This window comes from Acidobacteriota bacterium, from assembly GCA_016700075.1.
Lineage (GTDB): Bacteria > Acidobacteriota > Blastocatellia > Pyrinomonadales > Pyrinomonadaceae > OLB17.
In genome coordinates this window covers 1093263-1554635 of record CP065000.1, presented here as the reverse complement: position 1 = coordinate 1554635, position 461373 = coordinate 1093263, and the positions used below count along the sequence as shown (strand labels likewise).

The 461373-nt window shown below is 53.7% G+C and carries 394 protein-coding genes, 6 tRNA genes, 2 other RNA genes, 5 pseudogenes and 2 riboswitches (2 of these 409 running past the window's edge); of the genes and pseudogenes, 198 read left to right on the top strand and 209 right to left on the bottom strand.

Going from position 1 to position 461373, the window contains the following annotated elements; genetic code table 11:
* From IPM50_06965 to IPM50_06915, 11 genes are all read right to left on the bottom strand, one after another.
* Window positions 1-237 carry the 5' portion of an AtpZ/AtpI family protein gene (locus tag IPM50_06965; protein ID QQS34301.1) on the bottom strand. It extends 228 nt beyond the left edge of the window, so 237 of the gene's 465 nt are visible here — the first part of the coding sequence; its start codon is at window positions 235-237; the stop codon falls past the left edge of the window.
* Window positions 234-1445: a glycosyltransferase gene (locus IPM50_06960; protein ID QQS34300.1), complete on the bottom strand. Its 1212-nt coding sequence runs from the start codon at window positions 1443-1445 to the stop codon at window positions 234-236. Before IPM50_06960 ends, IPM50_06965 begins: the two co-directional genes overlap by 4 nt.
* A 2-nt stretch (window positions 1446-1447) precedes the next feature.
* The gene (locus IPM50_06955; GenBank protein ID QQS34299.1) at window positions 1448-2761 is read right to left on the bottom strand and encodes a 3-deoxy-D-manno-octulosonic acid transferase; all 1314 of its coding nucleotides are present in this window, start codon (window positions 2759-2761) and stop codon (window positions 1448-1450) included.
* 111 nt (window positions 2762-2872) lie between these two features.
* Window positions 2873-3436, bottom strand: a complete 564-nt coding sequence (gene efp, locus IPM50_06950; GenBank protein ID QQS34298.1) for an elongation factor P — start codon at window positions 3434-3436, stop codon at window positions 2873-2875.
* 89 nt (window positions 3437-3525) lie between these two features.
* Window positions 3526-4038 (bottom strand): hypothetical protein, encoded by a 513-nt coding sequence (locus IPM50_06945; protein ID QQS34297.1) that lies wholly within the window; start codon window positions 4036-4038, stop codon window positions 3526-3528.
* A complete protein-coding gene (locus IPM50_06940; protein QQS34296.1) occupies window positions 4039-5976 on the bottom strand; it encodes a PEP/pyruvate-binding domain-containing protein in 1938 nt (645 codons plus the stop codon).
* A 56-nt stretch (window positions 5977-6032) separates the two neighbouring features.
* Window positions 6033-7304: a glycosyltransferase family 1 protein gene (locus tag IPM50_06935; protein ID QQS34295.1), complete on the bottom strand. Its 1272-nt coding sequence runs from the start codon at window positions 7302-7304 to the stop codon at window positions 6033-6035.
* 1 nt (window position 7305) lies between these two features.
* Window positions 7306-7509 carry a hypothetical protein gene (locus tag IPM50_06930; GenBank protein QQS34294.1) on the bottom strand — a complete coding sequence of 68 codons (204 nt, stop codon included), beginning with the start codon at window positions 7507-7509 and terminating at the stop codon, window positions 7306-7308.
* On the bottom strand, window positions 7510-8424 hold the full coding sequence (locus IPM50_06925) for a DUF4349 domain-containing protein (protein QQS34293.1): 915 nt from the start codon (window positions 8422-8424) through the stop codon (window positions 7510-7512).
* A 44-nt stretch (window positions 8425-8468) separates the two neighbouring features.
* Entirely contained in the window at window positions 8469-9095 is a 627-nt protein-coding gene (locus IPM50_06920; GenBank protein QQS34292.1) for a DUF4126 domain-containing protein, read from the bottom strand.
* A 107-nt stretch (window positions 9096-9202) separates the two neighbouring features.
* Entirely contained in the window at window positions 9203-10570 is a 1368-nt protein-coding gene (locus IPM50_06915; GenBank protein ID QQS34291.1) for a sigma-54-dependent Fis family transcriptional regulator, read from the bottom strand.
* Here IPM50_06915 and IPM50_06910 point away from each other — a divergent pair.
* The gene (locus IPM50_06910) at window positions 10554-11732 is read left to right on the top strand and encodes a bacteriocin fulvocin C-related protein (protein ID QQS34290.1); all 1179 of its coding nucleotides are present in this window, start codon (window positions 10554-10556) and stop codon (window positions 11730-11732) included. The genes IPM50_06915 and IPM50_06910 overlap by 17 nt on opposite strands.
* Window positions 11733-11747: 15 nt before the next feature.
* Window positions 11748-12620 carry a TlpA family protein disulfide reductase gene (locus tag IPM50_06905; protein QQS34289.1) on the top strand — a complete coding sequence of 291 codons (873 nt, stop codon included), beginning with the start codon at window positions 11748-11750 and terminating at the stop codon, window positions 12618-12620.
* A 183-nt stretch (window positions 12621-12803) separates the two neighbouring features.
* Here IPM50_06905 and IPM50_06900 read toward each other — a convergent pair whose 3' ends face one another.
* A complete protein-coding gene (locus tag IPM50_06900; protein QQS34288.1) occupies window positions 12804-13205 on the bottom strand; it encodes a GxxExxY protein in 402 nt (133 codons plus the stop codon).
* Window positions 13206-13211: 6 nt separating this feature from the next.
* Window positions 13212-14747: a HAMP domain-containing protein gene (locus IPM50_06895; protein QQS34287.1), complete on the bottom strand. Its 1536-nt coding sequence runs from the start codon at window positions 14745-14747 to the stop codon at window positions 13212-13214.
* A 167-nt stretch (window positions 14748-14914) separates the two neighbouring features.
* Here IPM50_06895 and IPM50_06890 point away from each other — a divergent pair, with 167 nt between their 5' ends.
* The 5 genes from IPM50_06890 to IPM50_06870 all read left to right on the top strand — a co-directional run bounded on the left by IPM50_06890 (window position 14915) and on the right by IPM50_06870 (window position 20562).
* Window positions 14915-16573 (top strand): hypothetical protein, encoded by a 1659-nt coding sequence (locus tag IPM50_06890; protein QQS34286.1) that lies wholly within the window; start codon window positions 14915-14917, stop codon window positions 16571-16573.
* Between the two features lie 273 nt (window positions 16574-16846).
* On the top strand, window positions 16847-17932 hold the full coding sequence (locus IPM50_06885; GenBank protein QQS34285.1) for a hypothetical protein: 1086 nt from the start codon (window positions 16847-16849) through the stop codon (window positions 17930-17932).
* Between the two features lie 148 nt (window positions 17933-18080).
* On the top strand, window positions 18081-18800 hold the full coding sequence (gene rnc, locus IPM50_06880) for a ribonuclease III (protein ID QQS34284.1): 720 nt from the start codon (window positions 18081-18083) through the stop codon (window positions 18798-18800).
* A gap of 6 nt (window positions 18801-18806) precedes the next feature.
* Window positions 18807-19643 carry a signal peptidase I gene (gene lepB, locus IPM50_06875; GenBank protein QQS34283.1) on the top strand — a complete coding sequence of 279 codons (837 nt, stop codon included), beginning with the start codon at window positions 18807-18809 and terminating at the stop codon, window positions 19641-19643.
* Between the two features lie 7 nt (window positions 19644-19650).
* A complete protein-coding gene (locus IPM50_06870) occupies window positions 19651-20562 on the top strand; it encodes a pseudouridine-5'-phosphate glycosidase (protein ID QQS34478.1) in 912 nt (303 codons plus the stop codon).
* An 8-nt stretch (window positions 20563-20570) separates the two neighbouring features.
* Here the strand turns inward: IPM50_06870 and IPM50_06865 are convergent, their stop codons facing one another.
* A complete protein-coding gene (locus tag IPM50_06865) occupies window positions 20571-21347 on the bottom strand; it encodes an SH3 domain-containing protein (GenBank protein QQS34282.1) in 777 nt (258 codons plus the stop codon).
* Window positions 21344-21841 (bottom strand): crossover junction endodeoxyribonuclease RuvC, encoded by a 498-nt coding sequence (gene ruvC, locus IPM50_06860; GenBank protein QQS34281.1) that lies wholly within the window; start codon window positions 21839-21841, stop codon window positions 21344-21346. The genes IPM50_06865 and ruvC overlap by 4 nt, the downstream gene beginning before the upstream one ends.
* A 143-nt stretch (window positions 21842-21984) precedes the next feature.
* Between ruvC and IPM50_06855 the strand changes: the two genes are divergently transcribed.
* From IPM50_06855 to rph, 11 genes are all read left to right on the top strand, one after another.
* Window positions 21985-22902, top strand: coding sequence for a hypothetical protein (locus IPM50_06855; GenBank protein ID QQS34280.1), 918 nt, complete (start codon window positions 21985-21987; stop codon window positions 22900-22902).
* A gap of 9 nt (window positions 22903-22911) precedes the next feature.
* Complete coding sequence (gene fahA, locus IPM50_06850) at window positions 22912-24231, top strand: fumarylacetoacetase (protein ID QQS34279.1); 1320 nt, start codon at window positions 22912-22914, stop codon at window positions 24229-24231.
* A gap of 133 nt (window positions 24232-24364) precedes the next feature.
* Window positions 24365-25213, top strand: coding sequence for a formate dehydrogenase accessory sulfurtransferase FdhD (gene fdhD / locus IPM50_06845; GenBank protein ID QQS34477.1), 849 nt, complete (start codon window positions 24365-24367; stop codon window positions 25211-25213).
* Window positions 25214-25222: 9 nt separating this feature from the next.
* On the top strand, window positions 25223-27505 hold the full coding sequence (locus IPM50_06840) for an FdhF/YdeP family oxidoreductase (GenBank protein QQS34278.1): 2283 nt from the start codon (window positions 25223-25225) through the stop codon (window positions 27503-27505).
* Between the two features lie 6 nt (window positions 27506-27511).
* Entirely contained in the window at window positions 27512-28270 is a 759-nt protein-coding gene (locus IPM50_06835) for a glycosyltransferase family 25 protein (GenBank protein ID QQS34277.1), read from the top strand.
* 44 nt (window positions 28271-28314) lie between these two features.
* Window positions 28315-29718, top strand: a complete 1404-nt coding sequence (locus IPM50_06830) for an amidophosphoribosyltransferase (GenBank protein QQS34276.1) — start codon at window positions 28315-28317, stop codon at window positions 29716-29718.
* A gap of 146 nt (window positions 29719-29864) precedes the next feature.
* Window positions 29865-30485: a methyltransferase domain-containing protein gene (locus IPM50_06825; protein QQS34476.1), complete on the top strand. Its 621-nt coding sequence runs from the start codon at window positions 29865-29867 to the stop codon at window positions 30483-30485.
* A 105-nt stretch (window positions 30486-30590) separates the two neighbouring features.
* Window positions 30591-30964, top strand: a transfer-messenger RNA (tmRNA) gene (gene ssrA, locus IPM50_06820).
* Window positions 30965-31026: 62 nt separating this feature from the next.
* Window positions 31027-32211 (top strand): hypothetical protein, encoded by a 1185-nt coding sequence (locus tag IPM50_06815; GenBank protein QQS34275.1) that lies wholly within the window; start codon window positions 31027-31029, stop codon window positions 32209-32211.
* A gap of 75 nt (window positions 32212-32286) precedes the next feature.
* Entirely contained in the window at window positions 32287-33183 is an 897-nt protein-coding gene (locus tag IPM50_06810; GenBank protein ID QQS34274.1) for a glutamate racemase, read from the top strand.
* Between the two features lie 64 nt (window positions 33184-33247).
* A complete protein-coding gene (rph, locus tag IPM50_06805) occupies window positions 33248-33970 on the top strand; it encodes a ribonuclease PH (protein ID QQS34273.1) in 723 nt (240 codons plus the stop codon).
* Window positions 33971-33973: 3 nt separating this feature from the next.
* Here the strand turns inward: rph and IPM50_06800 are convergent, their stop codons facing one another.
* Window positions 33974-35491: a D-aminoacylase gene (locus IPM50_06800; GenBank protein QQS34272.1), complete on the bottom strand. Its 1518-nt coding sequence runs from the start codon at window positions 35489-35491 to the stop codon at window positions 33974-33976.
* 74 nt (window positions 35492-35565) lie between these two features.
* On the opposite strand from IPM50_06800, the gene fabG reads away from it, so the two are divergent.
* The 3 genes from fabG to trmB are packed head-to-tail and all read left to right on the top strand — an operon-like array spanning window position 35566 to window position 37743.
* A complete protein-coding gene (gene fabG, locus IPM50_06795) occupies window positions 35566-36321 on the top strand; it encodes a 3-oxoacyl-[acyl-carrier-protein] reductase (GenBank protein ID QQS34271.1) in 756 nt (251 codons plus the stop codon).
* An 18-nt stretch (window positions 36322-36339) separates the two neighbouring features.
* Window positions 36340-37110 carry a rhomboid family intramembrane serine protease gene (locus tag IPM50_06790; GenBank protein ID QQS34270.1) on the top strand — a complete coding sequence of 257 codons (771 nt, stop codon included), beginning with the start codon at window positions 36340-36342 and terminating at the stop codon, window positions 37108-37110.
* Window positions 37111-37119: 9 nt separating this feature from the next.
* Window positions 37120-37743 (top strand): tRNA (guanosine(46)-N7)-methyltransferase TrmB, encoded by a 624-nt coding sequence (gene trmB / locus IPM50_06785; GenBank protein QQS34269.1) that lies wholly within the window; start codon window positions 37120-37122, stop codon window positions 37741-37743.
* Between the two features lie 58 nt (window positions 37744-37801).
* On the opposite strand, the gene IPM50_06780 is transcribed toward trmB, so the two are convergent.
* The 13 genes from IPM50_06780 to IPM50_06720 form a co-directional block, all read right to left on the bottom strand.
* Window positions 37802-38935 (bottom strand): hypothetical protein, encoded by a 1134-nt coding sequence (locus IPM50_06780; protein QQS34268.1) that lies wholly within the window; start codon window positions 38933-38935, stop codon window positions 37802-37804.
* Window positions 38936-38985: 50 nt separating this feature from the next.
* The gene (gene def, locus IPM50_06775) at window positions 38986-39477 is read right to left on the bottom strand and encodes a peptide deformylase (GenBank protein QQS34267.1); all 492 of its coding nucleotides are present in this window, start codon (window positions 39475-39477) and stop codon (window positions 38986-38988) included.
* A 264-nt stretch (window positions 39478-39741) separates the two neighbouring features.
* Window positions 39742-41241, bottom strand: coding sequence for a hypothetical protein (locus IPM50_06770; GenBank protein ID QQS34266.1), 1500 nt, complete (start codon window positions 41239-41241; stop codon window positions 39742-39744).
* 4 nt (window positions 41242-41245) lie between these two features.
* Window positions 41246-42613: an FAD-dependent oxidoreductase gene (locus tag IPM50_06765; protein QQS34265.1), complete on the bottom strand. Its 1368-nt coding sequence runs from the start codon at window positions 42611-42613 to the stop codon at window positions 41246-41248.
* Window positions 42610-44085: a hypothetical protein gene (locus tag IPM50_06760; GenBank protein ID QQS34264.1), complete on the bottom strand. Its 1476-nt coding sequence runs from the start codon at window positions 44083-44085 to the stop codon at window positions 42610-42612. Before IPM50_06760 ends, IPM50_06765 begins: the two co-directional genes overlap by 4 nt.
* A gap of 66 nt (window positions 44086-44151) precedes the next feature.
* Complete coding sequence (locus IPM50_06755) at window positions 44152-45147, bottom strand: polysaccharide deacetylase family protein (GenBank protein QQS34263.1); 996 nt, start codon at window positions 45145-45147, stop codon at window positions 44152-44154.
* Between the two features lie 14 nt (window positions 45148-45161).
* On the bottom strand, window positions 45162-46592 hold the full coding sequence (locus IPM50_06750) for an NAD(P)/FAD-dependent oxidoreductase (protein ID QQS34262.1): 1431 nt from the start codon (window positions 46590-46592) through the stop codon (window positions 45162-45164).
* A 57-nt stretch (window positions 46593-46649) separates the two neighbouring features.
* Window positions 46650-47303 (bottom strand): N-acetyltransferase, encoded by a 654-nt coding sequence (locus IPM50_06745; GenBank protein QQS34261.1) that lies wholly within the window; start codon window positions 47301-47303, stop codon window positions 46650-46652.
* 87 nt (window positions 47304-47390) lie between these two features.
* Window positions 47391-48389 (bottom strand): Gfo/Idh/MocA family oxidoreductase, encoded by a 999-nt coding sequence (locus IPM50_06740; GenBank protein ID QQS34260.1) that lies wholly within the window; start codon window positions 48387-48389, stop codon window positions 47391-47393.
* A gap of 74 nt (window positions 48390-48463) precedes the next feature.
* Window positions 48464-49696 carry a DegT/DnrJ/EryC1/StrS family aminotransferase gene (locus IPM50_06735; GenBank protein ID QQS34259.1) on the bottom strand — a complete coding sequence of 411 codons (1233 nt, stop codon included), beginning with the start codon at window positions 49694-49696 and terminating at the stop codon, window positions 48464-48466.
* A gap of 8 nt (window positions 49697-49704) precedes the next feature.
* A complete protein-coding gene (locus IPM50_06730; protein ID QQS34258.1) occupies window positions 49705-51411 on the bottom strand; it encodes a glycosyltransferase in 1707 nt (568 codons plus the stop codon).
* A 19-nt stretch (window positions 51412-51430) separates the two neighbouring features.
* Window positions 51431-52609, bottom strand: coding sequence for a UDP-N-acetylglucosamine 2-epimerase (non-hydrolyzing) (wecB, locus tag IPM50_06725; protein ID QQS34257.1), 1179 nt, complete (start codon window positions 52607-52609; stop codon window positions 51431-51433).
* 146 nt (window positions 52610-52755) lie between these two features.
* Window positions 52756-53055 (bottom strand): ferredoxin family protein, encoded by a 300-nt coding sequence (locus IPM50_06720; protein QQS34256.1) that lies wholly within the window; start codon window positions 53053-53055, stop codon window positions 52756-52758.
* 148 nt (window positions 53056-53203) lie between these two features.
* Here IPM50_06720 and glpX point away from each other — a divergent pair, with 148 nt between their 5' ends.
* From glpX to rsmI, 7 genes are all read left to right on the top strand, one after another.
* Window positions 53204-54250 carry a class II fructose-bisphosphatase gene (glpX, locus tag IPM50_06715; GenBank protein QQS34255.1) on the top strand — a complete coding sequence of 349 codons (1047 nt, stop codon included), beginning with the start codon at window positions 53204-53206 and terminating at the stop codon, window positions 54248-54250.
* A 44-nt stretch (window positions 54251-54294) separates the two neighbouring features.
* The gene (ppsA, locus tag IPM50_06710) at window positions 54295-56718 is read left to right on the top strand and encodes a phosphoenolpyruvate synthase (protein ID QQS34254.1); all 2424 of its coding nucleotides are present in this window, start codon (window positions 54295-54297) and stop codon (window positions 56716-56718) included.
* A gap of 2 nt (window positions 56719-56720) precedes the next feature.
* Window positions 56721-57242 carry a DUF2085 domain-containing protein gene (locus IPM50_06705; GenBank protein ID QQS34253.1) on the top strand — a complete coding sequence of 174 codons (522 nt, stop codon included), beginning with the start codon at window positions 56721-56723 and terminating at the stop codon, window positions 57240-57242.
* A gap of 33 nt (window positions 57243-57275) precedes the next feature.
* Entirely contained in the window at window positions 57276-57557 is a 282-nt protein-coding gene (locus IPM50_06700; protein QQS34252.1) for a hypothetical protein, read from the top strand.
* 21 nt (window positions 57558-57578) lie between these two features.
* The gene (locus IPM50_06695) at window positions 57579-58994 is read left to right on the top strand and encodes a S8 family serine peptidase (GenBank protein ID QQS34251.1); all 1416 of its coding nucleotides are present in this window, start codon (window positions 57579-57581) and stop codon (window positions 58992-58994) included.
* A 221-nt stretch (window positions 58995-59215) separates the two neighbouring features.
* Window positions 59216-59788 (top strand): hypothetical protein, encoded by a 573-nt coding sequence (locus IPM50_06690; protein QQS34250.1) that lies wholly within the window; start codon window positions 59216-59218, stop codon window positions 59786-59788.
* An 88-nt stretch (window positions 59789-59876) separates the two neighbouring features.
* Window positions 59877-60698, top strand: a complete 822-nt coding sequence (gene rsmI / locus IPM50_06685) for a 16S rRNA (cytidine(1402)-2'-O)-methyltransferase (GenBank protein QQS34475.1) — start codon at window positions 59877-59879, stop codon at window positions 60696-60698.
* Window positions 60699-60760: 62 nt separating this feature from the next.
* Here rsmI and IPM50_06680 read toward each other — a convergent pair whose 3' ends face one another.
* The 6 genes from IPM50_06680 to IPM50_06655 form a co-directional block, all read right to left on the bottom strand.
* Window positions 60761-62410, bottom strand: a complete 1650-nt coding sequence (locus IPM50_06680) for a M20/M25/M40 family metallo-hydrolase (GenBank protein QQS34249.1) — start codon at window positions 62408-62410, stop codon at window positions 60761-60763.
* 99 nt (window positions 62411-62509) lie between these two features.
* Window positions 62510-63319: a UDP-2,3-diacylglucosamine diphosphatase LpxI gene (gene lpxI / locus IPM50_06675; protein ID QQS34248.1), complete on the bottom strand. Its 810-nt coding sequence runs from the start codon at window positions 63317-63319 to the stop codon at window positions 62510-62512.
* Between the two features lie 57 nt (window positions 63320-63376).
* On the bottom strand, window positions 63377-63832 hold the full coding sequence (locus IPM50_06670; protein QQS34247.1) for a bacterioferritin: 456 nt from the start codon (window positions 63830-63832) through the stop codon (window positions 63377-63379).
* The gene (lipA, locus tag IPM50_06665) at window positions 63829-64761 is read right to left on the bottom strand and encodes a lipoyl synthase (GenBank protein QQS34246.1); all 933 of its coding nucleotides are present in this window, start codon (window positions 64759-64761) and stop codon (window positions 63829-63831) included. Before lipA ends, IPM50_06670 begins: the two co-directional genes overlap by 4 nt.
* Before the next feature lie 85 nt (window positions 64762-64846).
* Window positions 64847-65452: a superoxide dismutase gene (locus IPM50_06660; protein QQS34245.1), complete on the bottom strand. Its 606-nt coding sequence runs from the start codon at window positions 65450-65452 to the stop codon at window positions 64847-64849.
* A 17-nt stretch (window positions 65453-65469) separates the two neighbouring features.
* Entirely contained in the window at window positions 65470-65802 is a 333-nt protein-coding gene (locus tag IPM50_06655; GenBank protein ID QQS34244.1) for a (2Fe-2S)-binding protein, read from the bottom strand.
* 150 nt (window positions 65803-65952) lie between these two features.
* Between IPM50_06655 and IPM50_06650 the strand changes: the two genes are divergently transcribed.
* From IPM50_06650 to IPM50_06635, 4 genes are read left to right on the top strand one after another with little or no spacing between them, the layout of a single operon-like run.
* Entirely contained in the window at window positions 65953-66981 is a 1029-nt protein-coding gene (locus IPM50_06650; protein QQS34243.1) for an SGNH/GDSL hydrolase family protein, read from the top strand.
* Window positions 66978-68804 carry a carbamoyltransferase gene (locus IPM50_06645; GenBank protein ID QQS34242.1) on the top strand — a complete coding sequence of 609 codons (1827 nt, stop codon included), beginning with the start codon at window positions 66978-66980 and terminating at the stop codon, window positions 68802-68804. Before IPM50_06650 ends, IPM50_06645 begins: the two co-directional genes overlap by 4 nt.
* A gap of 2 nt (window positions 68805-68806) precedes the next feature.
* Window positions 68807-68974, top strand: coding sequence for a hypothetical protein (locus IPM50_06640; GenBank protein QQS34241.1), 168 nt, complete (start codon window positions 68807-68809; stop codon window positions 68972-68974).
* A 6-nt stretch (window positions 68975-68980) separates the two neighbouring features.
* The gene (locus IPM50_06635) at window positions 68981-69412 is read left to right on the top strand and encodes a hypothetical protein (protein ID QQS34240.1); all 432 of its coding nucleotides are present in this window, start codon (window positions 68981-68983) and stop codon (window positions 69410-69412) included.
* Here IPM50_06635 and IPM50_06630 read toward each other — a convergent pair.
* Window positions 69409-69795: an acyl-CoA thioesterase gene (locus tag IPM50_06630; GenBank protein ID QQS34239.1), complete on the bottom strand. Its 387-nt coding sequence runs from the start codon at window positions 69793-69795 to the stop codon at window positions 69409-69411. The genes IPM50_06635 and IPM50_06630 overlap by 4 nt on opposite strands.
* A 60-nt stretch (window positions 69796-69855) precedes the next feature.
* Complete coding sequence (locus IPM50_06625; protein ID QQS34238.1) at window positions 69856-70494, bottom strand: alpha/beta fold hydrolase; 639 nt, start codon at window positions 70492-70494, stop codon at window positions 69856-69858.
* A 128-nt stretch (window positions 70495-70622) separates the two neighbouring features.
* Between IPM50_06625 and IPM50_06620 the strand changes: the two genes are divergently transcribed.
* Genes IPM50_06620 through IPM50_06610 form a run of 3 tightly spaced genes read left to right on the top strand, consistent with a single transcriptional unit; the run spans window position 70623 to window position 74091 of the window.
* Window positions 70623-72434: a hypothetical protein gene (locus tag IPM50_06620; GenBank protein QQS34237.1), complete on the top strand. Its 1812-nt coding sequence runs from the start codon at window positions 70623-70625 to the stop codon at window positions 72432-72434.
* Window positions 72418-72870, top strand: a complete 453-nt coding sequence (locus IPM50_06615; protein QQS34236.1) for a hypothetical protein — start codon at window positions 72418-72420, stop codon at window positions 72868-72870. Before IPM50_06620 ends, IPM50_06615 begins: the two co-directional genes overlap by 17 nt.
* A 15-nt stretch (window positions 72871-72885) precedes the next feature.
* The gene (locus IPM50_06610; GenBank protein ID QQS34235.1) at window positions 72886-74091 is read left to right on the top strand and encodes an AI-2E family transporter; all 1206 of its coding nucleotides are present in this window, start codon (window positions 72886-72888) and stop codon (window positions 74089-74091) included.
* A gap of 121 nt (window positions 74092-74212) precedes the next feature.
* On the opposite strand, the gene lpxK is transcribed toward IPM50_06610, so the two are convergent.
* From lpxK to IPM50_06595, 3 genes are read right to left on the bottom strand one after another with little or no spacing between them, the layout of a single operon-like run.
* Window positions 74213-75208, bottom strand: coding sequence for a tetraacyldisaccharide 4'-kinase (gene lpxK, locus IPM50_06605; protein QQS34234.1), 996 nt, complete (start codon window positions 75206-75208; stop codon window positions 74213-74215).
* 52 nt (window positions 75209-75260) lie between these two features.
* Window positions 75261-76343: an anthranilate phosphoribosyltransferase gene (trpD, locus tag IPM50_06600; protein ID QQS34233.1), complete on the bottom strand. Its 1083-nt coding sequence runs from the start codon at window positions 76341-76343 to the stop codon at window positions 75261-75263.
* A 52-nt stretch (window positions 76344-76395) separates the two neighbouring features.
* On the bottom strand, window positions 76396-76962 hold the full coding sequence (locus tag IPM50_06595) for an aminodeoxychorismate/anthranilate synthase component II (protein QQS34232.1): 567 nt from the start codon (window positions 76960-76962) through the stop codon (window positions 76396-76398).
* A 119-nt stretch (window positions 76963-77081) separates the two neighbouring features.
* On the opposite strand from IPM50_06595, the gene IPM50_06590 reads away from it, so the two are divergent.
* The gene (locus tag IPM50_06590; protein ID QQS34231.1) at window positions 77082-78857 is read left to right on the top strand and encodes a hypothetical protein; all 1776 of its coding nucleotides are present in this window, start codon (window positions 77082-77084) and stop codon (window positions 78855-78857) included.
* Here IPM50_06590 and IPM50_06585 read toward each other — a convergent pair.
* Window positions 78850-79632 carry an SDR family oxidoreductase gene (locus tag IPM50_06585; protein ID QQS34230.1) on the bottom strand — a complete coding sequence of 261 codons (783 nt, stop codon included), beginning with the start codon at window positions 79630-79632 and terminating at the stop codon, window positions 78850-78852. The two genes, IPM50_06590 and IPM50_06585, sit on opposite strands and share 8 nt — an antisense overlap.
* Before the next feature lie 174 nt (window positions 79633-79806).
* Between IPM50_06585 and IPM50_06580 the strand changes: the two genes are divergently transcribed.
* Window positions 79807-80796, top strand: a complete 990-nt coding sequence (locus IPM50_06580; GenBank protein ID QQS34229.1) for a hypothetical protein — start codon at window positions 79807-79809, stop codon at window positions 80794-80796.
* Window positions 80797-80802: 6 nt separating this feature from the next.
* Here IPM50_06580 and IPM50_06575 read toward each other — a convergent pair whose 3' ends face one another.
* Entirely contained in the window at window positions 80803-81531 is a 729-nt protein-coding gene (locus IPM50_06575) for a hypothetical protein (protein ID QQS34228.1), read from the bottom strand.
* Window positions 81532-81640: 109 nt separating this feature from the next.
* Between IPM50_06575 and hrcA the strand changes: the two genes are divergently transcribed.
* The 5 genes from hrcA (at window position 81641) to IPM50_06550 (ending at window position 88363) form a co-directional block, all read left to right on the top strand.
* Window positions 81641-82774 carry a heat-inducible transcription repressor HrcA gene (gene hrcA, locus IPM50_06570; protein QQS34227.1) on the top strand — a complete coding sequence of 378 codons (1134 nt, stop codon included), beginning with the start codon at window positions 81641-81643 and terminating at the stop codon, window positions 82772-82774.
* A 36-nt stretch (window positions 82775-82810) separates the two neighbouring features.
* A complete protein-coding gene (locus tag IPM50_06565) occupies window positions 82811-83746 on the top strand; it encodes a nucleotide exchange factor GrpE (protein ID QQS34226.1) in 936 nt (311 codons plus the stop codon).
* 21 nt (window positions 83747-83767) lie between these two features.
* The gene (gene dnaK, locus IPM50_06560; protein ID QQS34225.1) at window positions 83768-85573 is read left to right on the top strand and encodes a molecular chaperone DnaK; all 1806 of its coding nucleotides are present in this window, start codon (window positions 83768-83770) and stop codon (window positions 85571-85573) included.
* Window positions 85574-85680: 107 nt separating this feature from the next.
* Window positions 85681-86781 carry a molecular chaperone DnaJ gene (gene dnaJ / locus IPM50_06555; protein ID QQS34224.1) on the top strand — a complete coding sequence of 367 codons (1101 nt, stop codon included), beginning with the start codon at window positions 85681-85683 and terminating at the stop codon, window positions 86779-86781.
* A 61-nt stretch (window positions 86782-86842) separates the two neighbouring features.
* Window positions 86843-88363, top strand: coding sequence for a hypothetical protein (locus tag IPM50_06550; protein QQS34223.1), 1521 nt, complete (start codon window positions 86843-86845; stop codon window positions 88361-88363).
* Window positions 88364-88365: 2 nt separating this feature from the next.
* Here IPM50_06550 and IPM50_06545 read toward each other — a convergent pair whose 3' ends face one another.
* Together IPM50_06545 and IPM50_06540 are read right to left on the bottom strand one after the other, a co-directional pair.
* Complete coding sequence (locus IPM50_06545; protein QQS34222.1) at window positions 88366-88818, bottom strand: GatB/YqeY domain-containing protein; 453 nt, start codon at window positions 88816-88818, stop codon at window positions 88366-88368.
* A gap of 13 nt (window positions 88819-88831) precedes the next feature.
* Window positions 88832-89575, bottom strand: a complete 744-nt coding sequence (locus IPM50_06540) for a TonB family protein (GenBank protein QQS34221.1) — start codon at window positions 89573-89575, stop codon at window positions 88832-88834.
* 37 nt (window positions 89576-89612) lie between these two features.
* Here IPM50_06540 and IPM50_06535 point away from each other — a divergent pair, with 37 nt between their 5' ends.
* Window positions 89613-91427, top strand: a complete 1815-nt coding sequence (locus IPM50_06535; GenBank protein QQS34220.1) for a hypothetical protein — start codon at window positions 89613-89615, stop codon at window positions 91425-91427.
* A 58-nt stretch (window positions 91428-91485) separates the two neighbouring features.
* Here IPM50_06535 and IPM50_06530 read toward each other — a convergent pair whose 3' ends face one another.
* The 4 genes from IPM50_06530 to rdgB form a co-directional block, all read right to left on the bottom strand.
* Complete coding sequence (locus IPM50_06530; protein ID QQS34219.1) at window positions 91486-91734, bottom strand: hypothetical protein; 249 nt, start codon at window positions 91732-91734, stop codon at window positions 91486-91488.
* 291 nt (window positions 91735-92025) lie between these two features.
* A complete protein-coding gene (locus IPM50_06525) occupies window positions 92026-92307 on the bottom strand; it encodes an HU family DNA-binding protein (protein QQS34218.1) in 282 nt (93 codons plus the stop codon).
* A 109-nt stretch (window positions 92308-92416) separates the two neighbouring features.
* Window positions 92417-92493 (bottom strand) — tRNA-Pro (locus IPM50_06520).
* A gap of 64 nt (window positions 92494-92557) precedes the next feature.
* Window positions 92558-93157, bottom strand: coding sequence for an RdgB/HAM1 family non-canonical purine NTP pyrophosphatase (gene rdgB, locus IPM50_06515; GenBank protein ID QQS34217.1), 600 nt, complete (start codon window positions 93155-93157; stop codon window positions 92558-92560).
* 121 nt (window positions 93158-93278) lie between these two features.
* Between rdgB and IPM50_06510 the strand changes: the two genes are divergently transcribed.
* Window positions 93279-94568 (top strand): hypothetical protein, encoded by a 1290-nt coding sequence (locus IPM50_06510; protein QQS34216.1) that lies wholly within the window; start codon window positions 93279-93281, stop codon window positions 94566-94568.
* Here the strand turns inward: IPM50_06510 and IPM50_06505 are convergent.
* Together IPM50_06505 and IPM50_06500 are read right to left on the bottom strand one after the other, a co-directional pair.
* Window positions 94560-97085 (bottom strand): ABC transporter permease, encoded by a 2526-nt coding sequence (locus IPM50_06505; protein ID QQS34215.1) that lies wholly within the window; start codon window positions 97083-97085, stop codon window positions 94560-94562. The genes IPM50_06510 and IPM50_06505 overlap by 9 nt on opposite strands.
* Window positions 97082-97774 (bottom strand): ABC transporter ATP-binding protein, encoded by a 693-nt coding sequence (locus IPM50_06500; protein QQS34214.1) that lies wholly within the window; start codon window positions 97772-97774, stop codon window positions 97082-97084. The genes IPM50_06505 and IPM50_06500 overlap by 4 nt, the downstream gene beginning before the upstream one ends.
* 88 nt (window positions 97775-97862) lie before the next feature.
* Between IPM50_06500 and IPM50_06495 the strand changes: the two genes are divergently transcribed.
* The 5 genes from IPM50_06495 to IPM50_06475 all read left to right on the top strand — a co-directional run bounded on the left by IPM50_06495 (window position 97863) and on the right by IPM50_06475 (window position 103515).
* Window positions 97863-98555 carry an arylesterase gene (locus IPM50_06495; GenBank protein ID QQS34213.1) on the top strand — a complete coding sequence of 231 codons (693 nt, stop codon included), beginning with the start codon at window positions 97863-97865 and terminating at the stop codon, window positions 98553-98555.
* Window positions 98556-98590: 35 nt separating this feature from the next.
* Complete coding sequence (locus IPM50_06490) at window positions 98591-99154, top strand: hypothetical protein (GenBank protein QQS34212.1); 564 nt, start codon at window positions 98591-98593, stop codon at window positions 99152-99154.
* A 32-nt stretch (window positions 99155-99186) separates the two neighbouring features.
* Entirely contained in the window at window positions 99187-100353 is a 1167-nt protein-coding gene (locus IPM50_06485; GenBank protein QQS34211.1) for a threonine synthase, read from the top strand.
* Window positions 100354-100397: 44 nt separating this feature from the next.
* Entirely contained in the window at window positions 100398-102347 is a 1950-nt protein-coding gene (locus IPM50_06480) for a radical SAM protein (GenBank protein QQS34210.1), read from the top strand.
* 64 nt (window positions 102348-102411) lie between these two features.
* Window positions 102412-103515 carry an ABC transporter permease gene (locus tag IPM50_06475; protein QQS34209.1) on the top strand — a complete coding sequence of 368 codons (1104 nt, stop codon included), beginning with the start codon at window positions 102412-102414 and terminating at the stop codon, window positions 103513-103515.
* On the opposite strand, the gene IPM50_06470 is transcribed toward IPM50_06475, so the two are convergent.
* Entirely contained in the window at window positions 103502-105199 is a 1698-nt protein-coding gene (locus IPM50_06470; protein QQS34208.1) for a glycosyltransferase family 39 protein, read from the bottom strand. The two genes, IPM50_06475 and IPM50_06470, sit on opposite strands and share 14 nt — an antisense overlap.
* Before the next feature lie 177 nt (window positions 105200-105376).
* Here IPM50_06470 and IPM50_06465 point away from each other — a divergent pair, with 177 nt between their 5' ends.
* The 3 genes from IPM50_06465 to IPM50_06455 are packed head-to-tail and all read left to right on the top strand — an operon-like array spanning window position 105377 to window position 110074.
* Entirely contained in the window at window positions 105377-105529 is a 153-nt protein-coding gene (locus IPM50_06465; protein QQS34207.1) for a hypothetical protein, read from the top strand.
* 19 nt (window positions 105530-105548) lie between these two features.
* Window positions 105549-107558, top strand: coding sequence for a hypothetical protein (locus IPM50_06460; protein QQS34206.1), 2010 nt, complete (start codon window positions 105549-105551; stop codon window positions 107556-107558).
* Window positions 107559-107578: 20 nt separating this feature from the next.
* Window positions 107579-110074 (top strand): alkaline phosphatase family protein, encoded by a 2496-nt coding sequence (locus tag IPM50_06455; protein QQS34205.1) that lies wholly within the window; start codon window positions 107579-107581, stop codon window positions 110072-110074.
* Here the strand turns inward: IPM50_06455 and IPM50_06450 are convergent.
* Together IPM50_06450 and IPM50_06445 are read right to left on the bottom strand one after the other, a co-directional pair.
* Window positions 110057-111175, bottom strand: a complete 1119-nt coding sequence (locus IPM50_06450) for a flippase-like domain-containing protein (GenBank protein QQS34204.1) — start codon at window positions 111173-111175, stop codon at window positions 110057-110059. The two genes, IPM50_06455 and IPM50_06450, sit on opposite strands and share 18 nt — an antisense overlap.
* 69 nt (window positions 111176-111244) lie before the next feature.
* The gene (locus IPM50_06445; protein QQS34203.1) at window positions 111245-112927 is read right to left on the bottom strand and encodes a bifunctional transaldolase/phosoglucose isomerase; all 1683 of its coding nucleotides are present in this window, start codon (window positions 112925-112927) and stop codon (window positions 111245-111247) included.
* Window positions 112928-113109: 182 nt separating this feature from the next.
* Here IPM50_06445 and IPM50_06440 point away from each other — a divergent pair, with 182 nt between their 5' ends.
* Complete coding sequence (locus tag IPM50_06440; GenBank protein QQS34202.1) at window positions 113110-113982, top strand: tetratricopeptide repeat protein; 873 nt, start codon at window positions 113110-113112, stop codon at window positions 113980-113982.
* Here IPM50_06440 and IPM50_06435 read toward each other — a convergent pair.
* Complete coding sequence (locus IPM50_06435) at window positions 113965-115494, bottom strand: AMP-binding protein (GenBank protein ID QQS34201.1); 1530 nt, start codon at window positions 115492-115494, stop codon at window positions 113965-113967. The genes IPM50_06440 and IPM50_06435 overlap by 18 nt on opposite strands.
* A 66-nt stretch (window positions 115495-115560) precedes the next feature.
* Here IPM50_06435 and IPM50_06430 point away from each other — a divergent pair, with 66 nt between their 5' ends.
* The gene (locus IPM50_06430) at window positions 115561-116085 is read left to right on the top strand and encodes a hypothetical protein (GenBank protein QQS34200.1); all 525 of its coding nucleotides are present in this window, start codon (window positions 115561-115563) and stop codon (window positions 116083-116085) included.
* A 6-nt stretch (window positions 116086-116091) separates the two neighbouring features.
* Window positions 116092-117570 carry an aldehyde dehydrogenase family protein gene (locus tag IPM50_06425; protein QQS34199.1) on the top strand — a complete coding sequence of 493 codons (1479 nt, stop codon included), beginning with the start codon at window positions 116092-116094 and terminating at the stop codon, window positions 117568-117570.
* Between the two features lie 12 nt (window positions 117571-117582).
* Here IPM50_06425 and IPM50_06420 read toward each other — a convergent pair whose 3' ends face one another.
* Window positions 117583-119967: a hypothetical protein gene (locus tag IPM50_06420; protein ID QQS34198.1), complete on the bottom strand. Its 2385-nt coding sequence runs from the start codon at window positions 119965-119967 to the stop codon at window positions 117583-117585.
* Between the two features lie 152 nt (window positions 119968-120119).
* Here IPM50_06420 and IPM50_06415 point away from each other — a divergent pair, with 152 nt between their 5' ends.
* From IPM50_06415 to IPM50_06400, 4 genes are all read left to right on the top strand, one after another.
* Entirely contained in the window at window positions 120120-121424 is a 1305-nt protein-coding gene (locus tag IPM50_06415; GenBank protein QQS34197.1) for an aspartate aminotransferase family protein, read from the top strand.
* Window positions 121425-121463: 39 nt separating this feature from the next.
* Window positions 121464-121949: a molybdopterin-binding protein gene (locus IPM50_06410; GenBank protein ID QQS34196.1), complete on the top strand. Its 486-nt coding sequence runs from the start codon at window positions 121464-121466 to the stop codon at window positions 121947-121949.
* Between the two features lie 109 nt (window positions 121950-122058).
* Window positions 122059-122265: a hypothetical protein gene (locus tag IPM50_06405; protein ID QQS34195.1), complete on the top strand. Its 207-nt coding sequence runs from the start codon at window positions 122059-122061 to the stop codon at window positions 122263-122265.
* Between the two features lie 118 nt (window positions 122266-122383).
* Window positions 122384-122605 (top strand): hypothetical protein, encoded by a 222-nt coding sequence (locus IPM50_06400; GenBank protein QQS34194.1) that lies wholly within the window; start codon window positions 122384-122386, stop codon window positions 122603-122605.
* A 421-nt stretch (window positions 122606-123026) separates the two neighbouring features.
* On the opposite strand, the gene IPM50_06395 is transcribed toward IPM50_06400, so the two are convergent.
* The 3 genes from IPM50_06395 to IPM50_06385 all read right to left on the bottom strand — a co-directional run bounded on the left by IPM50_06395 (window position 123027) and on the right by IPM50_06385 (window position 125069).
* Window positions 123027-123785 carry a hypothetical protein gene (locus IPM50_06395; GenBank protein QQS34193.1) on the bottom strand — a complete coding sequence of 253 codons (759 nt, stop codon included), beginning with the start codon at window positions 123783-123785 and terminating at the stop codon, window positions 123027-123029.
* A 23-nt stretch (window positions 123786-123808) separates the two neighbouring features.
* Window positions 123809-124558, bottom strand: coding sequence for a hypothetical protein (locus IPM50_06390; GenBank protein ID QQS34192.1), 750 nt, complete (start codon window positions 124556-124558; stop codon window positions 123809-123811).
* Between the two features lie 106 nt (window positions 124559-124664).
* Window positions 124665-125069, bottom strand: a complete 405-nt coding sequence (locus IPM50_06385) for a PepSY domain-containing protein (GenBank protein QQS34191.1) — start codon at window positions 125067-125069, stop codon at window positions 124665-124667.
* Window positions 125070-125259: 190 nt separating this feature from the next.
* Here IPM50_06385 and IPM50_06380 point away from each other — a divergent pair.
* Window positions 125260-126374, top strand: a pseudogene (locus IPM50_06380) (IS3 family transposase).
* Here the strand turns inward: IPM50_06380 and IPM50_06375 are convergent.
* Genes IPM50_06375 through IPM50_06360 form a run of 4 tightly spaced genes read right to left on the bottom strand, consistent with a single transcriptional unit; the run spans window position 126358 to window position 129904 of the window.
* Complete coding sequence (locus tag IPM50_06375) at window positions 126358-127236, bottom strand: transporter (GenBank protein ID QQS34190.1); 879 nt, start codon at window positions 127234-127236, stop codon at window positions 126358-126360. The pseudogene IPM50_06380 and the gene IPM50_06375 sit on opposite strands and share 17 nt — an antisense overlap.
* Before the next feature lie 42 nt (window positions 127237-127278).
* Window positions 127279-127836: a DUF1003 domain-containing protein gene (locus tag IPM50_06370; GenBank protein QQS34189.1), complete on the bottom strand. Its 558-nt coding sequence runs from the start codon at window positions 127834-127836 to the stop codon at window positions 127279-127281.
* 30 nt (window positions 127837-127866) lie between these two features.
* The gene (locus IPM50_06365; GenBank protein ID QQS34188.1) at window positions 127867-129240 is read right to left on the bottom strand and encodes a HAMP domain-containing protein; all 1374 of its coding nucleotides are present in this window, start codon (window positions 129238-129240) and stop codon (window positions 127867-127869) included.
* Complete coding sequence (locus IPM50_06360) at window positions 129233-129904, bottom strand: response regulator transcription factor (protein QQS34187.1); 672 nt, start codon at window positions 129902-129904, stop codon at window positions 129233-129235. Before IPM50_06360 ends, IPM50_06365 begins: the two co-directional genes overlap by 8 nt.
* 135 nt (window positions 129905-130039) lie before the next feature.
* On the opposite strand from IPM50_06360, the gene IPM50_06355 reads away from it, so the two are divergent.
* A complete protein-coding gene (locus IPM50_06355; GenBank protein ID QQS34186.1) occupies window positions 130040-130246 on the top strand; it encodes a hypothetical protein in 207 nt (68 codons plus the stop codon).
* 364 nt (window positions 130247-130610) lie between these two features.
* On the opposite strand, the gene IPM50_06350 is transcribed toward IPM50_06355, so the two are convergent.
* The 6 genes from IPM50_06350 to IPM50_06325 all read right to left on the bottom strand — a co-directional run bounded on the left by IPM50_06350 (window position 130611) and on the right by IPM50_06325 (window position 134382).
* The gene (locus tag IPM50_06350) at window positions 130611-131291 is read right to left on the bottom strand and encodes a cation transporter (GenBank protein QQS34185.1); all 681 of its coding nucleotides are present in this window, start codon (window positions 131289-131291) and stop codon (window positions 130611-130613) included.
* A 20-nt stretch (window positions 131292-131311) separates the two neighbouring features.
* Complete coding sequence (locus tag IPM50_06345; GenBank protein ID QQS34184.1) at window positions 131312-131722, bottom strand: heavy metal-responsive transcriptional regulator; 411 nt, start codon at window positions 131720-131722, stop codon at window positions 131312-131314.
* A 162-nt stretch (window positions 131723-131884) separates the two neighbouring features.
* Window positions 131885-132454, bottom strand: a complete 570-nt coding sequence (locus tag IPM50_06340) for a TlpA family protein disulfide reductase (GenBank protein ID QQS34183.1) — start codon at window positions 132452-132454, stop codon at window positions 131885-131887.
* Window positions 132455-132473: 19 nt separating this feature from the next.
* Window positions 132474-132953 (bottom strand): hypothetical protein, encoded by a 480-nt coding sequence (locus IPM50_06335; GenBank protein ID QQS34182.1) that lies wholly within the window; start codon window positions 132951-132953, stop codon window positions 132474-132476.
* 150 nt (window positions 132954-133103) lie between these two features.
* Entirely contained in the window at window positions 133104-133835 is a 732-nt protein-coding gene (locus IPM50_06330; GenBank protein ID QQS34181.1) for a sulfite exporter TauE/SafE family protein, read from the bottom strand.
* A 112-nt stretch (window positions 133836-133947) separates the two neighbouring features.
* Window positions 133948-134382 (bottom strand): thioredoxin family protein, encoded by a 435-nt coding sequence (locus IPM50_06325; GenBank protein QQS34180.1) that lies wholly within the window; start codon window positions 134380-134382, stop codon window positions 133948-133950.
* 200 nt (window positions 134383-134582) lie between these two features.
* Between IPM50_06325 and IPM50_06320 the strand changes: the two genes are divergently transcribed.
* From IPM50_06320 to IPM50_06285, 8 genes and pseudogenes are all read left to right on the top strand, one after another.
* Window positions 134583-135152, top strand: a complete 570-nt coding sequence (locus IPM50_06320; protein QQS34179.1) for a sigma-70 family RNA polymerase sigma factor — start codon at window positions 134583-134585, stop codon at window positions 135150-135152.
* Window positions 135115-135996, top strand: coding sequence for a zf-HC2 domain-containing protein (locus IPM50_06315; protein QQS34178.1), 882 nt, complete (start codon window positions 135115-135117; stop codon window positions 135994-135996). The genes IPM50_06320 and IPM50_06315 overlap by 38 nt, the downstream gene beginning before the upstream one ends.
* Before the next feature lie 160 nt (window positions 135997-136156).
* Window positions 136157-137536 (top strand): dihydropyrimidinase, encoded by a 1380-nt coding sequence (hydA, locus tag IPM50_06310; GenBank protein QQS34177.1) that lies wholly within the window; start codon window positions 136157-136159, stop codon window positions 137534-137536.
* 7 nt (window positions 137537-137543) lie between these two features.
* A complete protein-coding gene (locus tag IPM50_06305; GenBank protein ID QQS34176.1) occupies window positions 137544-140189 on the top strand; it encodes a serine/threonine-protein kinase in 2646 nt (881 codons plus the stop codon).
* Window positions 140186-140824 (top strand): annotated as a pseudogene (locus IPM50_06300) (serine/threonine protein kinase). The gene IPM50_06305 and the pseudogene IPM50_06300 overlap by 4 nt, the downstream one beginning before the upstream one ends.
* Window positions 140825-140859: 35 nt before the next feature.
* Window positions 140860-141913, top strand: a pseudogene (gene hydA / locus IPM50_06295) (dihydropyrimidinase).
* The gene (locus tag IPM50_06290) at window positions 141910-143325 is read left to right on the top strand and encodes a beta-lactamase family protein (GenBank protein QQS34175.1); all 1416 of its coding nucleotides are present in this window, start codon (window positions 141910-141912) and stop codon (window positions 143323-143325) included. The pseudogene hydA (IPM50_06295) and the gene IPM50_06290 overlap by 4 nt, the downstream one beginning before the upstream one ends.
* A gap of 61 nt (window positions 143326-143386) precedes the next feature.
* Window positions 143387-143812 (top strand): hypothetical protein, encoded by a 426-nt coding sequence (locus tag IPM50_06285; GenBank protein QQS34174.1) that lies wholly within the window; start codon window positions 143387-143389, stop codon window positions 143810-143812.
* Window positions 143813-143846: 34 nt separating this feature from the next.
* On the opposite strand, the gene IPM50_06280 is transcribed toward IPM50_06285, so the two are convergent.
* The 3 genes from IPM50_06280 to IPM50_06270 form a co-directional block, all read right to left on the bottom strand.
* Window positions 143847-144218: a hypothetical protein gene (locus tag IPM50_06280; GenBank protein ID QQS34173.1), complete on the bottom strand. Its 372-nt coding sequence runs from the start codon at window positions 144216-144218 to the stop codon at window positions 143847-143849.
* Window positions 144219-144341: 123 nt separating this feature from the next.
* Entirely contained in the window at window positions 144342-145031 is a 690-nt protein-coding gene (locus IPM50_06275; protein ID QQS34172.1) for a hypothetical protein, read from the bottom strand.
* A gap of 28 nt (window positions 145032-145059) precedes the next feature.
* Window positions 145060-145428, bottom strand: coding sequence for an argininosuccinate lyase (locus IPM50_06270; GenBank protein QQS34171.1), 369 nt, complete (start codon window positions 145426-145428; stop codon window positions 145060-145062).
* Between the two features lie 160 nt (window positions 145429-145588).
* Between IPM50_06270 and IPM50_06265 the strand changes: the two genes are divergently transcribed.
* The gene (locus IPM50_06265) at window positions 145589-146158 is read left to right on the top strand and encodes a sigma-70 family RNA polymerase sigma factor (GenBank protein QQS34170.1); all 570 of its coding nucleotides are present in this window, start codon (window positions 145589-145591) and stop codon (window positions 146156-146158) included.
* Window positions 146159-146163: 5 nt separating this feature from the next.
* Window positions 146164-148836: a protein kinase gene (locus tag IPM50_06260; protein QQS34169.1), complete on the top strand. Its 2673-nt coding sequence runs from the start codon at window positions 146164-146166 to the stop codon at window positions 148834-148836.
* 17 nt (window positions 148837-148853) lie between these two features.
* Here IPM50_06260 and IPM50_06255 read toward each other — a convergent pair whose 3' ends face one another.
* The gene (locus IPM50_06255) at window positions 148854-149411 is read right to left on the bottom strand and encodes a thioredoxin family protein (protein QQS34168.1); all 558 of its coding nucleotides are present in this window, start codon (window positions 149409-149411) and stop codon (window positions 148854-148856) included.
* 169 nt (window positions 149412-149580) lie between these two features.
* On the opposite strand from IPM50_06255, the gene IPM50_06250 reads away from it, so the two are divergent.
* The 7 genes and pseudogenes from IPM50_06250 to IPM50_06220 all read left to right on the top strand — a co-directional run bounded on the left by IPM50_06250 (window position 149581) and on the right by IPM50_06220 (window position 158800).
* Window positions 149581-151404, top strand: coding sequence for a tetratricopeptide repeat protein (locus IPM50_06250; protein QQS34167.1), 1824 nt, complete (start codon window positions 149581-149583; stop codon window positions 151402-151404).
* 42 nt (window positions 151405-151446) lie between these two features.
* Entirely contained in the window at window positions 151447-152922 is a 1476-nt protein-coding gene (locus tag IPM50_06245) for an NCS1 family nucleobase:cation symporter-1 (GenBank protein ID QQS34166.1), read from the top strand.
* 3 nt (window positions 152923-152925) lie between these two features.
* Complete coding sequence (locus IPM50_06240; protein QQS34165.1) at window positions 152926-153795, top strand: acyltransferase; 870 nt, start codon at window positions 152926-152928, stop codon at window positions 153793-153795.
* Window positions 153796-153879: 84 nt separating this feature from the next.
* On the top strand, window positions 153880-155199 hold the full coding sequence (locus IPM50_06235; protein QQS34164.1) for an NAD(P)-dependent oxidoreductase: 1320 nt from the start codon (window positions 153880-153882) through the stop codon (window positions 155197-155199).
* 98 nt (window positions 155200-155297) lie between these two features.
* A pseudogene (locus tag IPM50_06230) lies at window positions 155298-156266 on the top strand (AbgT family transporter).
* A 792-nt stretch (window positions 156267-157058) separates the two neighbouring features.
* Complete coding sequence (gene preA, locus IPM50_06225; protein QQS34163.1) at window positions 157059-158306, top strand: NAD-dependent dihydropyrimidine dehydrogenase subunit PreA; 1248 nt, start codon at window positions 157059-157061, stop codon at window positions 158304-158306.
* The gene (locus IPM50_06220; GenBank protein ID QQS34162.1) at window positions 158303-158800 is read left to right on the top strand and encodes a hypothetical protein; all 498 of its coding nucleotides are present in this window, start codon (window positions 158303-158305) and stop codon (window positions 158798-158800) included. Before preA ends, IPM50_06220 begins: the two co-directional genes overlap by 4 nt.
* A gap of 1 nt (window position 158801) precedes the next feature.
* Here IPM50_06220 and IPM50_06215 read toward each other — a convergent pair whose 3' ends face one another.
* Complete coding sequence (locus IPM50_06215; protein QQS34161.1) at window positions 158802-159863, bottom strand: phosphotransferase family protein; 1062 nt, start codon at window positions 159861-159863, stop codon at window positions 158802-158804.
* 55 nt (window positions 159864-159918) lie between these two features.
* Between IPM50_06215 and IPM50_06210 the strand changes: the two genes are divergently transcribed.
* From IPM50_06210 to pilQ, 6 genes are all read left to right on the top strand, one after another.
* Window positions 159919-161112: an acyl-CoA dehydrogenase family protein gene (locus IPM50_06210; GenBank protein QQS34160.1), complete on the top strand. Its 1194-nt coding sequence runs from the start codon at window positions 159919-159921 to the stop codon at window positions 161110-161112.
* 360 nt (window positions 161113-161472) lie between these two features.
* Window positions 161473-162522, top strand: a complete 1050-nt coding sequence (pilM, locus tag IPM50_06205; GenBank protein QQS34159.1) for a type IV pilus assembly protein PilM — start codon at window positions 161473-161475, stop codon at window positions 162520-162522.
* Window positions 162523-162526: 4 nt separating this feature from the next.
* Window positions 162527-163246 (top strand): PilN domain-containing protein, encoded by a 720-nt coding sequence (locus IPM50_06200; protein QQS34158.1) that lies wholly within the window; start codon window positions 162527-162529, stop codon window positions 163244-163246.
* Window positions 163247-163278: 32 nt separating this feature from the next.
* Window positions 163279-163977 carry a type 4a pilus biogenesis protein PilO gene (gene pilO, locus IPM50_06195; GenBank protein QQS34157.1) on the top strand — a complete coding sequence of 233 codons (699 nt, stop codon included), beginning with the start codon at window positions 163279-163281 and terminating at the stop codon, window positions 163975-163977.
* Window positions 163978-164023: 46 nt separating this feature from the next.
* Entirely contained in the window at window positions 164024-164764 is a 741-nt protein-coding gene (locus tag IPM50_06190; protein ID QQS34156.1) for a hypothetical protein, read from the top strand.
* Between the two features lie 101 nt (window positions 164765-164865).
* Window positions 164866-166467: a type IV pilus secretin PilQ gene (gene pilQ, locus IPM50_06185; protein ID QQS34155.1), complete on the top strand. Its 1602-nt coding sequence runs from the start codon at window positions 164866-164868 to the stop codon at window positions 166465-166467.
* A gap of 54 nt (window positions 166468-166521) precedes the next feature.
* On the opposite strand, the gene IPM50_06180 is transcribed toward pilQ, so the two are convergent.
* The gene (locus IPM50_06180) at window positions 166522-167364 is read right to left on the bottom strand and encodes a carboxypeptidase regulatory-like domain-containing protein (protein QQS34154.1); all 843 of its coding nucleotides are present in this window, start codon (window positions 167362-167364) and stop codon (window positions 166522-166524) included.
* A gap of 77 nt (window positions 167365-167441) precedes the next feature.
* The gene (locus IPM50_06175) at window positions 167442-171413 is read right to left on the bottom strand and encodes a M36 family metallopeptidase (protein ID QQS34153.1); all 3972 of its coding nucleotides are present in this window, start codon (window positions 171411-171413) and stop codon (window positions 167442-167444) included.
* 250 nt (window positions 171414-171663) lie between these two features.
* Here IPM50_06175 and IPM50_06170 point away from each other — a divergent pair, with 250 nt between their 5' ends.
* Together IPM50_06170 and queD are read left to right on the top strand one after the other, a co-directional pair.
* On the top strand, window positions 171664-173679 hold the full coding sequence (locus IPM50_06170) for an ATP-dependent DNA helicase (protein QQS34152.1): 2016 nt from the start codon (window positions 171664-171666) through the stop codon (window positions 173677-173679).
* Window positions 173680-173682: 3 nt separating this feature from the next.
* Entirely contained in the window at window positions 173683-174066 is a 384-nt protein-coding gene (queD, locus tag IPM50_06165) for a 6-carboxytetrahydropterin synthase QueD (protein QQS34151.1), read from the top strand.
* Window positions 174067-174082: 16 nt separating this feature from the next.
* Here queD and IPM50_06160 read toward each other — a convergent pair.
* The 6 genes from IPM50_06160 to IPM50_06135 form a co-directional block, all read right to left on the bottom strand.
* Window positions 174083-174159: transfer RNA gene (locus IPM50_06160), tRNA-Pro, on the bottom strand.
* A 70-nt stretch (window positions 174160-174229) separates the two neighbouring features.
* Window positions 174230-174823 (bottom strand): DedA family protein, encoded by a 594-nt coding sequence (locus tag IPM50_06155; protein QQS34474.1) that lies wholly within the window; start codon window positions 174821-174823, stop codon window positions 174230-174232.
* A 10-nt stretch (window positions 174824-174833) separates the two neighbouring features.
* Window positions 174834-175463, bottom strand: coding sequence for a protein-L-isoaspartate(D-aspartate) O-methyltransferase (locus IPM50_06150; protein QQS34473.1), 630 nt, complete (start codon window positions 175461-175463; stop codon window positions 174834-174836).
* Between the two features lie 60 nt (window positions 175464-175523).
* On the bottom strand, window positions 175524-176282 hold the full coding sequence (gene surE / locus IPM50_06145; GenBank protein ID QQS34472.1) for a 5'/3'-nucleotidase SurE: 759 nt from the start codon (window positions 176280-176282) through the stop codon (window positions 175524-175526).
* 81 nt (window positions 176283-176363) lie between these two features.
* Complete coding sequence (locus IPM50_06140) at window positions 176364-176603, bottom strand: 30S ribosomal protein S21 (GenBank protein QQS34150.1); 240 nt, start codon at window positions 176601-176603, stop codon at window positions 176364-176366.
* A gap of 263 nt (window positions 176604-176866) precedes the next feature.
* Window positions 176867-177028 carry a hypothetical protein gene (locus tag IPM50_06135; GenBank protein QQS34149.1) on the bottom strand — a complete coding sequence of 54 codons (162 nt, stop codon included), beginning with the start codon at window positions 177026-177028 and terminating at the stop codon, window positions 176867-176869.
* A gap of 902 nt (window positions 177029-177930) precedes the next feature.
* Between IPM50_06135 and IPM50_06130 the strand changes: the two genes are divergently transcribed.
* From IPM50_06130 to IPM50_06120, 3 genes are all read left to right on the top strand, one after another.
* On the top strand, window positions 177931-179961 hold the full coding sequence (locus tag IPM50_06130) for a radical SAM protein (GenBank protein ID QQS34148.1): 2031 nt from the start codon (window positions 177931-177933) through the stop codon (window positions 179959-179961).
* A gap of 123 nt (window positions 179962-180084) precedes the next feature.
* Window positions 180085-180339 (top strand): toxin HicA, encoded by a 255-nt coding sequence (locus IPM50_06125; GenBank protein ID QQS34147.1) that lies wholly within the window; start codon window positions 180085-180087, stop codon window positions 180337-180339.
* Window positions 180340-180349: 10 nt separating this feature from the next.
* Window positions 180350-180733 (top strand): type II toxin-antitoxin system HicB family antitoxin, encoded by a 384-nt coding sequence (locus IPM50_06120; protein ID QQS34146.1) that lies wholly within the window; start codon window positions 180350-180352, stop codon window positions 180731-180733.
* Window positions 180734-181218: 485 nt separating this feature from the next.
* Here IPM50_06120 and IPM50_06115 read toward each other — a convergent pair whose 3' ends face one another.
* From IPM50_06115 to ruvA, 7 genes are all read right to left on the bottom strand, one after another.
* Window positions 181219-182847 carry a hypothetical protein gene (locus tag IPM50_06115; GenBank protein QQS34145.1) on the bottom strand — a complete coding sequence of 543 codons (1629 nt, stop codon included), beginning with the start codon at window positions 182845-182847 and terminating at the stop codon, window positions 181219-181221.
* Between the two features lie 139 nt (window positions 182848-182986).
* The gene (locus IPM50_06110) at window positions 182987-183841 is read right to left on the bottom strand and encodes a hypothetical protein (protein QQS34144.1); all 855 of its coding nucleotides are present in this window, start codon (window positions 183839-183841) and stop codon (window positions 182987-182989) included.
* Entirely contained in the window at window positions 183825-184832 is a 1008-nt protein-coding gene (locus IPM50_06105; protein ID QQS34143.1) for a hypothetical protein, read from the bottom strand. Before IPM50_06105 ends, IPM50_06110 begins: the two co-directional genes overlap by 17 nt.
* A 700-nt stretch (window positions 184833-185532) precedes the next feature.
* Entirely contained in the window at window positions 185533-186744 is a 1212-nt protein-coding gene (locus IPM50_06100; protein ID QQS34142.1) for an AAA family ATPase, read from the bottom strand.
* Window positions 186745-186853: 109 nt separating this feature from the next.
* A complete protein-coding gene (locus IPM50_06095) occupies window positions 186854-187135 on the bottom strand; it encodes a hypothetical protein (GenBank protein ID QQS34141.1) in 282 nt (93 codons plus the stop codon).
* A 46-nt stretch (window positions 187136-187181) separates the two neighbouring features.
* Entirely contained in the window at window positions 187182-188195 is a 1014-nt protein-coding gene (ruvB, locus tag IPM50_06090; GenBank protein ID QQS34471.1) for a Holliday junction branch migration DNA helicase RuvB, read from the bottom strand.
* A 24-nt stretch (window positions 188196-188219) separates the two neighbouring features.
* Window positions 188220-188819 (bottom strand): Holliday junction branch migration protein RuvA, encoded by a 600-nt coding sequence (gene ruvA / locus IPM50_06085; protein QQS34140.1) that lies wholly within the window; start codon window positions 188817-188819, stop codon window positions 188220-188222.
* Window positions 188820-189019: 200 nt separating this feature from the next.
* On the opposite strand from ruvA, the gene IPM50_06080 reads away from it, so the two are divergent.
* The 7 genes from IPM50_06080 to IPM50_06050 all read left to right on the top strand — a co-directional run bounded on the left by IPM50_06080 (window position 189020) and on the right by IPM50_06050 (window position 191866).
* Window positions 189020-189289: a hypothetical protein gene (locus IPM50_06080; GenBank protein ID QQS34139.1), complete on the top strand. Its 270-nt coding sequence runs from the start codon at window positions 189020-189022 to the stop codon at window positions 189287-189289.
* A gap of 81 nt (window positions 189290-189370) precedes the next feature.
* Complete coding sequence (locus tag IPM50_06075) at window positions 189371-190171, top strand: class II aldolase/adducin family protein (protein QQS34138.1); 801 nt, start codon at window positions 189371-189373, stop codon at window positions 190169-190171.
* 49 nt (window positions 190172-190220) lie between these two features.
* The gene (eutM, locus tag IPM50_06070) at window positions 190221-190499 is read left to right on the top strand and encodes an ethanolamine utilization microcompartment protein EutM (protein QQS34137.1); all 279 of its coding nucleotides are present in this window, start codon (window positions 190221-190223) and stop codon (window positions 190497-190499) included.
* Between the two features lie 78 nt (window positions 190500-190577).
* Window positions 190578-190847: a EutN/CcmL family microcompartment protein gene (locus tag IPM50_06065; GenBank protein QQS34136.1), complete on the top strand. Its 270-nt coding sequence runs from the start codon at window positions 190578-190580 to the stop codon at window positions 190845-190847.
* Between the two features lie 92 nt (window positions 190848-190939).
* The gene (locus IPM50_06060) at window positions 190940-191227 is read left to right on the top strand and encodes a EutN/CcmL family microcompartment protein (protein QQS34135.1); all 288 of its coding nucleotides are present in this window, start codon (window positions 190940-190942) and stop codon (window positions 191225-191227) included.
* Between the two features lie 90 nt (window positions 191228-191317).
* Entirely contained in the window at window positions 191318-191590 is a 273-nt protein-coding gene (locus tag IPM50_06055) for a EutN/CcmL family microcompartment protein (GenBank protein ID QQS34134.1), read from the top strand.
* Between the two features lie 6 nt (window positions 191591-191596).
* Complete coding sequence (locus tag IPM50_06050; GenBank protein ID QQS34133.1) at window positions 191597-191866, top strand: hypothetical protein; 270 nt, start codon at window positions 191597-191599, stop codon at window positions 191864-191866.
* Here the strand turns inward: IPM50_06050 and IPM50_06045 are convergent.
* The 10 genes from IPM50_06045 to IPM50_06000 all read right to left on the bottom strand — a co-directional run bounded on the left by IPM50_06045 (window position 191863) and on the right by IPM50_06000 (window position 198848).
* Window positions 191863-192480: a LemA family protein gene (locus IPM50_06045; protein ID QQS34132.1), complete on the bottom strand. Its 618-nt coding sequence runs from the start codon at window positions 192478-192480 to the stop codon at window positions 191863-191865. The two genes, IPM50_06050 and IPM50_06045, sit on opposite strands and share 4 nt — an antisense overlap.
* Window positions 192481-192496: 16 nt before the next feature.
* Window positions 192497-193210 (bottom strand): hypothetical protein, encoded by a 714-nt coding sequence (locus IPM50_06040; GenBank protein QQS34131.1) that lies wholly within the window; start codon window positions 193208-193210, stop codon window positions 192497-192499.
* 86 nt (window positions 193211-193296) lie between these two features.
* Complete coding sequence (locus IPM50_06035; GenBank protein QQS34130.1) at window positions 193297-194169, bottom strand: TPM domain-containing protein; 873 nt, start codon at window positions 194167-194169, stop codon at window positions 193297-193299.
* Window positions 194170-194231: 62 nt separating this feature from the next.
* Window positions 194232-196019: a DNA polymerase III subunit gamma/tau gene (gene dnaX, locus IPM50_06030; protein QQS34129.1), complete on the bottom strand. Its 1788-nt coding sequence runs from the start codon at window positions 196017-196019 to the stop codon at window positions 194232-194234.
* A gap of 78 nt (window positions 196020-196097) precedes the next feature.
* Window positions 196098-196196, bottom strand: an RNA gene (gene ffs, locus IPM50_06025) — signal recognition particle sRNA small type.
* Between the two features lie 97 nt (window positions 196197-196293).
* Window positions 196294-196384: transfer RNA gene (locus tag IPM50_06020), tRNA-Ser, on the bottom strand.
* Between the two features lie 26 nt (window positions 196385-196410).
* Window positions 196411-197229, bottom strand: a complete 819-nt coding sequence (aqpZ, locus tag IPM50_06015; protein ID QQS34128.1) for an aquaporin Z — start codon at window positions 197227-197229, stop codon at window positions 196411-196413.
* Between the two features lie 156 nt (window positions 197230-197385).
* Window positions 197386-197475, bottom strand: a tRNA-Ser gene (locus IPM50_06010).
* Window positions 197476-197536: 61 nt separating this feature from the next.
* A complete protein-coding gene (gene tadA / locus IPM50_06005) occupies window positions 197537-197998 on the bottom strand; it encodes a tRNA adenosine(34) deaminase TadA (GenBank protein QQS34127.1) in 462 nt (153 codons plus the stop codon).
* A complete protein-coding gene (locus IPM50_06000) occupies window positions 197979-198848 on the bottom strand; it encodes a methyltransferase domain-containing protein (GenBank protein ID QQS34126.1) in 870 nt (289 codons plus the stop codon). Before IPM50_06000 ends, tadA begins: the two co-directional genes overlap by 20 nt.
* 109 nt (window positions 198849-198957) lie before the next feature.
* Between IPM50_06000 and IPM50_05995 the strand changes: the two genes are divergently transcribed.
* The 12 genes from IPM50_05995 (at window position 198958) to uvrA (ending at window position 211675) form a co-directional block, all read left to right on the top strand.
* Window positions 198958-199911: a DUF2270 domain-containing protein gene (locus IPM50_05995; GenBank protein QQS34125.1), complete on the top strand. Its 954-nt coding sequence runs from the start codon at window positions 198958-198960 to the stop codon at window positions 199909-199911.
* 57 nt (window positions 199912-199968) lie between these two features.
* Window positions 199969-200262, top strand: a complete 294-nt coding sequence (locus tag IPM50_05990; GenBank protein ID QQS34124.1) for a zf-TFIIB domain-containing protein — start codon at window positions 199969-199971, stop codon at window positions 200260-200262.
* A complete protein-coding gene (locus tag IPM50_05985; protein QQS34123.1) occupies window positions 200263-201165 on the top strand; it encodes a hypothetical protein in 903 nt (300 codons plus the stop codon).
* A 2-nt stretch (window positions 201166-201167) separates the two neighbouring features.
* A complete protein-coding gene (locus IPM50_05980; protein ID QQS34122.1) occupies window positions 201168-201641 on the top strand; it encodes a hypothetical protein in 474 nt (157 codons plus the stop codon).
* 75 nt (window positions 201642-201716) lie between these two features.
* On the top strand, window positions 201717-202988 hold the full coding sequence (locus IPM50_05975) for a M24 family metallopeptidase (protein QQS34470.1): 1272 nt from the start codon (window positions 201717-201719) through the stop codon (window positions 202986-202988).
* Window positions 202989-203136: 148 nt separating this feature from the next.
* The gene (locus IPM50_05970; GenBank protein ID QQS34121.1) at window positions 203137-203901 is read left to right on the top strand and encodes an inositol monophosphatase; all 765 of its coding nucleotides are present in this window, start codon (window positions 203137-203139) and stop codon (window positions 203899-203901) included.
* A gap of 41 nt (window positions 203902-203942) precedes the next feature.
* The gene (locus tag IPM50_05965) at window positions 203943-204806 is read left to right on the top strand and encodes an acetyl-CoA carboxylase carboxyltransferase subunit beta (protein ID QQS34120.1); all 864 of its coding nucleotides are present in this window, start codon (window positions 203943-203945) and stop codon (window positions 204804-204806) included.
* A gap of 9 nt (window positions 204807-204815) precedes the next feature.
* Window positions 204816-206105 (top strand): bifunctional folylpolyglutamate synthase/dihydrofolate synthase, encoded by a 1290-nt coding sequence (locus IPM50_05960; GenBank protein ID QQS34119.1) that lies wholly within the window; start codon window positions 204816-204818, stop codon window positions 206103-206105.
* 23 nt (window positions 206106-206128) lie between these two features.
* Window positions 206129-206872 (top strand): 2,3-diphosphoglycerate-dependent phosphoglycerate mutase, encoded by a 744-nt coding sequence (gpmA, locus tag IPM50_05955; GenBank protein QQS34118.1) that lies wholly within the window; start codon window positions 206129-206131, stop codon window positions 206870-206872.
* Between the two features lie 125 nt (window positions 206873-206997).
* Window positions 206998-207702, top strand: coding sequence for a DUF4197 domain-containing protein (locus IPM50_05950; GenBank protein QQS34117.1), 705 nt, complete (start codon window positions 206998-207000; stop codon window positions 207700-207702).
* 82 nt (window positions 207703-207784) lie between these two features.
* Window positions 207785-208717, top strand: coding sequence for a putative sulfate exporter family transporter (locus tag IPM50_05945; protein ID QQS34116.1), 933 nt, complete (start codon window positions 207785-207787; stop codon window positions 208715-208717).
* Window positions 208718-208768: 51 nt separating this feature from the next.
* Complete coding sequence (gene uvrA / locus IPM50_05940; protein ID QQS34115.1) at window positions 208769-211675, top strand: excinuclease ABC subunit UvrA; 2907 nt, start codon at window positions 208769-208771, stop codon at window positions 211673-211675.
* Window positions 211676-211679: 4 nt separating this feature from the next.
* Here uvrA and IPM50_05935 read toward each other — a convergent pair whose 3' ends face one another.
* Window positions 211680-212426: a pyridoxine 5'-phosphate synthase gene (locus IPM50_05935; protein ID QQS34469.1), complete on the bottom strand. Its 747-nt coding sequence runs from the start codon at window positions 212424-212426 to the stop codon at window positions 211680-211682.
* A 68-nt stretch (window positions 212427-212494) separates the two neighbouring features.
* A complete protein-coding gene (locus tag IPM50_05930; protein ID QQS34114.1) occupies window positions 212495-213235 on the bottom strand; it encodes a glycosyltransferase family 2 protein in 741 nt (246 codons plus the stop codon).
* 159 nt (window positions 213236-213394) lie between these two features.
* Here IPM50_05930 and IPM50_05925 point away from each other — a divergent pair, with 159 nt between their 5' ends.
* The 8 genes from IPM50_05925 to IPM50_05890 all read left to right on the top strand — a co-directional run bounded on the left by IPM50_05925 (window position 213395) and on the right by IPM50_05890 (window position 219949).
* Window positions 213395-215023 carry a S41 family peptidase gene (locus IPM50_05925; protein QQS34113.1) on the top strand — a complete coding sequence of 543 codons (1629 nt, stop codon included), beginning with the start codon at window positions 213395-213397 and terminating at the stop codon, window positions 215021-215023.
* A gap of 76 nt (window positions 215024-215099) precedes the next feature.
* The gene (locus IPM50_05920; protein ID QQS34112.1) at window positions 215100-216224 is read left to right on the top strand and encodes a 6-phosphofructokinase; all 1125 of its coding nucleotides are present in this window, start codon (window positions 215100-215102) and stop codon (window positions 216222-216224) included.
* 17 nt (window positions 216225-216241) lie between these two features.
* Window positions 216242-216715, top strand: a complete 474-nt coding sequence (locus IPM50_05915; protein ID QQS34111.1) for a transcription elongation factor GreA — start codon at window positions 216242-216244, stop codon at window positions 216713-216715.
* A gap of 66 nt (window positions 216716-216781) precedes the next feature.
* On the top strand, window positions 216782-217423 hold the full coding sequence (locus IPM50_05910) for a CDP-alcohol phosphatidyltransferase family protein (GenBank protein QQS34110.1): 642 nt from the start codon (window positions 216782-216784) through the stop codon (window positions 217421-217423).
* Window positions 217423-217851 (top strand): hypothetical protein, encoded by a 429-nt coding sequence (locus tag IPM50_05905; GenBank protein ID QQS34109.1) that lies wholly within the window; start codon window positions 217423-217425, stop codon window positions 217849-217851. Before IPM50_05910 ends, IPM50_05905 begins: the two co-directional genes overlap by 1 nt.
* Window positions 217852-217853: 2 nt before the next feature.
* Window positions 217854-218141: a hypothetical protein gene (locus IPM50_05900; protein ID QQS34108.1), complete on the top strand. Its 288-nt coding sequence runs from the start codon at window positions 217854-217856 to the stop codon at window positions 218139-218141.
* An 82-nt stretch (window positions 218142-218223) separates the two neighbouring features.
* Window positions 218224-219726, top strand: a complete 1503-nt coding sequence (gene accC / locus IPM50_05895) for an acetyl-CoA carboxylase biotin carboxylase subunit (protein ID QQS34107.1) — start codon at window positions 218224-218226, stop codon at window positions 219724-219726.
* 13 nt (window positions 219727-219739) lie between these two features.
* The gene (locus IPM50_05890; protein QQS34106.1) at window positions 219740-219949 is read left to right on the top strand and encodes a hypothetical protein; all 210 of its coding nucleotides are present in this window, start codon (window positions 219740-219742) and stop codon (window positions 219947-219949) included.
* Window positions 219950-220012: 63 nt separating this feature from the next.
* On the opposite strand, the gene IPM50_05885 is transcribed toward IPM50_05890, so the two are convergent.
* From IPM50_05885 to IPM50_05855, 7 genes are all read right to left on the bottom strand, one after another.
* Complete coding sequence (locus tag IPM50_05885; protein ID QQS34105.1) at window positions 220013-220708, bottom strand: C40 family peptidase; 696 nt, start codon at window positions 220706-220708, stop codon at window positions 220013-220015.
* Window positions 220709-221075: 367 nt separating this feature from the next.
* Window positions 221076-221432: an iron-sulfur cluster assembly accessory protein gene (locus IPM50_05880; GenBank protein QQS34104.1), complete on the bottom strand. Its 357-nt coding sequence runs from the start codon at window positions 221430-221432 to the stop codon at window positions 221076-221078.
* Between the two features lie 102 nt (window positions 221433-221534).
* Window positions 221535-222044 (bottom strand): carboxypeptidase regulatory-like domain-containing protein, encoded by a 510-nt coding sequence (locus IPM50_05875; GenBank protein QQS34103.1) that lies wholly within the window; start codon window positions 222042-222044, stop codon window positions 221535-221537.
* A 10-nt stretch (window positions 222045-222054) separates the two neighbouring features.
* Complete coding sequence (locus tag IPM50_05870) at window positions 222055-225054, bottom strand: tail fiber domain-containing protein (protein QQS34102.1); 3000 nt, start codon at window positions 225052-225054, stop codon at window positions 222055-222057.
* 138 nt (window positions 225055-225192) lie between these two features.
* Entirely contained in the window at window positions 225193-227424 is a 2232-nt protein-coding gene (locus IPM50_05865; GenBank protein ID QQS34101.1) for a hypothetical protein, read from the bottom strand.
* Window positions 227425-227469: 45 nt separating this feature from the next.
* The gene (locus IPM50_05860; GenBank protein QQS34100.1) at window positions 227470-228762 is read right to left on the bottom strand and encodes a hypothetical protein; all 1293 of its coding nucleotides are present in this window, start codon (window positions 228760-228762) and stop codon (window positions 227470-227472) included.
* A gap of 143 nt (window positions 228763-228905) precedes the next feature.
* On the bottom strand, window positions 228906-229988 hold the full coding sequence (locus IPM50_05855; GenBank protein ID QQS34099.1) for an Mrp/NBP35 family ATP-binding protein: 1083 nt from the start codon (window positions 229986-229988) through the stop codon (window positions 228906-228908).
* 64 nt (window positions 229989-230052) lie between these two features.
* Between IPM50_05855 and IPM50_05850 the strand changes: the two genes are divergently transcribed.
* From IPM50_05850 to IPM50_05840, 3 genes are read left to right on the top strand one after another with little or no spacing between them, the layout of a single operon-like run.
* Window positions 230053-230916, top strand: a complete 864-nt coding sequence (locus IPM50_05850) for a hypothetical protein (protein ID QQS34098.1) — start codon at window positions 230053-230055, stop codon at window positions 230914-230916.
* Window positions 230917-230928: 12 nt separating this feature from the next.
* Window positions 230929-231183, top strand: coding sequence for a hypothetical protein (locus IPM50_05845; protein QQS34097.1), 255 nt, complete (start codon window positions 230929-230931; stop codon window positions 231181-231183).
* Between the two features lie 37 nt (window positions 231184-231220).
* The gene (locus tag IPM50_05840; protein QQS34096.1) at window positions 231221-232276 is read left to right on the top strand and encodes an NAD(P)-binding domain-containing protein; all 1056 of its coding nucleotides are present in this window, start codon (window positions 231221-231223) and stop codon (window positions 232274-232276) included.
* Here IPM50_05840 and IPM50_05835 read toward each other — a convergent pair.
* The 9 genes from IPM50_05835 to IPM50_05795 all read right to left on the bottom strand — a co-directional run bounded on the left by IPM50_05835 (window position 232234) and on the right by IPM50_05795 (window position 244630).
* Entirely contained in the window at window positions 232234-232917 is a 684-nt protein-coding gene (locus IPM50_05835) for a hemolysin III family protein (protein QQS34095.1), read from the bottom strand. The two genes, IPM50_05840 and IPM50_05835, sit on opposite strands and share 43 nt — an antisense overlap.
* Window positions 232918-232920: 3 nt before the next feature.
* Complete coding sequence (locus IPM50_05830; protein ID QQS34094.1) at window positions 232921-234375, bottom strand: NAD-dependent malic enzyme; 1455 nt, start codon at window positions 234373-234375, stop codon at window positions 232921-232923.
* A 190-nt stretch (window positions 234376-234565) separates the two neighbouring features.
* On the bottom strand, window positions 234566-237913 hold the full coding sequence (locus IPM50_05825) for an error-prone DNA polymerase (protein ID QQS34093.1): 3348 nt from the start codon (window positions 237911-237913) through the stop codon (window positions 234566-234568).
* 119 nt (window positions 237914-238032) lie between these two features.
* Window positions 238033-239322, bottom strand: coding sequence for a hypothetical protein (locus tag IPM50_05820; GenBank protein ID QQS34092.1), 1290 nt, complete (start codon window positions 239320-239322; stop codon window positions 238033-238035).
* On the bottom strand, window positions 239297-239947 hold the full coding sequence (locus IPM50_05815) for a hypothetical protein (protein QQS34091.1): 651 nt from the start codon (window positions 239945-239947) through the stop codon (window positions 239297-239299). The genes IPM50_05820 and IPM50_05815 overlap by 26 nt, the downstream gene beginning before the upstream one ends.
* Window positions 239948-240068: 121 nt before the next feature.
* Window positions 240069-241166: an ABC transporter permease gene (locus IPM50_05810; GenBank protein QQS34090.1), complete on the bottom strand. Its 1098-nt coding sequence runs from the start codon at window positions 241164-241166 to the stop codon at window positions 240069-240071.
* An 11-nt stretch (window positions 241167-241177) separates the two neighbouring features.
* Complete coding sequence (locus IPM50_05805; protein ID QQS34089.1) at window positions 241178-242041, bottom strand: hypothetical protein; 864 nt, start codon at window positions 242039-242041, stop codon at window positions 241178-241180.
* 128 nt (window positions 242042-242169) lie between these two features.
* A complete protein-coding gene (locus tag IPM50_05800) occupies window positions 242170-243402 on the bottom strand; it encodes a glycosyltransferase (protein QQS34088.1) in 1233 nt (410 codons plus the stop codon).
* A 7-nt stretch (window positions 243403-243409) separates the two neighbouring features.
* Window positions 243410-244630, bottom strand: a complete 1221-nt coding sequence (locus IPM50_05795) for a hypothetical protein (GenBank protein ID QQS34087.1) — start codon at window positions 244628-244630, stop codon at window positions 243410-243412.
* Window positions 244631-244897: 267 nt separating this feature from the next.
* On the opposite strand from IPM50_05795, the gene IPM50_05790 reads away from it, so the two are divergent.
* The 5 genes from IPM50_05790 (at window position 244898) to IPM50_05770 (ending at window position 252793) form a co-directional block, all read left to right on the top strand.
* A complete protein-coding gene (locus tag IPM50_05790; protein QQS34086.1) occupies window positions 244898-246763 on the top strand; it encodes a DUF4097 family beta strand repeat protein in 1866 nt (621 codons plus the stop codon).
* Between the two features lie 114 nt (window positions 246764-246877).
* A complete protein-coding gene (locus tag IPM50_05785) occupies window positions 246878-249424 on the top strand; it encodes a carbohydrate binding family 9 domain-containing protein (protein QQS34085.1) in 2547 nt (848 codons plus the stop codon).
* Between the two features lie 202 nt (window positions 249425-249626).
* Entirely contained in the window at window positions 249627-250694 is a 1068-nt protein-coding gene (locus IPM50_05780; protein ID QQS34084.1) for a hypothetical protein, read from the top strand.
* 111 nt (window positions 250695-250805) lie between these two features.
* Window positions 250806-251573 carry an SAM-dependent chlorinase/fluorinase gene (locus IPM50_05775; GenBank protein QQS34083.1) on the top strand — a complete coding sequence of 256 codons (768 nt, stop codon included), beginning with the start codon at window positions 250806-250808 and terminating at the stop codon, window positions 251571-251573.
* A gap of 83 nt (window positions 251574-251656) precedes the next feature.
* The gene (locus IPM50_05770; GenBank protein QQS34082.1) at window positions 251657-252793 is read left to right on the top strand and encodes a citrate synthase; all 1137 of its coding nucleotides are present in this window, start codon (window positions 251657-251659) and stop codon (window positions 252791-252793) included.
* Window positions 252794-252942: 149 nt separating this feature from the next.
* Here IPM50_05770 and IPM50_05765 read toward each other — a convergent pair whose 3' ends face one another.
* The 4 genes from IPM50_05765 to IPM50_05750 all read right to left on the bottom strand — a co-directional run bounded on the left by IPM50_05765 (window position 252943) and on the right by IPM50_05750 (window position 266526).
* Window positions 252943-254889, bottom strand: a complete 1947-nt coding sequence (locus IPM50_05765) for a carboxypeptidase regulatory-like domain-containing protein (GenBank protein ID QQS34081.1) — start codon at window positions 254887-254889, stop codon at window positions 252943-252945.
* 291 nt (window positions 254890-255180) lie between these two features.
* A complete protein-coding gene (locus tag IPM50_05760; GenBank protein ID QQS34080.1) occupies window positions 255181-259836 on the bottom strand; it encodes a carboxypeptidase regulatory-like domain-containing protein in 4656 nt (1551 codons plus the stop codon).
* A 376-nt stretch (window positions 259837-260212) separates the two neighbouring features.
* Window positions 260213-266242, bottom strand: coding sequence for a hypothetical protein (locus IPM50_05755; GenBank protein QQS34079.1), 6030 nt, complete (start codon window positions 266240-266242; stop codon window positions 260213-260215).
* Window positions 266243-266301: 59 nt separating this feature from the next.
* Window positions 266302-266526 (bottom strand): hypothetical protein, encoded by a 225-nt coding sequence (locus IPM50_05750; GenBank protein ID QQS34078.1) that lies wholly within the window; start codon window positions 266524-266526, stop codon window positions 266302-266304.
* 92 nt (window positions 266527-266618) lie between these two features.
* Here IPM50_05750 and IPM50_05745 point away from each other — a divergent pair, with 92 nt between their 5' ends.
* Window positions 266619-268577, top strand: coding sequence for a winged helix-turn-helix domain-containing protein (locus IPM50_05745; GenBank protein QQS34077.1), 1959 nt, complete (start codon window positions 266619-266621; stop codon window positions 268575-268577).
* A 172-nt stretch (window positions 268578-268749) separates the two neighbouring features.
* Here IPM50_05745 and IPM50_05740 read toward each other — a convergent pair whose 3' ends face one another.
* Complete coding sequence (locus IPM50_05740; GenBank protein ID QQS34076.1) at window positions 268750-275064, bottom strand: M36 family metallopeptidase; 6315 nt, start codon at window positions 275062-275064, stop codon at window positions 268750-268752.
* 208 nt (window positions 275065-275272) lie between these two features.
* Between IPM50_05740 and IPM50_05735 the strand changes: the two genes are divergently transcribed.
* Entirely contained in the window at window positions 275273-276088 is an 816-nt protein-coding gene (locus tag IPM50_05735; protein ID QQS34075.1) for a hypothetical protein, read from the top strand.
* Between the two features lie 2 nt (window positions 276089-276090).
* Here IPM50_05735 and IPM50_05730 read toward each other — a convergent pair whose 3' ends face one another.
* Entirely contained in the window at window positions 276091-276894 is an 804-nt protein-coding gene (locus tag IPM50_05730) for a 1-acyl-sn-glycerol-3-phosphate acyltransferase (protein ID QQS34074.1), read from the bottom strand.
* Between IPM50_05730 and IPM50_05725 the strand changes: the two genes are divergently transcribed.
* Both IPM50_05725 and IPM50_05720 read left to right on the top strand, forming a co-directional pair.
* Window positions 276883-279258, top strand: coding sequence for a hypothetical protein (locus tag IPM50_05725; GenBank protein QQS34073.1), 2376 nt, complete (start codon window positions 276883-276885; stop codon window positions 279256-279258). The genes IPM50_05730 and IPM50_05725 overlap by 12 nt on opposite strands.
* Complete coding sequence (locus IPM50_05720) at window positions 279255-281603, top strand: SpoIID/LytB domain-containing protein (protein ID QQS34072.1); 2349 nt, start codon at window positions 279255-279257, stop codon at window positions 281601-281603. The genes IPM50_05725 and IPM50_05720 overlap by 4 nt, the downstream gene beginning before the upstream one ends.
* A gap of 113 nt (window positions 281604-281716) precedes the next feature.
* Here the strand turns inward: IPM50_05720 and IPM50_05715 are convergent, their stop codons facing one another.
* Window positions 281717-283297, bottom strand: a complete 1581-nt coding sequence (locus IPM50_05715) for a hypothetical protein (GenBank protein QQS34071.1) — start codon at window positions 283295-283297, stop codon at window positions 281717-281719.
* Between the two features lie 304 nt (window positions 283298-283601).
* Between IPM50_05715 and IPM50_05710 the strand changes: the two genes are divergently transcribed.
* The 6 genes from IPM50_05710 to IPM50_05685 all read left to right on the top strand — a co-directional run bounded on the left by IPM50_05710 (window position 283602) and on the right by IPM50_05685 (window position 287851).
* Entirely contained in the window at window positions 283602-284444 is an 843-nt protein-coding gene (locus IPM50_05710) for a type II restriction endonuclease (GenBank protein ID QQS34070.1), read from the top strand.
* Between the two features lie 38 nt (window positions 284445-284482).
* Window positions 284483-285430 (top strand): tRNA (adenosine(37)-N6)-dimethylallyltransferase MiaA, encoded by a 948-nt coding sequence (gene miaA, locus IPM50_05705; protein ID QQS34069.1) that lies wholly within the window; start codon window positions 284483-284485, stop codon window positions 285428-285430.
* Between the two features lie 79 nt (window positions 285431-285509).
* The gene (hfq, locus tag IPM50_05700) at window positions 285510-285731 is read left to right on the top strand and encodes an RNA chaperone Hfq (protein QQS34468.1); all 222 of its coding nucleotides are present in this window, start codon (window positions 285510-285512) and stop codon (window positions 285729-285731) included.
* 6 nt (window positions 285732-285737) lie between these two features.
* On the top strand, window positions 285738-286364 hold the full coding sequence (tmk, locus tag IPM50_05695; protein ID QQS34068.1) for a dTMP kinase: 627 nt from the start codon (window positions 285738-285740) through the stop codon (window positions 286362-286364).
* The gene (locus IPM50_05690; GenBank protein ID QQS34067.1) at window positions 286364-287404 is read left to right on the top strand and encodes a DNA polymerase III subunit delta'; all 1041 of its coding nucleotides are present in this window, start codon (window positions 286364-286366) and stop codon (window positions 287402-287404) included. Before tmk ends, IPM50_05690 begins: the two co-directional genes overlap by 1 nt.
* A gap of 6 nt (window positions 287405-287410) precedes the next feature.
* Window positions 287411-287851 carry a DUF2752 domain-containing protein gene (locus tag IPM50_05685; GenBank protein ID QQS34066.1) on the top strand — a complete coding sequence of 147 codons (441 nt, stop codon included), beginning with the start codon at window positions 287411-287413 and terminating at the stop codon, window positions 287849-287851.
* A gap of 88 nt (window positions 287852-287939) precedes the next feature.
* Here IPM50_05685 and ispG read toward each other — a convergent pair whose 3' ends face one another.
* The 20 genes and pseudogenes from ispG to IPM50_05585 form a co-directional block, all read right to left on the bottom strand.
* Complete coding sequence (gene ispG, locus IPM50_05680) at window positions 287940-289049, bottom strand: flavodoxin-dependent (E)-4-hydroxy-3-methylbut-2-enyl-diphosphate synthase (protein ID QQS34065.1); 1110 nt, start codon at window positions 289047-289049, stop codon at window positions 287940-287942.
* Window positions 289050-289103: 54 nt separating this feature from the next.
* On the bottom strand, window positions 289104-290468 hold the full coding sequence (gene rseP, locus IPM50_05675) for an RIP metalloprotease RseP (GenBank protein ID QQS34064.1): 1365 nt from the start codon (window positions 290466-290468) through the stop codon (window positions 289104-289106).
* An 88-nt stretch (window positions 290469-290556) separates the two neighbouring features.
* Window positions 290557-291738 carry a 1-deoxy-D-xylulose-5-phosphate reductoisomerase gene (locus tag IPM50_05670; GenBank protein ID QQS34063.1) on the bottom strand — a complete coding sequence of 394 codons (1182 nt, stop codon included), beginning with the start codon at window positions 291736-291738 and terminating at the stop codon, window positions 290557-290559.
* Between the two features lie 68 nt (window positions 291739-291806).
* Window positions 291807-292397 carry a DUF1572 family protein gene (locus IPM50_05665; protein QQS34062.1) on the bottom strand — a complete coding sequence of 197 codons (591 nt, stop codon included), beginning with the start codon at window positions 292395-292397 and terminating at the stop codon, window positions 291807-291809.
* The gene (sulP, locus tag IPM50_05660) at window positions 292394-294079 is read right to left on the bottom strand and encodes a sulfate permease (protein ID QQS34061.1); all 1686 of its coding nucleotides are present in this window, start codon (window positions 294077-294079) and stop codon (window positions 292394-292396) included. The genes IPM50_05665 and sulP overlap by 4 nt, the downstream gene beginning before the upstream one ends.
* A 4-nt stretch (window positions 294080-294083) precedes the next feature.
* On the bottom strand, window positions 294084-295439 hold the full coding sequence (gene hisS, locus IPM50_05655; protein ID QQS34060.1) for a histidine--tRNA ligase: 1356 nt from the start codon (window positions 295437-295439) through the stop codon (window positions 294084-294086).
* A gap of 91 nt (window positions 295440-295530) precedes the next feature.
* Window positions 295531-296040, bottom strand: a complete 510-nt coding sequence (locus tag IPM50_05650; protein QQS34467.1) for a gamma carbonic anhydrase family protein — start codon at window positions 296038-296040, stop codon at window positions 295531-295533.
* The gene (gene murJ, locus IPM50_05645) at window positions 296037-297776 is read right to left on the bottom strand and encodes a murein biosynthesis integral membrane protein MurJ (protein QQS34059.1); all 1740 of its coding nucleotides are present in this window, start codon (window positions 297774-297776) and stop codon (window positions 296037-296039) included. Before murJ ends, IPM50_05650 begins: the two co-directional genes overlap by 4 nt.
* A gap of 50 nt (window positions 297777-297826) precedes the next feature.
* Window positions 297827-299215, bottom strand: a complete 1389-nt coding sequence (locus tag IPM50_05640; protein ID QQS34058.1) for a D-alanyl-D-alanine carboxypeptidase — start codon at window positions 299213-299215, stop codon at window positions 297827-297829.
* Between the two features lie 206 nt (window positions 299216-299421).
* A complete protein-coding gene (locus IPM50_05635; protein QQS34057.1) occupies window positions 299422-301578 on the bottom strand; it encodes an ATP-binding protein in 2157 nt (718 codons plus the stop codon).
* The gene (locus tag IPM50_05630; GenBank protein ID QQS34056.1) at window positions 301571-303685 is read right to left on the bottom strand and encodes a sensor domain-containing diguanylate cyclase; all 2115 of its coding nucleotides are present in this window, start codon (window positions 303683-303685) and stop codon (window positions 301571-301573) included. Before IPM50_05630 ends, IPM50_05635 begins: the two co-directional genes overlap by 8 nt.
* Before the next feature lie 121 nt (window positions 303686-303806).
* Window positions 303807-304817: an ATP-binding cassette domain-containing protein gene (locus IPM50_05625; GenBank protein QQS34055.1), complete on the bottom strand. Its 1011-nt coding sequence runs from the start codon at window positions 304815-304817 to the stop codon at window positions 303807-303809.
* Between the two features lie 44 nt (window positions 304818-304861).
* A complete protein-coding gene (locus IPM50_05620; GenBank protein ID QQS34054.1) occupies window positions 304862-305857 on the bottom strand; it encodes an ABC transporter ATP-binding protein in 996 nt (331 codons plus the stop codon).
* 8 nt (window positions 305858-305865) lie between these two features.
* Window positions 305866-306832 (bottom strand): annotated as a pseudogene (locus IPM50_05615) (ABC transporter permease).
* Between the two features lie 6 nt (window positions 306833-306838).
* Window positions 306839-307756 carry an ABC transporter permease gene (locus IPM50_05610; protein QQS34053.1) on the bottom strand — a complete coding sequence of 306 codons (918 nt, stop codon included), beginning with the start codon at window positions 307754-307756 and terminating at the stop codon, window positions 306839-306841.
* Between the two features lie 2 nt (window positions 307757-307758).
* Window positions 307759-309786, bottom strand: a complete 2028-nt coding sequence (locus IPM50_05605) for a peptide ABC transporter substrate-binding protein (protein ID QQS34052.1) — start codon at window positions 309784-309786, stop codon at window positions 307759-307761.
* A gap of 11 nt (window positions 309787-309797) precedes the next feature.
* Window positions 309798-311585 carry a peptide ABC transporter substrate-binding protein gene (locus IPM50_05600; protein ID QQS34051.1) on the bottom strand — a complete coding sequence of 596 codons (1788 nt, stop codon included), beginning with the start codon at window positions 311583-311585 and terminating at the stop codon, window positions 309798-309800.
* The gene (locus tag IPM50_05595) at window positions 311569-312204 is read right to left on the bottom strand and encodes a dephospho-CoA kinase (GenBank protein ID QQS34050.1); all 636 of its coding nucleotides are present in this window, start codon (window positions 312202-312204) and stop codon (window positions 311569-311571) included. The genes IPM50_05600 and IPM50_05595 overlap by 17 nt, the downstream gene beginning before the upstream one ends.
* Before the next feature lie 6 nt (window positions 312205-312210).
* On the bottom strand, window positions 312211-312510 hold the full coding sequence (locus IPM50_05590) for a nucleoside triphosphate pyrophosphohydrolase family protein (protein QQS34049.1): 300 nt from the start codon (window positions 312508-312510) through the stop codon (window positions 312211-312213).
* Window positions 312511-312514: 4 nt separating this feature from the next.
* A complete protein-coding gene (locus tag IPM50_05585; protein QQS34048.1) occupies window positions 312515-313432 on the bottom strand; it encodes a bifunctional 5,10-methylenetetrahydrofolate dehydrogenase/5,10-methenyltetrahydrofolate cyclohydrolase in 918 nt (305 codons plus the stop codon).
* A gap of 76 nt (window positions 313433-313508) precedes the next feature.
* Here IPM50_05585 and IPM50_05580 point away from each other — a divergent pair, with 76 nt between their 5' ends.
* From IPM50_05580 to IPM50_05570, 3 genes are read left to right on the top strand one after another with little or no spacing between them, the layout of a single operon-like run.
* Window positions 313509-314708 carry a dienelactone hydrolase family protein gene (locus IPM50_05580; protein QQS34047.1) on the top strand — a complete coding sequence of 400 codons (1200 nt, stop codon included), beginning with the start codon at window positions 313509-313511 and terminating at the stop codon, window positions 314706-314708.
* Between the two features lie 26 nt (window positions 314709-314734).
* Window positions 314735-317059: a transglycosylase SLT domain-containing protein gene (locus IPM50_05575; GenBank protein ID QQS34046.1), complete on the top strand. Its 2325-nt coding sequence runs from the start codon at window positions 314735-314737 to the stop codon at window positions 317057-317059.
* Window positions 317056-317952 carry an SCO family protein gene (locus tag IPM50_05570; GenBank protein ID QQS34045.1) on the top strand — a complete coding sequence of 299 codons (897 nt, stop codon included), beginning with the start codon at window positions 317056-317058 and terminating at the stop codon, window positions 317950-317952. The genes IPM50_05575 and IPM50_05570 overlap by 4 nt, the downstream gene beginning before the upstream one ends.
* Here the strand turns inward: IPM50_05570 and IPM50_05565 are convergent.
* From IPM50_05565 to IPM50_05525, 9 genes are all read right to left on the bottom strand, one after another.
* Entirely contained in the window at window positions 317921-319240 is a 1320-nt protein-coding gene (locus IPM50_05565; protein QQS34044.1) for an amidohydrolase family protein, read from the bottom strand. The two genes, IPM50_05570 and IPM50_05565, sit on opposite strands and share 32 nt — an antisense overlap.
* Before the next feature lies 1 nt (window position 319241).
* Window positions 319242-319814 carry a lytic transglycosylase domain-containing protein gene (locus IPM50_05560; protein ID QQS34043.1) on the bottom strand — a complete coding sequence of 191 codons (573 nt, stop codon included), beginning with the start codon at window positions 319812-319814 and terminating at the stop codon, window positions 319242-319244.
* Window positions 319811-320005: a hypothetical protein gene (locus IPM50_05555; GenBank protein QQS34042.1), complete on the bottom strand. Its 195-nt coding sequence runs from the start codon at window positions 320003-320005 to the stop codon at window positions 319811-319813. Before IPM50_05555 ends, IPM50_05560 begins: the two co-directional genes overlap by 4 nt.
* A 59-nt stretch (window positions 320006-320064) precedes the next feature.
* Complete coding sequence (locus IPM50_05550) at window positions 320065-322554, bottom strand: EAL domain-containing protein (GenBank protein QQS34041.1); 2490 nt, start codon at window positions 322552-322554, stop codon at window positions 320065-320067.
* A 177-nt stretch (window positions 322555-322731) separates the two neighbouring features.
* On the bottom strand, window positions 322732-323640 hold the full coding sequence (locus tag IPM50_05545) for a GNAT family N-acetyltransferase (protein ID QQS34040.1): 909 nt from the start codon (window positions 323638-323640) through the stop codon (window positions 322732-322734).
* Between the two features lie 41 nt (window positions 323641-323681).
* Window positions 323682-326192 carry a S8 family serine peptidase gene (locus IPM50_05540; GenBank protein ID QQS34039.1) on the bottom strand — a complete coding sequence of 837 codons (2511 nt, stop codon included), beginning with the start codon at window positions 326190-326192 and terminating at the stop codon, window positions 323682-323684.
* A 233-nt stretch (window positions 326193-326425) separates the two neighbouring features.
* Complete coding sequence (gene mdh / locus IPM50_05535) at window positions 326426-327358, bottom strand: malate dehydrogenase (GenBank protein QQS34038.1); 933 nt, start codon at window positions 327356-327358, stop codon at window positions 326426-326428.
* Window positions 327359-327610: 252 nt separating this feature from the next.
* Window positions 327611-328195, bottom strand: coding sequence for a hypothetical protein (locus IPM50_05530; protein ID QQS34037.1), 585 nt, complete (start codon window positions 328193-328195; stop codon window positions 327611-327613).
* Window positions 328196-328270: 75 nt separating this feature from the next.
* Window positions 328271-328357: transfer RNA gene (locus tag IPM50_05525), tRNA-Leu, on the bottom strand.
* A 165-nt stretch (window positions 328358-328522) separates the two neighbouring features.
* Between IPM50_05525 and IPM50_05520 the strand changes: the two genes are divergently transcribed.
* On the top strand, window positions 328523-329002 hold the full coding sequence (locus IPM50_05520) for a hypothetical protein (GenBank protein ID QQS34036.1): 480 nt from the start codon (window positions 328523-328525) through the stop codon (window positions 329000-329002).
* A 1-nt stretch (window position 329003) separates the two neighbouring features.
* On the opposite strand, the gene IPM50_05515 is transcribed toward IPM50_05520, so the two are convergent.
* Complete coding sequence (locus IPM50_05515; GenBank protein ID QQS34035.1) at window positions 329004-329951, bottom strand: serine/threonine-protein phosphatase; 948 nt, start codon at window positions 329949-329951, stop codon at window positions 329004-329006.
* A gap of 62 nt (window positions 329952-330013) precedes the next feature.
* A complete protein-coding gene (locus IPM50_05510) occupies window positions 330014-331147 on the bottom strand; it encodes a cystathionine gamma-synthase (GenBank protein ID QQS34034.1) in 1134 nt (377 codons plus the stop codon).
* Between the two features lie 168 nt (window positions 331148-331315).
* On the opposite strand from IPM50_05510, the gene IPM50_05505 reads away from it, so the two are divergent.
* Together IPM50_05505 and IPM50_05500 are read left to right on the top strand one after the other, a co-directional pair.
* Entirely contained in the window at window positions 331316-331648 is a 333-nt protein-coding gene (locus IPM50_05505) for a PilZ domain-containing protein (GenBank protein ID QQS34033.1), read from the top strand.
* Between the two features lie 17 nt (window positions 331649-331665).
* The gene (locus IPM50_05500; GenBank protein ID QQS34032.1) at window positions 331666-332769 is read left to right on the top strand and encodes a carboxylate-amine ligase; all 1104 of its coding nucleotides are present in this window, start codon (window positions 331666-331668) and stop codon (window positions 332767-332769) included.
* On the opposite strand, the gene IPM50_05495 is transcribed toward IPM50_05500, so the two are convergent.
* From IPM50_05495 to ndhC, 20 genes are all read right to left on the bottom strand, one after another.
* Entirely contained in the window at window positions 332770-333696 is a 927-nt protein-coding gene (locus tag IPM50_05495; protein ID QQS34031.1) for a hypothetical protein, read from the bottom strand.
* A gap of 212 nt (window positions 333697-333908) precedes the next feature.
* Window positions 333909-334379 carry a hypothetical protein gene (locus IPM50_05490; GenBank protein QQS34030.1) on the bottom strand — a complete coding sequence of 157 codons (471 nt, stop codon included), beginning with the start codon at window positions 334377-334379 and terminating at the stop codon, window positions 333909-333911.
* Entirely contained in the window at window positions 334376-335920 is a 1545-nt protein-coding gene (locus IPM50_05485) for an NADH-quinone oxidoreductase subunit N (protein ID QQS34029.1), read from the bottom strand. Before IPM50_05485 ends, IPM50_05490 begins: the two co-directional genes overlap by 4 nt.
* Window positions 335920-337542 (bottom strand): NADH-quinone oxidoreductase subunit M, encoded by a 1623-nt coding sequence (locus IPM50_05480; GenBank protein ID QQS34028.1) that lies wholly within the window; start codon window positions 337540-337542, stop codon window positions 335920-335922. The genes IPM50_05485 and IPM50_05480 overlap by 1 nt, the downstream gene beginning before the upstream one ends.
* Before the next feature lie 18 nt (window positions 337543-337560).
* Window positions 337561-338178 carry a hypothetical protein gene (locus IPM50_05475; protein ID QQS34027.1) on the bottom strand — a complete coding sequence of 206 codons (618 nt, stop codon included), beginning with the start codon at window positions 338176-338178 and terminating at the stop codon, window positions 337561-337563.
* A 1-nt stretch (window position 338179) separates the two neighbouring features.
* Window positions 338180-340339 (bottom strand): NADH-quinone oxidoreductase subunit L, encoded by a 2160-nt coding sequence (gene nuoL / locus IPM50_05470; GenBank protein ID QQS34026.1) that lies wholly within the window; start codon window positions 340337-340339, stop codon window positions 338180-338182.
* 9 nt (window positions 340340-340348) lie between these two features.
* Window positions 340349-340654, bottom strand: coding sequence for an NADH-quinone oxidoreductase subunit NuoK (gene nuoK / locus IPM50_05465; GenBank protein QQS34025.1), 306 nt, complete (start codon window positions 340652-340654; stop codon window positions 340349-340351).
* Between the two features lie 28 nt (window positions 340655-340682).
* Window positions 340683-341222: an NADH-quinone oxidoreductase subunit J gene (locus IPM50_05460; protein QQS34024.1), complete on the bottom strand. Its 540-nt coding sequence runs from the start codon at window positions 341220-341222 to the stop codon at window positions 340683-340685.
* A 69-nt stretch (window positions 341223-341291) separates the two neighbouring features.
* Entirely contained in the window at window positions 341292-342380 is a 1089-nt protein-coding gene (gene nuoH / locus IPM50_05455) for an NADH-quinone oxidoreductase subunit NuoH (GenBank protein ID QQS34023.1), read from the bottom strand.
* A 5-nt stretch (window positions 342381-342385) separates the two neighbouring features.
* Window positions 342386-344647, bottom strand: coding sequence for a molybdopterin-dependent oxidoreductase (locus tag IPM50_05450; protein ID QQS34022.1), 2262 nt, complete (start codon window positions 344645-344647; stop codon window positions 342386-342388).
* 23 nt (window positions 344648-344670) lie between these two features.
* On the bottom strand, window positions 344671-345153 hold the full coding sequence (locus IPM50_05445) for a DUF1579 domain-containing protein (GenBank protein QQS34021.1): 483 nt from the start codon (window positions 345151-345153) through the stop codon (window positions 344671-344673).
* 9 nt (window positions 345154-345162) lie between these two features.
* The gene (locus IPM50_05440; GenBank protein ID QQS34020.1) at window positions 345163-345315 is read right to left on the bottom strand and encodes a 30S ribosomal protein THX; all 153 of its coding nucleotides are present in this window, start codon (window positions 345313-345315) and stop codon (window positions 345163-345165) included.
* Between the two features lie 23 nt (window positions 345316-345338).
* A complete protein-coding gene (locus tag IPM50_05435; GenBank protein QQS34019.1) occupies window positions 345339-346736 on the bottom strand; it encodes a hypothetical protein in 1398 nt (465 codons plus the stop codon).
* Window positions 346733-347992, bottom strand: coding sequence for an NADH-quinone oxidoreductase subunit NuoF (gene nuoF / locus IPM50_05430; GenBank protein QQS34466.1), 1260 nt, complete (start codon window positions 347990-347992; stop codon window positions 346733-346735). The genes IPM50_05435 and nuoF overlap by 4 nt, the downstream gene beginning before the upstream one ends.
* A 53-nt stretch (window positions 347993-348045) precedes the next feature.
* Window positions 348046-348438, bottom strand: coding sequence for a nuclear transport factor 2 family protein (locus IPM50_05425; protein ID QQS34018.1), 393 nt, complete (start codon window positions 348436-348438; stop codon window positions 348046-348048).
* A gap of 2 nt (window positions 348439-348440) precedes the next feature.
* Window positions 348441-348971: an NADH-quinone oxidoreductase subunit NuoE gene (nuoE, locus tag IPM50_05420; GenBank protein QQS34017.1), complete on the bottom strand. Its 531-nt coding sequence runs from the start codon at window positions 348969-348971 to the stop codon at window positions 348441-348443.
* Between the two features lie 4 nt (window positions 348972-348975).
* Window positions 348976-350196, bottom strand: coding sequence for an NADH dehydrogenase (quinone) subunit D (nuoD, locus tag IPM50_05415; protein QQS34016.1), 1221 nt, complete (start codon window positions 350194-350196; stop codon window positions 348976-348978).
* A gap of 17 nt (window positions 350197-350213) precedes the next feature.
* Complete coding sequence (locus tag IPM50_05410) at window positions 350214-350693, bottom strand: NADH-quinone oxidoreductase subunit C (GenBank protein ID QQS34015.1); 480 nt, start codon at window positions 350691-350693, stop codon at window positions 350214-350216.
* A 6-nt stretch (window positions 350694-350699) separates the two neighbouring features.
* On the bottom strand, window positions 350700-351347 hold the full coding sequence (locus IPM50_05405) for an NADH-quinone oxidoreductase subunit B (protein ID QQS34014.1): 648 nt from the start codon (window positions 351345-351347) through the stop codon (window positions 350700-350702).
* Window positions 351348-351368: 21 nt separating this feature from the next.
* On the bottom strand, window positions 351369-351866 hold the full coding sequence (ndhC, locus tag IPM50_05400; GenBank protein ID QQS34013.1) for an NADH-quinone oxidoreductase subunit A: 498 nt from the start codon (window positions 351864-351866) through the stop codon (window positions 351369-351371).
* Between the two features lie 246 nt (window positions 351867-352112).
* Between ndhC and IPM50_05395 the strand changes: the two genes are divergently transcribed.
* The 5 genes from IPM50_05395 to IPM50_05375 all read left to right on the top strand — a co-directional run bounded on the left by IPM50_05395 (window position 352113) and on the right by IPM50_05375 (window position 354876).
* The gene (locus IPM50_05395; protein ID QQS34012.1) at window positions 352113-352970 is read left to right on the top strand and encodes a hypothetical protein; all 858 of its coding nucleotides are present in this window, start codon (window positions 352113-352115) and stop codon (window positions 352968-352970) included.
* 35 nt (window positions 352971-353005) lie between these two features.
* Complete coding sequence (thiS, locus tag IPM50_05390) at window positions 353006-353209, top strand: sulfur carrier protein ThiS (GenBank protein QQS34011.1); 204 nt, start codon at window positions 353006-353008, stop codon at window positions 353207-353209.
* A gap of 165 nt (window positions 353210-353374) precedes the next feature.
* Window positions 353375-354145 carry a thiazole synthase gene (locus tag IPM50_05385; GenBank protein ID QQS34010.1) on the top strand — a complete coding sequence of 257 codons (771 nt, stop codon included), beginning with the start codon at window positions 353375-353377 and terminating at the stop codon, window positions 354143-354145.
* Window positions 354146-354198: 53 nt separating this feature from the next.
* Window positions 354199-354438, top strand: a complete 240-nt coding sequence (locus tag IPM50_05380; GenBank protein ID QQS34009.1) for a MoaD/ThiS family protein — start codon at window positions 354199-354201, stop codon at window positions 354436-354438.
* Window positions 354439-354441: 3 nt separating this feature from the next.
* On the top strand, window positions 354442-354876 hold the full coding sequence (locus IPM50_05375; protein ID QQS34008.1) for a molybdenum cofactor biosynthesis protein MoaE: 435 nt from the start codon (window positions 354442-354444) through the stop codon (window positions 354874-354876).
* Here the strand turns inward: IPM50_05375 and IPM50_05370 are convergent.
* Complete coding sequence (locus IPM50_05370; GenBank protein ID QQS34007.1) at window positions 354834-355415, bottom strand: bifunctional (p)ppGpp synthetase/guanosine-3',5'-bis(diphosphate) 3'-pyrophosphohydrolase; 582 nt, start codon at window positions 355413-355415, stop codon at window positions 354834-354836. The two genes, IPM50_05375 and IPM50_05370, sit on opposite strands and share 43 nt — an antisense overlap.
* A 43-nt stretch (window positions 355416-355458) precedes the next feature.
* Window positions 355459-357285, bottom strand: a complete 1827-nt coding sequence (locus tag IPM50_05365; GenBank protein QQS34006.1) for a hypothetical protein — start codon at window positions 357283-357285, stop codon at window positions 355459-355461.
* Window positions 357286-357421: 136 nt separating this feature from the next.
* On the opposite strand from IPM50_05365, the gene IPM50_05360 reads away from it, so the two are divergent.
* Entirely contained in the window at window positions 357422-358387 is a 966-nt protein-coding gene (locus IPM50_05360; protein ID QQS34005.1) for an alpha/beta fold hydrolase, read from the top strand.
* On the opposite strand, the gene IPM50_05355 is transcribed toward IPM50_05360, so the two are convergent.
* Window positions 358384-359082, bottom strand: a complete 699-nt coding sequence (locus tag IPM50_05355; protein QQS34004.1) for an LON peptidase substrate-binding domain-containing protein — start codon at window positions 359080-359082, stop codon at window positions 358384-358386. The genes IPM50_05360 and IPM50_05355 overlap by 4 nt on opposite strands.
* Before the next feature lie 157 nt (window positions 359083-359239).
* On the opposite strand from IPM50_05355, the gene IPM50_05350 reads away from it, so the two are divergent.
* Together IPM50_05350 and IPM50_05345 are read left to right on the top strand one after the other, a co-directional pair.
* Complete coding sequence (locus IPM50_05350; protein ID QQS34003.1) at window positions 359240-360046, top strand: SDR family oxidoreductase; 807 nt, start codon at window positions 359240-359242, stop codon at window positions 360044-360046.
* Between the two features lie 117 nt (window positions 360047-360163).
* A complete protein-coding gene (locus tag IPM50_05345; GenBank protein QQS34002.1) occupies window positions 360164-361726 on the top strand; it encodes a B12-binding domain-containing radical SAM protein in 1563 nt (520 codons plus the stop codon).
* Between the two features lie 18 nt (window positions 361727-361744).
* Here the strand turns inward: IPM50_05345 and IPM50_05340 are convergent, their stop codons facing one another.
* A complete protein-coding gene (locus IPM50_05340; GenBank protein ID QQS34001.1) occupies window positions 361745-362497 on the bottom strand; it encodes a hypothetical protein in 753 nt (250 codons plus the stop codon).
* 485 nt (window positions 362498-362982) lie between these two features.
* Here IPM50_05340 and IPM50_05335 point away from each other — a divergent pair, with 485 nt between their 5' ends.
* From IPM50_05335 to IPM50_05315, 5 genes are all read left to right on the top strand, one after another.
* Complete coding sequence (locus IPM50_05335; protein QQS34000.1) at window positions 362983-364209, top strand: tyrosine-type recombinase/integrase; 1227 nt, start codon at window positions 362983-362985, stop codon at window positions 364207-364209.
* 36 nt (window positions 364210-364245) lie between these two features.
* Window positions 364246-364923: a hypothetical protein gene (locus IPM50_05330; protein ID QQS33999.1), complete on the top strand. Its 678-nt coding sequence runs from the start codon at window positions 364246-364248 to the stop codon at window positions 364921-364923.
* 124 nt (window positions 364924-365047) lie between these two features.
* Window positions 365048-365266: a hypothetical protein gene (locus IPM50_05325; GenBank protein QQS33998.1), complete on the top strand. Its 219-nt coding sequence runs from the start codon at window positions 365048-365050 to the stop codon at window positions 365264-365266.
* Window positions 365267-365512: 246 nt separating this feature from the next.
* Window positions 365513-367297 carry an AAA family ATPase gene (locus tag IPM50_05320; protein QQS33997.1) on the top strand — a complete coding sequence of 595 codons (1785 nt, stop codon included), beginning with the start codon at window positions 365513-365515 and terminating at the stop codon, window positions 367295-367297.
* A gap of 163 nt (window positions 367298-367460) precedes the next feature.
* Window positions 367461-368563 (top strand): IS3 family transposase gene (locus IPM50_05315; protein ID QQS33996.1). Its coding sequence is split into 2 segments (ribosomal slippage): window positions 367461-367722 and window positions 367722-368563, totalling 1104 coding nucleotides; the frame shifts between segments, so codons are not numbered across the junction.
* A 477-nt stretch (window positions 368564-369040) separates the two neighbouring features.
* Here IPM50_05315 and IPM50_05310 read toward each other — a convergent pair.
* The 9 genes from IPM50_05310 to IPM50_05270 form a co-directional block, all read right to left on the bottom strand.
* Window positions 369041-371257 (bottom strand): S8 family serine peptidase, encoded by a 2217-nt coding sequence (locus IPM50_05310; protein ID QQS33995.1) that lies wholly within the window; start codon window positions 371255-371257, stop codon window positions 369041-369043.
* A 60-nt stretch (window positions 371258-371317) separates the two neighbouring features.
* A complete protein-coding gene (locus tag IPM50_05305; GenBank protein QQS33994.1) occupies window positions 371318-375157 on the bottom strand; it encodes a tetratricopeptide repeat protein in 3840 nt (1279 codons plus the stop codon).
* A 393-nt stretch (window positions 375158-375550) separates the two neighbouring features.
* Complete coding sequence (locus tag IPM50_05300) at window positions 375551-378766, bottom strand: type I restriction endonuclease subunit R (protein ID QQS33993.1); 3216 nt, start codon at window positions 378764-378766, stop codon at window positions 375551-375553.
* On the bottom strand, window positions 378763-379701 hold the full coding sequence (locus IPM50_05295; GenBank protein QQS33992.1) for a patatin-like phospholipase family protein: 939 nt from the start codon (window positions 379699-379701) through the stop codon (window positions 378763-378765). The genes IPM50_05300 and IPM50_05295 overlap by 4 nt, the downstream gene beginning before the upstream one ends.
* 3 nt (window positions 379702-379704) lie before the next feature.
* On the bottom strand, window positions 379705-379965 hold the full coding sequence (locus IPM50_05290; protein QQS33991.1) for a hypothetical protein: 261 nt from the start codon (window positions 379963-379965) through the stop codon (window positions 379705-379707).
* 139 nt (window positions 379966-380104) lie between these two features.
* On the bottom strand, window positions 380105-381283 hold the full coding sequence (locus tag IPM50_05285) for a nucleotidyltransferase (protein QQS33990.1): 1179 nt from the start codon (window positions 381281-381283) through the stop codon (window positions 380105-380107).
* 21 nt (window positions 381284-381304) lie between these two features.
* Window positions 381305-382483, bottom strand: a complete 1179-nt coding sequence (locus IPM50_05280; protein ID QQS33989.1) for a restriction endonuclease subunit S — start codon at window positions 382481-382483, stop codon at window positions 381305-381307.
* Window positions 382476-384170, bottom strand: a complete 1695-nt coding sequence (locus tag IPM50_05275; GenBank protein QQS33988.1) for an SAM-dependent DNA methyltransferase — start codon at window positions 384168-384170, stop codon at window positions 382476-382478. Before IPM50_05275 ends, IPM50_05280 begins: the two co-directional genes overlap by 8 nt.
* A 241-nt stretch (window positions 384171-384411) precedes the next feature.
* Window positions 384412-384487 (bottom strand) — tRNA-Thr (locus tag IPM50_05270).
* A 304-nt stretch (window positions 384488-384791) separates the two neighbouring features.
* Between IPM50_05270 and IPM50_05265 the strand changes: the two genes are divergently transcribed.
* Complete coding sequence (locus IPM50_05265) at window positions 384792-385766, top strand: hypothetical protein (GenBank protein ID QQS33987.1); 975 nt, start codon at window positions 384792-384794, stop codon at window positions 385764-385766.
* Between the two features lie 45 nt (window positions 385767-385811).
* On the opposite strand, the gene pgsA is transcribed toward IPM50_05265, so the two are convergent.
* The 3 genes from pgsA to IPM50_05250 form a co-directional block, all read right to left on the bottom strand.
* The gene (pgsA, locus tag IPM50_05260) at window positions 385812-386540 is read right to left on the bottom strand and encodes a CDP-diacylglycerol--glycerol-3-phosphate 3-phosphatidyltransferase (protein ID QQS33986.1); all 729 of its coding nucleotides are present in this window, start codon (window positions 386538-386540) and stop codon (window positions 385812-385814) included.
* 70 nt (window positions 386541-386610) lie between these two features.
* Entirely contained in the window at window positions 386611-388107 is a 1497-nt protein-coding gene (locus IPM50_05255; protein ID QQS33985.1) for a DUF1501 domain-containing protein, read from the bottom strand.
* A 5-nt stretch (window positions 388108-388112) separates the two neighbouring features.
* Window positions 388113-390344, bottom strand: a complete 2232-nt coding sequence (locus IPM50_05250; GenBank protein ID QQS33984.1) for a DUF1800 domain-containing protein — start codon at window positions 390342-390344, stop codon at window positions 388113-388115.
* Between the two features lie 216 nt (window positions 390345-390560).
* Between IPM50_05250 and IPM50_05245 the strand changes: the two genes are divergently transcribed.
* Both IPM50_05245 and IPM50_05240 read left to right on the top strand, forming a co-directional pair.
* On the top strand, window positions 390561-391460 hold the full coding sequence (locus IPM50_05245) for a Fe-S cluster assembly protein HesB (GenBank protein QQS33983.1): 900 nt from the start codon (window positions 390561-390563) through the stop codon (window positions 391458-391460).
* Between the two features lie 77 nt (window positions 391461-391537).
* Window positions 391538-393184, top strand: coding sequence for a serine/threonine protein kinase (locus IPM50_05240; GenBank protein ID QQS33982.1), 1647 nt, complete (start codon window positions 391538-391540; stop codon window positions 393182-393184).
* Here the strand turns inward: IPM50_05240 and IPM50_05235 are convergent, their stop codons facing one another.
* Window positions 393185-393838 carry a 1-acyl-sn-glycerol-3-phosphate acyltransferase gene (locus IPM50_05235; protein QQS33981.1) on the bottom strand — a complete coding sequence of 218 codons (654 nt, stop codon included), beginning with the start codon at window positions 393836-393838 and terminating at the stop codon, window positions 393185-393187.
* A 66-nt stretch (window positions 393839-393904) separates the two neighbouring features.
* Window positions 393905-394711 carry a PilZ domain-containing protein gene (locus IPM50_05230; protein QQS33980.1) on the bottom strand — a complete coding sequence of 269 codons (807 nt, stop codon included), beginning with the start codon at window positions 394709-394711 and terminating at the stop codon, window positions 393905-393907.
* Window positions 394712-394897: 186 nt separating this feature from the next.
* On the opposite strand from IPM50_05230, the gene gyrA reads away from it, so the two are divergent.
* From gyrA to IPM50_05100, 26 genes are all read left to right on the top strand, one after another.
* The gene (gene gyrA / locus IPM50_05225) at window positions 394898-397441 is read left to right on the top strand and encodes a DNA gyrase subunit A (GenBank protein QQS33979.1); all 2544 of its coding nucleotides are present in this window, start codon (window positions 394898-394900) and stop codon (window positions 397439-397441) included.
* 155 nt (window positions 397442-397596) lie between these two features.
* Window positions 397597-398241 carry an RNA polymerase sigma factor gene (locus IPM50_05220; protein QQS34465.1) on the top strand — a complete coding sequence of 215 codons (645 nt, stop codon included), beginning with the start codon at window positions 397597-397599 and terminating at the stop codon, window positions 398239-398241.
* Window positions 398242-398426: 185 nt separating this feature from the next.
* Entirely contained in the window at window positions 398427-399176 is a 750-nt protein-coding gene (locus tag IPM50_05215; GenBank protein ID QQS33978.1) for a zf-HC2 domain-containing protein, read from the top strand.
* Window positions 399177-399240: 64 nt separating this feature from the next.
* The gene (locus IPM50_05210) at window positions 399241-399954 is read left to right on the top strand and encodes a DUF4097 family beta strand repeat protein (protein ID QQS33977.1); all 714 of its coding nucleotides are present in this window, start codon (window positions 399241-399243) and stop codon (window positions 399952-399954) included.
* Between the two features lie 34 nt (window positions 399955-399988).
* Window positions 399989-400843, top strand: a complete 855-nt coding sequence (locus tag IPM50_05205) for a hypothetical protein (GenBank protein QQS33976.1) — start codon at window positions 399989-399991, stop codon at window positions 400841-400843.
* A 66-nt stretch (window positions 400844-400909) separates the two neighbouring features.
* Window positions 400910-401503 (top strand): dCTP deaminase, encoded by a 594-nt coding sequence (locus IPM50_05200; protein ID QQS33975.1) that lies wholly within the window; start codon window positions 400910-400912, stop codon window positions 401501-401503.
* Window positions 401504-401526: 23 nt separating this feature from the next.
* Window positions 401527-402990, top strand: a complete 1464-nt coding sequence (locus IPM50_05195) for an aldehyde dehydrogenase (GenBank protein QQS33974.1) — start codon at window positions 401527-401529, stop codon at window positions 402988-402990.
* Window positions 402991-403036: 46 nt separating this feature from the next.
* Window positions 403037-404311 (top strand): peptidase T, encoded by a 1275-nt coding sequence (gene pepT / locus IPM50_05190; GenBank protein QQS34464.1) that lies wholly within the window; start codon window positions 403037-403039, stop codon window positions 404309-404311.
* Window positions 404312-404315: 4 nt separating this feature from the next.
* Window positions 404316-404888, top strand: a complete 573-nt coding sequence (locus IPM50_05185) for a hypothetical protein (GenBank protein QQS33973.1) — start codon at window positions 404316-404318, stop codon at window positions 404886-404888.
* Window positions 404885-405313: a RidA family protein gene (locus tag IPM50_05180; GenBank protein QQS33972.1), complete on the top strand. Its 429-nt coding sequence runs from the start codon at window positions 404885-404887 to the stop codon at window positions 405311-405313. Before IPM50_05185 ends, IPM50_05180 begins: the two co-directional genes overlap by 4 nt.
* 18 nt (window positions 405314-405331) lie before the next feature.
* Window positions 405332-406384: an NAD(P)-dependent alcohol dehydrogenase gene (locus IPM50_05175; GenBank protein ID QQS33971.1), complete on the top strand. Its 1053-nt coding sequence runs from the start codon at window positions 405332-405334 to the stop codon at window positions 406382-406384.
* The gene (locus IPM50_05170) at window positions 406377-406904 is read left to right on the top strand and encodes a DUF1697 domain-containing protein (GenBank protein ID QQS33970.1); all 528 of its coding nucleotides are present in this window, start codon (window positions 406377-406379) and stop codon (window positions 406902-406904) included. Before IPM50_05175 ends, IPM50_05170 begins: the two co-directional genes overlap by 8 nt.
* Before the next feature lie 7 nt (window positions 406905-406911).
* The gene (locus IPM50_05165; protein QQS33969.1) at window positions 406912-407433 is read left to right on the top strand and encodes a 3-hydroxyanthranilate 3,4-dioxygenase; all 522 of its coding nucleotides are present in this window, start codon (window positions 406912-406914) and stop codon (window positions 407431-407433) included.
* A gap of 75 nt (window positions 407434-407508) precedes the next feature.
* Window positions 407509-408480, top strand: a complete 972-nt coding sequence (locus tag IPM50_05160) for a YncE family protein (GenBank protein ID QQS33968.1) — start codon at window positions 407509-407511, stop codon at window positions 408478-408480.
* Window positions 408481-408539: 59 nt separating this feature from the next.
* Complete coding sequence (locus IPM50_05155) at window positions 408540-409553, top strand: amidohydrolase (GenBank protein ID QQS33967.1); 1014 nt, start codon at window positions 408540-408542, stop codon at window positions 409551-409553.
* The gene (gene kynU / locus IPM50_05150) at window positions 409554-410828 is read left to right on the top strand and encodes a kynureninase (GenBank protein ID QQS33966.1); all 1275 of its coding nucleotides are present in this window, start codon (window positions 409554-409556) and stop codon (window positions 410826-410828) included.
* Window positions 410829-410912: 84 nt separating this feature from the next.
* Window positions 410913-413588, top strand: coding sequence for a formate dehydrogenase subunit alpha (fdhF, locus tag IPM50_05145; protein QQS33965.1), 2676 nt, complete (start codon window positions 410913-410915; stop codon window positions 413586-413588).
* A gap of 7 nt (window positions 413589-413595) precedes the next feature.
* Window positions 413596-414999, top strand: a complete 1404-nt coding sequence (locus IPM50_05140; protein QQS33964.1) for an FAD-dependent monooxygenase — start codon at window positions 413596-413598, stop codon at window positions 414997-414999.
* Window positions 415000-415011: 12 nt separating this feature from the next.
* Window positions 415012-415776: a cyclase family protein gene (locus IPM50_05135; GenBank protein QQS33963.1), complete on the top strand. Its 765-nt coding sequence runs from the start codon at window positions 415012-415014 to the stop codon at window positions 415774-415776.
* Between the two features lie 46 nt (window positions 415777-415822).
* A riboswitch (cobalamin riboswitch) is annotated at window positions 415823-415953 on the top strand.
* A 147-nt stretch (window positions 415954-416100) separates the two neighbouring features.
* Window positions 416101-417054 (top strand): cobalamin-binding protein, encoded by a 954-nt coding sequence (locus IPM50_05130; GenBank protein QQS33962.1) that lies wholly within the window; start codon window positions 416101-416103, stop codon window positions 417052-417054.
* A 1-nt stretch (window position 417055) separates the two neighbouring features.
* A complete protein-coding gene (locus IPM50_05125; protein QQS33961.1) occupies window positions 417056-418006 on the top strand; it encodes an iron ABC transporter permease in 951 nt (316 codons plus the stop codon).
* 7 nt (window positions 418007-418013) lie between these two features.
* Window positions 418014-418787 carry an ABC transporter ATP-binding protein gene (locus tag IPM50_05120; protein QQS33960.1) on the top strand — a complete coding sequence of 258 codons (774 nt, stop codon included), beginning with the start codon at window positions 418014-418016 and terminating at the stop codon, window positions 418785-418787.
* Window positions 418772-418880, top strand: a riboswitch (cobalamin riboswitch). It overlaps the preceding gene by 16 nt.
* Before the next feature lie 30 nt (window positions 418881-418910).
* Window positions 418911-421037: a TonB-dependent receptor gene (locus IPM50_05115; GenBank protein ID QQS33959.1), complete on the top strand. Its 2127-nt coding sequence runs from the start codon at window positions 418911-418913 to the stop codon at window positions 421035-421037.
* Window positions 421038-421169: 132 nt separating this feature from the next.
* Window positions 421170-421661, top strand: coding sequence for a hypothetical protein (locus IPM50_05110; GenBank protein ID QQS33958.1), 492 nt, complete (start codon window positions 421170-421172; stop codon window positions 421659-421661).
* A 5-nt stretch (window positions 421662-421666) separates the two neighbouring features.
* Window positions 421667-423136, top strand: a complete 1470-nt coding sequence (gatB, locus tag IPM50_05105) for an Asp-tRNA(Asn)/Glu-tRNA(Gln) amidotransferase subunit GatB (protein QQS33957.1) — start codon at window positions 421667-421669, stop codon at window positions 423134-423136.
* On the top strand, window positions 423133-423849 hold the full coding sequence (locus tag IPM50_05100; GenBank protein ID QQS33956.1) for an SDR family oxidoreductase: 717 nt from the start codon (window positions 423133-423135) through the stop codon (window positions 423847-423849). The genes gatB and IPM50_05100 overlap by 4 nt, the downstream gene beginning before the upstream one ends.
* Here IPM50_05100 and IPM50_05095 read toward each other — a convergent pair.
* The gene (locus tag IPM50_05095; GenBank protein QQS33955.1) at window positions 423846-425873 is read right to left on the bottom strand and encodes a response regulator; all 2028 of its coding nucleotides are present in this window, start codon (window positions 425871-425873) and stop codon (window positions 423846-423848) included. The genes IPM50_05100 and IPM50_05095 overlap by 4 nt on opposite strands.
* A gap of 35 nt (window positions 425874-425908) precedes the next feature.
* Complete coding sequence (locus tag IPM50_05090) at window positions 425909-426514, bottom strand: response regulator (GenBank protein ID QQS34463.1); 606 nt, start codon at window positions 426512-426514, stop codon at window positions 425909-425911.
* Window positions 426515-428095: 1581 nt separating this feature from the next.
* On the opposite strand from IPM50_05090, the gene IPM50_05085 reads away from it, so the two are divergent.
* Complete coding sequence (locus IPM50_05085) at window positions 428096-429040, top strand: FAD-dependent oxidoreductase (GenBank protein QQS33954.1); 945 nt, start codon at window positions 428096-428098, stop codon at window positions 429038-429040.
* A gap of 501 nt (window positions 429041-429541) precedes the next feature.
* The gene (locus tag IPM50_05080) at window positions 429542-433366 is read left to right on the top strand and encodes a TonB-dependent receptor (protein QQS33953.1); all 3825 of its coding nucleotides are present in this window, start codon (window positions 429542-429544) and stop codon (window positions 433364-433366) included.
* A 77-nt stretch (window positions 433367-433443) separates the two neighbouring features.
* Here IPM50_05080 and IPM50_05075 read toward each other — a convergent pair whose 3' ends face one another.
* The 7 genes from IPM50_05075 to IPM50_05045 form a co-directional block, all read right to left on the bottom strand.
* Window positions 433444-434445 carry a tetratricopeptide repeat protein gene (locus tag IPM50_05075; GenBank protein QQS33952.1) on the bottom strand — a complete coding sequence of 334 codons (1002 nt, stop codon included), beginning with the start codon at window positions 434443-434445 and terminating at the stop codon, window positions 433444-433446.
* 72 nt (window positions 434446-434517) lie between these two features.
* Window positions 434518-435177 carry a histidine phosphatase family protein gene (locus IPM50_05070; GenBank protein QQS33951.1) on the bottom strand — a complete coding sequence of 220 codons (660 nt, stop codon included), beginning with the start codon at window positions 435175-435177 and terminating at the stop codon, window positions 434518-434520.
* Between the two features lie 3 nt (window positions 435178-435180).
* The gene (gene prfA, locus IPM50_05065; protein ID QQS33950.1) at window positions 435181-436257 is read right to left on the bottom strand and encodes a peptide chain release factor 1; all 1077 of its coding nucleotides are present in this window, start codon (window positions 436255-436257) and stop codon (window positions 435181-435183) included.
* A gap of 87 nt (window positions 436258-436344) precedes the next feature.
* A complete protein-coding gene (locus IPM50_05060; GenBank protein ID QQS33949.1) occupies window positions 436345-437493 on the bottom strand; it encodes a DUF1385 domain-containing protein in 1149 nt (382 codons plus the stop codon).
* A gap of 190 nt (window positions 437494-437683) precedes the next feature.
* Window positions 437684-437905 (bottom strand): 50S ribosomal protein L31, encoded by a 222-nt coding sequence (gene rpmE / locus IPM50_05055; GenBank protein ID QQS33948.1) that lies wholly within the window; start codon window positions 437903-437905, stop codon window positions 437684-437686.
* A gap of 100 nt (window positions 437906-438005) precedes the next feature.
* The gene (locus tag IPM50_05050) at window positions 438006-438461 is read right to left on the bottom strand and encodes a DUF1801 domain-containing protein (GenBank protein QQS33947.1); all 456 of its coding nucleotides are present in this window, start codon (window positions 438459-438461) and stop codon (window positions 438006-438008) included.
* A gap of 42 nt (window positions 438462-438503) precedes the next feature.
* A complete protein-coding gene (locus IPM50_05045) occupies window positions 438504-439688 on the bottom strand; it encodes an SAM-dependent methyltransferase (GenBank protein QQS33946.1) in 1185 nt (394 codons plus the stop codon).
* A 100-nt stretch (window positions 439689-439788) separates the two neighbouring features.
* On the opposite strand from IPM50_05045, the gene IPM50_05040 reads away from it, so the two are divergent.
* From IPM50_05040 to IPM50_05005, 8 genes are all read left to right on the top strand, one after another.
* A complete protein-coding gene (locus IPM50_05040; protein QQS34462.1) occupies window positions 439789-440202 on the top strand; it encodes a VOC family protein in 414 nt (137 codons plus the stop codon).
* On the top strand, window positions 440199-441374 hold the full coding sequence (locus tag IPM50_05035; GenBank protein QQS33945.1) for an FAD-binding oxidoreductase: 1176 nt from the start codon (window positions 440199-440201) through the stop codon (window positions 441372-441374). Before IPM50_05040 ends, IPM50_05035 begins: the two co-directional genes overlap by 4 nt.
* A gap of 13 nt (window positions 441375-441387) precedes the next feature.
* Complete coding sequence (locus IPM50_05030) at window positions 441388-442329, top strand: histone deacetylase (protein ID QQS33944.1); 942 nt, start codon at window positions 441388-441390, stop codon at window positions 442327-442329.
* Window positions 442330-442390: 61 nt separating this feature from the next.
* The gene (locus tag IPM50_05025; protein QQS33943.1) at window positions 442391-442672 is read left to right on the top strand and encodes a zinc-ribbon domain containing protein; all 282 of its coding nucleotides are present in this window, start codon (window positions 442391-442393) and stop codon (window positions 442670-442672) included.
* A gap of 4 nt (window positions 442673-442676) precedes the next feature.
* On the top strand, window positions 442677-443471 hold the full coding sequence (locus tag IPM50_05020; GenBank protein QQS33942.1) for an enoyl-CoA hydratase/isomerase family protein: 795 nt from the start codon (window positions 442677-442679) through the stop codon (window positions 443469-443471).
* 160 nt (window positions 443472-443631) lie between these two features.
* Complete coding sequence (locus IPM50_05015) at window positions 443632-446028, top strand: TonB-dependent receptor plug domain-containing protein (protein ID QQS33941.1); 2397 nt, start codon at window positions 443632-443634, stop codon at window positions 446026-446028.
* Between the two features lie 115 nt (window positions 446029-446143).
* A complete protein-coding gene (locus tag IPM50_05010; protein QQS33940.1) occupies window positions 446144-447475 on the top strand; it encodes an MFS transporter in 1332 nt (443 codons plus the stop codon).
* Window positions 447476-447570: 95 nt separating this feature from the next.
* The gene (locus IPM50_05005) at window positions 447571-447930 is read left to right on the top strand and encodes a hypothetical protein (GenBank protein QQS33939.1); all 360 of its coding nucleotides are present in this window, start codon (window positions 447571-447573) and stop codon (window positions 447928-447930) included.
* A gap of 538 nt (window positions 447931-448468) precedes the next feature.
* Here the strand turns inward: IPM50_05005 and IPM50_05000 are convergent.
* From IPM50_05000 to IPM50_04990, 3 genes are read right to left on the bottom strand one after another with little or no spacing between them, the layout of a single operon-like run.
* The gene (locus tag IPM50_05000) at window positions 448469-449401 is read right to left on the bottom strand and encodes a hypothetical protein (GenBank protein ID QQS33938.1); all 933 of its coding nucleotides are present in this window, start codon (window positions 449399-449401) and stop codon (window positions 448469-448471) included.
* Window positions 449385-450029, bottom strand: a complete 645-nt coding sequence (locus IPM50_04995; protein QQS33937.1) for an HD domain-containing protein — start codon at window positions 450027-450029, stop codon at window positions 449385-449387. The genes IPM50_05000 and IPM50_04995 overlap by 17 nt, the downstream gene beginning before the upstream one ends.
* A 56-nt stretch (window positions 450030-450085) precedes the next feature.
* The gene (locus IPM50_04990; GenBank protein QQS33936.1) at window positions 450086-451633 is read right to left on the bottom strand and encodes a DnaJ domain-containing protein; all 1548 of its coding nucleotides are present in this window, start codon (window positions 451631-451633) and stop codon (window positions 450086-450088) included.
* Between the two features lie 129 nt (window positions 451634-451762).
* Here IPM50_04990 and IPM50_04985 point away from each other — a divergent pair, with 129 nt between their 5' ends.
* Genes IPM50_04985 through ligA form a run of 3 tightly spaced genes read left to right on the top strand, consistent with a single transcriptional unit; the run spans window position 451763 to window position 455526 of the window.
* Window positions 451763-452515: a GNAT family N-acetyltransferase gene (locus IPM50_04985; GenBank protein QQS33935.1), complete on the top strand. Its 753-nt coding sequence runs from the start codon at window positions 451763-451765 to the stop codon at window positions 452513-452515.
* A 2-nt stretch (window positions 452516-452517) separates the two neighbouring features.
* Window positions 452518-453531 (top strand): aromatic ring-hydroxylating dioxygenase subunit alpha, encoded by a 1014-nt coding sequence (locus IPM50_04980; GenBank protein QQS33934.1) that lies wholly within the window; start codon window positions 452518-452520, stop codon window positions 453529-453531.
* A gap of 3 nt (window positions 453532-453534) precedes the next feature.
* Window positions 453535-455526: an NAD-dependent DNA ligase LigA gene (ligA, locus tag IPM50_04975; protein ID QQS33933.1), complete on the top strand. Its 1992-nt coding sequence runs from the start codon at window positions 453535-453537 to the stop codon at window positions 455524-455526.
* 15 nt (window positions 455527-455541) lie between these two features.
* Here the strand turns inward: ligA and IPM50_04970 are convergent, their stop codons facing one another.
* Window positions 455542-456480 carry a bifunctional methionine sulfoxide reductase B/A protein gene (locus tag IPM50_04970; GenBank protein ID QQS34461.1) on the bottom strand — a complete coding sequence of 313 codons (939 nt, stop codon included), beginning with the start codon at window positions 456478-456480 and terminating at the stop codon, window positions 455542-455544.
* 322 nt (window positions 456481-456802) lie between these two features.
* Window positions 456803-457315 (bottom strand): hypothetical protein, encoded by a 513-nt coding sequence (locus tag IPM50_04965; GenBank protein QQS33932.1) that lies wholly within the window; start codon window positions 457313-457315, stop codon window positions 456803-456805.
* A gap of 73 nt (window positions 457316-457388) precedes the next feature.
* On the opposite strand from IPM50_04965, the gene IPM50_04960 reads away from it, so the two are divergent.
* Entirely contained in the window at window positions 457389-458684 is a 1296-nt protein-coding gene (locus tag IPM50_04960) for a serine hydroxymethyltransferase (protein ID QQS34460.1), read from the top strand.
* Window positions 458677-459033, top strand: coding sequence for a hypothetical protein (locus tag IPM50_04955; GenBank protein ID QQS33931.1), 357 nt, complete (start codon window positions 458677-458679; stop codon window positions 459031-459033). Before IPM50_04960 ends, IPM50_04955 begins: the two co-directional genes overlap by 8 nt.
* A 6-nt stretch (window positions 459034-459039) precedes the next feature.
* Here IPM50_04955 and IPM50_04950 read toward each other — a convergent pair whose 3' ends face one another.
* From IPM50_04950 to IPM50_04940, 3 genes are read right to left on the bottom strand one after another with little or no spacing between them, the layout of a single operon-like run.
* On the bottom strand, window positions 459040-459663 hold the full coding sequence (locus tag IPM50_04950; protein ID QQS33930.1) for a hypothetical protein: 624 nt from the start codon (window positions 459661-459663) through the stop codon (window positions 459040-459042).
* Between the two features lie 38 nt (window positions 459664-459701).
* Window positions 459702-460040, bottom strand: coding sequence for a hypothetical protein (locus IPM50_04945; protein ID QQS33929.1), 339 nt, complete (start codon window positions 460038-460040; stop codon window positions 459702-459704).
* A complete protein-coding gene (locus tag IPM50_04940) occupies window positions 460037-460603 on the bottom strand; it encodes a hypothetical protein (GenBank protein QQS33928.1) in 567 nt (188 codons plus the stop codon). Before IPM50_04940 ends, IPM50_04945 begins: the two co-directional genes overlap by 4 nt.
* Before the next feature lie 102 nt (window positions 460604-460705).
* On the opposite strand from IPM50_04940, the gene IPM50_04935 reads away from it, so the two are divergent.
* Window positions 460706-461373, top strand: the 5' portion of a protein-coding gene (locus IPM50_04935; protein QQS33927.1) for an alcohol dehydrogenase catalytic domain-containing protein. 298 nt of this gene lie beyond the right edge of the window; 668 of the gene's 966 nt are visible here — the first part of the coding sequence; it begins with the start codon at window positions 460706-460708; the stop codon falls past the right edge of the window.

The following is a 461373-nucleotide window of genomic DNA, read 5'->3' as shown; positions in this document are numbered from 1 at the left end:
AAATGCAATTCCGGCCGACCATGCGAGTCCGCCTTTTCGGATGGTTTCTGCGACAGGCTCAGGTTCAAAGGGCTCAGGCGTGAAGGCCTCGCGGGGCACGTATACGGTCTCGACCTCGTCGTACGGCAGGGGTTCATTGGCTACGGGCTCCGCAAAAGGGGTTTCGTCCGGCCAGGCGTGTTCCGCCCATGGATCCCTCTCTTTTGCATCGTCGTCGTTTAAATGAATTGTGTTCATTGACCGTCTTTAGTGGAAATAATGACAGTTTCATTCGGCGATTTCAATTCATACACATTTCCACGCCATCGCAAACGGCGCGAAAACAAGGCCGAGATCGAATTGAAAAAGAAGATGGAGGGCGTCAACGCCCAAAGTGTGCAGTGAGGAAGATATTGGCGCCTGATAGCTGTTGCGAGCTCAGGGATCGCCGCTTCGACCGCTTGTAGACGAACGATCGATTTACCAACACTGAAAAATGACACCAGCACGAGAGAAGCAAGGCTTATGATGACAGCCGTTTGGTTTTGCCTATTGAGGATGAGGACGAGCATCGACGCTGCGATCACCGTCGTGAACAAGGCCGAACCGATAAAGGACATCACCCAGAATGTAGTCCCATAGACCCGTGTGATCTTCATTTGGCGGGTCGTAAATTCGATCATCTCGCTGAAAGAACAATCCTCGAACGATGGTGTTAGGGCCCCCGGCGCATATGCGATCTCCAGATTTTCACTTTTCATTGCTCTTGTGACAGCGAAATCATCTGAAAGTGTACCCGACCAACGTTCACGCATACCGATCCTTTCGAATACGTCTCTTCTAATTGCCATTGCGCCGCCCCAACAGAAATTCGAGTCTCTGTTTGGTCCCAATGCTGAGGCGATAGAGGCGTTCCATGCAGATCGGAGTTCCGATACGAAGTTTCGCCGTTTGCTGATGAACCACCGATAACCGGTAGATGCCCCCACATTATCTTCGGAAAGCGGTGCGACGAGGTATCGTAGCCAATGGCGTGCGGGGCGAACGTCCGAATCAACGAACGAAAAAACCTCGGAGTTTGGGTCCGCGTGCAGTACCGCTTCGCGGAGGTTCTCGACCTTTTGGCTTGCGGCTTCGGCTTTAGGTGCGATGATCAGCTTAGCGGAGAGCGAACCGCCGTCATTGCCTATCAATTCTTCTATGATCGCAACGCTCGGGTCGGCTGCGTCGTCCGTGACGAACACTATCTCGTATTGAGGATAGTCGAGCTCAAAAAGCGCAGCCAGATTTTTATGTAATCCCGGCTCCGCACCGCGGCATGGAGCGAAAACTGTAGCGAACGGAGTAAAGCTCGATCCTTTTGACAGTTCATCGAGTACGAATTGTCGGTATTTCAGGCCGCCTTCGAACGATCGGTAGCTGAGATAAATGAGTACAACCGCAAAAAAATAGTAGATGTAGATCATCGCTACTTCTGGGGGCCAAAAAGCGGAAGCAAGTACTCAAGCGTTTGTTCTGCAGCCCCGCGATTGACCGCCATTGCAGAGGCGGCGTTGTCGCCGAGAAATTTGCGGCGGAACGGGTCTTTTAGCAGCGTAGTGAACTCTGCTGCGAGTGCGTCGGGATATCGGGATTCAACTTTTTCTTGAGCCAACTGCACCAATGCCTCGCGTGCGGTGAATTCCTCAACTGCCGCTCTGAAATTATCAGTATGCGGACCGGTAACGATCGCCTTTCCCGCGGCTGCCGGTTCGAAAATGCTTTGCCCGCCGTGTTTGATCAGGCTGCCGCCCACAAAAACGATCTCAGCGAGCGGATACGCGGCACGAAGTTCGCCGATACTGTCAAGAATGATTACCTCTGCGGCCGCGTCCCGTGAGGAAGGGGTTTCGGTCCTTCGAACCCATGCAAAGCCGGAACTCCTGACGAGTTCTGCAACCTGATCGAATCTCTCCGGATGTCGCGGTGCGATCATTAGCCGAGGCAAATTGACCGTAGATGATTTCCAGACCGTCTTGAACGCCTCAAGTATCTGCTCTTCTTCGGGCGAGTGAGTGCTGGCGGCAATTATCAGAGGTGCATCGGGCGAAACCGCAAAACGTTCTCGGAACTCGTCCGTAAGTTTCGTCTCGCCGCTGTCGAGGCTGTGATCAAACTTCAGATTGCCCGTGACGCGAACTTTGCTGGCACGCAGCCCCAGCGACATGATCCGTGTCGCATCAGCTTTGTCCTGCATTGCGGCTAGGTCCAGATAGCCGAGTACACGCCGTATGAATCGCGAGATATAACCGTAACGCCTGAAAGACCGCTCAGACAACCGGCCATTTATTATGGCGATCCGAGCTTTGCTCTTGCTGGTTTCCCGTATGAAATTGAACCAGATCTCGGATTCTGTCAGCAGAACGGCTCTCGGTGAGATGCGGTCAAGCGCTCGGCGAACGGTCGATCGCCAATCGAACGGAAAATAAAAGACAAGATCAGCGATCTCGGCGAACACATCCCTAGCGTGCTGTTGGCCTGTCTTTGTCGTGGTGGATACGACAAGCCTCAAATCCGGCCGTCGTTCCTTTATGAGTAGTGCCAGCGGCCGGGCAGCGTTGACCTCGCCGACAGACACGCAGTGAAGCCAAACAGTTTTGCGGCTGTGGTCCAGCCGCGGTACGAAGCCCATTCGCTGCCAGAAACCGGACACATATTTCCCGCCGACGAAAGCGTCGAAGATGAACCGCGGCGACAGCAGTATGAAGGCGGCGGTGTAAAGGAAACTATAGAGGGGAAACATCGTCCAGTTCTAGATGATAGGTCGATTTCGGGGCGAGAAAAAGCCCGTGACTGACGTTATTGTAACACTAACGGCCGGCCGCGGGCTTTTAAAAGATCTGCTTGATATTCGCTACTTTACGCGTTCCATGTATCGAGCTTCAGTTGGGTTAACGCGAATCTTCTCACCCTCGACGATGAACGGCGGTACCTGAAGCGTGACACCGTTCTCAAGTTTCGCAGGCTTATTTGAATTCGACGCCGTTGCACCTTTCATGACCGGTTCCGTTTCGACCACGGTCAGTTCCATCGACCCGGGCAATGCCACGCCGATCGGTGTTCCGTTATAGAATTCGACCTCGATCTTGATGCCCGGCATTAACCACTGAGCGGCATCACCGAGTTCATCTTCGGTCATCGCCACCTGCTCAAAGGTCTCAGAATTCATAAAATGGTGATGGCTGCCATCGGAATAAAGGTATTCCATCTCGTGCTGCTCAAGGATCACTCTTTCGAGCGTGTCGTTGGAACGAAATCGAAACTCGAATGAATTTCCCGTCAGCAGGTTGCGGAGTCTGGCCTGAACCATAGCACGCAAGTTGCCCGGCGTGTGGTGATGAAACTCCATAACCTTTACGGGTGCCCCTTCGTGGAGGATCACCATTCCTTTGCGGATATCGTTTGCTGAAATTGCCATGATTATATCGTGCCGCACGGACAAGGGCGGCGCCCGCATCCGTGAGAAACTGCTAGTTTAGAAATTAAGACGAAACTTTGTAAAGCGGCTCAGCTTTCCTTCTTGAAAGGAAGCGGCGGCGGTTCCTCACCCTCGGCGGGATACTTCTTGTTCATCGAATCATAGATCATCGTTATCTGCGAGATCCACTGCTTCGCCTCTCCGTTCTCGGGATCGTGTTTCAGGACCCTGCGATAATCGCCTAATGCCGAAGCATATTGTCTGGCATCCGTCAGGGCTGTTGCCCTCTTAAGATACGCAGATGCCAATGCCTTTTTGGCAGACGCATCGTTCGGCTTGGATGCAAGAGCTTTTTCCGCGTCCTTAATTGCCGTGTCGAGCGCCGCGGTGTCGATCGGGTCGCCGCCCGATGTCCAGCCGGACTTGCTGCCGCCGTTCTCCGTCTTCGGCTGCTGATTCTCAGATGAATGAGCGACCGCTGTCTGGGGCTTGTTATTCACCGCTGACGTGCTGTTCGACGCGGGATCGACGGGAACCGGTTTGCCCGCATTGTTACATCCAATGACGGCACCCGCCGCCAAGATCAAAAGGTACTTTTTCATTTATTTACTCTCAATATATGGCCTTGATTGAACTATAAAGATCCTTCCGTTCATTATACCCCACTCAATGTCCTGTTCCTTCTTTCCGCCGAACACGCGTTTGATGTTCGCGGCGATCCGGCCGAGATTTCTGACCTGAGCGTCGGTCAGAACACGCCGGTTTGAACCGGCACAATCATCCGCCGTCTGAGTGAGGTCACCATCCGGGGAAAATTTTAGTGCATTTTCCTGCTGAGACAGCGTCATGACGGTTATCACGCTATTGCGCGGATTGAATAGGATCTGTTCAGGAATTCCCGAATTGTCAACTACACGCGAGTTATGTCCGCAAACCGAACTGATGTACACCATATTTCGGTTCTTGTCATCAAACGGATCGCGCGTGATCATGACGCCGCCTCTGTCCATATCTACGCCCAGCTGTATCAGAACGGACATATAGACATCTGTCTGGCTGACATAGTTGCGGACACGTGCCTCATACGCCTCGAACTTCCACAGCGATGCCCAGACGCGTTTGACCGCCTCGATCAGTTTGCTTTCATCAATGACGTTCGGGACGCTCGAATAAAGTCCGGCACCGCTGAAATTCGGCAGATCTTCAGAATTCGAAGAGCTTCGGACAAAAACGGATCTGCCGCCCAGCTGCGTTTTCCAACGGTCAACGATCTGGGCCTTTAGGTCGTCATCGAACTTTCCGTTCTGGATCGTTGCGCGAAACTCGTCCAATTTTTGTCTTCTGTATCGCGGGTTATGAACGAAATCGTCATCGTCCATATGTGCCTCGATGATCTTATCGAAGCCGTTCTCCTCCATGAATTTGTCGTACCAGTAGAAAGGTACGCTGAAGCCGTCCGGGATCGTGAAACCGGTGAGCTTTGCGTTTAGCATCTCGCCTTGATTGGCCGCTTTCGCCCCGTAGCGCACACTGTCGCCTTTTCTCATTTCTCGCAGTCCTGCGAGCTTAGTTGTCTTGAGATCAACGGGAGGTATTTGCTCGTCAGGGGACTTGAATCTATCTCTGAGGTCATCAACTGACGCAGGCTCCAATTTATAGTCGGTAAGGTTCGCCTCAAGCCTGAAAACAAAAGTATTGTATTGCCGGAACAATCGGTCCGCGTCCTTTATGTAGACATTCGGGATGTTCCAGCCTTTAGCGAGGATGTTTATATGGGACAAAGGGGAAGACGGTTTTGCGATGATGATGCCGCGAACTGGAGGCAGGGTGATCGGGAGTTCCCGCAGCACGATGATCTCATTCTCACCGATCTCAACAGTGTCATCCAATTCGTCGATTATGTGAATGCGGCCGACAGCTGTGCCGGTGTTCAAAGCCAGATAGGCAATATTCCGGTTTATCTCGTCTTGAGTTACACGGTCAATTCCAAGCGTTTCGGCATGGGCGCCTTGTTTGGTCGAATTCGGTTTATAGTAGATCTTTTCGTAAAAGGCCTTGTTCAGCACCGTGTTCGCCGTTTTGATAATGGCCTCGTTTGCCATATCGCCTTCCCAGAGTTCCCATGTATATTTCTCGACCGTCAATTGCCACGCAATGGTGCCGACGATAAAGCGGCGGTCAGTGTCAATATAGATCGGTTTAAAAACGTCAGCCCCGCGCGGAACAAGATACGTCGCCAACAAAAAATCTTTGTGAAATCTGAATTTTTGCGAATTAACGAAATAGACCTTGTCGTTCGAGCGCCGGTCGATCACGAACATAACGTGAGGCATCGCATAGGATGTACCCTTGTTATAGACCCGTGCAACAGCATCAAACTCCTCACGCGACCCGATCCTAGGGATCGAATTCTTGTTCGAGTCCGGCCGTTTATTCATTGCCCCCGCCGGTTCACGGCGAGGCGTAGGCTTTCGGGCCATTTGCGAAAACGCTTCGGCGGTCAGCAGAAAGACCGTCGACAGCGCAAAAAATGCCGTCATTAGCCTATTTTTTTCACTTATCATCATTAGATTATCTGTTTTGCTGGGAGCAAAATTCAAGCGTACGCCCGACCGATAAATACTCTTTCTATCTCATTGCACGCCGCGTTAGTCCCGTCCTCAGAATAAACGATGTCTTTCAGACGCTGGGCGTTCGCTGAGTACCGAGAGTTCTTTAAAATCACGTTAAGCAGGTCCGCGGCAGCCCCGGAATCGTATTTGTCCCGCCGGATCACTTCGGCAACGCCCGCTCGTCTGCAGCGGGCGGCGTTGTCGGGCTGGTCGTGCGAATAGGGCATTATCAGCTGCGGCACACCTGCTCGCAGAGCCTGGCCTGTCGTTCCGACGCCGCCCTGATGCACCACGCACGCCGCACGCGGGAAAATCTGCGAATACGGTGCGTAGTCGAACCCGACGATGTCATCGGTCAGGCCTTGCGGCAGTTCGTTGTAGATACCGTAGAGCAAAACCGCACGGCGGCCGAGGAGCTTGGCGGCCTTTACACTTTCGTCGAAGAAATTTCGGGGATCCATCACAGCCGCGGAGCCCAACGTGAAAACGATCGGTGGCTCTCCTGCATCAAGAAAATCCCGCAATGCCTGCGGCATCTTGCCCTCGTCGTCTTGGCCGTCATAAAAGCAAAATCCCGTCTGAAACGATTGTCGGGGCCAATCGGGCTGCGGCTGAGCAAGTGCCCGCGAGAACATCACAAGGTGCAGCTGATCTCCGAATTTACCAAGGAACATCGGATCGTGCGACGGATCAAGTCCGAGTTCCTTTCGAAATTCTTTGTACGGTTCCATCCATCCCGCGGCGATCTGCCTCATCACTTTGTAGAAAAGGTCGTGAAAAACGACCGGCATCGGCCGAAGAAATTCCATGAATTCCGCATCCGGGAACACGCCCGGATCGTGAGCCGAGAACATCGTCATCGGCGAAAGGCACGTCGTCACCCATTTTATGCCGGTCGTTTCTTGGAGCGATCGTGCAGCGTAAATGAGTTCGCCCGTGATCATCATGTCTGCTCCGTCGCAGGCAGCGGCGAGGTCATCATATGTCGCCCGCATATTTGGAAAGATCATCTCACGCATGATCTTTTCCGAACCGCGTCGGCCGTCCATCGCTGTTTTAATGAATTCGCGATCCTCCGGATCGACAGTGGGCCTTAATGTATGATGCTCAAAGCCGAGCAGAGCCAGCTTTTCGGCGTAGCCTTCGAATGTGGAAAAGGCGACCTCGTGGCCGCGGCGGCGGAGTTCAATACCGAGAGCGATCTTCGGATGCAGGTCGCCGAGGCTGCCGAGCGTTGCTAATACGATCCGGGCCATATCAGCTTTCTGATTCGTCGGCGGCGAGCCGCTCGGATTCGCGGATCTTGTTCCTCGCGACTACCTGAGTGCGAATGGAAAGGAAAAAACTTACCGACCCAAGCACGGCGGCAATGAAACTTGCCTCGCGGTTGTCCGCCCAGAAAAAATAGCCCGCCAAAACGGCGAGCCCAAAAGCAAAGACCTGAAATATTCGTTCCAGCACTTACGTGATGATACCCGATTTCTGCTCAGCGGCGTCTTTTTCAGTTTTTCTTTTAGCTGCACGCCGAGAAAAAAATCGGATCGTGAGATATCCGGGCAGACCGAAAATGACTGCGAAGGGAATTAGAGCGACTATCAGAGTGATGACCGCGAAAACGAATCCCTGAGCGATCTCGAATCCTGTAAAAAAGGCATCGCGAAGCCTGTAGCTAAAACCTGTACTGCTTGAACTGATTGCCGAGGGCGACTGTATGCGCAGCTTGATGGTCGAAAGGGTTGTTTGATTTTCGAGAAACCGTTTTCGGCCTTCAAGACGCTCGATCTCGCTGCGGATCTCTGCGAGTTCTTTTTGTACTTCCAGAGCATCGGATACGTCTGTCGAGCGTTTCATTATCTCCATGAACTGGGTCTCGCCGGCACGCTTTGCGGTCAGCCGAGCTTCGAGATCAATGAACTCTTCGGTCACATCCTGGCCCTTGACCGTTTCTACAACGACGCGATCGGCCGCACCGCGGATCTGTTCCAACGCCGTGCCGAACTTGTCCGCGGGAACTCGAATCGTCATTGAAACGATGTCGCGTTTTGACGACCGCATGTCGCTGCTGCGCTGCTGAGTTTCGACAACGTAGCCGCCGAGGCTTTCGGCGATCTGCGTGATACTGCGCTGAGAATTTTCTGGATCTGCCGTTTCTAGGTCGAGATCGGCGTTTTGTATTATCTTTCGACCGAGTGTCGGCGCAGCTGAGCCGGTAGGAATAGTTTCGGGTTTTCCTTCTTGTCTTTCCGGAGCGGAAGCCGGAGCCGAACCGACGGCTTTGTTTTCCGTCATTTCGCTGCGGTCAGAGCCGCGTTCCATCGAACCGCATGCAGCCGAGCCAAGGGAGAGCAGAATAACTAAAGTAAGAATGTTTCGCATCGTATTTCCTCCGTTTCGATACCACGCAGATAGAACGAACGCGATCAGCCCGCCTTGCGGGCAATATCTTTAAATCCTTCGCCGCGGAAAAAGGCAGCGGTCGCCGCAAATAGTCTAATTACCGCGCGATAGACCTTTGGAAAGAACCACAGAAAGAATAGAACAAATACGATAAGGATCGTCGCGATGATAAAAGGAGCGAAAACCGCCAACACCGTCCCGATCATCGCGATGCCGTCTTCGATGAGAGAGAGTGCCCAATTCGAGACTGGCTCGGGCGAGAAGTTAGCTCCAATGCGGGCTGCGGCTTTGGTGCCGTGCGATGCAAATGCAAGTCCGCCGCCTAGTAGTGCCGCCGAAACCCAAACCGTTGGGTCCAAATCGTTCGTCGCAGCGTACGCCACCACCGCGCCTGCGGGAACTCGAATGAACGTGTGAAAAACATCCCAGACGCTATCTACATACGGTATCTTGTCCGCGAAAAATTCGACGGTGTAAAGCCCGCCGGCGATGCCGATGATCCACCAGTTGTCCAGCACGTCGAGCCCGCCGGGCAGCTTCGTCGCACCAAATTTCTGCAGCAGGCCGAGTATCGAGACAGTTGCGTATAGATTGATACCGCTCGTCCACGCCGTACCGAGAGCTAGAGAGATCGTCGAAAACCATTCCATCGTGTTTCCTCCGATAGAACTTTAAAACAGAACGGACGGATTATCCACAGAAAAGTCGTGTCCGCGGGCGAATATTATATCCCTCGTCGCTCGTCCCTTGCCTCTAACTATTCCTCTTCCCTCGTCGCTTGCCCATCGTCACTATCATCCTTCTTCAATCCGAATTTTTCGAGTCGATATTGCAGAGTTCGGAATGTTAGCCCGAGCAGTTTGGCAGACTTGGTTATGTTGTTGTCGGTTCGCGACATTGCCTGTTCTATGAGCGTGCGTTCGACGTCCTCGAAATTTACACCTTCGGGCGGCAGCGTGAACATTCCGCTTGCTGCGGCTGCGGCTGTTGCTGAACGCCCCTGCGTCATTTCAGGCGGCAGGTCGTCGGTGGTGATCGTGTCGTTTTCGCAAAGCAAGATCGCTCGCTCGATCGCCGATTCGAGTTGGCGGACGTTACCGGGATAGGAATAGTCTTCGAGCAGCTTCCGTGCGGCGGATTCGATGGACACTTTTCGATCGGTGCCGCGAGTATGTTTTTTCAGGAAATATTCCATCAGTACCGCCACATCCGACCGACGCTCGCGCAGAGCCGGCAGTTCGATCGAAAGCACATTCAGGCGGTAATAAAGGTCCTCGCGAAAACGTTTTTCCTCAACCATGTGCAGCAGGTCGCGGTTCGTTGCGGCGACCACGCGGACGTCCACGTTTATCTCGCGAGTGCCGCCGACGCGGCGGATCTGTTTTTCCTGCAATGCACGCAAGATCTTCGCCTGCAGCGAAATGTCGAGCTCGCCGATCTCGTCAAGAAACAGCGTCCCGCCGTCGGCGATCTCAAAAAGCCCTTTCTTTTCAGCGACGGCGCCGGTGAAAGAGCCTTTTTCGTGGCCGAAAAGCTCCGATTCCAGCAGATTCTCGTTTATCGCGGCACAATTCACGGCCTGAAACGTCTGATTCGACCGCAGGCTGTTCGTGTGGATCGACCGTGCGATCAGCTCTTTTCCGGTGCCGCTTTCGCCGCGGATCAGAACGGTAGCATTGGATTTTGCGATCTTTAGAATGAGCTTTTTGACCTTGTCCATCTCGGGCGAGACCGAGATGATCTCGGCATCGAGCGTGTTCAGCTTTTTCAACGCCCGCGAGACGGTTTCGAGCAGTTTTTCGCTGTCGTAGGGCTTTTGCAGATACTCAAAAGCCCCCAGCCGCATCGCGTCCACCGCCGAATCGACCGAGCCGTGGGCCGTCAACAAGATGACGATGATCGACTTGTCATAATCCGTAAGCTGCTTGAGCAGATCGAGGCCGGACATGCCGGTCATTTTGAGATCGGTCAGAACAAGGTCGAAACGCCGCGTTTCGACAAATTTCATCGCTGCCTCGCCTGACGACGCGGTCGTTACGTCGTAGCCCTCGCCCGAAAGGATCGTCTCAAGTATCTCTCTTTGATTTTTCTCGTCATCGACGACGAGGATGGATTTTCGTGACATAAAAAAACTATTGCATACGATCGCATTTAGGATTATAACTTACGATGTAGATAAAGCCGGTAACGTTTCTCCCGAAACTCCAATAGCCCTAAATGGGCTAGGTCGGCGTTCAACCTTTGGCTTTGTCCGCAGCAGAATGATGAAACCAAATCTTTGGAGGTACGAAAGATGCACAAACAAACAAACAAACAAACAAACAAAGACCCCTCTCTTCGTAGTCTTGTTTTTCTGTCTCGCGACACTCTCAGCAGCGGCAGTTTCGGGACAACGGTTGGACAAGGACACGAACACGGAAAGCCCGAAAGTGTCCTGCGCGAGCCAGATATTTGTTCTCCCTCAAACCATTTCAACGGGAAACTCGCTTGAGAACTTTGAACGTATCGCTGCTCTTTCTCCAGTCTCTCGTCGGTTAGCATTCTCAAATCTTTCCAATTCAGAAAAGGCGGCCTTCATTCGGCTCAATCTCTCTTTGCAGCTTGCTAAGCGCGAGAGTGTTTCGCCCTCCCAGCGAGAGTTTGTTTTGAACTCCTTGATGAACGTCGACGACGCATTATTCAGCAAAACGACCATCGAATCTGAGGATGGAATCCGCGCAAAAGGCTTACAGATCGAAAACTCCGCCAGAGCATTATTCTCGCGAGATGAATTAGGGGACTTTCTGGAGCCGCTTGCAATGGACAAAAGCATCGAATTGGATCTGGTCCGTCGCTATTTTGATTTACTCAATGAAGGTTCCATGGTTCGCATGAGGTTGGTTGAGCGGTTGCCCATTAGGGAACGAGTAGGCATTTGGAAGACTCAGATGGCGTACCACTTGGCAACGGGAGCATTTTCTGAGAATCAACTCAGATTTATCAGTGAGATGTTGACATCGATGACACCTGACACCTTTGCCCCAAAACTCGATGAAACCGAGGGAACAGAACTCGTAAATAGAATGTATTCTGTTTTTTCCAGGGAGGAGGCATTCGCACTATTCATGTCAATTGGATCACACAAGCCGGTCAAAAGGGCCACTGCCGAGTCCGTCGACTGTGAGTGCTTGTTGTCGTGTCCTAGTGGATATTACTGCGGTTCGGAAGGTGGATGTGTTAGCACAAAGAGCGGGTGCGGACCTTGGGGAATCCTCGGCTGCCATTATCGCTGCTACCCAAATCCGTAACAAATCAATTGAGTTGTGTTTTTGGATAACGTCAAAGCATTTGTTGCAATAGCCGTCAGCTTGGTTCTGATTTCTTTGCTGGCACCCCTATTGTCACGCGAGGTTGACCACATAATGCTGGTTTCCTTCGTCGGCTTTTTTGTTGCGGAGCTAATATTTATCAGGGCATTCTCAGGCAGGATAACTGCTCCGAATGTCTTGATGATCACATTTCTTGTGATGCTTCTCATGCATTCCATCACAATTGTTGAATGGTTTGTTTGGGGAGCATTCGGGCTGCCGGTAGTTGTGGCGTGCGTCCTAAGCGTGATCTCCGCATACTTTGTAACGAGATTCAGTTTTCCGGCCAACTTGTTAATGTTCATTCTCAGCAGCATTTTTGTCGGGTACATGTATTTTTACGGCTGGGATCTGTGGCTCCACCGACACAACTACGGCACTTTTACCGGAAGGGTCGATCCCTATGCTATGAGTGTGAAACTGACTGCGCGCGATGAACAGAATACGCTTATTTCCGATAGTTTCCTAAAGGAAAAAATTGTTCTTTTGGACTTTTGGACAACAAGCTGTTCTATTTGTTTCCAAAAATTTCCGCTGCTTCAGTCAGCATTTGATAAGTATGGGAATGATCCTTCAATATTGCTACTAGCAGTCAACGCGCCAAACGAAGAAGACGAACCGACCACGCCGTTTCGTAAGATTCGCGAACGGGGCTACACCTTCCCGGTCATTGTCCTAGCCGATGAGGATCAGGCAAAAGACTTCGGAGTTAGGTTTTACCCCACGACCTTCGTCGTGAGCCGAGCGGGTTTGATTGTCTATAAAGGTGATATCGAAGGTGCTGTTAAGATGGTCTCAAAAATTCGTGAAGCCGAACAACGAGATTGACCTGTGGGGTCTTGCACTCATGCCTCGAAATTTCTAACTGGCGGTCGTTACGTCGTAGCCCTCACCCGAAAGGATCGTCTCAAGTATCTCTCTTTGATTTTTCTTGTCATCGACGACGAGGATGCTTTTTCTTGCCATAAGTGATATTCACCGCAAAGACGCGGAGACGCAGAGGAGAGGAGATCAAAATCTATTCACAATTCGTTTTATGCCGTTCTTTAGAACAGATGAGTGATGGTTCAGGATCAAGCCAACTCTCAGATCCAGCATTCGAAGGTATGATAGAAGTTGAGCCTCATGAATTGCGATAATGCGATCTACGGCCTTTAGTTCAATTATGACCGCATTTTCTACAATGATGTCCAATTTATACCGGCAATCGAGTTTGACGCCTTTGTAAATAACAGGCAAAGGAACCTGACGTTGGAAACTCAGGCCATTCTGAGCGAGTTCGTAACACAAACATTCTTCGTAAGCTGATTCCAATAATCCAGGACCGATGGCCCTGTGAACCTCTATCGCACAGCCGATGATGCTCTCCGTTAGAGAGTTGACCCTTTCGACCGCATGTTCATTGTTGAGCATCTAAACTTACCTGCTTTTTTCCTCGGCGTCTCCGCGTCTCTGCGGTTCAGAATGAGTCGGCAGCTTTACCGTGAACGTCGTTCCTTTTGCTTCTTCCGACCTGACGTCGATCGTCCCGTTATGCGATTCGACGATCTTTTGAACTATCGCCAGGCCGAGGCCCGTTCCTGTCTCTTTCGTTGAAAAATATGGTTCAAATATCTTCTCCAAATTCTCGGGCGGTATGCCGACGCCGGTATCCGATATCTCAAAATTCACGCAATTGCCGGTCTCGCTGGGTGTGATTTTGATGCCCAGATGTCCGCCCTGCGTTTCCATAGATTGCAGGGCGTTGATGAAAAGATTATTGAAAACGGAACGTAGAAATTCCGGATCGGCCATGATCTGCGGGACATTTTCATGTTCGACAATGCCGATGGTGATGCCTTTTTCTTCTGCTTCGGGCTCGATCAACCGCAACGAATCGTCAATCACTTGTCGCGGGTCGGTTGGCCTAAGATTCGCCTTTGCCGGACGCGAATAGTTCAAGAAATCAGATATCTGCTGATTTATACGGCCGACCTCGGTTTTTAGTTGGGACGTGAGCTTTTCAAATTTTTCTTTATCTACAGGTTCAGCAGGCGCGTATTTCGTCCGAAGATGATCGAGCGTGAGATTGATGTAATTCAACGGATTGCGTATCTCATGAGCGATGGCGGAGCCGAGCCGCCCAACGACCGCACTTTTTTCCGCCTGCTGCAGCTGCAACTCAAGGTCGCGTTTCTTTTCGAGTTCCGCCGCCATTTCGTTGAAATTTCGTGCGAGCATTCCCATCTCATCGCTACGTTCAGCCTCGGACACGCGGGTCGATAGATCGCCCTGAGCAACACGTCTTGCGGCTGCCGAAAGGTTTGCGATCGGCCGCGAAAAACGCCAAACGAGCATAAAAGTGATGATCGATGAAGCGAGCAGGACGATCAGCGTAAACAGCAACGGCTGGGCGGCACGCCGTGCGGCCTCATCGCGGTCATTCTTGATCAGCACCATCACGTACCAGCGGCCTTTACTGGTTTCAATGGGAATTGCGTGAGCTTCGTCCGAGATCGCTTTGCGGTCCGGGTCGATCGGATTTGGAAAGTTTTTTGCGTCGTCACCGAGTCGGGCGCTCTCCATCAAGGGCGGCAGTCCGGTCAGATCTCTCGCCTTTTTGTAGACGACGTTGTTGTTTTCGTCGTATTCCGGCAGGAACTCCGCGTTCAAACTATCGATCACGTTCCAGTCGTGATCGATGACGATGATGTCCTTGATCCTTTGACGTGTTTCGCGGCTGAAATAGGTCTCGTCTGCCTGATCGACGAGATCCTGAACACGCAGATCCTGCATCGGAATGCTCGTAAAGCCGAGCGTAATGCCGGCCACAAGGGCTTCTGTTTGAGCTTCGCGAAGTTCTGCGCTTTCCCGCTGTGAGACAAGATTCAGGTAGTATTGAAAGCCCAGGGTCGCCACCAACAGCAGCGCCAGGATCAGCAGCAACTTTCCGCGAAATGTTCTAAAGAAAGGCATTAAGGATGAAACTAGAACGGAGCAAAAAAGCTTGCCCGCCCGTCGTGTGAATGTTATAGTCTTTCGTAGTTCTTACGCAAACGCCGCAAAAACCGAGCTTTGGATGCGGTGTTGCCGTTTTCCCCAGATACGAAAGATTAAATAAGGAACCCATTTTGAGGTAACGCATGAAGTTTTCACCCCTGCGACCGCTTGCCGTTTTCTGTGGTCTCGTTCTGGCAATAACTGTTACATTCGCAACGTCCCCCGCTCACGCACAAACAAAAAAGTCGGCTCAATCTGCGAAGGACAATAAGAAGGCGACGTCGGCGAAAGACGCGAAGAAAGCCGTAGCCGACAAGAACGGAAAGGACGATAAAAAGGGAAAACAGACCGCGGCAGATAAGCGGGCTGCAGACAAGAAGGCAGCGGACAAGAACTCAAAAACCGCAAAAAAGACCGATCCAAAGAAGGACGACAAACGAACAGCCGGCCGTAAGGACGACCCTAAGAAACCCGCAAACAAGAAAGAAGAAACCCGCAGAACTGCGGCCGAGCGGCGGCGATTGGAACAGGAACGCCGTCAGGCGGCATTGGAAGAACGCCGTCGCCGCGAACAGGCGATCCGTGAAGCGCAGGCAAGAAAACTCGCTTTTGAACGCGGCCTCAGATCAGAAACAATTTCGAATATTGCCAATGACAACACCGAAGGCGAGGACCTTCAGGTCAGGCAAGCCGCAGTGGCCGCTCTTGGCGATAAAGCCGGCTCGGTGGTTGTGATGGAAGCTCAAACAGGCAAGGTCCTGACCATAGTCAATCAGGAATGGGCCGCACGCCAGCCGATAAAGCCGTGTTCGACCATCAAGCTCGTTACCGGCGTCGCAGGTGTCAATGAGGGCGTTATAGATGTGAACGACGGGCGTACAAAAGAGATCCCGAATCGGCTCGGTCTTGATGATTCGCTTGCTTTTTCTGATAACCCATATTTTCAACGGGTCGGATCCTCGGTCGGAAACCCAAAAGTGATCGAATACGCTCGTCAACTCGGCCTGGGGCGGCCAACAGGCATCAACCTGGAGAATGAAAGCCCCGGCAGGCTTCCATACGGCAATCACAATCCGCGTATCTATTCGCACGGCGATGACTTTGAAGTAACCGGTCTGCAGTTGGCCGTAATGGTCTCAGCTATCACGAACGGCGGAAACGTGGTCACTCCGAGGGTTCCCAGAACTTCGATCGAACGGGCTAACTTCGAGGTGATAGCCAAACCTAGCATCACGATACCGCAACAGAATCTCCGCCGTGTAATCCCGGGCATGATCGGCGCTTCGGAATACGGCACCGCCCGCCGCAATATGGACCAGACGCTCGGCGTTGCAGGCAAGACGGGCTCGTGCATCGGGCGAAATTCTTGGGTAGGGCTGTTCGCCTCTGTTGCTCCGATCGAGTCTCCAAAATATGCCGTTGTCGTCATTACTCGCGGCGAACGTGAGCGCGGCCGAAACGCTGCAGCGATCGCGGCACAGATATATCGCACGCTGGCGCCGAATATTCAAAGAACGAATCGAAATCTGGCACAAACCGAATTCAAACTGCAGCCGCGCAATCGCATTGATGTTCAAACTGCGGCCAAAGCGGTAACAGAGGGCGAAGAGGCCGAAGGCATTAAGGAAGGTGACGCAGGACGGCCTGTTATCATTGTGCCGAGCGTGCGTAGCGGATCGGAGGCTGCACCTCAACGGCTTGTGACCAAGACCGGCTCATCAGCCCCGGTCTTTCCGCCGGTTGTCATTACCTACGAAAAGGAAGGTGCAGAGAAAAAGGACGGACCAAAGGACAGGCCTTAAAAATCAAAATCCCTTATCGTTTGTTTTCAATAAGATACACGCCGGCGTGACGATACGTGCGGCAACGGGCTTGACAGAGCCTTTTGATTGCAGGATTATTTTCGTTTTTACGCTTTTTATTTTAAGGGCGATTACGCTATTTTAACAGTTAAACGTCAGCATGATGAATTGCAACTTTTCTGCAATCGGCTTCATCTGAAGACACGCAAACCCGACGAATGAAGCGTCGCCGGTACGCAATAATTGAGGGCATCACCCGGAGGAAGGAAGAAAATGAAAAAAGTATTTAGACAAGCGGGCGTGGGGATATTTGCCGCCCTATTGTTTGTCTTAGGAACAGGCGCGGCTTCGGCTCAGGACTCATGTGACGCAGAAGCGATCGTCGCTGCAGGCGACAAGTTCCGTGCCGCTCATGCCGACAAATCTATTGCCGGACGCAAGGCCGCCATTCTAGCGGGTGAAGAGTACTTGGCGAAATTCGGTAAGTGTGACGGTGCAAAGGAGTTGGCAGATTGGCTGACCCCTCGACTTCCGCGATTCAAAGAGACCGTGAAAGAGATGGAGGAAGAGGAAGCGAAGAACAAACTTGTCACCCGGTTTGACACCGCTATGAAGGCGAAGAACTGGGACGAAGTTTACTCTTCCGGTAAAGAGATACTTGCAAAATACGCCGATGAGTTTCGTGCCGCTGAGATAGTCCTCGGTTCGATCGGTTACGATGAAGCCTTTGCGGGCCGTAATAAATACAACGACGATACTGTCCGCTTTGCAAAGCAGGCGATCGCCAGCCTCGAATCCGGTAAAGAATTCAAGACCTTTGGTGTGGCACCTTTTATCTATAAAAACAAAGAGGACGCACTCGGTTGGCTTAACCTGACCATTGGCTATATTTACGCAGTTCCGCAAAAGAACCGTGCCGGTGCTTTGCCCTATCTTTACAAGGCGACCCAGGCAGATTCTGACACAAAGAAAAACCCGATCCCGTACGAGCTGATCGGCTTCTTCTATTTCGATGAGTTGAACAAACTTGTAGAAGAGATCAAGACGCTCGAGAAGGACCAGAATGACAACGACACGGCGGAGGTTGCCAAACAGAAAGTGGACAACATCCGCAACAAAGTGGCACTCGCGAACGGCACTGCAGAACGAGCGATGGATGCCTTTGCACGTGCATTCAATCTCGGTCAGGCTGCGGCATACAAAGCGTCGATGAAAAAGAACGTTGAAGATGCCTACAAGCTTCGTTTTGCGAAAACGGATGGCGTCGATTCGTGGATAGCGAATACTTTGAAGCAACCGCTTGTTAATCCGACGACGCCGGTAACTCCGATATTCGAAGGAGAATCCTCGGGGTCTTAGGCGGCATTTGCCGAGCCTGTTCGGACCGCCGCAATTGACTTGCGAAATGGTTCGCCGGTAACTGTCTGAACCCTCAATTTAGCCGGAAGCTTGCTGTTGGCAACTTCCGGCTTTTCTTTTGCCGGCATTGTTCTTAAGATTGGAACGTATGGTTGCCCCGCTGGGAAAACTGGAAAGTTTGATAGGGCATCGTTTCAGCGACCTGAAGCTGCTCGAACGAGCGGTCACGCATCGGTCATGGGCTCATGAAAATCTGCAAGGTGATAAAAATGAAGCTCATCTGGCAGAGAATGAATCATTTGAATTTCTTGGTGATTCCATTTTGGGTCTGATCATCGCCGAGCAGCTTTTTGCCGACGGCCCGGATCGCACCGCGGGCGAATTGACCGCAATGAAGCACCACCTCGTCAGTTCGGTCAAGCTTGCGGAAATAGCGGGACGTATGAAGCTTGGAGAATACATCCGCATGGGCCGCGGTGAGGAACAGAACGGCGGCCGCTCCAAACCTGCGATCTTGGCAGACACACTGGAAGCTGTGATAGCTTCTGTTTTTCTGGATTCGGGTTATACGTCCGCAAAGGTTTTTGTGAGGCGTTTATTCTCTGACGACCTAAAGGCAGTCACCCCGCGTTCGTCGATAGATCCGAAAACGCGTTTGCAGGAGCGGCTTCAGGCTCAGAATGTTCCTGCCCCGAGTTACAATCTGCTGCGCTCGGAAGGCCCTCCTCACAAGCGAACGTTTTACGTTGAAGCAGTATGGGAAGGCGGGCGGTCCACAGGCGAGGGCACTTCAATAAAGGCAGCGGAAATGGTAGCCGCCGAAAAGGCGTTGGTCGATCTACAGGCAGCGGAATCCGCGTCAAAATAGTATCTTATGACACAAGACACACTGGATCAGCCTCCTGCTCCTGAGGTAAAACCGGCATCGCCGCAGCGATCCGTTATCAGGGAGTATTTCGAGTCTTTCGTCGTCACGCTTGTGATGGCACTATTCGGAATGACGTTCATACTTCAAGCCGTCACTGTGCCGACGGGCTCGATGCAGAACACGATATTGGTCGGCGACTACCTTCTCGTAAATAAATTTATCTTTACTCCCGGCGGCAATGACCTCTGGTTCCTGCCGCAGCGTGAGATACGCCGCGGCGACATCATCGTATTCAAATATCCGGGCAATAAGGTAAATCCGCGAATGGACGCCAGCCGCAATCCGCCGCTCGTTCCGTATCAGATCAATTATGTAAAGCGAGTCATCGGGCTGCCCGGCGAGACCGTCGAATTTCGCGACAATCAAGTGTTCATCAACGGCCAGCTTCTGCCAGAGCATCGGCTCATAGGCGAGGCACCGGACAATCTCTCGGCGCTGACAGTGACCGAATTCGAAGAGCGTCGAGAGGGAGAGTTGTGGGACGTGTATTATGACCCGGAGTCGATGGACGCCATCCGTGCGGGAATGCGGCTCTCTCGCCGCGGTTACGAATTCGGCGTGGCAGGCAAGACGATGCAGGTTCCTGACAACAGTTTCTTCGTCCTCGGTGATAGCCGCGACAATAGTGAAGATAGCCGATTTTGGGGCTTTGTGCCTCGTGAACTGATCATCGGCCGGGCGATGTTCGTCTATTGGTCGTGCGACCGGGGAGCATCGAACGGAGATCTGTTCGGATGCGTGACGCATCCGCGGCTTGACCGTATTGGCAAGTTCGTAAAATAGCCTTGCTCTGTTTGTGAAGATCAAATTCAGTCCCGAAGTACAAGAAGCCATCGCATCCGGCACCGCCGTCGTAGCATTGGAATCGACGGTCATTGCTCATGGGCTTCCGCATCCCGATAACATAAAAACCGCACTGCGATGTGAGGAATCGGTCCGTGAGAGCGGAGCCGTTCCGGCTACTATAGCGATCATCGGCGGTGAGTTTCGCGTGGGCCTTTCGCAGGATGAGATCGAATTTCTCGCCTCAGGAGCAGACATTAGAAAAGCATCTACACGCGACCTCCCGATCGCGGTCGCGAACAATCTTGACTGTGCAACTACTGTTTCGACGACAGCCTTTATCGCTCACCGGGCAGGGATACGCGTCTTCGCGACCGGCGGCGTCGGCGGTGTGCATCGCGGTTATGCCGCGGACATTTCGGCAGACCTTCCGACGCTTGCGGAAACACCGATCGTGGTCGTTTGCTCCGGTGCAAAAATGATCCTCGACATTGCTGCTACCCGCGAATGGCTTGAGACGCACGGGGTCGCTGTGCTCGGGTGGCAGTGTGATGAAATGCCGGCCTTCTACAGCCGCTCCAGCGGGCTGAACGCAGATCATCGTGTGGATTCGGCTTCAGATGCGGCGTTGGTGGCCGCCGCTCGAGATGCCCTCGGAATGCGTCAGGCAACGCTTTTGACCGTACCTGTTCCAAAGGAGTTCGAGCTTCCTCGCGATGAAATGGAAAGCATTATCGGAGCTGCGATCGCAGGCGTTGGCCGCCAAGGCATCAGCGGAAAGGACGTCACGCCGTTCCTCTTGTCAGAACTGACAAAGGCGTCCGGCGGCAGAACGCTAAAAGCTAACATCGCATTGTTAGAGAACAACGCCCGTGTCGCAGGCTTAGTGGCCGTTCAGATCGCAAACCGCACCACTTGAAACTTGCGTCATTTTTCTGCTTCGAGCTTTGTCTTCAGGTCATTCAACCGTTCCCGGGCGGCCGCAGCCTCCGTTGAGTCCGGAAATTTGGAAACTATCTCACTCCAAGCCTGTCCGTCGTAATGATAGTTCCTGGTTTTCGGATTGAACAGAAACCGGATGCCCAGCTTGCGGTATCGGTCCAGCATTACGAAATTTAAATAATAGCTGTGCATTGGAGCTGCGGAAGCAGCCATTTCTTTGCGTCTCAGGCGCCTACCGGCATCTCGGGTAATATTCGTAGCAATGTCCTCGAGCGTATCGCCAAAAATAAGAAGAAGTGTTGGTCTGAATCTTGAATTTGGGAAGAGTTTGAAATACTGAACGCCGGCCTCGACCTGTTCAAAACCTGCAAGAGCCTGTACGATCATCGCTCCGCGTTCCTCGTCCTGCGGCCGAGCTGCAGATATCACCGCTTCCGACTGCACCCAACCTTCGCTTGAAGGCAGAGCCTTCACTTTCAAAAATGTCACGCCGTCAGCTTCTCTCGTTCCAAGAATGCTTACTTGCCTGCCCCGCTGCATACGATGAACTGCCTCAGAAAAAAGGCTGGGCTCGCGGCGCAGCACTGACAAAAGTTCGTCCATGACAATGGCGGTCTTGCCGACCAATGGATCTTTAGCAGAGACAGCGTTTCGCTGATTCGTCGCCGGTCTGCGTGTTTGGCCAATGTTCTCGCTGACCGATGAGAGCAAGAGTAGAAGCCATGCGGCAAAGCATATTTTCAGATGAACCCGTCCTTTCATTTCTTCAAAGCGGCCTTTCCGGTCGGCCCTGCGTGATGGAAATGGCAGATCGCCGTCGCCAGAGCATCGGCAGCGTCATAAGGTCTTGGCGGCTCACGCATTCCTAGCAGCACTCGCACCATTTCCTGTACTTGCTGCTTCTCGGCGTTGCCATATCCTACGACGGTCTGTTTGATCAGCCGCGGAGCATACTCAGCGATGTCGAGCCCGCGTTGTTCTGCAAGCAGCAGCATCAGTCCGCGAACCTGACCGAGCTTTAGAGCGACACTTACATTTACAGCGTAAAACGTATCCTCTACCGCCAACACGTCCGGCGAATGTTCCGCCATTATCTCGTCAACAGACTCGTAAATATTCAGCAGGCGTTTGGAAAATGCGTCTCTCGACCGAGACCTCACCGTCCCATAGGCAACGAGAGAATAACGCGTGCTGCGTCCTTCGACGACGCCCCAACCGAGCGTTTCACTGCCTGGATCAATACCTAGTACACGCATCGGCTGAAGTTACTGCTTACCAAAGATTTACAAAAGATACTGCAAAATCGCCCCGTTCGGCAAGTCGGCCCGCGACGACGCAGTTTGTAAATCGCGGGCGCAATTCTTATCATCAACTTTACTCAGCACGTTCAGATCCGGCGATGAACAAAATAAATACCATTCATGCGATCAGGCCGTCGGTGCGGGCTTTAATGGCCGAATCGATAGATTATGCCGGACTTTTTCCGCCGTCCGCTGTCTCGATGCCCGAGGCAGTTCTGAACTACGCGACGTACCGCAACAGCAATTACTCGTGGATGCTGGGGCGTTTCGTAGTGTCGGCGTCGCGCCTCACGGAATTTGCCGAAGCTGCCGCAGACTTCGTTTCACGCGATGCAGGTTCGCCGTGGCAGATCGCCGTTGTTTTCGACGGCAATTTGGCCGAAAACCTCGCGGCCGTTGACTCGTTCAATGAAGTGAACGGCGAGCGGATGTTCTGCGATTCGGTCGAGATGAAAGCATCGTCTGGCGATGCGATCGCCTCCGCGGCTGCGGCACTGCCGTCGGGTGTTTCTGCGTTCTTTGAGCTTGCCCTTGACCAAACTCTGCCCGAGCTCGTCGCCGAGATAAACCTTGCCGGGCAGCAGGCAAAGATCCGCACAGGCGGCGTAACACCAGAGGCGTTTCCCAAGACGACAGAGATAGTGAAGTTCGTCCGAACCTGCCTTGCCGCAAATGTGCCATTCAAGGCGACCGCCGGACTGCATCATCCGATACGCTGTTTTCGCCCGCTGACCTACGAAGCGAACTCGGTACAAGGCACGATGCACGGTTTCCTCAATCTTTTTCTGATGACCGGCTTTGCACGGGAAGGTTTCCGCACAAGCTTCCTCGAGGACGTGATGGAGGAGGAGTTTGAAGAGGTATTCGCGGTCGAAGATCAGTCGATAATCTGGCGCACGGAATTCTCATTGAATACTTTCCAGCTCGAGCAATTACGCGCTAAAGGTATTCGCTCGTTCGGTTCATGCTCGTTCGACGAACCGGTAGCCGATCTGCAGAAACTGGGGATACTCTAACCACCGACTATGTACCAAGTTAATGAAACACACGACCCGCAGCTTCAAAGCTGGGTCGAATCCGCCAACTTGCCCGAAACGGACTTTCCGATCCAGAACCTGCCGTTCTGTATATTCGCGAGCCCTAAAAATGCTGACATGCCGCGTGTCGGGATCCCGATCGGTGACAAGGTCATCGACCTGTGGGGCTGTTACGGCAGCGGGTTGATCGACTCGGAAACCAGGGAGGCCGCCGCGGCCGGCTCCGAGAGCTCGCTGAATAAACTGGCCGGCGAGAGGAAATCTTATACCGCCCTGCGTCGACGTCTTTCGCATCTGCTTTCGATCGAAGCCTCAGACGCCGACCGCAAGATTCTTGCCGAACACATGGTCGAAGCTCCTGAGTGCAGCATGCTTGTCCCTGCGTCGATCGGCGATTACACCGATTTCTACTGCTCCATCTACCACGCGACGAATGTCGGATCCATGTTTCGGCCGGACAATCCATTGATGCCGAATTACAAATATATTCCGATCGGGTATCACGGGCGGGCGTCGTCGATCGTTGTTTCGGGCACGGAGATTCGCCGCCCGCGCGGGCAGAACCGGAGCGATGCCGAAAAGCCGCCGGTGTTTATTCCGTGCAAGAATCTCGATTACGAGATGGAGCTCGGGTTCTTTGTCGGCAAGGGGAATGAGCTTGGGGAGCCGATCAACCTCAGCGAAGCCGAGGAGCATATTTTCGGCGTTTGCCTCGTCAATGATTGGTCGGCTCGCGACATTCAGGCATGGGAATACCAGCCGCTCGGGCCGTTTCTTTCAAAAAGTTTTGCGACGACGATCTCGCCGTATGTCGTCACGATGGAGGCACTTGCACCGTTTCGCACGCCGGCGTTCGAACGCGGGCCCGACGACCCGCAGCCGCTCGATTATCTGAGCGACGAGCAGAATCAGAAGCTTGGCGGGCTAGATATCAATCTTGAGGTTTATATCCAGACGGAGTTGATGCGTGCCGAGGGCATCGAGCCGTTTATGATCTCGCGATCGAACACAAAGGACCTTTATTGGACGATCGGCCAGATGCTCACGCACCACGCCTCGAACGGGTGTAATTTGAATGCCGGCGATCTGATGGCGTCGGGAACCGTCAGCGGAAAAGAGAAAAACGAACGCGGATGTCTGCTGGAATTGACATGGCGCGGCAGTGAGCCGATCGATCTGCCCTCAGGCGAGCAGCGCCGATTTCTGGAAGATGGCGACGAAGTCATAATGAAAGGCTATTGCGAACGCGACGGTTTCCGCCGCATCGGTTTGGGCGAATGTCGCGGACGAATTCTGCCGGCGGATTAGGAGGTTTTTAACGCAGAGACCTCAAAGATCGCATAGAGGTGAATATCTAATTCCCGTTTCTCTGCGTCCCCTGCGGTTTCTCCGTTTAATTTCTTTCGTCTGCTAGAATTCAATTGTGAAAGTAGCACAGGGAATTTCGGAGGCCAGTGTAGCGGTTCGTGCGGCGGATGGGCGTGAATTTCGCGATCAGCTTGCTGTCGAGGAGCCGCTTGAGATCCGCTTAGGATTTCGCGACGGCAAGCATCGGGCGATCTCGATAACTATGCGAACGCCGGGCGACGACGCCGAGCTCGCCGCAGGATTTCTCTTCACTGAAGGCATCATTAAGACTCCCAAACAGATCAAACAGATCCGCCATTGCGGGCTGAGAATCGGCAAAAAGAACGGGACACTCGATCGTGCTGCTGCTTTGAATTCCAATACCATCCGCGTAGATCTTGCCGAAGATTCTTCAGTCGATCTTAAGAAGCTTGAAAGGCATTTCTACACCACATCAAGCTGCGGCGTCTGCGGAAAATCTTCGATCGACGCACTGCGGTCTGAAGCTAAACGCATCATTAAGAACGGTTTGAGGGTTGCGGGCGAGGTTGTTAGTTCGTTGCCGGAGAGACTGCGTGCGATGCAATCCGTTTTTGAACAGACCGGCGGACTGCACGCGTCAGCTCTGTTTGATCCGGAGGGCGAACTTGACATTCTCCGCGAGGACGTCGGCCGCCACAATGCACTGGACAAAGTTATCGGGCGAAAATTCCTTGACGGTGATCTGCCGCTGAGCGACAGCGTTCTACTTGTTAGCGGCCGTGCGAGTTTTGAGCTTGTACAGAAAGCCCTGATGGCGGGAATTCCCATGATGGCAGCCGTAGGAGCGCCTTCTTCGCTTGCCGTTGAACTTGCACGTGAATACCACATGACGCTGATCGGTTTTGTCCGCGATGGTAGATTTAACGTGTATTGCGGCGAGGAGCGGTTGCTGTTCAAATAACGATACGGAATGACGCCGAACGACGAGAAATTACAGATAACACCGCCGCCCGAGACCTCAGCGGGTATTCACGCCGTAACGAACGCACTTCGTCACGTTTACGGCAAGATGGGCGTTATCCGCGGCACTCGCGGCCTTTTGAAACTTAATCAAAAAGGCGGTATCGACTGCCAATCATGTGCATGGCCAGATCCCGAACACCGCACCATAAACGAATTCTGCGAGAACGGGGCAAAGGCTCTGTCAGACGAGGCGACGACCGCAAAGATCGGCCGCGAGTTCTTTGCCGAGCATTCCATCGAGGATCTGAAAGCGAAAAGCGATTTCTGGCTCAATAAACAGGGGCGCTTGATCGAGCCGCTGATCCGGCATAAAGGCGGTTCGCATTATGAGCCGATCTCGTGGGAAGATGCGATCACTTTGATCGCTGAGAAATTGAATTCACTCCCATCGCCCGATGAAACGGTCTTCTACACATCGGGCAGAACGTCGAATGAGGCGGCATTTCTTTATCAGCTTTTCGTTCGGCAATACGGCACGAACAATCTGCCGGATTGTTCGAACATGTGTCACGAATCGACGAGTGTAGCTCTTGCGGAATCGATCGGCCTAGGCAAAGCAACGATACGCCTTGAGGATTTCGAAAAAACCGACCTCGTCATCGTCATCGGCCAAAATCCGGGAACGAACGCACCGCGGATGCTCTCATCGCTTGCGGCTGCAAAAAAGGCCGGTGCGAAAATGATCGCAATTAATCCTCTGCCTGAGGTAGGACTGACCAGCTTTGTCGACCCAAATCCGCAGCACGGAAATCCGTTCAATCTGCTCGGTTTTCGCCCCGCAAAGCTCGCCGATCTGCATCTTCCGGTTCGAATAGGCGGCGACATGGCGGTGTTGAAAGGACTGATGAAGATCATGCTCGAACGCGAGCGTGCGGTGCCGGGAAGCGTTTTCGATCATCAATTCATCGCGGAGCATACCTGCGGATATAACGAAGTTGTCGCGTCGCTTGATGCTGTAACTTGGGACGATATTGTCAATGGCTCGGGCTTAGCGCGTGAGCAGGTCGCCGAGGCCGCCGAAATGATCATCGCCGCTGATTCATTCATCACCTGCTGGGCGATGGGCGTAACGCAGCACACGGCGGCGGTCGCAACGATACAAGATATCGTAAATCTCCATCTGCTCCGCGGTGCGATCGGCCGGCCGGGTGCGGGGCTGTGTCCCGTTCGCGGACATTCCAATGTGCAGGGAGACCGCACGATGGGCATTTGGGAAAAGATGACACCGGTATTTCGCGAGAATCTCGAACGCGAATTCAATTTTAAGACGCCCGAACGCGACGGATACAATACGGTCGAAGCTATCGCGGCAATGCGAGAAGGCAATGCAAAGATATTTTTCGCCATGGGCGGGAACTTTGCTGCGGCATCGCCTGATACTCAGGCTGTTGAAAGTGCTTTACAAAACTGTGATCTGACCGTTCAGGTCATTACAAAGATGAACCGCACGGCATTGGCTCCCGGCAAGATATCGCTGATCTTGCCGTGTCTTGGACGAAGCGAGGTCGATGAGCAAGCAGGACGAGAGCAATTCGTTTCCACCGAGAGCACAATGCTCAACGTGCAGATGTCAAAGGGCGTATTCGAGCCCGCGTCGAGGCAGCTTCGCAGCGAGGTGTGGATAATTTGTCGGCTCGCAAAAGCCACGCTCGGTGAGCGAAGCGGCGTCGATTGGGATGCGTTCGCGGCCAATTACGACCTTATTCGCAACGCGATCGAACGCGTTCTGCCGGGGTTTGAGAATTATAACGAGCGCATCAGAATGCCGGGCGGATTTTATCTGCCGAATCCGCCGCGAGAACGTAAATTCCCCACGTCTTCCGAAAAGGCTTTATTCAAGGCATCGAGCCTCGAGTATCCGGAATTTCCCGCAGGCCGTCTTCTGATGACAACGATACGTTCGCACGATCAGTTCAATACAACGATCTACGGCCTCGATGACCGCTACCGCGGCATCGACGGCGGCAGAACGGTCATATTCATGAATGAAAGCGATATCGCTGAGCTCGGTCTTGCAAAGGGGGCCAAGGTCGATATCACAAGTTACTGGGATGACGGCGAACGCCACGTCAAAGGGTTTACTGTCGTGGAATATGCGATCCCACGAGGTTGTGTGGCCGCCTACTTTCCCGAGGCTAATCCGCTCGTCCCACTCGGCAGTCACGCGAAGCGGAGCTTTACTCCGACGTCGAAATGCATCATCGTTTCGATCGCGCCGTCAAAACAGTAATAGACAATGCTTTTTCCCGCACTGCGAGAATTCCACGACGCCGTTTATGTGCTCACCATCGAGAGAGCGATCGACCGGCAGCAGAATGTGATCGAACAGCTCGGCGAAGGCAATTTCGAGTTCGTCTTCGGCGTTGACAAACGCGATGTAACAAAAGAGGACTTGTTGGCAAAAGGCATCTATGACGAAGAAAAGGCGATCGAAACGGACCGCAGCGGGCGTGCGATGACCGTAGGGCATATATGCTGTTCTCTTGGCCACCGCATGATCTACGAGCGGTTCCTGGATTCCGATGCGAAACGTTGTCTCGTTTTCGAGGACGACGTTGTCGTGAACCATGTGTCCGACGAAGACGTTTCCTCAATTGTGAACAACGCGCCGCCGGATGCAGAGTTCATTTATTGGGGCTGGGACGCGGGCGGTTTGCGGCCTGCGTTCGGTGCCGTAAAGCAAGCTGTCTATCACCTTTCCCATTCGTTCGGTTTTCTGAAATACAACCATACGATGATCCGGAATCTGTATGACCGGCCGTATAACGAGCATTTTCATGTTTCCGGCAAGCACTTGCTCGGCCACGCATATACCATTACGCGGCCCGCCGCGGAGGCTCTGATCAAATGGAACACGCCGATCATCCTGAATGCTGATAACGCCTTGATGTATGCCGTAATGAACGGCGACGTCCGGGCTTACGTATCCCGAACAAAACTTTTCGACCAGCGAAGCGCCAGCAGTTCCGACCCGATGCAGACGCTGACCGCGTGAACTGAATTCGATTGCGTTCCGATGATTTGATAATCTCAAAGCAAATGGCGGAAATTCTCTGCGACAAATTGAAGGAAGAATGCGGCATCTTCGGCATCTTCGGCCACGACGAAGCCTCAACGCTGACGCAGCTTGGGCTTTTCGCGATACAACACCGTGGTCAGGAAGCGTGCGGCATTGTCTCCGCTGATGGCCCTGATCTAATACAGCAGCGTGGTGTCGGCCTGATCACCGACGTTCTGAACCCGGCCGTGTTGCAGAAGCTGCCGGGAAATGCGGCGATAGGGCACACCCGCTATTCGACCGCTGGCAGAAATACCATCAAAGAGGTCCAGCCTTTTTCCGTCAGTTGTCAGCACGGCCGCATCGCGGTCTGTCACAACGGCAATCTGCCGTTTGCCGAGGAACGCCGCCGCGAGCTCGAAAGCACCGGTGCGATCTTTTCTTCGACGTCCGATACTGAGACCATACTTCACGACATTGCACGCACTCCTGCCCGCGACGTCATCGAAGCGATAACGAAGGTTCTGCGTAAGACGGAAGGTGCTTTCTCGCTACTTTTTCTCACCCCGCATTCTCTGATCGCGGTTCGCGATCCTCGCGGATTTCGACCGCTCGTAATGGGCAAGTATAACGACGCATACTGCTTCGCCAGCGAGACCTGTTCATTTGACCTGATCGACGCCGAATACATCCGTGAGGTCGAGCCCGGCGAGATGATCGTTGTTGACGACAAGGGCATTCATTCGTCCAAGCCTTTCGAACAAACGCAGCCCGCGGTTTGCGCGTTCGAGCATGTTTATTTTTCGCGGCCGGATTCGATAATCTTCGGGCGTTCGGTCAACGAATCTCGGCACAAGATGGGCAAACGGCTTGCCGAAGAGCATCCCGTCGAGGCAGATCTGGTCGTTCCGGTGCCTGACAGCGGCGTCGCAGCGGCGATCGGATATGCGCGCTGGTCGGGAATAAATTTTCGACAGGCCATCATTCGCAATCACTACGTCGGCCGCACCTTTATAGAGCCGACGCAAAACATCCGCTCATTCGGTGTTCGCCTGAAACTGAATCCGATAAAGGACCTGATCCGCGGCCAACGGATCGTACTTGTTGACGATTCGATCGTTCGCGGAACCACGTCGAAAAAGATCGTTCAAATGGTGCGCGAAGCCGGTGCGGCAGAAGTTCACATGCGAATATCGTGTCCGCCGACAACGCATTCGTGCTATTACGGCGTCGATACGCCGGACCGCGAACAGCTCATCGCCGCTGGAATGTCTGTCGAAGAGATACGTGATTTCATCGGTGCCGACAGCCTCGGCTATCTTTCGATCGAAGGAATGCTCGACGCGATCGGGCTTGACCCAGAGACGACGTGTAACGCTTGCTGGAGCGGCCGTTATCCTATTGAGATACCTTCTGATAGGGCGGCCTCGGCAACGAAAAAATAGCGAATAGGGTGTACAGCAAACCGACCATTTCAAAAAGCCGAGCTGACCGTGCGTTGGAGCGGCAGCTTGCTTATCAAACCGAAAAAGCCGAAAAGACACGCGGTAAGGAGGATCAGCTCGTTCGCGGAACCGCGTTGAAATCGTTGATGTTCCGCCAGCGGATCGAGCCGATACGGCCTTGGAATTCAGATGATCGCGTTCTTGAGGTCGGCAGCGGAGCACACGGCCTTGTTTTCGGTTTCGACAAAGGCTTTTGCATCGGCGTCGATCCGCTGGCTGCAGAATATCGCCGTCTTTTTCCAAAACTGCAAACCCTATCGCAAACCGTTGGAGCCATTGGCGAGGAGTTGCCCTTCGACGATGCCGCTTTCGATGTAGTGATAAGCGACAACGTCATCGATCACGCCGCCGATCCGTTTGCAATAATTGACGAGCTTATTCGGGTGCTAAAGCCCGGTGGCCTTCTGTATTTCACCGTCAACATCCATCATCCTTTTTACGACAAAGCCTCGCGATTTTACGGCGGTTTGCGAAATATCGGCTTACCGTTCGAGGTCAGTCCTTTTGCCGACCACACCGTCCATTTGACGGAACAAGCGATCACGAGCGTTTTTGCAAAGTTGCCTTTGGAGATAGTTCAGTCGAGTTCAAACGCGGCCGGCCCGCGTGCCGCTCAACGTACTTCTCGTAAACTCGATCCTGACAGTCTGTTGAAAAAGATGTTCTTCAAGAACGCCATCTATGAGGTCATTGCATTTAAGCGGTAGATCGCTGAAGAACTCTCCATACATCCGTTTTCTTTCCTTTTACATCTCAATCCTGTAAACTGACCTTCCTCGGAAGCCGCCCGTTAACGCAGGTGGTTCTGACATGGGGGCGACAGGCTTCGACAGGGGCTTGTATAGATCTTTGAGTGCACGTCGGGCTTTTTGTAGGTGAGCCCGTTAACAAAACTTGCAAAACACAAATGCTAATCAAGAATTAGCCCTCGCTGCCTAGTTAACTCTAGCTCCAGCGATGTCTCACGGGAAGTCAGCCTGATGCGACCCGCCGAGGCATAACTCAGTTCAGGCTCGTGTCACGCCTCCACCTGCGGCGTGACATTAAAGTTAGCCGGGTTAGCCTTTGAAGAGGTCTTGTCGGTTCATCTGCTCTTCTCAGGCGAAACTTAAGTGAACCGACTAAACGTGTAGATCTCACTGGTCGCAACCTTTGGATGCGGGTTCGATTCCCGCCGCCTCCACCAATCTCTTTTCATTTCAAGCTCCTTTTGCAGGTTTCGATCTATCTTAGATAATCATCTAGGAGATGAGAGCTGCGCACATTGCTGTTTTCGTTCTGGTCATAGCCGCCGGTCAATCGCTTGCGCAGGCAAATAAGGCCTCAGTAGAACCGCTTTTCGAATTTCTAAGAAAGCACGCGGCATTCACGCAGGAGGAGCTATCCGGCCTTGAGGACGGGAAGCCTGTGATCCGAGTGCTTCCCGAAAGGGACAAACGTGAAACCTCAGTGATCGGAATAGTTCGGGTCTCGCCGCGTACGGGGCTTGATCTCGCCGGCTTTCGAGAGAGCATAGGGCAGCGTGCCAACCCTTCGAGGTCGGGCGGCGGTCCGATCAGCGTTCCGCCGCAAGTAGCAGACCTTGAAATCTTTCGGCTCGACGATAAGGATATCGATGATCTAAGGAACTGCATGCCCGGCAAATGCGGAGTAAAGCTTTCGCCGCAGATGATCAAGGCTCTGTCAGAAGATCCGGCATTTGCCTCAGCAAATTCTGGTGACATCGCGGGGGCGTACAAGCAGATGATCATCGACTATGTGGCGGGATACATTGCCCGCGGCGATAAAGCACTCATCGACTACGATGCGCCGCGCAAGCCCGTGCGTCTGGTCGATGAATACTCCGCCATCTACGGCATGCCCAACTTGCCCGACTTCTTGACACCTGAATTTGGGAAATATCTCCGCACGTATCCGGAAAAGCTGGAGGGTGTCGAGGATAGATTTGACTGGGCTGTGGTTGAGACAGGTTTGCGGCCCATCTTTTCGGTCACGCACAGCTCTGCATACACGAAGGGGACAACTGACGGCGATGTTTTTATGCTGGCGACGAAACAGATCTACGCCAGTCACTACATAGACGCCACGCTCGCGGTTTTCACTTTGGTGATCTCTAATAGCAGCGAAAAGCCGACGGGGTATCTTATCTTTTCCAATACGTCCCGTTCGACCGCACTCGCAGGCGTTTTCGGTGGAGTAGTTCACATGGTCGCCGAAGGACAGGCTGACGAACGTGTCAGGGAATTACTAGTCCGCGCAAAGGCAAGACTCGAGGCAAAGACTCCGCTCGGAGAACGACCGAGTGTTGATGACAGCCCCGGATCTGATATGCCATTGTTCGATAAACTTGCGGAAAACTGGACGGTAACGGTGATCGCTGCCTTGCTCGTAGCGGCTGCTGCTTATTTTCTACTGCTGCGTAGACGCAGTTGACGAAAAGGGTTTCTTGATCGGACCTTTTTTGAATTCCTGCCTCCGGATTGTATTCTCAATTGTCGACCTTTGCATATGAAAAATGCCGTCAGCGAAAGCCATTCTGAGATCGATCCGTCACGGCCGATAGGAATATTCGATTCAGGTGTTGGAGGACTGACCGTATATCGTGCCCTGCACGACCGCCTGCCGAATGAACGGTTCATCTATCTGGGCGACACAGCACGTGTTCCATACGGGACAAAGTCGCTTGCCACGGTCGAGCGTTATGCTCTCGAAAATTCAGAGTTTCTGGCATCACTCGGTATCAAGATGCTCGTTGTCGCGTGCAACACCGCCTCGGCCCTGGCCTTGCCGAGTATTCGGGAAAAGATCGGCCTTGATGTCGTCGGCGTGATCGGACCCGGCGGACGAAGGGCCGTCGATGTGACGGCAGCTGAGCCCTCGCCGCGTATCGGCGTCATTGCGACCGAGGCCACCGTTTCAAGTAACGCTTATAAAGAAGCGATCCGCCGAGCGTCGGCACACGCCGAAATACTGCAAGCCGGCTGTCCGCTTTTTGTTCCGCTTGCAGAAGAGGGATGGACCCACGAGCCGGAAACCTATTCGATAGCCCGACGGTATCTTGCTGATATGAAAGAGTTTGCACCGCATGCACTGGTGCTCGGTTGTACGCATTATCCGATCCTTTGCGATGTGATCGCGGAAACCATCGGTGAGAGTGTTAAACTCATAGATTCTGGCATTGCGACGGCCGACGAGGTCGCCAACCTTCTTCGGGAAAAAGAAATTGAAAACCCGAGCACAATTGCCGGCGAGCGACAGCTTTGCGATGACCTCGATCATTTTTACGTTACCGACGCCGCGGAAAGATTTGCCCGCGTCGCGGAAAGATTCTTAGGCGTCCAGCCTTCGAAGCTCGAGGCGATCGAAGTTTACGGAGCGGACGAACTCGTTAATGGTGAATCGTAAATAGTAAATAGAAAGACTGCATTTCGTTAACTGTTTACCATTCATGATTCTCGATCCACGAATTATGACTTATTCAAGACAAGACAACCGCGCATTTGACCAACTGCGAAATACAAAGATCACGCCGAACATCTCGCCGTATGCCGAAGGTTCGGCATTGATCGAGGTCGGCGGCACCAAGGTCATCTGCACAGCTTCGGTTGAAGACCGCGTTCCGCTATTTATTCGAAACACAGGCAGCGGTTGGGTCACCGCGGAATACGCGATGCTCCCGCGTGCCACCAACACGAGAACGCAACGTGAGACCCAGCGAGGCCCGTCGGGGCGAACGCAGGAGATCCAACGACTGATCGGCCGCAGCCTGCGTGCGGTCGTCGACCTAAAATTACTCGGCGAACGCCAGATCTATCTCGACTGCGATGTTATTCAGGCAGACGGCGGCACGCGTTGCGCGTCGATCACAGGTGCTTATGTCGCTCTCGCCTTGGCTTGCCGAAAGCTGGTCCGCACGAATGTTCTTCGCGTAAACCCAATTATTAGCGAAGTTGCGGCGGTCAGCGTCGGCATCATCGAAGGAACTGCGATCCTCGACCTCGCATACGTTGAAGACTCGGCGGCTGAGGTCGATATGAATGTGGTCTGTACGGGAAGCGGGAAGTTCATCGAACTGCAGGGAACCGCCGAACGCGAGCCGTTCACGCGGGAGCAGATGGACGAAATGGTCCTGCTCGCTGAAAAAGGGATCGCCGAGCTTTTCGAGAAGCAGCGTCGTGTTCTTGCCGATTGACCATTAACGTCGGCGAAGGATCGTTCCCGGAAGTGCGCCCGTCACTTTCTCGCCGTCCCATACCAGTTCGCCGTTCACGAAAACCTTTTCGATGCCTTCGGAGAAAAGCTGCGGTTCGGCAAACGTCGCGCGGTCGATGACGGTTTTTGGATCGAACAGCACCAGGTCCGCTGCCATGCCTTTTTTGATCAGTCCACGGTCTTTAAGGCCAAGCCTCGCCGCAGGCATTGCCGAGGATTTCCGAACTGCTTCCTCGATTGACAGCCATTTCTTCTCTCGTGCGAGCAATCCTAAAACGCGGGGAAATGTCCCTGTTCCTCTTGGATGGCGTCCGCCGATGCCTCCGTCGCTCGACGCCATTACCCATGGCGTTTGGTAAAAGGTCCTGACGTCCTCTTCGTTCATGCCGAATCCGACCACGCCGGCACCGCCGGCCTTGACGATCTCTATGTAGGTTTCGACCGTTGACTTGCCGGCGATATCAGCCGCTTCTGCGAGTGTCTTTCCTTCGTATGCAGGAAACGCACGGCAGCTCGTGATCAGTACCTTGCCGGCGCCGCCGATGGCATCGATGCCTTTCTGCACTTCGGCGGTGTCTTCGTGTTTTCGGCTTGGAACCAAGACCGTGATCGTCGAAGCCCACGCAATGTAAGGGTATGCATCGGCAGTAATATCTAGGCCGCTTTTCCGTGCCTCGTTGATGAGGGCGACAGCTTCGGCCGACTTGCCCCAGACGCTCTTGTTGCCCATCTTGATGTGTGAGATCTGGACAGGTATCCTCGCTTCGCGGCCGATGCGTATCGCTTCGCGTATAGCGTTCATCACGCCTTCCTCCTCGTCGCGGAGATGGGTCATATAGATCCCGCCATGTTTGGCCGCGGTGCGGGACAATGCGATCAGCTCTTCGGTGGTCGCAGAAAATCCGGCGTCATATTCCAGTCCGCTCGAAAGCCCCAATGAGCCTTCCTTCATCGCTTGTTCAAGAAGAGCCGACATTTGTTCGATCTCAGCTTTGGTTGCCGGCCGCGCAAGGTCGTTCTTCATCACCTGCGTCCGTAGCGTTCCGTGGCCGATGAACGCACCGACATTTACCGCCGTTCGTCCCGCAAGTTGTTGAAAGTAGGCATTTAGCGGCCAAGGGCTGCCGCCGTCGGGCCCGACAATTATGGTCGTGATGCCTTGTGAGATCTGGTTCGCCGCGGTGGCCTCTGTCAGAAGCCCGCCCTCTGAATGATTGTGAATGTCAATGAACCCCGGTGCGAGAATAAGCCCCGCCGCATCAATGACCCGGTCGCTTTTGTCCGGTTTGATCCTGCCGATCTTGATCACCTTGCCATTAGCGATCCTCACATCCCCGACGTAACCTGACCGTCCGGTGCCGTCGATCACTGTTGCACCCCTTATCAGTGTGTTGACCGACTGTCCGATGACCGTTTGCGCGAAACAAACTGCTGAAATTACTGCGAAAAGAAGGGCCTTCATGTTGGCAAGATGATACGCAATTCCGAGCGGGCGGTTCAAATCACAGTTGCGTGCTTTTGACGCACTGCATCTCGGAATCTAGAATCGAAGGTTCAAGCAAAGGAGAAAATTGCGTGAATACATACGACCTTAATGGCAGATCTGCAATAGTTACCGGCGGAACACGCGGCATAGGAAAGGCGATCGTATTGCAGCTCGCAAAAAGCGGGTGCAACGTTGCTTTCAACTATTCGAAGAGTGCAGAAGAGGCTGAGACACTAGAAAGTGAAGTTACGTCGCTCGGTGTCAGAGCTTTTTCCGCACAATGTGATGTCGCGAACACAGAGGCGTCAGCAGAATTCGTTAAGCAGGCAGTTGCGGAGTTTGGCACGGTTGACTTCCTCGTCAATAACGCCGGAATCACTCGTGATCAGCTTATTATGCGGATGAAGGAGGAGGATTGGGACGCCGTCATCGACACAAACCTGAAAGGTGCGTGGAACTTTTCCAAGGCCGTCCTGCGTCCGATGATGAAGAATGAGAGTGGTGGATCCATAGTGAACATCTCATCAATTTCCGGGGTTGTCGGCATGCTCGGCCAGTCGAATTATTCGGCATCAAAGGCCGGCATGATCGGTCTGACAAAAGCTCTCGCTAAAGAGGTTGCTAGCCGTAATATTGCCGTGAACGCGTTGGCACTCGGCCTCGTCGAAACCGAGATGGCGTCAGAAATGAATGCCGAATATCGCGAGAAGATACTTGCACAGATCCCGCTCGGCCGGCTGGGAAATGTCGACGAGGTAGCTTCGATCGTTTGTTTTATGTTGTCCGATGCGGCCCGCTATATCACCGGTCAGGTGATACAGGCCGACGGCGGCCTTGCAATGTAGGCGGAATGTGGAGAAACGATGTCCCTTGAGTACAGGAAGGACGAGCCCGAAGAACCCAATGAGGAAGTCTATCAGGAGGAGAATTATCAACCGCCTCCTGAGGTGATACCTTTTCCTGTTTACACGACCATTCTTGTCGGCTGCGTTCTCTTTGTAGCAGCGATACAGTTTGGAACCGGTATCGAAGAAGGTGCGTTGGCTGCGGGGTTTGTCAAGCCGGCCGTCACACAATACGGTGAGTATTGGCGATTCCTAACGGGTGCGACCGTTCACGGAGGGCTTGCCCACATCGCTTTCAATTCGTTTGCCTTTTTCAGTTTCGGCAGGCTTTGCGAATATCTGTCCGACAGGGCTCATGTTCCCATTATTTTTCTGCTGTCGGTGATAGGCGGCAGCGTTGTGAGCTATATTTTCGCCCCCGAGGGATTCTCGGTCGGAGCATCCGGCGGCATCCTCGGCCTCGTATCGTATTTGTTGGTCTATTCGTTCAAACGAAGACAGTTCGTCTCCCCTGAATTTCGCAAAAATCTGATCTTCAATGTTGGCTTCATTCTGGTTTTTGGACTATTGCTCTACCAGTTCATCGACAACTACGGTCATATCGGCGGCCTATTGACGGGCGCGGTGTATGCCTTGATCCAGGTACCGTCCGATTCTCACCAGGACCCGCGCGTTGCCGGCGGGCCGGTCAAAGCGATCGGGTTTGGGGCATTAGTTCTCTTCATTCTGGTTTGCGCGTTCAGCGTATATCGAATTCTCACCTTCTCTAGAATGTCTGAGCTTTTCTAGAGTTATCAAATGGCTAGAATAAGGGTACATCAGCATGTTAATCCGCTCGCGCCGTTCTTTCGTCGTGAATCAGAGCCTATTGATCTCTCTGAAGTATTCTCTGATCCTGCTAAGCCTCTACATCTTGATGTTGGCTGTGCACGCGGCAGGTTTCTACTGAAAATGGCTGAAGCGGTCCCGGAATTCAATTATTTGGGCGTCGAGATACGGCATCAGCTCGTCGATGAGGCGAATCGGCTCGCGATCGAGGCGGGCATGGGAAATCTTCGTTACGAATTCTGCAATGCGATGCTCTGGATAGGAAGGCTTTTGGAAAAGCTGCCTGACGGCATGCTTCAGACGGTCATGATCCAGTTTCCTGACCCTTGGTTCAAGAAAAAACACGCGAAGCGGCGTATGGTCACGCCCGATCTGGTAAACACCATCGAAGAGCATCTAGCCGTCGGCGGACGCCTGTTCATTCAAACAGATATTGAGTTTCTTGCTGAAGAGATGTTCGAATTGTTTCGAATGCGCACCGCATTCAAAGAGATACCCATCGTCGAGAGCCCCTTCCCGGTGAAAACCGAACGCGAGATCGCCGTAGAGAGCAAGGGCCTGCCTGTCTACAGAGCTTTATGGGAACGGGTTTGACCGAAAAAAAGCCGGCGGCTTGGAAGGCCGCCGGCAATTGGTCTAATGAACCGGGCTCTTACCAGTTCACTTCGATCTCGTAATCATCGGAACCGCCTCTCGAATCATTTATTTGAATGATGGCGGTAAATCCATTTGCACGCGAAGGCTGCTGCAAAATGCTGACGCTGCCGCGTCCGCTGCGTCTGTTCACCCGCACCGTGCCGTTGCGTGCGGCCAGATAGCCTTCGACATTTCCCATGGCGTTCATGGTGTAGTTGCCCGAAACGACCTCGTCCCAAATGTCAGTCCCTGATATGTGGATATTTACGCGGTCATCGACCCGTCCTCGCCATGTCGCACGGCCGGGGCTGTAAACAGGGTTCGCCGCAGACTGCTGCCAGGTGATCTCAAGCCGGTAGTTTGCGGCACCGCCCTGCGGATCGTTGATGTCAATTGCGGCCCTGAAATTGTTGAACCGGGTTGGCTGTTCGACCACAAAGGCTGAGCCTCTGCCGTTCACCACGCGAACGTTGATCATCGTGTCGCGTCGCGGCAGTGTCCCCTGCCACTGGACTGAACCTTGGGAGGCACCGTTTCCTGAGAGGTTCTCGATCCAGGTTCTGTTGCCTTGGACGTAGAGACGAGCTCGGTCGTCGACACGGCCATTCCACGTTACGGATCCGGTTGTCATGCCGCCGCCGGGGAAGCCCCCGCCGCCGCCCGGCCATCCGCCTCCACCACCACCGCCGCCGGGATTTCCGACCTCGAAATCATACCGACGCGGTGTGCCGCTGTAGCCGTCCATATAGCCTTGGAAAAAATACGGCCTCACAATGAAAGTGACGTCGCCCTGACGAGACTCGGGTGCATTCGTTCTGCCCAACTGCCGGTCACTGAAGCCGATGTTGTAGCCGGAATCGTAAGCCGAACGCTGTTCAGGGGTCCACCTTCCCCAAGTCGGTATGGTCGCGTAGCCGGCCCTATAACCGTCTCGGTAAAAGCTCTCGTATTGCCGCTCGAATTTATTGCGATAACGCTGATAGTCATTCGAACGTCTGGCCTGAGCGTCGTTGGCCCCATCTTGGTAGCCTTCATCGTAATATCCGCATCTGATTGGCGAATTTGTTGTCCTGTCGCATTGTCCGTATGCTTCGGAGCTTGCTCCGACAAATAGGAATAAAACTAATGTGATCAAACTAAGGGTTTTCATACTTTCCTCCTCGTGCGTACTCTGAGTGAGTTTATCTATACATCGGCGTTCTAACGCCAACGTTTTTCTTTTAGGAATCTCTTTATGACCATTTCACGTCTCAATTTAGGCAATCGGTCAATGAAGAGTTTTCCGTCGCAGTGATCGGTTTCATGTAGGAAGCAGCGGGCGGCGTAGCCTTCGGCTTCTGCCTCAAACCATTTGCCGTTCACGTCTTGGGCCTTCAGTCGGGCCTTCATAGGCCTTTCGACAACGGCGGGAACCTTGCCGACCGAAAGGCAGCCCTCGTGACCGGACTGCAATCCTTCAGATGAAACGATCTCAGGATTAGCTGCAATCAATTTGATGCCTTCGCAGTCCATGACAAAGAGCCGTTTACTGATCCCGATCTGAGGTGCGGCGAGTCCAACGCCCTCGGCATCGTACATGGTTGCGAACATTTCGTCGCACAACGCCGCCAAACTTTCGTCAAATTCAGTGATCGGCTCCCCTATTTTCGCCAGTACGGGTTCCGGATATTCTGTGATATTCCTGATCGTCATTACCTGGGAATAACGCCCCGCCGGGCCACGCGCCGAAACCCGCTTTTAGCGTTAAAGCCTTTTTCTTCGCGCATCTGGCAGTTCCAGCAGATGATACTTTCGGAATTAGTTGGTGAGACGATCTCGTTGTAATGGGTGGTTTCATGGTCGCACATCGAACACTTTGCGACCGGCCGCTGCAGAATATTGGGATTTGTAAACACGCTTGTTTCCACGACGCTTATATATTAAGGCGTTGCCGACAGCATAATCAAACCGGCAATGTTACCGCCTACTGATCAGCCTTACCCTTGAGGATCCGGCGAACTGCTCCTCAGCCTCTACTACGAAATGTGTGCTTATGAAATTCTCAAGGATCTCACAGTTGAATGTTAGCGTTCCATGTGCACACCAGCCGTCGCTAACCAGCCAAAACCGGTCGGCTTGAGGCCATCGGTTAAAACCACTTTCAACCTGAGCATCGTCGCGAAAGACACTCAACTTCGGGTTCCATGAGGTAAGCTCATTGATCTGCGGCAAAGCGTCGAGATGATTGATGCCGTGATAATAGTTGCGAAATGGATAGATAGCATCCGCATGGACGATCATCACAGGCTGGCCGGCCTCTTCATTGTTTGCTACATATTCCGCCATCCTCCTAAAATCGCCCGGTTTTGCCATGCTGCGATGTTCATAGGAAATAAAAGCTATGTTAGATACCAAGACAAACAGAAGCCACGCCGTGATGACCGCGCGATGACGGAAGATTCGCAGAGCCGAGAACTGTATGACGGCTAACGGGAGTATGAGCCCCATCATATGCCTGGCCTGCAAGGGCTGAACTCCTACGAAGGTGATCGCCGCCGCGAAGAAAACTACCTGAACAGCTACGAAGGTAACAAGAAAGCGGTCTTCCAGGATCCGATCTTTTGCTGCCTTTGCCGCAATCAAAGTGCCGAATCCTAACACTATCAGCCTGCCGAGCCACACTTTTAGCCATTCGGGTTCTATCCATTCAACAGTCACGAACAGCACCAAAACTCGCCTATAGATCTCCTTTGCAAGCTCGAGAGCGGTAAACTCAAAATCCGTGTGCCCGCTGACTATGACCGCTTGCCTGACCACCACCAATGCCATGGGGATGAAGAACAAGCCGACAACTGCCATCCCAAAGATATATCTTTTTAATGCTTCCCATTTCTCGCAAGCCGCAAGTGCGGCCGCGCCGGCAGCGAGTTGGAACCCTAGATAATACTGCGTATGGAGAGCCGTGAGTGCGAGACACAAGAACACGACCCGTGCCGATCTCGACGCTTCTTCTTTAAGGTAGCCGTCGTAAAGACAAACAAGCATCCCCGCGGAAAGGGCGGTGATGAATGTATAAAGCCGAATGTCCAATGTCGCCCAGAAAACGAGTTGATGAACAGAGAAAGCCGCAGCAATGATCAACGGATCGACGCCCCGAACATATCTCTTACCGGCCTCGGCCGCCAGCCAAATTGAGATCGGATAGAAAAGCAGTGAAAATGTTCGAGCAAAGAAGATCGAAAGATCGATGCGTCGCCAAAGGCTCAAGAGGGCAAAATATAGTGGGGCCTGCTGTTCAAATTCGATCGCCTGTTTGATCGCGTACAAGAAACCCCTCGAGGTAGTTTCCAGAGTGAACGCTTCGTCAAAACGAATGTCCATTATCCAGCCCAAAATGCCTGCCGGAGCGGTCGCGGCGACTATGAGCAACAACAGCAATTTGTAGCGGATCGGGTTCTGTTCGGCGTCGGATCTCACTATTTCAGATATTTCCGGCGATAATATTATTCATAGCAAGCAGCTCTTTGGTCTTTTTTCGGGTCCTTCCGAAAACGTCTTCCATGAATATATGAGCGAACTCGCCGTTGCGTCCTATGCTGATCAGATTCTCAACGCCGGTTGATCGCTCAAACCTTTGGCGGGCTTCCTCGTACTCATTCAGAAAGACCGGGTATGAGATCGGCGTTCTAAGGACATTGTGGCCCAGGTAAAGTTCCCGGATGTTTGGGATCAGTTCCTCCATTCCGTCGAGGCTGAGTTCGACCAATTCTTCTTCGCTCATTTCCCACAGCGGATCTGATTTTTCGCATCCGATATCTACGGTAATGATGGTTTTGCCTTCAGGTGCGAGCCACGGCATGGACAGTGTCGCTTCAGTCAGGCGAAAGAACGGAAATTTCGTTTCAGGGAGCCACATCACCGTATCGGGCAAATGTCCCCGACCCTTAAGTTTCAGGTTCACGAATATCATCGGTCTGAACCTAAAGTTCGAAACTTCGCGGAGTGCGTCGGTACCGGTAACGAGTTTTGCCAGTATATTGGCGGGTGCGGTACTTATCACCGCCGAGACGGGGAATTCCGTATCGCCCGATCTGACCGAAACGGCACGCCCGTTTTCTACCTTGACCTCGCTGATCGGCGTTTTCAGTCTTATCGAACCTTCGAGCCCCTCAGCAAGTTTCGAGCAGATCTCTGAAACGCCATTCTTCGGATAGACATGGTAAACGCCGGCATTCTCCGGAAGATCACGGCTGTAGCCGCATCCGACCGCCCGGTTCGTGAATTTCGCGGCGGCCTTAAGGTATAGAGTTCTGAAAATGCTGCCCGGAAGGCTGTCGCCGACGGCAGGCGACAATTTGTCCGCATCGGCCCCTGACCATGCTTCGATCAGCGGCAGAGCGATCTCTTCGGCCAGAGCTTTTCCATACCTTCGTGAAAACCACTCCGCCGCATTTTTGTCCGCACCGTTCGCCCCGCCGAGTTTTGATCGCAATCCGGACACAGCCATTCGCGGTACGGAGATCAGACCGAAAGGATACGAATAGCTCTTTCCGCCTAGCCAGACACGTTCGCCATAGCTCTTAACTGTCAGGCACTCGCTGCCGATGCCGACCTCGTCCGCTAAACGGTTAGTTATGAAATGAGCACCGAAGTCATAGCTGAAGCCTTCATCGTCCTTGAAACTGACCGCCAGGCCTGCCAGCTTATTTGCCGCTTCGAACAAAATGAACGGCCGGCCGGCATCGTGCAGTGTTCGAGCGGCGGTCAGCCCTGCCAGCCCGCCGCCGATTATCGCGACAGGCAGATCTTCCGTAGCTTCGATCCGTTTAAGAGGTGGCTTGTTGGTCATTGTCTTTCTCCTGCTATTCGGCCGCCGCGGCGTGCGTATATGGTGTAGCCTTCGGGGTCTTGCGAAATGGGAGCTTCTTCAAAGTGCATTGCTATCCAATCGGGGACGGGCGGCCGATCGCATTCTACCACCAGCAATTCCGTCCCGGACATGTCCAACTTCTCTTGTGCCAAACCGACCAGCTTTTCGCGGATCGGATTCGGGTCGAAATGGCTGTCGAAAAGCAGGATCGTGGGCGGTCTTCGCCGGGTCAGCATATAGATGTTCGGCGTATTTCCCCAGACGATGATGGTCTCATCCTCGCGGAGCATGCTGTTGATGACGGCTGTTGTCTCATCCGCTTTGTTCAGCGTCTTGATGACGGGAACGTGTTCTCCCGCAAGCACGGCCCGATGATCGGCGATCTGTGTAAGGGCCAGTATCAGCGAAACAACAGCTACTGACGCATATGCCGAAAACTGAAGGACACGATTCTCAAATTTCAGCAATGAGCCGATGCCCCATGCTATCGTGATGATGAAAGCCGGGAGCCAAAGCTGGTAATAATGAACTGAAAATCTGCCGGGCAAGGCTATTGCAACCCAGGCCGAGCAGACATAAAGAACCGCAATGATCCACCTCTTTCTGTCCGCGAAAAATAGGGGCATCGACAGCAAGGCAGCAAAGATCGCGAGCGGCCCGATGACGTCAACGAAAAGCTCAGCTTTGCCGTAGAGGGGTGCCAGGATGTTCTCGATCATGCCGCCTGCATAATGGCGGTTGTAAACTATCACCGCATCATAGAAAAGTTCTCCTCGGCCGGTTAACCCGAAATACCCGAAGGTGATCAGCCAGCCTGCGATCCCAATCGAGGCAACGACTGCGATATCCCAAAATGCCCTGGCCTTTTCAGTTGATCTAATGACGTGGCCGGCCGCAAAAGCCGCGGCGACAACGACGACGACCGGCTTGAACATCGTAGCGGCGAAGAGCAGCAAGCCCGCGATAAATGCACGTCTAACGCCGATCGTTCTTTCACCGCTGAACATTGCGAAGAACGCGAACACAATGCAGACGTTCATCAACGCCTCGGTATTCGGATCACGCATCTCGAGTCCGATCGAGCCCGACACGAGAGCCCAAATTCCTGCGGCTATCAGCCCCGCCGAATCGCCTCCGGGGCCGCGTCGGCAGATCAGGAAAAGCCCGAACATGATCGCCAACGTCGCGAGAAAGTTCATCACAAAGAGCGTCGAGGGGCCGTATCCAAGTGCTGCCTCGAACGCAGCGTATACCATGAACGGTGCCGGCGGTTTGTGGTCCCAAATGTCCGAGTAGAGCCGTTCGCCGTTCAATATTTCGTGGCTCGCAACCGCATATGCCGCCGGATCAACGTTTATCGGCACCGAGGTCATCAGCAGCCTTTCGGTGAGCATAGCAGCACAAAAAAGCAGCAATATGGCTGCTGCTATCGTGAGCGAAGAGGCTGCCATATTCGCCCTAGTTTGGCCAACGCGGCTTGTTGGCAGAACGTTGCTGTCGCGGGTCAACGGATACATCTAAATTGCCTGCCTCCGTATGTCGCTATTTGCTGCTCTTTGCGCATGCACCTCGTTCCCGAGTTTTCTGCACAAGACGGCGGCGGCGTGGGTCCGGATATTCACGACCTCAAAATTTGCTGAATAGACAGAAAGGATGCCGTCAAGGATATCCAGTTTCTCTTGCAGCGGCATATCCATCGCCGGGAAGAATTTCAATTCCGGCACTTCGTCTCCGCACATCAGATCGAGCGGATGCAGCAGCAGCGACGGCTCCGTTCCGGTCAGCCGACACATTGCGAGAGCTGTGCGCCAATAGGCCATCGCGAGCGGCCGCGACAACGAAGCGAGATAAATTACATAGCTTGCGTGGATCGGTGTCTTGATGATCGGAAAGGTTGTGACGGGCAGTTCTGCAAGCGGTAGTCCATTTATGTCGAGAACGTGCGGCTTCAGAGTTTGCAGCCCGTCTCTGAACGTCCCGAATAGCTTTTTCCTCTTTTCCTTCTCCTCATCGCTCATTTGCGGCGAGCGTAGAAAATAGTAGAGCCGTGCGAGTGGGCCGATATATGTAGGCAAGGTCGAACAATCGTATTCGTAACCCCGCTCTGACAAAACTTCCAATACTGTCGGCGACAAGCTGTAGCCCGGCCCGCGAAAACCGACAGGACGCTTGCCCGTGGCTGCGAACAGAGCTTCTTCCGTCTTTTTGAATTCTTCAACGATCTCGTCCCGGGAATAGAGATGCAGCCACGGCTCGTGGTCAAAGGAGTGGTTGCCGATCTCGTGCCCCGCATCGGCAATGGATCGGAGAGCGGCGTGGTTCTTTTCAAGCGATGCATCGCGGCCGACGATGAAGAAGGTGATATTCAGTTCCCGCTCACCGAGAAACTCGACCGCCCGCGGAGCGACAATATCCAAATACGAAGGATAGCTTTCCCAGCCCGCGTCGCCGTGGGTTTTCATATACGACCATTTATTGTCCAGGTCGAGAGATAGGCTTGCTATTCCTTTCATAGTTTCAAACAGGGTCAATCGTTGCCAAAATGCTCTGCAAAAAATCTCTCCGCCAAGCCGACGGTCTCGTTTACGTTCAGCGTGCCGTTAACGATGTGTGACGAATTCACTGCGTAAACCCCTTCGATAGATGTCTGCATCGGAGCTAGGCCTTCGGAATAATTCAGTACGGGCAGCGGGAAGACCTCGCGAACCCGCGATACTCTAAAAGCCAAAACATCCTTCTCGTTGAAATGCGGATACATGCGTCCAAGGCCGTCGAGGAAAAGCCTGCGGATCTCGCCGTCGGACATTTCAAAGATCTCGTCGCCCGGAGCAACGTATTTCGGCAGATAAATAAGCGAATTGCCATCGAACTCACGCTTATCAACAAGAGCGGACATCTCGATCACACCGGTGAACGGAGAGTCGTCGGTTATGTTCGTTACGTAAAACCGTGAGAGCGGGCATTTCATCAGAACCGACGCGCAGACGATGCCCTGATAACGCACCGAACGCATGGACCTGCGTTCGATCTCGTTCAACTGCGGCAGTATTTCGGCCGCTGTTGTGGATGGACAGGTTAGAATGACCGAGTCAAACGTCTCTGCGTCGGCAGCGGAGGGGAGTTCGGTCACATTCGTTTTCGACACTACGGCCATGCCGCCGCCAATCGCGAATACGTTGGAGAGTTTTCCTGTAGATATTCTCAGGGGTTTTACGTCGCGGTGTCTTCGGGCTTCTTTTGTTTTGACTGCGATGGATCTAGGGCCCAGTTTTTCTACCGATTCGATAGGTGAATTCAGCCTGATCTCAACGTCTCGGCGAAGAAGCTCTCGGCTCATTTCGTCCAAAACTCTGGCATAGCCGCCGCGGACGTAGCCGAACTGCTCCTTTTTCATACCCGAACGGCGTGCCGCGTACATTCGCTGGATCGTCGCCCAGATAAACGCGGCCGAGGTCTCTTTATATTCTTCGCCGAGTTTGGCGCGAAGCAGCGGCAGCCAGATCTTTTGAAATGTTTTTCTCCCGCTTAGTTTCGTCAGCCATTCTTCGACCGAGAGCTTTTCAAGAGCTTTCCAATCCTTCACGCGTGAAGCGTAAAAGATCGTCGCGCCCAATCGCAGTTTGCCGATGAGGCCGAGCGGCGGGAATTTCAGGAATTCTGCCGTGTCAGACATCGAATAGAGCTTGCCGTCGGTGTAGAAGCCGGTCTTCGTTTCGACCCAGCGAAGTTCATCGCCGAGCCCTATCTCTTCCAGCAATCGCCGCGTGTGGCTGTCGGATGCGAGCGTGACGTGATAGTGCTTGTCCCAGGTGATATCGCCGATCTCCCAAACCGCTGCGAGGCCGCCAATGCGGTCAGCCGATTCGAATATCGTTACGCGGTGTCCTTGCCCGGCGAGACGCAGTGCCAGCGTCATGCCGAGAAATCCGGAACCTATGATGGCGATATTCTTTGACATAAGAAATTTTCACCACGGAGAACACTGAGATCACAGAGGTGTAATGAATGGTCTTGGTCAGATCGCCAAAGATGCTTGTTGCTCAGCAGTCTCTGTGTCCTCTGCGGCAATGATCCTTTCCGATACCACGCGGTCGGATATCGAATACGCGAGCCCGCATTCGCAGATGAATTCTCCGCTGTCACCGTCTGCGAATTTGTGAAACAAAAGCCCGCATTTGCAGACCGCACCGATAGAGCGGGCAGGCGAACCGAGTACAAGATGAAAATCCGGAACGCTTTTCGTAACGACGGATCCCATGCCGATCATTGCCCAGCGGCCGATCTCCAGATCGTTACCGATAATGCAGCCGGCACCGATGGTTGCACCCTCACGAACAAGCGTTGGGAGTGTGTGTTCGTCGGGTTCGCTGGGACGCAGTGATCTGAGGTCGGGAAACGTCGCACGCGGGAAACGGTCGTTCGTGAAAGTCGTCGATGCCGATATCATCACGCCGTCCTCGATGGTTACGGCCGCACAGATATAGACCATCGCATTGATCTTTACGCGGTTACCGATGCGGACGTCATAGGCGATATATGTCTTTTCGCCGACGATGCATTCATCGCCGATGGCGGCTCCATGGCGAATATGGACGTTATCCCAAACGCTTGTGCCTTCGCCGATGGTCACGCCGTCCTCGATGATCGATGTCGGATGTATCTTTGCCATAAAAACTATCCACCACTGAGAACACATCGAGCAAAGAGCTAATGAAATGACCGGATCATTTCTCCGTGTCCTCTGTGGACCCTGTGATTACTTTGCTGCCGCAGCTTTTTCTATCACTGGCTGCCAGAGGTTTTGCCGCATCGATGCGTACGCGGCCTCGATGACCTGCACGGATGCGAGGGCGTCATCGGGCGTGATATACAGCCCGTCGTTACCGCGGACGGCAGACGCGAAGTTTTCGATCTTGCCTTTGAACGACGCCACCTTGTCATAGCCGCTGCCGAAAACGGTCCAGTCCGGCGATGAATTGAGTTTGTATTTCGATTCGCGCCAGCCAACGTGCAGCGTGCCGTTCGTACCGTAGATGCTGACGAAATTCGGCAGCTCTTTGTTGATGCCCCACGTAAGATCAACGCTCGCAGTGACGCCATTGGACGTCTTGGCGAACATCTTCACGTTCTCATCTACTGAGAGGCCTTGTGTGCCGCCGGCATCGACAGCGAGGACGGATTCGATACCGCCTAGAAAATATCGAATGATGTCAACCGAGTGCGTGCCGTTGTCGATGAGCACACCGCCGCCCGAAACCTCGGCGTTAGAATTCCACCGCCGCGACATATCGACGTTCGCCGTGAACGCATTTTCGAACTGGATCACATCGCCCAGGACGCCGCTTGCCAGAATGCCTTTCGCCTTGACTATGTCTTCGCAATAACGAAATTTAGAAGCCATCGTGAACACAACGCCCGCTCGTTCTGCGGCTTGGGTCATTCGAATTGCATCTGCGATGTTCGTGCAAAGAGGCTTTTCGCAGAGCACGGGAATTCCCGCATCGAGGAAAAAGCACGCGATGTCAGGATGCGTCGCGGGCGGTGTCGCTACGATGACCGCGTCGAGCCCGAGATCAGCGAGCTGCTGATATTCGCCATACGCCTTTCCTCCGACGATCTCTGCCAGTGCCGCCGCGGCGTCGCTTCGGACGTCCGCGACCGCGATAAGCTCGCAGCACTTGCTCTCGTTAAATGCCTGAGCATACGCTTGCGCGATACCGCCGGCTCCGACTAATCCAAATTTCAATTTCGTCATATTCTTCTGCCACAGAGACCACCGAGGAAATGAGTAAAAGATCTTTATCTCAGTGCTCTCTGTGTCCTCGGTGGCTAATTCTTTCTGAGTTTCGAAGCCGCGATGCGGACGTTTTCTGCGATGTATCGCACATGCTCTTCCGTGTACTTTTCGTTCCAAGGCAGCACCAGAATGTCATGCAGGGCCTTTTCCGTCATCGGATAGTTTTCCATCGAATAATCCACAGCACCTTCCCGTGCGAGGTTGAACGGAAAACGGCTGTCGCCCAGCGTATTCTGCTCCTGGAAAACCAAGCACATGAATGCGGGTTTGACGATATAACGCGGTGCCGAGAAGATGTTCTTCTCTTTCAGCAAATTTGCCATGCCTACAGAGCCGCCCTCGATCTTTGTGTCGTCAACATTCAGGCAATATTTCCAATAGACGTGCGTTGCCTTGTCCGATATGACAGGAGTTTCAATGCCGTCGATGCCGTGCAGAAGCTCGGTAAGCATCGCGGCGGTCTTTTGACGGGACGCAACGGTATTCTCGAGCTTTTCAAGCTGAGCGAGAGCGACGGCGGCCTGAAGTTCGCTCATGCGGTAATTCAACGCCATGAAATAGTGATCCGGATTCGGATCGCCGTAGCCCCATGCTTTGTTGATGTAAAGGAACATTCGCCGGGCGAGTGCTTCATCGTTCGTCACGACCATTCCGCCTTCGCCGGTGGTCATATGTTTGCCTTGCTGCAGCGAAAAACAGCCGATGTGGCCGACAGTGCCGGCGTATTTGTCGCCGTATTCAGCGAGGAATGTCTGCGCCGAATCCTCGATCACCGGAATGCCGCGTTCGTTCGCAAGTTCCATGATGGCGTCCATTTCGCAAGGGTTTCCGAAGAGGTGTGTAACGATGATCGCCTTTGTGCGTTCGCTGAGTTTTTCACGGATCGTATCAGCCGTTACGTTCAGGGTTTTGAGATCGACCTCAGCGAATACGGGTATCACGCCGCGGTACAGAAGCGGCGTCAACGCGCCCATATCCGTGATCGACGTCGTGATGATCTCGTCGCCGGGATTCGGATTGATGGCGGCGACTGCGATGTGTATCGCTGCTGAGCCGGAAGTGCATGCATACGCGTAGGCAGCGCCGAGTTTTGCGGCAAAAGCACTCTCAAGCTGCTTGCCGAATTTGCCTTTTGTTGTGGTCAATGTGCCGCTGCGTAGAGCTTCTGTTACGTTCGCGATCTCTTCATCGCCGAAAGTGCGGCCCGAAATATCCTGGTCAGACGGCAGCGTCATCAGCCGTTCGATAGTTGTAACTGGTGTCATAGTTATATTTAGCCTTTTGCAAGATTGCCTGAGACCGCTGTATCGGCCTTCGGTGTTGAAGAAGTTTTAATCGTGCGGGATTTCCCGAACCATTTTTGAGATGCCAGGCGCGACAGTAGGCCAAGGTGGCCTCCGATTGTGCGAAGCGTCTTCATTTTCGACGAGCCGAAAAGGCGTACGTTCAGCACGGCGGGAAATTCAATGATGCAACCGCCGGCAAGATCCAGCAGGCCCAGGAGTTCTGCAACGCCTAGGAATCCGCTCTCGCGCGGTTGAAGCTTTTCGACCGAGCTTTTCCGATAGACGCGAAAACAGCTCGTATAGGTATCGAGTTGCGATGTCAGAACGCGGCGATAAAGAAACGAGGCCCCTTTTGAAAGAAACAGCCGCCATTGTGGGACGTTCCTAACGCCGCCTTCGCGGTGATACGGCGAGGCAGTAACCATGTCGGCATCGGTTAAGAGCGGGATCATGCGGGCGAGTTCGTGTGGGTCGTACGTGCAGTCGCAGTCCATTGAACAAACGATCTCGGTCTCCGCTGCTTTCAGCCCGGTCATGATCGCCGCCGATACGCCCTTATTCTCCGAGTGATGAATAATCGAAAAATTTTGCTTTTCCCCAAATAGTTCTTTCAGTATCTGCGTTGTCGCATCGGTGCTCCGGTCGTCAACGAAAATGAAGCTCGCTTTGTATCCGGCGGCGCTTAGCGTGGTGTCGACCGACCGCAATGTATTCGAAAGATACGGCAGCGATGCCTCTTCGTTGTAGCAGGGAATGACGATAGTAACCGGCGTCTTCCTTCCCTGTCTTTGCACCTGTTTCTCGGGAGTTGAGGCCAAAGCTGCCTGCCCATCGGTGGAAACCTCATATTCAGACAGCAGCCCGAGATACCCCGCAATATCCGATGAGCCGTAAAGCCCGAGATTCTCGTTCAGGATCCACTCCATCTTGTCGAGTTTGCGGTAATGCCTGATGCGATTTAGACGCGAAGCGGCGGAGATGCGAGGCTGGTCGGGGTCAAGTTCCCAGACATGAAAATAGAAGATAAAAGGATCGTCTCCCTTCTCCAACCAACGGCGAACGGCACGCCGTGTCAGCGTGTAGGGAATCTGTCGAATATAATTGCCGCCGGATATCGGCAGCGGGCCTATGCCTGTATCTATGGTCGCGTAGGGCAGCTCCGAAATCTTACCGAATTCGGTTTCAACTTCGTGCAAGACGCGCTTTTCCGGCGGCGTATTCCGCGTCGGCATCATAGATGCATCGTAAAGATACCCTTCTTCCGCCAATGTGTGCTGGATCCATTCATCGCGCTCGGGCGAGAGTTTTTCCGCCGCACGGTAGCCGATGATCTTGCGGCCCGAGGCGGCCTCTAATGCCGCACGTGAACGCCGGAGGTCTTCGCGAAACTCGTCCGGTGTCAGCGAACGCACGCTTCTGTGATAAAAACCTCTATCTGCCACCTCGTGCCCGCGTTCTGCGATCTCGCGAACGAGAGACGGATCGTTCTCTGCGATCCAGCCGAGAATGAAAAACGTCGCCTTTGCGCCAAATCGATCAAGTAGGTCGAGCGCTTTTATCGTGTTCTGCCGATAACGAGGCTCGAAATGGCCCCAGTTCTGCTGGTGGATCAGCTTTTCGAAGGCCCCGACATGGAAATAGTCCTCTACCAAAACGGTGAGTATATGCCTGGAAATGTTGGGGCTTTGGGGCATTTGACTGGATCAGCGATCTTCAGGCAGATTGTTCGACAGACAGTTTTTCCGAGATGATCTCCACAATGCGTTCTGCGGATCTGCCGTCACCGAAAGGATTCGCGATCTTTTTGACCGAACGGATCCAAACGTCGCTCGAGTAGTTTTGCTCGAGCAGACGTTCAAGTGATCCCGGCCTGCTTCCTACCAATTTTGCGACGCCCGAACTAGTTGCTTCCGGGCGTTCCGTGTTCTCTCGGATGACTAGCAGCGGCTTGCCCAGCGACGGTGCTTCTTCCTGCACGCCTCCCGAATCGGAAACTATCAGCCACGATGCTTTCATCAGCGAAAGAAAGTCCGAATAGTCGAGCGGCTCCAGCAGATGGATCCGGTCGCAATTTCCGAGAATGTCCTCCGAAACGCCCCTAACATTTGGGTTTGGATGGACAGGAAAAAACAGGCAAATGTCGCTGTGAGCCCCTACAAAATCGCGTAATACAGACAAATTTTCGCTCATCTGCTCTCCAAAGCTCTCGCGGCGATGGGTTGTCAGCAGGATGCGTTTCTTGCCTTTCGTCTGCTCGATCAGGTTCTTTACTCCGGCTGAAGGAACAAGTTTCTTCAGCATTCGTTTCAAAGAATCAACAACCGGATTTCCTGTAATGAAAATGCGATCCGACGGAATGCCCTCTGCCAACAAGTTTCGCCGGTTCTTTTCAGTAGCGGCGAAATGAAATGTGGCCATTTGTGATACCAGCCTGCGGTTCATCTCTTCAGGGAAAGGGCTCATCAGATCGCCCGAACGCAAGCCTGCTTCGATGTGGCCGATAGGAATACCTCGATTGAATGCTGCAAGAGATCCCGCAAGTGTCGTGGTCGTATCGCCTTGGACGAGGATGAGGTCCGGTTTTTCGGCGGCTAGGATCTTGTCCAACTTTCCTACCACTCGGGAACAGACATCGTTCGGATTTTGACCTCGCTTCATTACAGACAGGTCCACGTCAACCTGTATGCATAACGTCTCTAGGAATGGAGTGAGCAGGCTTTTGTGTTGACTAGATGAAACGACCAGAGTTTCGAACTGCCGTGATCTGAGCGCGCGTATAACGGGAGCCATTTTTATGGCCTCCGGCCGTGTGCCGAAAAGTACAAGTACTTTCGGACGAAATTTAGAGTGTCTCCGCGGCTTAGTAATTGCCGTCGGCGCTGTGTCTGGCATTAAACAGGAGAGGTGTCTGCAGTTGGGAGGAAACACCTGTTTCTATTGAAGCATTCGCGCTCCCATTTGTGCAACAAGTTTTTGCAACTTAAAACACAAAAAGAGCGGCCGACGGCCGCCCTTTTTTCGAGTAGATCAAAGAACTGTCAGGCCTCGGGGGGGCCGGAGCATCCTGCACCCATCAATGCGGGTTGTTTGACGCTGATGATCGGAAAATTCTCAGCTTCCGCATTCTTCTCCAGCCAATCCATGTATTCCTCCGGAATGGACATGTCCGAATAAATTGCCTCCACCGGACATTCCGGAAGGCATGCATCGCAGTCGATGCAAGTGTCAGGGTTGATCAGCAAACGATCGGGGGTTTCGTGGAACGCCTCGACGGGGCAAACGGCCGCGCAATCTGTGTATTTGCAGTCAATACAGGGCTCAGTGACGATATAGGTCATTAATTGGAACCGCTCCTAATACGATCTCGGTCAAAACCAAACTAAAACCGTAATATCCGAGTGGCTTAATTGTCAAATAACCGCGCACAAGTGTTAAAATGACCTCAAAGCAATCTGTTATCAATTAAATAATTTCGCAGGATACAAAATGAAGAATACCAACAGAGCAGAACGCGAATTGGCTCTAGATTTTTTGCGTGTTGCAGAAGCTGCTGCTATCGAATCTGCAAAAACAATGGGGCAGGGAGACCGTAAACATTCGGACCATGTCGCGGTCGAGGCGATGCGAGAGGTCATGGATACTGTCCCGATGCGCGGCCGGATCGTGATCGGTGAAGGCGAGCGCGACGAAGCTCCGATGCTTTATATCGGTGAAGAGGTAGGCGGCGGGAGCTTTTCGGACGAAGAGCGTAGTCAATTTCCGGAAGTGGACATTGCTGTCGATCCGCTGGAAGGAACCAACCTGTGTGCGTTAGGTGCGAACAACGCGATAGCGGTACTGGCGGCGGCAGAACGCGGCGGACTGCTCTATGCCCCGGATATTTACATGGATAAGATCGTTGTTGGTCCGTCGTGCAGGGGAGCGGTCGATATCGAAGCTTCAGTTGAAGAAAATCTTAAAAACATTGCTCGCAGACTCGGGCGCGACGTCGAAGATCTGACGGTAATATGCCTCGATCGAGGTCGGCACAAGAAGCTTATTGACGACGTTCGTTCGGCGGGGGCTCGAATTCGTTTGATATCAGACGGTGATCTTTCCGCGGGCATTTCTGCTGCAGTAGCGGGGACAAATATTCATGCCTTAATGGGCATCGGCGGCGCCCCCGAAGGCGTGATAACTGCGGCGGCAATGAAGTGCTTGAACGGCGAGATACAGGCGAAGTTTGTTTTCGACCCGGATCGGCTTGGTGTTGACCGTTCAAAAGTGCCGACATTCGAGCAGATGAAAGATCGTCTTGCAGAAATGGGCATTACAGACCCCGACAAGATCTACGATACGAACGACCTTGCTCCGGGCAAGAAGATCATATTTGCTGCGACAGGCGTCACGGACGGAGCGTTGCTTCGCGGCGTAAGGTTCTTCGGCGAAGGCAAGCGCACACATTCGGTAGTAATGACCACTGACACCAAGAGCATCCGATTTGTGGATACGGTTCACGTTGAAGGCGGGCCTGATGCGGTCATCCGCTTTTAGATTATTTTTCGGAACTGTCCTGCCCATCGTAGTTTTTTCGTGCTATGACCGAAGCCAAACCATACGTTCTCGACCTGAGCGAAGTTGGCTCAGGCGATGTTGCTCTCGTTGGAGGAAAGTGCGCCAGTTTGGGTGAACTGTTCCGTGAACTAACTCTGCAGGGTGTCCGAGCGGTCGATGGGTTTTCGACAACATCACATGCCTACGAACTACTCTTGGAGACAGATGGTCTTCGTAAAAAGCTGCAAAAACTCCTGAAAGGCCTGGATGTCAATGATATCGAAAAGCTGGCGAGCGTCGGCGAACAAGCACGGGCCTTGATGCTCGAAACACCTTTCCCTAAAGAGGTGGAAGCAGCGATCTTAGATGCATACGAACGCCTCGGCAAACGCATAGGAAAGCGGTCATTTGAAGTTGCCGTCCGATCTTCAGCCACGGCCGAAGACCTGCCCGATGCATCATTCGCCGGCCAGCAGGACACTATTTTAAACGTCCGCGGGGACAGCAAGCTTATTGAGGCTTGCCATCAATGTTACGCCTCGCTTTGGACCGACCGGGCGATCTCATACCGAACGACCAAAGGATTTGATCATTTTGAGGTGGCTCTTTCAATAGGCGTTCAGCCAATGGTTCGTTCGGATGCGGCGTGTTCGGGCGTGATGTTCACGCTCGATACCGAGAGTGGTTTTCGCGATGTAGTTGTCATCAACGGAGCATGGGGACTCGGCGAGGCGATAGTTCAGGGAATGGCGACGCCGGACGAGTGGATCGTTTATAAGCCGACGCTGAAGCAGGGTTTTCGTCCAATCATCACTCGCAAACTCGGTGTCAAAGAAGTGAAGATGGTCTTTGCCGATGACGATACGGGCACTCAGGTTCGCGATGTCGTCGAATCGCAGCGAAAGCGGCTTTGCCTCGCGGGCTTTGAGGTCCTGCAGCTTGCGGATTGGGCCTGCAAGATCGAGGATCACTATTCGAAGAATGCCGGCAAGCCCACACCGATGGATATTGAGTGGGCAAAGGACGGCGTGACTGGCGAGTTATTTATCCTTCAGGCAAGGCCCGAAACCGTACATACGCAAAAGAGAGAGAATTATATTGAGACCTACGAACTCACAGGAGTACATGGGGCTCCGCTGACGTCAGGCGTCGCAGTCGGCGAACGTATAGGCAGCGGCAACGCCCATGTCCTTCATGATGCGGCAAAGCTGACCTCATTCAAGCAAGGCGACATTCTGGTGACCACCCAAACTGACCCGGCGTGGGAACCGATCATGAAAAAAGCGGCCGCGATCGTAACTGAACGCGGCGGCCGTACGTGTCATAGCGCGATCATCAGCCGCGAACTCGGCATTCCCTGTATCGTCGGTACGGGCGACGCAACTGAGAAGATAAAGAACGGTTCTCCGATCACCGTATCGTGTGCCGAGGGCGATGTCGGCAACATCTACTATGGCAAGATAGATTTCAAGGTCAAGAGGCAAAAGATCACATCCGATGCCCGGCCGAAAACACAGGTGATGATGAACGTCGGTGACCCGGACCACGCATTCTCCGTGTCGCGTCTGCCGAACGACGGCGTCGGATTGGCTAGGCTGGAGTTCATCATCAATAACCATATCGGCATCCATCCGATGGCGTTGGTAAACTATCCGAATCTGCGAAACCGTGCGGACGTTGACACCATCGCCAACCGGATCTTAGAGGAAGATCCGAAGGAGTTTTTTGTTCGCTCGCTTGCCGAAGGCATCGGCCGCATCGCCGCTGCGTTCTATCCGAAACCTGTCATTGTGCGTATGTCGGATTTCAAGTCGAACGAATACGCGATGCTGCTAGGCGGCCGCGAATTTGAACCTGTTGAGGAAAATCCGATGATCGGATTCCGCGGAGCGTCGCGATATTACGACGACCGCTACAAGGCCGGTTTTCGTCTGGAATGCCTTGCATTGCTGCGTGCCAGAGAAGATATGGGATTGACCAATATCAAGCCGATGATCCCATTCTGCCGCACCGTCGAAGAGGGCGAACGCGTCATTGCTCTGATGGCGGAATACGGTCTCGTACAGGGCGATAACGAGCTTGAGATCTACGCGATGTGCGAATTGCCGTCAAATGTTGTTTTTGCAGATGAATTTCTTGAGGTCTTCGATGGCTATTCTATCGGATCGAACGACCTGACGCAGCTTGCTCTCGGGCTCGACCGGGACAGCGAGATGGTCGCACACCTCTTTGACGAGCGGAACGGTGCTGTAGAAAAGATGATCGCGATGGCAATCGACGCCGCGATCCGCAAAGGCAAGAAGATAGGTATTTGCGGCCAGGCTCCGTCGGATTATCCCGAATTTGCCGAGTTTCTGGTCCAACGCGGCATCAACTCGATTTCACTCAATCCTGACACGGTCATTCAGACAACTCGGCACATTCTCGAAACAGAGAAAGCCCTCGCCCAGTCGGCGAAAACCCAGTAAGCGTGGCACTTTCGCCTGAAGAATACATTTCACTTGAAAGGACGGCACTCTTTCGGCGGCAAGCGTGGCGTGCGTGGGCGGTGACTCTCGCAATAACGTTGGCATGGCTGCTGCTAATCATCTTGCCTGCGATAGCTAAGTCGCTTGGGCACAATGAGATAGCCGATCCGCTCTATAAATTCTTCAGCTACATCTGCCATCAGATAGATTCCCGGTCGTTTCATTATGGCGAAGCTCAGTTCGGGGTTTGCTCGCGTTGTTTCGGCGTGTATTTCGGACTCTTATCGGGAACAGCGGTCTATCCGCTTTGGCGGTCCGTTGCTGATGTCGAAGCCCCGCCGCGGATCTGGCTTTTTCTTTCGCTTTTGCCTATTGCGATCGATTGGGGTCTCACATTCTTTGGTATCTGGGAAAACACCCAGGCGTCGCGATTCATCACCGGACTCATTCTTGGCGCAGCTTGTGCCACTTTCATCGTTCCCGCGATCGTCGAGATACGGCGAAACCTTTCGCGAACAGGTTGAACACTGACGGTCATTATGGCGTATTATATTGATATGCCGTTAAATAAAGATTCCGCCGCCGATATAGCCAAGAGCGACTGCTCAAAGCGAACCGGTGTTGCTGAAAAGGACGTTGAGACCACATCCGTTAAGGAACGCGATTTTCCGAATTCTGCTTTGGGCAGCCCGACCGCAGGCGAAATGGCTGCCCAAATGATCTCGTCCGGTTGGGAGATCAAATTACGTGCGGGCCGAAAGACGTTGGAATACCGTGCCGACAAATATCAGGTGCGTCTACACAACTTTGGCGGCAAGAACTACGTCATATACAAGTAGTCAAGAAATGGGGTCGAATATATGAACCGCAACAATATTTTTATTCACGCCACATTGGCAGCGGTCGTTATCGTATTTGCCGCTGTTCTCGGTCAGATCGATCGTTGGCAAAGGTCATTGGATGGGCTGCCGGGCATTCCGGGGCCTGTCGTCGTTGACAAGGCCAATTCCTGTTCGCCTTCGCGTGCTCCGGAGGTGATGGTGAAGTTTCGTTCGGGCTTTACGATCGACTCCATCAACGCCATTGCCGCGCGGAACAATGACCGAGTCTTAGACAAGATCGAAGCGGTCAAAGGGCTTGCGGTAATAGATGACCTGGATGACATGGATCCCGAAACGGTGGCACGGTATTACACCGAAATGGGTGACATCGTAGAGTGGGCCGAGCCGAATTTCAGGATCGAATTGAGCGACCCGTCAGCATTCCGACGCGAAGCAACATATCAGGATGACCCTGCAGCCGGGCCTAACGATCCGCAGTTTGGCGACCAATGGGCGCTTGCAAATCTCGGTCAGCAGGGCGGCACTCAGGACGCTGATATCAAAGCACTTGAAGCATGGAAGACGACGACGGGCAGCGAAGATGTCGTAGTTGCTGTGCTGGACACGGGAGTCGATCTGAATCACGCTGATCTCAGTGAGAATATGTGGTTTCGTCCCGCGAGCCTGAGTCCCTACAATGATCCGCAGCTTGGCCGCATGAATGACATTTACGGTTTTGACGGGACATCCGATCTGCCGGACCCGATGGACGACAACGGCCACGGCACACATTGTGCAGGCATAATCGGAGCGGTCGGTGACAATGGTGAGGGCATAGCCGGCGTGAATTGGCGTGTGAAGATAATGCCGCTCAAATTCCTTGGCAGAAACGGTTCCGGCAATGCAAGCGATGCGGTAGCAGCGATCAACTATGCGATCGAACGAAAGAATAACGGTGTAAACATTCGCGTCATCAGCGCAAGCTGGGGTTCGATGCGGCGTTCAAAGGCCCTGGAGGCGACCATAAGTGCCGCCGGTGAGGCTGGTATATTATTCGTTGCAGCCGCCGGTAATGACGGCTCGAACAACGACCGCCGTCCGCACTATCCTTCAAACTACGACTTGCCGAATGTGATCAGCGTTGCAGCTTTGGACAGGAACGACATACTTGCGTCATTCTCCAATTTCGGTTCGAAAACCGTTCACATCGCAGCACCTGGAAAGGACATTCTCTCGACGTGGATAGGCAACGATTATCGGGAGGCATCAGGAACGTCCATGGCCACGCCGTTCGTCTCAGGCGTCGCTGCGTTGATCATCGCGAACGAGCCGAATATCTCGGTCGCCGAACTCCGTTCGCGACTCCTTAATTCTGTCGATAAGCTCTCATCTCTCGAAGGCCGCGTCGCGTCAGGCGGACGGCTGAATGCCGCAAAGGCCTTATCGGTCCGGTAGAACTCCTTGCAGTTTGGGTTGCCCGACGATTTGCGTTATCAGTAACGGAAATCGGTCGGGCTCTTCTTTTTGTATTGCCCAATGTATTGACGTAAAGTATCGCAAATACACACCTTACAGAGCGTTGGGGCGATGCGTGAAAGTTGTGGCACGCCCGTTGCCCTTATTCGATGCGAGCAATGAAATTCATTGCCCGAAGTTTTATGAATGGGGAGAAAACAATGAATCGCATAAAGAACATTCTTACAGTCAGTACCTTTGCATTTCTATTCTTGACGGTGCCTTCCTTTGTGTCGGCACAATGGGGGCCGCAGAACCAGCAAGGCGGTTGGGGAAACTATGGCGGTGGCCCGTACTACGGGAATATCGACTCGCGTCAGCTTGTGAAGCGTTTGAAAGACCGTACAAAGGACTTTCAGCGGCAAGTCGATCGTGAACTTGACCGCGGACGCCGCAATGGTACCAATTTCGAAGACCAGGTAAACAGAGTGGTGAAAGATTTTCAGCGGTCGGTCAACCGTCTCGACAACGGCAACAGCCGTAATTCGCAGGACAAGGTCCGTCAGGCAATGGATCAGGGCCGTCAGGTAGATCGTATGATCTCCAGAGCTCGATTGAGTTGGGGCACAATGAATCTTTGGCAGGGCATCCGTTATGATCTGCAAACGCTCGGGAGCTATTACGGCAACAACCGGGGCGGTTGGGGCAATCAGTACCCGCAGCAACAGCAAGACCCTTGGGGCAATGGCCGCGGCAGGAACGGAAATGGCCGGCCCACCTGGTGGCCCTTCTAACCGTGTAACAAATATTCTCCTTTAGCCTGCCGGCATTGGGTCCGGCAGGCATTTTTGTTTTAAGAACTTGTTGGCTATAGTTTCGATAATGCCGGGAACGCTGTATTTGGTTGCCACTCCGATCGGAAATCTTCGAGATATTACGTATCGCGCTCTCGACATACTCCACGATGTCGACGTGATCGCCTGCGAGGACACTCGACACAGTCAAAAACTGTTGAATCACTACAGGATCTCAAACCGTACCATCAGCTTCCACGAACACAATGAAAATGAACGTGGTGATGAATTACTCGAAATGCTTCGCTCCGGTTCGTCGGTAGCTGTTGTTTCCGATGCGGGCACTCCCGCGATAAATGATCCCGGCTATAATTTGGTCAAGCTGGCACGTGATGCAGGCATTGCGGTAGTTCCAATTCCGGGGCCGTCCGCAGTGATCGCTGCCCTTATCGCGTCTGGATTGCCGACCGACAGCTTTTTTTTCGGCGGATTTCTGCCGTCAAAAAAAGGCAACAGGATCAAACGCCTTACAGAAGTTAAGGACATTCCGGCAACGCTTATCTTTTTTGAAACGCCGCACCGTATCTCGCGGGCCATCGGTGATTGTATCGAGGTCCTCGGCGACCGAAACGCGGTTATTGCACGTGAATTGACCAAGGTTCACGAAACGTTTTCCCGTGGACGCTTAAGCGAACTGCCGTTCCTGACGCATGCGAAAGGCGAGATGGTGCTTTTGATCGAGAGAGCGTCGGACAAAACGCCGGCCGCAGCGTCAATCGACGATGTTGATTCGTTGATCGAGGAATTCAAAGGAGCAGGGTTTGATGAAAAGGCCGCCATTAAGAAGGCTGCCAAGCAGCTTGGTATTCCAAAGTCCGAGGTGTATCGCAGAACGAAGATAAAAAAGTGAGAGGATGAAAATATGCAAAGGCGGGACCTGTTCAATTACACGTCCCGCCGTTCTTTTTCACGTTAACGCCGCGTCAGTTCCGGCGGCAGCTCCTTGTCAACTTTCGGCCGGTCATTCATATTTGCAAGTTTCCACGCGGTCATGAAAATGGTGCGTACGATCTTTTCCATCTTTGCATAATCGATCTTGTCAGGATGGTCGCCCGGCTGATGATAATCCTGATGGACGCCGGTGAACCAGAATGCGATCGGAATCCCGTTTAACGCATAATGAAAATGGTCGGAGCGGAAAAAGAAGCGGTTCGGGTCGTTCGGAGCGTCATAGCGGTAATTATAGTCAAGCTTGAGGTAATTGGTATTGACGGCTTTCGTCACCGCACCCAACGTAGAGCTCATTACTTCCGAGCCGATCAGATATACCTCATTCTCACCCGACAGGTCTTTGTTTCGCTGATCAGTATCCGTCGGCTTTCGGCTCCGTCCGATCATGTCGATGTTCAGCTGCGTCACAACGTTCTTGATGTCGACCGTTGGGAACTTATTGAAATATTCTGCTCCCCAAAGTCCTTTTTCTTCGCCGGCATGCCAAACAAAAAGTATCGAGCGACGCGGACGTACCTTCGACTTTGCGAGAGCCTCGGCTATCGCAAGCATGCCTACCGTGCCTGATCCATCATCATCAGCTCCGTTGTAGATCTTGTCATCGCCGGGAGCATTTTCATTGACGCCGACGTGGTCGTAGTGGGCACCGATCGCGATGTATTCAGCTTTTAGTCTAGGATCCGAGCCTTCCCACACGGCGACAACGTTCTGGGTCTTTAGCGATTCCTTTTTAGCCGATGCGGCCATAGAGATCGTCTTATTGATGACAAAAGCAGTCTTAGAATCGCGCCCTGCGCTCTCGCCTTCGAATATTGCATCGCTAAGCTTCTTAGAAGCAAGGATCGTCGGCAGCATCTCCTGTTGACTGCCGCCTACATCGCCGCGGAGTTTGTCAACGGTCAACGAGCCGCGAGTGAAAAAGCCGCGAATGTTGCCCCAAGCACCTTCTACCTGCGGCGAAGCTGCAAGGATGATACCGACAGCGCCTTTCATACGGGCGTTCGTCATCGGATCCGCATAATCGACGCCGTTCGCACCTGCAAGGTCAGCCTGAGACATTCCTTGCGGAAGCTGTGTGATCGTCCGCTGGCTCGGAAAGCCGTTGCTGAAAAGCACGACGATCTTGCCTTTCGCGTCGACGCCTTCCAACGCGTCATAATTTTTTGCCTTGACCATCCAGCCGTTCCCGCCGAAGACGAGCCCGACATTTTCGGCCTTTCCGCTGCCGCTTAGCCGGAAAAAATCCTCCGTTAGCTTGAATTGGGTCTCACCGATCTTTACAAAGGTCGCGTTGGCGTCGACAGCTTCGCGAGAGAGAGCGATCTTTTGGAAGAACGTACCGTTGTCGCCCGCGGGACGGAATCCCCAGCGGGACAATTTCATCTTTATAAACTCTGCTGTGACATCGAGGCCCTGCGACGGTGTATCGCGTCCGGCCATTGCGTCAGAAGCGACAAAATGAAGCCAATTGCTGAGTTGGTCCGCTTGGATCGTCTCAGCGATCTTCTTCTCTGCGGGGGTGATCCTGACGGCAGGAGCCTGCGCAAAAAGTGAGCCTTGCAGCAGCAATGCGGAGAGTACGAGTGCTGCAAAAAAGTTTCTTTTCATCATAAATATTTTCTGATTCCGGCGGACGAATGGCAGTTGCCGCGATTCGGCTCTTCGAAATGCAATGCCCATATTACGACTTTGGCGGTTCCAATGTTTCGATTAGCCTGCGTTCCCAGTTCCGACTATGCAGATGCCATTCTTTTCTGCCAGGCCGATCATTTCTTCGCGGTCAAAGATCAATGTCTTTCCCGCAGTAAACGAGAGACACGTTGCACCTGCAGCGATCATATTCTCAATGGTTGGCGGCCCAACCACAGGAACGTCGAAACGCATATCCTGATCGGGCTTTGCGACCTTGACAACGGTCAGCTTTCCTTTTGCAAGCTCTCCTGCACGGCGTATTACTGCGTCCGTTCCTTCCATCGCCTCGATGGCAACGCACGCTTTCGCCCGCAACACGACCGTCTGGCCCAGGTCGAGCCGACCCAGCTCTGTCGCGATGTGAAGGCCATATTCGATGTTCTCGGCCTCATCTTTAGACGGTTTTCTCCGCGTTATCGCGCCTTCCGATGCGAGATGGTCTTGGATAAAGTATGTAGAATCAATAAGCTCGATGCCCTCTTTTGCCATCTCATTCGCGACGCCTCCGATCAATGCGTCGGTATTTCGGCGGGGAAGATTCCAAAGCATTTTGACCATTCTGAGATCCGGTAATGAGCCTGAGAATATCTGTACATGTTTGACCTGGCCGGCCATGATTGCCTTCTCAACGCCACGCTTTTTGAAATGCGAGATCATCTTGCCGAGCTGGCCGATGCCGACCCAAAGAACCTCGTCTGCTGCTTTCTCGATCTCAGGATCGGTCTCTTCCTTTATCGCGACAACGGATAATTCCTCGCCGGCCCGGCGTGCTCCGTCGATCACAAGGAATGGAAACCTGCCGTTGCCGGCTATCAGTCCGTATCGCATAGAAAAAGCGTGGCGGCAAAAAAACCGCCACGCGTAAAATGATAATGCAAGGATCCGCTATTCGCTAAACGGCTCGATCTCACCCGGTTTTCGGAGCATCTTATTGACTTCGTCGAGATGCAGTTCTTCGAGCAAGATCATTTCACGAGCATATTCTTCCAGAGCGACGGACTTTCCATCGACCAGCTTCAACAACTCGTAATACGCGGCAAGCGTGGTGCTTTCTTGTTCAAGGCTTTCCCGCAGAATATCGCCGATATCGTGCTTTTCTGTCTCCAGCAGCGGACCGATCTTAAGACTAGGATGTCCGCCAAGCATCGTGACGAATTCTCCGGCCTTGTGAGCGTGTGCAAGCGATTCGTCGCCGTTACTTTTTAGCCATGACACGATCGGGATACGGTTGTAGCCGAAAACCATCAAGCTGTAATGCGTGTAACGCACAACTCCTGCAAGTTCCAGCTCGAGTATTTTGTTAAGGACGTCAATTACCTGTTGTTTTTCTGTTTCGTTCATAATTTGTGCTCTTCTCCGGATTCGGTCTGCTGTCGTGCGTGATACGAACTGCGCGTCAGCGGTGATGATTCGACGTGTTTGAAGCCCATTTCCAAGCCGATCCGCTTCCACTCGGCGAATTCTTCGGGCGTAACGTAACGCTCGACCGGCAATCGTTTTTCGTAGGGCTGCAGGTATTGGCCGATCGTCATGATGTCGCAGGAAACGCTGCGAAGGTCACGCATCAGTTCGACGACCTCCTCGAATTCCTCGCCGAGCCCGGCCATGATGCCGCTCTTGGTCAGCATCGCCGGCTGATGATCGTCTCGCCAACGGGCGGCGCGTTCGAGCAGTTCAAGAGTTTGTTCGTACTTGGCATCCGGGCGGACGCGTCGATACAGACGGGCGATCGTTTCAGTGTTGTGATTTAGGACATCGGGACGTGCGTGAAGGACATTATTCAGGGCTTCTTCGTCGCCGTTAAAATCGGGTATCAGCACCTCGACCTTACAATCGGGATTCATCTCTCGTACACGAAATATCGTCTCTGCCCAATGCCGCGAACCGCCATCGGGCAGATCGTCACGATTGACCGACGTGATGACCGCGTGTTTTAGATCTAGGTGTTTGACGGCCTCTGCGACATGGGTCGGCTCCTGCGGGTCCAGGTCCATCGGCTTGCCCTTATTGACCGCACAAAATCCACAATGCCGCGTACACGTATCGCCGCCGAGCATAAATGTCGCGGTCTTATCGGTCCAGCATTCAAAGATGTTGGGGCATTTTGCCTCCTGACAAACGGTATGAAGGTTCAGCCCCGATATCAGGTCGAGCACGGCGTTCTGATTACGCGGATCGCCGAGCTTGATCTTCAGCCAATCGGGTTTTCTAAGCCGCTCACGCTGCTTGCGGTTCAGAAATGTTTGGACAAGAACCTTTTCCTCGATCATAAAAATTGAAACAGGATGGACAAGGCCAACAGGATGAATTCAAATCCTGAGTATCCTGCCCATCCTGTTAAATTCTAACGTCTATCTATCCAAGACGCGAATTGACGACTTCCCAGTCGATATTGGCAAAAAATGCCTCGATGTATTTCGGACGGTCCGCCGGAGCGTAGTCTTTGATGAACGCGTGCTCCCAAACGTCCATAATAAGGATCGGTTTGTAGCCCGCGACATTGCCGGTCTCGTGGAGGTTGATCCAATGGTTCGAGATAGCGCCGTTCGACGGATCCTGATAGACCGCAGCCCAACCGACGCCGCGCATCTTGCCTGTATTCATGAAATCGGCTTTCCAAACGTCGTAGCTGCCGAAACTCGCTTCGGCGGCCTGCATGAAAGCTGATCCTGTCGATGGATCACCCGTGCCATGTTTCTGCATGTTCTCGAAATAGTATTCATGCAGCACCATGCCGTTGTACTCGAATCCGAAACGACGCTTAAGTTCACTGAATGCAGCGACTTGCGTTGCGTCGAGTTCGCCGCCGCCGATCAGGTCAGCGATGCGTTGATTCAGGACGTTGGTGTTCGTAACGTAGCCTTCGTAAAGCTTGAAGTGCATCGCAAGCGTTTCGTTCGAGATTCCCGTCAGGTCCGAAAGATCAAATGTTTTTGCTGTGTATGTAGTGCTTGTTCCCATAATTCTTACTCCCTTTATCAATCTACGGGGCGTGTGCCCGCATCCATTCCCGTTACGCTTGCCTGATTCACGACCTTGACGTGCAGATCGCCCTCACAGCGGATCTGGCACGAAAGCCGCGTATTCGGGGCGAGGTCTCCTTTTGTTGACAAAATGGCTTCTTCCGCTTCGCCCATTTCGCCCGCGTCCCCCTCGATTATCTCAACTCTACAGGTCGTGCAGCGTGCATTTCCGCCGCATCGGTGAAGTATATCGACGCCATTGTCCTCGAGTGCCAGAACCAGTTTCTTTCCGGCTTCGGCATCGAAGAAGACGGATCCCGAAGCAATGTCTGCTGTAATTGTCGGCATTTTATGCCCTCCTTAAATTTATGTACATATTTGAATTTTGCACACCGCATCGCTTAAGGCAAGTTAGCTGCCTGAGAGACCATCCCCGACGGCCTCGTGCCCGGAGCAACCTGCTTTGACAAGCATAATTGGGTATCTTCTAATCTACTTGTGGCCGAAGATCTACGACGACCGTCGGGTTTTTTCAAAAAGCTGCTTCTGACGGCGGTTTCGGTTGCATTTTGCCTGATCCTGCTCGGGATAGGTGAACTCTTTTGCAGGGCATTTCTCGACATCAATCTGAGAAAGACCAGCAAAGACTTCATGTTCCTTGACGCAGCGGGCAGACCGGTTGCAAACGCGCCGAACTCGCAAGGGGTGTCTTTCGGGGCGGCGGTGTTTTCGGATTCGAACGGCTTCCGAGTACCCGAGAATTATCGTTATCCTGAAGTTCAGAGGGCGATACTTCTGTTGGGTGACTCCGTGACATTTGGCGTCGGCGTTCCTGAGGAAAAGACATTTGCGGGACTGCTGCGGAGCTCGGACCAATCGTCAGCGGTTTACAATGCAGCGGTCAACGGCTTTTCGCTGCCGGATTATTTGCGAACCGCGGAGCGGGCCTTGTCGGATCATCCTGAGATCGACGAGGTCATTTTGTTCTATTGCCTGAATGATTTCAGGGAAATTGGACAGTCAGAAGAAAAACCGGCATCTGCTAGCGGGCTTGCCGGGGTCAAACGCATGATAGCTTCTGCATTTGCCGGGATGAATGAGTTTCTCGGACCGCGATCTAAGTTGTATGTTTTGATAACAGGCCTCACCACTGATCCTTCTCGGCGATATTTTGAATGGGATCTGTCGCTGATGGATGCCGCAAGCGGCCGTTCGAAAGAGATCCTGGAGCCGATAGCCAAGATCCACGAGCTTGTGAAACAAAGAAACGGCAGATTTGCCGTATTTCTGAATCCGTACGAGTTTCAAATGAGGCAGGAAGGCGGTGACTTTTCACCGCAGGACAGAATTATCGAATATCTGAGAGCGAAGGATATTCGATACATTGATACGCGTGATGCTTTCCGACAGCTTCCGCGGCCGTCGTCAGCATTTCTTTTTGCGGATCCGATGCATCTTAGCGAATCGGGACACCGGGTCGTGTATGACCAACTGACAGAATTTCGAAGACAAGAGAGAACAAATTGACGAGCATTCTCGGTATATCAGCCTTTTATCACGACAGCGCTGCCGCTATCGTCGTTGACGGCCGCATTGTCGCTGCCGCTCAGGAAGAGCGTTTCACGCGGATCAAGCACGACTACAATTTCCCGACGAATGCAATTGATTACTGTTTGCGGGAAGCCGGCATCTCGCCGTCGGAACTCGACGCGGTCGTCTTCTACGACAAGCCATTTCTGAAATTCGAGCGGCTGATGGAGACTTATCTTGCTTATGCTCCGCTTGGTTTGCGGTCATTCATGATGGCATTGCCGTTATGGCTTAACCAGAAGCTCTTCCTTCCGCGCGAGATCGATAAGGGGCTGCACAACGAATACGAAGGGCTGATCTATTTCACGACACATCACGGCTCACACGCAGCAAGTGCTTTCTTCCCGTCGCCGTTCGAGGAAGCTGCGATCATCACCTTCGACGGCGTAGGCGAATGGAGCACGAGCACATGGGGCGTCGGCCGCGGCAATCGAATCGAACTCCGACGCGAGATCAGATTTCCGCATTCGCTGGGGCTTCTATACAGTGCATTCACTTACTATACGGGCTTCAAGGTCAACTCGGGCGAGTATAAGCTGATGGGCCTTGCACCCTACGGCGAGCCGAAATACGAGCGCCTCATCCGCGAGAATCTGATCGACATCAAAGAAGACGGTTCCTTCTGGCTGGATCAGTCGTATTTCAACTATTGTTCGGGGCTTACGATGACATGCCCTAAGTTTCATAGGCTTTTCGGCCAGGAACCACGCGGTGCGGAATCCGAATTGACGCAATTCCATATGGATATCGCTGCAAGTATCCAGAAGGTGACCGAGGACGTGATGATGCGGATCGTGCGTCACGTACATCAGGAAACCGGCATGGAAAACCTTTGCATGGCGGGCGGCGTTGCGCTGAACTGCGTTGCGAACGGCATTATTCAGCGTGAAGGGCCTTTCAATAACGTGTGGCTGCAGCCCGCTGCGGGCGACGCGGGCGGAAGTCTGGGCGGAGCCCTTTTTGCTTGGTATCAGATAATGGACAAGCCGCGAATACCTGACTCGCCGGACAGCCAATTTGGATCGTATCTCGGGCCGAAATTCTCCAATGATGAGATCATTCGCTACCTGGATTCGACTGGTGCTATTTACAAAAAATTCGATAGCGAGACGGAGCTATGCGACAGGATAGCGGAACTTTTGGACGGCGGAGATGTTGTCGGGCTGTTTCAGGGAAGAATGGAGTTCGGGCCGCGTGCCCTCGGCGGCCGCAGCATCATCGGCGACCCGAGAAACCCTGAAATGCAGTCCAAAATGAATCTGAAGATCAAGTTTCGAGAATCATTCCGTCCTTTTGCTCCGAGCGTTTTGGCGGAGCGGGCGAAGGATTATTTCGAGCTTGAGGCCGAGAGTCCATATATGTTGCTTGTTGCTCCGGTGCGGGAGGAGGTGCGGCTGCCGGCAGCTCCGGGCAGCGAGAGGCTTTTCGGAATAGACAAGCTAAAGGAGGCGCGTTCAGATCTGCCCGCGATAACCCACGTTGACTATTCCGCACGAATTCAGACCGTTGACCGCTCGCGGAGCCCGCGATACTATGACATCCTGAAGGCGTTTGAACGAAGGACAGGCTGCGGAGCGGTCGTGAATACGTCTTTCAACATAAGAGGCGAGCCGATCGTCTGCCGCCCGGAAGAGGCCTATAAGTGCTTCATGTACACAGAGATGGACGCACTTGTTTTGGAAGATGTAATTTGCCTCAAGGAAGATCAGCCGCCTTTGCCCGGAGCTGAAGAATACAGAGCAGAGTTCAAACTCGACTAAAGATGCCGCGAAGAAACAACATTATCTCTGAATTTTGGCTATTTGTGCGTGAGCACAAGGCTTATTGGCTGACGCCGATCATCATTGTAGTATTGCTGCTCGCCGGTTTGATCATCTTGGGAGCCGTCGGCGGCGGTGCGGCCGCTCCGTTCATTTACACGCTGTTCTAATTACCGATGCCTTTCGTTCACCTCAATTGGAAACCTGGAAAACGCGAACTTCGATCGTTCGGAGCCGTTTTTATGGGAGGATTCCTGGTCATTGGGCTGGTCAAATATTTTTGGCCCTTTAGTTGGCTTTTAACAAAGAACGAGATATTCGGGCTGTGGGCGATGGGAATCGGTGTTGTCGTCGGTGCGATCGGCCTGACCGGAACTAAACTTGCGCTTCCTTTCTACTGGGCATGGCTAAGCATCGCGTATGTGATGGGGAATATAATGAGCAGGGTCATCATGACCTTGATCTACTACTTAGTTTTTACGCCCATGCGTTTTCTCGGCCAGATCATCGGCCGCGACCGACTTCAGCTAAAGAAGCCCAAAGGGGACACCTATTGGATCGATCTACCGGGCATCGAAAGATCTGAAAGATACGAACGCCAGTTCTAGTTCTTGCCGCCGATCACGACCTTTTCCCGAAACTGGTTGATCGCCACATATACGACCTCCGCTTCAGTTACCTTGACCTGCTGCCCTTGACTGCCGAAGCGCTCCGCCTCTACGACCACATGAACGGTGATCGACGTATTGCCGACCTTCATCGTTTCGGCATAAAAGCTGACCAGATCTCCCATGAAAACAGGTTCGTGAAAGATCACCTCTTTCATTGCGACCGTAACAAACCGATCGTGTTTTGTATGTCTGCCAGCCTCTACCGCGCCTGCAACGTCAATATAGCTCAAAATTATGCCGCCAAATACGGTCCCGTGAGCATTGGTATCTCGCGGCATCATTGTTAGCCGTATGGCCGCGTCTCTGATCGTTTGTTCCATAAGTAAGAAATAACATGACAAACAGGATAATCTTTCCTTGATCTATCCTCCTCATCGTGTTCAGCCTGTTTGAAGTTCCTTCAGCGTCCATTCGCGGACGGTCTCGCGCAGTTCCTGCAGATGTTCGTCAAAAAAGTGTCCGCTATTCTCGAATATCACGACATCCGCATGCGGTATCTGATCTGTCAAACTTCGGAGGCTTTGGACCGAGCAGAATTCATCTTCGGTACCGTGGACGAACAGTATCGGTTTGGTAACTGCGGTCAAAAAATCGTAATCACTATATTTTTCGACCGGGGTTCCGATCGAGATCAGCCGTTTTACGCGGTCATCTGTTATTCCGACCTCCATTCCTGTCCGTGAGCCAAAGGAAAACCCGGCAAGCGTGATATCTTCGCCAGGATATTCGCCGGCAAGGAACTCCAATGCGTCGCGAACATCCTGAATTCCGCCCTCGATCTCATTATGCACACCGGTCGAAAGCCCAACGCCGCGAAAATTGAATCGAATCACCGTGAGCCCTGCATCGTTCAGCCCCGCGGCGGCACGAAAGACCACCTTGTTGTGCATGGTCCCGCCGCCGAGCGGATGCGGATGACAAACCAGTGCTACGCCGCGGCGTTCGACTGACGGGTCCTTGAGTATCGCTTCTAAACGGCCGTGTGAAGCGGGTATGAAGAGGTTTCCCTGAGGATACATAGCAAATTCCCGATTCTAACAGGCTGGAAACCTGCATCAAACCGCGCTCTTGTAGTTATGGCTTGCTCGGTGTCGATTTCGCGTGATACTTTTGCCTTTAATTCTCGCAAGCTCCGATAGGACTATAGATGGAAGAAAATTTCGAAGAAGAGAAGCCGGAAACGCCATTGGAAGAGCCGAAAAAGCAGACCTGGACGGAGTATTTCGAAACCGAGGCTGCGACGCGTGTCGTTTATCTGATCTTCGGACTGATAGCGATCACGATGGTGATGACCTATCTGCAGACGCGGACCGATGCCATCTGCTGCGGAGACTGGGACGGCTATTACCACATTCGCTGGTCAGCGATGCTCTGGGAGAGCCTAAGTTCGGGCAACGGACTGCCTAGGTTCGAATGGCTGCCGCTGACGGTCCTGAACCCTGACGATTACGCAGATCATCATTTCCTCTTCCATCTGCTGCAGATACCGTTCCTGTGGTTCTTTGAGCCCGTTATGGCGGCAAAGGTCGCTACCATATTTTTTGCCGTTGCCGCGATCTTTTCGGTCTATTGGCTTATCTATCGGTACGGCATAAAGCACCAGCTAATATGGCTGATCGCGATACTTACCTGCTCGAACATGTTCTATTTCCGGATGAACATGGCAAAGGCTCCCCCGCTGACGATAATCATCACGGTTCTCGGGATCCATTTACTGTTTCAGCGAAAATACGTCTGGCTGCTGCCGCTGATGTTCGCTTTTGTATGGACTTACAGCCTGTTTCCGCTGCTGCTGTTCGCTGCGTTCTTCTGGACGATAATTATCGCGTGGAATGAACGGCGATTTGAGTGGCGGCCGCTGGCTTATACCTTGGCGGGAATGATCTTGGGGAACATCATCAACCCATATTTCCCAAATAACCTTAAGCTCTTTTTTGAACATTTTTGGACCAAGTTCAAGGTCGGTTCGGACTTCGCTGTCGCTGTCGGAATGGAATGGTACCCGTATACAGGGATGGAGCTGATGATGGTGTTTCCGGTCGCATTACTCGCGATGTTGATCGGATACATTTTGTTCGTTCCGCGCGACGGCAAGTTGCCCGAAAAGGCCACATTCTTCCTGATGTTCACGACCGTGCTGCTCGCGGCCCAGTTCAGATCGAAGAGGTTTGCGGAGTACTTTCCTCCATTTGCGATACTTTTCGCGGCCTTTGCCTATAACGCATTTACCGCTCCTCGGGCCCGCGAGCTGCCGGAGGAATTCCAACGCGATATTGATCCTTTCCTGGACGCCCCGAAGCCAAGCGAAAGGCAGTCTTGGGTCGATGCCGGAAGAAAGGCTGCGCCATGGGCGGTCGGAGCCTTATTGACCTCATTTTGGTTCTACAACCTCGTTGGCCTGCATCGCTGGGGATTTGATGAGGCAGGAATGGTCGATATGATCTCCAGCAACGAGAACGCCGATCGCTATCGGCGAGCTATGGACTGGGCGACGGCTCTCGACGAGACCGGAGCAGATAACATACCGCCGGGCGAGATCATCTTCAACTGTACTTGGGACGATTTTCCGAAACTCTTTTTCTACAATACGAAACACCATTACGTTTATGGCCTTGACCCGAATTATTTGTTTTCGGCCGATCCCGAATTGTATAAACTCCTAAAAGATCTGACCGAAGGCCGCATCGAAGACCCTGCTCCTCTGATAAGGGATCGGTTTGGATCAAACTACATTTTCGCTGACGCCCGTGAGAACACAGACTTGATCGCGAAAATGCTCGAAAGCGGCTGGGTTGAAACGATCTACGAAGATGACGAGGCCAGGCTGTTTCGGATCAGGCCCGAGAAGGGCGAGCCTCCCGATGAAACTGAAGAGCCCGAGACGGAGGAAGAGAAACAATTACTAGATGAGCTCGAACGTAAAGACAACGCTGCCGACACAAATGAAGAGAACGCTTGAGTGCATGAAAATTGTCCTGCGGCGTTGGCGATTCTCAGGCCTGCTCACCGGTATTGCACTGATCTTCACGGGATGCGGGCCGGATGAGCGCATTTTAAGGTCAGGGAATGCTGAGCCGCCGGCGAGCAATGTTGAACGCAAAGTGCCGACCATTGCCGACGACATTAATGCGATGCGGACAGCCGATTTTGAGTTCATCTATGTCCTCCGGCGAAAGGATGGAGGCAACATTGATGCTGAAGATAAGAGCGTAATTCGCGTGAATACGACCGATGCAAACCGTCGCGTTTCGGCTGAGGACGGCAGGGCGTTCCTGATCGGTTCGAATACAAAATTGCCGCCGAAGAATATGTTGGCCCTATATGAGAGATTTTCGGTGGAAAATTATTCCAAGCCTGAAGCGGCGGAAAATACGAACTCGGCGGCAGCAAAATGACGTAATATATCTCGAATGGCTGATATCGAACCACCCAGAACCAGTGCCGTTTTTAACGAATCGGAAAAGGAAAAGCCTGTAAAGGTCGCTATCGATCCTGCGTCGCCGCCGATCCGTTCGATAATCCGCGTCGTGGTCATAACGCTGATGCTGTTGTTCGTCGCAGGTTTCCTCCAGGGGATTGTTCAGTCGCTAAGCTATCTATTTTTCCTAATAGTACTTTCGGTATTTTTTGCCTATTTGATGGACCCGCTTGTTCGGTTGATCCGCAAGCCGTTCAAGGACAGAGGGCTCGACCGTTTTATGCCGAGGTCGCTGGCGATCGGCATAGCCTATATTTTCGTATTTGCGGTCATCGGCTACGCTATCTCTAATATCGCTCCGAGAGTGGTAGACCAGGCAAGGGAATTCGGCTCAAATCTCCCCTCATACGGAAGGATGTTCAGCGAGCGGGCGCGTGAACTCAATCAACGTTTTGAGCGTCTCCGAATACCTGAAGAGGTTCAGGAGAACATCAATAAACGAGTTTCCGACCTCGGCGGCGAGATCACCACAGCGGTCGGCGGTTTCGTGATCGTTTCGGTCAAATATATCCCGTGGTTCGTTCTTGTGCCTGTACTTTCTTTCTTCTTTCTTAAGGATGTTAACCAGTTCCGTCTGGCGATATTACGAATGTTTCCCGCCGGCCGATGGAGGTATCGCGCTGAGGTCGTAATGGCGGACGTGAATACTACGCTCGCCGCATATACGCGGGCTCAGTTGATCTCGTGTTTTCTCATCGGAACGATCTGTACCATCGGGTTTTATCTTTTTGGGCTGAAGTATGCTCTTTTGCTGGGCATTATGGCCGGGATCTTTGAGTTCGTGCCGCTGCTTGGGCCGCTGACTGTAGGTATCGTCGTTACGTTGACCGCTTTCTTCGGCGACGATCCGTGGAAGGCGCTGTATGCTGCTATATTCCTTATCGTGTTGAGGATCTTTCACGACTACGTCTCGTATCCGCGAATAGTCCGCGGAGGGATACATCTTCATCCGCTGGCCATTATTTTATCGGTGCTTGCAGGCGAGCAGGTCGCAGGCATTCCCGGCGTTTTCTTGTCAATTCCGATCGTCGCGGTGGCGACCGTGTTTTACCGTCACGTAGTAGAACACCGCGGTACCCGAGGACTAATGACGGATCTGATCGAGGAAGCAGAATCCAACGGTGAGGAGGCCGCCTGATATGTCCTCTTTCGTTTGGCTTGGATTGTTCTTTTTGATCTTGGTGGTCATCTGCCTGACGGTATATGTTCTCGTCGTCAGAGCGTTCTATTGGGGCGACAAGGACGGTCCGCCAAAATAGTCATTTTCCGCTGATCAGCTTTTCAAATTCCTCTGCCGGCTCGACCTCAGGCTCGATCTCCATGACGAAACACGGGATCGAGAATTTCAAAGTCCACAATTTAACAGCGTCTTTCGCAGAAGTAAGCAGCGCGTCTGCTGACCTTTCGCGTGCGAGGATCTCGATGTTTTCGATATCTTGTTGGGTGTATCGATGGTGGTCTGCGAAAGCCAGCGTTCCAACGACCGATCCATTTGTGTACGCATTTGCTGTGTCAAAAAGGTACGCGGGATTGCCGATGCCGCAGAACGAGACGAACCTCAACTTTGCATCGAAGTCATGATCACCGACCTGCGGCCGTACGCAACGAACTGAATCCTTTGAGTGGAAAAGATGGGCACTAGGCGCATATTTCTTGAGATCCGCTTCAAGCTTATCGAGGTTTTCGGCAATAGGTGAGCGAGTGATGATGACGGCGTCGGCTCGTGCCAGTCCCGCAAGCGGTTCACGCAAACGGCCCGAAGGCAGCGTTTTGCCGCCGCCGAAAGGATTCGTTGCGTCAATGCAGACAATATCGAGGTCGCGTTTCGCGCGGCGATGCTGGAAACCGTCGTCCAGCACGAATGCAGTGATACCGAATTCACTCAAGGCCCATCTCGCCGCGGCGACGCGATCAGCGTCCGCGACCACGACTGCTTTTCCAAGCAGCTTGTTAGCAAGCTCAACGGGCTCATCGCCGCCCATTTCGGCATCTGCCAGCACCGTTTCGCTGTCTGACACGAGAACTCGATTCTTCGGGTCTTTGCGGCCGTAGCCGCGTGTCAGGATGCAGACACGTTCGCCGTTGGCTGCGAGCATTTCCGCGATCTTCGCGACTAGCGGCGTTTTGCCGGTACCGCCGGTTGTGATATTTCCGACACTAATCGTGCGTGCACCAAGGCCATGCGCGCCAAAGGTCCCGCGTTCGTAGAGAGCGTTCCTGAGGTTCATCACCTTGCCATAGATCGCCGAAAGCATCAGCTAATTATCGGCCAAGAATCAGCGACGGCAAAGTATCTTCAACGGATAGTTATTTCTTGTTCGTGATCTGGATGAGGCGTTCGAGCTTATTCTGTGCCATGCCGCTATCGATGCTTTGTTCGGCGAGCCGTGCGGCGTGAACGGGATCTTTTGCCAGCCCGCCGACGTAAATGGCGGCGGCGGCATTCAATACGACAAGAGAACGAGCTTCGTCGCGGCGTTTGCTGGAAAGGACGTCGCGGATGATGGCTGCGCTTTGTTTCGCATCGGCGGCCCGCAGATGTTCGGTTTTGCCTAGTTTTAGTCCCATGTCTGTTGGGGATATCACTTGCGACGTGACGTTGCCGTTCTTAACGATGCCGACCAATGTCTTGCCCGCCAGCGTTATCTCGTCCATGCCGTCCTGGCCGTGGACGACCCAAGCGTGTTCGGCTTTCAAAAGTGCAAGTGCCCGTGCGACGGGTTCGACCATCGACCGATGCCAGACCCCTATCACCTGTCGCGTCGCTCCGGCGGGATTCGCCATCAGGCCTAGCAGATTAAGGCAGGTGCGGATGCCGAGGCTGCTGCGAATATCCGCGACACGGCGAAGGCCCGGGAAAAATTTTGGTGCGAACATGAATGTCAGCCCGACGCCGCCCAGCGCAGCCTGTGCGACTGCGGTCTCCCCCGCGACTTTGATGCCGAGCTCGCTTAGCACATCCGCCGAACCGCATTTCGTTGTAACGCCTCGGTTACTTTGTTTCGCGACCGTAAGCCCGGCACCGGCGGCGACAAGCGCCGCGGCGGTGGAAACGTTGAACGTCTTTGCGGCGGACGAACCCGTCCCGGCGATATCGACGGCTCCTTTTGGCGAGCGGATCTTTTCCGAAAGCTGCCGCATCACACTCGCCATGCCTGCCAGTTCTTCGTCAGTTTCGCCTTTGGCCGTGAGGGCCGTCAGGGCTGCCGCCATCTGATTCGAGCCGATGCCGCCGCCGGTCAATACTTTGAAAAATTCGGCAGCCTCGCGTGCAGTCATATCCTCGCCGCGGACGAGCTTTGCCAAAAAAGGAAAAAGCGGCGTGTCGGATTTCGCACTTGTCGGCACGGCAGGAGCGGATCGCTGCCAAGATGTTCTTTTTGCGGGCATAGAAAACGGGGAGAAATGCGGGCAGGGCGTTTGTCGCCCTCCTTCTAATATCTCAAAGCGAGAGGAAGTTTTGCAACAAGATTTTGCCGTGCTCGGTCAGAATGGACTCCGGATGGAACTGCACGCCTTCGATCGGCAGCGTACGATGGCGGAGTCCCATGATGATCCCGTCGGCGGTTTCGGCGGATATTTCGAGCGTGTCGGGCAGCGTGTCGCGTTCGACGACGAGCGAATGATAACGCCCTGCATCAAACTCCGGCGGAAGTGAGCGAAAGATCGTCTTGCCGTCATTTATAACTCTTGACGACATACCGTGAACAGGCCGCGGAGCCCGGACGACGCGGCCGCCGAAGTGCTGCGCTATCGTCTGATGCCCGAGACAAACGCCAAGGATCGGCAATCGCACGGCGAACCTTTCAATTACCGCGAGCGCGATCCCGGCGTCGTTGGGCGTTCCGGGACCGGGCGATATCAGAATGCGCGTCGGCTTTATCACGTTCTCGATATCATCGACCGAAACCATGTCATTCATCACAATGCGCATTTCGGCACCGAGCTCGCCGAGATACTGCACGAGGTTGTACGTGAATGAGTCGTAGTTGTCGATGATAAGCAGCATGAAGGATAGCAATAAATAACAAGCGATCAGCAGTAATTAATTTAAACAAAAAGATCCGTTTACTAATCGGAGGTTTCACACTATCATAAAGGCATTCCAGATCGGAGGTAAATTAACTTATGCGGCGCACGGCTATATTGATGCTAATTGCGGTGTCCTTTGCGTTGAACTCTTTTGCTCAGGCTCCGGCAAAGCCCGAATATGACGAGGCTACGAAGAAGCTTCGTGCCGAGGCCGCAAATATGCTGCGCGAGACGGCGGGTGAACTGACGCGGCTGCGTTTGGCGGAGAACCGCATCAGTTTTGCGGCGGAGCTTGCCGGGCTGATGTGGCTGCATGACGAAAACGAAGCGCGCGCGATGTATCAGGGGGCGATATCCGACATGCGGATACTGCTGCTTCAGCTTGACCAGCAGATGGCGATTCCGGATATGACCGGTGCCGACGACGGCATCTCAGGCGGGCTTTTCGGCCGTGCCTTTACGTCTCCCGTGGAGCGAAAATTCCGCATTGCAATGGGCGTCCGCCGTCAGATAGCGTTGAGTTTGGCGGATCACGATGCGGACCTGGCATACGATTTCTTCTACAACAGCCTCGCGGAGCTTTCGAATTCCGAGATGAAGCGGGATATCGAAAAAGAGGACAAATATTTTGAGTTTCAGTTTCTGAAACGCATCGCCGATGCCGACGCTGAAAAGGCACTTCGTTACGGCAAACGCTCGCTGGCTGATGGTGTCGAGGCCCAACACCTTGAGATCTTGAGAAGTATCTACAAGAAAGATGCGGACAAAGGTGCAGAGTTCGGGGCCGAGATACTGGCAAAACTCAAGCAGACAAAGGTCGATGATCTGAGTCATTGGACGGTCAGTGTACTGCTCGATTTCGGCGCGGCAACCCTGGAAGATGCCGGGAAGAAAAAGAAGAAGCCCGTGTATTCACGCGGCGACCTGCGCGAGATAGCGGACATTCTTGCGAATATTTACTTGACTGCAAAGGATGAGGCGCAAGCTTTCTACGCCGCGATGGCGATCGAGAAGATAGAAAAATTCAACCCCTCGCGAGCCGGACAACTGCGAAGCAAGTTCAGAAATGAGCCTTCGTTTCGCGGCGGAGCTGCGAACGCCGCAGTAAACGCCGCCATGACGGCCGCAATAGCGGCAAATGCGGCGATTACTGCCAATGCAACAAATACAGCCCCGGTCGATCCGCGCGTTGCAATACGCGAAGAGCGCGAGGCCGAATGGCAGAACGCGTGGGAAAATGTTGGCAAACTCGCCAACAAAGAGCTGCCGAAAGAAGATAGGCAGGCCGCCATTGACGAGGCTCGGCGGATCATCGAGCGGACATCGTCGCCGCAGGCAAAAGTGACGGGCTTGACAATGCTCGCAGGCGTCGTGGCAAAGGCGGGCGATAAGGAACTCGCACTGCAGTTGATGAACGAGGCCGAGCGTTTTTCAAACCCGTATCCGAAAACGTACGTCGATTATATGATGACCTGGATGCTGGCAAGCGGAATGGCAGAGGTCGAGCCGGAGCGTGCGTTCCGGCAATTGGAGAGTGCGATCTTTCGCCTGAACGATACAATTGCGGCGGCGGTGAAGATAGCTGAGTTCATCGACGTCAATGATGAAATAATCGAAGAAGGCGAACTTCACGTAGGCTCTTTCGGCGGCTCGCTGATCAGGGACGTGACACGTGACCTGCGGGTCGCAACACCAACGTTAAAGACGCTGGCGGCTGCCGATATGGCGAAAACAAAAGCCCTCGCCGAGACATTCGACCGGCAAGAGCTTAGATTCCTCGCAAAAATGATGGTGCTGCGTGCCGTGTTGGACGACCGTCCGCTGAGCGAGGGCGACGACAAAACGGACGAAGCCGAAGAGGGCGTTAAGTAAGGCTCGTGCCCAGCAGCCACGAACCGCCGTCAACGACCAGCGTAACGCCGTTGACGTAACTCGCCGCATCGGACGCGAGAAACAAAGCGGCATTCTCAATATCTTCGATGCGGCCGAATCTGCCGACGGGAATTTTCCGCATCATTTTCTCGCGCAGCTCCGGCATCAGCAGCCGCTTCATTCCTTCGGTGTCTTCGATCGGGCCCGGTGCGATGCCATTAACGCGGATGCCGTGGCGGCCCCATTCGACAGACAGATTTCGCGTGATCGCATCAACGCCGGCCTTTGCGGCGGAGACGTGTATCTGCATTGGTGTGGCAAGGTAATGCAGAGTCGCGGAGATATTGATGATCTGGCCGCGAGATCTTTTGAGTTCTTCGAAAGCTGCACGGCTGACGTTGAAAGTGCCTTTTGTATCGATATCAACGACCGTGCCAAAGCCGTTCGCCGAAAGCTCTTCAGCCTGGCAAAGAAAGTTTCCGGCCGCGCCGTTCACAACTATGTCGATCTTGCCGTAATGTTCGACCGTTGCCGCTACGGCACTCTCGACGGCCTCGTAATCGCGGACGTCCGCCGCCACCGAGAAACACTCGCCGCCAAAGCCTTCGACCGCGGCCTTCATCGCGTCGAGGTTCTCCTTCTTTCGGCTTGTGATCGCGAGTTTTGCTCCGTGTTCGGCAAACGCTCGGGCCACTCCGCCCGTGATGCCCGTGCCGCCGCCTGTGACGAACGCGACTTTGCCCTGTAAAATGTCGTTGTTGAATACTTTGGTCATACCTTGCGAATGCTAACACACTCATATTACCGCAGAGACGCAGAGACGCAGAGAGGGGAACGCCGGTTAACGAGAATTTTCGCAAATTCGATTTCTCTACGAACTATCTTTGTACTTTCTCTCTGTCTCTGCTTCGCTGCGGTGAGTTTTTCCTGCAGCAGCAAGCCGACCGATATGCGTGCTCTCGTTCCGGCGGAAACACTCGTGTATATGGAGTCCAATGACCTTGCAGCGTTGCTGCAGCCGGTCGTGACCAGCCGCCAATTCTCGAGCACAGCGGCTTCCAAGCCGGACCTTTCGCCGATGAAAGGCGTGCAGGCCGCGGTAGCCGTGACGGGCTTTGAACTGACCGAGGAAAAGGTAAACGAGGAACAGAGCATTGCCAAGGTGCAGCCGCGTTTTGTCGTCGTGGCCGATACAAAGGCGTGGAATTATCAGGCGGTCGCATTCGCAGAGCATAAATTGGGCGAACTGGCTGCGGGCATTTTCGGCGGCGAGGCGACACTTGAAGCAATCGACAAACACGGCGGAAAGTTCTTTGTCTGGACAGCTCGCGACGGACGAAAGGCGCATGCTCTGGTCATTGACAGCCTGATCTGGTTCGGCAACGACGAGAATGCCATAGAGAAATCTCTTGCAGCCCGACGCGGTGAGACGCCGAATATTTCAAGCACGGGTAAGATCCAACCGCCGGAAAGCGGTACGCTTGCGAGAGGTTACGTTTCCACCGACGGCATCGCGCAGATTGCGAATCTGGCCGCAATGAAGATCGCTACCGAAGCTGGCGACGAGAATGAATTGCGTACGGTTGTCGCTGCCGTTCTGCCGGAGATGATACGCTCATCGGCGACGGAAATTCGGTGGACGTCGTTCCGTGCGGAGCAGGGAATTGAGGACAGATTCGCTGCAGTTTTGCCGGCTGAACGGAAGGCTGCAAACAACGAAATGCTGACCGAACTCCTAGATTCCTTTTTCGAAGGCATCGAACAAACCACGGGCGAAGAGATCGCCGAGGCCATCGGCGACCGGCGTGAGAATTCGCCGTCCGCACCGAACCGCATACACCGCCGAGAGGATCATTTCACCACGGATACCGCCGAGCGGCGTGTAACATCAGACCTCGGTTTTGTCGGCTGGCTCATCGCACAAATGGCCGGCGAATAACTTGCTTTATCGCTTTCGTGCGGCCTTTTTCAGCTTTCTAACGTTGTTCTCGATCCATCGTTCGGCGGCGGCGTAATATTCAAACTTCTGCTCGTCGCGGCGAAATGCGGCGGTATGGTTGTATCGCCGGCCGTTGACGTGTTTGGTCGGGTGGACAATGTGCAGCATCTCGTGAAACAGCACATATTCGACCACGTATCTCGGTACGTCCGCCGAATCGAGCGAGCGGCTGATAGTAATGTGATCGTGCACGGCGTCGTGATGACCGAGTATGCGATAGGTCTTACGGGCAGACCACGTGAGCGTCGGTTTTTCGATCGGCGGGACGAAGTATGTCGCGTTGATGTCGTCAAACATCTCGTCGAGGTCGTAAACGTGACCGGCCGTTGTTGTCACGACCTTGCGGCCGCGTGTGCGTTTTCTTTCAGTCGCGCGGTCACGAACGGCGGGCGATCTTATGTAGGCGTTGTAAACCTCGCGCGCTCCGCGAGGGATCTTTCTGCCGAGAATTTTCCCGACCAATATGTAAGCAAGGCCGCGTTGGCATGGCCCCGGCATCTCACGGCAGATATCGCCGATGCGGACGAGAACTTTGCCCTCTCTTACGCGGATCGTGTGATTTATGCCAATATATGGGTAAAATGTGATGTGGATCGGCGGCGGTTCGCGGTCCGGCTGATAGGCACGAAACGCTTCAGCGTAGTAAGAGGCCAGATCTTCCGTCCCGATTTCCATAAGATCGCGATGTTCAAGCGATTTAGCACAAGTTAAACATTTTTGTTGACTTCGTTGCGGCTAAAATGCTATCCCTTTATATGGGAACAGCATACAGCCGCGTGGCGGTATGCGACAAACTCACCCGAACAGAATGACCAATGGCGGCGAAAAGCCCCAAAATGTGCCCGATTCCCGGGGACAGGTCATACTGACAGCGATCATCAATGAACATTTCGTAACGGGCGAACCCGTTGGTTCAAAAGTTCTCGCAGAGAGGTTTGCCAACGCGTCCGGGATGAGTTCGGCGACGATTCGCAATGTGATGGGCGAGTTGGAGGAAATGGGGATGCTCGAACAGCCCCACACTTCCGCCGGACGCGTTCCTACCGATGCAGGATATCGGTATTACGTTGACAATCTGCTTGGCGTGCTGAGTATTTCGGACGATGACCTTTTTACCATCGGCGAGGAACTCGGCATAAAGAACGCCGAGCCGACAGAGACGCCGGACCGCCTGCTGGAACGCACTTCCCACTTGCTCTCGGCTCTTTCAAATAATGTGGGCATCGTAGTATCGCCGTCCTTGGCGAATGATCGCCTGCAGCACATTGAATTTGTCAATCTTACTGACAATCGCGTGCTCGTCGTATTGGTCTCGACGCCGAATATCGTCCACAACAAGATAATTCGGCTGAACACAGCCTTTACGAAAGAGGAACTCGACCGAACGGCGAATTACCTCAACACCGAGTTTGCCGGTAAGAGCTTGGCCGAGATACGTGTCGAGATCCTCAGGCTTATGCACGAGGAAAAGACACTCTTTGACAAACTGCTCCAGACGGCGGTGATACTGTGCTCGCAGAGCATAGAATCAGAGGAGGACCGCATGGGTGAGGTTTTCGTTGACGGTACGCCGAACATCCTGACAAAACGGGATTTTGCCGATCTGGAACGCCTGCGTGAACTGCTGCAAGCCATCAGCGAGAAATCTCGTCTGATGCAGGTACTGACCGAGTGCATCGGACGCGACGGCGTGGTGAACGGCGACGTTCAGGTCGTCATAGGCAGCGAGAATCGAACGCCCACCCTGCAAAACTGTTCGCTGATATCGGCACCATACCGCATCGGTGACGGTTCGGCGATCGGGACGCTGACGGTGCTAGGCCCCACGCGGATCGAATATGCCCGTATGATCTCCATTGTCTCCTACATCGCCCGCACGCTTGAAAGACTGATGTCGTCAGACTCCGGCCAACGATAAGCCGCGACAGCAGAGCACTGCTGCCTCAATCACAAAATGAATCCGAACGACCAGATACCGATGCCGGAAGAGGCACTCGATGAGATGGAAACCGACAACGGTGCATCTGTTGACGATTTTCTGAAACAGCTCGCGGAGCGCGAGCGTGATCTCCATATTACGTCCGACCTCAGTATTGAGATCGAGGATTCGGAGTTCGATCCGCGGAATATCTCGGAAGAGGCGATAGAGCCCGTGATCGAACGGGCGTCCGATCCGATGTCGCTTCCCGTTTCGGATGAGCAGCCGGCCGCGGCAGCTGCGGCCAATCAGCCCGGACTGAAAACGCAGGTTTTTGAACTGCAGCAGGAGCTTTCAAAGCTCAAGAACCGCGTTGAGGAACTAAAGGCAGAGCGTAACGACATTCAGGAAAAGAGCGACCGCCGGCTCAAAGATTTTGAGAGTTACAAATATCGAATGGACCGCGAGCGCCGCGGCTCTTTCATTGACCAGATCAGCAATCTGGCGACTCAGATGCTGCCCGTGCTGGACAATTTGGACCGTGCGATCGATTCGGCAACGTCTGACGGAGCGGCCAAAAGCGAAGATTTCCAAAGGTTTTACGACGGAATTGTGCTTGTGAATCAGCAAGTTCGAGAGGTGTTCGCGGAAATGGGTGTCGAGCCTATATCGGCGGTAGGAAAGGATTTTGATCCGAATCTGCACGAAGCGGTCGCGATGGATGAAAGCCCTGATATGCCTCCAAATACCGTCGTCGATGAGATGCTTCGAGGTTACCGTATAGGCAACCGTGTGATACGTCACTCGATGGTAAAGGTCACGCCTGCCGCGGCTTACCGTCGAGATGACATCCCTGCAGAAATCCCGGCCGCGATCGAGGAAACTCCACAGCCTGCCGTTGTTGATGTTGATATTGACGCGGCCTTTGAAGACGCGCCCGAAAAAGAAAACTCACCGCAGATCTCAGAATAGAACTCTTAAGAATTAACCGTTATGGGAAAAGTAATAGGTATAGATCTTGGCACCACGAACTGCTGCGTATCCGTCCTCGAAGGCGGCACCGTTCAGATCATCTCAAACAAGGAAGGCGGCCGGACGACGCCGTCCGTCGTGGGCTTTACCGAAAAGGATGAACGACTCGTCGGCCAGATCGCAAAGCGTCAGGCGGTGACAAACGCTGCGAACACGCTGTATGCGGTGAAGCGGCTGATCGGCCGCAAGTTCGATTCGCCCGAGGCCGAGAAGATGCGCGAGACCGTGCCCTTTGAGATTGTCAAAGCGCCCAACGGCGACGCTCATATACGCGTACTGGACCGTGTGTACAGTCCGCCCGAAGTCTCCGCCATCGTACTACAAAGGTTGAAGGCCGCCGCTGAGGACTTTCTAGGCGACCGCATCGAAGAGGCGATAATCACGGTTCCCGCATATTTTGACGACATGCAGCGGCAGGCTACTCGCGACGCCGGAAAGATCGCCGGCCTCGAGGTCGAACGCATCATCAACGAGCCGACCGCGGCAGCGCTAGCCTACGGTTTCGGCAAGAATCAGACCGAAAAGATCGCTGTCTATGACCTTGGCGGCGGCACATTCGACATTTCGATACTCGAGATAAATGACGGCGTTTTTGAGGTTCTCTCGACGTCCGGTAATACGTTCCTTGGCGGCGAGGATTTCGATCAGCGAATAATCGAATGGATGGTCGAGGGCTTTAAGGACGAACACGGTGTCGATCTGAAGCAGGACCGCCTTGCCCTGCAGCGGCTCAAAGAGGCCGCTGAGCGTGCGAAATGTGAGCTTTCGAGTGTTTCTGAAACCAACATCTCGCTGCCGTTCATTGCAGCAGATTCCTCTGGGCCGAAACACATCAACATGACGCTGTCGCGCGACAAGTTCGAACAGATCGTAAAGGACCTGGTCGAAGCAACGGTCGAGCCGTGTCAGAAAGCCCTTTGGGACGCCAAGCTGCAGCCCACTGATATCGACAAAGTAATTTTGGTCGGCGGGCAGACCCGTTCACCGATCATCGCCAGGACCGTCACCGAAGTTTTCGGAAAAGAACCTTCATCGGAGATCAATCCGGACGAGGTGGTCGCAATGGGAGCCGCTATTCAGGGAGGCGTGCTGACAGGCGAGGTAAAGGATATCGTCCTTCTCGACGTTCTCCCGCTCAGCCTTGGTTTAGAAACACGCGGCGGGCTGTTTGTGAAGCTCATTTCGCGAAACTCGACCATTCCGCTAAAGAACACGATGACCTTCACGACGGTCGTGGACAATCAGCAGTCTGTAGAGATACACATTCTGCAGGGCGAACGCGAGATCGCTTCGGCAAACCGAAGCCTGGCGCGTTTTGACCTGGTCGGGATCCCGCCCGCACCGCGCGGTGTTCCGCAGATCGACGTTACTTTCGAGATCGACGCGAACGGCATCGTCAGCGTTTCGGCAAAAGACAAGATGACCGGACTCGAACAGGCAATTCAGGTCACGCCGTCGTCAGGATTGGCTCCGGACGAGATCGAAAGGCTCATAATCGAGGCAGAGACGTCCATTGATCGGGACCGCGAGGAAAAGGAACTTATCAATGAACGAAACCGCCTTGATTCACTTATCAGGAACGCAAGGCGCGCGATGACAGAGGTTGGGTCGGCACTACAAGCGGGGGACCACGCGGAGATAGTCGAGATCCTGAAGGCAGCTGAAGCCGCGGTCACCTCGTCGAGTATGGACGAGATACGTATTCAGCTGGACCGTGTGGAAGGTGCTGCGAACAAGATCACGGCGGCGATGCTCGCCATGAACTAGTTCGTAACGGGCAGATACATTTCAGGCTTGAGAAGATTCGGGCCTTTGATGCAAAATATCAGAAGCGTCAGTTCTTGATCGAGCTGACGCTTTTTGGATTGCGGCAGATGAGCAAAAGAGATTATTACGAGATACTTGGAGTTTCGCGAAACGCCGGCGACACGGATATAAAACGCGCCTATCGCCAGCTTGCGGTAAAATATCACCCCGACAAGAATCCCGATGATCCCGCGGCTGAAGAGAAATTCAAAGAGGCCGCAGAGGCATATTCTGTGCTTTCGGATCCGCAAAAACGTGCGGCCTATGACCGTTTTGGTCACCAAGGTGTCGGAGCCGGCGGACCCGGATTCGATCCCGGATTTTCGAACATAGACGATATTTTCGAAATGTTTGGATTCGGCGATGTCTTCGGCGGCCGCGGCGGGCGTCGAACTACGGTCCAACGAGGTTCTGATCTTCGCTACGACCTCGAGATCACGCTTGAGGACGCTGCCACCGGCAAGGACGAAAAGCTTCGTATCCCGAGGCTTGAGAAATGCGAAGAATGCGACGGCAGCGGTGCGGAAAAAGGCACATCGCCGGAAACCTGCGCCACCTGCAGCGGGAGCGGGCAGACGCGATACAGCCAAGGCTTTTTCAGCGTGATGCGCACCTGCTCGACCTGTCAGGGTAAAGGACAAACAATTCGTACGCCTTGCAAAGCATGCCGAGGCCAGGGACGCGTCGAACGCGAAAAGACCATCGAGATCAAGATACCCGCCGGCGTCGAGACGGGCTCGCGGCTTCGCGTTTCCGGTGAAGGCGAGGCCGGCGTGAACGGCGGGCCTCCGGGTGATCTGTATATCGTTGTTCATGTCAGGCAGCACGAGCATTTCGAACGTCAAGGCGACGATCTGTATTCCGTAGCACCCGTGACATTTTCGCAGGCGGCACTCGGAGCGGAACTTTCTGTCCGGACGCTCGGCGGCGAAGAACCGCTAAAGGTTCCTGCGGGTACGCAGACCGGGACAGTTTTTCGGGTCAAAGGACACGGAATGCCGACCCTCGGCGGCCGCGGCAAAGGTGACCTTTTCGTCGCGGTGACCGTCGTGACCCCTAAATCGCTCTCGAAAGAACAGCGAAAGCTGATGGAACAGCTTGCCGAGGTCGAGGATCAGGATCTGTCAAATGAGTCTTTCATGGACAAGGTCCGCAGCATTTTTCAGTAAGTTCCGCGAATCTTAACATCGCCGCTGAGCGAAAGCTTCATCTAATTACGGGTTTATTCATATGAGTTTTCGCTTCGGGGTAACATTTACGGCCGCCTTAATAGCGGCCTTTGCCTTTTCTGTTTCCGCCCAATCGGCGTCAAAGGTCCTTGGACGTGCGAACAAGGCTATGGGCGGAGAAAAGACTTTGAAGGCCGTTTCATCATGGCGGCAGACAGGCTCGATCACGCGTTTGTCTGACGGCGCTTCGGGGCGTTTCGAGGCGCAGGCATCGGGCGGAAACCTATTCGGTGTAAGCTACGAGATCCGCGGATTTGAATATGAGTCGGGCTACAACGGCAAGTCGGGCTGGGCACGTGATTCCCGCGGCGGACTGCGGACCCTGACCGGCGACGCAGCACGCGATATGCAGGCGGAGGCCCAATACAGAAATACACGCTGGCTGCGAGCAAAGGACGAAAAGGCGAAACTGACGCTTGCCGGCCCCGCAACGGTCCGCGGCAGAGCGGCAACAGTGGTCTTGTTGACGACAGCGAAATCGGCGCGGCTGCGGCTGTTCTTTGACAACGAAACGGGACTTCTCGTCCGCGAAGAGATGTCTCGCGGAAGCGAAATGCGCGTTTTTGAATACGATGGTTACCGTCTTGTGAACGGCATTCAGACGCCGTCTATGATCAGTTTTGAAGAGTCCGGCGAGACATATCGGATCACGATCGACGAGGCGAGTTACAACCGGCCCGTCGCGCGCTCGGTGTACGATTTTCCCGTTGTCTCAAATGAGCCGCTTCCGGATATCCCTAGCCTGCTCAATGAGATACGGGCGAATGCCGATCGCGTTGACGAGATGCTAGAGAATTACAGCTTTACGGAAAAGCGTATCGAGCGCGATCTTAAAAGCAACGGCGAATTGGTAGAGAAAAGCTCCGAGACTCGGTCGCTGACATTCTATAAGGGCTTTCGCATCACACGCACAATCGAGAAGAACGGCCGGCCGCTGTCGCCGTCGGATCAGGCAAAAGAGGACCGTGACGTTCAGAAACAGATAGCCGAGATCGAAAAGAAGATCGCCGAAAGGCAGCGGCGGCAGGACAACACGCGGCAAGTTTCATCGGGTGCCGCCGGGCAGCCGAGTGGTGAGGGGCAGCGATTTACCATCGCCGAGGCATTAAAAGGCTCTCTGCTGCTGAATCCGAGACGCGAGCGTTTTAAGGGCCGCGAAGTGATCGTATTCGACTACGAGCCGAATCCCGCGTTCAAACCGCAAACACGCAACGAGCGTTTGTTTGCTCTTTGCACCGGTGCGGTATGGGTGGATGCCGCAACGCGTCAGGTCGTTCGGCTCGATGCCGTGCTGACGAAAGGCGCGGGAAATTTTATTGCAAAGGCTCAACGCGGCGCGTCGTTCACGCTGGAGAACGAGATCGTAAACGACGAGATCTGGCTGCCGGCAAGGGCTGACATCAATCTTTCCGTCCGCATACTTTTTGCCGGCATCAACATCAACAATCTCGTGCTATACAGCGATTACAGGCGTTTCGAAACGGAGGTCGAGGATGCCAAGGTCGGAAAGCCCGATCAATAGCATCAATTACCGGACAGCCTGTTCTTAACGGCCTCGCTGACCTTTTTGCCGTCTGCCGACTTTCCGGCGAGGTTCGCCATCGCTGCCTTCATCACAGCACCCATGTCTTTCATTGACGATGCACCGGTCTCGGCAACTGCCGCCTCGACCGCTGCCGCGATCTCGTTCTCCGAAGCTGCCCGCGGCAGATAGGCTTCGATGAACGCGATCTCGGCGTTCTCTTTTGCGGCAAGCTCTGCACGGCCTGCGTTCTCATATTGTTCTGCAGAATCACGCCGCTGCTTTACCAGCGTCTGTAATGCCTTGGTGATCTCGTCGTCGGTAAGTTCACTGCCCTTTTCTATCTGGCGGTTCATTAACGCCGCTTTCACCATACGCAGCACCGAAACCTTGTCGGCGTCTTTTGCTTTCATCGCTGCGGTCAGGTCGTCTATTATTTTTTTCTGCAAAGTCATGCTCTTGTGTGTGTTATGGAACAAAGTTGTAAACAAGGACCCCAGACACCTTTACCGGATTGCCGGAAAGCATTGTCGGCGAAAAAGCTGATTTGCAGGCGGCCGTCCGAGCTGCATCCGTGAAAAGTGCATTTCCGCTAACCAAGCCCGCTCTTACGACAGAACCTTGTTCGTCGATGAGAATTGATACGGATACAGCTCCACCAGCGCCCGCAGCTCTCGCCTCTGCCGGATATCTTGGTTTGGGAAGAGACGTCGCTTTCCCGTTCAGGATGCCCCCACTTACCAATTTGGGCACGCGCGCTCCAGGTTCTGATGTCGGCGAAGGTCTGTTCGCCTTGCGAAAATTGACGTCTAGATTGACAGTAAATGTGACACGCTGCTCAGTTGCAACTCCTTCAACAATGATAGGTTCAAATTTTGCATTTTGAATCGAACGAACGACACCGGCTCTCGCCGCATCGATGAACTCGATCGGATACGAATCGCAAGGATACATCGGACCGTGAAGAGCTACGACGTCGCTGGGAGTGCCATCACTAGAGAGAGTCAAAGAGACGATCACCGAGCCGCCAATACCGCCAGACTGCATGACGTCGGTCATCACATAATCCTCAATGCTGAGCACTTTGACCGGAATGCTACCCTGACCAAAAAGGCTAGTCGAAGATACACAAACCGAAGAAAGAAGTAAAAACAGAGTGAAAATGTGTGATCTCATCGTCATAATAGGCAAAATAATACCATACTGCGACAACGTCGTTAGGCTGTGGTAACTTAAACTGCGTTCATGTATGCATATTCGTTGGCGTTTCGGCATTGTTGCGGGTATTTTTCTAGCGGTATTTTCGTTATATCCGCAGTTCAAGATGCTGTATCTGCGCGGCGACGCGTGGAACGGGCATTACGCCTACAACGACATTGACGAGGTCGCCTACGCCGCGTATTTGAAAGCACTTATCGACGGGCGTCCGCGAAAGAACGACCCTTACACAGGCCGCGACGATTCGCCCGAAGACCCGCAGCCGGAATCACTTTTTTCCATACAATTCGCGGCTCCGTACTCGATCGCAATACCGGCACGAATTCTTGGGATCGACGCTCCCTGGGCCATGACCATCGCAGGAGCATTGGCGGCGTTCTTGACGGCGTTGGCAGTGTTCTGGCTATTGGCTAGAATGTTCGGCAGCGAACTGTTCGCGATGGCAGGCAGCATCGTCGTGCTGGCCGGAGGTGCGCTCTTTGCAGGCGAAGGGGCGATAGGCGAGATCCTCGGAACTTCGTATTCGTATCCGTATTTCCCGGGATTTCGGCGATATATTCCTGCACTGGCTTTCCCGGCGTTCTTTGCAATGCTGGCTTTGCTATGGAAATTGCTCGGCAGCGAAAAGGATGGCGGTAACTCTGCCGAACCGCGGCCGTTTGCGGTGCAAGCCGGCGTCATTTTGTGTTTTGCATTTACCGTCTATTCGTATTTTTACGTATGGACATCGGCTGCGGCGGTCTTGGCGTGTATGGCAGCGGTATGGCTGATCTTTCGGCCTGAAAGGTATTTATTTGACCTAAGGTCATTGGCGTTGGTCGGTGTCGGCTGTGTTCTGTCTATCGTTCCGTACGGCTATATGCTCAGTAAACGTTCGCACACGATGGACGACGTCCAACTTCTTGTTCTTACCCGCGAGCTCGACCTTACGCGGCCGCCTGAGATGATCGGGTTCATGGTTCTCGCGGTCATCGTTGTCGGAGCGGCGACGGGTATCTTTCGGCTTCGGGACAAGGCGATGTTGTTTACCGCTGTTCTTGCGGTAACGCCCGCGGTCCTCTTCAATCAGCAACTGATCACCGGCCGCTCGCTGCAGCCGATACACTATCAGGTCTTCATTGGTAACTACATTGCCGGGCTCGCGGTCATATGTGCTATCGGGCTGTTGTGGCGTGAGGCATTTGGGCAGGGAAAGAGGGGAGCGGTCATACTTTCGACAGTCCTAGCTACGCTCGGAATAGTTTGGGGCTTTGTCGAGTGTCACTACACGGTCCGCATACTTGACGATTCAAATGTCGCCCGCGACGAGGCTCTGCCGGCTGCAAGGCGTGTGGCCGAGTTGATCAACGATGACCCACAAAAACACAAACGCACTGTTCTGCATCTTGGCATCGCCGAGGGCGACGACCTGCCGACGCTTGCACCGGCGGCGGTGCTTTGGGCACGGCATCAGCATGTTTTTCCGGGCGTGACATGGCAGGAGAATAAAGAACGCTATTATCAGCAGCTTTGTTATCAGGGCGTCGGCGGCGGGCAGTTAGCCAACGGCATGAAGCACGGAGGCGATTTTGTCTCTATGATCGCCTTATTCGGCTGGGGAAGGCACACGGACCGTTTGAATGCCGAATACAAGCCGCTAACCTTTGGCGAGATCGACGACGAGGTAGGTGTTTACGAGGAATACTGTGCCGCGTTCGATCCGCGGAAGCCGGGTGCGGTGCCATTGGACTACTTGATCACTCCGGAAGAGCTAGACCCTTACATGGACGGCATAGACCGTTGGTATGTGCGTACAGACAGGGAGCAGTTCGGCAGATTCATTCTTTACAAGCTTAACCTAAAATAAAAAAAGACCGCCGATGAGGGCGGTCATAAGCAATACACTTAGATCAAAAACGCTGATTTTAAGCAGCCAAAAGGTCGTTCGAGGTCTCGGCAAATACACGGCGGCCGTTGAGCGCGTCGTCAATGATCTCGCGAACCGCCGAAGCGTCCGGGTTGACGTCCATGCGGGCACATGCCCTAAGATGCCTGATGATGCCGTCATGTGCGATGTCGTAAGCGTCGCCCGACAGTTTTGAGAACCTTCTAGCCTGGATGTGATCTATCTGCAGAACCCTGTCCTGCAATGTCATCGGTCTAGCTGCTGCCACTTATGTTTTTCTCCTTTATTCAATAAAATAACCCTATCTCTGCAAGGAACGACAGGGCTTTCATCTGCGGCCGTAACGCTGCGGGCCGCCCGCAAACAAATTGAAAAAACCTCGGAATAGCAGTCGCATTACGGACGCTGGACGGGCGGGTTTCAATTTGTAAGTTTATGTTAACAGAGCTTTTTGTGATTTGTCACTACTTTTTTTCGCAGCATCGCGATTTTTTTCAAAAAAGCCCGGCATTCCACAAGGAATGCCGGGCTTTTTGATGGCGTAGCACAATATCTTGTGTTAGCTGATGGCGTCTTTCATCGCCTTGCCGACGGTAAATTTAACGGTCGTTTTCGCCGGGATCTTGATCGTTGCGCCGGTCGCCGGGTTGCGGCCTTCGCGAGCCTTGCGGTGGGTCTTTTTCAGTTTACCGAAGCCGGGAACGGTAAATTCACCGTTTGCCTTTACTTCAGAAGTAGCGAGAGCTGCAAGTGCGTCGAACATCGCTTTGACGTCGGTTTTCTTGCATCCTGTTGAATCAGCAAGGCTGCTGATGATCGCGGTCTGGGTCATACGTGCCATAGTTTTAGTAACCTCCAATTTGGTTGAGAATAATAAGTCAGTGTTTCTAGTAAAGATCTTGCCGTTGAAATACCCGGCAATCGGGTTATGCCAACCTTAAGGAGCAGGTTGGTCGGGGCGGCAAGATTCGAACTTGCGGCCTCACGGTCCCAAACCGTGCGCACTACCAGGCTGTGCTACGCCCCGTCAGTTTCACCAAGGAAACGAATCCAAGTGTCGAATTCTAAGGCTGAAAGTGCGCTACGTCAAGTCAAACCGCAAGAAACTCCCGTAAAAATGGGAGCATTTCTGCGATAGCCTTCGACCGATGACTTAGGCTGTCCTTTATCTCGGAAGGCAATTCGCCAAAAGTTCGGTCGAAACCGTCGGGGACGAAGATCGGGTCATATCCAAAACCTCCGGTGCCAAAGGGTGCATCTGCTATCGAGCCGTCACAGGTGCCGACCGTCAAATGCACTACACTGCCGTTTGGGTCAGCCAATGCCGCCGCACAAACGAACCGAGCTTTGCGGTCACTACTTTCAGTTTCCGCAAGCCGATCCAGGATAAGCCGCATCTTCTCGTCAAACGTCGTTTCGCCGCCGCCGTAGCGGGCTGACAGCACTCCGGGCTCGCCTTTGAGTGCGGCGACCTCTAAGCCTGAATCATCTGCCAGCACAGGCATGCCCAGCCGTTTAGCGTAATAAGCTGCCTTGATAGCGACATTCTCGGCGAATGTTGTGCCGTCTTCCCGCGGAGGTTCGATCACCATGTCTTCCGGCAAGCCGGCAGCCGTAATGCCGGCCTCTGCCAGCAATCCTGTCAGTTCACGGATCTTTCCTGAATTTGTCGTTGCCAACATCAGTTCCATAGCGGCTCCTCTCCGAACAATATTGTAAACTTTAGGGGATAATGTATTAATATTGCATTGGCAGTTCAGCCGGCATCCCGTTTTATAGCCCGGAAACGAAATTAGAGGAGCACCGTTCGCAGTGACGACGCTACTTGAGGAAAACCTAGAGACCGCGACCGCAGACAGCGGAAAAGGAACATTGTCCGCCGAGAAAAGCGAGGCATCTGCACTAATGCGCCGATTAGAGGCCGACGCAGGCGTCTGGCTTACGTCCTCGCAAGCGTTCGCGCAAACAACCGGCGTAACGCGTATGTCGCGTTCGGTGACGCCTAATGTTTCGCCGTCTATGGCACGGATACTACATGAGGGGTTGAACCGAGTTTCCCTGCTTACTTCGAGAATACATGCACTCGAGGTTGCCGGCGGCATTCGGTCCGATCGCCATGCCAAGACCGTCTTTACGTGTCTCCGCGATCTGGTCGCAATGGGTGCCCCGGCATGGGATCGGCCCTTTTCGGTACCGGAGTTCGTTTCATGGTGCGGACTGATCCAAATAGGACTAAGTAGTGCGACCGCCTCTACAGAGTATTTTCACAGGGCAGCCGAGTCGGATGGCGACCTTTTCGGAAAGGATATGCTCGAACGCTTCAGCGGCGGCAACGATCCGGGCATATCGGCCGCGGCAGAGCTAAAACTGATACTAAGAAAGTTTGGGGCCATATTTAGGTATCTGGAAACTATCGAAAGCTTGATGGAGCGTGACGAGCCGCTGAAGCCCGGCGTGCTTATCTTCGCGCATGTCGAACAGCAATGCAGCGAACTGCTGACGCTGATGGAAGGGCGGGCAATTGCTCTTCGAAAGGTTGATGAACAGTTGGCAGATGCTGTTGACGGGGCAGCATACATTGCATCCATTGAAACAAAAAAGGTCTTTGATCACGAGCTTTCAGGGATCCTGGAAATACGGCCCGTCCCGGCGATCTTCGCGCGGTTTGAAGCGGCTCATGCTCTGCTCAAAGAAGGATTTCAGCAGACGATCGCGTCCATACTGCGACAGTACGATGATTCGATCGACGTTTTGGACGTCTATCCCTCGCTAAAACAGAAGCGTGAAAATTCCTTTGCACTTCGGCGAGAGATGAAGGCTCTGGCGGATGCGGTCGCGGCCGCTGAGGCCGCCCCCGATTCTCCCGCTGCGGACGCCGTGCGGCGCAGCGTTTCTGATTTCATGGCAGGTCCGGTGCGGTTCCTTTTCTTCAAGGATATTGAAACGGTGGAGCGTTTCGCGGAGGAGATCGAACTTGCTACAGCCGAAGGCGAACTCCAGCCGATACTTCATCGTTTCAGTGCGTTTTTGGAAACGCTGATCGGCCAGGTCAGCCTGCGGGCTGTTTTAGCAGAAGAAGGCGGGCCGCAGGCGTCATTGTGAACGCAAAGTCGCAAGTGGCTTCCGGAAAAGCACATCAAAGCTTGCCAGTACACCTACCGTAAGAACGATCAAGGCCGTAGCGGCAACGCCGACAACGAGTATCATGGGCTCCGGCGACCAATCGATGTTCAAGATATAGATGCACGCCACGTAAGACAGAACGGCCGCAAATCCCGCACCTATCAGCCCCGCGAGGCTGCCGAGGATGAAATACTCCGACACCAGGATACCCGTCAGCAATCGGCGTTTTGCCCCTAACGTTTTAAGAATCGCGTTCTCGTAAATTCGCTGCGACTTTGTGAGTGCCACGGCGCCGATCAGGATCAAGATGCCGCTCAGCAGAACGAAGCTGCCGACGAAGGAAACCGCAATGACGAAGTTGCCGACGAGGCGGTTAACGGTCGTCAGGATGTCCGCAACGTCAAATATCTGTATGTTAGGGAATTGCTCGACCAGGTCCCGCTGCAGCTTTTGCCGCTCGGTCGCCGGTATCTGTCCGACAACCGTCGATGCAAAGGTCTGCGGTGCTTTTTCCAATACACCGGGACGAAACACGAAGACGAACGCCGTGCGTGTGTTTCGCAGGTCAAATTTACGGATGCTCGTTACCTCTGCGGTTATCTTTCGGCCGGAAATATCGAACGTTATCTCGTCGCCGGGACGGACGTTGATACGGTTAGCGAAGCGGTCCTCGACTGAGACTTGCGGGTTTTCGGAAGGCTCGTTGGGCCACCATTTGCCGTCAATTACGTTTTCGTTCGATTCCAGTTCAGCGCGGTAAGTGATCGCAAATTCGCGGCCGATCTGTCCTTGCTGCTGGCGCATCTGCGGCTGCTGCAGGTCCAGCGGCTCACCGTTTACCCCAGCGATGCGGGCTCGCACGGTCGGGATCTTTTCGGGCTCTTCGCCCAGCCGCTGTTTGATGGTCGACGAGACGCCGTCGATCTGACTTTTCTGGATGTCGGCGAATATCAGGCTTGGCAGGCGGCTGTTTTGCGTCAGATCAAACTCCCGCAACAAGCTTGACTGGACAAGCTGCACCGAAAGCACGACGAATACGCCGAGCCCGACCGCCAGCATAACGACGCGTGTTTGATTGCCGGGGCGTGACAGCGAGTTTATCGCCTGCCGCAGCGTCAGCGAGCGAAGTCTTTTGAAGCGTTTTAGAATCCAGAGTAGAACCGATGCGGCGACGAAAAGAACGATCCCCGCTGCCGCAATACCGCCGAGAAAGATGCCGCCGACCTGAGGAGAGCCGGCCTGCCAAATTGCGATGCCGAGCAGCGAAAGCAGACAGAACGCCGCGATCAGGATGCCTTTCCAATCAAGGCGGCGGAGATTTGCATTGTTCTCATCTCGAAGCAGCAGCCGCGGCTTGATCGAGCGTATCTGCATCAGCGGCAGCAGCGAAAAGAGCGTGGAAATTATGATGCCCAGTGCGATGCCTTGCATCGAAGTCCCGAATCCGACGACGTAGCTCATCTTGTCCGGAAGCACGTCGGCAAACCGCCACGCACCGAGCCAGAGTCCGATCTGTGCGAGGCCTACGCCCGCAACGCTGCCCAGTAAGCCAAGTATCAATATCTGCAGAATGTAAACAGAAAGCACGCGTCCGCCCGACGCTCCGAGACATTTCAGGACGGCGACGGAGCGGCGTTTCTGCTCGACGAAAGCACGCGAGACGTTCCAGATGCCGATGCCGCCGAGGACGAGTATCAGCAGGCCCGTCAGCGAGAGATAGTTCTCGGTACGGGTGAATTGCTCGCTGATGTTCTCCTGCTGTTCGCGGTAGGAATTCACCTGAACGGTCGTTCCGCGAAGACGTGTCCGCAGTTCTCTTGCAAGCGGCGTCGGATCGTCGCTCGTGCGATACAAAATTCGGCGGCGGACACGGCTCATGTTTCGTGTGATACCGGCTTCGTCAAACGCACGTTTTTCGATGAACACTCGGCTGCCCAAACGAAAGCCGCTTGAGCCGCCGGGCTCTTCGTCGAACGTGCCCCGTATCTCGAACGTGTTTTCACCGATCCGAACCTTGTCGCCGATGCGTGCTCCTGTTTCCTCAAGCAAAGTGCTGACAAGCAAAGCGCCGCCGTTCTCGATCTGTTTGAAATTGAACGGCGTGCCGTCCGAAAGCCGAAAATCGCCCACGAGCGGGAATGAAGGCTCGACGCCTTTCAGATCGACGAACTTTATTTCGACGCCTGTCGGCGTTTCAAAACGAGCCATCGAGGGCGTCGTGATCGCCTCGTCACGGGCCTCAACCATCGACGACGCACGGATCACCTCTTCGACAATGCCGATCTCGGACGGCGTGAAATCGTTTGTTGACGAAACCTCGATGTCTGCTGTAAGCAGAGCGCGTGCATCGTTGCCGACGACGCGATTCAGATTGATTATCAGCGACCGGAGAGCAACCACCGATCCGACACCGAGCGCGATGCACAAAAAGAAAAAGAGCAGCCGCCGCCATGAGGAGCGGATCTCGCGTTTCGTCAGATTGAGAATGAATCTCATCTTGCCGCTGCTTCTCCACTGTTCGCGATGTCTTCGACGACGCGGCCGTCCTTGAGAACGACCTGCCGCTGGGCCTGGCGTGCGAGCGAGTCGTCGTGCGTTACCAGCACTAGCGTTATGCCGTTCTGTCGGTGCAGGTCTTTCATCAGGTCGAAGATGTGCTGGCCGTTCTTTGAATCGAGATTCCCCGTAGGTTCATCGGCGAGAAGTATTTTCGGGCGGTTAGCAAATGCACGAGCGATGGCGACGCGTTGCTGTTCACCGCCGGAAAGTTCCGAAGGGTAATGATGTCCGCGTTCGGTCAGCCCTACGGCTTCGAGCAGGCGTTCGGTACGCTGTTCCGCGTTTTCGGAACCCAGAATTTCCATCGGGATGATGATATTTTCGTATGCGGTCAGGCTCGGGATCAGGTGGAATGATTGAAAAACAAAGCCGATCTTTTCGCTGCGGAGCTTGGCAAGTGCGTCCTCAGGCATCGCCGTTACTTCACTGCCGTCAACCACTATCTCGCCGCTTGACGGGGCGTCGAGCCCTGCGATCAATCCGAGCAGCGTCGATTTTCCGCTGCCTGAGGCTCCCGTAACTGCAACGAACTGCCCGTCCGGAATGTTGATTGAAACGTCATCGAGGATCGTGAGAGCCTCGGTGCCGGACGTGACGGTCTTTGTGATATTTCGGAGTTCGATCATTTACGAAAATGGTAACTTGCCAAATCGGCCGCAACAAGCTGGAATTGTTTTTGCATCTAAACGACGCGGCAAATCGTATTTACAGCCAATGAAGCACCTCAGAGATATTCGATATTTTGCCCTTCCGGGTTTCATTTTTCTCGCACTCATGATCGGTGCATGTGCGGGCAGCTCGGCTCCCGGTGAACCGCGGCAGCGGCGTGCCGCAAACACGGAAGCAAAGCCCAAACTGCCGAAGATCGTCGCATTCGGCGACAGCCTTACTGCGGGTTTCGGCCTGTCAGAAAAGGAATCGTACCCTTATTTGCTGCAGGAGCGTCTGCGTGCCGACGGCTATAATTACGAGGTCATCAACGCGGGTGTTTCGGGTGACACGAGCCTCGGCGGTCTGGAGCGGATCGACTGGACCCTCGAACAGGATGGGGTCGAAATATTGATTCTTGAACTCGGCGCCAATGACCTGCTGCGCGGAATGCCGGTCTCGAAGATGAAGTCGAACCTTGCCGAGATGATCAGGCGTGCAAAGGCGAAGAATGTGAAGGTCCTGCTTTGCGGCATGCTCGCTCCGCCGACCATGGGCTCGGATTATCAACGCGAGTTCGTTACTGCTTTTCCGGACCTTGCAAGCGAACACAAAGTTGAATTCCTGCCGTTCCTCCTCGAAGGTATAGCTCTCAACAAAGACCTGAATCAGGCCGACGGTATCCATCCGAATGCCGAAGGAACACGGCTTATGATGGAAAACATCTACAAAGCAATAATTCCAATGCTGCAACGCTGAAACTGAAATATACCGGGATGCGAAAGCATTCGGGTATGAAAAGCTCATTGTTTTTTGCTCTTTTTATCCTTTTAAGTGCAGGCACGCTCTCAGCCCAAAGTGACCATTATGAGCGCCCTGACGCTGAGAAGAGATTCAAACATTTCGTAACAGATACTGTCGGGCCATATGCCTGGGTCGGGATAGCAGCAGGTGCGGGTGTCGGGACCGCAACAGGCTCTCCTGAAGGCTGGGAAAAGAACACGAAAGGTTTCGGAAAGCGTGTTGCGTCAAATTTTGGGCGGAGCGTCATAAGAAACTCCGTGACGTACGGACTCGACGAAGCTCTCAAGCTGGACAGCCATTATTATAAGAGCGAGAAAAAGACGGTCGGTTCGCGAGTTGGGAACGCTCTGCTATCGACAGTGACCGCTCGCAGGCCCAACGGCAAACGAACGATCGGTGTTTCGCGAATAGTCGGTACCTATACGGCGAACACTATCGCGGCCGAAACATGGTATCCACGCGGCAACGACTGGAAAGATGGTGTAAGAACAGGCACGATATCGCTGGGCGTGAACGCGATGATCAATTTGGTCAGAGAATTCGTTTCAAAGTAGCCATCAACATTTGGTCGGGCTAGAATGCTCGAATGAATGTCACCCATCTCGAATGTGCCCTTTGCGGGCTTCGGCACGATGCGAACTTACTGCAGAACCTCTGCGTCGAGTGCGGAAAACCGCTGCTTGTCCGATATGACTTGGCAAAAGCGGCGGCGACTCTGACGCCCGAAAGCCTGCCCATGCGCACTGATTCGCTGTGGCGGTATCGCGAGGTTCTACCGGTCGTTGACGATGTGAACATCGTTTCGCTCGGCGAGGGCTGGACGCCGTTATTCAAATCGGATCGGTTGGCTGCAACGCTGCCTACAGCTGTCGATCTCTACATAAAGGACGAAGGCCAAAACCCGACGCAGTCTTTTAAGGCTCGCGGCATGACCGCCGCCATTTCAATGGCAAAGGAACTCGGCGTGAAGAAGACCGCTGTGCCATCAGCCGGAAATGCGGCAGGAGCGATGGCGGCGTATGCTGCGAAGGCCGGCATGGAAGCACACATCTTCATGCCCGCCGATACGCCGCGAGCGAACATCGTCGAATGTGAGCAGACCGGAGCGAATGTGACGCTAATCGACGGCTTGATCACAGACTGCGGAAAGATCGTCGCTGAGCGAAAAGATACGGAGGGCTGGTTCGATGTCTCTACGCTGAAAGAGCCCTATCGCGTCGAAGGCAAAAAGACGATGGGCTACGAACTGGCTGAACAATTCAACTGGAAATTGCCGGACGTTATCATCTACCCGACAGGCGGTGGGACGGGTCTGATCGGAATGTGGAAGGCGTTCGACGAGATGGAGGAAATGGGTTGGGTCGGGCCGAAGCGTCCGCGGATGGTCACGGTGCAGTCTAATACCTGTGCCCCGATCGTGCGGGCCTTTCATGCAGGCGAACGCTTTGCTGATGAATTCGAAAATGCCGCGACCGTCGCTTCGGGATTACGCGTGCCAAAGGCGATCGGCGACTTTTTGATACTCGACGCGCTGCGTGCATCGGGTGGAACGGCTGTCGCGGTAACTGACGATGAACTGGTTGCCGCTGTTGCCGAGATCGGAGCTGCAACCGGTATCTTTACCGCTCCGGAAGGAGCAGCGTGCCTGCCCGCCCTGCGAAAACTCATCGCCACTGGCTTCATAAAGGGCGGCGAAAGGGTCGTATTCTTCAATACGGGTGCAGGTGTCAAATATCTCGAAACATTTCAATGAACTGCTAATTTTGTTAATATTTCAATTTATTTGAGAGAACCATTATGTTCAGCGATAATTTCAGACGAGGCGAAGGGAAGACCAAGGGAATGGCCGGTTCGAAGGCGCTGTCAAAGGCGGCGGACATCGGCTGGAAGGCGTTTCAGGCGGTTAATACAGTTTTGCCCGAGGGCAAGTCGATACAGCCGAAATGGGCCGCGGAGCCGCTTCTGAAATCGTACGAACGCACATCGCCGCCGCTCGGTTTTCCGCGAGAGACTGATTCGCTCTGTCCTGCCTGCGTTAAACAAGTCCGCAACGGCGTGATCTCGGGCGATATTCCGCTGGATATCCTCATGAACTCGCATCCCGGCGAGATCAAAGCACAGATCGTCGAAGAGAACGGCCAGGTTATCATGCGAAAGGAGTGCCCGACGCACGGTATGTATGAGGACGTGCTTGCGACGGACGCCAGGTTTTTGCAGCGCATCGAGGATCTTTTCTTTGGCCGCGATTTCAAGGCCGCCGAGGACAAGCACGTCCATCATCACGGCACCTCAGATATCAAGTTCGGGCGCGGAGCGGTGTTGACCGTCGATCTGACGAACCGTTGCAACATGATGTGCAATCCGTGCTTCATGGATGCGAATCAGGTCGGCTATGTACACGAACCTACGTTCGAAGACATCAAGGCGATCCTCGACAGGGCAGTTTCGTTCAAGCCGCGGCGCCAGATAATCATCTTGTTCTCCGGCGGCGAGCCCACGCTATCGCCATTCTTTCTGGACGCTGTTGCGTATGCAAAGAAGATCGGTTTTTACCGCATCCTCGCCGCGACGAACGGCATTCGATATGCCGAGGACCCCGAATTCTGCAGAGCTGCAAAAGAGGCCGGCCAGCATGGCGTTTACCTGCAGTTTGACGGTACTAACGAAGAGGACAACAAACATCGTGGCGTAGGGAATTTGTTTGACGTTAAGCTGAAAGCGATCGAAAACCTCGCCGAGGTCGGCATCAAGGTTACGCTCGTTACGACGATCGTCAACTCGTGGAACAATCAGGGCATCGGCTCGATCGTGAAATTCGCTGCCGAGAATATTGACAAGGTTCAGACCATTGCATTTCAGCCCGTCTCGTTCACGGGACGTGATGAGGACGTTTCGGACAAAGACCGTATGCAGCAGCGTTATACGCTTGCCGGAATGACACACGATCTTAAGGATCAGCTCGGCGGTGTGCTCGAACCGATGCGTGATTGGTTCCCGCTGTCGTCATATTCGGCTTTCACGTCGGTGATGGATATGCTGCAGGGAGCCGATGCTCCGTGGGGCTGGTCCTCGTGCAATTGCCACCCGAACTGCGGGATCTTTACGCTAATGGTGATTAACAAAAAGACGAACGAGATGCGTTCGCTTTTTGAGTTCTTCAACTACGAGCAGTTCATGAAGGACGTCGCGAAGATCACCGATACGGCCCGCGGCAAGAAGCTGACGATGGCTCAGCTTGCGATGGCGATCATGCGAAATTACGACGCATCGCGTGCTCCCGAGGGTTTTCCGATCTCGCAGATCATCAATCTTTTCAAGCCTTCATCGGCAGCATCGAACAGCGACCGCAACGACCGTATGCAGGTCGAAAAGAAAGAAGAAGACATTTGGCGTGTGCTCTGCGTCGAGGGAATGTGGTTTCAGGACCTATTCACTTACGATTTCCGCCGGACGGAAATGTGCGTGATCCCTTACGGCACGCAGGAAGGCGAGATCAGCTTTTGTGCATACAACACCGGCGTCGGCTGGCGGCAGATCATCGAAGAAATGCACAAGACCGCGTCGCTTTCCGAATGGTACACAGAGCACGGCCGCCATGCAGTGTATGCCAAGGGCAAGGAAGTGCCCGGGATCAAAAAGACGCGTTCGCTCTCGCTGCCCGTGATCGCGAAGGTGCTCGAAGAAGACATCGACAAACCCGCCGTCACGCCTTATTTGGTTGAAGAGGAAGAGGTCGTCGGGGTTTAGATAATTAATGAGGTAAAGCGATAGCTGATAGCTGTTTGCCGATAGCTGTCAGCTTTTTGTTTGAATGAACAGTCTCGTCGTTTCAAATATGATGCATCGGCCTGCGCGGACATTGGTCAGCGTGGTCGGGATCGGCATCGGCATTTTGCTGATAGTTTTCACGGTCGGGCTTGCGAACGGCACCATCCGCGAACGTGCTTCGCGTGAGTCTGCCGTAGGAGCCGAGATAATGTTCCGCGCTCCGGGCAGTATGGGATTGAGCGGAGCAGATGCTCTGCGGCTGCCGGTCGAGTTGGCAAAAGAGGTCGAAACGGTCGAAGGTGTCGCGAAGGTTGTTCCGATCGCAACTAACAGCGTTTCTTCAAAAGAGGGCCTTACGGGAAGCCGGTTTGTGGACGGTGTCCCGTATGACGCTTATGGTGAGGTCGCGGGGCTGAAGATAGTTTCGGGCCGCAAGTTCGAAGAAGGCAAGGACGAGATGATGGCCGACACGGCGTGGTTTCAAAACCGCAAGCTAAAGGTCGGCGACAAGTTCAGCATTTACGACCGCGATTTTGAGATCGTAGGTATTTATGAACCAAGTGCGGGTGCGCGTGTAAAGATACCCCTTTCGACGATGCAGACGCAGCTCGGCTCCGAGGGCAAAGCCTCGGCATTTCTGGTCAAGATAAAAGAGGGTTTCACGCCGCAACAGGTCGGCGATGCACTTAACGCGAAGTTTCCCGACAATCAGATCATATTGACGAGTGAGCTGGAAGAGCTTTATATGCAGGGGTTTCCGGCGTTGAACGTTTTTCTGGACGTCGTGATCGGAGTTGCAGGAGCCATCAGTGCGTTGATAATTCTGCTGACGATGTACACGACCGTGACTGAGAGAACACGGCAGATCGGAGTGCTGAAATCCCTCGGTTTGTCCAACGTCGGCATCGCGATGTCCATTGTCGAAGAAGCGATACTGCTTAGCATCGCAGGCGTTATTTTCGGGGTTCTGGCAACCTATCTGCTGAAACTTGCCCTTGCGAAATGGACGACACTCAATGTCGCCATAGATCCGCAGATAGTGGCGACGATAGTCGTTGTCGGAATACTGAGCGGCGTTATTGGGGCGTTGTATCCCGGGCTGAGGGCAGCTCGGCTCGACGCGGTCGAGGCACTCAATTACGATTGACGGCGAGCCCGCGGATGGAGTTGGCGAGCCCTTCGTCAAGGAAATATATTCTCACCGCGGTTCGGCCGCTCACCGTTGCTTCGGGTGGCGTCATCCCCGAATTCTCCAGAAATTCTTCATATCGCGTGTTGCTGAAGTATCGCCTGCCTGAGGTCAGCAGGACGACGTCGCCGTTTCGCATTTCCGACACTGCCAGCGGGTCTGACAAAGATATGAAACGCAGGTCGCTCCGGCCGTGCTTCTCCGCGTAATAGTCGAAAAGAGCCGGCGTCTCGCACGCGATGGTCGCGTCTCGACCGGCCTTCGCAGCGATAATATCGACGGCCTCGCGGGTTGCGGCGTCGTAGAATTCATCGTGCGGGAAATAGGTTCCCGCAGCCGCGTGACCACCGCCGATGACATTAGTGAACATTCGATAATTTGGTGCGTAGGCGAGTGAATTCGCGATCGGAATGGCAAGCAGCAGAGCAACCGTTGCCGTCTCAAAAGCGATCCGCTTTGTCCCGTTAAGCGGCAGTTTTGCGGCGACCAGCGAAACGCCGGCGATGAATGCCGTCGCTGCACAGATCAGTATCAGCGGCTCGGCCAGCGTGAAATATCGGGTGAACTTTCCGCCAAGGAATGTGAACGGAAAAAACCACATAAATGCCCAGATCGCGAGCAAATAGCGGCCGTCGCCCATTTTCTTTCGGAACATCAGCGGCAGCCCGGCGAGGAACAGAACAAGCACCGGCAGCGTTGTTTTGACCGCAATGAAAACGTAGTAAAACGTCCACGGCACGCCGCTCAGCCACGCCGACATCTGATTGCGGTAAAGTGAGCCCATGAATTCGTAGCTGTCATGGCCGATGCGTTTTTCGCCGGAGAATTTCGCCATTTCCTGCCATGTTTCAGGCAGCATTATTGTGGGATTAAATAGCAAAAAAGCCAGCCCCATGACCACAAGAAACATAAGCCAGCGTTTTCCTCGCATATGCCATTTATTGGCGGCGACGTGTTTGAAGGCGTTGTAATAGGCCGCGGGTACCGCGAGCAGGTGCGGATAGTATTTTGACGCCATCAGAGCTGCGAACGCGATGCCCGCGGCCCATGCTTTCAAGGGCCAACGCGGGTTATCGTGTTCAGCCGCGGTCTGGCTCTTAACCCACAAAAGGCAGGTCAGCAGAAAAAAGAAAAGAACCAGGCTGTCCTCCTTCGCGACGCGGTCAAAACCGATCGCCATCGGCTCCACAGCCCACATTGCCGCCGCGATCAGTCCGTAGCTTCGTCCAAAAAGCTCAGTCAACAAAAGGAAGAGAAGCAGCGACGTGAATGTGCCGAAAAGTGCGATCGGAAATCGAAGTGCGGCCTCTTCGCGGATATTTGTGCCGAGCGAGGAATTTATTGATTCGCCAGCCGAAACACTCAACGTTTGCAGGCCTTTCATTAGAAAAGGATGCTCGCCGTTCTTGCCCGAAAGCCCATTCTCGCGATATTCACGAACGGTCTCGAGCTTGTTCATCTCGTCCTCGCCAAGGCTTTCGCTGCCGAGTTGGTATGTGCGAAAGGCGAAGCCGGCAGCCAGCGTCAGCATCAGAAATACGATAACGAAACCTCTGTTTCGAGCGAAGAACAGCGGTTCGGGGAATTCTTCACGAGAGATGCCCGCAGTCGCGGGAGGTGCCTGGGTCTCTGTTTTTTGCATATCCTGCAAAATGAATTTAAGTCCGCAACCTCTTTTGGGCCGGCTACATCAATACTATTTGATTGTAACGATTTGGCAAGGCAACGTCCTGCTAACTGTGTCCGAGTTTGTGAGAAAGTTCGGTCAAAATGCTAAACTCTTTGGATACGCCCTTTAGCGGGGCTGTTTTGGGTGCATATGCTGAAAGTGGTCGCTATTGTCCTTTTCGCAGCTTGGGCGGCAGCCATCGCGGCAGGAAAAGGCGGCCTCTACCACATTATCTTGCTGAACGCGATCGGGGTTTCATTCGTAGAGGTTCTTACCGTTTTTCGGGGCCGGCTTCAGGCGTAATTATTCTTTTGCTACACCGATGATCCGTATTTGTAAGAATCCACGGAAGTCTTTCGCCTGTCTGGCGGGTTCCGTCCTGCTGTGCTTTATTTCTGCCGGGATCGCTGCGGCACAAGTGGTCGGTCAGCCTGCGGATCTCGCGGAACCCTCCTTTCGTACTGACAGCAAGATAGTAGCAGGCGGAGAACTGGTTACGATCTTTGCCAGGAATGTTGCAAAGGACGGAGGGCTGACCATTGTTTCCGAAACACCTCTATTCAGCATTTTCAAGGACACTCTAGATGACAATGACCCCGCGAACGACCGCCTGAGATATATTTGGCTGCTGACCTATACTGAACCGGGATTTTGGCAGAAAGTTGCATCCGCGGTTCCCTTCTTTTATACGCGTGCCGGAAATAAGAAGGTCAGCGGTTCCGGTCCGCCGCCTGCATTGGTGGATCTGAACCGTCCGAACCCATCGATCTGGGATCAGGTATTTTGGATCGCCTTCAAGCGGATAATCGTGAATGACCTCAGTATCGCTCCTCGATCCAGCATCCTGCAGTATCGACAGAATGGCTCCGATCACAAGAAGGCGGCGATCGCCAGCGCATTGGCGCTGCTCACCGTATATCAGGACGCGGAAAACGAACGGATCCTCTCCGATCAGGACCTGAGTGATATTCAGGCAAAGCTGATTCTTGACAACAAGCCTTTCGGCGGAAGGATGCAATCAGAGAATTTCGGCAGGCTTGTAAAGAAAGAGACCGCATTGACGCGTGATTACCGGGGTCATAATTGGGAGCTTTTACGACAGCAGACAGAAGCTCAGGGATTGATATTCGATCCGATCGAGATGCCGGACGGTTCGGCGACCCACGCTATTGTTTGGGCAGACCGCGAGGAGATCAATGCGGGGCGAAACAAGAAATTTGACGGCAGGTTCTTGAACATTCGGGACCCGTGGACCGACCCCTCGCTGAAAAGGTGGGAAGGCTACATGGAAACTCGCTGGTACGACGACCAGGACAGGGAGGTCGATCATGATCACCCGAACGCTCGGGCGAGGACGCTGATCCCGCTTGCGGTCTATGGGCTCGACAATCCTAAGATCCCGGTCATCCTTGTAGATTTTCGCAATAACAAAAACCCGAAGTTTCGAGAGATGTCACGCCGCGTTCTGAATGACGTTACCGGAAACGTGCTGTCTCTGTCGAAATTCAGCAGCGTTCCCTACTTTCTCGGGCGTTTTCTGTTGGATTTCACTACATCTCGACGCGGGACCGACTTTAACCAGGAATCACGCCGAAGGTCCTACGCTCAACTCAAGACACTGATCGCGTTGGATGATTCGCTCTCGGTTCCTTTGCGTGAAGAGATGGCAAAACGTGTAGAGTCATCGACCTTGAATCCGCGGCAGAATGACCTCGACGTAGAACTGCAGATCGCCCGGCTCCAGTACCGCAACCTGATGCTCTATGCCGAACGTCCTGATGGCTTGGCGAAGCGTATCCGAAACGACCGCCGAGAGGAAATGGCTCGCCTCAAGAGCGGAACGGCGTCGCGTACCTTTCATTCGTTCATCAGTTTTTTGACCTTCGGCAATTACAAACAAAGAAAGAATTACAATTCTGCGAATATTGCAATGATCGACGTTGCTAGGCGTCTCCAATATCACGAGCGGATCATTCGCGAAACGGCGGCCCGGTCAGTTAGGCCCGAGATCGATTCCAATATCGCCCAACTTAAGGATTCTCTTGATTTCATCGCTTCCGAAGGCGGATCAAAGGCGACAGCAAAAACCGCAAAGGCAATTTCCTCCATCTTCAAGGCAACGCGTCTGCCCGACATCAGGGAACGGGCGTTGGCCGGGCTTTATCGCATCAATAATCCTGAAGCGAAAAGCCAAATGCTTGCGATATATTCGACGCCCGATATTGACGACCATTGGCGGGTCGAGACGGCCCGTTATCTGAGAAAAGCACGAACGGAAGGACTGAAAATGTCCGATCATGATTCCCGCATCATCGCCGGGCTTCTCCCTTAATAGTTACCCAGGATCGAAGGATGAAGTTTTTTAGGACCTTCAATTTGTCATTGCTGATACTTTTCTGCCTCGCGTCAGCGGCAGAAGGTCTGGGCCAGCCGGTGAAGCGGATCGTTATAGTAAAGATCGACGGGTTGCCGAGCTATTATGTCGATAAATTCGTAAGAGAGACCGACCCGAGCACCGGGCGGTCGATGCTTCCTTGGATCGATCATGTTTTTTATAAGAATGGCTCCCGCGTCCCGAATTTCTATACTCGCGGCTACAGCATCTCAGGCCCGGCGTGGGGCGTGCTTGATACGGGCCAACATATGCAGGTCAAAGGAAATGTCGAATACGACCGCTATACGCTGCATCCTTACGATTATCTGAATTTTTTTCCTTATTACCTGAACTACGCTTTCAAGCAGAACGCCGATATGCCCGCGGTCGAGGTGCTGGATCAGTTAGGGGTGCCGTTGATATCAGACATATTTCCGTATGAGCGGCGCTACAAGAGCCACCAGCTCTACCAACGCGGAAACAATTGGGAGATCTTGGCAAAAGGATTTGTTAAGCACTATCCGGGCAATATCTCGGATTTTCTCGATGAATGGACCATTGGGCTGCCGTTCAGAAAAACGACCATCAATCAAAACGCGCACGACATCATTCGAATTCTTACGAGAGAGCATAATGTCGATTACATGGACTACTATGACGTGTCCTTCGACCACATATCACATCACAACAATGACCGACCTTCGCGCATCAATGCTCTAAGGGAGATAGACCGAGTCATCGGACAGTTTTGGAACGCGATCGAAACGTCAAAACGAGGGCCGGAAACGGCATTGGTCCTTGTTTCCGATCACGGTTTCAATTCGGACGAAGAAACATACAGTCAGGGATTTAATATCGTTCGATTGCTTGCAGGGGCAGAGGGCGGTGCTCATCACACGGTCACCAAACGCCGTCTGCTCCTCGAATACAGTGTAAAGGGGATCTATCCTCTGACGCCTTTGATCAGAACGGTTTCCAAAGACTCTCGATATCTCAATGGCCAAAGCCAGGATTACCCGACAGCGCTTGTCGATTTCGACGGAAATGAGCGCTCGACCGTGCATTTCAGAAACAGCGACCTGAACAAACTGCACATACTTCTGCAGCAGATAAAGAACGGGCTCCGGGAGCCGATGCTTTCTGCCGCGTCCGCGTCGGTCATGGACCTGATCGGGCGGCATCGCTCAAAATGGGAAAGTGTTTCGGCCGAAATGAAAGAGGAACTTGCGGCATTGGACCGCTGGACGGCTGCCCGAGCCGCGAAGGCGGAAAAGAATCCCAAGAAATTCAGCCTGGAACAGATCGCACTGGGGCTGGACAAACAGGCCCGACGGGAGTTTGCTCAGGTGGCTCTTGACCGTCGAATGCTCGCGGACAATCGAGCATACCTGAGAAGCCTCGACAGCCTGCTCTCGTTGAAGCAGGACGCGCTGAAAGCCGGAAAATTCAATATTCGCGATCTGGTTCATCCCGGAGCTATGGGTGAACATAATTCGATCCACCAGCTGCAGAATTACGTTTTCGGTGTTGCTCCGACCGGGCTTGTTGTCGGGGGCGACGGCATGATCGACGACGAACGCAGTTTCGAGAGGGTCGATTACTTTGATCTGCTCATAAGCCAGCGTGTCCGAAACAATGTTCAGGAGAAGATCGGCAATCGGCCGATCGACTTTACGGTTACTAGAATACCGGCTCGCGATCTGGCCGGCGTTTTGTCGGACGAAAATGCCACTGATCAGGATGCGGTCTGGCTTGCCGGGGCGGACAGCAAACAGGCATTGCTGCTGACGCGCATTGCATCAAACGGTGAGCGGAGCTATCGATATTTGACCGTTGGCGGTTTGCGGCAGAACAAGGACGGGAAGATAGAATTTGACGTTCTTGAGCCACGGGAAGGCCACCCTTTGCGCTATTTTGAAGACGCTCAGTTTGATACCCGCGGTGAATCGCCTTCCGATTGGCTCGGCCGTTGGCACACTGAGAACGATTGGCTGAACGCCGTTCATCAAACACGGTATTCCAATGCTCTTATGTCGATCGTCGAACAAACGCTTCACCACCCGCTGCCGCCGCCGGCCGAAGCGATCGGGGCTGACGGCGTCCTGATACAGCGTTTCCGGCAGCGGCAACGCGATATGTCCGAGCCCGAGATCGGCATACTGGCAAACTATCACTGGAATTTTGACGTTCGAGGATTCAATCCCGGTGGAAATCACGGATCGTTCTTTCGCGTTTCATCAAACTCGACGTTCATGATCGCGGGCGGCGACAGTACCGGAATCCCGCGGGGCCTCGCCGTTGCCGCTCCTTACGACAGCTTGAGCTTCGCTCCGACGATCCTGAATTTGATGGGATTCATTGACGATCAGGGAGCGCCATCGAGAGAGCTGAGAGGAATGGGTTTTCAGCCGATGCCCGGCAAAATAGTCACAGAGATAGCGAAACCTTCCAACTCGTCATTCAGCCGACGATGATCTTTGTTCCTTTGCTTCGGCGATCTTTTGGGCTCCGCGTTCTGCCGTTCGCCACAATAACACACCGACACCGATGACCGTCGACAACAGGATCGCTCCGCGGCGTACGAGAGCCAATGCCACACCTACGGCCGTCGTGTAGCCGAGAATACGCAATATAAGTCCATTGCCTCCTTCATAAACTCCAACCGTGCCCGGAATAAAGCCGAACGCGGCGTTTATGATCTTCGTCAGACTCTCGATAATGAACGCCGTCGCTACCGTGGCATCTGTGAAACCCAGTAACTGCAGGATCAGATAAACCTCGATAACACTGATGATGTGAACGCCGATGCTGATCGCAAAAAGGATGAAAAAGTCGCGTTTTCTGTCGTGATAGAAATCGAAAACGATGCTTTCCACGTCTCTTATGTTCTTCTGTTTCCGAATGAAGAAAGCTGGAGCAATGCCTTTATTTTCCAGGTACGAGATGGCACTTGATGTTGGCGTAACGCGATACTTGATGGCAAGCACGAATGCCGCGAACAGCACCAGCGACACGATGACCGTGCCGATCAGGACACGTCCGACCGCCTCTCCGCCCGTTCCATAGGTCGCAACCAGTAGAGCAATACCTGCCAAGACCATGAATATGACCGTCAAGTAATAGAGGATATTGTCGATGATGACCGCAGATGCACCATAGGTCAGCGGCAAGTTGCGTCTAAGCAACATGGCCTTTGCCGCATCGCCCAGGAATGGGCCCGTGAATGTAAAGAAGGTCACGGCTTCGCCGCCGAATCTGGCAGCAAGAGCGCTTCTGAATTTGAAGTTTCGATGCTCGGGTTCGACAGCAAGGTACATACTCGCGGCACGGCTGACGTGGCGGATAAAATTCAGAGCAAAGATCGGAATGAATCCCCAACCGACCTTTGAAACTGATTCGAGTATGCTCTGATACCCAACGTTGTAGATCAGAAAAGCGAGAAGCCCGAGGCCGAACAAGAACGCAATGCCGTGGGCACCGATCATGACGTGCTTGCCACGAGGTCCGCGGCGACGGTCTTCGGGCGGTGTGCCGTTATCCGCCTTTCGTTCGTCTTTGTCAGGCTCCATTCCCATTTGCTGCCGAATATCGGCGTAAACTTCAGTATAGCGAGAAGCCTTTGTATTACATAATTTAACGATTTTTCAGGGCAAGACCGCAGACAATATCAGTTCAAGCCCCGCTTTCACATCAGGACCGAGATGAATGCGAAGGGCTCTGCGGCCGCGATCGACCAGGACCTCAAAATCACCGCGTGCCTGTGATGCAGCAACGACCCCGAAAGTGTATTTTTGGCCCGGCACGGGCAGGTCGAATGGGTCATCGGCGGTTATCTGCAGGAAAACACCATTGTTCGCACCGCCTTTGTATGCCTGGCCGGTCGAATGAAGGAACCGAGGCCCAAAACCGAGACAGGTCGCAGCATGACATCGTTCCAAGACGGCCTTTCTGATATGTCCAAGCAGAGTTGAATGTTCAGTATTCATTTCCAGATATGCAAGCAAGGCGAAATAATCATCCGGACGAATGTTTCCGATATGAGCGGCAAGGATATCAGCAAGCTTGTTCGCTTCCGCTGTCAATTGCGACGCGTATTGTTCGCCGGCGTACAGCCCTATGTTGCCCTCGATGTAGAACGGTGTTTCGCCGGGAAGCGCACCTGTTTGTTCATAAGTGTCGGTGAGCTTACGTGCCTCGATCTTTGCGGATTCGACATCGGGCTGGTCGAACGGGTTGATGCCCATGACCGCACCGGCGACCGCGGTGGCGAATTCCCAACGGAAGAATTCCTGTGCGAGCCGAGAAACATCGGGCATTTCGATCGACACGGTCGGATGGCCGGCGTTTTGCAGATCTTTCGCAAATTTGTCGAAGTCCATTGAATGCCCGGTCGCGATAAATGCGAAAATGCGGTCATCGCCGTATTTCGCCGTATCCAATTTCGGCTCGCCGTCGACAGGAATGATCGCAACGCCGTTCTTGCCGGTAGATTCGGCGACTAGCTGCTCCAGCCACGCGCCCAAACTTGCGACCTCCGGCGATGTGAAGATCGTCAGTTTATCGCGTCCGGCTTTATGGCAGACGCCCAACAGCAGTCCAAGCAATGCCCCGGGATTGTTTTGCGGATCGCCGTTTCGGCATGCTGCTGACATTCGGCTCGCGTTGTTGAGGAATTCTTCAACATTCAGCCCCATCGCTGCTGCGGCCGCCATCCCGAACGGCGACAATGCCGAAAAACGCCCGCCAACCGTCGGTTCGCCATAGATGATATGCCGAAAGCCGTCATCGAGGGCGACCTGTTCCATTCTTGAGCCCGGATCGGTAATAGCAACGAAATGTTTTCCCGGCTCGGTTGAACTTTGCGATACGCGGTCAAAGAAATACTGCTTGAAACAGTTAGGTTCCAGCGTCGAGCCGGATTTACTCGCGACAATGAAAAGCGTCTTTTCAAGGCTGATCTTGTTCTCCACCGCCTTCACCTGTGCGGGAACGGTGGAATCGAGGATGTGAAAATGTGCCTTACCGAAAGTGTTTGCCAGAACCTCAGGGCACAGCGAAGAGCCGCCCATACCAAGCAAGAGAATATGCTCGAAGCCGGCCGTCTCTATATCCTCGTGCAGGCTGCGGTATTTCTGCAGGTCCGCAAGCTCTCTTTCGACAATATCAAGCCAGCCCAACCAGTTCTCTTCGCCGCTGCCGGTCCATACACTTGCGTCCCGCTGCCAGATCCCGGCGATCTTGTCGTCGACCTGCCATTGTGCAGCTGTTCGGCGGAAACCGCCTTCTATCTGATCGGGCAGAAAATAACTAAACGAATTCAAAGCCATGTTGTGATTCTCACGCAATAAGCAGTTTGGAGCAATACCGTACGATCCACTTTGCAATTGCCGCTATGTCCGGACGCACTTCGTCTCATTGAGGAACTGGATCGAATTGCGGAGTGGCTAGACTTGTTCTTTTGTCATGTTAGAATGCCCGCATGAAGATATTTGTTGCGATTATTTTTGGAATGTTAGCAGTATCTATGGACGCACAAACCTGTGCGGACAACGCAAGGTCTGATCAGCCGGCGATGACCGAGGCTGCAAGAAAGACTCACGAGCAGAATCTCGCTGAGGCTCGATCTGCTTACGAGAGGTCGCCGAACGATGCCGATGCGATAATCTGGCTCGGCCGACGAATTGCATATCTGGGCGATTACAAGGGTGCGATACGTGTATTCAGCGAAGGTATAGGAAAGCATCCTAAGGACGCGCGGTTCTATCGCCATCGCGGGCACCGGCTGATCACATTGCGCTGTTTTGATGATGCGATCCGCGACCTTGAAACGGCTGCAAAACTTGTGAAGGGCAAGGCCGATCAAATAGAGCCCGACGGGCTGCCGAATGCACGCAATATCCCGACCAGCACGCTGCAGTCGAACATCTGGTATCATCTCGGGCTCGCATATTACGTTAAGGGCGACTGGAAGAACGCCCTTCGGTCCTACAAAGAGTGCCAAAAGGTCTCGAAAAATAACGATATGCGCGTGGCGACGTCGTATTGGCACTATATGACGCTGCGGCGAATGGGGAATCACAAGGATGCGGAGAAGCTTCTGCGGCAGATCGCAGGTGACATCGAGGTCATCGAGAACACTGACTATCTGAAACTGATCCAGCTCAACCGTGACGAGATACGTCCGGAAGCATTGCTTTCCGAGATCCAGGGAGACGCCGCTACGCTCGGCCACGCATCGCTCGGTTACGGCATAGGTAACTACTTTCTTTACAATGGCGACCGTGAAAAGGCCCGGACAATTTTTCAAAAGATCGTCGCCGGAAACCAATGGGCGAGTTTTGGCTATATTGCAGCAGAAGCGGACCTAGCCCGCATTAAGTAATTTCGCAAGTTCGCGTTTCAGCAGCTTTCCGGTCGGGCCTTTTGGTATGTCATCGACGAAATGTACGGTTTTCGGGCATTTGTAATCGGCGAGGTGTTCGCGGCAATACGCGATGATCTCATCATCGGTCGAAGTTGTTCCTGTTTTCAGAACAACAAAAGCAGCGACCTCTTCGCCGTATAGCTGATCAGGGACGCCGATAACAGCCGCGTGTTGGACCGCGGGATGGCGATAAAGAACGTCGTCGATCTCTCGCGGGTAAATGTTCTCGCCGCCGCGGATGATCATGTCAGATTTTCGGTCAGCGATGTAATAGAAACCGTCCGCGTCGCGATAGCCAATGTCGCCTGTGTGGAACCAGCCGCCGCGAAACGCTTCGGCGGACGCTTCGGGGTTCTTGAAATAACCTTTGAAGATATTCGGACCGCGGAGCACTATCTCGCCAAGCTCGCCATCGGGAACATCTTTATCTTCTTCGTCAACGACACGCATCTCATTCCCGATCGGCAATCCGCACGAGCCGGGACGTCGATTCTCATTCGGCGGATTGAACGTTGAACGGCAGGTGGATTCGCTCAAGCCGTAGCCTTCGATCACAAGAACGCCGAATTTTTCTTCGAAGTTTCTTAGCAGCTCGGCCGGCACCGGAGCAGAACCGCACATGGCGAATCGAAGGGACGAGGGGCGAGGGACGAGTGGAGGGGCGTTCTGCTGATCGCTGACCGCTGACTGCTGACGACTTAGCAACATTGACAACATCGTTGCGACCGAACCGAATGAGGTTATCTGGTATTTTTCGATGATATCCCAGAATCTTGATGCCGAGAATTTTGGTGAAACGACCGTCGAGCCGCCGGCGTAGAGTGCGGACATCGTCGTAACTGAAACGGCGTTCATATGGAACAGCGGCATCACGGTCAGCAACCGATCACCCTCGCCAAAGCCCATCCATTCAACGATCTGGCGGGCGTTGGCGATGACGTTTCCGTGCGTGAGCAGGCAGCCTTTCGGTTTTCCGGTTGTTCCTGATGTATAGATGATGATCGCGTCGTCATCATGTGCGATATCGATGTCAGAGCCGCCTGCGTCATCGGGCGGCAAAGAGGTCAGATCTAATCTAACGCACGGGATGCCAAATCGCGTTTCATCATGACCGTTCTCAAAGCCGCCGGATGACGCAGGCGGTTCTGACAGAAGAAGCTTTGACTCAGAATTCCCGACGACCCAGTCGATCTCCTCGCTCTTGAGCAGGGAATTGACCGGCCCTGCGACGGCTCCGATCTGCCAGCACGCAAAGTACGCGATAATGTATTCGGCGGAATTCGGCATCAGCAGGCTGACAACGTCGCCCTTGCCTATACCCTGCGAGCGGAGCATTTCGGCGGTTTGATGAACAACCTGCCCAAACTCTTCGTAGGTCCAAACGCGGCCATCCGATTCCGAGAGAAGAAATCGCTTGTCGCCATATTCGGCGATCCGAGCATTGAGGAGTTCGCGTATGTTGTTGAACATCTACTTTCGCGATAGAATCGGGCTGAACTGCAATATTCTAACTAAAACTTTCTCCAAGGAGTATCTGTGAAAACATCTATCAAGACCATTTCCTTCGCCGCTTTGGCGTTTTTCATCTCGGTTACGGCGGCGTGCCAAGCCTCAGTGAACACAAACACCTCAAATACTAATGTCTCGAATGCGGCGAACTCTGCGGCCGTACCGCCGAAAACTCCGGACGCAGAGAAAAAGGCGGAAGCGGGCGAGTTGTCACTTGCAACGCCGACCGACGCTTATAAAACGGCCTACATGGTGCGTAAGAAAGGCGACATCGAGGGACTGAAAAAAGTAATGGATGCCGATATTTTGGAATTCCTTACCGAACTCGGCCAGATCGACGGGAAATCGCTCGACGACATGCTCAAGGAGCTTGCAGCAAAACCGCAGGCAGACAGAGCCGAAGTTCGAAACGAGAAGATCACCGGCAATACGGCTACGATCGAGTACCTGACCGAGAAGGGCGACTGGCAAACTATGGATTTCGTTAAGGTTGGCAACGAGTGGAAACTGACGATCCCGGACGCCGGACCGGCCGAACCAACGAAGAAATAAGTATTTATGACGATCTACAAGAGTTTCATTAACGGCGAATGGATCGATGCATCATCTGGAAAGACGCTGCCGAACATAAACCCCGCGGACACAAGTGACATCATCGGCGAGGCACAGCTTTGTTCTCGCGAGGATGCCCGGCGAGCGATCGAGGCTGCATATGCGGCGTTCAGGGAGTGGAAGAATACGCCTGCTCCGGCACGTGGACGCATACTCACGCTTGCCGCTCGTCTGATGGAGCAGCACAAGGAAGAGCTTGCCCAGATGCTCACTCGCGAAGAAGGAAAGACCATCGGCGAAGCTCGCGGCGAGGTCCAGCGTGCGACGAATGTCGTCGAATTCTGTGCCGGCGAAACGCGGCGTATGAACGGCGAGTATATCCCTTCGGAACTTCGCGACAACTATGCTTACACCATAAAAGAACCGCACGGCGTCGTCGGGTTGATCACACCCTGGAATTTCCCCATCGCAATTCCCGCGTGGAAGATCGCTCCCGCTCTGGCGGCGGGTAATACCGTGGTTTTCAAGCCTGCCTCGAATACGCCTGCAAGTGCAGTTCGTTTGGTAGAGCTTTTTATTGAGGCCGGTGTACCGAAAGGCGTGCTGAATCTCGTCATCGGTTCGGGTGGCGAGGTCGGCGACGAGATCGTGAATCACCCTGCGGTGCGTGCCGTGTCGTTCACGGGATCTAGCGAGATCGGTTTTAAGATGTATCAAGAGGTCGCGAAACGCGGCATTCCGTTTCAGGCAGAAATGGGCGGCAAAAATCCTGTTGTCATAATGCCGGACTGCGACCTGGACCTCGCGGTCGAACACACGGCGGCTGGAGCTTTCGGTTCGACGGGGCAGAGGTGCACGGCAACGTCGCGTGCGATCGTTGTCGGCAGCATCGCCGAACCTTTTGTCGAAAAGATCGTCGAGCGTGCAAAGGCGTATCGGCTTGGACCTGGCGTTGACGAATCAAGCGAGATCGGGCCTTCGGTCGATGAATCGCAGTTCAACACCGTTCTAAAATACATCGACATCGGCCGCGAGGACGGCGCGAAGCTGCTTTGCGGCGGCAACAAGGCTGACGGCGAAGGGCTGGAGAACGGCTATTTCGTCGAACCGACCGTTTTCGACAACGTAACGCCCGATATGCGGATCGCCCGCGAAGAGATATTCGGGCCTGTGCTCGGGATAATGCGCGTTGACAGTTTCGAGGAAGCGATTGCGGTCGCGAACGACTGCGAATACGGCCTGTCGTCGTCGATCTTCTCGAACGATTACAACACGATCACGCAGTTCATCAACGAGATCGAATCGGGAATGACGCACGTCAATTCACCGACAACTGGCGGCGAAGCTCATATTCCATTCGGCGGCATCAAAGCCACCGGCATCGGCCCGCGAGAACAAGGCTCCGCTTCGCTCGAATTTTACAGTGAAATGAAGGTCGTTTATGTCGATCACACGGGGCGCAAGCGCGAAGGAAACTTATACTAAGAAGCCAGACCGTTATTTTGCGGTTGTCTTTTCTGACAGCACCCAGCGGTCAGGGTCGAATTCGATCGACTGCGGTTTTTCGGGCAGCTTGATAGAAAACGTATTCTTCGCCTCGTATGCAGCGATGGTGCCGGAAGCCGAGCGATTTCCGCCGAATTTGAAGATTATCGGCAGCGGCATGAACCATTTTTCGCCCACATTTTCCTGATGCACCGTGCCGGCGACAATAACTCCGCCTTCGGGATTTGGGTTTATCTGATATTCGAGGCGGTAAGAAGGCAAATAGGTTTCCTCGACCCACTGTCTGAAAAACCAATCCAGGTTGCCGGCATTGTAGCGGCGGCCGATAGGTGAACGTGCGAAATGCTCACCGGCGACCATTCGGAAATCATCGGTCGTTGCGGCTTTGTTACGATAACGGCCAACGAAATCTTTCATCATATTGAAGAACGCCTTTCCATCGCCTGTTTGCGGATCGGTCAGCAGGAAGTGAAGCATTCGCAGTACCAGAGCACCCTTATTGTAAACGAGTGTGCTGTATGCCCCGCGGGTTTGTCGGGTTTCGAGCCGATGCCCTAACGTCATCGGGCCTACATCAACTAGCTTACCTCTGCCAATCCCGGTTCGCGTCCTCGGCGGTTCACGGAGCGAACGGCGCTTGTCGTCGAGCAGGTCGTTTGCGTCCTTAATGCCCGAACGTGCCTGCGTATAGAGCACGCCCGAATATTCAGCAAAACCTTCACTGAGCCATTGATCGCGATACGAACGCCAAGCGACGATGTTGCCCCACCATTGATGAGCGGTTTCGTGGGCGATGAATTCGTAGGTGTATTTGCTGGCGCGGTCCGTCGGCGGTATGGCAAGCATAGTTGCGAATCCCTGCCCAAAGCCGTATGGGTGCACCAACGCACCGTAGGTCTCGTAAGGATAATTTCCGAAAGTCTCCTGAAAATACCGGATCGAGTTGTTCAGTTCGGCCAAAATGAAACTTTCTTTGATGGCCATAACGCCGCCCGAAACAGAATTGAATTCCAATGGTATTGGCGGGTCGCCGTTATCCCACTTGATCTGATCGCTGTGGCGTTCAAATGGTCCGACGGCGAACGTCGCCAGCGCAACGGGCTGGTTCATAGTGTACTTAGTGATGAAATGGTCCTTATTAGCGGGATCGGCCTCTTCGGAAGTCCGCTTGCCGGTGCTGGCGACCTTTGATCTGCGGCCGTGGGTGTAGGTGAAATTGTATGTTGCGCGGTCCAGATACCCGTGCCGCGGATACCAGGCTGCGTTATCGCGGGGATAGCTGCAATCCGGCAGCATGCTCGGCTGCGTCATAAAATCGCCCTCGAAGGCGAGGTCAACAGAGAGATTCACACCGGCCTGCGTCGGTTCTTTCAGAAAAAGCGTGAGTCCGCCTTCCCAGTCTTCCTGAACAAAATCGATCGGAGTGGCGCCGATCGACGCAGACTTAAGTCGCATCTGCTTTTTCAAACGCATATCGTCCCATTCGCCAAGTGATTCGCCGATCTGAAAAGGTATCGCACGTGCTCCGTCTTTCAAGGCCTTCATATCCACGCGGGTTTCGAGGCCGATCTTGTTGCGCACCTGCCGCAGATCGACGTTCATTTCATAATGCGTGACATCCACAATGTCGTTCTTGTCGGCGTAATCCGAACTGCCGCGCTCATAGTCAGCCATCGAATGAAACGCAGTCCAAACGTCGTTGCCGCGGGAGCTAGTGTCGTATTTGAAGACGAGGCCTTCTTCGCCCGCGTTAATGTTGAAATTGTGCGTCGGGATACGATTGTGAGGGTCGAGAACGTAACTAAAACGTCCGCGTTTCCCGCCGTCGAAATGTGCAAAGAAGAACCCGGGATTTTCGTTATTCAGGGTAGATAGAGCAAGCCTGGCGGCGAGATTGGCACCGGTTTCCTTGAGAATTCGTGCATTTATCTCGTTCGCCATCGACTGGGCGTTCGCAGTCGCCGAGCCCGTAGCCGCTTGTTCGACCAGGTCCTCAAAGGCTCCATCAGTAAATCGAAATACAGCCGTTTTGAAATCCGAATCAATGAAATCGGTAACGCCCAACAGGCGCTTTATATTCGCTGCCTCGAAATCGATTGGCGGAACCTCCAGTTTAAAATTGCCCGTGCCGTTGAAAACCGCCCCGGTCACGCGTCCATCAGCCGACCTAGAAAGATGGATGGCGCCCGAAAGAGTGATCTCTGCACGGTCGCGCGTCAGTTTGTAATTTGACACATCGCCCTTGGAAAGATTCAGCTGAAAGGCCTTGAGGTCTGAATACAATGCAGCTGCATCCTGAGCTTTTGACACAGCCGAGAGGCCGGCGATAATTGCCAATGAAATACAGAAAAACCTGAGTAAACGGGATGCGGACATTAGGTATCTCCTTCGATGTATTCTTGGAATAGCAAAAGATTATTTCAATTTCGGCATTTGGTCAATTGATGAATAGTGCAAACAAGTGCACATTTTTAGCCAAACTGTCGTAATATATGCGGAAACTAGGCATTCTCTTGCGATTTCAACCTATGACACAACCCGAAAAAAGATCGACAGTTTCTGATGCAGTCAGAAAGCACAAGGAATTTCTTTTCCCCGCGGTCGCGACCTATTATCAGGACCCGATCGCCCTCGTTCGTGGAGAGGGCGAACGGGTTTGGGATGATCAGGGCAACGAGTATCTCGATGCTTTCGGCGGCGTGCTGACCGTCAGCGTCGGGCATGCGAATCCGCGCGTAAACGCGGCGTGGAAGGATCAGGTGGACAAGATCGCACATATGTCCACGCTCTATGCGAACGGGCCGCAGGGCGATCTGGCTGAAAAACTTGCCGAGATCACGCCGGGGAATTTGAAGAAATCGTTCTTCACCAACAGCGGCACCGAGGCCGACGATACCGCCGTGCTTGCCGCGAAGATCGCGACCGGCAACAACGAGGTTATCGCTTTGCGACATTCGTACGCAGGACGATCGGCGACCGCTTTATCGACGATCGGGCATTCGAGCTGGAAGCCGATCGCGTCGCAAGTCGCAGGTGTTGTTCATGCTCATGCGCCCTACTGTTATCGCTGTCCGTTCAAGCTGGAATACCCTTCATGCGGCGTTGCTTGTGCAGATGACGTCGAGGAACTCATCAAAACGACCACCACAGGCAAGATCGCCGGGATGATCGCGGAGACGATTCTCGGCGTGGGCGGTTTTATCATTCCGCCAAAGGAATATTTCCCGCGCGTCGCCGAGATCGTTCGACGCCACGGCGGATTGTTCATCTCCGACGAAGTACAAGCCGCTTGGGGACGCACGGGCGATAAATGGTTTGGCATCGAACATTGGGGCGTCGAGCCTGACATAATGACATCTGCAAAAGGCATGGGCAACGGCGTGCCGATAGGTTGGACGATCGCGACGCCGGAAGTCGCCGACGCGTTCCCGGGACTGACGTTCTCGACATTCGGCGGCAATCCTGTCTCGTCCGCGGTCGCACTCGCGGTAATAAACGTCATCGAGCAAGACGACCTCCGCACAAATGCCCGCGTCGTCGGCGATTATTTTCATAATGAGCTGCTCAAATTACAGGAAAAATATGCCTGTATCGGCGACGTTCGCGGCATGGGCCTGATGCAGGGCATCGAGCTCGTCAAGGACCGCCAAACAAAGGAACCTGCCCCCGACCTCGTCCTTCGCGTCTTCGAAGAAACCAAACGCCAGGGCGTCCTCATCGGCAAAGGCGGCCTCTACGGCAACGTCATCCGCACCGGTCTCATGCTAAATTCGTCCAAAGACACAGTGGACGAACTGATCAAAGCCCTGGACGCGGGCTTGGCTCTTTGTTAGACATTTGCTATTGGGTATAAGGAGAAGTAGGTGATCCGTATGAAAAGATTTTTAAAGATTGGTGTGATAGGTTTGGCCATAATGATGCCGGTCGTTGTCGCATCGGCGCAGAATGTTGTGGTCGATAACCTTGGCAAGCAGACAACGGTTGGCAAGGTCGAGTTTGCGAAACTAAAACGCGTAACGATAAAGGCTTCTGACCACGGAAAGGACGCGAGCTTTGAAGGGGTACTTTTATCCGACGTGCTGAAGCTCGGCGGTGTCGAGTTCGGCGAAAATCTTCGCGGCAAGAGGATGAATGAATATCTGCTCGTTGAGGCTGCCGACGGTTACAAAGCCGTTTACGCCCTTGCAGAGCTTGATGCGGGGTTCACGGACAAACTCGTTGTTCTCGCCGACAAACGCGACGGCAAGGAATTGCCAGAAAACGCTCGCAGTTTTCAGATAGTCAACGATTCTGACAAACGCGCCGCCCGCTGGGTTCGTCAGGTGACCCGTCTTAGTATCGTCAAAGCCGGAAAATAGGAATCCGCAGGTCGCGGTTCGGTTCCCGCAGGTCGTGTCTCGACACTCGCAGGTCGTGTCTCGAATGTCGCAGTTCGAGGTTCGTATTAGCTAAATCCATAGAATATAAGTGAAAGTTCTTATCAAAAACGGGCGAGTGGTTACTGCGGTGGACGACTATCGGGCGGATATTTTTATTGACGGCGAGGCAGTGGCGACGATCGGGAAATCGCTTGAGATTGAAGCCGAGGTTGTCATCGATGCGAGTGGAAAGCTTGTAATTCCCGGCGGGATCGATCCGCATACGCATATGGAGCTGCCGTTTGGCGGAACATAAGAATACCGGACCAAAAAGTGGAAACTGGATACCGAGGGCCTCCCAAACCCACCGTGCTGATAACCGCCTATCGCCCCGACCCCAATTTATGGGAAAATGATCTTCTGAGGAGGAAGCAATGAAAAAAGTAATTCGTACAAAACTGATACACGAGGGCGAGTATGCCGCTGAGGTAGAGGTAGAGCTTAGTGAGACCGATGATGAATGGTCGCCGTATCTAAGTCTAGAAGAGGCCTATAAGCTGGACGACGTTAGAGAAGCGCTCCGCCGGGGTGATCTGGGGGCCGCTGCCCGCCACGCGCGCATCTTCAGCCTAACGCCCATTGCTGCGTTAGGATAGTTAGTATAGCTGCCCGGCGAAGCCGCAAAACTGGCCGCCATCTTCGTCGAAAGCTTGCCAACGCCCGCGTACTCGTTCTCACGAACATTGACCTTAACTTTCCACGGGATCAAACCCGTCGTCACACCATCAATCCCCGCATTTCCCGCCGCCAGAGCCGTCTGCAAAGCCGAAATATTGAGCGCCGAGTTGTTCGGATTATAAGCCGAACCATACCCGTTACAAGCCGAGATCATAACCTCGAAAATCTCAATATTTTTGATGTGACCAGTCTCAGCCATGACTTTTATACACTCCTTTTGCGTCTTTTCGGACAACAAAAAAGCTAAAAAGCGGCCGTCGGAAATTAGGTTCAATTGATTAGGTGAACAACGGAAAGTTAACACACACGGTAGGTTGTGTCAATAAAGAGCCATTGTCCTCAATGTGCCTTCTCCGCAGGTTTCTGTGGAAATATGTAGATAAAAGCGACGATCAGGGTGAGCAGAACGGCCGATGCTGTGAAGCGGCTTAGGTTTAATCCGCCGTGGTCGAGGGGTTTGTCTAGGAAGTCGCCGACGACGGCGCCGAGTGGTCTCGTTAGAATGAAAGCTATCCAGAAAAGTAGGACACGCGATACGTTTGTAAAGCGGTAGAGCAAATATGTGATGAGCAAAGCGGCTCCAAAAACTGCGGCGGCGGCGAGATAGCCGAGATCGAGGCTGTCGGCGAACCAGTCGCCAAGCGCAGTTCCTAATGTTTGCGAAAACATGATCGTCACCCAATAAAATATCTCGACCTTTGGCGTACTGACGCTTTCGACGGAGACAGTTCCCGTCACCAAACGCCAGATAAATAGCGATGCAACTACGCAGACGAGCAATATAGCCGAACCTCCTGTGTAGCCAATGCCCATATCGCGTGTTGCGTAATCGGCCATTGTCGTGCCGACCGTTGTTGTCGCAACGATTGTCAGCCAATAAAGATAAGGATGAAACTTCGTCGCCTTTATCTGAACCGCAACAGCCGCGATAAAGATCAATGCGAAAATTCCCGTGCTTAGCAGATAGCCAAGATCGAGCGACATCGAAAGTGCATCGCCACCAGTTTCGCCGAGTGTCGTGGCGAATATCTTTATGATCCAAAATAGCAAGGTCACGTGCGGAACTTTGCTGATGAGTTCTTTGGTTTCTCTATTCATTTTTTCCTCCAGATAGCGGTCGTTCAATGGTCGCCGGATCGCTGCGGAATGATCACAAGTAGAAATAGCATCACAACGGCGAGAACTATGGTGATCGTAATGTCATTTATGTCGAGCCCGCCCTGCTCAACAGGCTTGTCAAGCGAATTTGCAAGTGTGGCACCAAGCGGACGTGTAAGAATAAAAGCCGCCCAAAACAACAGGACATGCGACACCTTGGTAAAGTAGTAAAGTATAGCAAGCCCGCCTAACACTCCGGCAATCAACAGAGCGCTTCCATTAAATCCGAGTGCACCGTCGGCAAGCCAGTCACCTAAGGCCGTACCGAGGGTTTGTGAGAACAATATTGTTGACCAGTAAAATAGTTCAGCTTTCGGCTCAACTACTGTTTTGATGTCGATCGATCCGAGCAACCAATACCAGAGACCAAGTGTGATAAGTACGAAAGCAAATAGCACCAACGAACCGCCTGCGTACCCGATACCGATAGACCGTGTAAAGAAATCGGCGAGCGTTGTTCCAATAAGCGTTGTCAGAGCTATCGTTCCCCAATACAGAAAAGGATGAAAGCCTTTTGCCCTGATCTGAGCCGCGACGATTAGCAGCAGCGGCACTAAGAAGATAAGCGTTCCGACAAAGTAGCCCAGACCTAAGGTACGAGAAACGGCGTTACCGCCCGTCTCGCCGAGCGTTGTGGCGAAGATCTTAATTACCCAAAACCCAAATGTAACAGCCGGGACTTTACTTAAGAATTCTTTTGTTTCCGTATTCATATACCCTCGAAAAGATTTGTTCGTACGTCAAATCTCACATTTTTGTAAAAGAAGGCGAGCAACTCTTGTCAGTCGCCTTCCGTGTTGTTGCAGGTTGTCCGTGTTGTTAGTTCTTGCCTTTCTTCTTCATGTCCGCAGCTTTTTCTTTTGCTTCGGCTTCGGCATTTTCCTCTGATTTGTGAACGACCTTTCCGGATTTGGCATCGACCCAAACCTCGGTGATCGTTCCTTTGGCATTGCGGATGTCAAAGGAATAAATGAGCCTGCCCTTTTCCTTTTCGAGATGCCCGCTCTCCACGGTTCCGCTGTCCTCGCGCATGGCGATCTCGCGGGCCTGTTCAAGTGTGATCTTTGCTTTCTTGGCAAGTTTGGTGCTTGCCTTGCTTTCACGTTCGCCGCGTTCGTTCTTTTCGCCGCGTTCGTTCTCTTGGGCAGAAACGGATGAAGCCGCGAAAACACCGAGTATCAGAAAAGAAAAGAGTGCGAATGTTGTAATTGATCGAGTGTTCATTTAATTATCTCCTTCGTAAATTACTCGCCATTGTCGCGAGTTCACGAACAGAATAACCAAATGAAAATAAACAGAAGATTAACGCAGAATATATTCTAACTATTTTTTGAAAGGATTCCGTAAGCTTCCCTTAAAAGTGCACAGTTGAAAAGTAGAGTTTTCTGACATCATAGGAGATGGAGGAGAACAGATGAAGAGGAGCAGATTTAGTGAGACGCAAGTGGTAGCGATCTTGAAGGAAGGAGAAGCTGGTCGAGCGGTGGCGGAGATCTGCCGGGAGCACGGGATCAGTAATGCGACGTACTATCAATGGAAGTCGAAGTACGGCGGGCTGGAGGCGTCGGATCTGAAGCGGATGAAGGAGCTTGAAGAGGAGAACAGCCGTTTGAAGAAGATGTACGCAAACCTGGCGCTGGAGAACATGGCGATAAAGGATCTGCTGGGAAAGCTCTAACGCCGGATATGCGGCGATGGGCGGTGGAGTTTTTGACAAAGATCTGGCTGCTGTCGGTAGCTCGGGCGTGTCTGGCGGCAGGACTTTCGCGACGGGCGTGGTACCGCGGAGACAGGAAAAAAGAAGTGGATAAAAGGGATGCTCCGGTGATCGCGGCCCTTAATGACCTGATCGCGAAGCACAGCCGTTGGGGCTTTTGGATGTGTTTCTACCGGCTGCGGAATCTGGGCCACAAATGGAACCACAAGCGAGTTTGGCGGATATATAAGGCGATGAAGCTCAACCTGAAAAGGCGGACAAAGCGAAGGCTGCCCGAGCGGAACCCGGCATCGCTGGACGTTCCCGCCCAGATCAACAGCAGTTGGTCGTTCGATTTTGTGAGCGATACGCTGTATTCGGGCACACGATTCCGTGTCCTGAATATCATCGACGAGGGCGTTCGCGAGGCCCTAGACATTGTTGTCGATACGTCGATCACTGCAGTCCGGTTGGTGCGGGTACTGGAGCAGCTCAAATCAGATCGAGGGCTGCCATCTGCGATCAGAGTCGATAACGGACCCGAAATGACCGCTCATGTCTTTGCCGACTGGTGCAGTGAAAATGAAGTGAAGATCAATTACATCGAGCCTGGAAAGCCGAACCAGAATGCTTACATCGAGAGGTTCAACCGCAGCTATCGAGAAGAGGTGCTCGATCCGCACATCTTCTCAAATCTCTCGCAGGTGCGAGACCTGAGCTGGGCCTGGATGCTCAGCTATAACGAAGAACGTCCCCACAGATCGTTGGGGAACATCCCGCCGGCCGAATTCAAACGCCGGCTCTTAACTGAAAACTCTATTTTAGACCTGTGACATTGACGGGAAGCTTACGATTCGATATCTGATAAGCGATGCCAAAAGTAAGCCCGAATCGCGGTGAGGCTGGCGTCAACCCAAATTTAAGTCCGGCATTAAAACTGGCTTTTTTGCTTAGCTGGTAAGTAAATATACCGCCTGAAAAGAAGCCTTGCGGTTCGTCAGCATCCTTTGTTTCACCAAAGATCTCGGCTTGGAAATTTACTTTCTCGGTCAAGTCACGCGAAACGCCGAACGCGACTTGCCCGCCGGTGACGCTTCCTTTCTCACCTTGCTTTCCGATAATGAGCAGACCGGAATTGAAATCAACATCGAGTTTTCCGACCTTCTTACTGAAAAGCAGAGAGAAAGCATGATCGACCCTGCCTGTGCCAAGATCCTTTCTGACACTCGCGGTAGGCAGTTTTGCAAAATATGAAACGGCAAATGAAGGCAATCTATTTGTTTCATCTGCAATGTCAAGCTGAACACCGAGGCGGGAATCGCCTACGCCGGTAGTGCGAAATAACTGAAGGTCGCGTTGTGATGAAACTGTGTCAAAGTCGAATTCAAATCCGATCCTTTCAGTTGCAGCATAGGATATGGTAAGTGTGCCTGCCTGTTGCGACCGAAAACCATTGCCGCGAAAATATCCGCCATAACCGTATTCCACCTGTAAAACTCCGGGTGTATTAAAATCTGCCGGATTTGAAACAGAAGGACGACGGTGCTTGATCCGAAGTATCTCCTCAAAGTCTTTCTCAAGCTTTTTCGCTTCACTCTCTTTTTTTGGCGTGGGCGATGGTGCTGGTGAAGGAGTTGGGGTTTGTTGGCCAAAACATTTCGGAGAGCAGAAACCCCATAAAAGCGCGATCAACAAAACGCAGGGCGCATGGATTACAAGATTATCCGACCGCATAGTTCAATCTGCTTTCTCACTCAATAGCTTTTCTAAAAGTTCAATCTGTCGTTGCTGCATCGCGACCAGATCAAGCCACTTCTGCTCACGGAGATCGTCAAGTTTTTCATGCAAGCTGATGATTTCGATCTCAGATTTGAGATTGACCTCGTAATCGTGCGTGGCATCAAGTCGATCTTTAGCGGCTTGACGATTTTGCGACATCATAATTATCGGTGCCTGAATAGATGCCAGCATAGAAAGAAACAGGTTGAGCAAAATATACGGGTACGGATCGAAATCGTCACCATAATGAGCCAACACGAACGTATTCATAGAGGCCCAAAAAAGAAGAAGACAACCGAAAATAATAATAAACGTCCACGAACCACCAAACGACGCAACCCTGTCGGCAAGCCTTTGGCCAAATGTTCGATCATCTAAGGTTGTATCAATGGGACCTTTTGCAACCAGACTCCTCTCGGCTACTTTCTGCACTATACGCTTTTCAAGATCAGTAACGTCCGTCCATTCTTTTTTCAGAAAACGAACTGCAATTTCTCTAATGTTTTGCTCTTTCATATCTTGGAATTATTAGAATATCGCTAAATGTTACCGAGGAAAAGTGATTAAGAAAATGTTTTCGCCGTTGTCAGAACGGGAATATTTAAGCTCTGCGTTGTGAAGTTCGGTGATATGTTTCGCGATCGACAGGCCGAGGCCCGCACCGCTCATCATTGTGTCGTTCAGTTGTGTTCGGGATTTTTCAACACGGTAGAAGCGATCGAAAATTGATTTTTGCTGATCCTCGGGAATCTCGTCGCCGGTGTTGGAAATGGTTACTCTGTTTGCTGCGACATTGATCTTGATCGAACCGCCGTCATGGTTGTATTTCACAGCATTGTCCAAGAGATTGAGGAACAAACGGCGCAAAAGAGCCTCGTCGCCTTTGATCTGTGTTTCTTTGCCCTCAAACTCGATGGTCGAATTTCTCTTATCGGCGAGGGTTCGGATCAGGCGAACGCAGTCGGAAACAAGTTCGTCAAGGTATAAATTGTCGAGATTTGCCTTTAGTTGTCCTGAATCGGCTCTGGCAAGCGTGAAAAGGTCTTCGACGATCTTTGAGAGACGCTTGCTCTCATCGTTCACGACTTGAAGAGATTCCTGATAATCGGTTGAGCTGCGGCTGTCTTTTGACAATGCAACTTCAGATTCTCCACGAATGATCGCGAGCGGCGTTCGCAGTTCGTGTGACGCGTCGGCCATAAATCGCCGTTGACGATCAAACTCAACGTCTAAACGATCTAACAATTCGTTAAAGACTATGGCGAGGTTGCCGATCTCGTCTTTGGCATTGGCAATTGGAAGACGCTCGTGCAGATTTGCGGCAGAGATTTGTTTAGCCCGGTCACCGATTGCGGCAATCGGTCTCAAACTTTCGCCCACCAGAAAATAACCGCCGAGGCCAGCGAACAGCAAAAGCAATGGAGCGATCAAATAAAATGTTCGGCGGATTCGAGCATCGAGGGCTATCTCATCTTCGAGTGAGTGAAAGACGTAGAGTTTGTAGTTGTGATTTTCAACATGAAACGGCAAAACATAAGTTCGGAACAGTGTGCCTTTGATAGAAACATCGCCGAACTTCTCCTTGTCTATTGACGATAAATCGGACGGAAGTTTGTTTTCCGTTGTGGACGCGATAAATCTGTCGTCGTTTGTAAAGACTGCAAATTGGTAATCGCGAAACCGAAACTCGCCAAGAGATTCTATGACAATTTCATCGGGTTTTCGTAGAGTTTCGCCGTCGTTTTGTTCTGCCTTGATCGACGCAGAGAGAGTTTGGGCCATCTCCGTCAGATTCTCATCCGTTTCCTGACGCAAGACACTTACAAACGACGAATAAGTAATCAATGCGAAAGCGCCAACGATAAACGCCAAAACGCAGATATAAAAAAGCGTGAGTTTTACGCGGATTGAGCTAATCATCGTTCAAAATGTAACCTGAGCCGCGACGGGTTTGAATAAGCTGAACATCATAACCTTCGTCAAGTTTGGTTCTGAGGCGTTTAATATAGACCTCAATGAGATTGGAAAACGGATCGAATGAATCGTCCCAAACATGCTCTGAAATTTCTTCGCGTCCAACTACTTTACCTTTGTTGATCGCCAGAAACTCGATGAGTGAATATTCTTTCGTCGTTAGCTCGATCTGTTTTCCGGCTCTTTGAACCGTTCGGGACATCGTGTCGATTTGGAGATCAGCGATAACAATTTGTGGCGAGCGTATCTCATTTTGTCGCCGCAGCAACGCGCGCAACCGTGCAAGAAGCTCGCGAAACTCAAAAGGCTTTGTCAGATAATCGTCCGCACCAATATCAAGGCCCGAAATTCTGTCGTCAATAGCATCGCGAGCAGTAAGCATAAGAACTGGTTGTTTACTACCATTTTCGCGAAGCTCGCGACAAACATCGAAACCATCCTTCTTAGGCAAATTGATGTCGAGGATAAAAAGGTCGTAGCTATTTATTGAAGCCATGTAAGTCGCTTCGTCCCCGTCTGATGCAATATCGACCGCATACGAATTTTCGCGAAGACCTTTCACCACAAAAGCCGCGATCCGAATGTCATCCTCGACGAGAAGAACTCTCATGGACTGAGTTTACGACAAATTAGATTAATAGAAGATAAATTTGAAAGAAATCGTAGGCGGTTGCAACCACGCTTCACTCAACGATAGACTAGGACAACGACATTCCACTCACGCTAAAAGAAAGGTATTAAGACGATGAAAACACTGATAAAAAACGGGCGAGTGGTTACTGCGGTGGACGACTATCGGGCGGATATTTTTATTGACGGCGAGACGGTGATGACTATTGGCAAGCGGCTGGATATGGAGGCGGATGTTGTGCTGGACGCGTCGGGGAGGCTGGTGATCCCGGGCGGGATCGATCCGCATACGCATATGGAGCTGCCGTTTGGCGGAACATAAGAATACCGGACCAAAAAGTGGAAACTGGATACCGAGGGCCTCCCGAACCCACCGTCAATCTGGATGGTCATTGCCTAACATAGCTATTTTGTAAGCCTTTCTAACAACAGCCTTCTGCTTTCTGGTTCGCGTCGCTTTTCAACTGTATCGACGGGCATTTCGCAGAACCATAGCTGCAATAAACGCAGCAATCACCCGCTTTTGGTCGCAAAACCGTTTTGCACTCATTACATTCATAAAAGAACTGACACGAATCCGTCGGCATCGTCTCGATCCGTTTATGGCCGCATTCCGGGCAGGTTATTTCTGATTCAAATATGATGTTGTTCTCAATGTTTTCCATAATAATTCAGCCTTTCTTCCTTTACTGCGGGTTATAACCTGCGTCGCGTATTCCCTGTTTTATGCGTTCGACTACGACCAGCTTCGGGTTATAGACAACTTTGACATTCTTCTCGCGGTAATTTGCCTCGGCGGAGATCACGCCTTTGATTCTTTTAAGAGCGATATTGATGTGCGACGCGCAGCCCTCACAGGTCATTCCTTCGACCGCGATGACTAACGTCTTTAGGGTTTGCACTTCGCTCTCGCTAAAGGCAGTTTCCTCGCTGTTTTGAGTATCGAGATTGTAGGTTTTGTTCTCGCCGGCGATTACCATTTGATTTGGTTCCGCGACCTGCGGTTGTTGTCGATCCAAAGCTGAAATGATCGCCCCCGAATAATATGGAAAAGCGGCGATGCCGACGACAGCGACGGTTGCGACCCACAATGCGATTTGATTGAAACGGCCCATCGGTTTCGTTGAGCAAGCCTGGCCTTCACCGCACTCTTCGCGGCGAAAATATATTCGGTAAAAACTAAAGGCCAATGCCGCAGTAACCACAACCAACATGTATGGCCGAAGCGACTCAAAAACCGACGCGATGCCGAACGCGCCAAGACCGAATGCGATCGCCACAACCGGCAAAATACAGCAGAGGCTTGCAGCCACCGCCGCGACGACCGCGCCTCCCAAGAATACTTTTTCACCTGATTCTTTGTACATAATGTTTGTCCTCATATAGCTTATTTCTCGATCTCAAAAAGAACCGGACATTGTGCGTCCTGTCCTTTCCTTTCGAATTCATCATCACAATCGTATAAATGGCCCGCCAAGATTTTTCGGAACGCTTTCAGCTTTTTGATCTGTTCGTCCATTTCGCAAAGTTTACGACGGAGAAGATCTCTTACCTGTCGGCATTCTTTCGCGCCTCCGGTCGTTAAAAGTCCCTTTATCTCATCAAGCGAAAACCCAAGCTCCTGAGCCTGCTTGATGAACCTTATTTGTTCGATGGCTTTCGTCGAAAAAATGCGATAGCCGGAGCTTGAGCGCGGAGCGGGAGGCACTAATTTCAACCGTTCGTAGTAACGAACAGTATCAACGCTGACACCTGAACGGGCCGCAATTTCGCCGATTTGCAGAGATGAATTTCCCATACTTTCTGATTCTACACCCTTGAGTTAAGTCCAGAGTCAAGTAAAAAAATTCACCGTTTACAGGTTTCAAATGAAGGGAGCATCTTTCACGAAACGCAAAAGATGCTCTTTGTTACGGCAAGGTGACGGGGCGGGTTTACGGATGAGAACCATTGTGCGGTGTTAGCTTCCGATTATCTTGTTTAGACGATCGGGGTAATCTTTCGGAACCTCGTTTCCGAAATATTGAACCGAACCTTTTTTGTCCAGGAACACAACGGTTGGCGTTCCGACAACTTTGTAGCTCTTCGCCACTGAAGTGTCTTTGTCTATGGCGACTGTGTATTCTATGCCAAAATCCTTTATGCCTTCGGCAACGCGGGCATCGCTTTCGCCGATGTTGATGCCGACAACCTTTACTCCTTTGGCTTCGAACTCGGCGGCGAGTTTGTTGACATGTGGGGCTTCCTCTTTACAGACGGGGCACCACGCGGTCCAAAACACGAGGACTGCGGGACTGCCTTCAAGTTCCTTGAGTGAGATGTTCCCGCCATCAAATTTTGCCAGATCGAAATCGGGAGCGATATCACCGATAGCGGTTCCGCGTTTGATTTCTGTCTGCTGCTGACCAACCGAAGGCGGGCTCGAAGTTTTCTGGCTGGCAATAGTGCATCCTCCAAAATAGGCGACGACAAGTCCGATTAGCAGCGCAATTTTACTAAAAATACAGGGGCTACAAGATATACATTTCATAATTTACCTCAAATTCTTCTCACTGCTCGCCGGGTAACTCACAATAGGAATGTACACGCGACCTTAGAATGCTGAACACACCTCCTAACACTGAGCCGAAGATCAAGTGTCCCATCAAGCTTCCCATTGCGACCATTCGCATAGGCGGCATCATCAATGGGGCAAACGGACTCATTCCGAGAAGAACCGGCATAAGTATCAACGCTCCGAGTATCCACCAAACCATTCCGTAGAGAGCTCCTAGTCCGACGCCACTGACGAAGGATGCCACACGATTGCCGAGCACCACACCGAAGATCGCACCGATGACCATGCTGTTAAAAAGATGGTAAATCCAACCGGCGACAATACTCGACGACCCAACGACCATCGCGACCATCGCCATCATTGGCATTTCTTTTCCATCAGGCGTCGGCGCATTCATCATCTGCATCATCATGCCGAAAAGCATTCCGGCAACGACTCCCCCAATACTTCCCGACAACAGTTTTACCTTCATAATTCCTCCGTATCTATACGAGTTTTGCATCTCAGCCTACGTTGAGACGCCCGAGCGACGCCGCATGGTCACGATCTTTAGATCTGCATCCACTATAGGAGCTAGATGACAAAGAACTTACCAAGAGCGGTTTCGATTTTCATAAATACCTCAAATAAACCTCATGCCCGCCTGAACGAACAGGTATTGAGCAAGAATCAACATAACGACCCCAAAGGCCGTCTTGACCTTTACCATCCAACCGCCTGAACGCGGCAACAACGACATCGCTCCGCTGAATGTTCCTAAAACTATCATCAGCGTTCCCATGCCGATCGCAAATACGAATAGCACGACGGTGCCGAAAACTACATTGCCCTGCGTGCCCACGTAAGCGAGCGTCGCCCCCAAAGCCGGTGCTGTGCATGGTCCGACCACTAACCCTGAAACCGCTCCGACGAGAACGGCGGACACATAGCCATTGCCTTTCGTTTTCGGATTTAGTTTCATCAAAAACTGCGGGGCTTGGATCTGAAAAACATCGAACATCGAGAGGGCAAGAATCAAAATGACGTTGCCGACGACGATGTATGTCCACGGACTTGATGTCCATGAGCCGAACAGTGTTCCTGTCAACGCCGCGAACGCCCCAAGTGCCGCGTACACCGCTGCCATTCCGATAACGAACAGAACTGAAAGCTTGAATCCGCGAAGGCTGAACCTTGCCTTGTCTTCTGAATTGGCATTTGCGGTTTGACCACCGATAAAACCGAGCTGTATCGGAATGATCGGATAAACGCACGGCGTAAAGCTGATCAGCAGACCGGCGACAAATGCCGCAGGTAAAGCAAGCAAAGAGTTGCCGGCGAGATATGTCTGAAGATTGCTGGCTAGGTTTTCCATAATAATTAGCGCGAGGAGAGTGTCAGGCCGCGCATACCCCTTCCGGCTGAAAAGCCCGGCACTCTCCCCGCTATCACCGAAATGAACTTCATTCCGGCAAAGTCAGTTCTGGTTATTTGATCGCCTTTTCGAAGGCGGCCACGTAATCAGCCTTGTTGAAGTTCTTAGCGGTTTTGAACACGGACTTCTTGCCTTTGAAGATGGCAACGGTCGAAGTCATCTTCTTATTGGCCTCGAAGAATGCGCTGAGGCCGAGTGATCTTGCCTTTGCAGCCGCCTGAGCCGTAGTTTCGTCGTTAGTGACGTCGAGCATTACAAAGTCAAGCTTTCCGCCGTACTCTTCCATGAGACCCATCATGGTCGGTTCGAGCTTTTGGCAAGCGCCACACCAGTCGGCTCGTATAATGACGACACGCGGTTTTGTTTTCGCCGAAGCGGCTTTCAAGCCTTTGCTCTTAGAGGTTGTGACTGCAAACGAGCTGACCGAAGCGGCCGTCAAAATTAGGGCAATTGAAATTGCCGCGGTAAAGAATCTCTTCGTTTTCATAGATATATCTCCTGATCAAAATTAATATTTCCCTTGAACAAACCAAATTATTCGGTGTTCGTCGGGGAAATGACCTTTCTGGACGTTAATATTCCCTGCTAAGAAATAAAATGAAAATGTTCAGATTTGGAAATAAATTTGATCGAGAATTGAATCGTACGGTCAGGGCAGATGATTTTCGTCTGAGGTATTGTTAATAAATGCTTGGAATAAAGTGGCTGGAAAGCAAAGAGGACACGTGGCGGAATTTCGAATCCGAGGCCATGCCGTTTCGTAATGATCTGTACCGGACAGCAATGTGGCTGACGCGGAATCCTGCCGAAGCCGAAGACCTGGTTCAGGAAACGATGTTTCAAGCCTTGCGGTCGTTCCATTTGTACGAAATGGGGACGAACTGCAAAGCGTGGCTAATGCGCATACTTTACGTGCACAATGTCCGACGCCTCCGCAGCGTGCTTAAGCTGCAGATCGTCGCCGACGAAGATGACGTTATCCTAAACAATATTCCGTTCGAGCCGCCGATACCGGAGAAGATCACGGACGAAGAAGTACTCGACGCGATATGGAAACTGCCGGAGCCGTTTAGAAACGTCCTGGTTCTTGCCGATATCGAAGAGCTTTCCTACAAAGAGATCGCTTCGATAATGGAATTACCGATGGGTACGGTAATGTCCCGCCTTTCGCGGGGACGCCGGATGTTGAGGATAGAGTTGGCCGATTACGCAAGCAAACATGGATTTGGAGATCAAAGACGGACAGCCCAAAAATAAAGAGGTGGTAACTATGCAGTGCCGAGAATTTCGTGAAGTTTCAGAATCGTATATTAGTGACGAGTTGCTGGTGGAAACCAACCATCAGGTCAATCATCATCTTGAGCATTGTCCCGAATGCCGAGCAGACTTCATAGCTCGGCGGACCTTGCGAAAGCGAATAACCTCAGCCGGCCGCAACGCCGCTAATTTTCAAATTGACCCGATCTTTAACAATAAACTGGAATATGCTCTAAAAGACGAGGCGATGCGTTCAGGATTTTGGGCAAGAATCGGGCTAAGTCCAAAGATTATGATCCCGGCGATGGCTGTCCTTGTTTTGGCATTTGGATTAGGGATCGTTTATTGGGGCGGCGGCGATTTGGGTGGAAATATTGCGGACAATTCCGTGACAAAAAGATTAGCGGAATTAGCCCACCTTGCCTCTGGGAACCACAAGGATTGTGCGTTAGAAAAACTCGGGATGTGGGAGAAAGTGTCAAAAACCGACTATCCTGAAAAAACTGCTTACTCGCAAGAGATCCTTGCACCATTGAAGGCAAAATATTCGGACAAATTAGAGATGTTGAGCGTCCACGACTGTGAGTATCAAGGCATACAATTCACCCATGTCGTTCTTAGAAACGGCACAAACATCATATCTGTATTTTTCGACAAGTCCGATTCCTTGTTGGAGCAAAAAGATTCGCAAATAAGTCCTATCACGAGTGAGGTTGAAAACGGTTTACAAGTTGCAAGCTTTGCGAATCACTCACAATCAATCTTAGTTGTTTCCAATCTGCCTGAAACAGAAAACCTAAACCTTGCCCGAACCATTTCTCATTCTTTGAGCGAGAGACTGTGATCTAGCGTTTTCACTTTTGAACATCCGCGACCGGTATTCCAATTAAGCCAAGCCATCATCGATATTAAGGCTAACAGCCAGAGCGTTGCATCCTCGCTTCATTCAAAGCTAGACTAGGAATTCGACGTTCCTCTGACGCAAGAGGCTGGGCCTCAAAACGATGAAAACACTGATCAAAAACGGGCGGGTTGTTACTGCGGTGGACGACTATCGGGCGGATATTTTTATTGATGGCGAGACGGTGACGACTATTGGTAAGTCACTTGAGATTGAAGCGGATGTTGTCATCGATGCGAGTGGGAAGCTTGTAATTCCCGGCGGGATCGATCCGCATACGCATATGGAGCTGCCGTTTGGCGGGACGCAGTCTTCGGACGATTTCTTTACGGGCACGCAGGCGGCGGCGTTTGGCGGGACGACGACGATCATTGATTTTGCGGTGCAGACGAAGGGCGAATCGATGACCGCGGGCGTCGATGCCTGGCACAAAAAGGCCGAGGGCAAGACGGCGATCGACTACGGGTTTCATCTCATCACGACCGAGTTTGAGGACGGTGACGAGAAGGAAATGTACAAGCTGATGGACGAGGGCATCACGTCGTTCAAGCTGTTCATGGCGTATCCGGGCGTGTTTTTGGCGGACGACGCGACGATCTTTCGGGCTATGTCGGCGGCGGGTGCAAGAGGCGGGTTAATATGTATGCATGCCGAGAACGGCATCGTCATCAACGAGATCATCAAACGCTTTTTGGCCGACGGCCGAACCGCTCCGAAGTATCATGCTCTGACACGCCCAGCCATAGCCGAAGCAGAAGGCGTTCATCGCGCGATCGCAATTGCCGAGATGGCAGAGTCGCCAGTCTACATTGTTCATCTTTCGTGTACTGATGCTCTGAATCAGGTGCGGCAGGCAAGAGACCGCGGCATCCCGGCGTTTGCAGAGACTTGCCCGCAGTATCTTTTTCACTCGATCGACGATTACGGCGACGACTGGGAAGGTGCGAAATATGTGATGACGCCGCCTTTGCGTGAGAAACACAACTGTGCCGAGCTCTGGAAAGGCCTCAAGATGGACGACCTGCAAGTTATCTCGACTGACCATTGCCCGTTCTGTATGAAGGAGCAAAAAGAGCTCGGCATCGATGATTTCACCAAGATCCCAAACGGAGCTCCCGGCGTCGAAAATCGCCTCGCCCTCATCTACAACGGCGGCGTTGTCGAGAACCGCATTTCGCTCAATCGCTTTGTCGAACTCACTTCGACAGCCGCGGCGAAGATGTTCGGTATGTTCCCGAAGAAGGGCACCATTGCCGTCGGTTCAGATGCAGACATCGTCATCTTTGACCCGAACGGCGAGACGACATTCGGCGTCGAGCACGAACACATGAACGTCGATTATTCGAGCTACGAAGGCTGGACCATCAAAGGCAAGGTCGAAACCGTCCTCTCACGAGGCCGCGTCATAATCGAGAAAGGCGAACACAAGGGCAAGGCTGGCGACGGGCAATTTCTCAAACGCGGCGAATGCGTGAAGGTCTAAACAATCTATGACTTTATCCGAAGGTGCGAAGATTGGCCGATACGAGATCCGATCGCTGATCGGAGTGGGCGGAATGGGAGAAGTATATCGGGCCTCCGACCCGAAGATCGGGCGTGACGTGGCGATCAAGGTCCTGCCGGCGGATCTTTCTGCCGATAAGGATCGCGTCGCGCGATTTGAGCAGGAGGCACGCGCGGCGGGTGCCTTGAACCACCCGAACATAATCGCGATCCATGACATCGACACCCAGAACGAAATCGTTTATGTCGTCTCCGAACTCCTCGAAGGCGGGGAACTCAGGGCCCGTCTCGACGAAGGTGCGATGCCGCTCCGAAAAGTCACCGAATACGCCCAGCAGATCGTCAGCGGATTGACGGCGGCGCATGAGAAGGGGATCGTTCATCGCGACCTCAAGCCGGAAAACCTTTTCATCACAAAAGACGATCGCATTAAGATCCTCGACTTTGGCCTGGCCAAACTGTCCGACCGGGGCGCGTCAGCGGGCGGTCAGACTGGTAACGAAGATGCAACGCGCAAGGCTCTCACAAACCCCGGCGTCGTTATGGGCACGGTGGGTTATATGTCCCCCGAACAAGTGCGAGGGCAACAAACAGATCATCGGTCGGATATTTTCAGCTTTGGTTTGATCCTTTACGAGATGATCACGGGCCGGCGGGCGTTTCAGGAGGAATCGCTGGCTGAGACGATGTCGGCGATCGTCAAAGAAGAGCCGACGGACATGACGGAATCTAATCCGAACATCAACCCGTCGCTTGAGCGGATCGTTAGGCGGTGTCTCGAAAAGAAACCTGAGCGGCGGTTTCAGACGGCAAGCGACCTTGGGTTTGCTCTTGAGTCATTGTCGGCTCCGACGAGTTCGTCGGGCGCAACGATGACAACGGCGGTCAGTGCGATAGGGCCTGAAACGGAAACGTCGCTTTGGAAAGCTCGGATCCCGTGGATCGCCGCGGGGGCGTTGGCGCTGATGTTGATCTCGTTTGGTGCGTGGACATTGCTAAGGCCGGCATCGGCACTGCCGCCGTTTGTTTCGCTCGACATTGCTGCTCCGGCGGGATGGACGACGAAAGAGACCAGCGCTCTATCGCCGGACGGTTCGCTACTGGCTTTTGCGGCTGAAAAAGAGAAGGGTAAGCCCCATTTATGGCTTCGGACCCTTGCGACGGGTGAGAGTCAGATGGTTGCGGATTCAGAAGGTGCGGTCGAGCCGTTTTGGTCGCCTGACGGGGCCGAGGTAGCCTATTTTACAAATGAGCGTCTTCGAGCTTTTAACCTGGCTACGGGGCGGTCGCGAGTGATCTGCGATGTTTTTGGCCAGAGAAAAGCGGGAACATGGAACTCCAACGGTGTGATCGTTTTTTCGAACGAAGGTGGTGTACCGTTGAAACGCATCAACGCCGATGGCAAATCACTCCCCTTGGACATGCCGCATAAAGGTTACAGGCCGTTCTTTTTGCCGGATGGCAGGCATTTCCTGTTTGGCAAGGGGGTTGGCATTTTGGGGCAGGGAGGCATATTTGTTGGCGATCTTGAGTCTGATGAGGTCAAGGATATTCGCGGGGACGGACGTGAACCCAAATACGCCGGCGGCTACCTCTTTTTCGTTCTAGATGGCGGTCTCAAAGCTCAAGCTTTCACCCCAGCGTCCTTCAAGCTTTCGGGCGAGCCGATACCGGTCGCCGACGTGGGGATTCACACCGGGGACCTGAGGACGAATTTCAGCGTGGCCGCGAACGGCGTGATAGCTTTTCGAAGCGAGACGCCTGTTGTTTCCGAAACTGCCTGGTATTTGCGTGATGGCACACGCACGACCATCGATGATGCGAGCAGTTTTAACCCGGTATTCTCTCCGGACGATTCAATGATAGCTTTTCAACGCGACGGTGACATTTGGCTGTTTGACGTGGTTCGCGGCTCCGCGCGTATGTTTGCTTCAGGAAAACCGACAAGGTTGCTCTCTTCAATGTGGACTCCGGACGGTAGTGCTGTTTTGTTTGTGAGGCAGTCGGTCGGCGTCGCAGAGAAGCCTCTGAAAGGTGGGCCCGAAAGAACGGTCATTGAAGACAATAGCGGTTACCCTTTCGTGACCCAGATGATCAGCGACGGCCGGGCCCTTGGTGTCAAGATACGGGAAGGGAGCCGTGACATTTTCATCCGGTCATCAAATGGCGACGAAACGTATTTTGCCCAGTCGCCGGCAAACGAAACAATGCCGGCGCTGTCACCCGACGAGCGCTGGCTGGCTTACGCTACTTCTATAGATATCTCAGGCGACATTAGTATTTTTATCGAAGCATTTCCTAATGGAGGATCGAAAATTCGGCTTACGGGGGACATTAGCGGTGCCCAGCCCCGGTGGCGACGTGATGGCCGCGAGCTATATTTTGTTGCCGCGGATGGCAGCCTGATGGCAGTCACGGTCGAGGAACCCGGCGGAGCTCTCAAGTTAGGTGCCCCAAAACCACTCTTCAAAACCACTATCGCGATCGTGGCCAGCGTTGGAGCTCGTTCGATGTATGACGCAACCCGCGACGGATCGCGTTTCTTTGTTACCGAAGAGAAGAAAGAACCCGCAGCCGACACCCAACCCGTAACCGTACTCGTGAATTGGCAAAGCATCGTGACAAAGAGATGACGTTAACCGAAGGCACAAAATTAGGAAGATATGAGATCCGTTCGCTGATCGGCGTCGGCGGAATGGGAGAGGTCTATCGAGCCAGCGACCCAAAGATCGGGCGTGACGTGGCGATCAAGGTCTTACCAGCCGATTTTTCAGCTGACAAGGAGCGGGTAGCTCGATTTGAGCAGGAAGCTCAGGCGGCCGGAGCGCTGAATCATCCTAATATTCTGGCTATTCACGATGTGGATACTCAGGACGGCATTCTGTACGTGGTTTCCGAATTGCTCGAGGGTGAAGAACTTCGCCAGCGTCTCGATGAAGGCTCGATACCGCTACGGAAAGTGACGGAGTACGCCCAGCAGATCGTGAGCGGGTTATCCGCTGCACATGAGAGAGGCATTGTTCATCGCGATCTCAAACCCGAAAATCTATTTATCACCAAAGACGATCGCGTAAAGATACTCGACTTTGGGCTCGCAAAATTGTCAGAACCGGGAGCGGTAGCGACTGGGTCAGAGGATCACACCCGAAAAGCCCTCACAAACCCCGGTGTCGTTATGGGAACGGTCGGCTATATGTCGCCTGAACAGGTTCGCGGTCACACGGTCGATCATCGCTCCGATATCTTCAGCTTTGGCTTGATCCTGTATGAGATGATCACCGGCCGGCGGGCTTTTCAGGAAGAATCCCTGGCCGAGACGATGTCGGCGATCGACTACGGGTTTCATCTCATCACGACCGAGTTTGAGGACGGTGACGAGAAGGAAATGTACAAGCTGATGGACGCTGGGATAACGAGCTTCAAGCTGTTCATGGCGTATCCGGGCGTGTTTTTGGCGGACGACGCGACGATCTTTCGGGCTATGTCGGCGGCGGGTGCAAGAGGCGGGTTAATATGTATGCATGCCGAGAACGGCATCGTCATCAACGAGATCATCAAACGCTTTTTGGCCGACGGCCGAACCGCTCCGAAGTATCATGCTCTGACACGCCCAGCCATAGCCGAAGCAGAAGGCGTTCATCGCGCGATCGCAATTGCCGAGATGGCAGAGTCGCCAGTCTACATTGTTCATCTTTCGTGTACTGATGCTCTGAATCAGGTGCGGCAGGCAAGAGACCGCGGCATCCCGGCGTTTGCAGAGACTTGCCCGCAGTATCTTTTTCACTCGATCGACGATTACGGCGACGACTGGGAAGGTGCGAAATATGTGATGACGCCGCCTTTGCGTGAGAAACACAACTGTGCCGAGCTCTGGAAAGGCCTCAAGATGGACGACCTGCAAGTTATCTCGACTGACCATTGCCCGTTCTGTATGAAGGAGCAAAAAGAGCTCGGCATCGATGATTTCACCAAGATCCCAAACGGAGCTCCCGGCGTCGAAAATCGCCTCGCCCTCATCTACAACGGCGGCGTTGTCGAGAATCGCATCTCGCTCAATCGATTTGTCGAACTCACTTCGACAGCCGCGGCGAAGATGTTCGGCCTCTTCCCAAAGAAAGGGACGATCGCAGTCGGTTCCGATGCGGACATCGTAATCTTCAATCCCGACACCGAACACACCTTCGGCGTTGATGCCGAGCATATGAACGTCGATTATTCTTCCTACGAAGGCGTGAAAGTAAAAGGCAAGGTCGAAACCGTCCTTTCCCGAGGCCGCGTTGTCATTCAGAACGGCGAACACACAGGAAAACAAGGCGATGGGCAGTTCATCCGACGCGGCGAATGCGTGAGGATATGACCACAACTCGGCGTATTTCAGTCCAATTAATTGGCTTCGCCGTCGTGTTTGCTACTTCAGCATTTGCCAACGCTGATTCGGTTGATAGGTATCTCGCGGAGCAGATGCGGCTGAAGAACGCTCCCGGCGCGTCAATCGCCGTTGTTAAGAACGGCAAAGTCATCCAGAGCGCGGGCTACGGGCTTTCAAACATTGAAACAAACACAAGTGCAACGGCCGACACGGTTTATGAGATCGGCTCGGTAACGAAACAGTTTACCGCTGCCGCAATAATGTTGTTGGTCCAGGAAGGTAAGCTCGCGGTTTCTGACCCGATCCGAAAGTACTTTCCGGACGCTCCGGAAAGCTGGAGCAACATCACGATCCGGCATCTGTTGACGCATACCTCGGGCATCCAGAACCACGTCGAAATTCCCGGATACCTGGAACGTTTCAAGACCGACCTTTCATTCCGAACAACCCCCGCGGGCGAAGAAAAGCTGCGAATGTTCTTCGAATTGCCGCTTGAATTCGAGGCGGGCAAGACGTGGGCATATGACAACACAGGATACATCCTGCTCGGGCACATTATCGAGAAAGTGAGCGGCATTTCGTATTACGAGTATCTGGACGAACGGATCTTCATTCCGCTGGGAATGGCCAACACTCGTTCAACTTCTCCTCTTGAGATAGTGAAGCGGAGAGCGTCAGGATACGGCTGGGCGAACGGCAAGTTCGAAAATCGACCGATACTTCTGCCGGGTATCGCGTTCTCGGCCGGGGCCATGCTGTCAACTGTAACCGACATGGCGAAATGGGATGCCGCATTGCGAACGGATCGGATACTAACGGCAGAAAGCAAGAAGGCCATGTGGGAGGCGACCCGTGGAAATGACGGTTCGCCGCTTCCCTTCGATTACGGTTTCGGCTGGTTTGTCGACAGTTACCGCGGCCATCGGCTGGTGCAGCATTCCGGAGCAACGCCTGGGTTTTCTTCTGTTTTCTACCGATTCCCGGACGATGGGCTATCTGTGATCATTTTGACCAATGTCTCAGGAACAAACATTGATCATTGGGCGATCGACATCGCGTCAAAATATTTGCGTTCGCTCGACCGCCGCAAAACCATTCGCGACCCTGATCCCGCTCTTACAGTGCAGCATCGGTCAATGCTGACGGCACTCGCGGATCAGAAATTCGCAGATCACAATGTGACTGTCCAAATGGATGTGTTTTTCAAGACCGCGACCGGCAAATCACTTTTTTCGTGGTATCTTGACGGCTCGCCGATCAAGAGCTTTGAATTGTCTTCGATAGAAAAACGCCCCGGCGGGCAAATACGTCGATACAACGTAATGGCAGGGAAGAACCTTTTCGAGGTTTCGTTTTTGACGACCGGCATTGATCGAGTGGCACAGATACTTTGGTGGTAAACCTTAGAGAATACATTCCGTTCAACGCAGAACGACGCCCGGGGGGGGGGGGGAATCAAGTATGGAAGAAAATAAATCGACCAAAAAAGTGTGGCTTTCGCCGAAAGTTCTCGATGAGGGCTATAGCGTACAGTTTCGCGACGACCACGTTCACATTGAGCTGGCCGAGAATTTTGAGGTCGATCCGGAAAAACGCGATGCGTTGTGGAATGTTATCGCCGGCGCATGTGAAAGACACGAAACGCGTCGTGTGCTGGTCGAAGGGGTTCTGCCTTCGGGTGAACGGGAAACATCCGACGTAATTGACGCCGGAAAGAAAACGGCAACGGTTCCGAAGCTATGGCTTGCCTTTGCGGTCCCTGGATTTCAGCCGACCGATCAAACCGAACTGTACATTGCGATCGCGGCTTCGCGCGGCGTCCGGGTTAAATTTTTCCCGGAAGCAGTCCGGGCTCTGGCATGGCTCAGAACCAACGTCCCAATATAGATCCGCTTGCACCGCCCCCGCACATACTCATGGTTCAGTTGATCGCGACGTAGAGCGAGAATCTCGTCGCCCTATCGTTATCGTTATGAACGGTGATGATGTAATCATCTGTCGATCTGCATTCGATCGTGATGCCGTCGCCGACATCATTCCCTCCGATGTCCAGCCAAACATAGCCGGCCGCTCTTACATTTACGGTCATCATTTGGCCTCGCCGGGCACCGACGACATACGAACGGCTGGTGCCTGCCGGCAATGTGCCTGTAACAGTGGCCGATGAAGCACCACGGGCAAATCGGATCCGAGTCTGCGACAGTGCCGTCATGTCCATCGCGCCGACTATGACCGCGATAGCGAAGATCTTTACGATAAGACCCTTTGTTGCCATGCTTTGAAATCTTTTCATTTGTTTTTCGTCCTTCTCCTGTCCTTTTAAATTGAGTAGAGAGTTTAAGAACGTAACGGCCGCCAGGAGAGCAGCCGTAACGCGTAGCCCGTTAATAGACTTGAGATCTATCTTTTTGCGGGCTTAATTGCCGCTGCTCCACATTTCAAAGCTTCCCCAGATCGCATCGATGATGCTTTCATTGGCAGCGAACCGCTCTTCTTCGACGCCGATGATCATCACGTAGTTATCAGTGACGTCGGTGCCGACGAGGATGCGGAGCTTGCCTTTGCCGCGTGAGGGATGAACCGTCGTCGCATCAGCAACAGCATATTCGTCGCTCTCGCCTTTCATACTGCCCGGCGTGACCTTTTGTCCGAGGCCCTCAAGGAAATCGACCGCATCATTTAGCAAGTCCTCTTTCGTCAGTGACTTGTCCTTGTATGCCAGAACGAACACGTCGATCTCCGATGGTGCGGGCGTTGTAGCCGCAAAAACATCAATGCCGTCTATGGTCGTGCTTTCGCCTTCAGAGCCCTGAGGAAGCGAGAAGCCATAGCCCTTCGCACTGTCGTAAACATAGATCCAATCCGCAGGGACGGGGTTTTTCTTGTTTGCGGTCTTTGCCGTGCCCTCGGTCGGTTTTGGCTTACCCGCGAGTTTGGGCTTGGCGTTATCGTCCTTCTTCGCAGCGGTATTGCTGCTCGAATTGGATGCCGCCGTATTTGCCGGTTTTGCGGTGTTCGACATATCGGTCCCGACCGAGAACGAGCAGCCGAGCATTGCTGAAGCGAATGCCGAGACGGCGATCACGGATAAAGTTCTTCTTTTCATCATCTCTCCCATTAATTTGTTCCTTACGCTATTCGACGATCGCTGTCGGCTTTCGGTTCTTGTAATAGAGCGTAACCCTCGATATCTCGAGGAGGTTAAGGCGGCCCCATTCGATCGAATTTCCGTCCTCGTCTTCTACGCGAAGATCCCAGTACTTAGCCCTTTCCCTTCGTGAGAATGTGATCAAAAGGTCCTCATTGGGAAGCAGCGTGTCGGCTCCTAAGATGTCTTCTCCCCAGCTGCGTGCGTTATGCGGGCTAACATACAAAGCGTAGATCTCAACGCCAGTTCTATTTACGACGATGAAATCCTGCTTTCCTTGAGCCATTACCTGCGAGCCGATCGCATAGACTACGCCGATGACCGCAATAAGGGCCATTTGTCTAAGTGTTCTCATAGTTTTCTCCTTCCAAAATAGAAAATTTCAGATCGCTCTATCCAGAGATGTCGCTTTCCATTTGTATAAACGAGAACTGCGGGCAAAAAGGGTAATAGAAATATTTTATTTTTTTGGGTTGGGGACTATACTCATTGCATAGTTAACGGCTCAAGTGTCTATGCCCGAAAGCAGCTCTAAGCAGATCACCGCTCTCTTAGCCGATTGGAGCGATGGCGATCAGGCAGCACTCGAGCGACTAATGCCGCTTGTTTATGAAGAACTGCGGCAAATGGCACGCAGATACATCAGCAAACAGCCTTCCGGGCACACCTTCCAGGCAACAGATCTGATCCACGAGGCTTATCTGAAGCTGGCAAAGCAGGACGAACAAAGCTGGCGGAACAGAGCACATTTTTTCGGCGTCGCGTCGAAAGCGATGCGTCATATTCTGGTAGATCATGCGCGGGCGAAACAGAGTGAGAAACGGGGCGGCCGCCCGGAAATGGTGACGTTCGCCGAGCCGGCCGTAAGTACCGATGCGAAAGAGGTGATAGCTCTCGATGATGCCCTCAATACGCTGGCAAAACTGGATGAGCGTAAGAGCCGGATCGTCGAATTGAAATATTTCGGCGGGATAACAAACGACGAGATCGCTGAAGTTTTAGGCGTGTCAGCGGAGACCGTAAAACGCGATTGGCGATTTGCCCGAACGTGGCTGCTTCGCCAATTAAGCGAGGCCGAGCCCTAAAAACAATGGACAGTGACCGCCTCAAAACGATCGAGGAGATCTTTCACACTGCCTTGGAAACGCCGCCGTCCGGCCGAGCGGCGTTGCTGGACGCCCAATGCGGCGATGATGATGAGCTTAGAAAAGAGATTGAATCGCTGCTTTCTTTCGAATCTGCAGAAGAACATTTCCTTGACTCCGCTCCGGGGGCACTTGCCGCAGAGGTCCTTGCCTCTCAGCGCACGCCCAAAGATCTGATCGGAAATAACATACTTCACTACAAGATCACCCGGCTCTTGGGCATTGGGGGAATGGGAGAGGTCTATCTGGCGGAGGATACCAGATTGGGTCGAAAGGTCGCACTCAAGTTCCTTCCTGAGGCCTTTTCTGACGATTTGGGCCGGATGGACAGATTCGTGCGCGAAGCCCGATCTGCGTCCGGGTTGAATCATCCAAACATCATTACCATCCACGAGATCGGCGAATCGAACGGCAAGAGGTTCATCGCTACCGAATATATTGACGGGCGAACACTGACGGAACTTATATCGTCAAGAGAGCTTTCAACCGAGGCTGTCTTGGACATAGCGATTCAATTAGCATCTGCATTGGAAGAAGCCCATTCCGCGGGCATCGTTCACAGGGACATCAAGCCGGACAACATCATGGTGCGGCCGAACGGATTGGTAAAAGTGTTGGATTTTGGTGTAGCCAAGCTGATGGAAGGGCCTGAGATTTCGACACGCCGAAGTTCGTATGAGCCGCAGGCCGCAGGCATGACCCAAGCCGGCCTTGTCATAGGAACTGCCGACTATATGTCCCCCGAACAGGCGCGCGGCGGTGCGATTGACTCAAGGTCAGACATTTTCAGTTTCGGGGCGGTCTTTTATGAAATGCTTTGCGGCCGAAAAGCATTCTCAGGCGAAAATGCGGCCGAGACGGTCGACGCTATACTTCATAGAGACCCTGTCCCGCTATCCGATCGTGTTCCCAAGCTTCCAGCCCCGATCACTGCGATCGTTAGAAGATGCCTCGCAAGATCGGCCGACGATCGATATCAACGAATTTCGGACGTTTTGCAGGAACTTAGATCGGCAAAACGCGCGATCGACCGCGAAGATACAGATCCTGCCCGGCACACGGCCAATATGCCTGCCGCCAAAACACTCGAAGGTTTGCCGGCCTTTGGAAAATCAAGAGCGAGGCGGTTGCCGACACTTGCGTTAGGTTCACTGTTGGCTGTCTTGCTCTCGGTAGGCGGTTTCATCGGATACAGTTATTTTTCTAAGACAGAGCAGATCGCATCGATTGCGGTGATGCCCATCGAAAATCTCAGCGGCGACGTCGAATACGAGTATCTCGCGGACGGCATGACGGAAAATCTCATTCGCAGCCTCTCTACGATACCCGATCTATCTATCAAGGCGAGAAGCTCTGTCTTTTCATTCAAAGGCAAGGACGTCTCACCAAAGACGATCGGCTCCGAGTTGAATGTGGACGCAGTTTTGCTTGGGCGGCTTGCGCAAGCCGGTGATGACCTCAAGATCACGCTCGAAATGGTTGATTCGTCGTCCCAAGATCTGCTTTGGTCAGCGGAATATTCACGAAAGATAGGCGACTTGATCCTTCTGCAGAGGGACATCGCCAGAGATGTGTCCGAACGCCTTCGTCCGGCCCTTTCGACGGAGGACCGATCTAGGGTCGCACAGAATTATTCAACAAATTCGGAAGCTGAGCAGCTATATCTAAAGGGTCGTTTTCATTGGAACAAGCGAACCGTTCGCGATTTTGAAAAGGCTTTGCGTTATTTTAGCCGTGCTGTTGAGAAAGATCCGTCCTATGCGCTTGCCTACACAGGCACTGCGGACACTTACGCGTTGATGCCGCTGTACGGTGATTATCGGCCGACAGAGTACATACCCAAAGCAAAACAGGCGGCGCTCAAGGCGTTGGAACTGGACGGAGAATTGGCTGAGGCTCATGCATCTCTGGGATACATTACGACTACCTACGACTATGATTGGGATCGCGCCGAGGAACACTATCGAGCCGCTCTTTCCTCGCGTCCGAATTACGCGACCGCCCATCAGTGGTATGCCGAACATCTTGCCTTTCGAGGCCGAACTGAAGAGGCGGTGGCAGCTATCTCGGCCGCCGCTGAACTCGATCCGTTCTCGCTGGTGATCAACAGAATGAAAGGGAATATTCTCGGGTTCGCCGGCCGTCATGACGAGGCGATAGACCAATTGAATAGAACGGTCGAACTTCATCCCGAAAGCCCCGTCGTTAGATTCAATCTTGGCGAGGCTTATGCCGCAAAGGGAATGTATCCTGAGGCGATAGAGCAGTATTTGACCGGTCTGAGGTTGGACGGACGCAAGAATTACGAGATACGCCGTTACGAAAACGCTTATAAACTAAAGGGTTGGCAAGGCTTTTGGATGGAATATTTGGCGACACTGCTTACATTGCAGAAGGCCGTCACTGAGGCAGATGAGCCGCTCTATTTCGATAACGAGAGCCTTGCATATGCGTATGCCGCGACCAAAAACAAAGAAAAGGCGATCGAATACCTTTACAAGGCCTACGAATCCCGCGACCCGCACCTTGTCACCATCAAGACCTCGGGATTTTACGATGTCATAAGAGATGATCCGCGTTATAAAGAGCTTCTAGCAAAGATCGGATTGCCTCAATAGTGTCCGATACGGTGTTCTTACGGTTTCCACTTGATGTTGCAGCCGATACTCGGTGTTTGGGCGTCGCTGACGGGTTCACCCGCGAGTATGTTGTCGAGGGCGGCGCGGATGTCGCGACCGTCGTTGGGGACGCTGTTGCCGGGCCGCGATCCGTCCAGTTGGCCGCGGTAAACGCACAGCAGATCTTTATCAAAAATGCTGAGATCCGGTGTGCAGGCCGCGTGATAGGCTCGGGCAACGTCCTGCGTCTCATCAAATAGATAAGGGAACGGGTAGCCCAGCCTTTCCGCCCACATTTTCATATTCTCAGGCGAATCTTCTGGATAATTCTCTACGTCGTTAGAGTTGATCGCGATAAAAGACACGCCCTTCGGCATGTAGTCATTCGCCAGCCGCACAAGCTCGGCGTTGATGTGTTTCACGAACGGACAATGGTTGCAGATGAACATTACGACGGTCGCGTGCTCGCCTTTTAACTCGTTCAAAGACATCTCGCGACCCGAAACCGCATCGGGGAGCGTAAATCCCGGCGCCCTAAATCCCAAAGGTATCTGCGTCGTTTCCGTTGCTGCCATACTGTCTATGTTTACAAAAGAATTCCGGCATCGCAAGGATGCGGTCAGCGACACGCTCAGATAGATGGATCAATGGATGGCAGGCGGTGCGGAAAAATCATAGCTGTAATGCGCATTATCGTTTATACTGTCGCAGAATTTCTTTAGCTTTCGGTTCCGGCCCAACCCTATGAAACGATGCCCAGAATGCAGACGGGACTATTACGACGACACTCTGCTGTATTGTCTCGACGATGGAAATGCGCTGCTCGAAGGCCCGCGGAGCCCGGACACTCCTGTCCGCTTGTCGCCGGACCAGCCGCAGACGGCGATCTTGTCAGAACCGGGAGCGGCAGGGACTGGGGCTTTGTCTTCTGGCGACGGGCCGCAGACCGCGATCCTTCACGACACCGCTGCACCGGGCGAAGCTCCGACCCGCGCGCAGATACACACTACCGAGCAGTCAGCCGTCTTGCCGAGCAGGACGGGTGATATTGTCTCTAAGCCTCGCGGATTTGATAAGCGGTTGATCGCAGCACCATTGCTGGCGGTTTTGATAACCGTTGCCGGCTATGTCGGCTATCGATATTATGGGCCGTTCGGTTCGACACAGATCAATTCCATCGCGGTGATGCCGTTTGAGAATAGGAATTCGGATGCGGACACGGATTATTTGTCGGACGGTTTGGCGGAATCGGTGATCTTTCGGCTGACGCAGATCGCCGATCTGAGGGTCAGCCCGACGAGTTCGGTGATGCGTTACAAAGGAGCATCGACCGATATTGCCAAGATCGCCTCCGAACTTGGCGCAGATGCGGTCATGACCGGACGCCTTACCAAGCGGGGCGACAATTTGAACATCACGGTCGAGCTCGTGGATGCCCGCACCAACAAATCGCTGTGGGGCGAGCAGTATGAACGGAAACTTTCGGAATTATTGACCACTCAACGCGAGATCGTCACCGAGATCGTGAGCAAACTGCAGCTAAAACTGTCGGGCGAAAGCGAGCAAAAGCTGGCGAAGAAATACACCGACAACAACGAAGCCTATCAGCTTTACCTGCAAGGCCGTTACCATTGGAACAAACGAAACGTAACTGAATTTGAAAAGGCGATCTTGTTTTTCAAGCAATCTATCGAAAAAGACCCGAACTACGCTCTTGCCTACACCGGATTAGCCGATACGTATGCTTTGATCCCCGCATACGGCGATTTCAGACCAAAAGATTATATGCCGCAAGCCAAGCAAGCGGCACTCAAGGCTCTCGAACTTGACCCGAATCTGGCGGAAGCCCACGCTTCGCTTGGTCAAATTCTGCTTTACGGAGACTACAATTTTCCGGGTGCCGAAAAAGCCTACAAAAGGGCGATCGAACTTGATCCGAAATATGCCACGGCTCGTCAATGGTACGGCGAGTTATTGTCTCTCAGCGGCAGGCCGGACGAAGCGATCAGAGAAATGTCAAAAGCCCTTGAACTCGACCCGTTTTCGATGATCATTAACCGGCAAATGGTAACAGTTTTGCAAGAATCCAAGCGATTTGACGAAGCACTTTTGCAAAATAAGAAGGTCAATGAGCTATTTCCCGATGAGACGACTTTTCATTTTTTCAACAGTGAAATTTATGTGGCTCAAGGCAAATATGCAGAAGCTTTCGAAGAATACATCCTTTTGGGGGAGGCAGCCGGGGCCAAACCCGAAGAAATTCAGGAGGCGAAAGACCTTTACGAAAAAGTCGGTTGGGACGGTATCGTAAAAATACGTGCAACAGGCACAATCAAATCTCTAAATGACCAACAGGCAAAAGACAAAAACGAATATGTGTCCGCGATCAGATTTGCCGAAACTTACGCGTCTCTCAAAGACAAAGATAAGACGATCGAATATTTGAACAAATCATACGATGAGCGTTCAATGTCGGTTCTTGGCCTCAAAGTAAATTTTAGATGGGACTTCGTGCGAGACGACCCGCGATTTAAGGAATTGGTCAAACGAGTCGGGATCCCTGAATAGGGTTTAGAGTTTAGTGCTTTGTGCGAATGGAGGCGAGTTTGAATGAACGATGAAAATAGAGAATTTGTCGAACTGACCGAAGACGTTTCCGCCTCGCCATTGTGGAATCAGGATCTGGCTCCGACCGGCGTCGAGCAGCGGACATGGACGACGTGGAACATCGCGGCGTTATGGATCGGGATGAGCGTCGTGATCACGACGTATATGCTCGGCGGCGGTTTCATCGCCCAAGGGATGACGTGGTGGCAGGCGATGCTGACGATACTGCTCGGCAACTGCATCGTGCTGATCCCGATGGTTTTGAATGCGCACGCCGGGACGAAGTACGGTATCTCGTTTCCCGTGCTGCTTCGTGCGTCGTTCGGGACGAAGGGAGCGAATATTCCGGCGATACTTCGGGCGATCGTCGCGTGCGGGTGGTTCGGTATTCAGACGTGGATCGGCGGAACGGCGATAGATGCATTGCTGACGGCCGTTTGGAGCGGCTGGGCAGGAATCGACGCGATGATCGCGGGAAATCCGCTGCATACGTGGCTGTCGTTCTTCTTGTTCTGGGGCATTCAGGTCGTGATCATTCTTCGCGGCATCGAGGGAATCAGACATCTCGAATCCTGGGCGGCACCGCTGCTGCTGCTCGGCGGTTTGGTGCTGCTCGTTTGGGCGTCTTCGGCTGCGGGCGGCTTGGGAAATGTGCTTGCGGGCACATCAGTATTACAGAAAGAGCATGCAAACCTCTGGTCGATCTTTCCCGCGGCTTTGACAGCGTCGGTCGGCTATTGGGCGACGCTAAGTCTAAACATCCCTGATTTTACGCGATATGCAAAATCGCAGCGTTCGCAGATGCTGGGTCAGGCACTTGGATTGCCGTTGACGATGACGGCGTTCGCTTTTATCGGCGTGGCGGTTACGAGCGCGACCGTGATCATCTACGGCGAGGCGATCGCCGATCCTGTTCAGTTGATCAAGAGATTCGACAACACGCTAGTCATATTGTTCGCCATGATAGTGATATTTGTCGCTCAAATATCAACGAACATGGCGGCAAATGTCGTATCGCCTTCGAACGATTTCTCGAATCTTAACCCCAAACGCATCTCGTATGTGACCGGCGGATTGATCACCGCAGTTATCGGCATCGTGATGATGCCTTGGCAATTGATGTCGTCGATGGGAGCGTATATCTTTACTTGGCTGATCGGCTATTCCGGCCTGATGGGAGCGATAGGCGGCATACTGATCTGCGATTATTGGCTCATCAGAAAACGCCGTATCGAACTCGCTGACCTTTATAGAACCGACGGCATTTACACCTATTCGAGCGGTTTCAATTGGCGGGCGATCGCGGCGTTGGTACTGGCCATCGCACCGGTCGTCCCCGGCTTCCTGCGAGCCGCGACCACGCCCGGCGGCCAGATCGCCGATCCTAATTTCTTTGACACGCTTTACACTTATGCGTGGTTCGTTACTTTCGGAATTGCTTTTGTGTTGTATTATTTGTTGATGAGAAAACGTAATTAACTTATGTCGCGAATTGTAAAAGCGGGCCTGATACAGGCTCACAATGTCGGTGATGTTAATGCACCGATCGATGAGATAAAGAAGGCGAACATCGACAACCAGATGAAATTCGTTGAGGATGCTGCTCGGCAGGGCGTGCAGGTGCTGTGCTTTCAGGAGATATTCACGACGCCGTATTTTTGTGCCGAACAGCAGACACGTTGGTACGAAGCGGTCGAGCGAGTTCCCGACGGGCCGACGGTCAAGCTGATGCAGGACGTGGCAAAGCAGCACGGCATGGTGCTGATCGTGCCGATCTACGAGGAAGAGCAGACCGGGATCTATTACAACACCGCAGCCGTCATCGACGCCGACGGCAAGTATCTCGGCAAATACCGCAAGACGCACATCCCGCACGTCGCTCCCGGCTTTTGGGAGAAATTCTATTTTCGCCCGGGCAATCTAGGTTATCCGGTTTTCGAAACGGCGGTCGGCAAGATCGGAGTTTATATCTGCTACGACCGCCATTTCCCGGAAGGTGCCCGATGTTTGGGCCTCAATGGGGCCGAGGTCATCTTTAATCCATCGGCAACGGTCGCCGGGCTTTCGGAGTATTTGTGGAAGCTTGAACAGCCCGCACATGCCGTCGCCAACGGCTACTTTGTCGGTGCGATAAATCGCGTCGGCACAGAGGCTCCGTGGAACATCGGCGAGTTTTACGGGCAATCGTATTTCTGCGACCCTCGCGGTCAGATCATTGCCGAAGGCAGTCGAGACAAAGACGAACTTATCGTCGCCGATCTCGACATGGACAAGATCCGCGAGGTTCGAAACACTTGGCAGTTTTTCCGCGACCGCAGGCCGGATGCATACGGTGCGATCGTTGCGGATTAAGTGATCTCACCACAGAGAACACAGAGAACTCTGAGGCATCGTTGTTTTGATCTCTGTGAACTCGGTGATCTCAGTGGCCAGTTTATGACAGATTCCTGCACACCGCCAGATATCACGCAGATCGAGCAGAACTTTGCCGAGATCGCTCCTTTGATGACGCAGGCTGAGGCTCTCGCCGAGGCGAATCGGTGTCTGTATTGCTACGACGCACCTTGCACGCAGGCGTGTCCGACGCATATCGACGTGCCGTCGTTCATCAAAAAGATCGCGAGCGGCAATGTCACGGGATCGGCACGTGTGATTTTCGACGCAAATCCTATCGGGGCGACGTGTGCACGAGTTTGCCCGGTCGATGTTCTGTGCGAAGGTGCGTGCGTCGAGAAAACTCTCGTAAATAAACCGATCGAGATCGGCCGTTTGCAGCGGTATGCGACGCAGCACGTTATTGAAAACGGTAATCAGCTCTTTGAAAAGGCCGAGCCAACCGGCAAGTCGGTCGGTATCGTCGGCTCAGGCCCGGCCGGCTTGTCGTGTGCGACCTATCTTTCTCGGCTCGGTTATGAAGTGACGGTTTACGAAAAAAGCGAAAAGCCCGGCGGGCTAGACACATACGGCATGGCGGAATACAAGATGACGCAAGCCGCTTCAATTGCCGAGGTTGGGCTGGTCGAGCGGCTAGGTGTGCGTTTCGTGACAAACGCAGAGGTCGGGTCGGAAGCCTTGCCCTTTCAAAAACTTCGCGACGATCACGACGCGGTTTTCATTGGGGTCGGTCTTGGCTCTACGAGAATGTTAGGCGTTCCAGGCGAAGAGCTCGATGGCGTTATCGATGCACTTGCGTTCATTAGAATGGTCAAGACACGTGATTGGAGCTCTGTTCCTCTAGGTAACACCGTTGCGGTGATCGGAGCCGGCAATACTGCCGTCGATGCAGCGACACAGGCAAAACGACTGGGAGCCGAACGTGTCATGCTGATCTATCGCCGAACGGAAAAGGACGCTCCGGCGTACAAATACGAACTGGAACTCGCGAGAAAGGACGGCATCGAGTTCCATTGGGAGACGATGCCTATCGAAGTAGTTGGAGACGATAAGGCTGCAGGTCTGCGTTGCCGCCGCCGTGATGGCAACGAGGTGCTGATAGAGTGCGATCAGGTGATCAAAGCCATCGGCCAGACAAAGATGACGCCGTTCTTTACTGAGACCTTCGGCATCGAGGTCGATGATGTTGGCCGTGTCGTCGTCAATGATTCAATGCAAACTTCCGTTGACGGCGTTTTTGCGGGCGGCGACTGTGTAAATGGCGGTGCCGAGGCCGTCGATGCCGCTCAGATGGGCAAGACCGCTGCGAAGGGAATTCATCGGTCGCTTTCAGGCGAGGAAGTTCGTTTTGCCGGCAGCTAGAAAATCGCTTATCGCTGCTTTTCGTTTCACGCCCGATTTCGCTTAGAATGTTCGGGCATCCGCAATAAATCATTTTCAGTTAGGAGAGAACCATTTTTATGGCAAATGAGAATAAACCCGCAACGGAACCTTCGAATCTCGGTTTTGTTGACAGAGCGTTGAACCTGATCGAACGCGTCGGCAATAAACTGCCCGACCCGGCGGCGTTATTCCTCATATTGCTTTTCACGGTTTGGGTCCTGTCGGCGATCCTTTCGACGATGACCTTTACTGAGATCGATCCGCGGACGGGCAAGGCATTGGTGATCAACAACCAAATGACAGGCGCAGCGATCGCAACGTTCTTGTCCAACATGGTCACGACGTTTACGGGGTTTCATCCATTGGGCGTGGTGCTGGTCGCTTTATTGGGTGTTGGCGTGGCCGAACACACGGGTTTTATCAATGCAGCCCTCAAAGCATTGCTCAATGTCACGTCACCTAAGCTGTTGACGCCGATGCTGATCTTTGTAGCGATAATCAGCCATACGGCGGCCGATGCGGGGTATGTTCTCGTTATTCCTTTGGGCGGCGTCATTTTCTATACCGCCGGCCGGCATCCGCTAGCGGGTATTGCGGCTGCCTTCGCGGGCGTTTCGGGCGGGTTCAGTGCTAATTTCATACCGTCCAGCCTCGACCCATTGCTTTCGGGACTGACGCAGTCCGGTGCACAGATCCTGGATGCTACGCGTCTCGTCAATCCCCTTTCCAATTGGTACTTCACTGCGGCCTCCTGTCTTGTGATCGTGGCTGTCGGCTGGTTCCTGACGGACAAGGTCATTGAGCCGCGGCTGAAGGGAACGGAGGTGGACGGCGATCCCGAAGATATGCCGAAGATGGAGACACTCGGCCCGAAAGAGAAGAAAGGCCTTATCGCCGGCATGGCAACATTGATCATCGGCATAGGCATACTAGCCGCGGTCTCACTCCCCGAAACGTCGCCGATGCGTTCACCGGCCGGCTATCGGCTGACACCGGCCGCCGTTGAAAAGGTCAAGGCCGAAGGAATGCCTGAAGATGTGGCCGCCAAGATAACACCCGTGCTGGGACAGGAGCTATTTGGCAAGACGGCATTCGACAACTCATTGAAGCCTAAGATCGGCGAAGAGAATCTCAAGAAATACGGCGAATCGCTGATGAAAAATGCAGAGCCGGTGACACCGCAATTGACCGCGTCAGCGGCGCCTCTGATGCAGTCGATAGTCCCGCTGATCTTTCTTTTGTTCATATTGCCGGGCATCGTTTACGGCTATGTTGCAAAGACCGTAGAAAGCCACCGCGACATCATTACCGGCATGAGCAAGTCGATGAGTACGATGGGTTATTACATCGTGTTGGCATTCTTTGCCGCCCTTTTTATCGCCGCTTTCGGACAGTCAAATATCGGTGCCCTGATCGCACTGAAAGGTGCGGGCGTGCTGCAATCGCTTGCATTGCCCGCCCAGGTCACGATCATCGGCATTATCTTGCTCACGGCCTTGGTCAATTTGTTGATCGGCTCGGCATCTGCAAAATGGGCTCTGCTCGCACCGATCTTTGTGCCTATGCTGATGCAGCTGGGACTCTCGCCGGAACTGTCACAGGCGGCATACCGCATCGGTGACTCGACGACGAATATTCTGACACCGCTGATGCCGTATTTCCCGCTCGTGGTCGTTTTCGCCCAACGTTACGTCAAGAGCACCGGTATCGGCACGCTCGTGTCGCTGATGCTTCCGTATTCGATCGCGTTCATGATCACGTGGGTCCTATTCCTGCTGGGGTATTGGGCATTGGGAATACCGCTTGGCCTGCAGGCTCCGTATACATATCCCTAGTCCATGGCTGATCTGAGCATCAATTTCGCAGGTATAAGGTCGCCGAATCCGTTTTGGCTGGCGAGTGCTCCGCCGACGAACATGGGTTCGATGGTGGAACGTGCTTTTGATGCGGGTTGGGGCGGGGCTGTGTGGAAAACGCTGGGCGAGCCGATCGTGAATGTCTCGTCGCGACTTGCAGGCCTGGATCACAACGGCCAGCGGATGATCGGTCTGAACAATATTGAGCTGATAACGGACCGCCCGCTCGAGGTCAATCTGAAAGAGATGGCCGAGTGTAAACGGAAATATCCCGGTCACGCAGTCATCGCGTCGCTGATGGTTGAGTCGAAACGCGAAGCCTGGCACGAGATCGTCAAACGAACGCAGGACACGGGCTGCGATGGGTTTGAGCTGAATTTCGGCTGTCCGCATGGTATGTCCGAGCGGGGAATGGGAGCCGCGATGGGCCAGGTTCCGGAATACACCTGCATGGTCACGGAATGGGTGAAAGAGGTCAGTGAAATCCCTGTCATCGTCAAACTCACCCCAAACGTGACGAACATTGTCCCTCCCGGCCGTGCCGCTCAAGCAGGCGGTGCCGACGCCGTTTCGCTGATCAACACCATCAATTCCGTAATGGGCGTCGATCTGGACACGATGATCCCGCATCCCAACGTCAACGGCATGGCGGCGCACGGCGGTTATTGCGGTCCTGCAGTAAGACCTATTGCTCTAAACATGGTCAGTGAACTCGCCCGCGATGCCGAATTCAATATACCTATCAGCGGCATCGGCGGCATCAACACTTGGCGTGACGCCGTCGAATTCATGCTGCTCGGTGCCGGCAGCGTGCAGGTCTGCACCGCCGTGATGCATTACGGCTACCGAATTGTCGAGGACATGATCGACGGCCTAAATGCGTATTTGGACGAGAAAGGCTTTGCGTCGGTCAATGACATCATCGGCAAGAGTGTGAACCGCGTGACCGATTGGGGCGATCTCGATCTCAATTACGTAGTCAAGGCCCACGTCAACGAGGAACATTGCATCCGCTGTAACCTCTGTTACATTGCCTGTGAGGACGGAGCCCATCAATCGTTCGAATTCGTCGAATCCAACGGCGATCGCTACCCACGCGTCATCGAAGAAGAATGCGTTGGCTGTAATCTCTGTGCACTGGTTTGCCCATCACCCGGGGCGATCGAAATGCAACGCCGCGACGACGGCTCGAACCCACAAACTTGGCGGGAGCGCACAAGCGAGCAATGAACGATAAGCGGGCAATGTTGGCCCATTTTCTCGCAGCTTTGGCATACAGAACACAGAAGGCTGTTCGCGGCGCTCCAGCAGATTTTGGTGATTTCGCAGCAGGGAATCTCACTCGTACACCGAAAGAGCTTGTATGCCATATGACAAGCGTTGTGGGCTATGCCGATACGTTCTTTACGGGCGGAACATTTTGGCCCGAGCCGCTAGCTACGTTAGATGAAGAAGTTGTTCGATTTCATTCAACCATCGAGCGCTTGTCCAAACACATCTCAGACGGCGACGCCTTTCTCGATATGATGACCGAGGAGAAGATGCTGCAAGGTCCGCTTGCCGATGCAATGACGCACGCCGGACAACTCGCGATGCTTCGCCGAATTCACGGTACGCCGGTCCCGCCTGAGAATTTCATTTACGCCGATATTGATCCCGCAAATCTTACCACTGACCAGCCTGAGCCCGTTCGTCCGGATGAGGAATGGAAAGAGCGACTTTAGATCAGATCGATCCGCGTTCTAGTGCAGAATTCGAGATCCGGCCAAGTGCGGCGACGAACCGATCAAAATTTGCGAAGCGTTCATCTTTGGTCATTCCCTTAACGAATCGGGCATATATCTGCTGGGCGATGACGGCGATCTTGAATGTTCCAAATACATAGTAAAAAAGCATATCAGGCTGTGCGATCCCTCGAGCCGAGGCGTACAACTCCACGAGTTCACGGCGCGAGATGTTTTCCATCAATATACGAGGATTGAACGGCATATTCATCAACTCTTCGCCGAACTTAGGCGACATCCAATAACCTAGAGTTGTTCCGAGATCCATGAGCGGGTCGCCGATCGTTACCATTTCCCAATCAAGAACGGCAATGATCCGCGTCAGATCTTCGGGATCGAGCATGATGTTGTCGAATTTGTAGTCGTTATGGATCAGGGACGCACCGGCTTCGACGGGTACGTTTTCGCCAAGCCACTTCATCGCAGCCTCAAGTTCTGTGTGCTCTTCGGTTTTTGCTGCAATATAGCGCTGCGTCCAGCCCTCGACCTGGCGGCGATTATAACCCTCAGGTTTTCCGAGATCGGCTAGTCCTGCAGCTGTGTAGTTGACAGAATGAAGACGGGCGAGATTATCCATAAAACTGCGGCAAAGCTTTGTCTGAACCTCTTTCGACGCAGCAAATAATGCGGGAACCTGACCGCGAATCACAACACCGTCCCTTTTCTCCATCAAATAGAACTCCGCTCCGATGACAGACTCATCATCACAGAAAAGGATCGGCTCCGGTGCAGGTGGATAAACGAACGCAAGCTTTGAGAGTACCTCAAACTCTCGCTTCATATCGTGGGCGGTCCTCACGGTATTGCCGAATGGCGGCCGGCGGAGGACATACTGTGTTGAACCGAGCCGGACCAGATATGTCAGATTCGAACTGCCGGCCGGGAACTGCAGCACCTCCATTTCGGTGAACGGCGTCGGCAGACGAGCCCTGAGAAAATCTTTGAGAGCTTTTTCGTTCAGCTCTTCTCCTGCCCTTGGGGTTGTTGCGTCGTCCTTTTTCATCTCGTGCCAACTTCAACGGCGGAAACTCCGCGGCCTGTGTTAATCTGTGGCGAATATGGACTTCAATTATTCTGCAAGATCGACCGAACTGCAAAAAAGCGTAAACGCATTCATGGAAGAGAATATTTATCCGAATGAACAGCGATATAACGACGAGTTGGATTCCGGCGATCGATGGCAGCCACTTGGGCTTATTGAAGAACTGAAGGCCAAAGCAAAGGCGGCCGGGCTGTGGAATCTTTTCCTGCCGGATATTTCGGGACTCACGAACGTCGAATATGCTCCGCTTGCTGAAACTATGGGCAGAGTGCTGTGGGCCTCTGAGGTGTTCAATTGTTCGGCGCCGGATACCGGCAATATGGAGGTGCTGCATCTTTACGGCACCGATGAGCAGAAGAAGCAATGGCTCGAGCCGCTGCTTGCCGGTGAGATCCGTTCGTGTTTTGCGATGACCGAACCCGCGGTAGCTTCCTCGGATGCAACGAATATCGAGTCGTCTATAGTCGCGGATGGCGATGAATATGTTTTGAACGGCCGCAAATGGTGGTCGACCGGAGCAGGCGACGCTCGCTGCAAGTTGGCGATCTTTATGGGCAAGACCGACCAGACCGCGCCAAAACATCTGCAGCAGTCTATGATCCTGGTCCCGATGGATTGCGAAGGTGTTAAGGTTGAGAGGGCCCTGCGTGTATTCGGATTTGACGATGCTCCGAACGGTCATTCAGAAGTTTCATTCACCAGTGTTCGGGTTCCAAAACAGAATCTACTATTGGGTGAAGGCCGCGGCTTCGAGATAGCGCAGGGACGACTGGGCCCGGGACGCGTGCACCATTGTATGCGTCTAATTGGCGCTGCCGAAAGAGCACTCGAGTCGATGATCGATAGAGCAAATGGCCGTGTTGCGTTCGGCAAGCCGATCGCCGATCAGGGCGTGGTCCGGCAATGGATCGCTGAGGCAAGATGTGCCATTGAGCAGGCGAGGTTGCTTGTTATGAAAGCAGCGTGGCTGATGGATACGCAGGGAAACAAGGCTGCCCGCAAAGAGATCGCGATGATCAAAGCTGTGGTTCCTCAAATGGCATTAAAGGTAATTGACCGCGCGATACAGGTTCACGGCGGCGGCGGTGTTTCTCAGGATCATCCGCTCGCTGGGTTTTGGATATACGCCCGTTCACTTCGTTTGGCGGATGGTCCGGACGAGGTCCACCTTGAGGCTATAGCAAAGGCCGAGATCCGATCCCGTCAGTAAGAATTCCTCTTCTTTCAATCTGAAAGAAATTCGTTCAAAAAGTGTTCAACATGACAAAAAACTGTTGACAACTGTTTTGCATTCCTGTAACTTTGAATCTCGGCGGTAATATTTCCGCCGATCTCATTGCCACCACAAACGGCAGGACACACCAAAAAGCCCGGCTCGAATGAGCCAACTGAACGTACTTAATGCCCGAAACTAGCGGAATCCCGACTCGCCTAAACCTCTTCGTGTCAGATGACCGTATTTCCCTTTCAACCATAGACGCCGGTGGCACATCCTCGATCGACCGCTGACCGCAGTTTCGGGAACGTTCAAGTAAACATACCGCCACGTGATTCGTAAGGAGCACAAATAATGTTTGGTAAAAAGAAAAGCATCGCCGGACTAGATATCGGCTCAAGCTCGATAAAGATGGTCGAGCTCGACGGCAAACTCAACAACCTTAATCTGGTAAGTCTCGGCTTCGAGAATTTGCCCAGCGATACTATCATCGACGGCCAGATCATGGAGCTTAACGTAGTGTCAGACGTCATCTCGAATGTCTGCGCTAATCACCAGATCAAGGCTAATAATGTCGTTACCGGTGTAAGCGGCCATTCGGTCATTTTGAAGAACATCGTCCTGCCGCCCATGAGCAAGGACGAACTTGAAGAGTCGATCGACTGGCACGCGGAAGAACATATCCCTTACGATCTGGCGGATGTCAGTCTGGACTATCAGGTCGTTTCAGAAACGCCTGAGTCAACACAAGTTCTGATAGCGGCATGCAAAAAGGACCGCATCGACAATATCAAACAGGCAATTCAGCTTGCCGGCAAGTCTCCGGTCGTGATCGACGTCGACACCTTCGCCCTGCAGAATTGCTACGAGGTCAACTATAACCCTTCGGAAAACGACGTCGTCACGCTCCTCAATATCGGAGCGTCCACGATGAACGTGAATATCGTCAAGGGAACCCAATCATTGTTCACGCGCGACATAACCGTCGGCGGAAGCCAATTTACAGATGTTCTCCAACGCAGCCTCGGACTCAACTTTCAACAGGCCGAAGCGGTAAAACGCGGAGTGCTCGATGCGGTTGAAGGAATTGAAGAAAAGTCGATCGAGCCGTTGATGAACAACGTTACCGAGATCGTCGCAATGGAGATACAGAAGACCTTTGATTTCTATCGGGCCACGACCGAGGACAATGAAACAGTCGTTCAGAAGATCCTGATCTCCGGCGGCGGTTCCAAGCTCGTAGGCCTCGCAGAAGAACTCTCGCTCAGGCTGGAACTTCCTGTCGAGATCCTCGATCCGTTCCGAAACATAAAGGTTGACAATAAGAAATTCGACCCTGACTACCTCAGAGAGATCGTGCCCGAAATGGCCGTCGCGGTAGGACTGGCAGTAAGGGGAGTGTAATCAAATGATAAAGATCAATCTACTTAATTCAGTCACCGACAGGCAAAACGGCACCGTAGCAGCGGTTGACCGCAAGATCTCAAGCGGCTCGTCCAGATTGGCATTGATGGCCATCGTAACGACGGTTCTTTTGGCCGCGGTCATCGGCTGGGACGTAATAAGCAGCCACATGGCGAAGACCGAGGCAGAACGTCAGCTCGACGAGCAGAAGCAGATCGCTGCTGAGTTGGAAGAGGTGATGAACGAGCAAAAGGAACTCGAAGCCAAGATCGCAAACATCGATGCCCGCATCGAAGCCATCAAGAAGCTGAGAGCATCCCAGGCCGGGCCGAGCGCAGTTCTCGATGCTCTGCGGGAACGGATCTCTATGGTTCCCGGGCTCTTTCTTGAGAGTGTCGAGCAAGCCGGCGACGAGATCGTCATCCGCGGAAACTCACCGGATGAGAGCCAGGTGACGCAATTTGGCCGAAGCCTCGAGTTCTCGAACGGGCTGTTCGCTAACCTCAACATCGAGACCGTAAGGGCTGAGATCGTGGATCAGAACGCCGCACAGCGCACGAGTGCTGACGGCGAGCAGAAGAAGATCCCGTTGGTGAACTTCACCATCAAGTGCCGGTATGCGCCGTCGAAAGGACCCAATGCATCAGGCAATCCCCCGACGACGGCTTCAGCAGTGAATCCTGCCGGTCAACCGGCAGCGGTCCCACAGGTTGCAAAGAACTGATATCCTCCCAAATCAATTTCAGGTGATCCAACATGCTAGAGAAACTTAAAGATCTACAATGGCACTTTCAACTGATCATAATGGTCAGCATTGCGGCCCTGCTTTACTTCTGTGTCTGGTATTTCTACACCAGCGAGATCAGGACCGAAGTGGCGAATCTGAACGACCAGGTCGCCCAGTTGAAAGCAAAGAACGAGACAGCCCGCGTCGCAACACAGCGGATAAATGAGTTCCGCACACTCTATGCGAGCAAGGCCGAGGAATACGAAGAGCTAAAGGTCCTCCTTCCCGAAGAACGTGAGATCACTAATGTTCTTCAAGGCCTTCAGGACACCGCGAATGCCAGCAGAATGATCGTCATGCGCTTCGCTCCGAGAGACGATACGACGCAGGATTCGATTATGGCGAAGCCGGTGGAGGTCGAGGTTGACAGTAATTTCACAAACCTCCGGGCATTCTTTGACGCCATGGCAAAGTTGCCGCGAATAGTGTCGATCACCGATTTCAAGATCAATCAGCTGGACAAGCAGAGTGACAATAAGACACTTCACGCGCAGTTTCTGCTGACCGCCTACTATGCGGCCCCTACCGATATCAATGCTAAGCCTGCCGTTCCGGGAGCACCCGGCGCTCCTGCCGTACCCGGACAGCCTGCAGCACCACCTGCTGCCGCGGCCCCCGGCGCGGCGGTCGTACCGCAGCCGCCCGGTGCTGCCCCCTCACAGCAGTAATCGAATTTATTCCCACCAACGAGTGTAAGCCGAAAGAGATAAAGTCATGATCAAAAGCAAATCCATCTCAAGAGTAGCGATGCTGATCGGCCTCATGATCCTGGGTTCCGGGATGATGAGCGAGGTACAAGCCCAACGAGATCCTTTTAAGAAGGCAACTTGGGCGACGCCGAAAACACAGAAACCGAGTTCCAACGTTCCCGGAGGCCGCGGCCCCGGCGACGTGAAGGCTCCTGTGAACTTCGGTCCGCCGTCGATCGAGGCTCGTATCGAACATTATAAGCGTCAGCGTGAAGCGGCGGTCGCAGCCGGCCAGCCGATACCGAAGGTAACCAGCGTGTTGACGTTGAGCGAAATGTCGCTGTCAGGCATTTTCAAAACGCCCCGCGGTTATGCGGCTATGGTGGAGGCGACACCGATCAAGCTTTCTTACACTATCTATCCCGGCGAGAAGTTCTTTGACGGACAGCTAGTTGCTGTAGAAGACAACCGTCTTGTCTTCAGAAAGGTCACCAAGACCGGCGAGGGCAAATTTGTCTCGTCCGTTGAACACATGCCGCTGAAGCAGTATTCGGTACGCGCTCAGGTCGAAGGGACGGCTCCGGCCGGAGCACCGACCAAAACGGCCCAGAGCGCAAGCACCGGAGCACCCGGCCAGGCTGACAAACCGGGCGTCAATCCGTTCCTCTCACCGCTCGACGAAATGAATGATCAGCCCGCCGGCAACGACGACAAAAAGCCTGCAAAGCCGGCGAAAAGGCCCGTCCGAGTGGCGAAACGGCCGTAGTAAAGCTCTCTCAACCCCGGATCTTTCAGTGATCCAGTCAAATCGGAGGAAACATGAACTCTCTTAATTTCTCAATCAGGACCTTGAAGACCGCAATTTTGATGATTGCCGTAGCAGCCGTGCTAACCCTATCAGTGGCTGCTCAAAAGGTCGATCCACAAAAGCAAGGACGTCATTACGGTGAACCGGATTTCCGCGGCGAACCTATCAGCCTTGACGTCGTCAACGCCGATGTCCGCGATATTCTCAGATACATCACGGATCAATACGGCATAAACTTCGTCATCGACAAATCGGTGAAAGAGGTACCTGTAACGGTCAAGGTGATGGACGTTCCTTGGAACGTCGCTCTTGACTCCATTCTACAGGCTCAGGAACTGGGCGTTCAGGTGAACGGTAACATTCTTCGTGTCGCCGACAACAAGACCTTGGCCGCCGAAGGCGAACTGTTCCGCGAGAGGATGAACAATCAGCTTGATACGTCGCCCCTCTATACCGAATTTGTCCGTCTTAACTATGCACGCGCGTCTGGTACGCTCGCGAGCGACGCCGGCGGTGCAGGTCAGACCGTCACAGGTACTGCTGCAGGCGAATCATCTGCGGGCGGCGGCGGTGGTGGCGGCGGTTCCGACCAGGGAATCCTCGGTATCATCAAAAAGCGGCTTTCGCGTCGAGGAACCGTCGAGGTTGACGGCCGTTCGAACACTCTCATAATCACGGACGTCAGGCAGAACATTGATGCCGTGAAGCAGCTGATCTCACTTCTCGATCAGCCCGAACCTCAGGTTGAGATCGAAGCACGCATTGTTGTGGCATCACGCAATTTCAGCCGTGACGTCGGCGTGCAGTTGGCAGCCTTAGTATTGGGCGGCCGCGGCAGTGCCGCAGGCGGCGGAACATTGCCGAATGCTGAGAGTACGTTGACGCCGCCGACGGGATATCCCGTTCCGCCGATCAACAACGATATGTTCTCGAAGATCGCGAACACCGCCATCGGACTGACAACAGGTGTTTTCGGCACAGCTCAGATCAATGCAATGATCTCTGCCGGTGAACAGAAAGGTCAGGCGAAGGTGATCGCTACACCTCGTGTAACGACCCTTAATAATCGTCCTGCCGAGATCAAGAGCGGAACAAAGATCCCGATCACCACCATTCAGCCTAACAGCGGCGGCGGAGCGGTCGTTGCCACTACGACCTATGTCGATGTTCCGCTGCGGCTCGCTATCACACCTCAGATCACAGGCGAGGATACGGTGATCCTTAACGTTGTCGCTGAGAATAGTTCGACCGCGACAGTGGTCGGCGGTGCATCACCGGCGATCAACACTCAGAGCATGACCACGCAGGTAACCGTTCCCGACGGCGGCACGACCGTCGTAGGCGGCGTGTTATTTGACGATGAGCGTGAAAGTCAGGACCGCACGCCGGGCTTGGCAAGCATCCCGGTGTTCGGAAACCTCTTCAAGAGGAAAGGCGTTCAGCGTAATACAAATGAGATCCTCTTCTTCATCACGCCGAGGATAACAAGGGCAGACTATTCGAAGAACGCTGCACCGCGGCCGACAACGATAATTCAGCCTGTCCCGATGGGCAATCCGCCTTCGAACTCCATGCAGACGCCCGAAGCGTCTCCTGTAGTTCTCCAGGCTCCTGTCTCGACCAGGCCGGAGGTTGTTCAGGGCTCGCCAACGAAGCCGTAACAACTCCCGTGTTTTCTCCGATGTTTCGCCCCGGCAGCTCGCCGGGGCGTTTTTTTATTCCTGGCCTGTGAAATCCAGGTTAGAGATCTGCTGGCTGACGCTTACCTGTTGAGCATTAAAGCGGAAGCTCCGTGAAAAGACGCTGACCGTGTAGGTCTCACCGATCGGAATATCGTTAAAGCTGTAGAATCCGAATGTGCTGGTGATCACACTCTGTGAGAAATTATTTGGTCCGTTGATCGTCACGCGTGCATTTCTCAGAGGCGAGCCCGTACTGGTGAAAACGCGTCCGCCGACCGAGACCGTGGATGCAAATGAGCTGCTGACCGACGTCGTATAGATGTAGTCGCCCCAGGTCATGCCATCACTGTTCGATCCGTTGCCGGCTGCATAGAACGAGATGGTTCCGACGGGTTTAGGGGGAGCGGTCCAAAAGAAATTCCAGGTATTCGACCCGAATACACCATTGGTAAACAATCCGTCTATGGTCTGAAGGACGTAATCGCGTTGGTTGCCGCCTACCGTGCCTTGAGATGTTTGGGTCGTGGCGGGCATCTCCATTGGCAATTGAAATGTGCCGGCCGCGGCTCCGCTGCTTATGATCGCGGTCAGTTGAAAGCCGTAGATCGTCGCCTCTTTGTCACTCACTCTGACAGAGATCGGATACTGTTGACCCGGCGTGTAGTTCGCCGGGACACCCAGGATCTGGACGTTCCCGGTTCCGCTGTTCACAGGGAATTGAGAGTGGCACGCAACGCAGCTGTTTTCGCCGGGCGCGCCTGAAAATCTGGCCGGCGGGCCCGACGAGAGTGCGGAAACTCTCTCCTGTCCAACGAAAAATATCGCCGAGACGGCTGAACAAACGGCAAGCAAGATGACCACCTTTATTTTTTGCATAATACCCTCAAGCTTATAAATGACTTAGACGCTAACGATACGACAATAGCCGCAATGAATTGGCTATCCATTTTACTCTACGGCTGCTTGCGTGGAATCGGAATGTCCGTTGAGTTCCCGAATCCGGTCGCGACGGCTCCGCCGCTCATGTAGGCGATGTACCAAACTCCCTCTCGGTAAACCGCAAGGTCGCTGCGGCCGTCACCGTCATAATCGCCCGGAACCGGCACGTCGCCGGTCAAGCCCCACGATGCGATCGAAATTTGGCTATTGCCGCTATTGATCCAATACCATGTACCGTTTGACGGCCTGTAGACAGCTACGTCGTCACGCGAGTCGCCGTCAAAATCCGCGCCCACCGCAATATCACCGGTTGTGCCCCACGAAAAGTATGCCACTTGCGCATTCGAACTGCGGAGAACGTACCATAACCCGATGCTTGGCCGAAAAACAGTGATATCGGCCCTGCCGTCGCCATCGTAATCCCCGATCTGAGGGACGTCGCCCGTCTGTCCGAAGCCCGCAGCGTTGACAGTATCAGTACCACTGTTCTTATACCACCAAACCCCGTCGGACGGCCTAAAAATGGCTATATCGTCTTTGCCGTCGCCGTCATAATCGTGAACCTGCGGAATATCGCCGGTCACTCCGAAACTGTCGACCGAAACGGAGCCATTCGAACTGTTGATACGGAACCACAGCCCCGTCGAAGGCCGGAAAACAGTTACATCGGCCTTGCCGTCGCCGTCAAAATCGCCAACCGCCGGAATGTCGTCGGGAAGCCCAAAGTTAGCCACGGTAACACCTTGGGTAGACCTATTTAGCCACCAATTGCCGTCCGAAGGCCTGTAAATGGACAGGTCGGTCTTGCCGTCGCCGTCAAAATCGTATCTGGCTCTGCGGGTTGATGTACCCTGGCAGGCAAAATCCCCGAATATCTTGACTGTATCGACGTTCCAGCCGCCGCCAGGCGGTGCAGTATTGTTATCTGCACCGAAACGCCATCGCAATTGAATGCTCTGCCCTGCCGCCGATGCGGGGAATCTGGCGACCGTCGTGATATAGCCTCCTGAATTTCCGGTCCAGCCCATTCGTCCGCCAAGCGGATTCGGTGAGCTGGTTCCCATGTTCGCGTTGTAGCCGCCTTGAAGAAATGATCCTCCTGAAGCGGCGAAGTCCTGAAACGGCCCGCCTGCGATGCTTAGCTCCAGCACTCCGCCGTCCCAGCCTGCTTCGGTGTTGTACCTATGACGGAAACTTAGGTGCGAGGCGGTCGACGAAACGGCTATTGGCGGGGAGGTAAGTTCCGTAGAACCGCCATCCGTGGTTGGGCACCCCGACGTGCAATCCGGCAGGTTCGCCGCGAACATCGAATTGGGCGGCGTGTCAGGATTCGTTGCTGTCGAGCGGAACGTCATAGGAACGTAACTTGAAGTGATGTCCCACCCATTCGGAGCATTCGGCAAGGTCACGGCGTCAAAATCTTCGGTAAATGTTTGCAAAGGCTGGCCGACCTCAATAAAGCGCGTAAAGGTGACCGGACCGAGGCTGCTGTTTGCGTTCAATGTGAGCGGTACCAATGAGCCGCACTGAGCTGTCTGCGGGACCGTGAATGCGACATTCTGAGAAACCGTCGCACCGTTAGCAATCGAACCGTAATTGCCTGAGCCGCCGCCTTCGATCGAAAGTGTGGTTCCGGTCGCTGTAAAGCCCGTAATGTTGCCAAGCGGAATGCCGATCTGTATCTGCTCGCCGGGGTCGGCAACGCCATTCCCATTGCTGTCAATGATCGTGAGCGGCCCGTCCTGCCGCAGGTTTGGCAGATCGAAACTTTCGGTCACTCGAGCGGTTCCTGTGCCACCCGTCGAGGTTCCGCCGACGTTTTGCACGCTCGCACCTGCCCCGATTCCACGGATCGCAAAGCCGGCCCAGATGTCGGCAACATCCGCGTCGGTGCCTGATGCCAGCGCCGCGGCAACGATCGAATCGCGGGCATTTACGAATGTCGGCGAAAGCGGCGAGAGCTTCATACCGTCGATGACGAACTGGAGAATTCGCCGATTGCCTTCCTGCCAGCCGAGTCGTGTTATGAACCGAGCTCTGACCTCCCAAAGTGTATTGCACCAGATCTCTCCGGCCGCGTGTACCTGATCCGGCGTCCCGCTAAAACGCGGAGCGAAAGCACCGTCGCTCAGATTGAATTGCGTAACGTCAATATCTGCAAAAGTTAGCGGATTGTGCGGACGGTTGTTCGGCCCGCCGGTAAAAGCTCTGACGGCGGTCGGAAATCTCCGAATACCGTAGTAGGCGTTGTTTAGAAATGTGCCGCCCAGACGATAGGTGTCATATGAACCTGTCGTGTAAATGCCGTTGATCGGGTCGGTCGGACGTGATAGAAGTGCCATCCCGAAAAAGTCTGACCAGCCTTCGCCCATCCCGCGGGACATGTCGTTCACGAGTCCGGTGCTGTTACCGTGAAGACGGTTTGAAAGGCCGTGCGTAAGTTCGTGTATAACGACGTCGGTGTCGAGATTGCCGTCGATATTCGGCGTCGGGCCGGTCCAAACGTACATCTGCATTCTTCCTCTGCCGCCGTCAGCCGGCGTCGAGAAATTTGCGTTATTCGTACCGGATGAATCTTGGCCTTCCGCCCGCACACGATCGCCGCCGAGGCCCTGTCCGGTGAAATTCACATTCTGGAAATTCCGGGCACCTTCCGTAAAACCAAGAAGATACGTCGCATTGTGGAACCAGTTCGATGTGTAAAAAAGCTGGGTCACAGAGCCTTGCTGAAAATCGGTTCCCGGATAGGTTTGGACCGCCGGGATCGGATTCTCTCCGGTGTTATTGTTCGGGTTAAGAGGTGAATAGGCGAATACAAATTCTCGCGTCGGGCTGAACGCCTCGCTGTTCGGGTCGATTCCGTCAACTCCGTCACGGTCAAGGCCCGCTTGTACGTTGTTGCCGTCGGTTTTGGTCACGCCGTCATTTATCCAGCCCAGCTGATTGAACCCGAACGGAGATTCGTTGCCGATACGGGTGATGTTGGTGCGTGCGATCCCTGTTCCCTGTGTTCCGTTCGGTGATGTCGGGCCCGGCCAGAATGGAAACGGGCTGTTCGCTAAGTCAATAAAGCCCGCAGGATTTGAATATACGTTGTATGTGGCCGGCTGCGTCTGATCTTCGGTGATATTCTTTCGCCAAAGCAGCGTGCCCATCGCGGCATCAACGACGACGTAGTAGGCGTTCACCGGTTGCCAGATCAGCACTCGCCAGGCCGGAACCGCGAAGCCGGGCTCGAGCGGAAAATACATCTTCTCAGCGGTCGTCGCCGAGTCGCCTTTGCCGAAAACCGCAACAAGTTCATTTGTTAGCCTGTCGTTTCGCGGCTTCGCGACTCCGTCAAACTCACGGCCGATGTGCCGATATGCCGCCGCGACGGCGTTTTCTGCATCACCGAAGTAGGTAGAAAGCTGCCGGGTGTCGATTCCGGGTGCGAGGTTGTTGATGACGCGGATGATCTCGCCGCGTTTCGTAAAGCCTGCCTTCACCTCGCCGCGAAATACCGGAATGCCGTTGAACTGCTGATTTAGTTCGACGAAAGAAAGATTGCCGTCAGGATTGGTGTAGTCAGCTGCGACGATGAGTTCGTCGATCGATTCGGTCGTGACAGCGACAATGGAACTATTCCGGCGTAGAAAATTCTTGAGTATTTCCGGCCGCGAGTCAGACGACCGCTCGCTAAGGAAAGCCTTGCCTAGCCCGATCTCCGTGCCGATCACCTCCGGGATCCGCAGGTCGTCGTTCAGATCGATACGTGTTTTCGGTGATCTTGATATGAGTTCCGCTATACCGGTATCGATCGTATGGCGAACTGCGGTATCGCCTTCGGCGTTACGCCCCGCAAGTGTGCGAAGCGATGCTATCTCGCTGCCGGACTTGTTCCAGCGAATATCATAATTCCGCAGGCCTTCGTCATGGCTACCCGTACGGACCAATAGCCCGTAATCAGCCACCTTTGCTTCACGCGGAAGCATTGCTGCGAACACCGCGAGCAGAGAAACAACAAGAACAAACGAGATCCGCCTGCAATTTACAATTGAAAACCTTAGAAAGCCGTCAAAAAAACTCACTTAATATCGAACCTCAAGAATAAAACCCTTACAATTAACATTCCCTCGCCGTGAACCAATGGCAACGGACCGTTTCTTCGTTCCGCGGCAAAAACAGGAGGGAAAGAATCAACGGGCAACACGACGGCAGCCAGTTTCTCTTTTGTTATTCTAGAGTTTCATAAAAATGGCGTCAGAAGTCAATAAAATTGCGATCAGACACGGTGCCGCCACGGCCGGCGGGCGGTCGTTGGACGGCATATTCGCCGCGGGCGGATTGCTGGAAAAGTTCCACGAATCGTTCGAGATCCGCGACGGTCAGATCGCAATGGCTGACGCGATCGAATCCGCGATATTGTCAAAACGCCACCTGGTGGTCGAGGCAGGAACCGGAACCGGCAAGACACTGGCATACCTCGTCCCGGCGGTTGCCGCGGCGGTCGCAAGCGGTAAGCGCGTCCTGATCTCGACCGGAACAAAGAACCTTCAGGAACAGCTGATGGAAAAGGACATTCCTTTTCTGCAGCGTGTACTGCCGCGGAAATTCTCGGCTGCGTACATGAAAGGCCGCTCCAATTACGCCTGCATTCTCCGAATGAAGACCGCTGATGAGCAGCCGATACTGGACGGCGTTGGCGAAGTGGCAATGTTCCGCAAGGTTTCGGAATGGTTCAAAACGACGGAGGTCGGTGACCGTGCAGAACTCGTCGATCTGCCGGAAAACATTCCCTTCTGGAATCGCGTTAATGCCCGCGGCGAGATCTGTTTGGGGACCAAATGCCCTGATTTTGAGTCGTGCTTTATCAGCAAAATGCGGGCACGAGCGGAGAGTGCGGATATTGTCGTAGTTAACCATCATCTTTTCTTTGCCGACCTGAATATTCGTGACAACGATTTCGGCCGCGTTCTTCCGGATTACGACGTTGTTATCTTTGACGAGGCACATCTGTTGGAGGACATCGCCGCGGAGTATTTTGGTATTCAGATCTCGAATTTTCGCGTGGAAGAGGTCGCAAAGGATGCGGCCGATCTGCCGATCGCTGATGCAATTTCGGCCAGCTCAATAATGCGCTCCGTCGCGAGGCTGCAGGAAATCGCCTCTCAATTTTGGCAGAGCATTTCTGACCGACTACGTTTTGACGGCCGTCTCACTCTGACATCTGATGATTTCGAAAATGTCTTCTCACGCGCTTATATCGAACAGAACGCCGATCTGCTGAGCGATGCATTATCGTTGCTCGAAACGGAAGTTAAGCCGTTGACGGACGATGTTGTTGAGGCACAGGGAATCGTGAAACGCCTGATGCAGGCTCGGTCCGACCTTAAGTTCATAGTTGGTAAGCCCGATCCCAATTTCGTTTATTGGGTCGAACGGCGAGGCCGCGGCGTTTTTCTGCAGGCTTCACCGATCGACGTCTCGGGCATTTTGAGAGAAAAGCTTTTCGGTGCAAAGGACACCTGTGTTCTGACGTCTGCAACGCTGACGGCGGACGGCTCTTTCGATTTTGTGATCAACAGGCTCGGGTTGGATAAAGCAAAAACGGACAAACTCATCGCTGCATCGCCGTTTGATTTTGAGGAGCAGGCGATACTTTATTTGCCGCCCGGCCTGCCCGATCCGCGTTCGCCGGAATACACACGTCTCGCCGCCGACGAGATCGTCCGCATCATTACTGCCAGCCACGGACGTGCCTTTGTATTATGTACGAGCGTCGTTTCAATGACGGCTCTTTACGAGATCGTGTCGTCGCTAGTTGATTTTCCGTGCTTTTTGCAGGGGTCGATGTCGAAAACCGGCCTTATCGAGCGGTTTCGGGAAACGCCGCATGCCGTTCTATTCGCAACGTCCAGCTTTTGGCAGGGCGTCGACGTTCAAGGTGAACAGCTTTCCTGTGTGATCATCGACAAGCTTCCGTTTGCCGTGCCGAGCGATCCCCTGGTCGCGGCACGGTCACGGTCGATCAATGAGAACGGCGGCGATGCGTTTCGGGATTACAGTCTGCCCCAGGCGATCTTGTCGTTGCGGCAGGGAATCGGGCGGCTCATACGCAGCCGCAAAGATCGCGGCGTTATTGCGATACTCGATCCGAGGCTGCGTTCAAAAGGCTATGGCCGAAATTTTCTCCATAGTCTGCCGCGTATGCGCGTTACCAAGGAGATGGCCGACGTTGTTAGAATGTTTGAGGACGCTGAGGCGGAGTAATTTATGGGTTCTTTTTTTGAAGTAATGATCGAACGCGACTTTGCGTCCGCGCACCAGCTTCGCGGCTACAAAGGCAAATGTGAGAACCTGCACGGCCACAATTACAAGGTGGAGATATTCGCACGCGGCAACGAACTCAATAACATCGGCCTGCTCATCGATTTCGGGGATCTGAAAAAGGCCGCTGACGAGATGGTCCGCTATTTGGACCATCGAAATCTGAACGAACTCCCGCCGTTTGACGACGAACTGAATCCTTCCGCCGAGAATATCGCTCGCTATTTCGTCGAATACCTTAATTCTCGCATCGTTGATGACCGCGTGAAGGTGTACAAGGTGCGCTGCTATGAGACGCCGACGAGCGTCGCGACTTTTCAAATTGATTAGAGGAAGATTTAAGGAATGGTCGGGGCGAGAGGATTTGAACCTCCGACCTCACGGTCCCGAACCGTGCGCTCTACCAGGCTGAGCCACGCCCCGACGTGCATTCTGCAGAATCGCAGGATGCGAACTTAGAGTCTAGAAAGATAACCGCGGTGTGTCAATACCGTCATTTGAGAAAGAGCCGAATTACGACAAAACCGCCGACCAGCAGCACCAGGAAAACGACCGTAAGAATCTCAAAATATTTGTCGATGAACTTCTTGATCGGGGCACCGAAAAAGTAGAAGAGCCCCGCAACCAAAAAGAACCTTGCCGACCGCCCAATAGCTGACGCCGCGATAAGGGTCCAGATCGATATCTCAAACGTGCCCGCCGCGATCGTGAATACCTTGAAAGGGATCGGCGTGAACGCCGCTGAGAGTATCGCCAAGAAAGCATGTTCGTTATAGAGTTCTTGTACGGTGGCGTAATGGCCCATTGCTCCGTAGAACTGGAGTATCGGCTGGCCGATCGTTTCAAAGAATGCCCAACCGATAAAGTAGCCGAAAACTCCTCCAAGAACCGAGCCTGCCGAACAGACAAGCGCATAGCGGAGTGCCTTTGCTGGCACGGAAACCGCCATTGCTATCAGCAGTACGTCCGGCGGGATCGGAAAGAACGACGACTCGGTAAAGGCGATTAAGAAAAGAGCGATCTCCGCATGCGGCTTTTCCGCATGTCCTTCAACCCATTCTTTAAGACGCCTGAGATATCCGAAAATCTTTTTCAATTTAAGCCTCTTTTTCTTGGTTCCAACCGTGTTCTCCGATGAGCGGGACAAAGGCACATCGGCCGTGATCTTCTTTCTTTTTCCCCGTCGCGGTCCGACGGATGCGTATCAAAGTTTGTTCTGTCTGTGACGGGCCGACGGGAACTACCAGCCGTCCGCCGGCAGCAAGCTGCTCAACCAGCGGCTGTGGTATCTCCGGTCCGCCGGCGGCCGCGATGATAGCGTCGTACGGCCCATATTCCGGCCAACCAAGTGTGCCGTCGCCGCACTTCATCACGAAATTCTCAAAACCGAGAGACATCAATCGTGCCTCAGCTTTGTCGGCGAGTTCCCGGATCCTTTCGATCGCGAAAATCTTACCGGCAAGCCTGCATAAAACGGCTGTTTGATAGCCGGAACCTGCGCCGATCTCCAGAACGCGTTCATTTCCCGACAGTTCCAACAGCTCGGTCATTCTCGCAACAATGAATGGCTGTGACACTGTCTGGCCGCTCGAGAGCGGCAGTGCGTTGTCTCGGTATGCCTGCGACCTCAACGCATCAGGTACAAATTCGTGCCTCGGTATGCTCGCCATCGCCTCGAGAACACGTTCGTCGCGAATGAGGTAATGATCGACGAGGCGTCGGGCCATCTCGGTCCTGAGGATCTCAAAACCGTCCGGGCGCCTGTCGGGACTCTTGCTCGCAAACATCTATTCGTGTGAATTCCAATCGCCAAGCTGAGCTATGACCGAGTGATTTGTCAGATCGCTCCGCATCGGGGTGATCGAAACGTATCCTTCGTCAATGGCCTCGAAATCAGTGCCGCCCTCAGCGCGAAATCCGTTGCGTTCCTCACCGATCCAATAGTAGGGCTTGCCGCGAGGGTCTATGTGCTCGCTGATAACGGGCCGAGCACTCTTGAACCCTTGTTTCGTGATCTTGAGTCCGATCGTAATGCCCTTTGGCACATTCACGTTCAGAAGGGTTCCGTCCGGCAGGCCGTCCCGCAATGCCCTCTCGGTTATCTCTCGAGCTACGCGAGCCGACTCGGTAAAATCATGATCGCGGTATGCGACAAGGCTGAAGGCAAGGCCTGCAACTCCAAGGATCGTCGCCTCCATTGCTCCTGCGACCGTTCCGGAATAGGTCGCATCGTCGCCGAGATTTGCGCCGAGGTTTATGCCGGAGCAGCAAATGTCGGGACGGATGTCCGGGGCCAAGATCTGATTAAGGGCAAGCGTCACACAGTCTGTCGGCGTGCCGTCGACTGTCCAGTGCCGTTCGTCGATCTGCCTGATCCGAAGGGGCCGCGACAGCGTCAGGCTGTGCGAAGCACCGCTCATCTCCGATTCAGGCGCGACAACGTATACGTCTCCGAGTTCCAAAAGAGCCTCTTCCAGGGCCCTAATGCCGTCGGACAAATAGCCGTCGTCGTTGGTTATTAGGATCTTCTTTCGAGCCTTGTCCATCTGACCTTTGACAAAAAAGGTGAGACCCACAAGAGGAACTCCTCTATATCGATCTCACCTGAAAATTACATGAAGAACTAACTACTTCGGTGCTCCGGCAGAAGGCCGCGGAGATCCCGCGTTCATCGGCCGCTGTTGGCGAAATCGCCTGCGGTTCCTCTTGCGGGCGTTAGCAGATTTGAGTTTCGCTTTCTGACCCGGCGGTATGAAATGCGCGTGTTTTTTGAGATCTTTGATGATCTCCTCGCTGATAACTTTACGCTTGAAACGTCGAAGAGCTGACTCGATCGATTCGTTCGTATTTACTGTAATGAATGCCATTTCTTTCTCACCCCCTTTCGGCCAAAAGATATTGCCCAAGGGCAAACAATAAATATAAGCAATTTCGATCATTGTTAGCAAGTGGAGGATCGATAGTGCTGAAATGAAGTGCGGCCGCCCGATGGGGTTGGGCGGCCGCGATAACCGGATAGGAAAAGCTGTAGGCGTTGCGGAGAAGTAGGCAAATGGCAGCTATTGTGATGGTAGGTGCCTGCACCGGCTTTAGGGCTACTCCGCATTTACCCCGAAAGCCGGATACAAAGTCAATATTTCATTTTCATCAGGCCGAGTTTCTCGACCTCCTTCGAGACCAATTTCGGATCTGATCTCAATGCATGTATCTCTTCCTGCAGCGAGACCGTTTCGTCAAGCAAATTCTGAACATCCATGCCGAGACGCGTGTTTCGATCTATTTCGCTTCGCATCTCTGAATATGAACGAAGATTTATCGACAGGCATATAAGCAAAAAAGTGAACGACAATGATAAAGCTCCCATCCAAAATCGCTTTCCTGACATATGCTCCTTCGTCTTTGATCTGCTGCGGCCAAATCTTGCTGTATTAGCAAGACAGAAACAACTTCGGCGCCGTATACTGCGAAATTTACTTCTCGGTCGCTCATTACCGCATTGCCTGCGAAAGACAAAACGCGTCTTTAGGCTGCGCATTTCTGAGCGGTCACTAATATAGTGCTTTACTGTATAATAATGCAAGCGAAAACTTAAAACACTTAACTGCTTAATGCTCAATAGCTTAAGCCACTCAGTCTGATATATAACTCACACAAAGCGCTTAACTGTGAACAGAATATGAACACGGAAGCTTGAACATATAACCTTTTATTTGCTTCACTTACATTGCGAAGTAAAGGTAAAGCCGTAGTATTATGCACATCGCGCCAATTGCTCTTAAGCAAATGTTGAAGCATTTCGGGTGGCAAAACGGAGCGATCGGAGCCCAGAGGACGAATCAGGGGCCGCACTGGGCCGGGTATGCCAGGAAAGTGGCAAGTGTATCTAAAATGCGCAGATATCTGACGCGCAGTATCGATGTGTATCAAAATGATACGCGGTCAGGTCAAGTAGACATTGCGAATTATGCGAAAAATGCACGGAAAAGCCTATTTTTCCGAAAATCCTATGAATTGAGCAACAGGATGGTTTGCTGGCACAGTTCTTGCGACTCCAAACAGGATTTTGCCGGACGGTGGACATATGTTTTTGTGTGTTTGCCGATTTAAGGTTGCAGAGCAACTCGTACTGGCATCAGATATCGAGCCCGACGACATCGGGGACTTTTGATTTTACCAAAGAGAAGAGAGAAGAACATGAGACCGATCAAACATTTCGAAAAGGGCCTTACCTACATCGCTGCAGGTGCTTTCAACGCTATCAAGAGCATTAATCAGTTCAAGCCTAATCCGTCATTTACGCCGAAGTGGGCTGACAAGCCTATCCTTAAGTCTTGGCAAAAGACCAAGCCCACGCTTGGTTTTCCGCGGACGACGGATTCGCTCTGTCCGCAGTGCGTGATCGAGGCTCGCGAAGAGATCCTCGCAGGCAAGCGCGACGTTTCGACGCTCGTGAATGAGAAGGTCGGTGAGATCAAGGCTCAGATCATCGAACGTGACGGCCAGGTGTGGATGATCAAAGAATGTCCGCAGCACGGCAAGATCGAAGATCTGATGGCGATGGATTCGAAGTTCCTTACGCACATTGAATCGCTCTTTCCCGGCCGCGACATGCAGGCTCACAACGATGAAAAGCTGCACAACCATGGCAGCTCGACCATCAAATACGGCCGCGGTGCTGTTTTGACGGTCGACCTGACGAACCGCTGCAACATGATGTGCGATCCGTGTTTCATGGACGCGAACCAGGTCGGTTTCGTTCACGAGCTCTCGATGGAGGACGTCAAAGAGATCCTCGACAACGCCATATCGATCAAACCGCGTCGTCAGATGTCGGTTCAGTATTCTGGCGGCGAGCCGACGCTGAGCCCGCACTTTCTCGAGGCTGTCCGTTATGCCCGCAAGGTCGGCTACAACTCCGTCCAGGCCGCGACGAACGGCATCGAGTTCGCCAAATCAAAAGAATTCTGCCGCGAGGCGGCCGAGGCGGGACTTCGTTTCGTCTATCTGCAGTTTGACGGCATCGGCAACGACGCCAACTCGCACCGCCAGATCGGCAACCTGTTTGACGTAAAGCTGCGTGCGATCAACAATCTGCACGAGGCCGGCGTTGACATCATTCTGGTGACGACGCTCGTCAACGGTATCAACAACGACCAGGTCGGTTCGATCATTCGTTTCGCACTTGAAAATCCGAAGAAGATCTCGTTCATCGCGTTCCAGCCGGTGTCATTCACGGGCCGCGACGAGCACATCACGGAACAGCGTCGTCTGCAGCAGCGTTACACGCTGGCCCACCTCGCCCACGACGTCAAGGGCCAGGTCGGCATCACGGAACCGACGCGTGACTGGTTCCCGCTCTCATTGATGGGGGCATTCGCCGATTTCGCGGACGTTGTTCACGGTCCGGATGCGGAATGGGGACAGGTTTCGTGCGGCTGCCACCCGAATTGCGGCGTCGGCACGGCGGTGATGATCAACAAGGAAACGAAAGAGATGGCTCCGGTGCCGCAGTTCCTGAACATTCAGGGGCTGGTGACCGACATGCAGCACATCACGGACACGAACCGCGGCAAATGGTTCTCGAACATCATGATGGGCCTCGCCCTGCTGAAAAACTACAACCCGTACGGTGCACCGCACAGCCTGACGCTCGGCGGCATCTTTAAGAAGTTCGACAAGTCGTTCGGCCTGTCGGGCAAGGACTACGGCAAGGTCGGGCCGGACCGCACTTTCGAGGATATCGAAAAGCGCCGTCAGGACCCTTGGAACTTCCTGTTCATCGCGGGAATGTGGTTCCAGGATCTGTTCAACTATGATTTCCGACGCACGGAGATGTGCATCATCCCGTACGGCACGCAGGAAGGCGAAATTTCGTTCTGTGCCTACAACACCGGCATCGGCTGGCGCAACATCATCGAGCACATGCATCAGAATGCTACCGTCGCTCAGTGGTACAAAGACCACGGCCGCCACGAGGTCTTTGCTCGCGGTAAAGAGGTCGAATTGGCCGACAAGTCGCATGGCCTTGTACTGAACGAAGTTGACCTGCAGCGTCCGAACAAGCCCCATATGGAAGGCCCCAAGACCGCCGCAGAGGAAATGCAGATGATGCGTAAACTCTATAACCAAATGGTCCTCGAAAAGAACCAGATCAAAGGCGAAAACCTTGTTCAGATCGGCGGTATCAAAAAGAACAAGGAAAAAGAACTGGCAGTGGCTGAGTAGTCAGTAGCCAGAAGTCAGAAGGCAGAAGAAAGCCGCCGGTTTCCCCGGCGGCTTTTTGTTTGGCATCAGAGGTGAAACGTTTGACATGCTGGTACCATGGGCGGTACTATTAGAACGTAGAGTATGGCTCTAACGGACGAGATATCGAAATTGGAGAACAGCAGTACGAAAATACGATTCGCTGAGCTTTTAAAGATATGCCGCGAGCGGTTTGGCGGGGAACGCGTAAAGGGAAGCCACCATATTTTCAAGACGCCGTGGCCGGGCGACCCGAGGATCAATCTGCAAAAAGATGGAAATAAGGCCAAGCCGTATCAGGTGGATCAGGTCGTCGCTGCGCTCCGCAGGTTAGCGGAGATAGATGAGGATGAAAAGTAAGGAGATCAGAATGTCGAGAGTATTACCTAAAACTAAGACAGGCTCAAAAGGTATTCGGCCCGAGGACTATGCGTATTCGGTAATGTGGTCCGAGGAGGACGGCGGGTTTGTCGCACGGGTCGCGGAGTTCGCGTCGCTGGCTGCACATGGCAGCACGCAGGAAAAGGCACTCAGAGAGATCAGGAAAGTTGTCGGTCTTGTGATCGATGATATGCGAGACGCAGGCGAGCAAGTGCCGGAACCATTGAGCAAACGCCGTTTTAGCGGCAAACTGAATCTCCGGATGCCGGCCCATTTACACAGACAACTTTCAATGGAAGCTGAACGCGAAGGGATCTCGCTAAATCAGTGGATCAATTCAAAGCTCTCTCGAAACCTCGTGCTCGAACGCTAGCTACAAAACCTCGGCAAAACCCTCGTCCAGATCGGCGGGCTCAAAAAGAAAAAAGAAAAAGAACTGGCAGTCGCTGAGTAGTCAGAAGCCAGAAGACAGAAGTCAGAAGCCCCGCAGAGCGATCTGCGGGGCTTTTCTATTCGCCGTTCACAGTTTACGATTCACCGGTACCGATCGGCGGGATCAAACGCGAGGAGAAAGTGCAGCCGAAAGAAATGGCTGTTGCTGAGTAAATAGCTATAGGTAAACGGTAACAGGTAAAAAAGAACGACCGGCGGATATCTCGCCGGTCCTTTTCTTTACACTATCCAGTCACCCGTCACCCGTCACTCGTCTTCCGACAATTGTCGCCCGTTTCTGCCTAGTTGAGGAGATGAGATCGAAGCCCGGACGCTTGTGCTTCCGGTCGTGAACAGAGTGGCCGTCTGATCGGTCAGGACCCTAAACGTTTAACTCTCCACCAGCTTTCTCTGGTCCCTATTCGCTCACTTTGCCGATTCAATAAATACCGGCCCGATCGATTCGATGTTTGGCGACTTTTCGAGTACCCCGTAAAAGGTCGAGGGACTCGAAAAAGCATCAAGCTTTACTTCGTCAGGCAGGCTGTCCAGCAGTTCCGCAGTGACGTTCCGACCTGCAGACGCGAGATACACCTTGATCGCAGCACTCTGGGCTACGGCCACGGCGAACTGCGAGCAAAACATCTTATCTATCGACGGTGGGCCGCCGGCGGTATCATAAGCTTCGAAAAATGTGAGCGCCTGCCTCTTTGCGTTTGACCCGAACGACGAGCTCGTGACAATCGCCTGAAGAGGAACGAGATATTTCATTCTGCCTGTCGCCCATCTCGCAGCGACCTCTGCCATCGCATCGGCGAATCTGGCGTCCTTTGGGCGAAGGACGAACCAAGTCTGGTGATCGTGTGCATCAAAGAGCCCCCACCGCGTAACCGACGCGCCATTGAGAGAAGTCCCGTAAGCCTCTGCGAGTTGTCCGCCACCGATATAAATAGCCATATGAACCCCGTTGGAGTCGCCCTTAGCAAGCGCACGTCTGAAGTCACTATTTTCCGAATCAAGGAATTTGTTCCATACTTTCGAGCTCATCCGCATCGCCTGCTGCCCAGCCTGGATCAAGCCCTCGAATGCAACGCCTGCTTTCGGCAGGCCAGATTTGTTGTCAAAGTCAACGTATTTGAACATCAGATCGCCGCGCTTGAGGGCGGTATCGACGTTTGCCTGGGTAACGATCACCGTCACGTTGTCCATTCCCAAGATACCGGCGGTCGACATCGCCTGGAACTTCTGCCCGATCTTCTGTTCTTCTGATGGGATCACTGTAGGTTCGACCGCCGGAACGAAACCATCCCACGCTCGCTGCAGCGCGGCACGGACCTTTCGGATCTCAACCTCGTCCGGCGTTGCCCGCCCAAAATAGTTCGGATTTGCGTCTCGCGAAGCGGTGTACGAGTCGATCTGGGCGGCAAGCATTTCCAAAAGGAATTTATGGGCCGTAAAATCAGGCGCGGCGGATCTTTCGATCTGATTAAAATACTTGGCCCGCCGCTTATCCTTCCAGCTCTTATCTACTTTGCCACCTTTGGGTGCATAGCCCGCAAAGTGCCGGTTCGGTTCGCGGCCGAACCCGCGTTTTAGAATGTCGGCAGCATAAACGATGCCGTCCTCAAGACACATCAACGCCGCCACAGGATCGAGCGGCGGACGGTCCGGCTTGCCGCCAAACGCGGCATGTCCGGCCGGGGTGTTAAATGTTGTGAAATCCGTCGGCGACAGATGGTTCGACTTGTCATGATGGCGGTGGGCCCACGAGTCCTGCTGATAATGAAAAAAAACTCCAAGGCGGATCAACCGTTTGTGCGGGTCCTGTTCCTCAAGCGCGTCCTGAAAGAGTTCGTCGCGGCGCGCCAAAATCCCTTTTGCTGTCATCTCGCCGTCCTTATCGAGAGCGTGCCACAGCCACTCCTCCAGCGTGTGGGGCACGGCCTTATTATGGGCGTTGACCGCCGGTGAATCGTCCATTCCCTGATCGACGGAGGCGATGATCAACGCCTCCTCATCGGTAAACCCGACCGCCCGGCAAAGGACATAGGTCATAAGAAAATGCGTGTCCTCCTCATACGCAAATGTCGTTACCGAGCAGCCTAAATTGAGGCAAGTGCACGCCAGGGTAAATAGAAACTTACGGCTAGATCTCGTCGAAATTGTGGAACCTATTTTCATGATTGTGTTCAACCTACTCGATCCGAACATAACAAGCTTTTGGTTTTCCCGGGGAAATGTCGCCGAACGTTTTCTGGTCACACGGGATTGAGCCTTTGACGCCGTATTTGTAACGGAATCCGCCCTTCGCATTATATCCGAACGCAACCGTCCCTGTTCCTGTAAACCTGCAGTTCTGTCCTTCAGCCGCACACACCCGAAAATCCGCGCTTGGGGGACCCTCATTGTCTGTTTCCATAGGAGTGTTGTTTGGTACCCACGGCTTTTCGAATTTTACATAACACTTCTTTTCCGGCACGCCCGGCGCGGGATCGCCAAAAACGTCGACATTGCAGTCGACGCCGCGGATCAAACCGGTCTTGTAATTGAAAAAACCATTGACACCAAATGCGACGGTCCCGACATACGAAAAATTACATCGATACGGGGCGTCAACGCAGAATGTGTAGTCGGGATTAGGCGCGGCGTGTTCTATCACCACGGGTTTTATCTGCTTGACATAGCAACGCTTTGGAAGTCTTGGGGCAGGATCGCCAAAACTGGCCTCGTTACATATTCGGGTTTCCTCTTTCTTTACGGTGAATTCCTTGACACTAAATTGTTCACCGACGCCATATGCTATCGAAACCTGTCCGATGTACTTACAAGGCTCCCCTTCTTTTGCGCAAAGCCTGTAGCTTGAGTCGGGTCCCGTGTATCCCTCTCCTCCGAAAGGTTGCTGTGAGAATCCAATGACTTTCGGTTGTTCGGAGGCCGGGGGTGTAACAGGCGCCGGCGTGACCTGAGCCGCGGGAACTGGCGTTGCCGCGGAGATCGGATTCGGCGTTGGTCGAGCTTTAAGGGCGATAATATTATCGGTTGAATTCATGACCCGAATCGACATGACGCCCCCCGGTAGTCGCCTGTTTGGATCCGCCCGGGTAAACCTCAAACGGACCAAAGAAACTTCGGTCTGAGTAAGTTTGTGCTTTTACATTTTTACCTACCTGAATAAAGAGATAGGTAAGTCCGTTGAAATCATGATTTCCAACGGTGAGCTTACGGCATCCCCCGCCAAAGGTGCGTTGCTGGCAGACCGTTACTTCGTTGTCATTTGGGAGCGCGGCATTGGCGTAATTCTTGGGATTTAGCGTAAAGATCTTAAACGAGTTGATTGAATCATAAACAATACCGTATTCAGTGAGATCGGCAACGGACTGAGTGAATTCTTTACAATTGCCTTGTAGGTTCTTACCAGTGCACATTGTCACAACTACCCCTGAACCGATCTTGATCGAGTTGAATGTACCATTTCTGAGCCCCACTCCCGAAAAGAACTTATCCCTTGTAGGATAGCTCCATTCCAGGGAGTAAGGGTATGGTTGCTGATCGCGTCCTTTGTACTCGATAGCGTCACATTTTCCACCAAAATTTACCTCCGTGAAGATAGCCACTTGCTCGGCTGCGGCCTCAACACCCGGACTAGGGACACCGCCAAGACAAGGTTTGGATGTCTCAACGACCGCGACCGGATTCTTTCTGATCGCAAGGGATCGCCAGTTTCTTTGTTTTTCGACCTTATCAAAGACGGGAGTTTCTGCGTCGTACACCAAACTGCAACGCCCACGCATCCTGCGAAGTACACAAATCTCAAGGCGAATACCGCTGCCAAGCTTTATGGATGCGATCGGTGATTCATGATCGGAAATATCCCTGTTGAAGCCTGCGTAACTGGTGCATTCTCCCTGAAAATTCTCCTCGGTAAAAAGCAGTACTTCGTTTGGTGCCGGGCTCTCCGGACAGGCCGAAGCCCCATATGCAGCACTGGCTAAAAAGAGAAACATCGCGCAAAATAACATCCCATAGGCGAACCTTTTCATCTCAAATCTCCTTTATTTTTCTTCGCAAACAATAAGAATCGAACTGGCCATAAATATCGCAGTATTTGGTTTAAGTACCGCCAAAAAGGATATTCACGATTGTCTCCTTAACTGGAAATAGACAGATAGACAGCAGTAATATACGCCACGCGCACCGAACGGTAACCGCTTTATAGACCCGTATTTCGATAAAGCTTATCGAACTGGTCTTACTCGCCTCTTCTTTTTGCTTAGTCTTAAATCTGTCAGCAAAATATCCCAGATCTATTGATCCGTCAACGATGTGTTATTGAAAGTCAAAGCCTGTCATACACGATAGTGTAAACTTCCATCAATATTAATGCGTTTGGCCTTGTGTGAGGTTTTCGGGCAATTCGTTTTTGTCTTTAGTCGCGAGTGGTTCTTGACGGGCGGCGTAGTTCTCGATCGCCTGTTCATGGGTGTCGCCGAACGCTCAGCATTCGCATTCGTCCATATCAACAAAATCCCTATTCATAGACAGACGATGTCCCTCTGATTTGAAATCAGAGGGAATTAAAGCATAGCGAACACAAATTTCCCGACTCCGACATATTTATACTGAATTGTTAAGTTGTTCAAGACAGTCTGTGAGCCCTCCAGGTAGAACAGAAAAGAATGCAAAGGTGGTCAATGTAGGCAGGCCAATATCCACCTAGCGATAAAGGAAGGAAAGTTGCGATCATTCGCCTTTGATGTAGCGGTGGTAATCGGGGGACATAAGGATCTCGACGACGTTGCGGGGGTTTCGGAGGCGTCGGAGGCGGTTGGCTTCTTGGGTGATGCGGCGTTCGGTCTCGGCGGCGTAGTCGGTGATGTGCGGCAGTTCGGGTGTTGGGCCGAGGAAGGCGAGGTGGGGAGAAGGGGAGATGGGGAGACCGGGAGAAGGGGAGACCGGGAGACAAGGAGCAGGAGCAGGAGCAGGAGCAGAAGCAGAAGCAGGAGCAGAATCAAGAGCAGGGGCTGCTTTAGGGGCGGTGGTGAGGTGGAGGGCGAGGACGTTTTCGGTGTCGTGGATGATCGGGGCGTGGCGAGAGGCGAGGTGTTTGATATAGCGGTGAGCCGGGCTGAGCGTGCTGTGGCAGAGTGCGAAGACGGTGTCGGAGAGTTCGGCTACGCAGCGTGCGGCGGCCAGGTCTTTGAGCGTGACGGGACGCGTGACGCGGGTCCGCGGGTGCATCGGTGCGGTGATCAGTATCGAAACATTGCAGTCGGAGGTGATCTGCCGGAGCGTTTTCATCAAGCTTAGCGATCCCGTGCGGCTCGACGTATCGCGGAGCAGATAGTGAATGCTGTCCACGATCACCACGCCGTTCTCTCGTTCGGTCATCGCATAGCGGATCGAATGGTATAGAAAATCGGAGACCTTGCGAAAAGCTTTCGGCAGCTCGAACTCGGGGTCGATAACCGCACGATCGAAAGCAAACTTCGGTTTGATCATCCGCTTGCTTTCCGGAGGATGGGCGCAATAGCGCGTGCTGAATTGCTGATCGCTCATCTCGAAATCGATGTACAGGACCTTTGGCGGCCGCGGCCCGCTATCATTAACTCTTTTCTTCGCATGGTCGAAACGCGGCGAATTGAGCGGGGAATTTCCCTTGGCGATCGCATCGGCGGTCTGTACCGCAAAGATGCTCTTGCCGCATCCGCGCTCACCAAACATCACCGCGATCTCGCCCTGACGCCATAGCGAGGAAAGCAGTTCAGGTGTCGGGCGCGGTTTTGCGGGCACGATCCACTTTGACGCAGGCCGTACCGCGAGCATCGAGGACGAAGGATCGGGTGTCCGTTCGAGCTCGCGGCGTGCCTTTTCACGCAACTTCTTGTAAGGATCGGGCGGCTGCCAGCCGGCGGCTGAATCGTATCGCTCGGGCTCCGATATGCGTTCCGACATATGTAGGACGAAGTTTAACGACCGTTGCGTCCATTATAAAGCATATTATGTATGAAACAGCAGGAAATGCGGATTTTGCCGAAGTTGCGTAGAAACGCAGGTTGTTTCGCTATGCTTCCGTACGCCGATCGCGTCGGCGTCGGGCTTCGCGGCCTCCGCCGAAGTAGGCGACGAGCATCACGACAAGGTGGGCGACGAACCAGATGTTGTCATAGCCCATGTTCTGATAAATGTAGATCAGGATCAGTATTCGCGGGGCGAAGACGCCGAGCAGTATGTCCGCCCATGTTGGGACGATGTTCTCGGGGAAAAGACCGGGGAACATCAGCAGATAGACGAGCATCACTATCCGCGGAAAGAAAAGCGAGAATAGCAGGAAATAAAAATCCATCTCGAGGTCAGCTTATTCGCGAATCGAAGCGGAGTCAAGCTATGAACTACAGCAGCGAAGGCTGGTCGGAGGTTAGGGCTTCGAGGCCGAAGTGTTCATAGGCGAGGCGTGTCGCCATGCGGCCGCGGGGCGTGCGGTTGAGGAATCCGATCTGCAGCAGATAAGGCTCGATAATTTCCTCGATAGAATCCTTTTCTTCGTGGATCGCGGCGGACAGCGTGCTGAGGCCGACGGGGCCGCCGTCGAATTTTTCGATGATGGTCCGCAGCAGTTTGGCGTCCATCTCGTCCAGGCCGTAGCTGTCAACTTCCATTTTATCGAGAGCAGAAGCAGCGACCTCACGCGAAATGCGGCCGTCGTGATCGACCTCGGCAAAATCGCGAACGCGCCGCAATAGGCGGTTGACGATACGCGGCGTTCCGCGGCCGCGGCGGGCTATCTCGCCGGAGCCTTCGCGGTCGATCTCGACGCCGAGAATGCCGGCTGAGCGTTCGCAGATGGTCTGCAGATCGTCAGCAGAATAAAAATCCAGATGAAAAATGATACCGAAACGCCCCCGCAGCGGTGCCGTTATCAGCCCGGGCCGCGTGGTCGCACCGACGAGTGTGAATTTGGGAAGGTCGAGCGTAACGGGACGAGCTGCGGGCCCTTGTCCGATCATTATCGGCAGCGTGTAATCTTCCATCGCGGGATAGAGTATCTCTTCGATGGCTGGGTTGAGACGGTGTATCTCGTCGATGAAAAGCACGTCGCCCTCTTCCAAATTTGAAAGTATCGCGGCGAGGTCGCCTGCCTTCTCAATGACGGGGCCGGCGGTCGCTCTGATCGTCGTGCCCATTTCGTTGGCGACGATGTTTGAAAGGGTCGTTTTGCCGACGCCCGGCGGGCCGGTGAGCAGGATGTGGTCGAGAGCTTCGCGGCGTTTCAGAGCGGCCTTCATAAAGACGCGAAGATTGTCCTTGACCTTTGCCTGGCCGATGTAATCGCCTAGAGCGGCAGGCCGCAGAGTCGCCTCGAAACGGCTCTCGTCGGCCGTCAGGTCCTCGTTCCTTATGTTGATCGCGGTTACGTTTGCCACGTTCTGCTATTTCGCGAGTATCTGCAAGCTGCGGCGCAGCAGCTTTTGTACGTTTTGCTCGGTGCCTTCGGCGGCGGCCTTGTCCAACGCCTTTTCGGCTGCAGCTCGCTGGTATCCCAGATTGACGAGTGCTGACAAAGCGTCATCAAAATCTGACGCTGACGCCGTGCCGCCTGACGACGAAGCCGCGGCAGCGGTGCCGATATTCGAGAGTTTATCACGAAGCTCGATCACCAGGCGTTCGGCGGTTTTGCGGCCGATGCCGGGAATTGCGGTTAGCCGTGCAAGGTCGTTAGCGCGGACGGCGGCGGCGAATTCGTCTGCGTTCATGCCCGACAGCATCGCAATTGCCGAACGCGGGCCGATACCCTGAACGGATGTCAACAGCAGGAAGATTGCTTTTTCGTTCTCCGTACGAAAGCCGAAAAGCTGCAGTGCGTCCTCGCGGACGTGTGTATGAATGCGGAGTTCGGCCTCAGTGCCCACCTCGCCGATCTCGTAAAAGGTCGATAGCGGTATCCATACCTCGTAACCGACGCCTCCGGTTTCGATGATCACCGAGTTAGCACTTTTTTCGAGAAGATTGCCGCGCAAGTAAGCGATCATTGTTTCACACCTGAAACATAATAGTCTAAAAAACGGCTTCGGGCAACGGCAATGCCGCAGGCGGCAACAAATCTAAGTCTGTTAGCGCAAAAAGCTTTCGTTAACGCGGCAGTTGGGTGTAGAATAATTTCATACGGTGCGGCGACAGTTGAAACCGAAATTCGCGTGTCGGCGTATTCTCTTCTGAGGTAGTTGGATCAATGGGGACCAAAGGATTTATCAAACGTTTTCTGCCGTTCGTAGCGGCTTTCGCTGTAGGCATTTTTGTTGCGAGCTTTTTTGTTCAGATCAGCGGGCCAAAGTACCGCGGCGGAAAGAAGGTTCGTATCATCAAGCAGCTCAGGATGGAGAATGAGCAGCTGAGGATGGAGAATCTTCGGCTCCGAAATGAGATCGAGGCAATGACGACGGAAACGATGAACGCGTCCGAGTTGCCGCCGCTTCCGCCGATGCCGGCAAAGGCAAAGTAAATTTTCGCGAAATATAGGCTTTCGGGAAGCCGCGGATTACGCAGTCCAACGCGGATGTGCTAATCTGTGGCTTCCTGCTTTATGGACGAGAGAGAGGCCAGAAAACTCATCTGCGAGATCGGGCGTCTGCTGTACGAACGAAGCTATGTAGTATCGTCGGACGGCAACGTCAGTGTACGCCTCGATGAGAATACCGTTCTCGCGACGCCGACGATGACGTCGAAGGGCCGCATGACCGAAGATTGCCTCGCTCGCACCGACATGGACGGCAAGCCCCTCACGGATAAGCGGGCGTCGTCGGAACTGGCGATGCATCTTCTTATCTATAAGATGCGGCCCGATGTCCGTGCCGTCTGCCACGCACATCCGCCGCACGGGACGGCTTTTGCCGTTGCCGGATTGGCGATCGACAAGCCGATACTGAGCGAAGTGATATTGACGCTCGGCTGCGTGCCACTGACGAGCTACGGGACGCCTTCGACAAACGAATTAACGGAGGCGATGAAGCCTTTCGTTGCTCATCACAACGCCCTTTTGATGGCAAATCATGGAGCGGTCGCTTACGGAGACGATCTGTGGCAGGCATATGACCGGCTGGAGACGCTCGAGCACACGGCCCGCATCGCGATCCTTGCAAAAGCTCTGGGCGGTGCGAACGACCTTCCGCAGGAAGCGATCCAAAAGCTCATAAATATAAGAGAAAAAGCGGGTTATCTGAAAGAGAACGCTCGTTGTCAGGCATGCGGATACCTTCACGAGACAGGCATTTCGTGTGACCTCGATGTTGAATATCCCGCACCCGCGGGCGGCAACGGGCGAAAGATCTCGTTCACGCGTGAAGAATTGATCGAACTTTTGAGCCAGGCGGCGAAATTGGGTTAAACTAGCAGGGCAATTTGCCGAACAGAAAGAAAATTCAGGAGCAAACTAGATGCAAGAAGCACTGGGAATGGTTGAGACAAAAGGCCTCGTGGCAATGATCGAAGCGGCTGACGCAATGGTCAAAGCGGCGAACGTCCAGCTTGTCAGTTACGAAAAGATCGGTGCCGGTTTTGTGACCGCGATCGTCCGAGGCGACGTTGCAGCCGTTAAGGCAGCGACCGACGCCGGAGCAGCCGCGGCTCGCAGGGTCGGCGAACTGGTCAGCGTCCACGTGATCCCGCGTCCGCATTCCAGCGTTGACGAAACGCTGCCGGTAGTCAGGAAGTAGTAGATCGTAAACGGTAAATCGTAAATAGAAAGAGCCTTCTTCGCGATTTACAATTCACGATTCACGATTTACGGATCAATGATCATCGCACGCATTTTAGGCACCGTTGTCTCAACGCAAAAGGACGAACGGCTGAAGGGCAAGAAATTGCTCATCGTAAAGCCGATCAACCTCGACGGCACGGACCAGAGCGGCTATGTCGTTGCGGTCGATACCGTCGGTGCCGGATTTCACGAAAAAGTTATTGTCGTAGGCGGTTCGTCCGCCCGTTTGGCAGAGGGCAATAAGGATTGCCCCGTCGATTCCGCAATTATCGGCGTGATAGATGAGATCGATTTTAAAGTCTAGGACGTCTAGGAGGTCCGGGAAGTCTGGGAGGATCTCTCCGACGGACCCGAACTTCCTAGACTGACAAGACTTCCAAGACCGTCCCGACTTTTATGCAGATCGCACGCGTCATCGGAAACGTCGTTTCAACGGTAAAGAACGAATCGCTGCACGGGCGCAAGTTCCTGATCGTGCAGACGCTTGACGCCGATCTGAAGCCAAGAGGCAATCCGACGATAGCTTTGGATGCGGTCGGTGCGGGCGTCGGCGAGCTCGTCTTTTGGTGTCGCGGAAAAGAGGCGTCGTTCCCATTCAAACGCGACGAAACGCCGACCGACTGCACCATCGTCGGGATCATCGATTCGGACGCACACGTTTTGAATAAGTACGGGAAGTCTTGAAAGTCTAGGAAGTCTTGAAAGTCTAGGAAGTCTTGAAAGTCTAGGAAGTCTCGAAAGTCCCGGAAGTTTGGGAAGTCCGTTAGGTCTGAAATGCTTATCGCAAGGGTCATTGGAAACGTAGTTGCGACGCAGAAGAACCAGCGTTACGAAGGAACGCGGGCGATGCTGTGCAGACAGATCACGCCCGAAGGCGAGGATATGGACTACACCTGCATTGCGCTGGATTCGGTGAATGCAGGCGAGGGCGATATCGTTATCATCGCGCAGGAAGGCTGGTCCGCTTCGACCGCCGCGACCGGCCGCCCGGGAGCCGCGATCGATTCCGCGATCGTTGGCGTGGTTGATAAGATCGAACTCCTTTAGGGCTGAATGACCAAGACCTCTCAAAACACTAATGAGCTGGCGACGCTTTTTGTGGCGATAGAGAAGCTCAATCACCGGCTCGATAAGCTGGAGAATGGAGCATCTCAAAATGCTCCGATGTTGATCGAGTCCGCGCACCCTTCACTGGACAAGCTGTCGGTCGCCGAGGCCATCGCGGACGGCATTTTTGCGGGCATCACAAGAGAAAAGGCTTGTCAGTTCGAGCCTGACAAGCCTTGTGATCATTGCGCGATGTGCAGTACGCGCGGGTTTTAGTTGCTCTTTCTCAGCGAATTGGCATCGCCGATGGTCGGTGCCTGCTTCGCTCCTTCATCAGCCTTGAAGAAGGGCTCTTCCTTAAATCCAAGCAGTCCTGAGGTCAGCACCGCCGGGAAAGAATTCCGCGTCGTGTTGTATTTCGTAACGGCGTCATTAAAATCAAGCCGCGCGGCATTGATCCGGTTCTCGGTGCCCGCGAGTTCGTCCTGAACCTTCATAAAAGCCTCGACCGAACGCAGATTCGGATACTGCTCCTGCAGCATCAGCAGGCGGCCGATAGTGCCGCCGAACGAATTGTTGGCGTCAATTATGGCTTGTTTCTGTTCCGGAGACTTATCGCCGTCCATACCGGCACCGGGAGCCTGGGCCGCATTTATCAGCCGTGAGCGGGCATCCGCGATCTGGCCGAAAACTTCCTGTTCCTGTACGCCTGCCATTTTCGCAGCCTCAACGAGGTTCGGCACCAGGTCCGCACGACGCTGCATCGCGCTCTCGACGTTTGCCCATTTGCCTTTGACCTGCTGCTGCTCGGCGGTGAGCTGGTTGTAGCTGCAACCCGACGCCGCGAATGCCGCAAAGACGACGAATGCTAATAGAATTGTTCGTTTCATAGCTTTAAAAGTCCCCCTATTCGACTTTGTTGACCGCGTCGATGACGCGTTCGATCTCTTCCATATATTGCCCGAAAAGGGCATTTGCCTCGGCCTCATCGAGCTTTTCGATGAAGTTATTCTCACGAATATTGAATATCTTTTCAAACGGTGCACCGCTGATCTTCAGGTATTTTGAAGTGAGTGCGACGATCTCATGCTTGGTCGCGGGCGGCTCCATGCCGTGCAGTATCAGTACTGCCCGGAACAATGCGGAAAAGCTTGCGAGGCTTTCCGCCATCAGTTTCATGAGCTTTTCCGGCGATGCAGAAGCCGGGATGTACTGCCGCCGCAGCTGTATCAGCTTGCTGCGTAGTTCGTACTCGGCCTGATGCCGCAGGAATTCGTTCGAGATGTTCAGCCCTTCGATAACATCGCGGCCGTACAGCACCTTGTGAGCGACGGTCATCTGATGAAATTCGATAGGAAACACATCGGCGGCATTTTGTAGTTCCGACACGGTGAAATAAACCGGTATCGGGTTGCCGATACGTGCCCATTCGCGGACACACGCATGGGAAAGGCGGAGGTCTTCGGGGCCGATCTTGTTCAACGCGACGAGGATGTTGTAATCCGAGCGGTTCGGCACAAAATCGCCCGCCGCCGCAGAGCCGTAAAGGATGATCGACACCAGATTATAGCCGTGCGTCGTCCTAAGGTCGTCAATGAAATCTCTGAAATGATGGATCATGGTCAGTTGTCGGTAGTCAGTAGACGGTAGTCAGCAATCAGCAATTAGCAATCAGCTCTCGTCTCTTGTCTCCCGTCTCTCTTCTCCTACCAGCCTCCGCCGGCGCCTCCTCCGCCGAAATCGCCACCTCCGCCAAAGCCGCCCCAATCACTCGAACCGCCCCAGTCGCTCGATGAAGATGAACTATCTGACGCCGCGGATATTATACCGCCGATTATCCACGGCAGAGCGTCCGAAACGCCGCTTCCGCCGCCGCTCGAGCCAAAGCCGCCGCCCCGGCGGTCGTGGTCGTCCTTTGACTTTCTACGGCCGAACGTGCTCGAGATAACCACGATCACTATAAAGAGCACGAGGACACAGCAGAAGAAAAGGTAAAAGCCGTCGCCCTCCGTCGGGTCGGCTGCCGTTGGAGCCTTGGTCGGCGGAGCGATATTGCCTTCGCCTCGTATCACAGCGATATAGGCATCGATAGTGTCACTGATGCCTTTGCCGTAATTTCCTTTGCGAAACTCGGGCACCAGAAACTGCCGTTGGATACTGCCGACGACGCCGTCGGGCAGCTCGTCCTCAAGGTCTTTACTGATCTGTGTGAAATACTTGCGATCGTCAATGGCGATGAAAAGCAGGGCCGACGGATTGTCGTCGGCTTTTGAGCCGATGCCCCATCCGCGTGCGACCGCTAGCGAATAATCGAAGATCGGCCTTTCGCCGGTGGTCTTTACTACTGCGACAGCAATTTCAACTGAAGGGTTGGTCGTGTCGCGAAGGTTTTTCAGCTTGTCCTCAAGCTGTTGTTTCGTGGCGGCATCGATGACGCCGACGTAATCGTTCACGAACCCGGTCGGCGGCGGCAATGGCGAACGGCTGATGGACCAATTCGAGTCGCCCTGCGCAAAAGCCGCAGAAAACAACGCCGCAGACAGTACTATCAGGCCGAATATCTTTGTCGTTGTCCTCATCGTTCCGTCCGATAGAGTAATACGAAGCCGCGGCGTAGTGCGTTCGAATTATCGGATGTCGGTCACTTTTTCTTAACCTCTATCACCTCGGCGCCGAAAACGCGTTTCAGCAGCCGCACTTTTGGCAAGGCGTTCGCGTATGCGATCAGCTCGGCCTCGGTCGGGCAATCACTTAATTTCGGTATCTCAACGTTGTCGTCGTCTTTGAATGCATCAGCAAGCCCTTTCACTATGGCATGCCCGGCCTCTATGTCCGCAGCAGTTCCTATTCCCGCTGCAGCAGAACGTGCATGACGGACGTCCGCAAAAAATGTCCTTAATTCATTTACGTTTGCCGATGGGGCAAGGTCATCGCCGAGCGCGAGCATTCGTGCCGAAAACGCCGCGTCCACCGCCTCGATCTCGTAATGTTCTAGTTCGTCAGAACTCAGCGGCGGCAATTTCGCGGTCAATCCCGCGACAGCCGGCTCCGGTACGGGTGCGAGATCATGCTGAGGCTCGAACTCAGGTTCGAAATATTGCAACACTTCTAACGGCTCGTCAGCGAAATACTCGGGTTCTTCGGGCTCACGAGGCTGTTCTTCGGCGGGTTTCTCGGTCTGTTTCGGCGGTTCTGCTTTGGGCTCAGGCTGCGGCTCCGGATTCAGAGTTTTTTTTTCCTGCGTCGCCGGGGAGGGCAACGAGGTTCCACCGGAGATGGCATCCAGCGTGCGTAAGATCTCTTCTATGCTCTTCACTGTGCCGAGCTCGGCAAGGTTTGCAAGCCCGATCTCGAGCGTGTATCGCGGGTTTGCTGCCGTGCGTATCGCAGCCTCGGTCCCGGCGAGCGAATTGAAGAAACGCGTCAGATCGGCCTCAGTGAACTTTTCGGCGAGTGCATTTATTTCAGCTTCATTCAACGCTGCACCCTCGAGCAGAGACGAATCGAAACCCGCGGCCTTGTAAACAAAGATGTCGCGGATCAAGCCGAGCAGATCGCGGCAGAAATGACGTAGGTCGTTGCCGCGGGAAACGAGCGTTTCGACGACGTCGAGCAGTTCTTTCGGCTTCCTTTCGGAGACCGCCGACATTGTCTTTTCAAGCAGCCGTACGCCTGCAAAACCGAGGGCATTAGCGACATCTTCGGCAGTTATTTCGTCTGACGAAAAGCTGATGACCTGATCGAAATTGCTCTGCGCATCGCGCATCGAGCCTTCGCCCGAACGAGCTATCTCGCGGAGGGCTTCGTCGCTGATCTTGATGCCTTCGGCCTTTGCGATAAAGGTAAGTCGGTCGAGGATCTTTTGCAGCGGGATGGTGCGGAATTGGAATTCCTGACACCTTGACGTGATCGTGATCGGCACCTTGTGCAGTTCGGTGGTCGCCATCACGAAAAGGACGTTCGGCGGCGGCTCTTCCAGCGTTTTCAACAGTGCGTTGAACGCCGGTTTCGAAAGCTGATGCACCTCGTCGATGATGAAGACCTTGTAGCGGTCGCGTGCGGGATTGACGTTGATATTGTCGATGATCGTGTCGCGGACGTCGTCGATGCCCGTGTGCGACGCAGCGTCGATCTCGAGCACGTCCATCGAGCGGCTCTCGGAGATCTCCATGCATGACGGACACGCGTTCTCGTCATCCGTACGGCACGGCGTCAGCGTCGGGCCCTCCGAGCGGTGGCAGTTCAGCGCCTTCGCGATGATGCGTGCCGTGGTCGTCTTACCAACGCCCCGAGCACCGGAGAAAAGATACGCGTGATGCAGACGCCCGCTCTCGATCGCGTTTCGCAGCGTGCGTGTGATCACATCCTGTCCGGTGACCTCTTCAAATGTATGCGGCCGCCACTTTCGGGCGATGACCTGGTAAGACATTTGAAATAGGATAATTGATAAAGGGAAAAGAGGGAAGAGACGAGAGCGGAGAGGTCGGTTTCGAGTCGAAAAAAAGTGCGGCTTCAGACCTGATCGCAACACAGGTTGTAATTGCTACGGTTGCTCGATTCCTCGCCTAGCCGGGTTCACAACACGAACCTTGTGCGGGGCCTGAAGCCACTAACTAAGGATACCGAAATTCGACGAAAAGGTGAAAGAGTGAAAAAGTGAAAAAGGATGAAGTGCCGTAAAGCCGCTTCATCCTTTCAATCGCTGGCGGAAAGGGTGGGATTCGAACCCACGGTACCCTTTTGAGGTACACAGCATTTCCAGTGCTGCCAGTTCAACCACTCCTGCACCTTTCCGCGATAGATTAAATTGTCAAAATGGGCTAATCGCCGCCACCATCGCCGCCGCCGCCATCGCCCGAATCACCGGCGTCCGCGTCGTCCCTGTCATCATCGTCAGCTCTCGTGGATTCGGCTCCGTCGCCGCTTTTCGATGTTGCGGCTTCGGGCTCATCATCTGCAAGCCAAGAATAAACAAAGCCTGCGAGTAATGCTCCGAGGATCGGTGCGACCCAGAAAAGCCAAAGCTGATTGATCGCCCATCCGCCGACGAAAACCGCAGGACCGGTCGAACGCGCGGGGTTGACCGACGTGTTCGTGACCGGGATCGAGATCAGGTGGATCAATGTCAAACAAAGTCCGATGGCGATCGGTGCAAATCCTTTCGGCGCCAAACGGTGCGTTGCTCCGAGTATGACGACCAGGAAAAAGAACGTCATTACGACCTCTGTCGTAAAGCCCGAAAGAACTTCGTACTTACCGGGCGAATTTTCGCCAAAGCCATTAGATGCGAAGCCGCCCGTCAGCGAAAAGCCTGCCTTGCCGCTGGCGATGACGTACAGGATGCCCGCTCCTGCGATGCCTCCGAGCACCTGTGCGACGATGTACGGCAGTATGTCCTTGCCGTCAAATCGCCGTCCTGCCCACAGGCCTATCGTAACGGCGGGATTCAGATGGCATCCCGAAATATGACCGATGGCGTAAGCCATGGTCAGCACTGTAAGGCCGAACGCGAGCGATACGCCCGCAAAACCGATGCCGAGGTTCGGATAGGCAGCTGCGAGTACCGCCGAACCGCATCCGCCTAAAACCAGCCAAAGCGTTCCCAAAAACTCAGCAGATAATCTCTTACTCAAAGGCATAGAATCTCCTCCTGCAATGTAGTCAAGAAACAAACAACCGTGTGGCGAGTGAAAGTGACAATTTCAAATAACTTCAAACAAAATGAACGCTTGCACGGCATCCCAAAGCGGCTGCCGAAAACACGCATTTTGTTTCGTGATCGAAAATGATCTAGATGGCGGAGAGGGTGGGATTCGAACCCACGGTACCCGTTAAGGCACAACAATTTTCGAGACTGCCCGATTCAACCACTCTCGCACCTCTCCGCGCGAATAGAAGATTGTAATGTTTCAGCACGCGAATTATCAAGCAGAGGCCGAGCAGGCATCATCTGCGAGCCTTAAAAAAATCCTGCATCAGCTTTCTGCAGTTTTCGGCGAGCACGCCGGATGTTACTTCAAGGTGGTGATTGAGCCGCGGGTTAGTGCAGATGTCAAACACGGTCTCTACGGCACCGAAACGCTCATCCAGGGCACCGAAGACGAGACGCGAGACGCGTGCATTCACAAGTGCACCCGCGCACATTGCACATGGTTCGATGGTCGAATAAACGGTCGAGCCGACCAATCGATAATTTCCAACACGCGTTGCCGCTATGCGAAGAGCGATGATCTCCGCATGGCCGGTCGGGTCGGTGTCTGTGATCGTGCGATTACCGGCGGCCGCAAGTATCTTGCCTTCGGAGCTAACGACAATGGCTCCAACGGGCACTTCGCCCATTTGTCCGGCCTTTTTGGCGGTGTCGATCGCCCGCCACATCCAATTTTCGTCATCCGTTTGCTGCGTCATCTGTTTGTACTTCGAGACTTCGAGCGACGATGCCGAATGAATCGGCGACGTTCAGGGTCTCGCCGAGTTTTTGAAAGAACGAACTGTGCGTACTGAAATACTGGACGATCTTGACCTCAAAGCCCTTTGTTCTTAACATTTCGGCGATGGCGTCCTGATCTACGCCGTTTCGTGTGGCGTGAAATTCGGTATTGTCCTCGGGTGAATCGTCCAGGTAAACTCCGCGTTTTCGCCTGACATAACGGCCGATGCCGCGGATCACGTCCCCGTCAAACACCCGCCAGCCGGCGTACGCCGCGCCACTAAAGAGCCGTGTCGCCGCCGGCAGCGTGTCGTATCGCATCGGATCCTGGAATGAGAAGAACTGTCCGCCGGGCCGCAGCAGGATCAATGCCTTTTCGACCAGGCCTACATAGTCCGGAACGTGATGCAGAAAGGAGTTTGCGACGATCAGGTCAAATCGATCGCCTGTCGTATCCAGGTATTCCGTTACGTCCATGCACCGCGTTTCCAGCCGGTCGGCGTAGCGGGAGCATTTATTCTCCAATTCGGCGATCTGTGTCGGCGAAAGGTCGACAGCCGTCACGCGGCAGCCGAATTCCAGGAAGGGAAGCGTAACGGAGCCTTCGCCAGCCCCAATGTCCAGAACTGCAGGTACGGGCGCATTTTCAGCGGCGCGTCTATATAGGTCTTCGATAAGTCTTTCGTAGAGCCGTTTCAGCGTCGGGTGTTTGATATGCGGAGAAAGTTCCGTGCAGGTACGTGTCAGATCTTCGTCATAGGTCGCGGCGTTAGCCGCCGCGGCTATGTCGTGTTGTTTTCGGTCAATTAACTCGCCTGAACTTCCCACGAAGTTATTCTAGCGAAATGCCCGATTTCTTGCATCGCTACATTCAAAATGTTAAACATTAAAAGGTTAAATTACTCGGCCCCCTTTCGCGTATAGAACCGTTCCACATATGAGCGACGAGGCTCGTTCCTCATTTCAAAAGTCGGATCCGGACATTCACACCACGAGTGTTCCGGCATCGTTCCGTGCGTTCGCCGATGAGGTGAAGAAACGCCAGAACAGGCCGAAAACAACGCCAGTTGCCATACCGCAAAAGCTGCAGCCCGCGGAATTCAACACCGCAATGGTGCATTTCTACCGCGGTGAGATACAGCGGTCGAACATTTGGCGCAACCGGCTCGACGCGACCACGAACTGGGCCGTCATCACCGCAGGTGCGACGCTGTCATTTGTATTCAGCTCGCCGGATAATCCGCATTTTGCTATTCCGATCAACACGATACTGGTTTCGATCTTTCTATTCATGGAGGCCCGACGGTACCGTTATTACGAGGTTTGGGCAAACCGCGTCCGCGTGATCGAAACTGGCTATTTCGCTCCGATGCTGTCGCACAGGACCATTCCGCCGGACAAGGAATGGGCGGACCACATTTCGGCGGATCTCATTTCGCCGCACTTCACCATCAGCCAGTGGGAAGCCGTGGGACGTCGGTTGAGGGCTAATTATCTTTGGATCTTTGTGCTGCTCGGGCTCTCTTGGATGCTGAAGATCTATATCCACCCATCGCCTGTGCCCGCGACGACCGAGGCTGACAGGCGTGCGTTCTGGGAGATAATCTTCCAAAGGGCGACTGTCGGTATCGCTCCCGGTTGGTTCGTCATCACGGTAGGAGCCGTGTTCAATCTGACGATCTTCTTTGTCGCATTCAGCACGCTGAAACTGCGAAACGCCTCAAGCGAGGTCCTGCCGATGGAGCACTTTGAGTGGCATCCGCTAAAACAGGTATCGGATTGGGCCGAATCCAGCCTGAAGCGCCGCAACACGATCCGCCGTTCTAAGAAAGCTCGTCAGCGAATGCGGTCCGTTCACAGATCTGATATGCCGGATCAGACTGGCGAATGACCGGTTTCGGCCTTAGAATTTAGTATTTCGACTTTTGCTTTATGAGGAGACGCAATTATGCCAATTGAACTTGAAGACCGCGGACAGGCTCTGGAGAACGAGTATTTCCGCAGACAGGAACAGGAACTGATCGCCAAGATGAAGGCGAAACTGGAACAGGAAGAATCGAAGAATCTTGCGATCGGCTGTCCGAAATGCGACGGCACGCTCGTCGAGGCTGATTTTGAGAGCATCAAGATCGACGTTTGCGACAAGTGCAGCGGAGTTTGGCTCGACGCGGGCGAACTCGCACAGGTCGTGGACAAAGAAAAAGGCGACGACGGAGGCTGGTTCGGCAAGCTGTTCGGTTAAATGAGCTATAAAAACCACATTTTTGTGTTTTGGGCCGCGGCCGTCATGGCTGTTTTTTGCGGGGTGTCGATCGCCCAAACGCCGTCGCCAACCCCGTCGCCAACGCCGATCCCGATGGCGGCAAACGTCAAGGAATACAAGCTCGCCAGCAAACTGATGGGCCGCGAGATGCCGTACCGCGTCGTTTTCCCGGGCGATTACGATGTTGACGGCGGGCCGCAAAAGCGATTCGCCGTTATTTATCTGCTCCATGGCCTAACGGGAAATTACCGCAATTGGACCGATCTGACCAGAGTAGAAGAATATGTCAAAGACCACAGCTTCCTGGTCGTTACGCCCGAAGGCGGCAACGGTTGGTACACCGACAGCGTTGCGAATGAAAAAGATAAGTACGAAAGCTACATAATTCAGGAGCTGATACCGGAGATCGACAAGAATTTCCGCACTATTGCGACCCGCGAAGGCCGGGCCGTGGCAGGGCTTTCGATGGGCGGATACGGAGCGGTGAAGTTCGGCTTTAAGTATCCCGAAAAATTCTTCATTATCGGCACTTTCAGCGGCGCATTAGGCGTTGCATCGTTCACCGCCGGCAACTCAGGCCAGATCGGGCGAAGCATTGACGGCATCTTCGGACCTGCAGATTCGGATTCGAGGAAAACGAGCGATATCTTTGGTATGCTCCGCGAGATGAATGCGGACAAAATAAAGGCACTTCCTTTCATCTATCAGTCGTGCGGGAACGAGGATTTTCTGATCCAGAACAACCGCGACTTTATGGCACTGCTTTCAGAAAAGAAGGTACAGCACGAATACAGGCAGTTGCCGGGGATCCACTTCTACACTTTTTGGGACGACCAGATCAGGGAATTTTTGGCTGTCGCCCAACGGAAAATTAAAAAATGATTATGCTGAGAAAACTTAGTATTTCTTTGGTCTTGGCTTTGGTGTTTTCGGCTGCTGTTTCTGAAGCCGCCGCTCAAGAGCGGACCGTGATCCGCGACCGCAAGGCGGCTGCGATGCTGCTGGGCAAACACAAAATGTCGCTGCAGTGGATCAGCTGGGACTATTTCGGCACAGCGACAGTGACGAATTCCCGCGGTGTCTACCGCATTAAAGGCGAACAAAAAGGCCGAGGTGCCGAGAAAGGGGCTTATGTGATGATCGACGGCGTCATACGTTCGATCTCCGCCAGAGAGTTCGTTTTTGACGGCCGTATCGAGACGTATGTGAACCACATAAACAGCGGAAACCCGTGTGTTCGCGAGGGCGAGATGGCCTTCGCTATCACGGGCAAACGCAAATATTGGCGTCTGCAGCAAATGCAGAATCCGTGCGACGAAGTGACGGATTACGTCGATATCTATTTCCGCGGAGCCTAGCGGGTAAAGTGAAAAAGCGAAAAGGTGATAAAGTGAAAAAGCGGCTCGGTTTCGGGCCGCTTTCTATTGATGATCATGTGCAGAACGAAAAGTTTCTTATTCGCGTTTTCGGCGATCCTTGCGTTGTCGGCGATCGCCGCAGGGCAGACAGAGCAGCAGAAACGGATCGGCGAAATTCAGGCCGAGCTGACGAAAGCCAAACTCGACGGTTGGCTGTTCTACGATTTCCGCGGCAGCGATCCGCTTGCACCAAGGATACTCAAGACCGAGCGGCTCGGCGGTTCGCGGCGGTGGCTCTATTACGTTCCGGCGAAAGGCGAGCCGGTAAAGGTCGTACACGCCATCGAACAGGAACAGCTCGCCGCTCTGCCGGGCTCTAAGCTCGTTTACCGCGAATGGTCGCTGCTGAAAGATCAGGTTGGGCGTGCGATGTTCGGCGGCGGCAAGCCTTCGCCGCTTCGCATTGCGATGCAGTATTCGCCGAACAATGACATCCCGTACATCTCACGGGTTGACGCCGGAACCATCGAAATGGTGCGGTCACTGGGCGTGATGATCGAAACGAGCGCCGACCTCGTGCAGAAGTTCGAGGCCGTTTGGACGCCCGAACAGCTTGCGATGCACATTGAGGCTGCGGGCAAGCTGCAGCGGATCATCATTGAGGCATTCGGTGAGATCAAACGCCGCATCAATGCTGACATACCGACGACCGAAATAGACGTGCAGCAGTTCATGATGAAGCGTTTTTCGGAAGAAGGGATGAACCCTTCGCCGATGATCGTCGCCGTAAATGCCAACGCCGCATCTCCGCATTATTTCCCGCGGGGCGAGAGAAATGCGCCAATAAAACGCGGCGATCTGGTGCTGATCGACTCCGTCACGAAACTCTCCAAACCCAAAGCTCCGGCGGTTGACCTGACGTGGGTCGGCTACGTCGGCGATACCGTGCCAGTGGAATACACCAAGATCTGGAACATCGTTTTCGAGGCACAGCAAACTGCGTTCAATGCCGTCCGTGATGCGTTTCGATCCGGCAAGCCGATAACGGGAGCCGAGGTTGACGACGTTGCTCGTGCCGTTATTCGCAAGGCCGGTTATGCGGACGAGTTTCTGCATCGCACCGGCCATTCCATCGGCGAGGAAGGCCACGGTAACGGAGCGAATATCGATAACCTGGAAACGCGCGATTCGCGGCGGTTGATACCGGGAACGGCATTCTCGATCGAACCCGGAATTTACCTTGCAGGGCGTTTCGGTATCAGGTCAGAGATCGACGTTTACGTCAGCGAACGCGACGCCGTCATCACCGCACCGTTCCAGCGTGAGATCATTCCGATACTGAAATAGTCGGGACTCACTACAAAGCGTACAGAGGGCACAGAGAAAAAACGGCCTGACGGGGAAGGTGCAAGACCGTTTCGATGACGTATGTCACGAACGGCAATTGTCTCTGTGTCCTCTGTGTGCTCTGTGGTGAAAAAAGTAGAATGTAAGCATGTTAAATTTTGCCATTGAGACGGCGAAAGATGCGGGCCGCGTGTTGATGGAAAAGTTCGGCCGCATCGAGGCCGTTACAAAAAAGGGTGACATTAACCTCGTGACCGAGGCTGACCTTGCATCTGAGGCATTGATAATCGAGCGTATCAAGTCGCATTTTCCCAAGCATTCCATTCTTGCCGAGGAAGCAGGCAACGCCGTCATCATCGGTGACGACGGCGGGCATAAATGGATCATCGATCCGCTGGACGGGACGACGAATTTTGCACACGGCTATCCTTGTTTCTGCGTTACGATAGCGTTGGAACACGAAGGCAGGATCGTGCTGGGCGTTTCATACGATCCGACGCGTGATGAGCTTTTCGCCGCGGAACGGGGACAAGGTGCCACGCTGAACGGAAAGCCGATGCGCGTGTCGGCGACCGATTCGCTCGGTGATGCGCTTATCGTTACGGGCTTCCCATACGACATAAAACGGCGCGATGATTTTGCACGTCATTTGACGCAAATGCTACTAAGCTGTCGCGGAGTTCGCCGCGACGGATCCGCAGCGATCGATCTGGCGTATGTCGCGTGCGGACGGTTTGACGGCTTTTGGGAAGAGGGGCTGAATCCGTGGGATATGGCAGCCGGGATCCTGCTGATCGAAGAGGCCGGCGGCCGCGTCAGCAATTACGACGGTTCTGAATTTGACCTCTATCAACCGCCCATACTTGCCTCGAACGGCCGTATTCATGTCGAGATGTCCTCGATACTTCGGTGAACGGCTTTATCCTTGCCGTCTAATCAATTATCCTTTTACCGATGTCGTGGTTTCGCAGAGATAAGCCAAAGATCGAGAGCCCGGACGACGAAGAGCGTACTGTTCGCACGGAAGGCATCTTCGTCAAATGCCCGGAATGCGATTCGGCACTTTATCGGCGTGAACTCCGCGATTCGAAGGAGGTCTGCACTCATTGCGGCTATCATTTTCGCTACACCGCCGAGAACAGGTTGAAAGACCTGTTCGACGACGGCCGCTATGAGACGCTTTTCGATGAGATAACCTCAGCCGATCCGCTCGAATTCGTCGATTCGAAACCATACAAAGATCGTATTGAACAGGCGAAGAAAGTTTCGGGCCTGCCCGAAGCTATCGTTTGTGGCAAAGGCATGGCCGGCGGTCACCTTGTTTTCGCCGGTGCGATGGATATGTCCTTCATCGGCGGCTCGATGGGTTCTGCGGTCGGCGAAAAGATCACGCTGCTGATCGAAGCCGCTATGGATGAAAAAGGCGCTGTCGTTATCTATTCAGCTTCGGGCGGTGCCCGAATGCAGGAAGGCACATTGTCGCTGATGCAGATGGGCAAGATATCTGCGGCCCTCGCACGGCTGCACGAGATGCATCTGCCGTATATTTCCGTTCTAACTGATCCGACGACCGGCGGCGTTACGGCCAGTTTTGCGATGCTCGGCGACGTGAATATCGCCGAACCCAAGGCTCTCATCGGCTTTGCAGGGCCGCGCGTTATCGAGCAAACCATCCGCCAAAAGCTTCCGAAAGGTTTCCAGCGGAGCGAGTTCCTGCTCGAGCACGGTATGGTGGATATCGTGGTCGATCGCCGCGAGATGCGCGATACCATCATTCGTGTTTTGGATTTCATGATGAACCCGCAGGCAGTCATATAAACTCCGAAATTGAATTTCCCAGAATCCGAAGCCTACCTTTACTCGCTCGGCAATGAGGTCGAGGCGATGAAATTGGGCCTCGACAATATCCGTACACTGCTCGCGGGGCTTGGCGAACCGCAGCGAAAATATCTCAAGGTTCAGGTCGCGGGGACGAACGGCAAAGGCTCTGTCTGTGCTCTTCTCGAGTCGGTCGCCCGCGAAGCGGGAATTTCCGTTGGGCTGTTCACGTCGCCGCATCTCATTTCAATAACCGAACGCATCCGCATCGACGGCGTTGACATCAGCGAAGATGAATTTGCGATGTTCGCTTCGATCGTCCGCGAAACTGCCGAGCAGCTTCTCGATGAAAGTTCGCTTCAATATCGTCCGACATATTTCGAACACATAACGGCGATGGCGTTGCTCGCATTTGCAGATGCGGGCGTGGAACTCGCCATTCTCGAAACAGGCCTCGGCGGACGGCTCGATGCAACGACCGCCGCAAACGCCGAAATTGCCGCGATAACGCGGATCGACCTCGATCATCAGGAATATCTCGGCGACACCATTAAACAGATCGCCGCGGAAAAGGCAGCTATCATTCACGAAAAGACCAGAGCGGTCATCATCGGCAGACAGAGGCCGGCGGTTTTGGAAGTATTTCGGCAGAGGCTGCGTGAACTTTCGTTTCCGCCGAGTCGTGTGAGGGAATGCGCGGTTGTTTTTGACGAGAGCTCGTTGGGAAACCCGATCAGAAAACTGCCGGCGGAAACGGGATTGCTCGGCAGGCACCAGATAGAGAACGCTGAGACCGCCGTTCTTCTGGTGGAAGCACTGCGGCAGCATTTCACCATCACCGACGATGAAGTGCTCGTCGGCCTCAGGAATGCCAAACATCCCGGAAGGCTCGAATATATCGGTAATTTTCTGCTCGACGGGGCCCATAATCCCGCCGGAGCGAAGGCGTTGCGAAGTTTCATCGAATTCAACGAAAAGCGTCCTATCACACTTGTTTTCGGTGCGATGCGGGAAAAGAATGTCGCTGAATTGCTGGGGGTCTTAGCTCCGCTTGCGAAACGTGTGGTGCTGACGCGGCCTTCAAATTCACGTGCGCTGTCATCCGAAGAATTACTTGCCGAATTGCCCGGCAACATCAACAAAGACGCGGTCAGTACGACCGACAATGTTTTGGACGCGGTTGCCGTTGCCCGCGGCATCACGCCCGCAGATGGCGTGATTCTTGTCGCAGGTTCGCTGTATCTTGTCGGCGAGGTTCGTAGAATCATCACTCGTCATCCGTCACGGTTGAAACTTTAGGCATTTCGAACGAAACTTATCTTATGTACAAAGTTGTCTTGATACGTCACGGCGAGAGTCAATGGAACAAGGAAAACAGGTTCACGGGCTGGTACGACGTCGATCTGTCGGAAAAGGGAATTGCCGAGGCAAAAGCCGCCGGGCAACTGCTGAAAAGCGAAGGTTTCGTGTTTGACGAGGCATACACTTCGGTGCTGAAACGTGCGATCCGCACGCTGTGGCTGATTCTCGATGAGATGGACGCAATGTGGCTGCCGCAGACGAAATCGTGGCTGCTAAATGAACGGCATTACGGCGATTTGCAGGGACTCGACAAAGCTGAGACAGCGGCGAAGTACGGCGACGATCAGGTGCTGATCTGGCGTCGCAGTTATGACATTCCGCCGCCCGAATTGGACCCGAGCGACGAGCGTTATCTCGGCAACGATCCGCGTTATGCCGGCATTGAGAATTTCCCGGCGACCGAATGCCTGAAGGATACTGTCGAACGCGTCGTGCCGTATTGGGAAAGCGAGATAGTGCCGAAGATCCGTGCAGGCAAACGCCTGATCATCGCCGCACACGGCAACAGCCTGCGTGCATTGGTCAAACATCTCGACGGCATCGCGGACGAAGATATCGTCAGCCTGAACATACCGACCGGCGTGCCTTTGGTGTACGAACTTGATGCCGATATGCGGCCAATTTCGAGCAGCTATTTGGGCGATCAGGACGCGATCCGTGCCGCACAGGAAGCGGTCGCGAATCAGGGAAAAGCGAAACAATAGGAATCGACGATTTCGTCGGAAAACGTCGGAAATAGTATTCAAACTTTTCGGGATGCAATGAAATCAAAGCATCGGTTCGCAACAGGCGTGCGGGCCGATGCTTGAAGTTTTTGGAGGGAACGAAAATGAAAGCCGTAAAGACATTCGCAGCAGCTATCGTCATAACGTCAATATTATCAAGCTTTACGCTTGCACAGACGCGCCGCCAGCCGACGCTTTCCGACTTGGACATCTCACGCGGGCTTAAGGCGGCCCTCGATAAGGGCGTCCGTGCTGCAATCAAAGACCTCGGCCGTCAGAATGGTTTTCTCGGCAACGACCGCGTCCGAATTCCGTTGCCCGACAGCCTGAAAAAGGTCGAGGGAACGATGCGATTCCTGGGACAGGGCAAACGCGTCAACGAGTTCATAGCGTCTATGAATCACGCCGCCGAAAAGGCGGTGCCCGAGGCTGTCGATATCTTCGTCGATTCGCTTGGCCAAATGACGTTTACCGACGCCCGCAATATCCTCTTCAGCGGTCAGGACGACGCCGCGACGCAGTTTTTCCGCAGAACGAGCGAGGAAAGGCTGCGTGTGAAATTCCGCCCGATCGTCGAGGAATTCACCGAACAGGTTGGCGTCACACAGCAGTACAAATCGCTGATCGGGCGCTACGGGCGATTCGGTTCGTTCCTCGGTCAGGACGCGACGGACATCGACGGCTACGTTACGCAGAAAGCTCTCGACGGCCTGTTCCTGCTCATCGCCGACGAGGAAAAACGCATACGCCGCGATCCTGTAGGCAGAACGACCGCAATACTGAGGACGGTTTTCGGCGTACTTAGGTAAACAATATCACCGGGAGGAAAAGGGAAAAGCGAGGCTCACATCTCGCTTTTTCTTTTGAGCGCTCTTATACTTTTCGCTTCGTATGCTCTGGCAAAAGGCCGCCTTTTTTCTAGCGATCGCATTTCTCCTCTCACCGTGGGGCTCGCCTTATATGGCGTTGGCTCTTGGAATGGCGATGGCGCTGACCATCGGGAATCCTTTCCCGGACCTGACTGGCAAACCCGCGAAATATCTGCTCCAGGCCTCGGTCGTGATGCTGGGTTTTGGAATGAATCTGGAGGCGGTCGTCAAGGCAGGCCGCGGCGGGATCGCATTCATAGTGGCGGTGGTTTTCGGTGCGTTGATACTTGGTTTTGCGCTAGGAAAGCTGCTCGGTGTTTCGTCAAAGATCCGCACGCTCATTTCGTGCGGTACAGCTATTTGCGGCGGCAGTGCCATCGCGGCGGTCGGGCCGGCGATAAAGGCTGAGAACGACGAAATGTCCGTCTCGCTTGGCACGGTATTTATACTCAATGCGATCGCTCTTTTTCTTTTTCCTTTGATCGGGCATTCGCTGGATATGTCGCAGAGCCAATTCGGGCTGTGGGCGGCGATCGCCATACAGGACACGAGTTCGGTGGTCGGTGCTTCGAGCAGCTACGGTACAGATTCGTTGGCCGTTGCGACGACAGTAAAGCTCGCGCGAACGCTTTGGATCATACCGCTTGCGCTCGCGTTGGCATTCGCCTATCGCGACCCCGAGGACAAGGCAAAGATCACGCTGCCGTGGTTCATTTTCTTCTTTGTCGGTGCGGTGGCGGCACGGACTTACGGTTCGTCACACGTTTTGCCGAGCATTTTTGATGCGCTGGTAAACCTTGCAAAGGCAGGGCTTATTGTGACGCTGTTCCTGATCGGCCTCGGAATGACGCGTGAAATGCTCTCCAACGTCGGCTGGCGGCCTTTCGTTTTGGGATTGGTGCTTTGGGTTATCATTGCGGGCGGCTCACTGTGGGCGGTGCTTAGCTTTGCATGACGGCGGCTGATATAATGCTCGTTTCGGCGATGTACGAAGATCGCGACTGTAATGAGCATCGACAAGATCAGCGTCCGCGGAGCGCGTCAGCACAATTTGAAGAATATCGACATCGATATTCCGCGCGATAAATTCACCGTGATCACGGGACTGTCGGGCTCCGGAAAATCCTCGCTCGCTTTCGACACCATCTATGCAGAGGGCCAGCGTCGATACGTTGAATCGCTGTCGGCATACGCTCGCCAATTCCTCGACCAGCTAGAAAAACCCGACGTCGATTCCATCGAAGGCCTCTCGCCGGCGATCTCAATAGAACAAAAGACGGTATCGAAAAGCCCGCGTTCGACGGTCGGTACCGTGACGGAAATTTACGATTATCTGCGGCTGCTTTTTTCGTCGATCGGCCAGCCGCATTGCCACCAATGCGGGACCGCCGTTACGCGGCAATCGGTCGAACAGATCGTCACGGGAATTCTCGAACTGCCCGAAGGCGAACGCGTAATGATTCTCGCTCCGGTCGTTCGCGGCCGCAAAGGCGAGTTCAAGAAGGAGCTTGAAAAGTTTCTAAAGGACGGATTCATTCGTGCCCGCATCGACGGAGAGATGCGTGCTCTGGACGAAGAGATACTGCTCGACAAACGCCGCAACCACACCATTGAGATCGTTGTCGATCGTCTGCTGATAAAGGACGGCGTCCGCGAACGCCTGACCGAATCGGTACGGACGGCGTTGCGGCTGACGAACGGCGGCGTGCTTGTTTCGATCGTGGACGGCGAAGAAAAACTCTACTCCGAGCGAATGGCTTGCGTAAATTGCGGCATCAATATCGCCACGCTTGAGCCTCGTTCGTTCTCGTTCAATTCGGCTTACGGTGCGTGCAAGCGTTGTCAGGGTATCGGCACCGTGATGGAGCTCGACGCCGGAAAGATAATCACCGACGAAACGGCGACCGTGCGCGAGATGGAATTCCTAGGCGGTGCGGACCGCTCGGGTGCGACGTTCCTGCGATCGGCTCTGATGGCGATCATCGAGCGATTCGTCGACGGTGACAAACTCGAACCGCCGAAAGTTGCCAGTGTAAAGACCCGTACACGCAAAACCAAGCGGAAAAAGGCCGGCTTAAAAGACGAGGGCGACGCCGAAAAAGCTTTGGTCGACACGAAGTATCGCGACCTGCCGGACGAGATAAAGAACGCATTCCTGCATGGGACGAAACGGCGGCTGACGTTTCGGCAGGGCGATTACAAATATGAGAGCGATTGGCGCGGTGCGATGCGGGCGATGCGTGAAAGGCTTGAACATCCGCCCTCGGAAAAGATCCGCGAAGCTCTGACCGAGCTTGTCGCTCCGGTGCCGTGTCCCTCGTGCCAAGGTGCGCGTCTGCAGCCAGAGAGCCTCGCCGTTCGCATCAACGGCCTCGGGATCGGCGAATATACGGCATTGCCGGTCAGCGAGGCGGTTCAGCGTTTTGCGGAAGTAAAACTGACCGAGCGCGAGGAAAAGATCGCCGGACTGGTGCTGAAAGAGATCAACAGCCGCCTTCGATTTCTTGACACCGTGGGGCTCGGTTATCTGACGCTCGACCGTGCGTCGGGGTCGCTTTCGGGCGGCGAGGGGCAACGCATTCGGCTAGCGACGCAGATAGGTTCGCAGCTTCGCGGCGTTCTGTATGTGCTCGATGAACCTTCGATCGGTCTGCATCCGCGTGACAACAAACGCCTCTTAGATACGCTCCACGAACTCCGCGACCTCGGCAACACGGTGCTCGTCGTCGAACACGATGAAGAGACCATCGAACACGCCGATTACGTCGTCGATCTCGGGCCGCTCGCGGGTTCACACGGCGGCGAGGTCGTCGCCGCGGGCACGCCAAAAGAGATCGCGAAATCGAAAACGTCGCTGACCGGCAAATATTTGAAAGGCGATGTCAGCATCGAGATACCTGAGCTTCGACGTCTGCCGAACGGCCAGCGGATCACCGTCCGCGGGGCACGCGGGCATAATCTGAAGAACATCGATGTCGAATTTCCGCTCGGGCTGTTGACGGTCGTTACGGGCGTTTCCGGTTCGGGCAAATCGACGCTGGTCGAAGACATTCTTTATCCCGCACTTTACCGGCACGTTTACGGTTCGAACATCCAGCCGCTCGCACACGACGCTATCGAAGGCCTGGACCTCGTTGACAAGATAATCGAGATCGACCAGTCGCCGATCGGACGCACGCCTCGTTCTAATCCTGCGACATACACGGGACTTTTCTCTCCGATACGCGACCTTTACGCGATGCTGCCGGAATCGCGACAGCGTGGCTATAAGGCTGGTCGGTTTTCGTTCAACGTCAAAGGCGGCCGCTGCGAGGCGTGCGAAGGCGGCGGACTGAAACGCATCGAGATGAATTTCCTGCCGGACGTTTACGTCACCTGCGACGTCTGCCGCGGCCATCGTTACAACCGCGAAACGCTCGCCGTGAAATTCAAAGGTCTATCGATCGCCGACCTGCTTGATACCACAATTGAGGACGCTCTGCCGCTGCTTGAGAACATTCCCGCGATCGCGTCAAAACTGCAAACTCTCCTCGACGTCGGCCTGGGCTATATCAAGGTCGGCCAATCATCGACGACGCTTTCCGGCGGCGAGGCACAGCGCATTAAACTCGCAAAAGAACTCTCAAAACGCGCGACCGGCAAGACCATCTACATCCTCGACGAACCAACCACCGGACTTCACTTCGCGGACGTTCATAAATTGCTCGACGTGCTTCAAAAACTCGTCGATACCGGCAACACCGTTATCGTCATCGAACACCACCTCGACGTCATCAAATCCGCCGACCACATCATCGACCTCGGCCCCGAAGGCGGCTCCGCCGGCGGCAAAATTGTCGCCACCGGAACTCCGGAACAGGTCGCAAAGGTCAAGAGATCATTCACCGGACAGGCGTTGAAGTCAGTACTGTAATTTTTTAATTAATAGCCGATATCATCTCGCGGACGGCTTGCGCGAGGCCGACGAAGACAGCACGGCTGATGATGTTGTGGCCGATGTTGAATTCGGTTATTTCGGGAATGGCGGCGAGTGCGGCGACGTTGCGATAGGTCAGGCCGTGGCCTGCGGCGACGATCATTCCGAGGCTTTTTGCGTGAACGGAAGCTGCCGCGATGCGTGAAACTTCAGCGGCGGCTTTTTGCGCTCCTTCGCCGTGGGCGGCACGCGAAGACAGCGTCAGCTCTGCGTATTCGGCGGTGCAAAGCTCGACCTGTTGGGCACCTGCACGTTTTGCAGCGTCGATCTGGTCCGTGTCGGGGTCGATGAAGATGCTGACGAAAATACCTGCATCGCGCAGGCTATCGACCGCTTTTTTGACTGTCTCAAAATTCTTTATCACGTCTAGCCCGCCTTCGGTCGTTACCTCGCCCGGATTTTCCGGGACGAGCGAAACGGCGTCGGGCTTTGTCCGTGTAGCGATGGAAATCATCTCGTCGGTAGCCGCCATTTCGACATTCAGATAAGTAGTAACAACATCGCGGAGCAGTTCGATATCGCGGTCCTGTATGTGACGACGGTCCCCGCGCAGGTGTACCGTGATGCCGTCGGCGCCTGCCTGTTCACAGATGACGGCGGCGGTGACGATCGACGGTTCAATGGTTTTACGGGCCTCGCGGATGGTGGCGACGTGGTCGATATTTACGTTGAGCTTCGCGGTCATAATATAGATTTTGCCACAGAGTTCACAGAGAGCACAGACGAATAGAACCAGCTTCTCGGTGATCTCGGTGGCTATCCTACATCGTAAACTCCGCGTTTGGAGTTGCGGCGGATCTGGCGGACCTCGTCAAACATTCGCACGCTATCGCGTAGCACGTTGACCTTGCTGCGGTCGTCGTTGTTCCAGCGGACGGGAATTTCCTGCAGCCGCAGGCCATGGAGGCGTGCGACATAGAGAAATTCGACGTCGAAACCAAAACGCTCGATCTGCATCACGTCGAGCAGAGGGCGGAATTTGGGCATCGAGAATGCCTTAAAACCGCACTGCGTGTCCCAGAAAGGCATTCCCGTCATCAGACGAACGACGAGGTTGAAGACCTTGCCGCCCTGTTCACGCCGCCACGGCTGATGTGTTCCGATCAGCGAACGGTCGAGCGCACGCGAGCCGAAAGTTACGTCGAACTTGCCGTTCTTTATCGGATCGACCAGCTTGTGCAGCTCTTCGATGGGCGTTGAAAGGTCGGCGTCGGAGAAAAGAACGATATCTGCTGCGGCGGCGAGCATTCCAGTCTTTACGGCGTAGCCTTTACCGCGGTTCTTTTCATAGTGAACGGTGCGGCCTCCAAATTCGGGATATTCAGAAAAGACGGCATCCGCGGCCGCAGTTGTATCATCTGATGAACCATCGTCCACGACGATGACCTCTGCAGTAAACGGCTGCGATCTGAGGTATTCGATGACAGTACGCAGCGGACCCGATATGCGGTCGCTTTCGTTATACGCAGGAATGATGATGGAGAGGTCGGGCTGCATGAAAAGTAAAAGGCTAATGGTAAATGTTGGTTAAGAAAAAGTAAATAAATAGTCAGCTTCCATATTTCGAAACGAAAAAATCGACCTGGCCGATGTGATATATTGTTGTGAAAGGCATTTGAGCCGAAATGGACGCCCGTAAGCGGCGTTTCCGCGAATATGAAATACGCTGCCATAGCAGTTTTGACGATACTTTTGGGTGCCCTTGCCGGCGGGCTTTTTGGGCGTCTTCCGTCTGAACGCACGGCGGCGACAGGCGATGCATCCGGGCTGGTGGCCGACTATGCCGAGGCATTGCAGCTGATCGACGAAAGCTACGGCGGCAACGCGAACCGCGAAAAAATGGCCGACGTATCGATGCAGACCATGCTGTGGTCGCTCGATCCGCATTCGGCGTTTTTCACGCGTGAAGAATTTCGCAAGCTCGACGAAGAGCAATCATCACAATTCTACGGTATCGGCGTTTCAATATTTCAGCATCGCGACGGCGTTTACGTTCAGGCCGTAATTCCGAATACGCCGGCGGCAGATGCAGGCCTGCGGTATGGCGACCGGATCCTGAAAGTTGACGGAAACGACGCGCTCGAATGGACTAGCAGCGAGGTGTCTCGAAACGTCCGCGGTGAACGCGGTACGCGTGTCCGCATCGAGATCGACCGTTTGACGTCGCCTGAGCCTATCGAGCTTGAGATCGTCCGCGGCGGTGTTCCGCTGCCTTCCGTTCGCAATTTTTTTATGCTGCCAAATGGCGTCGGCTACATAGGGCTGACCGGCGGCTTTCAGCAGACGACATCGCAAGAGGTCACATTGGCGATGGAAGAGCTCAAATTGCGTGGAATGAAGAGCCTTATTCTCGATCTGCGCGGAAACCCGGGCGGTATTCTGGAACAGGCAGTTTCTGTCGTCAGCAAATTTGTTCCTGAGGGCAAGACTGCCGTATCGGTTCGCGGTGCTTCGGCGGCTCCGGTGCGTGAACTAAAAACCTCGGGCAGCGGTCGCGAGGACATACCGCTTGTTGTCATGATAAACGGCGGCTCGGCATCGGCTTCGGAGATAGTCGCGGGTGCTGTTCAGGATTATAACCGCGGATTGGTCGTCGGCAGCGAGAGTTTCGGAAAAGGGTTGGTTCAGCGTATCTTCCGGCTGCCTTACGGTACAGGTTTGACGCTGACAACGGCGCGTTACTACACACCTTTCGGGCGTTCGCTGCAGAGGGATTATTCAAGCGGTTCGATCTATGATTACTACACTCATGGCGAGGATCTGCCCTCCGAAAACGGCACGGCAACGGAGCCTAAGCCTATCGGTTCCCCCGTAACACTGCCGGACGGCAGGACGCTTTTGGGCGGCCGCGGGATCGTGCCTGACGTGGCTGTTCCGCAGGCGACGCCTAATCCGTTGAGATCGAGAATAAACGAGGCCGCGTTCCATTTTGTGCGTCAGCTCGTCGCGGGGCGAATACAGGGGTTTGATACGTTTCGCATCGAAAAGCAGACGTTCAAGGCAAATCTTCAGCCTAACGAATTTGCCGTATCGGACAAGCTTTTCGACTCGTTTCGCGGCTATGCGGCCAATGATCCGAAAAACGGCCTGACACCGGCAAACATCAACGCACTGGCAGACCACGCGAAGATGCGTATCAGACAGGAGATAGCGACGGCGAGCTATTCCACAGAGGCCGGGACGCAGGTGCTGCTCGAGAATGATCCGCAGATCCTGAAGGCAATGGAAATGATGCCTCGTGCCGTCGAACTCGCCGCGAAAGCAAAGCAGAACAACCTCAACTAACCTCTGATGTCCAGGCGTTTTCCGGTTTTACCGCGTGTAACGTAAAATAAGACATAACTTTGGCAGTTTCGAAAGTATGTATAAGCAAATAGGCGTATTGACAGGCGGCGGCGATGCGCCGGGGCTGAATGCGGCGATACGTGCGGTCGTAAGGACCGCGATCGGCGAATTCGGGATGAAATGCATCGGCATCGAGGACAGCTTCGAAGGCATCCTCGGCGAAACTCATACGCGAATACTGAACACCGCTGCAGTAAGCGGCATCCTGCCGCGAGGCGGCACGATATTGGGGACGCGAAACCGCGGCAGTTTCGTGAAGATGATCGACGGTAAACCGACCTTTGTCGATATGCCGATCGGCGAAGCCCTGGCAAACCTGGACATCCTCGGGATAGAGGCTCTTGTCGCCATAGGCGGCGAAGGCACGCTGGCGATCGCCGAGCAGTTCCACAAACGCGGATTTCCGGTCATCGGCGTTCCAAAGACCATCGATAACGACCTCGCCGCGACGGAACTAACGTTCGGTTTCATGACGGCCATTGACATTGCCACGGAAGCTCTGGATAGGCTGCATACCACCGCCGCATCGCACGACCGTGTGATGGTGCTTGAGGTGATGGGACGAAATACGGGCTGGATAGCTCTTCACGCGGGCCTTGCCGGAAGCGCGGACGTGATCCTGATACCTGAGATCCCTTTCTCGTTCGATTCGATCGTCCGAAAGGTGCGTGCCCGCGAGGAAAGCGGGTCGAAATTTACAAACATCGTTGTCGCCGAAGGTGCGGTCGAATTGGGCAAACGTGAGATGTATCAGGACGAGAAGAACATGCGGCTCGGCGGTGTCGGAGCTTATGTGAGCGAAAAGATACAAGAGATGACCGGCAAGGAATCCCGCTGTGTCGTATTGGGGCATCTGCAGCGGGGCGGCAGCCCGAACGCCTTTGACAGAATGCTGGGGACGAACTTCGGCGCGTGTGCGGTCCGGGCTCTGGCAAACGGCGAATCAGGCAAGATGGTCGCTTTACAGGCAGGCACAGTCGTTACGGTGCCGATCTCCGAGGCTTGTGCAAACGTCAAACAAGTTGCGGTTGACGGCCAACTTGTGCGGACAGCTCGCGACATCGGAATTTCGTTTGCGGCACCGAAAGAATCAAAGCTGGGCGAAGAGGAAATGTTCGAGGTGCGTACGAGCGGCTCATAGGTGAAGAAGTTTTTGAGATGGAAGACATAAGAAAGAGGCTTAAAGACCAGATAGAAGAACTCGAATACGAGTTGAACCACAAACTGCCAAAGGTCATCCAGCACGCACGCGAATTTGGCGACCTCAGCGAAAACGCTGAATACAAGGCGGCGAAAGAGCGGCAGACGTTCGTGCAGGCGCGCGTTAGTTTGCTGCATCAGCGGTTGATGGAGGTCGAGTCGATCGATATTTCGAAGATACCGACCGACCGCATCGCCTACGGTTCGGATGTCGTTCTGTATGATCTGGAACGTGAAGAAAAGATCACTTACAAGCTCGTCACATCGGAGGAAAGTGATCCGGACAACGGGAAGATCTCGACAGTTTCACCGATCGGCCAGGCTTTGATGGGCCGGGAAGAAGGCGACGAGGTCAAGGTAAAAACACCCACGGGCTGGCGAAATTTTGAGGTAGTGCGACTGACGACGATACACGACCAAGCTAAAGATTAGATCAGTTCCGGTGGCCGGTTCGCATTATCATCTGACCACTTTCGAACGACCGCTAACAACTGACATATGTTCGCTGACGGAATAGGACGAGGTGCGATGCGTATCATCAACGCGATGGTGCGCGCCCTTGCAAGTGCCGGAATTCCTCCAAACGTGCTGACAACGATCGGCGTCCTTATCAATCTTGCCTGCGGTATTCTGTTCGGATTTGGCGAGTTCTTTTGGGCGGGCATCGTACTGATCATCGCGAACCTATTCGACATGCTCGACGGAAACGTGGCACGGCTGTCGGGACGCGTGACGCGGTACGGTTCGTTCCTCGATTCGACGCTCGACCGTCTGTCGGACATGGGGGCGTTCTTGGGGATAGTCGTTTTTTATGCCCGCGATGGGGAACAGCATTCGGTCCTGAACGTATTCCTTGCCGGAACAGGCATGATCGCCTCGGTTCTCGTGAGCTACACGACCGCACGCAGTGAAGGACTGGGTGTCAAGGCGAACGTCGGATTCCTGCAGCGGCCCGAACGCGTGGTCCTGCTGATAATCGGAGCCCTTTCGACATGGAACTGGGAATCGCAGCATTTCCTCGCCAACCGCATGCCGCAGGTGCTTTGGGTTTTGGCGATCGGCTCCATGTGGACGCTGGTGCAGAGGATGATCTACATTCGGCGTGAGCTGATGAAAATGGATAAGGAAAACCCGAAGTAATGATGGAATGGCTGGACAGCTTTTGGCAGACCTTGACGCCGGGGAACGTACTTCTCGGCGTCGGGCTTTTTCTGCTGTCGCTCGGCCTCAGCTTTGCCGCTATCGCGGTCGTGATGGTCAAGATACCCAAGAACTATTTCAGCTCGCATTACCAACAGGATTTCATGCCCGACAGCCCGTGGCTGGTCCGCTGGAGTGCGGTCATTCTGAAGAATCTCTTTGGTGTGTTCCTGATCTTGCTTGGGCTGGCACTTTCGCTGCCCGGCGTTCCGGGGCAGGGGCTGCTGACCATTCTTTTGGGCATCATAATGCTGGATATTCCCGGCAAAAGGCCCCTGGAAGCACGCATCATCAAACGCCCTAATGTACTCACAGCGATAAATAAGCTGCGAGCGCGTTTCGACAAACCGCCGCTGATCGTTGATTAAAGATGGGATTTCTGAAAAAGCTCTTTGGCACAAAGGAATTGGACGCTGAGGCGCGCCGGCGTTTTCTGCTCGAGAGCGGAAGGATAACGGACGGCGTGATAATCGACTCGATGACAGACGCCGACGGCAATGAGGTTATCAGCTATTCATACACGCTGAATGGTGTGGACTTTGAGTCGTCAGATATTCTGACGCCGGAGCAGCGCCTGGACCCCATAAAGTACGCCCCGGGAGCTAAGGTCGCAGTCCGGTTCGACCCGCGAAATCAAGGGAATTGTATTGTGGAGTAGAATGCCGACAGGATGCACCGGATGAACACGATGCAGAAACACAGGTCATCCTGAATATCCTTTTCATCTGGTTTGAGTTCATATGTTTTCGAAAGTTCTTATTGCCAACCGGGGCGAGATCGCATGCCGTGTGATGCGTGCGTGCCGCGATATGAATATAGGCACGGTAGCGGTCTATTCTGATGCGGACGCTGATGCTCTGCACGTTCGTATGGCGGACGAGGCGTATCACATCGGGCCGCCGCCGTCATCGGAAAGCTATCTTCGCGGTGAGAGGGTCATCGAGGCCGCAAAGGCCGCGGGAGCCGAAGCGATCCATCCAGGATACGGATTCCTTTCCGAGAACGCCGACTTCGTGCGTCAGGTCACGGCCGAAGGGCTCGTTTTCATCGGCCCTCCACCTGAAGCGATGGAAGGCCTCGGCGGCAAGATGTCGGCACGCAAGATCGCGATCGAAGCGGGCGTACCGATCGTGCCGGGAACGACCGAACCGCTGCGCTCTTTTGAGGAAGCGAAAACTACTGCCGATGAGATCGGCTATCCGGTGATGCTGAAAGCATCGGCAGGCGGCGGCGGAAAGGGAATGCGGCTCGTTTTCGAGGAATCCGAACTCAAGTCCGCGCTCGAAAACGCACAGGCCGAATCGCTGGCGAGCTTTGGCGATGACGCCGTTTACATCGAAAAGGCGGTCGTCCGTCCAAGACACATTGAGATACAGGTGTTCTCTGATACGCACGGAAATCACGTCTATTTGGGTGAACGCGAGTGTTCGATACAGCGGCGTCATCAGAAGGTCATCGAAGAAGCACCGTCGCCGATCAATTCGGCGGAACTCCGCCGCGAAATGGGCGAATGTGCCGTCAAGGTCGCCCGTGCCGTCAATTACGTCGGTGCAGGAACTGTGGAGTTTCTCGTATCTGATGTTGACCGTTCATTCTTTTTTCTCGAGATGAACACCCGGCTTCAGGTCGAGCATCCTGTAACGGAACTCGTCACTGGGCTCGACCTTGTCCGCGAACAAATACGCGTCGCCGCGGGCAAGCCTCTTTCGTTCACGCAGGAAGATGTGACGCTGACCGGGCATGCGATCGAATGCCGTGTGTATGCGGAGGACCCGGACAAGAACTTCATGCCGTCGCCGGGCCGGATCACACGGCTGCGTTTGCCGCACGGTCCGGGCGTTCGCGACGACGGCGGCGTTTACGAGGGAGCCGAGGTTTCGATATATTACGACCCAATGATCTCGAAACTCGCCGTCCACGGCCGTGACCGTGCCGAGGCGATCGACCGTATGCGGCGTGCCCTGCGTGAATATGAGGTCGGCGGCATCAAAACAACGCTTCCGTTCTTTCGCGAGGTAATGGAGGACGAGGAGTTCATTTCCGGCAACCTCGATACAGGGTTCATTCCCCGCTTTAACGAAAGGCACAAGAAGGTCGAAGTGCCGCAAGAACTCTCTGATGCAGCGATCGTTGCGGCCGCTCTCGCGATGGCGTCCGGAAAACCGGATGCGGCTTCGGCTCAGCCTGAGGCAAGCAAATGGGGCGAAGCGGCTCGAACTGCGGCAATGCGAAACCGACTGTAAAGGTGAGGGTGAGATGGAAGAATTATTGACACAGCTATTGGGTAAGAAGATCGACGTGAACTGCAGCACTAATGCATCGTTCCGCGGTGATTGCATCGATGTGAAGAACGGTGTTCTATTCCTTCGTGATGAAGATGACCGTGTCGCCTATGTTGCGATAGACAAGATCGCGGTCGTTCACGAGATCAAGGATGCATCGTCTCGTCCCGGTTTCATCATTTGATCCGGAAAAGAAAAAAGGCTGTCATTTCTGACGGCCTTTATTAATCTCAAAAGAAGTGGCCTTCTATTCGATGGTCGCTGCGGTGTCCGGAACCAAGCGTCGGAAACCGACGATGCGTTTCTCCCAATAGCCTTTGAACGGCGAATATGTGATGCCGCGGCTGGACGACGCGTGGTAAAAACCATTCTCGTCAACTACGATGCCCATATGGCCAAGGCCGTTCAGGAATACCAGCGTACCGTATTTGAACCGCTCGTCGCCGTAAACAGGTTCACTCTGCGACCAAAGCGACCGTGCACTTTGACGAGTGAAGAAGATCCCTGCTTCCTGGAATACGCTCCAGACAAAACCTGAACAATCGTATGTGTTAGGACCGGAGGATCCGTAGCGGTAGGGAATGCCGTAGCGCGATTTGACCGCGTTGTCGATCCGGTTGCTGACCGCGGAATTGTAAACCGCACGCCCCATTGCCGCCATTTGGGCACCGGAACGCATTCCCGTCATCGCCGTCTTCTGAACCGTCGGCTCCCAAGCTGCGTCGTTAGGACGCTGGACACGGATGTCATTCGTCAGAACGGGACGCGATGAAACTGTCGGTTGTACTGTCTCTACTGATTGGGTCGGCGGAAGGTTGGTCGGCTGGCTCGAGTTGGTCCTGACCACTCGGTCACGGCCCTGTGCCTTGGCGTCGGCTGCGAAAAAGGCAAATGCAAGTGCGGCGCAGACCGATGCGAAAATGATTTTTTTAAGATCTTTCAAACTAAACTAAAACTCCGTTTTTTATTTCGGCCGGTGTAGGAGAATGCGGGTGCGGCGATCTGTTCGCCTATTAAAAGAAAACCCGCAAAACACGCCCTATTCCGAAAAATACGGAAAACAAAATCAACAAGGTATCTCTGTATTTTAGGTAAAGCGTGTTTCTGACCAATTAAGAGTATGCCCCATAAGAAATATGAATGCAACTGTCGCGAAAAATTTATGGCATCTATAAGAATATCAAACAAAAAGGCAGAGCCCCTTTCAGGAGCCCCGCCGCCTACTCTACTCCGCCTCGCGTTCCCTAAATTGTCCTATTGGATAAGACAAGAGACGTGCAATCGGAGTGTGCTTCCAGATAAATAAGTTGTTAAGCCGAGAAAGACGTTCCGCAGCCGCAGCCACCGGTCGCATTCGGATTCTCGAACGTAAAGCCGGAGCCCATCATGTTCGACGTATAGTCTATCTGGACACCGTTCAGATACTGCGCCGAAAACATATCGACGAACAGCTTGATGCCGTGCTTGTCGAGAATGAAATCACCCTGACGCGATTCTTCCTCGACATTCAGGCTGTACTGAAAGCCGGAACATCCGCCCGGCACTACACGTACGCGAAGCCCCGCCGTTTCCGGCAGATCGTCTTCGGCATCGATGAACTTCTTGATCTCTACCGCTGCCGCTTCGGTAACGTCCAACTCTACACTCGGTGCTGCAACTGCTGACATAAAAATGATAGCTCCTTTCAAAAAATGAGGACCCGCCAAAGCGAATCCTTACAATAAAATCATCTTTACACACAAAGCCGACAAAAGCAAGCCTTTCTATGTCTAGTCCAGTGCAATAAAATTAACATCCGCAATGTTGTCCACGACCTGGATCACGCGAGTAGGCTGCGGGAATCGGTAGCGGCGAGAGTTTACAGTGATCACGTAATTGCCGACCGCCTCGACCTCATCAAAGCGGAAAAACCCTAGCGTGCCCGTAACGGCACGGCGCACGGTGCCATCCGGAGCGGTAATTGTGACGGTAATGTTCCGAATGCCCGCCCCTCCGGCGGTCGAAACTCGCCCGGTGACAGAAACGAGCGCAGCGGTCGGGCCGAATTCCGGATGCCAGAATCCGCCGGTCAGGCTGAATGCACCGCCGGTTAAAGTGGCGCCTGCTTTCGGCTGGCCCTTTGTGCCGCTTACGCCAAAGGTCCCGCCGGCAGAATCGCCGCCGCCGCCGGCGACAACGCTTCTCGTGATCTCGAAATCGCCGCCCGACTGAGCTGCAGCAGACGAGCACAGCAGAGCAAAGACCACGGTTAATAACGTGATGAAATGTTCTTGTCGCATGGTCAGCCTCCTACTTATCTTTTGCCTTGCATATGGATAATGCGGCGTCTTTAGCACAGATGACGGCCTTTAATTCATCGATCTGCCGCTGCTGCGATTCGATCTGTTTCTGCTGTTCTTTAACTGCGTTCACCAAAACAACTCCGATACGGTCGTATTTCACGCCCTCGACCTCGCCCTTGTCGTTATAGGTCACTAGCAGGGGTTCGATCGCAGCCACATCCTCCGCACTGAGGCCGAGGTCGAGCATACCCGCTTCCTTCCATTCGAACGAGATCGGTTTGAGCCCTTTGACGAGTTCGAGTCCCGGCGAAAAGCCCGCCGCGTTCGTTTTATAACGCATTGATGACGAGCAGGTCGCGATCCGGTTTATTGCATTTCGGCAAAGTGGCGTCGCACCGGCCGCTCCAAGGTCAACAAGAGCAATATCACCATCGACGGTCAGCGTTCCCTTAATGTACGTTGCGCCTTCAACGTGCAATCGGAAACCGGGTGCCGTTGTGCCGATCCCGACATTTGTACTCGCGGTCGCTCCATTAACGCCGTTTATACTTCCGAGGACAATGGAATTGCTCTGTGTGACCGAGGCACGGCTGCCGATCGCCGTTGCATTGTTAATGTTATCTGAAAACTCGGTCTCGAAGCCTAAAGATGAGTTGCCGGTCCCGAATTGATGCCCCTTACCCGCGGATTGGCCGACGAATGTGTTTTGGCCGCCGACCGTGTTGAAACGCCCGGCTGAATCGCCGATAAAGGTGTTTGCACCGCCAATGGTCGTATTGCCCCCCGACAAATATCCGAAGAACGCGTTCAGGCTGCTCGTCGTTGCATTTGCCCCTGCCTGTGCTCCGAAGATCGAGTTTCGGATCGCAAAGGTGCTGTTGTGGCCGGCCTGCATACCGAAATAGCTGTTGTTATCGCCCTGCGAACTGAAACCCGCGAAGTAGCCCGCAAATGTATTGCTGTTGCCAAGTGCCGGGTTTCCCGTGTTGAGTCCGAGTGCAGTATTTGTGGTATTTCCGGCGGCGGCGAAACGTGATCCATTGATCCTGAAATTTGATTGTGTATTTACGTTGCCGCCTCTAAGCTCACCCGCGACGAGGCCAAACCCTGAGATATTGAAACTGGCACCGCCTTGCTGGCTGCCGCTATTCAAAATGACCCCATTGTCGAGCCTAGCTAGGTCAAGCGTGCCGGTCGTAATATTGGACGCATTTAGGTTCGTCAAGCTGCTGCCGTTTGCGGAAAGTGTTCCGGGAATTTGCACAGTATCAAGGTTGCGGCCTATCACAACGGTATTGCTTGTTGAAACTACCGCACCCGAACCGATCGCTGTTGCATAGGTCAAGTTCCCCGCCGAAAGGTCCGCGAGAGCCCCTAACGTCGTATTGAAAGACCCCGAAATGTTCGCAATGCCCGACGTCCGCCCGATAAATGTGTTGTCTGAACCAGACGTTGAAGACCCGCCCGTGCCATTACCGAAAAAGGCGTTGCCGCTGCCGATCGTATTATTAAATCCGGCATTATTGCCGACAAACGTGTTTCCATTTCCGCTCGAATTAGATGCGCCGGAGCCCGAACCAAAGAATGAATTTGCCGAACCGGAAGTTGTAAATCTACCGGAGCTGAACCCAAAGAAGCTGTTATCCTGAAGTGCTCCAAGTGCCGAATTACCGGCAAAACTGCCGACGAATGTGTTCTGAAATCCAACCGAAGGGCTGCCGGTATCGAGGCCGACGCTCAGATTGTCAGTGATCTGCCTCAAAAAACGCTGGCCGGCGGTCCTGTACTCAGGAGAGTCGATACTTCCCGGAGCCATCACACTGTCAGCAGAGCGGCCGAGGACTATCGTGTTATTAGTTGAAACCGAGCTTTCTGCACCGATGGCGGTGGCATACTCCAAGCCGTTCGCCGTCGTATTTGCCAGGGAGCCGATCAGTGTATTATTGGATCCCGTTGTGTTCATGCTCCCGGTGGTCGCTCCGACGAAAGTATTCTGGCTGCCGGACGAATTGCTGGTGCCTGCTGAGGCTCCAACAAATACATTGGAGCTTCCAGTGGTTGAAAACATTCCCGCGGAGCCTCCGAAGAACGAGTTCCCATTGCCGCTGTTATTTGCATCGCCTGCGAATGCCCCGAAAAAGGCGTTCCCGGTTCCGATATTGTTTGATCTACCTGCCCGCGAACCGAAGAAAGAGTTTTGACCGGCGGTGGTCATTTGTCCGGCTGTAAATCCGAAAAAGCTATTGTAATCGCCGGCTATGTTAGCCTCACCGGCCTGCCGGCCTGCGAAAGTATTGAAATTGCCGCCAACGGTCCCAAGACCGCTGTTAAAGCCGATAAATGTATTGCTACTTATCGGGGACCCGAAAAGAACACGGCTTCCCTGTATGTTGAACTGAGTGCCGGCGTTGAAGATATTTGCCGTCCCGGTTCCGCTGATATTGAAATTGCTTGCGGTCTGCGGCCCGGAATCTTGATTTTGTATATAGCTGCCGCTGCCGGGAAGAGGATCGCGGGCGTCGGAAAGCCTTGTGTCACTCGTTACGACATAATCAGCCGCCGGGACGCCGCCGAGTTGGCTCGCATTCGTCGCTGTAGCTGCCGTATCGGCACTGTCCGCGGACATAGACGCGATCGAATACGGCGTTCTCGTAAGTGCCTGCCTGGGCGACAGAAGCGTGAAAGGGTCGGGAGAACCGTTCGGTTTCACGCTGATCTCAACCCAGCCTGCCTGGCCTGATGTGAACGGCACGGCTCCAAAATCCAGCTCGACTGTGAATATCCCGCCGCTTGGTACACTGACGCCGGTCACGATCACCTCGCTGCCGACCTGTGTGCCGCCGGACGCCGCATCATAAAGCCGGAAAGAAATGTCGAAAACTCCGGCAGCAGGAACGCCATTTTGCATCAGCCGTCCCTGATAGGTGATGGCTGTTTGTGCCAGCGCAGATGACGAAAGGAGAAAAAGAAAAGAAGCAAAAACGGTGAGTCTGAAAATTCTCATCATAGGAACCTCCCCAATTGGCTAATTAAGTTGTCGTGAAAACGGAATCAGCTTACTCGAATTCGCAATCTGATGCAATAGAAAAAAGGCCGTCAGCCTTAGGCTGCCGACCGCGATAAAATCAAAATGGTTTGCCGAACCTTACTGCTTACACCGGGCGAGCTGCCACGTCCAGGTGATCGTGGAGCCGTCGCGTCCGGTCACCACCTTCTGCCCGGCAAGGATCTCGCCGGTCTCGTCGGCGTAACGCTCGCCGTAGCGGCCGTCTTCGAGCATGTCGGTCAGCATATGCATACCGTCGCTATACTCATCCCCGGCCTCAGCTTTATCGAGTGGACAGTTGGATTCTTCAACCTCATAAAATGAGCGAATAAGCGTCTTTATTGTTTCGGAGAAGATATTGAGAGCGAGGCTGAAATCCCGCTGCCTGGTGATCACACGTACGTCCGCCGGACCGGAAAACGTCTGCGAATACTTCATCTCGGAGCCTTGGCGAAACTTTACGTTATAGCTGCCTTCGGATGGGCCGCAGCACGGGTCGCCCTCTCTGGTACCGGAAAAAACGTCCGTGTGCAGTCCGTTGACGTAGTAAAGTGCAGGCTTCTGCGCGGTGCCCGCGGCAAGCTCGGCTTTGGTTCGCGGGTTCAGTTCGACGCTTGCATGATCGTATTTCGAGATCTGGCGAAAGCCGTCGCCGGTCGAATTGCCGTTACTGGTCCGCGTGCCTTTTACCGCGATGGATTGCTGTAGGCGTTTCGTGTAAGTGATATTGCCGCCCCAATCCGCTGCGCACGGCTGCCAGTCGCGGACGGGCACGGTAACGCGGAAAGATTTGAGCGGGATCTTTTGAATGAAATCCGCCGCCTGTTCGATGAGACCAATAGGATCGATCACCGGCCCCATGTTCGCCTTGATGATCTTTGGGATATCTTTGGCGGCATCCATCTTTTCAAGCGCCATCGTCGTCCGGAGCCGAACGGTTTTCGGCATTGGGACGACAGGCTCGTTTTCCATGTCCCGCGGCTGCGGCTTTCCGGTCAGCCTTATCGTGCTCTTGCCTGAACTGTTTGTCTTCTGCCGGCTGATGTCGCTTCTTGTGGTGGCGTCCACCCAAACGGGGACGTCCGTGTATCGGGTAATTCCTCTGCCTTCCAATAGCACGGACCATTCGACCGGCACGTCCGCCATCGGGCCGCCGTCGGGAATGCTCAGGTCGATACCTGTCGCCGTGTCGAATGCTTTGGCAACGCAGTTGATGATCTGCGTCCTGGGAAAGTTCATGATGAACTTGACCGATACATCACGCTGCTGCCCCATATTAAAGCCGGACTTCTTAGTACGGATAAGCGGCATCGGCTTTTCTATCTCAAAATCGGCCTTGATGTTCATGAACGCCATGAGCACTTTTGCCCAAGCGAGGGCGGCGCTTGCCACCGAAGATGCTTTAACGGTCTGGCTATTCTGCAGGTCGAGAACATGATTGTAGTCCTTTAATACTCCGCCGTAGGTCGCGACCGTTTCGCCGATCTTTGAACCGGTTTTCCATGCTTTCTTCAGTTCGGCAATGTCGTCGATGACCCCGCATTCTGCCGAAGGCGCTGGCGACCACGATGCGTTTACAAAGAACGACTGCTGCCCCGTCTCTTTGAACGGCCGATAGCGGGCATTTCCCGACGCCGCGCTCAAGATCTCGAACTTCACAAGCAGATCACGCAGCAGCAGACGCTCGACGATCGATGCTTGTATCATGTTCAGCTTTACGTTCGCAGGCGGTGCAGATGCGAGGTCGCCCAGGTCGGGCGTGATGCGGCTCATTTCGGCCAGGAAACCCCACAGGAATTTGATATGTTCGTCGCTCGAATTTCGCATGCCGCGAATATCCGTGAGCATACGGCGGGCAAATTCGTCCGGAGACATCTCGGCGCCGTTGCCTGCGTATAGTTTTGCGAGCTTCGGAACGGATGTCCCGACACCGAGAGTGGCACTGCGCAGCATCCCCGCCACTTCAAAATCAACAAATGCGATATCAATGCCCGGCCCCGAGCGCGGAAGGTAAAGCGGTTTGCCGTTGGTGTCGATGATAGTGAAACCGCCTTTTTGCAGCGCCGCCATCAGTATCGGCAGCGAATCGTCGTCAAACTTCATCACGCGGCGGGCTGCCTCGGCGCCCGACTCGATCGACGGATTCGGGCCGAATACAGCAGCCGGCGGCAGTCCTTTTTCCGGGAAATCCGAAAGCGGATCCGAATCGGATTCGGGTGAAGATTCGGGCATCGGCAGCGAGCTCATCGGCAGAATAGGGCGCTGTGCCGCTGCACCTCCGATGCATGCCAGGAAGATGAGAAAGGTGAGAAAAATGCGAACTCCGCGCATGTTGCCTCCAATGTAGATGGGCGGAAAAACTCCGCTCGGAAGGTGTTATTTTAATTTGGCCAACAGGCCCGGCAATGCCTTTTCGATCGCGGCCTTCACGGCGTCGTTTACAGAGCCCTTGACCTTTTCATTGGCTGACGCGGTGCCGACGACCGTCTTGCCGTCCTGAGCAAATACCGTGATGACGATCTCAGCTTCGGAATCACCCAATTTCGAGGCGTCCGGCGTTCCCGTGACCTTGCCGAAAAGCCCGCCGATCTTTGCTCCGCCGGATTCCTTGGTCTTCTTGATATCAACGGCGATGACGTTCTTGAAATTGCCGGTTGTGAGTTCTGCCTGCGAGGTGACGAGATAGCCCGCCATTCCGGCCGCGGTGAGTTTGTCGGAGATCAATTCACGCATCTGCTGCTGGTCGACCTTTGACGAGCTGCCGGAGAAAAAGTCGATCGCCACCGTCTTGACGCTCTTGGCCTTGCCGTCATCAGTGTCCTTTCCGGAAATACGCGTGATCGCAGTGTTGTCTGCAGGGCCCGTTACGCCGCGCATCAATTCGCTATATGAATCGACCTCGGTAAAATCTTTCGGTGCCTCGAAGAGGGCTTGATCGAGCGTGGCTTTTGAAAGAGCAAGCGTTTCGATGCTGTCAGTCATTGTCTTCTTGCCGTTCTCGAAATATGTAGTGGTTCCTTCGAGCAAGAATCCGGCATTCTGCATATTCTTGTAGATCGGACGCGGACGGCAGCCGGAATCTTCGCCCTGCGGCATAGGCGGCGGGTCGCAGCCTTTAGATTCGAGTGTGAGATCGACGAACCAGCCTTCCTGGACCATCTTGAACGTTTTTGCACCTTCGCAGGAATCAGCCGAAAAAACAGTATCTACTGTGTGTTTGAGCCATCTTGCATTAAGGCCGAACATCTGTTTCCTTTTGCCCGAGTCTTCGACAGCCATATTGAATGTGACTGTGCCGCGGATCTCGACCTTCTTTTTCGGGCGAAGAGCCAGTTTTTCCGGCGGTGCGGCGGACCAGTCGTGATAATCGACGAAAAATGACCTCTTACTGTCGTTCACGACCAGGTCCTGTTTCAGGTCGCATTGAGAAATGTAGGTCAGCGACGGCATCATCTCTGCCATCATTTGCTTGACCATGGGGTCGTCCTCTTCGTCCTTGCCGAGATCGACCTTACTTGTACGCCGAACGCGGACGCCTTTCGCCTGAACGGTCATTTCGAATGACGAACCTTCCATAGTACGCCGCTGGGTGATGGTGTAATCAGCGAATACGAACGAGGTGAAGAACGATGAGATCAAGAGCAGTGAGAAGATCTGTTTTTTTAACATAGTAATGCCCAAAGAGAAGTGTGCGGCTGACCGGACACTGCCAATTGCCATTGCCGGCAGCCAAGTAAAAAAATACGCCTGAGACTAATATCGTCCCAACGGCGTATTTCTGTCAATGAAATTGTTTTGTCGCGGGAGTCCCCTTACGAAGTGCGGCTCATTATCACAAGCTCCGGTTTCATCGCTTCGATCGAGACCTGGCGGGCGACCTCTTCGGCGACTTTGCGGAATGCCGCTGCCTGCGGCGAATCGGGAAATGCCGCAACTACGGGCGTTCCTTTATCTCCGCCTTCTCGGACCTCCATTCCGAGGGGAACCTCACCGAGAAGATTGAGGCCGTATTCGTCGCAGAGTTTTTGTCCGCCGCCTTTGCCAAAGATCTCGTATCTGTTGCCGGTGTCGGGAGCTATGAAATACGACATATTTTCGATAACGCCGAGAACCGGAATGTTAACGGTCTCGAACATCTTCACCGCACGGCGAACGTCCGAAAGCGAAACTTCCTGCGGCGTGGTCACGAGGACCGCACCTTGGACCGGAACGAGCTGTGCGAGCGAAAGCTGCACATCGCCCGTGCCGGGCGGCATATCGACGACAAGATAATCGAGCTCGCCCCAATTCACGTCGGTCAAAAACTGGCGGACGACGCCGTGCAGCATCGGCCCGCGAAGGATCATCGGTTTGTCAGGCGGCACGAGCACCGCCATCGAGATCATCTTGATGCCGTGAGCCTCGATGGGTTTCAATTGACCGTTCTCGACCTCGGGCTGATCGTAGCCCGTGCCGAGCATCAGCGGAACATTCGGCCCGTAAACGTCGGCGTCCATGATGCCGACCTTTGCACCGTCCATCGCGAGAGCGACGGCGAGGTTGACCGCGACCGTCGATTTGCCGACGCCGCCTTTGCCGGACGAGACGGCAATGATGTTCTTCACGCCCGGGATCGCGACGTTATTCGCAATGCCGCGTCCCTGCGGCACTTCAGCGTCCATCGTTACGTTGACACTGGCTACGCCGTCCAGGCTGCTGACTATCTCGCGTGCCTGCGTTTCCATCTCTTCTTTGACGGGGCACGCCGGCGTCGTCAAAACGATGCGGAACGAAACGGCGCCGCCGTCGATCTCGACATCGCGGACAAAACCCAATGTCACGATATCCTTTCGCAGGTCCGGGTCGATGATCGCTTTCAGGGAATCTAGGATTATCTGTTCAGAAATTTGGCTCATTATGAAAAAACGCCCTCGGCGTAATAAAGTATTTTCGTATTGTAACAAAAATGGTTGCGGAAAAATGAACGAAGCCTCGCAAAAAGCATACGAACAGATCCGCTCGGGCGGTTTGGGCTATTACGAAACGCGGCGCGGACTGGTCGCCGTGTGGGGCGGCGAGGCCGTGCAGTTCCTGGACGGGCTGATAACGAACGATGTGAAAACGCTCGGAGACGGTGAACAAATGCTCGCCGCTTTTCCAAATGCACAGGGGCGTTTACTCGCAGTTGTCCGCGTTCGACGCGACGGCGACCGGTTCTTGATAGAGACTGAAGAAGCGACCCGCGAAAAGGTCTTTCAGAATCTGTTTCGCTTTACGTTTGCCGGTGATTTTTTTGTTGAGGACCTTTCGGATCAGTTTCGATATCTTGAGACATTCGGGGCAGAACCGCCTGCGTCAGCGGGCGGCCTTATGTTTGCTGGCAGATCGACGGGATATTTCGCACCTCATGATCGGCCGCTGCCGGACGGACCGATACCGATATCCGACGAGCTTTACGAGACACTGCGGATCGAATCCGGCGTTCCAAAATTCGGCATCGATATGGACGAAACGACCATCGTACCGGAACTCGGGATCGACGGCCTGATCTCTTACAACAAAGGCTGCTACATCGGCCAGGAGATCATCGCCCGCATCCATTTCCGCGGCCATGTGGCAAAACAGTTGACGGGACTTGTGTCAACAGACGGCCTCGGCCCCGGCAATGAATTGACATCACCCGAATGCAAACCCGCCGGCCGCATCACGTCCGTTACTTTCTCGCCTAAGCTCGGTAAGACGATAGCGTTGGCGTACGTGCGTTACGATTTCCTCGCCCCGGGAACAGAACTTCTCGCCGGGGAAACACGAGCCGAGGTCAGCGAACTGCCGTTCGTCCGCTAAAATCATAGTGCTATGGAAAAACTCGACATAGATCTGCCGAACGCAAAACTCGCTTACACGATCATTCAATCGCTACTCGACGGGCACGAGGCCTTGAGCGACCTGCTCGTTGTTATGTCGCACGCGCTCGACGAAGAAACGCTCAAAGCCCTGACAATGACCGGCGAATGGGAAAAATATCTCGAATCAAAACGCAGCCTGGAAGCAGCGCGTGTTCAGATCGAGAAATTCACTGAAATATTGAAAGAAATGGAGGCTGGCAACTGACCACTTGTCATTTGTCACTCTTCACTGAAGCATTCCAATGTACGATCTCGTCATTATAGGAGCCGGGCCGGCAGGGATCGCGGCGGCGTATGAGGCAAACAAGGCCGGCCTCGATTACGTCGTTATCGAAAAAGGCCTGATCGGAAATTCGATCTACAATTATCCCGTTGGCCTTACCGTTTTTTCGACGGTCAACGAACTTGAGATAATTCCCGGCGGACTGAAACCCGCACGCGAAAAGCCGACCCGCGAGGAACTGCTGTCGTACTACGTGCGTTTCGTGCTGGAGAATGATCTGAATATCAGAACGGAAGAGACCGTGCGATCGATAGTTTGCAGAAGCCCGAGCGTCAGCAAGGGCGAAAGCGATGCGTTGAATGTAACGCCCTTGCTTACGCGCGGGCTTCCGCAACGTGTATTTCATGTTGAAACTGATAGCGCGGAATACGAGTGTCAAAGAGTTCTCTTCGCCATCGGAGCGATGGACCGGCCGCGGCGGCTGAACGTTCCCGGCGAAGATCTGCCTCACGTTTTTGACCATTTTCGCGAGACATATCCGTGGGTGAAGAAGAAAGCACTTGTGGTCGGCGGCGGAAATTCGGCGGGCGAGGCGGCGTTGTTTCTCGCTCAGGAAGGCGCCGAGACGACGCTCGCGATATTTCGCGATGATTGGGAAAACAATGATCCAAAACAGGGCTGCATAAAATATTGGGTCAAACAGCCTCTCGAGAACGAGCTGAAAGAGAACTGCCTAAAGCTATTCTTTCTGGGCAAAGTTGTCGAGTTTCGCGAAGGCGAGGTGGAGCTTGAGAGTGAGACGGGCGAACGCGTCATGCTGCCGAATGACGTTGTTTTCGTGCTGATCGGTTCGGATGCCGATCTGACCATGCTGAAAAATTTGGGCGTCGAGACCGAGCAGGGCAAATACGGCGAGGTGCCTGTTTATGATCCTGAGACGTTCGAGACGAATGTTCCCGGCGTTTACGTCGCGGGACACTTCACACACCAACGGCATATAAAAGGCGCGATCGACGCAGGCCGTCAGGTTGTTCAGAAACTGGTCGAGATGAGAGCAGTCGAAACCGGTGCGTAAGTCATCACGTAACCGGCAATGGCGATGAAGTGAAGCACGCTGCCCATCAGGACAAAGACGTGCCAGATAGCGTGGTGGTGTTTGATGCTTTTCCAGCCGAAAAAGATGATGCCCAGCGAATAGCTAAGTCCGCCTGCGAGTGCAAGCAGCATCGGGACGAGCCCGACCGCATTGTAAAGCGGCTCTACGGCAACGAGTCCGGCCCAGCCCATCACAAGGTAAATTGTCGCGGAAACTAACCCTGAGCGGATCTCAAAAACGACCTTGGTCAGTATCCCGACTGCCGCAAAGACCCACGCGAAGATCAACAATCCATAGCCGAGGCTGCCATTCAGCACGATCAGCGCGAACGGCGTATAGCTGCCGGCGATCAGCAGATAGATGCAGCAGTGATCGACGAGCTGTAGAACGGATTTTGCCCGCGGGGTATTCGCACTGTGATAGAGCGTCGAGGCTCCGTAAAGTATGACCAGCGACATCCCGTAAACGACCGCGCTTGCGAAATGCAGCGGGCCGCCGTAATACACGGCAAGCAGCATCAGTAATGCAAAACCGAATACGCTGAGAAGCAGCCCGAAACCATGCGTCAGCGAATTCGCGGCTTCTTCGATGCTCAGCTCTCTCAGTCGGCGTCGTACCATTTTCTAGTGCGCTTTAGTGTCGTACAGCGTGTCGGACGTTGTCCTGTCGCGGCGTGCCACGCCCGAACTGTATGCCGCATCCTCTACGCGTGCCGCCACCGCTTCGACCACGCGGCGGTCGAAGACCGACGGGATAATATAATCCGGATGCAGTTCCTCTTCGGCGATGGTCTCTGCAATGGCGTGTGCCGCGGCGAGCTTCATCGCCTCATTTATACGCGATGCACGGCAATTCAGAGCACCGCGGAAGATGCCCGGAAAGCATAACACATTATTGATCTGATTTGGATAGTCCGAACGTCCTGTCGCCATTACCGAGACGTGGCCTTCGGCGTCCTCTGGCATGATCTCCGGCGTCGGATTTGCCATGGCGAAAACTATCGGGTCCTTTGCCATCGTGTCCAGGTCTGAAGCGGTCAGCAGCCCCGGTGCCGAAAGACCGAAAAATACGTCGGCACCCTTGATCACGTCGTGGACCGTGCCCTGCTCTTTGTCAGGATTGGTATTGCGTGCGTACCAGTCCTTGACCCAATTCATATTCTCTTTGCGGCCCTGATAGATCGCTCCCGTAGTGTCGCAGCCGATTATGTTCTTCACGCCGGCGGCCATCACTATCTTTGAACACGCCACGCCCGCCGCACCTATGCCGTTGACGACGAGCTTGATGTCTTCCATACGCTTACCGGTGATCTTGAGCGCATTTATGAGGGCGGCAAGAACGACGACCGCCGTGCCGTGTTGGTCGTCGTGAAAAACGGGAATGTTCAGTTCTTCCTGCAGGCGCTCTTCGATCTCGAAACACCGCGGCGCCGAAATATCCTCGAGATTTATTCCGCCGAAAGCGACCGCGATGTTCTTGATAGTCTGGACGATCTCGTGCGGGTCCTTTGTGTTCAGGCAAATGGGAAACGCATCGACGCCGCCGAATTCCTTGAAAAGCTGGCATTTGCCTTCCATTACCGGCATCGCTGCCGCCGGGCCGATGTCGCCGAGGCCGAGTACGGCTGTGCCGTCTGAAACGACAGCGACCGTGTTCTTTTTTATAGTGAGGTTGAATCGCTTCTCGGGGTCTTTTTGTATCGCCTGGCAAACGCGGGCGACGCCCGGCGTGTATGCCATCGAAAGGTCCGAACGCGTTTTCAGCGGCACTTTAGAGACGATCTCTATCTTGCCGCCGAGATGCATCAGGAACGTGCGGTCCGAGACGTTCACCACCTCGACGCCGTCTATGTCCGAGACCGCGGCGACGATCTCTTTGTCGTGATGTTCGCTTGCGGCGTTCACGGTGATGTCGCGGATCAGATGATCGCGGCCGACGCTGACGATGTCGATGCCCTCGATGTCGCCGCCTGCCTTGCCGATGGCTGTCGTTACTTCGCCGAGTTTGCCGGGCTGGTTATGGATCCGGACGCGAAGCGTAACACTGTAGCTGGCGTTCGGGGTAGGTCTGTTTGGCATAAAATGCTCTGCGTAAAAGTATGACGAAAAAGGTTATTCAGGGCAAACGAGTAGTCAGAAGACAGAAGGCATAAGGCAGAGGTCAGAATGCCCTTACGTCGATAACGTAAAATTTATTACTCGCTGCCAGCAGCCGATCTACCGACCACTGACTACTGACAACTGACTTCTGCCTTCTGTCTCCTGTCTTCTATCTAAAATTGTGTGCTTCGACCGCCGCGTTTATTTGTCCCGTGATCGACCGGAAATGCAGAGCCTTTATCATCGCGTCGCGTTCGGCGATGCCGCGGATGATCAGGTAATCATTCTGATTTATCACTGCACGGAAACGCTCGAAAACGTCGGGCATCACGACGAAATTCGAATGGCCGGTCTCGTCCTCAAGCGTGATAAAAACGACCTCTTTCGCCGTCATCGGACGCTGGCGTATGATCACCGCACCGGCGACCGAGACGATCTCGCGTTCGGGCAGCGTCTTTGTCTCAACGGCGGAAAGGATGCCGTTTCGCCGCAGTTCGTCACGCAAAAAAGCCATCGGATGTTTGCCGATAGTGATGCCCGTCTGCCGCAGATCGGCCTCGACAAGCTCGATGCCTTCGAGGCGAGTGAGAAAAGTAGCGTTTCCGGCAGAATGCGTAGGCCCGCGCGTCAGCAAGGGCGGATCACTCAAGTCGCGTGTATCGCCCTTACTAACGTGCGGGCTTGTGCATTGGTCAAAAAGCTTACCGGCCGGCTGCATCGCGAGCTCGGTTTGCCACAATGCTTTGCGGCGGTGGATGGTGCCGTCGAAATTCAATGCACCTGCCATGCTCAGGGCCCGTATCTCGCGTTTGTTGATCGACGGCACGCGGCGGATGAGGTCGTCGATATCGGTGTACCAACCGCATTTGCAATTCTGCGGCTCTGCCGCTCTATCTGCGGAAAAGCTAAGCTTTTCCGTACTCGTCATAAAATATTCCGCGGCTGTGCCGCCGCTCTGGGGATCGTTCGGCGGCATAGCCGCATGAGCATAGGGCTGCTGACCGGTGAGGCAAGCCTCACCGCAAATAGAACGGCAGAGCCGTTGATGCCGAGAGCGTTCCGCGACGATCGCTTCGCCGATCTCTTGGCGGAGGCCGCGGATGTATTTGAGGCCGACGCGGACCTTGTCGCCCTCGATCTTGAAAAGATAGTCGGAATGATTGATATCGACGGGCAGGAAATGCAGGCCGTGGCGTTGTGCATCTTTGACCAAAGTCGCTGCGGAGTAGAAACCGAGCGGGTAATTATTGAACATCGCGACCATGAAGGCCGCACGGTAATGCAGTATGAAATAAGCGGACGCGTAGGCGAGCAATGCGAAGCTCGCAGCGTGCGATTCGGGGAAACCGTAGTTCGCAAACGCTTTGACGGACGCGACGATGCGGTCCTGCGTCGCGGTGTCGATGTCGTTTCGCGTCATGCCGGCACGCAGTTTTTCCTCGATCGAAATGAGCCGCCGATCGGCGCGTTTGAATCCCATCGCACGCCGCAGTTCCTCAGCCTGGCCGCCGGTGAAATCTGCGATGTCCATCGCGATCTTGAGCAATTGCTCTTGAAAAAGCGGCACGCCGAGCGTGCGTTTCAGAGTCTGCTCGAGCCGCGGATGAATGTAGTCGATCGGCTCGATGCCTTGGCGGCGTTTGATGTATGAGCTGAGCATATTGCCGACGACCGGGCCGGGGCGGATGATCGCGACCTGGACGACGATGTCATAAAAATTCTCGGGCCGAGATTTTGGCAAAAACGCGATCTGGGCACGGCTTTCGACCTGAAACATACCGATCGTGTCGGCTTCCTGCAGGGCTTTGTAAACTTTCGGGTCGTCGGGCGGTATCTTGTAAAGCCCGATGTCATCGCCGTAATGATCACGGACAAGCTCGATGGTGTCACGCAGCACCGCCATCATGCCGAGGCCGAGCAGATCGACCTTGATGATGCCGAGGCGTTCGCAATCGTCCTTGTCCCATTGAATGATCGTGCGGCCGTCCATCGACGCCGGCTCGATCGGGACAACGCCGTCGAGCCGCCCGAGCGAGATCACCATGCCGCCGGAATGCTGGCCCAGATGCCGCGGGAAATCGAGAATGCGCGTATAGAGTTCCGCAAATTTCGTTACGCGGCGTTCGTCCGATGTGTCAAAGCCCTGCTCGCGCAGGATCTCGTGAAGCTCCTCGCCTTTGAACGATTCAAAATACGGATTGAGCTTCGAAAGCTGCGTCAGGGAATCGGCGTCAAAACCGAAAACCTTGCCGACCTCGCGTATCGCCGAACGCCCGCGATACGAGATGACGTTCGCCGTCATCGCCGCACCGCGACGGCCGTATTTTTGATAGACGTATTGGATGACGCGTTCGCGGTCGTCGCCCGACGGCAGATCGATGTCGATGTCGGGATATTCGCCGCGTTCTTCGGAAAGGAAACGCTCGAACAGAAGCTGCGCCTTGATCGGGTCGACCGCGGTGATGCCGAGCGCGTAGCAGACGACGGAATTTGCCGCTGAGCCGCGGCCTTGCGACAAGATCCGCTCGCGTTTGCAGAAATCGGAGATGTCCCAGACGACGAGAAAATAGCCCGCGAGTTTCAGCTTGCGGATAAGGCCGAGCTCTTTGTCGAGCTTGGCACGTGTCTCGGCGTTGATGCCGCCATAGCGTTCGACGGCGCCGGATTCGACGAGCTGTTTTAGCAGCGTGTCCATCGTCTCGCCCGGCGGCACGGGATAATCGGGGAACGTATAACCAAGCTCGTCCATCGAGAAATTGACGCGGTCCGCGATATCTCGCGTGATCTCGACCGCCTCCGGCATATCGTCAAAAAGCCGCAGCATCTGCGCCGCTGTTTTTATATAACGCTCGCTGTTTTCCGAGAGCAGCCGGCCGGCTTTATAGATCGTCGTGTGATTTTTGATGCAGGTGAAAACGTCGTAGAGTTCGCGTGCGCGTTCGTCGGCGTAATACGCACCGTTCGAGACAAAAATGGGAAGCCGCAGCTTGTGTGCAAGACCGAGCAGCGTCTGGTTGACAGCCTCTTCGTGGCGAAGATGATGCCGCTGCAGCTCGACATATAGACGGCCGGGAAATGCGTAATTCAGCCACGCGAGGTCAGCCTGCGGCGTGCCGCATTTCACGCTGCGGTGCATAAAACCGTCGGCTCCGCCGGTGAAACACATCAGCCCTGCGGAGTGTTCCTCGATGTCACGCCGCGTCGCGAAGTGCTCGCCTTTTTTGTTGCGTAATTTGATCGTCGTGATGAGTTTTGCGAGATTCTGATAGCCCGCCAAATTCAGCGGAATGAGCGGCAACAGGCTGCCGTCTTCCATCGTGATCTCAGAGCCGACGATCGCTTTGATGCCTTGCTCGCGTGCCTCAAAATGAAACCGCACCGCACCCGCGACCGTATCGCGGTCGATCAGCGCCATTGCCGCGATGCCCAATTCAGCCGCACGCACGGCCAGATCCTCGGGCTGCGAACCCGAAGACAAAAAACTGAACGCAGAACGTGTGTGAAGTTCGCAGAACATTAGCAGTTAGCGGCGGCGACTTGTCACTTATCACTTGAAACTATTAACTGTAGAAATAGTTTATCTACAGTGGATAGTTACAAGTCGTAAGTGAATAGTGGGCCGAGTATTCAAGCCTTCTAGTCGTATTCGCCTACGACGAACCACTCTTTGCCGGCTTTTGCCAGGCGATAGATGCCGCCGTCCTCGATCTCGACGTCCCATTCCTGCGTCCGCCACGGGCGGTCCCACCAGCGTGAATTTCCGCGCCAGACGCCGCTATATTCTGCGACGCGTCCGCGGAAATGCCGCGTCGTCAGATATACGAGACGGCCATTGCGGACGAGGACATCGGCCCGCAGCGGCGGCTCGTAATATGTGAACGCGATGACCGAGCGGTCCGAGGGCTGCGTCGTGCTTTCGATACCGAGCGGGACAGCCGCGGCATCAAGTTCAAAAGGCCGTTCCACACGCTGATCTACGAGGCTCGGCGTGCCGACATTTGCGACGCCGACCAGCTTTTTTAGCTTTGCCAGCGTCAACTGCAGGCTTTCCGGCGTCGGCCGCGAAACGGCGTAAAGCCCTTTTTGGTCGGGCCGCGGCGGCGTGAAATGTGCCTCGGCACGCAGCGACCTGATAGCGGCTTCGGGCGGATCGGCGGAGATGCGTAGCGTGATGAGCTTTAGCCAAAATGGCCGCTCGAGCGTCGGGAAAGCCGCGTGGATGTCATATTCACGCGTCGGCTTTTTGTCCAGATCGAACGCGAGTTCGACGCGGTCCGTGCTCATGCCGATCCGTGTCGCGCGTGCGAATATCTTTTCCAGGCCGTGATTGAGCAGGAAAACGAGCTGTTCGAAATCCTCGACCGGCATGTCGAGCTCGTAGATCCAGACGGCGGACGTTTCGCGGACGTTCGGCGTGATCGGGCGGGAATCGCGGCGTTCGGCGGAGCGTATGACGCGTTCGAATTCGATGCCGTAGCGACCGACAAGCTCGGCACGCGGTATCGCGAGCAGATCCTCGATGCGACGCAATCCAAGGTCGTGAAAAACACGCAGAGTGTCGCATTCGATGTCGAGTGCGGTCAGCGGCAGCTTGCGGAAAACGTCGTCAGCCGGTTCTTCAACTGCATCGACTGCACGTGCGAGCATACGTGCGGCATCGGGCGTTTCCGCCACGCCGACGCCGCCTGAAATTTTGTTCGCACACATGAATTCCACGATCTTTTCCCGTATCTTTTCCGGTCCGCCGATCAGCCGGTCGAGCCCGCTCACATCAAACAGCACGCCGTCGTCCGCCGTTTCGATGGCGTATGCGAATTCGCGTGCGGCGGCCAGCAGCAGAGGCATATCGGCGGACGCACTCGGCGACGAAATGCAGGCGTAGAGTTTCGGCATCTCGGTCTCACGCTCCGCTGTAATCCATTTCAAAAAGCCCCTGAAAACGCTCCGCCGCGGCAGCCTTTCGAGATTCGATGTCGGGGCGCAGTTCGCGTAGCAGCTTGAAACGCCCGCCGCCCGACCACACGGCGGCCGTCCGTTCCAACCTGAACGATCGCTGCGACGCCGAGCCCGTAACAGGTTCTGCAGACGTGACGGCGAGTATGGTCGGCGTTTCGCGGATGCGTGTGCGATAGCGGTACCAATATGTGCGGGGCACGAGCCGAAGTTGGCGTTCGGGCAGGCCGCTGAGGTTGAGCCAGACCGCTCCGAAGCCTTTTGCCTGTACGAGCAGATCGGCAGCCATGAACGCCTTTTCGATGTCGCCGCCGCAGCGTATCCACAGCAGATTTCGCATATCAACGCCCGCAGCAGCGGCTGAGGCCGCGTCGAAACCGCCGCTTGCGTCAACAGCCGCACACGCCTCGCCCGCCGCTGTCAGCCGTGCGAGCAGCATTACGGCGAGGCTCGTTTTGCCACAGCCGGACGGGCCCGAAAATTCGACGAGCGTCCCGCGTGTGAGAGCGAGGCCGAGCGGCTCCAGCAGCAGTTCGTCCTGCGAGCGGTGCTGTTCCCTGAGGTCAGAAAGGCTTTTTACAAGGCTCAAATGTGCCATCGGCGACGCTTGTGCTCACATTCTGTATGCAGAACGCTGTTGCATCAATGAAACAATAATACGAGTGTAATCAAGCGAGAGGGAAAAGGCAAGAAAAAAGGGAAGAGGGAAGAGTTGAGGGCTATTCGTTCAGCATCACTTCGACGGGGTCGATGCCTGCGGCCCGCCATGCGGGGTAGAGAGCTCCGACCAGGCTGCCGCCGATGGCGATGGCAACAGCAGTAAGTATCCAGCCGAGGCTGAATTCAAAGGCAAGCTCGAACTGCCGCGAGATAACCTGCGAAGCGGCGAACGCCGTCGCCAGCCCAAAGATTATTCCCAACACGCCGATCAGAAGAGCCTCGCCCTCGATCGTGCCGATGATGAAGCGGTGCGACGCTCCGAGCGACTTTAAGATGCCGATCTCTTTGCGGCGTTCGGTGATGGTCGTGTACATCGACAGCAGCACGAATACGGTGCTGACCAATGCCCCGAGCAGAACGAGCACGCGGAGGAATGTGTTCAGCCCGGGCAGGCGTTCCTGTGCGTCCGTAATGAATTCGCTGGTCAGATTGATGCGGTTGCCGGGCAACGCGGCGTTGATCTCGGCCGCGACCTTTTCGGGGTCGTAGCCGCTTTTGACCTTAACGAGGATATAAGTGCATTTGTCTGTCTGCAGAGCATCCTGCAGGCCGGCGAGCGATAACTTGATGCGAGAGCCTGACGGCGGTGCGAAAACGCCTGTTATCTTGTACTGCTTACCGCCGAAAAGCTCGTATGTTCCGCCGATCGAAAGGTTCTCGCTTTCGAGCTGACGCTGATCGATGATGATCTCGTCAAACGCAACGGGCGGGCGGCCATCGACGATGCTGATCTCGTTCATCGCTGAGAATGCCGGCCAGTCAACGCCGTCGAGCTGGCGAATGCCCCAGCTTCCGCGGGAATCAGATGAAACGTAGCGCAGCACAGGCGTGGTCGTTTGTACGCCCGGTATCTCGAGCAGGCGTTCGGCGTACCGAACGTCAACGGCGGCGTTCGAACTGGTCGCGTCCATGCCGCCCGGGCGTGTGAAGATGATCTCTGCTTTCCAGTTAGCGGCGCGTTTTGACATCTCATTGGTCATTCCTTGCGCCAGCCCTGTAAAGAGCACGACGAGAACGACGCCGATCGCCACACCGATAATGCTGATGAAAGTACGTAGCGGACGGACGCGGAGATTTGCGAGGACGAGTTCGAGCATCTGTGGCGAGTTTAATCGGCTAGCTTGCCGCTGCGGCGCATAAAGAAACGTATCGTGAAGGCGAGAACGACCGCGAAGAGCAATATTCCCCACGCACCGAGGGCCGTTGTCCACGCCCACTGCCACCTGCCGCGGAACGTTCCCAGGATCGCACCGACAGACAGGCCGAAAGCGGCGAACCAAGTCAATGCGTTCAGTATCTTTCCTGTTTCAAGGAAACGCGATATTTGGACGGGCAGGAAAGCGACAAACTCTCCGACAAGCCGCGGAATGCGTCTCAGGTCCTGTCCGAATGTCTTGGTCTCTTCGCCTGCACCTACCAGCAAAACGCCGTGACGCATTATGTAAAGATTGAAAAGCACCGACAGAACAGAGAAAAGCACGGAAATGGCGAATGCTCGTTTTCGGGCGACACCGTCCTGCGATGCGGCAAGAACATCAAAAAAATAATGTTCCTGAATGTAATGCGTAAAAAATTCGACGGTGTGGCTGAAAGCGGGCAGCAGTATCGAGACGATGATGTTTGCCTGCCAGATCGGCGTCGCTTTTCGAAATGACTGAACTACAGCACCGGAAAGCCCCGTCGTAAAGAACCTGAATGCAAGCTCAACGAACACGGCCGTCATCGTGACCGCCCAATTCTCGCGGCTGGCCTTGTAAACCGTGAAATAGAAGGTGCCGCGGAGCAGAGCTCCCATCGTTGCGGCCTTCCAGTTCCAACGCGTTATTAGCTGTGCGGGATGCGAAAGCAGGTTGCGTATCACGTCCTTGACGTAGATACGATCGTCCCACACCTCTTCCATATCATCCGCATCGGCGATGGAATGATGTATGGCTTCTTCGGGGGACATTTGCAATGCTCTTTCGCGGTCCATTTAAGCTGCGGCCGTTTGCGGAAATTTTCGAACTCGGCGGGAACGTCCGTCTCCGGGAAAACGAAAACGTAAATGATAACATACGCGTTTCGGCAAAGACGAAGCAAGCTTTTACGAACACGGGCTGGCTAACGGGTTGGTCTTGGTATTTCGGCAGGCACGGAACCGCTCGCTGCCGCACGTGCACGCGACGAACGTCGTATCTCGAGGCATTCTTCGTATGCGGAATACACGCCGCGAAAGATCTGATCCCAGCTTCTCTCGATCGCGATCTCACGGGAACGGCGTTTCATCTCCTTGACCAGCGATGGGGAACGGAGCAGGGCGATCGCGTGCTCGACGAACTCGTTGAACGAATGTGCCACCATGCCGTTCACGCCGTGCCGCACGAGGAATTTGGGCCCTCCTTTGTCCAGGACGACGGCGGGAACGCCCGATGCATTCGCCTCCAGAACGACGTTGCCGAAGGCGTCGGTCTCGGAGGGAAATAGAAATACATCGATGTTCGCGTATGCGGCCGCGAGATCTCTGCCTCTTAAGAATCCGGGCAACTCAGCATTCGGTATGTTCTCCCTCAAGAATCCCAATTCGGCACCATCACCTACTATCAGGAAACGAACCTTATCCTTCAACTCGAACGGAACGCCCCGCGCAACTTCGGCGAGCAGCCTTACGTTCTTTTCCGCCTGCAGGCGGCCGACGTAGCCGAAGCGAAATATGCCGTCGTCAACATTTCGGAACGCGGTGTCAAATGCTTCGCAGTCCACGCCGCGTTCCATCAAGCCGGCGGCGCGGCCGGTCCGCTTTTCAAGCTGTTCCACGATCTCCGGATTCGGTGCCAGCGTCAATTGAGGTATCTTGTGATAGAGCATTGCCCAGTCAAAGATCTTCTTCTCAACGAACTCACCTATTCTCGCACGCGTCCGTTTGGGCATGAACCACAGGTGTTTCACCAGTCGCCTTGAGCCAAATTCATGTACATTTGTATGCCATGTGGCCATCATCGGCAGATCGAATTTTTCGGACAGAAGGACCCCAAGAATGCTGATGTCGTTCACGCCCGTGATATGTATCAGGTCGGGACGGAATCTTTCCAACTCCCGAGCCACTCGGCGAAAGTGGCGAAGAAAGAGCGGATCGAAGTTTAAGCCTTTGTCGAGATCGATGGATAAGAATGAGTGGCGAACGGGGAATTCGATGACGCTGCCTCGGTGTGTTTCCTTCTTCTTTTCGGTGTCAAAAAAGCAGATGAATGGAAATTCGTGGGCTTCCGCATAGTCAACGAGGCGGCGAAGAGTCATCGCCGCCCCGTTTACTTGATCATAGGAATCCGCAAATAATGCGACGCGGGGAACTTTCATTCGAATGCTATCCGGCATTTGCCGCAGCTGCCCGAACCATCGCGGGCGTTGCCTTTTCCTGCAATTCTACACATAACGGACTTGGAATGTCCGCTTTTGCCCTCAATGCACGAAACAACGGCCTGAATTTCGGCCTGCTGAGGGCGCCGAGGGTCCAGATCGCCCAACGCAGCCATACAGGGCCGCCATTCTTCCAGCCGTGCGATGCAAGCGACACGCTGCCGCGTCCGTCGTTCATGTCGAAGAACACACGGTCAAACCAGCGTTGGCGGTGTTGGGGCAAAAAATCGTGGAACGACAAGATCTCAGAAAAGCTCTGAAGCTGACGCGAGTGAAGCGGGATAGAGTATTCCGGCAACACGGCAATGCGGCTGTGTTTGTCGCGACGCACCTCTTCGGTGAATTCGCTGAATGTATCGGCCCTAGTCAAATTGATCACGGTATTCGGTCTGCAGCCGTGCCGGTCCCCGCCTGAGACAACGGGAAGTTGGTATCTCTCGGCCAATTCCAATGTCTCGCGGTTTTCCGACCATGAGCGGAATCCGTTGAGTTCCAATGCGTGCAGATCTTCAGCAAAGATACCCAAAAATTCATCGAGAAGCCGTCGATGCAGTTCTTCACCCACCAATTCGATGTCCCAGATAGGATGATTGAATACTATCAAGATCGATGGATCGGCATTCAGCATGTCAAACAACTCATGAAGCCTCTCGTCGGTCTGCGAGGCTTCATTGAATGTGTAGTCGAGAAGGTGCGATGTCATCACGGCTGCCCTTTCTACAGGCAAATTGTGGACGCCCAGATGAAAGAAGCCGTATCTGAAGGGAACGGTCCATTCGAAGGATATCGGCATCGTTTCGGGATCACGGCCGGCGTTCAGGGACATTGTTCCTTCTATGTTGTCGTGATCGGTTATTGAGACCATCGCGTCAAGCCCGGCATCATTGATCTGCTTTTTCTCAGAATCGAACACATGGCCCGGATCCAAGGGCGGCGACCAGAATGCCCCTGAAAAATCCAGATCGCGCCCATTCTTTTCGCGATATCTTACTTTTTCTCGAGCCCAGAAATGTGAAATTACGGGCAGCATCTTGGCGTAATGAGGGACGAAATCCAACATTTCCTTTGACGCCTCCGTGTGGCAATGAAGCGATACGCCTGCTTTGGCAGAATCTGAGAGGTCAAAGGCTCTCTCGAGAATAGTTACTTCGGTCATTGACTTGGTCATCGTTTTTTCTTTTGCCCGCCGCAGGAAAGCGGAAAGACGACCTCAGTTTGAGACGGACGAGTTAATTCGCCGTAAAGAAGATGTGAAAAATGATTTAATTTGAACTCCGCCGAGACTGACAGCATTTCACGGAATGACATGCCCCATCCCTATTGGATCGAAAATGAGAATTTGTGCGTCTTTTGTCACAAATGCTGAAGGCACGGTGTATTTTGGTCAGATACAGCGACATTCGCTTTCATCTAATTCATACTTAGCGAGGGAATCATGAATTGGTTATTTACTTTTGTCATTTCGAGTTTGGTGGCATCGTCCGGTGTGGAGGTCGGGTCGATATTTGACCGGACGACCGGCGAGACCTGCACGCCGACCGCGGTTCATTCGGCAGTACAAGACGAGACGGTGCGTTTTGAGCAGACGTATCCGATCTCAGCGAACGGAACCGTTACCATCGGCAATATCAACGGGGCGATCACTGTCGAGTCCTGGGACCGCAACGAGGTCAAATTGAGTTATGTCGTCACTGCGGACAGCCGCGAATCATTGGAACTGGTCGTTATCAAGATCGATTCCAGAGCGGACCTGTTCAGGGTAAAGACCGAGTACAAGAAGACTGATAACGAGCCGGGCTCTTGGAAACAGGGCCGCCGAATGAACGTTGAATATAAAGTAATGGCTCCCCGCGGTGCTGTACTGAGAGGCATCGACACCGTTAACGGCGAGGTGCGTATCTCAAACTTCACGAATCAGATCACTGCCGCTGCTGTGAACGGAAAAGTGGTCGCGTCAGACCTTAAAGGAACGGCAAAGCTGTCGACCGTTAACGGCGAGGTTTCCGCAGAATTCAACCAACTCGATGCAACGAGCAGTATCTCGCTTGAGACCGTGAACGGCCGTGTCGCTTTGACTCTACCGTCTGACACAAACGCCACGATAACGGCGGATTCGGTCAACGGCACCATCACGAACGAGTTCGGCCTTTCGATACGCAAGGGCAAATTCGTCGGACGCGACATGCGCGGCCGTATCGGCTCGGGCGATGCACGTGTCAAGTTGTCGAGCGTTAACGGCCCGCTTTCGATAAACCGGAAGAAGGACGGCAAGCAGCAGTTTCCTGCGGTCGACCTTTTGCCGCAAGGCGGCTCCGATAATGAAGAGTGGTCTTCAACAAACATGGCTCGCGTCAATGCCGAACTTGCTAAAGCTACGAAAAAGATGACCGAAGAACTAAATGCCGAAATGAAAAAGCTCGCGCCTGAACTGAAAAAGGTGACGGCAGAGGCCGCAAAGACCGCTGAGCAGGCCTTACGGTCCGAAGCCGTCATCGAGGCGATGAAGAATGTTGAGATCATGCAGTCGGCAGCTTTGGCGCGCATAGCCGATGCGGGTTTCACGGCAGGCGTGCCGCGTCTGGAGACAAAATCAGGGAAGTTCCCGCTCGAGAACAACAAGAAGCTGACCATCATCGCCGAAAAGGCGGCAGTCTCCGTAAAAGGATGGGATCGAAATGAGGTCGAATATCGTGTCATAAGCGTTGGTGATCCGCGAAGTTCGGAAAATATCGGGGTCAACGAGAATCTCACTCCGGAAGGGGCGGTGCTGACAATAGTCGGCCCGGCATCGTCAGCCGGAACTCCGGGCTTTTCTTCGGTCCGCCGCGGCACCCGCGTCGAGATAAGTATTCCGCGAAATATCGACCTGACGGTAAACTCCGCGAACGAGATCCGTGTTACGGGTTTTCGGGGCAAGATGCATCTGTCAGGCTCCGCCGAAGGCGTCAGCGTTCGCGATTCAGAGGGCGAACTTGCCGTGAACAGCCGCAGCGGCCGGATCCGTGTCGTCGGATTTACGGGCAGCGTGACGGCAGAGAATGCCGACGGCGTGATAATGATAGACGGTGACCTCAGTGAATTGAACGCTAAAAGCCCAAACGGCGATGTGGTGCTGACCTTGCCGCAAGCGGTCTCGGCAGACATAGAGACACGCGATGAGGTGCGGGGCGACGGATTCGAATTGAGGCGCATCGGCAGCGATAAATTCCGTCTCGGCAATGGCGGTGCTCGCTATCTGGTCGCGTCAGGCGGCGAGGTCGTCATCAGAAGCCGGGCATCATTGGGCCTATCATCCAACTGACCGCTCTTTCCCTAAGACCAATTAATTGAAACAATTAATGTGCGATTCCGTTTGAATACGTTGTCGCACTCTTGGCCCGCTGCATCCTGCCGCGGAGTTTGAGGATCCGTCAAAATGAGATTTCTTGCAGTCATAGCATTCGTTTCATTTCTCTGCGCCGCAGCAGCGGCACAGAACGGGGGCGGGCCGTCCGCGAGTCCGCTTCCACAACCGGTTGAGAGCAACGGCTCGGGCATTTCGCCCCGGCCCGACGAAGCTTCTCAGCCTGTCGGAAAAGTAATGGTGCCTGCACATAAAATGCGTCCCGTTACGATACCAAAGGCATTTGTCCCACCGACGATCGACGGCCGCATCGACGAAGAGATCTGGCAACAGGCAGCCGTATTCGATGATTTTTATCAAGTAGCTCCCGGCGACAACATCGCTCCTTCGAAGCCGACCATCGTTTACATGCTTTATGATGAAAAGCATATCTATTTGGCTTTCAAATGCTTTGACGACCGCGACAAGATACGTGCAACGGTAGCCAAACGCGACAATGTTTTCGGAGAGGATAACGTACGCGTCTGGCTCGACACCTTCAATGACCAGAGGCGAGCCTATGTGCTGGGTTTCAATCCGCTCGGCATTCAGCAGGACGGCATTTTTACCGAGGGACAGGGAGCCGACTTTTCGGTAGACATCGTGATGGAATCGCGAGGAGTGCTCGAAGATTGGGGCTGGTCGGTAGAAGTAAAAATTCCGTTCAAATCGCTGCGTTATCGAGCCGGAAAGGGCGTGATGTGGGGCTTCAACGTCGCCCGAAACATCGACCGGCTCAATGATGAATTAAATCAATGGCTGCCCGATGACCGCAACGTCGCAGGCTTTTTGATCAAGCATGGAAAAATAACAGGACTGGACGACGTAAAGTACGAACGGACGCTGGAGGTCGTACCGAGCGTGACGCTGTCGCAGACCGGCCGGCGTACCAGAACGATACCTCGCAATCAGCTTTTGCCGGGCGTCATTGATCAGGGACGTTTCGTGAATCAGCCGATCAAACATGACATAGGCGTCACGCTGAAATACACGATCAGTCCGAGTGTGACCTTGGATGCCGCCATAAATCCCGATTTTGCCGAGATCGAAGCCGACGCGCCGGTCGTGACCGCAAATCAGCGTTTTCCGATCTTCTTCGAGGAAAAGCGTCCGTTCTTTCTGGAAGGGGCGGATATTTTCCGTTCACCGCTTCAGGTCTTTTATTCGCGGAATATCGTCGATCCCGACGCTGCAGTGAAACTGACCGGCAAGAAAGGGAAAACATCTTTCGGCATACTCGCGGCTTCCGACAAAGCCCCGGGAAACTACAGCGACGAGGACCGCAATGACCCGCAGGTGCTGCCAAGGATCTCCGAATTTGTTGACAAGAATTCGATGTTCGCCGTTCTTCGCCTAAAGCGTGATATTGGTAAGGAGAACAACATCGGCTTTTTTGGTACTTACAGGAATTTTGTTGAGCAAAAGAATCTGACAGCCGGCTTTGACGGGAGGATGAAATTATCGCCAAAAATCACATCGTCGTTTCAGGTCGTCGGCACGAACTCAAAACGCTGCTTTTTGGAAAGGGAGTTCGATCCGGCCGCGGATCCGGTTCAGGCACAGCGTAACCGCGAGATCTGCGGCACCGGATCGACCGGCAGCAACCCGCTTTCCAACGGCACTTACAACAGGTATCGCGTAGGGAACGGTATCGGATATTACGCCAATCTGGATTACACGACGGATCGTTCGGGCTGGTTCTTTGAAGCGGGCGGCCGAAGCGGAAAGTACCGCACAGACAGCGGTTTCACGCGTCAGACCGATACTAATTTCCTCTTTTTGTTCAATCGCTGGAGCACAGAATCGAAACCGACCGCAAAGATCATCAGGGCGAATTGGCAGAGATTCGTCAGTTTTGACTACGACTGGAAGGGCCGCACGCAAGGTGCAAATCTCGGGACGAGCCTCGGGCTCAGCCTGCAGCGGTCGACCTATCTTAATTTCAATTTCAACCAGACCTATCAGAAGATCTACGAAGAAGAATTCGGCCTGAAGCGCACATCTACGCGCCCGCAGGGAACCTTTCTGGGTGAGCCTACGCGGTCCACATGGGTACAGACCCTTTCGGCAAATATCAACCAAGCATACAACAAGAAATTTAACTACGGCGCGTTTGTCGGAATGCGGCGAAACGTTTTCGACTATTTTTATTTTGATCCGGCAACAGGACTGCAGGACCCCGGGCCGGCACTTCAAACTGATGCAGAGGTTTGGGGTGAAGTAAAACCGGTCGATCCTTTGCGGATATCCGCTTCGTATCGCAAAAGCCGCATGAACAGAAAGGAAACGGGTGAGCGGCGTTTTGATTCCGACATATTCAGCCTTCGCTCGACATATCAATTCACGAGGTTCCTGTTCACACGCTTTCGCCTGGACTACGATTCTATGCGGCGAAACTTCGCGGGACAGGTGCTGTTCGGCTGGGCACCAAATCCGGGCACGGCGATATATGCGGGATATAACGACAGTATCAACTATAACGGCTTCAACCCGTTCACGGGCCAATACGAACCGGGACTGAAACGCGACAGCCGAACTTTCTTCGTTAGGGCGTCGTATCTGTTCAGGAAGAGTTTCTGACGTCTTCATTGGTTTTTTCCTCCTCTTGGCCGCCGAGCGATCGGCGGCTTTTTCTTTTCTTAAACATTTCCTTAAACACACGAGGCCAAAATCCACAAAAAAAGTGAAAAAAGATGTTGTAATGCTTAAGCATTTGCTGTATAAGTATATGCGGAAGTTGCATTTTCACTCCATTTACACGTTTCAAAGACAGGAGAATCAGATGAGGTTAAGCAGCAAAAGTGGCTTACTTGCGTTAAGCACTATATTAACGATCTTGGCATTTTCCGCGGGCTATACCGCTACCGCACAGACCGGCGATCCGGCGGTTTTTGCACTGCAGCGAGGCTACAGAACAGGATATTCCGACGGATATATGGCGGGCTATCGCGATACGATAGACAGTGCAGCGAAAGATTTCGCCAGGCATCCTGAGTACACCAAGGCCGATCGTGCCTACAACAAGGACTACGGTTCGATAGAAGATTATCGTGACGGCTATCAGCAGGGCTTCGAGTCAGGCTACAACACCGGCTACGAACGCCGGTCATTTGAAGCTTCGCTTCCGACAGGGCTCAAACGGCGCGGTGTGTTGGTCAATGACCGTCAAACGATGGCGGCGAAAAACACGGTTCCGGCCGCTCCTGTTACAGCTACCTCCGGCGAAACGCCGGCAGCCATAACGAACGACACCGTCCGTATCGAAAAGACCGCGATGGCATCGCCGCAATATCAGGGTGATCCGAACGCGATAATTGTCATTCCGCGCGACACTGAACTGATTCTTGAGATCCAGGACGACCTCAACACGCAGCAAAGCCGCGAAGGCGACAGATTTACTGCAAAGGTCGTAGCACCTTCCGAGATCGCAGGCGCGATAGTCGAGGGCCGCGTGAGCAAGATAAAGACCGCAGGCCGTCTAAAAGGCCGATCGGAAATGCTGCTTTCATTTGACCGCATCCTGCTCAGCGAGAACCGATGGGCAAATTTCAGTGCGACGCTCATCGAAGTTATGCCCGTGAAGGGTGACAATATCCATCGCGTTGATGACGAGGGAACGGCGGTCGGAAAGAGCTCGCTCAAATCCGACGCCATCAAGGTCGGCGGTGCGACGGGAGCAGGTGCACTCATCGGCGGAGTGGTCGGCGGGCCTGTAGGCGTCGCTGTCGGAGCCGGCATGGGAGCTGCTTTCGGCGTCGGTGCTGTCGTCATCGAACGCGGCAAACACGTGCGAATTTCCCGCAATCAAAGCATCCGTATCCGTACGGCATACGAAACACAGATCAGATAATCGCTCTGCAAGGCGATCTTTGCTGCCTGGTCAGCCTCCATTCCACGCCACGGGGTGATACCGTTTACTTCTCCTTTTCGGTATCGCTCCTGCGGCGTGGATAATTTATTTATGGCGATCGCTCTTTTGACCGATTTCGGAACACGCGACCATTTTGCCGCCTCGATGAAAGGCGTGATCACCGGAATCGCACCGAATGTCCCGGTTTTTGATATAACGCACGAGATACCGCCGGGGGATATTCATTCAGCGGCATTCACGCTTTTTGCGTGTTTCCGCGACATGCCTGCCGGCACTGTGATCGTTGCTGTGGTCGACCCGGGCGTGGGCTCGAATCGAAGGCCTATCGCTGTAAAGGCGGACGAAAGATTCCTGGTCGGGCCTGACAACGGTATTTTCAGCTTTCTATTGGACACCTCCACAAACGCAGAAGTTAACTTGATCGAAAGGCAATTCAAGCCTTCGGCGGACATAAGTAAGACATTTCACGGACGCGACATTTTCGCTCCGGCTGCCGCTCACATCGCTCTCGGAACGCCGATCGAAGAGCTTGGCCGGTCGGTTTCCGATGCCGTCCGTTTACAGTGCATCTATCCCGAAAATAATGGCGAAACAATGATCGGCCGCGTGCTGCATATTGACCGATTCGGCAACGTGATAACGAATGTTCCGGCAAGCTGCCTCGAAAACGTCCTAACGGCAGAGGTGAACGCCGAAAAAATAGAAAGGACATTGCAGTGTTACGTTGACGGCGAAAGCGGCGAATTGTTCTTGATCGCGGGCAGTATCGGCCTTATCGAGATATCGCTGAACGGTGCATCTGCAGCTACAGAACTTGGTGCATCGGTCGGCGACACGGTCGTCTTTCCCAAGCTCTGAGCGGGAATAACTTGTAACAGGCAACCTGCTCGGATAAAATAGAAATTTGCAGAAAGTGCTTTAATAATCGAGGGTTTAACATAATGGCTACAGCAACAGAATCAACAGCAGCAGCAGGACTTCGCGGCGTCGTTGCCGCACAGAGCGCCATCGGCGATGTCAATGGCGAAGAAGGCATCCTTATTTATCAGGGCTATAACATCCACGATCTGGCCGAGCATTCCACATTTGAAGAGGTCGTTTATCTTCTATGGAACGGCCGTCTGCCTAAGCAGGATGAACTCGATGCTCTGAAGGCGCAGTTCAGAGCGAATTACGGCGTGCCGGCAGCGGTCATCGACATGATGAAGACGTTTCCGGCGGACGCGGATCCGATGGACGTTCTCAGAACGGCGGTCTCGTCGCTGGATTTTTATGACAAGGAAGGCCACGCGACCGACCGCGAACGTGCTACAAACGCCGCGATCAAGTTGACGGCGCAGATGGGCACCATCGCCGCTGCGTGGGACCGCATCCGCAATGGCAACGAGGTCGTCGCCCCTGATGCGAGCCTTTCGATCGCAGAGAATTTCCTTTATATGCTCCGAGGCGAACGTCCCGAAGCCGACGAAGCTCGTATGTTCGACGTCTGCCTGATACTTCACGCCGACCACGAACTAAATGCTTCGACATTTACTACACGAGTCGTTTCCGGGACGCTTGCCGGCATGTATGGTGCGGTCACGGCGGGCATCGCCGCTTTGGCAGGCCCTCTGCACGGCGGTGCTAACACCAACGTGATGAAGATGCTCATCGAGATCGGCAGCCTCGAAGCCGTCGATGGATGGGTCGATAACGCACTCGCCGAAAAACGCAAGATCATGGGTATCGGCCACGCCGTTTACAAGACAGAGGATCCGCGTGCTACATGGCTTCGACGCTATTCGCGTACGATGTCCGAGAAAAAAGGCGATATGAAGTGGTTCGAGATGTCGCAGCGTATAGAGCAGTTGATGCTGGAGAAAAAGGGAATGCATCCGAACGTAGATTTCTATTCGGCATCGACATATTACCTGATGAACATTCCTTTGGATCTTTATACGCCGATCTTTGCGGTCAGCCGTATATCGGGCTGGACGGGCCACATTCTGGAGCAATACGCGAACAACAAGCTCATTCGTCCGCGTGCCGAATATATCGGAGCCCGCGACCTGAAATACGTCCCGATCTCGGAACGGTAATTTGGGCGATAGGTCTAACGAGATCTGAATGGCGTTGGCTCAAGGCCAACGCCTTTTTTTCGCTTCCGCATGCAGCTGCGGGGCGCACGCAATAAAAAAACCCCGCTCTAATGAGCGGGGTAATTCGATCAAACAATCATTAGCGTTCACTATTCAACGCCGGTTATATCCAAGTTGAATATCGAAGTATTCGTGTTTATGTTCGTCGGGTTAAATCGGAAAGTCCGAGAAACGACCGTCAGCGTGTAGTTCTCGCCTGCGTTGATGTTGTCAAAACGGAAGAATCCGAAAGAACTGGTCGTGATGTTCCTCGATGCCCCGGTTGAGTCGGTAAGTATGACCGTCGCACTGCGGAGGCCCTGTCCCGACGGCGTCAGCACACGTCCCGAAACCTCTATGTCTGCCGAGATGGCAAAATTTGCCGCGGACACGCCCACCGGGTCCACGAAATTGTGCTCACGTACGCGGACCTTAGCCTGAGCGGTGGGCAGATTCGGCACCGTGAATGAGTGCGAGCCGGTATTCGCGATATTTGTCGCAATAGTTACAGGATACGTCGCACCGCCGTCTGTAGAGAGCTCGATGGTCACATTGCGTGTAAAACCGCTTGTATTCGTCCAGTTGATGACCGCATTGCTGCCGACACTTAGGACGCCGCCACTCGGCGTTACGTTCGTTATCGTATCGGGAACGCCGTCATTGTTCGCATCCCGGAACCAGCCGATATCCCGCATTTGCTGCCTGGTCAGGTCTAGGTCGAGCGGCAGATTTAGCGTGATCGAGGGCTCCATGAGCAAGTTTGGGAAACACGCCGTATCAAAATGCGAAACAGATGAGCCGCTTTGAAATGTTGCGGGGGCAAAAAGCTGCACACGGCCGGTCGCTGCCTCGCGGCAGGTCTGCAGAAAGCCTGACGCCAATCGAACATTCGGGCCGTTCCACAACAGGTTGGACGAATTCAATGCCGAAGCGGCACGCTGCGTGTTCGTCATCTCGTTCCAACCGAGATTGACCGTACGGTCGAACATATTGGTCGTGTAGGCGTCGGGGAGTCCGTTGAACAGGGCACCTGTCGTTCCATTGGCAAACGACTGAAAGCCAAGTCCGTGAGCCATTTCGTGAAGCAGGACGACCAAGAGATTCGTCGTGTTCGACGGCGTGGTGTTGTTAAAGCCCATGTACCACGTTCTGCCGCCGAGGCAACCCGGACTGCCGTTGAGATTTGAATTGAACGTGGCGTTGATGTCCGGCGAGGCACTCAGGTCGACACCGGCCTGCTTGTTTGCCAGTGCCTGGCTGTACCATGTGTTCGTTAAAACGGCTCCCGTAAAATTGTTATGGACAGTGACGGCGCCGGCGGAACCAAGGACAGCGGATGTGGGTGTGCAGGTCAACGGATCGAACTGCGATCGAACCTGAATATTTACCGAACTGTCCAAAAAAGAAGCCCATATGTTTGCGGCGAAATTGAATACATTCAGCCGCTGCTGGCCGAGCGTGGTGCCTTCATTGCCGCCGACAGGACTGACCGGTGTCGGATCGTTAAAGCCCTCGCCTGCTCCGTCGTTGTTTACGATCGTGATCGTGGCAGCTTCGGGCGATGCCGTTTGCCGCTCTACGAAGGCCTCGATCATATTCCGGTAGAACTCTACCTCAGCTTTGCTCATGCCCGGGTACGCGGCGTCGGTTCGGAACTCTGCTAGCTTGCCCGACAAAGGGCGTCCCGTTTCCAGATCGCGGCCGAAGAATTCATTTGCCTCCTCGAGGCTTGTTACGCAATATGTCGCCGACCGGCCCATTTCATCAATGGCCATAAGCGGCACGTTCATAAAACGCCCCTGCAGATCAACCATTGTACCGCCGCGGTCAGTCATCTCTTCGTACAGTCCGATCGTCGAACGGTCAGCGAGACGGCGAATTTCAGCCGCCAGGTCGGCGTCGCCTTCGCGGCTGACGTTCCTTTCGCCCTTGCTGCCTTTGGCGTTCTGAGATGAGGCGGGCACCGAAAAGCCTATAAATGCAGCGGTCAAGCCCGCGAAAGCAGCAATGAGAACAGCCGCCCGAAGCGGATCATTCAATAATTTAGAAAAGAGCATAATTTATTGGGACCATCGCCGATCTTGGTCTTTCACTAGTGTTATTCGGAAAAGGCGGCCGGTCGAAAAGGAGGAGTGTTGACAACGCAAATTTCAACGAAGCGAAAGCCTTGGGCAATTTCCGATATTAACACGCCGCAAAGAGTGCGGACAACAAAAAAATGCCGCCTTCATTAGCAGGCGGCGAACGTGGTCGGTCCGCAGGCAGCTTGCCTGCGGTCCGGCGAACAACCACCCGCTACCGCAGGTGGTTCTGACAAGATGCATGCTGGCAGCCTGCGGTCCGACGTGTCACTCCAGTCCCACGAAATCAACATCTGTCAGTGTGTCGAGCACCTGAACGACACGCGGTGTGAAGCGGTAGCTGCGTGAGCTGACGCTCATTACGAATGAGTCACCAACAGGCACGCCTTCGAAACGGTAGTAGCCGAACGAGGAAGTTACCGCTGTGCGGACCACGCCTGCGGCGTCGGTCATCGTAACTGTGGCGTTGCGTAGAGGCGATCCGCTCGCCGTGAATACGCGTCCTGATACTTCGACACCGGCGGATGTTGGAATCAGCATCTCGACCGCACCGATGTCGGCACCGTCGCCGCCGGGAGCGTTGGCGATGCCGGTGAAGTCCGTCGGCCGAAGCTGTCCGCGTTGATCGGTCGTCAGCGAGAACGAATTACCGCGATCCCACGCCGGGCTACCCATCAGTAGAGAGTGCGTCGCCGTCGGTCCGCCGTTCATCTGCAAAGGCGCGATCAGCGGGTTAAGAACCCCCGCACCGCCGGTGCCGACCTGATCCGCGATTCCGGTGAATCCGGTCGCCGTACCGACATTGCCGATGAGGTTGTAGCCCTGCGACGTGAACGCACCGACCACATCAGGCATCGTCCCGTTGTTTACATTGGCGGCAATGATCGAGTTTCTAATGGTGAACAGTCCGGCAAAAGAGCGCACGCCGCCGGCACTGTCCGTGCCTGTGGATGAGTTGTTCGTTATCGTGCTGCTTTCGATCAGCACGTCGGCAAACGAAAGGATCCCGCCCGCCGAGCCGTTGCCCGTGCCGGTTTTTGTGTTGCCGCTGATCGTTGAGTTTATGATCGACAGGTTTGCGACAGTGTCGATCGCACCGCCGGTCGCACCGTTCGTAGTAGCCGTGTTTCCCGTGAACGTAGATCGGACGATGTTCAACACACTTACATTGTTGGTGTCATAATAGCTGCCGCCAACGAGAGCCGTGTTGTTGCTAACTGTGCTATCGGTGATATTCACCGTTCCCGCGATATTACATATCCCGCCGCCAAAATTGCCAGCAGAGTTATTCGTGATGACCGTTCCGATAAGATTCACCGTCGCCCCGGCTACACGAACCGCACCGCAGCCGCCGGAATCCGATGCCCCGATGCCGTTGCCTTGCGTCATTGTCACACCTGAGATGTTCACGATGTTTGCGCCCGAGATCGAGAAATGACGGCCCACGTTGTCGCCGCTGATCGTCAACTGATCCGCTCCCGGACCGGTGATCGTCAACGGTATCGCGATCGCGATCTCGCCCGTCAGCGTGATCGTGTCGCCGCCGTCAGTACCGTTCTCGCCCCTCGCCGCAAACGGTAACGCAAACGTGATCTCGCTAGACGGACACGCATCTATCACGGCCTGCCTTAGACTGCCCACTCCGCTATCCGCCAACGTCGTCACCACCGGATCGACGGTGCAAGACGGCGTCGGTGTGGCAGTCGGTGTTGCTGTCGCGGTCGGAGTCGGCGAAGGCGTCGGCACGCCTGCGAGATTTATCCCAATGTTATATTTGAAGCTACCCGCGGGTCCTAGGTCGTTCCACGCAACAGGCGGGTTTGGGTTTGCAAAATACTGTTCTCCGCTCCGTACAGGTATCTCTGTATCAAACGCGAGTCCAAAGTTCGTTGTATTCGTCTGTTGAATTCCGACATAGAAATCTCCCGGACCGACCGGAACCGGTGCCGGCAGCGTTATCAGTTGGGGTCCCGCAGATGAGACGGTCCGATCTGCGGCATCAACATAGATCGGAACCGTTGAAGGAACTCCACCCGAATCGCCATAAATGGCGATCCGATATGTGGTCGCCGATGCTGAAAAAAACTCCAACCTCACATCGGCTATCTCCTCTGACGAAGTAGTTGAGAATCTTCCAATAATAGCCCCTGAGCCTCCGGAAAAGCCGGCACCGTTGGAACTCGTTGTTCCGGGATATTTGTAGCTATACCCGAGTTCGGTCACATCTAGCGGTCTCGAACTCAAATTATTGGCATTAACATCATCGGGAGGAACCGAAACGGCGATTGAATTCGAACCCAGCAATGTAGGCGAAAATGCCGAGAAAGTAACAACGGATTGGCTACAGCCCGGAAGGGCAGGGATCGTTTGCGTGTCGGTAAAGACCTCGGCCCCAGTGATGTCGAGAGTTACCGGCAAGTTGACAAGGCTGTTGACGCCTAGATTCCTGACAAAGGCACGAATGCTTTTAGGCGACGCGAGTCCAAGTGGGACCTCACCATAAGAATAAATCTGTGTGACACTAGCATCATTAGATGTGAATGTGCCAAAGCGAGTTTCCGGACGGAAGTTTGAGAATGTACCGGCGGTCCCGTTCACGGTCTGCGACTGATATGTTGAAAGGACATTACCTGAAGCAGCAGTCGTGGAAAAAACATTGGGCCCTCCAAGTGGTGTTGCAAGTGGACTGGTGGTTTGATATTCAAACAATACCGTTACCGCATTGCCGGGCGTCGGTGTAAATAACGAAGTACCCGGACCGCCGATCGGTACGTCAATGTTGATCTCTGCAATACCCGCAGGTATCGAAATTGTGCCGTCAATGATCTTGGTAAATCCTGTCGGGTCGATGGTGGCATTCGGCAACGCTGTCGCCGCCGCCGGTGTGTCGAGCAAATACACCCTGAGGTTTCCTGTCGTTGCGACCGACTGAGCAATCGGTGCCGCGGCTGCAGGCGGGCTGGGCACGTTCCAACGCCAGCCGATCGAACCGACCGGCCCCGTGTGACCGGACTGCGCCATCTCATTTGCAAGTATCAAGTATTTACTGTTTACGAACTGCCGTGAACCTTGCGGTGCTCTCCCATTCGCAGAAGTCGCATTATTCCCGCGCAACACCGGCAAAGCGCAGCTCGGCGGCGGTGTCAGGGCTCCGACCGACCAGTCTGAGAACGCCGTGACGCCTGTGATAGAGGCAGTGTTGTTAACGACATCTATGGTTCCGCCGAGGTTTTCGGTCGTCACGCCGGTACGACGCAGAACGCCAAAATTTGATTCTATCGCGATACTGGGAACGTCTGTCTGCAGATAATTGAACGTCAGATCTGCCTGGGTGATACCGCCGGGGCTCGGATCGAGGCTCCAATTTCGCGTGATGGAATAGTCCGAAAGAGCTCCGGTCAATACACCGCTGTTCGCACGTACAGTGAATGTCGTCCCTCCGCCAAAAGTGCCTGCTGTCGCGTTAACATCAACAGGCGCAGCTCCCGCAGCGGTACCGACATTGAATCTGGCAGTTCCCGCACTGAAAAACGTGCGCCTTAGAGCTCCGTTAACGTAACCGTTTGTGGCAATAATAGTTCGGCCGCCGGTCATCAACGTGAATGCGTTTGTATTGAAAGTACCGTTGGTAAGGTTTACGGCGACCGTCCCTCCGTCGAGATTGATATCAGTCAAAAGTGAGACACTTCCACCGAGTTTATCAAGCGTCCACACTCCGGTCGGGGGCACGCCCGTTCCGAGCCGTTCGAGTGTCTGAACGTTGGTACCCGTAAAGATGATCTGAGCGTTCCCGCCGCTGAACGTCGAGCCGACAGACACATTCCCAAACACTTCCAGATTGCCCGGGCCATTTATTCGACCGCGGGTAAAGGTCGTCGTGCCGTTCACGCGCACCACGTTCCCCGACGAGATGACCACATTCGTGATCGCCCCAGTCTTGTTGATCGTCATGTTGTTCAAGGTCAATACGCTCGGAACATTGATCGTATTCTGGAAAGTTCCGAATGTGACAGTTCCGGTTCCCGCGTTAAATGTCCCGGACCCGCTTATCGTTAGATCGCCATTTATGGTCGTGTTGCCGCTCGATGCATTGAATGTCCCGCCGGACAAGTTCAGGTTCGTAGTGGTCGTCGCACAATTGCCGCCACTAAATGTGCCGCCGCTCTGATTGAGAGCCGGTATCGACACACTCGCTCCGCCGCTGCATTGAAAGGCCCCGAAACTCTGTGCCAGCGATCCAATGTTGAAGTTGCCACCGGTAACGTTTATCAGAGCGCCTTGCAACGTGACATTGCCGCCGAACAGTGTTCCGGCAGCGAGATTGAAAGTGCCGCCGATAAAGTCCGATCCCAGGTTGAACGAGGTCGATGCTGATCCGGCATTGAATTCGCCGCCAGTTTGCGTAAATGCCGAATCAACTGTAAATGCCGTCGAACCGCCATTAAATGTCCCGCCGTTTTGCGTAAATGATCCGGTAACGGTCCCTCCGCCATTGAATATCCCATCTGTTAGCGAAACACTGCCATTGATCGTGCCGCCATTCAGGCTCAAAGTTCCTGTTCCGCCTTTGTTGACGTTGCCAATTATCGACCCGCCGACTCCGACAACGACATTTCCCGTACCCGAAATGTTGATCGTCGTAGCGGTCAGAGCAGCATTGATAGTCAACGTGCCGCCGGAGATCGTGATCGAATTTAGAGGGTTACTATTGACATTCAGAGTAGGCTGGTTAGGGGTGATCGCGTCGATCGTGACGTCAGCTCCCGCTACTGGCACGATACCTCCACTCCAATTATTGCCGCTGTTCCAAAGCGTGCTGAAATTTCCGCTCCACGTTTGAGCAGAGGCTGACTGAGACAAAACAAGTATGATCGCCGCACAGAAAATGACTGCGATCCGGTTTACTGATCTACGATTAAACACTTTTAGAATTCCCCCCTATGGAATATGGACATTTCGCCACTCGTTATACTGACGACTAAAGTTACTTCCGAACTTATCGACTTAGTGGCGCTGGAGTCGGCACCAAGCATACTTTTTCACGGATATAATGACGATGACTATTTTATGGACGCAGTGATTATATGGCACAAATTCCCTATTTCAAAATTATAGGAGCACCAACCCCGCTCTTAGCGTCGCCCTAGCCCACTCGCCAGCAACCGACAGTGAACCCCCTGTCCGAACCACCTGCGGTAGCGGGTGGTTGAACGCGGATAAGAAGCCTGTCCGTTGCCTAAACCCGACCGCCGTGCATTCGAGGCAAAGCCCAAAACCAAAAGCCTAATCCCAATAGCCTTTATTCCAATCCAACAAAATCCACATCCGTCAAGGTGTCTGTGACGACGACGACACGCGGGACGAAGCGGTACGTTCGGGACGAGACGCCCATCAGGTAGTTTTCGCCGGCGTTGATGCCTTCGAATTTGTAATAGCCGAACGAAGATGTGACCGCGGATCGCGTAACGCCGTTTACGTCGGTCATCGTCACTGTGGCGTTACGCAATCCGCGTCCGTCGGGCGTCATCACGCGCCCAGACACTTCGACTCCGGCAGATGTTGGAGGCAGGAGTTCGAGTCCCCAGCCGCCGAGTATTTCGCCCATGAGAGCGTCGGGAGCGAAAGGCGAGCCTGCGTCGTCCCGAATGTAGAGACTCCAGACGCCGTTGCCGTCCGCGAGGCCGAAATTACCAAACAGCGACTGTTCGACTGGCCTGATCAGAGCACAGCCCGGTTCAGCGTAAGGAGCTGCCGGAGCCGGCGGTGCAAAGCTGAGAACAGGCGTCTCGCAGTTAGTCGGCTTGTAGTTGCCGGTCGCCGGTGGCGTGCTGTCGGGCACGGTCTGTGCGGCGATGTCCGAGAACGTCAGCGTGACGTGGTTCGGGAAAGGTATTCCCGGCGCCGGACCGCCGACATCGGCCATGAGCACGTACTTGTTGCCGTTCGGGCCGACAAGCAGTATATCCACGTTGTCCGGGAGGTCGTGATAGAAATCATACAGAGTCACTCTGATCGAACCGACGGATGCCGGTGCTCCCGTTGCCGTGATGGTCGAGGGATGCGGATTAGCGACGCTGCCCAAGAACATCTCGATCGGTGCTGTATTACGCCACTGATTCGCGGTGTCGTTGATGAGCAAAGTCGCCGTCGAAGGCGTGCCGATATCCGCACCCGCAGGGGTCGTCAGCAACATATCGACGGTTTCAGTATTCTCAAGCAGAGTATCCGAACAAAGCGGCACGCTGAAGGTCTGCGACGCTATGCCTATCGCAAAACTCACATTGATCGGCCCTGAATAGATGTAGTCAACACTAGACGTACACGCAACGCCGCCCATCGCGGTATTGTCCGCGAGCACAACATCCACACTCGACGCCCCGGTCAGGCTGCCTGTCCTAGTCACCGTAATGACGGCAGACTGCGATTCATCGTCCATAAACGACGTCGCACCGAATTGAACTTCAGTCGTAGGCGTCGGTGTAGGTGAAGGCACCACGTCGAATGTCGCGGTCACGTTGCGAGCTTGCGACATTGTCACAATGCACGTTCCCGTTCCCGCACAGCCTTCTCCGGCCCAGCCGACAAATACCGATCCCATGTCCGCATTGGCTGACAGCGTAACGACAGTGTTTTCGTTAAAGTCCTCCGTGCAGACGCCCGGACACAGAATGCCCGCCGGTGCACTCGTCACGGTTCCCGTGCCGGCTCCCGCCAAAGTGATCGTCAACGTGAACTGCGGCGCCGCAATAAACACTTCATCCGCACCGATGTCAAAACCCGCGCCCTGCGGCCTTGCATCGCCGTCGATGTCGTCAACTACGCCCACATCCACGCCGACATCTATCATCGGCGAGACGGCCGTTAGGTGGAGGTCTGCAGATGATGTGAAGAGCGGATCGACCTTAAGGCTGGCGTCGTCATTGGTTCCTGCGACGGAAAGCGTGCTCGAGTAATTGCGGAAATTGAGCACGTTTGCCGTGTCTGACGGATCGAAATCGGCAAGGGTGTATTCACCCGTCCCAAATGTCAGTCCTCGCTGAACCAAACGGTTCTGCGGGTCAGAGCCAACGAAATAATCGTTGTTGTTCAATGTCAGATTAAAGGAACTTGTTGCTCCAGTCGGCACGAGCATTGCTACATTCCGAGTACCCGTCGGATTTCCGCCCGTTATTGTATTCACGAAAATGTTGTTTCGTACATTGAGACCGGTCTGTCCCGTTGACGAGATGCTAAACGCACCGGTCAGATTGGTGTTGGTTGTGCCCGGCATCGCTCCGTGCATATTGACGGAGTTATGATGGATCGTGTGTCCGGTTCCCGCACCGACTCGAATGCCAAAGGCACCAAAAGCATTGAACGCACCGGTCCCCGTTACCTGATTGTTGATAACGTTAGTGACAAAATTATTTCGGACAGTGTGATTGCTACTGCCGCCAATATTGATACCGTATGCCGGCCAGGTCTCAGTGTTATTGTTCCTAGCCCGGAGGATCCTATTCTTTTCGATCAGGAATGTCCCATTAGCGCTGTTCGACCCGACATCGATACCAACGGTAGCCCCACCACCTGACCCGGCGAGATATCCCTCGACATAGACCGTATTGCCGGAAATGACACCGTCAGACGATCCCTGTGCCGTAATGGCACGGTTATAGACCTGATCGGCATCACCCTCGACTGGATTGCCGATCTCGTTATTCACTATCTGCAGCCCCGGGTAAATAGTTGCCGAAGCTCCATTGATCGTGATCCCGCGGCCGACCATGGTTATTCGGTTATTTGAGACCAAAAGGTTTATGGCCGTCGCCCCTGCGCCGGTGCCTGCCACTACTGACGTTATCGGGCTCGGCGATCCCGGACCGGTGGCTCCGCTGCCTGCGAAAATACCGAAGGTACTATTTGCGACGCTATCCCCTGTGGTCTGAGTGGCAATATTGCGCCCTGTTGCGCTGCCGATGATGTTTAGGTTCCTGAAAATATTATTGTCTGCACTGTTGACCGTCGTAGTGTTCAACGCGATACGGATAACCGAGGTAAAAGTAATCGTGTTAGCCGCAGTGTTTCGAATAGTAAGATCACGGTTTATTCCAGGTGTGTTCGGATTGTCACCATCGATCGTGACGTTGTCGGCGCCGTTGAGTTCGATAAGGCCCCGGCCGGCCACGGTCGCACCTGATATGACCAGGCCGTCAGAGGCCGGCCTGATGGACAGGCTAAAGCCCGGTCCTAGATCGTTCAGGGCGTGGGTGCCGATCTCGGCGGTCAAGTTGGTCGTAATGGTGAGATTGATATTGCCTACTACGACATTGTTGTTTATGTATTCAAAGATGCCGCCCGGATTGGTCAGCGATTCATAGGTTTCGCCGGTCCCGATATCAAAATCACCCGAAACCTCGAATAAGATATTGTAAGTTCGCGGGCTGGTAGGTGCGCTCGTAATGTTGTTTACATCCGTACCGGCGAATCCGACAAAGGGATTTCCCGACAAGTTGCCGAACGTATCTTGAGCAGCGACGAAATAATCGATGGTGTCGCTGGCCGTTACTCCGCCGAGCAGTGTGTTGTCTATCTCACAATCCCAGGTTCCGTTCTGGACGGTTCCGCCTGTTAGCGAACAATCTGTGCTCACATATGTACCCGCGTTCTTACGGAAATATATCCGTGGAGCCACAGCTCCTGTCGCAACGCCGGTCGCATCCATCAGTGTAACTGTCTGAATTCGATTGCTCGTACTCGTAGTGCTTGTGAGCGGCGTGTAAATGATCACAGGGCCGGAAGCATCGAGGGCGATGAACGGACCTTCGTCCGCACCGATATCCGGTGACGTCAGGTTGCGAAGGTCGCCGTCGAAATCATCTGTGATCCCGGCGATTGGCTGGCCGCCGCTCTCGACCTGAGTCGGAATAACTGAACTGATACGCAGGTAATCCGGGCTGAGAGGATCAGTGCTTAGGAACGGCGGCATCTCGCTCACTGAGAACGAATCGCGAGGGAATATCGTCCCGGCGGTAAAAACACCGTTGCGATAGTCCGCGATGGTTTCCGCACCGCTGATACCGTCAAAATAGATCAGGTTATTCGGGCCGGGAGTTCCAGCGTAAAAAAGATTGTTGTTCGACGTTGCGGCATAGTTGTTGAGCGCGTTTGCATTACCGCTCGAACGCCGAAACGCTACGGTCCGTCCAGCACCACTATGGATCGAAGTATTTACTATGATGTTGTTACGGAGATCAAGATTTGACGTGGTTGCCGTGGTGTTTGTTTGAACAAAGATCCCGGAAGACCCGAAGCCTGCGCCGGACGACGTATTGTTAACGTAGATCGTGTTGAAATAAAACTTAATGTTCGTCGTATCTGAGTTGGTCAGGATCCTCATGCCGGTGATGGCATTGAAGTTTGTGGCATTTGGCGCGGTAAGGTCACCAATGTAATTGTTTGCGATCGTAATATCCGTGTTGGTTGATGATGGGGCCAGGCTTATACCGCTCACGACCGAGCCTGTGCCCGTGCCCGAAAGCGATCTGACAGTATTTCTCGTTACTGTCTGCGGGCCAACTCCGTCGGAGACGGCCAATCCCACGACCACGCCGCCTCCGGTGAGATTGCTTATTGTATTTCCCGTAACAGTGGTTGGATGAGGACTAGTCGAGATCGACATGCCGCTCGTCGTTCCACTACCGCTTGTGATATTGCTTATCGTGTTTCCAGAAACGGTCTTTGTTCCCCGATTGCTAACGCTAATACCGGAAAACTCAGACACTGCCGGGAGCGTAATGTTCGAGAAATTATTGTTCAACACATTATTGATATTCGACGCTGCCGGATCACTGCCGCTGCCCTGTATCCCGGATACGACGGTTCCCGATCCCGTCGAGGTGAATCCGGTGACGATCGAATTGTTGTTAACATTTTTGGTGCCTCCCGCCGGGGCTGTATTGCTATTGTTTATGAACGTAACAAAATTGGTCGTATTCACCGACATATTGGTGAATGTATTCCCCGATATAGACTGATTTAAATGAGTTCCCCACTGACGAATGAACTGGATCTGACCAGTACCTGCTACTGAATGTCCAAAGGTGTGAAAATTGTTGTTGTTGATATTGATCGACGAAGTCGCAGTGTTAGAGCCGCTATCAGAAACTATTCCTGCGAGAGAAACGCTCGCCACAGCCGACCTAAGTGAGATCGAATTGTTATTTATAGAATTGGTGAACGTCCCGGTCGGTACGTTGGAGAAGGTCGGTATCGTGATCCCAGCCAGGGTCTGGCTGCCGGTGCCGCCATATAGGGCGCTTGAAACAGAGTTATGCGAAATATCGGCGTTGACCGTGTTTCGGACCAAGATACCCGGAATTCCTCCGGGAAAGTTGATGTATGAGGTTGCGACTATTTCACTGCCAAAGTTCGTGATCGTATTGCCGTTTGCGACCGATCCGCCAATGGTAAGGCCGTCGTTATGATTTGCCGCTGTCGTGGCACCTATGATAACGATCCCACAATTAACATCCGTGATCTGGTTTCCGGTGATCGTCAGTCCGCTGTTGCTGCCACCTGCGATCGCGTTCCCAATGGTTGTCGGCTGAAATGAGGAATGGCTTGAATTGCTGTAGATGCCAAAGCTGTTTCGGTATAGTCTTTCGAGATCGATCGTATTGTTGGAAATCGTATTATTCTGCGCCCCATTGTTGGATACCCAGTAAAACAAAGCAACACCAAACTCGGTCATGTTGTTAGATGCCGGAGTCATAGCCGTATTGGCAGGATTCTCTAGCATTACGAAACCGGAAATGGTTATAAAATCAGTTCCTATCAGCTTGAAGATCGCGTCCGTCAACGACCCTACGTTATGAGAGGGCGAAGCTGTGATCGTATTGCCATTGCCGACAAGCGTTACGGTATTTGTAGCGCTCGTCGTTGTGAGGATCGGATCTGAGCAACATGTTCTGCCGATGGTGTAGCCGCCTGCCGGTGCCGTCTGTGGATTCCCTGCTATCAGATTGATCGTGACCGGGCCGCTAACGCCCGAAATATTTAGCGTGTCGATGGCAGTCGCCAGGTCAGGGAAATCACCCGGTATGTTGTATAAGCCCGACATCCCGCCACCTGTCCAAGCGGCACTGCGGTACCCGCCACCCGTGAATACCGCATTGTTCTCTTGCATCCGATCGAGATCCAGAACTGAGCTGATGATCGTATCCGGCTCGGTCAACTCGAAAAGACCACGATCGACTACCGATATGCGGTCGGTTGTGATCGCCCCTACGGCGGTTACGCTAATGGCGAAAAGCAAAAATGCGGCGGCTAGACTTATACGGCGCTTTGTCATTGTCATTTCTCCTAAATCTCTCATCGGCTGCGACGGGTTGGCTCCTTTGCTAAACAAGTTCAATATTTTCCGACTAGGACAAATCCTACGCCGGGTATTTCTCTGATCTCGATGTTTTGCATTCCGGCAAACGAAAAGACCCGTGGAGCGTTATTTGACAGATATATCTCGATCGAAATATCGCCGGCATTTCGGATCGACAGCGTTTCGCTACTATCTGTCTCCCGTGCCGGCACTCTTTCGATCGTCGTCTTACGGTCTTTCTTACGCGTCCCTGTAGCCATATTTGATTTGAAACGTCTCGGAATTGCCTGTATTATTCAAAAAGTCCCTTTACATTGTCCTTCGGAAAACATTAGGAATTTCTGAGGTTTTGATGAACCCAGCAAATATCAAGCAAAATAGCCCGATCTATGAGTTCGGTCGTCTTCGTTTGGAAACCGGATCCGGCTTACTTGCCTGCGGAGACAACCATCAACGACTCCCTCCAAAGGTGTACAAATGTTTGATCACGCTGCTTGAGAACTCAGGAAATGTGGTGCCGAAAGATATCCTCGCCTCAGAGCTATGGCCGGATACGTTCGTCGACGATAACGCTCTTACCTACACAGTTTCACAGCTTCGAAAAGCTATTCGAGACCTTGATCCTTTGGCCACATATATTGAGACCGTCCCAAAGATCGGATACAGATTCTCGGCTCCGGTGCTTATCACTTATGCAAGTGCAGACGACGAGACTGCGCTCACTGAAAGTATGAACAGCGGCGTGATCGAACGGGTCGAAGTCGAAGATACTTGGATTGAGGAGAGGAACGATTCGTCGATGATCCCGATTCGCCATTCTCGCCCGGAAAGGCCGCGAAATCGTCTCATACTTGCAATTGTTGCGTTGGCTGTCGTTGCAGCGTCATCAATTGGGGTATACGAATATCTCAATTCGCAAATTTCGTCGACAAATAAGAGCATTGCCGTACTACCGTTAGTAGCTCTCGACTCTGAAAGCCAGGATGAGGTACTATCGCTGGGTTTGACCGATGCATTGATCACGGAGCTCGGGCGCTCATCGGAATTCACTGTCCGTCCGCTGAGCACAGTTACTCGTTCGTTTGCCGAAAGAAAAGACCCTATTGAGGTCGGGCGGGCTCTAAAAGTCGATGTTGTGGTGAGCTGGCATTATCAATTGCGTGATTCTCGAATGCGTGTCAACGCAAAACTACTGAATGTAGCCTCCGGCGATCAAGTGTGGTCCGAGGTTTTGGACGAAAAGACGTCAGACTTGTTTGCGATCCAAGACATAATTTCAAGCAAGATCGCTTCATCCTTAGTGATTGGGATGCCCATTGGCGGCGGCCCCCGACCAGAAGCGACCCGCCGCAACGGCGCCGCTTATCAGGCATACCTTCGTGGGCGTTATAGCTGGAATCAGCGAACTAAAGTCGGCTTCTTAGACTCGCTTAGCTATTTCGAACAGGCTATCGTGCTAGACCCGAAGTTCGCAGAGGCTCAGATCGGAGTCGCCGATGCGTACCTGGGCCTTTACGATTACGGCTACTTGCCCGCTTCGGAGACGATCCCGAAAGCTACGACAGCAGTGAACCGTGCCCTTCAGCTTTCGCCCGAACTCTCAAAAGCTTTCTCAACGCTCGCGTCGATCGAGTTTCTCTACAATCACGACTGGGAGGCAACTGAGGCCAATTTTGTGCGAGCGATCGATTTGGCCCCCAACGACCCTACGCCTCGTCTGCGTTACGGTTGGATGATGAGCGTGATCGGTCGGCTCGACGAAGGCCTGAACCAGCTGCATATCGCCGAAAGCTTTGACCCGACCTCGCACGTGATCCAGGCCAACATTGTCGAAAATCATATTTTCGCCGGAAATGTCGAAGAGGCGAACACGCGCCTAAAGTCCATCAGGATGACGGCACCGGATTTCAGCCTTGTCCATTGGCACCAGGGAACGGTCTTTTTTATTGAGAACAGGCTTGCCGACACCGTCGTCGAATTTTTGCGTGCGCTAGAGATCGAAGAGGGCAACTCCGATCTCAGCAACAAGGTTCGGCAAGCACTGAAGACCAAGTCGTTGCAGTACGGATTGACACTCTGGCGCGTCGAACTCGAGAAACGCTACGCCGCTGAATACTTTCCCCCCAGCAGCATCGCACTCATCGGGGCTCTGGCCAATGACCGTGCAAACACGCTCAAATGGCTCGCCGAAGCTCAAAGGGTAAAAGACCCCTGGATACTTCAGATCTTTATGGGACCCGAATTCAAATTCCTACGCGGCGATCCCGTATTCGAATCATTGCTCACCGACCTGAAAATGAGAGAAGTATAGCCGAAACGCTTGTCAGAACCTCCTGTGGTAGCGGGTGGTTGAACGTGGATCAGAAACCTGTCTGTGCGAAAAGGAGCGAGAACTAGACGCAACACCGAACGGTCGGGCACAACCCGACCGCCGTGCATTCGGGGGCGATCCTCAATTTTCAACTCTCCACTTTCAACTCACTTCACTCCAGTCCAACAAAATCCACATCCGTCAAGGTGTCTGTGACGACGACGACACGCGGGACGAAGCGGTAGCTGCGTGAGTTAACGCTCATTACGAATGAGTCGCCCACAGGCACGCCGTCGAAGCGGTAGTATCCGAAGCTGGATGTGACCGCGGATCGCGTAACGCCGTTTACGTCGGTCATCGTCACTGTGGCGTTACGCAATCCGCGTCCGTCGGACGTGAGTACACGTCCAGACACTTCAACTCCTGCGACAGTCGGGATCAGCATCTCGAACGCACCGATGTCGGCACCGTCGCCGCCTGGGGCGTTTGCGATGCCTGTGAAATCAGTTGGCCGAGGCTGTCCGCGTTGGTCGGTCGTCAAACCGAAAGAATTGCCGCGGTCCCAAGCCGGGCTGCCCAACAATAGCATGTGAGTGAATGTCGGCCCGCCGTTGTCCTGCAGAGGCGTGAGCATCGGGTTGAGGATCGAGCTCGCGGTTCCTGTTTGATCGCCAACCGACGTAAAGCCCGTTGCTGTGCCGACGTTGCCGATCAGATTGTAGCCCTGCGACGCGAATGCTCCTGTCGTATCGGGCACCGTCGCGTTGTTCACGTTTCCTGCGATGATCGAGCTGCTTATGTTTGGCTGAACCCCGGTATGACGTATCCCGCCTGCACCGCCGGTTCCCGCAACGGAGTTGTTTGTTACCGTGCTGCCAAGGATGATCGTATCACCCGCACCGGTGAGCAGGCCGCCGGCACTGTTCGCTGCCGTATTCGGAGCGGAATTGCCGCTGATCGTTGAACCGACAACGAAAACCGAGCCGATGACATCGATCGCACCTGCTGTCTGTCCTACACCTGTCGCGGAATTGCCGCTGACCGTGCTTCGCAGAAGATAAAGCGCGTCGGCAGACGAAAAGTCGTAGTATGCTCCACCTCTTTGAGCTGTGTTGTTACTGATCGTGCTGTCGATCAGAGTCACGGATCCACCGCCTTGCGCCAGGATCGCACCGCCGCTCCCGACGATGCTGTTTCCGGAAATAACAGTATCCGTGATAGTCAGGTCAACGCCGTTCGTCCTTATCGAACCGCCGCTTCCGGGATTTGCCCCTCCAACTCCGTTACCTTGAGTCAAAGTGAGACCTGTGATGTTCACGCTGTTTCCGGCACCGCTGAACGAGAAGTGCCGGCTCGCATTCCCGCCGCTGATCGTGAGTTGGTCGGCACCGGGTCCAATTATGTTAAGCGGAACTGCAACCGCGATCTCAGAAGACAAAGTGATCGTGTCGGTGCCGTCGTTGCCGCCCTCGGGGCCTGCGGCCAAAGGCATCGCGAACGTGACCGTGCTCGCGGGACATGCGTCTGTCATTGCCTGACGCAAACTGCCGTTTCCGCTGTTCGCCAACGTCGTTACTACAGGATCAGGCGTACAAACGGGCGGTGTTGGCGTCGGAGTAGGCGTTGGTGAAGGGACGGAACAGGCATAATTCATCGAATCGATACCGATGTAATCAGCGTTCAGCCCTCCCGGACCTGCGTTCTCCACGAAATATCTGAATGCGAGCCTGCCGGACGTAGGAACGGGCATTCCGGTAATGTCTATCGTGTACTGAGTCCAGCTTGTGGGATATCCGCCGATGATATATGACGGGTTAATATCCAGAAGCCCGGTTGCAAAATCCCCAACGTCTGTCGCAGATGTGCCTGCATTCGTGCTAGTGCCGGCAGTGCTCATACGGACTTGAAGCCGATCGGGAAAGGCGCCGACACGTCCGCGGGTCCAGAATGTCAGCCGAGCACCGTCTTGGAGTGTCAGAACAGGCGTCATCAGCCAGTTGCTTATGGTATTTGCGCCGGACGTATTCAAGTAATCCGCAGCGATATAGGAGTTTTCTGCTCCGGAATGAGAAGGAAACGTGCTCTCTATCCCTTGGAACCAGTTGGTCGTGCCGATCGGATCGCTCAGATTCTGCAGATTCCATCCTGTTCCCGGAAGCAGTGAAATGTCGTCGAATGTCTCTGACATTGGAGCACACGCGGGTGCAGGGCTGGGGGTCGCGACCGGAGTTGGTGTGGGCGATGGCGTCGGTGTCGGGGTGCCGGCCGCTGTTCCCACAACGTCGAACGGGAAATCCTGCGGCACGTCGGGTGCCGATGCCGGTGTTCCCGTGTCCAAGACCGCCGTCCAGACGCCTGTTGCACTCGAATAGGTCAACGCATTGTCGCCGGGATTGCCCCTTGAGCCGGGAATGGTCTTCGCGGGGTAAAAATGCACCAAATTTCCGGTCACCGTCGAGTTCCAATCAAACCAGTACGTCCCCGGAGCCAAGGTGGTGTTGATGCTGAGTGTATTTCTCCAGATTCGCCGTGTCGTTGTCGGTGCAATTCCGGGCGCGGGAAATGAGGAATTAAATATTCGGAAATACGACGTATCAAGCGAGTTGATCAGCCGATCTGTTGTGGTATCTCCAAAAATGACATTTCCACCCGCATTCGGCGGACCGTCCCAAATCCTCAGCGTCGATGCGATGAATGGCGATGTCGCAGGGCCGTTGGTTTGGTAAGCGTAAAAACTCACGGTTTGCAGGTTGCATGTATCGCCGATGGTGAAATCATCAGCGAGCCGCAGGGACGAGGCCGCCAATTCACTTGCTGAAAACCCGGCCAGACCGTTGGCTTCGGCAAAGTTGCCTGTATTGTTTTGCAACTCACTCCAGAACGATCCGGTTGCAGCAACGGTGCCATTAGCGGAAAGTACCTGAGGATTCAAATTGCCGTTACTGAATGTACACGCCTGCGGTGTCGGCGTTGGTGTCGGTGTCGGTGTCGGCGTCGGTGTTGGTGTCGGCGTTGGTGTTGGTGTCGGCGTTGGTGTCGGCGTCGGTGTTGGTGTCGGCGTTGGTGTTGGTGTCGGCGTTGGCGAAGGAGTCGGAGTAGGGGTTGGTGTGGGGCTTGCATTACACACACCGGCACCCTGCGGGCATATGCCGCGAGTTCCTCTAAGGGTCTGACCATTGCTAACACTCGATGTGTTGAACGAGAACTGAGTGAAATTGCTATCATTGGCCCCTCGTTGGACGCCGATAGTCGCCGATTGTCCGTTTGCGTTAGCGGTCGTGCCACCGCTCCCGGTCAACGCATATACGTACCTGAAGTTATCGGTACCTTCTGTTAGTACGATGGCGAATCTAATGGTCACCCCGTCTGCCGCTACATTAGAATTGTGCTGAGCACGCCATTCTATCCAAAACTCACGATTTGGGCTGCTTCCTGTAGTATGGGTGTATATCCCACCATTATTTCCCAACCTGTCCGTTGACGTGTTCAGATCGTCCCAGAAAGGCACCAAAGCAGGAGAAATTCCGCCAAAACTCCCGGGCAGCTCGGCGTTTGCATCCGGGGCGTTAAGACTTGAGCCGACATTTATCATAAGCACCCCCCGCGTTGATGCCCTTGGGTTAGTAACCAACTGATCGTAAAGTGTCGACGACCAATTTTCCGGCAATTGAACGTTGGCTGCGCCCCCATAAGTTCGTGTTCCCGAAATATAGGTGCCGCCGCTAGGTATCGACTCATTCTCATTCGAACTCGTAATTGTGTAAGAATCGCCTTGAGTTCCCACACCCAATGTGAAATTGAAAGCCGAGACAGAGTTTGGCCCATTGATCCCGGTATAGGTGACCGTCAGCGTCAATCTGATCTTCGAAAGGCAGGCGATCGAGTTGCTTGTCGATATCCGAAAAGGCTGTAGGTTAAGCCGCGATACTCCCGTTGCGGGCAGATTTGCATATGCGGAAGTTGCGTCATTTATCGTTACGCCGGGCGTCGTCGTGGAAAGAACTGCAGAGACATTTGTTACCACCTGGCTCGAATTATTTGCAAGCGGAATTCGAATTGTATTGCATTCATTCGGTTCGATGATCCCGTTGCCTGAGGTTACATTGATTATGCCTGCGCTGGTGACCTCCTCGGTATCAAACGCTTCCGTCACTCGCGTTTCCGACTGAACGCTGGCTGAGTAGCCGAAGCCCCGGCGGCGAAAACCTTCGCGAACGTCCTTGGCATCAGCAGCGTTTTCCGGAGACGCTGACAAAGCTGAGGCCGCGAGGATGATCGCATCACGTCCCTGTATCATATTCGGATTGATCGCCGACAGTTTCATTCCATCAGTGACGACCTGAAGGACCCTTTGCGTGCCCGGTTCGAAACCTAAGCGAGCGAGCATAAGAGACCGCACCTCCCATAACGCTGATTTCCAGATCTCGCCGGCATTGTGGACCTGTGAGCAGAGCCCGGCCGTTGCCGACGTAGGGTTTCTCGGAAATGCACTTGAAACGGCCGTCGTTGTCGTTCCAAGAGTTTCGTCACAGTCCGAGTTAATGTGACCAAAGGTAAGCGGGTTGTGAGGGAGATTATTGGGCCCGCCCTTTGATGCGATCACCGAAGTTGGGAATCGTCGGAGCCCATAGTAATAGTTGCCTGTATATCCGGCCGTTCTATTCAATTGCGTGTATGCAGTCATTCCATATACACCGTTTGGACTGTCAAACGGCGTGGCCAAAAGGGTATGGGCATACCAGTCTCCCCAACCCTCTCCCATCATTCCACCCTGATTGCCTAGGCCGCTGGCGTTACCATGAAGTCGATGCGATAGGCCGTGAGCGATCTCATGTACGATTATCTCTGTGTCCGCTGTACCGTCTCGATTCGGACTTGCGTATGTAAAGATATACATCTGCATACGCCCGAAAATACCATCCGCACCGGTCGCAAAGTTTGCGTTATTCGTACCGGAATAATCCTGGCCTTCTGCATGGACAGGGTCATTCTGCGAACCGCCGCGGCCAAAATTGTTTAGCTGAAAATTTCGGGCGGGTTCTGTGAATCCAACCTTGTAAAACTCGTCGTGAACCCAATTCGTTGTATAAAACATATGGATCACCGCTCCCCGTTGAGCCTGAGTTGTAATTGGATTATCCCCCGGCGTGGGATTGCCCGGCGGCGGATTCCACGTGGATGTAAACACGCGGCATCCCGTACCGGGACAGGCTGTGTCGCCCGATTGGATCGCATCAATGCCGTTAGTTCCGTCGCGGTCGATACCCGCTCGAACCGCATTACCGGAAGTGCCGTTGTCGTTGTCGGTTATCCACCCGTTGTTGTTAAACGAGTATGACCCGCTATTGCCGACCAATGAAATGTTTGTGCGTGTTGCAATAGACCCTTGTGTGCCGAGCAGCGGACTGTTCGGCCCCGGCGACATCGGAGCCGGACTATCTTGGATCGGCATAAATGCGAATGAGTTTTGATAGACCTGATAGGTTGCAGACTGTGTCTGATCGTCGGTGATATTCTTGTGCCAAAGCACGGTATTCGTCTCCGCATCCACGATGACGTAGTATGCATTGACCGGTTGCCAGATGAGTACCCGCCAAGCCGGAACCACTATCCCGGGTTCAGTAGGAAAATATATTTTCTCGGCTCGTGTCGCCCAGTCGCCCGTGCCGTAAACGTCGATCAGTTCGGTTGATTCGGCAAGATTCCTGTCAATAGCTTCAACTTTTTCTTTCGACCTGATGTGGGCAAGCGCCGTACTAACAGCGGCAAATGAATCACCAAATTCGGTCGATATTCGAGATTCATCGACGCCCGGAGCGAGGTTATTTATGACCCGAATGATCTCTCCGCTCTTGGTAAATCCCGCCTTTACTTCGCTGCGGAATACGGGAATTCCGTTGATCTTTTGTTCGAGATGAACGTATGAAAGATTGCCGTCGGGGTTTGTATAATCTGCGGCTATGTCCAGTTTGTCGATCTGCTGCTGGTCCAGCCCGATAAGAAGATCGTTGGTCTTAAGAAAATTGCGGAGTATATCGACACGTTTTGCTCCCGAAGGCTCGGACAGCCATTCGGTTCGCTTGGCGTAAGCGTCTGGAGTGATGACTTCCGGAGTCTTGATGTCCAGATTGTATTCGACCTTTGCGGTCGGGTGTGACCGCTTGAAGTTCTCTTCGCCGCGGACGAAATCCTCTCGGATATCTGCCACGTTTGCCGCATTCAGGCCGGCTCTATCTCTAAATTGCCTTAGCGCATCGACGTCGCTCTCTTCACTGGATGAGCGAATGTCCCACATCTTCGGGATGCCCTCGTCTTCGCTCACCGTGACGGGATGGAGTCCTTTCCTGCTATTGTCCCCGACCTGCGCGTTCGCAACGCCGGGAAAGATGCCGAACGGATCAAAGCTGATCACGGCCATCATTACCAAGATCACTACGACCACCAACAAACTCCATTGAAAACGTGGGAACAACGATGTGGTATTCATATTCATGATTCTTCCTCCGGACAGGTCAACTCTCGACGAAAATTTCCCCTCTATCTACTAACGCAAAGAACCGCGGCAAAACCCGTCAGAAAAATGTGAAAAAAGATACAGAAGTTTTTGAGGTGTATTCGATTGGAAAGCTATCCGGTCAACTTTTGCGGTGCAGCAGGCATCTGAAGAGGAGTTTAGGGTTTACAATAAAGGGCGTATGAAAAGAGTAATTGGAGCGAGTGTTTTAGCCACGGCGGCGATGCTTTTTGCGATGCCTGCGGCGGCTCAGACGGTGATCGCGGGCGGCGGCATGTCGCAGGCAGACGCCGAGCGGATCATTAAAAAGGTAACGGAACACGAAAGCGAGTTTCGCTATGCTCTGTCGTACTACGTTTTCAACCGCTTTGCTACGGTGCAGACGATCGGGCTCGGCGGGCAGATCACAGGCACATTCCGCCGTGATTCTTTCATGACCTTTCGCTCGGACGGTACGCGTTTTGAACGTGTGGTCCATGCTCCCGTCGCAACAACTCCGCCCGGATTCGTCACGCCCGAAGACCTGGAAGACCTCGGCGGTGTAAATCCTTTCGCCCTCGAACCGCGTTTTATGGATCAGTATCGCGTTGCGTACGTCGGAACCGAACGCATAGACGAGCTGGATCTGTACATATTTGACGTCACGCCAAGGGCCATTCCCGACCCGAAAAAGACAAAAATGCGGCTATTCACAGGCCGCATTTGGGTGGACAAGGACGATCTGATGATCGTAAAAAGCCGCGGTAAGGCGGTCCCTGAAACCAAAACCAACAAATTCCCGATAGTCGAGACCACTCGCGAGCAGATCGACGGAAAATACTGGTTCCCGACCGATGCTCGATCTGACGACGAACTTGTTTTTGACAGCGGTCAGGTGATCAAGATAAGAATGCGGGTTCGGTTCACCGACTATAAACTCGGCAGGACAGACGTGCGAATCCTCGACGACGACGAGCCCGCGACGCCGGAGCCTTCGCCGACGCCGAGAAAGCCGTGAATTCAGGAATATAACTCGTTAGCGATCGCCGTTCGTGTGCGGACAAGCACGTCCATCAGATCGTTCTCCGCTGTCTTTCCTTCTATGTCGATGGGCGGCAAAATGACCATCTCGATCTCGCCAGCGTATGCTACGCCTGTACGTTTGCCCATCATCACGTCCGTATTCTTGATCGCAACAGGTACGATCGGTGCTCCGGTCTGAAACGCAAGATGAAAAGCACCTTTCTTGAACGGCAGAAGTTCGCCCGGCATCGCGCGCGTTCCTTCGACGAAAATGCCGAAGGAATATCCTTCCTCAAGCACCCTGCGTGCTTTTTCCATTGAACGCATCGCCCGCTCGGGGTTTGAGCGGTCGATCGCGAAGATCTTTACATAGTGCATCCCTTGCCCGAGGATCGGTGCTTTCAGCAGTTCCTTTTTCGCGACGAGGCCCATTTTTCTGCCTGTGTAAAAAAAGAGCGTCGCAGTGTCGAGATAAGAGCGGTGATTTGCAGCAAAAACGTATGAGCGGCCTACTTCCAGGTTCTCAAGGCCCGTTACTTTGATCGTCGCGCCGCACGCCCACAGCCATTTTTCCGCACCCCATTTTGCAATGGGATGCAGCCACATCTTCTTGTTGATGATGCCGAGAATTATAAGTGCCGGCGGGCCGATGATGAGGAGCAAAAAGCAAGCTACGAACCAACTCCACCAATAGCGAAGTTTCCCGGCAAGCCGCGATTTGTTAGACTCAGGGACAGGAAAAGCAATCTTTTCGTTCTCCCTCAGGCTCAACGCCATATCGTGCCGCACATGCTCAGACATCTTTTTCCAGTTCGAATTGCCGCATTGATTCTACTGTTTTCTGCGGCGGTTGTCGCTCAGGTGCCGTCGCCGAAAAGCGTTCTCGGCTTTCAGCCCACCGACGAACGCACCATCGCCGACTGGACGCAGATCACAGATTATTTCGACAAACTCGGCCGTGCGAGCGACCGCGTGGAGGTGCGGGAATTCGGCAATACGACCTTAGGCAAGCGCATGATCGCGGCCTTCATCTCGTCGCCTGACAATATTCGCAATATCGAAAGGGTTCGCGAAAACAATGCAAAGCTGGCCGACCCACGGCGAATTTCCGGCGAAGAAGAGATGCAGCGGCTCGTCCGCGAAGGCAAGACCGTGGTCGCGATATCGTGCTCGATACATTCGAACGAGATCGTTGCCTCGCAGATGTCGATGAATCTCGCGTACGAGCTGGCGACCGCGAACGACCCTGAAACGGCAGAGATCTTGGCAAACACGGTTCTGCTGCTCATACCCTCATCCAATCCCGACGGCATCGACATGGTCGCCGATTGGTACCGAAAGACGCTCGGCACAAAGAGCGAAGGCACCGCACCGCCGGAGCTTTATCACCATTACGCCGGTCATGACAACAACCGCGATTGGTTCATGCTCAACCTCGCCGAAACGCGTGCGATCACCAAACTCTTTTGGCAGCAATGGTTTCCGCAGATAGTTTTCGATGTGCATCAGATGGGTCAGAACGGCCCACGTTTTGTCATTCCGCCGTTTCACGATCCGGCCTATCCGCGAATTTCGCCGACCATCGTTCGCGAGGTCGGCCTTGTTGGCCTGAAAATGGCAGCCGATCTGCAGGCGAAGGGCATCAAAGGCGTCGCAACGAATACGACTTTCGATATGTGGTGGCACGGCGGCTTTCGAACTGCACCTTACTATCACAATTCGATCGGCATATTGTCGGAAGCGGCCAGCGCGAACCTGATGACTCCGGTCACGATAAACCGCGAGACGCTTGGGCAAACGAGGCCTGCACGCGGACTTAATTCGCCGCTGGAGCCTGCGATCAATCACCCTGAGCCTTGGACCGGCGGAAAATGGGGGCCGAAAGACATTGCAGAGATCGAGATGATCTCCAGCCGGACCATATTGCTCCAGGCCGCGAAGTATCGTGAGCGATACCTTCGAAATTTCTACAGTTTAGGTAAGGAAAACATTCAGACTCGCGATGATATCCCATCGGCATATGTCGTCCTCGCGGGCCAGCCGATACCGCACACGGTCGCGCGATTTCTTGAGATACTGATGTGGCAGGGCATCGAGGTGCACGAGATGACGCACGAACTGTGGGTCAAGCACAGCAAAGAGGAAGAGTTTCATGAGATACCGCTTGGCAGCTTTTTGATATTTACGGATCAGCCGCAGCGAAATAACATCCTCAGCCTTTTCGAACCGCAAACATATCCTCGACGCGTCGGAGCGAACGGCGAACCCGACACACCTTACGACGTTGCGGGCTGGACGCTGTGGATGCAAATGGGCATCGACGCTCAGGAAATTTGGGATATCCAAGACCAGAAGAAGTTTCAAAACACGATCAAACCGGTCAACGATATCAATCGAGCACGTTCGGTGCTAAATCTGCCGCCGGCATCGGGGCCGTTTCCCAAGATCGCTAATCCGCTTAAGACCAAGCCGCGTATTGGTCTATACAAGCCATACACTTCGTCAATGGACGAAGGCTGGACGCGTTTTGTGTTTGACACTTTTCAGATACCGTTCAAGTCGGTAATGCCGGCGGACGTCCGCAGCAACAAGCTCGAACTGGACGTGCTTGTGCTTCCGTCTGATTCTGAGAACAACATACTACGCGGCCTGAGCGCCGACAGATACCCCGACGAATTTGCCGGCGGCATCGGCGACGAAGGCGTTGCCAACATCAAACGCTTTGTCGAGAACGGCGGCCGCTTGGTGTGTTTTGACCGTTCGTGCTCGCTGGTGATCAAGAGCTTTGGCCTGCCGATGAAAAACGCCCTCGAAGGTGTCGAGCGTCGGCAATTCTATAATCCGGGCTCGATCTTGAAGATCGAGGTGGACAAGGAACTGCCTATGTCACGAGGTGTTCCCGACGAGACGGCAGCATATTTTACTAACAGCTCTGCGTTTGAGGTCGAGGACGAGCAGAAGGTAACGATCGTCGCTCAATATGCACTGCGCAACGCGTTAATGTCCGGCTGGATGCTGGGCGAGCGTATGTTAAACGGCAAGACCGCGATGGCTGTCGCAAAAGCAGGCCGCGGCGAGATCGTGCTGTTCGCTTTCCGTCCGCAGCACCGCGCACAGACTTGGGCGACGTTCCCGCTAATATTCAACTCATTGGAACTAAAGTGAATTTACGCAACTCTATAAGCCTGATCATATCGCTATTGTACTGCGGTGCAACACTTGCCCTCTCGGCCGTCAGCGTATCGGGACAGGGCGGTTATGAATTTCGCCGGCTGACGTCCGAACCGCTCATCCGGATCGGCCTCGCGACTAATGTTCCGACGGCGTCTATCACGACCACCGACACAACGCTGGTCGCATACTCGCCGGAAGAGAGTGACCGGATGCTCGCGGCGAATCGTGTAACCGTTTCTGCCCGTTCATACCGGCCGCCGGAGGTCGAGGTGTTTCGCGTGGAATTTCAAAACCTTCCCACCCAGGAAGATGCAAACATTCTCTCTCGCGACATTCGCCAGTTGGCCGGTGAAACATCTGTTGTCAGCTTTGATGCCGCGTCGTCTCAATGGAAGGTCGTCGTCGGTTCGGTCAAGGAATCAAACATTGAGGCCGAAGAACTGAAAGCAAAACTCGAAGAAAAGGGCTTTGACGACGCCGTAATTATCGGAGAGCGTCGTGTGCGGCCCTCTGAAGACGCGGTCGATCTGTCGCAGCAGGTTCGTTCAGGCGCCAAAGGCGAGGTTCGCAGTTTGATACGCCCGACGGGTTCCGCGGCGGCAACAGGCGCGGCAGCGATCGATCCTAGTCTTCGCGAGGTCGTGGTCAATGGCCCGAGCGAGATGGCCAAATATTCATCTCTGCGTGCAGTGGCATTTGGTTCAGCGAATGAGCGTGCAAATCCCGTCCGTTATAATGGCAAGGCTTATCGTGGCCGTATCGAAGTATTCGTAAATGCACGCGGCTCCTTAACAGTGGTAAACGAGGTTCCGATCGAGGAATACCTGCTCGGCGTCGTTCCGGCAGAGCTTGGCCTTCCGCAGCTCGAAGCTCAAAAGGCACAGGCGGTTGCGGCAAGGACATACGCCATCGCAAACATTGGGACCTACGGCAGGCAAGGATTTGATATGGTGCCCACCGTCTGGTCACAGGTCTATAAAGGCGTTTCGATCGAGAATCGCATGGGTACTCAAGCCGTTCGCGAAACCCGCGGGATCGTCGCGATGTACAACGGCAAGCCCATAACCGCTTATTACACATCAACTTGCGGCGGCCGAACGGAAAATTCGGAGAACGTTTTTGAGAAGGCCGAGCCGTATCTGCGAGGTGTGGAATGCTCGCTGGAAGGACGCCGTCATTTCGAGCCGTTCCTTATCAGGTCGAACAGACCGCAGCCTCGTGTCCGCGACGATGCATCTTTAGAGCTTGTAAGGCGGATGTCACTGCTCGCAGCGAACGGATTTTATCTGCCCAATGAACCGATGACGGACGACTGGTTCACGGATATTCCGAGTGAGCAGGAATTGAACCTTTGGCTCGGCCAGCTTGCGATCCGCTTCGGCAAACCGGCACCGCAGGTCACGCGACAATCCGCGAATCCGGTGGAACTGGCCCGAATCATAGCGTCGTTAGCGTACGCTCCGGGCGTCGCGGATACGATGCTGACGGATTCGGATATCAACTATTTGCTGGGATTTGCCGACGCATCGGAGATCCCGCGTGAGCGGCGTGCCGAGATCGCAATGCTGATGCGCGACGGGCTTTTTTCGATTAATGCCGACCAGACGTTTCAGCCCGGACGGCCATTCACGCGAGCGAGGTTGATACGGTTGATCGGCCAAATTTATGACCGCCGCAAATGGACGCCGGAAATGCTCTCGGGCGTGGCTCGGCCGACAGTTGACGGCAAGCTCGTCTTTAGAATGGGCAGGACAGACCGCCAGTTGAATGTGCGTCCTGATGTGTTCCTGTTCCGGGATTTCGGCGGAACGATGTATCCGGTTCGCGAAGCGGCTCTTGTCGGCGGCGAGAACGTACGTTACCAACTCGATGCTCTCGGCGCCGTGAAATATCTGGAGATACAGCCGACCGAAACGCCGACCACTGCGGAAAATATGTCGCCGTGGGTCAACTGGACCCGTTCGGGCTCGGCCGCCGAGGTGCAGTCGCGGCTTTCGCGATATGTGCGCGGCATAGGGACGCTTTACGACCTAAACGTCAAACAGGTCGGTTATTCGCGGCGTGCCGTCGAACTTGAAATAATTGGTTCGAACGGCGTTAAAACGCTCAAAGGCGGTAAGATACGCTCCGCTCTGCGGCTGCCGGAACAGCTTTTTGTAATGAACAAACGCTATTCGGGCGACCGCGTGACAAGTTTCACCTTCACCGGCCGCGGCTGGGGCCACGGCGTCGGCATGTGCCAATACGGCGCATTCGGCCTGGCGAAAATGGGCGTGAAATACGACGAGATCATCCGTCATTACTACACCGGAGTTGAACTAACAGCAATGTATTAGCTAAATTGGGCGATCCTCTTGGTTGCCCGACCAAATGATCCAAAAGTTCGTTGTCAATCAAAACCTGCCAGCTACCAATAGCCCGCATATTGCGAATGGATAATTTCGCATACTCAAACAGACTCTTTCATTAACGACGTGTCACGCGGCCGAACGGAAGCAGCGATAGGGAAGAGCGTTGTATCTAACGACGGCCGTCCCCTTGTCGGCATCTTTCCATCTGCACGCTCATTCTGCAACGTGCATGTGTACCAAACCCAAAACCAATGTGTGCAGCCGTTGCCGAATCCTCCCGGTTCATAGTATCCGCCGCTACCTCCTGTCGGAACATAAGTAATCGCTCCTCCGTCACCGCCATTTCCTCCTTGTCCGGGTGATGGCGCGGTTCCGCCGTGTTTCCAAAGATTGCCGTTCAGTCCGGCCGCTCCGTTCGAGCCATAACATGTTCCATATGAGCCGGCGACGCCGCGAGATCCGCCTGTTCCAGGGATGCCAAGCGAACCGGTGTAGCCTCCCGTTCCGGGGGCACCGCCATTGCCGCCAACGCTGGATGTCGATATCAGACCAGTATTGTAGGACGGTGGATAGTGGATCGTAATATCGCCGCCGTTTCCTCCGTTACCACCGTTACCGCCGTTTCCTCCGTATCCCTTGGCTCCACCGTCGCCGCCATTACCGCCATTGCCGCCGTTCCCGAGCTCGGAACAAGAACATGCGTCGCCGTTCCCGCCTTTTCCGCCATGTCCACCGTTTCCTCCTGAGCCTCCATGTCCACCATTCCCGCCATTTCCCCCGGATCCACCGTTCGCAATCAGGATAACCGGGTTCTGGTCATTTGGATTCGCATGAAAGATGATAGGATTGGCATTGCCACCGGGAGTGCCATTTCCACCGATGCTCCCATCATCTCCGTGAGCTCCATCACCGCCGTCTATACCATTTTCACCGTTTAAATTTCGAGTAAGGCATGAGCCGTTACTTCCATTCATTCCGTCGTTTCCGTTCGCGCCATTTGAGCCGTCAGTTCCATTCGGCCCATCTTGACCCGGAGCTCCACTTGTATTTTGGTCTTGTTCGATCAATCTAAGAACCTCTGAACTGGTGTAGGGGCTTCCGTCCAAATTACAGTTAGTTTCGCCGGACATTCGGCATTTCGCAAAGTGAGCCTCTCTGCGCCCCAAACCACTTGTATTGATAGTGATCTTTCCTCGCGGAGATCCGGTCTGAGTAGATTCAAGGGCGAAGAAAAATACGGCATGGGGACCGGATATCCTTATGTCGCTGCCCAAGAATCGGATCCTATTAGCTACTATCAGCACGTCCGAAGTTAGTATGGTATGTTCGGGAAATTCAACCTCATCACCAACGTAAACTCCGGCGATCTCCGCAGTATTGATCCGGCGAGACTCGGTAAATTGCGGTATCAACCCCGCCTTATCCCGAATTCGATCACGCCAATTCCGGGCAATGAGATCAAAGCCGGAGATCGGGAGAGCCGATTCTTTTAGAAGCGAATCCAGCCTTTTCGCGGTCGCGTTGATCCGGTCGATCTGACGTTGATCAGGTTTTGGACCCGTCGGAAGCTGTTGTCGCTCCTGAGAAAATAAACAGAGGCTGAACGAGGCGAACAATAGCAAACAAACCACGGAAGCAACTAAATAGTTTCGGACTTTCACATACACAGAACTGATCATCGCAAGGAGACCTCCTTTCCCTAAAATGTGTTCGATCAGAATTAGATTTGAGAATGAAGCATGAAATTTCCCGCATTATACCCCCCCAAAAAAATGTCAATAGCCCATCTAGCCATTTCCAAAGCGAATTCTAGTGGCCTTTAAAACGCTGATGAGGCAAGGATCAGATCAGTTGTATTGAGTTGCCGGAAAAACTCTCTGCGTTATCAACGCACCGATTTGGGCCGTCGGATACCGATGTCGCAAGATTCTACCTCTTTGCCATTCTGCGCTATCGTGATCAAGGGGCATTCCCGAGTTAACAATGCGACACACAAAGGCGGAAAGCGCTATTCGCGGGCTTGTTTTATTGCTGTTGATCGCAGCAAGCGGATCGATTTCGTTCGCTCAGGCGCCCGTGCGTTCGGCGGCGGTCGAACGCGGCTCGCAGACGGCGAAGGGCGGGTTTCGGAACGAGGATGAGATCCGCGACAAGTTCAATAAATGGCGTGAGGATGAGGATGCAAAGGCGTGGCTACGCACGTTGGGGCATGATCCATCCTTGATCGAGTCAGTTTATGCATTCAAGCCGCACGGCGACAAGGCTGATGTCGTCGTAACGGTCAAGTCGATCGATGGGCCTACGTTTCGCCACGGCATTTCGATCAAGCTGGTTTCGAGTCCGAACGGCTTTAATCAGATCGACAAGCGATGGCTGCGGCAATACGCGAAGATGTGGAATATACCCTCGGACGTCGTCGCGGCGATGCGGCTATTTGTCGGCGAAGACCCGCCAAACGGCAAGTCCCGGCGGCCGGAGCGTATGTTTCTGACCGAGTTGGAAAAGGAAGCCCGCGAAAACGTCGTCGCGTTTTTCACCAGTAATAAGCAGCGTATTGTCGAGGATCTGATCCGCGGCGAGGGAGCGAACAAAGCGGACTTTTTCATGGTCGCGTGGAAGCCCGGCGGCGAAAAAAGCCACATCATCGTGACGTCAGACGAAGCGGTCAGATTCTTTTCAGAAGGCCCCGTCGAGGTCACACGCAGCGGCAACCTGAAGATCGGCCGTATCACTATGCAGCGAAAAGGCGGTGACGGTGGCCGCGAATCCGCGAAAATGCTGCAGTTCAAACTAAATCCCGCACTCTTATTTTCCAGTTCCAGGTAGCATGCTGTCAGCAGTTTGCGTGCTAATCTTTTCTCAGAATGTCTGAGCAAAAGCCCAAGGCGATCTACGCTGTCTCAGGTCCGACGTGTTCGGGCAAGACGGTGCTCGGTGTGTTTTTGTGCAAGCAGATCGACGGCGAGGTCATCAATTTTGACTCCGTTCAGATATACCGCGGCATCGAGATAGCGACCGCGAAACCGAGTGAAGAAGAGAAGCAGGGAATTCCGCATCATCTGATCGATTACGTCGATCCGAACGTGAATTACACGGCCGCTGATTGGGCTCGCGATGCAGTGGAAAAGATCCGCGAGGTGGAATCGCGGGGCAAAGTGCCCGTGTTGATCGGCGGAACCGGATTTTATCTTCGTACGCTGCGGCAGCCGCTTTTTGACAGCCCGAAAACTGATGCCAAGCTGCGTGAGAGGTTCAAGAACATTCACAAACGCCGCGGCGTAGAACATCTTTATCGCATGCTCACCCGCATCGATCCCGCGGCCGCGGCCCGCATCGAACGCCGGGATCATGTTCGTGCAATTCGGGCACTTGAGTTCTATTTTCAGACCGGAAAACGCATCAGCGAGGTTCAGCCGCTACGTGCCGAGCCGCATGATTTTGCCTCACGAATACGGCTTTTTGTCCTCGATCCGCCGCGTGATGTTCTCTACGAAAGAATAAATGCACGCACAGATGCTCATTTTGCTGCGGGGCTTGTTGACGAGGTGAAACAACTGATCGCGGCCGGTATAAATGAGAGCGGCAATGCGCTGGGAGCTCACGGTTATCGCCGCGTATGTGAGTATCTTAGAGGCGAACGCGACCTCGGATCGGCCATTGAAAAGAGCAAACAGGATGTTCGAAACTATGCCAAACGCCAATTGACCTGGTTTCGCCGCGAGCCGGACGCCGTTTGGCTGCGGGGTTTCGGCGGCGATGCCGACGTCCAAAGTCAGCTCTTGAGAGAGATTCATGAGTCTGCCCAAAATTAGGAAAACTTCCCCTGCAAATATCTGAATCTTTGCTATAATCTTCGTGTTTATGAGTGAAATTGCGGCCGGTGAGGGCACTATGGAAAAACAATCGTCCCAGAACATTCAGGATGCGTTTCTAAATTCTGCACGGCGCGAACGTATTGTGGTCGCGATCCATCTCTTGCAGGGAGCCAAGGTTTCCGGCCGCATCAAGAGCTTTGACAAGTTCTCGGTGCTCTTAGACGTTTCCGGGGCCGAGGTCCTTATCTTCAAACACGCGATCTCGTCCATTTCGCTGGAAAGAGCCGCGTCCGAATAACGCATTTTGAAGGGCAAGTTCATCACATTCGAGGGCATCGACGGCAGCGGCAAAACCACGCAGTTGAGGTCGCTCGAAACGTATTTGCGTGCCTCGGGGCACGATGTCGTGACCACCTGCGAACCGGGAGGAACGCCTCTCGGACGCCGTCTGCGTGCGACATTTCTGGAATCGGACGAAACAGTATCTCCGCTTGCTGAACTGCTGCTTTTTGCCGCCGACAGGGCGCAGCATGTCGAACATCTGATCCGGCCGTCTCTCGCCGCAAGCAAGGTCGTCATCTCAGACCGTTACGCGGATGCGACCGAGGCATATCAGGGCGGCGGCCGCGGATTTGACGCGGATCTGGTCGCCGAGGTGATCGGCCTTGCCACGGGCGGACTGGAGCCGGACCTGACAGTATTTTTTGATATTCCGGTCGAAACTGCCTTTAAACGTATGGAAAACCGCCATGCTGCATCGCGAGCGAACCGGATGGACGGTGAGACGGCAGAGTTTTACACACGCGTTCGCAATGCCTACCTAGCTATTGCGGACCGCGAGCCTGAGCGTTTTCGTGTCGTCGACGCGGGACGCGGAGTAGCCGCGATCGAACACGATGTCAGGATGCTGATAGGGAATTTACTTAACTGATGTTCGAAAGGCTCATCGGAAATGCTTTTATCAAATCGGCCCTCCGGCGGCTGATCGAGGGCGGCCGAGTGCCGAATTCGATGCTTTTTACAGGCATCGACGGCATCGGCAAAAAGCAATTTGCGATCGAGCTTGCGAGGGCCTTTGTCTGCAGCGAGCCACAGGGCTTGGAACCCTGCGAGAAGTGCTCGGCATGCAAACGAGCCGGTGTTTTTGAGCTTCCAAAATCGGACGACCGCGATGCTCACAGACGCGTCATTATCAGCGAACATCTCGACATAGGCATGGTCATGCCCTATGGCCGTAATATTCTGGTCGATGCCATTCGTCACCTGGAATCAGAGGCGAATTTTCGCCCGTACGAGGGCAGAGCACGGGTCTTTATCGTTGACGATGCCGATCGTATGAACGATGCGGCGGCCAACGCCCTGCTGAAAACGCTCGAAGAGCCCGCACCTTCGACACACATCGTCTTGGTGACCTCGCGGCCTGATGCTCTGCTTCCGACGATCCTGTCGCGTTGCCAGCAGCTCCGTTTCTCTCCGGTTTCAGAGCACGATATCGAACATTATTTGACCGAGCACAAAGGATCTCACCAGCAAGATGCCAGGCTGGCGGCGAAATTCGCATTGGGCAGTATCGGGCGTGCAGTTGAACTTGACGTTAATGATCTCAAGGCACGACGTGAAAGGGTATTGGGAGTATTAGAAAACGCTGTATTTCGGGGTGATCGCGCAGCGCAATTGAAAACGTCTGAGGCCATCGCCGACGGAAAGGAAAAAGACAGTTTTGAAACGTCGCTCGATCTGCTGCAGTCTTTGATTAACGACGTATGGCATATTTCCGTCGGCGGAGAGTCGACGCATTTGAAGAATCCCGACCTCGAAGATAAGCTGGCATTGATCGCTGAGGAAACGGACAGATCTCATCTGGCAGCGTGGAATACCGAGATCGAGAACTTGCGTGAGTCGCTCGACGTAAATATTAATCGACGCATCGCGATGGACGCTCTTTTCACAAAAATGGCGGCAGGAAATTGAGGATAGATGCAGTTGGAAAATGCAGTAAGAAGTTCTCCGATCTCGCCGCGTGCAGAGAGAATGCTGGCCGCGGGCGGCGTAGCCGCAATGGCCGGAGGATGTGTCGCGGTCGCTCTGCTCGATCCTTCTGACGCCGGCGTTTTCCCCGTGTGCCCTCTTTTCACGATGACCGGCCTTGCATGTCCGGGCTGCGGACTGACCCGCGGATTTCACGCACTATTCCGGGGCGATGTAATAACTGCGGTCGATTTCAACGCGATGATACCGATCTGGAGCTTTGTGTTTGGATGGGCTTTTATTTCGCTGTTGCTGCTGGCGATCCGCGGACGCGGGCTGAAACTTCGGCTTGATACGCCTTATCTGATCGGCGGACTGCTCGTGACAATGCTTGTCTTCGGCGTGCTACGGAATATTCCGGTTTGGCCGCTAACGGTGCTCTATCCTTAGCAATAGTGCGATAGTGAAAAGGTGAACAAGAAAAAAGGGCCGCTCCGGTTGCGGCCCTTTCACACTTCCACCTTTTCACGTTTCGACTTTAGGTGATCTGGACGAGCGGCTTGTCTTCGGTGAGAGGTTTTGCAGAAGAGCCTTCCTTTCGCAGCAGCTCGACCTCTTTGACAAACTCCTCGACGATGTCCGCACCCGCAACCCGCCGCATCGGCACGCCGTCCTTGAAGATCATCCCAACATTGCGGCCAAAAGTAATGCCAAGCTGGCTATCGTGGGCCTCGCCCGGGCCATTTACGGCACAGCCCATAATGGAAAGATGCAGCGGCTCTTCGACGTGTGCGAGCCGTCGTTCGACCTCGGTAACGATCTCGACGAAGTTGTCGATATCAAGCCGCCCGCAGGTCGGGCAGGCGACGACTGTAACGCCGCGTTTGCGAAGCTCAAGCGATTTCAAAATTTCCCAGCCGACGCGGACCTCTTCATGCGGCTCGGCTGCAAGCGAAACGCGGATCGTATCGCCTATCCCTTCGTGCAGGAGCATTCCAAGCCCGATGGCCGATTTTATAGTTCCGCCAAAGGGCGTGCCAGCCTCGGTAACGCCCAGGTGAAGCGGATAATCTACCTTTTCAGACATCAGCCGATAGGCAGCGACCATGCGATTGACATCCGAGGCCTTGAGCGAGATCACGATGTCGCCAAAACCGAGGTCTTCGAGTATGCGGACATGACGCATGCCGCTTTCGACCATCGCCTCAGGTGTGGCCGTCCCGTACTTTTTCAGCAGGTCCTTCTCAAGTGAGCCTCCATTGACGCCGATACGAATGGGCACCTTCTGAGCCTCGGCGGCGCGGACCACCTGCCGGACACGATCAATGTGGCCGATATTGCCGGGATTGATGCGCAGTTTGTCTATGCCTGCTTCGAGTGCTTTGAGCGCGAGTTTATAGTGGAAATGAATGTCCGCGACAAGAGGAGCATCGGTGCGTTTGCGGATCTCTTTAAGAGCGGCCGCGGCATCGTCGTCCGGCACAGCGATACGCACTATCTCGCAGCCTGCCTCGACCATTTCTTCGATCTGCTTTAATGTGCCGTCAACGTCGGTCGTGTCCGTCTTTGTCATCGACTGGACGGCTACCGGCGCACCGCCGCCGATCTGTATGTCGCGAACCTTTACGGCTTTTGTGACTCGTTTCATTGATCTACTCTAGTTGCCCACCACTCTCCCATCACCAGCGACGGCACGCGACATCTATTTACCCAACAGCCGAGAAACGTCAAAGAAGATCACCGTGACCATCAGCAGCAGAACGATCGCAAGGCCGGTCATCTGTATGCGTTCGCGGGCGACGATAGAGAGCGTTTTGCCGAACCACGACAGCACTTTCTCGATGCCGAGAACCATAATTTGCCCGCCGTCGAGCATCGGTATCGGGAGAAGATTCATGATGCCGAGACTCAATGAAATGAGCATCAGGATCGACAGCAAGCCCATGAAGCCCGCCGAAAACACCGTGTTTACGATAACCTGAGCGATGCCGATCGGGCCGGATACCGTATCTCGGGCTGCACGCTCGCCTGTGCCTACCTGGCCGAGAGCTTTGCCCGTTAGGCGAAGCACCCGCATATTTTGATCTACTGCATAAGCTGCAGCACCGATAACGCCGACAGGTTCCCGGTTGTCCAGCAAACTTAGGTCAAAACGAATGCCGATGAGCCAGTCGTTATCTTTTTGAACCGCACGCGTTGTGAGTTCGAGCTGTTCGTTGCCGCGGGTTACGGAAAGCACTATTGGCTGGTCTTTCGCTTCGCCTACAAGCGTTTTCATTTCCTGACTGTTGCGGATCGCCTTGCCGTTTACGCTGGTGATCCAATCGCCGGGCTTTAGGCCGGATTCCGCAGCGGGCATCGATGAGTCTATCGAACCAACCACGACAGGCTCTTGACCCGCATCTGCCGACATATCGAGAAAGCCGCCGGATTGGCCGTTCTGAGTCACCCGCGTCGGAACGATGGTCAGGTCAACGCGCTGGCCGCCGCGTTCCACTGTCATCGGGACCTCTTTGTCAGGAACCAGCAAAGCATCATCTTGAACGCGGTCCCACGACGGATTTTCCATGCCGTCAAATTTTACGATGCGGTCGCCCGAAACGACGCCGGCCCTTGCGGCCGCACCGTCAGGCTTGACGTATCCGACGATCGGTGCAGGATTTGTAGGAACGCCGTACATCAGACCGAGCGTGAACGGTATCGCCAAAGCGAGCAGGATGTTCATCGCCGGCCCGCCGACCATAACGAAGAACTTTTGCCAACGCGGACGGAGTTCATACAGCTCCGATTCGGGAACCGGTTCCGAATTCGAATCTTTTGCTTCGAGCGGCCCGGCGCCTTCGTCGCCGTAGAGTTTTACGTAGGCTCCGAGCGGGATAGCGGAAACACGATAATCCGTGTGGCCGACCTTGAACCCAAAAAGACGCGGCCCGAGGCCGAAGAATGAATATGCTTCGACACGCATGCCGAAAAGGCGTGCGACCGCGAAATGCCCGAATTCGTGGATGTTTATCGCCACGCCGAGCACGAAAAGTATTGCAAGTATCGCTATTAAAATATCTGGCATTTATCTATCAGGACAATTCAATTAGACGGCCCGCCTACGCGTCCGTGTTGTACATAAAGTGTAGGTTTCGGGCTTTGTCAGAGTCAACCTAAACATGTGCAGCGGTCGTTGTTCGGACGGCGACCATGCTCTCAGCAACGCCGCGTGCCCAATTGTCGGCTTCTAAAATGGTGTCGATCTCAGACGCCGGTTTAACCTCGTGCGTCGCCATTACGCCGCCATTGATATCGGCAATATCACCAAAACCGATACGTCCATCGAGGAAACTGCGTACGGAAACCTCATTTGCGGCATTCAAGACCGCTGGCATAGTGCCGCCTTGTTTCAGCGCGTCAAAAGCGAGGCCGAGGCACGGGAATTTGTCGATGTCCGGCTCTTCAAAGGTCAATTGCGACAGTCCTGCGAGATCGAGCGGCGGCACGCAGCCCACAAGCCGATCGGGATATGTAAGAGCGTACTGGATCGGGTGCTTCATATCCGTCACACCGAGTTGAGCGATGATCGAGCCGTCATTGAGTTCCACCATCGAATGGATGACCGACTGCGGATGCACTATCACAGAGATCTGTTCGGCCGGCAGCCCGAAAAGCCAGTGAGCTTCGATCACCTCAAGGCCTTTGTTCATCAGCGTCGCAGAATCGATTGTTATCTTTTCGCCCATGTCCCAATTCGGATGATTTAGGGCTTCTTCACGTGTCGCGAGAGCGATCTCGACCTTTGACCTGGTTCGAAAAGGCCCGCCCGACGCTGTCAGGATCAGGCGTTTGACCTCAGACATCTTCTCGCCGCGGAGGCATTGGTGAATGGCGTTATGTTCGCTGTCGACGGGCAATATCTCGGCACCGCTCTTGGCGGCAGCGGCGGTCATCACTTCGCCCGCCATTACCAGCGTTTCCTTGTTTGCAAGAGCTATCCGTTTGCCGGCCTCAATAGCTCGCAGCGTTGGAATAAAGCCAACTGCTCCGACCGTCGCCGAGACGACCGTTTCGGCATCAGCGTGAGTGGCAACCGCTACCAGTCCGTTCGTGCCGGTCTCGATACGCGGTATCTCGGCTCCGTGGGCACGGAGTTGATTTGCCAATGATTCCGCACATTCCGCGTCGTCGCATGCTACGAGTTCGGGGCGGAATTTTGCCACCTGCTCCGCGAACAGCTCCATATTGCGCCCGGCGGCCATCGCTGCGACGCGAATATCGCCGAGATGTTCCGTGACAGCCAGTGTGCTTCGCCCTATTGAGCCGGTCGAGCCTAGTATGGAAATTACGCGCATACGAATGAGTAGAATAGCATTTACGCCGGGATTGTTTTATTCAGCGGATAATTACAAGTGTGAAGTGCTTACTCCTCGCTGCCGAATTCAAACGTGGCTTCCAAATGTCCCGAACGCGGAGTCCCTTCGGATTGCCTCTTTGCAAGGAATTCGTTGAACTGCGCTGAGCGGTTTCGCGGTACGCTGAGGGTCTTCCATTCTTTCGCCTTTAGATGCTTTGCCAGGAAGACGATCTGGCCGACGTGATAGGCATAATGTGTTAGCTGGCGGTTCATCGCTTCGACAACGGTGTGCGGTTCGCGGCGGATGGTGACCGTTTTACTTAGGTCATCTGCCGAAAGTGCTTCGAGCGTGTCAAAAAGCGTCTGCCAGCCTGCTTCCCAATATTGCATGAGTGATTCCCGCGTGTCCCCGATCAGCTCAAATTCCGTATCGCGATATCGGTCCGGTTTTTCGCCGTCCGTCGTCAAAAAATCACGCCAACGCGAGTGAAGATTGCCGGCGATGTGTTTAACAATGATAGCTATCGAATTTGATCCGGCGTCGATCCGTACATAGAATTCTTCGTCCGAGATCTGTTCCATGGCACGTTCGGCGAGTTTCTTGTAATTGCCGAAAGACTTAATAGCGTCTGACCTGTAGTTTTCTATGAAATTCATTGCCTCGTACTTTCAATATCCCCTTGATCCAGATGTTTTCGGGCGATCTCAAGAGCGCCGAAGATGTCCCGCGCAAAATTATTCTTATCAACCATCTCGACAAAACCGCTTTTACGCATCACTCGAAAGACCGAACGAGAGACCGCCGAAAATACAATTATACATCCGCTGGAATGTGCCTCCTTCACCAACTCTTCAAGTATGTGTATACCGCTCGCGTCGATCGTCGGAACTTGACGCATCCGAAGTATTATCACCTGCGGTTTGGTCGCGACGATTCGTATAGATTCCTTGAACTGGCTGACCGCACCAAAGAAAAGTGAGCCGTAAACCTCAAAGACCTCGACACGTTTCGGGATGTCAATCTGCGACATGTCCCGCGACCTAAATTCCTCGTCCTCTTCGAGTGTGTCTGTGATGACATCGACGTGAGCTTCGTTGGACATTTTCTGCAGAAAGAGAAAGGCTGCAAGTAAAATGCCGACCTGGATCGCCACTGTCAATTCGATGAATACCGTAAGTAGAAAAGTCGCCAAAAGAACAGCAATATCGCCACGCGGACTCTTGAGCAAATGTTTGAATTCGCGCCATTCGCTCATGTTGTACGCAACGACGATCAGAACAGCCGCAAGCGTGGCCATCGGGATCATCGCGGCCCATTTGCCGATAAGGAGTAGGACGAGAAGCAGGAAAACCGCATGAATGATGCCGGCGACCGGTGTCTGGCCGCCGCTTTTAATGTTCGTCGCTGTACGAGCGATCGCTCCTGTGGCGGGAATGCCGCCAAAGATCGCAGAGGCAATATTTCCCGCCCCCTGGCCGACGAGTTCCATGTTGGAGCGGTGGCGCGTTCCCGTCATGCCGTCAGCAACCACAGACGAGAGCAGAGATTCGAGCGCGGCGAGAATGGCGATGGTCAGCGCAGGCGTGAACAATTCCTGAAATACTGCCCAGGTCACCGTCGGCAATTGCGGCGACGGCAGGCCGGTAGGCATTCCGCCAAAACGCGTTTCGATCGTAGCAACGGGGATCTGAAAATACTGTACAGCAAACGTCACCGCGAGTATGGCGATCAGCTGTCCCGGTACGCGGTGCGTTACCTTTGGCCAGAGAATTATTATCAGCAGAGAGACCGCTCCCACGCCGAGAGTGTACGGATCAAGTGCAGAAAAATATCGAATGTACTCGATCCATTTCTCGACAAAATCGGCGGGCACCTTTTCGACGTTGAGTCCGAGAAATTCGTTGACCTGCGAGGAGAAAATTATGACCGCAATACCGGACGTAAAACCGACGATCACCGGATAGGGAACGAATTTGAGCAACGCTCCCATTCGTGCAAGCCCCATTATGATAAGCATCACTCCGGCGATCAGCGTCGCTACCACGAGGCCGTCGTAGCCATATTTCTGAACGATGCCGTAAACGATGACTACGAATGCACCTGTAGGCCCGCTGATCTGTGTGCGTGAACCGCCGAGCACCGCGATCACAAATCCTGCGACGATGGCTGTGTACAGGCCTTGTTCGGGTTTTACGCCCGAAGCGATCGCGAGAGCGATGGCGAGGGGCAACGCGACCACGCCGACCGTGAGCCCGCCCATCAGATCGCCCTGAAACTGTTTGAACGTGTAGCCCTCTTTCAGGACGGACAGCAGTTTAGGTTCGAATTGTCGATTCATTGGGTTAGGAGAGAAGTGTTGGGGCCGTCTCGCCTCTAAGGACAGAGATCTGTTCGCCCGTTGCCATGTTCTTAATGATGACCTTGCCTTCGGCGATCTCGCTTTCGCCGAGTATGCAAACGTAGGGTACCTTGATCTGGTCGGCGTATTTTATCTGCTTGCCGAATTTGTCGGGCTCGGGATAAACGGTCACGCGGAGGCCGTCGGAGCGGAGTTCAGCAGCGAGCTTTAGCGATTCGGCTATCGTTTCGTCGCTCCAGACCGTGACCATCACGTCTGCCGGCGTCGATTCGGCGATCTCAGGCGGGAACATCCCGCGTTCTTCCATTACAACGAGAATGCGTTCCAAGCCCAAGGAAAATCCGCACGCCGGGATCTGCTCCTTTCCGAACATCCCTATCAAGCCGTCATAACGCCCGCCGCCGCCCAGACTTCCTGCGAGATCAGGAACATTTATCTCGAAGATCGCACCTGTGTAGTATGAAAGGCCGCGTGCCAGCGAAGGGTCCAGTTGGACCGGACTATCGCCTGCAAACTTGAGGATCTGGCCGATCTGAGTCAGGACATCACTGCTGACTATGTTTATCAGATTGCTGAAGATCGTTTGATTGATCTCTACTCCGCCGTCAACTATAATCTGCGTCTGTTCGAAAATGTCGAGCAGCATGTTCGCAGCGGACGCAGCGATTCCTCGGTCTGCAAGCTCTTTTGAGACGCCCTCGCTGCCGATCTTATCCAGTTTGTCGATCGCTACAAGAGCATCGCCGTGCAGTGCTTCGGGAACGGCTGCCGTATCCAAAATGTCGGCTAGAATCTCTCGGTGATTCAAACGGATCGTGAAATCATCGAAACCCAGCCGTCTCAGGATCGTGGTCACCGCTGATATCTGTTCTGCCTCTACGACCATCGACGACGAGCCAATGGCATCCACATCGCACTGATAAAACTCACGAAATCGGCCGCGTGCCGGGCGGTCGGCGCGCCAGACGGGCTGTATCTGATAGCGTTTGAAGAATTTTGGGAGTTCGTTGCGGTTGTTGGCGACGACGCGGGCGAGCGGCACGGTCAAGTCGTAACGCAAGGCGAGATCGGACAGGTCAGATTCTTTCAACTCCTGTCTCCCGTTTCCTGTTTCTTGTCTCAGTTTCTCGCCGCGCTTGAGTATCTTAAAGATCAACTGATTGCCTTCGTCGCCGTACTTGCCCATCAGCGTTTCGAGGTTTTCGACCGCGGGTGTTTCGAGCGGTTCAAAGCCGTAGCTTTCGTACACTTCCTTTATTATGCCGATCACGTATTCGCGTTTTCGGACATCTGCGGGGAGAAGATCGCGCATTCCACGCGCCGGATTAGTGCTTCCCATAACGACCTATTTTAGCCACGAAATACACGAATAGCACGAATTCCGACTTTTTTATTTGTGGTATCCGTGTAATTGGTGGCAAATGATCTTTTTAAGCGTAGTGCTTTTTTAGTTCGGTGTAGTTTTGCCACGAGCGGTCGAGGAATGCGAGTTCGTCTTCGCTCAACTCACGTTTGACGCGGCCGGGCGAACCGATCACAAGCGAACGCGGCGGTATTTGCGTGCCGGGCGTCAACAAAGTTCCCGCACCGACCAGCGATTGCCGTCCCACGCGGACGCCGTCCATCAGGATCGCTCCGATGCCTATCAGGCAGCCGCTTTCAACGTGACAGCCGTGCAGTGTTACGCGATGGCCGACCGTTATCTCGTCCTCCAGAATGGTCGGATGCGTTCGCTGGCTGACGTGTATGACGCAGCCGTCCTGAATGTTCGTTCGAGCACCGATGCGTATGTAATTTACATCACCGCGAACGATCGACCCGAACCACACGCTCGCGTCCTCGCCGACCTCAACATCGCCGATGACTATCGCGTCGTCGGTGATGAATGCGGTCGGATGTATCTTCGGCATTGTGCCGTTAAAGTCCCTAATCATAACTATTTACCGAATCCCAATTTCTTTTGGAATACTCCGAAGATCTTCTCCATCTCGCTGATCCTGAGCAGCTTAGCAGCTATTACGAAAACCAAGACGGCGGCTGCGATGGGCACAAAAGCGTCAAAAATCTGCGTCAGCAGCACCTTGTGCGGGAATATGCCCTTTATCGAATGATAAACCTCAAATGCAGCGGCCGACATTATCACAGATGCAGCGGCCGTTTTAGCAAGTGACGCCAATATCTCGCCGCCGTTGATGCGTTTGATACGGCGCCGCATCAAGAAAACGAGCGCGAGGAAATTGGCTATCGAAACCAATGTCGTAGCGAGTGCAACGCCGACATGACCGTAGCCGTTCGGGCGATCAGGGGTCACGCCGACGGTCGAAAGCAGCTGCATCAGCAGAAAACTTGCGGGTACGTGAATTACAATTGACGCCAGACTGACGAGCATCGGAGTTTTGCCGTCCTCAAGCGCGAAAAAGCCCGGTGAGAGTACCTTTATAGACGCATAGCCCGCCAAACCGATAGCGTAACCGGTAAGGGCCCACGCGGTCATATCGGTGTCGAATGGCGTGAACTCGCCGCGTTGGAAAAGAAGGCTGATGATCGGTTCGCTAAGTACTATCAGCCCGCAAGCTGAGGGCACGGCAACGAGGATCACCAGCTTCACTGCATCGGAAAGCGTGTTGCGAAAGCGTACGGTATTGCCTTCAGACGCAAGCCGCGAAAGCGTGGGTATTGCTGCGGTGCCGACCGACACGCCGATAACGCCGATAGGGAACATCATCAGCCGAAACGCATAGCTGAGCCACGAAGCTCCACCGTCGATGCCCGAAGCGACGATGGTATCGACCAATACTTTTATTTGAATCGCACCTGTTCCGATTATCGCCGGAGCCATCAGACGCATCACGCGGTGCAGCCCTTCGTCGCGTAAATTGAAATTCAGCCGAAAACGAAAGCCGACCTTGTACAGCGACGGAATTTGTATCAAAAGCTGAGCGGCTCCGCCGACAAGCGTGCCGATCGCCATGCCGATGATCGCCCATTGTGCCGTATCCGCCGGAATGGAAAGTTTGTCGATCGAACGTTCCCATCCGCCGCCGCTCAGCCAATAGGCCAGAGCGAGCCCGACAACGATCGACGCAATGTTGAACGCCGTCGAAGCCGACGCCGGAATGCCGAAACGTCCTTTTGTATTGAGCACGCCCATCGCGAGAGCTGCCATCGCGACGAGCAGTATAAAAGGGAACATTATCTGCATCAGCACGGTCGCCAATGCAGCTTTCTCAGCGGGATAGTAGTGATTCGGGTCGCCGAGGTAGTTATAGGTGATGATCTTTACGAATAGCGGTGAAAGGAATATGCCCGCGATCGTGATGATGCTCATCACGACGGCGAGAACGTTGAAAACAAGACTCGCCAACCGCCACGCCTCTGCTTCGCTGCGGTTCGTTATGTAGTCCGTAAAGATCTTAACGAACGCATTTGATAGAGCACCTTCGGCAAAGAGATCGCGAAGAAGGTTAGGTACTCGAAAGCCTACAATGAAAGCGTCATACAGAAACCCTGCTCCGAAATACTTTGCAAAGATGATCTCGCGGATCAGGCCGAAAAAGCGTGAGAAAAGGATAGCTATCGACGCGATCCCGGCGAAACGCGCGACCTTCGCCCCGTCAGATGCAGGCATCTTGGTGTCGGGTGTGATCGGTAATGATGGATCTTTGTCTGCCGACATGCTTTTCGCGGCAGATTATCTCACGTTTGAGCGTGTTGGGAAAAACCTGTCTATTCTTCGCCGCCGAAGCTGCGTCCGTCAGGATAGGTGATCCTCGAACGAGCCATGCGGGCGTCAAGCGACATAAAGTTGTACGGAACAGGTTCGGCTCCGCCCAGTTGCCCCTGAACCAATGAGACGAAGTAATTTTGGAAAGCGCGGAACTGCTGGAAATTACCGCGTTGATTGAAGATAACGAACAGAAACTTGCCGCTTTTGGTATTGATCTCGCCCGCGAGCGTGCTGACGCCGCTGTCGCCGCGGGGAAGTGTGCCCGTTTTGCCGACGACGCTCGCTCGTGAGAACGTGTCGCCAAATCGGCCTTCGAGCGTACCGCGGTCAACTCCCGCGACCGGCATGATGTCTGCAAATGTCAGTTTGTAGCGAGCCAGGTCGCTGCGGAGCGAACGCAGCAATTTCATCATTGCGTTCGGCGTCACGCGGTTGATCCCAAGACCGCTTGCTGTTTGGATCGAAAATTCTGACGGCTCGATGCCCGCATTCAGATGAACGATCCTGGCAACGGCGTATGGCCCGCCCAGAAGCGCTCCGAGGCGTTCTGACAGGAAGTTGTTAGAGAAGCAAAGGACCGCCTTCAGTATCTCTTTGACAGGAGTAGATTCGTGAGTAAAAAGGTGCTGCAGATTGCTCGGTATGGACTGAACATAAACAGCTCCGGTGAACCTTACGTCCGGAGTTCCGGCAACCGTCCCCCAACGGCCTGAGTGCATCAAAAACTCGTTCCACTGTTTCGTGGCCGCTGCAGTGCGTCGGGAAGCGTCAAGCGTTAACTGCAGCGTCTGTGCCGACACGCCCGGCGATGCCGCATAATTCATCGAAAAATTGTCGGTGACGACGAGGTCGCCTGCGATGCTGCGGATCCCAAGTTTATTCAGCTCATGGGCAAGTGCGACGCCGTGCTGGAACGCGAACATCGGGTCTTTGCCGGATACATAGAGGTTGCCGTGGAGAGTTCCCGTCGAGCGGTCGATGCCGCCGTCGGTGTAAATACTTGTTAAAAAACGAAACTCCGGCCCGAACGTTTTCAGGACCGCGTAGGCCGTCGCGACCTTTACGTTCGAAGCGGGATTGAACGCAATATCGGCATTCGATTCGGCGACAATAAGGCCGTCCATCGATTCGATCAAAATGCCCGAGTAGCCCGGAACCCTTGCCGCAGCAAGCGCCGGGAATGACGTCCTCATGCCGGTCGAGACCGGCATAGTCGGTGCCGAACTGCCGGTTCGCTGAACGCCGGGCGTCGGTGTCGCAACGGGTTCACGGACAACCGTGATGTCCTGCATGAACGGCGTCCTGCCGTCCTGTGCAAAAGCGGCAGTGGAACCAATTACGGCAAAAACGGCGAGAAAAAGCTTTGTCCGGAGGGCAATTTTTATCATTAAGATTGTATTGGGGAAGTTGTTTCAAGGCGGCCGGGGCGTCTGCCACCTTTAAACTTTATAACATATACGAGACGGTCAACTCAATCTTTTTCAAGTCTAAAGCCTTAGTGTTAACTATTACTTATGGAAGCAATAGAATTCCTTTATACAACATCGGGCGGGAAAAGGGAAGTGTTAATTTAGATGGATCTGCAGCCGGGGAATCAGGCGGCGTCAATGTTTCGGGACATTCGAACAACGGTGCGGGCCTCAGAAGAGTCGATCCGGACATCGTCCATCAGGCCTTTCATCAGTTTCAGCCCCCAGCCGCGGCGGGACTCAGCGGCAGCGGCGTCAGCCTTTTCTCGGGTCATGCGGACGCCGCGGTTCGCGACCTCGATATCGACTCGGTTCTGAAAAAACGTGAATCTTACTTCGATCTTGCCGTCAGGGCTGTTGGAGTGTTCCGATGCGTTGATGCACGCCTCGACGAGGGCGGTCTTGATCTTATTTATCGTCTTCTGCGGGACGTTGTGACGCTTTGCGGCCTCCTCAAATGCGTGAACTGCAGCGACCTCCGTTTCTTCGCCCGTGGGAATGGTGATCTCGTATTCGTTCGCGGGCCGTGGCTTTGGCGGCGTTACCTTGGATTCCAGTGCTTTACGCAGCATCTCGGCCTGTTGACGACTCGAACCGAACGCATTTCGTTTGTCGAGAACGTCAAGAGCCTCTTCTGAAAAGCCTTCGGGAGCGATCAGCCAAATGGCGAAATTCTCAAAGCCCGAATTCGCCGCCGCCATTTCCAGACGGTCGCACCAGAATTCGGTCGTTTCGACGTTCGCTTCGAGCTTCGATTCTATCTCGGCGGCGAGCCAGACCGCCCGTTCGCGGCCGCCATCTGCAGTGCCGATGCCGACCGCCGACCGTTCTGTGTCGCAGATCTCAGCGAACTGCGGATAAAAGTATTCCGTGTTAGCAGCGAAAGAGACGGCGGGAAGCGTGAATTTCTGCGGATCCTCTTTAAGGGCCTTTTCGATCTTGTCCGGGTCGGCTCCGCGAAGCTCGTTGCGAAAACGCCGGAAATCAAGCAATGCGGTCGAGACGGCCTGCGATCCGAAACTCTCTAAAATGGACCTGATGCCGAGGGCATTGCGACGGCGATAAGCTCTTTCGAGCGCCTCGGGCGAGCTGGCGGCGACATCTGAAACAAGTTCGCTGATGATGAGGGCCCGCTGGGAAGCAGAGCGGCTGAGATCGCGGACAGCCGACAAATGGTCTGTCAGAAATACCTTGTCCCGACGGATCCGTGTGCCTGCATAGCTCAGGTCTATGAACTCAGCGCAATTCAACGCGTCAACGATCTTTGCTGCCTCGTCAGGTGACGCTTTCAGATGCCTTTGCCAAAACGAGATCGGAACAAATCCGTCATTTACATCGAGGTGAGCGCACAAAATGGAGATCGTCCGAGCCCTGAGCTCAATGTCCGGGACGGCCGACCGAACGGCATCGTCTATTACGAGCGACAGCTCACCGCCGCATACGGAATCTGCATATTCGCGGGCGAAATGCCCGTAGGCGGTCATCTCGCTTGCCCTCGACACTCCTCGCAAGAACGAAGAGATCAGTGCAGGAGAGCCGGTGAACATCTCGCCGATCAGGTCGCATATATGGTCGGCAATATTCAGTTCACGCGTCGAAGCGATGGTTGCGGCCATCTCTGACGCCTCAGCGTCTCCCAGTGACGACAGGTCCATCGTTTGAAACGATGTCCTTCCGTAGATCGCACGCCGATCACCGGCCACAACTAAGCGGACCCGCGGATCGTGATAGCCGCTTTGAAAATTGAGCCATGACGCGTCCGTGCCGACAAGCAACTCTGCACCTGCGACAAGCACCGCCGATCGGCGGCCGCGTGCCGCGGTGATCAACGGAGCTGCAAAGCAGCTTTGAATGTCATCGCAGCCATTCCGTTCTATCTCTGACAGCGAGATCACTATTTCGAGATCTTTCGGAGCAGCGTGGTCCGCGAGACTCGAAAGGTCACGCGGGATATGCAGGAAATTCGGGTCGCGGCGGCCGAAAGCTACGATCTGGACCGCGAGGCTGCGAACGAACGCGGCTGCAGCGGACGAAAGATCGCCGCGGAAATTTCTGACGTCGAAAAAGAAAGGTATCGTTTCGCCGCCTTCTGTGAAGAGCCTGTCGTAAGCCTGCCGCAGTAATTCCCCAGATCCGGAAAAAGGCTCGGCGAGGACCGCAATTGCATTGTTGGTGTCGCTGCCGCGGGCGTGATCGATCAGACGCGCAAGTTCGTCTTGCCTGCCAATAAAACGATCGGCTGCAACGCGTCCCAATATCTGATCTTGCCTCGGCTCAGCCATACGTTCTTTGTATCACACCGTCGGGGGCGATCGCCTCAAACGCCTGTACACGATTTCGTCCCAGCCGTTTTGCCTCGTACAAAGCCTTGTCCGCGGCATCTACCATCGGCCCCGCGGCACAAAGCTCTGCCGAACAGCTTGCCACGCCGATGCTTGTCGTTACCTGACGGTGCGGGAATTTTGTGTTCTCGATATTAGCTCTTATGCGTTCGGCAATGGCTGCGGCCTCATGGCCCGGCGTCTGTGGAAGCAAAATGGAAAATTCTTCGCCGCCATAGCGAGCGGCAACGTCAGCTCCGCGAAGCGTTTCGCGAATAACGTGGCCGACGAGTTTCAGAGCCTCGTCGCCGGCAGGGTGCCCGAACGTATCGTTATACGATTTGAAATGATCGACGTCGAGCATCAAAAAGCTCATCGGAAAACCGTGTCTGTTTGACCGCTTTATTTCTTCTTCGAGACGCGCCTCGATATACCGGCGATTCAGCAGGCCCGTCAGCGGGTCGGTCACCGACAGCTGTTCAAATTCGCCGGCGATGTCCTTCAATGCCGCACGATCTACCGCGACCGCAAGCTGGGGTGCGACCATCAGGAACAGGTCGAGCGAACTTCGCGTGAATGGGGAACCGTCAACGCGGTCCGCGAAACAAATAACACCAAGTGTTCGGTCGGCCAGCGTGATCGGGCATGCGAGGAACGAGCGGGTCTTATAGCCGCGTTCAGCTACTGACGGCAATCCTGTTTTTGCAACGTCCGGCACTATCAGCGGGGCGGCCTTTTCAAAGACGATCTCTGCGACACGCTCACCCGCAAGGTCGATATCGAATTCATTTACCGCTCCGACCACGGCGCGAAGTTTCAGAGAGCCGGTGCGATCGTCGTGAATAAATATCGATGCACGCTCGGCACCGATCATCTCCGCAGAGCTTTGGGCTACGTGTGTCCAGAGGTCTTCGCGATCGACCTGCTTCAGGCTGTCGCTGAAACGCCTGACGGCACGCGATATTTCGTCGCGGCGCCTGACCTCGTCACGAAGACGAAGTATCTCGATCTGCGGCGCCAGCGAAGCACAAATTCCGGAAAGTTTGACTGCATCGTTTTCGTGTTTCAGACCGCCGAAAACTCCGATCGCCGCATTCACCGTGTCATCGCTGCCGAGCGGGAAAAGCTGCAGGGTACGCGTACTTTGCTTGCCGTCTCTAGCTCGTTCGCCGAGTTCCAGCGGACGGCGCGTGTGGGCAGCAGCGGCAAGACGCGGATCGTTCGGCCTTATGTTGAGCGTGATACGGCGTTCTGAAAGGGCACCGCGGGCAGACAAGTTTTGCAGCGTGTCGCCCGTGCGGTCGAGCCACACCAGAGAATCGATCTTGAAACGCTCTGCGGCCATTTCCAGCGTAGCTTCGGCAGCCTCGCGATATTCCATACGCGAGAGCGTCGCAATGAACGACCGCCATTCGGCAGCGTCGCGGCGCTCCTTTTCGTTATCAAAAACAGTTTTCGACGGGGACTCCTCGGCCGCAGGAGGCGCGATCTCGGCAGCCGGCGGCGGAACGGGTTCTCGTACCGGTTCTTCTGCCGGCCGGTCAAAAGGCGGTGTTTCGAGTATCTGTTCTTCGGCCTTTACAGGCGGTTCGGCGGCAAGTGCTGCCTTTGTTATCATCGCGGCGATCATGTTCGCGGTCCTGTCGATGACCTCGTCCGAATCTTCGATCGGCGCATTCTCAAAAAGTTTTACGGGGTCGAGATGCTGCCAGTCGCCCGTCATCGCACGCGTGGTCGCGTTACGGTATGCGGCGGAATTGGGAAATGTCCTGCCGGCTACAACGGCCTTGTCGCCGAGTTCGGGGATCACGGCAGCACGGCATTTGAGCCCTGCGTGGCAGACGAACGAAGCCGTACCGCCTGCGTTCTCGGCCACTTCACGGGCACGTCCGCAAAAAGCCGCACACGCCGGGGAATACTCACCGTCGGGATTGAGCGAACTGCAGATGGAGTTATTGTTTGCAGCAAAATGCTCTTGGCCCCCGTTCGTGATCGCCGCGGCCACACCGCTGCCGTAAGCAATACGCTGCAGGATGCCGAGTATGGTCTTTTCGCTCAAAACTGCCATCAAAAACGCAATACGCCGTTCGCCGGAGGCCTTCCGGTCGAATCCGTTTGCCTCAGAAGACGATTTAACATGTAGTCTCTTAAACGGTCAATGGCAGCGCATTTTCACGAAAAAATGCGGGTTATTTTGCGGCCTCGATATGCGGGTTTTCCGGGCTGATGCGAATGCAGGCAGCGAAGTGGCGAGGCTTGATCTCAACAAGTTGCGGAACGGTGCGTTTGCATTCTTCGACCGCATAGGGGCACCGCGTGTGGAAGTGACAGCCGGGCGGCGGATCGATCGGCGACGGAACGTCGCCCTGCAGAATGATGCGTTCGCGTCTCGCCTCTATCTCAGGGTCGGGCACGGGAACTGCCGAGATCAGGGCCTTTGTGTAAGGCATCAGAGGCTCAGAGTAAATATCTTTGCCCGCGGCGATCTCGACTATTTTGCCCAAGTACATTACGGCTACGCGATCTGACAAATGCCGTACGGCTCGCAGATCGTGCGATATGAAAAGATAGGTCAATCCGCGTTCGGCCTGCAGTTTTTCCATCAGGTTCATGATCTGCGCCTGAATGGACACGTCGAGAGCTGAGATCGGCTCATCGGCGACGATGAATTCCGGCTGGGTGGCGAGTGCCCGTGCGATGCCGATGCGCTGACGCTGGCCGCCGGAAAATTCGTGCGGATATCGCTTGATAAAGCGGCGGCTCAGCCCCACGGTTTCCATCAGATCGCTTACCATAGACTCCGCAGCCTCACCCTTTGCGATACCGAACGTTCGGATAGGCTCACCGATTATCTGGCCGACATTCATTCGCGGGTTCAGGCTCGCGTACGGGTCCTGAAAGATCATCTGCAGATGCCTGCGCCGGTCGCGCATCTTACTGTGCGGCAGATGAGCCAGATCGCTGCCGTCATAAAAGACCTTGCCGCCTGTCGGCTCGGTCAACCGGAGAATTGCTTTGCCGAGCGTCGATTTTCCGCAACCTGATTCGCCCACCAGGCCGAGGGTCTCGCCTTTCCTGATATCAAGCGAAACACCGTCAACGGCGCGAACTGTCCTTTTTTCACGAAAGAGCCCGCCCCCGATGCTGTAGTGCACTTCAAGGTTTTCGAGCGAGATCAGGTTTTTGCCTTCGTTGTTCATATTCAAGTCAGAACTGCCTGCGTGAGCGGGCGGACCGGACGTTGTCAATCCCGACCGTAAACCTCCTTGGCAAAATGGCAAAGCGAATGATGATCGGCGTTTATCTCAACGAACGGCGGATATTCCCGTCGACAGATGTCCTCGGCCCGGTCACAACGTTCCGCGAACGGACAGCCAGGCGGAAGATGAGCCACGTCGGGCGGCAGGCCCGGTATCTGATACAGCGAGTCGCCCTGTTCGTGTGCCGGATCGGGGACGCTGCGGAGCAATCCTTTCGTATACGGATTTGCGGGACGCGAAAAAAGTTCCCGCGTCGGAGCCTGCTCAAAGACCTTGCCGGCGTACATCACAATGATCTTGTCCGTCATTCCCGCGACGACGCCGAGGTCGTGCGTGATCAGAATTACGCTCGTTCCCAAACGTGCTTTCAGGTCCTTGATCAGTTCGAGTATCTGTGCCTGGATCGTGACGTCGAGAGCTGTCGTCGGCTCGTCGGCGATCAGAAGTTCGGGGTCGCAACTCAGCGCCATTGCGATCATCACGCGTTGCCGCATGCCTCCCGAAAGCTCGTGCGGATAGCCGTCCATGCGTGCCCTTGCGTCGGGGATGCCGACCATTTCGAGCATTTTGACGCCGTGTTCGTAAGCCTGTTGTTTGGTATGGCCGAGATGAAGCTGTGTTACCTCCATCAGTTGGGTCGATATCTTGAGAAACGGATTTAGCGACGTCATCGGATCCTGAAAGATCATCGCAATGCGGCGGCCCCGGATCTTTCGAACCTCGTCGATCGACAGTGCCCGGACATCGGTGCCGTCGAAAATGATCTCGCCGGAGACGATCTCGCCCGGCGGCTCCGGGATCAGCCGCATCACCGAAAGATTCGTGACGGATTTTCCCGAGCCCGATTCGCCTACGATGCCCAACGTCTCGCCCTTTTTCAGTTCGAACGAGATCCCGTCAACAGCCTTCACCACGCCGTCTTCCGTACGGAAATACGTGCGAAGGTCGTTGACAGTCAGTATCGTGCCGTTACTATTCATCGCGTCGGTCAGAATTTCCTCGTCTGCGGGTCAAGTGCATCGCGCAGTCCGTCGCCCAAGAAGTTCAGTGAAAACAGCGTCAGTGCCATTGTCAGACCCGGGAAAATAAGCTGCCAAGGAAATATCGCTATGTTCTTTATGCCGGCACTCGCCAGGCTGCCCCAGCTCGCATACGGTGCCTGCACGCCCAAGCCGAGGAAAGAGAGAAATGCCTCGGCAAGCATAACGCTTGGTACTGTGAGCGTGGCGTAAACGATGACAGGGCCGAGGGCATTAGGTATCAGATGCCGGAAAATTATGCCGAGATTGGATACGCCTGATGCTCGGGCTGCGAGTACAAAATCCTCGTTCTTCAGGCTCAGGATCTGGCCGCGGACCACGCGTGCCATTGTCAGCCACGATACTAGCCCCAGAGCAAAGAAAAGCAGCAAGATCTGGCTGATGCCCTGATTGCCTTCGGCGCCTATCATTTTTGTCAGCCATTTTATCCACTCGGGCGAATTGGTCCCGCCGAAGACCGCAAGAAGTACGACCACGATCAGGATGTACGGTATCGCGTAAAGTATGTCCACTATGCGCATCATCAGGTTGTCGATGCGGCCGCCGAGAAAACCGGCGACTGCTCCGTACGACACGCCGACGATCAGTGAAACAAGGGTCGAAATAATGCCCACAAGCAACGAAATGCGGCCGCCCTGCAGAACGCGTGCGAGGATGTCGCGGCCCGCCTCGTCCGTTCCCATTGGATGTTTGAGCGACGGCGGCATTGCCTTGACAAGCTCATTGTCGGCCGGGATGTAGTCGTAAGTATAGCCGGTCGTAGCTTCAATGACAGCAGGGCCTACAATGACCGAAATCGATATGAAAACAAGCACGATCAGCCCAAAAACCGCGAGGCGGTTGCGCAAGGAGGCGCCGCATGGCGTCACGCCATAGCGAGGTTCCTTTGACCGGTGATGTGCTGTCGTCTTTCATCGGGACTTATTCGTATCTGATCCTCGGGTCGATAAAGCCGTAAGCGATATCAACGATCAGATTAAAGATCATTACCAAAACTGAAATGAATGCGACGATGCCGAGAACAAGCGGCTCGTCGCGATTTAATACGGACTGAATAAAAATATTTCCGAGGCCGGGAATGGCAAACACCTTTTCAACGACCACGGTCCCGGCAAGAAGGGCCGCAAGAGCGGGTCCGGTAAAAGACACCACCGGAAGCAGGCCGCCGCGGAGAGCATGCCGAAGGATAACAGAACGCTCGCTCAGGCCTTTTGCCCTTGCCGTGCGGATGTAGTCCGACCGCATTACTTCCAACAGTCCTGCACGCGTCAAACGGGCGATATAGGCGGCGTAGATTGCGGCCAGCGTAACGACCGGCAAGATCAGCGAGGTAAAACCGCCCCATCTTGCGGGCGGCAGTAAATAGAGCCAAAAAGAAAACACAAGAACGAGAAGCGGCCCCAAGACAAAGTTCGGCACCGAAAGCCCCAACATCGCCGCGGACATCGAAGCATAGTCGAATGCCGAATTTTGCCGCAACGCCGCTATCGTGCCTGCAGCCAGGCCGATGGCAAGAGCTAGCAGATACGCTAGCAGCCCGATGACCGCCGAATACGGCAGATGCCTCGCTATGATCTCGTTGACGGGCTGGCCCTCATATTTCAGAGAGATGCCGAAATCGCCGCGGGCAATGTTCGAAAGCATAATGCCGTACTGCTTATACCACGGGTCGTCCAGGCCGTATTTTTCACGCAGCTTTGCTTCGACCGCGGCCGGGATCTTCTTTTCAGATGAATAGAACGTTCCCGGAGCGACGCGTATCAACGCCCATGTGACCGATACGGCGATCAGCGCCATCGGTATGATCAGGAGCAGGCGTTTTAGGATAAATCCGAGCATTTCTAGTTCTGCGTCATCGTCCGCTTCAGTTCCTCAAGCTGTGCCGCCGTTCGCGGGTTGCTTTCCGCCATGATGTTATCTACGTTCCGGTCCCATTTTGCGGGATCTTTCTCAATATAGACGAACTTCCATGGATGCAGCGTGCCGGGATTCGGATACATGCCTTTGACGTAAGGCTTTTTCAGCCAGTTGGTCGCGTAGATCGACAGTGTGACCACGGGCAGTTTGTCCATCACATATGCTTCTGCCCTAGCGAGTTTTTCGTAGCGCTTTTGGAAATCGAGTTCGCTGTTCGCCTCATCCAGCATTCGGTCATATTCCTTGTCCGCAAATCCGGAACCGCCGTCGTTTTGGCGGCCGTAGTGAAGACCCAGAAACGTGAACGGGTCCATGTAATCGCCCGACCAAAGGCTCTGTGCGAGTCCTGAGTACTGGAGATCGTTTCGATCTTTGAGAAACGTGCGGAATTCCTGGCTCTTCAATGAAATTGTAATACCGAGGTGCCGTTTCCATTGTGCCTGTATGAATTCGGCGACCATCCGATTGTTCTCGTTGGTATTGAACGTCAGCGATACTGAATCTGTCGGGAACTTGGGGCAGGCGAAATTTCCTTCGGATCCTTCGACAGGGAAGCCGGCCTCGCTGAGCAGCCTGCGTGCCTCGGCCGGGTCAAATCTGTTGTATTTCGCCCACTCTTCGGGAGACTTCTTTTTCTCGATGCGCATTTCCTCGCTGACCTTTGCACGGGCCCTGTCATAATCCGGGAAAATGCCCGCCGGCGTGAGGTCATAAAGCGGTTTGGTCACTTTTCGATAGTTCGAAAGAGCGTCCCGATCTACTGACATTTGAAACGCTCGCCGTACTCTTACGTCATCGAACGGCGGCTTTGTCATGTTCATCGAGTAATAGGCGGTCGCATTCTCGGGATGATCGAGATATTCGTCCTTGTATCGCCTTACTTCGTCGATCCAGGAAGCCGGTACGGAATGGTTCAGGAACGCATCGATGGCCCCGCCTTTGTAAAGGTTAAGTATGGTCGCGTTCTCGTCGATGGGATAGAACTTGATGCCGTCGAGATGGACATTCTCAGCGTCCCAATAGTTTTCGTTCTTCACGAGGAACAGCTCATCATAAGGCCGATGATGTTTGACCTTGAACGCTCCGTTGGTGACGATGTTTTCGGGCTTGGTCCAGTCCGCGCCGTGTTTTTCCACGACATGCCGCGGAACCGGCCGAAAAAATTGATGTGCAAGCAATCCAAGGAAGAAAGGTGCGCTTTGACGCAGCGTTAGCCGAAGCGTCTTATCATCAACCGCTTCGACGCCGATGTCTTCTGCCTTTACAGGGACGAATTCGCCGCCTTCGACCGCAGACCGCAGCTTTTCGTCCTTTTCAAAAAGCTTTGACCGTTCCTTTTCATCGCCCGGAAGAGTGAGGCGGGTCGGGCCGTTAATGAACGTCGCAAACTCTGTCTCAGGACCGAACGGCGTTACTGTATGCGGTTCGGTGGCGTTCACCTCATGTTCAAGCAGGAACCGTCCGTCCTTCTTGACGAAAACATCACCATTGTTGAAATCTTCCGAATATCGAATGAAATAGCCGAGACTTGCGGTTCGCGACAGTGTCTCGGCATCGAAGCCGCGTCGAAAACTGTATACAAAATCTTGAGCGGATATCGGAGTGCCGTCACTCCATTTGGCATTGTCGCGGAGCTTGAAAACGAAGATATCAACGTTACTGCTGATCTCCCAGTTTTTCGCGATCGCCGGAATGGGAAGCAAGGTCTTTGGATCGTTTTCGACCAAACCATCGAAAAGTGCCATATAGATACGCGCCTCCGGCTGGCCTGACGAAATATGCGGATCAAATGACTCAGGTTCCGACCCGGAGACATATCGAAGAATGTTGTCGCTCGGCGGCACGGTCCTGCCGAAATAGTCTCCGCTGTCGACGCGGGCACACGACATCGCCGAGAACAGCAGTGTCGCGATCAAGCCTAGAGAAACTAACTTGCCGAAGGTACGGTTCATAAAAAGGACCGTTAGAATATGCCCGCCGCTGCCCACGCGGTATCTACGCTGAGCGAGCCTACCGAAGGTGAATCAATGCCGTTGAGATCAAAGCCCTGAACGTACGGCTGTACCAACGCGTACGAACGAGGGAAGTATAACGGAATTGCTTCGACATCGTAAATAGCGGAAAGTTCGGTCAGCAGATCCTCGTCGGTTGGCATTGGCGAAGCAGCGGCTGAATTAGAGTTGACCGGTGTCGACGAGGTCTGAGGCGTCGGAGTCCCCTGCGGCAGGGTGGTCCCGGCTGCAGCGGCCTTCTTTCGTCGATCGAAGATTGCCAACAAACTTGCCGTTTCGTTCGGCGACGGCAGCACGACCCCGCGACGTATCAGGTCAAAATCACCGGATCTCCTTACAGCGTCCATTTCCGCGGCTTCTTTCAAGACGATCTCCGTCTCGATGTTCAGTTCCTCTTTCCACATCTTTGCAACAGCACGGGCGACCTTTTGCTGGACATTGTTTCGGTTGACGACGAGTTTGACGGTCGGAAAGCCTTTGCCGTCGGGGAAGCCGGCAGCTGTGAGTGATGCCTTGGCTGCCTCGACGTCATGTTCGAAACGAGCTTCTTTCGAATCGCTCAGCGGCAGGAAAGAATAAGCGGGCTCTACGCTGCCCGCCATCTCGGTCTCGGCCAATCTTTCGCGGTCGATGGCAGTTGCGAGGGCAAGCCGAACGCGGCGGTCCGAGAAGGGAGGACGAGAGTTGTTGAATTCGTAAAAGTTAAGAGCGGAATGGACCGTCGTGCGAAAGTCCTCGTACGGTGCGAGCAGCTTTAGGGCGAGCGGTTCAAAATTCGCATTCGTGATGACATCGAGTTTCCCGCCTCTGTACGCCTGCAAAGCTGTTTCCGCCGACGGCATTGAGATGAACTCGATACGGTCCAGCCCGACAGAGCGGGCGTTCCAGTATCGCTCTGACCGCGAGACCGAAATAGCGGCGTTCGATATGTTTTCAATGACAAAAGCGCCGTTCGTAACCTTCGGCCTTTCGACGGGCTTTAATGCATCTTTGATATCCGATCGATGAATTGGGCTAAAGATCGGGTCAGCCATCAGCCTCGGCAGCGATGCGTCCGGTTCGACCAACGAAATTCGTATCGTGCGTTCATCGATAGATTCAAAGCCGAGTTTTACGGCAGGCATCGGCGACGGAGGCGCTTCCTGTTCCGGCAGTTTTGCGGCAGGCGATGGCGTTGGTGTCGGTGATCCGCCAGTCTCCGGATCTATTGTGGGATCGATCTGAAACAAGAAAGGATCAGCAGAGACGTCGGCTTCTTTTGACGGGTCTATGATCGCCGCCACGCCTCTAATGTTTAGCAGTAATTCGCTATTCGCAGCTTTCTCGCGAAGAGCGGCAAGACGTTTCCAAGACCTGATAAAATCGTCGGCCGTTACGGCATCGCCATTCGACCAATTGACATCTTTGCGAAGGCGAAACGTCCATTCCTTCTTATCCTCAGAGGCTTCCCACGATTCGGCGACAGCGGGAACTGCTTTTAGCGAAGTTCCGTCGAGCAAGGTCAGTCCTTCGTAAACTGACCGAACGATGTCAGTTTCGGGAGGCGTTGCGGCAAATGCAGGATCTATGTGTTTCGGCGAACCGCCGTTACTCCAACGGAGTTCCTTTTTCAGCGGTGCTGCGACCTTTGAATAATAGGCCGCACCTTTGGGGCTCTCGACCGCTTCGCAGGCAGAAAATACGAGAGAAAGTAAAATAAAAGCAGAGAGCAAAAAGCCCGTTCTAACGGGCTGGATCATACGGTTTGCTTTCTGTTGAGCCGATCTCATTTAGTGAACTGAAAACCTGTCGAACCTGTCTCTGCGTATCTTCGAAACCGTGGGAAGTGTCGATAAGAAAGTCTGCGTAACGCTTTTTCTCCTCCTGCGGCATTTGCGAACTAATGCGCTTAATTGCCTCTTCCGCTGTTAAACCGTCTCTGGAGGTAAGACGCTGCAATTGTATATCAGGTTTGCACCAGACGACAATAAGTTTGTTAAAACGTTTGTAACCTCCGGATTCGATCATCAGTGCCGCATCGATGATCGCAATGCCGCCCGGTTGTTTGCTCTCTACGTCCTTCAGCCATCTGTCTTGAGCATCGATGACCAGCGGATGGACAATGGAATTCAGAAGCAGCCGCTTTTCCTCATTTCCAAATACTACGGAACCAAGTCTTTTGCGGTCCAGCGAGCCGTCCGCGAGCAGAACACCGTTGCCAAATTCCTCAACGATACGTGCGAGTCCCGGCGTGCCCGGTTCGACGACCTTGCGTGCGGTCAGGTCCGCATCAAGTACATGGCAGCCGAGTTCGCGAAAACATTCGCAAACGTAGGATTTCCCAACTGCGATGGAACCCGTAAGGCCGACCTTCAGCATCTATCGCTATCTACCATGACGCTTGGCGAGTTTGTCCACGTTGTACTCGGCGATCTCGCTGAGCGACAGGCCAAGCTCGTCAGCGCATGCCGAGATGTACCATAGAACGTCGCCCAGCTCGTCCTTCAGCTTGCTCCGAAACTCTTCGTTCAGAACGCCGCCGTGATCGCGCTGTATCTTCTTGACGATGTTGGCTACCTCGCCGGCTTCGCCTGCAAGGCCCAGCGTCGGATATTCGAGGTTCTCGAGCCGACGCGGATAAAGAGCCGTCTTGCTTGCGGCAGATTGGTAATCTTCGAAGTTCATATCATTAAGCACCGCGGCGCATTACGGCCGCCGACACAGTATTCTTCATTAACATCGCGACGGTCAGAAGCCCGACGCCGCCGGGCACCGGCGTGAATGAGCCGGCACGTTCCATCGCTTCTTTCGGATTGACGTCGCCCACAAGCGTGAAGCCGCGTTTTTCGATCGCGGCAAGACGTTTCGGCAGGTCTTCTTCCGAGAAGAGTTCAGCAGCAAAATCCTTATCCGACACGTTATTGATACCGACATCCACGACTGCGGCGTTCTCACCGATATGTTCGCCGCGAACAAAACCGGCACGTCCTATGGCCGCTATCAGAATGTCAGCCTGTCTGGTTATCGCAGGCAGATCGCGCGTTCGCGAATGACAGATGGTCACCGTGGCATTTTCCTGCAGCAGCAGCATGGCCATCGGCTTGCCGACGATATTGCTGCGGCCGATGACCACTGCGTGGCGGCCCGCGATCTCAATATTCGAACGTTTTAATATCTCTATTACGCCTGCCGGCGTGCAGGGTACGAGCGAGTCGCGGCCCTGTGACAGCCGTCCTACATTCATCGGATGAAAACCGTCAACGTCCTTCGCGGGGTCGATCGCTTCCAATATCTCGCGGTCGTTTATGTGTTCGGGAAGCGGCAGTTGGACCAGAACACCGTCAATATCATCGCGGGCATTAAGTTCTCGAACGATATCCAGCAGTTCGTCCTGCGTTATGTCCGGCTGCAGGTGAATATGCTCGGAATACATGCCGAGCTCTTCGGTCGTCCTTACCTTACTGCCGACGTAAACCGCAGATGCAGGGTCTTCGCCGATGCGGACGACTGCCAAACCGGGGCGAAACCGCAATCCCATGACCTCAGCTGCGACCTCTGATTTGATCGCCTCGGCAATGGGTTTTCCTTGTAAAAGTTGAGCGGGCATACGAACATCATCATAGCCGAAGAGCGTTTTATTGTCAGTTTGCCGTAATATTGACGTGAATATAGAATCGCATTATATGACAAGGGGTTTGCTTATAATTCTCATTTTGGCCGCGGGCGTTTTCGCGCAGGCGGACCCGTTGTCGCAGCCCGGCCCGTACGCTGCGGGCTGGCGGAGCGTCACGATCACACGGCCAAATAATTCCACCTTTACCGCGCGTCTCTATTATCCGGCAGCGGTGAACGGCCAGAATACTGCATACAACGGTGCCGGAGCGCCGTATCCCGCTATCACATTCGGCCACGGATTTCTGCAAGCAGTTTCTACCTATCAATCCACGCTCAATCATCTCGCAACGCACGGATATTTCGTCATCGCTTCCGATTCGGAAAACGGTTTGTTCCCGAGCCATCAAAACTTTGCGAACGACCTGCGGTTCTCGCTGGACCATCTGACGCAACAGAACGGTGAACAAAGCTCATTTCTCTTCAACCAGGTCGCTACTACGCGTTATGGAGCCAGCGGCCATTCGATGGGCGGCGGTGCGAGCATTTTGGCGGCATCTCAGGATGCTCGGATCAAGGCTCTCGCCAACCTCGCCGCTGTGGAAACGAATCCTTCGGCGACGGCTGCAATGTCCAACGTCAACGTTCCCGTCAGCCTTATCTCAGGAAGTGCCGATACCATCGTCCCTGTATCGTCGAACGGCCAACTGATGTACAACGCGGGACGAGCGCCGAAAATGCTTCCCGTCATTCAGGGCGGCTGGCACTGCGGTTTTCAGGAATCGAACGGCATCGGCTGTGATAACGGTACTATAACCCGAGCCCAACAGCTTGCAGAGACGCGGCGTTTGCTTACCGCTTTTTTCGACCTGTATTTAAAGGGAAACGAAGAAAGATGGAAACAGGTCTGGGGCAGCGGATTTCAAACAGCGGTCACCTCGGGACAGCGTAATTCAGGCATCGAGTTGACGCCTGCTGAACAGATAGTGACAAATCCCGTTGGCGTCGAGACGACATTCAGCGTAACGGTCACCAATCGCGGTGCGACGCCTGCTGCCTATCGAGCGTTCATCGAACAGCGGCGTTGGGTCGTAGGAGCAGACCCCGCGATAACGGGCGTTATAGCACCCAACGCTTCGGCGAACATCACTTTTCGTGTCCGCCGTCACTGGAAAAACAATTCTCCGCTCGAAAATCTTTTGATCTCGATCAGAAACGAATCGGACGGGCTGACGAGAAATTTCACTCCGATCACCTTGAGGCCCAACTGAGACCCGGATTACGAACATTAACAGCGATGCTTCTCGTACTGCATTTGGCGGTGCCTGCGGCGGTGCCTGATCCGGCGGCGGTCTCGGCAGTGAACCTCTACTCACAACGAAGATATGAGGAGGCTGCAGGCGAGCTCGAGACATTTCGATCCAGGGACGGCGAGGCGTACCAAAAGGGCTTTTACGCCTTGCTCTACGGGCGCATCGCAGAAAGGCAGGGACGTTTGTCGACCGCTCTCGGTGAGATCGCTTCTGTCTCTTCAGGCGACATGGCTGTGCATCAGGTGATCGACGGTCGTATGTCGCAGATCGCCCGCAGCACCGGAAATCCGCTGCTCGAAAGGCTGCTGCTGCGTGATGCGGTCCTCGATCTTCCGAAAAGCGAGGCCGCATATCATGCCCAAGAGCGGATCGCACGAAATGCGGCCGAAACCGCGAATTTTGGCGAAGCGTCGGCAGTGTTCGCAATGCCGGTCTTGCCGAAAGGCTCGTCATCGGCCCCTCGTCGAGACCTTGCTGGTAGGTTCGGCGAGGTTCTGCTGCAGCAGCGGAAGACATCTGAAGCAAGGTTGGTCTTCGAAAAACTGCTATCAGAAACGCCTGACGTTAAGCAGCCTGACGATGCAGCGCTGCTCTCCGTATTGAATCTGGATGTCATAGATTCAGGGACAGACGACAATTCAGCCGCAACTCCGAAACTTTCCGAGGCCGAGCACATGCGGCGCGGCGGCGTCTATCAGTTCAATCGTGAATTTGCGGCGGCTCGGCGGCACTATCTCGCTATTCTCAACGACCATCCGGATTCTGCCAGTGTCGCTGAAGCTATCTTTCAGATCGGACGCGGCTACACTCAATCGCAAGACCACAGCGAAGCGATAAAGTGGTACGAGCGCATTTCGGAGATCCACGCTGACAGCCCTTTTGCAAAGGATTCATTGCTGCAGGCGGCTTCGGCATATGCGCGTGTCGGTAAGGCGAGAGAATCAACGTCGCGGTACCGGAGCTTCATAGATCGGTTTCCGAACGACGAAAGACTGGATCGAGCATACCTGAACATCGTTGATGTATCCCGCGATGCCGGCGATGAGGTGTCGGCGATAAGTTGGTGCGACCGTACCGCGGAGGCGTTCCGAGGTAAGAGGGCCGAGGCTCAGGCGGTATTTGCGAAGGCCCGCATCTTGTTAGCTCGCCAGGAATGGCAGCTTGCTCTTGCAGAACTCGAACGCCTCAGCACCTTCAATGATCTCGGGGGTTACAACGTTCCGGGCGGCGCGGCCAAGAACGAGGTAACATTCCTGCGGGCCGCGGCACTTGAAAAGCTGAAACGCGTCGGGGAAGCCGTCGACCTCTATCTTTCACTTCCTGAAGGCCGCAATGAGTATTTCGGAATGCTTGCAACCGAGAAACTTCAGAAGCTTGCGGCGGGCAAAGAGAGTTCCGAAGCCGTGCGGCAAAAGGCCGCTGCACTTGCAGGCGGCCTCGATTCGAAAAATGCGGAAGAGCGTTTCGCGGCAGCGTCGGCGCTATTGCGCATTGATCCGGCATCATCGTTCGGGGCAAGGGCCCGCAGCGTTCGCGATGCATCGGTGACGATGCTCCCTCGTTTCAAACAGATGCCAAAGGAATCCGAGAAGCTGTCCGGACCAAAGGACGTATTCTCCACCCTTGGCATTTACGATGATGCGATCCTGCTGAAGACCCAAACTGCCTCGGGAACATTACCGGCGGAGATATATGCAAAGGGTGGACAAGCCGATCTTGCCTTAGCTGTTGTCGATCCTATCTGGAAAAATACGCCGACCGATCTGCCGCCCGATCTGATACCGGCCGAACAGGCGTTTCTGCTTTATCCGACGCCGTTCTCAGATGAACTACTCGCAGCCGCCGACGCGAATAAGGTCGATCCGCGAATGCTTCTGGCAATAATGCGGCAAGAATCCGGATTCCGAGCAGACGTGAAATCAGTCGCGGCGGCTCGCGGTATTCTGCAGTTCATTCCCTCCACTGCCATACGCATCGCCTCTGCAGCGAACATAGAGAACTTCGCCATCGATGACCTGTTCTATCCGCCCACGTCCATAAAACTTGCCGGAAATTACGTTGGCGAGTTATCTCGTCAATTCCCGAATCAACCCGAGGCAGTGATTGCGAGCTACAACGGCGGGGATGATAATATGAAAAGGTGGTTGGGACGCTCCAGGTCGGTCGACCCGGGCTTTTATGTCCCCGAGATCATGTTTTCGCAGACCAAAGATTACGTAATAAAGGTGATGTCGAATTACCGCATGTATCGTCTGATCTATGACGATCGTTTGCGGCCAAATTCGCCCGCCTCCAGCATTAGCAGATGAAAAAGTATTTTATTGCATTAATATTACTCGCACTGTCAGCCGGATTTGCCTGTACCAAAGCAGAAGAGAACAAGGGGACCGAGAAACGCTATCCGATGAAGGGCAAAGTCGTCTCCGTCGATAAGGAAAACAAGCGGGCAAAGATCCACCACGAGGACATCGAAGGTTTTATGGATGCGATGACGATGGATTTTCCGATAAAGGCGGATTGGGTCTGGGACGAGCTGCGTCCGGGCGTTCAGGTGCAGGCTGAGATGGTAGTTAACAGCGCCGCGAAAGACCCGTATTGGCTGGAGAACATCGCGATCGTCGCCACGGCGGTCGAAGGTGATGAGAATGTCGAGGTCAATCAGAACTTTGCGCAGGTCGGTAATCCTGCACCTGATTTTAAACTGACCAATCAGGACGGCAAGGCCATAACAATGGCTGATTTCAAGGGCAAGGCACTCGGCATCACGTTCATATACGCGCGATGCCCGCTTGCGGAATTCTGCATCAAAATGTCAACGAATTTCAGCGATGCTGCACTTGAACTTGGAAAGCCCGAACGGCAGGATCTTCGCGACAAGGTTCGGCTATTGAGCATTTCATTCGACCCGGCGAACGATACACCCGAAAAGCTGCGCTCATATGGCCTCGGCTATCTAGGCAAGGACGCCAAACCTGATTTTACTGTTTGGAGCCTTGCTGTGGGCAGTGATGCTGAGGTTCGAAAGATCGCTGATTTCTACGGGCTTCGTTACGAGATCGACCCGGAAGACAAGACGCAGTTCCGCCATTCGCTGAGGACAATAGTGATAGGGCCGGACGGCAAGGTCGCAAAAGTGATCCCCGGAAGCGACTGGTCGCCGGCATCGCTTCTCAAAGACCTTGAGGCAGCATTGGCCAAGTAGCGGCTGGCGTTTCTCCCCGCTCGTAGACCGCTCGGCCCGCAACCATCGTCAAAGCAATATCGCGGGCATTTGACGAAAAGACGATCGCGGCTTCTATGTCATGGATCGGGAGCTGAGCTGTACTGGCCAATGAGACGACGGCCAGGTCAGCCTGCTTGCCCGGCTCAAGCGACCCGATCTCATCAGCCATCCCAAGTGCGGCGGCTCCGCCAAGCGTTGCCAATTCGATGGATCTGGCAGCAGAAATAGATCCACTTTCGGGGTCTAGATTTCGTGAAAAATACGCGGCGGTACGGGCCTCTTCTATGAGGTCGCACGAGTTGCTGCTTGCCACAGAATCGCTCCCAAGCCCGACCGTGATGCCCGCCGATAACATTTTTGCGAGTGGTGCGGTGCCGTGGCCGAATTTCGCATTTGATCGCGGGCAATGAGCGATGCGTGCGCCGTATGCCGCAATTCGTTGGAGATCGCTTTCCGACGCGTGAACGCAATGTGCCAGCAGCGGCCGCGCCGCCAGAACGCCGAGGCGTTCGAGATATTCGACCGGAGAGCAATGCGGACTGTGCCACTCAACGCCGAACTTATCATAAATCTCAGTAAAAAAGCCCGAGCCATTTAGCAAAAGGTCCAACTCTTGCCGTGATTCGGAAACATGGATGGTGATCGGTACCCGATCCATTATCGAGAACTGTGCGATGGATTCTAAGAGCGAGGAGCTGACCGTGTACGGCGAATGCGGCGAAATTCCAACGCCGACGAGCGGCGTCGCTTCTGCTGCGAGCTGATCGAACTTGTCGGCGAGGGCCTTCAGGTCATCCATCGCGGTTCGCGAATCAGGTGAAAATTCTGTTTCCTGAAACACGATCCCGCGGAGCCCTACCTGTTTCAATGCGGTCATTCCGGCATGGCCGAATCTGCCGATATCGCCGAAACAAGTAACACCTGCGGCGGCACCTTCCTTCGCTCCAAGCAGGGCAGAATTCAGAATATCGTCGTCCGTCATCTCTCGCCGAAGATCGTTGAGTTTCAAAAGCCAGCTGCGAAAATCGTGTTCTACGTCATCCAAAGCTCCGCGAAGCGATGTCACCTCTAGGTGCGAATGGCAATTCACAAGTCCAGGGAGAATGGCCGCGGCAGGGAAGTGTGTGTTCTCGGCATCAGGGTAACTCTCAACGATCGCCTTTGTATCGCCAACCGCAACAATGCGGCCTTCTTCGATCGCGACCGCGCCATTCTTGATAGGCGGTGAACTGACCGGCAATAGGTATTCCGCAGAGAGTATTCTCATTCTAGTTGGGTTTCTTTTCCGTTCGATAGCGGGTAAGTATCGATGACACGTATGCTCTGGTCGAGGGGATCCCGATACGGGAAATGAAGTCGGATTCCGTGATCGCTGCGGCGTCCGTTCCGCGTGTCCATTCTTCGACGCGGCTGGGCCCGGCATTGTACGCCGCAAGCGTCATGGCGGTCTCTGCGGAGCGTCCCCGGTACTGCTCACGCAGTTTTTCCAGATACCAGCAGCCGATCTGAATGTTGCGTTCGGGGTCTGAAATGAAGGCCCCGACATTCTCTGCCGCCTCACGTTCAAATTCTTTGAAGCCCGTCTCTCGAGCCCATTCACGGGCCACGGCCGGCGTTATCTGCATCAGTCCGACCTCATCGGCTGCTCCCGTTTTCCACGCTCGAAAATAGGTTTCTTCGTAAATGATGCTCCATACGAGCTTTTCATCCAGCCTGTAGATCCGTGCTTGGCGGGATATCAGATCGTCATACCGATGTATCCAATGATCAGGGAAAAATATCGCGGCGGACGCAGCGACCGTAACAGCGATCAGAAAGATCGATATCAAGTAGCGGATCATTTCGTTTCCTTCACTGTTAGAGAGCGCTGTTTGCTCGGCTTCGCCGGGGTCTTTCGTTCCTCAGCCTTTTCGCTCCGAACGTATCCCGACCGGACATTCTCGGCAAACAGGTCAGCATCAAAATCGGCTTCGCGAGCCATTTCGATGCGGATCTCGTCAAGAACTTCAAGCGACTTCGGGCGACGGTACATAGACAAATCAATTGTCCTTACCGTTCACCGGTTGGTCAAACGTAGTATTGTCGGAAGATCTATTGGACGACGGGATGTATGTTGAGGCCTCCGACCGTATCTACGGGCGAAGACATAGGCTCGCCTAGGAATGAAGCAAGCATAGTGATATCCATCGGCGGTGCAAAATAGAAGCCCTGAGCATATTCGCAGCCGTGCTTTGTGAGCACTTCAAGTTGACCCTCGTATTCAACGCCTTCCGCGATAACGTCGAGCCTAAGGTTGCGGGCGAGAGTGATGATGGCTTTTACGAGATCGTCGTTATTGCCTTCACGGTCGATCATCGAAACAAATGAACGGTCGATCTTGATGGCAGAAACAGGCAGCTGCGTTAAATATCCAAGGTTCGAATAGCCTGTGCCGAAGTCGTCAATATTAATGTCAACGCCGCGGCCGTTCAACTCATTCAGCATGCTCACTGCACGTTCTTGATGTTCAAAAAGAACGGATTCTGTGATCTCGAGTTTCAAGCGCCGATGAGAGAATCCCGCATTTGCAAGAATGGAGTCAATGCTTTCTATCAGATCAGTTTTTGCGAATTGGCGGCAAGAAAGATTTAGGCTTATGGAAAGATCCGCGGCAGAATTCAAATTGCCTATTTCGCTGCACGCTTTTTCCAGCATTTGCTCGCACAGCTTATCGATCAACCCGATCTCCTCCGCCAAGGCAATAAATCGGTTCGCCGGGATGGGCCCGAATTCCGGGTGCGTCCACCGTGCAAGCGTTTCGAGGCAGGTGACGGAGCCTTCGTTCAGTGAATAGATCGGCTGGTAATGAATGTCGATCTCGCGTCTTTCGAGAGCCCGGCGAAGATCGGTTTCAAGTTTGAGCGTCTCCTTGGCCGCCTTGTGCATTTGCTCATCAAATGTCTCGTGCCTTGCCTTGCCTGATCGCTTTGCCTGATACATGGCCGTATCGGCATCGCGCATCACGTCCTCAGGCAGGTAATGAGAACCAGAAGCATGCAGTATTCCGATACTCGCAGAGCTATAGACCTCGTGCCCGCTAAGGTCGAACGGTATGCCGAACTTCTTTTGAATTCGGTCAGCGATGTTCGTTACTTCCGATGTATCGTACTTGCCTTCGACCAAGATGGTAAATTCGTCCCCGCCGAGGCGAGCGACCATGTCCGAAGGACGAAGGCAATCGCGAAGCCTACGCGAGATCTCGCGAAGAAGTTCGTCGCCGATCAAATGGCCCAAACTGTCATTCACGTATTTGAACCGGTCAAGGTCGATGAACAGAACACATACGCGGTAGCCGACGATCTGGCGTGATTTTTCAAGCGCCGCCCCAAGCTGGGACATGAAGAGGGCCCGGTTCGGCAGCCCGGTGAGTGCATCATGCGTTGCGTCGTGCTGCAGTTTTTCCTCGACCGCCTTCTTCTCGGTAATGTCCTGTATCTGAAATATCAGGTTCGGCTGTGCGGCATTTTCATCAGCCGCCGCAGATGCGCTCCACGAGGCCCACACCACCTTGCCCGAAGAGTGAACGTAGCGTTGCTCCATTTGGCAGTTGGAAATGCGGCCGGAAAGCAGTTCATGGACCTTGATAAGCGAATTGCCGAGGTCTTCGGGCAGCGTCAGCGACTGAAAATCGGTAGCAAGAAATTCCTCCTCGCTGTAGCCCAATATATCGGTGAGAGCCCGGTTGACCTTGAGCCATTTGCCGAGCGGCGAGACCAAAGCGATCCCGATCGGGGCATGGTCGAATGCACTCCGGAATCGGTCCTCAGATTCACGCAAGGCGTTCGATTGCGATTCAAGGATCTTCGCATATTGCTCCGCCTGCTCCGCCTGCTGTACCGATATCTCAACATTCTTGAGATACATTCTGTACGTGTAAAAAATGAATCCGATGACCGGAAAAACGGCCAGCATTGTGCCGAGGCCCATGTATCCGGCCATCTGAACCATGATGCCTGCACTTCCGGCGCCGACAAAGTAGGTGATGTAGGACCAAAGGTACTTGCTCTTCCACGTTTCTGCGAGCGATGCTGCATCTTTCAACACATCATATGCGGATGCAAGCAGCGTATTGGCCAGGAACTGGACCAAAGCGATCAGCGAGAGGCCGATGATGAAGTCGCGGCTGACGTTTGCAGAACCTTGAGAAAGCACGGCCTCGTAAAAACCCGAAACCTTGAGAACGACCACGACCGCACTGGTCGAAACCGCCATCGCCGCGGCATTGAAGAATACCGTGAGCTTTCGGTTGCAGAACCGCCAAGATGAGGCCGCCGCCTCGACCGCAGCCAAAATTGTCGCGTATTCGCCGCCGTAAAGCAGCAAGGCGAGGAAGACGAAAGTATCTGAGACGGAAATGTGCGATTTGAACTTCGGTATGCGAAGAGTTATGCGGGAACCGACGAGTATCGCGAAAACACTGAGCAGGACGAGGTATATATCGACACGCGATATGTCAAAATTCAATATCGAGATCAAAACGCAAAGAGCCCCGGCGACGATAACCGTCGCCATATATCTGTCGGTCTTGCTCGATAGTGTCATCGCCTCAACGAGAACGGAACTGAATGCGGCTGGCCTTTGCGGCCGGTTTTTCGAGAGGTCGGGAGCAAACGAGGGGGAAGGGCGAATGCCGGCCTGTCACTCAAAAGAGAGATGGAGGCCGCATGCAGCCTCCATAATTATCTAACTTTCAACATTGTTTGTCTAGTATTTATTTTCTTAAACAAACAACGTCACGCAATGATCGGAGCGGCGATATCCTGCCTTCTCAAAGCTCTTGTGGGCGTGGCCGAAGTCCACATTGCTGAGCAGGCAGATGTTATCCACTCGATCCAGCAGCTGAAGCGTCAACCGAGACAAGCATTCAGCAGCAACACCGCGTCCGCGATGGTCCGGATGGACATACACGCCCTCCAAATAAGCCGCATCCTCGGTTTCGGAGATGATGTCGGCCTTGAAGACCATCTTATCGCCGTCCCTGACAACGAAAACACGGTCCTGCTCGATCCTGCGTGCGACTCTCTTCAGGAATCCTTCTCGATCTCGGGCCATCGGATCAACACCGCATTCGATGAAGGCAATTTCTGCCTGCGCCTCGGCGACGGGGATCAGATCCTCCATTGTCGCGTTCTCAAGTTTCCATGTGCAGTCGCGAACGAGATACGGGAACGACGCTTCAAACAGGGCCTCTACGCATTTCAGCCTCGGTTCAGACCGTCCTTCCGTCATCAGATCGTAGAACCTTTCGGCCGCATCGCCGCCTGACATGATCAGATGGATGGGTACCGACGGTTTGCGAGCTGCCGCCGCGAGTGAAGCGAGTGCCTCGTCCGAGCGGGCCTCGACCAGGGTCGAATGTCCGATCAGGGCTACGCCTTCGAGTTCGCCTTTTGCGTTGCGGTATCCGAAGAACGTTCCGCGGTTCAATTCGCTTTCGATGCCGTTGTCCAGGATGAAGCTTGTCATCACGATAGTGTGAACCGGCCTGATCCTGAGGAACGAGAGCACTTCCTGCGTATCGGCTGAGGTTAGAACTCGTGCCGGCTGTCCCTTTGCGGCTGCCGGTATCGGTGCCGCTAGGCGCAGTTCGCGTATAGCATGTTTGTGGGTCCTTAGCTGGCTATACATATCCTTTCTCCTATTGATGTGGTCCTTTATACAATGGTCGTCTATTGCATCGCCGGAGTGTCATCGCCAAGGAGAACGCTGTCTCCAATGAGTACGCCGTCCCCAATGAGGACACCGTCACCGACAAGGACTCCGTCGCCGACAAGGACTCCATCGCCCACAAGCACACCGTCGCCTACGAGGACGCCTGATGCCATGACCAATGAACCGCTGCCGCCTGAACCGCCGTTGCTGAGTGTGATCTCAGGAGTCACGTTCAGTCCCGCGGTATAGAAGGACGAGTTAAGAGAAAAGATTCCGAATGAGTTATTCACACCCGATACGAATGTGTTGTTGCGTCTGTAGACGAGCTGGAACTGCTTGATCAGGTTTTGGCCCGTGACTACAGTGTGGCCGGCGATGATCATTTGAGCCCACGGAAATGTGTTGCCGTTGATCGTCGTCGTTGTCGTGGGCATCGACCAACCTGTCACTGTTACCGAGTTGCCCCTAGCGAGAGTGTTGAAGTCGACATCGGTCTTGAACAGTTTGGCCAGACGTACCGCACCTTCCAGATTGAGCTGCCCCGCACCCTGCTCGAGCATATCCGCACCTGCGATCGGCTGTGCCGAGAATTGCATGATCATCTTGACCATTTGCGGTGTAAGGTTCGGGTTTACCTGCAAAAGCAGTGCTGCCGCACCGGCTACTACCGGTGATGACATCGACGTGCCGCTCATGTACATTGCAGATTCGCCGTCATTTGTGCCATCCAGATTCAAGGTAGGGTTATTCACAGACATCCTGTTGTTAGGTGCTTTGTACGAAACGAGGCGGTTGCCCGGCGCAACGATGTCCGGTTTGATGAGGTTGTCGTATATTTTGACACCCGCGGAATTCGTGTAGAAACCGCGTGACGGCCCGCGTGACGAGAAAGACGCGATCGCGTCGTCATTGCGGGGATTTGTACCGAATGAATTTGCCGCACCTACGGTCAATGCATACGGGCTGATGCCGGGGCTGCCGATGCGGCCGTAGGTTTTCAGGCCGTTTGCCGCCTTACCGCGGTTGCCCGCAGCCGCTATCACGACAACGCCGGCTTCTGTCAGTTCGCGAACCTTCACACAGATCGGGTCGTTCGTGTAGGTGTCAACAGCCGTCGTGCTGAGGCTCATGTTCACAACGCGGATGTTGTGAGTCGCACGGTTGTCGATTATCCACTGCAAGGCATTTAGTAGCCAGGACGTGTTACCTAGGCCATCACCGTCGAGCACTTTGACGCTGATGATATTTGCATTTGTCGCTACGCCGCGGTATGCACCGCCGTTTTTATTCGAATTTCCGGCGGCCAGTCCGGCGACGTGTGTGCCGTGGCCGTAAACGTCAGCTGTATCGTTGATGTTTCCGTTCGTGAAGTTCACGTTGGCAACGATGCGGCTGGTGCTGCCATTCTTGAAGCCGTTGTGATTCGCAAAGATCCCGGAATCGACGATCGCGATACCAATGCCGGAACCGTCGAGCGTATAAGCCGCACGGCCGTTCAGTGAGGGCTGTGAGCGGATCGTCGAAACGCCGATGGTATCCTCGACGTGTCCAGTTCCGCGAAGCTTGCGGTCGGGTGAAACGTAGTTGATAAGCCCACTGGAAGAGAGCGTGGTCAGAGCACGGAGCGGAAGATTGACGACCATCGTGTTTGTGCTGCCGATGCGGTCAGTAACACGAGCCGAACCGTCAGCCAGCATCGCACGCAGAGCGCCGTTGTCAGCGTCCTTTGCCTGCAGGATGACGTCAACGCGGGTTTTGCCGCTCGGATCCTGTGCCATCATCTCGCGAAGATCAGGCGAGACGTTGTCACCACGGTAACCGAATTCATTTGTGTCGCTATCGAGAGAAGCGGTTTGCGAACTGCGATCCGTAACGAGGATGCCGGCAAAATAGCCGCTAACCTCTGCATCGCTCGCAATCCGCTCGTCATAAGCGGCGGCCGAGCTGCCGCCGATCATGACGAGCGTTCCTTCAGTGATGCCCTTGAAAATGGCATCCGTCGCGGCAGCGGCACCGACGAAGGCCGAAATATCATCTGCAAAGAGAATGATGCGGCCCTTCGAGGCGATGACGTCTGCCGTGATCTGTTCAACAACCGCGGCTGCTTCCTCACGTGAGCGGGCGTTCGAGAAGAGTGTGTCCGTCTCGATCTTGAGGATGGTCCGGTTTGCGAGGGTTGCCGGCACGCTGCCTTTCGCAATGCGGATCGCTGCCTGTTCGACTATGATCTCTTGAGCTTCCTTATTGTCAGAGATCACCACGGGCTGCTGTACGCCGCCATCCGCAAGGACCTTGAGGAGACGATCTGTCTCATTCTCGTAATCCGAGCTTTCATGCAAACGGCCCTCGCGGCCGAGCTTTGTGAGGTCGGTCGTGAATTTCGCTGTCACGGGGCTCGCTGCAACGAGCCTAGTTGACTCGCTGCGGATCGCGTTCACTGCGAATACATTGGTGAAGACGAACGACGCGAGTATCGCTATCGCTGCAAATCGCCTGGTTGTTTCAAATCCGAAAAGTTTGATCTTCATTTTATATGCTCCAATTCCGGGGCTTCAGAATAGACGGCACAAACCGTCGCCATTCCTAATTCAAGGAGTGTGCCAAAGAGGTAAATGCAGCAAATAGAGGACTTAGTCGTATTGCATTGAAAGGCAAAGACCGCTAATCGGTCAAAATGAACGATTCAATCGGTCAGGGTGACGAGGAAATGAAAAGGGCCGCTCGAAAGACGGCCCTAGCTTGATGGCGGTTAAGCTAGATGTCAGATATTAAGAATATCAACAAGCTCCTGAACTGCGGCGGCTGATTTGTGAAGTGCAGCACGTTCGTCGTTCGTGAGCGATATTTCTATGATCTGTTCTACGCCGTTCTTGCCGAGCTTTACAGGCACGCCGACGAAAAGATTGCTGACGCCGTATTCGCCTTCGAGGAAAACAGCGCACGGCAGGATCTTTTTCTTATCTTTGAGGATCGCTTCTGCCATTTCTACGGCTCCGAGCGACGGAGCGTAAAACGCTGAGCCCGTTTTCAGCAAACCTACGATCTCAGCTCCGCCGTTCGCGGTGCGGTCCACGATCGCGTCGATCTGTTCTTTCGGCAACAGTTCCGTGATCGGGATGCCGGCACAGGTCGAATACCGCGGCAGCGGCACCATGGTATCGCCGTGGCCGCCGAGCACGAACGCCGTTACGTTCTCGACCGAGACATTTAATGCCTCTGCCAGGAAGCACCGCATGCGTGCAGCGTCCAAAACGCCTGCCATGCCCATTACGCGGTTCTTCGGGAATCCCGAACGGCGAAATGCCACCTGCGTCATCGCGTCAAGCGGATTCGATACGACGATGATAAATGCGTTCGGTGAATATTTCGCGACCTCGTCGGTCACCGCCGAGACGATATCAGAGTTTGTTTTCAGCAGGTCGTCGCGGCTCATTCCGGGTTTGCGAGGCAATCCTGCAGTAATGATGACGACGTCTGAATTCGCCGTCTCTTCGTAAGAGTTCGCACCAACCAGCTTCACATCAAAGCCGTCGATAGGAGCGGCCTGTGCAAGGTCGAGAGACTTGCCTTGCGGCGTGCCTTCGACGATATCTACCAAAACAACGTCGGCGAGTTCTTTCGCCGCGATCCAATGAGCGGCCGTCGCACCGACATTTCCGGCACCGACCACAGTTACTTTGTTTCTTCCAGCCATTTTTAAACCTTCCTATTCAAATAAAGTGTGTGAAATAAAAAGGCTATTTTGGCACATCGGCGGATAAACGGCAAAAAGAGACCCGGCATGCTCTCCCCTTCACGCCGGGCCCCTTTGCTATGACAACAGGAGGAAATCCCGCGGTCAATTCGGTTAGGTATCGCGGCCAAAGCCGCTCTACCTGTTCTTTTGATGCAAGAATTTTAAAAAAGGTGCCTGCCTACGACAACTTTTTTGCAAACATTGGCCTGATCAATTCAGGATCGGATGCCCGCCGCCTTGGCTATGGTCTTTGGTGGCTTCGTAGCGCCGACGATCGTTGTGATACAGCACTAAATGCTCGCCCTCGTAGCGAACAACATTCGACATTCGGTCCAGGTCGCGGGTGTGTTCGGCGATGATGAATGCCATCGGGCTATACGCAAGAACCATTCCCGCCGCAAAGATAAAGCCGCCCTGATCAAAATCCGTACCTGCATACTGATCTGCGGGCACCGCGAAGTCAGGCGAATAATTACCGGAAGAGTCTTTCGTGCGGTCGGCGTTGGCAACGTAGATCGAATATTCCGAATAGTTCAGCCGCCGCGTATAGCGGTTCTTCCGAGCAACGGCAAAAAGATCCGCAAGTCCTTTGTCTATTGCGTTGAGCATCTGCCGAGCAGGCGACCGTACAGCATATACATTAGCTCCGCGGGGCGTTCTGACCGCGACGGTAAATCTGTCCCCGGTTATGCGCTCAGCTTCGGCTTTCACACGAGGATGTTGAGCATTTACGGCAAACGAGCCTCCGGCGATAAAGGCAAGAAGGATCACTAGCGTTTTAAGACTCTTGGGCATTTTCCGGCTCCTCACTTGCGGCTGGAATGCCGCTCAAATAGGATGCGAAGTATCGGGGTGTGACTGCAAAGAAAATGGTGCTGAGGGCGGGAATCGAACCCGCACGCCCCTAAGGACACGGGATTTTAAGTCCCGGGCGTCTACCAATTCCGCCACCCCAGCACGACTTTTGAGATTACCATTTCCGCGAGTAGAAAGTCACGATTGCTTTGCAAAAGCGGGCCGTACCGAAGCCAATTGATCACGAACGATACGGTCGACCGCGAACTATAATTGTTGTAAATTGACTCGGTCATTGCCATACTGTTGGCGGGTAGAAAAGACTTTATGGAACAGATCTCGTGGATATTATGGCTGGTCTTGGGAGTAGGCTTGCTCGTGGCGGAGATCTTCACCTTAGGATTTGTCCTTTTCTGGTTCGGTATCGGTGCTGTGGCAGCAGCATTGGTCGCTTTGGCGGGCGGCGGCATCGTATGGCAGATGATGACCTTCCTCGTGGTCTCGGCCTTGCTGACCGCTGCCTCAAGGACGATATTCTCAAAATACTTCTCACTCGATGACAAGAGCATGATGCTTACCGGAATTGATTCACTTCCGGGGAAGATAGGAACCGTGACACAGAACAGCGGCGGTGCGTTGAACGAAGGTGCCGTGAAAGTTTACGGCTCTGTATGGACAGCATTCCCGATCGACGGCGAAGAACCGTTGACCGAAGGTGAAAAGGTCGAGGTGGTCGAGGTCAGAGGAGCTTCAATTTACGTTAAACGAATAGTGAACGAACTGCCGGAATGGCGCGGCGGGGAGTAGGTCAAGCTGTTTCATTAATATCCAGATCGGCTGTGTCCTGATCGGCGGTGTCGTGGATGCCGTCAATATCAATCAACTCCATTTTCAGATCGCCTTCCACAGCTTCGGGCAATCCATCGCCGGTGAATTTCGCAATGACCACAGTGATGTTGTCCTCGCCGCCGTTGGCATTAGCTATTTTCACGAGGTCTGCGCAGGCATTCTGAAGCTCATCGAAGTGCGACAATATAACGTCACGCATCTCACCAGCGCCGACCTTATTCGAAAGCCCGTCGCTGCAAAGAACGAAAATATCGTCCCTTCGAGGCTCGATGCGTGCGGAAACGGGATAGATCTCATTCTGAGCGCCGAGTGCCTGCAGAATGACGTTCTTTAGAGTATGCTTTTCCGCCTCAGCCTCTGATATCTGATTCGCGTCGATCAGCTGCTGCACGAGCGATTGATCTTTTGTTACCTGATAGATCTCGCCCTTTCGGATCAGATACGCACGGCTATCGCCGACCTGAATTATGTCGGCAGCTCCCGGCGTAACACCGATACCGGTGAAGGTCGCTCCCATTCCCTGAAATTGAGGGTCTGAGCGGCCCTGCTGGTGAATAAGATGATTAGCGAAAACTGTGGCTTCGTGGAGTTTGTGAATGAGAAGGTGCTCGTCGGCTGCGTGTTCGGCTCCATGAGCGAGATCCTCCAGGAGTTTTTCGCCGACGGTCTCAACCGCCATAGTACTTGCGACCTCGCCGGCCATTGCACCGCCCATGCCGTCTGAGACCGCCATTACCACACCGCCGTCGTCCACCGCTATGGTCTGCGTTTCGATCACGAACTCATCGTCAGACTGGGATCCCGTCCACGCGCGTTCATCCGAGATCGCGAGGAGAAGATAATTGTCCTCATTGCCCTTTCGGACTCTACCTATATGGGATGTGGCGTGGACCTCGACGTTGAACATAAAACGCTTCGTTCTCAAAGTTTAGCGATTTAAGGCATTTTTTCAAGCCCGCGGAAATAGAGTTAAGAAAGTGCCTGGTCCAGATCGGCCAAAATATCGTCCGCATCCTCGATCCCGACAGAGACTCTTACCAGGCCGTCGGTTATGCCCAGCTGCTGCCGAGCTTCCGCGGGTACCGAAGCATGAGTCATCGTTGCCGGGTGAGAGATCAGCGATTCAACTCCTCCGAGGCTCTCGCCGAGCGTGCAGAGCTTTACGGATTCCAGCACTTTTCGTGCGCTTTCCAGCGAACCAGTATCAAAAGAGACCATGCCGCCAAAGCCCGACTGCTGTTGTTTCGCAAGCTCATGCTGCGGATGCGAAGCAAGGCCGGGGTAATAGACCTTTTCAACACGAGGATGCTCAGCAAGAAAATTTGCGACCAAACGGCCATTGCGGTCGTGAGCATCCATTCGAACCGCGAGGGTCTTGGTGCCACGCAAAACAAGGAACGAATCGAAAGGCGAAAGTATCGCACCGACCGCATTCTGAATAAAGCCGATCCATTCTGCGTCCTTCGGGTCGTTCAGGGCAACGAAGCCGCCGACGCTGTCCGAATGCCCATTCAAATATTTTGTCGTCGAGTGCAATACAATATCTACGCCCAGATCAAGCGGCCGTTGAAAATATGGCGACATAAAGGTGTTGTCGCAGACGACCTTCGCCCCGCGGCTATGGGCAAGTTCACTGACGGCTGCCAGATCGGTCAGCGTCATTATCGGATTCGTCGGGGTTTCTACGAAGACCATCTTCGTATTCGGCTTGAAATGACCTTCCAGCGAAGCAATGTCCGAGGTGTCGGCCAGATCGAACTCGACCCCGTAATCACTAAGCACGCGGTCGAACAACCGGAAGGTCCCGCCGTATGTATTGTGGCCAAGAATAACGTGCTCGCCGGCCTTGACCAGTTTCAGTGTCGCGTCGATCGCCGACATTCCGGACGCGAACGCAAATCCGAAACGGGCATTCTCCAAAGCGGCGATGTTCTCCTCCAAAGCGGATCGTGTCGGATTCTGCGTACGTGCGTATTCGAACCCCTTGTGTCTGCCTAAGCCGTCCTGAGCATAGGTCGACGTTTGATAGATCGGCACGCTGACGGCACCGGTCGTAGGATCGGGCTTATTGCCCGCATGAATGGCTTTTGTTGCAAATCCCATAGCTAATGCCTTGTAACGGCGAAATATAGCTAGATTTTATAACTTCGCCCCGCAAAAATCAGCCTCGAATAGACATTTGGCGGCGATGAGTTACGCGGCGGCATTGATTTAGGTTAAAATATCGGTAATTTAAGTCGGGTACTCAACTGAATTCAATCAACAAATACGATGGCAGGGATCGACCTTACAGACGCCAGAACTGAATCGGAACGCAGGGTTTCCGACCGCAAAAAGCTGATCATCGACGTCGAATTCGAAGGCGGTGACGGCACCGGCATCGCCAATACGCGCGACATCGGAGCCGGTGGGCTATATATGACGACCTCAACGGTGCTCGATACGGGCTCGCGCATTTCGATGAAGCTTTCTATCGATCAACGCGAAATGAACCTGTTTGGCGTTGTCGTTTATTCCGATCCGGGCCACGGCGTGGGCGTTCGTTTTCACGGCATTAGCGAGGACGACGAGAAGTTCCTTGCGGAGAATTTGGGACTGAATTAGAAATAGGGGCGCTTTGTATGTTCGACCAATTCACACTAGGTATCGAGGAAGAGTTTCAGATCGTTGATCCTAAGACGCGCGAGCTCAAATCACACGTTTCGGAGATCCTTGAAGACGGAGTTCTGATGCTCGGGGAAAAGATCAAACCCGAGATGATCCAATCGATGATCGAGGTGGGTACCGGCGTTTGTGCGGACATTCAAGAGGCCCGCGAGGACATCACGAATCTGCGCCGCATTATTTCCAGTCTGGCGTCGGATAAGGGAATGGCGATCGTCGCAGCATCAACGCATCCATTCTCAAAGTGGAGTGAGCAGGACATATACGACGGCGACCGCTACAAGCTGTTGGTTGACGAACTGCAGATGGTCGCACGGAGTCTATTGATCTTCGGCGTACATGTTCACGTGGGAATACCCGACGTCGAACGCCGTATTCAGATAATGAACGCGGCACGATATTTCCTGCCGCACATCCTCGCGATGACGACGTCATCGCCGTTCTGGCTTGGGTTTAATACTGGCCTGAAATCCTATCGCTCTGAGGTCTTCAAAAAATTCCCTCGGACCGAGATCCCGGATCATTTCGAGAGTTATCAGCAGTATCAGTCGTATGTCGATCTGCTTATCCACATGAACTGCATTCAGGACGGTTCAAAGATCTGGTGGGATGTTCGCCCGCATCACAAGTTCCCGACGCTGGAGTTTCGCATTTGCGACATTCCGACGCGTGTTGACGATACCATCGCGGTTGCGGCGTTGTTCCAGGCAATCGTCGCTCGCCTGCATCAACTGATCGACGGCAACCTCGGTTTCCGCATTTATCACCGACGCCTGATCCTCGAAAACAAATGGCGGGCGATCCGCTACGGCCTCGACGGCAAATTGCTTGACCTCGGTAAACAAAAAGAGGTCCCTGTTAAGGACCTGATCTGCGAGCTTCTGGAGTTTGTCGATCCTGTCGTGGATCCGCTTGGTTCGCGAAAAGAGATCGAACATGTTCACACGATCCTTGAACGCGGTACGTCAGCGGACGAACAGCTGCGCGTTTGGGAAGAATCGGGCCACGATTTCAACGCCGTCGTCGACATGCTGATGGAGAGGACGCTGGAAAACGTCTAGCTAGGCCTGTTGATGGCCTCTGGCAACTGCAAGTTTCAGGAAATTCTCAAAAAGAATGCGGCCGTCGCGGCTTTCGTTGGGGTGTTCCCAGCGTGTGGGGTTCTTTGACCAGTCCTCAAAGGATTTTTCCAGGTGGAACTGGACCGTGTAGATCAGTTGGCCATCTGAGCGTTTGACCATCATCTGGTTCTTGCACAGATAAGAGGTTGCGAGAAGCGTGAATCCTTCAGGAACTCCGTCCACTTGAACGCCGTGGTTCTGCCAAACGCGCAGAATGTCGTCTTGAGTAGTATAGTCCTGCCAGATTCCTGACCTTTCGTCATTTATCCCTTGGAATATCGGGTCTGTACGATCCACGATCTTTACGAACCGGTACTGATATTCGACAACGCGGTTATCGCGTTTTGCAGCAAGGTCAAGACCGTCCAGCGTTTTCAGCTTTGCGCCGAAAGATATCGAAACCAGCTGATGAGCTCCGCAAATGGCGAGTACCGGTATCTTGGTTTTACGTATGAACTGCTCAAAACTCGCGATGTGCTCGGGATTATAATAGTCAAAATCGGCGTAGGTGCCGCTCATTACGATCGCGTCAGGCTGATAGCTTTCGGCGGCCTCGGCGATCTCCGAAAGATGTACGGTGAGGGTCTTCGGATTGCGGACCAGTCGAATGACGTTCTGAGCGATATTGTCACACGCCATCCCCGACACCTTTCGCTCGAACTCAAGCCTATTCTTCAAGGAATTCTTCCAGTCCTTGTAGGCAAGTTCGGAAACATCCGACTCATAACGGAGCAGATTGTTCATTATCAGTACTTTCGCCGCGTCTATTGATTTCTCAATAGGCTCGTACCGGCAGAATTTTGCTCTGTTATAGGGAAACGGCAATGTTTGTTCCGGCTCAAGTCCCTTTGCCACGGCGTCGTACATAGATTCGAAAGAGGGTCGTTCATCGCACTGAGTGCGAACTTCCAAATTATATCACCTGTAACAGGAACGTAAAACCACGGAAAAGTCAGCCGCGAATGACACGAACAGCACGAAGAAAGGATCGCCGGGCCGCGATCATCCGAGAATGTGAGCCTAAATTGTTCGCTTTTTCACATTTTGACTCTGCATCTCGGCGACTTAGCGATGAAGATCTACTTAATGAATTCCGGCATCATCTCGCCCGGGCCGATCTCTGCGATCTCGTCGCGCATGCGTTTGACGGCCGACGTTCGGACGCGTTTGGCTGTACTTAGAGGCATTTCTGCGATCAACATCTCCATCCGCAGCATTGAATGGTGCCAAGCGGTTTCCATCTTGTCCGCTACCGCCGAGACACGAGTAATGTCATAGGGAATTGCAAAATCTCCGCAGCCGATACGTGCAAAAATACGCATATACCTCGCCGTCGCGAGGTCAGGACAGGCAAAACGGCTCCGACCGACGCGGAGCTCGATGCCGAGAAGAGTGTAGATTATCTCAGGAGAATTCTGCTTTGCGGGAATCAGTATGCCGACCGCGCGGGTCCGCTGTTTGCGTACGAGCGTTTTATAAAGGTCAGGCAACCACGCGGCCTTATCAGCCGCTATCTCATCTACAACAGACCCGACACTGCGGGGCTTCATTTGTCAGCGGCGATGACCGCCGCAGAAGGCGCAGTTGAGAATACCGAGATGACGCGGTCAGCAAAGATACCGAAATAAAATACGCCCGCAACCGTTATAATAAGCGTTGCAGCAAGCGCGGCCGGGATACGCGGCGGCTGCCATTCGGTCGTGCGTTCCTTAAAGAACATCACCACGATCATCCTCAGGTAATAGTATGCCGATATCGCCGTACCGACCACCGCTACGACGACGAGCGCCGTCACGAGCGGATAACCTGCTTCGAGAGCGGGACGGAAAACGAGTATCTTGCCCATGAATCCCGCGGTCAGCGGCAGTCCCAGCAGACTGAGCATAAACAGCGACAGCGAGAACGCAAGAACGGGCGTTTTGAATCCGATGCCGTTATAGTCCTCAAATTCGGTGCGGCGGTCGTTCTTTTCGGCAAGCAGCGTCACGATGGCGAATGCACCCATGTTCGTGATGGCGTAGGTGAGCATATAGAACGCCACGGCGGCGATGGCTTCGCTGCGTGCCGCGGCGGATGTTGCGAGGCCCGCTCCGATGAATCCCGTCATCGCATAGCCCGCGTGGGCGATGGACGAATACGCGAGCATGCGTTTTACGTTGTCTTGCATTATCGCGGCAGCGTTGCCGACGATGATGGTAATGATCGCCATCACCGCGAGGGCCGATATCCACGAGCTGTGCAGATAACCCGCAACCTCAACTCCGGCAACGAGCGGCAGCCCGAGAACAAAAATGCGCAAAAACGATGCGAATGCAGCGGCTTTCGGCCCGGCGGCCATGAAACCTGTCACCGCCGTCGGCGCGCCTTCGTAAACGTCAGGAGCCCACACGTGGAAGGGAGCAAGGGCGACCTTGAAACCGAAGCCGACGATGAGCATCGCCGCACCGACGAGCAACAGACCCGGGAAATTCGGATCAGCGACCTTTTCAGCGATTCGGGTCAGGTCCGTCGAGCCCGTCGCACCGTAGATCAACGCCATTCCGTAAAGCAAAAATGCCGAGGCGAACGAGCCGAGAATGAAATATTTCATTCCGGATTCGTTCGAACGCAGATCGCCTTTTCTGAGTGCCGCCATCACATAGGTCGCGATGGAAAGCGTCTCAAGGCCGAGGAAAATAACGACGAGATCGTTGCCCGATGCCATCAGCAGCATTCCGAACGTCGCGAAAAGCAGGAGTGCGTGGTATTCACCGACTGCGACATCTTCGCGTTCGACCCAGACGGTCGAAATTAGCACCGTCATAGCCGAAACGAACACGAAGACGAACGAGAAACTCAGCCGTAGGCTGTCGTGAACGATCATTCCGTTCCACGCGGTCGCCGGCTGGCCGCCGCTCCACAGCATCGCGAGAATAACGCCTGTCGCCGCGAGGGCGATGAGCGAAATGATGCCCGTAACGGCTCGCTGCTTAGGAAAAAAGCTGTCGTAGAGCATAACTATGATGCCCGCGACCGCCAACACGATCTCCGGCAGGATGATCGTGAGGTTAACCTCGGGTGTTACCAGATCTGTCAGAAAAAAGGTGTTCATTACCTGTTCATCCCGACCGCGTCGGATTGCGGTGCAGGTTCGATATCTTGTTTAGCCACGGTTCCGCCGCTGCGCTGCATCACGCGTTCATGGATCGCCTTGATCGGCTCGTCCATACGCTTGAGGAACGGCGTCGGATAAACGCCCATATAGACCATCAGCACGAGCAGCGGAGCCATCAGGCCTATCTCGCGAAAACTCAGGTCGGAAAGCGTACGATTCTCGTCCTTTGTTACCTTGCCGAAAAATACTCGCTGCACCATCCATAGCAGATAGACCGCCGCGAAAATAACGCCGGTGCCCGCAAGCATCGTAGCGATGTAGTTCCAATTTACGCCCGATGTGATGCCGAGAATGGTCGATTTCCACATTCCGAGCATTATCATGAACTCGCCGACGAAGCCGTTCAGGAACGGCAGGCCGATCGACGACATCGTCGTAATGACAAAGATGGTCGCGTAGATCGGCATTATGTTCGCCAGGCCGCCGAATTCCTTGATCTCACGCGTGTGCCGTCGTTCGTAAATAAAGCCTACGAGCAGGAATAATGCTCCCGTCGAGATGCCGTGTGCGAGCATCTGAAAAACGGCGCCCTGCATTCCGATCTCGGTAAACGAGAACATTCCGAGTATCACAAACCCCATGTGTGCGACCGACGAATAAGCGACCAGACGCTTCACATCGGGCTGAACCATTGCGACGAGAGCTCCGTAAATGATGCCGATGATCGCCAGCGTGATGAAAAGCCACGCAAGCTCGCGGCTCTGCTCTGGGAACAGCGTGAAGTTGAAACGCATCAGGCCGTAGGTTCCCATCTTAAGAAGCACGGCGGCAAGAATTACCGACCCCGCTGTCGGAGCCTCAGTATGTGCATCGGGCAGCCAGGTATGGAACGGGAACAGCGGCACCTTGATCGAGAACGCTAACGCGAATGCGAGGAACAAAAGCATTCCGGTCTGCGGCCCGATGACGAGGTTGCCGGTGTTCATGGCGTTCAGTATCGCGACGAGGTCAAACGAACCGCCGAGGCCCGTCTGATCGGCATAGAGAAAATACAGCGAAATGATCGCGACCAGCATCAGCAAACTGCCAAAAGCCGTGAAAATAAAGAACTTGACTGCCGCGTAAATGCGGTTCGCTCCGCCCCAAATGCCTATCAGGAAGAACATCGGCACAAGCGACGCTTCAAAGAAAAGATAGAAAACAAGCAGGTCGAGCGAGACGAAAACGCCGATCATGGCCGATTCGAGCAGCAGTAGAAAAACGTAGAACGCCGTCGGCCTTTTCTCGACGGCATGCCATGTCGAAAGCACCGCGATCGGCATGATGAACGTCGTAAGGATGATCAGCCAAAAGCTGAGCCCGTCAACGCCGACGTGATAGTTCGCATTGATGGCCTTGATCCACGGCACGTTCTGTTCGAAAAAGTAGCCGCTCGGCCCCGCCGCCGTAGACGAGAACATCAGCAGCGACACAACGAACATTAGCATCGTCCAGCCCAGCGTCAGCCATTTCAGATGACTTTCCTGTTTCCAAAATGCCTGATGAGCGATGGTCAGTACCGCACCGATCACCGGCAGCAGGATCAGGATGGTCAATAGGTTGTTCAGCAAAAAGTCCATTTCAATTATTGCCGGTTTTTAGAACGGCTCGTCCGGATACAGGTCGTCCAGTTTCAGCCAGCCTCGCGTTGTGCGCCCCGCTTCATTCGTGTATTCTGCCTCGACCCAACCGCCGCGTTTTGCGTAAATGACGATACGGTCGTCCTTTACGATGAATGCCTTGCCGCGTGCGGCGGCGCTTGCCGAGGTGTGAAAATAGGCCTTTGGCGACCGCACCCAGCCTGCACCGATCCAATTGCCCGCACGTACGAGTTCAAAACTCTGTCCCCCATCCGATGCGATGTCCGGAGCGACCATGCCGCAGCCGCCGTGCGATTCGGGCAGTTTCAAAACCACGCCGTTCTCGGTTGCAGACAGCGAACCGAACAGAGGCTCTGCGGGGCTGTTCGGATGCCAGGTCATTACGGTGTAGATCCCGTCTGAAGACCTGTCAGACTGAAGCAGGAACGAACAGGTGAAACGCGGCTTTCCGTTGTCCTCGACACCGAGAGCCTCAGCGAAATGCCCGGTCAGGCGGCCTTTCGCATCAATTCCGATGACCAGACTGCCGTAATCGCCCGAAACGATACGGCCCTGTGCCGCGGCAGATCCGACGGCGAATACGATCAATAAGAACAGTTGTAAGAAAAACTTCATACTACAAAAGCTTGAAACCAAAATAGATAAAATATCCGATCACGGCCAACGCACCCAGCAGGATGAATGCCGCATATGTTCGGACATAACCGACCTGAACACCGCGGACGATGTTGCCGAGCGCCATTACAAAACTGCCGATGCCGTTTACGGCTCCGTCGATGAAACCAAGGTCAAAGCCCTGCCACAGACGCTTGCGGGAAAGGTTCGTCAGCGGATCGACGATGTAGCCGTTGTAAAACTCGTCGAGCCGCCATTTCTGCTCGAGTATCTTCGGCATCTTGCGAAGCGGATTGTTCCGGAAAAGCAAAAATCCGACCGCAATACCGAAAACTGCCATCACCGTCGACAGCAGTGCGAGCCAGCGTTCCGTGCTGACCGCTTCGGGCGAATGTGCTTTCGCGTTCTCGCGAGCCTTTACGGCAGCAGGCGTTTCGACATCTGCGACGACCGGTTCGAGGACATGCTCGAACGCATTCGCGTCCTTGATGCCGACCAGCGAACTCATAGCATACGGAATACCTACGAGGCCGCCGACCGTCGAGAGGAACGCCAGCACGATAAGCGGCACGGTCATCACCCACGGAGATTCGTGCGGTTTGAAATTCGGCGGCAGTGCGTGATGTTCGTCGTTATCGTCGCCGTGAGCGTCGTGATGGCCGTCTGCGTGCTCATCATGTGTCGCAGAGTCGTGCGTTAAACCACCCGCTACCGCAGGTGGTTCTGACCAGCGCTCGTCGCCCCAGAACGTCATGATCATCATCCGCGTCATATAGATCGCCGTCAGAACGGCCGTAATGACCGCGACGATCCACAGGAACTCATTGCCCGGAAACGCGCCGTTTTGGAAATACTTGTCGGCGGCGAACGTCTTGTAAAGTATCTCGTCCTTTGAGAAAAAGCCTGAAAATATCGGTATTCCCGCGATCGCCAGCCAGCCCGTCGCCATCGTGACGCACGTGATGGGCATGTATTTCTTAAGATTGCCCATTTTTCTCATGTCCTGTTCGTGGTGCATCCCGTGAATGACCGAACCGGAACCGAGGAAGAGCAACGCCTTAAAGAACGCGTGCGTCATCACGTGAAAGATCGCAACGACAAAAGCACCGACGCCCGCGGCGAGGAACATAAAGCCGAGTTGTGAGACGGTCGAATACGCGAGGACCTTCTTTATATCGTTTTGTGCGATGGCGATGGTCGCTGCAAATATGGCCGTTGCCGCACCGACGATGGCGATGATCCACATCGCTGTCGGCGAGAGCTGATAAATGACATTCGAGCGGACCACCAAATAAACGCCCGCAGTGACCATTGTAGCCGCGTGGATGAGTGCCGAAACGGGCGTCGGGCCGGCCATAGCGTCAGGCAGCCACGTGAGCAGCGGTATCTGAGCGGATTTACCGGTCGCACCAATGAACAGCAGTACGCCGATCGTCGTCAGGCCGCCAGCTACGATCGCTCCCCAAGTAAAAGGCTCTGCCGCAGTCACGTTCTGCAGCACCCATGTAAAGACGCTCTGCACCTCTTCGCCGCCGACGGTCTTGTCAAAAAACGAGATCGAGCCTGTCAGCGTGAACGTCAAAAATATCGCCATCAGCACGCCCCAGTCGCCGATGCGGTTCATCACGAACGCCTTCTTGGCGGCCTCGCGTGCTTCGTTCTTTTTCAGGTAATAGCCGATCAGCAGATACGAGCAAAGCCCGACGCCTTCCCAGCCGACGAACATCAGCAGGTAATTGTCCGCGAGCACGAGCGTCAGCATCGCGAACATAAATAGATTCAGATAGGCGAAAAATCGGTAAAAACCGTCGTCGCCTTTCATATAACCGGTCGCAAAAACGTGAATAAAGAACCCGACAAAGGTTACAAAACAGGCATAGACCCCGGACAAACGGTCCATTCCAAGCGCAAAATCAGCACGAAATCCGCCGACGCTGATCCACGTCCAGATATGGTCGAGAATGGGCTTGTCGATGAACAGAGCACCGCCGCCCGCGACGAAAGCCAAATAGAACGCCACCGCCGCAGAAACAGCGATCGCACCGCAGGCGATCACGCCCGAAAACAGCTCATTGCGCAGCCTGCCGCCGATGAGCCAATTGATCACTGCACCCGCCAGCGGGGCAAAAATGATCACGCTTAATAGATTATTCTCAGTCATTTTTCGTGACTAGTTCTTCAACAAACTCGCCTCGTCAACATCTATCGTCACCTTGTTGCGGAAGAATGCGATGATGATGCCGAGCCCGACGGCGGCCTCGCACGCGGCGACCGCCATTACCATAAAAACAAAAAGCTGCCCCGTCGTATCGCCGTAATAGCGGGCGAACGCAATAAAGGTAAGGTTCACGGAATTGAGCATTAGCTCGATACACATGAACATGCCCAAAGCGTTGCGTTTATATATAACGCCAACGGCACCGATGGTGAAAAGTATTCCTGATAACGCGAGATAACTCGCCAGATTCGGTTCCATGTCTTACAAATGCCGACAGATTCGGCGGTTAACCTTCTTTCTTTCCATCTACCGCTTCCAGGCCTACGCGAGCCTGTTTGCGTGCCAAAACCACGGCGCCTACTATCGCCATCAAAAGCATGATACCGACTATCTCGACAGGCAGAAGATATTCTGTGTACATTGCCCGCCCGAGGCTAAGTGTGCTTCCTGCGGTAGCGTTCGGGTCGACGGGCTGCAAAGGCGTCTTCAGCACCGAATAAAATACAAAAAGCGTCTGTGCCAACAGCACGACACCAAGCCCGCCGCCCAACGTGTAAAGATACGCCAGCCGCGTCCTAGGCTGCTCGTCGTCCAGATTCAGCAGCATTATCACAAAAATGACAAGCACCATGATCGCGCCGGCATAAACGAGTATCTGCGTTACGGCAATAAAGGGCGAAGCCAGTGTCAAATAAATGCACGACAAAGCCACAAATACACCGACTAGCGAGATGGCGCTGTACAGCGGGTTCTTGTGATACACCAAAGATACGGCGCAAGCGATGGCGAACCCTGCGAACAAGAAAAATAATGCCGTCGAAACCATAAAAACAGTGACAAATGACAAATGACAGGTGACGGGATAGACACTCCTGAGAGCGTCACCTGTTCAGAGTCAGCGATTCAAAAAGTAAACAACAACGACCGTCAAGATCACATTTCCAAGTGCCACCGGCAAGAGGAATTTCCAGCCGAATGCCATCAGCTGGTCAAAGCGAAAACGCGGCAGCGTTCCTCGGATCCAGATATAAAGGAAGAGGAACCCGATGATCTTTACGATGAACCCAAAATGGCTCGCCAGAGCGTAAGGAACCGATCCCGGTTCGAAAATATAGCTCAGCCCCGGCACATACCAGCCGCCGAGGAAAAGCACCGTACACATGACCGAGACCGTGAACATGTTCACGTATTCAGCCATAAAGAAAAGTGCGAACTTCAGTGCCGAGTATTCGGTGTGAAATCCAGCAACCAGCTCCGTTTCAGCTTCCGGAAGGTCGAACGGCACACGGTTCGTCTCGGCGAAGGCCGCGATCAGAAATACGATAAAGCCGATAAACTGCGGAATGATGTACCAACGGAAAGACGACTGAGTTTGAGCGAATATGATACCGTTCAGATCAAGAGTTCCCGCCAGAATGACCACACCGATCACCGATGCGCCCATAGCGAGCTCATACGAGATCATCTGTGCCGACGAACGCAGGCCGCCAAGCAAGCTGTATTTGCTGTTAGATGACCAACCAGCGAGAGCTATACCGTAAACACCAACAGATGTGATGGCCAAAACGAAAAGTACACCAACGTCTATGCGGGCGATCGTCAGCGGTAATTCCTTGATGCCGTCTCCCAGTCCGTAAGGCAAAAAGCTCCAGTCTATGGTGGTTATAGCCGGGCCGAAAGGATAAACGACCATCGGCATCAGGGCACAGACCAACGCGACCAGGGGAGCAAGGAAGTAAATGAACTTCGTTGATTTGTCGGGTACGAGGTCTTCCTTGAAGATGAACTTCAAAAGGTCTGCGAAAGGCTGCAGAACGCCCCAAGGGCCGACGCGGTTAGGGCCTATGCGGCCCTGGATCCACCCAAGGACCTTTCTTTCCGCCAGTACCGTGTAGGCGACGATCATCATTACGCCGCCAAATGCGGCGCCGATGGCCACCAAATAAACTACGAACGGAAATGCGGTCTTTACTACATCTTCCATAAAAACTATTTGCCCGGCGCAGAACGATCGGCGATACCGACCGCAGCGGCCTCTGCTTCTTCACGCGGATCGCCGTTGGCGTCAAACTGAACTAGCGGCGAAACCAGCAAATTCGACGGTTTCGGATTGCCGTTCGCCAGCAGATGGAATTGCGCCGTTTTGCTCGTCAGCGTCGTCAGCCGATGCAGTTTGTGCCCGACACGCGGCGTTTCCGTGTTCTTTTCGCCCGCTCTGAGTTTATCGACCTGTTCTTTTAACGCCGAAATGTGGCCTGACAGATCAGAGTTCTCCTTCAGAGCGTAATTCGCCTTTATCGGGTTCGATTCGTCCTTCATTGTAGGGTATCGGAAGCCTTCATAGGCCGGAACGCTGTCGGCAACTGCACGGAAAATGGCCGATGCCGACCATTCCGGCAGGATATCGACACCGATGTCGCGTGCGATCGCCGCAGTGATCATCCAATCCGGTTTCGACTGGTGGAGCGGCTCGATCGACTTGCGGACACGCTGGACGTTTCCGGCGTTATTAGTGAAAGTTCCGTCGACCTCAGCAAAGCTCGCAGCAGGGAATACAACGTCCGCTTGTTCGCAGGTATCCGTCAGGAAAAGCTCCTGCACCGCGACGAATTCTTTGCCCGCCAAAACGGAAGCGTCCTGCAAACTGCCGCCGATCAGTAGTGCCTTTGAATTCTTTAAGACCTCATCGAGCGGCTTTCTGCCCACGCAGATGTCATTCGCTCCGACGGAATTATTGTGCTGCGCCAGCGGATGCAGGAGAATGCGGCGGCCTTCACCGCCTAGTTTCGCTGCCGAGCCGGCAAGTGCTGCCTGAGCAGCCGGCGACAGGTCGCCGCCGAACATCAAAATGACGTCGCCTTGTGTTTCCGCGATGACCTTTCGTACCTCATCAACCGCGGCCGCGTCAATGCCCATCTTTTCAGCTGACGCATTTGACGAGCCTGCATCACAAAGTGCAAGAGCGAAAGCGTCAGCCGTGCCCGCGTTCACGTGGACGAACTGCGTCGCCGTACGCGACAGATTTATCGGCGTATCGTTCACGCAGATGAATTTCGCCTGGCCGTTGCGGACGGCCTGCCGGATCTGCTTTGCGGTAAATGTCTGCTCTTCCTCGGGTTCGCCGCCGATCAGCACGATCGTAGCCGCATGGCGAATTTCCTTGTGATCACACAGCGGCACGCTCAAATTATCAAAGATCGGAGCAACATCGCGGCTGTCAGAAACGGCGAATTTGTCCGTTCCGACGGCCTTTGCGAATTCCTTCAAAGCAAAGATCGCTTCGTTCGTCAGCCGCGGGCTGATGACCACACCTGCGTCCTTGCCCGCCGCTTTCAGCTTCTCTGCAGCAAATTTGACGGTATCGTCCCACGTAGCCGGGATCAGTTTTCCGCCTTTCGAATAGCGGATCATCGGCGTCTTGATGCGGTCGGGGTGATCGATGAATTCGTGAGCAAATCTTGCCTTTACATCGAGAAACTCCCCGTTCAGGCCGTTTACATAGCGGTCGCGGGCGACGATGCGGTGAACTCTGCCGGCACGCGAACCGATCGAGATCTGCATACCGTCAGAGCCGTAAACGTCGGTCGAAACCGTTTGATCGAGTTCCCACGGCCGCGTTTCGTGACGATAAACGCCGTCGAGCAGCGTTCCCGTCGGGCAAACTTCAACACAGTTGCCGCACTGCGAACAATTCAGCCAACCGCCGTAAGTGCCGATCACGGTATTCACGCCGCGATTGCCGGCCTCGATAACGTCCTCACCCATCCATTCGTGGCATACGCGTGTACAGCGTTTGCAAAGAATGCACCGCTGCGGATCGTTCGCTACCATCGGCGACAAATATTTTTCAGGTGCTACGTTCTTTCTTTCGGAAAAACGCTCCTCAACGTCGCCCCAGTCAAATATCACCTCCTGCAGTTCGCACTCGCCGCCGCGGTCGCAGACCGGACAATCGAGCGGGTGATTCGCGAGCAGGAATTCGCCCATGGCTCGCTGTGCCTTTTCGACCTCTTCGCTTTGGGTCGTGACCACCATGCCGTCTGTACAGGTGATCGTGCAGGAGGTCTGCAATTTCGGCATCTTGTCTATGCGTACAAGGCACATGCGGCACGATGCCTGGACCTCAAGGTCCTGGTAATAGCAGAACGAAGGGATGCCGAAGCCTTTCTCGCGGCAGACGTCTATAAGCCGCGAACCCGCGGGAACGTCAAATTCCTTTTCGTTAATGGTTACTTTTATCGTATCTGACATTTAAAAGTTCTTAGAAACTGTCGTTATGCAGCCCGCGAATAAATGGTCTCGACCGCCTTGGCTTCTTCGCCCGTCGGCAGGATGTTGAATGCCGTTACGACGATGCTGTCTTCCGTTGGCATGTCGATCTCTGTTCGCCATCCCCAGCGAGGCTCGCCCTCGCCTGCAAAATAGCTGCCCGTAGCGGCGAATCTTTCGCCATTGCCGCCTTCTGAGAACATGATGGCGGACGACATATGGAACGTGTCGATCCAAGCCGACTGATATTTCTTTTCGGCACCGTCAAAACCGAGTATCATCATCCCCTCGAACGGCTTGCCCTGAATACTTCCGCTGTATTCATACAGCATAAAGTTGCCGAGCAAAGGGCGAAATGTCCCGCTCATCGGTGATACGTCCGCAACCACGTCCGGCTGAAACCACGTCGTCGCTTCGCCTTCCCACGAGCCTTCCAGCCTCGCAAGCTCAGCGTGCAATGTGCTTTCATTTTGAGGAGAGCATTCCATTTATGATCGCTATTCGGCTTTGGCCTTGCGTTTACGCGTCGGCTTTTCTTCGACCGCGTCGGCCGGTTTCGCAAAAGCCTTCTTCTTAGGTTTTGGCCGCGTGTTGCCAAAGCTGCCCGCGACTATCTTGCCTTTTCGTGTTCTTTTATCGCCTTTTCCCATGTATAACCTTTACTCCTTTGTGGTCACCGCCTGCCGATCTCTGCATCGGTCGCTACTTTTCCGGCTAGGACGGAAATAACATAATCCTGAATTCGCGAGTTTGCCGCAAGTTTGTGATGGTCTTCGCAAACAAATTTCGTCGGTGCTCCCGCGTAGACCGAGGAAACTTTCAATGACTCCGCCTGCGACGCGGCTTCGAGCGACCGTGCGGTCACGACTCCGTCTCCGGGTACTTGCATTACTTTTCTGAGTTCGTCGTCAGAATACTTGTAGCCGTCGTCACGTGTAAACCCCTTTGGCCTGAACAGCGTTTTCCAACTGCCTGAGCCGTTTCGGTGAACGATCACAGCGTCGATCCCTGTCTTGCAATCTGACCCTACAGGAAAGAATGTCGTTTCTCCGGAACTGCCTTTTGCGGCGGCGAGGGCCTCGTGCAGACGTTTCGCACGAGCCAAGGCGGCAGCAAAAAATCGATCTGCAATTTTGGTCTCGTCGCGATCGAACCTGGAGGTAAAGCCCTTATCCTGGATCGGGTTCCAACCGTATTTCGTCCAGCTCTTAGGATCGTAGATATCGACCTGTATAGGATCGAGTTTGTCGTCGAAGACGCGAAACGTCCCGGGCGCCGGAAGCAGCTGATAGGCCGAAGGTACCGTAAAGACCATGAACTTTGAAGTGTCCTGGGCCCACGGCAGGTCTATCCGCAGGCCGCCCAACCTGAATCCGTCAATTAGAGAGCCGAGAGCAAGATGCGAGCCTTCGTTCGGCGTGCCAAGCAGGACGACCTTGTCGAAATGCTTCGAGCCCGCAAAGGTCGGCTTGGGTTCCGTCCGCCCCATTTGAAGCTCGGCGTCGCCGTACATCACGGCATATCGGGTTATGATGCCGCCCATTGAATGGGCAACAACATCAAATTTAAGATCCGGTTTGTTCAGCTTTATCTTAACGCTTTCGACCTGACGGACAAGTCTGCGGGCATTTGCCACATTGTCGAGCCGCCAGTCGTAAGGAAAGATGAAAAGCGAGTTCTCGCCAGCATCTTCGCTCGGAGAATCCCATTTTTCTTCCCGATAGCCGGCCCTCTGCTCCATTGCTCGAATGAAGCCGCCGTAAACGTCAACAACCGGAAACGGGCCGATCTTTACATTTCTCAGAACATCTGTGGCCTCAAGGTTATCACCGGTCTTCGAGACGTCGAGCGAAAGCGGCAGCCGAAGGTCTTCAGAACGCGAACGCCGCGTCTTGAACCAAACGCGTTCACCGGTCTTCTTGTCTACGAGTTCCGAGCCGGTCAGGCCGGGAATGAGAATTACAGGATTTCGTTCCTGAGCGGTCGCCGACGACGCAACTAAAACGACGAGCAGCAACGCCGCGAGAGCGTTGAGCAGAGGTCGTCGGCTATTTGTCGGCGTTACGCTCATTGAACGTTCGGCTGAATGTCTCCGTTGGTGTTATTTGCAAGCCATTTCCTGAAATCGTCAGGGAACTGCTTGATCGCGGACTGTATAGGCCAAGCCGCAGCGTCGCCGAGCGGGCAAAAGCTCTTGCCTTCGATATTGTCGCAGATATCAAGCAGCAACTGAGCGTCTTCGGGCTTGCCTCCGCCCGCGGCGATGCGGTCGAAGATCTTCACCAGCCAATCCGTGCCCTCGCGGCAAGGCGTACACCAGCCGCAGGATTCGTGCTTGTAAAATTCGGTCAGGTTCTTGGTCGATTCCATTACATCGACGGTCTCGTCCATCACGATCATACCGCCCGTGCCGAGCATCGAGCCCGCAGCAACAAGGCCTTCATAGTCGAGAGTTACGTTCTGCCCCAGTATCTGGCCCGCGTTCATGATGTAAACCGACGAGCCGCCGGGAATGACGGCTTTGAGCTTTTTGTCTTCCCGGAGCATGCCGCCGCAGTCGTCCATAATGAACTTTTCCATATCGGCATAGCCCATCGGAAGCTCGTAAACGCCCGGTTTCTTAACGTGGCCGCTGACGGACCAAAGCTTTGTACCGCCCGACTTTTCGGTGCCGAGGTCACGCCACTTTATGCCGCCCATTTCAATGATCTGCGGAATGCTGGTCAGCGTTTCGACGTTGTTGACCACGGTCGGGCATGCGTAAAGGCCCTCAACCGCAGGAAACGGCGGCTTCATTCGCGGATGGCCGCGAAAACCTTCGAGCGACGACAGCAGGGCGGTCTCTTCGCCGCAGATATAGGCTCCCGCACCTGTGTGCGTGTAGATCTGCATCGAAAAGCCCGAACCGAGGATGTTCTCGCCGACATAACCCGCATCGCGAGCTTCTTTCAGCGCCGCGTCCATTATGTCGATCAGATACTTGTATTCGCCGCGTGTATATATGTATCCCGTGTTTGCGCCGAGCGTGTAGCCCGCGATCAGCATTCCCTCGATCAGCGAATGCGGGTCGCCTTCCATGATATAGCGATCCTTGAAAGAGCCCGGCTCGCTCTCGTCGGCATTGCAAACAATGTACTTGGGCTTTGGCGAATCCCGCGGGACAAATGACCATTTCATTCCCGAAGGGAACCCCGCACCTCCGCGTCCGCGCAGGGCAGAATCCTTGACCTCCTGAATGATCGCGTCCTGCGTCATCCCGAACGCCTTTTCCAGCGACTTGTAGCCGCCCGTTTTCTTGTAAAAATCCAGCGTGTGCCCATTTTCCATGAGCACGCGTTTCAGAGTGAAAGGCTCGCAGCCGATGGCACGTATTTCCATTGTTACAGTCCCAGTTCTCTTTCAATTACCGCAGTGTCGGTGTGCTGCCGAAACCTTACGATCTTGCCATCTTTCAACTCCCATTCGTGGGCAAACGGTACTTTTGTGCTGTTGCCTGTCTTCAAATATTTGCCCGAGTATGTGCCCGTCGAGATAACATTGCCGTCGCCGCCGTCAACGACCTTGTCCGGAACGGCAGCAAAGCCTTCCCATTCGGTCGCCAATCTCATGAAAACATTTGCCAACACGCCGTCGGGGCCGCTGTACGTGCCGGCGTACATAAAACCCGCTGCCTCGGTCCACTCAATATTCGGGTCGAACGCACCCAAAACCGCCGCGACATCGCCGGTCGCGAACGCATCGTAGAGTCCTTTGATAATTTCGCCGTTGGTCATAGCTAGTCACATTTATCGAGTATGCTGTCCACTTTCTCAATGGTCAGATCCTCGTGATAGTCAAAGCCGATCTGCATCATCGGTGCGGTGCCGCAAGAGCCGAGGCATTCGACCAGCGAGACGGTGAATTTTCCGTCCTCGGTCGTGCCGCCCGGTTTGATGCCTAGTTTTGAACAGATATGGTTCGTAATGTCGGGTTCGCCCATGATCTTGCAGGAGAGCGTCTTGCAGATCTGTATGTGATGGCGGCCGACGGGGCGAAGATCGAGCATCGAATAGAACGTCGCGGTTTCCCAAACGTCCGAGACCTCAAGGCCCAGAAATTTCGCCAAAAAATTCACGCCCGCATTGTCCACATAGCCGCGTTCACGCTGGATCAGGAAAAGCAGCGGTATCAACGCCGACCGCGACCGCTCGGGCGGATACTTTGCAAGATGCGAACGCATTTCCTCGACGACCGCATCGGAAAACTCCGCCACTTCGTCCGTGTAAACTATTTGGTCTGTATAACTTGTCGGTGTTGCTGCAGCCATTTTGTTACCTATCTATTTCGCCGAGCACAATATCCAAACTTCCGATGATCGCGACGACGTCGGCGATCATCTCGCCTTCGCACATCAGCGGAAGCGCGGACAGATTCACGAACGAAGGCCCGCGGAAATGCACACGATCAGGTTTCGGCCCGCCATTCGATCTCATATAAACGCCGAGCTCGCCTTTTGATGCCTCGATCGCGTGATAGACCTCACCCGGCGGCACGTTGAATCCTTCGGCGACGATCAGAAAATGATGGATCAGCGAGTCCATGTGCTTACGCATATCGTCGCGGTCCGGCAGAACAACTTTCGGAGCGTCGGCCTTGATCGGTCCCGGTTTCAGGCGTTCCATGGCCTGGCGGACGATCTTGTAAGATTCCGTCAGTTCGCGAAGCCTGACCAAATATCTCGCCCAAACATCGCCGCCCGTCTCGACCGGAATGTCGAAATCGTAGATCTCATATCCCGTGTACGGGTTGTGTCGACGCAGGTCGAGTTCTACGCCGCTCGCACGCAGGCACGGCCCGGTCACGCCCCACGAAATTGCGTCTTCTTTACTGATGTAGCCAATATCTTTCGTGCGGCTCTGCCAGATTCGGTTTCCTGTCAGCAGTGTGTCAAATGTCGATAAAGCCTCAGGAAAGTCATCCAGAAACTGATTTACGCGACGGTCAAAACCCGCGGGGAGGTCCATCATCAGTCCGCCGATGCGGAAATAGCTCGGCGTCATGCGTCCGCCTGAAGCCGCTTCGATCAGGTTGAGTATCTTTTCACGCTGCCGAAAACAGTAGAAAAAGACCGACATCGCGCCGATATCCAAGCAGTGCGTTCCTAGCCACACCATATGTGAAGCGATACGCTGCAGTTCGCACATCAGTACGCGTACGACCTGCGCCCGCTCAGGGATCTCAAGCTGAAGCAGCTTTTCGGCGGCCATCACATACGCGAGGTTGTTGCCCAGCGGATTCAGATAGTCCATCCGGTCGGTGATAACGATACCCTGTTGATATTTCTTGTATTCAAAGAGCTTCTCCATTCCCGTATGCAGATAGCCGATGTCGGGAATGGCCTTTGTTACCAGCTCGCCGTCGAGCCGAAGATCAAGCCGTAGAACGCCGTGCGTACTGGGATGCTGCGGCCCCATCGAGAGCGTCATTTCCGTCTCGAGCGGCTGGTCCACTGCCTCAATGTCCGGCAGAACTGTTTCGACTGCAGTACTCATAGAATCGTTCACTGACCCTAGTTCAGGCTGTACGGCTCATAGCCGCGCAGCGGATAATCCTTTCTCAATGCGTGTCCGTCAAAATCCGACGGCAGCAGAATTCTGCGAAGGTCGGGATGTCCTTCGAACTTTACGCCCACCAGGTCGTATGTTTCGCGTTCATGCCAGTCGGCCGTCGCCCAAAGACCGGTCACTGTCGGCACGTTCGCGTCGTCCTCCGACGTAAGCACCTTTAAACGCAGGCGGTTGTGATGCATCGTTGAGAACAGGTGATAATTGACCTCAAATCGCGGATCTTCTTCGGGCCCTCGGTCAGCTCCGCAAAGATCCGCTAACATATCGAAGCCCTGCTCATCGCGAAGAAAACCGCAGGCATCGACGATATGCTCACGCGGAACGGTCACTGTGACCTCGCCAAGTGCGTCAACGACGTCCGCTACCCAAGCGGCGTCCTTTTCTCTCATTTTTTCGACGAAACCGTGTAATTTCTCGGTCATATTATATTACGACGATCTCCTTCGCTCGTGCTTCGACGGCACGGTATAGGGCCTCGCGATATCGCCCGAAGCGACCTCTTCTGCCGTCTCGCGTTCGAGAGCGGTGCCTTCGGTCACCGGCAGAGTTCCCGGCGTAATGGATTCGCGTGATTCAGCCTCGTAAGTGTCCTTTCGGTCCTTTACGGATTCCTTCATGATCTTGTCCTGCAGCATCGTGATGGCGTGAACAAGCATCTCAGGCCGCGGCGGACAGCCCGGCACGTAAATATCAACAGGGACGACCTTATCAACACCCTGAACGATCGCGTAGTTATCGAAAACGCCGCCCGACGTGGCACAAGCGCCCATCGAGATCACCCATTTCGGCTCAGGCATCTGATCGTAAATTCGCCGCAGAACGGGAGCCATCTTTCGCGAAACGCGACCCGATACGATCATGACGTCGGCTTGCCGCGGGCTCGCACGGAATGTTTCCGCTCCGAAACGCGAAAGGTCGTTGCGTGCCGAGACGGTATTCATCATCTCGATGGCGCAGCAAGCGAGTCCGAAGGTGGCCGGCCAAAGGCTCGATTTGCGTGCCCAGTTGACCACCGCATCCAGATTGACCGTTATTACGTCAGGTAACGATTCGAAGACCTTGTTCTCTAACCCCATATATAAATGTCTCTGCCAAAACTAGGCGGCCTTTTGCCATTCCACATGATCGGGGTGACCGGGCAGCTCGCCATCACGTTTCTTTATGGCGATAGCACGGGCCGATGCCTTTGCCTGTGAACCCCAGTCGAACGCCCCTTTTCTCCAGTCGTATATCAGCCCGACAACAACAGTGGCCAGAAACGCCAAGATCCCCAGAAATGCGATCGTGCCGAACATAATGCCGGTGCTTTTCTCAATACCTAAAAGGTCCTTGAACGCAACCGCGAAGGGAACTAAGAACAATATTTCCAAGTCAAAAAGCAGGAATGTGACCGCGACCATGTAGAATTTGATCGAAAACCGCTCACGTGCAGAACCGACCGGATCCTTGCCGCATTCATACGGCATTAGCTTTGTCGCGGTGCGCTTTCTTGGGCCCATCAGCTGAGTTACCAGCAACTGACTGGCGCCGAAACCTGCGGCCACAAGGAACATTACCGCAAGCGGCGCGTAATCTGAGATGTTAAATTCGGACATTCGTTTTGTGCCTCCTCTAGAGGCCGGTCAATATTTGTTATTGGGATGATCAACAACCCTGAGTAAAAACCGCACAAAAACCGCTCAAATCAAATCGTAGTTTAAGCCCTATGGACTGTCAAACCAAACCGCCCGACGCTGCGGGGAATTAGTGATTGACCCTCACGAAACGGGTGTGTTAGTTTTGAGGTTGGGTGTTTTCTGCCCTTTTCCTCCATTTCTCTCGCTCAACTGTTTCGAACAATAGTGATAGCCGGTTTCAATACAGACATCGAACACAACGGCACGACCTACCACGTCCAGACCGAGGACAAGGGAGCGCCCGCGAATATGATAATGTCGCTCGTTTATGACCGCGGCACCATCCTTGCGAGCAAGAGAGCGACATATGAGGATATCGTCGGCATAGAAACAGAGATCGCTGAACGTGTGCAGCGTCAGCACAAGCTCATCTGCGCGGCGATCCGTGCCGGTCGGCTCGAAGACCTAAAGCAGATGACGGCAAAGGCCGCAGGTAGAAATATGCCGGTCGCGGAAGCCGCTCCCGTTGCAGATCAAGTGCCCGAAGTTGCTGTCGTTCCGGCCCAGCCTTTTTCTCGCCCTGTCGCGGAACCGCCTCCGTTGCCGATCCCGCAGCCTGTATTCGATATCGATATGGATTCGGTGGTGCCGCTGATGCCGCTTGAGTTCATTTTCGATGAGCCCGTTATTGACGACGTAACCATCATCGAAGAACCGGAATTGTTGACGGTCGAAACGGTCGAGGTCGTCAGCGAATTTTCCGGCAGGTCGCGCCCTGCTAACGACAAGCTAACCATTGAACTGCTTGGCGAAAGCAAATTCAAAGGCGGCGAGCGAAAGACCATCAACCTGATGATATGCAAAGGCACTGACCGAAAGGTTGTCCCCGATGCTCAGATCATGGTCAAAGTGCTCGGGTCGGCATTTCGTCCGGTAATTTTTCATTCTAAGACCGATAATAACGGCCTCGCGAAGATACATCTGCAGCTTCCGAATTTTCAGGCAGGGCGTGCGGCTTTGCTGGTCCGTGCGACCGCAGGCGGCGAAGAGGTCGAACTTAGGAAACTCGTCACGCCCGGCTAATTCAATTTCACTACGTAAAGTTCTAAAATAGCGATGTGGCAGAGATCCGCATCAATGGCGAAACGCGCACCGTCGCCGAGGGCTCAACGATCGCCTCGTTGCTCGGCGAACTGGACCTTCCAGCAAAACGCGTCGCTGTAGAGCACAACGGCGAGGTAGTCAGCAGACAGAGTTGGCACGAAGTGAGCCTGAACGACGGCGACCGCGTCGAGGTCGTGCATTTCGTTGGCGGCGGGTAAGACCTATTTCACCACAGAGAGCACAGAGACTGTGGGAGTAGGATTTTCTTTGCAGCCTGCCGCATCAAATGATCTGCTGATCGCTTTTCGTACGCCGATCCAAGATTCCTGCCTCGGTTCTCTCTGTGGACTCTGTGGCTGAGGGTTTTGTGGTAAATTTTCTCTATGTCCGATAGTTTTCAACTCGCCGGTGTTTCGTTCTCTTCCAGGCTGATCATCGGCACCGGCAAATACCGCAGTTACGACGAAATGAAGGCCGCTCACAGGGCTTCGGGTGCCGAGATGGTGACGGTTGCGGTGAATCGCGTTCCGTTAGACGGTTCGGCGGAATCGTTCCTCGATCATCTAGATCCCGCCATGCGAATTCTGCCGAACACTGCCGGCTGTTACGACGCCGAACACGCAATTCGCACCTCGCGGCTAGCTCGCGAGGCTCTTGAGACAGACTGGATAAAACTCGAGGTCATCGGCGATCCTGTGACGCTTCTGCCGGACAACGAGCAGACGCTTGAAGCCGCGAAAGTGCTGGTGAAAGAGGGCTTTATTGTGCTTCCGTATTTTTCCGACGACCTGATAATGGCTAAAAAACTGCTCGATGCGGGCTGTCCGGCGGTCATGCCGCTTGCGGCTCCTATCGGTTCGGGAATGGGTGTGCAGAACCCATCAAATCTGCGCATCATGCGAGAACAGTTGCCCGACGCAACGATCATCGTTGACGCGGGTGTAGGCGTGCCTTCGGATGCTGCGATCGCGATGGAACTCGGTGCCGATGCAATTTTAATGAACACTGCGATCGCCGAAGCAGGCGACGCGGCACAAATGGCGACTGCGATGAAACTAGCTGTCCAAGCCGGCCGCCTCGGTTATTTGTCAGGCCGAATGCCAAAACGGCTCTATGCCTCGGCCTCAAGCCCGATCGCGGGTGCTATCAAATAGTATCGAAGCCGGCACTTTCAGTAGCCCGCACGTAAGCAAGGGCACAACATACGATGAAGGTCAATGTTCTTTTTTTTGGGGCAACTGCCGATGCGGCGGGCACGCGTGAATTAAGATACGAACGGTGCGATGCGAAAGTAGTCGCTGAGCTGATCGAAAAGCTGAAAACCGACCATCCGGCACTTGCACGCAATAAACTTCTCGCTGCGGTAAACGAAGATCACGTTCCTTACGATACGGCCCTCAACGACGGAGATACAGTCGCAATTTTCACGCCTGTTTCCGGCGGTTGACCTATGGATTTCTGCGAACTCACGACCGAACCGATCAACATCTCCTACGTTGCCAGGCGTGTGGTGCCGCCGGAGTGTGGGGCGACGGTCACGTTGGATGGTTACGCGAGGAAGTTCACAAAACACAACGACGGGACGACGCGGGAAACGGAATATCTGGTTTACGAAGCCTACGAGCCGATGGCCCTGAAGGAGATGCAGAAGCTGATCGAGCGGGCGAGGGCGGAATTTGAGGTCTCGGCGATCGGCATTGTGCACAGGCTCGGCCGGCTCGAGATCGGCGAGACCAGCGTTGTGATATCCGTCGCGGCTCCACATCGACGGGCTGCTTTTGCCGCGTGCGAATGGCTCATCAGAGAGTTGAAACGCACAGTTCCGATCTGGAAAAAAGAGGTTTACGCCGACGGAGAGGCTTGGGCCGAAGGCGAATCCGCCTGAGCCGCAAAAACCTCCCGTGCACGCCGAGCCGCCTCGTCAAATTTAGCCTCGAGCGCCGGACTCACTCCCCGTAATCCCTCCACTACCCTTTCCGCCCAATCGATGTATTCCATTTTTCGTTGATGCGGCCAACCGGACGGTGGATCGTTGGTTACATCGGTGACGTTGCTGATCTTGTCGCTGAGTTTTATCGCTTTCGCCCCGGGAGAAAGGTGCGGGGCGTGCTCGATCTGAAGTTGCTTTCGCACGCGTTTCTCCTGGGATTTGTCGTCGGTCACCTCGGCAACGTAGGCGGCAATGCGTTCACCAAAAAGCTCGCGGATCTCTTCCGGCTTTGTATCTGTATCCTCAACGGTGTCGTGCAGTATCGCCGCGGCGAGAACCTCGGCGTCGTCGATCCGGCCGACCTCGCTCAGCATTTCCGCAACGTGAAGCGGATGATTAATATACGGATGAGCCTCGGTGCCTTTTCGACGCTGTGTCCGATGTCGATCTGCAGCGAACGAGGCCGCTTTTATTATCAGTTTTGTATTGTTCACATATCAGTTTGCCAAAGCGCAAAAGCAGAGTCAACAAACTGACCTACCTGATGATCTCAAGCGTGAGTGTTTGCGAGCCGCCAACGATGTTCTCGCCCTGCGGCAGTTCCATTTCGAGCAGGACCGTGTTGGTCGTGGCTTTTGTCGCTCCCGCAGATCGATCGCTGCCGAGAGTAGCTGCTACGGAAGGCGGCAGATTTGCCAATTCGCTGGATCCGATAACGAGTCCCGGTTTGGCAGATGTAAGCAGAACGTAAAGACGATCCGGCTTTTTCAGGCCGTTGAAGGTCTCAACGAATGCCGCCGGCGTTTTCGGCGCGAATTGGGTGGTTGCTGCCAGTGCCTGCACAAGACTGCCGTCTCCGACCGTCAATGTGACGATTCCGGGGGCTGCGTCGCGAGGGATGGTGACAGGAACCGTCCTGACAGAGATCTTTCCGCCCGCCGCCTTTTCCGCTATCGAGACGTTGATATTATCTCCGGGCCTTACTTGCTGCTTATCGACCCAGATCTTATCAACCGAGGCCAGGCGGGCACCTTCTGATACGTTGATATCAAGATCAATGCCTTCGATCTCGACGCCCGGATAGTTTGCCCGCAACAAAGCGCCTAGCGGAACTGCCGGAGCCCCGCCGGCAAATAGGATCGCCTGTCCGCTCGAGATACGACGCGTCAGATCTATCGGCTTCTCGCCCTTGATGCGGATCTTGCCTTTCATGTCGATCGTCGTGTTGCCGATCGACCGTTCATTCGAAGAAAGGATGTTGGTAACGCCGACACTCATGATCAGCGGCGTCAAAAATTCGTCGATAGCAGATTCGAATACGAGCTCCTCGCGTTTTCCACGGCTGCTCGTAAAGTTGATCTTTACGGGAAGCATCTTCGGAGCAGTACCTAATTGACCGAGAATGCCTGTCGCTCGATCCTGCGTCATAGACCCGACCATGTCATCGGGTACTGCAAGCTTGAAAGAGTTGTTCGCGTTCGGTACGACCGTGACCACGTGCGATTCGGACATCGGGAGGTCCGATGAGCCTAAGCTGAAAAACGGATGTCCGAACGCATAAATGTTGTCGCCATCGCGAGCGGTCACCGTTCCAGCGGCTGAAAGTTGTATATCTCCGCGTGCCAGATGAACGACCACAGAATCGCCGCCGAGCAGTGTTGTCGGTGTTGCAGTTTTCAGCCCGCCCAAACGGCTGCTACTGCCCGTAGGAGCCGCCACCGGTACGATGCCCGCTGATGTCAATTGCGGAGCGAACATATCAAGCACCGCCTGCGAAATACCCGCAAATGAGACCGGAGTAGCGATAGGGCGGAACGTTTCAAAAGCGCCGCCGCGTGATGCGGAAAGTGTCTGCGGAATAGCCGCCGATGGTTTCCAGATCGGTGAGGTCAATTCCGCGGCGCTGAAGGTCGGCGGGACAAAACCAGCCGGTCCTAAGGCCGCGAAACGCTCAACATCAGCAGTCATCTGCTCGAACGGCGTGATGCCGCAGATGGGCTCCTTTGCGAACGGAAAGCTGTAGGAGATCGCACCGACCAGTTTGCCGTCAATATAGACCGGCGAACCGGACATTCCGGCAAACACAAAGGTCCGCTCGGCATTCTCACCAAAAAGCCGGCCGATTATCAGGTCTTGCTTCGGGCCGATCCAGTTGGGCAGCACTCCGAGTATCTCAACACCAAACTCCTCGCTCTTGTTCCCTCTGAATACAGTTTTCGCAGTTCCGCGCATACCTTCCCGCAGTTCAGAGACCGGGAAGTTGGGTGCCGGTCGCGGCGAGCTTGCCGTAGAGCTTGTTTGAGTAAATACTGCGGAAAAAGCGATCAGCGTCAAGAACGCAAGGCGAAATATGGCGTTTAACATAATTAAAAAACTTTTCCCAGAACTGTACCAAATATGGTAACATTTTAGTCAGCTTGCCGAAAGCTTCTGTTTAGAGGCTTTCAGACCGTCCGGCGGTTGCCGCCGACCTCTTTTTTTCGCATTTTTCTCTATCGATATGGCAAAGACAACTCGCCTTGCAAAAAGCCTGGTTCGGCTTTTTCTGCCGATCATTTTGATCACCGCCGGTGCCTTGATCGGCGGGTCGGTCTACCTGGTCTATAGCGGAGCCAGGCCGATGCCTGCACCTTATCTTGTTCGACCCGAAAAATACGGACAGCTTAGCACCAGGGCGGCCACAATTACTGAGGAGACCTGGACGAACCGAGACGGCACGACCGCCCGCGCATGGCTGCTTCGCGGGGCGGAGAACGCTCCGGCGGTCATACTGCTCCACAAATTCGGCGGCGACCGCTCCTATGTACTCAACCTTGGCGTCAAGCTGAACGAATCCACGAATTTCACGATCCTGATGCCCGACGCGCGGGGCCATGGCGAGAGCCCGCCGGTCGAGAATGCTTCTTTTGGCGGTTGCGAGGCCGAAGACCTTGCCGCCGCAGTAAGCTTTTTGCGCGAACTCCGAACCCCTAACGGCATAGCTCTGGTCGGAGCGGATCTGGGTGTTTATGGGGTTGAAATGGGTGCGCTGACGGCTCTCAACCTTGCCGCAGCGGATCCGTCGATCAAGGCCATCGCTCTCGACGGAGTGCCTTCCAGCTCTGACACGGTCCTTGCTTCTTCGGTAAGGCGGCTCTATCCTTTCGCGGGCTTCGTGACACAGCCTCTCTCAAAACTCGGCACGCATTTCTACTATTTCGACGGCTGTTACAGAAGGGAACCTTCCTGTGATACCGCAAGAAAGGTAACGGGGCGGGACGTTCTGCTGCTTGCAGGTGTCGACGCGGACGAGCATCGCGAACCAACGGCCAAACTCGCAAAATGTTTTCCCGATTCTAACCGTGTGGAATCAAAAACCGACCTTAGCCCGTCCGGTTTCAGCATCATCAACGCTTCGATGGAAAAGAGCGAGTCTTACGAGCAACGCCTTATCGATTTTTTCCGAGGAGCCCTAGGCACTAACTAAAGATCAGGCATTCTGCCGCCGTGTCCGTTGGTTTTGGAGACCGACGCGATCTCGGCTTGGCTCTCGATACGCTGAACAATGTCGGCGAGAGTCTCGTCGATTCTGATCAATCTGTCATAGGTAGAGCGCATCGTGAGCATGTCATATTTGGCGGCGGCGTCAAGATTCATCGCCGCTCCGACAAGAAACGAAAGCGGCTCAGGGTCGGCACTTGCGAGTTCAGGCGGCGTTCCGCGGTTTCCCGCGAGCTTGAATGCGGCGGCCGCCATCCGGCGAAATTTCTCAAATACTTTTTGGGCTGCGGAGGCTCTCTCGTCCTCATCGCCCGGGTCATCTACAAAAAACTCCACGTCACCTACCGCATACGGTGCGTCGCTGTCGATGTAATCGAGCAGCACGTAACGCGCGACGCCGAGCGTCAGGACATTCGACCTTCCGTCTTCGAGCGTCTCCTTTTCACGAACTTCCGCGGCACAGCCAATGCTGCCGGGCTGCGGCATTTGCGTTACGGGGCCGTCTTCCGGTTGCCAACTGATGCCGAAAAGATTATTACCGGCCTCAATGTACGCAAACATCTTTCGGTATTTAGGCTCAAAAATATGAAGCGGCAGGAGTTCGTTCGGGAACAAAACGAGCGGAAGCGGGAATATCGGCAACCGCTTGATACCGCGAACTCTTTCCGGTGTCTCAGACATAGTGACCTCACGTTCGGCTCGGCGTTCAAGGACGTCCGCCGCCGAGAAACAGCCAATTTGGAACAAGACAATTATAAGGCAATGCGTCAGAAACCGCAGTCTTCTTTGTCCTCATACGTGTATTGTATGAAGGCAAACGTGGGGTAACTTTATTCCTATGGAAAAAGTTGTCGTGATCACGGGTGCCTCGAGCGGCATCGGGCTGCATACTGCCAGGCTCTTTCAATCAAAGAATTGGAAGGTGGCTGCGACGATGCGTTCGCCGGAAAACAGCGACTTGAGAAAGGTCGCTGACATAGAGTGTTTTCGTCTGGACGTGACGGATCACGTTTCGATCAAACAGGCGATCGCTGACACGATTGAGAAATTCGGGCGCATCGATGTCGTCGTAAACAACGCCGGCTATGGACTACTCGGGCCTTTTGAGGCCGCAACGGATGAGCAGATCGAGCGTCAGTTTCAGACAAATGTATTCGGCCTGATGAATGTCTGCCGCGAGATAATACCGTATTTCCGAGAACATAAGAGAGGGCACATCGTCAACATCGCTTCGGTCGGCGGAAGAATGACGTTCCCGTTCTCGACCCTTTATAACGCAACAAAATGGGCGGTCGAAGGGTTTTCTGAATCGCTTTCTTACGAGCTTGAACCTTTCAACGTCAAAGTCAAGATAATCGAACCCGGCCCGATCAAGACCGATTTCTATGACCGTTCTCAAGATGTGGCTAAAAAGGAAGGCCTCACTGCTTACGACGCGGCGTGGGAACGCTATTTTTCAAATATGGAGAAAGCGGGCAAGGAGGCTCCCGACGGCGAGACGGTCGCTGAGGCCATATATGCCTCCGTTACTGACGGCTCAAATAGGCTCCGGTACGGCGTCAATACCAAGGGCATATTCGTGCTTCGGACGATATTGCCGGAGAGTCTCTTCAGACGGGCAATAAAAACCATTATGTTGAAATAGCGTTAAGCGGCAAAAGGTGCGATAATTTGCCAATCGAAGCCCTCCGCTCGATCTTTGCTCAAAGTACGGTCGCTAATTGGCGACGTTACTAGCGTTGTTGCCTATCGTAACTCGCAGATGAAAATACTTCTTTACAATCCCGACAACGGCATTACGCGGAACTTCATGCCGCACCTTTGGATGTTCCTGCTGCAGTCGCTGACACCGCCTGAACACGAGGTCATTTTGATCGACGGCAACGCAAAGGCCATGACGCGGGCGGAACTGGTCCAGTTTTGCCGCGATAACGATATCGGCTTGGTCGGGATCGGTTCGATGACCCGAATGATCGCCCGAGCATATCGAGTTGCTGATTCGCTTCGCGAGGCAGGATTTAAGGTCGTCATGGGCGGCCCGCACGTAACAGAATGTCCGGACGAAGCACTCGGCCGCGACGGAGGGCCGCGTCATGCGGACGCTGTCGCATTGGGCGAAGCCGACGAATATTGGGCAGATATCGTCAACGACGCTGCTAACGGGCAGTTGAAGGAAATATACCAGCCTAAGACCGACGAAAAGGGAAACGATTTCAAGCCGTCTCTTCAGCCGTACCCGCATATTCCCTGGGAAACTCTGGATCTGGAACAATTTTCGCTCGTGCCGAAATTCCTGCGCCCCGTGCTTTCGCGAATGGGTGAAGGCTGGGGCAAGTTCTTCGTTGTGCCGATCGAGACCGGCCGCGGCTGCCCGTACGGCTGCGAGTTCTGCACCGTGACGGGCTTTTTCGGCGATTCGATCAGATTCCGAAGTAATGAAAGCGTCGTCGAAGAACTGCTTCGGCTAAAGGAGCGGGCAAAACGCGAGAAAGGCCAGATCGCGGTCTTCTTTATCGACGACAATCTGGCGATCAATAAGAAGCGGCTCAAGGGCTTGCTCCGTGACATTATTGTTGCGGATGCACAGTTGCCGTGGGTGGCACAGATCAGTTCGAATCTGCTGGCGGACGACGAACTCGTCGATCTGATCGCACTCTCGGGCGGACGCTGGATCTTTATCGGAATGGAATCGATCGATCCCGCGAATATGGCTGATGTTAACAAGAATTTCTCGCGGCCGGAAAATTACGGAACAGTTCTCGAAGGCCTGCGAAAGCGTGATATTTACGCTATTACGTCATTCATTTTTGGCATGGACAATGACACGCCGGGCGTTGCATCGCGAACGGTTGAAGCCATCGAAAGTTGGCCGCCGGGGCTGCCGGTTTTCGGACAATTGACGCCGTTCCCTGCCACACCGCTTTACGACCGCCTGCAAAAGGCGGGTAGGCTGCAGCGGCCGAAACACTGGCTTGATTTCGCTCCGTTCGTAATGGCCCATGATCCGCTGAAGATCAGCATTGAACAGGCAGGTGACGAGACCCGCGAGGCGTGGTCGCGTTCGTATAGCCCCGAACGCAATCAGCAGGCGATCGAATCAATTCGCGAAGCTCCGATCCAAACACGCATCAGCCATCTGGCAGCACGGCTGTTCTTCCGCGGCATTTACTTTCCCCAGATGGGCACCACGGCGTGGATGAAGCTGCTGTTTCAAAACCGCAGGCCGATAATCAGCCTGACGCTTGAAGGACTGCGAACCTGGCGTGCGGCACGCCGTCGGCAAAAGATAAGCCGGCGTGAGCTTCAGCCCGGCGCCGGCACGTAGTTTATATTTTGCTGAATCTTACGGAAAGATCTCGACCTTCACGTTAAAGACACCCGAGTTATCGTCCAAGTTTCCCTCGTTGATGCCCAGGAAAAGAGCTCCATCGCGCGTAGCTGTGAATTCGCGGCTTGATCCGATGAAGATAAAGTCATTGTTGTCGTCGCCGATCACCGCGATCAGAGCGCCGGTCGGGGCGTTAGGCAACAGCTTTTGATCGTCACGGACATTAGGCAGCCCAGCCGGGGTCGCCATGTTTCCGCGTCCCAGGGAAACGCGGCCGTCGCCCGTTATTCGGATCCTCTGTCCCTTTCTGACGACCCAGCCTGTATTCGTCCAGCCGTTCGCAGTGCTGTCTGCTGTCACGCGTATCTGCCATTCTATCGGCTTTGCTGCGGTCGTTGTTCTCGGGGGAGTCGGCGGGCGGTCATTCGCTCCTGTCAGAACAACTTTCGTCGGTTGCTGCGTTGTTGGCGTGGCGGCCGCCGGCGGCTTTGCGGCGTTATTATTTCTGCTAGACGACGAAAGCTGCGGTGCCGACGGCTTTTCCTCGAAGACGACCGATTCTATCTCGCTCGCGGCAAAAGTCATCTCGCGCCGCCGAGGGCCCTCGCCCACCTCGACTGTGAACTTGCCGCCTGAGAACTTTGTGATCTTGCCCTTGATCATGCTGCCGTTCTTTAGGCGGATCGTGTCCGCAAAGGCCCCAACGGCAAGTACCGCCGTGAGCAATAGACAAAGCCCTGTCCTAAAAAAACCGGTTCGTGAAAACATATTTCCTCCGATCGCTAGTGATGAATATTTCGAGTGAAGAGTTGCTGATAGAACTCGCGCCCACCAGCAATACGGAAAGCACTGCCTTTAATCGTAGGAAAATCGACTCTGATTGTAAACACTTTTCGACGAGTTTCTCCCAAATACCGCCAAGCCCGCCGAATGGCTTCTCGCCTTAGCTGCGGTCTTTGACAGATTCGCAATGCCTGCCTCTTGTCCAGAATGTTGATTATTTCGTGGGAAGCAAAGGAAAACGGAATGTGGAGCCGGTGAAGGGACTTGAACCCCCGACCTGATGATTACAAAAGAGCACCGCTATGTAATCGTAGCCCTGTAAAACATTGACCAATTCGTACGGAATGCCCATATTTACTGGCGAATCCGTAATTCACGGTTTGCAACATTCTTCACGGCGTGTCACACTTGTTCACGATTAGGACTTAATTCAAGTCCTAAAATGAGTCCTAATTTTGATTGGCCAAAATATGGAGATCAAACATTCCATTTTCCGGCGCGGACGAAAAGGATCTGGAGACGGGAAGTCCTATCGCAAGCCGTGGACCCTGCGTTTCACGTTTACTGACGAGAGCGGAAGAGCCAGGCAGAAGACGTATCAATTTTCTACTCGTGTTGATGCAACTGATGCGCGTTCGAAGCTTGAGGCAGCGATAAGAAAAACAAATGGACGGAACGCCGTTGGCGACAAAATGACGTTCCGTGATCTTGCAGAGTACGCGAAGCGGACTTTCTACCGACCTGCTGAGATCATCAATGGCCGCAAGATTGCCGGCATTAAATCCTGCCGTCAGACTCATAATCTTATAGACACGCTTGTCGAATATTTCGGTAAGAGAAGGATTTCCACGCTCACGCGCAGTGATCTTGATGGCTTTAAATCCTGGAGACTGAAACAGGGTGATCGCCGCGGCAAGCTTGGCCAACTGCCAACTAATAGGCGAAAACCGGTTTCGCTATCTACGGTTAATCGAAGTCTTGCAACTTTCAAACATATGATCAAGTTCGCTTATGCTGAGGGCTGGATAAGTAGAGATATAACTCTAGGTTCTAAAGCGATAGATCCGGATGCAGAAAAGGCAAGGACCCGAACCCTGACAGAAAGTGAAGAGGAAATTTTGCTCGCGTCATGCGGAGGCGATAGGGTCGTTACCTATACTCGCAGCGGTAAGGAGATCACCTCAGTGATCAGAACCGAAAATACCTATCTAAGGGCGTTAGTTTTGCTTGGTCTGGATGCAGGTTTACGGCGAAACGAGGCTTTGAAACTGGAGTGGCAAGATATTGATTTCGATCGCGGATTCATTCATGTAAGAAGTCAGCACACGAAGACTCAAAAAGGCCGGAACGTCCCGCTTAGAAGGCGGCTACGCGACGAACTACGTCGATTGCCAACATTCGCCGCGAGCGGCAAGGTTTTTCCATTTGCGGATTTCAAGCGCTCTTGGGCTACAGCATTGCGTATCGCAGGGATTGAAGGCCTTACATTCCACGACCTGCGTCGAACTTTTATAACGCGTTTGAGCGTTAAAGGCGTGCCGCTGGCTGTAGCTGGAAAGCTTGCCGGTCATAGCACTTTGGCGACCACGCAGAAGCATTATGTTTCGATTGATGATCTGGAGATCGTCGAAGGGGTTCGTTTGATACTTGACAGTGTCGACGACGAATCTACAACTGCTAATGGGTTTGTGAATTAGATTTCACGTCCCGATTCTGTTGATGGCAAAGGCACTATGAAAAAATCGACAAAAAAGACCACTGATCAGTTAGAAGAACCAAATGACGAGTTGGAAATTTCTGATTACGATGCCTATCTTTCCAAAATCAGCGAAAGCGGCAAATCGGAACTTCCATCGTGGGAATACCGTAAGAAGTACGACATAAATGTGTTAATTGAACATCTTGAATCGTTGTCGGGCCTGGATCGTCAACTAGATCTTCTTTATAAGGTTCGAGCCGAATATAAACGAGATGGCGAAGGGCTGAGGCAACTCGTAAGTAGACTGGGTACCATTAATCTCAAACTACTTCTAGAAGCAAGCGACAGTAACCTAAACGATGAGCTCAACGCATTAATTGGATTCGGCAATAAGCTCGATGCTGAGATCGAAATGTACGAAGGCCGACTTCGTATTACCGGCGTAGACGAAAGAGATGATAAAGACCGTTACGATCCAAAGGAGCGAGGCCTAACGGCGCAGTTAGCCATGCTTCTGTTGGACGAACTATTTCCAAGCACGAAAGATGCGGCCCTCTTAGCGAAAGCCGAGTTTCTCGAATTACTTGTCGGATGGAATAAGGATAAACTGCGGAACAAATGGGGCGATATTCAATATGGAAACCCCGCCTCGTTGGCGAAAGATCGCGAAAAGGTCGAATATTGGAGGCGAAGGCTTAAAATCAAAGACTAATAACAGGTAGCGCTACCGGTCCACCCAGTTCGAATTTGTTTCTATTAACGCTGTGCCCAAGTTGGCACGGCGTTTTTGCGTTTTGCACCGAACGCCAACTCTGATCAAAAGGAAGTGACTAATTATGGCAAAGCTAAAGGAGTACATACGGGAAAAGGACGTAATTGAACAATGGCCAATGAGCAAAGCAACTCTGATTCGAGCGCGAAAGAAGGGATTGCCATTCGTGCGGCTTGGGGCATTCGTCTGCTATCGCCCCGAGGACCTAGAAGCATATTTCTGCAGGCCTCGAACGTGGAAAGCCAGTGAAGATAAAGACGAGGTGGAACATGGGAGTACGTAAAGATAAAAAAAGCCGAAGCGGCAACTTCGGCTTGAAAACAAACTTGAACGGGAATTCAAGAATAACGTCTTCAGTTATCGAGCTTACAGCGCATCGAACCCAATTTCAATGCAGATATTGCGGCTCCGACTATATGAAATTCGCCGTAGATGGATTCTGCCAACGGTGTCAGCAGCGTTGTGAATACATTTTCAGAGAACATCCAAGGATTAAGCGTCGATTGAATTTTACCGGGAGGCCCAAGCGATGAAAATCGACGATTTGGTTTCTCGTTTCAAAAATATTAGGAAGCTCCCCAATGGGTTCATGGTGAGGTGTCCTGCTCACGCGGATAGCACGCCATCACTTTCGATCTCAGAGGGCGTTGATGGAAGGTTGTTATTAAAGTGCTTTGCTGGATGCTCGAATACGTCCATCCTTGCTGCGATAGAGCTTCAGATAAAGGATCTCTTTCCTGCGTCCGGCAATTCTCAGAATGGACGCAAGGCAGCGACATCGGACGCCAGTAGCTTCGTTCGAAAGATCAAAGCTATTTACCCATATTTTAATGCCGACGGTACGTTGCTATTCGAAAACATCAGGTACGAGCCAAAGGACTTCAGGCAGCGAAGGCCTGACGGAAATGGAGGTTACGTCTATAACCTGCAAGGGGTGGAACGAGTCCCATACAGGCTCCCTGAGCTGTTATCAGCTTTGCGGAACCCGGAACCCGAAATATGGTTCACCGAGGGTGAACGAGATGCCGACAATTTGCATTCACTTGGATTTATGGCCACCTCTTTCAAGAACTGGAAGCCAGAATTCAATCGTTATATACGGGGATGCCATTCAGTGATTTTTCGCGACAACGACAAGGTCGGGCTAAACCAAGCAACGGAGGCGGCGAGGTTAATCTTTGAGGTCGCTAGATCTGTGAAGATGATTGACCTTTTTCCGGGCTCGCCTGAATTCGGCCAGGATGTTTCAGTCTGGATCGATAATAAATCGGCAGACGGGCTTGGCAAGGAAGACATTGCAGAAGCATTGGCCGTTTTGGTTGAAGCAGCTGATCGATTGGATGCCGGGGCGGCACCATTCGCAACAAAAGATCTTAAAAGCGGTAGGGAATTCAGATTCACGTTCACGACACTAGAAGATCTGTTTAGGGAACCCGAGGAAACCCTCTCATATGTATGGGACAAGACCCTTATCACGGGTGGTTTTTCCATTCTGACGGGCAAGCCGAAGGTCGGTAAATCGTCATTGATCAGACCACTTGCGGTAGCGATAAGCAGAGGGGAGCCCATGCTCGGAAGAAAAACCGCAAAGGGCAAAGTCCTATACCTGTGTCTTGAAGAAAAGCGCAGTGAGGTTAGGCGACATTTTCAGATGCTTCACGGAAGTGGCAGTTCTGTTCTTATCCATTCCGGCTCAACTCCCCAGACCACCGACGAGGCCATTGCGGCTCTCCGTCAGGCGATAGAAGAACATCATCCGATGATTATCTTCATTGACCCTCTGTCGCGCGTTATTCCGGCTTCTGATTTTAACGACTATCGACTAACGAACCAATTGGCTCGGTTCGTCGATCTTGCCCGAGAAACCGGGGCCCATATTTGCTGTCTTCATCACGACGGCAAAGGGAATCGAGAAGATTCCGACGCGATCCTTGGAACTACTGCGCTCTTCGGATCAGTAGACTGTCACTTGCACATAAAGAAGCGTCAGCACGGGCGAACCATTTCAAGCGCCCAGCGTTACGGCGAGGATCTTCCTGAAACCGTGATCGAGCTAGATAAGGAAACCGGCCTATTGATCGAAAAGGGCGAACTAGAGGCTGCAATTCGGTCGGCAGTAAAGGCAGAAGTGTTGGACGCCGTTGGCTCTGACACGCTAACCCAAGCGGATATTAAGAATGCTATCCCGCAACGGAACGGCGGCCAGATTTCCAGGGCAATTGTGGAATTAGTCGAAGAGCAGATTCTTGTTCGAAGTGGAAACGGGAAAAGGAATGAGCCCTATCAGTACAGTAGAGCGGGAACGAAAGCATAAGCCGACCGTGCTAAACCAAATCGTGGGAACCTGGGTATCTAGGTAACCAATAACACTTATACCCACAATACCTAGATTATTAGGACTGTAAACCTCCCATAAAATAGTATCAGACAGAAATATAGTTTCCGGTCAGAATAGGAAGTAGGAGGAGGACTGGGAAATGACGAGATCGAAGTTTAGTGAGGGACAGGTGATCGGGATCCTGAAGCAGGTAGAAGGTGGCCGGACGGTGGCGGAGGTATGCCGGGAAGCGGGGATATCGACGGCGACGTATTTCAAGTGGAAGTCGAAGTTCGGAGGGATGGAGGCATCTGACATCCGGCGGATGCGGGAGCTTGAGGAAGAGAACCGGCAATTAAAGCGGATGTATGCGGAGCTTGCACTTGATTGCCGAGTGTTAAAGGACGTGATCGAAAAAAAGCCCTGGGAGCGGTAGAGAAGCGTGTTGTGGTGACGCACATCAGGGCGAAGCACCTGATAAGCGAGAGGCGGGCATGTTCGTTGATGAAACTGTCGAGGACCGTGTTTCACTATCGCAAGGTACGGGCAAATAAGGATACGGAGATCGAAGAGGCCCTAACGAGGCTTTCAGCGATGCATCCTGAGATGGGATTCGGGAAGTTCTTCGCGATGCTGCGGCGAGAAGGGAAAGGCTGGAATCACAAGCGTGTATACCGTGTGTATTGCGAAATGAAGCTGAATAAGCGTCGAAAGCACAAACGGAGATTGCCGGCTCGGAACCCTGATCCGCTCAGCGTACCGCAGGCCGCGAACCATTGCTGGTCGGCCGATTTCATGAGCGACGCACTGTGGGACGGACGACGGTTCCGGACCTTTAACGTAGTGGACGACTTTAACCGTGAGGCTCTGGCGATCGAGGTGGACACGAGCCTGCCTTCGCAGAGGGTGACAAGAGTGCTGGATCAGATAGCTGAGTGGCGAGGGCTTCCCGTCAGACTGAGATTCGACAACGGGCCTGAGTTCACGGCCGTGGCAGTGGCAGACTGGGCCGAAACGAACGGAGTCGAGCTTGAGTTCACGCAGCCCGGCAAGCCGATGCAGAACGGCTTTATCGAACGCTTTAACCGCACGTACCGCGAGGCCGTGCTTGATATGTACATCTTTGAGAGTTTATCGGAGGTGAGATCGCAAACGGAAAAATGGTTGGAAATCTACAACCACCACCGCCCGCACGATTCGCTGGGAGGCATGCCTCCCAGCGAATATCTCACAAAACATAACACCGGAAATGTTTATTCCTAACTGGTACTAATTACGGGAGGTTTACAGGACAGACGCTCTTAGTGGATCAGGATGACAGTTGTGGCTCGGCAGCGAAAGGGAGTTTGTTGAGGGGTGGCAGACAAGGATAATGAACGCAGATGGTTAAAGGCCCTGGCCAAACGAGGTTTTAGCATAATCGCGGAATTTCCCAGTGAAACCGACCGCACAAAGTGTTCGAAAGGGCAGGAAGCTATTCGCCACGCATGGATGATTACCGGATAATAACTTATATTCATTGGGAATTCGTGTCATTCCCCCTGTCAATTTTCTGTGTATTCTGCTGTCAAATCCCTGTCAAATTACTGTCAGACTAGACGCAAGTGAATAGATAAAAAAAGTTCACAAAGGAAAGTTAAAACGTTTTCGCAAACCCGTGCATAGTCAAGCCAGCGGGACGGTCAAACAGGCACAGTGGCAAGCCAGTTTGTGAAGGAACAATCATAGAATGGTATTCCTCTATCGCGAACGGGGGCGGGGCGTTCTACGATTGGGAGCAGGTGTGGCTCTGAGAGCCGCTCCAGGGTCCAACATCCCCCATCCCCAGATAGGATTAGGAACTGCTCCGACAGTGCCGCCAGAACGAGCGGTCTTCTTCAAGATGGAGCGTACCTGTTCGGAATCAAGATTTGGATTTTTCTGAAGCATCAATGCAATCACCCCTGTTACGAAAGGGGTGGATGCGCTTGTGCCCTCCCATGCGATATGGAAGCCGTCTCTAGTTGTTGATGCTCTGTTCTCGGCAACTATAGAATTCTTACATCCGCTAGCATTTGGATTTGCAGACTGTGACAAGGACGAAATGGCGAAGCGGCCTGGACCGACAATATCCGGCTTTACGAGTCCGTCTCGCCTAAATCCGGGATTGGAGTAATATGAGGGAGCTCCAATAGACAAGTTATAGAAAGTAGTTTCTCCATCTAGGTTGATCCATCGATCCCGAAAATCATAAGACCCCACCGTGATCGCGTTTTTTGCGTTGCCGGGACTTGTTAGCATTTCCGTTTTTAATGTCCCAGTTCCAAAGCTCGCTCCGGCTCCCGCAGATTCAACGATGTAAAGATCAAAACGTCCATTGGTGACATTTGGAGTTGTGCCAAAACCCCACATAATGTAGTTCCCAGCTGGGAATTGGAATTGAACTGTGTCGGGCTTTCCTAGTGCATTTTCGAATGATGGCCGAATCGATGAAAAAAAGGATTCCGCGGCTGTTCGATTACGCAATTCCGCAGAAGCATAAGTCTCTATGCGTCGGTTATTCTTGACTAGGAAAATAGTTGCTTGTTTTCCGTTAGTATCCTGGAAAATCGGATTAGTGCTTCGAAAGGCAATGCCCCAGTCATCCATCCTATCGAATATCGCCATAAGGCGATTTGGCGATGACACATTCAATTCAATTGCATTGCTGAATTGATCCGCCTGTCCCCTGCGTTTGGGGGCGAACCGCCCACCCGCTCGAATATTCATCCTAGAATCATTTCCCGCAGCAGTTGTTACAATAGCCCCTTTAATGGAAGGGCCAGTGATTGAATCCAAGAAATGCTCTGATTCGTCGCTGCCGTCTCGTGCGGTAAAACGAGTCCCGAAACTCAGATTGACTGCAACTGGTTTTCCGACAGATCTTGCTGTCTCGATTATCCAGCCAGCTGTTATTGCTGCTCCAGGAAGAAATTCTCCGCAATTCGAGACCTTTACGATAATAAGTTCAGAATCAGAAGCGACTCCTGAATAGGTGCCAAGCGGGATACCTTGTGATGTTGCCCGGCCGTTTGAAGCGGCGGTCCCAGCCACTGCGGTCCCATGACCGCTCAAGTCGAAGGAGTTGACAGTCGCTTTGCCTAATAGCGCATCGTTGATCTGTTTATTTGTATAAACCGTTCCAAGCCACCTTTTTCTGTCTTCAATATAAATTGGTGGTTTTGAGCCTATTCTGCCTTGCGAAGTCTGGAAAGAGTCATCGGTGAGATCCCAGATAGTGTGAATACGAGAAGTACCGTCTGACTTCCGAAAATCACTGTGTTTCCAATCGATTCCCGTATCAATGATGCCGATAAGAACACCTCGACCTGAAAGAAGCTGTTTGTCAAAATCGCTTGCTAACGGAGCGTTCGTTGTTTGAGAACTTCCACTCCTTTCGCGAGGCACGATATTGAATTCGCGACTTGTATCTAGCGGCGAGGGGGTTTGGAATGCTTTCAAAATCCCAATTCGAGTAATCGAGGGTGATTCCACAAGTCCCCCAACCGATCGTATCGGGAGCATCACGTAAACAACGTTCCCCATCTGCGCGATTACACTCGCCCTCGCTTTCTCAAGTACTAATTTGTCAACCGCTTTAGCAAAAGATATGGATGTAACTACAAGTGGATCGCTCTCCGAAGAGTCTATCCCAAAGAAGGACTCCAACTGGAAAGAAGTATACTCCGAGGACTCGTCTATTCCCGCTCCACTACGTCGCGAAAATGAAAATTGCTCGTAAAGAGCATACAGTTCGGGTGAAAGCTTATCGAGCGGTTCGATATTTGAATCTCCACGCGTTCTCTCGATCGTGAACTGGGGAAGAGTAGGCAAAGAGCGGTCGAGCGTCTGCGCTCCCAAATGAACTGCCGACAAAGATGCGGCGGCTAAGGCCCAGCATAGTTGAGGTGCGATTTGATACTTCTTCCAAATACTCATCTGTTCTTCTCCGATTCCTCAAATTTTATGAGCTACCAATTTCAAATGAATTCATGGCTGCTATTGCCAGTTCCCAATCAGAATGAATGGTGACCAATAATATGGATGAGCGAAGGGAGCCTTAGCATCTCTAGCAAATCTCGCTGGGGAAATAGACCTCTCTTTTCCGGTCTCGGTCGCTACACTTCTCCATACCGGTTGATCATCTGGACCATATTTTCCGCGAAGTAGTGTAAGCTGGGCTATACGTAGAGCGTCGGCTTTACGAATTGCCTTTCCCGGCTCCATCTGGCGATAGAACTCGGTCATGAGGTCTCTTGTGGAGGAATCTGCGACCGCCCACAAGGAAGCCAGAACCGATTTTGCGCCACTTCTTTGAGCTAAAGCCCCAAACCCTTCTATCTCAATGCCGTTAGATTTACGCTCAGCAGACATTCCAGTATTGCAGGCAGAAAGCGTGAGAAGCTCGACGCCTGCAAACCGCGCTCCGCCTTGACGAATTGCAGTTAGCGAAAGCTTGCGGTTTTCGCCGCCTCCAAGCAGCAGGTACGAATCAATATCGTTGCCAGCATTCAGGTGAAAGTGGCTTGCGACGTGGACAACTGGAAAACGACCAAGCGAATCGCGAAAGTTCTGAAACGTGAATTTTTCATCCAGAAGTGTGCTGCCTCCAAAGACACCTTGAGAATCAGATTTGAATGTTCCGCATCGATCTTTTTCTTCCGGGTCATCAATAACCGTGCAAAGCTCTTCAGGAACCGCCGTCAGTGCCTCAAATCTTCTTACGGTGCCGTCCGATTCCGTTACTGAGATCTCCTTTGAAACTCCTACACCGAGAGCTCTCCATTTTTCACGACCACTAGTTCGGGTGTTAAGTTTGTCTCGACTGGCGAGCGTAACGACCACATTATTAAAGCGTTCGACCAGAAATTGTTTCCCGTCCCAAAGTGCGCTTATTGGGACATAACGAAGAGTGCCGTCAAGACTCCATACAATTGTGTCGGCCTCAATGTCCGTAATATCTTTAATCACTCCCGCCGGGAATAGCACGTCGAAAAGAGCCTTTCCGCGTAATCGCGGGTCGTAACTCGGATTCCGAAGAACCGATCGAAATTCTGCGACCAGACGATTGACCTCTTCTTCTTTGATCGGGACTGTATACGCCTTCTGGGTGTCCGAAGTAGTTACGATAATGTTGAGGCGCTCTTCACTCGAGATCGTAGAGATGAAGACTGTCCGAGGCTCGCCCAATTCCTTGAGTATTGACTGGCTGCCGGATTCGATTGTGCCAACCCTTACGTCCCGCTCACCGAATTTTAGTTTCAGGCTGTCTAGGAATGCCGCGAATACGATGTTCGCGTTCAATATTTGTGTTTCCAGCTGGTTAAGTCTAGTCTGCTTTGGGAACTTGCCAACTTCATAAATACGGCTCTCCATCTGGAGCTCACCTAGCTCCTTACCCAGTTTAGTAAGATCTTCGGCGTATTTCTTATATTCCTCAAATGCTCTCTTTTCCTCCGGAGAAAGCGACAACTTTGCTAGCAATTCATCAGAAACTCCGCCGTCACGACGAAGGAATTCAAAATACTCATCTTCTTTGAGCATCGCCAAAACTTGTTCAGCTTCCGCGATTCGCCCTAGATCGATTAACACTCCAGCAAGTTTGTGAAATCCCTTTTCATATTGTCTAACATAAGCCTGCTGCGTTTCGACATCCAAGCGGGTGATCGATGCGCGAATCGACTGAACATAATTGACAGCCTGCTTTGCATAGAAAACTGCAAGGACTTTGTTCTTCTGCTTCAACCAATATTCGCCCAGGTACCCAAGCGCATAGGCTTCGAGCCTGGTGTCACCTTTACTTCTGGCAGAAATTAGCGCATTTGTCAGCATTTCAAGACCTTTGCCGGTCTCCCCCAGCTCCAACATAATTTCGCCCAGATTTAGAAGAAGAAAGCCGTTTGAGGATAAGTTGCCGGTTGACTTCTGAATCGATAGGGCTAGCTCCACATCCGATCTTGCATCCCTAAAACGCCCCAATTGTATTTTCGAAGAAGCTCGGTTATTTAATGTTAATATCTCCATCGGTTTCGCACCATATTGCGTATAGAAACCTAGTGCCTGCGTGTAATATTCAATTGCAATTTCATGTTTTTCGAGATTCGTGTAGACGTTGCCAAGCCCCCCGTTGGCTTGAGCCATCTGGGCCAGACGCTTTCCCTTTGACGCCAGTGCCAAGGATTGCGTATATGAATCAATTGCCTTTTGATTCTCTCCGAGATGAAAATAGATAAGGCCGAGGTTGTTTAGTGCCAGCGACTGGCCGGTTGTGTCGGTTTGAGTCTTGAAATATTCAAGGGCCTTTAAATTGGTTGTAACCGCATCTTCATATTTTCCGAGGCTAACGAAAACCTGTGCGAGAAATGCATTCGTTGAGGCGATCGCCAATTCGTCGTTCGATTCCCGGTAGTACTCTAGACCACTCTCTAAGAGCTTTCTGGCTTCAAGATAATCACCCGAAGATGCGTTGGCGATGGCAGAAGCCGTTATTGCCTGCATCTCTTTTTGCTTATTCCCTGATAAGCGAAATAGAGAGGCCGCTTGCTGATAAAAATCGAGCGAACGTTTTATGTCTCCGAACTCATTGTAAATGAGTCCAAGCAGTTCCAATGCATGGGCTTCACCGTCCTTGTTGCCCCTATTGCGCGAAATTTCCCGAGCCCGATTTAGAAGCGATATTGAGCGTTGAGGATTCCCTTTGTCCTTGACGATTTTCGCCAAGGTCGTTAGGCCGGTTTCCACCGATGGATCATCCCCCAGAAGGTCAACATCGGGAAGGGCTGCTTCCAGCAGCTCGAGAGCCCTGTCGTCCTGTTCCAGATACTTATAAACGATTCCCAGGCTGATACGGGACGAAACAATCCCGGGCATGTCAGATAGTTCATGATTAATTTCCAATGCCCTTGAAAAGACCTTCAAAGAAGCTAGGTAGTCCTCCTGCAGCATTAACGAAAGTCCATATTCGTTAAGAACGACGACCTCCCTAGAAAGTTCATTGGTTTGCCTGAATATCTCTGCAGATTCACTATAATTGATCGATGCCTCTTTCCATTTTTTCTCGGCGACAAATAGTCTGGCGATTGTGAGGGCCGCTGTACCCTCTTGAGACCGATTACCAGATTTGCGAGCAATTTCCTTCGCTAGAGCAAAAGTCTCGTGAGATCGTTCGGCATTGCCAAGGTTCTCAAGGTAGATAGATCCGACCCGAAACAAGATCTCTAATTCTTTGACATGATTCTCGACTGACGCATAAAGCTCTAATGCTTTCAACAAATTCTCTATAGCTTGCTCGGACTTTTTTGCGTTGGCGAGCATTATTCCCATGTTCTCGACCGCCTGGGCCTCAATACTTTGGCTTCTTGCGGCCCGGGCTGATTCGATTGCAAGTTTATAGTAGGTCGCCGCTTCCTCGATCTCCCTATTTCGTGCGTGCACGAGCCCAACGTTGTTGAGTGCCACCGCCATTCCTACACGATCGTTTATATTGGCAAAAATGTCACGGGCCCGTAAAAACGCATCTTTGGCAAGGCTCCAATCACCGAGCCGGGAGGCCGCAACTCCTGCAAACAACCAACTATTGCCCGCGCTGGATTTCGCGCCTTGTATCTCAAAGTCTCTTGCAGCAGCACGAAGCAATTCTTTTGCCTCTCGTAATGATTCATAAGAGTTCTGCTCGATAAGTCTGAGAGCCTCCTTATAGGCTTCCTCCGACGCAATTAGATTGGTCGATCTACCCCCTTCCGAAGTTGGAGGCTCTTGTGAAACCAATTCGAAGGCCCCAAAGCCAATGACCGAAACCAAAAGAAGATACCGAAACGTTCTTTGAGTGAATAAAGTCATTTAACCACCTTCGGCTGAGTTGTAGAAAATACCTTGATTATAAGTACTATAACACCAGTTTTGAAGGACTTGCTTTCACGAAATGTCAGGTGCGACCGCATATCGATTGAACGTCGGTATGGCCCAACTCTTGCACAAAGAAGCTAATCCGGCATCCTATTTGGCGAAAACCGGTCAGATCGAAAATGCCGTATTCTTTCGATCAATTCTTGTAAAGGGAGGTGAGACCCTGGCTGCTGATTTTACTCATTCGCCAACGATTACTGCACGTAGGGATGCGTAACGTCTTGTAGTAAAATTGCCGCGGCCTTTCTAGCATCAGAACTAGTTTATTCAGCCAATTACTCCATTTATCTTTGACTGCTACCGGGAGCATCCTAATACGAGAGACAATCATGAAACAGCAAATTGGTCAGCCAACAACTCTGCCTGTTTCAACACTGTTTCAATCGCCTCTTGCTGTTTATCCGGCGGATATCCATGTTTTGTCAGGGTACGACGAACCAAAACCATAAGCTTGGCACGCGAGGCTTCCCTAATAGGCCAGTCAATGGTCGTATTATTTCGCACCTTGTCGGCAATTTCGCGGGCTATATCACGTAGGATCTCGTCGCCCAAGACTTGAACGGCGGAATCATTAACCTCAAGAGCGTTATAAAAGGCTACCTCGTCTTCTGTCAGTCCAAGCTTTTCGCCTTGCAGGTCGGATTCTTTAACCTCTTTAGCGAGCTTTATAAGTTCCTCGATAATCTCGGCGGTTGAAAGAAGGTTATTCTGATATTTCTTAACCGCATCTTCGAGCATCTTGAGCAGCTCCTTGCTCTTTACAAGGTTCTTCCTCATTCGAGTGCTTATCTCATCGTTGAGGATCTTTTTGAGAAGCTCAAGGGCTAGGTTCTTGTGCTTCATTCCTTTGACTTCAAAAAGGAATTCATCTGAGAGGATCGAAATCTCCGGCTTCTGTATTCCTGCCGCATCGAAGATATCCACGACCTTATCGGAACTTAGCGATTGGTCGATGATGCGACGAATAGTCGTTTCGTAATCGTCCGTGCTGCCGCCTCCGCCAGTTCCGCCTAGCTTAACCATACGGACTTTGACGGCTTGGAAGAAAGCGACTTCTTCGGCAATCGCGACAGCGGCTGGGTGCGGATTGGTGAGGGCGAAAGCTTGAGCAAGTAACGAAACCTCGCGGACAAACCTATCGCGGCCTTCGTCCAGTCCGAGAATATGTTCTTCGGCTTGCAAGATGATCTCTAGTTTTTGACGAGGATCCGCGGTAAAGAAACGGGCGTAGTCGAATCCATCTTCGCCGTATGCGGCCGAGTCCTCGGTGAGAATGTCGTCGTGAGACTTGCTCGTCTCATCGAACATCTGCCGGACGACTTCGAGCTTTTCCTGCATTGCAGAAACTGCCTTTTCGATATCTATGGTCGGGTCGCCCTTGCCACCGGCTGCCCCGTAGAAAGAGAGAGCCTTCTTCAAGTCCGTCGCAAGTCCGAGATAGTCAACCACTAAACCGCCCGGCTTGTCCTTGAATACGCGATTGACGCGGGCGATTGCCTGCATGAGGGTATGCCCTCGCATCGGCTTATCGACATAGAGGGTGTGCAGACACGGAGCGTCGAAGCCTGTGAGCCACATATCACGGACGATCACGAGTCTGAGCGGGTCGTTCTCATCCTTGAATCTGTCCGCAAGCTCGCGGCGTTCCTGTTTGGACGTGTGATGAGCGGCCATCGCAGGACCGTCCGCACTTGATGCGGTCATCACGACCTTGATAGCTCCTTTTGCCTTGTCCGCGTCGTGCCAATCGGGACGCAACGTAATGATCTGCTCGTAAAGGTCAACGGCAATGCGGCGACTCATGGCAACGATCATTGCCTTGCCCTCAAAGACTTCCTGTCGCTTCTCAAAGTGCGTGACAATGTCGTTCGCGAGATTCTTAATGCGTTTCGGGTTTCCTACAATCGCCTCAACCTTTGTCCATTTCGCTTTCGCTTTCTGCTTTTCGGTGAGTTCGTCGGTCTCTTCAAGTTCCCCATCGAACTGCTTGATAAGTTCACGGCCTTCGTCGGTCAGATTCACCTTCGCCAGACGGCTTTCGTAGTAGATCTTCACCGTCGCACCATCATTAACCGCGTCCATGATGTCGTACCGGTCGATGTAGCTGCCGAATACCTGAGGCGTGTTAACGTCGTCGCTCTCAATCGGCGTTCCGGTGAAGCCGATATAAGTCGCGTTTGGGAGTGCATCGCGCATATATTTGGCAAAGCCGTATGCGATCCGCTGGCCGACAACCTCCTTCGATTCCTTGTCCACGATGTCTCGAACTTCGGCCTCAAAGCCGTACTGCGTCCGGTGGGCTTCGTCGGCAATCACGACAACGTTATTTCTGTCGGATAGTAGGTCATAAACCGAGCCGCCGTCAGTCGGCAGGAATTTCTGAATAGTGGTGAACACGATCCCGCCACTCGCAACTTTCAAAAGTTCCTTCAGGTGTTCGCGGCTGGTCGCCTGAACGGGTTCCTGACGCAATAGTGCTTTCGAGGCGGCGAACGTTCCGAATAGCTGTTCGTCAAGGTCGTTTCGGTCGGTGATCACAACGACGGTTGGGTTATCCAAACTGGCAACAAGTTTGCCGGTATAGAAAACCATCGACAAAGACTTGCCGCTTCCTTGCGTGTGCCAGACAACACCGCCCTTTCGGTCGCCGTTCTCGGCGGCTGCGGCCAGGGTCGATTTCACGGCCTTATTGACCGCATAGTATTGGTGATATGCGGCCAGTTTCTTGATCGAGATAACCTGTGTTTGGCCGGTCTTCTTGTCATTAACGGTAGAGCGTTCGAACACAATGAAGTTCCTAACTAGATCGAGCAGAATATCGCGGCAAAGCATTCCCTTAATCAGTGTGTCGAGCTGCGGCGTGAATTTCGAAGCGTCCTTTTCGCCGTCGGCGGACTTCCACGCCATAAAACGGGAGAGTCCTGCTGAGATCGTTCCTGCCTTAGCGTCGAATCCATCCGAGATCAGGGAAAAGGCGTTGTAGTTGAATAGCGACGGGATCGTTGCCTTGTAGGTCTCGATCTGATTGAACGCTCCTTGGATCGTAGCGTTCTCGTCGGTTGCGTTCTTAAGCTCTATGACGACCAGCGGGATGCCATTTACGAAAAGCAGAATATCGGGCCGCTTGGTTTGATTGTTCTCGGTGATCGTGAATTGATTGACGGCCAAAAACTCGTTGTTGTCGATATTCTCAAAATCGATCAACGCTACCTCGTGACTCCGTTCAAAGCCGTCCTCGGTATAAGGCACTTTTACCTTTTCGATTAGGAACGAATGAAACTCTTCGTTCGCAGCCTTCATGTCGGGCGAATATAGCTTCACCGCCTTCTGTATCGCTTGTTCCCTTGCTTCGGATGGAATGTGGGGATTGATCCTGGCGACTGCGTTCCGAAGTCGATCAATAAGAACGACCTGCTCAAATGACTCCCGTTCCTGTCTCTCGCCACCGGGACTGATCACCGCACCGTGAACATACGAATAGCCCAGAGCCTGAAGCTCTGTAAGAGCGTATTCTTCGATCTGGTTTTCGGTGATTGGTTTCATTCGCTCAATGGTTCAGCCCTTTTGAATGGCACGAATCGCTCATTGACCGGCTCCGAGAAGAACGCCTTCATCAAACAGGCTCGCTCCATATCAAAACGTATAAGAGCAAGCTCCTTCAACGCCGGAACTTGCCGTGGATCATCAAGTGCGAAATTGCCTGGGTCGTTAACGCGGAATACGTTCTCGTGTCCGAGCAAAGTGTACGTCCCAGAGAGGGCGGACTTACTCTGCATTGACATGAACGCATCCACCGAGTGTCCGAAAAGAAACCGTAATCCACTCCTCGCCGATCGAATATCCTTACCGCTTTTTTCGGTGCATCCAAGACTGAGTATATTGACTTCCTTTTTAGGCCAGTTCAATAGTCCGACGGCTTCGATCGCAGCAACTAGGACAGGGTTGTTCGCCCAAAGGCCGCCATCAGTCAGGTATTCGCCACTGAGCGTTGAGAGTGTAGGAAAGTATGTGGCCGCAGCCGAAGTCGCCAATGCCGCCTCAACTACGCTCCGATGATAGTCGCGAGTGAAATCCGCGCGGTGGCAGGTCTTATAAAGGTGGACATCGCCCTCGGTCTTCATAGATACGACAACCGTCCGCGTAAGACAATCGTCAATGCGTTTCGTGCCGAAGGTTTCAGTCAGTGCTCGCTCTAGCGGCTCCGAGTTCCACTTGATCCTACGTGCGTGTCTGATCTTCGCCAGAAGAGCTGAGCCGGAAAAGATCTGAGGTCCGTACTCCTCGTAAAAGGCCACTATCTTTGAGGCAGGAATGCCAAGACTGATAGCTAGAGCGATTATCCCACCCGTTGACGTACCAACCACGAGGTCGAAATACTTATAGAGCGGTTCGGGTAGACTGGCCTCGAAGCTCGCAAGCAGAGTCGCAGGGTAAACCCCCTTCAGCCCACCGCCATCGATGCTCAAGACTCGTCGCATTTTCTATTCTGGCTCGGTCCCGTCGCCGAACCATTTTCCCGTAGCAAGCCAAAGCTCGTAATAAAACAGATATGATGAGATCCACGGTATGACCGTATCAGCAACGTATTTACTCGAATCCCATTCCTGCTTGCTTCGCGTGTATAGGCAGAGCGATTTGCCGGGATAGATATGCGGCAATCGCTTCGCGCCCGGCGCCAGCGTGAGTTGTGGCTCCAGCACTCGAATCTCGGGATGCTGTCCCTGTTCTAGAATCACCTGCACCCGGTATTCCTCCGACAATGGCGTCGGCCGGACCCTTCCTTCGCAAATGAACCGGTTACGGTGTTTCTTCGATTTTCTGCAGCCGAAGTTTTGGTGCTCGCCAGTTAGCCGACTGACCTGTTGCCCGAGGTTCAGCCGTCTAGTCTTGCTCCTCTCCATGGAATGTGTTCTGCGGCATCGGTGTGCTTCGAGGCGAATCTTTCGATACGACCACGCCCGAACCTGACGCGACCGCTAAATCGCCTGAGTACCTAAGGCCCGAATATCGCTCCGCGAACTGAGTAACGACATCGTTTGTTACGTTCTCACCGAACATTGACTTCAGTTTGGTGATGATCTGCGGAACGCCAGTCGTGTTTCGAAGTTCCGAAAGGTCGGCCGTGATGGCATTGAGCCACTTCTTGAAGCCAGCGTAAATCTTACGGTCCTCCCATCGCTCGCTTAGGTCTTCTTTTTCGTTCGTTGGGTTTGCAACCGTTAGACGGGCGCCAATGGTCTCGGCCTGGCGTACCTCACTGGCGATTCGGGTCACGATATTATGAAGCGCATCAATGACGGACAATGTTCCGTCATAGTTACTGGCTGCCAAAGTCGTCAAGACGATAGATATCGGCCTTTCGTATTCCGGCACGTCGGCTAAAGTAAAATCCCGGTGTCGTTTCATGAGCTGCACGGCACGGTTCAGCGTCGTTTTCTCTTCGTAGGTCTGCTGCTCAGGTACCGGTTCGGCGCGCTTCTTGAACGAGATGATCGCCTGCTCCTCTTTGTACTCGAACCATTTCGCATAACCGCGAGGGTTGCTATCGACCCAATCATGGAGTTCCCGGTCAGGGACAAGCAGGCAATGTTCACGATGGAACTTGAAGCCGCTCGGGTTCGGGCAGGCAGGGAGAATGTCCATATGAAATTCGTTCGCGTAATTCAGGCGTATGCAGCGCCGCTTACGCTCGACCATGCTCTTATATGTCCCATGCTCTCGCAACCTTGCCTCGATGAGGTCCAGCAGGGCCACGGGTTGCGGAAAATCCGACGTGGTCGCATCGACAATACAGACAAGGTCGATATCGTACTCCGTATCGCCGACCGGCCTAACTGTCGTTCGGATACGGAAAGACCCTTGAGAGAATATGTCGGGATCGAACTGTCTAAGGTTGCTGCCGTCAGCGTTTAGCCATTCGGCTACGGCGTGGTAGCGGTCGCGGGCTTGTCCATAAGCGGTCTCGCTGAGTCGCAGCTTCTGACCTATAGCATCCAAATATTCGTCAATATGTGCCGGAACCGGGGAAGCGTCTATGGCACTAGATGTCGCAGTACTCATAGTGCAATCATACCACATCTGCTACATTGGCGACAGCTTGCCGCTCATTAGTTTTGGTAACAATTGGTCTCGTAAAGATGACAGCGACTGAATCTGTGCTTTGTTTATTTCTAATTTCTGCCAAGCATCACTCGCGTAGTCGGAAAACTTCTTGAGCAAATCAGGAGGAGGCATTTTGAAGTCAACGCTTGAAATATCTGAAGGCTTTAGCGACGGGTAGGCTGATGTTGAACCTTCAGCGATCACATCAAAATATTCGGTCATTTCCTTTTGAGTGAGGAAAATATACAAGAAATGCGGATCGATTTTGGTACAAGAAATTACACAGAAGCCCGTCGATACAATCGTGTTTGGATTTACGGATTTTAGAAGTCCGTAATGTCGGTGAATAGGTCGAACGGTTGAAATTATGATGTCGTTATTTTTTACGATTCGTTTGGCCCGGCTCGGAGCTTCTTCCAATGAAAGATATTGATACTCGGAAACGATGTTGTCGGTTATCGATCCTGTATCTAAATACTCGATATCTTTATGCTCATAATCCTTGTCAATACTTAGTTCGTTAATAACAGCAACATCACCAACGGTTTTTGTTTCCCACCTATCATCGGCTTCTTCGATGAACAATTGGCGGAAGAGGGTTTGGGCCAGGGATTCGAGGGTTTTGTTTTGGCGGTGGAGCAGATCGATCTTATCGTCCAAACTGCCAAGAACTTCCGCGATTGCTTTTTGTTCGTCGACGAGAACAGGAACACGAAATTCAAAGTCGCCAATTTGAGTCGGGCTGATATGAGGAATTGACGTTCCCGTGTGGATTGCTTCTACGTAATCGACAAACTTTTCGTTAAAAATCTGATACCAGAGAAAGTTTTGATCAAAATTACTCTTGGCCCGCAGTCGAGCCACCCGTTGAGCAAGAATTAGCGGCAATTGATTCTGCCCTATGATTGCTCGATTGTGTCCCACTTTTGAGCCGTCCATGCCGATAACAATATCGCCAGACTGTAAGAAGTACTCTTCCAGCTTTTCCGTTGAATGATTCCAATACTTTTCGGTATCCCAGCGTAAATTCCCAACGGTGACATTTTCGCCTCTAACCACTTTGAGGTTTCCTGCCATTTCGTACTGGTCGCCTTTGAATGGAAATCCAGTAAAAATCTCTGCGACCTGTCGCAACTCATACTTTTTCCACTCACCCATTCGACGCGACCTCCATGTCCAGGTCACCCTCTCCGTCTCTCCCAGAGGGAGAGAGAATGATACTGGAAAGATTCGCCTTGATTCGATTGTTCAGATCTTCTTCCTCGGCCATCTGGCTTTCGAGTTCGGCTTTTAGAGAAGCAAAGCGTTCGGCGAAATTGAAATCGTCTTCGTCATCGGCGAGGCCGACGTATCTGCCGGGAGTTAGGACGTAGCCTAATCTTTCAACCTCATCTGTACCGACACTCCGGCAAAACGCCGGAATGTCTTTGTACAGACCCTCTCCAACCTCTCCCTGAGGGAGAGGCGCTGAACTCTCTCCATGTGGGAGAGCCAGAGAGGGTTGGTTCCTCCAATTGTGATATGTTCCGGCGATCTGTTTGATATCTTCTTCGGCGAGGTCGCGGTTCTTTCGGTTTATCAGAAAGCCGTGGTTTCGTGCATCAATAAACAGGATCTGGCCTTTGCGGTGTTGTTTATTTCTTCGCAGGAACCAGAGACACGCGGGGATCTGTGTATTTAGGAACAATTTGGTCGGCAGATTGACGATGCAATCGACCAGATCGTTTTCGATAAGAGCCTTTCTGATCTCGCCCTCGTTATTGGTTTTAGATGTAAGCGAACCTTTGGCAAGGACGAATCCGGCGACGCCGTTTGGGGCGAGATGGAAAAGGAAATGCTGTATCCACGCGTAATTGGCACCATTAACCGGCGGCGGCAGATTTTTGCCGAGAACTTTCCAACGGGCATCATCACGAAGGAGATCGCCGCTCCAGTCGCTGTCGTTAAACGGCGGGTTAGCAATGACAAAATCGGCCTTAAGGTCTTTGTGAGCGTCATTGAGAAACGAGCCTTCGTTGTTCCATTTGACGTTTGAGCTATCGATGCCGCGAATAGCAAGATTCATCTTTGCCAGCCGCCAAGTGGTCTGATTACTTTCCTGCCCGTAGATCGAGATTCGGTCTTTGGGATTGATCGCAAGCTTCTTGCCGTTGCCGTTCTGGTGGTTGTGGCTGTGAGCCTCAATGAACTTTTCAGACTGCACGAACATGCCGCCTGAGCCGCAGCACGGATCAAAAACGCGGCCTTCGTATGGCTCAAGCATCGCGACAAGAAGGCGAACGACGCTTCCGGGCGTATAGAACTGTCCGCCCTTCTTTCCCTCGGCAAGGGCGAACTCTCCGAGGAAGTATTCATAGACGCGGCCAAGTACGTCTTTGGCCTGAGCTTCCTTCGTGCCAAGTGTCGCACCCGAAATTAGGTCGATCAGTCCGCCCAAGCTCGCCTTGTCCAAACGCTCTTGAGCAAATGCCTTTGGCAGCACTCCGCGAAGTGACGGGTTATCCTTCTCGATCGCCTCCATCGCGTCGTCAACGTCCTTGCCGACGGTCGGCAATTTCGCCCGCGATTGGATGTAAGACCAACGCGCCGTAGCCGGGACATAAAAGACTTTTTCGGCAAGATATTCTGTCTTATCCTCCGGATTGGCACCTTCGGCCCTCATATCAGGGCTGCTGAGTCTGTCGTAAAGCTCTTCAAAGGCATCTGAGATGTATTTCAAGAAGATCAACCCGAGAACGACGTGCTTGTATTCGGCGGCGTCGATATTCTTGCGCAGTTTATCAGCGGCTTTCCAAAGCTTACGCTCAAGCGGTTCCTCTTTTTCGACTTTCTTCTGTTTAGGCATGTGGGGTATCGCTCAACACGCTACTCAAACTTCCTTGATCTTTACAAAGGTGTTCCCAGAATTATACACATTTGTTGAATTCGATTGAATAGGGCTGTTCGCCGGAAGGACCAAGAAATGCCTCGTGAAAGAGGCTGGCGACCGCATCGCGTAAGTCCTAATCTAAGTCCTAATCGCAAAACTACGCCAATTGAGGCTTTGGCGTATGTCTTGTAAGTGCTTGTGTTTAGTGGAGATATTGTGGAGCCGGTGATAGGACTTGAACCTACGACCTGATGATTACAAATCAACTGCTCTACCAACTGAGCTACACCGGCTTGGTGTTGTCGGCGTGGGTGCCGACGGGCGAACTGAAATACTAGCAAAATCGTGCTGGCGGAGGCAAGACGAGGAGAGGAGGAGACAAGGAGACAGGGAGATTGGGAGACAGGGAGATGGGGAGATCGTGTTTGCAATTGGTGTGATGTGAAGTGTTTGGCAATGTAAAAAGATGTTGACCATTTGTACAGAAAACACTTAAAATAAGGAGAGCCCGAATTTCGGGTGCATCTACAACATTTCCTTCCGTTCGGCCGCTTCAATGCCGCCGTGTCTTTTCGGAAACCAAAAAAGGAGAACATCGTGAAGTTTTTATCCACACTCGGCAATCGTTTCGTCCCGGTTTTGTTATTGCTGGCAGCCGGCGTTTTGGTCTCGCAAGGCCAGACGCGGCCAACCATGGTTCCTGAGGCCGATAAAAGCCCTCGTCCATTGGCAGTGGGCAACAATCTTTATTGTGCAGGTTACATTCAAACGAGCGCCATAAGCACGGCAAACAAGATCATAGGCGGCCATGACGAAGCGGACGGGTTCATCTATTCGCAGAACAACTTCGTATTTATCAACATGGGGCGTGACAAAGGCGTGAATGTCGGCGATGTTTTCGCGGTCGTTCGCCCGCGGGGAACCGTCAAGAGCAAGTGGACCAACAAAGGGAATCTTGGCTTCTATGTTCAGGAGGTCGGTGCTCTTGAGGTCATTGATGTAAAGTCCGAAGTTTCTGTAGCACGGATAAGTTCGTCATGCGACAATTTCCTGCTTGGTGACCTGGTTCAATTGGTCGAACGGCGCGAAAGCCCGGCTTTTGCGCGGAAAGGCGAAATAGACAGGTTTGCCGATCCGACCGGTAAAGCAAAGGGCAGGATTGTATTGGCGCGAGACAACGCGGAAATGCTCTCACGTGACTTCATCGCCTACGTCGATCTTGGCGCCGAAGACAATGTCCGTATCGGCGATTACCTGACGATCTACCGATATCTTCCAAAAGGAAACATTACCCTGAGTCCGGATCGCGAGGCCGTCAGCAGCCGAGATTACGGGTTTGAGAGTGAAGTTTACAAGGGCGGCAAATTCTCAAATCAGTCTTCGGCAAAATCCGGCGACAAAGCCACGGGCCAAGAGGTACGGACGCGTGACATTCGCAATAACCGGCCCGCAGGATTGCGAAAAGTGGTCGGCGAGGCCGTGATCCTCAACGTAAAAGAACGTACCGCGACGATCCTGATCACCAAGACGGGCCAAGAAATTCATACCGGTGACTGGGTTGAAGTGCAGTAAGAAAACAAACTGGAAAAATGACTTGGCCGCAGCACATGCTGCGGCCTATTTTTTTTGCTCCGCGGCGATCTTGCGCCTTTCGGAAAAGAAGTAGGAAAAGTAGCCGTACATTGACCAGATCGACAAGATGACAGCCAGCCAAAGTGCTCCGCGGCCGACGAGGTAGCCGAATACCTTCCAGTCATTTGAAGTGAGTGTAAGTTTCGCGAGGCCGGCAAACGCGGCCCTGACCTCAGGAACCTCCCAAAACGCCACGGGATAATCGAGGCCGAAATTCGAAACGGGCGGTGTACCGTTGGCCGCAGCAACGAGCAGTGCGACCACGGCGACGCATTGTGCCCACATTTTGAGTTTGCCGAGTCCTTGTGCGGCGATGACGATCCCTTCGCTTGCAGCGATGGAACGAAGTGCGGTGATGATAAACTCGCGGCCCAAAATGATAACGACCGCCCACGACGGGGCCAGATGTTTTTCTACGAGGACGATGAGAGCTGCGGAAATGAGCAGTTTATCTGCGACCGGGTCTAGAAATTTTCCAAGCGTGGATTCCTGTTTGCGGCTCCGGGCAAGTCTGCCGTCAACTATGTCCGACAGCGATGCCAGAATGAAGATAACGATCGCCAGTGCATAGCCGCTGATCCCGAACCAACGCTCTGCGACCGGCGTCAGAAGTACGACGACCAACAGCGGCACGACGATGATCCGGCCCAGCGATATCCAGTTCGGCAAATTCACGACAACAAGCAGTTTATTCCGTACTGTTGCGGCGTTCAAGATGTTCTTCGCTTAAAAAGAGAGGCTGCCTTTTCGAGGCAGCCTCAGCGGATAGCGGATGAATAGCCGCTTAGGTCATAAAGCTTAACTGCGAATGTGCTCCCGTAAAATTATTCAGATTCGGGAAAACCGCCAATTCTTCGTTTTGAGGCAGGCCGAACCAGCGTGCGAGTTGAACGCAGTATTGTTCGACGGAGGTCGTCGGGATCCAGCGTCCTCGTGGTGCGGTTCCCGAATCAGTGTCGTCCATACCGCCTTTCGTCATGTTCGGGAAATAAGTGCCGGTGCCGTCGGGGCGCAGGCTGCCATAAAAGTCGCCGCCCGCGACGGCTCCGCCCATTACGAACATATGATTTCCCCAAGCATGGTCGGATCCTACTGCAGCCCCGTTGCCGGCAGGATCAAGCGTCCGGTTAAAATCCGACAAAGAGAAGAGGGTGACATCGTTCGAGACGCCCTGCGTGACCATTTCGTCATAAAATGAGCGCATCGCCTGGCTGAATTGCCCCATCTGCGTTGTCTGATTGTTCAACTGGTTAGTGTGGGTATCAAAACCGCCGATCTGAACATAGAAGATCTGACGGTTGATGTTCAGGTCGAGACGCTTCTTGATCAGCCTGGCGACCTGACGCAGCTGCCTGCCGATGCTTGTATTTGGAAAAGGTACAGTTGTGTCCTGCGACGTTTGCAGGGCAGCATTTGCCTGCATCGCCAGGTCGGTCACATGGCTTGCGGCGGCGATGTAGCTCGAATCGAGGTCTTGTGTGCGGAGAGCATTGAAAGCGTTGAGCCGAGCAAGGTTCACGCCCGTCGGATTAGTTCCGTAGCCCGCCGGATTCAGAACATTTGCAAGCGAGGTGTTCGAATCGGCGATAGCGAGCGGCAGCGTCAGCTGGCCCGAAGTGAAAAGCTGGGCACCGGCGATAGAAGTGATCATCGGGACCAGTCCGTTGGGATTGCTGCCGGCTGTCATGCGGTCAGAGATACGTCCGCCCCAACCGGTGAAAGCCTGCGTATTCGAAACGCTGGTCTGATTCTGCGTGACCTGATCGGAATGCGAAAAGAGCTGATAGGGCTTTCTGAACGCCGAGTTCTGATATTGAGTTTTCGTCAGAGGCTGGACAAGTGTTCCAACGTTGGCAACGACCGCCAGCTTGCCCTGGCCGTAAAGTTCGTGGATGCCGTTATTGATCGCGCCTGTCGCAGCCGGCCCAAGTGCGGGGTTGAATCCGAACGTCAGCCCGCCGAGACGGGGAACGCTGATAGGGAGCAGGTCATTCTGCGGTATCGCCAGGCCCTGAGTACTGCGTGCGGAGGCATAGAGGGCGTAGTTGCTCACCTGCGAATCGTTATGATTCGGGATGACCATGTTATTGCCGTCGTTGCCGCCCGCCCAAAAGAGCAGCACAAGGGCTTTGTAATTCTCTCCGCCTTCCTTTGTCGCATCGATCGCTCTTTGTGCAAGGGCGTTCATCGCACCGAGGTGATGCATTTGCGTTGCAAGCGTTACCATGCCAAGGGCACAGCCGCCCGTTTTCTTCAGAAAATCGCGTCGTGTTTCTTTCATTTTCATCACCTCTGAACCTGGTATTGTGACGAGGTCGTGACCAAATAGACCGCCTGCCGCACTCTGCCGAGCGAGTCGGTGGCATTTACCGTTGTGACTACGGGCCTTATGGTATTCCGCATTTGCTCAGACATCGTATAGTGCATCAGTCGTTTGTTGAGCTCATCGAGAAGAAGATTCCCGGTCGGGTCAGCTGTTGAAAGTGCCTGCAGGTCGCTGAAATCGACCGCGGTGCCGTTCGGGGCGTCGGTCGTTCCCCCGGCAATAGCGGGACTCGTGAATACGAACCGGTTGGAGAAATTTGCCCGCTGGATCGAGGTCCCTGTTGTCATCAACGCAAACTCGGGCCCGAGCAGCGAGGTGCCCGGCACGACGAAGTCCGGCGGATAATAGTTGAAAACCGTCGGGGAGCGGAATGGATTCTGTCCCATGCCAGTAAATTCGGCCCTTCCCGTAAGATAACCGTCACTAAGCGTGCCTGCGACGGCACCTCTGACATTGAAGGCTCGAAGAAAGCTGGTGGTGAATTGAACCGGTTCCATCAGCTTCCCGTAGTTCGGGTCTGTCTTTATATCGCCGCGAGCCTCGGGGTGCAAAAGTATCGCCCGAACCACCGACCTCAGGTCGCCGCGGACGCCTGCCCCGTTGTTATTGAATACTGCCGCCACATCAGAGACGTATTGCGGCGTCGGGTCGCTGGTGATCAAATGCTGGATCAGAAGCTTGCTGACGAACGGGCCGACATTCGGATGATAGAACAGATTGTCGATAGCCTGATTGAGCGAGTTGAAAGCGTAGGTCGTGGTATTAGTTGCGTTGGTGCAGTTCGTACAGGCCGCAATGTTCGTTGTTGTCGATCCCTGATATGCCAAAAGAGTTTTGGCGGTCAGGTCGTGATTGTTAGTGTTCAGCCGCATCGGGTCGATGTAATTCACCGCTCCTGAGACCAAATTCGGACAAGTCGCTGCCTGGTTGCAGAAGGTCCATCCGGTCAGTACCTTGGTCAGGTTGTTTACATCTTCCTGTGTATAGGTTGGTGCGGGTTCACCATTCTCGTAAATGATCGTACCGTTCTGGTTTAGCTTGAAAAGTCCAACCGAGAAGAGCTGCATCAGTTCGCGGGCGTAATTTTCGTTAGGGCTGTTTCGTGTGCTTCGTACCATGTCCAGATACTCGCCCATCGTCGGATGCAGCGTCATCTGGTACATAAGATCGCGATAGTTGCCGAATGCGTTCTGCGACAGGATCTTGTGATATTCGACCATGTGCCGCGACTGCTGAATATCGACACCTGACGTTACCCAGATCTGGCTCAACGCCCATGCCACCTTGTGGCGGAGCTGAGTGTCGCCGTAAAGTGCCTCACGGAAAAACCAGGTCTGCAGAGGGTACATTGTGTAGGTATCGCGAAAACACGTAACGGGGACATCCGGGACGGTTTGGTTGCCGTCGCAGTCGGAAGGTGCGTTCGCCGGTTTAAGCGGCTGATTCGGATATGGGTTAGCCGCAGACGGATATGGTGCGTCGAACTGCTCTGCAAGCCAAGTGCGCAGACCTATGCGCCGCAATCTGGCATCCAGTTCCATCGTCGGGCCGAACGTCGCCTGCTTCATGAAACGCATGCGGTCTCCGGACCATCGATAGCCGACATATTCCGGGGTCGCACCGGAAGCCGAACCTTTTAAAGACAATGCTTTGCGCAGAGGGAACGGCTCGAGTCCGACTGACTCTGACGAAGGGCCGCTGCCTTTTGCAAGAATCACTTTATTGCTCGACAGCCCTCGCCAGGTCAAATAGCCCAGTATTTCTGTCTCGGCGTCAGGCAATTCCCAAAAACGCAATTCGTCGTCAAGCCTGACCTTCAATGCCAAAATGTTCCGCGACAGATCCGACGACGAGATGTCCTCAACGGGAAAACGGTACAGCCGCCCGCCTGAAGCCTCAGCGTAAATTCGAAACGCCTTCGGGCCCTCGCCGTCGGCGAGCCTCACATTAGCGACGTATAGAACGATCATCGAGCCCCGCGAAAAGGCTCTTTCGGCTCCGCGCGTCCGTGACGTTCTCACTCCATCGTCCAAACCGACCCTGGCCTCCGCTGATGTGTCCGACGTGATCAGAAAAGGGGTCGGTGAGTTCGGGTCCGGGTCCCCTTGACCGAACGTAGTGCTGCAAAAAAACAATGCAGTGATAGCGATTAGAGTGAGTTTTGCCGTGAAACTCGAACTTGAGCTAAGCATTTGCGATCCTCCAAATCAACGCAAATAGGAAATGTGACCTCAACGAAACTGCCTGCGGGAGTGCTTGTTTAAGCCTGTTTTACAATGATAAAAGATACTGTATATCAGCTAAAAAATCAAGATAAATCTCGCCCTTAAAATCAGCCAATCTTCTTTGCAAAACGTTAGATGAGAAATATACTCGTTTAGCCGAAATAAAGTAAAGGACATTCTTGTATGCCCAGCCTTGTGATGATCAGAACACCTGCGGAATTTAACTTTTCGTCATGTCTTCGCAGCCATGGCTGGGTGAATCTTTCACCATTCGAAGTAGATCAAGAAAAATTGACAGGCGTCTTGGCTCTCGATGGTTCGGTCGCTCGATTTGACGTTTCGCAAGGACCCGAAGGCAAGTTGAAGGCACGGGCAAGCAAGGAAACCGCAGACAGCCGCGGGCTTAAGGATGCCGTCACCCGAATCTTTCGTTTGGATGAAGACCTCAGCGGTTTCTATAACAAAACGCATAATGACGTTGAGCTTGAATGGGTAGGCCGCGTTGGTGCGGGGCGGCTCGTGCGGTCGCCTACGGTATGGGAAGACCTTGTAAAAACACTGTGTACTACAAACTGCTCTTGGGGACTGTCACTCAAGATGGTTTCCAATCTGGTCGAAAAACTGGGTGAGTCCGACGGGCACGGCGATCGAGCTTTCCCCACGCCCGACGCTATGGCGGCAGTTGATGAGGATTTCTACCGAAACGAGATACGTGCAGGTTACCGGTCTCCGTATTTCGTCGAACTCTCCAAAAGGGTCTGCAATGGCGAGATCGACCCTGAAAGCTGGCTCTCAACGCAGTTGGCAACCATTGAGCTGAAAAAGGCTATCAAAGGCGTGAAAGGAGTTGGCGACTACGCGGCTGAAAATCTGTTGAAGCTGCTTGGCCGATATGACGGGCTCGCTTTGGATTCTTGGCTGAGGGCGAGATTCTATGAGCGGTATAACAACGGAAAGCCCTGCCCTGACGGAAAGATTGAAAAGCATTTTGCCGGCTACGGCGAATGGAGGGGCCTGGCAATTTGGTGCGACATGAACCGTGACTGGTATCTTGACGGCCAAATTGAAGCCGCTGACGTCTAACAAATGTCATTTTTCGCGGCCGTGCGGTGTTTATTGGTGTAAACTTTGCGAACGCAAAAAGCGTAAAAATAACGGGAATGATCAAGCCGGGAGAGACATTACAGAACAGATACCGCATTGAACGCCAAATTGGCCAGGGCGGAATGGGAGCGGTGTATGTTGCTGTCGATGAACGCTTTGATACGACGGTCGCGATCAAGGAAACGCTTTGCATGGACGACAATTTCCGTAAAGCGATCGAACGTGAAGCCCGGTTGCTGAGCAGTCTGACGCATCCGTCGCTTCCGCGTGTCAGCGACCATTTCGAAGAGAACGAGAGTCAGTTTCTCGTCATGGAATTCGTCGAGGGCGACGATGTAGCCAGTATCCTGGAGCGTGAGGGCCGGCCGTTCCCGGTAGAAAAGGTTTTGGCGTGGGCGGACGATCTTTTGGACGCTTTGGAATATCTCCACAGCCAAAGCCTGCCGGTGATTCACCGCGACATAAAGCCGCAGAACCTCAAGATAACACCTGACGGCAGGATCATGCTCCTAGATTTCGGCCTGGCAAAAGGAAGCCCTACCGATGCCAGCCACAAGACCGCAGCAAAGAGCATTTTCGGCTATTCGCGGAACTATGCCTCGTTGGAGCAGATACAGGGAACAGGCACCGATCCGCGCAGTGACCTTTATTCGCTGGCTGCGACCTTGTATCACCTCGTTACGGGTGTTCCGCCCGAAGATGCTTTGACACGTGCGATGTCGGTTCTGTCCAATCGCCCCGATCCGCTGATCCCTGCGAGTGTTTTGCACGAGAATGTGCCTGCGGGGCTTGCCGGGATTTTACGTTCGGTGATGGACCTGAGTGCAGAAAATCGTCCGGCTTCCGCCGCCGAGATGCGCTCGATGCTGGCGAATTCGGATGACTACGAGTACCTCGCGAACGCGGCTCCTATAGGCACAAGCGGGGCCGATGCAAAAGTGTTCGCACAACCGACGCAGTTGATGCCTATCGGGACACGAGCAGGAACGCAGCCCTTTGCGAGCCTGCATTCCGGTGATCCGCGGTCCGATGTGAATACAGGGCAAATAACGCAAGCTGCTGCATCCCGCGGAGGGGCGATGGCAGCGGGTGCAGGTATCGTTCTCTTGGCATTCGGGGTACTTGCGGGCGGCGTTTATGTTCTCAAGCCGGAGGTCTTCGGCGTCGGCAATGTTTCAAATATCACAGAGCCGTCGCAGCGGGTCTCGACGACGGCGTCGCCGGAGCCGAGGTCATCGAACGTGGCTTCGGATCTAGTGTCCAATTCCTCTACAGGGAATATTGAAGCGGCTGCACCGGGGCAAAAGGATGTTTCGCAGCCAAAGCCTGCGGAAAAGGAGACCGCTGCAAAGACCGCCAAGGAAAAGGATCTGCCGGCAAATGTCAGAGCACCCGGAAAATCGTTACAAAACGCAGCGGTCGAGCCTGACCTGCCTCCCGGCGGCATGATAATTACGCGGCGAGAAGCGGACGGCAAGATCACTACTATGAAGGTTAATCCGGGAGAAAGGGCTCCAAGGCCGCCGATTCCTCCCGTTAGTGACTGGCTGCCGAGAGACCTGGACATGACGAAATTGACGCCGGAGCAGCAGCGGCGGATAAATGACCTGATACGAAGAAGCCGTCCGCGGCCGTCTCCTGCTCCCGAAAATTCTCCGGGCACTGAGTTTCAGTTCGAACTGAGCCTGGAACCGCAGCAATGATCAGGCATCCGCTGAGCCGGCAATAATTTCGCTGAGTATCTTTGTGTACGTCTCAGCGGCCTCATTCTCGCCCAGATCACCCTTTTCCACGCGCAGAAGAGGATGATAGGTAACCACTATCGGTCGAAAGAATTTGGGATATTTCTGTTTTTGAGGCCAAACGCGGTTGCCGCCTTGAATGGTCACCGGCAGTATCGGCACATTTGCCTGCATCGCGATGCGGACCGCTCCTTGCTTGAGGTCTAACAGCTTACCATCGCCGAATTCGCGGGCACCTTCGGGAAAAATGACCAAAGCACCCCCTGCTTTAAATGTGGCGAGTGCCTCTTTCAGGGCACTCAGCGAGCCGCCTTTTTCCAGCGAAACCGGAAATGCCCCAAGTGATCTGATGAACCAGCCGACAAACCGCCAATCGAAGGCCCGGTCCCATGCCATGAACCGGAATTTGGTCCTGACCGGAGCGGTGATCCATGCGGGGTCGAAATACGTTTGGTGATTGGATGCGATAAGAAAGGGACCCGCCGATGCCGAAGGTATGTTTTCCTTTCCTCGATAGCGTATGAACCAGAGCAGTTTGCTGATGCCGAGCGCAATATACCGCAACGGCTCGAAGACCATTGGGGAAGGGAAATTCGGTGCGCCGTTCCGGTTCAAAATAGAAAGGGCCAAAGACCAAGCTTCAGCCCCTAATGCTAGTTTCTTAGAAGGTAGGATTCAAACCTATTGAATGCCTTCGAGCGGAAATAGGCGATCGATGAACTCCAAATGCAGACGCGGAATACCGTCGTCGCCTTTTCGCGATCCTCTTACTACTGACAGGATCTCCACGCCGAATCGTTCGCTGGAGACACGCAGAAAAGTGCCCGCTTCGACATTGAATGATGAAAATACGGACGCACCGCCGAGACTGATGTTCTCAGTCACGGTAGTTTCTGAATGGAGAATATTTCCTTCCTCGTCAACCTGCGACAGGACCAGCTCTTCCGGAATCGAATATCTGGTCTGCTTGCGAAGGTCTTTGGGCAAATGACTGTCGTCGGCAAGAAGGTTCGCTTGACCGATGTGCCAGAACCCCGCACCGCTTTCGTCTTTCTGAAGCAGGTCGTACAACCGCGAAGGATGCTCAAGAAAGTCCGCGGGCGGATTACGGCCGATAAATGCGGCTCCAATGGCATATTCGTCCCCAGCCCCGGGTTTTTCGATGACAATGCAGCGGCGGACGAGAGCCCAAACCTTGTATTGCGGTTCGCTGTAGTCAAAAGACCTAAGCTGCCGCGGCATCGGTATCGTCAATTGGATGATACGGCCGCGTTTTACGGGCCTTTTCAAAACGAAGCCTGCACCGAATGCCGAAACATCGTTCAGACGGGTGACCTCATACCAACTCACCTTCGGATCGACACGTACTTCAACACGGACCGGTAGCGGCAGAGAAATACGCTGTATCCGCCGATTTTCTTTTTCGGGCGGCGAAGTTCCTGCCTGAGAGGCCATTGGCCTGGTCGTGTCTGCGTGTTGCTGCAGCATCTGTAGCGAATTATCGAAGTAGGATTCCGCGACGGGTTCGTCCTGGTTGCGGGACAGGCTTTACGCCTGTAAAATAAAGAAACAGCCAAGCAGCCGCGATTTCCACATTTCGCTGCTTCCGCAGAAAATAAAAACAAAGCGGAAAACCTGCCACTTTCGCGGCCGGACGCCTTTAAGGATACACAAATGGATTCATTACTGGAACGCGATCAGATAAACATCGAAGATGAAATGCGGCGGTCGTATCTCGACTACGCTATGTCGGTCATCATCGGCCGGGCGCTGCCCGATGTCCGCGATGGGCTAAAGCCCGTTCATCGGCGGGTCCTCTGGGCGATGCACGAGCTCGGAAACACATTCAACAAGCCCTACAAAAAGAGCGCTCGCGTGGTCGGCGACACCATCGGTAAATATCACCCGCACGGCGATACAGCGGTTTATGACACCGTGGTAAGAATGGCGCAGGATTTCTCGATGCGTTATCCGCTCGTTGACGGCCAGGGCAACTTCGGCTCTATTGACGGTGACAATCCGGCCGCGATGCGTTATACCGAGGTTCGTCTCGCCAAGATCACGAACGAGGTCCTCGCGGATATCGAGAAGGAGACCGTCGATTTTCAGGCTAACTACGATGACTCGCTTTCCGAGCCGAAGGTGCTTCCGACAAGGATCCCTAATCTGCTGGTCAATGGTTCCGAAGGCATCGCGGTGGGTATGGCGACAAAGATACCGCCCCACAATCTCGGCGAGGTCGTCGATGCCTTGATAGAGCTTTTGGGCAATCCGCAGATCTCGATCGATGAGCTTATTAAGATCGTTCCCGGACCGGACTTCCCGACCGCAGGCTTCATTTACGGCAGGGAAGAGATTCACCGCGCATATCGTGAAGGCCGCGGTGTGATCCAGATGCGTGCCAAAGCGGTCGTTGACGAAATAGGCCGCGGCGACCGGGTTCGAAACGCTGTGGTCGTGACGGAGATACCATACCAGGTCAATAAGGCAAGGCTTATCGAAAAGATGGCCGAGCTCGTCAACGAGAAAAAGCTGGACGGCATTTCAGAGATACGCGACGAATCTAACCGTGAAGGCATGCGTATCGTTATCGAATTGAAACGTGATGCCATCCCGCAGGTAATTCTGAACAAGCTGTACAAGCTGACGCCGATGCAGTCGTCGTTCGGCATCATCAACATCGCTATCGTTGACGGTCAGCCTAAATTGCTGAATCTGAAACAGATATTGGAGGCATTCGTCGAGTTTCGCCGGAGTGTGGTTCGAAGGCGAACTGAATTCGACCTCAGAAAGGCACAGGCACGCGCTCATATTTTGGAAGGGTTGAATAAGGCCATCGACGCGCTTGACTACATCATTCCTCTGATCAGAAACTCACGCTCCGTCGAAGAATCGCGAAACTGGCTGACGTCCAACTTTGCCGCGATCGACGAGGTGAAAAAATGGCGGGGTATTACCGGAACGAAATCTGACGATCAGTTCGTCAAAGAGCTAAAGAAAGTAATAACAAGCCTCGAATTCAGCGAAATACAGGCGCAGGCGATCCTTGACCTTCAGCTTCGCAGGCTGTCTGCCCTTGAGCGGCAAAAGATCCTCGACGAATACGCCGAGATCATCAAATACATCGCGGAGCTTGAAAATATCCTTGCTAACGAGAGCGTGCTGAGACAGGTTATCGCAGACGAACTGAAAGAGGTTCGGCGGCTTTACGCCGACAATCGCCGAACGACGATCGTAGATGCGGGCGTTGAGTTGAGCATCGAGGATCTAATTCCGGACGAAGACGTCGCGATCACGGTCACAAAAGCCGGCTATATCAAGCGAACTCCTGTTTCCACCTATTCGCGTCAGGGCCGCGGCGGCAAAGGCAGGCTCGGCGCAACGGCGAAAAACGAGGATTTTGTTGAGCACCTGTTCGTGGCATCAACACACGCATTCCTGATGATCTTCACAGACGACGGGCAGGTCTTCAAGATCAAGGTACACGAGATACCCGAGGCGGCTCCGGCAGCCCGAGGCAAGGCCGTGGTCAATCTTGTCCAACTTTCCTCCGAGAGAAGGTTGGTCGCGGTGATGCCGGTTCGCGATTTCGGCGAAGAGGTCTATCTGACGATGGTCACAAAGAACGGCGTCATCAAGAAGACGGCTCTTGCAGACTATCAGAACATACGCTCAAGCGGCATCAACGCGATCAATATCGACGAAGGCGATGAGCTGCTGGATGTGATCCGCACCGACGGCAAGCGGCAGATCTTTGTAGCTACGCACGATGGCATGGCTGTGCGGTTCAATGAATCTGACGTTCGGCCGATGGGCCGTGCGACCCGCGGCGTCCGCGGCGTCAATCTGCGTAAGGGAGACTTTGTCGTCTCGGTCTGTTCGGTTTCGCAGGAAGGCACAGAGAAGATACTTTCGGTGTCCGAAAAGGGCTTCGGCAAGCAGACGCAAGTATCCAGCTATCGACTCACAAAACGCGGCGGCATCGGCGTCATAAACATGAAGACGACCGAAAAGACCGGCAAGGTCGTTTCAGCATTCCCGGTCGAGGATGACAGCGAGATCATGATAATCACTCAGCAGGCAAAGCTGATACGCTTAGGCGTTGACAAGATCCGTGAGACTGGCCGTTCCGCTCAGGGCGTAACGCTGATCAAATGCGGCGAGGACGACCTCGTGACGAGTGCGACCCTGCTTGCCGCAGACGAAGAGGTCGAATAGCGGTACGAAAAAGCTTTACCTTCTGATGCGAATTGGCTTAGAATGCAGTCAGAAAGTGTTTTTGTGTTCAGAGCAACCCAATAGGGAGGGCAAACATCATAGCGGCCGAAGAAGTATTAAAACCGGAGACTGCCTTTAACGGAACAAGTATGACGATGCAATCCGCTGTTCTGGAAAATGAGGGTGCCGTTCTTGCGGCGTCTGCACCGGCCGCCGTGTTGGCTCCGGTAGCGGAAGCCGCGGCGATCGATCGCAGTGCTCCTGATATTGACCTTTGCAGGCTCGCGGCTGATGGCAGCCTGGCTGCGTTCGAGGTCATCTACGAGCGTTACAATCGCCGGACTTACAGCCTCTGCTTGCGAATGCTTGGCAATCAGACCGAGGCCGAAGACCTGACGCAGGACGTTTTTGTTCAGCTGTATAAGAAGATCGGGAGTTTTCGGGGTGATTCTGCATTTTCGACCTGGCTCCATCGCATGACGGTCAATCAGGTCCTCATGCACTTCCGCAAACGCAGCGTCAAAAGCGAAAAAACGAGCGAGGACGGCGAACTGCCTGATCAGGCGGTTGCCGGGACCGGCAATCCGAGCAAGATGCCGATCGTTGACCGTATCGCTCTAAAGAACGCCATCTCGAAGCTGCCGAAGGGTTACAAGAACGTTTTTATGCTTCATGACGTTGAAGGCTACGAGCATGAAGAGGTGGCCCGTATCATGGGCATTTCGGTAGGCACTTCGAAGTCGCAGCTGCACAAAGCACGGCTCAAATTGAGGGCCTTGCTGCTTGAAAGCAAGGGTTGAGAAGCCAAGGATCTGACACTAAAGACGGACGAAACCGAAAGGCTCGTTCGTTTTTTCTTTGGAGGTCCTTTCATTGCGGAAATTAAAGGACGTGTCAGGCAACTAATTGCGGACTTTGGCTAATCTATCTATCAGCAGAAATGTCGCATTGAAAGCGATGTCCGGCAGCAGGCCGGAAGCTGCAAATGATGTTCGACGACACTCAACATAACGTTTGCGAAAAATGCCGTGACCTGATGAGCGGCTTTCTCGACAATGAGCTCGAGGCGGCTGATGCGTCGATGATACGTGAACACCTTTCCGCATGCGGCGAATGTGCGGACCTATGTGCGGAGCTGTCGGCGATCCTCCAGTTCTGCGGCGAGGAGCCGGCTGAACCTGTCGCTGATGCCGTGCCGCCCAACGCGGACGCGATGTGGAAACGCATCAATAACGTTCTTGAAGGCGAGATCAAGCCTCCGCCGCCTTCTCTTCCGGAGCCTCGGCGCACGTGGGGATTGAGTTTTTTTCAAGTATCTGCCGCATTGGCATGCGTTGCCGTTGTCAGTTCGCTCCTCACATTCGTTGCTATCCGAAACTACAATGCAGAGCCCGATGCGGTCATGGTCACAAGATCTGCTCAGCCGCCGGGTATTGTTGATCGTGTCTTGATCAAGTTAGGTTTCGCGGAAAGCCCGGCGGAAAAGCTGGAACGCCGGATGCGTGAGCGTCAGGCAGCTATCGATTATTGGAACGCAAAGGTCCAGGTGAGGCGCATGCAGTGGGACAGGACGACCCGTGAAGCGTTCGATAGAAATCTGCGGGCGATCGACGAATCGTTGTTTGAATACACGAATATTCTACAAAGCGATCCTGAAGACCAGCTTTCTGAGGAGATGCTTGATTCGGTCCTAAACGATAAAATGAATTTACTGAGGGATTTTGCTGCCCTTTGATCTATTGATGAAATTTGGCGGCCATGTGATCTCAGCAGTGATTGCCGGAAAAACTACGATCCTGATGAGCGTAGTTTTTTTCTTTGCGCTTTCGGCTGCGGAGATCACGGCTCAAAAACGTTTCTCGCGTACTTTTCCCGCCGGTCAAAATGTTCGCCTGCAGCTGATGAATCGCACAGGAACGGTAACTGTCGAAGGCTGGAACCGCTCTGAGGTCAGCATAACCGCATCGCTCGAATCGCCAGCGGCGAACATTGTCCCGCAGACCATCGGCGGAACCATTGTGATAAATCTCGTGAAGGACAATGCCGGCCGGAACGAGGTAGGAAACGTCAATTTCACAATACGCGTTCCGTTCACGGCCATGGTCGATATCGAGACCAAGATCGGGAACCTCAATGTTACCAACGTGCGCGGTGGATTAGTGAGGGCTTATATTTCAAGTGAGGGAGACATTACGCTGACGAACATCGGTGCAAGTGCAGTTTCTGCCGAGAACGTCATCGGCGATATCTTCTTCGATGGAGAGATAGTTGACGGCGGGAACTATCGCTTTTCGTCAACACGGGGAAATATCAATCTTCGGATTCCTGTGACGGCGTCTTTCCGCTTTGTCGCCACTGCTCCGTCTACCCGCAATATCTCGCTGGGTGCGTTCGTCAATACAAAAACCAACTATCTGGGCGACGGCCGCCGCGTTGTAGGCCGTTTAGGTGACGGAAGTGCTACACTTTCGGTGACGAATCAACGCGGTTCGATCTCTTTCCTGCGTCGTTAGGGACGCTTTTTAATCGCAAGATAAACGAGGTTCTATGCGACAGATCACCTTGCTCTATTTGATCGGGTTGTTCGCTTTTTTTTCGTACGCTGTCCAAGGTCAGGCAGTTAAGCAGACCGCTGGTATTAAAAGGACAGTTACCAAGACCGAGCGGATGCCATTCGGAGCCGGCGGTACCGTCACGATTGCAGGAGCACCTTCGGGAGCGATCCGCATCAAGCCCGCGTCGGGCAATGAGGTCGTGATCAATGCCAGGATCGAGATCCAAGCTGACAACGAAACGGAACTTGCTAAACTGACGGAGATCACAGGCTATATTACCGAAGAAAGTCTCAGCCGCATCGCCATCACAGCGGTCGGCTCGCATACCAAGGGCATTTTCAAGAAGATCCCGAAAAAGACCGCAGCGAAACTCGTTTCTTTACCCTATTCGATCGACTTTGAGATCGAGGTGCCGAAATATTGCGACCTCGTTCTGAACGGCGGAAAGGGTGATCTGACCGTCGAAGGACTTGAAGGCTCACTCAGTGCAAACTTCATTGAATCGACAGCAGTCGTCAGGATCGTAAGCGGAGCGGTCAACTTGACCATCGGACAAGGTTCGGTGGACATTGCCCTTGGAACGAAAGGCTGGCGGGCGCGAACGGCGGACGTGAGCGTCGCAAAAGGCGACATCATCGCCCGGTTCCCTGCAAATTTTTCTGCTGAATTGGACGCAATGGTCCTGCGAACGGGATCTATATACAACATTATAGAAGGCATGACGCCGCGTGACCGTAAGGTCGAACCGAATGACCGTCTGATGCAGATGAAAGCGGGCGTCGGCGGGCCGCGTGTAAAGTTCACGGTCGGCGATGGCAGTATTCGTCTGCTCCCGTTCGAGATCTGACGGCGGACCGAGTTTCGAGCCCCGCAAGATTTGGTGATAAACTGTTCGGGTTTATCGCCATTTTTTATGACCATTAAATCTGATATCTGGCTGCGTCGGATGGCCGAAGAGCAGGAAATGATCTCGCCGTTTTTGCCTGAACTTGTCCGCGAGATCGACGGCCGCAGGATAATATCTGCGGGCTGTTCAAGCTACGGCTACGATATGCGGCTGGCGGACGACGGCTTTCGTATTTTCTCGTCAGTCCACGGCAAAGAGATCGACCCGAAGCGTTTTGACGAGCAGTATTCGCTGATCGAACCCGAGCTGCAGACGGCCGAGGACGGTTCGAAATATTACATCTTGCCGGGCCATCATTACGGGCTCGGCGTGACGGTCGAAACTTTCAAGATGCCGCGAAACGTGACTGGCGTCGCTCTAGGCAAATCGACGTACGCTCGTGCAGGATTGCTGGTCAATACCACGCCGCTAGAAGCCGGCTGGACCGGCCGCCTCGTCGTTGAGATCGCAAACCTCGCAAATCTGCCGCTTCGCGTTTACGTCAACGAAGGCATCGGCCAGATACTATTTTTCGAATCCGACGAAGACTGCGGCGTTTCTTACGCCGACCGCGGCGGCAAGTATCAGGGTCAATCGGGCCTGACGTATGCGAAGGTCTGATCTGAGCAGCAGGCGGTTCTGAAATGAGAATAGACAATTACATCGGCGGCGAGATGGTTGAACCGGCTTCCGGCGAGTATTTTGATAATTATCAGCCGGCGACGGGCGAGGTTTATTCGCAGATACCGGATTCGGATGATCGCGACGTGAACCTGGCGGCGGACGCGGCGTCTGCGGCGTTTCCGGCGTGGGCGGCGACTCCGCCTGAGGAACGGTATGCGATCCTGATGCGGCTCGTTTCGCTCATCGAACGCGATCTGGAGCCGCTCGCTCAGGCGGAATCTACGGATCAGGGCAAGCCCGTGTCGCTGGCACGCATGGTGGACATACCGCGTGCGGCGGCGAATTTTCGTTTTTACGCGACTGCCGCGATGCACCTCGCGAACGAATCGCACGAGACATTTGGTGCGGGCGGCGTTCACGCGATCAATTACACTTTGCGGCAACCGCTCGGCGTCGCCGGCTGCATTTCACCCTGGAATCTGCCGCTATATTTATTCACGTGGAAGATCGCTCCGGCGATCGCCGCGGGGTGCACCGTCGTCGCCAAGCCGTCTGAGGTCACGCCGATGACCGCGTTCATGTTGTCTAAGCTTTGTATCGAAGCCGGATTACCCGCGGGCGTTCTGAACATCGTCCACGGCACCGGGCCAAAGGTCGGCTCGGCGATCGTCGGGCATCGCGATATCAAAGCCATCTCGTTTACCGGCGGCACAAAGACCGGCGAAGAGATCGCACGCGTCGCCGCACCGATGTTCAAGAAACTCTCGCTCGAGCTCGGCGGCAAGAATCCGAACATCATCTTCGCCGATTGCAATTACGAAGAAATGCTGGCAACTACGGTGCGTTCGTCGTTCTCAAATCAAGGCGAGATCTGCCTCTGCGGTTCGCGGATATTCGTCGAACGGCCACTCTATGAAAAGTTCAAAACGGATTTCGTCGCGCGTGTTGCAGCACTAAAAGTCGGTGATCCAAACGATCCGGCGACAGACGTTGGAGCCATCGTCTCAAAACAGCACTTCGAAAAGATCCTTTCGTATGTCGAGCTAGCGAAATCCGAGGGCGGCACAATATTATGCGGTGGCAGCGTGTCAGAACCTCCTGCGTCAGCGGGCGGCCAGCCTCTACGCGGTTTCTTTATCGAGCCGACTGTCATCGAAGGCCTCTCGCACGATTGCCGCACGAATCAGGAAGAAATATTCGGTCCGGTCGTGACGATAATGCCTTTCGATAGCGAAGATGAAGTTCTCCGGTTTGCCAATAGCGTCCGTTACGGTCTCGCCGCAACTCTCTGGACCGAAAACCTTTCGCGTGCTCACCGCATCTCAGCTAAACTCGAGTCCGGCATCGTCTGGGTAAATTGTTGGATGCTCCGCGACCTGCGAACACCATTCGGCGGCGTAAAAGACAGCGGCGTGGGGCGCGAAGGCGGCTTCGAAGCGTTGCGGTTCTTTACGGAAGAGAAGAATGTTTGTGTAAAGATATAGGTAAATCGATATGAAATTATTTTTTACGTTGTTGTTGTCGTTAGTAATGTTTTCCGCGGTACCCGCTCAAACAAAACCGCCGACCGAATCCGCGATGGATCGGTTTCTCCGTTACGTGAAGATCGATACGCAATCCGCCGAGGAAGCCGGGAAATTTCCGAGCACCGAGAAGCAGTTGGTGCTCGCAAGTTTGCTCGAGGGCGAGCTGAAGGCTCTCGGAGTACAGAACGTTCGTATCAGCAAAGAGGGCATTGTGTACGGATTAGTCGCGGGCAATCTGGCGGACAACAGCAAGGTGCCGACGATCGGTTTTATTTCTCATATGGACACCTCGCCGGCGGTTAGCGGTGCGAATGTGAACGCGATCATCCATAAAAACTATCAGGGCGGCGACATCGTTTTGCCGAACGATAAGACGCAGGTCATCACTGTCGAACAAAATCCTGCTCTCAAAGATCTCATCGGCGACGACATTATCACGGCGGACGGCACGACGCTGCTTGGTTCGGATGATAAATCGGGCATCGCAGAGATAATGACGATGATCGACATTCTCCGCAACAATCCGCAGTTAAAACACGGCAACATAGCGGTCGCGTTCACGCCGGACGAGGAGGTCGGCGGGCCGATGGACCTTTTCGATATCGAAGGCTGGGGTGCAAAGTATGCTTACACGGTAGATGGCGGCGAACTGGGCGAGATATCGGACGAAACGTGGTCGGCACGTACCGCAACTCTTTCATTCCACGGCAAATCGACACATCCCGGCTACGCGAAAGGGATCATGGTCAATTCCGCATACGCCGCAGCAGATTTTCTCACGCGATTTCCACCGAATATGCTGCCTGAAACCACATCAGAGCGTGTCGGGTTTGTGCATCCTTACATTGCGAATCTGGATGTCGAGACATCGACCGTCAAGGTACTGATCCGCGATTTCGACCTGAGCGGCGTCGAGGCAAAAGAGAATATGCTCAGACAAATGGCCGAGGCCGTCCGCATCAAATTCCCAAATGTTCGCGTTGAATATTCGAGCGCATTGGGATATCTGAATATGAAAGAGGTTCTCAAGGATCATCCGAAACTTGTCGAATATGCCAAGGAGGCCACCACGCGTGCCGGTGTGAAACCTAAGATGAAACCTATTCGCGGTGGAACTGACGGTTCGCGTTTGACGGCCCGAGGGTTGCCGACGCCGAACCTGTTCACAGGCGGGCACAACTTCCACGGCAAGCTGGAATGGAATTCGCGACGCGGTTTAGAGAAATCGACGGAGATGTTGGTCAATCTGGTGCAGATCTGGGCTGAAAGATCCAAGTAATTTCATGAAGAGAATATTCTTATTCGGCGTCATTGTGTTTTCACTGGCTGCGGCCGCCTCTGCCCAGTCAAAGGCAAGCGTTCAAGCGGCGATGAAAAAGTTCCCCGGCGTCTCTAAGGCCCACATTGAGCAAATGATCGTCGCCAAGCAGGTGCTGCAGATCGCATTGCCTACTTGGGTACCTGCCGGTTTCAAGGTCGAAAATATCAAGTCGCGGCTCGGCCGCGGAGTGGTGATCGAGGATCGCGAGTTCGTTATCATCTATTCGCGGACTCTGCCGAACGGCAAGATACAGCGGTTTGCGTTCGAAGCAGGATTCGATGGACTCGGCGACCTGATGTATGAGGGGGCAAAAACGATCTCAACGCCGCTAGGAAAGATATATCTTCTATATGAACCGTTCGATCCCGACGAGAATAAAAAGTTGGAGAACTATGTCATGACCGAGTGGTTTCAGGTAGGGCGTCTCGATTGGCATTACATCGGCATGTATGGATATGATGAGGCTTCGGACGATCTGGCAATGATCTCGCTGGCAGATACTGAGCGAATACTGAGGTCTTTACGGCGGCTATGAGCGGTGGCGATGCAGAAAAGTTGAACTCCGAACGAGCACCCGAACCGGTCGGCCTTTATCCGCATGCACGCCGCGTGGGGAATTTGTTGTTTCTTTCAGGCGTCGGCCCTCGCGAACTGGGGGCGAAAAAGATACCGGGCGTAGAACTCGATGAAATCGGTGAGATCATATCTTATGACATCGAAACCCAATGTCGCTCAGTATTTCAAAATGTAAGATACATTTTAGAGGACGCGGGTTCTTCGTGGGATAACATAGTAGATGTAACGGTGTTCCTTACGAATATGAAAGCCGATTTCCCGGCGTATAATCGGCTTTACGCGGAGTATTTTGCCGACAACCAGCCGTGCCGGACGACGATAGAGATCAGCAGTTTGCCGACGCCGATCGCCATCGAATTAAAAGTTATAGCAACGATCGAATAAACAACTTAAGAGGAAGAAATGATCCAAACAAAAGGTTTCGCAACACATGACGCAAGCGCTACATTTTCACCGTTCGAATTCGAACGCCGGGATGTCGGTCAGAATGATATTTTGATCGACATCGAATATGCCGGAATCTGCCATTCGGACATTCACCTTGCAAAAGATGAATGGCACGACATGATGCCGGCGATGTACCCGATGGTGCCCGGGCACGAGATCGTCGGCCGCGTGACTCAGGTGGGCGATGCTGTGACGAAGTTCTCAGTAGGTGACATTGCGGGTATCGGCTGTTTTATCGACAGCTGCCGTGAATGTGTCCCGTGCGATTTCGGCGTTGAGCAGTACTGCATGAACGGCATGGCGATGACCTACAACGGCACCGAGATGGATCGCACCACGCCGACATACGGCGGCTATTCGAAACATTACGTTATTGACGAGAACTATGCACTGAAAGTGAATGCTACGGGCGACCTTTCAGGCGTCGCACCGCTGCTTTGTGCAGGAATAACGACCTATTCACCGCTGAAGAAATTCGGCGTTGGGCCGGGGCAGCGTGTCGGTGTGGTTGGCCTTGGCGGCTTGGGCCACATGGCAGTGAAGATCGCGAAAGCCATGGGTGCAGAGGTTACGGTTTTCAGCACGTCGCCCGGCAAATCTGAAGATGCGGGCAAGTTGGGAGCGGATAATTTTGTGGTCACGAACGACCCCGAAAACCTGGCACCGCTTGCGAACAGTTTCAATCTTATAATCGATACCGTCTCTGCCAATCACGACCTTAATCCGTATATCAACATGGTCGGGCTGAACGGCGTCCTTGTGGTCGTCGGTATGCCCGAATTGCCCGCGACGATACATCAGGCATCGATCATCATGGGCAACAAATCGATCGCAGGCTCGCTGATCGGCGGCATCACCGAAACGCAGGAAATGCTCGATTTCTGTGCCGAGCACGGCGTGGTCGCAGATGTTGAGGTCATCTCGCCCGATCGGATCGAAGAAGCCTACGACCGCACTATCAAAGCCGACGTGCGGTATCGGTTTGTCATCGATATGAAAAATGCCTAGATACGTCGCACTGCTCCGTGGTATCAACGTCGGCGGTAATACGATGTTAAAGATGTCGGACCTCAGGCCCTGCCTCGATCGGGCAGGGCTTGCGAATGTCGTGACGTATATTAACAGCGGCAACGTCGGATTTGATAGCGACGGATTCGAGGGCGATCTGGTTGGCGTGATCGAGAAAGCGATCGAGACTGAATTCGGCAGATCGGTGCCAGTAATGGTGCGTTTGCAGGCGAACATCGAGCGGATCATCGCCTCGAATCCCTTCGATGGGGAATTCGAAAGCCACAAGGAGATGCACGTGCTGTTCTTGCGTGAGGAAATGCCCGACGACAAGGCGGGCCAGCTATTGGAAGCTGCCGAGCCGCCCGAGCGTTTCGCCATCGTCGGCCGCGAGATCTATTGCCATTTGCCAATGAGTGTTGCCAATAGCCTGCTCGGAAAAAGCTTTATCGAAAAGAAATTAAAGGTCGCCGTAACCGCACGAAACTGGCGTACGGTTGAAAAACTTTCTGAGTTATAATTGCCGTATGATCCGTCGCCCGTTCAACTTCAAACAATGGATCGACGAGCACCGGCATCTGCTCAAGCCGCCGGTCGGGAATCAGTGCGTATATCAGGACGAGGATTTCATCGTGATGGTCGTCGGCGGGCCGAATTCCCGTAAAGATTATCACTGGGACGAGGGCGAAGAGCTTTTTTATCAGATCGAGGGCGATCTGCTCGTGAAAATTCAGGAAGACGGAAAGGCGGTCGATGTTCCGATACGCGAAGGTGAGATGTTCCTCCTGCCGCCGCGTGTTCCGCATAACCCGATCCGGGGCGAAAACACCATCGGACTCGTGATCGAACGCAGACGCCGCGAGGGCGAGCTCGACGGCCTTCTATGGTTCTGCGAGAACTGCAACGAAAAGCTCTACGAAGAATATTTCCAACTCGGCGACATCACGACACAGTTCCAGGGTGTATTCAAGAAATTCTACGGTTCAGAAGACCTCCGCACCTGCAAGGCATGCGGTTCTGTGATGGAGCCACCGCCGGTCGTTTCTTGACCCAGCCACTACGATAACGAAACCAAACCAAACTTCTCCCCGTAAGATAATTACGGGCCGAGAGGTAAGAGAAATATGTTCAGAACCATCGCAGTTTTGTTGTTATCTGTCTTTTTGACGAGTGCCGCTTTGGCAAATGACATTCTGGTCATCGTCAATCGCGGTGAATCAACAATGTCATTCGTCGATGCGAAAGAAATGAAGCTGCTCGCGACGGTGCCGACCGCGTCAGGGCCGCACGAGGTCGTCACGTCGGCTGACGGCAAGACTGCGTTCGTTTCGATCTACGGCACGCAGCAGCCGGGAAGTATGCTGGCTATCTTTGACGTCGCGACGCAGAAGGAACTAAAGCGTTTTGACCTGATGCCGCTGATGCGTCCGCACGGCATGGTCGTGTTAGGAGGAAAAATTTATTTGTCAGCGGAAGCGAATAATGCAGTAGGCCGCTATGACATTGCTGCCGGCAAGGTCGATTGGCTGATCGGTACGGGTCAGTCGGTTTCGCATATGGTCGTCGTCTCGGCTGACCAAAAGAAGATCTATACCCCAAACATCGGCTCTGACACGGTTACGGCGATCGAGTTCAACAACGTCCCGCCCGCGGCGTCCAAGACGACACATATTCCCGTCGGCAAGCAGCCTGAGGCGATCGACATCTCGCCGGACGGCAAGCAGGTCTGGGCCGGTTTGAATGGCGACGCAGGCATCGACGTTATCGACACGGCCACGAATAAAGTGATTGACCGTGTAAAGCTGGGTGAGCGGCCGTATCGTGTGCGGTTCACGCCGGACGGCAAGTTCGTGATGGCGACGATGCCGAATACAAAAGAACTGATCATCATCGACGCTGCGACCCGAAAGGAAACGAAGCGTATCAAACTCGGAAGCTCGCCGCTCGGGCTGATCTTTACGCCGGACGGCAAGATCGCATATGTGACGGCATCGAGTGAGGATGTCGTTCTAAAGATAGACATGGAGACCGGAGCGGTCATCGCAAAAGCCGCGGTTGGGAAAACACCGGACGGCATCGCTATCGGAAAGCTCTAGGTTGCTGACCCAACAATAGTAGATTTTCATTGAGCAGCGTTTAATGACAAAATGTTGACGTGCTCAAGATAGACGTTCACACGCACATACTTCCTAAAGACATCCCCGCGTGGAAAGACCGTTTCGGGTACGGCGGTTTTATTTATCTGGATCATTATCAGCCGTGCTCGGCACATATGGTGCGGGACGACGGCAAGCAGTTTCGCGACATCGAATCGAATTGCTGGGATCCGGCGAAGCGCATCGAGGAAATGGACGCTCACGGTGTCAACGTACAGGTCCTCTCGACCGTGCCGGTGATGTTCAGCTATTGGGCAGAGCCCGAACACGGCCTCGAAATTTCAAAGTTTCTAAACGACCATATTTCGGGGATCGTCAGCGAATTTCCTTTGCGGTTCGTCGGCTTGGGTACCATTCCGATACAGGATACAGCATTGGCTATACGAGAGCTTGAACGCTGCAAACAGATCGGCATGGCCGGCGTACAGATCGGAACGAATGTAAATCAGCTGAATCTGGGCGAGCCGCAGTTCCTGGAATTCTTCCAAGCGTGCGAAGAACTCGGAATGTCGGTTTTCGTGCATCCGTGGGCAATGATGGGCGAGGAGCACATGCAGAAATATTGGCTGCCGTGGCTGGTCGGTATGCCTGCGGAAGTTTCGCGGGCCATTTGCTCGCTGATTTTTGCGGGAACATTGGAAAAATGTCCGCGTCTGAGAATTTGTTTTGCGCATGGCGGCGGTTCGTTCCCTGCGACCATCGGCCGCATAGAACATGGATTCAATGTCCGCCCTGACCTTTTCCCGGACAATCCGCACAGTCCGCGCAAATATCTAAGCAAGATGTACTTCGATTCGCTCGTTCACGGAAAGGCAAAGCTGGACTATCTGATAAAACTGGTCGGCGCCGATCAGGTAATGCTCGGGACCGATTACCCTTTCCCACTCGGCGAATTGGAACCCGGAAGTCTAATAGAATCAATGCCCTATGATGAGTTGATCATCGAAATGCTCCTACATGGAGCTGCTCTCAATTGGCTGGGCATAGATCGCTCTGCGTTTACGACAACCTAGATGACCGAAATTCAGGAGACAGTACATTTTGCGGCATCGATGGACGAATCAGATCCGCTGCGGGAATTTCGCGAGAACTTTCTGATCCCGAAATACGATGGCCGTGATGCGGTCTATTTCACCGGAAATTCGCTGGGGCTGCAGCCAAAGACCGCCCGCAAATATATCGAAGAAGTACTGGACGACTGGGCTCGCTTAGGCGTCGAGGGGCATTTGCACGCTCGGCATCCGTGGCTGCCTTATCACGAGTTTGTAACTGACCCGCTTGCACGGCTGGTCGGCGCAAAGCCGGTCGAGGTCGTCTCGATGAATTCGCTGACCGTCAATCTGCATCTGTTAATGGTGTCCTTCTATCGGCCGACTGCCGAAAGATACAAGATCCTTATCGAAAAAGGTGCTTTTCCATCGGATCAATATGCGGTCGAATCGCAGATAAGATTTCACACCGCAGAGACGCAGAGACACAGAGATGGGTTGATAGAATTGGTTCCCCGTCAGGGAGAATCATGTCTGCGGACCGATGATATTCTCGAAACTATCGACCGCGAGGGCGATTCGATCGCATTGATAATGCTCGGCGGCGTGAATTATTACACCGGTCAGGCTTTCGATATGCGGGCGATCACGGAGGCCGGCCGCAAAAAGGGCTGTGTTGTCGGGTTCGATCTGGCACACGCTGCGGGAAATCTGGAGCTTCGATTGCACGATTGGGACGTCGATCTCGCGGCGTGGTGTTCGTACAAGTATTTGAACGCCGGTCCTGGCGGCATTGCGGGAGCGTTCGTTCACGAACGCCATGCTCGGTCGTTCGATCTGCCGCGATTCGCCGGCTGGTGGGGACACGATAAGGAGACGCGTTTTCTGATGGGACCGGAGTTCGTTCCGCTTGCCGGTGCAGAAGGCTGGCAGCTTTCAAATCCGCCCATATTTCAGCTTGCGGCTCTGCGAGCATCGCTCGAGATCTTTGACGGGGCAACGATGCCCGCTCTTAGGGAAAAGTCGATCGCACTCACCGGCTATCTTGAGCGCTCGCTTCGTCAGATCGAGTCGGACCGCATAGAGATCATTACACCCTCCGATCCTGCGCAACGCGGCTGTCAGCTATCGATCCGTGTACGGAATGCAGACAAGAGTCTGTTTGAAGCGATCACAGGCCGCGGGGTTTTCGCTGACTGGCGCGAGCCGGACGTGATTCGTGTCGCCCCCGTGCCGCTTTATAACACTTTTGAGGATGTTAGCCGCTTTTGTGAGATTCTCGAGGACTGTCTGCGCTAAACTAGAGGTTAGATCACAAAGAGTTCTGCCGGTCGGCGCGAGATCCGGTAGAGGCAAACACGAACCTTGTGCTCGTCTGAAATTATGATCAGGGCGACCATAAACGGAACAACACGCGAATTTCCCGACGACATTTCGATCCTCGAGGCTGCCCGTTCGTGCGGGATCGAGATCCCGACGCTGTGCGACGATGCACGTTTGAAACCGGTTGGGGCGTGCCGGATGTGCTTGGTTGAAGCATCAGGTTCGTCGCGGGAGACGGCTTCATGTACCGCAAAACTCGCTGACGGAATGACGGTCGCAACTCATTCCGAAAAGATCGAGGAGACACGCAAATGGAACCTCAGAATGCTGGCTCGGTCATATCCCGTTTCGGCGTTCGAGCAGTTTCCTGACAAACCTTTTCATCGCCTCGCAATGAAATACGGGCTGACGGCCGCGGATTTTGCGTCGAACGTGAACGGGCACCTTGTTGACGATTCACACACTTACATTCGCGTCGATATGGCACGGTGTATCGATTGCTATGCTTGCGTCCGCATTTGCGACGAGGTGCAGGGACAATACGTTTGGCAGGTTGCGGGCCGCGGAGAACATTCGTCGGTGGTGCCGGACAATTTCGGTGCTTTTGGCGAAAGTTCCTGTGTTTCCTGCGGTGCTTGTTCCGATGCCTGCCCGACCGGAGCTCTCGAGGACAGGTCGGTGCTTATCAATGGCTCAGCGGATAAATGGACCCGTACGACATGCCCGTATTGCGGGACAGGTTGCGAGATGGAGGTCGGAACGCGCGGCGGCAAGATGGTGCAGGTGCGGCCTGTGAACGACGCACCCGTAAACAGCGGCCATCTTTGCGTTAAAGGGCGATATGCGTTCGGATTCAATGATGCCGACGACCGAGTTACCGAGCCGATGATCCGCGAGAACGGCGAGTGGCGTGTCGTCACTTGGGATGAAGCGATCAGATTTACCGCTGATAAACTAAGCGGCTTTGTCGCCGAACACGGATCGGACAGCGTTGCTGTTTTGGGCTCGGCCCGAGCGACGAATGAAGAGAATTACATTGCACAGAAATTCGCGCGGGTCGCGTTAGGCACGAACAACGTGGATTGCTGTGCCCGCGTTTGCCATACGCCGACCGCTGCGGCGATGAAGATGATGCTCGGCACCGGTGCGGCGACGAATTCATTCGATGACATAGAGGTAGCAAAGACCATCTTGCTTTGCGGTGCTAATCCGACCGAGAATCATCCGATACCGGGAGCTCGCATCAAGCAGGCAGTCGTCAATGGCGGTGCGAACCTGATCATTATCGACCCGCGAAAGACCGAGCTTACAAAGTACGCAGACATCCATCTGCAGCTGAGGCCGGGAACGAACATCTTGCTGTTCAACGCACTCGCTCACGCGATCATCGACGAAGGCCTGGCCGACGCTGATTTCATAGCGGAGCGTGTTGATGAATTTGAGCAGTATCACGACTTTGTCGCCGACTATTCGCCGGAAGCTGTAGCGGAGCGATGCGGTGTTACGGCCGAGGACATTCGGGCTGCGGCCAGATTGTATGCGACCGCAAAGCCCGCGATGTCGCTGCACGGCCTCGGAATGACGGAGCATCTGCAGGGAACCGAGGGCGTGATGACCGTCGTCAATCTTGCGTTGCTGACGGGCAACATCGGAAAGCCGGGGACGGGCGTTAATCCGCTCCGCGGGCAGAATAATGTGCAGGGTTCCGCACACATGGGCTGCGATCCGGGCATTCTGACGGGTTCGATCGCGGTGGAAGAAGGCCGTGAACTTTTCGAATCTGTCTGGCAGACGCGTGTGCCCGAATCGAAGGGGCTGAATCAGCTCCAGATGGTCGATGCCGCCAAAGCGGGCAAGCTGAAAGCACTGTGGGCGATCGGTTACGACGTGTTCCTGTCCAACGCTAATTCGCATGAAACGGAGCGTTCCTTCGATGGGCTCGAGTTCTGTATAGTCCAGGACATGTTTCTGAACGAGACCGCAAAGCGGTTCGCTGACGTGTTCTTTCCAGCGGCATCTTCGTTCGAAAAGGACGGAACATTTATGAATGCCGAACGCCGCGTTCAGCGTATCCGAAAGGCCGTCGAAGTTCGCGGCAATGCCCGAACCGATTGGCAGATCGTCTGCGATGTGGCGAAGGCGATGGGCAAAGGCGAATATTTCGACTTCGCCTCCGCTGAGGATATCTGGAATGAGATCCGAGCGGTGTGGCCCGCGGGCCGCGGCATTTCATATCCGCGCATCGATCATCACGGGCTGCAATGGCCGTGTCCCGACGAAGATCATCCCGGCGAGACGGTGCTGCATGGCGACAGTTTCTCTATCGGCAAACGGGCATCGCTGCGGCGGATAAAATATCGCCCGTCGCCTGAGGCCGTATCTGACGACTTTCCGTTCATGCTGACGACAGGCAGGGCTCTTTATCATTTCAACGCCGGTACGATGACGATGCGGACGCCGAATGTCGAGCTTCGTCCCACAGATGAATTGATGATGTCGCCGGACGATGCGGAACGGCTCGGGCTCTCGAATGGCGAACGTGTAGTAATGCGAAGTGCACACGGGAAGGCCGAAATTCCGGTCACCATTTCGCAGAAAGTGAAACATGGGGAGCTTTTTGCAACGTTTCACGATCCAAAAGTATTCTTGAACTACGCGACGAGCCCCGTCCGAGATCGCTTTACGCTTGCGCCGGAGTTCAAAGTGACGGCAGTTCGCGTGGAAAAGATCGCCTAGACAACAGATGTCAGAACGCAGCATAACCATCATAGGAGCGGGCCTGGCGGGCTCGCTTCTTTCAATTTATCTCGCACGCCGAGGGTTTCGCGTGAATGTATTCGAGGCCCGCGGCGACATGCGCAAGGACATAGTCGAAGCGGGACGTTCGATAAATCTCGCGCTTTCCGATCGCGGTATAGCCGCACTTCGCGAGGTCAGGATGGACGATTACATGCTTGCCGAGGCAGTTCCGATGTATGGCCGCATGATCCACGACGCCGCGGGAAATACTAAGCTGCTGCCATACAGCGGCCGCGAAGGCGAATACATAAATTCCGTTTCGCGTTCGGGGCTGAACATCGCCTTGATGAATGAGGCTGAGAAGCACGAGAACGTGAGATTTGTCTTTAATGAGCGATGCGCGGACTTCGACACGCTAAGCGGCGAAATAAGTTTCGATACCGGAAAGACGATCATAGGGGACACGGTTTTCGCCACGGACGGTGCGGGATCGCCGATCCGTCAGGCGATGCAGCGGCAGATGCCGGAGTTCCAGTACTTGTCGGTCTTTCTCGATCACGGTTACAAGGAACTGCATATTCCGCCGGGGCCTAACGGTGAGTTCTTGCTCGAAAAGAACGCTCTTCATATCTGGCCGCGGCATCGATTTATGATGATCGCACTGCCGAATTTCGACGGCAGTTTTACCTGCACGCTGTTCTTGGCCCACAAGTCTGAGCAGCCTGTTTTAACGGACGGCGATGAACGAGAGATTTCTTTTGAAACGCTTACTGATGAAGCTACATTGCTCGAATTTTTTAACCGTGAATTCCCGGATGCGGTCCCTTTGATGCCGACGCTTGCCGAGGATTTCTTCGCGAATCCGACGGGACAACTTGGAACGGTAAAATGTTGGCCGTGGAATGTTGACGGGAAAGTGCTGCTGCTCGGCGATTCGGCACATGCGGTCGTGCCGTTTTACGGGCAGGGAATGAATTGCTCTTTCGAGGACGTTCGGGTCCTCGCGGGATTGATCGACGGGCAAATGCCGCAAACGTCGACATCAGGTGGCGGCGAGATCGAATGGGCATCGATCTTCGAACAATATGGCGAGCTGCGAAAGGTCAACACCGACGCCATCGCTGACCTCGCGGAAGAGAATTTTTATGAGATGCGCGATGCAACTGCGAATCCGGTCTTTCAGCGCAAACGAGAGCTCGAGACGCGGCTCGAACACGAGTTTCCCGACTACTATTCAAAATATTCGATGGTTACGTTTCGAGAGGATATGCCGTATTCCGAGGCTCGCCGACGCGGGAATGCGCAGGATGAACTCCTGATGAATATTTGCGAGGGCATAGATAATGTGAGCGAAGTCGATCTGGAGAAGGTAATGGCCGATATTCGCAAGTTGCAGCACGGCGTATAACGCAAGAAGTGAATGAGTAACATTTTCCCTATCGATATCTCTATACCGTTGCGATTCAACGGCCCGCAGCCAAATGCGTACGGTGTCGATCGGGCGATATCGGAGCCGGTTCGTGCGGGTTCGCTGGTCGGCGATACGCGTCAGGGCGGGAGTGTGAATTTCGAGCGGTACACTTTCATACCACATTGCAACGGAACACATACCGAATGCGTGGGCCATATCACGCACAAGCGGATATCGGTTCGAGAATGTCTGAGGGATGTGATAGTTCCTACGGTGCTGGTGTCGGTCGAGCCTGAATTCTCAGGTGAAGAGCAAATCTTAACCTTAGCTTCGTTGAAGAATGCAGGCGTTCAACCACCCGCTACCGCAGGTGGTTCTGACGCGGGGCCGGCTGCGCTGATCGTTCGAACGCTGCCGAACAATGACTCGAAGATCACCGCGGAATACGGAGAAGAGAATATTCCACCGTATTTTTCTGCAGACGCAATGCGGCTGATCGTCGAGTCGGGTTTTACACATTTAGTATGCGATCTGCCGTCGATCGACCGTATTTTTGACGACGGCAAGCTGGAAAATCACCGCATCTTTTGGTGCGTTGATGCCGGCAGTCATGAAATTTCCGATGCCACGCGGATCAATTCAACGATCACTGAGCTGGCCTATATTCCGAACGAGGTTCCGGACGGCGAATATCTGCTGAATCTCCAGATCGCTCCCTTTGATACAGATTGTGCGCCGTCGCGTCCGATGCTTCTCCAAAAGTCGGCGGATTGACTTGCGGTCCTTTCAAGGTAAGAATCTAAGATGCTCCGAAATGGAGCGTTGTTCGTTCGGACTGTGTTTTGCAGGCCGGGAAACAGGGGAAGCGGGTGAGATTCCCGAACGATCGCGTCACTGTGAGCCGATGTTTTCGGTAAAGTCAGGATGCCTGTTTTGAACGAACAGCCGGGCATGGTGTTTCGCGAAAAGGCGCCGCAGGCGGAAATGGAATATTGACGGAACGCGATGCGTTCCCTGACAGAAGCTGATTGAGCCCTGTCTTTCCGTCCGTTTTCGGGCTTGGGAAAGGCAGGGTTTTCGGTTTTTGTACTGATAGCGATGATAAAGGAAGTTCAAATTACCATTCGATTGCTGATCTTGGCGGCGGTATTTGTCGCGGCTGCATGTTCAGGCAGCACGACGTCGAATGCCGTATTAGATGTTCCTGGTTCACAAGAGGCACCGACCCCTGTTTCAAGCATTCGTAATTTCATGGACGACCTCGGCCGAAACATCGAGGTCAAAGGCGAAGTTCGACGCGTCGTTTCGTTGGCGCCGAGCGTTACGGAGCTTGTCTTTGCGGCGGGCGGTGGTGACCGTCTGGTCGGCGTCACGTCGTTTTGTGATTTTCCGGAGCAGGCGAAGGGCATCGCGAAGATAGGCGACACGATGAATCCGAATATGGAGACCATCGTCGCGATGAAGCCGGACATGGTCTTTGTTTCGACCGCGTCTCAGGTGGAGGCATTTACGAAAACACTTGAGCAAAACGGCATTCTCGTTTATGTAACAAATCCGACCACGATCGACGGCGTGTTTTACAACATTCGGCAGATCGCCGATATTTTGGGTACGACTGACAAGGCCGAGCCTATGATCGCCGCTTTAAGAGACCGCGTGGGAAAGGTTTGGACAAAGACGCGGCCCGCTGAAAAGGTGCGTGTTTTTGTGCAGATCTCGCGTGAACCGCTTTTCACGATTGGCAGGGATTCGTTCCTGAACGAACCGCTCGCCAAGGCAGGCGCAATTTCGGCGACAGTAGATGTGGAGACCGCGTTTCCGCGGCTGAGCAAGGAGTCGGCACTTGTACTGCGTCCCGAGGCCATCATTCTTTCGGACAGCGAGGACAACCGTGAACCGAACGAAGTTTTCAAAGACTCACCGGCGGTAAAGAACGGCAGAGTGTATCGCATCGACGCGGACCTGATCTCGCGGCCGGGACCTCGGCTGGTCGATGCGTTGGAGAAATTGGCTGCGATGCTGCATCCCGACCTTTTCAAAAGGGAAGAATGATTTGAACAAACTCCTCCGCTACATTTTTATTCTTTCTCTCGCTCTTTTGGCAGTGCTCTTCTCGGCGGCCATGCTCGGTGCCGAAAGTGTGAATATCCTCTCGCTAGACGAACAGACACGTTCAATTTTGTTCGACATTCGTTTGCCGCGAATTTTTCTCGCGGCATGCGTAGGTGCGAGCCTTGCGGTCGCCGGTGCGGGTTTGCAGGCGCTGCTTCGTAATCCACTTGCCGAACCGTACTTGCTTGGTGTATCAAACGGAGCGGCGCTTGGAACGATGGTCGCGTTCGTGTTCTTTGGGGCGTTTGAATGGTCGCGGCCTGTTTTGGCGTTCGCGGGTGCAGGGCTGGCGAGCGTCGCAGTATATCAGATGGCACGGTCGCGGGCCGGAATGAGCGTCGAGCGGCTTGTACTGTCGGGCGTGATCGTTACGACATTCCTGTCGTCGATCATCGTGATGCTGACGACGGTGCTCGATGCGGCGCGGCTTCGCAGTTTCACATTCTGGCTCCTGGGTGACCTTTCTCAGGCGTCGACGATGGGAATCTATGTAAGTTTTGCCGCCGCCATCATTGGCACTCTGATAATTGCGTCACAGGCTCGCGGGCTGAATTTGATGATGGTCGGCGAACGTGATGCTCGCGACTTTGGTGTTGAGGTCGGGCGAGTTCGTCTTCTCGTTTTTGGCGCGGCAAGTTTGGTTGTCGGTGCCGCGGTTGCCGCAAGCGGTTCGGTCGGTTACGTCGGACTGATCGTGCCGCACATCGTCAGATTGACGATCGGGAGCGACAACCGGCTGGTCGTTCCGCTGTCGGCGATCGTTGGAGCGATGTTCGTCGTTTTGGCGGACACTGTCGCGAGGACGGCGATAGCTCCGCGGGAACTGCCCGTAGGAGCGATAACCGCCTTGATAGGAGCACCGCTGTTCATTTATTTATTGCGTAGGAATTAGACTGCAAATGCTCGAAGCAAGGAACATATCCGTCCGATATGGCGACAAAACTGTTGTCGCCGGTGTTTCTCTGTCGATCGAGGCGGGCCGCGTTTTAGCTCTCGTCGGGTCGAACGGAGCCGGAAAGACTACGCTTCTGCGAGCATTGAATGGCAGTATCACGGCCCAAATTTCAGGTGATATCATGCTGAACGGCCAACATTTCGCGAACTTGTCGCGGAGGGAGATCGCCCGACAAATTGCTGTCGTATCACAGGAGAATGAGACGCGTTTTCCGATCACGGTGTTGGAATTTGTCCTCGCGGGGCGTTTTGTACACGGTAGTGCGTTGGGATGGGAGACGCCGGAAGATATCGCTTCGGCAGAACGAGCGTTAGACGATTGTGACCTTGAAGGTTTTGCCGGCCGGTTCATGAATGAGCTATCGGGCGGCGAGCGTCAACGAGTGGTGCTGGCAAGGGCGTTGGCAACGAATGCACGAATTTTGCTGCTTGATGAGCCGACGGCGAATCTGGATATCGCACATCAGGCGATGATGTTTCGGCTTGTGCGCGAACGCTGCGGTTCGTGCGGTTCGGCTGCGGTTGTGATCACACACGACCTCAATTTGGCCGCAGAGTTTGCGGACGAGATCGTAATGCTGCTCGACGGCAAGGTCGCAGCGTCAGGCAAGCCAGCGACCGTCCTGACGGAGAAGAATATCGCCGAGGTTTTCGGCGTAAAGGTTTTGCTGGATGCGAATCCGGCAAGCGGGAACGTTCGTGTAACGAACGTATTTTAGTTGGCGGCCGTTGCGGTGGAAGCCCGGTGAGAATCCGGCGCTGCCCACGCAACCGTAACAGTCGGGAACATCGCCCGGCCGCCTGGGCTCAGAACCATTCTGCGTGTGGGCAGAAGAGGAAATATGAAAATCTACTTTTTATTGATCTTTACGTTTTGTGGCGTATCAGGAATATGGGCTCAGACCGATCCTATGACGTCACCATCACCGACCCCGCAGCCGATCCGCGAAACTGTGATCGTACCTGCGGATCTTCCTCAGCCGATCGACGAGGTTTCAAAGACGGTCAACACCATAACCGGACAAGAAATGCGCGAGCGAGCGGATTTTTCGCTTGCGGAAACACTGCGTTCGATGCCGGGCTTTCGCGTTCAGCAGCTCGGCGGATTTGGCCGGACGGCGAATATCAAGACCCGCGGGCTGCGGAATCAGGACACCGCGATATTGATAGACGGTTTCCGCCTGCGCGATACTGCCGCGATCACCGGCGATGCGTCGCCGATTTTGAGCGACATTACTCTGACAAGCGTCAGCCGTATCGAAGTTTTGCGAGGTTCGGGCAGCTCGCTGTACGGCACAAATTCGATCGGCGGGACGGTCAATTTCATCACTCCCGATCCGCAGCCGGGAACGAACGGACAGCTGTCGTATGCGGTCGGCGGGCTTGGGCTGCAGAGATTTCGCGGCAATCTTTCGCACGGTTTGAAGAGTGGAAAATTCGGTTTCAACTTGGCCGGTTCCCGCACGGTTTACACGAAAGGCATCGACGGAAACGATGACGCCCGAAACACGAATTTCCAGAGTCGGATCAATGCGCGTCCCGGCGATAATACATCTGTCTCGGTGCGTTTTTTTGTCTCTGACGCTTTTGTGAAGCTCAATTCCGGCCCCGACACGCTCGGTACTATGCCGCCGTCTAGCGTAACGATCATCAATGCCGTTCCGAACGTTAATTTCCGCCCCGATGTTGACGACCCCGACAATTCGCAGGCATCGCAGTTCTTCAATGGGCAGTTCACAATGTCACACGCTTTCACGGACGAGCTGAGCCTGAACGTCGGTTATTCGGGACTGCGCACCGAGCGTGAGAACATCAACGGTCCGCTGGGCGTCGGCTTTCAGTCGGCATCGACGTCCGTTTTCAAGGGCACCATTAATACCGCGAACGCGTCTCTAAGTTGGACACCCGGCACGCATAACTTACGCCTAGGTTACGAGTACGAGCGTGAGAGCTTTGGCAACGAGGGCTTTACGCCGAGCGGTGCGGGAAACTTTTTCACGCGTGCGGGCCAATCCAGCAATACATTCATTCTTCAGGAATTGTACGGTGCGTTCGACGGCAGGCTGCAGCTTGCAGGCGGAGTGCGCGCTCAATTTTTCAAGGTGGATCAGCCCGCATTCAGCCTGACGAACGCGCCGTATTCAGGCGTTACGGTGAGCGATCCGCCATCGGCGGTTACTTTTGACGGTGCGGTGTCATATTTCTTTCGAGTGTCAGGAACGAAACTGCGTGCACACGTCGGCAACGGTTACCGCGTGCCGTCGCTGTATGAAAGGTATGGAACCTTCTTCAGCACGTTCCCCTCGGCAAATTTCGTTGCACTCGGCGACCCGGGGTTGAAACCCGAAAAAAGCATTGCGGCCGATATCGGTATCGAGCAGTACGCCGTGGGCGACAAGTTAAAGCTTACCGGAGTCTATTTCCATACGAAGCTGATCGATATAATCGGCTACGGTAATGTCGTTCCGAATATCGGTACCACGCCGCGTCCTTTCGGCGGCTATGAAAATCAAAAAGGCGGGACGGCGAAAGGTGGTGAATTTAGTGCCGCATTTAGCCCGGCGAAGTCAACAGATATCTTCGCTTCGTACACACTGACAAAAAGCCGACAGCGGACGCCGCAGCTTTCGGGCAGCGGCGTTTTAAGGACTCTCGGAATTCCGGAACATCAGTTCACGATGGTCGCGACGCAGCGTTTCGGGCGTGCATGGGTCAATTTTGATCTGCTCGTTGCATCGTCGTATCTTGCTCCGATATTTAGTAACTCAACTTTCACGACGTATCTTTATCGCTTCAACGGCAACCGCCGCGGCGACCTGACGGGCGGTTATACATTTCGTCTGAAAGGACAACGCTACGGGCTTCGGATTTTCGGAACCATTGAGAATGTGTTCGACAACGAATACTACGAGAACGGTTTCCGAACTGCGGGTGTGAACGGCCGCATCGGTTTGGCGTTCAGTTTTTAGCGATAGGGAGCAGTGTTTCCCGCCAAGCCGCAAAGTCCCGTAAAGGGCCGAACTGAAAGGTGGCGATGACCATCGGGTTCCCTCGAATGAGTTCACTGTTGTGATAAAATTAAGGTTTCGGGGGAACCTTTTATGACAAAGAAACTAAGCATTATTTTTTGTCTGGCAGCAATTACGGCGTCGGCGGCGATCGCTCAAACAAAGGTCGTGACGAACGCGGACCTTGCAAATTACAAAACCGAGCGTTTAAGAGCCGAGCGAGAGCTTCGCGAGAACTACGCGCGTTTGGGGTTCGCGTCGCCGGAAGAAATGGCAAAACGCGAAGCGGAATCGCGTGAGCAGATGTTCGATCTATCGGCGAAACTCCGCCGCGACAGGCTCGAACGCGAGGCTCGCCGTGCCGAAGAGCAGCAAAGGGCCGCACCGCTGGTTGTGCCGATATATCAGGCACCGCAAACGACGGAAACAATGATCGTCGGCGGCTACTGGTATCCGCTAAACAATTGGCGGCGGCCATTTCCGTGGCGTTATCAGCAGCCGGGCTATTTTGCAGGCGGGCAGTTTTGGCCGACAGGGCCGCGAACTCCTTCTGCTCCGATGTTCGCACCTAAACGAAAACGATAGAAAATATGAACAGTGACTGGGAAGCCATCATCGGGATGGAGATTCATACACAGCTTGCTACCGAGACTAAGATATTCTGCTCGTGTGCGGTCGAGACGGGCGGCGAGCCGAATTCTAACACTTGCCCGACGTGTCTCGGCTTACCCGGTGCATTGCCGGTGCTGAACAAACGTGCGGTCGAACTCGGCGCCCGTGCGGCTCTTGCGTTGGGGCTTGAGATTCAAGAAGTGTCGATCTTTTCCCGAAAGAACTACTTCTATCCAGACCTGCCGAAAGGCTATCAGATATCGCAATACGACAAGCCTTTTTCTGCGAACGGCACACTGACGATAATGACCGCCGACCGCGATGATCACGGTCACGCAAAAACTTGGCGGCCGATGAACATTCACATTCAGCGGATGCATCTCGAAGAGGACGCCGGAAAGAACGTCCACGAAGGGCTGCCCGATACCGATAAATATTCATATGTTGATCTCAATCGTGCCGGAACGCCGCTCGGCGAGATAGTTACGGCGCCGGATTTCCGCTCGTCATGGGAAGCCTACGATTACGTGAATCATGTCCGCCGCGTGCTGCAATGGGTCGGTGCCAGCGATGCTGATATGGAGAAGGGAAATCTCCGCTGCGAAGCAAATGTGTCGGTCAGGAAGAAGGGCGAAGAAGAGTTTCGAAACAAGGTCGAGTTAAAAAATCTTAACTCGGTTCGCTTTATGCAAAAGGCCATCGAATACGAGATCGAGAGGCAGATCGCGGCACACGAATCGGGCGAAGGCGTAAGCCAGGAGACGCGGCTTTGGGACGAAAAGAACAATCGCACTCGCGTGATGCGTTCAAAAGAGGACGCTCATGATTACCGCTATTTTCCTGAGCCTGATCTGCAGCCGCTGCGTGTGAGCCGCGAGTTCATCGACGCCGTAAAGGCCGAGCTTCCAGAACTGCCCGATGCGATGCGTGAGCGGTTCATCGCGACCTACGGATTAGGTTTTGGCGATGCGTCACAGCTTACGTCGTCGCTTGCCGCCGCCGAATACTTTGAAACTGCGGCACGTATCTCCGCCGATCCGAAAGCATCTGCGAACTGGATACTTGGCGAGCTGACAAAAGAACTGAACGCTGCGGGCAAGCAAATTGAGGATTCGCTGGTCACTGCAGAAGATCTGGCGGAGCTGATCACCATCGTCGGCAAAGGCGACATCACGAACAATCAGGCGAAAGAAGTACTGGCGGAAATGTTCACAACGGGCAAAGCGGCTCCTGCGGTCATCAAGGAAAAAGGATTTGAACAGGTTTCTGACACATCAGCGATCGAAAAGATCGTTGACGATGTGATCGCCGCAAATCCGGACCAGGCTGCGGCGTTTCGCGGCGGCAAAGACGCGTTATTCGGGTTCTTCGTCGGGCAGGTGATGAAGGCTTCCGAAGGCAAGGCAAATCCGAAGATAGTGAATGAGATCTTGAGGGCGAAATTATGAATCTCGAAGGCAAAGCGGCTGTGATAACGGGCGGCTCCAAAGGTATTGGCTATGCTATTGCCGAAGCTCTGGTGAAGGCCGGTGCGAGCGTTTACATTTGTTCGCGGCATCGAGACGAGTTAGAGTCCGCGATCGATAGACTATCGGTGCTCGGGTCGGCGGCGGGGAAACTGTGTGATGTGCGCGACGAGGCGAACATCAAGGCGGTCCTGGAAAGCTGCGAGCGGCACTTCGGCGGTATCGATATTCTCATCAATAATGCCGGCGTCGGCTATATGGGCAAGACCATCGAGGAAACGACGCCCGACGAGTTTCGCGAAACGCTCGAGACGAACCTGTTCGGGACCTATTACGCTTGTCATCACGCGATCCCTAAGATGAAGGCCCGCGGCGGCGGCTACATCATAAACATCTCATCACTTGCCGGTCAGAACGCCCATCCGGGAATGGCAGCGTACAACGCGTCGAAGTTCGGTTTGAACGGTTTTTCCGAAGCGCTTATGCAGGAAGTCCGTCACGATAATATCAAGGTCAGCTATATCTGCCCCGGCAGCGTGAATACATATTTCGGCGGCGACACGCCTAGCGACGAAAAAGCGTGGCAGCTGCAGCCGGCAGACGTAGCACAGGTTGTAATGGGTTTGCTGGATATGGACGAACGAGCGTTGCCGAGTAAGGTCGAACTGCGTCCGAGCAGGCCGCCGAAGCGTTAAGCGACAGCCAAGGTCCTCTCAATACAGCCTGCGATCTTGTCAGCGGTCGCGGGCTTTACCATATATTCCGTTGCACCGAGGTCGGCAGCCCGTTGACGGTATTCCGCGTCGTCGAGCGAAGTGATCATCACTACGGGAATGTGGCCGAGATTGTCGTCGGTCTTGATGTATTCCAACATGCCCCAGCCGTCCATATTCGGCATCTCTACATCAGAGAAGATCAGATCCGGTTCATATGAACCGGAAAGCAGGAGTTCCAATGCTTCGGCACCGTCATTCGCTGTTATCGTTCTGCAGCCTGCGGCAGATGCGAATTTCGTCGTTTGATGTCTTATCGCCGCACTGTCGTCAACTATGAGAACGAGCGGTGAATCATCGGGAGCATTGTCGTCGGGAGCATCTTCCGGTCTCTCATTAACGGCTATTTTTGCGGGCATTATCAGCGTGAAGGTCGATCCCTGCTGCGGGGTGGTTTCGACATGGATCGATCCGCCTTTTGCCTCGATACTTTCCTTTACGATACTCATGCCGACGCCGCGTCCTGCGTTCAGGTCGAGCTTTTCAGCGGTGGTCAGGCCGCGCGAGAAGATCAGCTGATGAATGTCTTTTTCCTTCATCGCTGCAGCTTTTTCTTCCGTCAGGATGCCGGTTTCAAGGGCCTTTTCGATGATCTTCGCGGTTGACAGACCGCTGCCGTCATCGGAAATACTCACAACCACTGCATCGTCGTCAGCACTGACCGAGACAGAAATTGTTCCTGCTTCCGGCTTACCGATCAGCCGACGCGTTTCCGGCGGTTCTATACCGTGTACGACCGCGTTCTTGATCAGATGAAGCATCGGCTCGATCAGGGCATCGATGATCAGCGTGTCAACCTCGACCTCGGGGTCGTGAAGGACGAGAACGGCCTTCTTGCCCTCGTCGGAGCAAGTGACATTGATATTCCGTGCCAGCCGGGTTTCAAGATTGCCGAAACGCACCATCCGAATGCGGAGGAGTTTCCGGTGCACCTCGGCCGCCATCTCTGCGTGAGTGAGAATTGCGTTCCGCAGGTCCTCTTCTCGAGAAGCGCGTGCGGTGTCGGCTATCAAGGTGCTTGCCGAACGTTGGAATTCGACCAGCTTGGTAGAGAGATCGAGTATCTCATCGATCCTCTCAAGCGAAACACGAACGATGGGCGGCATGTGAAGCACGGCAGCCGGTTGAACCGTCATCGGAGAGTTTTCAGCCTCCTGATCTGCCGGCACACCATCGCCCTCGGTCGGTGTGAGATGGTCAATGATGTTTTCGGAAAGTGAACCGGAACTGCCGACGAGTAGGTTGCTGATGTATTCGACGGTCGTGTTGAGAAATTCAATTACCCTGTCATTCGCCGGGGCACCTTTGTCAACCAGATGGTCGAGTAGATCCTCTGCTCGGTGAGCAAGCGTTGCGACCTGGCTGAGCCCAACTATGCCGGCCGATCCCTTTAGAGTATGTGCGTTGCGTCGGATCTCCCACAATGAATGCTTGTCATCGGGCGATGCCGCTAATGACGTCAGCGCGAGCGAGATGTTCGCGAGCAGGGCATCGGCTTCTGAGCGGAAGATCTCAAGCGTCTCCTCATCAACGGCGAATTCATCATCTTCGGCCTCGATTTCGGGCTCTGCCTTTTCGGGTACAAGCAGATCGAACGCTGCGTCAAAATTCAGGTCGCTCGTCTCGTTCTCATCGGAAAGGAGAGAAAGATCGAGTATCGCCGCCTCGATCTTTGCAAGGGAGTCCAAGGCACCGTTCGCAGACGCGAGATCCGCGTCCGGAGTATTGACGAGTTGGTCGATCGCCTCGAGGCATTCCCCTGCCATTGAGGCAATGTGCAAATGCCCGCCGAGCGAGCCGACATTTGCAATGCGGCTGAGGCGGGTCTTTGCTTGCCTAAGTCCGGTCTTGTCGCCGGTCTGAGCGGCTATCAGCAGTGAACTGCGAATAGATGCGAGATCGGCGCCGGTTTGGGCGACGAAAGATGTTTGATCAAGTCGATGCATCCGTCGGCCGGGAGAATGTGTCGATCGGTTTAGGTCTAATTAACGGCAGAGCCGTCGGCTACCAAATACGTGTCAAGAGCTTTCATGAGCGTCTCAGGGCCGAAGGGCTTGGTCACATAGCCCGTTGCACCTGCCATCCTGCCCCGAACCTTGTCGAAAAATCCGTCCTTACCGGAGATCATCACGACAGGAATATCCTTGGTTGCCGGATTCGCACGGATTTCTTTGCAGACCTCGTAGCCGTCCATTTTCGGCATTGTGATGTCGAGAAGAACCAGGTCGGGCGTCTTTTCAGCGATCTTTTCAAGCCCTTCGACGCCGTCTTCCGCAGTAACCACCTCATGTCCCGACTTTTCGAGTTTTGCTGATATGAGCTTGCGGATGGTCGCACTGTCGTCGATCACAAGTATGGTTTTGCCGCGAGGCGATGAGCCATGCAGTTCATTCTGGCGCCTGAGCTCTTCCAGCCTGATCGCTATAGCGTTGATCTGGCCTGCGAGAATAACGTCATTCGCATCCAGATTAGAGGCTTCTTCAAGGTATTTCAGTCCCTCGTCGAAATTTCCTAAGTTGAAATGACCGATGCCGAGTCCGACGAGCTCCTTCACTGTGAGTTCGCGCAGATTCCATTCGGCTTCCATCGCGATCACTGCGTTTGAAACGGCCACATTATCGATCTGCCGCGGTGACAAGAGCATCTCAAGGTCCGAAAGCGTCAACGCCGATCCACACGAAGAACACTGAAACGATCCGTGGTCGATGTTTGAGCTGCAGTAAATGCAGCATTCACTGACGGGCGCCGCTTCTCCTGCAGGTTCCGCCCCAAAGATCTCTTCTTCGCCGGCTTGGATGAAAATTTGTTCAGCACGGTATTCAAGCGTTTCGTCGGTATCGACCTCGTCAGCCGATGCTTCTTCACCGTCGTCATCAGAGATGTGTTCGGCCGAGTATTCCGGAGCGATGGTCGAGTACGGGTCGAATTCGGGGGCGGCTTCGATCTCTTCCGGTTCAAATGACGCCGTTTCGACCGCCGGCTCGGCATAGTACTCTTCTGCCGGATCTTCGTTCAACTGCTCCGCCGGTGTCTCGGCCGCCTCCGCTGTAGGCTCTGCCGGGGCTGACGCCTCAGCGTAGGCAAGCGGCTCGGTTTCGGGGTCACTTAGCCGCTCAAGGAAGTCGACGGCGAAGGCAGACATCGAACCTTCGTCTGCCATCGAGGCGGCACTTCTGAAAGCTTCGAGTTTTGACTCAAGCGAATCCGCAAAAAATCCGGCGACGAGTCTGGATTCGTACCGATATTCTTCGATCTCGGAAAGCTCTTCGAAAAGGCCAAGGGCCTCTTCTACAGATCCGTCAATCAGTGCCTGTCCGGCATTGCGGCGTTTCCGCCGTATCTTTTCTTTGTTGATCGATCCGATCGCGGCCGCGGCTTCGCTGTTTTCGGGATCGATCTCGATGACCTTCGACAAAATTTTGATCTTCCGATCCTCGTCTTCCTCGAGCGTCGCTTTCCACGACCAGGCAACGACGCATTTTTCATCGTATTCGAGTGCTTGGTCGAGCAGCGATACGGCACCCTCACGGTCACCGTTCCGATCTGTTTCGACCGCCTTTTGAACAAGCGTCTTTGCCATCAGGGAGCGGGTCGATATCTGCCAGTCGATAGCTTTTTGATTCTGAGGGTCGATCTCCAGGATCTTATCCAGATACGACAGAAGTTCCTCGGGATATTCGCTGATAGAGGCAAGCCACATCCAACCGTCGACAAGATGCGGCTCCGCCTCGACAGCGAGGTCTAGGAGCAGACGGGCCGAGCGGCGGTCGCCTTTTTGTGCGGCGGCGATGCCGTTATCGAGCAGGACCTGTGCCTTTTCAGAAGGCGAAGCTCCGTTAGAATGCGACATTTCCGATGACGAAGGGATAGACTGGGCGGGTGATTCGATATCGAGTCTCATGGTCTTTTCAATTTGCTGATCAGCTTTAGTGGGGCCGTTGCGGTGGGTTTTGCGGGAGCGCACGGCGCAAATGTCATGATTCCAATGGCAATACGGGTGCCATCATCCGGACGAAGAAACCGTGTCTGCGGTCGACGCTATATCTATACAAATAAACGAGTTAATAGGCGGGTTTGGGGCGTGTCGTTTAGGTCTTCATCGCCGTAAGACAGAATTGTGACAAAAAACGGCATATTTCGATGACAAAAATAGTAGAATTGCAGACTAATGAACGAGTTCCGAATTGACGGTTTGAGCACGTTTGATGTCGTGATCATAGGCGCAGGTCCCGCAGGTATTTCTGCAGCGATCTGGTGTGCCGATCTCGGCCTCAGCCATGTCGTCTTAGAGAAATGCGACGACATTGGCGGGCAATTGAATTGGGCTTTCAATCGTATAGTGAACTATCCGGGCACGCTCACAGACAACGGGGCTGAAATGCTGACAAGTTTCCGCACCCATTCCAATGCCGTCGCTGCAAATATAAGGACTAATTCTTCGGTTGCTTTTGTTGATGTAAATGGGAGAATCGTTGGACTTAACAATGGCGAGAAGCTACGATTCGGTTCATTGGTTATCGCGACAGGAGTCAGGCGGCGAATGCTGGGTGTGCCGGGCGAAATAGAGTTCGCCGGCCGAGGTATTTTGTCCTCGGGGGCCAAGGAGATCGGTAGTGTCGCCGGAAAGAATGTAGTGGTCATAGGCGGCGGCGACGCAGCTCTTGAGAATGCTTCGATGATGTCGAAAACGGCCGGAAGTGTGATCGTCCTGAACCGAAGCCGTCACTTCAGGGCAAGATCTGATTTCCTTGATCAAGCAGGAAGGCAAGCGAACGTGCAACTAATTGAAAACATGCAAGTTAGGCGATTTATCGGTGACTCATCGTTGGCCGCCGTTGCAGCCGAGAATATCGAGACCGGCGAGTGTTTTGAGTACGCCGCAGATGCATCGCTGATACGCATAGGCGTGGTGCCTAATTCCGAAGAATTTGCCGATCTGGTAACGCGGGATCGAGACGGATATATCGCGACCGATAAGAATGGGATGACCAATTTGGAGGGAGTTTACGCAGTTGGCGACATCGCTCATCCGGACCAAATGACCCTCGCGAACGCGGCGTTCTCAGCATCAGCTGCGGTTCGCGACATAAAGGCGAAACAGCGTAATTCATGACACCGCTGAGACGAAATATTTGTACCCAATATCGAAAATAATAAGTGTAAATCCAATAAAATGAAGATAATTACGAGATATTAAAGAATTCCCGGGCATAATTCCTTGCGAATCTCGGATCGAAGCCGCCAAATGACAGCGAATTTTCCAATCAAGCCGTCCTAAAACTCCCCCTAAGCCTTTATTTACAACAGTTTCCGCCGGGAATTGTAATGATTTGATCGAATTCCGCTGACGGATGTTAAATCTGGGTCCGGAGAGCGTCGATTGGCACGGATTATGCTTCTAGAAACCTCGTCCCCAATTTAACATTGTGGTAAAAAAATACAGCACTTGTTATTTTTCCTTGAACCGAGTCGAAAACGTCGGACCTTTGGCGGTTGCGTACCTGAAATTTCAGGGCCTTCCGGCACCCTCGTCGAGGTCTCTGAATAGGAATTTGGCAATTTCTGCTTGACAGGCTTCCGGGTCTGGTCGAGCAAATCTTTGGAGGAAAATAAAATGAAATTTGGGAAATTGGTCGCCAGGTTCATGCAGCTTGCACTGGTCACCGCCTTCGCCGCGGCATTTGTCTCGGCACAGGTGGGAACTTCGGCCGTTACCGGAACCGTTACCGATCCTCAAGGTAACGTAGTCGCCGGTGCGACCGTAAAACTGATCAGTGTACAAGGAGCGGTGCGTACCGTTGTCACAAATGACAGCGGCGTATTCTCGTTCCCCTCGGCGCAGACCGGCACATACAGGATCGAAGTTGAGCAGGCAGGCTTCAAAAAGGCTGTCGTCGGCAATGTCCGTGCACTCGTTGATATCTCTACCGAGATCAACGTCAGATTGGAACTCGGAGAGGTTTCCGAGGTCGTCAATGTTGACGCCGCCAGCTTGGAAAGCGTCGTGAACACTCAGGACGCCAGCTTGGGTAACAACTTCGTTTCGCGTCAGATTCTTAATTTGCCCCTGTTGGGACGGAACGTCGCTAACCTGCTGAGCCTGCAGGCCGGTGTTACACCGGACGGCTCGGTCACGGGCGGCCGTTCTGACCAAGCGAATATCACGCTTGACGGTATCGACGTTAACAACCAGCAGAACGCAGGTGCGTTCGAAACGGTTCTTCGCGTCAATCCCGACTCGGTCGATGAATTCCGCGTGACCACGTCGAACCCGGACGCCAGTAAAGGACGCTCTTCGGGGGCTCAGATCTCGTTGATCACAAAGAGTGGCACTAACGAATTTCGCGGAGCTGCTTATTGGTACCATAGGAATACTGCTACAACCGCAAATAACTGGTTCAATAATCGTTCTGGAGTTGAAAGACCGGATCTGATTAGAAATCTTTTCGGCGGTCGTCTTGGCGGTCCGATCGTTAAGGATAGGCTTTTCTTCTTCTATAATTATGAAGGGATGCGTCAGGGGGCGGGAGTATCTGTTGCTCGCCTCGTGCCGACAGCCTCTCTGGCACAAGGAAATGTGAGTTTCCAGGCCATCAATAACATAGAGGGAACGCCGTTTTTCGGAACAACTGACTGGAATATCGGAATTGCTGCGATCAACTCATTCAATTTTGTTGGAACTGGGGCACAGGCTCCGGCATCCGGACCTGTTGTTGACGTAAATCCGGCTGTGCTTTCACTTTTTCAATCGATTGTTCAGCGATACCCGGTAAATGATTCGACAGTTGGCGATGGTCGAAATGTCGGTGGATATAGGTTTAACGCGCCTACAAACATTGAACAAAACGCTCATACGGCTAAATTTGATTGGTTTGTGACACGGGATCAGAAACATCAAGTTTCTTTCCGTGGCAACTATCAACAGGATATCACCGGCTCGACGTCCTATTTCCCAGACACGCTGCCTACAAATTTGTGGAGCCATCCACTTGGCTTTTCCGCTGCACACACATGGCTTGTAAGAAACAATCTTACTAATCGCTTTAGTTATGGCTTATCAAGGATTGCATTTAGCAATCAAGGCGATTCTACAGACCCCGCGATTACGATCCGAGATATTTTTCAGCCGAGCTTTTTTGCTCGCTCGATAACTCGAACCAACCCGACGACAAACATAACGAATGACACCACTTGGATCAAGGGTAACCATTCGTTCCAGTTCGGTGTGAATTTCCGTTTCATCAAGAACACGCGTAATAGCTTTGCTCGGTCATTTGATAACGCAACGATGAATCGAAGCGCGTATGTTGCCAATATAACCAGAGTTGTTGTCGATCAATATCTTCGCACTTCAACTGGTCAAGCCCCGACCGGAACGGCTGCATATAATAACACCGCAATTCGAGTCGCTCCAACGTGGGATTTTAATGTACAGAACGCCATTACTGCATTATTTGGCAGGTTAAATGGCTATGGAGCCAACTTCAACTTCCTCGTGAACGGTCAGCTACAGCCTGCAGGTTCGCCGGTACTTCGTGAATTCAAGACGGATGAATATGATTTCTACTTTCAGGATTCTTGGAAGATCCGTCCGAACATCACGCTGACCGCCGGTATCCGCTACGGTCTCAGCATGCCGGTGACCGAGACCCAAGGGTTTGAAACAGTCCCCAGCATCGTTCTTTCTGAATACTTAAGGCGAACCGCCGTTGCAATGAATCAAGGAATCAACTACCGTGATGTCCTTTCGGTCCGTTTGGCCGGAAAGTCGAACGGCCTGGATGACATCTATCCGCTTGATAAGAACAACTGGCAGCCCCGCGTGTCGATCGCCTGGTCACCTGAATTCGAAAAAGGATTCTGGTCCAAGTTATTCGGTAAGGGCTCCGATTCGGTAATTCGTGCGGGCTTCTCGATCACGAATGACTATTTCGGTCAGCAACTCGCAACGAACTGGGACGGCTCTAACAATCTCGGGTTTTCTTCGCAGGCGTCTATTAACGTTAACACATTCAACGTCACGACGAATCCTGGGCCGCTGTATACGGGTCCGAATATGAATATTCGTAACCTGCCGCTTTTGACAATCCCGACCGGCCTGACTTTCCCACAGACGGCACCTTCGGCCAATCCTGGAAATGGTAAGGTGGAGACATCGCTCGATCAGAATCTTGTTTCACCGATCAACTACTCATGGAATGTCAGCTATGGCCGCCGTCTGCCGTGGGATATTTGGGTCGATGCAGCTTATGTAGGACGTCTCGCACGCAACCTTCTGATCGGCCGCGACGCCATGATGCTGAGGGGAGAAATTCGTGACCCTCGCTCGGGACTCACGTACAATCAGGCAGCCACGATCCTTGAGCAGCAGCTTCGGGCAGGCACCCCTGCTACAAACGTTGCCGCTGTCGGATTTTTCGAGAATATGTGGGGTCCGGGTGTGCTTGCTGGTGCCTTCGGTTGCCCCGCCGGAACCTCCACTCCGAATAATCCTTGCACAAACACGCAGGCCATTTATGGAATCCAGCGTTCGTTTGGTGATTGGACCTACGCTATGCAATTTCTCGACGGGTTCGGCGGTACACGTTATTTCTTCCAAGGTCAGTATGACGCCCTATCTGCTTTCAGCACCGTTGGCACTTCTGACTACCACGGAGGTACATTGTCGTTCCGTCAAAGGCTTAAATCGCTGACGTGGGATTTCAACTACACGTTCTCACAGTCATTTGACGAAGCATCAGGACTCCAAACAGGCGGTTTGTTTGCATCTGCGTTTGTCCTAAATGCATTTAATCTCAGAGATCAGCGAGCTAACTCTGATTTTGATATTCGGCACCAGATGAATTTCAACGGCGTCTGGGATATTCCCATTGGCCGTGATCGTACTTTTGGCCGTGGAATGAATAAATTCCTCAATGCGATTGTTGGCGGTTGGCAGTTAAGTGGCGTTTTCCGCTGGCATAGCGGCTATCCGTACGACGGCTGGTACGATGGAATGGGATGGCAAACTAACTGGCAGATCCGTTCCTATATGAACCGTATCAAGCCAGTCAAGACGGGAACCAACTTCAACACTGCTCCGGCTGGGTGTACGTCAGGATGTGACATACCGAATCTTTTCGTGGATCCAAAAGCAGCTTGGGACTCGTTCCAGTCTCCCTTCCCAGGTCAAACGGGCACAAGAAATCCAGTCAGGCTTCCGAACGAGTTTAACATAGACGCAGGGCTTGCTAAATCCTTTGATATGCCGTGGAAGGAAACCCATAAGGTAACCATCCGCTGGGATACCTTTAACGTAACTAATACTCCGCTTTTTGGTGGGCAGGCAACTGGCCTTATCAATTTGCCAGGTACATTGCCAACAGCAAACTTTGGACGATTTACAACGCAAGTGAACTCGCCGCGAATTATGCAGTTTGCACTTCGCTACGACTTCTAACTAGAGGTTTGATCGGAAAAACTTCGGGCTGAGATGCTTTGCATCTCAGCCCTTTTTTTCATTCTGCATTGAGATTGTTACTGATTGTCTCGAATGTATTTTTCGAACTTCTCTTTGTCGGGATGGTCGGGACGTTTCTTCAGAAACTGTTTGTATTCCTCGACGGCAAGTTTTTTACCGCCGGCAGCGTTATAAAGATCCGCAAGCCTTAAATGAAGTTCGGCCTTGTCATCGGGAGCGAGTTTGATAGCCTCTTTTAACTGCGGGACGGCGAGTGAGCCCTTTTTTGCCATTAGATAGGCTTCACCCAAATAGTGACGTGCATCGGCGTTCGCCGGTGAAGATGAGACCGCGTTGCTCAGAACCAGAACGGCTTCGTCAGCTTTTTGCCTGCTCAAATACAGCTTTCCAAGATTCAATAGAGCCATGACATAATCCTTCTTCAGCTCGATGGCTTTGAAATAGCATGCCTCAGCATTGTCCAAAGAATTCATTCTGAAAAACACCGTTCCAAGTTCGGTCCAGGCTACAAAATCTTTCGGGTCTTTTTCCAATATTGCGTTGAACTGAGCCACCGCACGCTGATTATCCTTGTCACGCGAGCTTTTCATCGCTGTCTCGAAGGCCTTTTCTGCCTCCTCGCTGCGCGGGTAAATGGCAGAGATCACTCCGGGGGTCGAAACCTTCTTGAACTCTTCCCAATCGACGGTGAAATCCTGTCTAAGGTTTCGGCTCGCGCCGGCCGCAACAGCAAGCACTGCACGTCCAACCTCGAAGTTATTTATCTCAACCAACAAAGTGGCGGTGGTTCGCGGCATTTGCAGAAAATAGTAGTAGCCTGAATCATTTACCTGAACTCGCCCGATCTGAGTGCCGCCTTCGAGCATCGTCACATGAATGGTCGGCTTTCGTTCTCCCGATGCCAAGCGTTTTATCGAGACCTGGCCGAAAACTGCGGGCTGGCCGATCTGTATCGGCAATCCCGTAGCGGAACGAAGTTCATCTGTCTGAGCCTTCGCAGCTGTAGGGGAGAGAATTACGGAGAGCAAAAAAATAGACGCTAATGCAAGATACTTCATATTCACCTCATCGCAGGCCAATTGGCTTGTAGAAATGAGTATGAACCCGAATCTTGTGTTTTACAAGAGTGACTATTTAGCGGCGAAAGAGTCGTTGCCGGTAATACTGCTTAAATGGCGTGTGTCGTTCAGAGCGAGAACGCGCACATTTCGCGGTCCGCGAAACTCGAACCGATTGATACCGCAATTAGACGTAATGAGCCACGGCGTCTGCTTTGTGTTGCGGTGTATGGCGCCGAGTAGATGAAGTGTGAGGAAACAAATAGCTCCGGTGTGAGAAAATATTGCGATCCGCCGGCCGCGATGTTCGCTCACGATCGAATCGAGCTCGGACGTAATGCGGAGCAGCAGCTGACGGTAGCTTTCACCGCCGGTGATCACATGGTGGACATTGCGGTTAACAAGGGCGTAGTAGTCTTTCGGATGACGTTCCCGTGATTCGTCAAACGTCAGCCCTTCCAATACGCCGACGTGACGCTCGCGAAATGCAGGCGACGTCCTTACCTCAACACCGATCTCGCGGGCGAGCGGTTCCGCGGTCTGTATCGCACGGAGCAGGTCGCTCGAGAATATCGCGTCGATCTTTTCTTTGGCCAGAGCTTTTGCGGTCGCCTCTGCCTGTGCCACGCCGAGTTCAGAAAGCGGGGTTGTGCCGTGTCCGCCAAAACGCCCCTGGGCATTTCCGGCAGATTGTCCATGTCGGATCAGATAGAGTCTTGTCGGCGGCGGCATCGGTTAGGCTGCTGTTGCTTCGGCTTTCAATTTTTCGGTCTGATAGTGTGTCCGCAACGCGTCGATGAAATCGTCGAGCTGGCCTTCCAGAACGAGATCGAGCTGATGGACGGTCATGCCGATGCGGTGATCGGTAACTCGGTTCTCTTTGAAATTGTATGTCCGGATCTTTTCGGAACGGTCGCCCGATCCGACCATCGACTTGCGTTCGGCCGACAACGCGTCGTGCTGTTTTTGTTCCTCTATCTCCTGAAGACGTGCTCGCAGAACACGCATCGCCTTTTCACGATTCTTGATCTGAGATTTCTCGTCCTGCATTGAAACCACAACGCCTGTCGGCATGTGAGTAATGCGAACGGCGGAATACGTCGTGTTCACCGACTGGCCGCCCGGTCCCGACGAACAGAAAGTATCGATACGAAGGTCATTTTGGTCAATATGAATATCGACATCCTCCGCCTCGGGCAGAACCGCGACCGTGATCGCAGACGTATGAATGCGGCCGCTTGATTCCGTCGCAGGAACACGCTGAACGCGGTGGACGCCGGATTCAAAACGCATCTTGGAATATACGTTGTCGCCTTCGATCATAGCGACTGCCTCTTTTACGCCGCCGACACCGGTGTCTGAGGCTTCGAGAATTTCCATTTTCCAACCTTGGCGTTCGGCGTAACGGGCGTACATACGCAATATCTCGCCGGCAAAAAGCGTCGCCTCGTCACCGCCGGTGCCCGCACGTATCTCGAGAATTACGTTCTTTTCGTCGTTCGGGTCTTTGGGCAGCAAGAGGACCTTCAGCTCTTCTTCAGCGGCGGGAAGCTTTTCCTCGATCTCTGCGATCTCGAGATTTGCCATCTCACGCATCTCGTCGTCGTCGGCGATAGCGAGCAGGTCTTTGGCGCCGGTAAGTTCCTCGCGCATTCGCTTGACCTCGCGATATTTTTCAACGATCTCGCCCAGAGAGCGGTGCTGCTTCATCGCCTTGGCATAGGCTTTCATGTCAGACATGAATTCCGGCGCCGAGATCTGAGCGGTCAGCTCTTCGTAAGACTTTTCTATTTGTTCCAGCTTTTCGAACATATGGAATTTTCACCACAGAGAGCACAGAGAACGCAGAGTGTGAACGCGTTTTATCTCGGCGTTCTCTGTGTGCTCCGTGGCCGCTTGTTAAGTTGTCGCCGGTTCGAGTTTCAGCGATTCGTCCAATGCGCGTATCGCGACCTCGAGTTGTTCTTCGTCCGGCTCCTGCGTCGTGATGTTTTGCAGCCAAAGCCCCGGCAATGTCATCAGCTTGAAGATTGCCCCGGATTCTTTTCTTGCTGCGTAGCGAATTACCTCATACGAAAGCCCCGCGACCAGCGGCATGAGCGCGATACGAACGACAAGATTCATCCACATCGCTTCAAAATTGATGAACGAGAACAGCACGATCGCGACCAGCATTACGACCATCAGGAATGACGTCCCGCAACGCGGATGCTGCCGCGGCATTTTCGCTGCGTTCTCCGGCAGCAGGTCGAGGCCTCTTTCCCACGCGAAGACGGTCTTGTGCTCGGCTCCGTGATATTCAAAGACCCGCCGTATGTCCCTGATATACGACATCGAGAAGATCATCAATATGAAAAAGACCATGCGGATAACACCGTCGATCATATTAAAGCCGACCCACGCACCGAGCGTGTCCAGCTTCATCTTCCACACGTATGCCATCACCGTTTCGAACCAGCCGGCTTCGGCAGCGATTGTCGGTGCTCCTGCCCAACCGAGCCAAATGAAGAGCAGATTCGTCAGCAGCAGCGGTGCGACGATAAAGAGAGCGATATTGAACGCCAACGCAAAAGCTATCGAACCAGCAGCACTGGCCGATTGCGAAAGATTCCGCTTTTCGGCAGCTTCAGGCATCGTGACCTTTACGGGAGCTTTCGTGAAATTGGGATCGTCCGTCCCGTCAACATAAGCAAATGCCGGTTCGCCGGCTTCTGCTCTTGCCTTTTCTTTCTGCAGCTTCTCGTCTTCTTCGAATATCCTTGCAGAAAAATTCAACGCCTTGATTCCGAGTGCCAGCGACTGTATCAGCGTCGCGCCGCCGCGGAGCACAGGGAAATTCATCCATTTGTATTTGTCGCTCCAACGCGGCAGTTTCTCGGCCGTCGTGACGATCGAACCGTCATTTCTGCGGCATGCGATCGCATATGCCGACGGCGTCCGCATCATGACGCCCTCCATAACTGCCTGGCCGCCGACGATCAGGTCGCGCTCGAGCGCAAATACCGAGTGGACAAAGCGAAAAATGCGTTTCTTGCTGCGTAGGTTCATACCAACTGTTAGAAGGCCGTCAACGGCTTTTGGATGTTCAAATGCTCTTCAGAAAAAAGCTAAACGCCGGCTGCCAATTTTCGCCTCTCGCAAGTGCTGCAAATGCACCTAAAGCGATCGGCGGCGGCAAGCCGGCGTCGAATTTGAATTGCTAGTAATTGAACGCTGTCTGTTTCAAGCGGTCAAAACCTCATTTTGCTGCGGCCGCACCGCCACGCTGATAACGCTTGTTGAAGCGGTCAACGCGTCCTGCGGTGTCAACAAGCTTCTGCTTGCCGGTGAAGAACGGATGGCAGTCAGAACAGATCTCGATGTGGAGTTCTTCGCCCATCGTCGATCGAGTCTGAAAACTGTGCCCACAGGCACATGACACCGTGATGTCGGTGTAGTTCGGATGTATATCTTGTTTCATAACCTTTTCCTCTCGCCGAAAATAGGCGACGCGTCGGTTAACGCAAACCTAAATGATACGACGATGTAGCGGTTCCGTCAAGTATTTCGCCCTGAACCGGTCAGCGTTTCAGCATCTCTTCATAGAGCTTGATCCATTTCTTCACGGTCATCTTTTTTGCGAGTTTTCCGATGAGTTCGAACGGGATGTCCTCTGCTTTTCTTATCCTGATGCACGACTTGCCCATATCGAGCTTCTTTGACGAATATTTCGGCCATTGCTCGACGAACCAATTGTACAAAGCCTCGTCACGGTAAATGCCCATGTGATAGATGGCGATATTGTTCTTTTGCGATGCGATGCCCATGAAAGGGAGCGGCTGTTTCGGGTCGCAATGATAGCCCGCGGGATAGATGGATTGCGGCACCTCCCAGCCCATCATTCCGTAGCCCATATTTTCCTCAAAACCTGCGGGGATATTGGCGTTTATCACCGAACGCAGTTTTGCCATGCCCTCGCGGCGGTCGTCCGGCAGCGATGCGATGTACTCGTCAGGGGTTTTTGCTTCTGATCTCATAAAAAGGTTCGGGCAAGAATAATAGCACGGCCTTTTTGAGGGTCAATGCCGATCTCGTCGGATCGCGGTCAGCAGATCATCCAATCTTTGTGAACTTATGCCGAACGCGGCTTTTAATTCATCGAGACGCTTACGAAGCTTCGATGTGTCAGCCGTCTTGTCACTTCGAACAGCGACGAGCATATTATTTTTCGGCGTATGCTCCAGCGGCACGAATTCTATCATTTTCGTCCCGTAACCCTCGCACTCCAATAGCATGCTGCGGATGCCGTCCGTCAGCGACTCTGCGGTCCTTTCCATTATTACGCCGTGTTTCATAACGTCACGCAACATCGCCGGTGGTGTGATCTGCGGCCGCAGTTCCTGATGACAGCACGGCGCGGTAACGATGATCTCGGCATTCGACGTTATACCTTTATAGATGGCATCGTCGGTCGCGGTATTGCAGGCGTGGAGAGCGATCAGAAGGTCGATCTGCTTTATCTCAAAGGATGCGATGTCAGATTCGACGAACTTCAAACCGCCAAAGCCGCATGCAGCAGCAATGTCATTGCAAAGCCCGACGAGATCGCTCCGCGTTTCGATGCCGGTCAATTCAACGTCGATATTTCGTGAATTTGTTAGATGGTCAAATAGAGCGAACGTCAGATAACCTTTGCCCGAGCCCATGTCGACCAGCCGCAAGCCCTTCTTTTCTTTTAGCGATGAGTTCGAGATGAGTCCGTCGATTATTTCGACGAATTTGTTGATCTGTCTCCATTTATTTTGTTGACGGTCGCGAACACGTCCGGAGTCGTCCGTGATGCCGAGAGCTTTTAGATAAGGGCGGTAGAGCGGTATAAGACGGTGCTTTTCGCGATCGTGTGCGAGCTTCGGAGCAGTGGAAAAGGTGGGTCTGCCAACGTTCAGGCGGGAATTCCGTTTGCCGATGTCGAGCTGGAAGTCGTTCTCGGCAGTGAAAAGATGGCCGCTCTTAAACCCCCGCGAAAAGAGGCTCTGCAGCAACTCCGCGGCCTCGCCTGCGGCATAATTCTTTGCCATGTCGCGGTTCTCATACTTATAAACCGCCAAAAGCCTTTCGCCTTTTTTAGTTTCTATCGGCCGGATCAGGACCTTTGATAGACCTTTATAATCGCCCTTGTAGTTGCCGACGGTCATTCGGGCAAAACTACCGCTTTGCAGCGACGAGATGAATGCGGCGACGAATTTTTCGATGTTTTCGTGCATTGGTCAGCAGCTTTTTCGAAAGATCGAAGTATATCTTATACGTCATTCGCCCTGCTGCTGAAATGCGTGGCGCAGTTGTTATAGAATCAGAATCGGTATGATGAATATCTTTCACCTTGCTTTTCCGGTTGATGATCTGGATGCCGCACGCGATTTCTATGGCAATATCCTCGGATGCGAAGAAGGCCGCAGCTCCGATCATTGGATCGATTTCAACCTCTTCGGCCATCAGATCGTTACTCACCTTGCACCCAATTATGTTCGACAGGCTGCGGCGAATGACGTTGACAAAGACAGTGTTCCGATACCGCATTTCGGCATCGTTCTGCCGATGGAAGACTGGCGGCAATTGGCCGATAGGCTAAAAGAGAATGGCGTGAAGTTCGTGATCGAACCGAAGATACGTTTCGCGGGCGAGGTCGGAGAACAGGCGACCATGTTCTTCATGGATCCTGCCGGAAACGCGCTTGAGTTCAAAGGATTCAACGACCTGTCGACGGTTTTTGCCAAATGACGCAGCGGATCGTAATTATCGGCGGCGGCGTTGTCGGTGCCTCGGTCGCGTACCATCTGACAGAACGCGGCTGCCGCGACGTAATCCTGCTCGAACGCGAGAACACGCTCGGTGCGGGCTCGACCGGCAAGGCGACCGGCGGGATTCGCGCCCAATTTGAGACGGAGATCAATATTCGTCTTTCGCTCTATTCGCTGGACTTCATCAAGAATGCTCCGTTCGATTGCGAATACGACCCCAAAGGCTATCTCTTCCTTGCACAGACTGACAAACACCGAAATTATCTGGCACGCTCGATCGAGCTTCAGCGGGCGCTCGGCTATTCTGACGTTTATCCGATCGATACCGAGAACATCGCCGCCGTAGTTCCGGGATTGCATTTGGACGATGTTGTAGGCGGCAGTTTCGGCCTGCGTGACGGTTTCATCAATCCGCTCGCTTTGCTGGAAGGGTTCATCACGAACGCGGCCCTAAGCGGTGCCCGCGTAAGGACCTCTGCTGAGGTTACTGCGATAGAGCTGAACGGCGGAAGGGTTTCGGGCGTGAGCACTTCGGAAGGGAAGCTGGAGTGTGATGCCGCAGTGATATGCAGCGGGTCATGGGCAGCTTCGCTCGCCGCAACAGCAGGCATCGACCTGCCGATCTTACCGCAGCGGCGCCAGATAGTTTGGGCGAAAAATCCCGAGCCGCTTCCAGAAGGCCTGCCGATGGTGATCGACCTCAGTGACGGGTTTCATTTTCGCCCCGCGAGGGAATTTCATTTTGGCAGCCACAAGAGCTTTTCCGCACATGATGTGCTTTTCGCCTATCCCGACCCGGACGAACCGGATTCGTTCAACACAGAATTCGATGAAGCATTCATAGAAAAAGCCTATGCGAAGGTAGAACATCGGGCCCCGTTTCTTGTCGATAGCGAACCCGTAAGAGAGAAATGCCGAGCCGGGCTTTATGAGAATACGCCCGATCACCACGCCGTGATCGGCGGTTGCGAAGTCGAAGGCCTTTTCCTTGCGTGCGGGTTTTCCGGGCACGGAGTTATGCATTCGCCGGCTACAGGCAGGGCATTGGCGGAAATACTTCTAGACGGCGAGGCAAAGTTCATGGATGTATCAATGCTGCACATCGATCGTTTCAAAAACGGCGAGCTCCTGCACGAAACGGCGTTCATTTAGATACAATCATTTAATGGTCACGGCTATAGTTCATCATCCGATATACGAAAAACACGATACCGGCATCGGTCATCCCGAAACGCCTCTGCGTTATCGCGCGGTGATGGACGCCCTGCATAATGATTCGGAGCTGTGGGGCAGCCTTCGCGAGATCACGCCCGCCAAAGCCGCTCAAGGCATCGTTCAGGCGGCTCATACGCCGCAGCATTTCAAGCGCGTTGAAGGAGCGTTCGCTTCGGGCATGGACCGACTCGATGCCGATACGGTGATATCTATGCGGTCATTCGATGCGGCACTCGTTGCGGCAGGCGGAGCGATCGCTGCCGTTGATGCTGTAATTCAGGGCGAAGTGCGAAATGCCTTCGTCGCGGCCCGACCGCCCGGACATCATGCGACCGGCGAGCGTGCGATGGGATTTTGCCTCTTCAACAACATCGCCGTAGCCGCACGCTATGCACAGAATAAGTACAAAGAGGTCGAGCGGGCAGTAATAATCGATTGGGACGTTCATCACGGCAACGGCACGCAAGGCATTTTCTATTCGGATCCATCAGTATTCTTTTTTTCGATGCACCAGTATCCGTGGTATCCGGGAACGGGTTCGCGAGGTGAGACCGGTCAGGGAAAGGGACTCGGCACAACTCTGAATATGCCGGTCAAGGCATTCACAAAGGCCGCGGATCAGGTTCGTGCATTCGAAGCCGCCATCGAGGAAATAGCGTCGAAAATGAAGCCTGACATTATCTTCATATCAGCCGGCTTTGATGCTCATCTAACAGATCCGCTGGGCCAGCTTCAGATCGAGGATCCCGATTTTGCCGCAATGACCCGCGTAATGATGCAGTGGGCGGACGATGCATGCGGCGGTCGCATCGTTTCGTGCCTCGAGGGCGGATATAATTTGGAAACTCTCGGTGAGACGGTGAAAAACCACGTTCGAGTGCTCAACTCGTGAGAGCTGTTGTGTTAAACTCGTTTCCATTCATTTTCCCTCGTTTTTTTGTGGAGGTGACATAATGCCCGATGTCGAAATACCATGCGTGCAGTGCCGCGAGATCTTTATTTTCAGCGAAAAAGAGCAGGAGCTCTTTTATCAGCGGAATATGATGCCGCCGCAGCGTTGTCCGAAGTGCCGCTCAAAAAAAGCGGTCATGCGGGAGGACTCTCCGAAGCGTTTCGAGATAATCTGCGACAACTGCGGAAAACATGATTCCGTCCCGTTCCAACCGAAGACCGGCCGCACCGTCCTTTGCCGCGAGTGCTTTGAATCAACCCGTTCGCGGGCAAGGACCGCATAGACCTATGGAATTCCAAACCTTAGAATTCGAATTAGCCGATGGCGTGGCGACCATAACGATGGACCGTGCCGATGCTTTGAATGCTCTTTCGCAGCAGCTCATAACCGACCTTGATGCGGCGTTTCGTTTCGCATCGGAACAAGGAGCCAGGGCCATGGTACTCACCGGAGCGGGACGCGCTTTTTGTTCCGGCGGCGACCTGCGAGAGATGAAAGTACTTGCCGAACAGGAAGGCCGCATCGAGGCTTTCCTGGAAGAACCGCTCGGCAATCTGCACCGCGTTATACGGCTGATCCGAGGGCTGCCGATACCTGTCCTCGCTGCCGTCAACGGCGTATGCGCGGGTGCAGGCGTCAATTTCGCCCTCGCGTGTGACATTGTTTTTGCGGGCGATGACGCTTCTTTCAGAGAGGCTTTTGTTCGTATCGGTCTTTCACCTGACTGCGGTGGCACTTTCTTTTTGCCGCGCGTGGTTGGTGAGAAGTTGGCAGCTGAGATGCTGATGACCGGCGATGCCGTTACCGCACAGCGTGCGGCCGAGATCGGCATGATCAATCGGGTGGTTGCCGCAGATTCACTTGTAGATGAAGCGAAAGCATTTGCTTCAAAATTGGCGGCCGGCCCGACCGGTGCAATTGGCCGCATCAAGAAGATGCTCAACGAATCCTTTTCAAACTCGCTTGACGCACAGCTAGCTCTGGAGCACGAGTGTCAGATCGAATCAGGGAAGAGCGATGATTTCAAAGAAGGCGTCGCCGCGTTCTTTGAAAAGCGGCCACCGAATTTTCAAGGGAAATAGCCCGTCGATATTGCTGTGTTAAAAGCCGCCGCTGGGGCGGCTTTTGTTTTTTGTGAAAGAGGCGATCGCTCCGGTTTGACACATCACAAAAGGGGCAGTATTCTCATATACTGAAAGTGAAAATCATTTTCAAGAAGGCTACACAATTTAGAAAACTCGAATGCAGCACTCCTCATTTAGACGAAACGTTCTTCCCGTATTTATCGGCATTCTCGTGCTCTCGTTTATCGCAGGCGCCCAGACGGCTCCCAAAATTACTGTATTTGTCCGCGATACGAACGGTGATGGCATTCCGGGCGCCGGCGTTGTGATCAAAAGGGCCGGAAATGCGGCTGTTGTCACATGCGTCGCTGACGAGGAAGGCTTTTGCCGGATCCCTATTTTGCCATCGGATATCAGTGAGATTGCGGTGTCGGCTAAAGGTTTTGCTTCTGCTTCGTTCTCCACAACTCAGCCGGACGGATCTTATGAGGTATTACTGACGCCGGCGAACATCGCTATTGACCTCGCGGTGACGACGACGCTGCTCGCGGGAACGCCGGAAAGTCTGGACGAGATACCCGGCGCGATCAGCCGCATCGATGGAACGACGCTTGTTTCTACGCGAGCCGCCAATTTCTCAGAAGTATTGCGAAAAGTAAGCGGTGTGAATGTCCGCGATGAGGAAGGAATAGGCCTCCGCCCGAATATTTCGATACGCGGAACGAATCCGACGCGTTCGACTAAGATCTTGCTGCTTGAGGACGGCATTCCGCTCGCCTATGCACCGTATGGCGACAATGCTTCGTATTATCATCCGCCGGTCGAGCGTTACGAGGCGATCGAGGTTTTGAAAGGCTCGGGACAGATCGCATTCGGCCCGCAGACGGTCGCCGGCGTTATCAATTACATAACACCGCAGCCGACGGAGCGGCCAAGTTTGTCGCTGCGGATGATCGGAGGGAACCGAAGGTCTTTCAACGGCAGCGGGACGGCATCAGGAACGATCGGAAGAACGAGCATATTTGCCGGTTTTACGCGAAAACAGAGCGACGGCTCGCGTGAGAATATCGATTCAAAGGCAAACGATCTGACGGCGAAAGCAGTGCAGCGCATCGATGACAGAAATGTATTGACGTTCAAGTTCAGCTACTTTGGCGAGGAATCGAATGTTACATACTCAGGTCTGACGGAGGCGGAGTATGCAGCAGATCCACGTCAGAATCCTTTTAAGAACGATTTTTTCTACGGCGGCCGTTTCGGTTTTTCGACGGCTCATACGGCCGTGGTCTCGCCATCGGCGGTGCTAAACACCACGTTCTATTTCAATCAGTTCTCGCGGGACTGGTGGCGGCAATCGTCAAATTCGGGGCAGCGGCCTAATAGGCTGAACGTCGATCCCGACTGTCTCAGCATGGCCGATCTGAATACGACCTGCGGCAATGAGGGTCGCATGCGTAGATACAAAACGTACGGTGTAGAGCCGCGATTCACCCGGAGTTTTTCAATGGGAAACAGCGTACGCGGAGAATTTCAAACTGGTCTTCGCCTGCATTGGGAAAAGCAGGACCGGCGACAGGAGAACGGCGATCTGCCGTTGAGCCGTCGAGGCGTGCTGGTCGAAAACAATTTCCGGAGCAACTTTGCGTTCGCAGGTTTTGTTCAGCAGAGATTTGTGTTTTGGCGTCTGGCAATAACGCCCGGCGTGCGATTTGAACGTATCAAAGTGTCCCGGACCAATTTGCTGTCCATGCCGAGATCTTTTGGCGAAGCAATAGTAACGACGGTCATTCCGGGTGTTGGTGTAGCCTACGCTGGGCTGCCGCGGATGACGATATTCGCGGGCGTTCATAAGGGCTTTTCGCCGCCGCGTGCCGAAGATGTCATCACAAATGCAGGCGGTGTCGTTGAATTGGACCCCGAAGAAAGCTGGAATTTCGAGGCAGGCTTCAGAGGTGATCCGTTTCGAGGGCTGAAAATAGAGGCCGCGTTTTTTCGCAATGACTATAAGAATCAGATCGTGCCTTCGAGCGTCGCTGGCGCCGCCGGTGCGGCGTTGACGAACGGCGGCCGGACGCTGCAGCAGGGCTTCGAAGCTTCAGCACAAGCGGACAGCGGCGTGTGGTTCGGCAGCCGGAACAATCTTTATGTAAGGACCGCAATAACATATTTGTCGTCAGCAGAATTTCGCGGCGTCAGGTTCAGTTCGCTCGACCCGGCGGTCGCGATCGCCGGCAATCGCATTCCTTACACGCCCAAATTCCTTTCGACGTCGAGCCTCGGATATTCGCATACAAAGGGCGTTGATGCGTTTATCGAAAACGTATTTATCGGCAGCCAGTTTGGTGACGATCTGAATCTGAGTACCAGCGTTGCTAACGGCCAACGCGGTCCGATCAATTCACAGAATTATTGGAACGCAACCGCGAATTATTCCGTCGAGCGGCTGCGTTCGACGTTCTTTCTTACGGTCAAGAATCTAACTGGCCGTACAAATATAATTGACCGCACACGCGGCATTTTGCCGTCATCACCACGGCTGATCCAGGGCGGAATTCACATTCGTTTCAGTAAGTAGCTGATATGTAGAGGTTGTTTCCTTCACTGTTCCCACGTCCTGCCTGAGTTAAAAACCGAAATCGTAAAACCGTACTCTCAGACACACTAAAAACAAAAAAGGCACTATCCGCACAATGGTGCCTCCCGCCTCATTTATTGATTTCGAGCGGCTCGGCTATTCTTATCAGGTGCAGTCGCTCTCCTATGGCCAACTTATCCGCGGGAATCGCAACTTCCGCAACCTGCTTGCGGGCCAATTCATATCGGAGCTCGGTAATTGGTTCAACTTCATCGCGGGACTTGGTCTCGTACGTCACGTTTCTGACGCATCGCCGATGGCGGCAGGACTATTCTTTTTAGCTCGGCTCCTGCCGTTTGCGATAGCGTCGCCGATCGCGGGGACGTTCGTCGACAGGTTCTCGCGTCGGCAGGTGATGATATGGACGGATATTTTCCGGGCGATCGTTGCATTGTCATTTCTGTTGGTCACAAGCAAAGAGAATTTGTGGATCGCGTATGTGGCGACAGTTGTGCTGCATACGTTCGGCGCCTTTTTTGACGGGGCGAAGAACGCCTCGGCGCCCAATCTGACGGGCAAAGAAGGATTGTTGTCGGGTGTTGCTTTGCTGTTTTCGACGCGGTTCCTGCTGATGGCGATCGGCTCGGCGTTGGGCGGCTGGGCGGCAGCGGCATTTGGGTATGAGACGGCGTTCATCATAAACGCGATCTCATTTTTGGCGTCCGCCTACACGGTTTGGCTGATTCCCGAAGAGGCAACACGCGACGAGGCGACGGCAGGCCGCATGGCTGATAAAACGGCACGCGAGCCCTTTGTGAAAGAGCTTCGAGACGGCATCAAGTATGCGTTCACGGAGCATTTCGCATTAACCATACTCGTCCTGAACGTCATTTGGGCGGCGGGCGGCGGCGCGGTGAATATGATCTTTGAGCGGCTCGGCGGCGTGCATTTTGCCGAGACCGAAGGCTGGAATCCGGATGTTGCGGTCGCCGTGTTGTGGACAGTAACCGGATTTGGGCTGGCCGGCGGGATGTTCCTTGCTCATCGGGCGAGCATTTATCTCGACCGCAAAGGCCGCAATTATCAGTTCGTCGGCTGGGCGCTGATCATACACGGATTATTGTTCGCGGCGGCGGCAAACATGCCGACCCTGTGGCTATTCGGTCTGCTGGTATTCGTATCGAGGCTGATCATCGGCGTCGAATACGCGGTGCAGGAGACGATGTTCCAACGCAGTCTGCCCGACATCATACGCGGCCGCATCTCGACCATCGACCGCGGAGCCGAACTCGCCGTTTTCGGCATCTCAAGCTACGTCGCCGGCGGCCTGATGTACTACATTACGCCCCAAACCCTCACGCTGTTCTCCGGCATATTGTCCGCCTTCGCCGGCGTGTTTTGGTTCATCCGCGAAAGGCCAAGCGGGCAAAGTGGGGAACGGGTTTAAGCTGAACAAACTGTACCGTTGAGACCTTGGCGGGTTTTCAGCGATAATGTGGGAGCAAGCAGGGTTCGATTGACTTGAAAAGTAGTTGGTGAATTATGGGCCTTCAAAAACAACTAGACGAAAGTGGGTACACGCAGGCGGCAAAGGAACTCGAAGAAGCTAAAGCGGCTCTTGCACTCGCGAAAGCTAATCTGTCGGCGGGCATTATGCCAAATATACCGCTAACCCAGTTTCTGGCGGACCTCGCCGAGATGGAAGTCGGCCTCTCGAAGATGGAAAAGGCCCTTGCCGATGAGTACGCCGCGGCCGTCAAACGTGTCGACGGCGCCAACGACCTCGACTTCACAATGCTCGACGTCGAAGAACGCGCCGAAATGGTGCTCGAATACGTCGAAAAAGAACTTCCCAACCACCCAAACACCCCCAAGATCCGCGAACTAGTGGAAAAGAACTGAAATCGCGGGGTCAGGCACGGCGGTTTATTGGGGATGTGGTGGTCTGCCAAGTGGCGAAAATGGTTGCTGCGGGGAGGAAATCTGTCGAGAAGGATCGTGTATTCATTGCTGAGTCTCCAGATTGTAAGTAAATTACACTAATTTTCCCTGATTTCCAACTGAAATTTGAAAAAGTCCCGTATTTATTGGGTTCTGAGCGGTTTGTATTCAAATTTTACTGGAATTTATGCGTTTCTGAGCCATTTTGCGCGTCGTACAGGTCGTTCGGCGCGTCGTACAGGTCATCCGGCGCGTCGTACAGGTCGTTCGGCGCGTCGTACAGGTCATTCGGCGCGTCTGCTTTTTTACTCAGACGAGCCCGATATCTAAAGAAAAGTAAGCCGGTCGGACAGCTTTCTGACCTTATAACCCTTACCGTTATGCCTTAACAGCCGCATCGGCGAACTTGGCCGCCGTTGTACCGAATGCGAACGCCGCGAATGACCATATCGCGGCGTTTTTGTGTCGCCCTTGCTGACACGCGGGCTTATGCAAGCGGTTAGGCGGTGATGATGGCGGCTTTGGTGCCGGTTAGTTCGGTGAAGTCTTTGGAGTAGATGGCGTCCACTTTGCGTATGCGGGCGACGGCATCGACGATGTCTTGGGTTTGCAGAAAGCCGTCCTCGACGTGTGCGATGGCCCATTTCGGGATGTGCGAGGCACGCTGGAGCGTTTCTTCGAGGAGCTGAATGTATTGCGATTTGGTCTCGGTCGGTGCGCCCAGGCGATGTGCGGCGGCGTTCTCGAGTTTGTCCCAAAAGCCGGCGGAACCGCGTATCCATTCTTCGCGCCAGGCGGCCCTGCCGAGATGGTTGCGTAGCGGCTGAGCGTGTGCGGCGGGCAGACGCAGGAACATCAGATCAGTGTGGGTTTCCGCAATGAAATCGTCGGGAATTTTGGTGCTGCAGGTGTTGTTTTGGCGGTTGTCGAATGGCCGCGGCTGCAGCGAACAAAGCCGCCTATAGGTGTTAGAGAGCGGCTGGCGAAGACGGCGGTTCTCGCCGCTGAATGCAAAAACGTAATCGCCCGCAGCGATCGCGATCCGCGAAGCTATCGCTTTTAATCCCGTCGTCGCGAGGCGGTCGATATTACGGCGGACGTTGTCCAGCCACCACGAATCCGTCTCGGAGAACCAGTTCGCGAGCGTCGGATTCTTGAGTTCGTAGCCGGGAACGTACGCGTCTTCGAGTATGGTCTCGATGTCTTCAGCGGAAAGCTCTTCGCGGCTGTTCGCGATGTGTACATACGAATCTGCCCAAGCCGAAAACAGTGGGTCATTCGCCGCCACACGCACGCCGGTCCGCTTCAAATAGCCGCCGACCTCGCCGGAACCCGAGAACGGGATCGCGATGGAATCGAACTCGATACGCCTCAGGACGTTTAGATCGAAAGCAAGCCAACTTCTGGGAGATATCTTATTGTAGCCCTGCATTTTGTTGTTCAAAAGAAAGACGTTCCGATGCCTCCGACGCCATGCGTGCGTCGTTCGACAGAATGCTCAACAGCGTGAAAACGGCCTCCGGATCGTACTCGACCCCAGCCATTTCGGCGAGGTGTTTTCGGGCATCAGCGACAGACAACGCATCGCGATACGGGCGCTTCGCGGTCAGTGACGCAAAACCGTCAGCCACACGAAGCAAACGCGCGGTCAACGGTATCTCTTGACCCGAAAGCCCGTCGGGATAGCCCCAGCCGTTCCACCATTCGTGATGCCAGCGGATGATCAACTGGACGCCGCGAGACAGATCGAGCTTGGCGGCTTCCTGTTCGCCGATGACGGGATGACGCCGCAGATCGATGAGTTCTGTATCAGAAAGCGGACGGGCGGCGGCGATGTAATCGCGATTCATCGCCAGCTCGCCGATATCGTGCAGCAATGCGGCTTTGTGCAGATAATTGCGGTCGCGGGAGGCGAGATTGAACGCCTCGCCAAGCCGGTCAGCGAGGTCGGCGACCTGTGTGCTGTGCGGCCCGCTGTAAAGCTCGAAAACGTCGATGCGGTCTGCGATACGGCGGAGTTTTTCGTCCGCATTGCCGCTGTCACGAAAGATACTGCTCACCCAACTAGTGTCGTCGTTTTGCGGATCAATTTCAAGGAAAGGCCAAAATCACGAGGTCAATTCGTTCGAGTTTTAAGTTCGTCAAGCATTTCGCGAGCCTCGCGATTGCTCGGGAACATCGCAAGCAGGCGATTGAGCTCGCCCTCAGCCCGCTTCATCAGGCCGACCTGAGCAAAGAATTCTGCCAAAAGGAGCCGGAACGTCGGATTCGTATTGTCGAGTTTGAGTGCTGCCTGCATCTCAGCTTCGGCCTTGTGCCGCTGCTTGTCGTCGTGCGAAAGAGCCTTGCCGTAATATGCACGGTAGCGTGCATTTTTTGGGGCGTAGTGTGCGGCTCGAGCAAGGAACGGTGTTGCCCCTTCGGCGTCGCCGTCCATAAGCATTGAGAAGCCGCGTTCGAAATTCTCTGCTGCCTGTTCAGCCTGCAGGCTCGCGTTCCCGACCGCTTCGCCGCCGCGTTTCTCGCGTTCGGCAAGTTCCTTGCGCATCCTATAGTCGTAGATCTCACGCAGTTCGGGCGTCTTCAGCGTTTCATGCGCCTGAGACAGCGAGGTGAAGGCATCCTGAATGCGTTTGAGTGTTTCGGGCGATTCCGAGCGGTATTTGTCCGGGTGAAACTGCTTTGCCGACGTGAAGTAGGCTCTTTTCAGCTCATCACTTTCTACGCCCCGATCGACACCGAGAACATCGTAGAAAGTAACTGCATTCAAAACACGGTCGAGATATTCATCCAATGTGATCACGGGCTCGGGTTCGGCGGTAACCTCCGGCTGCGGTTGAGGTTCGTCGGGGGTAGTTTCATCCGGGGCCTTTTGGGAGACGATGCGAGCTTCGCGCTTCAACTCCAGTCTCACGTTGTTCATCATGGCAACGGAATGTTCGTCAAACACCCTTTCCCAATCGGTTCGGATGAGAAAGCCGCTTAGCCATAGCGTGTATATCACGTGAAGAGCACGGCCCTCCGAGATCGGAGCGATATTCAAAATGCTTTGTACCGTCATCGGGCCATCCTGCGACCGCGACAGGACGAACGCCTCTTCAGGCGAGAGATTTATGTTAAGGTCTTCCTTCTCTGAACGTGCGAACTGCTCGTCGAGACTGCGAAACCGTGACAGAACGTCATGTTCAGCAAGGCAGCGGCTGTAGTTGGCTAGTAGTTCGTCGATGCGGATGTCATATTCCAACCCATCGCGGATCCGTGCCAGGGGGCTGAATGTCCAATCGCCGTCCTTCCATGAGAACGCATCTGTAACGATTGCAGCCATCTGATCAACAAACAGGTTGTCGCTTTCTTCTTTTGTCAGAAAGCCGCTGCGGACCAAGAAAGCCGTGAACTCAAAGTCGTTGGTAAAATCCGGAGCCTGCTGCAGATCTTTATCTTCAATACGTCCTCGTGAAAGCAGCAGAGCGAAGATCTTATGTTCCTTTGAATTTGAGACGGCAAATGCCAGCCTGCCGTTCTTAAAGTAAACAATGCACTTTTTAGTGCCGTAGCTTAGTCGAAGGCTGCCGGAAAGACGCGCGGCAAGGATCTCCGCCGCTAATTCGGCGAAAGGTTGACGGAAGAGCGTTCCCCTGATCTCAAGGCCGTTCTGTTGGGTCATCTAATGCGATTGAGGGAGTCGAGGCGCCGCTGAATAGCGGCAACAATTAGTTTAACAGACCGCAGGGCCATAAGTTAAGGGTATTTTTCCGTTGCCGAGATATTTCTGATAGCATCAATTTCGTCGCATATGTCAGATAATATCGAGATACGAGAGTGCGAATCGCTGGATCAGCTCGGAAGCTGTGTAGAGCTCCAAAGAGCGGTCTTTGCCTTGCCGGAGACGGAAATTTCGCCTGTCCGGCATTTCATTGTTACAAAGAATGCGGGCGGTTTTACGCTTGGAGCTTATTTGGGAGAACGTCTTGTCGGGTTCGTCCTGAGCGTGCCGGCCTTTCTTCGCGGCGAGCCTGCGTTCTATTCCCATATGACCGCCGTGGACAATGAGTTTCAGAGCCTCGGCCTCGGGCGTCGATTAAAATGGGCCCAGCGGGAACGCGCGTTGTCTGAGGGCGTAAAGTATGTCAAATGGACATTTGAGCCCGTAAAGGCGAGAAATGCGTATTTTAACCTGGAAAAGCTGGGTGCGATCGTCAGCGAATATCGGGAGAATTTCTACGGCATCGATTACGGTACCTCGCCCGAGACCGACGGCGAGAAGATCGGCCTGGCAAGCGACCGTTTGTTCGCCGAATGGCATTTGGAGAGCGATAAGGTGATCGCGTTGTCGCGCGGAGAAAAATTCGAGAACCCCGGATCTCCCGCGGCGGCCATTGTGATCATGAATGACTGGAATGCATTGGTCGCAGCTGATCCGAAATCCGCTTTGGCCGAGCAGATGAGAATTCGTGCTGAATTTCAGGAAGCGTTCGAAGCGGGTTTTATAGGACGGGGTTTTCATCGGGACAGAGAGCGGCCGGCATATTTGCTTTACCGCGGCTAGAAATGTTCGACATCGACAAAGACATCAAGAAGGCATGGACACTGCCGTCGGAGTTTTACACCGATGCAGAGGTCTTTGCGGCGTCTCGGGAGAAGATATTTGCACCTAGCTGGCAGCTTGTGGGGCACGCGGACTCAGTTGAACAACTTCATCCGAAAACCATATTGCAGGGAATGCTCGACGAACCTGCGTTGCTGGTGAGGACGCAGGAAGGGATCCGATGTCTGACGAACGTTTGTACGCATCGTGCAATGCTGCTCGTCGAAGAGCCCTGTTCAGGCGATCTGATCAGATGTCGTTATCACGGCCGGCGTTTTTCGCTGGACGGAAAGATGCTGTCGATGCCTGAATTCGAGGAAGTCGAGAATTTTCCGTCCGAGAGCGATGACCTTTCGACGATCGAGTCCGCAGAGCTCGGCGGTTTTGTGTTTGCGTCTGTTTCTCCTTCCGTTAAGTTCTGGGAAATGACTGACGACATTGCCTGGCTTTTCGAAAGAGCGACCGCTGAAGGGCTGCGGCTGACCGCCACTCGAGAATATGAGGTCAACGCACATTGGGCGTTGTATTGCGAGAATTACCTCGAAGGATTTCATATTCCTTACGTGCATCAAGGATTGAACGCAGTTGTCGATTACGGCAGTTATACGACCGACCTTTATCGATTTGCATCGGTCCAAACGGGGCTCGATGATCGCGGTGAGGTAGCTGCCCGTTATATGTTCATCTTCCCGAATTTGATGTTCAATTTTTATCCGTGGGGAATCTCGGTGAATATTGTCAGGCCAGTCGCTGTCGACAGGACCATAGTCGAGTTTCAGACATATGTCCGCGACGAGACGTTTTTGGAAAAAGGAGCGGGAGCCTACCTCCATACGGTCGAAATGGAGGATGAGGCCGTTGTCGAAAATGTGCAGCGAGGCGTTCGCTCGCGATTCTACGACCGCGGACGATATTCGCCGGCCCGTGAGCAGGGAACACACCATTTCCATCGTCTGATCGCCGAAGCGATGAATTGACCAATGAGCGTAAAACAAGAGATCGAGAAATTGCGTCGCGAGATCCAGCGGCATAACGACCTTTACTATCAAAAGGCGGAGCCGGAGATATCGGACTTTGAGTTCGATCAACTGCTCGAGCGTTTGAAGGCGCTTGAGGCCGAACATCCCGAATTGATAACGCCCGACAGCCCTACACAACGCGTGGGCGGAAAGGCGGATTCGCTGCGGCCTTTCAAACACAACGTGCCGCTGATGTCGCTGGACAACAGCTACAGCCTCGACGAGTTGAAAGCGTTTACTGAACGCTGTGAAAAGCTCGCCGAAGGCAGAAAGCTGGAATATGTCGCCGAGCTGAAGATCGACGGGCTCAGCGTTTCGCTGCATTACGAAAAGGGCATTCTAACGACTGCGGCGACACGCGGCGACGGCCAGGCCGGAGACGAAGTTACTCAAAACGCAAAGACCATTCGCACCGTTCCGCTGCGGTTAAAAGCGGACGCACCGGAGCACGCCGAGGTCCGCGGAGAAGTATTCTTGTCCAGGTCCCAGTTTGCCCGTATCAACGCGGAACTTGAGATGCAGGACGAGAAAACGTTCGCTAATCCGCGCAACTGTGCGAGCGGCACGGTCCGAATGCTCGATTCGCAGATCGTCGCATCGCGGCGGCTCGATATGTTTCCGTATGACGTTCTTGCCGGCAATCAAAAGATGTTCGCGACACATTGGGAGAATTTTGAATGGCTGGAACGCAACGGGTTTAACGTCAACCCGAATCGGCGTCTGTGCGGCAGTTTTGATGAGCTTGTCGAGTTTGTCAACGACATGGAAACGCACCGCGACACGCTGGATTACGAGATCGATGGCGTTGTCGTAAAGGTCAATTCGACGGCGTTGCAGGAGGAATTCGGAGCGACGACTAAGGCACCGCGTTGGGCCATCGCATATAAATATCCGGCACGCCAGGCGACCACAAAGCTGCTTTCGATCAGCGTTCAGGTCGGGCGAACCGGAGCTTTGACGCCGGTCGCAAACCTTGAGCCTGTTCAGCTTGCCGGTACAACGGTTGCACGGGCATCGCTTCATAATGAGGACGAAATAAAGCGGCTCGGCCTTAAGATCGGCGACTATGTGCTGATAGAAAAAAGCGGCGAGATCATTCCGCAAGTTCTTCAAAATATTCCGTCGAAACGTGACGGCAGCGAAACGGAATTCGTCTTTCCGATAATTTGCCCCGTTTGCGGTGCCGAAGCCGTTCGCCCCGAAGGTGAAGCTGTTCGCCGCTGCACAAATCCCGATTGTCCTGCCAAGATCAAAGCACGCATTCAGTATTACGCATCGCGAAAGGCAATGGACATCGAGGGCCTCGGCGAAGTGTTGGTTGAAACACTCGTTGATAAAGGCATGATCCGTGACGTTTCCGACCTTTATAGTTTGAAGGTCGAGGACATCGCTGCATTGGAACGCATGGCAGAAAAATCGGGCACAAATCTGATCGACCAGGTCGAAGCGAGCAAGACACGCGGGCTGCAGCGGCTTCTGTACGGCATTGATATACGCCACGTTGGAGAACGCTATGCGAAGCTCTTAGCCAATAATTTCCGCAGCATTGACCGCATTGCACACGCGTCGGCAGATGAACTCGACGACATTCCCGAGATCGGCTTGGCCGTTGCCGAGAGCGTTCACACGTGGTTTCGCGATCCGAAGAATCTCGAACTTATCGAGAGGCTCAAGGCCGCCGGCGTTGAGACGGAAATGGACGAGGCCTCGACCGCCGCGTTGGACGAACGATTTGTCGGAAAGACCTTTGTGTTGACCGGAAAACTCGAAAATTACACTCGCGACGAGGCCGCAAAACTCATCGAAGAACGCGGCGGCCGCATTTCGTCGTCCGTCAGCAAAAAGACGGATTTCGTCGTTGCCGGCAGCGACGCGGGGTCGAAATTGACCAAGGCTGAATCGCTCGGAGTAGTTGTCTTATCAGAGAGTGATTTCAATTCTATGTTTTCGTAACCGAGAGCAGCGGGTCTAAAACCTCTTCACACGCACGTGGCAATACGGGGTACCGCCGTTCTTTTCGTAATAGCGTTGATGATACTCTTCCGCGGGCCAGAATCTGCGGGCGGGTTTGAGACGCGTGGCAACTTTCAGCCCTTTGCCTTCTAAGATCTTAATGAGTTTTTCGGCGGTCTGCCGCTGTTCCTCGTCCTGAAAGAATACGGCGGAAAGATATTGCGGGCCGATGTCGGCTCCCTGGCCGTCGGCCTGTGTCGGATCGTGTATCTCGAAAAACAGACGTGCGAGCGTCTCGTAACTGGTTACTTTGGGGTCGAATACGACCTCTACAGCTTCAAAGTGCCCCGTCTTTTTCGTGAGGACCTGCTCGTATGTGGGGCTCGCCACACTGCCGCCGGTGTAGCCCGAACGCACGCTCTTTACGCCTTTTTCACGCAGGAAATAATATTCGACGCCCCAAAAGTAGCCGCCTGCGAAAACCGCGACATTGGCATTATCCTTTGACCTTCTTGGGACAAACACCATTGATGTGGAATTAACGCAATGCCTCGTATCCTTGTCGGTGTAGCCTTCACCGTAGAAAACGTGGCCGAGATGGCCTTTGCAGCGGGAGCAGACGATCTCGGTCCGCTCGCCGTCGGGGTCGGGAAGTTTAGTTACTGCTCCGGGAATTTCCAGATCAAAGCTGGGCCAGCCGCATTTTGAAGGGAATTTATCTTTGGAATTGAAGAGCGGAGCGTCGCATTGGCGGCAGTAATATCTGCCTTCCACGAAATTGTCCGTAAGTTCGCCTGTGAATGGGCGGTCCGTTCCCTTGTCCACGATTATTCGTTTCTCGGCGTCAGTAAGCACATTAAGCGGCACGCCGGCATCGGGAGTCGGCGATGGCGAAACGAAAGAGAAAACACCGTCGGGAATAACCTCTCGCGATTGCAGAGCAACGCCTGCCATCGCCAGCAAAAAAAGCCCAAAAACACCACAAACTACCTTCACTGCCATAAAGCGCCTCGCGAGTTGAACACACCAAAGGATTCGTTCATTCAATGTTACCAGATGCTCGGAGACTCTATAACTTCAAAAAATTGCGCTATTAAGGTGTGCTGATTGGCTCGATCCGAAAATCGACCACATGAGCCGCCGCGATCTTCCATTCGCCGCCAGATCTCACAAAAATGTCCGCCCAGTGGATGACCTTGATCTCGCGTTCTTTTGTGTTCTCGTTGTCGTTGTTGACGCGATTGCGATATGTCAGAAGGGCATTATTACCGAAAAACTAAAGCGTAATATTGTCATAAACGACGTGCGTGATCCGCCATTCATTTGGCGATATGCGGTCGGCAATATATTCCTTTCGGTTCATTACCTTTGCGTCCGCGACAAAGGTGAAGCCCGCTGCCAATATCGCGTCAAACTCCTTTTGATCGCGCGGCTGCATCGCCATCGGCCAGCGTCTTTTCACTGCCATGACCGCTGCGGCATCATTCGATCGGTTGATGTCTTCTGTCGAGATCAGCGTCACTTTGGGCATATCGACGGTCGGCGTATTATTCTCCAGAATGATCTCGCGAGCGGATGATGGCGCCGCCGCCGAAGTGTCGTTGCCGCCCTTATTTGGTGTCGATGAGCAGCCGAAACCCGCGATGGCAGCGATCAGAAACAGCAAAACGTAAAATTCAATTCTCAGGTTTCCTGCATTCATCCGCTTGAACGATGCCTTTGCAGCGGCAGAGCGGCAAGCGAATACCAATGCGGCGATGCATGTTTTAATTGTGATCGCACTTTTCATAGTTTGGTGCGCAGGATTATCATTGATTTTGGTCAGTTATTAAATCAGTCATTAAATGAAGGGAACACCGAGTATGTCCGATTTCTTTACCGCAAATATCTCCGATACCGATCCGTTGATCAGCAATGCCATTGACAGCGAGGTTCGCCGGCAGGCCGATGGGCTTGAACTGATCGCTTCAGAGAATTTCGTTTCTGAGGCAGTTCTGCAGACGATGGGCACGGTTTTTACGAACAAATACGCCGAAGGCTATCCCGGAAAGCGTTACTACGGCGGCTGCGAGTTTTCAGACGTCGTCGAACAGGCCGCGATCGACCGCGCGAAAGAGATATTTGGAGCGGAACACGCGAACGCCCAGCCGCACAGCGGTGCGCAGGCGAATATGTCAGTATTCCTGGCGGCGATAAACCACGGCGACACGATCTTGGGCATGAACCTCTCGCACGGCGGGCATTTGACGCACGGCCATCCGCTGAATTTTTCGGGCATCAATTTCAAGGTCGCCGACTACGGCGTAAACCGCGAGACGGAACAGATCGACTACGACGAACTGCAGCGTATTGCCGAGGAAAGCCGCCCCGCACTTTTGATATGTGGTGCTTCGGCATATCCGAGGACCATCGATTTTGAACGCATTGGCGAGATCGCGCGATCGGTCGGTGCAAAGGTGATGGCCGATATCGCACATATCGCGGGGCTTGTCGCCGCGGGCCTGCATACTTCGCCGATCCCGCATTGTGAATTTGTAACAACTACGACGCATAAGACGCTTCGAGGCCCTCGCGGCGGCTTGATCTTGTGTAAGGAGGAGTTTGCGAAAGACGTTGACCGTGCCGTTTTCCCGGGCATTCAGGGTGGGCCGCTGATACACATCATCGCCGCAAAAGCGGTCTCATTTGGCGAGGCTCTGCAGCCGAGTTTCAAGGAATATCAGCAACAGGTCATAACGAACGCTAAGGCGCTCGCGGAAACCCTTTCAAATGCTGGCCTGCGCATCGTTTCAGGCGGCACGGACAATCACCTGATGCTAGTAGATGTTTGGATGGACGGCAAGGGCATCACGGGCAAAGATGCCGAAAAGGCACTTGAGCAGGTGCACATCACGGTAAACAAGAACACGATCCCGTTTGACACGCAAAAGCCTTTCGTTGCCTCGGGGATCCGCATAGGCACGCCGGCACTCACGACGCGAGGAATGAAAGAAGACGAGATGCGTTCGATCGGAGCGATGATAGCCGATGTGATCCACGCTCCCGAATCAGACGAGGTCAGGTCCAAGGTCCGCCGCGATGTAGCCGAGATCACTTCACGATTTCCTTTATACTCTCAGCGGTATAAGACGGATTCCACAGGCACTGCCAATGCGTAGTTTTCGCTTGATGTTCTTTTTTGCTGCGGCCCTTTCGATGTTGACTGTCTCGACGGGCATCTCGCAGGTCAGGTCCGATAGGGTTCAGCCGCCCGAAAATTACAAATTTGACGGCTGTTCGTTATTTCCTGACGGCGATTGGGGAGAATGCTGCGAGGCTCACGACCGAGATTATTTCGTCGGCGGCACAAAAGCTGAACGAAAGGCATCCGACAGGCGATTGCGCCAATGCGTTCGGGCAAAGGGGCACAAATATATTTCCGTGATGATGTATTTCGGCGTGAGGATCGGAGGCGTTAGTTTTCTTCCGACGCCGTTTCGCTGGGGTTTTGGACAGCCCCAAAAGTAGATCCAGTCAGGCCTGCGGGACGAATCGTGCCTGTGATTCCATCTGATCCAGAAGTTCCCGGGCCTCTTCGGAATCAAATTCAAATGCTTTTTGCTCCAGGGCGTACAAAGCTATTTCGAAGTAAAGTCCGTCTTCAAGCAGAGGTGCGATGACATCGACAGGCAGCATCGCCAAAGTTTCGTAAGCGATGGCACGCACCTGAGGATATTCGGTCTGACGGATGATCTCGGCGATCTCGCCTGCAGAATAGCGGTCAGCGAGGTTCTCAGCGAGCCGTTCGAGTCGGTCGTAGTCGTTATCTCTCAAGGCACGTTCAGCCAGAAGGTTGAATACCTCAGCCGACGCTGACTGTGTTTCCAAAACCCGAACACAAACATCGGCGAGCTTCACGATTTCATTAAGTCTTTTTTTGTTCTTCTTATTGGCCGGAACCCTCGCTTCCTCGTCGAGTGCGGTCAACAAACGACTGACCTCCCAGTCGGCAGTTGCATCGTAGAAGAACTTCGGTGCGGTCGTAGAGAGAGGTTGAGATGGCCCGCTTTTCATTGCTCCTGCAAGCATTTTGCGGGTCACGGGACGGAGTTTGTCCCAAATGAGTGCTACTTTTCTGTCAAATTGCCTGGAAGACATCTACTAAGGAAGTAGTTTGCAGTCACGCGCCTTCTATGTCAAGCAATCTCTTTCCCGACGGTGCTTTCGGCCAACCTCGTTTCGACCTCTGAGATGCGTTCCTCGAGATCGTCGGAAGACTCGTCCAAAAACTCGAGCAAAGCATATGGTGCCTCGTCCAAGGCCCGCAGTTCCCATGCGATCAGCCCTTCGGCAGGAGGCCGCGAAAACCACGCCGCGTCCATCTTTCCCTCGCAGACCTTGACCGCCGGGGCATATCGAACTGCGATGGCCTCAAATTCGGTAAGCCTTTCGGAGCGTGCGATCAACCGGCGAAGCACCCAGCCATTGGCCTCGTAGGTTGCGATAACCGACAATATGTTTTCCGAGGAGATCATTTCCCTGCGGCGCCGTTAACGGCGTTAGCCGCCGCCGAGTTGGTAACGGCGGGGTGTACTGCAGCCGACGGTGTATTTGACATGGCGTTTGCTGCTTCTTTCTCTATCGTATCGCGTCCTTTGCCCGGCGATACGAACGTTCCGGCGAACTGATCGCCCCAAGCCAATTTCCACGAACCGTTCTCTAACATGAACGGCAGATCCTCCCATTTGCTGTCCTTGGAATTCCAGACTTCCAGGGCTCCCATATTCCCTTTGACCCGTTCGTCACGTATAGTGGGCAGCGTCGGGGAAAGTGTGGTCGCGGTCAGGCCGTTCTCTAATGCTTCCGCCACCGAATCCTTCATCTTCCGATCGACCATCATCTGACCCATATCAATGGACTTCTTTGTCAGATTGCGCTTGATAGCTTCTGTGTCCTTTGCCTTCACGGCATCAAAAAGATTCTTATAGGCTTCGGTCGGGCTAGAGTTCCTCGGCCCATCTTCTGCGACTGGTTCTTTTGGAGCGTCGCAGGAAAAAATGACCGCCAGAAGACCGAGTGCGGTGATGAGAATGGCCATCCGTAACAAAGGCTTAATGCGGGTTTTCGCCGAAAGCATACTAAAATGAGATTATAGTAGCTGCGCGTGCGGGGCAAGTACCGGCCTCGATACTGACCATCAATGAAGGCTCTTACAATAAGCAACGGAAAATTGGTTATGGCCGAGGCCGATCGTCCGACCGCGAACGGCGAGGCTTTGGTGCGTGTCACCATGTCCGGCATCTGCAATACGGACATCGAGATCGCACGCGGCTATGCAAATTTCGAGGGCGTGATCGGGCATGAGTTCGTAGGTGTTGTGGAGGAGTGTTCGGCAAGGCCGGACATTGTGGGAAAACGTGTGGTTGGCGAGATCAACGCCGGCTGCGGAAAATGCGACCTTTGTAGATCTGGTGATCCGCGTCATTGCCCGGATCGTACGGTGCTTGGCATCGTAAGAAGAAACGGTGCCCATGCGGAATACCTGACGCTGCCGCCGGAAAATCTGATCGAACTGACAGACAATATCTCAGATGAGCAGGCAGTTTTCACGGAACCGCTGGCGGCCGCAGCGGGAATTGCCGATGCCGTCAGGATAAATGCGGAGACCCGTGTCGCGGTCATCGGCGACGGAAAACTCGGTCTGCTTTGCGCCGCAGCTCTCCATTTTCTTTCGCCTTCGCTCGTAGTTGTCGGTAAGCATCCGCAAAAGCTTTGGATAGCAGCGGATATGGGCATCAGAACAGTGCTGAGACGGCGGATCGCTCCTGAACACAACAGCTCATTTGACGTGGTCGTTGAAGCAAGCGG

Excerpts from the sequence above, each read along its gene's own strand:
- hfq (QQS34468.1), top strand. The coding sequence starts at position 285,510 with ATGGAAAAACAATCGTCCCAGAACATTCAGGATGCGTTTCTAAATTCT.
- IPM50_05035 (QQS33945.1), top strand. The coding sequence starts at position 440,199 with ATGACGCAGCGGATCGTAATTATCGGCGGCGGCGTTGTCGGTGCCTCG.
- IPM50_05100 (QQS33956.1), top strand. The coding sequence starts at position 423,133 with ATGAATCTCGAAGGCAAAGCGGCTGTGATAACGGGCGGCTCCAAAGGT.
- IPM50_06215 (QQS34161.1), bottom strand. The coding sequence starts at position 159,863 with ATGAAAAAGGACGACGCAACAACCCCAAGGGCAGGAGAAGAGCTGAAC.
- IPM50_04965 (QQS33932.1), bottom strand. The coding sequence starts at position 457,315 with ATGAAAAGTGCGATCACAATTAAAACATGCATCGCCGCATTGGTATTC.
- IPM50_05670 (QQS34063.1), bottom strand. The coding sequence starts at position 291,738 with ATGCGCGTAATTTCCATACTAGGCTCGACCGGCTCAATAGGGCGAAGC.
- IPM50_05495 (QQS34031.1), bottom strand. The coding sequence starts at position 333,696 with ATGTACGACGCCGTGGCAAAGGGACTTGAGCCGGAACAAACATTGCCG.
- IPM50_05575 (QQS34046.1), top strand. The coding sequence starts at position 314,735 with ATGCTTCTCGTACTGCATTTGGCGGTGCCTGCGGCGGTGCCTGATCCG.
- IPM50_05555 (QQS34042.1), bottom strand. The coding sequence starts at position 320,005 with ATGTACCGTCGCCCGAAGTCGCTTGAAGTTCTTGACGAGATCCGCATC.
- kynU (QQS33966.1), top strand. The coding sequence starts at position 409,554 with ATGACCGAAATTCAGGAGACAGTACATTTTGCGGCATCGATGGACGAA.
- IPM50_05460 (QQS34024.1), bottom strand. The coding sequence starts at position 341,222 with ATGGTTTCGACGGCATTATTTTTCTTGTTCGCAGGGTTCGCCATCGCT.
- IPM50_06335 (QQS34182.1), bottom strand. The coding sequence starts at position 132,953 with ATGAAGGTAAAACTGTTGTCGGGAAGTATTGGGGGAGTCGTTGCCGGA.
- IPM50_05945 (QQS34116.1), top strand. The coding sequence starts at position 207,785 with ATGCTCTGGCAAAAGGCCGCCTTTTTTCTAGCGATCGCATTTCTCCTC.
- IPM50_05780 (QQS34084.1), top strand. The coding sequence starts at position 249,627 with ATGAGGTTAAGCAGCAAAAGTGGCTTACTTGCGTTAAGCACTATATTA.
- IPM50_06480 (QQS34210.1), top strand. The coding sequence starts at position 100,398 with ATGTTCAGCGATAATTTCAGACGAGGCGAAGGGAAGACCAAGGGAATG.
- IPM50_06465 (QQS34207.1), top strand. The coding sequence starts at position 105,377 with ATGCTGAAAGTGGTCGCTATTGTCCTTTTCGCAGCTTGGGCGGCAGCC.
- IPM50_05505 (QQS34033.1), top strand. The coding sequence starts at position 331,316 with ATGGCAGGGATCGACCTTACAGACGCCAGAACTGAATCGGAACGCAGG.
- lpxI (QQS34248.1), bottom strand. The coding sequence starts at position 63,319 with ATGCGATACGGACTGATAGCCGGCAACGGCAGGTTTCCATTCCTTGTG.
- IPM50_06615 (QQS34236.1), top strand. The coding sequence starts at position 72,418 with ATGAAGAGAACGCTTGAGTGCATGAAAATTGTCCTGCGGCGTTGGCGA.
- IPM50_05540 (QQS34039.1), bottom strand. The coding sequence starts at position 326,192 with ATGAAGATCAAACTTTTCGGATTTGAAACAACCAGGCGATTTGCAGCG.
- IPM50_05840 (QQS34096.1), top strand. The coding sequence starts at position 231,221 with ATGTACGATCTCGTCATTATAGGAGCCGGGCCGGCAGGGATCGCGGCG.
- IPM50_05130 (QQS33962.1), top strand. The coding sequence starts at position 416,101 with ATGATAAAGGAAGTTCAAATTACCATTCGATTGCTGATCTTGGCGGCG.
- IPM50_05230 (QQS33980.1), bottom strand. The coding sequence starts at position 394,711 with ATGCTGCAGCAACACGCAGACACGACCAGGCCAATGGCCTCTCAGGCA.
- IPM50_06610 (QQS34235.1), top strand. The coding sequence starts at position 72,886 with ATGGCTGATATCGAACCACCCAGAACCAGTGCCGTTTTTAACGAATCG.
- IPM50_04960 (QQS34460.1), top strand. The coding sequence starts at position 457,389 with ATGTCCGATTTCTTTACCGCAAATATCTCCGATACCGATCCGTTGATC.
- IPM50_05500 (QQS34032.1), top strand. The coding sequence starts at position 331,666 with ATGTTCGACCAATTCACACTAGGTATCGAGGAAGAGTTTCAGATCGTT.
- IPM50_05740 (QQS34076.1), bottom strand. The coding sequence starts at position 275,064 with ATGAATACCACATCGTTGTTCCCACGTTTTCAATGGAGTTTGTTGGTG.
- IPM50_05710 (QQS34070.1), top strand. The coding sequence starts at position 283,602 with ATGCGACACACAAAGGCGGAAAGCGCTATTCGCGGGCTTGTTTTATTG.
- mdh (QQS34038.1), bottom strand. The coding sequence starts at position 327,358 with ATGGCTGGAAGAAACAAAGTAACTGTGGTCGGTGCCGGAAATGTCGGT.
- aqpZ (QQS34128.1), bottom strand. The coding sequence starts at position 197,229 with ATGCCTTTGAGTAAGAGATTATCTGCTGAGTTTTTGGGAACGCTTTGG.
- IPM50_06130 (QQS34148.1), top strand. The coding sequence starts at position 177,931 with ATGAGACCGATCAAACATTTCGAAAAGGGCCTTACCTACATCGCTGCA.
- IPM50_05380 (QQS34009.1), top strand. The coding sequence starts at position 354,199 with ATGAAGGTCAATGTTCTTTTTTTTGGGGCAACTGCCGATGCGGCGGGC.
- IPM50_05510 (QQS34034.1), bottom strand. The coding sequence starts at position 331,147 with ATGGGATTTGCAACAAAAGCCATTCATGCGGGCAATAAGCCCGATCCT.
- IPM50_06420 (QQS34198.1), bottom strand. The coding sequence starts at position 119,967 with ATGTCCGCATCCCGTTTACTCAGGTTTTTCTGTATTTCATTGGCAATT.
- IPM50_06640 (QQS34241.1), top strand. The coding sequence starts at position 68,807 with ATGCCGCGAAGAAACAACATTATCTCTGAATTTTGGCTATTTGTGCGT.
- IPM50_05325 (QQS33998.1), top strand. The coding sequence starts at position 365,048 with ATGGCAAAGCTAAAGGAGTACATACGGGAAAAGGACGTAATTGAACAA.
- wecB (QQS34257.1), bottom strand. The coding sequence starts at position 52,609 with ATGCCAGACACAGCGCCGACGGCAATTACTAAGCCGCGGAGACACTCT.
- IPM50_05860 (QQS34100.1), bottom strand. The coding sequence starts at position 228,762 with ATGTTAAAAAAACAGATCTTCTCACTGCTCTTGATCTCATCGTTCTTC.
- IPM50_06900 (QQS34288.1), bottom strand. The coding sequence starts at position 13,205 with ATGCTCAACAATGAACATGCGGTCGAAAGGGTCAACTCTCTAACGGAG.
- IPM50_06305 (QQS34176.1), top strand. The coding sequence starts at position 137,544 with ATGACTTTATCCGAAGGTGCGAAGATTGGCCGATACGAGATCCGATCG.
- miaA (QQS34069.1), top strand. The coding sequence starts at position 284,483 with ATGTCTGAGCAAAAGCCCAAGGCGATCTACGCTGTCTCAGGTCCGACG.
- IPM50_05425 (QQS34018.1), bottom strand. The coding sequence starts at position 348,438 with ATGACCAACGGCGAAATTATCAAAGGACTCTACGATGCGTTCGCGACC.
- ruvA (QQS34140.1), bottom strand. The coding sequence starts at position 188,819 with ATGATCGCTTACTTGCGCGGCAATCTTCTCGAAAAAAGTGCTAACTCG.
- IPM50_06910 (QQS34290.1), top strand. The coding sequence starts at position 10,554 with ATGGATTTTCGTGACATAAAAAAACTATTGCATACGATCGCATTTAGG.
- IPM50_06550 (QQS34223.1), top strand. The coding sequence starts at position 86,843 with ATGAGTTTTCGCTTCGGGGTAACATTTACGGCCGCCTTAATAGCGGCC.
- IPM50_05195 (QQS33974.1), top strand. The coding sequence starts at position 401,527 with ATGAGAATAGACAATTACATCGGCGGCGAGATGGTTGAACCGGCTTCC.
- IPM50_05690 (QQS34067.1), top strand. The coding sequence starts at position 286,364 with ATGTTCGAAAGGCTCATCGGAAATGCTTTTATCAAATCGGCCCTCCGG.
- IPM50_05630 (QQS34056.1), bottom strand. The coding sequence starts at position 303,685 with ATGGCAGTTTTGAGCGAAAAGACCATACTCGGCATCCTGCAGCGTATT.
- IPM50_06180 (QQS34154.1), bottom strand. The coding sequence starts at position 167,364 with ATGCAAAAAATAAAGGTGGTCATCTTGCTTGCCGTTTGTTCAGCCGTC.
- IPM50_06755 (QQS34263.1), bottom strand. The coding sequence starts at position 45,147 with ATGAAAGGAATAGCAAGCCTATCTCTCGACCTGGACAATAAATGGTCG.
- IPM50_05735 (QQS34075.1), top strand. The coding sequence starts at position 275,273 with ATGAAAAGAGTAATTGGAGCGAGTGTTTTAGCCACGGCGGCGATGCTT.
- IPM50_05600 (QQS34051.1), bottom strand. The coding sequence starts at position 311,585 with ATGATCCAGCCCGTTAGAACGGGCTTTTTGCTCTCTGCTTTTATTTTA.
- efp (QQS34298.1), bottom strand. The coding sequence starts at position 3,436 with ATGGCAATTTCAGCAAACGATATCCGCAAAGGAATGGTGATCCTCCAC.
- IPM50_06575 (QQS34228.1), bottom strand. The coding sequence starts at position 81,531 with ATGGAAATCGGGACGGAAGATCTGGCCTCTTACTACGCTGAAGCGTTT.
- IPM50_06390 (QQS34192.1), bottom strand. The coding sequence starts at position 124,558 with ATGAATACGGAAACAAAAGAATTCTTAAGTAAAGTCCCGGCTGTTACA.
- IPM50_06360 (QQS34187.1), bottom strand. The coding sequence starts at position 129,904 with ATGAGAGTTCTTCTCGTCGAGGATGACATTCGGATCGCGGCTTTTGTG.
- IPM50_05915 (QQS34111.1), top strand. The coding sequence starts at position 216,242 with ATGGAAGACATAAGAAAGAGGCTTAAAGACCAGATAGAAGAACTCGAA.
- IPM50_06140 (QQS34150.1), bottom strand. The coding sequence starts at position 176,603 with ATGGCATTCATTACAGTAAATACGAACGAATCGATCGAGTCAGCTCTT.
- IPM50_05830 (QQS34094.1), bottom strand. The coding sequence starts at position 234,375 with ATGCCAAACAGACCTACCCCGAACGCCAGCTACAGTGTTACGCTTCGC.
- IPM50_06955 (QQS34299.1), bottom strand. The coding sequence starts at position 2,761 with ATGTTTCCCCTCTATAGTTTCCTTTACACCGCCGCCTTCATACTGCTG.
- IPM50_05610 (QQS34053.1), bottom strand. The coding sequence starts at position 307,756 with ATGCTCGGATTTATCCTAAAACGCCTGCTCCTGATCATACCGATGGCG.
- IPM50_05185 (QQS33973.1), top strand. The coding sequence starts at position 404,316 with ATGAAGAGAATATTCTTATTCGGCGTCATTGTGTTTTCACTGGCTGCG.
- IPM50_06325 (QQS34180.1), bottom strand. The coding sequence starts at position 134,382 with ATGAAAACGAAGAGATTCTTTACCGCGGCAATTTCAATTGCCCTAATT.
- IPM50_05140 (QQS33964.1), top strand. The coding sequence starts at position 413,596 with ATGTCAGAACGCAGCATAACCATCATAGGAGCGGGCCTGGCGGGCTCG.
- IPM50_05485 (QQS34029.1), bottom strand. The coding sequence starts at position 335,920 with ATGAACACCTTTTTTCTGACAGATCTGGTAACACCCGAGGTTAACCTC.
- IPM50_05045 (QQS33946.1), bottom strand. The coding sequence starts at position 439,688 with ATGCACGAAAACATCGAAAAATTCGTCGCCGCATTCATCTCGTCGCTG.
- IPM50_06250 (QQS34167.1), top strand. The coding sequence starts at position 149,581 with ATGAAACGATGCCCAGAATGCAGACGGGACTATTACGACGACACTCTG.
- pilQ (QQS34155.1), top strand. The coding sequence starts at position 164,866 with ATGATTGCCGTAGCAGCCGTGCTAACCCTATCAGTGGCTGCTCAAAAG.
- IPM50_04985 (QQS33935.1), top strand. The coding sequence starts at position 451,763 with ATGTCAGATAATATCGAGATACGAGAGTGCGAATCGCTGGATCAGCTC.
- IPM50_05300 (QQS33993.1), bottom strand. The coding sequence starts at position 378,766 with ATGAAACCAATCACCGAAAACCAGATCGAAGAATACGCTCTTACAGAG.
- IPM50_05560 (QQS34043.1), bottom strand. The coding sequence starts at position 319,814 with ATGATCCGCTACTTGATATCGATCTTTCTGATCGCTGTTACGGTCGCT.
- sulP (QQS34061.1), bottom strand. The coding sequence starts at position 294,079 with ATGAATCGACAATTCGAACCTAAACTGCTGTCCGTCCTGAAAGAGGGC.
- IPM50_05295 (QQS33992.1), bottom strand. The coding sequence starts at position 379,701 with ATGCGACGAGTCTTGAGCATCGATGGCGGTGGGCTGAAGGGGGTTTAC.
- IPM50_05165 (QQS33969.1), top strand. The coding sequence starts at position 406,912 with ATGATCCGTCGCCCGTTCAACTTCAAACAATGGATCGACGAGCACCGG.
- IPM50_05715 (QQS34071.1), bottom strand. The coding sequence starts at position 283,297 with ATGATCAGTTCTGTGTATGTGAAAGTCCGAAACTATTTAGTTGCTTCC.
- IPM50_05200 (QQS33975.1), top strand. The coding sequence starts at position 400,910 with ATGACCATTAAATCTGATATCTGGCTGCGTCGGATGGCCGAAGAGCAG.
- IPM50_06370 (QQS34189.1), bottom strand. The coding sequence starts at position 127,836 with ATGAAAGAGCAAAACATTAGAGAAATTGCAGTTCGTTTTCTGAAAAAA.
- IPM50_06265 (QQS34170.1), top strand. The coding sequence starts at position 145,589 with ATGCCCGAAAGCAGCTCTAAGCAGATCACCGCTCTCTTAGCCGATTGG.
- IPM50_05170 (QQS33970.1), top strand. The coding sequence starts at position 406,377 with ATGCCTAGATACGTCGCACTGCTCCGTGGTATCAACGTCGGCGGTAAT.
- IPM50_06840 (QQS34278.1), top strand. The coding sequence starts at position 25,223 with ATGACGCCGAACGACGAGAAATTACAGATAACACCGCCGCCCGAGACC.
- IPM50_05520 (QQS34036.1), top strand. The coding sequence starts at position 328,523 with ATGGAACAGATCTCGTGGATATTATGGCTGGTCTTGGGAGTAGGCTTG.
- IPM50_05965 (QQS34120.1), top strand. The coding sequence starts at position 203,943 with ATGTCGTGGTTTCGCAGAGATAAGCCAAAGATCGAGAGCCCGGACGAC.
- IPM50_06505 (QQS34215.1), bottom strand. The coding sequence starts at position 97,085 with ATGAGATTCATTCTCAATCTGACGAAACGCGAGATCCGCTCCTCATGG.
- IPM50_06625 (QQS34238.1), bottom strand. The coding sequence starts at position 70,494 with ATGTATCCTCAGGGAAACCTCTTCATACCCGCTTCACACGGCCGTTTA.
- IPM50_06450 (QQS34204.1), bottom strand. The coding sequence starts at position 111,175 with ATGGGAATGGAGCCTGACAAAGACGAACGAAAGGCGGATAACGGCACA.
- IPM50_05285 (QQS33990.1), bottom strand. The coding sequence starts at position 381,283 with ATGAGTACTGCGACATCTAGTGCCATAGACGCTTCCCCGGTTCCGGCA.
- IPM50_06400 (QQS34194.1), top strand. The coding sequence starts at position 122,384 with ATGAAAAAAGTAATTCGTACAAAACTGATACACGAGGGCGAGTATGCC.
- IPM50_05490 (QQS34030.1), bottom strand. The coding sequence starts at position 334,379 with ATGAAGCCCCGCAGTGTCGGGTCTGTTGTAGATGAGATAGCGGCTGAT.
- IPM50_06660 (QQS34245.1), bottom strand. The coding sequence starts at position 65,452 with ATGGGAACAAGCACTACATACACAGCAAAAACATTTGATCTTTCGGAC.
- IPM50_06260 (QQS34169.1), top strand. The coding sequence starts at position 146,164 with ATGGACAGTGACCGCCTCAAAACGATCGAGGAGATCTTTCACACTGCC.
- trmB (QQS34269.1), top strand. The coding sequence starts at position 37,120 with ATGGCTAGAATAAGGGTACATCAGCATGTTAATCCGCTCGCGCCGTTC.
- IPM50_06590 (QQS34231.1), top strand. The coding sequence starts at position 77,082 with ATGCGGCGCACGGCTATATTGATGCTAATTGCGGTGTCCTTTGCGTTG.
- IPM50_05475 (QQS34027.1), bottom strand. The coding sequence starts at position 338,178 with ATGAAGTTTTTCTTACAACTGTTCTTATTGATCGTATTCGCCGTCGGA.
- IPM50_06035 (QQS34130.1), bottom strand. The coding sequence starts at position 194,169 with ATGAGGACAACGACAAAGATATTCGGCCTGATAGTACTGTCTGCGGCG.
- IPM50_06210 (QQS34160.1), top strand. The coding sequence starts at position 159,919 with ATGGACTTCAATTATTCTGCAAGATCGACCGAACTGCAAAAAAGCGTA.
- IPM50_06095 (QQS34141.1), bottom strand. The coding sequence starts at position 187,135 with ATGGATTTTTATTTCCTGCTATTCTCGCTTTTCTTTCCGCGGATAGTG.
- IPM50_05920 (QQS34112.1), top strand. The coding sequence starts at position 215,100 with ATGTATAAGCAAATAGGCGTATTGACAGGCGGCGGCGATGCGCCGGGG.
- IPM50_05135 (QQS33963.1), top strand. The coding sequence starts at position 415,012 with ATGAGTAACATTTTCCCTATCGATATCTCTATACCGTTGCGATTCAAC.
- IPM50_06580 (QQS34229.1), top strand. The coding sequence starts at position 79,807 with ATGCGTGCTCTCGTTCCGGCGGAAACACTCGTGTATATGGAGTCCAAT.
- IPM50_06495 (QQS34213.1), top strand. The coding sequence starts at position 97,863 with ATGAAGCACCTCAGAGATATTCGATATTTTGCCCTTCCGGGTTTCATT.
- IPM50_06760 (QQS34264.1), bottom strand. The coding sequence starts at position 44,085 with ATGGCAGCCTCTTCGCTCACGATAGCAGCAGCCATATTGCTGCTTTTT.
- ligA (QQS33933.1), top strand. The coding sequence starts at position 453,535 with ATGAGCGTAAAACAAGAGATCGAGAAATTGCGTCGCGAGATCCAGCGG.
- IPM50_06720 (QQS34256.1), bottom strand. The coding sequence starts at position 53,055 with ATGACCTATATCGTCACTGAGCCCTGTATTGACTGCAAATACACAGAT.
- murJ (QQS34059.1), bottom strand. The coding sequence starts at position 297,776 with ATGTCGGCAGACAAAGATCCATCATTACCGATCACACCCGACACCAAG.
- IPM50_06815 (QQS34275.1), top strand. The coding sequence starts at position 31,027 with ATGAGAGCTGCGCACATTGCTGTTTTCGTTCTGGTCATAGCCGCCGGT.
- IPM50_06635 (QQS34240.1), top strand. The coding sequence starts at position 68,981 with ATGCCTTTCGTTCACCTCAATTGGAAACCTGGAAAACGCGAACTTCGA.
- IPM50_06780 (QQS34268.1), bottom strand. The coding sequence starts at position 38,935 with ATGAAAACCCTTAGTTTGATCACATTAGTTTTATTCCTATTTGTCGGA.
- dnaK (QQS34225.1), top strand. The coding sequence starts at position 83,768 with ATGGGAAAAGTAATAGGTATAGATCTTGGCACCACGAACTGCTGCGTA.
- IPM50_05355 (QQS34004.1), bottom strand. The coding sequence starts at position 359,082 with ATGTCTGAGACACCGGAAAGAGTTCGCGGTATCAAGCGGTTGCCGATA.
- IPM50_05095 (QQS33955.1), bottom strand. The coding sequence starts at position 425,873 with ATGCATCGACTTGATCAAACATCTTTCGTCGCCCAAACCGGCGCCGAT.
- IPM50_05855 (QQS34099.1), bottom strand. The coding sequence starts at position 229,988 with ATGAGCCAAATTTCTGAACAGATAATCCTAGATTCCCTGAAAGCGATC.
- IPM50_05825 (QQS34093.1), bottom strand. The coding sequence starts at position 237,913 with ATGTTCTGCGAACTTCACACACGTTCTGCGTTCAGTTTTTTGTCTTCG.
- IPM50_06655 (QQS34244.1), bottom strand. The coding sequence starts at position 65,802 with ATGCCGACAATTACAGCAGACATTGCTTCGGGATCCGTCTTCTTCGAT.
- IPM50_06410 (QQS34196.1), top strand. The coding sequence starts at position 121,464 with ATGAAAAGATTTTTAAAGATTGGTGTGATAGGTTTGGCCATAATGATG.
- IPM50_06350 (QQS34185.1), bottom strand. The coding sequence starts at position 131,291 with ATGTACAAAGAATCAGGTGAAAAAGTATTCTTGGGAGGCGCGGTCGTC.
- IPM50_06440 (QQS34202.1), top strand. The coding sequence starts at position 113,110 with ATGTTAGCAGTATCTATGGACGCACAAACCTGTGCGGACAACGCAAGG.
- IPM50_05620 (QQS34054.1), bottom strand. The coding sequence starts at position 305,857 with ATGAATAGTAACGGCACGATACTGACTGTCAACGACCTTCGCACGTAT.
- IPM50_05205 (QQS33976.1), top strand. The coding sequence starts at position 399,989 with ATGCGACAGATCACCTTGCTCTATTTGATCGGGTTGTTCGCTTTTTTT.
- IPM50_06630 (QQS34239.1), bottom strand. The coding sequence starts at position 69,795 with ATGGAACAAACGATCAGAGACGCGGCCATACGGCTAACAATGATGCCG.
- IPM50_04950 (QQS33930.1), bottom strand. The coding sequence starts at position 459,663 with ATGTCTTCCAGGCAATTTGACAGAAAAGTAGCACTCATTTGGGACAAA.
- IPM50_05385 (QQS34010.1), top strand. The coding sequence starts at position 353,375 with ATGTCCGATAGTTTTCAACTCGCCGGTGTTTCGTTCTCTTCCAGGCTG.
- IPM50_04940 (QQS33928.1), bottom strand. The coding sequence starts at position 460,603 with ATGGCCATTCTCATCACCGCACTCGGTCTTCTGGCGGTCATTTTTTCC.
- hisS (QQS34060.1), bottom strand. The coding sequence starts at position 295,439 with ATGGGAAGCACTAATCCGGCGCGTGGAATGCGCGATCTTCTCCCCGCA.
- IPM50_05250 (QQS33984.1), bottom strand. The coding sequence starts at position 390,344 with ATGCTTAGCTCAAGTTCGAGTTTCACGGCAAAACTCACTCTAATCGCT.
- IPM50_06595 (QQS34232.1), bottom strand. The coding sequence starts at position 76,962 with ATGCTGCTTATCATCGACAACTACGACTCATTCACGTACAACCTCGTG.
- IPM50_06105 (QQS34143.1), bottom strand. The coding sequence starts at position 184,832 with ATGAAAAGGTTCGCCTATGGGATGTTATTTTGCGCGATGTTTCTCTTT.
- IPM50_05010 (QQS33940.1), top strand. The coding sequence starts at position 446,144 with ATGGTGCCTCCCGCCTCATTTATTGATTTCGAGCGGCTCGGCTATTCT.
- IPM50_06365 (QQS34188.1), bottom strand. The coding sequence starts at position 129,240 with ATGATTAGCTCAATCCGCGTAAAACTCACGCTTTTTTATATCTGCGTT.
- IPM50_05340 (QQS34001.1), bottom strand. The coding sequence starts at position 362,497 with ATGTTTTCACGAACCGGTTTTTTTAGGACAGGGCTTTGTCTATTGCTC.
- IPM50_05775 (QQS34083.1), top strand. The coding sequence starts at position 250,806 with ATGGCGATCGCTCTTTTGACCGATTTCGGAACACGCGACCATTTTGCC.
- IPM50_05210 (QQS33977.1), top strand. The coding sequence starts at position 399,241 with ATGAGCGTAGTTTTTTTCTTTGCGCTTTCGGCTGCGGAGATCACGGCT.
- dnaX (QQS34129.1), bottom strand. The coding sequence starts at position 196,019 with ATGTCTTACCAGGTCATCGCCCGAAAGTGGCGGCCGCATACATTTGAA.
- IPM50_05005 (QQS33939.1), top strand. The coding sequence starts at position 447,571 with ATGGGCCTTCAAAAACAACTAGACGAAAGTGGGTACACGCAGGCGGCA.
- IPM50_05255 (QQS33985.1), bottom strand. The coding sequence starts at position 388,107 with ATGAAAGAAACACGACGCGATTTTCTGAAGAAAACGGGCGGCTGTGCC.
- IPM50_06055 (QQS34134.1), top strand. The coding sequence starts at position 191,318 with ATGCTTATCGCAAGGGTCATTGGAAACGTAGTTGCGACGCAGAAGAAC.
- IPM50_05000 (QQS33938.1), bottom strand. The coding sequence starts at position 449,401 with ATGCAGGGCTACAATAAGATATCTCCCAGAAGTTGGCTTGCTTTCGAT.
- IPM50_05240 (QQS33982.1), top strand. The coding sequence starts at position 391,538 with ATGATCAAGCCGGGAGAGACATTACAGAACAGATACCGCATTGAACGC.
- IPM50_05175 (QQS33971.1), top strand. The coding sequence starts at position 405,332 with ATGATCCAAACAAAAGGTTTCGCAACACATGACGCAAGCGCTACATTT.
- eutM (QQS34137.1), top strand. The coding sequence starts at position 190,221 with ATGCAAGAAGCACTGGGAATGGTTGAGACAAAAGGCCTCGTGGCAATG.
- glpX (QQS34255.1), top strand. The coding sequence starts at position 53,204 with ATGAAGAATACCAACAGAGCAGAACGCGAATTGGCTCTAGATTTTTTG.
- gatB (QQS33957.1), top strand. The coding sequence starts at position 421,667 with ATGAACAGTGACTGGGAAGCCATCATCGGGATGGAGATTCATACACAG.
- IPM50_06270 (QQS34171.1), bottom strand. The coding sequence starts at position 145,428 with ATGAGAACACTTAGACAAATGGCCCTTATTGCGGTCATCGGCGTAGTC.
- IPM50_06455 (QQS34205.1), top strand. The coding sequence starts at position 107,579 with ATGAAGTTTTTTAGGACCTTCAATTTGTCATTGCTGATACTTTTCTGC.
- IPM50_06460 (QQS34206.1), top strand. The coding sequence starts at position 105,549 with ATGATCCGTATTTGTAAGAATCCACGGAAGTCTTTCGCCTGTCTGGCG.
- IPM50_06050 (QQS34133.1), top strand. The coding sequence starts at position 191,597 with ATGACCAAGACCTCTCAAAACACTAATGAGCTGGCGACGCTTTTTGTG.
- IPM50_05580 (QQS34047.1), top strand. The coding sequence starts at position 313,509 with ATGACAAGGGGTTTGCTTATAATTCTCATTTTGGCCGCGGGCGTTTTC.
- IPM50_05365 (QQS34006.1), bottom strand. The coding sequence starts at position 357,285 with ATGTTAAACGCCATATTTCGCCTTGCGTTCTTGACGCTGATCGCTTTT.
- IPM50_05835 (QQS34095.1), bottom strand. The coding sequence starts at position 232,917 with ATGGTACGACGCCGACTGAGAGAGCTGAGCATCGAAGAAGCCGCGAAT.
- IPM50_05120 (QQS33960.1), top strand. The coding sequence starts at position 418,014 with ATGCTCGAAGCAAGGAACATATCCGTCCGATATGGCGACAAAACTGTT.
- IPM50_05745 (QQS34077.1), top strand. The coding sequence starts at position 266,619 with ATGAACCCAGCAAATATCAAGCAAAATAGCCCGATCTATGAGTTCGGT.
- IPM50_06240 (QQS34165.1), top strand. The coding sequence starts at position 152,926 with ATGTCGCGAATTGTAAAAGCGGGCCTGATACAGGCTCACAATGTCGGT.
- IPM50_05115 (QQS33959.1), top strand. The coding sequence starts at position 418,911 with ATGAAAATCTACTTTTTATTGATCTTTACGTTTTGTGGCGTATCAGGA.
- nuoD (QQS34016.1), bottom strand. The coding sequence starts at position 350,196 with ATGAGTACTGCAGTCGAAACAGTTCTGCCGGACATTGAGGCAGTGGAC.
- tadA (QQS34127.1), bottom strand. The coding sequence starts at position 197,998 with ATGACGCAGCAAACGGATGACGAAAATTGGATGTGGCGGGCGATCGAC.
- IPM50_05085 (QQS33954.1), top strand. The coding sequence starts at position 428,096 with ATGAACGAGTTCCGAATTGACGGTTTGAGCACGTTTGATGTCGTGATC.
- IPM50_05865 (QQS34101.1), bottom strand. The coding sequence starts at position 227,424 with ATGCGCGGAGTTCGCATTTTTCTCACCTTTCTCATCTTCCTGGCATGC.
- IPM50_06395 (QQS34193.1), bottom strand. The coding sequence starts at position 123,785 with ATGAATAGAGAAACCAAAGAACTCATCAGCAAAGTTCCGCACGTGACC.
- IPM50_05730 (QQS34074.1), bottom strand. The coding sequence starts at position 276,894 with ATGTCTGAGCATGTGCGGCACGATATGGCGTTGAGCCTGAGGGAGAAC.
- IPM50_05445 (QQS34021.1), bottom strand. The coding sequence starts at position 345,153 with ATGGAATGCTCTCCTCAAAATGAAAGCACATTGCACGCTGAGCTTGCG.
- IPM50_05280 (QQS33989.1), bottom strand. The coding sequence starts at position 382,483 with ATGGGTGAGTGGAAAAAGTATGAGTTGCGACAGGTCGCAGAGATTTTT.
- IPM50_05060 (QQS33949.1), bottom strand. The coding sequence starts at position 437,493 with ATGAACCTACGCAGCAAGAAACGCATTTTTCGCTTTGTCCACTCGGTA.
- IPM50_06060 (QQS34135.1), top strand. The coding sequence starts at position 190,940 with ATGCAGATCGCACGCGTCATCGGAAACGTCGTTTCAACGGTAAAGAAC.
- IPM50_05785 (QQS34085.1), top strand. The coding sequence starts at position 246,878 with ATGAGATTTCTTGCAGTCATAGCATTCGTTTCATTTCTCTGCGCCGCA.
- IPM50_05950 (QQS34117.1), top strand. The coding sequence starts at position 206,998 with ATGAAAGCCGTAAAGACATTCGCAGCAGCTATCGTCATAACGTCAATA.
- IPM50_05245 (QQS33983.1), top strand. The coding sequence starts at position 390,561 with ATGCCCAGCCTTGTGATGATCAGAACACCTGCGGAATTTAACTTTTCG.
- IPM50_06745 (QQS34261.1), bottom strand. The coding sequence starts at position 47,303 with ATGGCAAAGATACATCCGACATCGATCATCGAGGACGGCGTGACCATC.
- IPM50_04945 (QQS33929.1), bottom strand. The coding sequence starts at position 460,040 with ATGATCTCCTCGGAAAACATATTGTCGGTTATCGCAACCTACGAGGCC.
- IPM50_06690 (QQS34250.1), top strand. The coding sequence starts at position 59,216 with ATGAATCGCATAAAGAACATTCTTACAGTCAGTACCTTTGCATTTCTA.
- IPM50_05980 (QQS34122.1), top strand. The coding sequence starts at position 201,168 with ATGCTGAGAAAACTTAGTATTTCTTTGGTCTTGGCTTTGGTGTTTTCG.
- IPM50_06245 (QQS34166.1), top strand. The coding sequence starts at position 151,447 with ATGAACGATGAAAATAGAGAATTTGTCGAACTGACCGAAGACGTTTCC.
- IPM50_06740 (QQS34260.1), bottom strand. The coding sequence starts at position 48,389 with ATGACGAAATTGAAATTTGGATTAGTCGGAGCCGGCGGTATCGCGCAA.
- IPM50_04970 (QQS34461.1), bottom strand. The coding sequence starts at position 456,480 with ATGGCAGGCGTTGCTCTGCAATCGCGAGAGGTTATTCCCGACGGTGTT.
- IPM50_05080 (QQS33953.1), top strand. The coding sequence starts at position 429,542 with ATGAAATTTGGGAAATTGGTCGCCAGGTTCATGCAGCTTGCACTGGTC.
- gpmA (QQS34118.1), top strand. The coding sequence starts at position 206,129 with ATGTACAAAGTTGTCTTGATACGTCACGGCGAGAGTCAATGGAACAAG.
- IPM50_05795 (QQS34087.1), bottom strand. The coding sequence starts at position 244,630 with ATGACCAAGTCAATGACCGAAGTAACTATTCTCGAGAGAGCCTTTGAC.
- lepB (QQS34283.1), top strand. The coding sequence starts at position 18,807 with ATGACACAAGACACACTGGATCAGCCTCCTGCTCCTGAGGTAAAACCG.
- IPM50_06125 (QQS34147.1), top strand. The coding sequence starts at position 180,085 with ATGGCTCTAACGGACGAGATATCGAAATTGGAGAACAGCAGTACGAAA.
- IPM50_04955 (QQS33931.1), top strand. The coding sequence starts at position 458,677 with ATGCGTAGTTTTCGCTTGATGTTCTTTTTTGCTGCGGCCCTTTCGATG.
- IPM50_06170 (QQS34152.1), top strand. The coding sequence starts at position 171,664 with ATGGCGTCAGAAGTCAATAAAATTGCGATCAGACACGGTGCCGCCACG.
- IPM50_05545 (QQS34040.1), bottom strand. The coding sequence starts at position 323,640 with ATGTATAGCCAGCTAAGGACCCACAAACATGCTATACGCGAACTGCGC.
- IPM50_05905 (QQS34109.1), top strand. The coding sequence starts at position 217,423 with ATGATGGAATGGCTGGACAGCTTTTGGCAGACCTTGACGCCGGGGAAC.
- IPM50_05975 (QQS34470.1), top strand. The coding sequence starts at position 201,717 with ATGTGCAGAACGAAAAGTTTCTTATTCGCGTTTTCGGCGATCCTTGCG.
- rsmI (QQS34475.1), top strand. The coding sequence starts at position 59,877 with ATGCCGGGAACGCTGTATTTGGTTGCCACTCCGATCGGAAATCTTCGA.
- IPM50_06500 (QQS34214.1), bottom strand. The coding sequence starts at position 97,774 with ATGATCGAACTCCGAAATATCACAAAGACCGTCACGTCCGGCACCGAG.
- IPM50_05070 (QQS33951.1), bottom strand. The coding sequence starts at position 435,177 with ATGCCGCCGCCGACAAGACTCTATCTGATCCGACATGGACAATCTGCC.
- IPM50_06525 (QQS34218.1), bottom strand. The coding sequence starts at position 92,307 with ATGGCACGTATGACCCAGACCGCGATCATCAGCAGCCTTGCTGATTCA.
- IPM50_06895 (QQS34287.1), bottom strand. The coding sequence starts at position 14,747 with ATGCCTTTCTTTAGAACATTTCGCGGAAAGTTGCTGCTGATCCTGGCG.
- IPM50_05310 (QQS33995.1), bottom strand. The coding sequence starts at position 371,257 with ATGAGTATTTGGAAGAAGTATCAAATCGCACCTCAACTATGCTGGGCC.
- IPM50_05850 (QQS34098.1), top strand. The coding sequence starts at position 230,053 with ATGAACGAAGCCTCGCAAAAAGCATACGAACAGATCCGCTCGGGCGGT.
- IPM50_06765 (QQS34265.1), bottom strand. The coding sequence starts at position 42,613 with ATGACCAACAAGCCACCTCTTAAACGGATCGAAGCTACGGAAGATCTG.
- IPM50_06385 (QQS34191.1), bottom strand. The coding sequence starts at position 125,069 with ATGAACACTCGATCAATTACAACATTCGCACTCTTTTCTTTTCTGATA.
- IPM50_05015 (QQS33941.1), top strand. The coding sequence starts at position 443,632 with ATGCAGCACTCCTCATTTAGACGAAACGTTCTTCCCGTATTTATCGGC.
- IPM50_05880 (QQS34104.1), bottom strand. The coding sequence starts at position 221,432 with ATGTCAGCAGTTGCAGCACCGAGTGTAGAGTTGGACGTTACCGAAGCG.
- IPM50_05320 (QQS33997.1), top strand. The coding sequence starts at position 365,513 with ATGAAAATCGACGATTTGGTTTCTCGTTTCAAAAATATTAGGAAGCTC.
- trpD (QQS34233.1), bottom strand. The coding sequence starts at position 76,343 with ATGCCCGCAAAAAGAACATCTTGGCAGCGATCCGCTCCTGCCGTGCCG.
- IPM50_05640 (QQS34058.1), bottom strand. The coding sequence starts at position 299,215 with ATGATAAAAATTGCCCTCCGGACAAAGCTTTTTCTCGCCGTTTTTGCC.
- rseP (QQS34064.1), bottom strand. The coding sequence starts at position 290,468 with ATGCCAGATATTTTAATAGCGATACTTGCAATACTTTTCGTGCTCGGC.
- IPM50_06920 (QQS34292.1), bottom strand. The coding sequence starts at position 9,095 with ATGGAATGGTTTTCGACGATCTCTCTAGCTCTCGGTACGGCGTGGACG.
- IPM50_05765 (QQS34081.1), bottom strand. The coding sequence starts at position 254,889 with ATGCTCTTTTCTAAATTATTGAATGATCCGCTTCGGGCGGCTGTTCTC.
- nuoE (QQS34017.1), bottom strand. The coding sequence starts at position 348,971 with ATGGCTGCAGCAACACCGACAAGTTATACAGACCAAATAGTTTACACG.
- IPM50_04990 (QQS33936.1), bottom strand. The coding sequence starts at position 451,633 with ATGACCCAACAGAACGGCCTTGAGATCAGGGGAACGCTCTTCCGTCAA.
- IPM50_05330 (QQS33999.1), top strand. The coding sequence starts at position 364,246 with ATGAAAAAATCGACAAAAAAGACCACTGATCAGTTAGAAGAACCAAAT.
- IPM50_06315 (QQS34178.1), top strand. The coding sequence starts at position 135,115 with ATGGATTTGGAGATCAAAGACGGACAGCCCAAAAATAAAGAGGTGGTA.
- IPM50_05515 (QQS34035.1), bottom strand. The coding sequence starts at position 329,951 with ATGTTCAACGTCGAGGTCCACGCCACATCCCATATAGGTAGAGTCCGA.
- IPM50_05040 (QQS34462.1), top strand. The coding sequence starts at position 439,789 with ATGAATATCTTTCACCTTGCTTTTCCGGTTGATGATCTGGATGCCGCA.
- IPM50_06835 (QQS34277.1), top strand. The coding sequence starts at position 27,512 with ATGCTTTTTCCCGCACTGCGAGAATTCCACGACGCCGTTTATGTGCTC.
- ndhC (QQS34013.1), bottom strand. The coding sequence starts at position 351,866 with ATGTCCGAATTTAACATCTCAGATTACGCGCCGCTTGCGGTAATGTTC.
- IPM50_05180 (QQS33972.1), top strand. The coding sequence starts at position 404,885 with ATGAGCGGTGGCGATGCAGAAAAGTTGAACTCCGAACGAGCACCCGAA.
- IPM50_05405 (QQS34014.1), bottom strand. The coding sequence starts at position 351,347 with ATGGGGTTAGAGAACAAGGTCTTCGAATCGTTACCTGACGTAATAACG.
- IPM50_06490 (QQS34212.1), top strand. The coding sequence starts at position 98,591 with ATGAAAAGCTCATTGTTTTTTGCTCTTTTTATCCTTTTAAGTGCAGGC.
- IPM50_06075 (QQS34138.1), top strand. The coding sequence starts at position 189,371 with ATGGACGAGAGAGAGGCCAGAAAACTCATCTGCGAGATCGGGCGTCTG.
- rpmE (QQS33948.1), bottom strand. The coding sequence starts at position 437,905 with ATGAAACAAGATATACATCCGAACTACACCGACATCACGGTGTCATGT.
- IPM50_05530 (QQS34037.1), bottom strand. The coding sequence starts at position 328,195 with ATGCCCAAGAGTCTTAAAACGCTAGTGATCCTTCTTGCCTTTATCGCC.
- IPM50_06100 (QQS34142.1), bottom strand. The coding sequence starts at position 186,744 with ATGTCGGAACGCATATCGGAGCCCGAGCGATACGATTCAGCCGCCGGC.
- uvrA (QQS34115.1), top strand. The coding sequence starts at position 208,769 with ATGAGCATCGACAAGATCAGCGTCCGCGGAGCGCGTCAGCACAATTTG.
- IPM50_06355 (QQS34186.1), top strand. The coding sequence starts at position 130,040 with ATGAAAACACTGATAAAAAACGGGCGAGTGGTTACTGCGGTGGACGAC.
- IPM50_05910 (QQS34110.1), top strand. The coding sequence starts at position 216,782 with ATGTTCGCTGACGGAATAGGACGAGGTGCGATGCGTATCATCAACGCG.
- IPM50_05875 (QQS34103.1), bottom strand. The coding sequence starts at position 222,044 with ATGCGACAAGAACATTTCATCACGTTATTAACCGTGGTCTTTGCTCTG.
- IPM50_06810 (QQS34274.1), top strand. The coding sequence starts at position 32,287 with ATGAAAAATGCCGTCAGCGAAAGCCATTCTGAGATCGATCCGTCACGG.
- fdhF (QQS33965.1), top strand. The coding sequence starts at position 410,913 with ATGATCAGGGCGACCATAAACGGAACAACACGCGAATTTCCCGACGAC.
- IPM50_06275 (QQS34172.1), bottom strand. The coding sequence starts at position 145,031 with ATGAAAAGAAGAACTTTATCCGTGATCGCCGTCTCGGCATTCGCTTCA.
- IPM50_05110 (QQS33958.1), top strand. The coding sequence starts at position 421,170 with ATGACAAAGAAACTAAGCATTATTTTTTGTCTGGCAGCAATTACGGCG.
- queD (QQS34151.1), top strand. The coding sequence starts at position 173,683 with ATGGGTTCTTTTTTTGAAGTAATGATCGAACGCGACTTTGCGTCCGCG.
- IPM50_05595 (QQS34050.1), bottom strand. The coding sequence starts at position 312,204 with ATGCTGAAGGTCGGCCTTACGGGTTCCATCGCAGTTGGGAAATCCTAC.
- IPM50_06945 (QQS34297.1), bottom strand. The coding sequence starts at position 4,038 with ATGAAAAAGTACCTTTTGATCTTGGCGGCGGGTGCCGTCATTGGATGT.
- IPM50_06320 (QQS34179.1), top strand. The coding sequence starts at position 134,583 with ATGCTTGGAATAAAGTGGCTGGAAAGCAAAGAGGACACGTGGCGGAAT.
- IPM50_06730 (QQS34258.1), bottom strand. The coding sequence starts at position 51,411 with ATGCCCCAAAGCCCCAACATTTCCAGGCATATACTCACCGTTTTGGTA.
- IPM50_05635 (QQS34057.1), bottom strand. The coding sequence starts at position 301,578 with ATGGCTGAGCCGAGGCAAGATCAGATATTGGGACGCGTTGCAGCCGAT.
- IPM50_06885 (QQS34285.1), top strand. The coding sequence starts at position 16,847 with ATGAAAAAAGTATTTAGACAAGCGGGCGTGGGGATATTTGCCGCCCTA.
- IPM50_05335 (QQS34000.1), top strand. The coding sequence starts at position 362,983 with ATGGAGATCAAACATTCCATTTTCCGGCGCGGACGAAAAGGATCTGGA.
- pepT (QQS34464.1), top strand. The coding sequence starts at position 403,037 with ATGTTTTCCGCGGTACCCGCTCAAACAAAACCGCCGACCGAATCCGCG.
- pilM (QQS34159.1), top strand. The coding sequence starts at position 161,473 with ATGTTTGGTAAAAAGAAAAGCATCGCCGGACTAGATATCGGCTCAAGC.
- IPM50_06345 (QQS34184.1), bottom strand. The coding sequence starts at position 131,722 with ATGGGAAATTCATCTCTGCAAATCGGCGAAATTGCGGCCCGTTCAGGT.
- IPM50_06435 (QQS34201.1), bottom strand. The coding sequence starts at position 115,494 with ATGTTCAACAACATACGCGAACTCCTCAATGCTCGGATCGCCGAATAT.
- IPM50_06065 (QQS34136.1), top strand. The coding sequence starts at position 190,578 with ATGATCATCGCACGCATTTTAGGCACCGTTGTCTCAACGCAAAAGGAC.
- IPM50_06290 (QQS34175.1), top strand. The coding sequence starts at position 141,910 with ATGACCACAACTCGGCGTATTTCAGTCCAATTAATTGGCTTCGCCGTC.
- IPM50_05755 (QQS34079.1), bottom strand. The coding sequence starts at position 266,242 with ATGACAAAGCGCCGTATAAGTCTAGCCGCCGCATTTTTGCTTTTCGCC.
- IPM50_05990 (QQS34124.1), top strand. The coding sequence starts at position 199,969 with ATGCCAATTGAACTTGAAGACCGCGGACAGGCTCTGGAGAACGAGTAT.
- IPM50_06135 (QQS34149.1), bottom strand. The coding sequence starts at position 177,028 with ATGCGAAGCGAAATAGATCGAAACACGCGTCTCGGCATGGATGTTCAG.
- IPM50_06045 (QQS34132.1), bottom strand. The coding sequence starts at position 192,480 with ATGAAACGAACAATTCTATTAGCATTCGTCGTCTTTGCGGCATTCGCG.
- IPM50_05480 (QQS34028.1), bottom strand. The coding sequence starts at position 337,542 with ATGGACTTTTTGCTGAACAACCTATTGACCATCCTGATCCTGCTGCCG.
- IPM50_05930 (QQS34114.1), bottom strand. The coding sequence starts at position 213,235 with ATGCAGCCCGACCTCTCCATCATCATTCCTGCGTATAACGAAAGCGAC.
- IPM50_06415 (QQS34197.1), top strand. The coding sequence starts at position 120,120 with ATGACACAACCCGAAAAAAGATCGACAGTTTCTGATGCAGTCAGAAAG.
- IPM50_05810 (QQS34090.1), bottom strand. The coding sequence starts at position 241,166 with ATGCTCGAACTCGTCCTCGCAAATCTCCGCGTCCGTCCGCTACGTACT.
- gyrA (QQS33979.1), top strand. The coding sequence starts at position 394,898 with ATGGATTCATTACTGGAACGCGATCAGATAAACATCGAAGATGAAATG.
- rph (QQS34273.1), top strand. The coding sequence starts at position 33,248 with ATGACTTATTCAAGACAAGACAACCGCGCATTTGACCAACTGCGAAAT.
- nuoK (QQS34025.1), bottom strand. The coding sequence starts at position 340,654 with ATGGAACCGAATCTGGCGAGTTATCTCGCGTTATCAGGAATACTTTTC.
- IPM50_06235 (QQS34164.1), top strand. The coding sequence starts at position 153,880 with ATGACAGATTCCTGCACACCGCCAGATATCACGCAGATCGAGCAGAAC.
- ispG (QQS34065.1), bottom strand. The coding sequence starts at position 289,049 with ATGAAACGAGTCACAAAAGCCGTAAAGGTTCGCGACATACAGATCGGC.
- IPM50_05350 (QQS34003.1), top strand. The coding sequence starts at position 359,240 with ATGGAAAAAGTTGTCGTGATCACGGGTGCCTCGAGCGGCATCGGGCTG.
- IPM50_06735 (QQS34259.1), bottom strand. The coding sequence starts at position 49,696 with ATGACACCAGTTACAACTATCGAACGGCTGATGACGCTGCCGTCTGAC.
- IPM50_06280 (QQS34173.1), bottom strand. The coding sequence starts at position 144,218 with ATGAAAAGATTTCAAAGCATGGCAACAAAGGGTCTTATCGTAAAGATC.
- hydA (QQS34177.1), top strand. The coding sequence starts at position 136,157 with ATGAAAACACTGATCAAAAACGGGCGGGTTGTTACTGCGGTGGACGAC.
- IPM50_06340 (QQS34183.1), bottom strand. The coding sequence starts at position 132,454 with ATGAAATGTATATCTTGTAGCCCCTGTATTTTTAGTAAAATTGCGCTG.
- IPM50_06425 (QQS34199.1), top strand. The coding sequence starts at position 116,092 with ATGACGATCTACAAGAGTTTCATTAACGGCGAATGGATCGATGCATCA.
- IPM50_06445 (QQS34203.1), bottom strand. The coding sequence starts at position 112,927 with ATGGCTTTGAATTCGTTTAGTTATTTTCTGCCCGATCAGATAGAAGGC.
- IPM50_06940 (QQS34296.1), bottom strand. The coding sequence starts at position 5,976 with ATGACGGCATTTTTTGCGCTGTCGACGGTCTTTCTGCTGACCGCCGAA.
- hrcA (QQS34227.1), top strand. The coding sequence starts at position 81,641 with ATGCGACAAACTCACCCGAACAGAATGACCAATGGCGGCGAAAAGCCC.
- lipA (QQS34246.1), bottom strand. The coding sequence starts at position 64,761 with ATGATCGAGGAAAAGGTTCTTGTCCAAACATTTCTGAACCGCAAGCAG.
- IPM50_05665 (QQS34062.1), bottom strand. The coding sequence starts at position 292,397 with ATGAATTTCATAGAAAACTACAGGTCAGACGCTATTAAGTCTTTCGGC.
- IPM50_05800 (QQS34088.1), bottom strand. The coding sequence starts at position 243,402 with ATGAAAGTTCCCCGCGTCGCATTATTTGCGGATTCCTATGATCAAGTA.
- IPM50_05075 (QQS33952.1), bottom strand. The coding sequence starts at position 434,445 with ATGAAGTATCTTGCATTAGCGTCTATTTTTTTGCTCTCCGTAATTCTC.
- IPM50_05890 (QQS34106.1), top strand. The coding sequence starts at position 219,740 with ATGGAAGAATTATTGACACAGCTATTGGGTAAGAAGATCGACGTGAAC.
- IPM50_06080 (QQS34139.1), top strand. The coding sequence starts at position 189,020 with ATGGGGACCAAAGGATTTATCAAACGTTTTCTGCCGTTCGTAGCGGCT.
- IPM50_06190 (QQS34156.1), top strand. The coding sequence starts at position 164,024 with ATGATCAAAAGCAAATCCATCTCAAGAGTAGCGATGCTGATCGGCCTC.
- IPM50_06535 (QQS34220.1), top strand. The coding sequence starts at position 89,613 with ATGCATATTCGTTGGCGTTTCGGCATTGTTGCGGGTATTTTTCTAGCG.
- IPM50_06620 (QQS34237.1), top strand. The coding sequence starts at position 70,623 with ATGGAAGAAAATTTCGAAGAAGAGAAGCCGGAAACGCCATTGGAAGAG.
- IPM50_05160 (QQS33968.1), top strand. The coding sequence starts at position 407,509 with ATGTTCAGAACCATCGCAGTTTTGTTGTTATCTGTCTTTTTGACGAGT.
- IPM50_05410 (QQS34015.1), bottom strand. The coding sequence starts at position 350,693 with ATGACCGAGAAATTACACGGTTTCGTCGAAAAAATGAGAGAAAAGGAC.
- fahA (QQS34279.1), top strand. The coding sequence starts at position 22,912 with ATGTACCAAGTTAATGAAACACACGACCCGCAGCTTCAAAGCTGGGTC.
- ppsA (QQS34254.1), top strand. The coding sequence starts at position 54,295 with ATGACCGAAGCCAAACCATACGTTCTCGACCTGAGCGAAGTTGGCTCA.
- IPM50_05435 (QQS34019.1), bottom strand. The coding sequence starts at position 346,736 with ATGAGCGTAACGCCGACAAATAGCCGACGACCTCTGCTCAACGCTCTC.
- IPM50_05345 (QQS34002.1), top strand. The coding sequence starts at position 360,164 with ATGAAAATACTTCTTTACAATCCCGACAACGGCATTACGCGGAACTTC.
- IPM50_05030 (QQS33944.1), top strand. The coding sequence starts at position 441,388 with ATGGTCACGGCTATAGTTCATCATCCGATATACGAAAAACACGATACC.
- IPM50_06585 (QQS34230.1), bottom strand. The coding sequence starts at position 79,632 with ATGACCAAAGTATTCAACAACGACATTTTACAGGGCAAAGTCGCGTTC.
- IPM50_05590 (QQS34049.1), bottom strand. The coding sequence starts at position 312,510 with ATGAACTTCGAAGATTACCAATCTGCCGCAAGCAAGACGGCTCTTTAT.
- IPM50_06330 (QQS34181.1), bottom strand. The coding sequence starts at position 133,835 with ATGGAAAACCTAGCCAGCAATCTTCAGACATATCTCGCCGGCAACTCT.
- IPM50_06485 (QQS34211.1), top strand. The coding sequence starts at position 99,187 with ATGAATGTCACCCATCTCGAATGTGCCCTTTGCGGGCTTCGGCACGAT.
- accC (QQS34107.1), top strand. The coding sequence starts at position 218,224 with ATGTTTTCGAAAGTTCTTATTGCCAACCGGGGCGAGATCGCATGCCGT.
- IPM50_05565 (QQS34044.1), bottom strand. The coding sequence starts at position 319,240 with ATGAGAATACTCTCTGCGGAATACCTATTGCCGGTCAGTTCACCGCCT.
- IPM50_06865 (QQS34282.1), bottom strand. The coding sequence starts at position 21,347 with ATGAAAGGACGGGTTCATCTGAAAATATGCTTTGCCGCATGGCTTCTA.
- IPM50_05750 (QQS34078.1), bottom strand. The coding sequence starts at position 266,526 with ATGGCTACAGGGACGCGTAAGAAAGACCGTAAGACGACGATCGAAAGA.
- IPM50_06285 (QQS34174.1), top strand. The coding sequence starts at position 143,387 with ATGGAAGAAAATAAATCGACCAAAAAAGTGTGGCTTTCGCCGAAAGTT.
- IPM50_06255 (QQS34168.1), bottom strand. The coding sequence starts at position 149,411 with ATGGCAGCAACGGAAACGACGCAGATACCTTTGGGATTTAGGGCGCCG.
- rdgB (QQS34217.1), bottom strand. The coding sequence starts at position 93,157 with ATGGAACTGATGTTGGCAACGACAAATTCAGGAAAGATCCGTGAACTG.
- surE (QQS34472.1), bottom strand. The coding sequence starts at position 176,282 with ATGGACAAGGCTCGAAAGAAGATCCTAATAACCAACGACGACGGCTAT.
- IPM50_05625 (QQS34055.1), bottom strand. The coding sequence starts at position 304,817 with ATGAACAACGAAGGCAAAAACCTGATCTCGCTCGAAAACCTTGAAGTG.
- IPM50_05220 (QQS34465.1), top strand. The coding sequence starts at position 397,597 with ATGCAATCCGCTGTTCTGGAAAATGAGGGTGCCGTTCTTGCGGCGTCT.
- IPM50_05805 (QQS34089.1), bottom strand. The coding sequence starts at position 242,041 with ATGGACCGCGAAAGAGCATTGCAAATGTCCCCCGAAGAAGCCATACAT.
- IPM50_06750 (QQS34262.1), bottom strand. The coding sequence starts at position 46,592 with ATGTCAAAGAATATCGCCATCATAGGTTCCGGATTTCTCGGCATGACG.
- IPM50_05275 (QQS33988.1), bottom strand. The coding sequence starts at position 384,170 with ATGCCTAAACAGAAGAAAGTCGAAAAAGAGGAACCGCTTGAGCGTAAG.
- IPM50_06545 (QQS34222.1), bottom strand. The coding sequence starts at position 88,818 with ATGACTTTGCAGAAAAAAATAATAGACGACCTGACCGCAGCGATGAAA.
- preA (QQS34163.1), top strand. The coding sequence starts at position 157,059 with ATGGCTGATCTGAGCATCAATTTCGCAGGTATAAGGTCGCCGAATCCG.
- IPM50_05020 (QQS33942.1), top strand. The coding sequence starts at position 442,677 with ATGGAATTCCAAACCTTAGAATTCGAATTAGCCGATGGCGTGGCGACC.
- IPM50_05360 (QQS34005.1), top strand. The coding sequence starts at position 357,422 with ATGGCAAAGACAACTCGCCTTGCAAAAAGCCTGGTTCGGCTTTTTCTG.
- IPM50_06115 (QQS34145.1), bottom strand. The coding sequence starts at position 182,847 with ATGACCTATGTCCTTTGCCGGGCGGTCGGGTTTACCGATGAGGAGGCG.
- IPM50_06565 (QQS34226.1), top strand. The coding sequence starts at position 82,811 with ATGAATCCGAACGACCAGATACCGATGCCGGAAGAGGCACTCGATGAG.
- IPM50_06695 (QQS34251.1), top strand. The coding sequence starts at position 57,579 with ATGAACCGCAACAATATTTTTATTCACGCCACATTGGCAGCGGTCGTT.
- IPM50_06790 (QQS34270.1), top strand. The coding sequence starts at position 36,340 with ATGTCCCTTGAGTACAGGAAGGACGAGCCCGAAGAACCCAATGAGGAA.
- IPM50_06700 (QQS34252.1), top strand. The coding sequence starts at position 57,276 with ATGCCGTTAAATAAAGATTCCGCCGCCGATATAGCCAAGAGCGACTGC.
- IPM50_06960 (QQS34300.1), bottom strand. The coding sequence starts at position 1,445 with ATGATCTACATCTACTATTTTTTTGCGGTTGTACTCATTTATCTCAGC.
- rnc (QQS34284.1), top strand. The coding sequence starts at position 18,081 with ATGGTTGCCCCGCTGGGAAAACTGGAAAGTTTGATAGGGCATCGTTTC.
- nuoL (QQS34026.1), bottom strand. The coding sequence starts at position 340,339 with ATGACTGAGAATAATCTATTAAGCGTGATCATTTTTGCCCCGCTGGCG.
- IPM50_05985 (QQS34123.1), top strand. The coding sequence starts at position 200,263 with ATGAGCTATAAAAACCACATTTTTGTGTTTTGGGCCGCGGCCGTCATG.
- IPM50_05305 (QQS33994.1), bottom strand. The coding sequence starts at position 375,157 with ATGACTTTATTCACTCAAAGAACGTTTCGGTATCTTCTTTTGGTTTCG.
- IPM50_06680 (QQS34249.1), bottom strand. The coding sequence starts at position 62,410 with ATGATGAAAAGAAACTTTTTTGCAGCACTCGTACTCTCCGCATTGCTG.
- IPM50_05570 (QQS34045.1), top strand. The coding sequence starts at position 317,056 with ATGAAAAAGTATTTTATTGCATTAATATTACTCGCACTGTCAGCCGGA.
- IPM50_05090 (QQS34463.1), bottom strand. The coding sequence starts at position 426,514 with ATGGAAGCCGAATGGAATCTGCGCGAACTCACAGTGAAGGAGCTCGTC.
- prfA (QQS33950.1), bottom strand. The coding sequence starts at position 436,257 with ATGTTCGAAAAGCTGGAACAAATAGAAAAGTCTTACGAAGAGCTGACC.
- lpxK (QQS34234.1), bottom strand. The coding sequence starts at position 75,208 with ATGCTTTCGGCGATCTATGGCAAGGTGATGAACCTCAGGAACGCTCTC.
- dnaJ (QQS34224.1), top strand. The coding sequence starts at position 85,681 with ATGAGCAAAAGAGATTATTACGAGATACTTGGAGTTTCGCGAAACGCC.
- IPM50_06040 (QQS34131.1), bottom strand. The coding sequence starts at position 193,210 with ATGATCCATCATTTCAGAGATTTCATTGACGACCTTAGGACGACGCAC.
- IPM50_05585 (QQS34048.1), bottom strand. The coding sequence starts at position 313,432 with ATGCCCGCTCAACTTTTACAAGGAAAACCCATTGCCGAGGCGATCAAA.
- IPM50_05815 (QQS34091.1), bottom strand. The coding sequence starts at position 239,947 with ATGGCACATTTGAGCCTTGTAAAAAGCCTTTCTGACCTCAGGGAACAG.
- IPM50_06475 (QQS34209.1), top strand. The coding sequence starts at position 102,412 with ATGAACAGTCTCGTCGTTTCAAATATGATGCATCGGCCTGCGCGGACA.
- def (QQS34267.1), bottom strand. The coding sequence starts at position 39,477 with ATGACGATCAGGAATATCACAGAATATCCGGAACCCGTACTGGCGAAA.
- IPM50_05925 (QQS34113.1), top strand. The coding sequence starts at position 213,395 with ATGAAATACGCTGCCATAGCAGTTTTGACGATACTTTTGGGTGCCCTT.
- IPM50_06855 (QQS34280.1), top strand. The coding sequence starts at position 21,985 with ATGAACAAAATAAATACCATTCATGCGATCAGGCCGTCGGTGCGGGCT.
- IPM50_04980 (QQS33934.1), top strand. The coding sequence starts at position 452,518 with ATGTTCGACATCGACAAAGACATCAAGAAGGCATGGACACTGCCGTCG.
- IPM50_06935 (QQS34295.1), bottom strand. The coding sequence starts at position 7,304 with ATGGCCCGGATCGTATTAGCAACGCTCGGCAGCCTCGGCGACCTGCAT.
- IPM50_05450 (QQS34022.1), bottom strand. The coding sequence starts at position 344,647 with ATGTCAGATACGATAAAAGTAACCATTAACGAAAAGGAATTTGACGTT.
- IPM50_05995 (QQS34125.1), top strand. The coding sequence starts at position 198,958 with ATGAGCGACGAGGCTCGTTCCTCATTTCAAAAGTCGGATCCGGACATT.
- IPM50_05900 (QQS34108.1), top strand. The coding sequence starts at position 217,854 with ATGGGATTTCTGAAAAAGCTCTTTGGCACAAAGGAATTGGACGCTGAG.
- IPM50_06825 (QQS34476.1), top strand. The coding sequence starts at position 29,865 with ATGTTCCGCCAGCGGATCGAGCCGATACGGCCTTGGAATTCAGATGAT.
- IPM50_05050 (QQS33947.1), bottom strand. The coding sequence starts at position 438,461 with ATGAGATCAGAAGCAAAAACCCCTGACGAGTACATCGCATCGCTGCCG.
- nuoF (QQS34466.1), bottom strand. The coding sequence starts at position 347,992 with ATGGAAAATGGGCACACGCTGGATTTTTACAAGAAAACGGGCGGCTAC.
- IPM50_06110 (QQS34144.1), bottom strand. The coding sequence starts at position 183,841 with ATGAATTCAACCGATAATATTATCGCCCTTAAAGCTCGACCAACGCCG.
- IPM50_05025 (QQS33943.1), top strand. The coding sequence starts at position 442,391 with ATGCCCGATGTCGAAATACCATGCGTGCAGTGCCGCGAGATCTTTATT.
- IPM50_06200 (QQS34158.1), top strand. The coding sequence starts at position 162,527 with ATGATAAAGATCAATCTACTTAATTCAGTCACCGACAGGCAAAACGGC.
- IPM50_06220 (QQS34162.1), top strand. The coding sequence starts at position 158,303 with ATGAACGATAAGCGGGCAATGTTGGCCCATTTTCTCGCAGCTTTGGCA.
- IPM50_06120 (QQS34146.1), top strand. The coding sequence starts at position 180,350 with ATGTCGAGAGTATTACCTAAAACTAAGACAGGCTCAAAAGGTATTCGG.
- IPM50_05725 (QQS34073.1), top strand. The coding sequence starts at position 276,883 with ATGCTCAGACATCTTTTTCCAGTTCGAATTGCCGCATTGATTCTACTG.
- IPM50_05790 (QQS34086.1), top strand. The coding sequence starts at position 244,898 with ATGAATTGGTTATTTACTTTTGTCATTTCGAGTTTGGTGGCATCGTCC.
- IPM50_05870 (QQS34102.1), bottom strand. The coding sequence starts at position 225,054 with ATGATGAGAATTTTCAGACTCACCGTTTTTGCTTCTTTTCTTTTTCTC.
- IPM50_06925 (QQS34293.1), bottom strand. The coding sequence starts at position 8,424 with ATGCGAAACATTCTTACTTTAGTTATTCTGCTCTCCCTTGGCTCGGCT.
- IPM50_05970 (QQS34121.1), top strand. The coding sequence starts at position 203,137 with ATGTTAAATTTTGCCATTGAGACGGCGAAAGATGCGGGCCGCGTGTTG.
- IPM50_05375 (QQS34008.1), top strand. The coding sequence starts at position 354,442 with ATGGATTTCTGCGAACTCACGACCGAACCGATCAACATCTCCTACGTT.
- IPM50_05770 (QQS34082.1), top strand. The coding sequence starts at position 251,657 with ATGGCTACAGCAACAGAATCAACAGCAGCAGCAGGACTTCGCGGCGTC.
- IPM50_06830 (QQS34276.1), top strand. The coding sequence starts at position 28,315 with ATGGCGGAAATTCTCTGCGACAAATTGAAGGAAGAATGCGGCATCTTC.
- IPM50_05845 (QQS34097.1), top strand. The coding sequence starts at position 230,929 with ATGGAAAAACTCGACATAGATCTGCCGAACGCAAAACTCGCTTACACG.
- IPM50_06150 (QQS34473.1), bottom strand. The coding sequence starts at position 175,463 with ATGGCCCGACGCCTCGTCGATCATTACCTCATTCGCGACGAACGTGTT.
- IPM50_06915 (QQS34291.1), bottom strand. The coding sequence starts at position 10,570 with ATGTCACGAAAATCCATCCTCGTCGTCGATGACGAGAAAAATCAAAGA.
- IPM50_05605 (QQS34052.1), bottom strand. The coding sequence starts at position 309,786 with ATGAACCGTACCTTCGGCAAGTTAGTTTCTCTAGGCTTGATCGCGACA.
- ruvC (QQS34281.1), bottom strand. The coding sequence starts at position 21,841 with ATGCGTGTACTAGGTATTGATCCAGGCAGTGAAACGCTCGGTTGGGGC.
- nuoH (QQS34023.1), bottom strand. The coding sequence starts at position 342,380 with ATGGAAGATGTAGTAAAGACCGCATTTCCGTTCGTAGTTTATTTGGTG.
- IPM50_05550 (QQS34041.1), bottom strand. The coding sequence starts at position 322,554 with ATGACACTATCGAGCAAGACCGACAGATATATGGCGACGGTTATCGTC.
- IPM50_05440 (QQS34020.1), bottom strand. The coding sequence starts at position 345,315 with ATGGGAAAAGGCGATAAAAGAACACGAAAAGGCAAGATAGTCGCGGGC.
- IPM50_05685 (QQS34066.1), top strand. The coding sequence starts at position 287,411 with ATGCAGTTGGAAAATGCAGTAAGAAGTTCTCCGATCTCGCCGCGTGCA.
- IPM50_05215 (QQS33978.1), top strand. The coding sequence starts at position 398,427 with ATGATGTTCGACGACACTCAACATAACGTTTGCGAAAAATGCCGTGAC.
- pilO (QQS34157.1), top strand. The coding sequence starts at position 163,279 with ATGCTAGAGAAACTTAAAGATCTACAATGGCACTTTCAACTGATCATA.
- IPM50_06890 (QQS34286.1), top strand. The coding sequence starts at position 14,915 with ATGAAGTTTTCACCCCTGCGACCGCTTGCCGTTTTCTGTGGTCTCGTT.
- IPM50_06470 (QQS34208.1), bottom strand. The coding sequence starts at position 105,199 with ATGCAAAAAACAGAGACCCAGGCACCTCCCGCGACTGCGGGCATCTCT.
- IPM50_06670 (QQS34247.1), bottom strand. The coding sequence starts at position 63,832 with ATGAACGAAACAGAAAAACAACAGGTAATTGACGTCCTTAACAAAATA.